Consider the following 451163-nt stretch of genomic DNA (forward strand, 5'->3'; position numbering starts at 1 on the left):
GCTGCTCCTGACCATTGCTCGCGCGACCCAGTGCTCATCCCTTGCGTTCCTGCAGGATGTTGCCGCCGTCCACGACCAGAACGGCGCCGTTGACATAGCTGGCCGCGTCGGAGGCCAGGAACAGCACGGCGGCCGCGACTTCCGCGGGGCTGCCGGCGCGGCCAAGCGGCGTGTTGCGCGCGGCGACCAACTCCTCCGGCGTCGAGGCGCCGGTCGCGATCCAGCCCGGCGCCACGGCGTTGACCGTGACGCCGCTGCGGCCGACCTCCAGGGCAACCGCGTGCGTCAGCCCGATCATGCCGGCCTTCGCCGCCGAATAGGCCGCCTCGCCTTCATTGGACACATATGGCCCTGTCACCGAGGCCATGTTGACGACGCGGCCATGGCCGCGTTGCACCATGCCGGCCAGGAATCCGCGCGTGCTCAAGAAGGCCGTCTTCAGGCTGACATCGATGCCGCGATCCCAATCGCTTTCGCTGAGGTCCAAAAACCGCCGCTGTAATGCCGGCTGGGCCACGGTGCCCATCCCTGCATTGTTGACGAGGATGTCGATCTCGCCAGCCTCGGAGCCCAGACGCTCGACATCGCCGGAGAGCGTCAAGTCGGCCACGACAGCGCGGACATCGAGCCCCTCCGCCCGCAATTCCTCCGCCCGTTGCTCGACGCGTGCCGACGAAGCGGTGATGATGACCGAAACCCCGGCCTCGCCCAGTGCCCGCGCAGTGGCCATGCCGATGCCGTCGGCGGCGCCCGCGCCGGTCACCAGCGCCCTGCGAGACTTGCGGAACACGATCATTTCCTCTCCACGGTTAGAATGCCGGCATGCCGGCGCGAGCAATCGCGATGAAACCGATCCCTTGGTTCAATAACCGGCGCTGACGCCGAAATCGATCGAAAGCGCGGCTCCGGTGATGGGCGCCGCGCCGGGCTGGCAAAGATAGTGAATGAAGGAAGCAATCTCCTCCACCTGGATGAACCTTGCTTTGTCGCCCTGCGGGTAGTGCCCGAGGAGCCGGCGCTTATACCCGTCGGGATCGTCTCCGCCATAGGTTTTGGCCTGATGTTCGATCATCGGCGTCGCCGTGTCGCCGGGGCAGACGGCGTTGACCCTGATGCCTTGCGGGGCAAGTTCCAGGGCAAGGGCCTTGGTCAAAAGCACCAGCCCGCCCTTCGAGGCGCAATAGACGGAAGCCCCGTTGTTGCCGACAATGCCGGCGTCGGAGGCAATGTTGACGATCGCGCCTTGCGCCGCCGCCAGATGCGGGATTGCCGCCGAGATCAGGAAGAAGGCGCCCTTGAGATTGACATCCAGCACCAGGTCCCATTGCTCTTCCTCGACCTCGTTTGCCGGCCCTTCGAGCCAGACGCCGGCGGCGTTGACGAGAATGTCGATCGCGCCGCCCCAGTCCCTGGCCTTGCCCACCACGTCGCGGCAAGCGGTGACGGAGCGGATATCGAGCGGCAAACCGATCACATCAGCCCCCGTCGCGGCAATCTTCGCCACGGCATCGTCGAGCTTGGGGCCGGCAAGATCGGCGAGCGCTATCCGCTCGCCGTCGGCCGCGAAATGCAGCCCGGTCGCCAGACCCATTCCCCCGGCGCCGCCGGCGATCAGAACCGTCCTGCCAGCCATTCGATAACCTCCGCGAAACGCAGCCCGGCAAAGGCAACCACGTCATTGGGCCATGTCGCATGGACCAGCCAGGCAAACCAATGATCTCAGCGCGTCGTGCCGTCTGCGATCATCCCAGCTCGGGTTTCCCGAACCGGTGCAAAGAGTTAGCAACGAATTCACCGCCTAATCGTTCGTTGTTCCAATAGGTAGCTGGACATGACCGGCCAAGACTGGAAATCTTCATTTGTCGTTGCTTGGAATCGCATGGAGTATCGCAGGAAATGCCGCTGAGCGCCGCAGAGATCGCCCGTCATCCGGCAGCGCTTCGCGGTGTCCAGGAACAGTCCAGGGCGCTCATCCATATTTATGAGACGAGCCCGCGGCTGGCCGCCGTGTTTGCCACCCAGCAGCGCTGGCTGCTCGGCCATGTCGGCCTTGCCCTGCATTTCCGGCGCGATCCCAACGACCGCCGCACCGAAATGACGATAGCGCGTTTCATCGAGGTCGTGCGCCGTAATTCCGTGGCAAGCCGCAACACCGCCGAGGCCTTCGTCAAGGAGATGCTGCACTATAACATCGCCGAATATATTTCGGCCAGCGGTGACGGCCGCGCCCATCCCTTGCGGGTCACCGCGGGCACCGTCGAGACCTTCACCGGCTGGATTTACGCGCATCTGAGGACGCTCGACCACATAGACGGCGGAACCCGGCTGGCAACCTTCCTCGATCGGCCCGAGATGCTTCCCATCCTGCAGCCGCTGATCGCCGACGGATTGCTGACCAGCGAGGGCGTGCGGGAGCCCGGGCCGACTTTCTCGTTATTTATCTGGCTAAATAACGGCGGAATCGTCATGGATTGGCTGATGTGCGGCATCGATCCGGAGGACGTCCATCTCGAGAGGATTCCGACCGGCGTCATTTCGGTCAGCGAATTCGCGCACTGGCTCAAGCTCTCGCGCACCCATCTGGCGCGCAAGCTCCATGATGCCGAAGCGCTCGGCAGCATCGGCTGGGTCGGGCAGCGCGGTCATTCCGTGATGTGGGTCTCGCGACAGTTCTTCGACGAATACATGACCGTCCAGGCGTCCAAGCTCGCCGTCGTCGACGAAGCCTTCGAAGCCTGCCTCTCGGCTCTGAAAGGGCGCTGACCCACCGCAAAGGCCGCAACGGCGCAGCCCGTGGGCCGGTCCCCGCTGGCGAGTGCCGGCCAAAACTGCTATCCGCAACTTGCGAGAGTATAGCATCTTTGGGTGGAAGCTGGGAGGATGCGTTGACCTATGAAGACATTGCCGGTCACCCGGCATTGCCTGCTTGCGTGCGCGCGCAAGCCCTGGCGATGCAGCAGGCCTATCAAGGAAACCCGCGGGCCTCTTCGGTGTTTGCCACCCAGCAACGCTGGCTGATGGCTCATATCGGTCTTGCCCTGCATTTCCGCAGGGATCCCAGCGACTATCGCAAGGAACTGACGGCGGCGCGTTTTGCCGACGTTACCGTTCAGCATGCGGTGGCGAGCCGGAACACGGCTCATGCCTTCATCAAGGAAATGCAGCACTATAATTTCATCGAGACCGGGCCCGCGGGCGACGACGGCCGCATTCGCCCCCTGCAATTGCCTGCCGTGACCTTGGCGCCGTTGATCAACTGGATTCATATCCATCTGGACACGCTCGATGCTCTTGACGGCGGGAACCGGATGAACACATTCCAGGCACGGCCGCAAATGCTGCCGCAACTGCAGCCGCTGATCGCCGACGGGCTGCTCTCCTCCGTGCCGGTGCGCGAGCCGAAGCAGACTTTCTCGCTGTTCACCTGGCTCAACAATGGCGGCGTTGTCATGGACTGGCTGATCTCCAGCGTCGACCCCGACGATGCCGGCGAGGAACGTATCCCGACCGGCGTGGTGTCGATAGGCGATTTCGCCAAATGGCTGAAGCTGTCGCGCACCCACCTTGCGCGCAAATTGCGCGCTGCCGAGGCGCTTGGCAGCGTCGGCTGGCTCGGGCAGCGCGGCCATTCCGTCATGTGGATCTCGAACGGATTCTACGGCGAATACCTCAGCGCGCAGGCGGTCAAGCTCGCCATCATCGACACGGCTTTCGCCGCCACCGCGACGCAAGCGACGGGCTGAGCAATTCCAGGAAAAGTGTGAGCGGTTTTCCGTCCGGAATTGCGTAAAAACAAAAGGATAGAGCGGTTCGCCGTTTCCGTGAAACGGTGAAACGCTCTAAGCGCGTCTATCCGGCCTTCAAGATGGCGGAAAAGCGCGGATCGAAGGCCCGGCTGATCGGCTCCGCCGCGGCGCCCACCGCGATCGCCCAGGGGTCGGTTGTGCCGAGTTGCAGCCGAGGCAGGCGCCGGGCGGGACGATCCGCGATCGAGGGCAGCAGCGGATGCATGGCCTGAAGCAGAAGCCGGGCCAGCGCCTCGGGCGCGCTGCTGGTGAGGATGACGGTCTGGGGATCGAAGATCGTTTCGATCAGATGCACGCTCCAGCGCAGGTCGGACGCGGCTTTCCCGACCCAGCCCATCACCCTCGGATCCTGCGCAAGCGCCAGCGCGCCAAGCTTCTCGTAGAGCCCCCTCTCGGTGGGGTCGAGGCCGAGATGCTGGTAAAGCGAGGCCAGCGACGCGCGGTGTTCGAGCGGCGTCGAGCCCGGGCCGCTTGGCGAAAGCAGCGCCATGCCGACCTCGCCCGCATTGCCGTGGCCGCCGCTGTAGAGTTCGCCGTTGAGGATCAGCCCGGCGGCTATGCCGTACCCGACATAAAGGCAGACGGCGTGATCGACGCCATGCGCCGCGCCGACGATCCGCTCCGCCGTCGCGCAGGCCGCCGCGTCGTTCTGCAGGCCGACATTAAGCCCGGTGCCGGCCGCCAGCGCCTCCACCAGCGGAAATTGCTGCCAGGCCGGCATCATCCATTTGTTGTCGGGGTTCTTCAGCCCGAACGGCCCCGGCATGGCGACGCCAAGCCCGACCAGCCTTCGTTCGGATTGAGAGAACATCCCGGCCAGCTCGCCTCTGACACGATCGACCAAGCCGAGGATAATGTCCACGCCCGCCGAAGGCTCGTCGAGCGGCAGACCCGCCTCGGCGCGCGCGATCACCTTGCCGACGAGGTCGACCACCACCACGCGTGTCAAATGCCGGTCGATCTGCAGCCCGATGGCGAAAGCCCCTTCGGGAACCAGCCGGTAGGGCGTGAAGGGCTGTCCCCTGCCCTTGCGCACCGCATTCAGCGCCACAACCAGCCCGTCGCCTTCGAGGTCCTCGATGATGTTGGAAACCGCCTGCTTAGTGAGCTGCGTCGCCCGCGCAAGGTCGGCGCGCGAAAGCGCGCCGTTGAGCCGCAGCGCCTCGATCATGACGCGGCGGTTGTGTGCGCTGGTACCCTCCTGGTTGGTGCCGCTCTTGGCACGGATCGGGCTGATGTCGTGCACCGTCGCTTCCCCCTTGACTCGATTAAAGGATTGATCGACTAATTAAGTCAAGCGAATTGACTTAATAGGTAAGGCCCGCGCGGTTCGACAAAAAGACGGCAAGGCTTTCGGGCTCCGCCGCACGCCGTTGGGGACGGATCCGGTCATACGCGATGCGAATTCGAGGAAGCGGCTCGCCGCCCACTCGCAGCTGTCGAAAATGGGAGAAGACAAATGCTGAAATCGATCGGTAAGACACTTCTGGGCGCGGTGTTCGTCGGCGGACTGTTCGTCCCTCACGCCTTTGCCGAAACCACCTTGAACGCGCTCTTCATGGCTCAGGCCGCCTATAGCGAGGCCGATGTGCGCTCCATGACGGAAGCCTTCACCAAGGCCAATCCGGACATCAAGGTGAACCTCGAATTCGTCCCCTATGAAGGTCTGCACGACAAGACCGTGCTCGCCCAGGGGTCCGGCGGCGGCTATGACGTGGTGCTGTTCGACGTCATCTGGCCCGCCGAATACGCGACCAACAAGGTGCTGGTGGACGTATCCTCGAAGATCAGCGACGACATGAAGAAGGGCGTGCTGCCCGGCGCCTGGACCACCGTCCAGTATGACGGCAAGTATTACGGCATGCCGTGGATCCTCGACACCAAATACCTGTTCTACAACAAGGAAATCCTGGAAAAGGCCGGCATCAAGGCGCCGCCGAAGACCTGGGAAGAGCTCGGCCAGCAGGCCAAGATCATCCAGGACAAGGGCCTCTTGAAGACGCCGATCGCCTGGAGCTGGTCGCAGGCCGAAGCAGCCGTCTGCGACTACACCACGCTGGTCAGCGCCTATGGCGGCGACTTCCTCAAGGACGGCAAGCCCGACTTCCAGAATGGCGGCGGCCTCTCGGCGCTGAAATACATGGTCGACAGCTACAAATCGGGCCTGACCAATCCGAATTCCAAGGAATTCCTGGAGGAAGACGTCCGCAAGGTGTTCGAGAACGGCGATGCCGCTTTCGCGCTGAATTGGACCTACATGTACAACATGGCCAACGATCCGAAGGACTCCAAGGTCGCCGGCAAGGTCGGCGTGGTGCCGGCGCCGGGCGTCGCCGGCACCAGCGAGGTCTCGGCCGTCAACGGCTCGATGGGCCTCGGCATCACGGCGGTGTCGAAGCACCAGGACGAAGCCTGGAAATACATCGAGTTCATGACCTCGCAGGCGACGCAGAACCAGTATGCCAAGCTCTCGCTGCCGATCTGGGCTTCGTCCTATGACGATCCGGCCGTCACCAAGGGCCAGGAAGAGCTGATCGCCGCCGCCAAGCTTGGTCTCGCCGCGATGTATCCGCGCCCGACCACGCCGAAATACCAGCAGCTCTCGACGGCGCTGCAGCAGGCGATCCAGGAATCGCTGCTCGGCCAGACGACGCCGGAAGACGCGCTCAAGACCGCTGCCGAAAACAGCGGCCTCTGATCTGGCGTTTCCCGACAGGCGGGCGGCCTCAAACAAGAGTGCCGCCCCTGCTATTTCTGACCGGATGAAGGGAGAGAGGCGCCTCCGATGTCAGGCACCTGGATGACGACTCGCGCGTGGCTGTTGATGCTGCCGCTTCTGGTGATCATGGTCGCCGTCATCGGCTGGCCATTGGTCGATACCGTCAGGCTTTCCTTCACCGACGCCCAGCTGGTCGGCACGGCGGGCAACTACGTCGGCTTCGACAACTACACCAAGATGCTGACGAGCTCGAATTTCACCCGCACCTTGATCACCACCACCTGGTTCGCCGTCATCTCCGTCGGCGCCGAGATGGTGCTCGGCGTGCTTGCGGCCCTCCTGCTCAACCAGGAATTCCGCGGCCGCGCGGTGTTGCGCGGGCTGATGATCCTGCCCTGGGCGCTCCCCACCGTCGTCAACGCGACGCTCTGGCGGCTGATCTACAACCCCGAATATGGCGCGCTGAACGCGGCGCTGACGCAGCTCCATCTCATCGATGACTATCGCTCCTGGCTGGGTGAGCCCGGCACGGCGCTCGCGGCGCTGATCGTCGCCGACTGCTGGAAGAATTTTCCTCTCGTGGCGCTGATTGCGCTCGCCGCCCTGCAGGCCGTGCCGCGCGATATCAATGCCGCGGCGCTTGTCGACGGCGCCGGACCGTTCAACCGCTTTCGTTTCGTCATCCTGCCCTATCTCGCCGGTCCGCTGATGGTGGCGCTGGTGTTGCGCACCATCGAGGCCTTCAAGGTCTTCGACATCATCTGGGTGATGACCCGCGGCGGCCCGGCCAACAGCACGCGCTCGCTGTCGATCCTCGTCTACCAGGAAGCCTTCTCCTTCCAGCGCGCCGGCTCCGGCGCCTCGCTGGCGTTGATCGTCACCCTGCTCGTCACAGTGCTCGCCGTCGCCTATGCGACGCTGGTCAAGAAGACCGCCGGGAGCGCGGCCTGATGGAACGCAAGAGCCCGGTCTTCACCGCCTTCGTCTATGTCTGCGCCATCCTGCTTGCCGCCGTGATCCTGGCGCCGCTCGCCTGGCTCTTTGTCATGAGCATCTCGCCGGCGGCCGATCTTGCCGCCAAGCCGCTGCGCTGGTGGCCGCAGGCGGCCGACTTCTCCCGTTACGCGCAGCTTCTGTCGAGGGCCGAGAACAGCGCCGGCGCCGCCTTCACGTCATCGCTGCGCAACAGCCTGGAAGTCGCCGGAATGGCGACGCTCGCAGCGGTCCTGCTCGCCGTGCCCGCAGGCTGGGCCGTTTCGCGCACGCCTTCGGTCGGCTGGTCGCTGTCCATGGTGATCGCCACCTACATGCTGCCGCCGGTGGCGCTCTCCGTGCCGCTTTACATGGGCCTGTCCTGGCTCGGCCTGCTCAACAACGTCTTCGGCCTGGCGCTGATCTATCTGACCATCCTCGCGCCCTTCACCACCTGGCTGATGAAATCGGGCTTCGATTCCATCCCGCGCGAGATCGAGGCCGCGGCGATGATCGACGGGGCGGGACTGTTGCAGACCTGGCGCATCATCACCTTGCCGCTGGCCGCGCCCGTCGTGGCGACATCGGCGCTGTTTGCCGTGCTGCTTGCCTGGGACGAGTTCTTCTACGCCCTGCTCTTCACCTCGGACCAGCGGGCAAAGACGCTGACGGTCGCCATCGCCGATCTCGCCGGCGGCCGCGTCTCCGATTACGGACTGATCGCCACCGCCGGCGTGCTCGCGGCCTTGCCGCCCGTGCTGATCGGCCTCGTCATGCAACGCGCGCTGATCTCGGGACTGACCAGCGGCGGAGTGAAAGGATAATCATGACTGCAGAGAAGAAACGCCCGGCAGGGCTCGTCGCGATCGACCGCGAGATGGCGCGCCAGCATGAGGACGCGCTTGCCTCGTTCGAGAGCAATCGAGTGGCAGCCGCCGAGGTGGCCGCCTCGATCAGGAAGAACGGCCGGCTCGTCCTGCTCGGCATGGGCGCCTCGCATGCCGTCGCGCGCGCCGTCGAGCCGCTCTATCGCGCGCACGGCATCGATGCCATCGCTCTGCCGCTGTCGGAACAGCTTGGACAGCCGCTGCCGCTTGAAGGCAGGACGGTGCTCGTCACCTCGCAGTCCGGCGAAAGCGCCGAAGTGTTGCGCTGGTTTGCCGAGACGGGTAATCGCGCGGAAACCTTCGGCCTGACGCTGGAGAAAGGCTCGTTCCTCGGCCGCAGGGTGCCTTGCCTCGTCGGCGCCGGTGGCACCGAGCTTGCTTTTGCCGCGACCCGCAGCCTGACCGTGACCTTTGCCCTGCATCTCGCCATCCTGGCCGCGCTTGGCGACGATCCCGCCGCCGCGCTTGCCGCGCTCAAGGCGCCTCAGATGGTCGAGATCGATGCCGCGCTCGCGGCGCTGAGGACGGTCGCGACCATCGTCACGTCCGGCCGCAAGCTTCAAGGCGTGGCTGAAGCCCTTGCGCTCGGCTTCACCGAACTGTCGCGCCTGCCTTGTTTCTCGCTCGAAGGTGGCCAGCTGCGCCACGGGCCGATGGAGATGCTGGGCCCAAGCATTGGCGTCGTGCTCTTCCGCGGCAACGACCCGACCGCGGAGCTTGTCACCGCCATGGCCGTTTCAGTGATTGAGACTGGCGCGCCTCTGATCGTCTTCGACGCTTCGGGCAAACCGCCAGTCGCGGGCGCCGTGACACTCGCCTTCAAACCCGCCACGGGCCTGGGGGCGATCTTTGCCATGCTGCCGGTGGCGCAGCGCCTGATGATCGCCTTCGCCGATTCCCGCGTCGAGAATGCCGGAACACCGGTGCGCACCACCAAGATCACCAGGAGCGAGTGATGCGGCCGCTCGCGGTGATCGGCAACGTCAATGTCGACCTGATCGTCGGGCCGGTCGCACCTTGGCCGAAGGCCGGCACGGAGACCGTCGTCGACCATGACGACCTGCGGGTCGGCGGCCAGGCCGGCAATACGGCGCTTGCCTGGCAGGCGCTGGGCATCGATTTCGACATCGCCGCCAATCTCGGCGACGACCAGTTCGGGCGCTGGCTGCGCGAAGCCTTCGGACACCGGGCGCAGAAATGGCCGGTTCGTCCCGAAGGCACGACATTGTCGGTCGGCATGACCCACCCGGACGGCGAGCGCACCTTCTTCACCACGCGCGGCCACCTGCCCCGCTTCGGCTTGGGCGACGTGCTTTCGGTGCTGGACGGCAGTCGGCTTTCCGGCGGCTATGCGCTGCTCTGCGGCTCTTTCCTCACCGACGACCTGGCGCGCGATTACGACGCTTTCTTCGACTGGGCCGAGGCGAACCGCATCGCCGTCGCGCTCGACACGGGCTGGCCGATCGACGGCTGGACGGAAGCGAACTGCGCCGCCGCGCGCGGCTGGCTGTCGCGCTGCGAGCTGGCGCTCTTCAACGAGGTCGAGACGACCACACTGGCCGGCCTGGCAAGCCCGGCGGAAGCGGCGCGCAAGATCCGTGACGGCATGAGGGACGGCGCGACGGTCGTCGTCAAGCGAGGACCGGACGGCGCGATCGCCATCGGCGCCGATGGCGGGCTCATCGAAGCGGCGGCGCCCCGCGTCACCGTCGTCGACACGATCGGCGCCGGCGATGTCTTCAACGCTGCTTTCCTGGCATCGCTGGCACAGGGGCGACCGCTGGAAAAGTGCCTGTCCGCCGCCATCCGGGTGGCCTCGCGCGCCATCTCAACCCTGCCCCGCGACTATGGCGGGCCGATCCAATTCGAGGATGCCGCCCATGAGCGCGCTTGAGATCCGCGATGTCCGCAAGAATTACGGCAGCGTCGAAACGCTGAAAGGCATCGACATCGCGCTTGAGAACGGCGAGTTCCTGGTGCTGCTCGGCTCCTCGGGCTGCGGCAAGTCCACCTTGCTCAACATCATCGCCGGTCTCGCCGAAGCAACCAGCGGCGACGTCAAGATCGGCGGCCGATCGGTGCTTGGCGTGCATCCAAAGAACCGCGACATCGCCATGGTCTTCCAGTCCTACGCGCTCTATCCGAACCTCACCGTCAGCCGCAACATCGGTTTCGGCCTGGAGATGCGTAAGGTTCCCGCCGCCGAGCGCGACCGGGCGGTGCGCGAGACCGCGAAGCTCCTGCAGATCGAGAACCTGCTCGACCGCAAGCCCGGCCAATTGTCCGGCGGCCAGCGCCAGCGCGTCGCCATCGGCCGGGCGCTGGTGCGTAAGCCGCAGGTCTTCCTGTTCGACGAGCCGCTCTCCAATCTCGACGCCAAGCTGCGCCTGGAAATGCGCACCGAATTGAAGCGCCTGCATGAGATGCTGCGCACCACGGTCGTCTACGTCACCCACGACCAGATCGAGGCGATGACGCTGGCGACCCGCATCGCCGTCATGCGGGATGGCCGCATCGAACAGTTGGGCACGCCGGAAGAAATCTACAACCAGCCGGCGACGCTCTATGTCGCGGGCTTCGTCGGCGCGCCTTCGATGAACATGCTGGAAGCGACGGTCGAGGACGGCAAGCTCGCGATCGCCGGCACGAATGCGCGGCTGGCGCTGCCCGCGCGTTACGCGGGAGCGGCCCGCAACGGAGCTTCGGTTGTCGCCGGGATCAGGCCCGAGGCGCTCCGCCTTGGTCCGGACGGCGCCGCCGAATTGTTGCTGCCGGTCGAGATCGACGTCGTCGAACTGACGGGACCAGAACAGGTCACCACCGCCCGGGTCGGGACCCAGCGGCTGACCGCGACCTTGCCGCCGCAAGCCCGGCTCGCCAAGGGCCAGTCCTGCGCCTTTGTCTTCGACGCGGACGCGCTTCGCCTGTTCGATCCGGCAACCGGCAAGGCTTTCTGAGGAGCAATATCGAGCGGTTCGGCTTCTCCAAGCCGAACCGCTCGCATGTTTCAGTCGATGTCGAACGACACGCCCTGCGCGAGCGGCAGCGCCTTGGAGAAGTTCACCGTGTTCGTGGCGCGGCGCATATAGGCCTTCCAGGCATCCGAGCCGCTCTCGCGGCCGCCGCCGGTCTCCTTCTCGCCGCCGAACGCCCCGCCGATCTCGGCGCCCGAGGTGCCGATATTGACGTTGGCGATGCCGCAATCCGAGCCGTCGACGCCCAGGAACCGCTCCGATTCCTGCAGGTCGCGCGTGAAGATCGACGACGACAGGCCGGCGCCGACCGCATTGTGCTGCTCCAGCGCCTCGTCGAAATCGGTGTATCTCATCACATAGAGGATCGGCGCGAAGGTCTCTTCCGTCACGGGAGACACCTGCTTCGGCATCTCGACCAGCGCCGGATGCACATAATAGGCGTCCGGATGGCCGTTCTCGACGCGCGCGCCGCCCGTCACCTTGCCGCCATGCGCCTCAGCTTCCTTCAGCGCCTTCTGCATGTTGTCGAAGGCCGCCTTGTCGATCAGCGGACCAACCAGCGCCTTGCCTTCCAGTGGATTGCCGACCGAGACGGTCTCATAGGCCTTCTTCAGCCGCGGCAACAGCGCGTCATAGACGCTGTCATGCACGAACAGGCGCCGCAGCGTCGTGCAGCGCTGGCCGGCCGTGCCCATGGCGCCAAAGGCGATGGCTCTCAGCGCCATGTCGAGATCGGCGGTGGGCGTCACGATGCCGGCATTGTTGCCGCCGAGCTCCAGCACGGCGCGGGCGAAGCGCTTGGCGAGCCGAGGACCGACCTCGCGGCCCATGCGCGTCGAGCCGGTGGCCGAGACCAGCGGCACCTTCGGATGGTCCACCAGCACCTCGCCGGCGACCCGGTCGCCGATCAGCACCTGCAGCAGGCCTGCCGGAGCGTCGGCGCCGAAACGCTTCGCGGCGCGCTTGAAGATCGCCTCGCAGGCAAGCGCCGTCAGCGGCGTCTTTTCCGAAGGCTTCCAGACCACGGCATCGCCGCAGACGAAGGCAAGCGCGGAATTCCACGACCACACCGCGACCGGGAAGTTGAAGGCCGAGATGACGCCGACGACGCCGAGCGGATGCCAGGTCTCCATCATGCGGTGTCCGGGGCGCTCGGTGGCGATGGTGAGGCCATAGAGCTGCCGGGAAAGGCCGACGGCGAAATCGCAGATGTCGATCATCTCCTGGACTTCGCCCAGCCCCTCGGACGGGATCTTGCCGACCTCGATCGACACCAGGCGGCCGAGCTCGTCCTTATGCGTGCGCAGTTCCTCGCCGAGCAGGCGCACCAGCTCACCGCGCTTCGGGCCCGGCACCAGCCGCCAGGCCTGGAAGGCCTTGTGCGCGGCATCGATGGCCTTGCCGGCGTCGGCGGCCGAGATCGACTTCAACGCCGCGATCTGCTCGCCCGTCACCGGGCTGCGCACGATGAGGTCGCCTCCGACGAGCGCGTCCTTGGCAACGCCCAGTTTCTCAAGAAGTGAGGCCGTTTCCTTCGCTAACGTCATTTTTGTCCCTTTCAGGTCCCGCCTCTCATAGGGCGGGAATGGAGCCATTCGCCATGTCTTGGGCGTGCCGTCGGACACGCCAAGGCGCTTTGATGGCGTGGCATTACTCGTTTCAGGGAAAAACCGCCACCCCGGCATGGTCCAAGGCAGGAGCACGAAATTGGGCCAGACCGCGAAAGCCGAGACGAAGGCGTGTTGAGATTCAGGTCAGGTCGAGTCGAAAATGGTGGTTTCCGAGAACCGGAGCGGAGCGTACTTAAGTACGCGAGCACCGGAAGCGCAGGAGACCGCCATTTGCAGGCCGGCCTCACCTGAATATCAGCGCGCCTTCTGGATCGACGACTTCTCGGCGCTCTCCTTGATCAACCGGTCGATATGCATGCGGATATGCGCCGCCTCGGCCGCGGTGTTGGCCAAAGCGATGGCGCGGTCGAAGGCGACGCGCGCGTCCTCGTTGCGGCCAAGCTGCATGAGCAGCCCGCCCTTCAGCCCGAAGAAGTGGAAATAGCCCGACAGTCGCTCTTCCAGCGGCTCGATCATGGCAAGCGCGGCTTCCGGGCCGCGCACCTTGCTGACCGCGACGGCGCGGTTCAGCGTCACCACCGGTGAAGGCTGCATCTGCTCCAGCAGGCCGTAGAGCAGGTCGATCTCGGTCCAGTCGGTTTCCTCGGCCGTCGCCGCCCGCGCATGCAGCGCCGCGATCGCCGCCTGCACCTGATAGGGACCGGGCTTGCGATGGCGCAGCGCCTTGTCGACCAATGCCAGGCCCTCGTCGATCATCTTGCGGCTCCAGAGCGAGCGGTCCTGATCCTCGAGCAACACGATCTCGCCATTGTCGTCGAAGCGCGCCGGCGCTCGCGCATGCTGCAGCAAAAGCAGCGCGGTCAGCCCCATGATCTCCGGTTCCTGCTGGAAAAGCCTCAGCAGCAGGCGGGCAAGGCGGATCGCCTCTTCGCACAGCGGCGCGCGGGCCGGCGCCTCGCCGCCATTGCTCGAATAGCCTTCGTTGAAGATCAGATAGACCATGGCGGCGACCGCGGCGAGCCGTTCCGAGCGCTCGACCGCGCCCGGCGTCTCGAATGGCACGCCGGCATCGGCAATGCGCGCCTTGGCGCGGGTGATGCGCTGTTCCATGGCGCTCTCGCCGACCAGGAAGGCGCGCGCGATCTGCTTGACGGTCAGGCCGGAGACGATGCGCAGCGCCACCGCGATCTGCTGCGTCGCCGGCAGGTCCGGATGGCAGCAGATGAACAGAAGCCGCAGGATGTCGTCGCGATAATGCGCGCCGTCCAGCCGCTCGGCAATGTCGCTCTCGGCGTCCTCCATATCGGACACCTGGTCCTCTTCCGGCATCGGCGCCTGCTTGGCGCGCTTGCGCACGGCGTCGATGCCGCTGTTGCGGCCGACGAAGATCAGCCAGGCCGCCGGATCGCGCGGCGGCCCGTTCTTCGGCCAGTTCTTGAGCGCCCTCAGGCACGCGTCCTGGAAAGCCTCTTCCGCGGCGTCGAGATCGCGGAAGTAGCGCAGCAGCGCGCCCATCGCCTGCGGACGGGCGTTGCTGATCGCGGTGCTTATCCAGGCGAGCTCCGTCATACCGCGACCTTTGTGGGGTTGAAGACCGAAACCGGCCGGATCTCGTAGGAGCCGCCGCTGGGATTGACCTCGGAGAGCTCGCGCGCGAATTCGACGGCTTCGTCGAGATCGTTGCATTCGAGCGTGTAGAAGCCGAGGAATTGTTCCTTGGTCTCGGCGAATGGGCCATCGAGCACCACAGGCTCCCCCTTGACCTTTCGCAGCGTCGTGGCCGCCGTCGTCGGCAAAAGGCGCGCCACCGGCCCCAGCCGGCCGGCCTTGGCGTACTTGTCCTGCACGTTGAGGAGCTTTGCCATGACCTCGTCGTCCTGTTCCTTGCTCCAGGAGCAGACGACGTCTTCGGAGGCGTAGCAGAGGATGGCGTAGAGCATGGTGCGTCCTTTTCGTATCAAAGGACGCGACACTAGGACCCTTCCCGACACGAGGTCGATAAAAAAATTCCGTATAGCAATTCCAGGAAAAGTGTGAGCGGTTAGGCTCGGCGACTTCGCCGTAGCCTTCCGTCCGGAATTGCGTCAAAACAAAGAGATAGGGCGGTTCGCCGTTTCTGTGAAACGGCGAACCGCCCGAAGGATCACGGACTTGGCGGTCTTCGCGACCGCCTGTCAGATGTCGTGCGCCTGCAGCCATCTGAGCACCAGCGTTTCTTCCTCGTCCAGGCCCGATATCAGGCGTTTGCGCTTGTTGGCCTCCGCCATTTCGTCGAGCAGGCAGCCTTTGCTCCACGCCTCGAACACCAGCGGATGGATGTAGCATCTGCGGCAGACCGCCCGGGTATTGCCCAACCGCTTCGCGACCTTGTCGACGACACTGTTGATCACCCGCTTTTGCTGCGTCTTGCTTTCCGGCAGCTCGGTCTCGGCAAACAGCGACGCCGCATGGATCGTGCCGCCCCAGGTGCGGAAATGCTTTGAGCTGAATTCGGCGCCGGATGCCTCGCGAATATAGCGGTTGACGTCCTCCGAGCGCACCGGCCGCCGGTCGCCGTCCTCGTCGAGATACTGGAACAGCTTCTGTCCGGGCAGATCCTGGGCGCCGCGCACGGCCTTGGCGATGCGGCGATCGACCAGCTTCAGCTTCCATTCCTTGCCCGACTTGCCCTTGAAGGCGAAGCGCAGGCTGGATCCGGTGATCTCGACATGGCGGTCGCGCAACGTGGTCAGCCCGAAGCTCTTGTTGTCGCGTGCATAGGCCGCGTTGCCGATACGGATCATGGTGTTGTCGAGCAACCAGACCACCGAGGCGACGACGCGCTCCAGAGGCAGCCCGTGCCGGCGCAGGTCGGCATCGATCTGCCGCCTGAGCGCAGGCAGGCTTTCGGCGAAGGCGACGAGGCTTGAATATTTGACGTCGTCGCGCTCCTCGGTCCATTGCGGGTGATAGCGGTATTGTTTTCGGCCGCGCTGATCCCGGCCGGTAGCCTGGATATGGCCATCCGGATCGGACGATATCCACACGTCCGTCCAGGCCGGCGGAATGACGATCGCCTTGATGCGGGCAAGCGTCTCGGCGCCGACTGTGCGCCCGTTCGGCCCGACATAGGAGAACCCCTTGCCTTTTCTCAATCGTCGGACACCGGGATCGGCGTCGCTGACATAGCTGAGCGACGCGCGCTCGGCCGAATCTTGAGCGCCGTTCCTCACGCTTTCCTCGTTCCGCGTTGAACGGTCCGGGGACGATTGTGACTGCTGCAACATGCCGGCTCCGCGAATTTGTCGTAGATAAAGCCGCGCGCTGGTCACTGGTTCCGAACGAGCTTTTCAGTCCCGTCAGCTGTCGGACGGATCCGCCATCTCAATCGGCGCCCGCCAGCGAAGCGAGCGTCCGGGCGATCGTCCGGGCCGCATCATGAGCCGGAATGATGACGCTTACCGCTTCCAAATCCATCTCCGCGCTGCCACGCGATTCGAAAGCAGCCGATCCCAGTGCTCAAGATACCGGGCGCACCTGTCCTTGAGAAGCGTTTCCGGGCGACCGGTCTGCTATCACACCTTTTCGACGGCGACCGGAATGACGTCGACCGCCTGCTCCCCGACCTGGCCGCCGGTCGTCTTCAGCACGCCGACGATCGGCGCCACGTCGGAATAGTCGCGGCCATAGCCCACCGTGATATGGTCGTTGCTCGCCCGCATGCCGTTGGTCGGGTCGAATTCCTGCCAGCCGGCATCGCGCCCGCACCAGGCCTTGACCCAGGCATGCATGGCATCCGCGCCTTCGAGCCTCGGCTTGCCCTTGGGCGGGATCGTGCGCAGGAAGCCGCTGACATAGCCGGCCGGAATGCCAAGCCCACGCAGGCCGGCGATCATGATATGCGAGAAATCCTGGCAGACCCCGCGTTTCAGGGCGAATGCGTCGCTCGCCCGCGTCTGCACGGTCGTAGCCTTGCCGTCATAGGTGAAATCGCGATGGATGCGGTTGCAGAGGTCGGACGCCGTGGCCAGGGCCGAGGACGCCAAGCTCTCCCGCGCATAGGCCGTGATCGCCGGGTCGATGCCAACATGATCGCTGGCAGCGAGGAAATGATGCGGCGCGAACGGCGACAGCGACCGCACCAGATCGAGCTCCGACCTCAGCCCGTTTATATCGGGCGAGACATCGAGACCCGGCTCGGGCCGCGAGACCGAAACGCGCGCGCTCATGCGGATGTCGAGCGTCTCATGCGCGTCGCGAAAGGCGATCGAGGTGACGTTGTTGCCGAAGAAATCTGAAAAATCGGCACGCTCGGCCGGCGACGGCTGGAAGGACAGCGAAGCGGCGATCACGCGCTGCACGCCGGCGATCGTCTGCGGCATGACGCGCACCTGGTGCCGGCCGCCGCCGGCGGCCGCAGCGTAGTCGTAATGCAGATGGAGTTTGATGTCGTAGAGCATCTAACCGAAATAAGCCTTGGCAAGGCTGTTGTAGAGGTCGCCTATCTGGCCGGCGAGGTCGTCGAGCACCTTGGCGCTCATATCCGACGGCTCCATCACGGCGATTGCCGTATTGAGTTGCAGGATTTCCTTGGCGGCGGGCGACATATGCCCCTCGCCGCCGATCGAAGGCAGCATGCCGATCTCGGCCTTCAGCCGCTCGAGCTGGAACAGGATCGAGCGCGGATTGAGCGGATCGAGCGCGAGCAGGTCGATCACCGTGCGCCGCCCCGCCTGCACCGGATACTGGCGGCGGTGGGTCATGACGCTGTCGCCGATCTCCAGCATCATGTCGAGCGCCCCTTCCGGCGCACCGTTTCCTGTCAGCCGGCTGAGCGTGCGGGCGATCTGGATGCCGCGTTCCAGCCTGCGGCCGATCTCCAGGAAGCGCCATCCGGCGAAGCGGTACATGTTCTCGTGCAGCAGGCCGGAAAAGCCGGCGAGCTTGCGCAGCATCACCGTCATCGCCCGCGTCGCATCGTCTCCGGGCGCCACCGTGTCGGCGAATTTGTGGATGGTCTTTGCGAGATCCTTCAGCGCCAGCCAGCCGTCCGGCGAGAAGCGGTCGCGGATCTGGCCGGCGCTGTAGACCGCGCTGTCCAAAGTGGCGATCAAGCCTAGAGGTATAGCCGTTTCGACCTCGATGCCGAACGGCTCGAGATAGTCCTTGATATCGGCGAGCAGCGGCATGTCCGGATCGGAGGTCTCGGCAAGCCGCACGTGATAGGCGCGCAACACGCGCACCGTGTCTTCCGAGCGCTCGATATAGCGTCCGAGCCAGGTGAGGTTCTCCGCGGCGCGGCTGGGCAGGCTGCCCGGCATGGTGCGGGTGAAGCCATCATGCTCCTGCGGCAGCAATGTCTCGCGCTCGACCGGCCTATCGCTGACCACCCAGACATCCGCCGCCTGCCCGCCGCGTTGCATGGCGATCGCTGTCGGGTCGAGCGAGAAGCCCACGCGGGCGAAGCCGCCGGGCATCACCGTCCAGCCTTCCGGCGTTCGCGCCAGATAGACCCGCAGACTGGCGGGCCGAGGCTCCAGCCCACCGCCGACGAACACAGGCGTGGTCGACAGCGTCACCGCTTCCTGGCCGACGAAACCGGCGCCGTCGGCCTCGATCCGCGCCACGAGCTCGGCCCGCTCGCCGGCCGAAAGGGACGATCCCAGCCGGGTCACGCCATCGTCCTCGAAGGCAAGCCGGGTCGACAGGGCCGGGCCGACCACCATGCGGTCGATATTGGCAAGCACATGGGCGCGCTCGGCCTCCTGCCCGCACCACCAGGTGGCGATGCTCGGCAGCTTGAGATCGTCACCTTGTAGCTCCCGAGCGGTCCTGGGCAGGAACGACAGCAAGGCACGCGTCTCCATCAGGCCTGAGCCAAGCGCGTTGACCGCCGAAACGGAGCCGCGCCTTATTGCCTCGACCAAGCCCGGCGTGCCGATCTGCGAGTCTGGCCTGAGCTCCAGCGGATCGGCGAAGACGGCGTCGAGCCGTCGCCACAGGACGCCGATCGGCAGCAGGCCCGAAACCGTGCGCACCATCAGCCCGCCGCCGGAAACGGTCAGATCCTCGCCCTCTAGCAGCATGATGCCGAGATAGCGGGCGATATAGGCGTGCTCGTAATAGGTTTCGTTGAGCGGTCCCGGCGTCAGGATGGCGACGCGGCCGCCCGACTCCTTGGCCATGCCGTTCAAGGCATCGCGGAAGCGGCGGAAAAAGCCGGCGAGCCGATGCACATGCATCTCGCCATAGATGTCCGACAGCGCGCGCGTGGTGGCGACGCGGTTCTCCAGCGCGAAGCCGGCGCCGGACGGCGCCTGCGCGCGATCGCCCAGCACCCACCAGCGCCCGTCCGGACCGCGGCCGAGCTCGAAGGCGACCATATGCAGGAAATGCCCGCTGGCCGGCCGGACGCCGGCAATGGGGCGCAGATATTCGGGACTCGCCGCGATCAGCCCGGCAGGCAGGATCCCCTTCCCGACCAGCCGGTTCGGCCCGTAGATGTCGGCCAGGATCGCCTCGAACAGGTCGGCACGCTGGACGAGCCCGGCGCTGATCTCGGCCCATTCCTTCTCGTCGATCAGCAGCGGGACATGCGCGAGCGGCCATTCCCGCTCATTGGCCCCTGCCTGTTCGTAGACGCGGTAATAGACGCCGGCGTCGCGCAGATACTGGTCGGCGCGGGCAAACCGCTGCCCAAGCCGCTCCGCCCCCAGATCGTCGAGCGCGTCGATGAAGAAGCGCCAGGCGGGGCGCGGACTGCCCGACGCGTCGACCATCTCGTCGGCGACGCCTTCGATCGGCCGGTAGCGTTCCAGCAGGCTCTGCGCCCGCGGCCTGCCGCCCGCCCGTCTCTGATTCCCCTTGGCCATTGTTGATCAGAATCTCGCCGGCCGCCTGAGGTCAAGGGTCATGGGGAACTCTTCAGAGGCTTCTTCGTCACGCAACACATAGCCGCCCGGCGTGTGGCCGCGCGGCTCGAACCGGGCTAGCCGCCGCGCTTCCGCCTCGTTGCCGTTGACCGGGAAGGTGTCGTAATTGCGACCGCCGGGATGCGCGACATGGTAGACGCAGCCGCCGACCGAGCGGCCCGACCAGCGGTCATAAATGTCGAAGACCAGGGGCGTGTTGACCGGCAGGGCCGGATGCAGGCCCGACGCCGGTTGCCAGGCCTTGAAGCGCACGCCCGCCACCGCGACCTCTCTGGTGTCGGTGACCTTCATCGGCACGATGCGGCCGTTGCAGACGATGGCGTGGCGTTCCGGATTGAGGCCTTCGGTCCGCACCTGCAGCCGCTCGACCGAGGAGTCGACGAACCGGACCGTGCCGCCGATCGCGCCCTGCTCGCCCATCACATGCCAGGGCTCCAGGGCCTGCCGAAGCTCCAGCTTCACGCCGGCATGCCGCACCTCGCCGCAGAAGGGAAAACGGTATTCGAGCTGGGCCGCGAACCATTCGGGGCGGAAGTCGAAGCCGTTCTGCTTCAAATCCTCCAGCACATCGAGGAAATCGGCCCAGACATAATGCGGCAGCATGAAACGGTCATGCAGCGACGTGCCCCAGCGCGCGAAACGGCCGTCCAGCGGGTTCTTCCAGGCCCGCGCGATGATCGCGCGGACCAGAAGCTGCTGCGCGAGCGACATGCGGGCATTGGGCGGCATCTCGAAACCGCGGAACTCGACCAGGCCGAGGCGGCCGGTCGGCCCATCCGGCGAGAACAATTTGTCGATGCAGATTTCCGAACGGTGCGTGTTGCCGGTCACGTCGGTCAACAGATTGCGGAACAGCCGGTCGACCAGCCAGGGCAAAGGTGCTGTGCCCTTGTCCGGATGCGGCACCTGCGCCAGCGCGATCTCCATCTCGTAAAGGGAATCGTGCCGCGCTTCATCGATGCGTGGCGCCTGACTGGTCGGGCCGATGAACAGGCCCGAAAACAGGTATGACAGTGACGGATGCCGCTGCCATTGCAGCACAAGGCTCTTCAGAAGATCCGGCCGGCGCAGGAACGGGCTGTCATTGGGCGTGCCGCCGCCGACCACGACATGGTTGCCGCCACCGGTACCGGTGTGGCGGCCGTCGATCATGAACTTGTCGGTGCCGAGCCGCGATTGCCTGGCTTCCTCGTAAATGGCCGTGGTTGTCGCGACGCATTCCCGCCAGTTGGCGGCCGGGTGGATGTTCACCTCGATGACGCCGGGGTCCGGCGCGACGCGGATGACGTTGAGGCGCGGGTCGTGCGGCGGAGCATAACCCTCGATATGCACCGGCAGTCGAACCGCCTTCGCCGCGTTCTCTGCCGCCGCCACCAGTTCGAGATAGTCCTCCAGCGCTTCGACCGGCGGCATGAACACGCAGAGCCGGCCGTCGCGCGGCTCGACAGTAAGCGCGGTGCGCACCGCGCCGCCGATCTCCGTCAGTCGCTGCTCGACGCGGTCCTGCTGCGCCGCAGCGGCGGTAAACGAAGCCTCGGCCTGCTGCCGCGCCATTTCGTCGGCGCCGCCGGCCGGAGCTTCCGGCAGGATCGCGTCGCGCGCCGGCAGCGCGCCGCGCGGCACGGATGGATCGACCGGCACGATATAAGGAAATTGCGCCGGCGGCACGTAAGGCAGCGCGCCGAGCGGCAGGCGGTAGCCGACCGGGGAATCGCCGGGCACAAGGAACAGCCGGCCCCGCCGCGTCTTCCATTTCTCCGAGCGCCAGCGCTGCTCGGTGGCCTGGCTGTTCCAGCGCTGCACCGGCAGCACATAGCCGGACGGCTTGGTCAGCCCGCGCTCGAAGACGCGGGCCATGCGGCTGCGCTCTTCCGGGTCTTCCAGCTTCGAATTGGAGGGATCGACATTGTCGGGCAGCTTGCCTTCCTTGAGCAGCCACTCGCCCGGATCCTCATAGGCCTCGCTGACCATCGCCTTGTCGATGCCGAGCTCGCCGGCGATCGCCTTGAGCAGGCTTTCGGCCTGTTCGGGTCCGACCGCGGCGCTCCCGTTCTCGCGCGCGATCAGCGACGGGTCGCGCCACACAGGCTCGCCGTCCGTGCGCCAGTAGAGCGAGAAGGTCCAGCGCGGCAGGCTTTCGCCCGGATACCACTTGCCCTGGCCGTAATGCAGGAACCCGCCCGGCGCGAAGCGCTCGCGCAGCCGGCGGATGAGCTGGTCGGCCTTGTCGCGCTTGGTCGGACCGACGGCCGCCGTGTTCCATTCGGCGGACTCGAAATCGTCGATCGACACGAAGGTCGGCTCGCCGCCCATGGTAAGCCGCACGTCGCCGTCTTTCAGCGCCGCGTCGACCTTTTCGCCCAGTTGATCAAGCGCCTCCCAGCTTTCGTCGGAGAACGGCTTGGTGATGCGCGGATGCTCGGCAATGCGGTCGACCCGCATGTCGAAGCCGAAATCCACATTGGCGAAGCTGGCCATGCCGGAGATCGGCGCGGCGTTGCGGAAATGCGGCGTCGCCGCCAGCGGCACATGGCTTTCACCGGTGAGCAGGCCGGAGGTCGGATCGAAACCGATCCAGCCGGCGCCTGGAATATAGACCTCGCACCAGGCGTGCAGGTCGGTGAAGTCGACGGCGGTTCCGGGCGGTCCGTCGAGCGAGACGAGATCCGGCTTCAGCTGGATCAGATAGCCGGAGACGAAGCGCGCGGCGATGCCCAGATTGCGCAGGATCTGCACCAGGAGCCAGCTGGAATCCCGGCACGAGCCTTTGCCGGCGGCAAGCGTCTCTTCCGGCGAATAGACGCCGGTCTCCATGCGCACGATATAGGCGATCTCGCGCTGCAGCCTTGCATTGAGGCCGACCAGGAAATTGACAGTGTTTGCCGGGCTTCGGTCGACGCTTTCGAGGAAATTGGACAACAGTGGCCCCGCCGGCTCCGGTTTCCGGTAGATGGCGAGGTCTTCCCTGATCTCCTCAGGATAATCGAATGGAAAATTCTCGGCGCTTTCCTCGACGAAGAAGTCGAATGGATTGTAGACCGTCATGTCGGCGACGAGGTCGACCTCGATCTTCAGTTCGCTCACCGGCTCCGGAAAGACGAAGCGGGCGAGGAAGTTGCCGTAGGGGTCCTGCTGCAGGTTGACGAAGTGGTTTGCCGGCTCGACCTTCAGCGAGTGGCTGAGCACCTTGGTGCGCGAATGCGGCGCCGGCTGCAGCCTGATCACCTGGGGACCAAGCGCCACCGGCCGGTCATATTTGTAATGGGTCAGGTGATGGACGGCTGCCAGAATTGCCATGGTGCCCCGGAGAATGGCGTTTTATCGCCAGACCCTGACACATCTGACAGCCATTCTCCAAGCGGATGTTGCGGCGCACCCAGCGTTGCCGGCTCAGAAAAAGGCCTGGATACCCGTCTGAGCACGCCCGAGGATGAGCGCGTGCACGTCATGCGTGCCCTCATAGGTGTTGACCGTCTCCAGGTTCTGCGCGTGGCGCATCACGTGGTAGCCGATCTGGATGCCGTTGCCGCCATGCATGTCGCGGGCCTGGCGGGCGATGTCGAGCGCCTTGCCGCAATTGTTGCGTTTGAGGATGGAGATCATTTCCGGCGCCATCTTGCCTTCGTCCATCAGCCGGCCGACGCGCAAGCTACCCTGCAGGCCGAGCGCGATCTCGGTCTGCATGTCGGCGAGCTTCTTCTGGAACAGCTGCGTGCTGGCGAGCGGCTTTCCGAACTGCTTTCTGTCGAGACCATACTGCCGCGCCCGGTGCCAGCAATCCTCGGCCGCGCCCATGGCGCCCCAGGAGATGCCGTAGCGCGCGCGGTTGAGGCAGCCGAACGGACCTTTCAGGCCCGAGACATTGGGCAACAGCGCGTCCTCGCCGACCTCGACGCCTTCCATCACCACCTCGCCGGTGATCGACGCGCGCAGCGAGAGCTTGCCGCCGATCTTCGGCGCCGACAGCCCTTTCATGCCCTTTTCCAGCACGAAGCCGCGGATCTGGTTGTCATGCGCGGCCGACTTCGCCCAGACGACGAAGACGTCGGCGATCGGCGCGTTCGAAATCCACATCTTGGAGCCGGAGAGCTTGTAGCCATTCGCCGTCTTCTCGGCGCGCGTCTTCATGCCGCCCGGGTCGGAACCCGCGTCCGGCTCGGTCAGGCCGAAGCAGCCGATCCATTCGCCCGACGCCAGCTTCGGCAGGTATTTCTTGCGCTGCGCCTCCGAGCCATAGGCATGGATCGGATACATGACCAGCGACGACTGCACGCTCATCATCGAGCGATAGCCGGAATCGATACGCTCGACTTCCCGCGCGACCAGGCCATAGGTCACGTATCCGGCGCCAAGCCCGCCATATTCCTCCGGAATGGTGATGCCGAGCAGGCCCGCCTCGCCCATCTCGCGGAAGATCGATGGGTCGGTTTTCTCGTCGGCATAGGCCTCCTCGATACGCGGCGCCAGCTTGTCGGCGGCGAAGGCCGCCGCGCCGTCACGCACCATGCGCTCGTCCTCGGAAAGCTGGTCCTCGATGAGGAAAGGATCGTTCCAGACGAAGGCGTTCTTCTCGGCTGCCATGGCCTCGCTCCCGGTAAAAATCTTGGATTGCCCGGCTTATCCGCCTGCGCCAGCGAAAAATCAAACAAAATTGCATCACGGATCAATGAGCGTTAGTAATGGATCATGAACGTCCAGCGTCGCCTTTTGCCGAACACCGCCGCGCTCGCCGCCTTCGAGGCGGTGGCGCGCCTAGGCTCCTTCACCGCGGCCGCCCGCGAACTCGACCTGACGCAAGGCGCCATCAGCCGGCAGATCGGCCTTCTTGAGGAGCAGTTTGGACGTCGGCTGTTCGAACGCGACAGCCGCAATGTACGGCTGTCGAGCGCCGGTGAGATCTACGCCGAAGCGGTGCGCTCGGCGCTCGGCCAACTACGCGACGCAGCACTCGGATTGATGAGCAATCGGCATAGCGGTGTTCTCAACCTTGCCATCCTGCCGACCTTCGGCACACGCTGGTTGATGCCGCTGATCCCGGATTTCGTCGCCCGCCATCCCGATATCACCATCAACTTCGCTACCCGCATCGGGCGGTTCGACTTCGCCCGCGAGAGGCTGGACGCAGCAATCCATCACGGCATGCCCGACTGGCCGGACGCCGACTGCACGCTTCTGATGCGCGAGACCGTGATGCCGGTGGTGTCGCTCGAATTCCTCGCAACCCGCGCTATCGCCACGCCCGCCGATATCAGCCGCCTGCCGCTGCTGCACATGGCAACCCGCCCCGGCGCCTGGAGCGAATGGTTCGAGCATCTGGGGTTGGAGGCGCCGACCGGTCCAGGCATGCAGTTCGAGCAGTTCGGCACGGTCGCCCAGGCCTGCATGGCGGGGCTCGGCGTGGCGCTGCTGCCGGAAATCCTGATCGCCGGCGAATTGCAGCGCCGCCAATTGGTGCCGGCGCCGGGCACGCCCATGCAAAGCCGCAGCGCCTATTATCTGGTCGTCCCGCACGATAAGCGCGGCCACCCGCCGGTCGCCAGTTTTCGCGACTGGCTGCTGGGCCAGATCGGCAAGGAGCCGGCCGTCCTGGCGTGGTAGCTACTTGCGCTTCATCGCCTCGGCTTCCGGCTGTAAGCGTCGCGTCATTGCGACCCGCGTTTCGACAACTTTCGCATCGAGCTTACTTTTGATCCGGGCGAAAGCCTGATTTCCATCGAACGAACTGCCACTTGCCATGCCCTCGTCCCAAAGACGCCCCAACTCGTGGACGCTCACTTCCTCGGAACTTGCCATATCGCGCGCCCTCTCTAGACACGGTTGATAACGCTCTACCGATTGCAAGGAACCAGTCGGGGCTACTTCCGCTTCATCGCTTCGGCGAGTGCCGCGCCGAACGCACCCTGCGAAGGCTTTCCCGGCTGACGCTGCGGCGCCGGCGAGCGTGGCGCAGGCTTGTCGCCGTGATCGCGCGGACCACCGCGAGGCGCTCCACCCTCGCCGCCGTCCTTGCGCATCGAAAGCCCGATGCGCTTGCGCTTGATGTCGACATCGACGACGCGCACCTTCACCACGTCGCCGGCCTTCACCACCTCATGCGCGTCCTTGATGAAACGGTCGGCCAGTTGCGATACATGCACCAGCCCGTCCTGGTGCACGCCGATGTCGACGAAGGCGCCGAAGGCGGCTACATTGGTGACGGTGCCTTCGAGCAGCATGCCTGGCTTCAGGTCCTTGATGTCGTCGACGCCCTCCGCAAAGGTCGCCGTCTTGAAGCCGGGGCGCGGGTCGCGTCCGGGCTTCTCCAGCTCGGCGATGATGTCCCGCACCGTCGGCAGGCCGAAACGCTCGTCGACGAAGACGCGGGGGTCGAGCGCCTTGAGCGCTGCGCTGTCGCCCATGAGCGCGCGCACGTCACGGCCGCAAGCGGCGACGATCTTCTTCGCCACGCCATAGGCTTCCGGATGCACCGATGATGCATCGAGCGGCTCGGCGCCGTTCGGGATGCGCAGAAAGCCGGCGCTTTGCTCGAATGCGCGCGGCCCGAGCCGCGCCACCTTGAGCAGGTCCTTACGGTTGGCAAACGGCCCGACCGTATCGCGATGCGCGACGATCGCCTCGGCGAGCGACTGCCCCAACCCCGACACGCGCGCCAAAAGCGGCGCCGAGGCCGTGTTGAGGTCGACACCGACCGCGTTCACCGCATCCTCAACCACCGCTTCCAGGGAACGGCCAAGCCGGTATTGGTCGACATCGTGCTGGTACTGGCCGACGCCGATCGACTTCGGCTCGATCTTGACCAGCTCGGCGAGCGGATCCTGCAGGCGCCGCGCGATCGACACCGCGCCGCGCAGCGAAACGTCCAAGCCCGGGAATTCAGCGGCCGCCGTGGCCGAAGCGGAATACACGGAAGCGCCCGCTTCGCTGACGATCACCTTGAGCGGCTTCGGCCCTGCGCCTGCGGGCAGGTCCGACAGCATGTCGGCCACCAGCTTCTCGGTCTCGCGGCTGCCGGTGCCGTTGCCGATCGAGATCAGCTCCACCTTATGCTGGCGGATGAGTGCTGCGAGTTCGGCCTGCGTGCCGCGCACGTCGTTCCTGGGCGGAAACGGATAGACGGTCGTCGTCGCGACCAGCTTGCCGGTGCCGTCGACCACCGCCACCTTGACGCCGGTGCGGATACCCGGGTCGAGCCCCATCGTCGGCCGCGAGCCGGCAGGCGCGGCCAACAGCAGGTCCTTGAGGTTGCGGGCAAAGACATGAATCGCCTCTTCCTCGGCCCGCTCGCGCAGGTCGCGCATCAGGTCGAGCGTCAGATGCAGCGACAGCTTTATCCGCCAGGTCCAGCCGGCCACCTCCATCAGCCATCTGTCGCCGGGAAGGCTGCCGCCGATCGCATAGGCATTGGCGATCATGCGCTCCACCGGCTTCACCGGCGAGGTATCGTCCGCATCGACCTCGATATCCAGCGACAGCACCTCTTCGTTGCGGCCGCGCAGCATGGCCAAGGCACGGTGGCTGGGCACGCCGGCCCAGCGCTCGACATGGTCGAAATAGTCGGAGAACTTGGCGCCCGCTTCCTGCTTGCCGTCGACGACCCTGGCACGCAGGAAGGCGCGTTCCTTCATATAGGCGCGCAGCTTTCCAACCAGATCGGCATTCTCGGCGAACTGCTCCGACAGGATGTCGCGAGCGCCCTCGAGCGCCGCCTTGGCATCGGCCACCTCTTCCGTGACATAGGCGAGCGCGAGCTCGGCCGGCACCGCCGAGCGGTCGGCCAAGATTGCCTCTGCCAGAGGTCCGAGCCCACGCTCCTTGGCGATCTCGGCCTTGGTGCGCCGCTTCGGCTTGTAGGGGAGATAGATATCCTCGAGCTCGGCCTTGGTGCCCGAGGCGGCGATCTTCGCCTCGAGCTCCTCGGTCAGCTTGCCCTGCTCGCGGATGGAACCGAGGATCGTCTCGCGCCGCGCATCGAGCTCGCGCAGATAGGCGAGACGCTCGGAAAGGTCGCGCAACTGTGTGTCGTCGAGCCCGCCGGTGACTTCCTTGCGGTAACGCGCCACGAACGGAACCGTCGCGCCTTCGTCGAGCAGTCCGATTGCCGCCGCGGCCTGCTCCGGCCGCGCGTTGATCTCGGCCGCGATGATTGCTGCGATGCGCTTGATGTCCGATGCCATGCTGGTCCCTGCAGAAAAGAGCGGCGACCATAGGCCGGGATGCCGGCCGCGCCAACCGCGCCGGCTTCATCCGGCGAGGAAGGTCCACAGGAAAGACGCTGAGCCCGGCCGCGAAGCCTGCTCAGACTATGGCGCCCAACGCCTCGAAGAACGCGACAAGGTCCTCATCCAGCTTGTCCTCCACCGGCTCCGGCTGCGACGACATCTTGGCGATGACCACTTCCGACTTCGGATTGACGTAGAGCCACTGGCCGTGGATGCCGATGCCGCAGAAGGCGCCGCTGTCATGGCCGGTCTGGTACCATTTGTTGCGGTACCGACCCTTCGGGAACAGGAACGCCATCGTGCCGCGCTGCCAGGCTTCATGACTGCCGCCATTGGCGACCGTGTCGCGCACCCAGGCTTCCGGCACGATGCGGCGGCCATTCGCCGTGCCGCCCTGCCGCATCATCTCGCCGATGCGGGCAAGATCGCGCGGCGTCATCGACATGCCGCCGGCAGTGCGCGCCGTGCCTTCCATGTCGACCGTCACCGACATGTCGCTTGCGGCCCCCAGCGGCTGCCACAGCTTTTGGGCGAGCAAATCGGTGACACGCATGCCCGATGCTCGCTCGACCAAGATGCCGAGCACATCGGAGTTGGGCGAGCGATAGCGATAGGTTTGGCCGTGCGGCTCGGCAAGGCGCTGGATGATCATCAGGAAGGCGGCGAGGCTCTCCGTTCCACCGCCGGGATTCCACAGCGTCGAGCGGCGGTAGCGGGCGAAGGCGCTTTCCGGATCAAGATAGGCCTCCTCGAAATCGAGGCTCACCGTCATGTCGAGCACGTTGCGCACGCTCGCGTCGCCATAGGCCGAGCCCTTGGCTTCGGGAATGTATTGCGTCACCGGCGCGTTGGGATCGAACACCCCCTCGCCTTCCAATATGCCGGCAAGGATCGCCGTCACCGACTTGCTGATCGAAAAAATGATGTGGCGGGCTCCGAACGGCATATGCGGCGCCGACCAGTCGCCGATCAGCTTGCCGGCCCTCAGGATCGTCAGCCCGTCCGTATCGGAACGCTTGAGGAAGGCCTCGACGGTCTCATTGCCACCGGCGAGCGATATCTTTTCCCCGAGCAAAGCACCGAGCGATTTCGCTGGCTCCTCGCCGCCGGGCGCGGCGGCGACATGCGCGCTCGGCACCAGCTCACCGACATTCTGGAAGGACCATCGGTTGAACGGCGCCAGCCGCCAGGTTTCGAGCCGCACGTCGTTGCGGGCGAAGCCATATTCGGCTTCGAACGCCGTCTTGCCGGTCATCATATTCTCCAGGATCTATGCGTGGTTTCAGGCCAGCGCGGCGGCGATGGCATGCACTGCCTTCTGCGTCGCCACCGAATAAGCGGAGTTGAGGAAATCCGGATAGGTCGAGAGCTTCACCACGACCATCCTGTGTTCCCAGCTCATATGGATCAGTTGGCCGAACACGCCGCGGCACATCAGCGAGCGCGAGCGAGAATCCTCGATCCAGAACTGGTTGCGGTAGCTGCCGTCAGGAAGGCTCGGGCTGAAATTCGGCCCGTGCTTGCCGCTGCGTGTCGCCTCGATCCAGTCGGCCGGGATCACGCCGCCACCATTGTCGAGGATCAGTTGCCCGAAGCGGCCATAGTCGCGCAGCGTAGCGTTGAAGCCGCCATCGGCCAGCGCATAGCCTGCGCTGTCGACGGTGAAGCAGGCGCTCTCATCGGCGCCGAGCTTTTGCCAGAGTTCTTCCGAGACCAGCTGCGCCAGGCGCTTGCCGCTGACCCGTTCCATGATGAAGGCGAGCACGTCGGTCTCGATCGAGCGGTACTCGAACGCCTCGCCATGCGGGCGTGTTTTGTCCTTCAGCCGCAGGATCAGCTCGAACAGATGCGACGGCCACGCGAAGTCCGGATCGCTGCCCGGCGGGATCGGCTTCCAGCCGGTGGCGACATCGACCTGGCCGATCTCGGAGTAGCGATCGGTGTATTCCTCGGAAAAGCGCACACCCGTCGTCATGTCGAGCACTTGCTGCACCGTGGCGCCGGCCCAGCCGGTCTCGCCGAACTCGGGGAGATAATCGGTTACCAGTCTCTTCGGATCGATCAGCCCGCGCCCGACAAGGATGCCGCACACCGATCCGGTGACCGATTTCGCCATCGACTGCGACAGATGCAGCGTGCGCTCGTCCATGCCGTTGAAATAGCGCTCATAGGCGATCCTGCCGTCCTTCAGCACCAGGAAGCCGTCGGCGTAGGTTTCGTCGAGCAGGCCGGCGAGCGTCGTCGGCGCCCCGTTGCTGTCGACCACCGGCAGGCCGTCGAGATCCACCTCCGCGCGCTCGAAGCGATGGCGATGGCCGTTGCCGCGCCAGACTTCGACCGTCGGCAGGAACTCGCGGATGTGCTGGAAGGCCCAGCGGTTCCACGGCGGCCGGTCCCAATCGAGCCTAGGCGGCACCATCTTGGGCGGCGAGCCCTGCATGATCGGCGGCCGCGGATCCGAGTTACGATAGGACGACAAGATTTCCTCCCCGATGCATGTCGCTCAAAAGGACGTGAGCGGCCCTCGTAGAGCGATATGCACAGAAACAGTCATAAGAAAGGGAGGCCGGAGCCTCCCCTCCTTTCATGCGTCGCGCTGATTTATTTGCGCAGGTTGGTCCAGATCTTGTTGTAGATCTCCACCACGTCCGGCGGGCACGGCGGCACGAATTCCGGCGTCGGCGAGCCGGCGGGCGGAGTGATCTCGGGCGAGTTGGCGAACTCCGGCGACAGGAACTTGTGGCTGCCCGCGATGCCGTTGTCATAGCCCGCGAACTCGGAGATCAGCGCCGCATTTTCCGGAGCCATCACGAAGTCCTGGAACAGCTTGGCGTTCTCAAGGTTCTTTGCGCCCTTCAGCACCGCGACATTGTCCATCCAGCCTTCGACGCCTTCCTTCGGATAGGCATATTTGATGGCCGGGATCTTCTGACGCGAGCGATAGGCCGCGCCGTCCCACTGCTCGGTCACGATCACGTCGCCCGAAGTGATCTTGGTGATGGTGTCGTAGCTGAAGGTCTTCCACGACGGCTTGGCGGCCGTCAGTATGTCGTTGATCTTCTTCAGATTGGCCTTGTCGGCGCCGCAGCGCGGCACGCCGGCATAACGCTCGGCCGCATGCATGACGGTGTTGACATCGTCGAGCATGTTGATCTGGCCCTTCAACGCATCCGGCGGGTCGAACAGGATCGCCAGCGTGTCGATGTCGCCTTTGAACTTGTCCATATTGACCGCGAACGTCGTCGTGCCGAACTGCCAGGGCGCGGTGTAGTGGCGGCCGTCGTCCCAATAGACGTTGAGGAAGCGCGGATCGATGTTCTTGCCGTTCGGCATCGCGTTGGGCTCGGTCTTTTCGAGCAGGCCCTCTTCGACCATGATCTTCACGGTGTAGTCGGACGGCACGACGATGTCATAGCCGGAATTGCCGGCGCGCACCTTGGACAGCATCGTTTCGTTGGAATCGTAGTCGTCCAGCGTCACCTTGATGTTGTACTGCTTCTCGAACTTATCGATCAGCTTGGGGTTGGTGTAATCGCCCCAATTGTAGATATGCAGCTCGCCGTCGGCGAGCGCCGGCACTGCCCATAACAGAACGGCCGCGGAAACAGCCGCCATCAATTTTCCAGACATTTTATGTTCTCCTTGCCTTCCCATTGTTGTGTTGGAGCTCGTGGATCATTTTGCGCGTCGCCGCGCGATCAGGAACGAGACCGAGACGAACAGGATCGACACCAGGAGCAGGATGGTCGAGATGGCGTTGATCTCCGGCGTCATCGGCCGCCGTATCTGGTTCCAGATATAGAGGGGCAGCGTCGTCTGGCCGGGGCCGGCGACAAGCTGCGTGATGGTGAAATCGTCGAAGGAGACGATGAAGGCGAGCGCCGCGCCCGACATGATGCCGGGAACCAAGAGCGGCAACGTGATGCGCTTGAAGGCATTCCACGGCGTCGCGTAGAGGTCCGCCGCCGCGGATTCCAGCGTCAGATCCATGTCCTCGAGTCGCGCCCTGATCGGCATATAGGCGAAGGGGATGCAGAATACGGTGTGGGCGAGGATCAGATTGCCGATGCCGAAGTTCAGTCCGAACACGCCGGCGATCAGCGCGAAGAAGGACAGCGTCGCCACCGCCGTGATGATCTCCGGCACCATCAGCGGCAGGTTGATGACCATGAAGGCCGCGGCAAGCCCGCGCCACGGCTTCACGCGGGTCATGCCGATCGCGGCAAGCGTCGCGCAGATCGTCGAGACGATCGTCGCGGTCACCGAGATGATCAGCGTGTTCTTCGCCGCGCTGTGGAACTCCTCGTTGAGCAGCGCGCTGCCGTACCAGTTGAGCGTGACGCCTTCCCAATGCGTGACCAGCGATCCGCTGTTGAACGAGAAGATCATCAGGATCAGCACCGGCACATAGAGCACCAGCAGGCAGATCACGGCGATCGAGCGGAAACCCGGCTGGTCCTTGATGTCCATGACGCGGGGCTCAGCCATGCTGCACCTTCCCCGACGTGTTGCGGACATAGAAGAACAGCGCCACCAGCACCGCCGCCATCAGGATCAGCGCCTGCGCGCAGCCGAGCGGCCAGTTGCGGCCCGAACCGAATTGCTGCGCGATGAGATCGCCGATCATCAGGTGCACGCCGCCGCCCAGGATCAGCGGCGTCACATAGGCGCCGAGCGCCGGGATGAAGACGAGCAGGCAGCCGGCGATGATGCCGGGCTTGGACAGCGGTATGATCACCCGCCACAGCACCTGCTGGCGCGTCGCGTAAAGGTCATACGCGGCTTCGACCAGTCGGAAGTCCAGTTTCTCCAGGCTCGAATAGAGCGGCAGCACCATGAACGGCAGGAAGGCGTAGAGCAGGCCGAGCTGGATGGCGAAATTGGTGTAGAGCATCGTGATCGGCTTATCGATCACGCCGAGCGCCAGCAGCGCGTCGTTGATCAGTCCCTCGTCGCGGATGATGAACATGATCGCCAGCGTGCGGACCAGAAGGTTCGACCAGAACGGGATGGTGATCAGGAGCACCCACCAGTTGCGCTGCGCCGGCGGGCGCGTCGCCATGAAATAGGCGGTCGGGAAACCGAGCAGCAGGCAGATGATCGTCGTCACCACCGCGAACAGGAACGAGCGCAGGTAGATGATCAGGAAGTCCGGCGTGAACTGCAGCGTGTCGTCGAAAATGTCGCGCTGGAAAAGGAAATTGAAATAGGCGTCGGTCGAGAACTGCCACTGCACGCCGCCATAGGGCGCGGCGACGAGGAACGAATAGACGCATATGATGATCAGCGGCAGCACGCCGAAGATGCCGATGATGATCAGCGCCGGCAACGACAGCAGCCGGTTGCGCCGCGCACTGGTTTTCACCGCCTGGGCTTCGAACAAGGCGGCCTTGGAGAGCGGCGCTGAGGAGAGAGCAGCTGTCGTCATCAGTCTTTCAGGACGCGGGCGGCGTCCTCCTCGAACTGGATGCCGACCTTGGCGCCGGTCTCGTAGGTCACCGCGCTCGAACTGTTCTGTTGGCGCACGATGAAATTCTCGCCGCCGCCGTCAAGCTTGACGTGATAGTGCGTGTCGGTGCCGAAATAGACGATGTTCGAGAGTGTCCCGGCGATCGTGCCCTTGGCCGGATCGGGAACCAGATCGGCATGCTCGGGACGCACCACCAGCGTCACCTCGCCGGTCGGATTGAAGCCTTCCGGATAGCCGGCGCTGATCGTCGCGTTGCTGGCGAACTTGACCATCGCCACCCCGGCCTGCTTCGACACCACCGTGCCCGGCAGGAAGTTGGTCTCGCCGATGAAGTCGGCGACGAAGCGTTCGGCCGGCCGGTCGTAAATGTCGCGCGGCGTGCCGACCTGCAGGATCTTGCCGGCCGACATCACCGCGATGCGGTCGGACATGGTCAGCGCTTCCTCCTGGTCGTGGGTGACGAAGATGAAGGTGATGCCGGTTTCGTTCTGGAGCCGCTTCAGCTCGATCTGCATTTCCTTGCGCAGCTTATAGTCCAGCGCTGACAACGGCTCGTCGAGCAAAAGCACCTTCGGCTGCGGCGCCAGCGCCCGGGCCAGCGCCACGCGCTGCTGCTGGCCGCCCGAAATCTGGCTGGTGCGGCGCGCCTTGAGCGCTTCCATCTTGACCAGCTTCAGCATCTGCGCGACGCGCGCCTCGATCTCCGCTTTCGGCTTGCCGAGCATCTCCAGCCCGAAGCCGATATTCTGCGCCACCGTCATGTGCGGGAAGAGCGCATAGCTCTGGAAGACGGTGTTGACCGGGCGTTTGTAGGGTGGCAGCGGCGCGATGTCATGGCCGTGCAGCAGAATCTCGCCGGCGGTTGGGAAATCGAAGCCGGCAATCAATCTCAGCAGCGTCGTCTTTCCACATCCGGACGGGCCGAGCAGCGTGAAAAATTCGTTCTCGCGGATGGACACCGATACAGTGTCGAGAGCGGCTACCTGGTTTTCGCCGGTCCCAAAGACCTTGCGAACACCGCGTACTTCGATCGCGTTCTTACCCGGTTGCTCCGGCACGATAACCCCATTGAGAGAGCCTGCTCTTGTCGGCAGGTGTGTTCCTGTTTGATTGTCACCATAAGCCGGTCGGCTTGGCAACTGCGCAGCAGTGACTCGATCCGAGTCCCTATTCAATTAAGCAATTCCTATGCCATCGTTAGGCTTGGTAGGTGATCTTCCCCCCGCAGATGGTGGTCACCGGACATACGGTGTGCAAGGCTTCCGGTACGGTCGCCTCGATATCGGCCGACAAAACGACGATATCGGCGAGATATCCGGTTTTGAGGCGGCCCTTGCGATGTTCCATGAACTCCGCATACGCGCCTTCGACCGTGTAGCCCTCTATTGCCTCCCGCAACGAGAAGCTCTGGTCCGGCATGCCTTCCGCCCAAGGTTTGCGCATCACTGCCGCCTGGATGGACAGGATCGGATCGATCGGCGAAACCGGCCAGTCCGACGCGAACACCACGCGAGCGCCGGCGTTCTTCAGCGTGCGCCAGGCGTAGCTCAACGGCCACTTGTCGCGGCCGATGCGCGAGATCGTCGGCTCCATCGGGAAGTTCAGCGCGCCCGGCGGATGCGCCGGCTGCATCGACGCCAGCACGCCGAGTTCGGCGAAGCGCGGCACGTCGGAGGCCGTGGTCACCTCGATATGCTCGATGCGGTGCCGGCTGTCGCGTCGGCCGTTCTTCTTCAGCGCCGCCTGGTAGCCGTCCAGCACCGCCCGCACGGCGCCGTCGCCGATCGAATGCACGGCGATCTGCAGGCCGCGCCTGTCGGCCTCGACCGCCACCTCCGCGAAATGCTCCGGCGAAAACAGCGGCTCGCCGCGCCATCCGGGCCGGTCGGCATAGTCATCGACCATCACCGCCGTCCAGGAATCCAGCACGCCGTCATAGAAGACCTTGACCATGCCGGACGACAGCCATTCGGAATTGTAGGTCGCGGCCATCCGCGAGGCTTTTTCCAGCATGTCCAGCTTCATGAAATTCTTGAAGTGGAACGGGATCTTGGTGCGGCAGATGAGCCGCCCCTCTTGTTCCAGCCCGGCCAGCAGCTCGAGCTGGTAGAGGTTGCCGTCCATGTTCTGGATCGAGGTGATGCCGTGCCTGGCGCACCATTCAAGGCCGCGATGCATCAGGTCGCGATCGTGCGCCAACTCCTTCGCCGAAGGATAGGGATCCGGCTCGGCGCCCTCAAGGCCGAGCCGCGTCCGGTTCGCCCCGTAATGGTCGAGGACCGGTCCGAAGGCCTCGCCTTCGCGCAGCTCGCCGGCGGCAAGTCCGTCGGCGCCCATGACGACCTCATTGCCCTGTCCGACCTGCCTGCCATTGAGCAGCCCGGCCTCTTCCAGCGCCTTGGTGTTCGCCCACATCGTGTGGTGGTCGGACGCGGACATGACGAAGGGCCGCTCGGGAATGATGCGGTCGAGATCGTGGCGCGTCACCGGCTCCGGCAGGATGGCGTAGTCGACGCCGGTGCCGATCAGAAGCCTGGCGTCCGGGCGCATCGCCGCGAAGCCCTGGATCGCGTCGCGCAGCGCGTCGAAGCCATGCACGCCCGAAAGATGCAGGTTGTCGAGCTCGGCCGCGCCGCCGAACAGATGCATATGCGCTTCGATGAAGCCCGGCAGGATGGAGCCGCCCTGGGCGTCGACAATTTTTGTCGCCGGTCCTTTGAGGCCTTCGATCGAAGCGCGGTTGCCGATGGCGATGATGACGCCGTCCTTGACGGCAACAGCTTCTGCGGCGGGATTGTCGTCGTCCATGGTCAGCACACGGCCGTTGACGACCACCAGATCCGCACCACCACCCGCAACTGACATCGCGACTCCACATTTTGCTGAGGGATCGACAGCGCCAAGTCCAACGAGCAGCCGCTCCACCGGGGCGACGCTATGGGACAAAAGTCGATGCCGATGCGCCGTCTTCGAAATTCCCCTTGTTATCGTGGAAGACAGCGTGGATAAAGAATGCGACTGTTTATTCGCGTTTGTCAACAGCCGGAATTTGAGCTGGAATTTGGAATGTTCAGTGAACTGCACCGCGCGCCGATGGTGAGGCCGGGCGGGGAACGGGGGCAACGAGCAGTGAAGCGCAGTCTCGACCGCAAGACCAAGATAGCGCTCGAACCGCGCAAGCAGCCGCGGCAGCAACGGTCAAGCAAGGTGGTCGACAGGATTCTCGATGCGGCGCTGATCCTGACGCGCGAGCAAGGAACCAGAGCGCCGACGACGCTCGCCATCGCGCAGCGCGCGGGCCTGTCGGTCGGCTCGATCTATCAGTACTTTCCCAACAAGGAAGCCATTCTTCTGGACCTGGCCCGGCGCTGGCTGTCGTCTTTTCCTGAGGTGGTCCAGAAGCGTATCGACGCCCCCCGGCCAACCAACCGTGACGAGTTCCGGCGCGAAGTGCGCAAGCTCTTCATCGACACGTCCAGGCTCTATCTCGACAACGCCACGTTGATGCCGGTGATCGAGGCCATATCCGGCAATGCCGACCTGAGGCCGATCCAGGACCAATATGACAAGGAGATCATCGCCCTCTACGCCGCGTGGCTGCAGCATGTGAATCCAGCTCTCGAAGACAAGATCGCCAGCCGGCTCGGCGTTTTGATGATGGAAGTCGGCCATGTCTGCCGGCTTGTCGGGCTGAAGAGGGACCGCAGGACATTCGACCTCATCGAGGACGATGTGGAAGCCATGTGGCTCGCTCTGGTAACCCCTCATCTCAATCTCGAATGATTTCGCACCTCCAACTGATTTCGCACTTGCAGGGGAATTTCCATGAAAACTGTCTATTCGCCACTTCACGCCGGCCACTCAGGCCAGATGGAACTGGTCACATCGGCGATCGTGCCGGGTTTCGAGAAGCCGTCGCGAGCCGAATTCATCAGGGCACGGGTGGAGAGCGAGAAGCTCGGGCCGATCATCGGACCGGTCGAGCACGACCTCGCCGCCGCCAAACGCGTGCATGAGGCCCACTACATCGACTTCCTGCCGACGGTGTGGCCGGAATGGGTCGCCGCCGGTTTCACAGGATCGGCCATGGGCTTCACCTGGCCGACGCGCGGCCTGCGCGGCGACGTGCCGCCGAAGCGCATCGATGCTTTGCTCGGCTACTATTCCTTCGATGCCGGCGCCACCTTCGTCGAAGGCACCTGGGCGGCGATCAAATCCTCCTATGACGTCGCGCTGACGGCGGCTGCACTTGTCAAGGGCGGCGAGCGCACCGCCTTCGCGCTCTGCCGCCCGCCCGGCCACCATGCGGGTGCTGCCTTCATGGGCGGCTATTGCTTCATCAACAATGCCGCCGTCGTCGCGCAATGGTTCCGCGACCAGGGCGCCAAACGCGTGTCGATCCTCGATGTCGACTACCATCACGGCAACGGCACGCAGGAGATCTTCTATCGCCGCGGCGACATCCAGGTCCTCAACCTGCATGGCGATCCGATGGTCGAGTATCCGTTCTTCCTCGGCCATGCCGACGAGCGCGGCGAAGGCGACGGCGAAGGCTTCAACATCAATTACCCGATGCCCTTCGGCACCAATTGGGACGGCTGGGGCGCGTCGCTTGAGGACGCCTGCGCCAAGCTTGCGGCCTACGCCCCCGATGTCGTCATCGTCTCGCTCGGCGTCGACACCTTCGAGAAAGATCCGATCAGCCAGTTCAAGCTGAAGAGCGTCGACTATCCCAAGATCGGCCGCCGTATCGCCAGGCTTGGCCTGCCGACGCTGTTCGTCATGGAAGGCGGCTACGCCGTGGAAGAGATCGGCATCAACGCCGTCGGCGTGCTGACGGGCTTCGAGGATCGCTAAGCCATCTTCTGTTCAAGGCCATACGCTCCCGGATGCAACCGGGGGCGTATTTTACGACCTCGCCGCGAAATCATCGGCTCAATTCAGCTCTGAAGTCACCGCCAAGTAACGCGAAGACCGGCTGCTGAGTCGCAAAGCGAGTCCATCGGATTCGATTTTGTCAAATCGCGTTTGATGTCGGATTCATCTGCGGGTAGATTAGACCCGAATCAGCCGGTCCACGGGGGGCGCGGCTACCACCCAAAGTCTCAAGTTCCGGCGCCAGGCCGGTACCAGACGCGGACGGTTTCGCGTTCCCTAGAGGGATTCGGCGCGGTTGGGCGCCGTTCGCGCCCGTGAGTGTGTCTTCGTGAACGTGACGCGTTTCGGGTCCGGCCGTTGGTTTCGCCAGCACCGGGCACAAGGATCGATTCCGGCAAGAATCCAAGAATTAAAATGAGCAGTTCCGCCGCGCTTCTCCAACCCGATGCTTCAGGCTCGCGCCTGACGTCCCGCGGCGATCTCACCAGTTTCTTCATGCAGCTTGCCGCCGATATCGGCGCCGACAGCTATATGCTGGTCGCCATCGTGCATGACCAGGACCGCAACGATGCGCGCATCGTCTCCTCGAACTGGATTTTCGACGCCATAGAGCTGATAGGCAAAAGGCTGATTGCCAACCTGGCGCTAGGCCCCTTGACCGTGGCGCCGGGCGTACGCCCGAAGCCGTTGGTGGCGGCGCACGCGCCCGACGCCGGTGCATTGCTGACCGGCGAGGAAGCCCGCCTGCTCGACGTGCTCGGCCACGCCGAAATCTATTCGCTGCGGCTCAATGTCGGCCGGCAGCGCCTGTTCGTGCTGTTCTCGGCCGCCGAGGCCGACAAGATCGACCTGGCCGCGCTGATGAAGGCGCAGATCAAGTGCTGCTATGCGCTTTCCGGCATTCCGCAGCTGATCGCGGCGGCATCCATGCAGGATCCGCTGTCGGACCGCGAGCGCGAATGCCTGTTCTGGGTCTCGGAAGGCAAGACCACCGACGAGGTGGCCGTCATCCTCGGTGTCTCGTCGAACACCGTCAACAGCTACATCACGCACGCCATACAGAAGTTCGCGGCCAGCAACCGCGCGATGGCGATCGCGACGGCAATCAGGAGCGGCATCATTTGAAGCACGCACAGGTCAGAGAGGCAGCCGCCCTTTTCAACGATCAGCGCAACCCGTTCGGCGCCTTCTCGCTCGGCTCGGAGACGCATCAGACCGCCACCATTCCGGATGCCGTGCGCCGCTGCCGCTGGATCGCCGTCGATATCAATGCCTCGGCCTTCGGCCTCTATTTCGTCAGCCCCTCGCCGGAGCGCGCGCGTCTCGTGGCGTGTTTCGATTCCGACTACCCGGGTACCGCGATCACGACCAAATTCATCTCCGGCGCCAATGGCGAGGATATGGTGCGCCACAGCCGCCTCTCGACGATGCCGCGCTGGTGGGCCGATGACGGCGCCGCCGGATCGCGGCAGGGCTTCCGGTCGCTCGCCTGGGCCGAGCCGACCGCGCCGCTGGCGCCCGGCACCAACGGCATCGCCTTGCCGGTGCATGCCGATGGCGGTCAATGCGGGCTGGTCGTCTTCCTGGGCTCGGAGATCGCGCTGTCCGACGACACGCTATGCGAGATCCACGCCCGCTCCTTCGCGCTTTTCGCGGCCGTCGCCCGCATCCGCCCCGGCGACACCGGCCGGACGCGCTCGATCTCCAAGCGCGAGCTCGAATGCCTGAAGCTGACCGCCAACGGCAATACCAGCGAGGAGATCGCCAAGCTCCTCAAGCTCTCGGTGCACACCGCCAACCAGTATCTCACCCAATCGACGCAGAAGCTCAACGCGGTCAACCGCAACCAAGCCGTCGCCAAGGCCTTGCGGCTCGGCCTGATCGAGTGACGTCACACCCGCGGCGCTGAACGTGCCGCGGCGAGGTCGGCTCGGCACAATCAAATCATTGGAGCATGTCTCCCGAAAGTGGGAACCGGTTTCGGGGCAAAGGCATGCGCAAAATCAAAAACCTAAAGCGCATGGAGCGAATCTGAAAGATCGCGACGCGCTTTAGGGGAATACCAGCGGCTCGGTCCTTCGGATGCGAGCCTCTTCGATCGCGTCCTCGAGCAAGGCCGTGTTGTGCTCCGGCGTCTCGCCGGGCTTCTCGAACGACACGTAGTTGACCACCACGGATGCCTCGTGCTCGGTCAGCGTCAGCTGGAAATAGACCGTCACGCCGCGCGGCCGCAGCTCCAGGTCGAGCACGATGCGCGGGTTGCCGCTCCAGTCGACATGCGCCTCCGCGCCATGGCCGAGCCGCAGCGTTCCCGGCCGGAAGTAAAGCTCGACCGCCGAATCCACCAGGTCTGACAGGCAGGCGAGATGCTCGAGCCGGATGAAGGCGATATAATCTGCAACGTCGATGAGCCTCAATTCGCCCACCACGGGCTCGATGGCGCTGGCGACGATCAGCTCGCGGGAGTTGGCGTGTGGTTGCCGGTCCATGGATTAGCGGCGTCCGTTCATTGGGTTGCTTTGCGCGCGGCCTTCTTCGAGTAGACGATCCGCACCAACTCGGCGACCGCCTGGTAGAATTGCGACGGGATCACGCTATCAACCGAAACTTGCTTGTACATGGAGCGCGCAAGCGCCACGTCCTCGAAGATCGGGATGTTGTTCTCCCGGGCGATCTCGCGGATCTTGAGCGCCACAAGGTCCTGTCCCTTGGCCAGCACGATCGGCGCGGAATCCTCCTCGCGCACATATTTCAGCGCGATCGAATAGTGCGTCGGGTTGGCGATCACCAGCGTCGCGCGCGGCACGGCCGTCATCATGCGTTTGCGCGCCCGGTCGCGCGCCAGCGAGCGCAGCCGCGACTTGACGATCGGATCGCCTTCCGACTGCTTCAACTCGTCTTTGACTTCCTGCTTGGTCATCCGCAGGTCGCGCCGCCAATGGAAGCGCGACCAGACGATGTCGGCCACCGCGATCAGCCCCATGACGAAGACGATCGCCACGAGGATGTCGACGAAGATGCCGCGTATGACGAGGCCGAACGAGACCGGGTTGGTGATCATGCCGGCGAGCAGCTTGCGATGGTCTTGCGAGAGCGTGAAGCTCAGCACCGCGATGGCGAAGCCGAGCTTGGCCAACGACTTCAGGAACTCGACCCAGCCCTGGACGCCGAACATCCGGCTCCAGCCCTTGGCGATCGAGATGCGCGACAGCTGCGGCCTGATCCGTTCGCCGACGATTTGCGGCATGTTCTGGAAGACCGAGGCGCCGATGCCGGCAACCGTCAGCAGCACCAGCAGGCTGACGACGGCTCGGCCGATCTCGGTCATCACCTGCTTGTAGAGCGAGATGACGTCGGTCTCGGTGTCCATCGGCCAGGCTTCCGGCTTCTCCAGGAACGTCGACAGGAACATGCCGAGATCGACGATCGCGTCCTTGGCGTAAAAGACGGCGAAAACCAGAATGGCGAGAAAGGAGGCAAAGATCGCGGTCTCGCGCGAATGGGGCAGCTTGCCCTGCTCGATCGTGTCGCGGATCTTCTTTTCGGTGGCTTCCTCGGTTTTGGAATCCTTGTCGACCGCTTCAGACATGGCGCTCCGACCGGGTGGTTATCGTCAGGCGGCTTCGGCGGTGGCGGTCTGCATCGAAGGCAGCTCGAAAGCTCCTTCGCGCGACAGCCGGATGGCTGCGACCGATACGCTCTTGCGCGCCGCCATGATGTCGGCGAGCGCAATGCCTTCCGAGCCTTGTCCGAGCTCGGATTCGATCATGCGGCGAGAGCGCGCGCCGATCGCCGACAGCGCCGATTCGGCGAGTTCCGGCGAGGCGCCGCGCAGCGCCAGCGTGACGAGCTCGGTCGACAGCCCATCGAACAAAAGGACCCGGGCTTTCTGCGGCAGCAACGGCAGATCATCGAAGGCGAACAGCCGCGACCTGACGCCGGCGAGATCAGGCGTGCCGACTTCCTCCAGGTCCTGCATCAGTTCGTCCAGCTCGGGCTTCTCCATCTCGTTGAGCACGCTGGCGACGCGCTCCTGGCCGGCCGTGGTGTCCCGGCTGGCCTTCTGCGACAGCACGCTCACGCGCAGCTGGTTCTCGACGATCCTGGATGCCGCGTCTGGGATGTTGGCCATCGTCACCATGCGCTTGATGATCTGGCTGCGCATCGGCTTTTCCATCGTCAGCAGCACGTTGGCGGCTGTCTGCGACGCAAGCTTCGACAGCACCATGGCCGACGTCTGCGGGTGCTCGCCGGCAAGGAAGGAGCCGAGCCGCGACGGCTCAAGCTTCTCGAGGTCCGGCCATATCGGCGGGGGCCCCTCCAGGACCGGCTCGAACTTCTTCTCGCCCATGATGGCGCTCATCTCCTCGGGCGACAGCGATTCGTTCAGGATCGTATCCATCCGGTCGGCTGAATCGAGCAGGCCGGCGCCCTCGGTGAATTCGGCTTCGAACTCGGCGACGATACGCTCCAGATCGGCCTGCGGAATGGTGCGCAGGAGACGTGCGCCCTCGATCAGCGCCTTCAACTCGTCCTGCTTGAAGAATTTGAGCAGGCGGCTGGCCGCGGGCTTGCCCATGGCCACCAGTATGGCTGCCGCCTTTTGCGGGCGTGTCAGCGCCAATGCCGTCGTCATGCGTGTTGCCCTCGCTGCCGATTGGTCCGCCCGCCGGCCATTCTCAGGCGCTCTTCGTCGCTGCGATGATTTCGGTGAGCCGGATGCCGAAGCGCGTCGGGTCGCTTTCCAGCACCGTGATCTCGCCGCGTGCGATCTTGCGGCCGTTGACCACGACGTCGACCGGCTCGCCGATACGGCGATTGAGCGCGACGGTGGAACCCTTCTGCAGCGCCATCAGCTCCGACACCGGCATCTCCGTGCTGCCGAGGATGATCTGCACGTCGACCGGAATGGTCATGATGATGGAGGAATTGGCCCCAGACCGAAGCGCGGCATCCGGACGGCCCTCCTCTTCACGGAGCACGCCGCGCAGTTCTTCGATAGCGCGATCCAGTTGCTCGTTAGGTTGGCCGGTTTCCGTTTCGGCCTCGGCTTCCACATTTGTCGCTGCCATGCTTCGTCTCCATGAATCCCGGGCCTGGCGTCAGCCCGGCATCAGTCCGTCGATGAAATCCTGCCCGGCATCATGCGGATGGCTGATACGGACGGTGTAGTTCTGCCCCAGCTTGCCGAACTCGCAGACAAACAGTGTCTTGTCGCGGGCGCTGAGCCTAGCGTTGAGCTGGGCATTTTCCTCCAATTCGATCACCTGGCCGGGCTCGAACGCCGCGAGGTCGCCGAGCGTCAGCCGGGCGAGCGGCATCGTCGCTTCGAGCCGGACGGTCGAGCGCATAACCTCCTCGGAGAAGCGGGCCCGCCAGTCGAATTCCGTGGTCTCGCCATTCTCGCCTGTGATGGCCTCGCCGCTTCGCGAGGAAAGCAGCAGGCGCTGCGGGATCATCACCGTGAGCGTGCCGCTGTCGGACGACGTCGACAGGCCGTAGACGATGCGCACGGCGGCGCCGTCACGCAACACGCGCCGCCTCGCCTCGTTGCCGGACATTGCTTTCGGCACCGGCAGGCGCAGGTCGAGCGAACGTTTGCCGGATCCGTTGAGAGCCGTCGCGATCTCCTGGAACACGGTGGTCGCCACATCGGCCTCGATCTGCGACAGGTCGCGCTCGATCGGCGCCACCGGCTGGTCGGGATCGCCGCCGAACAGGGCGCTAACCATGACGGCGACCGCATGCGCATCCATCACCAGCGTCATGGCGTCGGCCGAGGTCGGCGAGGACACGACGGTCAGCGCAAAGGCATCGCCGGCGCGTGAACGCGCCTCGGGAACGCGGCCAACCTCCACCACTTGCAGGTCGACCGTCACCGGCGCGCCGAGCTCTGCGGCAAGCGCTTTCTGCAGCAACGGCAGCGCCCGCTCGGCCATGCCGCGGCCGACGCCGATCACCTGCGCCGCCTCGCCGCTGTCGCCGACGAGCCGCTCGAGGATCAAGGCCCGTGATTCTGACGGACTGGCCGGACTGGTCATGACGGCAGGCGGCCCTGTCTCGGATGCTGCATGCTCAGGCCGCCTTCTTCTCGGCGGTGCCGGCGCTCATGGTGCTCTGCTCCACCGCATCGATCGTCGGACGTTCGTAGGAGGATATGGTCTTGCGGCCGAATTCGATCGCGACCTGCGGCAGGGCGCCGTTCATATACGCAAGCAGCGTCTGCTTGACGATGATGTAGAGGCGGTTCTTCTTTTCGCGCACCGTCTTGATCTTGGTCGCGACCGGACCGACCACCGCATAGGACAGGAAGATGCCGAGGAAGGTTCCGACGAGCGCCGCGCCGATCAGGCCGCCGAGGATTTCCGGCGACTGGTCCAGCGCGCCCATCGCCTTCACCACGCCGAGCACGGCGGCCACGATGCCCAGCGCCGGCAGGCCGTCGCCGACCGCGACCATCGCGTGATAGGCCTTCAGCTTGTCCGTGCGGATCGTCTGGATCTCTTCGTCCATCAGCGCCTCGATCTCATGCGAGCGGGCATTGCCGATGATGATGATGCGGCAATAGTCGCAGATGAAATTCGTCAGGTCATGGTTCTTGAGCACGGTCGGAAAGGCCTGGAAGATCGCCGACTCTTCCGGATTGTCGATATGCGCCTCGACCTCGCTGCGAGACTTCGAGCGCAGTTCGCGCATCAGGCTGTGCAGGACGCCCAGCGTCTCGAGATAGTCGCGCTCCTTCGGCACCGCCTGCTTGAAGGCTTCGAGAATGCCCTTGCCTGTGTCCTTGACCGTCTTCATCGGATTGGCGACGAGGAAAGTGCCGAGCGCGGCGCCGCAGATGACCACCGCTTCCCACGGCTGCAGCAGCACATGCAGGTGCCCGCCCATGGCCATGAAGCCGCCGAGAACGCAGCCGAGCGTCACCACAAGTCCGATCAGAATGCCCACGGCAGGTCCTTCCGCATGTCACGTCGTGATCAGGGATAGTCTCCGTGCCTTGTGTGAGGCTTGAATGGAAGGCCGCGGACGCGATTCAGCTTCGCGCAAGGAAGTGACGCTATTGTGCGGAAATAGCTTCGGCCGGAGGCGTGTCCTTGCTCAATACCTACACCAGCTACCAGTTGATCGCGAAAGACATCAACAAATCGATCGCCCAGGTCGAGCAACAGCCGACGGTCGATCGCGATACGCAATATTATCTTGCCAATATCGGCAAGGTTACATCGATCGACGATTTCGTAAACAACGACCGCCTGTTCAAATACGCCATGAAGGCTTACGGGCTGGAGGATATGGACTACGCCAAGGCCTTCATGGTCAAGGCGCTGAAGGAAGGCGTCTCCGACCCCAACAGCTTCGCCAACAAGCTGACCGACAAGCGCTACGCCCAGTTCGTCGCTGCCTTCAACTTCGCGGCCGATGGCACCAGTGCGACGGTCTACAACCCGACACAGCAGCAGGTTACGGCGAACTACGCCACACAGGCCCAGATCGCAGGCCTCGATCCGAATTCGGACTATGTGAAAGGCGAGACGACCTACTATCTCGCCAACATCACCAAGGTGAAGTCGATCGACGATCTGATGTCGAACGACCGGCTCTACACTTACGCGCTGGCCGCGTTCGGCCTGGATTCGGCCACCGAGGACAAGGACCTGATCAAGTCCGTCCTGCAAGGCGGCGTGAAGGATCCAAACAGCGTCGCCAACCAGCAGACCAACAAGGCCTATGCCGGGCTGGCCTCCGCTTTCAACTTCGCGCAGTACGGCGATACGACGACCACGCGCGTTGCCGCGCAGCAGCCGACCGTCGACATGTATCTGCGCCAGACATTGGAAGAGAATGCCGGTCAGACCAACGAAGGCGTCCGGCTGGCGCTCTATTTCCAGCGCAAGGCGCCCGACATCACCAGCTGGTACGACGTGCTCGCCGACACCGCTTTGGCCAGCGTGGTGCGCACCGCGCTTGGTCTGCCCGATTCCTTCGCCACGGCCGACATCGACAAGCAGGCGCAGTTGTTCGAGCAGAAGCTCGACATCAAGGACTTCACCGACCCGGACAAGCTCAGCAAGTTCCTGACCCGCTTCACCAGCATGTACGAGATCAACAACCCGACCTCGACGGCGGTGACGTCGGTCAGCGTGCTCTTCGCGCAGCCGACCACTGTCGGCATCTCCACCGATCTGATGATGGCCATGCAGCAGTTGAAGTTCTGAGAAGATCATGCAGGACAGTCTTTACGTCGCCCTCTCCTCTCAGATCGCTCTCGAGCGCCGTCTCGACACCATCGCCGACAACGTCGCCAACGCCTCGACCGTCGGCTTTCGCGCCACCGGCGTGAAGTTCGAGGACGTGGTTTCGGGCACCGGTCCGAAGTCGGTTTCCTTCGCCTCGTCCGGCAAGACCTATCTTTCCGGCGCGCATGGCGCGCTGACCGAAACCGGCAATCCGTTCGACTTCGCCGTCCAGGGCGACGCCTGGTTCGCGATCGACACGCCGGCCGGCACGGTGATGACGCGCGACGGCCGCTTCTCCATGAACGAGAACGGCGAACTGATGTCGATCGAAGGCTATCCGGTGCTGGATGGTGGCGGCGCCCCGATCCAGCTCGATCCGCGCAACGGCCCGCCCAAGGCAGGCGCCGACGGCTCGCTCAGGCAGAACGACCAGCTGGTCGGCGCGCTCGGCCTCTACAATTTCGACCCCGGCGAGAATTTCGTCCGCTATGGCAATTCGGGCATCGTCCCGGCGCGTACGCCCGAACCCGTCACCGATCGCTCGGACGTCGGTGTCGCCCAAGGGTTTCTAGAAGAGTCGAACGTCAACCCGGTGCTGGAAATGACCCGGCTGATCCAGGTGCAGCGCGCCTTCGAGAACACGGCGGCGCTGATGCGGCAGACCGATTCCTCCACCGACGACGCGATCAAGACGCTCGGCTCGAAGTGACCGCATGACGACCGGCTCGTCCCTGTTGCGCGCTTCCGAGAGCCCGCCGGATATTGGACGGACCGACAGGCTGGCCGCGCTCGAACGCGTCTGGCGGCGGTTCGACGATCCGCAGGCGCTGCTTGCACGCGGCGGCCGCATCGCCGAGATATCGCCGACGCATTACAAGGTCCGCGGCCTGTCCGGAATTGCCAGGCTCGGCGACATCGTCGAGCAGCGCGGCAAGGCCGGCGCGCGGCGCGGCGAGATCGTCAAGATCGGCAGCGACGAGGTGGTGGTCGCGCCCTTCGAGCGCAGCGCCGATGCCGGCATCGGCGACGCCGTCTTTCGCCGTGGTCCTCTCGCCGTCACGCCGCATGTCTCCTGGCGCGGGCGCGCCATCGACGCCTTGACCCGCGTCATCGACGGTGGCCCGCCGCTGATCAGGCCGAATGCTGCCGAGGTCGCGCATAGCGCGACGCCGGGCGCCCTGGCGCGCCAGCGCGTCGGCACCGGTTTCCTCACCGGCGTCAGGGTGATCGACATCTTCACCCCGCTTTGCTTCGGCCAGCGGCTCGGCATCTTCGCCGGTTCGGGCGTCGGCAAGTCGACGCTGCTTGCCATGCTTGCCGGCGCCGAGGCCTTCGATACGGTGGTCGTGGCGCTGATCGGCGAGCGCGGCCGCGAGGTGCGCGAATTCCTCGAGGACACGATCGGCGCCGACAGCATGGCCAAGACCGTCGCCGTCGTCGCCACCAGCGACGAGAGCGCCATGATGCGCCGGCGTGCGCCCGACACCGCCATGTGTGTCGCTGAGCATTTCCGCGACCAGGGCCATCGCGTGCTGCTGGTGCTGGATTCCATCACTCGTTTCGCCCACGCGCTGCGCGAGGTGGCGACCGGAACCGGCGAACCGCCGGTCGCGCGCGGCTATCCGGCCTCGGTCTTCACCGATCTGCCGAAGTTGCTCGAACGGGCCGGACCTGGAGCCGAAGGCAAGGGTTCGATCACCGCCATCATTTCCGTGCTGGTCGACGGCGACGACCACAATGATCCGGTCGCCGATTCGGTGCGCGGCATCCTTGATGGCCATGTCGTGCTCGACCGCTCGCTCGCCGAGCAGGGCCGCTATCCGCCGGTCAATCCGCTGTCATCGATCTCGCGCCTTGCCGACAAGGCCTGGAGCGCCGAGCAGCGCATGCTGGTGACAAAGCTGAAATCGATGATCGCGCGTTTCGAGGACACGCGCGACATCCGCCTGCTGGGCGCCTACCAGAGCGGCGCCGACGCCGAGCTCGACAATGCGGTGCGCCAGGTGCCGCTGATCTACGAAGCGCTCACGCAATCGCCGAGGGACCGGGCGTCGGCCGATCCGTTCGCCGACCTCGCCCGCCATCTCAAGGGGAAGCTGAATGGCGATCAAGGAGACTGAGCTCCAATACACCGAGCGCATGCTGCGCGACATGCTTGCCGAGGCCGAGGCGGCGGAGAGGGCCGAGGCCGACGCGGCAAGGATTGCCAAGGGCAAGGCCGCGGATGCCAAGACACAGAAGACATCGGCCCTCCTGACCAGGGCCGACAGGCCGCATCCGCCGCGGACATCCACCGCCGAGACCGCCGATGTGGCGCAGGCCAGCCGCGATTCCTTGCTCGACGGGCTTTTTCCCCGCACCGAATGGCCGGAGCCGCCGAAAGCCCAGTTCCCGCGCCTGGCCGACAGGAGCGCCGACCGCCGCAGCGATTTCGTCATCGCCGCGCTCGGTATTACGCTCGGCCTGATCTGCGCGTTGTTTCCCTGGTACATCTTCTTCAACCAGGAGCAGTTCGGCGTTCAGACGATCAAGTTCGGCGGCAGCGGCAGCAATGCCGGACGCGAAGGCGGCGGCATCGTGGCCGAACGCAGCGGGCCGCTGACGGCCAACGATGTTCCCAATGCCGATATCGACCTGTTTGCCACCGGGACGATTGAGAACGATCCCGCGCCGCCGCCCGGTGACCAGCCCTTCCCGGCCGCAGCTTCGGAATTCAAGATGGTGCATGTCGCCAACGGCCGCGCCATGATCGAGGACGATACCGGTCTGTGGATCGTTCAGCGCGGCTCGGTCCTGCCCGATTCCAGCCGCGTCGCCTCGATCGAGCAGCGCGGCGGCAAGTGGGTTATCGTCACCAGCACCGACAAGGTGATCCAGCTCTCCAAGTAATTATGCCGGGCCATGAGGCCCGCCCCGCGCAAGGTCCGCGCAAGACTGGCCGCCTAGTCTTGCGCGTACTTGCCCGGGAGATTCCCATGGAACCCGTAAATCTTTTCGATCTCGCTACACGACAGTCGCAATGGCTGGCCGTGCGCCAGTCGGCGATTGCCTCCAACATCGCCAATGCCAACACGCCGGGCTACACGGCCAATGACGTCGAGCCCTTCGAAAAGGTGCTCGACCGGACCGCAGTGACCCTTGCCGCCACGCAGGCCGGCCATCTCGGCGCCGAAACGGCCACTGCCGGCTTCAACGTCAAGCCGGAGGATCCTGACGGCGCGATCATGCCGTCGAAGAACACCGTGGTCCTCGAGCAGGAGCTGATGAAGGCCGGCGAGGTGCGCCGCTCCTTCGAGCTCAACACGGCGATCGTGAAAGCCTTCCATTCGATGATGACCATGGTGGTGAAGAGCTGACCATGGACGCGCTGACCGCAGCCCTCAAAGTCGCATCATCCGGCCTAGGCGCCCAATCGGAGCGCCTGCGCGTGGTGTCGGAAAACCTCGCCAACGCCCAGTCGACCGGCACCACGCCAGGCGCCGATCCCTATCGCCGCAAGACGATCACCTTCCAGTCCGAAGTCGACCGCGCGACCGGCGGCTCGCTGGTGGAAGTCAGCGCGATCTCTCGCGATCCTTCAGACTTCCCGGTCGAATTCCAGCCCGGCAACGAAGCCGCCGACGCCAAAGGGTACGTCAAGATGCCCAACGTCAACACGTTGGTCGAAATGGCCGACATGAGCGAGGCGAACCGCTCCTATGAAGCCAACCTGCAGGTCATCAAGCAGGCTCGCGATCTGATTTCCATGACCATCGACCTGATGAGGAACCAGTAATGATCGGCGGTATCGGGGCAATACAATTCAAGACGGCAGTGGATGGAGCGGAACAGGCTTCACCGGGTCTGCTTCAGGGCGGTGTCGGAACGCAGCCCGGCGAAAGCGTCGGCAGCAGCTTCGCCGAAGTCCTCAGCCAGGCGGCGACGAAAACCGTCAACACGCTGCAGGGCGCCGAGCAGATGTCGATACAGGCGATCAAGGGCGACGCCGACACGCGCCAGGTCGTCGATGCGGTGCTGAGCGCCCAGCAGGCGCTGCAGACCACCATCGCCATCCGCGACAAGGTCGTCTCGGCCTATCTCGAAATCAGTCGCATGAGTATCTAGGACCGCGTCATGAAAGCCCTTGCCATCGCCGCCACCGGCATGAACGCCCAGCAGACCAACCTGGAAGTCATCGCCAACAACATCGCCAACATCAACACCACCGGCTACAAGCGGGCGCGGGCCGAATTCTCCGACCTGCTCTACCAGGTCGACCGAACGCAGGGTGTGCCCAACCGCTCCAACACCTCGCTGGTGCCGGAAGGCGTCTCGATCGGTCTTGGCGTCAAGACGACGGCCGTGCGCAACGTCCACACGCAAGGTGAATTGGCCAGCACCGGCAACAGCTTCGACCTGGCCTTGACCGGCAGGGGCTGGTTCCAGATCCAGGGAGCCGATGGCGGCACGCTCTACTCGCGCGCCGGCGCCTTCAACACCAACGCCACCGGGCAGTTGGTGACCGTCGACGGCGCCGAGGTCATTCCGGCCATCACCGTGCCGACCAACGCGGTCGAGGTCATCGTCAACAAGACCGGCCAGGTCTTTGCCCGCCTGGACGGTCAGACGAATTTGCAGCTGCTCGGCCAGCTTCAGATCGCCAACTTCGCCAACGAGGCGGGACTGGCCCCGCTTGGCGACAACCTGTTCCAGGAAACAGCTGCCTCAGGCCCGGCCAATGTCGGTGTTCCCGGCGACCCCGGCTTTGCCACGATCCAGCAGGGTTATCTGGAATCCTCCAACGTCGATCCGGTCAAGGAAATCACCGAGCTGATCTCGGCCCAGCGCGCCTACGAAATGAACTCCAAGGTCATCCAGGCCGCCGACGACATGGCCTCGGTGGTCTCCAAGAACATCAGGTAACGGACGATGGCCTCGCCGATCTCCTCCGCACTCCGTCGCGCCGCGCTGGCCACCATCCTGGTGGCCGCCGGCATGCCGGCCTTCGCGCAGGACACGACCGGCCAGTCGGCGAACCAGATCGCCGCAGCCCAGCCCGTCGGCGAGGCCGTGCTGATCCCCAATCGGGTCATCTATCCTGGCGAGACCATCGAGCCCGGCGCGCTCAAGCAGGTGATGCTGATCCCCGGCAAGCATAAGCCCGACGGCATGGCGACGCGCTCCGAGGAGCTTCAGGGCAAGGTCGCCAAGCGCACGCTTCTGCCCGGCCGCTACATCCCGGTCACCGCCATCCGTGACGCCTGGTTGGTCGAGCAGGGCGCTTCCGTGCAGGTCTATTTCACCGCCGGCGCGCTTACCATTTCGGCGGCCGGCGTCACGTTGCAGCCAGGTGCTGCCGGTGACCAGATCAAGATCCGCAACATCGACAGCGGAAAGATCATCTCGGGCACGGTGATGGCCGACGGCACCATCAAGGTCGGCGCTTCGTGATGCGTGCTTTTGTTCTTCTGCTGAGCACCGCCATCTGCCTTCAGCCGGCATTGGCCGACGGGCTGACGCCCAAGGCCAAGCGCGAGCTCGCGCAGAAGAACGGCGGCGTCTACGACGATCCGGAATATGATCCGGCCACGACCCAGCGCATGTTCCGCGTTTCCACGGGACCGAGCACGCTGCCGCCCGGCGAGGTCGCCGCACGCATCAAGGATATCGCCCAGCTGCAGAGCGCGCGCGATAACCAGCTCGTCGGCTACGGCCTGGTCATCGGCCTTGCCGGCACCGGCGACAGCCTGCGCAACTCGCCATTCACCGAACAGTCGATCCGCGCCATGCTGGAGAATCTCGGCATCGCCACCGAAGGCGGCAGCGCGCGCGCCAAGAACGTGGCCGCCGTCATCGTCACCGCCAACATGCCGCCCTTCGTCCAGTCGGGCGCCCGCATCGACATCGACGTCTCCTCGATGGGCGATGCCACCTCGCTCGCCGGCGGCACCCTGGTGATGACGCCGCTGAAGGCGGCCGACGGCGAAATCTACGCCGTCGGGCAGGGCTCGGTGATTGTCGGCGGCTTCACCGCCCAGGGTCAGGCCCAGCAGCTGACGCAGGGCGTGCCGACCGCCGGCCGCGTGCCCAACGGCGCTATCGTCGAACGCGCGGTGCCGGCCGAGTTCGACGACCAGGGCGTACTGACGCTGCAACTGCGCAATCCCGATTTCTCGACCGCCATCCGCATCGCCGACGCAATCAACGACTATACTTCGCAGCGCTTCGGCATGCGCGTCGCCGCCGAACGCGATGCGCGCACAGTTCAGATCAGGCGGCCCAAGAATGTTTCGGCCGCGCGTTTCTATGCCGAGGTAGAGAATCTCGTCGTCGAATCGGACGCCCCTGCCCGCGTCGTCATCGACGAGCGCACCGGCACCATCGTCATCGGCAACAATGTGAGGATCTCGCGCGTGGCGATCAGTCACGGCACGCTCACCGTGCGCATCACGGAGGCGCCGAGGGTGGTCCAGCCCGAACCTTTCTCGAAAGGCGAGACCGCTATTGAACCGTTCACCGCCATCCAGGCTTCGCGGCCCGACGCGCGCGTCGCCGTGCTCGACGGTCCCGATCTTGAAACGCTTGTCTCCGGCCTCAATCGTCTGGGCGTGAAGCCAGACGGCATCATAGCCATCCTGCAAGGCATCAAATCGGCCGGCGCCTTGCAGGCCGATCTGGTTCTCCAATAGGCACGCCGATGATCGCGCTTCTCTCCTCGAAGACACGCCGCCCCCTCACGACGATCGCCGCCGCGGCAGCGGCCGTGCTGCTTGGCAGCGCATCCGTCGGCGCGGAGGAAATTCGCCAGGTCCTGCCCGGCGGACAGGCGCCGGCACAGCCGGCCGACGTCACCCGCGAGAAGGAGCCGGCACAGCCGGCTGCGCTCGCAGGCGGCAAGGCGCCGGACGAAAGCGAGATCCAGCGCTTCTGCTCCAACATCGCGGACGCCGCGCGCGACCGCCGCTACGCGCTTCAGGCCGAGGAATTGAAGCAGCTGCAGGCGGGCATCGACGAGCGCATGAAGGCGCTGGAGGCAAAGCGAGCCGAATATGAAGAATGGCTGAAGCGCCGCGAAGTGTTCCTGGCGCGCGCCGAGGACGGCGTCGTCAAGATCTATGCCGGCATGAAGCCCGATGCCGCCGCCGAACGGCTGGCGATGGTCAATGCCGAACTCGCGGCGGCCATCCTGATGAAGCTCGATTCGCGCAAGGCCGGCGTCATCCTGAACGAAATGGACCAGAAAGCGGCGGCGACGCTCACTGGCATCATGGCCAGCGCGGCGCGAAGGGTTGATCCGTCATGAAGTTGAAATTCCTTGTCCTCGCCGCGGTTGCGGCGCTGTCCGGCTGCGGCACCAATTTCAAGGAAATCGGCCGGGAGCCCGCTCTGTCGCCGGTCGGTTCCGGCATCGGCGAAGGCGGTTCCGGTCCCTACAGCTATCCCGAGCCGCCTGCCTCGCGGCCGAAGAAATTCTCGCTGTGGGACGACCGCCAGAGCCGGCTCTTCACTGATCCCCGCGCGCTGCGCGCGGGCGATATCCTGACCGTCAACATCAAGCTCAGCGACAAGGCCAATTTCAAGAACCAGAACGATCGCAGCCGCACCGCGGCGCGCAAGCTCGGCTATGACATCACGCTCGGATGGGACGGCAGGAGCACCAGCGGCAAGGGCGACGCCGGCTTGAGCTCCAGCACCGAGACCAATGCCGACGGCGAGATCAAGCGCTCGGAGGACATCGATCTCAACGTCGCCGCCGTCGTCACCGAGGTGCTGCCCAACGGCAATCTGATGATCAGGGGCTCGCAGGAGGTCCGCGTCAACTATGAGCTTCGCGTGCTGACCATCGCCGGCATGGTTCGTCCGTCCGACATCGGCGCCGAGAACACCATCCCCTACGAGCGCATCGCCGAGGCGCGCATCTCCTATGGCGGCCGAGGCCGTGTGAGCGAGGTCCAGCAGCCGGCCTATGGCCAGCAGGTCCTCGACCAGGTTCTTCCTTTCTAGGGCCGGGAGAGCGCTGCCGTGGCCAATGTCGAGCAGGTCCAGCCCAAGAAGGGACCTTCCCTGGTGATCCAACTCGCCATGCTCCTGGTCATGACGGGCGCGGCCATCGGCATGGGCTGGCTTTCCGGCGGCTATCTCAAGCAAGGCGAAACACCGGCGCCGGTGCCCGCGGCGCCGGAAAACGCCGGCACCGCCGAAAAACCCGCCGAGGGCGGCAAGGCAGCGGCCGGGCCGACGCTGGTGCAGCTGGCGCCGATCACCACCAATCTCGCCTCGCCGTCGGACGTCTGGATCCGGCTCGAGGCGTCGCTGCTCTACGATGCTCCCCAGCCGCCGGAAATGGCCGAGCAGGTCCATCAGGATTTGCTCGCCTTCGTGCGCACGCTCAAGCTGCACCAGATCGAAGGCGCCAGCGGCTACCAGCATCTCAAGGCTGACCTCGAAGAGCGCGCGGCGCTGCGCAGCGGCGGCCACGTCAAACAGGTTCTCGTCAGGACGATGCTGCTCGAATGAGAAAGTTCCTCATAGCCACGGCGCTCATCGTCGTCACCACCTCCGTCGCCGCGGCTCAGCAGCTCGATCTTGGCGGCATCGGCAAGGCCGACGGCACGACCGTCGGCTACCTGATCCAGATGTTCGGCCTGCTCACCGTGCTTTCGGTGGCGCCGGGCCTCCTGATCATGGTGACGAGCTTCACCCGCTTCGTCATCGCCTTCTCGATCCTGCGCGCCGGCATCGGCCTGCAATCGACGCCGGCAAACCTGATCCTGATCTCGCTGTCGCTGTTCATGACCTTCTATGTCATGGCGCCGACCTTCGACCAGGCCTGGAACACCGGCGTGAAGCCGCTGATGAACAACCAGATCACGCAGGGCGAGGCGTTCGAGAAGATCTCAGGCCCGTTCCGCGACTTCATGCTGCACAATGTGCGCGACAAGGATTTCGACCTCTTCGCCGACCTCGCCCGCGAGCGCGGCCAGACCGTGTCGCGCGAGACCGTTGATCTGCGCATCCTGGTGCCGGCCTTCATGATCTCGGAAATCCGGCGCGGCTTCGAGATCGGCTTCCTGATCGTGCTGCCCTTCCTCGTCATCGACCTCATCGTCGCCACCGTCACCATGGCCATGGGTATGATGATGCTGCCGCCGACGGTGGTGTCGCTGCCGTTCAAGATCCTGTTCTTCGTGCTGATCGACGGCTGGAATCTCCTGGTAGGCAGCCTGGTGCGATCCTTCACTTGATCGTTCCCTGACCGGACGCGGGTGGCCGCGCCACCTCCGGCGCAAGTCCACCCATATTATTTTCGATTAACCGTCCGATTTAGCTCTTTGGTAGGGACTTCCCGCCATAGTCGCTCGCAGATGGCGGGTGACCCAACTGAGCGGTCATTGGCATGATGCCGCACCGTCATACCGGACATGCCGGTATGTAAAAAAAAATCCGTGTAAAAATAGGTACGAGTAGCCATGGCCAGTATCATGACCAACAGCGCAGCGCTGACCGCGCTGCAGAGCCTCAACAATACCCAGAACCAGCTCCAGACCACCCAGACCCGCATCTCCACCGGTTACCGCGTCTCGCAGGCTTCGGACAACGCCGCCTATTGGTCGATCGCCACCACGATGCGCTCCGACAACCAGGCCATGTCCACCGTTTCGGACGCGCTCGGCCTCGGCGCCTCGAAGGTCGACACCGCCTACACCGGCATGGACAGCGCGATCACCACCATCAACCAGATCCAGCAGAAGCTGACCGCATCCTACGGCCAGACGGACGCTTCGAAGGAAAAGACCCAGGTCGAAATCAAGGCCCTTCAGGACCAGTTGAAGGCCTATGCCGACGGCGCCACCTTCTCCGGCACCAACATGCTGTCCGTGTCCACGGCCTCGGGTACCGCTGCCGACGTCAAGATCGTCTCGGCCTTCAACCGCAGCGCCACCGGCTCGGTTTCCATCTCGACGATCGACGTAAACGTGGAAAGCATCAAGCTCTATGACTCGGGCGCTGCCCCGACCGCGAAAGGCATCCTCGACACGGATCGCCTCGGCACCACCGGCGCCGCTGTCACCACGGCCTCGGCCCCGACCCTGGGCGCCGCCGCCGCCGCCACCGACACCTATTCGGTCGCTGGCCTGACCATCTTCTCGGGCACCACCGCTGCAAGCGACAGCCAGATCCAGCAGATGATGAACGTCGTCGATGCTGCGCTTAAGGACATGACGAACGCCGCGACCAAGCTCGGCGCCGCCAAGAGCTCGATCGACCTGCAGAAGACCTTCACCTCGAGCCTGATGGACTCCATCGATCGCGGCGTCGGCCAGCTCGTCGATGCCGACATGAACAAGGAATCGACCCGCCTCCAGGCGCTGCAGGTTCAGCAGCAGCTCGGCGTCCAGGCGCTGTCGATCGCCAACGGCTCGTCGCAGTCGATCCTGTCGCTCTTCCGCGGCTGATCGCTCTATACAGACAGGCTAAAGCATCGGGCCGCGCCAAAAGCGCGGCCCGATTTGCGTTTGCTCAAGGCCCGCGCAATCTTCGTTTCTTAACTTCTCCAAAGCCTACTTTTAACAGGCCATTAACCATATCGCGCTAGGTATGGTTAACCAATGACTTACGACAGGTTGTCGACTCGGCCCGACCGGCACGATCGCAACCGATGGGCAGGTCGAGACACGGCCTGTGTGGCATGCCGGCTTTTGAGAAGGAGCGAGTTTCTTGGCGAGCATCATGACGAACGCTGCGGCGTTGACTGCACTTCAAAGCCTCAACGCCACCAACAAATCGCTCGAGCAGACGCAGGCCCGGATCTCGACCGGCTACCGGGTCTCCGAGGCCTCCGACAACGCCGCCTACTGGTCGATCGCCACCACCATGCGCTCCGACAACTCGGCGCTGTCGACCGTGCAGGACGCGCTCGGCCTCGGCGCCTCGAAGGTCGACACCGCCTACACCGGCATGAACAACGTCCTTTCGACGATCGGCCAGATCAAGACCAAGCTTTTGTCGGCCGTGGGCCAGTCTGATGCCAACAAGGCCAAGACGCAGACCGAAATCACCGCGCTGCAGGCGCAGATGAAATCCTTCGCCGACGCCGCCACCTTCTCCGGCTCGAATTATCTTTCGGTGACGTCCAAGCAGGTCGCTGCCGCCAATGATGGCGTCCAGCCCGACGCCCAGATCGTGTCGTCCTTCAACCGCTCCTCGTCCGGCGCCATCTCGCTCGGCACCATCGACATCAATGTCGAGAGCACCAAGCTGTTCGATTCCGGCCTCCCCACGGCCGTCAAGAACCAGGGCATTCTCGACCGCAAGACCTCCATCTATTCCACTGCCGCGGACCAGGCGGCATATGACGCCGCCTATGCGACCGCGATCGCCGGCGGCGCCACCGACATCGCCGCCAACACCACCGCCCAGGGCGCGGTGACGGGCACGCCGGTCAAGATCGACAACGTCTCCGCCTTCAATCTCGACATCACGGCGACGGGCGTGACCGACGACATCATCACGCAGATGGTCACCAAGATCGACAATGTCATGAGCCAGCTTACCGACGCTGCCACCGTGCTGGGCGCCGCCAAGAGCTCGATCGACTTGCAGAAGACCTTCACGCAGAGCCTGATGGACTCCATCGATCGCGGCGTCGGCCAGCTCGTCGATGCAGACATGAACAAGGAATCGACCCGCCTCCAGGCCCTGCAGGTCCAGCAGCAGCTCGGCATCCAGTCGCTGTCGATCGCCAACAGCTCCTCGCAATCGATCCTGACGCTGTTCAAGAACGCCTAAGCGGCCGACTATCCAGGCTGACAAAAAGGCCGCGCTCAGGCGCGGCCTTTTTTGCGTTGGTGGGAAGAAGATAGCCGTTCAATACTTTGCAGGCTCCTCGGCGACGCCGCCCTATCATCCTCGCACAAGCTTCGCGGTCTAGTCTTCCGGCGGACAATCATGCTGGGAGCGGTTGAATCGTGCCGGAACAGATCCAGGGCCTCATCGCGAATTTGAAGAGCTTCGGCGTGAAGCGTCTGGCGCTCATGGGCGGCATCGCGGCCCTGGTCATGGCCGTCATTGGCATCGCCTCAGTCTATCTCAACCGCCCGGCCTATGAGACGCTCTATGTCGGCCTCGAGCGTTCCGACGTCAACCAGATCGGCCTGGTGCTGGCCGACGCCGGCATCGGCTTCGATGTCGGCTCCGACGGGACCTCCGTTCTGGTGCCGGCCGGCACCACCGCGCAGGCGCGCATGCTGCTTGCCGAGAAAGGCCTGCCGACCAGCGCCAACGCCGGCTACGAGCTGTTCGACAATGTCGGTTCGCTCGGCCTCACCTCCTTCATGCAGCAGATCACCCGCGTGCGCGCTCTGGAAGGCGAGATCGCGCGCACCATCCAGTCGATCTCCGGCGTCAAGGCGGCGCGTGTCCACATCGTCATGTCCGAGCGTGCCAATTTCCGCCGCGACGAGCAGCAACCCTCCGCCTCGGTGGTCATCCGCTATGCCGGCAACGATGCCGAGAAAAGCGCCATGTCGATCCGCCACCTCGTCGCCGCGGCCGTTCCTGGCCTCTCGGCCGACAAGGTCACGGTGCTCGATTCCAACGGCAACCTCTTGGCCGCCGGCGACGATCCTTCCAACACGAGCGCCGCGCGCACGCTCGGCGTCGAGCAGACGGTCGAGGCGCAGATCGGCGACAACATCCGCAGGGCGCTGACCCCTTATCTCGGCCCGGACAATTTCCGCGCCAGCGTCAAGGCCGACGTCAACACCGACAGCCGCCAGACCGAGGAGACGATCTTCGATCCGAACTCACGTGTCGAGCGTTCGGTGCAATCGGTGAAGACCAACGAGGCCAGCAACCAGAAGCAGGCCTCGACCCCGACCAGCGTCGAGCAGAACCTGCCGGAGACGCAGACGACGACCACCGAGGGGCCGCAATCCTCCTCGCAGAACGACCGCAAGGAAGAGATCACCAACTACGAGATCAACTCGAAGAAGATCGCGACCGTCTCGAACGGCTACACGGTCAACAAGATGTCGATCGCGGTCGTCGTCAACCAGGATCGCCTGAAGACCATCCTCGGCAAGGACGCTACCCCTGAGCAGATCGCCAAGCGCGTCACCGATATCCAGAAGATGGTCGCCTCAGCGACCGGCTTTGACGACAAGCGCGGCGACATCATCGACGTGTCGGCGGTCGAGTTCATCAACGGCCTCGACGGCGAGCCGATCGACCAGCCGGGCATCCTCGCTTCGATCGGCACCTATACCGGCACGCTGATCAATGCCGGTGCCTTCATCGTCGTCGTCTTCCTGGTTGCCTTCTTCGGCCTGAAGCCGATGGCCGCAGCGCTGACGGCGTCGGCGAAGCCCGCCGCCATTGCCGGCCCGAGCTTCGACGACGTGCAGCGTTCCTTGCCGACGCCCGACGCGCCTGTCGCCGCGATCACCGCCGAGACTCCGGCAGGCGCCCTGCCTGGCGCACGCGCCGGCGCAACCCCGCTCGACGACCTGCGCCAGAAAATCCGGCCGGCGCCGCAGGAGCGGCTTGCCCGCATGGTCGACCTCAATGAGGAGCGTACCGCGCAGATCCTGCGCAAATGGGCGGCTGCCCCGGAAGCCGTGGGTTAAGCCATGGCTTCAGCGGCCCTCTTCGATCTCCTGCCCGATTTCGGGTCGCGAACCTCGGCAGCCAGCCAGGCGCCGAAGGACCGCGACGCCCAACACAAGCCGGCCGCGCCGGTGCCGCAGGCCGATATCGGCGCGCTGATCGCCGAAGCGGTGGCCGACGCGGAGGCGGCGCTCGAGGCACGCCTTGCGCTTTCCCATCAGGCTGCGCTCGAGGCCGAGCGCCAGGCCAATGACGACGCCGCGAAAGCTTTCCTTGAAAGCTTCGGCGGCGATCTCGGAACTGCCGTCGCCACGCGGATCGAAGCCATGGAACGGCGTGTTGCCGAGCTTGCCGGCGCGACCGTCGCCCGCATCGTCAGCGGCCTTCTCAGCGACGACCTGCAGGAGCGTTCGCTCGCCGCCCTTTCGCAAACCATCAGCGCCGCGGTCGCCGACGGCGAGGCCGTGCGTATCGGTGTCCGCGGGCCGCTCTCGCTGTTCGAGCCGCTGAAGGCGGCGCTCGGAACCCGCGCAGCCAATCTCGACTTCACCGAGGCGCCGGGCTTCGACCTGACCGTTACTATTGACGAAACGGTGTTCGAGACGCGTATCGCCGAGTGGTCGGCGTCCTTGTCGGAGGTCCTGTCATGAGCGCCGTCGACCACGCCGACCCCCGGCACGAGATCATCATCGTCAAGCGCAATCACGACGGTCATGACGACGATCACCATGGTGGCGTGTGGAAGATCGCCTTCGCGGACTTCATGACGGCGATGATGTGCTTCTTCCTCGTCATGTGGCTGATCAACGCCGCCAACGAGCAGACCAAGGCAGCCGTTGCCAGCTATTTCAATCCGGTCGAGCTGATCGACCGCAACTCCAGCCGCAAGGGCCTGGAAGATCTGGGCGACGGCCCGAGCAAGGTCGGGCTGACCGCGGACAACCCGCAGCAGGGCGCGACCAAGGCGGGCGATAACGGCAAGGGCGGCGCCGGCTCCTCCGAACGCCGCCAGACGAAGGACGGGGCGCAGGATGCCCAGCTGTCCGATGAAAAACTGTTTGCCGATCCTTATGCGGTGCTGGCGGAGATCGCCGCCGACACGGGCGTGATGCAGAACGTCAGCGCCAAGGGCGAAGGCGGCGCCCAGACGGCCGGGCCGGCGACCGGCGCCTCCGGCGGCGAATCCTATCGCGATCCGTTCGCCCCGGATTTCTGGTCGCAGCAGGTGGCGGCGCCTGATGCCGAGGCAACCGCCGAGCGCGCCAAGATCGAGGGTGATCCGGCCAAGCCAGGCGAGAAAGTCGCCACGGTTGCGGTACCGAAGGTGAAGGCCGTTCCGGCTGCGCCTCCGCTCACGGCCGCGCCGCTCGAGCCGCTGGCACCCCCGGAAAAGACCGACGCCAAGAGCGGGCAAAAAGCCGCGCAGGGCGAGTCCGAGAAGCCATCGAGCGAGGGCAGCAAGACCGAGAAGGCGCAGGGCGGGAAAGCCGAAACCGACAAACGCGAGGCAGCAGCCGGCGACGCCAAGGCTGAAGCGGCGAAGGCGGAAAAGATCGAACAAGAGCAAGCCGCGGACAAGGGCGACAAAGCGCCGAGCAAAGCCGACCTACAGGAAGCGGCGGATATCAAGAAAGAACTCGCCAAGGCATTCCTGCCCGGCGAAAAGCTTGCCGACGGCGTCTCGGTCGAGGCTACCGACAAGGGTGTCGTGATTTCGATCACCGACCAGCTCGATTTCGGCATGTTCGAGATCGGCTCGGCCATGCCGCGCCGCGAACTGGTGCTAGCGATGGAAAAGATCGGCCACATCATCAACCAGAAGAAGGGGACCATCACCATCAGCGGCCATACCGACGCGCGGCCGTTCCGCAGCGACACTTACGACAACTGGCGGCTGTCCACCGCGCGCGCCCATTCGGCCTATTACATGCTGGTGCGCGGGGGCGTCGACGAAAGCCGCATCACCGAGGTCGCGGGCTTCGCCGACCGGCAGCCCAAGATCGCCTCCGATCCGATGGCGGCCGCGAATCGGCGCATCGAAATCCTGATGACGGCCGGCGGATGAAAGGCAGGAGCGTCATCGGCGGCGCGATAGCGCTGCTATTGCTCGCGGCAGGGTCGCCATCGGCCGCCTTCGCCCAGGACGCGCTGCAGCCCTATCAACTGGTGCGTTCGCTGCAGCTGATCCAGGACCGTATTGCCGGCGGCGATCATGCCGCGCTGCCGATGCAGGCAAAACTCCTCGAAATGATCGACGCTCGGATGCGCGATGCCGATGCCGAGGACTTCAAGGAGCCGAAGAACTTCCGCGCCCTGCTTGTCTACGGCATGAGCGGCGGCAATCCGGTGACGGTCGCGGCGGCGGCTTCGCGCGCGATGACCGACCCGCAAAGCCTCGCCATCGCCAACGGCGTCGTCGCCTATCTGAACGGCCGGCCTGCAGAGGCGATCGACATGCTGAAGCCGATCGATCCGATGGGCGTGCCCGCCGACATCGGCGCCTTCCTGGCGCTGGTCAAGGGCTCGCTGCTCGCGACCGATGACCCGGCAACGGCGCTTAGACTGCTCGACGAGGCGCGCCTGCTCAGCCCCGGCACGCTGGTCGAGGAGGCTGCGCTCCGCCGCTCCGTGGGCATCGCGGCCGCGCAGGGCGACGCCGCCCGCTTCGCGCTGGCTTCGACCCAGTATGTCGCGTCCTATCTCTATTCGCCCTATGCCAGCCAGTTCGCCGATGCCTTCGTTTCCGGCGTCATCACGCTGCATATGGCCATCAGCCAGGACAAGATCGCCGACATCACCTCGATGATGGATCCCGAGCGCGAGAAAGTGATCTACCTGCGCATCGCGCGCCACGCCGCGATCGACGGCATGACGGAGCTCTCGGCTTTCGCCTCGGCCAAGGCGGAGCTGGGGCGCAACGGCAAAGGCAACCAGGATGATCCGCGCACCCAGCTCTATTCGGGCCTTTCCACGATGACATCGGCCAATGTCGATGAAGTGCGTGCCAAGCTCGGCAAGATCGACCGCGGCAAGCTTTCGCAAAGCGACCGCGACCTGCTCGACGCCGCGCAGGCCGTCACGGGAGAAGTTGTGGCGCCGGTGAAGGCGGCCACGAAAGCCGACGCTGCACCGGCAACCGCCGCAAAAGGCGAGGACGCGAAATCCGCGGCTGAGGCCTCGGCCGATCCGGCCAATTCGGACTTGCCTCCGGTGGAAGGAGCGATGCCCGACCAGCCAGCGGTCGCCGCAGGCGATCCGCCGGTCGCGCCGAGCGACCAGGCCAAGAACAACCCACTGGCGGCTTCGCCGCCGCCGGCCTCGCAGCCGGCGCAAACATCGGCTGGAACGCCTGCGGCCGCTCCCGCCCTGACCGATACCGCGCCGGTGGTGCAGGCATCCGCGCCGGCGGCCTCGAATACGCAAGACCCGATCGATGCGGCGGTGACCAGCACGCGTCGTCAGCTAGACCAGATCGACCAACTCCTCGGAGCCGCCCCCAAATGACCAGCGTCAGCCAGACCGTGCCGGGCTTTGCTTCGACCCAGTCCCAGCCCCGTCAGCACGCCACCGGCGGCAAGGACAAGGATCAGAATTTCGGCGAGATGGTGCACGGGACGGAAAAGCCCGATCGGCCCCAGGACAAGCACGCGACCGGGCCGGTATTGCCGGACGCGCATACGGCAAGGCGTGCATCGGCCAACAGCGGCAATCAGGAGCCGGACCGCGCCCCGCAGGACAAAACCGGCTCGCAGAAAGCGGCCGCGGGAAAGTCCACGAAGACCCAGACAGATCAGGCGAAGCCGGCGGCGGACAAAGATTCCGCGGCGCAAACCGACGATTCCGCGCCGTTGCAGGATCGCCTGCCGTTGCTGATGGCGCTGAGCGACATGAAGCATTTCGCGCAGTCGTCGGGCACGGGTGGCAAGAGTTCCGCCGACGGCGAAGATGGCGCCGGCGAGCACGGATCGCTCGAATTGCCACTGCGCCCGGGCAAGCGCGCGGCGGTCGACAATTCTGCCGGGCCGCAGTCGCGATCCACCCATTCGACCGCGGCTGAAGATCACGGGCCTGACTTCGGGCAGAAGCCGGTGAAGGCGGACATGGCTATCGGCATGCCCGGCCGCGGCGATGCCAAAATGGTGCCGGCGCACGGTAATGAACCACAGGCCGACAAACCGGTACCGCCGCGAGGCTGGCGGCCGTCTTCCGCCTCCAAGGCATCGCAGCAAACACAGTCGGCCACGCAGCAGACACCGGCCAAGCCATCTTCTTCCACCACACGCATGGAAGTCGTCAGCCAGCAGAGCTTCCCGGCGCCGGCGCAAAACCCGATCGGCCAGACGGCATCGGCGCTGGTTGAAGCGCTTGCCTCCGACAATGGCGTCCAGCAGGCCTTTGCAAGCGCCTCGGCGGGCTCGCAGACGACCAATTCTGTTGCCGTTCCGACACATGTGCTCAAGATCGAGCTCCACCCCTCGGAGCTCGGATCGGTTACCGCCAGCCTGCGGCTCTCGGGCGAGCAACTTTCGATTGAGATGAAGCCCGAGACACACGAGGCATACCGCCGTCTCACCGCCGACAGCGATGCCATCGTCAAGTCCATGCGCAGCCTCGGCTTCGATGTCGACAAGGTCACGATCCTGCAACCTTCGATAGCAGCGCATGCGGCCGGCCGCGCCGACGCAACCAACGCCATGCCGATGTCGATGGGTCGGGACCAGCCTTCGTTCCAGCCCGGGAATTCGGGCGGCAATGGCGCGGGCGGCGACCGGCAACCGGGAAGGAACGATGGCCATGGCGCACAGGAATTCAGCCGCGCTGTTTCGCCTCTTCGCGAGCGCGCTGGCGACGATATGTATATCTAGTTTCGCGGCCGGCGCCGCCACCAACCCCTGCGAACCTGAGATCCTGCGCGCCGCCGACCGCTACGGCGTGCCCGCCGGCATTCTCTATGCGGTCGGCTTGACCGAGACTGGAAAGAAGGGCAGTCTTCAACCTAACGCCTTGAACATAGAAGGAAAAGCTGTCTTTCCCCACAGTCGTGGCGAAGCGCTCGCCGCATTCGAGAATGCCCGTCGCGAAGGCAAGACACTGATCGATCTCGGCTGCATGCAGATCAACCATCGCTATCACGGCGCGCAATTCCGCAGCGTCGAGGACATGCTCGACCCGCATCAGAATGTCGACTATGCGGCGCGCTTCCTGGCCAGCCTGCATGCCAGGCACATGAGCTGGTCGATGGCCGTTGCCCGCTATCATGCCGGTCCCGACAACGACCCGGCGCAGAAGGTCTATGTCTGCCGCGTCATCGCCAACATGGTCGCGACCGGCTTCGGCAAGTGGACGCCGAATGCCAGCGCCTTCTGCAACCAATAATTGTCAATATCCGAACGCCGACCGACCGCCAACGGCATACTCGCAGGCGCCAATATCGTCAGCCGGCAGTTCGGCGCGAATACACCCGCACAACCGCCTTTATTACGGTCTCCAAAAAAACTCCCAAGAAAATAGCTACAAGAAATGATGGTTTTTCAGGATTCGCCGAGCCGGGTACCCCTTTCCGCACGGGGCAAGTGAATTGATTCGGAGGGCGGGCCGATGATCGTGATCGTTGACGAGCGAGAGCTCGTGACAGAGGGCTACTCTTCACTTTTCGATCGCGAGGGCGTGGCCACGGCCGGCTTCGCGCCATGCGAATTCGGCGAGTGGGTGAGTTCGGCCGCCGACACCGATCTCAGATCCGTCAGGGCCTTTCTCATCGGCGACTGCCGCGACGGCGCGATATCGCCTCGCCAGATCCGCGACCGCACCGGCGCGCCAGTGATCGCGCTCAGCGAACAGCACTCGCTCGAGCATACGTTGCGGCTGTTCGAAAGCGGCGTCGACGACGTCGTGCGCAAGCCTGTCCATATCCGCGAGATTCTCGCCCGCATCACCGCCATCCGCCGTCGCGGCTCCGAAGAAGCCGCCTACACCGAAGTCGGCTCGATGCGCATCTTCATGGACGGCCGCGATCCGGAGATCGACGGCGAGCCGCTGCCGCTGCCGCGGCGCGAGCGGCGCATCCTGGAATATCTGGCCAGCAACCGCGGCCGGCGCGTGACCAAGACGCAGGTCTTCAACGCCATCTACGGCATCTTCGACGAGGAGGTCGAGGAGAACGTGGTCGAGAGCCACATCTCGAAGCTGCGCAAGAAGCTGCGTGAGAAGCTCGGCCACGATCCGATCGATTCCAAGAGGTTCCTCGGCTATCGGCTGGTGTTTTGATGGCCGCTCAAGGCACGTCCCGCGCCAGCCTCGCGCAAGACACGAGGCCTAATTTCATGGCCTCCTACCCAGGCACTGCGGAGATCAATCGATGAGCCTCTACGGAATGATGCGGACCGGCGTTTCCGGTATGAACGCGCAGGCCAACCGCTTGTCCACGGTGGCCGACAACATCGCCAACTCCGACACCACCGGCTACAAGCGCTCTTCGGCCGAGTTCTCGTCGCTGATCATGCCCGGCACCGGCGGCGCCTATAATTCGGGCGGCGTGACGACGACGATCCGCTCCGCCGTCAGCACACAGGGCGTCATGACCTACACCACCTCGGTGTCGGACCTTGCCGTCAACGGCGACGGCTTCTTCGTCGTCCAGGATGCCAGCGGCACGCCCTATCTCACCCGCGCCGGCTCCTTCGTTCCGGATGCGCAAGGCCGGCTGGTCAATGCAGCGGGCTACCAGCTCATGGCCTACAGCTACGCCAATGGCGACCCGGCCGCGACCGCCAACGGCTTCGAAGGTCTCGTGCCGGTGCAGATCTCCGACCAGGAAATGACAGCGGCGCCGAGCACGGAAGGCTCCTTCAGCGGCAACCTGCCGGCAGGCGCCACCCCGCCTGCCGGCCCGCTGCCGTCCAGCAACAGCGCAACCGCCGAATACACGTCGAAAACCTCGCTGGTCGCCTACGACAATCTCGGCAACAAGAAGCTGCTCGACGTCTACTTCACCAACACTGGCGCCGGCACCTGGGAGGTCTCGGTCTTCGACCAGTCGAAGGCGACGCCGGGCACATCCTTCCCCTATGCCGGCGGCGCGCTGGCATCGACGAACCTCACCTTCGACACCACCACGGGCAAGCTCACCGGCGCGACGAACAGCATCTCCTTCACCGTGCCGGGGGGCTCGGCGCTGAACCTCGATCTCTCCAAGGTGACCCAGCTCGGCACCGGCTTCACCGTCGCCGACGCCAAGGTCAACGGCAACGCGCCGAGCTCCATCCAGAAGGTGCAGATCGGGCAGGACGGCGTCATCTACGCGCAGTTCGCGGACGGCTCGACCAAGGCGCTGTACAAGATCCCGCTGGCCGACGTTCAGAGCCCCGACAACCTCACCGCTATGCCCGGCAACGTCTATGTGCAGAGCACCGACTCCGGCGCCGTGCACATCGGCTTTGCCAATGAGGGCAAGCTCGGCTCCATCGTCTCCGGCGCGCTTGAGAACTCCAATGTCGATATCGCCGAGGAACTGACCAACATGATTGCGGCGCAGCGCAGCTATACCGCCAATTCCAAGGTCTTCCAGACCGGTTCGGACCTGATGGACGTCCTCGTCAACCTGAAGAGATAAACGACGGGCGCCGCCCGTGAAAGATCAGCATGTCGCTTTCCTCCGCACTAAGCATTGCCCAGTCGGCGCTTCTGGCCACGTCCAAGCAAACCAGCGTCGTATCGCGCAATGTGGCCGATGCGTCGAACCCGGACTACACCCGCCGCATCGCCGTGGTGACCAGCACGGCTCCCGGCGCCCGGGCGGTGGAAATCCAGCGCACCGCCAATGATCTCCTGTTCCGGCAGAACCTGTCGGCGCTGTCGGCATGGAGCGGCCAGAGCGCGCTTTACAACGGCATGGATCAGCTCGATCTGTCGGTGAACGGGGTCGACAATGCGTCGTCCCCCTCCACCGCTATCGCCAACCTGCAGAAGGCCCTGCAACTCTACGCCACCACGCCGTCGAACCAGAACCTCGGCACCAGCGTCGTCGACGCCGCCAAGCAAGTGGTGAACTCGCTGAACAGCGGTACCAAAGCGATCCAGGACTTCCGCACCCAGGCGGACAGCCAGATCGCCACCGCAGTCAACGATCTCAACTCGCTCCTCAGCCAGTTCCAGGACGCCAACAAGGCGGTCATCTCGGGCACCCGTTCCGGCACCGACGTCTCCGACGCGCTCGACCAGCGCGACGCGATCCTGAAGAAGATATCGGAATATGTCCCCGTCTCGACCTTCACGCGCGGCGACAACGACATGGTCATCACCACCAAGGACGGCACGACGCTGTTCGAGACCGTGCCGCGTTCGGTGACCTTCACGCCGTCGTCCGGCTATTCGGCCGGCACCGCCGGCAACACGATCTATATCGACAATGTGCCGGTCTCGGCCGGTACCGGCGACAACACCACCGCCGACGGCAAGCTTGCGGGCCTTCTGAAGCTGCGCGACGGCGTCGCCTCGACCATGCAGAGCCAGCTCGACGAAATCGCGCGTGGCCTTGTCACGGCATTTGCCGAAACCTCGTCGTCGCAGCCCAATGCGACCGGCCTGTTCACATGGTCAGGCGCTCCGGCGATACCGGCCGCCGGCACGCTGGTCGACGGCCTCGCCGGCTCGATCAGTGTCAACGCCGCCTTCGATCCGAGCGCCGGCGGCAACCCCACGCTGTTGCGCGACGGTGGCGCCAACGGCGCGGCCTATGTCGCCAACACCAGCGGCGGCGCATCCTACGCGGACCTTCTGATCGGCTATTCCAGCAAGCTCGATCAGCCAATGGCCTTCGACAGCTCCACCGGCATCACCGTCAGCTCCGGCGTCTCCGACTACGCGGCCAATGCCATCGGCTGGTTCGAAGGCGTGCGCCAGCAGGCCTCGACCAATGCCGACAGCAAGCAGGCGCTGGCCGCGCGCACGGCCGAGGCGCTGTCCAACGACACCGGGGTCAATGTCGACCAGGAGATGTCCCTGCTCCTCGACCTCGAGCACACCTATCAGGCCTCGGCGCATATGATGAAGACGGTAAGCGACATGCTGGACGCCCTGATGAGCGCGGTGGGATAATTCATGAAAGCGACAGGCGTCTCCTCAGCGGCCATCTCCAACGCGCTGCGTTACCAGCAGGCGAAGATGCAGGCCGACCTCGTCAAGGCGACGAAGGAATCGCAGACCGGCACGGTCGCCGATGTCGGTCTGGCGCTTGGCAGCCGCACGACCCAGGCCGTCACCTTCCAGCGCGATCTCGACCGGCTGAACGGCATCGTCGATTCCAACGCGCTCGTCTCGGCCCGCCTGACATCGACCCAGGATTCGCTCGGCCAGATCGCCGATACCGCGCAGAGCTTCCTGTCGGCGCTGACAAGCGGCGTCTCGGGCGACTCCTCGACCAGCATCCTGCAGACCGCCGGCGCCTCGGCGCTGCAGCAGATGACGGGCATCCTCAACACCAGCGTCAACGGCGAATATCTGTTTGCCGGCACCAACACCGACGTCAAGCCGGTCGACGATTTCAACGCCGCCGGCTCGCCGGCCAAGGCGGCCTTCGATGCCGCCTTTTCGAGCTATTTCGGCTTCACCCAGACAGATCCGGCGGCGGCCAACATCACCGCCGCGCAGATGAACGACTTCATCACCACACAGGTTGAGCCGCAATTCCTGGGCGCCGGCTGGCAGGCCAACTGGTCGAGCGCCACCGACGATCAGATCACCAGCCGCATTTCGCTCAACGAGACCACCCAGACCTCGGTCAGCGCCAACGAGCAAGGCATCCGCAAGCTCGCCATGGCGGCCGCCATGGTCAGCGGCCTGGTCAACGGCAACATCAGCGAGGCCGCCCAGAACGCCGTCGTCAGCCGCGCCCAGACGCTGGTCGGCGAAGCCATCGGCGGCATTACCCAGATACGGGCCGAGACCGGCATCGCCCAGCAGCGCGTGTCCGACGCCAGCGACCGAATGAAGACCCAGGTCGACCTCTTCGAGAAGCATATCGTCGATCTCGAAGGCGTCGATCCGGCGGAGGCCGCGACCCGCGTCGCCGACCTGACGCAGCATATCGAGACCTCCTTCGCCTTGACCGCGCGTCTTCAGCAGCTCAGCCTGCTCAAATATCTGACTTGAACACCTAAACCGGAACGCCAGAGCGCCGACGATGTATCAATTCTCCTACGCCGACATCCAGACCGACTCCGTCGCCGATGCCAAGGACCGGGAGCGGCAGCTGCTCACCCGCTCGATCGACATGCTGGCGGCGGCAGCTGCCGTCGGCACCGATTCCATGGAGGCGGTCGAGGCGCTGCATTTCACCAATCGCATCTGGACCACCTTCGTCGAGGATCTCGGCTCCAGCGACAACGCGCTCCCCAAGGAGCTGCGCGCCAACCTGATCTCCATCGGCTTGTGGCTGCTGCGCGAGACGGAGGACATCCGCCAGGGCCGCACCAACAATTTCGAAGGATTGATCGAGGTCTCCCAGATCATCCGAGACGGCATCCAATGACCAACACGCTGAAGATCTCGCTGAAGCCCAACGAGAAGATCTACATCAACGGCGCGGTCATCCGCGTCGACCGCAAGGTCACCATCGAGCTGATGAATGATGTGCAGTTCCTGCTGGAAAGCCACGTCATCCAGGCCGACCAGGCCTCGACGCCGCTCAGGCAGCTTTATTTCATCGTGCAGATCATGCTGATCAACCCGGCAGGCGCCGCGGAGGCGCGCGACATGTTCCGCCGCTCGCTGCCGATGCTCATCGCGAGCTTCGACAACCAGGACATCTGCAACAGTCTGAAGCAGATCGACCGCATGGTCGGCGAGGACGAGATCTATGAGGCGCTGAAAGCGATCCGCGCGCTCTATCCGCTCGAGCGCAAGGCGCTCGAGGGCAATGACGACATTCCCGAAACGCCGCGCGCACTGGCTGTAGGAGCATAAGATGGCTGTCGACATGACGACAACGATCCCGGTTGGCGCCAACCAGGCCAGCCAGCAAACGTCGAAGACGGCGGTGGACTACCAGTCGTTCCTGAAGCTCCTGATCGCCGAGATGAAGAACCAGGATCCGACCAAGCCGATGGATTCGACGCAATATGTCGCGCAGCTCGCGACCTTCTCCCAGGTCGAGCAGTCGGTGCAGACCAACACCAAGCTCGACCAGATCATGCAGTCCTCGGCATTGTCGCAGGCCGACGCGCTGATCGGCCGCTCGATCACCTCGGCCGACGGCAAGACCACTGGTACGGTGGCTTCGGTGACGCTCTCCAGCAGCGGCCTGATCGCCGTGCTGCAGGACGGCACCCAGGTTCCGGTCGGCGCGGGCGTGTCGATCAAGCCGGCCGCCTAGCCGGCCTCACAAGGGATCAGCCGATGAACGAGGCCGATGCCCTCGATATCGTCCAGTACGCGGTGTGGACGGTGCTTACCGCTTCCGCCCCCGTGGTGCTGGTGGCAATGGCCGTCGGCATCGGCATCGCGCTCATCCAGGCGCTCACCCAGATCCAGGAAATCACGCTGACCTTCGTGCCGAAGATCGTCGCCATCATGCTTGTGGTGGCCCTGACCGGCCCGTTCATCGGCAGCCAGATCTCGGCCTTCACCAACGTCATCTTCGAGCGCATCGAACACGGTTTCTGATGCGCCGTGGCATGCGCTTGGGCTTTGCATGAGCAGCGAGATGACAGGCCTGGCCGAGGTCGAAGGCGCGAAATAGCGGAATCTTGGTCCAGACCGGCAAGATGCTTGGTTTAAAGCTTCGCCGACGCATTTTCGCCTTTGCCATCCTATTGTTGGGTCGCACTCTTTGGCGAGTCGCCCGCCCCTCCGGGCGCGGCGAGCCTGTATAGCGGACGAAGGCGCAACCATGATCGACGACGAGCCGGAAAGCGAACGCGTCTCCGCGCTGGCGCCGTTCCGGCATGGCATCTTCCGCGCCGTCTGGTCGGCCAGCCTGGTGTCGAATTTCGGCGGCCTGATCCAGGGCGTGGGCGCCGCCTGGATGATGACCACGATCGCCACCTCGCCCTACCAGGTGGCGCTGGTCCAGGCCTCGACCACCTTGCCGATCATGCTGTTCGCGCTGGTTGCCGGCGCCATCGCCGACAGCTTCAACCGCCGCAAGGTGATGCTGGTGGCGCAGACCTTCATGCTGGTCGTCTCGGCGCTGCTGACCTTGTTCACCTGGCGAGGCTGGATGACGCCGTGGACGCTGCTTGCCTTCACCTTCCTGATCGACAGCGGCACGGCGTTGAACAGCCCGTCATGGCAGGCCTCGGTCGGCGACATGGTGCCGCGCGCCAAGGTGCCTGCGGCGGTCGCGCTCAATTCGCTGGGCTTCAACATCACCCGCAGCGTTGGCCCCGCCATCGGCGGCGTCATCGTCGCGGCCGCGGGTGCCGCGGCCGCCTTCGCCGCCAACGCCGTCAGCTATATCGGCCTGATCGCCGTGCTCGCCCGCTGGAAGCCGGCGCTGCCCGAGCAAACCCTGCCGCGCGAATCGCTGGGCGCGGCGATGGGCGCCGGCCTGCGCTATGTCGCCATGTCGCCCAACATCGCCAAGGTGCTGGTCCGCGGTTCCGCCTTCGGCTTCAGCGCCGGCGCGGTGCTGGCGCTTCTTCCCCTGGTGGCGCGCGACGTCGTCAAGGGCGACGCGCTGACCTACGGCATCATGCTCGGCGCCTTCGGCATTGGCGCGGTCGGCGGCGCGCTGATCAGCGTGCGGCTCCGGCAGCTGCTGTCGAGCGAGGTGATGGTGCGCATGGCCTTTAGCGGCTTCGCGCTATGCGCCTTCAACGCCGCCGTCAGCCACAATGCCTGGCAGACATCGGCGGGCCTGCTCATCGGCGGCGCTTGCTGGGTGATCGCGCTCTCGCATTTCAACGTCACGGTGCAGATGTCGACGCCGCGCTGGGTGGTCGGCCGCGTGCTGTCGATCTACCAGACGGCGACCTTCGGCGGCATTGCGCTGGGCAGTTGGATCTGGGGTGTCGTCGCCGACGCGCATGGCGCCCAGACGGCGTTGATGGCAGCCGCCGTCGCGATGCTCGCCGGCGGCGCCATCGGCTTCCTCCTGCCGCTGCCGCGCCAGACGGTCCTCAACCTCGACCCGCTCAACCGGTTCAAGGAGCCGATGCTGGCGCTCGACCTGAAACCGCGCAGCGGCCCGATCGCCATCATGATCGAATATGTCATCCGCGAGGAGGACGTGCCGGAATTCCTGGCGACCATGGCCGAGCGCGGCCGCATCCGCCGCCGCGACGGCGCGCGCAACTGGACACTCGCGCGCGATCTCGAAAATCCCGGCATCTGGATCGAGCACTACCACACGCCGACCTGGGTCGAGTATATCCGCCACAACCGCCGCGCCACCCATGCGGACGCCGTGGTCGGCGAGCGCATCCGCGCGCTGCACAGCGGCGAGAATCCGCCGCGCGTGCGCCGCATGATCGAACGTCCGACCACCGCGGGCACAACGCTTGTCTCGCCGAAGGGACCGATCGATCACTGACGGCACGCCGTCTGAAGCATGCAGCGCTTCAGGAGCGACGATCAATCGGCACTTTGGATCATGTAGAGCTTGCGGGTGGTCTCGTGGATGCGCCACTCGCCCTTCCATCCCTGCGGCAGGACGAGAAGGTCGCCCGGCCCCAACTCACGCATCTCGCCATCGGCGCGACTCACCGCGACACGGCCGGAGATGATGTGACAGATTTCGGACGAGTTTGTGCGGTCGGCGGTGAAGCGTCCAGGCGTGCATTCCCAGATGCCGATGTCGATGCTCCCGTCCGGCGATTGGAAGAACGACCGCGCGGCCTCCAGCTGATCCCCTTCGAAAGAGGTCGGCTTCGGTGAAAAGGCGCCGATGTCGGCCTTGGCGAGGTCGTGGAAGGTCGAAAGATCGATCAAGCTGGTCTCCATGAATCAGGGCAATTCCGGCGATCTGGAACTGCGCGAGAACGAAACAGGTGGAGCGGTCCTGCGAACCGCTAATGGCCGGTGATGCTGTCGGCGAGAGCGGCCAGCTTCGACGTGTGATCGAGCCCGGCGGCCTCGCGGTTATCGGCGATGCGGTAGAGCTGGTACATCGAATGGACACCCAGCCAACGGAACGGCTCCGGCTCCCATGGCCGCACCTTGCGGTTGACCCAGGGCAGCCGCGTCAGCTCGGTATTCTGGCCGAGCACGAGATCGGCGAGCGTGCGCCCGGAGAGATTGGAGCTCGACACGCCGAGCCCGACATAGCCGCCGGCCCAGCCGATGCGCGTTGCGGGATCGAGGCCGACCGTCGTGCACCAGTCGCGCGGCACGCCGAGCACGCCGCACCAGGCGTGATCGATGCGGCACCCTGCCGTCTGCGGCAGCAGCGTGGTCAGGATCGTGTGCAGTTGGTCGATCGTCGCCTGCTGCGTCTGTCCGTTCACGTCGGTGCGCGACCCGTAGCGGTAAGGCACGCCGCGCCCGCCCATGGTGATGCGTCCCTCGCGCGTGCGCTGGGCATAGCAATAGGCATGCGCGGCATTGCCGAGCAGCTCGTGCCCCTCCCAGCCGATCTTGCGCCAGAGTTCCTCCGACAGCGGCTCGGTGACGATCTGCGCGCTGTTGAGCGCCAGCCACGTCCGCTCTTCCCCAGGGATGCCGGCCGTGAACCCTTCGGTGGCGCGGATGACGGTTTCGGCTCGCACCGTGCCGAGGTCCGTGGTCACGACGCCTTTGGCAATGGCGCTGACCGTCGTCTTCTCGTAGATCGAAACGCCGAGACGCTCGACCGCCGCCGCCAGCCCGCGCACCAGCTTGGCAGGCTGCACCCGCGCCTGGCCGTGGATGACGAAGCCGCCCATGACATTCCGGATGTTGATGCGCGCCCGGGTCGCCTCGGCGTCGAGCAGCTCGATGCGTTCGGGATCGGCATCCCACGAGCGGATCGTCTCGCATTCCTCGCGCACGCGTTCCAGCTGCGCCGGATTGGTGGCGACCGTCAAATTATCGACGCGGCGGATGTCGGCATCGATGCCCTCTTCCGTCGCCACCCGGATCACCTCGTCGACGCAGCCGGCCATCGCCTTCTGCATGGCGGTGACGCCTTGCCGTGTCGAAGTCTTCAGATATTTCTCGCGCGACCAGCCGAAGCCGCCCGACAGCCAGCCGCCATTGCGTCCCGAGGCGCCGAAGCCCGCGAACTCGCGCTCGAGAAGCACGATGCGCAGCGAGGGCTTCGCCTTCTTCAGGTAGTAGGCCGTCCACAGTCCGGTATAGCCCGCGCCGACGATCGCGACATCGGCCTCAATGTCGCCGGGCAAAGGCGGGCGTGGCACCGGAATATGACCCAGATCCGCGTACCAGAACGAGATGTCGCCGTTGCGCTTGACTTGCATGGGTTGGTTCCGCCAAGGCAATTCCAGGAAAGTGTGAAACGGTTTTCCGTCCGGAATTGCGTTAAAACAAAGATGATCAGGTGAGCGTGGTGTCGGCCGTGCTGTCGTCGGGCAGGAGTTTCGCATCGGCGCCGTCGAAGCAAAGCTCGACCTTCTCGCCGAGGCCGAAACTCTCGCCGGCGAGCGGCGAGCGCACGATCGCGGTCGAGCCGTCGCAGAGCTTCACTTCGTATTTGGATCCCGAACCGAGATAGATCGCCTCGGCGATCGTTCCCGACAGCCGGTTCGCGCCGGCGGCATCCTGTCCCGGCCGGCGGATGGCAAGTTTCTCCGGCCGCAGCAGCATCACCGGATTGGCTTCGCCCGCGAGGCGGCGCGGCGCGGTGACCGTCTCGCCGGCGAGGGTCAGCGCGGTGCCGGCGCCATCGCTTTTTGCCGCGCCGCGCAGCACGGTGGAGTCACCGATGAAACGGCCGACGAACAGCGTCGCCGGCTCATCATAAAGCTGGCGGCCGGTGCCGACCTGCTCGATACGCCCGCGGTTGAACACGGCAATGCGGTCCGAGAGCACCAGGGCCTCCTCCTGGTCGTGCGTGACATAGACGAAGGTGGTGCCGAGCTCGCGATGGATGCGCTTGATCTCGAGCTGCAGCCATTCGCGCAATTTCTTGTCGAGGGCGCCGAGCGGCTCGTCCATCAACAGCAGCGGCGGGTCGAAGACGATGGCGCGCGCCAGCGCCACACGCTGCTGCTGGCCGCCCGACAATTCGCTCGGATAGCGATGCGCGAAGTCACCCATCTTGACCATGTCGAGCGCCTTGGCGACGCGCGCCCTGCGCTCGCCCTGCTTGATACCGCGCAATGTCAACGGATAGGCGACGTTGCGGCCGACGGTCATATGCGGGAACAGCGCATAGTGCTGGAAGACGACGCCGATGTTGCGCTTGTGGGCCGGGACGCCGACGACGCTCTTTCCGCCGACCGAGAGCTTGCCGCTGGACACGTCGGTGAAGCCGGCGATGACGTTGAGCGTCGTCGTCTTGCCCGAGCCGCTCGGCCCCAGCAGCGTCATGAACTCGCCGGGCTCGATCCTGAGCGAGACGCCGTCCAGCGCCTTGAAGGCGCCGTAGGCCTTGCTGACCGTGTCGAGATCGATCGCGGCACCCCGGTTTCCGGGTCTCGGGTTCATAGGCGTCCCTTCCGCTCGCGGCCAAGGAGGAGCATGCCGCCGCCTATCAGGATCGTGGTGGCGCACAACAGGATGGTGCCGACGGCCGCCACCGTCGGGTCGGCATCGCGCGTGATCGAGGAAAAGATCTGCACCGGCAATGTCTTGAGATAGGGGTTGGTGATGAAGAGCGACACCACGATCTCGTCGAAGGAGGTGGCGAAGGCGAACAGCAGGCCCGACAGGATGCCGGGCAGGATCAGCGGCAGCGTCACTGTGCGGAACGTGGTCAGCGCGCCGGCGCCAAGGCTTGCCGCCGCCGTCTCCAGCCGCTTGTCGAACACTTCGAGATTGGCCGAGACCGCGATCAGCACGAACGGCAGCGCCAGGATGGTGTGCGCCAGCACGAAGCCCGTCAGCGTGCCGACGAGCTGCGCGTCGAGATAGACGGCATAGATGCCGATGGCCAGAACCACGCCCGGCACCACCATCGGCGTCAGCATAAGCATCCGCAGGAGACTGGCCGGCCGCGCCTTCATGCGGTCGAGGCCGAAGGCGGCGAGCGTGCCGAGCACCGTCGCCAGCACCGCCACCAGCGAGGCGACCTTGAGCGAGTTGAGGAAGCTGGTCGACCATTCCGGATTGGTGGCGAAGTTCTGGTACCACTGCCAGGAGAAGCCCTGCGGCGGGAAGGCGAGCGACTTGTTCTCGTTGAACGACATCGGCACGACGACCAGCGTCGGCGCCACCAGCCAGATCGCCACCAACAGGCAGACGAGGCCGAGGATGAGGCGGGTGAGCGGCTTCATCTCCATCAGCGTCGCCCCGCCTCTCGATGCCGCGACCGCATCACCGGCGCGGCAAGCGCGAGCAGCACGAAGGTCGCGATCAGCAGCACCACGCCCATGGCGCCGCCACGCCCCCATTGCAGCAGGCTCAGCACCTGGGTCTGCACCAGCGTCGACAGCATGGTCGAGCGCGGCCCGCCGAGCAGCGCCGGCGTGATGTAGAAACCCAGCGCCAGGATGAAGACGATGATCGCGCCGGCATAGACGCCCGGCAGCGACAGCGGCAGATAGACGGTGAAGAACGCGCGCGACGGCCGCGCGCCAAGGCTTCGCGCCGCTTGCACCAGCCTGAGGTCGATGCCCTTCATCACCGAATAGAGCGGCAGGATCATGAAAGGCAGCAGCACCTGTGCCATGCCGATCACCACGCCGGTCTGGGTGCGGATCAGCCGGACGCCGTCGAAGCCGGCCGATCTAAGCAGTGAATTGATGACGCCGGAATCCTGCAGCAGGATCACCCACGAGAGCGTGCGCACCACGCCGCTCACCCAGAACGGGATCAACACGCAAAGCACCAGGACGAGCCGTGCGCGCGGCCCGACCGCGGTCATCAGATAGGCGTAAGGATATGCGCAGAGCACGCAGACCACAGTCACCCACGCCGAGATGGTGAAGGTACGCTGGAGCACCGTAAGATTGACCGGCGCGCCGAAGAACCATGCATAGTTCTGCAGGCCCCATTGCGGCTCCGACAGGCTGCGCAGCACGATGGTGAGGAGCGGATAGCCGATCACGGCCACCAGCAGGATAAGCGCCGGCAGCGTGAGCGCGTACGGCCGCCATGCCCAGCCCGCCCGTTGCAGGGCGGAAGGCGTCGTCGGTTCGAGCGCGCTCACGGGCTTGCCTCTCCTTCAGCCGGTCAGTTGCCGGCCATCAGCGCCGACCACTTCTCCTGCGCCACGGCGAAGTTCGGGACCCAGAACTTGAAGTTCTGCTTGTAGCCCTGCTTCTGGCGATCCGGCGTGTTGGTCAGGAAGGCGGCGACGGAGTCGTCGACCTTGGGCTGAGACTCGCTGTTGATCGGCGTGTACGACGTCTTCTCGGTCAGAATCTCCTGCGACTGCTTGCCGAGATAGGCGTTGAGCAGCGCGTAAGCGGCATCCGTGTCCTTGACACCGACCGGGATCGTCATCTGGTCCATCACCACCAGCCAGTCCTGCCATGCGGGAGCGTACTTTGCGCCGTTCTTGACCGCGGTCATGGCGCGGCCGGTCCACATCATCAGCATATCGGCCTCGCCGGATTCGGCGAGCTGCTGCGATTCAGCACCCGTCTTCCAGAAGATGGTGTCGGGGCCGAGCTTGCGGACCACGTCGATGGCCTTGTCGATATCGGCCACGGTCATCGCCTTCGGATCGCCGCCCGCATATTTGAAGGCCTGTTCGAGCAGGCCGCCGGTCGGGCTGCCCGAACCGTCGATGCCGCGCACGCCCGGGAACTTCTCGGTGTCGAAGAAGTCGGCCCAGCTCTTGGGCGGATTATCCTTGTACTTCTCCTTGTTGTACATCAGCACGACGCCGTAGTTCATCGCCGGCACCGAGCATTCGCCGACCTGGCCTTCCGGAATTTTCGAGACGTCGAGCTTCGTCAGGTCCAGCTTTTGGAACAGCTTGCCGCAATAGACGTAAGGCGGCAGGTCGTCGGTATCGACGACGTCCCAGGTGACATTGCCGGACTCGACCTGCGCCTGCAGCTTGGCGATCTCGGTCGGGCCGTCATTGAGCAGCTTGACGCCGGACTTGTCGACGAACTCCTTCAGCGCCGCCGCCTGGCCGTCCTGGTAGATGCCGCCATAGGACACGAAGGTCAGGGTCTTGCCTTTCAGCGATCCCTCTTTCACCTCGCCCGCCACGGGCTTGTCCTGCGCAAGCGCGGCGGTGCCCAGAAGACCAAGCGCCAGCACGGCGCCAAGACCAGCAAGTTTCGACTTCAACATGACTGTAACTCTCCCATTCATGCCCGCGTTTGATTGGTTACCTGGCGGCGGGCGGTTTCCAGGTCGTGTATTGGTCTAGCTCGGCGCGCGCTGAGGTCGGCGGCGCGATGATCCACATCACTTCGGCCCGGCCGCTGCCGATGTTCTCCGTGCGATGCGGGGTGGACGTGGTGTATTCGACGCTGTCGCCCTCTTCGAGGACATGGCGCGCCTCGCCGAGCGAGACCTCGACGATGCCGCGCAGCACGATCAGCATCTCATGCGCGTCGCCATGCGTGTATTGGTCGGAGCCGGTCGAGCCGCCGATTTCGAACTCACCGACATAGACTTCCATGTCGCTCAGCGGCGGCCGAGACAGGAGCATCTTGCGGCAGCCGTCGCTGGGCGGCAGGCTTGGCCGCTCGCTGCGCCTGAGCACGCCGTGGTGATTTTGAGTCGCGCTTTCGGCAAACAGCAGCGCAACGCTGACCCCGAGCGCCGAAGCCATCTGGTTGAGCGATGCCGTGCTGGCGCCGGTCAGGCCACGCTCGAGCTGGCTGATGAAGCTGGCGCTGGTGCCGGTCGCCTCGGCGAGGTCGCGCAAGGAAAGGCGGCGGGCAAGGCGGAGGCTCTTGAGGCGCATGCCGAGCACCTCCTGGGCGGCCGTCGCGACCGAACCGTTCTTGTTCCCGGTTGAAGCCTGGCCCTTATCGGAAGCCTTGGGCATCTCGTTTGTTCTCCACTGCACATTCTGTACAGTGACACTGTACAAATAGCAAGCAGCGAGAACCCGGCCAAGACCAGCCTTCAGGTAGGCCAGCCGGCCGAACCGATGGATCGATGGTTTCTTTGTCCAAGACCAAAAAGCGTGGGTCAGCCCTCGCCCGACAGATCGCGGCGCGCCTTGTCGAGCTCTTCGGCATAACGGCGCATCAGATGGCTTTCGGTGAGCAGGCCGAGGACGATGCGCTCGTCGAAGTCCTCGACCACCGCGAGTTCTTCGGCTCCAGTGCGCTGGAAGGTCTCGGCGGCGGTCTGGACATTCATCGACGGCACCAGCACAGCATCCTTGAACTGGGCGAGCGCGCTTACCGGCGTATCGCCGTCGGAGGGATCGCTGTACAGCTCCGGCACCAGCAGCATGCCGACATACTGGTCGGCCTGTTCGACGGCGATGACGCGCTGCCCGGAGCCGAGCGGGATTTCCTTGCGGAACTCGGCCAAGGTGGTCGAGGCGGGAATGGTGCGGACGTCCTTGCGCATCATCGAGCCGACGGTGAGGCTGCGCATCCAGCCGACGTCATGGGCGCTGCGGATCGTCTCGCCGCGCAGATGGAAGCGCCAGGTCGAGAAGGAGTAGCCGAAGGTCTCGCGGACCAGGATCGCCGACATGATCGAGGCGGCCAGCACGACGCCGGTGAGCGTCAGGTCGCGAGTCGATTCCAGCGCCAGGAACGTCATCGTCAGCGGACCGCCGACGACACCCACCGCAAGCGAGGTCATGCCGACGACGGCGGCAACCGCAGGATCGACGCCGGCCGACGGCGCAGTCATCGCCATGACGCCGGCAAAGACCTTGCCGAGGAGCGCCCCCAGGAACAGCGACGCAAAGAACAGGCCGCCGCGGAAGCCGGAGCCGAGCGAGATGGCGGAGGCCGCCAGCTTCATCACGAAGACGCTCGCCACCACCGGCAGCGCGTAGCTCATGGCGAACTCGCGGTGCAGCGCGCCGTGGCCGCTGGAGAGCACTTGCGGCGTGACCAGCCCGAGCAAGCCGACGAAGATGCCGCCGATGAAGGGTCGGACCGAAGCGTCGATCGACAGCCGCACAAAGAGCCGCTCGACGATGCTCACCAGATGCATGATGGCGATCGAGGCTGCCCCGCCCAGCAGCCCTAGCAGCAGGAACGGCACATATTCGCTGGCGGTCAAATTCGGCAAACCTGAAAGTTCCAGCGGGAACGGCACGCCGCCGAACATTTCCGCCGTCAGCGAGGCTGAGATCGCCGCCGTCATCACCGGCGCCACATTGCCGACGGAGTAAATGCCGATGACCAGCTCGAACCCGTAGAAAGCGCCGGTCAGCGGGGCATCGAAGGCGGCAGCGATCGCACCGGCGGCACCGCAGCCGACCAGCATGCGGACGTCGTTGCGGCGCAGCCGGAACGCACGGGCAAGCCGGGAAGCTATGCCGGAGCCGATCTGCGTATAGCCGGCTTCCAGTCCGACCGAGGCGCCGAAGCCGCTGGAGATCATCGTCTGCGCCACGATGATGAACGTGTCGGTGAGCGACATGCGCCCGCCATAGAGCGCATTGGCCTCGATCGGGTCGACCGGCGTGCGGAACTTGCGCTTTCTGAGCCAGATGACGGAAAGGCCGAGCAACAGGCCGCCGATCGCAGGGAACATCGCCTGCACCGGATCGGCAAGCGAGAACATCGCCGAAAGCCGGCCCCCCGGCTGCACGTCGAACAAGAGCCAGTGCATGCCTTGCACCAACGCGCTCATGCCGGTGACCAGTGCCCCGGCAATCGCACCGACCACGCCGGCCATCAGCACGATCACGATGCCGCGCGCCTCGAGCACGGGGATCGAGCTGATCAGCACCGCGCGAAGCCGGCGGGCGTAAACTTGTGGGTCGTTTCTGGCAGGCAACGGAACGGCTCGCCGGTGTGCGAAAGAAAAACAGCTGCCGTGCCTGATACGCGCGGCGGCTATGCGTGGCAACCGCAATGCCGACCGCTTGTGGCGCCATTTTGGCGTTGCGCGAATTAGCGTAGTGCATGTCGCCCAGAAGTGTGCAGCGGTTCTGGGACAACGACATGCATACAGCAAAGGGAGGGCCTGCCGCCGGGATAAAGGCGATAGATTTAGTCGGGTACGGGGATGGTCAGCGGGCCGCAATCATCTTCCGCGACGAAGATCGCCAGCAGCTCCGCCGGCTCCGTGGCGCTGGCATTCTCGGCGAAGGCGTGGATCGCGCCCGGCGCTTCGAACCAGGTCTGGCCTTGGGTGTAGGTCACCGCCGGACTACCCTCCATCTGCGAGCGCAGCGCTCCCTTGATGACGAAAGCCGTGACGGAGCCGGGATGACGATGCCTCGGCGTGTAAGCATTGGGCGGGAATTCGACCAGCGCCGTGGTGATCGAATGTCCAGGAACATTCGGCAGCTTTTCGCAGGTGAGCGGCTTCACCGTGGTGGCCGGACGCGCCGTCGCCCCCTCCTCGGCATCGGCACCTATCATATGGATATGCGCGTCCATTCCACCAGAAGCGGTGATAGCCCCGTTGTGCTGGACTACAGCCATGCCAAGCAGCCCCGCAGCAATGGCAGCAGCACCGAGCAGCGCCAGGCTTCGAGAAGAAACGTCTTCGGTCATGGCGGCAACTCCTTCGTTCAGACGGCCAGCCTGAAGCCAGCGTGCCAGCCGAGCTCGCTGACGGCCTTGTCGGTCGTGATATGGCGGTTCGGCTCCGCGACGTTGAAAGCGCCTTTCGCGCCCCGCTCGACGGCAAGCAGCGCCGCATAGGCGGCGGCGTCGACATGCACCGCCGGCTCCGCGGCGCCTTCCGCGCCGGTGCCCGGTCCGTAGAGATGGCCGTAGCGCAGCACGATGCCGGTAATCGGCGAGGCGCTGAGCACTTGCTTCTCCAGCGCGATGACGCCGCCGACACTGACGGCGCGGCCGCCCTCAGCGCCGCTATCCAGCGGATCCGTCTCGGCATGCGGCTCTGCTCCCGGCGCGTAGGCCCAGGCGATGCTTTGCGCGATCAGCCGCCTCGCACCGGCCGCCCTGGCCGCCTCGACGAGGTTGCGGGTTCCTTCGTCGCGGATGCGGGCGTTGCGTGTGGTTGCCTCGGCCATCTTTGACGGATCGAGCCCGGCCGGCAGGTCCGTGAGCTGATGAATGACGATCTCCGGCCTGGCCGCCACGACCGCCGCGCGCAGTTCGTCGGCATTGAACACGTCGACCACCACCGGATCGGCGCCGAGCGCTCGAAGATCCTCGGCTTTTGCCGACTGACGCGTCGCCGCCGTCACCTGATGGCCGGCCGCCACCAGCTGCGGCACCAGCCTGCGGCCGATCGCGCCCGAGGCGCCCGCAAGAAAAATGCGATGGCCCATCGTCTTTCGCTCCTTGTCGCGATAATATCAGAGTACGAACAACATATAAGAGCACTGATATTATGCGCAAGGGGAATCGGCCCATTCCGTCCGCCGGCGAAGGCAAGCGCGGCGAGCAAGGCTATCTGGGCTATCTGCTGCGGCAGGCGGCCGGCGCCTATCGCCTGAAGGTGGAGCGGGCGCTGGATGAATATGGCGTCACACAGGCGCAGTTCGCGGCCCTCACCATGATCTCGGCCTATCCCGGCCTTTCCAATGCCGATCTGGCCCGGCTCGCGGTGCTGACGCCGCAGACGGTAAGCGTGATCGTCGGCAATCTGGAAAAGGCCGGCTCGCTTATCCGCCGGCCGCATGCCATCCACGGCCGCATCCAGCATCTCGACCTCTCGGACAGCGGTCGCGCCCTGCTGAAGAAATGCAGGGAACGCGTCTACAGGCTCGAAGGCGAGCTGACCGCCGGGCTCTCCGCCGAAGAGGAACGCGCCGTCCGACGCTGGCTGGTCGCCGTCGCCACCGCGGACACGGCTCAGCCGTAACCTTACCCACCACTCTCCCACCTTCGCGCAAGCTTGGAACGTTACGGTCTAGGGCCTGCCCTGTGCGTGGCAGTTCATGATTTGGGGACGACATGGCGATCAGCGAAACACTCCCGTCCGGCCTGGTGGCGAAGAACGGCCGCGACGTCTTTTTCGCGCTGGGCATTGTCGTCATCCTGGCGGTGCTGTTCCTGCCGATCCCGGCCTTCCTCATCGATATCGGCCTGGCCTTCTCGATCGCGCTTTCGGTGCTGATCCTGATGGTGGCGCTGTGGATCCAGCGGCCGCTCGACTTCTCGTCCTTCCCGACCGTTCTGCTCATCGCCACGATGTTGCGGCTCTCGCTCAACATCGCCACCACGCGCATGATCCTGTCGCATGGCAATGAGGGCACGCATGCCGCCGGCTATGTCATTTCCGGCTTCTCCAAGCTGGTGATGTCGAGCGACTTCGTCATCGGTCTCATCGTCTTCATGATCCTGATCGTGGTGAACTTCATCGTCATCACCAAGGGCGCCACCCGTATCGCCGAAGTCGGCGCGCGCTTCACCCTCGACGCCATCCCCGGCAAGCAGATGTCCATCGACGCCGACCTCTCCGCCGGCATGATCGACGACAAGACGGCGCAGTTGCGCCGCCGCGAGCTGGAAGAAGAATCCTCCTTCTTCGGCTCGATGGACGGCGCCTCGAAATTCGTGCGCGGCGACGCCATCGCCGGCCTTATCATCACCGCCATCAACATCGTCGGCGGCATCGCCATCGGCTATCTGCGCCACGGCATGGGTCTTGGCCAGGCGGCCGATGTCTTCATCAAGCTGTCGGTCGGCGACGGCCTCGTCACCCAGATCCCGGCCCTCATCGTTTCGCTTGCCGCCGGCATGCTTGTCTCCAAGGGCGGCACGCGCGGCTCGGCCAACCAGGCGGTATTCGGCCAGCTCGGCGCGCATCCGCGCGCGCTCTATGTCGCGGCCTCGCTTCTCGTCATCCTCGGCCTGATGCCCGGCCTGCCGCTGTTCCCCTTCTTCGCGCTCGCCGGCGGCATGGCCGGCCTCGGCTATATCATCCCGCTGCGCCAGAGCCGCGAGCGTGCCGCCGCCGAAGCCCTGAAGACGCAGGAAAAGGCGAACAAGGTCGAGGAGGAGAAAAACTCGGTCAAGGCCTCGCTGGTCACCGCCGAGATCGAGCTTCTGATTGGCAAGCAGCTTTCGACCAGGCTGATGGTGGCGCATCAGGAACTGGTGTTCCGCATGTCGAAGATGCGCAAGAAATTCGCCCAGCAATACGGCTTCGTGGTGCCGGAGGTGCGCGTCGCCGACGACTTCGCCATCCCGCCCAAGAGCTATCAGATCAAGGTGCACGGCACGGTCGTCGCCGAATACCAGATGCGCGTCGGCGAGATCATGGTGCTGCTCGGCACGCGCGGCGTGCCGGAGATCCCCGGCGAGGAAATCCGCGAGCCGGCCTTCGGCATGCGCGCCTATTCCGTGCTCGAAACCTTCGCCGAGGACCTGAAGCGCGAGAACTTCACCTTCGCCGACAACATGTCTGTGCTGCTCACCCATCTCTCCGAGGTGATCCGCAACAACCTGCCGCAGCTTCTGTCCTACAAGGACATGAAGGCCCTGCTTGAGCGGCTCGACCCGGAATACCGCAAGCTCGCCGACGAGATCTGCACCTCGCACATCTCCTATCCCGGCCTGCAGGCCGTGCTGAAGCTGCTGCTCGCCGAGCGCGTCTCGATCCGCAACCTGCATCTCATCATCGAGGCGATCGCCGAGATCGCGCCGCATGTGCGCCGCACCGAGCAGATCGTCGAGCATGTGCGCATCCGCATGGCGCAGCAGATCTGCGGCGACCTCTCCGAAGGCGGCACGCTCAAGGTGCTGCGTCTCGGCAACCGCTGGGACCTCGCCTTCCACCAGAGCCTCAAGCGCGACGCCAAGGGCGAGGTGCGCGAGTTCGATATCGATCCGCGCCAACTCGAGGAATTCGGCCAGGACGCCACCAAGGCGATCCGCAAGCATCTCGAGGCCGGCGAGCGCTTCGTGCTCGTCACCGCGCCCGACGCGCGTCCTTACGTGCGCATGATCATCGAGCGGCTGTTCACGACGCTTCCCGTTCTCAGCCATGTCGAGATCGCCAAGGGCGTCGAGATCAAGGTGCTCGGAACCATCTCGTGAACGCGCTCTCGCAAGGCGTCGTCATCGCCGCCTTCCTCGCCTTTTGCCGCATCGGCGCCTGCTTCATGCTGATGCCGGGCCTGTCGAGTGCACGGGTGCCGATCCAGATCAGGCTGTTCGTCTCGCTCGCCGCCACCGGCGGCCTGCTCGCTTTCCTGTGGGACCGCATCTACCCCTTCGTCGATCCGCGCCCGCAGGTCCTGGCGCCAATGATCGTCTCCGAGCTGCTGGTCGGCGGGCTGATCGGCGCCATGACCAGGCTCTATATGGAAGCGCTGCGCTTCATGGGCTCGGCCATCGCCACGCTGATCGGCTATGGCGGCTCGGGCGGACCGGCGATCGAGGAGCCGGAACCGCAGGCGGCCCTTGCCGCCATCATCTCGTTCTCGGCGCTGCTTCTGCTCTTCGTCTTCGACTTCGACCACGAGATCGTCAAGGCGCTCGTCGCCTCCTACCAGGTCGCCCCGGTCAACGTGTTCTTCAACCCGCAGGCGGCCTTGGTCGACGTCACCGACACGGTGTCGGACGCCTTCTTCCTGGTCATTCGGCTCGGCAGCCCTTTCGTCGCCTACGCCATCCTGGTCAACCTGACGATCGGCTTCGTCAACAAGCTGACGCCGCAGATCCCGGTCTATTTCATCTCGCTGCCCTTCGTCATCGCCGGCGGCATGATCATCTTCTATTTCGCCGTCGGCACCTTGCTGTCGCTGTTCGTCGACGGCTTCGTCGACCTCACGCTGGCGAGATAGCCATGACCACGCGAAAAGACCGCCTGAAGAAACTGGTCAAGGTGCAGGAGCAGTTGAAGGCGCTGCACGAGACCCGCCATGCCGGATTCCTCGCGGCCGCCGTCAAGGCCGAAGCGGAGGCCAGGGACCTGATCACGCATTTCGAAACCGACGCTTCGCTGGGCGCCCTCTTTCCGGAAATCTATCATCGCCGCATCACCGGGGCGCTCGAGCGCCAGAAGAAGAGCCTGGAAGACGCCCGCCAGGAAGCCGCGCTGATAGCCACCGCAACGGTGCGTACCAACATGGTCGAGCGCGCCTACAAGGATGTGCGCCGCCGCGACGAGCGCGAGCGCTCCGACCGCGAGCGGCTGGATCTCATCACGCAGAAGCAGCGGGACGGGTAGCGTCCTCCCGTTTGCCATCCGATGCCGATGTCTACGATCAATATGCGCGGCGATAAGGATCGCGCCGATCACCAACCTCAGGAACCTTTTGGCTCGCGCGGCGTCAATTCCGGGTCCGACATCCGAATGCTGGATCGTCGGCGAAATGCCCAGAAGGGAGAGCCGCCATGGCCACTCAGAAAAATTCGGATATGGGTCCAGACTTGTCGGTCGGAGTGCCGATTGCTGCATTTGGCGACCGGAAGTTGCTTGCAGGGCATGTTGGCGACGAGCCGGTGCTTTTGGCGCGTGTCGGCGAGGAGGTGCTGGCGGTTGCAGGCAAATGCACCCATTACGGTGGGCCGCTGGCCGAAGGGATCCTGGTCGATGACACCGTTCGATGCCCCTGGCACCACGCCTGCTTCAATCTCCGTACCGGCGAGGCACTCGCCGCGCCAGCCTTCAACCCACTGCAGCGATGGAGTGTTGAGCGCCGAGGCGATCGTATCGTCGTGACCGGACAGGTTCCAGCAGACGAGGAGGCCGTACCGTCGTCGCAACCCGAAGCGGCAGGCCAACAGGAGCGCATCGTCATTGTTGGCGGCGGTGCTGCCGGGTTTGCGGCAGCCGAAATGCTGCGCCGTCGCCGTTTCGCAGGCGAAATCACCATGCTGAGCTCGGATGGCGACGCACCTTATGACCGGCCCAACCTCTCCAAGGATTATCTAGCCGGGACCGCGCCGGAGTCGTGGATCCCGCTGCGCGGCCCCAAATTCTACGTCCGCAACAGGATCGATCTCCAGTTGCGGACAACGGCCGGGCGCGTCGACGTTGGCGGACGGGCGGTGATTGCCGACGACGGGCGCGTTTTTCCCTTCGACCGTCTTCTGCTGGCGACGGGAGCCGAACCGGTGCGCCTGCCGGTTGCCGGCGCCGACGGCGACCACGTCTTCACATTGCGGTCGCTGGCCGACAGTCGCGCCGTCATCGAGCGAGCCCAAGGCTCGAAGACGGCGGTCTTGCTTGGCGCAGGGTTCATCGGCCTGGAAGTCGCGGCCGCCCTTCGCAAGCGCGGCCTCGCGGTCCATGTTGTCGCGCCCGGGGACTATCCGCTCGGAGCTGTTCTTGGACCGGAACTCGGCACATTCATCCGCTCGCTGCACGAAGAGCACGGCGTCGTTTTCCATCTGGGCGCCACGGCTGAACGGATAACCGCCCAAGCCGTTGCATTGAGCGATGGCAGCACGATCGACGCCGATCTTGTCGTCGTTGGCGCGGGCGTGAAGCCGCGCATCTCGCTTGCCGCCGACGCGGGCATTGCCGTTGACCGGGGTGTGCTCGTGAACGAATTCCTAGAGACGAACGTGGCTGGCATATTTGCTGCCGGCGACGTCGCTCAGTGGTTTGATTTGAACTCGGCTGAATCGCGGCGCGTCGAGCATTGGGTCGTGGCGCAACGCCAAGGGCAGATCGCGGCGCAGAACATGCTTGGCCTGCGGCAACCCTTCTCGAGCGTTCCGTTCTTCTGGAGCGAGCATTACGACGTATCGATCCGTTATGTCGGCTACGCCCGGTCGTGGGACGCGATCGAGATCGACGGCAGCATTGCCGATCGCAATTGCCTGGTCGGCTACAAGAAGGACGGCAAGATTGTCGCCGTCGCTGCCATCGGTCGTGACGTGCAAGCGCTGGCCTGCGAAGTCACTATGGTTTGACGGCACGCGATATCGAAATTCTCGAATTCCTGCTGGGAGCCAGGGGCAGAGACCCATGCCTGTGCGCGCGGCGGACGCACGGTCCGATCCCTGGTAAGCCTGCCACAAGCTTGTCGAGGCATTGTGCTGTGATCATAACCCGGCAAAAAGGCGAAACCTTTCTTGGCCATTTCCCCACCCAGCGACATCGTCATGGACGTTGCCCGCGCAGCGGAGCCGGCCGATGTCGAGGCTGCGCGGGCGGCGCTCGCCAGACGGGCGAATGGCGCCTCGGCACCCTTCGCCGTCGATCCATCCGCGACGGTCGATGCCGGATCCATTCTCTCGCGCGCAACGGCCGACAAGGCGGAAGCCGCCAATCCGGCGAAGAAGTTCCAGCGCTTCGAGGCGATGGTGCTGACGACCTTCATCCAGAACATGATGCCCAAGGACACCGAGGGCGTTTATGGCAAGGGCCTGGCCGGCGACATGTGGAAGTCGCAGCTCGCCGAAAAGGTGGCCGATGTCATGGCCGCGCATGGCGGCATCGGCATCGCCCGGTCAATGCTCGCCGACCACTATCTCGACGGCAAGCACAAGGTGCCGGTCGGCCCCGTTGCCGGCGGACCGCAGAAAACCGAGATCGACCAGCAGACGCGGCTTTCGGCCTCGATGATCGAGGAGCTTGAGCGCAAGGCCGCACGGTCGATGACCGGCGACGAAACAACCATAAAAACGGACATCAAGATCTAGGGACCTACATGGCCGACCAAACGGACCTTTCCAACCTTCCCGCACGCACCAACGCAATGGAGGCGCCCGTCGCCGCGCGACCCGGCAACCTCGCCGCCATCATCGGCCGCATCGAGGAAGTCGTGGACGAGGAGACCGCCGGCATCCGCAGCGGAACGGCCTACGATCTCAAGGCCTCGAACGCGCGCAAGAGCCGGTATCTTTACGAGCTCAACCGCGCCTTGAAGGGCGCCAACGAGATCGAATTCCTCGAGCAGCATAAGGAAGGCCTGCTGCGGCTGCGCCAGAAGCTGGCGAAGAACGAGGCGGCGATCCTTGCCCATCTCAACGCCGTCAACGAGGTCGCCACGCTTCTGAGGAACGCCATCCAGCGCGCCGATACCGACGGCACCTATTCGGCGGGCGAATTCGGCATGGCCCGAGCATGATCCCGAACCGCAGGACCGCGTCAGCGAAAAGTGGAGGCCGGTTTTCGGACAAGATCATGCTCGAAGCAAATCGAACATGATAAAGTTCATCGCCGCCGCGCTGTGGATCTGCGCTGTGACGCTCGGCGCGGTCTTCTATTCCTTCCAGGCGGCCGGCCAGCGCACCGCGGCCGAACCGCCGAAGCCGATGCTGGGCGGCCTCGACTACGTCAAGACCGACATGATCTCGGTGCCGCTGCTGCGCGACGGCTCTATCGACGGCTATTTCCTCACCAAGCTCGTCTACACGGTAGAGCCGGCAGAGATTAAGAAGCTGTCGGTCCCGGCGCAGGCGCTGATGACCGACCAGGTCTATTCCTACCTCTATGCCAACCCGCAGATCGATTTCACCAAGAAGGAATCGATCGATCTCGATGCCTTCCGCAAGTCGATCCGCGACACCATCAACACCCGGGTCGGCGTCGAGCTGGTGCACGAGGTGCTGATCGACCAGGTCAACTTCCTCTCCAAGGACGATATCCGCGACAACGCGCTTCGCCGCCGCAGGAATGCCGGCGAAACCGCGTCGGCGATGACCAAGCCGTTCCAGGCGGCGCCGGAGCATTGACTGCCTAGCCGTCGTCCGGCGGAGACATGGCACAGCTCTCCAAGCGATATGACGCAGGGTGATCGCGTTGACGTTTACGTCAACTCGAAGCTATATGCGCTGGTGACAGGCAACCGCGCACCGGCGCGGCGCGCCTACCTCGCCCAGCGGCCAAGCGCCGGTGCGCGTCAACGCAACCAACGAGGAGAACCGCCATGGGCGTTCAGGAGATTGCCGACAAGATCAAGTCGCGCGTGGCCAGCGCCGGCTTCGAGCATTCGGTCAAGTTCGACACCGGCAGCGATGGCGTCATCGTCATCGACGGCGCGACCGTCTCGACCACCGACGCGCCGACCGACTGCACCGTGAAGCTGTCGCTCGACGATCTGGATTCGCTGATTGCCGGCGACCTTAACCCGACCATGGCCTTCATGGCCGGCAAGTTGAAGGTCGAAGGCGACATGACTGTCGCAATGGCGCTCAGCCAACTGCTCGGCTGACCCTTCGCAAAAAACAACGACGCCGCCCGGTGGGCGGCGTCGTTGTTTTTGTCGAATCGAAGGGGCTTCAGGCGACAAAGCTCGGCGCCTGCCCCTTGATCTTGCGGCCGGCGGCCTTGATCGTGCCTCTGGCGCCGTCCAGCGCGCCGTCCTTCAGCTCCAGCCCCAGAAGCCGGTGCCGCTCATAGGGGCCGGGCATGGCAAGCACTCCGGTGCGGTCGGCCGAGAAGCCGAACCGCCCGTAATAGGGCGCATCGCCGACGAGCAGGATCGCGCCATGGCCGAGCCGCGCGGCCTCGGTGAGCGCATGCCGCATCAGCGCCGAGCCGATGCCGCCGCTTTTCAATCCCGGCTCGACCGCGAGCGGACCGAGCAGCAGCGCCGCCGGACCGCCCTCGCCCAACCTCACATCCCACAGCCGCACGGTGCCGACGACCACGCCCGAGACATCGCGGGCGACGAAGGCCAGGCCTTCCGAAGGCCGGCGGCCGCGCCGCAGCTTCTCGGACGACTTCTTCTTGCGCTTCGGCCCCATGGCACGGTCGAGCAGCGCTTCGCGCAACGCGACGTCGGTGACGGATTCGGCGACGATCGCAAACGCGCGGGCAATCTCCCCCCTTGAGGGGGAGATGTCGCCGCAGGCGACAGAAGGGGTCGCCGCGCGTGAAGCTCCGGCGCCTTCCGCGACGCCAGACGACGTCGGCACTCTACATGAGACAACCCCTTCTGGCCTGCCGGCCATCTCCCCCTCAAGGGGGGAGGTTCCGGCCGCGCTACTGTCCATGATGAAATTTGCCAAGTCCATATCCGCGATCCTTCACAAGCGGAGATCTGTTCCACAAGCGAACCCGGGCGGGCGACATGCGCCCGCGCCGGGTTGATCCGAGCGGTTCTTGCGAACTGCTCAGATCACGTAGGATCGGAGAGGCTCGAAGCCGTTGAAGGCGACCGCCGAATAGGTGGTCGTGTAGGCTCCGGTGCCTTCGATCAGCACCTCGTCGCCGATGGTCAGCGACAAGGGCAGCGGATAAGGCGTCTTCTCATACATCACGTCGGCCGAATCGCAGGTCGGGCCGGCGAGCACGCAAGGCGCGGTCTCCGAACCGTCATGCCGGGTGACCAGCGGATAGCGGATCGCCTCGTCCATGGTCTCGGCGAGACCGCCGAACTTGCCGATGTCGAGGAACACCCAGCGCACATTGTCGTTGTCGGCCTTCTTCGAGATCAGCACGACTTCCGACTTGATGACGCCGGCATTGCCGACCATGCCGCGGCCCGGCTCGATGATCGTCTCGGGCAGCGCGTTGCCGAAATGCTTGCGCAGCGCCGAGAAGATCGCCTGGCCGTAGGCCTGCGCCGCCGGCACGTCCCTCAGGTAACGGGTCGGGAAGCCGCCGCCCATGTTGACCATCTTGAGCACGATGCCTTCCTCGGCGAGCGTCGCGAACACCTTCTTGGCGTCGCCGAGCGCGCGGTCCCAGGCCGAAAGATCGGTCTGCTGCGAGCCGACATGGAACGACACGCCATAGGCGTCGAGGCCGAGGCCCTTGGCATGGCGCAGCACGTCGACGGCCATCGCGGGCACGCAGCCGAACTTGCGCGACAGCGGCCATTCGGCGCCTTCGCCGTCGGTCAGCACGCGGCAGAACACGCGCGAGCCGGGGGCGACACGGGCGATCTTCTCCACCTCCTCGACGCAGTCCACGGCGTAGAGGCGGATGCCGAGCTGGTAGGCGCGCGCGATGTCACGCTCCTTCTTGATGGTGTTGCCGAAGGAAATGCGATCGGCGGGCGCACCCGCGTCCATCGCCATCTCGACCTCGGCAACCGATGCGGTGTCGAAGGACGAGCCCATCGCAGCAAGGAGGCGCAGGATTTCCGGCGCCGGGTTTGCTTTCACCGCATAATAGATCTTGGAATCGGGCAACGCCTTCTCGAAGGCACGGAAATTGTCGCGCACGACATCGAGGTCGACGACGAGGCAAGGGCCGTTCGGACGTCGGGTGGCGAGGAAGTCAAGGATGCGCTGGGTGGCCATCGGGGTCTCTCCATCACGCCTTTCGGCGCGCACAAGGGTGCGGACGCGGGCCGTCGGCCTCGCGAACACGCGGTCAAACAAAGGCGGGACGTCAAATCCATGGAACCAGCCGGTGGAGACCCCGGAACCATGAAATGCCGTCTCGCGGCGATGAACTTTGGCCTTGCCCGGCCTCGGTTCGCTTTGTCTGCCTTGGCTTGGATGGGAGAACCCCGTCCGCACTGCCGGCAATGAAGGTGTGCCTCTTTAGTAACCCCGGTCTTTGGACGACCGGCAGAGAACCAGAAAGGCCCGCACCGTCGTTGCTTCAAGGTGTCCTCGGTCTTGTGGTTGGCCACTGACCGACTGGAGGGGTTGGCTCCAGTTACCTTACCGATTGCCCTCACCATTCGAGGATCGGCGGACACCCACAGGCACGTGCGACTTTGGGCAAGCGCGATATAGGAGCGAAGGGTTTCACAATCAATAAAAATCGTAAGCCCAGGTTGTAAAATTTCCGGCATCGAACAATGTTGGGCGCACCGTATCCGGAAATCGAACGATGCCAGGAACTCAAGGACCGCTGAACGCCCTCCTCGATCTGCGCCAAATGCCTGTGGCGAATGCGGAATTGGGCCCGCTCGCCGGCCTGCGCCTGGCCGTCAAGGACATCGGCTCCGTCGGCGGCGCACCCTTCGGCCTTTCGCTGCTCGGCCCTTCCGGCAGCGACGTTGCCCTGATACGGCTCGGCCGCAGGATTCTCGACGCGGCACGAAAGGTCTGACCATGGACACATTGACCCGCATGCGCGCCTTCATCGACGTGGTCGAGGCGGAAGGCTTCTCGGCCGCGGCGCGCAAGATCGGCCGCTCCAAGGCGCTCCTGTCGAAATATGTGCGCGAGTTGGAGGACGAGCTCGGCGCGCTGCTCCTCAATCGCACCACGCGCCAGTTCTCGCTGACCGAAGCCGGCCACACCTATTATCAGCGCGCCTCCGAGATCGTGCGCGAGGTCGACAGCCTCGCCGAGGCGGTGCGCCAGTCTTCCGGCGATGTTCGCGGCAGGATCAAGCTGTCGGCCGCCCGCACCTTCGCCGACGCCCCGATCGGCCAGTCGCTGATCGACTTCGCCAAGCAGCACCCCGACATCGTGCTCGACATCCACCTCGACGACCGCTTCGTCGACCTGGTCGAGGAAGGCTTCGATCTCGCCGTGCGCATCTCGCGGCTGGAGAATTCCTCGCTGATCGCCAGGCGCCTGGGACCGTTCTCGGTACGGCTTTGCGCGTCGCCGGAGCTGCTTGCCAAGCACGGCAAGCCGACCCGCCCACAAGATCTCTCCAGCATGCCCTGCATCGTCGACACCAACGGCCGTTCGCTGGCCAACTGGCGCTTCAAGGGCGATGGCGAGGATTCCGTTACCGTCACCGTGTCGGGACCGATCGAGGTCAACAGCCCGATGGCGGCAAGGGCAGCCGCCGTGTCGGGCCTGGGCTTTGCCATCCTGCCGGATTTCATCGCCGCCCCCGACATCGCGTCCGGACGGCTGGTCACCGTGCTTGACGACCGCATCCTGTCGGGCACCGGCATCTTTGCCGTCTACCCGCACCGGCGCTATCTGCCGGCTAAGGTGCGCGTCTTCGTGGACTTCCTGGTGCAGTGGTTCAAGACGCGCGACACGGCTTCATAGGCAAGCGTCCCAATTTCGCCCCCTTTCTGCTAACTCTCGGGCTCGCTCCCGAAATCAATGGAATCGCGGCACGGAATGCATTTCAAACGGCAAGCAACCATGCTGGCTTCGGCCCTTGCGGCCACATTGGCCTCGGTCGAGCAGGCTGAAGTCCATCCGCATGTCTTCGCCGAAGCCCGCCTCGACGTCATCCTCAGCGCGGATCACCAAAGTGTGACGGCGCTGCGCCATCTTTGGCGCTTCGACGACCTTTTTTCGAGTACGGTGCTGATGGAGTTCGACAAGAACAACGACCTCAAGCTTGACGACAAAGAGCTGAAGGAAGTGGCCGACACCGTTCATTCCTCGCTGGCGGAGTTCAACTACTTCCAGCTCGTCACGCAGGACGGCAAGGACGTAGCGATGATCCCGCCGCCGCATCTGATGGCCAACTTCGAGAACGACCAGTTGATCATCCTGTTCGAGTCGCAGCCGAAGACACCGATCAAGCTGGCTGGCAAGATCGACATCGGCGTCTACGATCCGACCTTCTATACGGCGATCGACTTCACCGACGACGCCAATCTCACCGTCGAAGGCCTGCCCTCGACCTGCACCAAGAAGGTCATTCGCCCCGATCCGGACGAGGCGATCAAGGAAAACCAGAAGACCCTGACGGACGCGTTCTTCAACGATCCGACGGGCACCGACATGAGCAAGATCTTCGCCACCAAACTCGAGTTGAACTGCACGCCGGAAGGATGATCGGGTGATGAAACCGTCGCTGCGCGCAGGCAGGTTCCGCAAAAGTGTCTCGCGGTTTTGCGATCGGAACCTGCGACAAGCAAGGGAATCCAAGCGGATATTCGTGGGATATCCCACGAATATCCGCTTGGCTCTTGGCCTGCTGGCCGCCGCCTTGATGGCGACCCATCTGTCGGGCGTGGCCCATGCCCAGAGCTCGCTCGGCATCGGCGTCAATGACGGCATGGCGCCGACCGCCACAGGCCCGTTCGCCCATATCCTGATGTGGATCAATCTCAGGCAGCAGGAATTCTACCATTCGCTGGCGGCCGCGATGAAGGCGATGCGCCAGGACGGCAGCAAGCTCTGGCTGCTGATCGGCCTGTCCTTCGCCTATGGCATCTTCCACGCCGCCGGTCCCGGCCACGGCAAGGCGGTGATCTCGTCCTACATGGTCGCCAACGAAGTGGCGCTGAGGCGCGGCATCCTGCTTTCCTTCGTCTCGGCGCTGCTGCAGGGCCTGACGGCGGTGGTCGTCATGATGCTTGCCTATTTCGTGCTGCGCGGCACCGCCATCTCGATGACCGACGCCGCCTGGTTCCTGGAAATCTCCAGCTTCGTGCTGGTCACCCTGTTCGGTGCCTGGCTGCTTTGGCGCAAGCTCGGTCCATCGGTGCTGCGCCTGTTCGGCAGGGCGCCCGCCTACAGCCTGTCCGCTGCCCATGCCGGCCATTCGCATGGCGGGCATTCCCATGGGGGACACGCGCACGCTCATTCGCATGCAGGCCATTCCCACGCACATGCGCACGCCGCGCATTCCCTGCACGTGCATGACGATCATGATCATCATGAGCATTCGCATGACCACGCCCACGATCATGGCGCGCATGAGCACCACCATCACGCCGCGCACGACCACCACGACCATGGCCCCGGCGAAGTCTGCGAGACCTGCGGCCATTCGCATGCGCCGGACCCGGCAATGCTGTCGGGTGACCGCTTCGACTGGAAGACCGCCTGGTCGGCGGTGGCCGCCGTCGGCATCCGCCCCTGCTCCGGCGCGCTGATCGTGCTGAGCTTCGCCCTGCTCAACGGGCTTTGGCTCGGCGGGCTGCTGTCCGTGCTGGCGATGTCGATCGGCACCGCGATCACCGTCTCGGCGCTGGCGACGATCGCCGTGACGGCCAAGAACTGGGCGGTCTATTTCGCCGGCGACGGGCGCATCGGCAACCGCATCCATTCCGTCGTCGAGATCGGCGGCGCAGCCTTCATCTTCCTGGTCGGACTGCTGCTTCTGTCGGCCAGCCTGTCGGGCGGCGTCTGATTATAGGCAGTGCCCGAAGCTGCGTTGAGCTTCGGGTCAGGCCAGCATCGCTTGATATCGATAGACGTCAGGCGATCTTCCCGCCCAGCTCGTCCTCGATATGCGCGCGAATGATCTCGTCGAAACTGCTTTCGGCGGCAAAGCCGAGCTCCCGCGCCCGTCTTGCCTCGAACCGCGTCGGCCAGCCTTTGACGATCGCCCATATGGTCTCGTCGGGCTGCTCGCGGATCCGCTTCGCCACCTCGGCGCCGGCGATGCGCTGCAGCGCCTCGATCTGCTCGCCGACGGTGGCGGCGACGCCAGGCATGGTGAGGTTGCGGCGCGGACCGACCTTGTCGCCGTCGATTTCGGCCGCATGGATGAGGAAATTGACCGCCGAGCGCGGGCTGGCATGGGTGTGCAGCACCGAGCGCGGCACCGGCAGGATCGCCTCCTGGCCGGCGAGCGGCTCGCGGATGATACCGGAGAAGAAGCTCGACGCCGCCTTGTTCGCCTTTCCGGGGCGCACGCAGATCGTCGGCAGCCGGATGCCGATGCCGTCGAAGAAGCCGCGCCGCGAATAGTCGGCGAGCAGCGCTTCGCTCATCTGCTTCTGCGTGCCGTATGAGGTGAGCGGCGTCGGATGGAACTCGTCCGGGATAACGTCCGGAAACGGCGCGCCGAACACGGCGATCGAAGAGGTGAAGACGAGGCGCGGCGCGAAGGCCGCCACCCGCACCGCGTCGAACAGGGAGCGCGTGCCGTCGAGATTGACCCGGTAGCCCAGATCGAAATTGGACTCCGCTTCGCCCGACACGATGCCGGCCAGATGGAAGATCACGTCCGGACGGGGAGCCACGAGAGCGGCCATTGCGCCGGGCGCGGAAAGATCGCCGGTGTGGATCGAGACATCGACGCCCGCGAGCGCCGGCGCCTGCGGTGCCACGATGTCATGCAGGTCGAGCGCCGTTATTTTGCGCCCGCGCAGCATCCCGTCCTTGGCGAGCCGCGCGATAAGCTTGCGGCCGACCATGCCGGCCGCGCCCGTGATCAGAATTCTCATCTTCAGAGACCTTTCTTGCGCTGGCTGCGTCCGCGCAGCCACAGGACGACGAACAGCCCGACCATGAAGACCACGGCGACAACGGCCGCCAGCACCGTCGACACCTTGCCGGCGGCCAGCATGATGACCGGCAGGAAATAGGCGGCGAGACCGAACAGGAGCAGTATCACTGCAGCAGCGATCGCCGCGTTTTTTGTCTCACGGTCCATCAGCGGGCGGTCCTCGTTTCGAGGCTGTTCGGTTTCATCGTCGCGGCGGAATCAGTGATAATGCCGGCGATCGGCGGGCGCGCCATGCGCGTGGTCGAGATCGTGGTGATGGTCATGCTCGTCATGGCTGTCGGCGCATTGCCCGAACTCGGGCTCGACCGTGGCATGCTCGATGCCGTGCTTGACGGCAAGCCGCTTCTTGATGGCGCTCACCGCGATATGCGGATCGACGCCGTCGTTCAGGCAGGCATGTAGCGTCGCCATGTTGGAGGTTCCGTCGAGCGACCAGACATGCATGTGATGCACCTCGCGCACGCCCTTGACCGCGCTTTCGATGTCCTTGGCGGTCACGTCGCGGTCGAGGCTTGCCGGCACGCCTTCGAGCAGGACATGGGCCGCCTCGCGCATCAGCGACCACGCCGTCGACAGGATGAGCAGCGACACCAGCACCGACAGGATCGGATCGATGGGCGTCCAGCCGGTTGCCAGGATGATGACGGCTGCCGCGATAGCCGCGGCCGAGCCAAGCAGGTCACCCAGCACATGCAGGATGGCGCCGCGCATGTTGAGGCTTTCCCGGTCGCCGCCATGCAGCACGAAGAAAGAGGCGATGTTGACCAGGAGGCCGGCCAACGCCACCACCAGCATCGGTCCGCCGAGCACCGGCGCCGGGTTCATCAGCCGCCCCCAGGCTTCGTAGACGATCCAGAGCGCGATGACGAAGATGGCGATGCCGTTGGTGTAGGCGACCAGCGTCTTCACCCGGGCGAAGCCATAGGTGAGACGGCCGGTAGCGGGCCGCCCGGCGAGATGGAAGGCGTACCAGGCGAGGCCGAGCGCGATCGAATCGGCCAGCATATGGCCAGCATCCGCGAGCAGCGCCAGCGAGCCGGTGAGCAGACCGCCGAGCGCCTCGGCGACCATGAAGCCGCCGGTCAGGCAGGCCGCGATCAGCACCCGTTTCTTGTCGGTCGAGCCATGCACATGCCCTGCGCCATGGCTGTGGCTATGACCGGCGGAACCGTGATCATGCGAACCGTGGTCATGCGCCATCGTCAAACTCCTGTCACGCTCCGAATTCGGCGCGAAAATCCTCTAGTCGCCGCTTCTGGCCGCCTTCGCCATCGAAATTCGCCGGATCGAGCCAGCCTTCATAGGCTTTGCACAAGGCCGGCCATTCCTTGTCGATGATCGAATACCACGCCGTATCGCGGTTTTCACCCTTGACCACAAGATGCTGGCGAAAGATGCCTTCGAACTTGAAGCCGAAGCGCTCGGCGGCGCGTTTCGAGGGTTCGTTGCGGTTGTTGCACTTCCACTCGTAGCGGCGGTAGCCGAGATCGTCGAACAGATATTTCGCGAACAGGAACTGCGCCTCGGTCGCCGCCGGCCTGCGCGAGACCAGCGGCCCCCAATAGATGTTGCCGATTTCGCCGACGCCGTTGTTGGCGTCGATGCGCATCAGCGTCTGACGCCCGGCGATCTTGCCGCTCGCCTTGTCGATGACGGTGAAGAACAGCGGATCCTCGCTGGCTTCCGCCTTGTCGAGCCACGGCTGGAAGGCGGCGCGGGTCTTCGGCGGATAGTCGGGCAGCCAGGCGAAACGCCCGTCGGCATCCGAAACCGAGGACGCCTCATAGAGGCCGTCGCCGTGCTTTGCCGCGCTCAGCGGCTCGAGCCTGACGGTGCGTCCCTCGATCGCCTTGCGTTCTGGCCGCGGGCGCGGCTGCCAATTCTTCAGATCTTCCGACACCGGCCACTCCAATCCGTTGACTTTTACCAGCGGACGGTCACAAAAACGCTCGCCCACAGAAAGAACCACAGGGACGGGAAAAATGCTCCACACGATCGCAGCCTTCGACCGTCTCGGCGAGGAAAATGCCTTTGCAGTACTCGCCAGGGCCACAGCGCTTGCCCATCAGGGCCGCGATATCATCAACCTCGGCATCGGCCAGCCCGACTTCAAGACGCCGCAGCACATCGTCGAGGCGGCAATCAAGGCGCTGCGCGACGGTCACCATGGCTACACGCCTGCAAACGGCCTCTTGGCCACCCGCGAAGCGGTCGTGCGCCGCACGCTGACCACCACCGGCGTCGAGGTGTCGCCCGAGAATGTGATGATCCTGCCCGGCGGCAAGCCGACCATGTTCGCCGCGATCCTGATGTTCGGCGAGGCAGGTGCCGAGATCCTCTACCCCGATCCCGGCTTTCCGATCTACCGCTCGATGATCGAATTCACCGGCGCCACGCCGGTGCCGGTGCCGATCCGAGAGGAGAACGGCTTTGCCTTCTCGGCCGACGAGACGCTGGCGCTGATCACGCCCAGGACGAGGCTGCTGATCCTCAACTCGCCCGCCAATCCGACCGGCGGCGTGACGCCTCGCGCCGAGATCGAGAAGCTGGTCAAGGGCCTGGAGAAGCACCCGCAGGTCGCCGTCATGTCGGACGAGATCTACGACGTCATGACCTATGACGGCGAGACCCACTGCTCGCTGCTCAACTTCCCCGAAATCCGCGACCGGCTGATCGTGCTCAACGGCTGGTCGAAGACCTGGGCGATGACCGGCTGGCGCATGGGCTGGTCGATCTGGCCGAACGGCGAAAAGGGCGCCCATCTCTACGACAAGGTGCGCAAGCTGGCGGTGAACTGCTGGTCCTGCGTCAACGCGCCGACCCAGTTTGCCGGCATCGCCGCGATCGATGGCCCGCAGGACGATGTCGAGAAGATGATGCGCGCCTTCGACAACCGCAGGAAGATCGTGGTCGAAGGGCTGAACGGGCTCCCAGGCATTTCCTGCGTCACCCCGAAGGGCGCCTTCTACGCCTTCCCCAATGTGTCGAAGACCGGCTGGAAGGCCAAGAAGCTTGCCTCGGCGCTGTTGGAGGACGCCGGCGTGGCGCTGATCGGCGGCCCCGATTTCGGCGTGCTCGGCGAAGGCTATATCCGGCTTTCCTACGCCAATTCCGAGGAGAACATCCTGCGCGCGCTGGAGCGGATCGAGGCGTTCCTGGCAAAGTGAGCTCCACTCCCTCGCTGTAAGGTCGGCGAAGTTCCCCCTCTGGTGAGTTGCCTCGCCCCGAGCCACCGTCAACGCATCTTTGCGGCCGGCTGGAGTCCGTCGGCACGGTCTTCGCAAACATTGTCACCGCATGATGACCGGGCGCAGGCAGGAGTTTGATCCAGTGCAAGGTGCCGGACTGCCCAGCATCGTAGAATTACGCATGCAAACGTTAGGACAGACCCCATGCGTAAAGGCTTGGTGAAATCGGCGGCCGCAATCGGCTGCGTCTTGGCTCTTGTCCCCGGGGCCGCGTGGGCACAGGCATCGGATGCCGACAGATATGCCTATGGTCCCGGGATGATGTGGTGGGGTGGAGGTTGGGCAATGATGTTCGGTCCGTTGTTGATGATCCTCTTTTTCGTCGTCCTTGTGGGCGCCGTCACCCGCTGGCAGTGGGGGCCGGGCGCAGTGCCACCCCATCACACGCCGCCGGGCCGCACGCCTCTCGACATTCTCAAGGAGCGCTTCGCGCGCGGCGAGATCGACAAGAACGAGTTCGAGGAACGCCGCCGGGTGCTCGGCGACTAAACAATTGCAGGAAAAGCGCGAGCGGTTAGGCTCGGCGCCGCCGCCTCACCCGCGCCCGACAAACGGCATCTTCGTCGCCATCACCGTCATGAACAGCACGTTGGCGTCGAGCGGCAGGCTCGCCATGTGCAGCACCGCGTCGGCGACGCGCTGCACATCCATCACCGCCTCGGCGGCAATCGAGCCATTGGCCTGCGGCACGCCGACGGTCATCGGCTGCGCCATCTCGGTCAGCGCGTTGCCGATGTCGATCTGGCCGCAGGCGATGTCGAAGGGCCGGCCGTCGAGCGCCAGCGTCTTGGTGAGGCCGGTGATCGCGTGCTTGGTCGCCGTATAGGGCGCCGAGCCCGGGCGCGGCGCATAGGCCGACACCGAGCCATTGTTGATGATGCGGCCGCCCATCGGCTTCTGCCTCCGCATCGCGCCGAAAGCAGCGCGGGCGCACAGGAACGAGCCGGTGAGGTTGACGCCGACGACATCGTTCCAGACCTCGACCGGGATCTCGTCGATCAGCGTCGATTTGTAGCCCATGCCGGCATTGTTGAAGAGCAGGTCGACGCGGCCGAAGGCCTCGAGCACCGTCTCGAACATGTCGTCGACTTCCTCGGCTTTGCTGATGTCGCAAGCGACGGCCAACGCCTTGGCCTGCGTCTTCCCCGCCTCGGCGATCGCGTCTTCCAGCAGCGTCTTGCGGCGGCCGCAGAACACCGTGTTCCACCCTGCCTTGAGCAGCGCCGTGGCGACGCTCTTGCCGATGCCGGTGCCGGCGCCGGTAACGATGGCGGTCTTCTCTGCTATGGCTGTCATCGCTGTCCTCCCGGTCACGCACGGAAAGACGTGGCATCGCAAATGCGGGGGGCCATGGCAAGCCGCTGTTGGCGATAAAGGAGAGGCCAACAAAAAGGGCGGCCATTGGCGACCGCCCCTGATCTGAACCGCGCTTGGGAGGAGGATAAGCCGGTCCGACTGATTAGAATGATGCGCTTGCTGAGTTAACGGAACATTAACGACCAGCAAGCCGTCGCTGGATGGTGTTTACCAACACTGATTCACCAGGGCGAACTCGGCGCGCTTCCGGCAGGCACCTTGGCCGCCGAAACCGTCGCCTCGACATGATCGACCAAGGCGTCCGGCAGGCCGAGGCGACCGGCCAGCAGATCGAGATAGCCGCGCTCGGCGCGTGTGTCGGGATCGATGGTAAGCCGCGAGGCGGTGTAGAGCTCGAGCTTCTGCGCGTCGGTCTTGGCGCCGGCGACCAGCGTGTCGAGATCGAGCGGGCTTTCGAGCTCGGCGAGCAGGAACTTTTCCGCTTCCGCGCCGATGCCGGCGAGCTTGAGCTTGTCGGCGATCTTCTTGCGCTCTTCATCGTCGACATGGCCATCGGCCTTCGCCGCCGAGATCATCGCCCTGACCAGCGTCAGCGTGAACTCGGCCTCGCCCTGCGGCGCTTGCGTAGGATGGAAGGCGGTATCGGCCGGCGGCGGCAGCAATTCAGGCTCGCCGGATGCGGGCGCCTGCGCCGGCTCGTTGCCGGCCTTGTAGTTCTGGTAGGCCTTGTAGGCGAGGCCGCCGATCGCGGCCAGACCGCCAAGCTTGATGGCAGCACCCGTCACTTGCCGGCCGGTGCCGGTGCCGAGCAGCACGGCGGCCAGAGCGCCGGCGGCCAGCGGATTGTCCTTCGCCATCTGCACCGCCTGCCCCGCCTTGTCGCGGACGGTCGAGCCGGTCCCAGGGATTTGCGAGCCGAGAAGGTCGTCGAGCAGCTTCTTGGGGTCGAGCATCAATGCCTCCAGATTGGCCCGGCCGAATGCGCCCGGGCAAGGTTTCGGACCGGCAAGACGTAGGCCCCGCGCCTTAACATTACAATGACGGGGACATTACAATGACAGGGCGGTTTTCCGGTCGTGGAGCCGGTGGCTCTAGCTGCCGATATGGCGCTTGCCGTCGCGCGCTTGCGCAAGCTCGACCTGACGATGGCGTTCGGCATAGCGCTCGCGATCCGCATCGGACCGCGTTTCGAAGCAATGCGGGCATGAGACGCCGACTGCATATTTCGGCGACAGCCGATCCTCGACCGTCAGCGGATGCCGGCAGGCGCGGCAGAGCTCCGCCTCGCCCTCGGCCAAGCCATGCGAGACCGACACCCGTTCGTCGAACACGAAACACTCGCCTTGCCACAGGCTCTCCTCGGCCGGCACGTCCTCGAGATATTTCAGGATGCCGCCCTTGAGATGGAAGACGTTTTTGAGGCCGAGCGACTTCGCATAGGCCGTCGCCTTCTCGCAGCGAATGCCGCCGGTGCAGAACATCGCCACCTTGCGGCCTTCGAGCTCCTCACGGTGCTCTTCCACCCAGGCCGGGAACTCGCGGAAGCTGCTGGTCTTGGGATCGATCGCGCCCTTGAAGGTGCCCAGCGAGACTTCATAGGCGTTGCGCGTGTCGATGACGACGGTGTCGGTGTCCGAGATCAATGCGTTCCAGTCGGCCGGCGCGACATAGGTGCCGGCGCTGGTCGCCGGGTCGATGTCCTCGACGCCCATGGTGACGATCTCGCGCTTCAGCCGCACCTTCATGCGGTGGAATGGCATCTCGGCGGCGCTGCTGTATTTGACTTCCAACCCGGCGAGGCCTTCGATGGCCTGCAGATGGTCCACAAGCGCGGCAATCGCTTCCTCGCTGCCGGCGACGGTGCCGTTGATGCCTTCATGCGCCAGAAGCAGCGTGCCCTTGATGCCGCGCCCGCAACAAAAGGCGGCGAGCGGCGCGCGCAGTTGCTCGTGTCCGTCGAGCCGCGCAAACTCGTAGAGCGCGGCGACGCGGACAGGCTGAATTTCCTTGGCTGTTGTCATGGCAATGCCACTAGACCGTGCTGAAAGCCGTTTCAAGGCAACCGATATGCGGCCGGCCACGCGGCATCACGACACGCCGCCCTTCGTGGACTTGGCATATCCCTTCTGCTAATCGGTTTAAAACGGATCGAAATGGAGACCAACCAATGACCAACAAGACCGAAAAGCTCCTGTCGCTCCTCAATGGTCAGCCGGTTATCCCGGTGCTCAAGATCGCCAATGTGGCCGACGCGGTGCCGCTCGCCCGCGCTTTGTCGCGCGGCGGTTTGAGGGCCATCGAGATCACTTTGCGCACAGCCGACGCGCTGGAAGCGATCCGCCGCGTCGCCGCCGAAGTCGAGGAAGCGGTCGTCGGCGCCGGCACCATTCTCGACGCCAGGCAGTTCGACGAAGCAGCCCGTGCCGGTTCGAAATTCATCGTCAGCCCCGGCATCACCGGCCAGCTTCTCGACGCGGCCAAGGACAGCCCCGTGCCGCTGCTGCCCGGCGCCATCACGCCGGGCGAGATCATGGCCGCGCGCGAAGCCGGCCTGCGCTTCCTGAAATTCTTCCCGGCCGAGCAGTCCGGCGGCATCGCTTCGCTGAAGGCTTTCGCCTCGCCGCTGGCGGACGTGAAATTCTGCCCGACCGGCGGCATCACCGGCAAGAACGCCGCCGACTATCTGAGCCTGCCCAACGTGATCTGCGTCGGCGGCTCCTGGGTGGCGCCCGACGATCTCATCAAGGCCGGCAAATGGGACGAGATCGAAGCGCTGGCGCGCGAGGCGAGCAAGCTCAAGAAATAACCAGCGCCTTCACCAGGGCAGCGCGCCGTTCTCATCGAAATAGCCGCCCGTCGGTCCGCCTGGCTCCAGCGTCGCCAGCCGCACGATGATCTCGGCCGCCTGCTGCACCGTGCGGCCGCCTCTATGCGCGTTGAGGTCCGTCGCGGTGTAGCCGGGCGCGGCGGCGTTGACCATGACGTGGCGCGGCGCGAGCTCTCGGGCGAAAGCCAGCGTGATCGCATTGAGCGCGGTCTTCGAACTGCCATAGCCCATGACGTTGGGCGACTGGCTGTTGCTGGACGCGCGCGCCAGCGATCCGAGATAGCTGCTCACCATGACGATCCGCGCAGCAGGCGATGCCACAAGCAGCGGCAGGAACGCCTGCGTGACCCGCACCGGACCGAAGACGTTGACGTCATAGGTGGCTTTCATATCAGCGACATCCTCGCGGCTCGGCGGCCGCTGATAGCGGCCGTCCGGGCCGAGCGCGTCGACATAGCCTGGCGCAATGCCGGCATTGTTGATCAGCGCATCCAGGCGAGGCGTCCGCGCCGCGACGGTTTTGGCGGCCGCAGCCACGCTGTCGTCGCTGGTGACGTCGAGCGAGAGCCACTCGACGTCGAGCCCTTCGCCGCACAGCGCCTGCGCCGCGGTCTCGCCGCGCGCGGCGTCGCGAGCGCCGAGCCACACCTTGTAATCCAGTGCCGCCAGCCGCCGGACGGTCTCGAGGCCGATGCCCTTGTTGGCGCCGGTCACCAGCGCGTTCTTCTTCGTCGTCATATCCATGTCTCCTTTTCGATGACCCAGAGATGACGTGTGCCGGTCCGCTTCGCGCGCCAAAAGCTCTCGGCCTGTTGCCTAATCCTCGCAGTTAAGTGAGCACTAGAACCTCGCTTGGTTGCGTGGCCGCCGTGGATCGGCAATGCTGAAAGCGATGAACGAGGCGCTTCAGGAACTGATCTCGATTGCCGGCCGCCATGCGAATGGGCGACGGACGAAGACGGCAATCCCGCGCGTTACGATCGGCCGCAGCGAGGTTCCGACGCCGCCGCTGCCCGAGCTTTGCCAGCCCACCACGCTGTTCGTCCTGCAGGGGACCAAAACGGTCCTGATCGGCGACCGCACGCTTGCCTACAGCGGCGGCAGCTATTTCGTCTATGCGGTTGAGACACCGGCCACCAGCCAGCTGATCGAGGCGAGCGTCGCGCAGCCTTACACGGCCATCGCCTTCTCGATCGATACCGAGCTGATCGCCGACCTGCTCGTCGACCACAAGCCGGCGATCGATGGCGATGGCTTCGTGACCAATCAAGTCGACAACTTGCTGCTCGACGCATTGCGCCGGATGCTGCGGCTGCTCGACAGGCCGGCCGAGATTCCGGTTCTCGCGCCCATGCTCGAACGGGAGATCGCGTTCAGGCTCCTGCAAGGCCCGCAAGGAGAAAAGCTGCGTCAGCTTGCCCGCGCCGACGGGCGCCTGTCGCAGATCCGCCGCGCCACAGCGTGGATCCGGGCGCATTACAACGAGCCGATCGATGTGACGCAGCTGGCCGAGCTATCGCATATGAGCAATGCCGCCTTTCATCGCCACTTCAAGGCGGCGACGGCAATGAGTCCGATCCAGTATCAGAAGCAGCTTCGCCTGCTCGAAGCGCGCCATCTGCTGATCGCGCAACCGGGCAGCGCCGCGCAGGTTGCTTTCACTGTCGGCTACGAAAGCGCCTCCCAGTTCAGCCGCGAATATGCCCGCCAGTTCGGATTGCCGCCTGCGCGCGACGCCGCGCGGCTTCTGGCCAAGGGCGAAGCGGCCACACTGGAAGTTGACTGAGCACGAAAGCAAGTCGCGATCTTTCAGATCCGCTCCCTGCGCTTTAGGTTTTCGATTTTACGCATATCTTCATCCCGAAACCCCACTTTCGGGAGACATGCCTCAAAAGACAAAGCCGCGCTGGTGACCAACGCGGCTTTGCGGCGGCCAGGCTGGCTCGCCTATTTCGTCTGGAAGCGCGCGACCGAGAGGAACTTCACCGCGTTGCCGGTGAAACGGCTTGCGTCGGGCACCTGGTCATCCGCCTGGAAACCAGCCGTGTAGACTTCGCTCGGCGGCGTGTGCACGATGTTGTAGGCATAGCGCGGCGCCGTCGTCGGGTCGGAGACGGAGGCAATGTTGACGCCGCTGCCCAGCGCCCAGCGCGCGGCCTGCGGCGGCGTCGCCACCACCATGGCCTTGGGCCCGGGCTTCAGATCGTGGGCGGACGCCCTGCCTTCCTTGGCCGTCGTCTTCACACCGCCGCCGATCGCCTGCGCGGGGTCGGTCCCGGCCGGGAGAGCGGCGATGGCCTGGCGCGGCGAGGCCGCATCGACGCCTGACGGATCGTTGAAGGCGGAGCGCGGCTCCGGTTCGGTCAGCGACGCGAGCTGGTATTCGGCGCCGCCGCCATCGGCCCCGACGGTGGCATTGGCCTGTTCGAGAACGGCCTTGACCTCATCCTGCTTGCCGGGCTGCGGCCGTGCGGTCGGCAGCACGGAGAACGCGTCGGTGGCGCTCTTGTCCTGCGAAGCCGTCTCGGCCAGCGCCAGAAGCACGTTCTTATCCTTCGGCGCCAGTTCCGCCGGCGTCGAGCGGTCGGGACGCCAGGTCGGCAGCGGGATGTTGTTCACCGCCACCTGCGCCGGATCGGTGCTCGCGGCCTCGGCGGCGCTGGCTGCGCCGAACGGAACCTTGTCCGGCACGGGCGCCTGTGCCGTCGAAACTGCCTGCTCGGTCGTCGCCGAGGCATCCGCCATGGCAAACGGCACGTTCTGCGGCGTCTGCTGGCCGACATCGGCCTTCGGACGCGGCGCGAAATCGGGCAGCGGGATTTCCTTGGGCGGCAGGGCGGCGATGATCGTCTCCGGCCTATCTTGCTCAGGCTGCTGCGAATCGTCGGCGCTGTCATCCGCGATCTGAGGGATGTTGGCGCGCTTGGCATCCTTCGGCGAAACGATGGCGATACCCGGAAGATTGCTGGTGCGGGCCGGGGCGGCGCTCGCGACCTGGACCTGCTTCGCAGCTTTCTGCTGCGGCGCCGGAGCGCTGTCATCGGCCTCGTCGTCGGCCTCGTCGGCGCCGCTGCCGCGGAACCAGGCGAACAGGCCGCCGGACCGCTTGGTGGAGCCACCGGCGCTGGCCAGTTCGATATTGGGCGTGCCGGCGCCCTTACGCGCCTGATAAGCAGCCAGCGCCTGCTCATAGCCAGGCAGCGGCCTGCCGTCGCTCGGCACATGCAGCGTCTTGCCGTTCGGGAACAGGCTGACCAGTTCCTGACGGCTGATGCCCGGCCAGTGGCGCACATTGCCGACATCCATGTGGACGAAGGGCGAGCCGGAGGTCGGGTAATAGCCGACGCCGCCGCCCTGCATCTTGAGGCCGATGTTGCGCAGCTTCTTCAGCGGCACGCCGGGGATGTAGAAATCCATCGCCTTGCCCAGCATGTGCTGGCTCTTCTCGGCGACGCCGCGGCTGCGCGAACGCAGCATCGCGTTGGTTGACGGCGAGCGATAGCCGCAGACGACCTGGATATAGTCGGTCGCGCCGCTTTCGCGATAGGCTTCCCAGACGAGATCGAGCAGCCGCGGATCCATCTTGGTCGGCTCGTTGCGGCGCCAGTCGCGCAGGATGATGTTGATCTTGCGCAGGCCTTCCGGATCGTAGCGGCCGTTGCGCTTGTAGACGATCTCGGCCTTTTCGTGCGTGTGCAGGTGATAGAGCTTGAGCGTACGCACCTCCGCCCTGGCGCCCGATGTCGCAGCGGACAGAAACCCGACGGCGAGAATCACGAACGTCAGCCACTTTGGCCAGACGCTCATCTCAAAATGCCGCCCGTTTTTGTGTCGTTCGATTTTGTTCAAATCAAATGGCTTTCAGGCTGCCGTTTGTCCCCGGATTTGACCAAACGGATGCGTGGTTTTCACATCCGAATATCGATCCTAATGGTTAATCATCGTTTATTGAAGCCGAAATGCGGTAACACCGTGGCGATATCCCGTCAAAAATGATGCACAGCATTTCGTGGTAAACCGCTGGTTTAGATCAAGAATCCGGCCTCGGCCAGAACACGATCTGTTACCGTTAGCGTTAATGCGTGATCCCCAGCAGCGCCAGCCGCTGAAAACCTTGTGTTTTCACGTCAAAAGCGACAATTTGACTCGGATTTTAGGCAGGCAAGCTGGCTCGGGGCTTGCCCCTCATGAGGCAAGCCGGTCGACGCGGCCAGCTTCGGGATCAATGCCATATTCCTTCAACTTGCGATAGAGCGTCGAGCGGCCGATGCCCAACCGGCGGGCGACTTCGCTCATCTGGCCATTGTAATGGTCGATCGCGAGCTTGATCATCTCGAGCTCGACATCGGCCAGCGCCCGCACATTGCCGCGCTCGTCGAGCGCACGAAGCGTTCCGAAACGCGGCTGCGGCCTGGCTGGCGCTTCGCTGTCGGGCATGGCAGCGCCGGTTGCGTCGGCAACGGTCTCATCCTGCCGGGACATGTCGGCAACCGTTTCGGCGACGGTGGATGCCGGTTCCGCTCCGAGATTGACCGTTCCTTCCACCTGCGCCCGGATCTGCGGGAATTCCTCCTCGGTCAGCACATCACCCTCGGCAAGCACCGACGCGCGGAAGACCGCATTTTCCAGCTGGCGGATGTTGCCCGGCCAGTCATAGGCCTGCAGCATCGCCAGCGCCGCGGCCGATATGCCCGCAAGGCGGCGGCGCGGATCGGTCGGAGCGACCTTCTCCATGAAATGCCGGACAAGATAGGGAATGTCGTCGCGGCGGTCGCGCAGCGGCGGCACGAAGATCGGGTAGACGTTCAGCCGGTAGAAGAGATCCTCGCGGAACTTGCCGTCCTTGACCTGCTGCAGGAGGTTGCGGTGGGTGGCCGAGATCAGCCTTATGTCGACCTTGACGGTCGAGCGTCCGCCGACCGGATCGACCTCGCCTTCCTGCACGGCGCGCAGCAGCTTGACCTGGACGTCGAGCGGCAGATCGCCGATCTCGTCGAGGAACAGCGTGCCGGAATTCGCCTCGACGAATTTGCCGGTGTGCTTCTCGGTGGCGCCGGTGAAGGAGCCCTTCTCGTGGCCGAACAGGATCGATTCGACGAGATTGTCCGGGATGGCGCCGCAATTGACGGTGACGAAGGGCTTCGAGCGGCGGTCGCCGCTGCCCTGGATGGCGCGCGCCACCAGTTCCTTGCCGACGCCGGACTCGCCTTCGATCAGGATCGGGATGTTGGAGGCCGCCGCCTTCTGCCCAAGGCGGATCACCCGGTCCATTGCCGGGCTGCGCGTGATCATGTCCTTGAAGGTGAGATGGCCGCCGCCGCGTCGCCGCGACGCGCGCTTCATCTCGTCCTCGACGGCTTCCACCTTGAGCGCGTTGGAGATCGCCGTCTGCAGCCTGTCGGGCGACGCCGGCTTGACGACGAAGTCGAAGGCGCCGTGCCGCATCGCCGAGACGACCGTCTCGATGCCGCCCTGGGCCGTCTGGACGATGACGGGAATGTTGATGGCGCGCTCGCGCATCGCCTTCAGCACGCCGATCCCGTCGAGGCCGGGCATGACGAGGTCGAGAATGACGACGGAGACTTCGCGCGCGTTAGGCCCGTCGAGCACATCGAGGCCGGCCTCGCCGCTATCCGTGACGATCGCGCTGTGGCCGAACTTGGTCAACGCGGCCTCGACCAGCCTGCGTTGCACCGGATCGTCATCGACTATGAGTATGGAACCTGTCATGACTGTTTGAGTCGTCCGCCCGAGAAAATCCCCATGGATCATCTTGGCACAGGGTTCTAAATAAGGTTTCAAAAAACCCGGTGAACGAATTCCTTAGGATTTGACCGGCTTCTCCTTTCCCATTGATTCTGGCCCCTTGGTTCAAAAAAGGTATCGTTGATGCGCATGATGTTTGGTCGGCGGTTTGCGGCGCCAACGTCCGGCCAGGGCGCCGCGGGACTTGGCGAGCTGCCGGAATGGAATCTCGCCGATCTCTATCCGGGCATGGAAGCGCCCGAGTTGAAGCGCGACATCGCCAAGGCGGCCAGCGACGCCATCGCTTTCGAGACCCGCTGGAAAGGCACGCTTGCCGCGGAAGCCGGGCGCGGCGGCGCCGGCCGGCTGGGCGAGGCGCTGAAAGCCTATGAGGCGCTCGAGGAACTGATCGGCCGCATCGTCTCCTATGCCGGCCTCGTCTATGCCGGCAACACCGCCGATCCGCAGCGCGCCAAGCTCTATGGTGACGTCCAGGAGAAGATGACCGATGCGAGCGCGCATCTTTTGTTCTTCGCGCTCGAGCTCAACCTGATCGACGATGCGGCGATCGAAAGCGCTTTAGCCGCCGACAAGGCCTTCGGCCACTACCGGCCCTGGGTGCTCGACCTCAGGAAGGACAAGCCCTACCAGCTCGAGGATCGCGTCGAGCAATTGTTCCACGAAAAATCGGTCACCGGTCGCGGCGCGTGGAACCGCCTGTTCGACGAGACGATGACTGACCTGCGCTTCGACGTCGACGGCGAGGAGTTGACGCTGGAGCCGGCGCTCAACCGGTTGCAGGATGCCAATGGCGAGGTGCGCCGCCGCGCCTCCGAGGCGCTCGCCGCGACCTTCCGCAAGAACCTGCGCACCTTCACCCTCATCACCAACACTTTGGCCAAGGACAAGGAAATCTCCGACCGCTGGCGCGGCTTCCAGGATATCGCCGACTCGCGCCACCTCGCCAACCGCGTGGAGCGCGAGGTGGTTGACGCGCTGGCCGCGGCCGTGCGCGAGGCCTATCCGCGGCTGTCGCATCGCTATTACGCGATGAAGGCGCGCTGGCTCGGCATGGAGGTGATGAACCATTGGGACCGCAACGCGCCGCTGCCGGAGACGCCGCAGGCGGTGATCAGTTGGGACGACGCCAGGGACACGGTGCTCTCCGCCTATCAGCGCTTCTCGCCCGACATGGCCGAAATCGCCCGCGGCTTTTTCGATCGCAGATGGATCGACGCGCCGGTCAGGCCGGGCAAGTCGCCCGGCGCCTTCGCCCATCCGACGGTGCCGTCGGCGCATCCTTACGTGCTGCTCAACTACATGGGCAAGCCGCGCGATGTGATGACGCTGGCGCATGAGCTCGGCCATGGCGTGCACCAGGTGCTGGCCGCCGGCCAGGGCGCGCTGATGGCTTCGACGCCGCTGACGCTGGCCGAAACCGCCTCCGTCTTCGGCGAGATGCTGACCTTCCGCTCGCTGCTCGAGCAGACCGGCGATAAGCGCGAGCGCAAAGCCATGCTCGCCCAGAAGGTCGAGGACATGATCAACACGGTCGTGCGCCAGATCGCCTTCTACGAGTTCGAGCGCAAGGTGCATGCCGAGCGCAAGAACGGCGAGCTGACCTCGGACAGGCTCGGCGAATTCTGGCTGGAGGTGCAGGCCGAGAGCCTGGGGCCGGCGATCAAGCTGCGCGAGGGCTATGAGGTCTTCTGGACCTATATCCCGCACTTCATCCACTCGCCTTTCTACGTCTATGCCTATGCCTTCGGCGACTGCCTGGTGAACTCGCTCTACGCCGTCTACCAGAATGCCGAGCGCGGATTTCAGGAGAAGTATTTCGAGATGCTGAGGGCCGGCGGCACGAAGCACCACTCCGAGCTTCTGGCGCCTTTCGGCCTCGACGCCACCGATCCCGCTTTCTGGCAGATCGGCCTTGGCGTGATCGGTTCGCTTATCGACGAGTTGGAAGCGCTGGACAATTGATGACAACAACGGCGTGCATATCAGCCTCAATAGTTTAGCCAGGACGCATATTAGCAAGAATCTATTCTTGCCCTAAATAGCTGTTCTTGAATAACTCTCCGGTGCATTTTTCAACTGGCTTTCGACAAGCCATATGATAGCGTCCGGCCTCAAGCTCAGCCGGACGCATTGCGCAGGCCAGAGATGGCCGGTCGCGCCGCTACGGCGAATGCGATGATGGCTGTCGGCTCAGGACAAGCCCGAACGTCGATGGCTCGATTGAAGCCGGCGGTTCCGCCAATCGCGGAACCTTTGACGATCCTTGGCGTGCGCTCGCCTTTCCGGGCCTCCGCCGACAGATCGGACTGGAGAGGGAAATGAGCACTTTCTTCTATATCCTCCTGGCGTTCGTTGTGGGTATCCTGGTTGGCTGGTTCATCTGGGGCCGCTTGCGCGGCGAGCTCGACAGCTTGCGGGGCGATCTCGACCGCACGCGAAGCGAGCGCGACAGGCTGCGCGCCGACAGCGATCGTTTGAAGGGCGAGCTCGACGCCTGTGGCCGCGCCCGCGCCGATCTCGAAAGCCGGCTGCGCGATACGCCTTCCGCCAAGGGCGGCGCCGACAAGGCCGCCACGCCGGCGCCGGCGGCGCTGATGTCGACCCCCGGGACCGCGACATCGGCAGCGCCAAAGGCCGCTCCGGCGAAGTCGGCCGCCGCGAAGAAGCCGGCGGCAACAAAGGCCGCGGCGCCCAAGAAAGCGGCAGCCACGGCGGCAAAGAAAACTGCCGCACCGAAGGCTGCGACAGGCAACGCCGACAATCTGCGCCGCCTCATCGGCATCGGGCCAGTCAACGAGAGGCTGCTCAAGGGCCTGGGCGTGACCACCTATGCCCAGATCGCAGCCTGGACCGACGGCGACGTCAAACGCGTCGAGGAGGTGCTCAATTTCGACGGCCGCATCGCGCGCGAAAAATGGATCGAGCAGGCGAAATTGCTGGCAGCCGGCAACGAGGCCGAATTCGCCCGCCAGTTCCCGACGGCCGGAACCGCAAGCAACACCTAAATAATCCGCTTGGTAGGCGCGAGGGCGGCGCCCCACGGGCGCCGTCTTTTTTTGGGCCAGCCGCCTTTGCGCCGCCCGACGCCGCTCCCTCGATTGCGCCACGCCGAGCCCCCATATAGAGCGGTCGACTTAGAGCAATTTCAGGAAAAGTGTGTAGCGGTTTTCCGTTCGAAATTGCGCCAAACAAAGAGATTGACCGCATCCAAGGCTCATGTCCCTGCCCGCAGCCATTTTCCGCAACGACGCGACCGCTCGTCAGCTGGTCTTCGACCGGCCGCGCGAGATCATCGTCGCGAACGATGCGGACGAGTTCGCGCCGGCGCTTGAGAGAGCGCAGGCTGCCTCGGACGCCGGCAAATGGCTGGCGGGCTATTTCTCCTACGAAGCCGGTTACCTGCTCGAGCCGAAGCTGGTGCCGCTGCTGCCCGACGGCCGCCGCGCGCCGTTGGTCTGCCTTGGCGTCTTCGATGCGCCCGACGAGCGGGCCGTGCCGCAAAATGCGGGATCGGCCAGCAACGGACCGATCTTCGATGCCAGGGCGACATGGTCCGCCGAGGATTATGCCGGCCGCTTCGCGCGCCTTCACAACCACATCCGCAAGGGCGACTGCTACCAGGGCAACCTCACCTTCCCGGTCCGGGCGCAGTGGTCCGGCGATCCGCTCGCCGCCTTCGACGCGCTGACGGAACGCCAGCCGGTCAAATATGGCGCGCTGGTCTCGCTCGGCGATCCGATCGTGCTCTCGCGCTCGCCCGAATTGTTCTTCGAGATCGATGCCGACGGCATGATCGAAACGCACCCGATGAAGGGCACCGCGCCACGCGGCGCGACCAAGGCAGAAGACGCGCGGTTGAAGGCCTTCCTGCGCAACGACGAGAAGAACCAGGCCGAGAACCGGATGATCGTCGACCTGTTGCGCAACGACATCTCCCTAATCAGCGAAGTGGGCACGCTCGACGTGCCGGAACTGTTCCGCATCGAGACCTACCCGACGGTGCACCAGATGGTGAGCCGCGTGCGGGCGAAGCTTCTGCCCGGTATCGGCATCCGCCAAGTCTTCGCAGCGCTCTTTCCCTGCGGCTCGATCACCGGCGCGCCGAAGATCCGTGCCATGGAAATCCTGCACGAGCTGGAAGACGCACCGCGCGACGTCTATTGCGGCGCCATCGGCTGGATCGCGCCAGGCGGCAGGATGCGTTTTTCGGTGGCGATCCGCACCATCTCGCTCTTTGCCGGCGGCGAGGCCGTCTACAATGTCGGCGGCGGCGTCGTCTTCGATTCCACCGCCGAGGAGGAGTATCGGGAGTGTCTGTTGAAAGCGCGCTTCGCGACGGGAACGGTGCCGGCTTCGAGCTGATCGAGACCATGCGCTGGGAGCCGGGCTCGGGCTTCCTGCGCTTCGAGCGCCACCTTGCAAGGCTTTACGCGTCCGCCACCGAACTCGGCTTCACCTGCGATCCGGTGCGGATCGGCCAGGTGCTTTCGAGCGCCGTCGACGGACACGGAGTTGCCTTGCGCGTGCGCCTTGCCTTGCAGCGCAATGGCGAAGCGACGGCCGCCGCTCAGGCCTACGAACCGCTGCCCGCCGACAAGGTCTGGCGGCTGCAACTGGCGCGCATTCGTCTCGATTCCGCCAACACGCTGCTGCGCCACAAGACAAGCCTGCGCCAGGTCTACACGCATGCGCGTGCCGAATATCTCGCCACGCGCGCCGACGAAGTGCTTTTAGCCAACGAGCGCGGCGAGCTCTGCGAGGGCACGATCACCAATCTCTTCGCTGATTTCGGCGACGGCCCGCTCGCCACGCCCCGCCTCGACTGCGGCCTCTTGCCTGGGATATTGCGCGGCGAGCTTCTGGACGAAGGCCGCGCCGTGGAAGCGGTCTACAGCTTCGACGACCTGAAGGCGGCGAAGGCGATCTTCGTCGGCAACTCGCTGCGCGGGTTGATCCCTGCGACGCTCGGCTGACTGGAGCCGACAACGATTTTCTGTTTGAAGAACGCATGACCATTCGCCAGCCGACCCATACGCCCTATGACGGGTCCTCGAAACTCTTCTCCATCGGGCTGAAGCCGCTCGACTTCGACCGCTGGATCGAGGTCGACGAGTTCCTTCTGCCGCATCTGGCAGAAAAGCAGCGGCTTTACCGGGAGATCCCGCAAAAGGTCTTTGTCGAGGAAGACGGCACACGCGAGGCTCAGCGCGAGGTGCTCGACCTGCTCGTCGCGCATCTCGAAGCCGCGCATCCTGGCACGCACCGCGGCAACGGAGCCGAGCCGGTCGGTTTCGAGGGGACGATCGACAGGCTGCCCCCTGCCCTGCGCGAGGCGCCGCTCGCAAAGGCTTCGCTGCTCGTCCAGGAAGACCTGATCCTGATGCGTCGCGACGAGCGCGGCTGGCGGCTCGCGGCCGGTGCGCTCTGCTTCCCTTCGTCCTGGTCGCTCCAGGAAAAATTCGGCAAGCCGCTGCAGCAGATCCACGAACCCGTGCCTGGATTCGGACCCGGCACGCGGCCGGCCGAGCTAATCAACCGCATGTTCGATGGCCTGCAGGGCCAGGCGGTCGAGCGCTTCAACTGGTCGATCCAGGCCAATGATGCGCTCTATCATCCGCTCTCCAATGTCGAGCGCATCGACCGCGCCACGAACCGCCCGAGCCGCTTCCCCGACGGCGATGTCGACGCCCATGCCTTCATCCGCGTCGAACGCCAGACGCTGCGCAAGTTGCCAACGTCGCGCGACATCCTCTTCACCATCCGCATCCATCTCGATCCGCTGAAGGTGCTCGTCCGGCATCCGGACCGGACGGCGCTGGCGGCCTCCTTCGCGGAGCAGCTCCTGGCCCTCGACCGGCAACAACTCGACTACAAGGGCCTGACCGCCGACCGCGACCGGCTGGTCGAATTCCTCAGCGGCATGGCCTGCACGCCTTAACCAAGGCGCCAAGCTGGCCTGGCCGGCGATTGGCGCTTTTCGCTGGTTTATGACAATGATCTGTGGTGTAGCGCTTGGCCGTCGGGCGAAAAGCGCCCGGTTTTGCGCGTGTTTGAAGGAGTGTGCGAAAAAATGGCGAATGAAAACTGGCCCGTTTACGGTGAAATCACCGGTCCTGTCGTGATGATCGGCTTCGGTTCGATCGGGCGGGGAACGCTGCCGCTGATCGAGCGCCATTTCAAGTTCGACAAGTCGCGCATGGTGGTCATCGACCCGCGCGACACCGACCGCAAGCTGCTCGACGAGCGCGGCATCACCTTCATGCAGGACGCGGTGACCGAGAAGAATTACAAGAAATTGCTGACGCCGCTTCTGACCAATGGCGGCGGCCAGGGCTTTTGCGTCAACCTGTCGGTCGACACCGGCTCGGTGGACCTGATGAAACTGTGCCGCAAGCTCGGCGTGCTCTACATCGACACCGTCGTCGAGCCATGGCTCGGCTTCTATTTCGATACCGAGGCCGACAATGCCAGCCGTACCAACTACGCGCTGCGCGAGGCGCTGATCAAGGAAAAGCACGACAAGCCTGGCGGCCCGACAGCGGTCTCCACCTGCGGCGCCAACCCCGGCATGGTTTCGTGGTTCGTCAAGAAGGCGCTGGTCAACCTCGCCACCGATCTCGGTCTCGAGTTTTTGGAACCTGCGCAGGAAGACCGCGAGGGCTGGGCCAGACTGATGAAAAAGGCCGGCGTCAAGGGCATCCACATCGCCGAGCGCGACACCCAGCGCACGAAGAAGCCGAAGCCGATGAACGTGTTCTGGAACACCTGGTCGGTCGAAGGCTTCATCTCGGAAGGCCTGCAGCCGGCCGAGCTCGGCTGGGGCACGCATGAAAACTGGATGCCGAAGAACGCCAAGAAGCACAAGCACGGCTCCAAGGCGGCGATCTTTCTCGAGCAGCCCGGCGCCAACACGCGCGTGCGCAGCTGGTGCCCGACGCCAGGCGAGCAATACGGCCTCCTGGTGACGCATAACGAGTCGATCTCGATCGCCGACTTCTTCACCGTGCGCTCGAAGAAGGGCAAGGTCCAGTATCGCCCGACCTGTCACTACGCCTACCATCCTTGCAACGACGCCTTGCTGTCACTGGACGAGATGTTCGGCGCCGCCGGCAAGCCGCAGCCGGTCCACCACGTGCTTGACGAGAACGAGCTGGTCGACGGCATCGACGAGCTCGGCGTGCTGCTCTACGGCCATGACAAGAACGCCTATTGGTACGGCTCGCAGCTTTCGCTGGCCGAGGCGCGCAAGCTCGCCCCCTACCAGAACGCCACCGGCCTGCAGGTGACCTCGGCGGTGCTCGCCGGCATGGTCTGGGCGCTGGAGAATCCGACGGCCGGCATCGTCGAGGCCGACGAGACGGACTATCGGCGCTGCCTGGAAGTGCAGTCGCCTTATCTCGGACCGGTCAGAGGCTATTACACCGACTGGACGCCTCTGGATAACCGGCCTGGCCTCTTCCCCGAGGATCTGGACAAGGACGACCCGTGGCAGTTCCGCAACATCCTGGTCCGATAGCAACCAGCCTCACAGCCCTGACCGCCTTGCAATCGCCCGGAAATCGGGCGATTGAAAGGAGCGGACTGAGGAGAGGATTTTCAGAATGACCATTGCGCGCAAACTGCTTTCGGCAGGCGCCGCGGCAAGCCTGCTGGCTGCGGCCGCCTGCACCACCACCGGCCCCTCGGGACCCCCGCCCATGGCGGCCCCCAAGGGCGTCGAGGGTAATTGGATCGACGCCAAGGGCACCGGCCTGTCGACCTTCGCGGGCGGCAAGTTCACCACCGTCGCCACCGACACCGGCCAGAAGCTGTCGGAAGGCAGCTACACCCTGACCGGAGCAACCTCGGTCGAGATCCACGGTACCTCGCTGATCCGCCAGACGCCGGTCAGCTTCAACTGCCTGATGGTCTCCACCAGCCAGCTCAACTGCACCAGCGCCAGCGGCCAGAACTTCGTGCTGACGCGCCGGGCCTGAGGCTGGCGAATGTCTCCTTGAAAAGGACGGCGGCGCGAGCCGCCGTCCTTTTTTGTGCCGGCAAACATCTCCCTGATTTATGCTTGCATCGACCGGAACCCGATGTGAACATGACCCGAGGCTGACTGTTATTTTCCAGTCAAGCAAGGGCTTTAAGCACGTTCCAGGTCAGCTCATCGGGGAGACGAAGATGAAGAAGATTGCCGCCATCCTAGCCCTGTCGGTTTCAGCGCTCGGCCTGTCGGCGGGCGTGTCGTTTGCCGACTACACACTGAACATCCTGCATTTCAACGATTGGCACAGCCGCATCGAAGGCAATAACAAATACGAGTCGACCTGCTCGGCCGACGAGGAGACAAAGGGCGAATGCATCGGTGGCGCCGGCCGGCTGGTCACGGCGATCGCCCAGGAGCGCAAGAAGCTCGAAGGCCAGAACGTGCTGCTGCTCAATGCCGGCGACAGCTTCCAGGGATCGCTCTTCTACACCACCTACAAGGGTGCGGCGGAAGAGGAATTCCTCAATCAGATCAAGCCCGACGCGGTGACGCTCGGCAACCACGAATTCGACGACGGCGAGACCGCGCTGGTGCCGTTCCTCGACAAGGCGAAATTCCCGATCGTCAGCGCCAATGTCGTGCCCAACGACAAGTCCGGCGCCAAGGACAAGATCAAGCCGTCGATCGTCGTCGAGGTCGGCGGCCAGAAGATCGGCATCATCGGCGCCGTCACCAACGACACGCCGGAACTCGCCTCGCCCGGTCCGAACATCGCCATTGCTGACGACGTCAAGGCGATCACCGCCGAGGTCGAGAAGCTCAAGGCGCAAGGCATCAACAAGATCATCGCGGTCACCCATATCGGCTACCGGCGCGAGCGCGACGTGATCGCCAAGATCCCGGGGATCGACGTGGTGGTCGGCGGCCACAGCCACACGCTTCTATCGAACACGGACCCGAAGGCCGAGGGTCCCTATCCGACGATGGTCGACAACCCCGACGGCTACAAGGTGCCGGTCGTGCAGGCGGCGTCCTATTCGAAATATCTCGGCGAGTTCAAGGTCGTGTTCGACGACAACGGCGTCGTCAAGGAAGCCAGCGGCGCCCCGATCTATCTCGACAAGTCGATCACGCCCGATCCCGCCGTGCTTGCCCGCATCAAGGAGCTCGGCGCGCCGATCGAGGCGCTGAAGAACAAGGAGGTGGCCGAGACCACCAAGGCGATCGACGGCAGCCGCGAGAATTGCCGCGCGCGCGAATGCGAGATGGGCAATCTCGTCTCCGACGCCATCCTCGACCGCACCAAGGGCCAGGGCGTTGAAATCGTCATCTCCAATGGCGGCGGCCTGCGCGCCTCGATCGACCAGGGCACGGTGACCATGGGCGAGGTGCTGACCGTGCTGCCCTTCCAGAACACGCTGGCGACCTTCAATATCTCCGGCAAGGACCTGGTTGCAGGCCTCGAAAGCGGCCTCAGCCAGGTCGAGGACGGCGCCGGCCGCTTCCCGCAGGTCGCCGGGCTGAAATATTCCTTCGACAAGTCGGTCGCGCCCAATGCCGGCCGCGTCAAATCGGTCGAGGTGATGGAGAACGGCGCCTGGACGCCGATCAATCCCGACAGGCAGTATCTCGTCGCCACCAACAACTATGTCCGCCAGGGCGGCGACGGCTACAAGGTTTTCGCCGACAAGGCAACGGACGCCTATGACTACGGCCCGGGCCTGGAGCAGGTGGTGGCCGATTATCTCGGCGCGCATCGGCCCTACACGCCCAAGCTTGACGGTCGCATCACCGAGATTGCGACGGCAGCGGCCGAACCGGCCAAGCCTGCGGAACCGACAAAGCCTGCCGCAACCGCTCCCGCCGCCACCCAGGCGCCGGCCGCCGAGGCAGCAAAACCAGCCGAGGCTGCGCCGGCAAACAGCGAACCGGCGATGCCGGCCCTGCCTTCCGGTTCCAGCGACATTGCCGGCACGCCGCCAGCCGTTCCGGCTGAAACCGCCCAGACCGCGCCCGCCGAGACCGCGAAGCCGGCTGAGACGGCGCCCACAGCGCCCGCCGCGAAACCGGTAAAGCCTGCCGAGGCTGCCCCGGCAACCCCTGCTCCCGCCGCCGAACCGGCCAAGCCCGCTGAAGCGAAGTCGGCAGAAACCAGCCACACCGTCGCCGCCGGCGATACCTATTGGGACCTTGCCAAGAAAGCCTATGGCGACGCCACCAAGTGGAAAGTCATTTCCGAAGCTAACAAGGATTACAAGCCGCGGCGCCTGCCGCTCGGCGCGACGCTGACCATTCCGCCGGCAGCGAAGTAGTCGATCATTGGAAGCCATGACACCCGCCCGGCAACCCGGCGGGTGTTCCTTTTCCAGGCCTAAACACGATAAGGTGCGGCCAGACGCGGCATTGAAACCCGGCAGGGCATCGCTAGTTTCGCGGCGCCACCGGAGACTGTTGATGATGCTTGCCAGCCCCACCGATGCCAGAACCGCGAAAGCCGCCGGCCTGCAGCCGTCGGACGCCGCGCCGGTAAGGCCGGGCAAGATCGGCATCATGCTCGTCAATCTCGGCACACCCGATGGCACCGGCTTCAAGCCGATGTGGCGTTATCTCAGGGAGTTCCTCTCCGACCCGCGCGTCATCGAGCTCAACAAGGCGATCTGGTACCCGATCCTTTACGGGCTAGTGCTGACCACCCGGCCGAAGAAGTCCGGCGCCAACTACGCCCGTATCTGGAACCGGGAGATGAACGAGTCGCCGCTGCGCACGTTCACCCGCGCTCAAGGTCAGAAACTGGCCACCGCACTTGCCGACCTGCCGGATGTGGTGGTCGATTGGGCGATGCGCTACGGCAATCCCTCGACGGCAAGCGTCGCCCAAAGACTGGTGGACCAAGGCTGCGACCGCATCCTCACCTTCCCGCTCTACCCGCAATATTCGGCGACGACGACGGCAACGGCCAACGACCAATTGTTCCGCGCGCTGATGAAGATCAGGCGTGCCCCGGCGATCCGCAGCGTGCCGCCCTATTATGACGAGCCGGTCTATATCGAGGCGCTCGCCCGTTCGATCGAGCAGCACATCGCGACGCTCGATTTCGTGCCTGAAGTGGTAATCACCTCCTACCACGGCATTCCCAAGCCCTATTCAGACAAGGGTGACCCCTACCAGGCGCATTGCCTGGAGACGACGCGGCTGCTGCGGGCAAGGCTCGGCTGGGACGAGAAGAAGCTCATCACCACCTTCCAGTCGCGTTTCGGCGCGCAGGAATGGCTGCAGCCCTATACCGACGTCACGGTCGAGAAACTGGCCAAGGACGGCATCAAGTCCATCGCCGTCGTCAATCCAGGTTTCTCCGTCGACTGCATCGAGACGCTGGACGAGATCGGCCGTGAAGCGGCCGAAACCTTCCATCACGCCGGCGGCAGGAACTTCGCCCATATCCCCTGCCTCAACGACAGCGCCGAGGGCATGGCGGTGGTTGAGGCGCTGGTGCGGCGCGAGCTTTCCGGCTGGGTGTGACCGGCTTCACCGACCAATGCATGTCGCCCAGAAGTGTGCAGCGGTTCTGGGACAACGACATGCATAAAGACAAAGACCTAAAGCGCGTCGACCGAATCCGTTTCAGCGCGACGCGCTTTAGCTCGAAACGCTGCGCAAAACCCGCCGCTAACCAATATTAGCGATCACCTGATTGTAACGCTTCGGAAACACACTTAAGTGATTCCGTGAGGTCGCCGCCTTTGAGGGAGAAACGAAATGGGTTTCAGCGGTTTCGACATTGCCATCATTGTTCTTGTTTTCCTGGTCATCATCCTTCTTTTCAAAGGCATCAAGACGGTGCCGCAAGGTTACAACTACACGGTGGAGCGCTTCGGCCGTTACACCAAGACGCTGACCCCCGGCCTGAACATCATCAACCCGATCTTCGAGCGCATCGGCGCCAAGATGAACATGATGGAACAGGTGCTGGATGTTCCGAGCCAGGAAATCATTACCCGCGACAATGCAATTGTCGGTGTCGACGGCATCGCTTTCTACCAGATCCTCAATGCCGCGCAGGCAGCCTACCAGGTCTCCGGCCTGCAGAACGCCATCCTAAACCTCACCATGACCAACATCCGTACCGTCATGGGCTCGATGGACCTCGACGAATTGCTGTCCAACCGCGACGCCATCAACGAGCGCCTGCTGCGCGTCGTCGACGAGGCGGCGCATCCGTGGGGCATCAAGATCACACGCGTCGAGATCAAGGACATCAATCCGCCGGCCAACCTTATTGAATCGATGGGCCGCCAGATGACGGCCGAGCGCAACAAGCGCGCCCAGATCCTGGCCGCCGAGGGTTTGAAGCAGTCGCAGATCCTGGAGGCCGAGGGCCGGAGGGAAGCCGCCTTCCGCGACGCCGAAGCGCGCGAGCGCTCGGCGGAAGCCGAAGCCAAGGCGACCCAGGTCGTGTCGGAAGCCATTGCCAAGGGCGACGTACAGGCGCTCAACTATTTCGTCGCCCAGAAATACACCGAGGCGCTGTCCAAGATCGGCTCGGCGCCCAACAACAAGATCGTTCTGATGCCGCTTGAGGCTTCATCCCTCATCGGCACGCTGGGCGGCATCGGCGAGATCGCCCGCGAAGTTTTCAAGGGCGATGGCTCTTCCGGCACGCAGCGGCAGGCATCCCGCCCGCCGGTCGTCAAGCCCAGCGACAACTGATGTGACGCCGTCTGGGTGGGAGAACGTCAATGATAGACCACATCGTTTCGGAACTCGGCCCGTGGAACTGGATGGTTCTCGGCATCGTGCTCCTGGTGATGGAAGTCGTGGCGCCCGGCGTGTTCATGCTGTGGATCGGCATCGCGGCCCTCATCGTCGGCGCGGTGTCGCTGGCGATCTGGGACGCCGCCTTCTGGACCTGGCAGATCCAGGTCCTGGCCTTCCTCGTGCTGGCCCTGGTTTCGGCCTATGTTGGCCGCCAGATCGCCGTCAGCCGGCAGGGCACGGTCGACCAGCCGCTGCTCAACCGCCGCGGCGCGCAGATGATCGGCCGCACGGCGACACTGGCCGAGCCGATCAAGAACGGCCGCGGCCGCATCCGGCTCGGCGACACGCTGTGGCGCGTCTCCGGTCCCGACCTGCCGGTCGGCGCGCAGGTGCGCGTGACGGGAGCAGCGGATACCGATCTGGAGCTGACCGTCGAGGCAATCTAAATCGAGACGAAGCGATATTTCAGGTCAGTTCAACCTGAAATCAACCGGATTTAGGCTGCGCCAATGCGCAGCAGGTCGTGGAAATGAACCACGCCCACCGGCATCTTATTTTTGATCACGACCAGCGCGCCGATATTGTAATCATTGAGCATGGCGATCGCCGTGCCCGCAAGCGTCTGCGGATCGATCGTCTTGGGCGTGCGGGTCATGACCTCATCGACGGTCACGTCAGCGAGATTGCGATGCAGATTGCGCGCGACGTCGCCGTCGGTGACGATCCCAACCAGTTTGCCGCTGGTGTCGACGATGCAGACGCAACCGACTTTCTTCTGCGACAGCGTCATCACCGCTTCCGGCATCTTCGTGCCAAGCAGGGCCAGCGGAATCTGGTCGCCGGTCCGCATGATCTCCGACACCAGGGTCAGATTGGCGCCAAGCTGCCCGCCTGGGTGCAAGGTTCGGAAGTGATCGGGCGTGAAACCGCGCGCCTCGAGCAACGCGATCGCCAGCGCATCCCCCATAACCAGCTGCAGAAGCGTCGAGGTCGTCGGCGCCAACCCGTGCGGGCAGGCCTCAGGCACGACCGGCAGCAGCAAAACCACGTCCGCGGCCCGCGCCAGCGCCGAGCTCTCGCCTGAGGTGATGGCGATCAAGGGAATAGAAAAACGCCTGGAATAGGCGACGATGCCCATCAATTCCTTGCTCTCGCCCGACCAGGACATGGCGATGATGGCGTCATCCCGGGCGATCATGCCGAGATCGCCGTGATTGGCCTCGGCCGGATGGACGAAAAAGGCCGGCGTGCCGGTCGAGGCAAGCGTTGCGGCGATCTTGGAGCCGATATGGCCGCTCTTACCGACGCCGGTGACGATGACGCGGCCGTCGATCCGCGCAATCAGGTCGATCGCCGCCGCGAAGGGCTCGGCCAGTCCATTTGTCAGCGCGGCGGCAAGGGCCGCCACGCCGGCCTGCTCCGTCGCCACCGTTCTCAGCGCCGATTCGATCGCAGCCTGCCTGTCCGGCCGCTTTCTTTCTGGGGACCCCGCGTGCATGGGCGAAGCGATTAGCGCTTTGCCGCGCCCCTGTCCAACAGAATTGCCTTAAGCCTCCGATTGGAGGGGCTCTGAGGCAGCTCTCTCAACCCTCCGTTAACCATCCGCATTTACGGTTCGGTAAGTATGGCGCAACCGCGCCGCGCAAGCAGTGGTGACGATGTCCGGGGGCCAGCCTGAAACGAAAATCGGTCGGAAGGGCATTGCCGTCGCAGCGCTGCTGCTGACGGCAAGCGCGCTTGCGATGCTGCGCCCGGCGCCTGCATTTTCGCAGGAAACCGAGTTGCGCGGCGAGGTCTCCGAATCGGCCATACTTGCCGACCAGCAGCGCAAGGCCAGGCAGTTGCGGGCGCAAGGGTCGCTGGATCAGAACGCGCCCGCGGACGCCACCGCCCAGGACACGACACCGACGACCTACCAGCCGGCAAGCCCCGGCGCCGTTCCCGATGACGATCAGGCGACCGGCGCGGCGGACAGCATCTTCGACCAGCCCCAGGCAACAGACGATTCATTGGCCGATACGACGACGCCGGCAAAACCACGCCGGTCCTCGACGGCCAATCGGCGCGCTCAGGACACCAAGACTGATGCCAAGGCGAACACCAAGACCGCCGACAAGAAGAAGGCCAAGAAGAAGGCGGGCGAGGCCACCGACGGCACGACCACCGCCGCGACCACCGCCAACGGCGGCCAGGCCGACACAGTGGCGACTGACGACGACGGCAGCAACCGTCGCGCCGTCACCATCGACAGCGTCGACAAGCAGAAGCTCGACCCGGGCCAGGAGCGTACCGGATCGATCGATGGACAGAAGGTCAAGCCGGAGGAAGATCCTTTCGCTGCTCCCGGCGTCAAGATCGGCACCTTTGTCTTCCGGCCGACGCTGGAGCAAGGCTTCACGGCAACGTCCAACGCCGATTCCAGCAGCACCGGCAAATCCGCCGTTCTGTCCGAGACGGCGCTGCGATTCACCGCGACCTCCGACTGGCGCGAGAATTCGGCCCTGATCACCGGCTACGGCCAGTTCCGCAACAGCGTCTCGGGCGAAAAGATCAATGATGCGCAGGGCCGCATCGAAGGCCAGCTCAATGTCGATCTCGACAACGAGCTGCGTGCCATCGCCAAGCTCGGCTATGAGGCGGCACCGGAATCGGCTTCCTCACCGGATGCGATCGCCGGCGTCAACCAACAGCCGCTGCGCCAGACCCTAGACGGCAGCCTCGGCCTCGAAAAGAGTGTCGGCAAGATGCGTTACGCGCTGACCGGCGCAGTCTCGCATGACTTCTATGGTGACGCCGAGCTCACCGACGGCACCACGATATCGCAGAAAGATCGCAACAACACGCTCTACACCGCCACTTTGCGCACCGGCTATGAGATCTCGCCGGCGTTGACGCCCTTCACGGAAGTGGAGCTCGGCCGCAGGGTCTATGACCAGCGTCTCGATACCGATGGCTTTGAGCGCTCCTCGAAGCGGTTCGGGGCGCGCGCCGGCCTTGAGCTCGATATGGGCGAGAAGCTATCGGGCGAATTCTCCGTCGGCTGGTTGCGCGAGGCGCTCGACGACAGCCGCCTTCCGGCAATCGCCGGGCCGTCCATCAATGCCGATCTCAAATGGTCGCCCGAACGCGGCACCACGATCGGGCTCACCGGAAAGACCGAAGTAGAGACCACCACCACGGCAGGCCAGAGCGGCGACATCCTCTACTCCGGCCGGCTGACAGGCGAGCGCCAAATCCGCGCCAATCTGACCGCGAACTCGGCGCTGGGCCTCGATTGGCGCGACTACACCGGCTCCGACGGCCACGACATGATCCTGAGCGCCGAGGCCGGGCTGACCTGGTGGCTGAACCGCTATGCCGGCCTCACCACGAAGGTGCGGACAGAGAAGCTGACCAGCAACCTGCCAGGACGCGACTATACGGCCAACAGCGTCTATCTCGGGCTGAAGGTCCAGCGCTGACGCACCTCGTCATCCTCGGGCGGACCCGTAGACCCGGAATGACGAAGCTCGGTTGGCCTTGGCCGATAACCTAAGAAGCCGCGCCGCGGCGCTCCACCGGCCGCACCTCATCGAGCAGCGTGCGGATGACGCCCGCCATGCTTGCGTTCATGTCGCTGCGCCACAGCGCGAAGGCGACATTGGCCTCGACGAAACCTTCCGGCGAGCCGCAATCGAAGGTGCGCCCCTTGTAGTGATAGCCGTAGAAGGGCTGCTGTTTCTCCAGCTTCAGCATCGCGTCGGTCAGTTGGATTTCATTGCCGGCGCCGCGTTCCTGGCTTTCCAGGATGCCGAAGATTTCCGGCTGCAGGATGTAGCGGCCGTTGATGAAGAGGTTGGACGGCGCGGTGCCCTGTTTCGGCTTCTCCACCATGCCGGTGATGCGGAAGCCGTGATGGGTGTCCTCGCCGCGGCCGACAATGCCGTATTTATGCGCTTCCGCCGGATCGCATTCCTGCACGGCGATGATGTTGTTGCCGGTCTCGGCATAGAGCTCGACCATGTCCTTCATGCAGCTCTTTTCCGACTGCATGATCATGTCCGGCAAAAGCAAGGCGAACGGCTCGTTGCCCACCAGCTCGCGGGCGCACCAGACGGCGTGGCCGAGGCCCATCGGTACCTGCTGGCGCGTGAAGCTCGTCTGCCCCGGCGCCGGCTGCAGCCGCTGCAGGCGGGCGAGCTGGTCGTCCTTGCCGCGCTGGGCGAGCGTATCATAGAGCTCGAACTGGACGTCGAAATGATCCTCGATGACCGTCTTGTTGCGCCCGGTGACGAAGATGAAATGCTCGATGCCGGCATCGCGCGCCTCGTCGACCACATATTGGATGACTGGCCGATCGACGACGGTCAGCATTTCCTTCGGGATGGCCTTGGTGGCCGGAAGAAACCGCGTGCCGAGCCCGGCCACCGGGAAAACTGCCTTGCGAACGCGCTTCATGCTGACACCCCTGCTTTTCGGCCAATTATCCGCTCGGCGGCACGCTCCGCAATCCCCCCCGAGAATTTCGCGCCGGAATTCCATTTTCATGCCGGAATGTTGGACTAACGGCGAGCAGTAAATGTGAGAGCTAAAGCCGCGATACCTCTTTTCGTTCCCGGCGGCACCTATGGTAAACTAAATACTAACCCGGTTCGGCGTTGAATGATCCTTCCTGATTTGACGAAGGAGGAAATGATGTCCGTTCGCAACACCGCGAGGCGCCTGACGGCACTGGTGACGGCCGCTGGCCTCACGCTGGCCTTGCTGGTGCCCACCGGCCCCGCTTTCGCCGACGCCGGGTTCCGCCAGTGGGTCGCGGGCTTCCGCTCCACCGCGGTGGCGGGCGGCGTTTCGGGCGCTGTCTACGATCAGTCCATGAGAGGCATCAAGCCCGACCCGGTCGTGCTGGAAAAGGCCCGCACCCAGCCGGAATTCACCGCGCCCGCCTGGGACTATTTCGACAACCGCGTGCATGACCAATCGGTCGCCAACGGCAAGGCGATGGCGAGGAAATGGAAGCCCTGGCTCGATCGCATCGAGGCGCGGTTCGGCGTCGACCGCAACATCCTTCTGGCCATCTGGTCGATGGAATCGAATTATGGCGAAACGCTTAAGCGCGACGACATCATGCGCAACGTCATACGTTCGCTGGCAACGCTCGCCTATGGCGACCAGAAGCGCTCGAAATATGCCCGCACCCAGCTGATCGCGGCGCTGAAGATCCTGCAGACCGGCGACATCGACGAGAGCCATCTGATGGGCTCCTGGGCCGGCGCGATGGGCCAGACCCAGTTCATCCCCACCAGCTATCAGCGCTATGCGGTCGACATGGACGGCAACGGCAAGCGCGACATCTGGAATTCGATCCCCGACGCGCTGGCAACCTCCGCCAACCTGCTCAAGAAGAACGGCTGGCAGGCCGGCAAGACCTGGGGCTACGAGGTCACCATCCCGGCGGGCAAGCTGCCCGGCGGAGCAAAGACGATCGCCCAATGGCAGGCGCTCGGCGTCGTCAGGGCCAACGGCAAGCCGTTCAGGAACCTGACCGACAAGGCGACGCTGAAAGTGCCGGACGGCCGGGGCGGGCCCTCCTTCCTGATGATCAGGAATTTCTCGGTCATCAAGGCCTACAACAATGCCGACAAATACGCTTTGGCTGTCGGCCTGCTCGCCGATGAGATCGCCGGCGGCACCGGCCTGGTGCAGGACTGGCAGCGGCCCTTCACCAAGCTCAGCTTCGAGGAGCGGCAGGAGTTGCAGAAGCGGCTTTCCGAGCATGGCTATTATGACGGCAAGTTCGACGGCAAGATCGGCGACGGCTCGAAGGCCGCCATCATGGCCTACCAGGCCAAGGTCGGCCTGACCCAGGATGGCTATCCAAGCCTGGAAGTGCTCAAATGGCTGCGCAAGCAGTAGGGCCGTCTAGCGCAATCCGAGGAGCGGTTTCCGTTCGGAATTGCCTAACTAAGATGCTTGGAGCGGACCGGCGTTCTGTGAAAAGCTGAGCCGCTCTAAGACGCCAGGCATCCTTTCAAAGACGGCAAGGATGCTGTAGCGCTTCGGCTTGCGCATGGCTTTCCTGCGTCTGCCGGTCATGCGCCAAGGGATGGAGAGGTGTTTGGTTTCGGTTGCGCGTATCAGGCAGAGCATTCGCCGGGCGCCCGTCCTGATTCTCGCCCTTGCCGTGCTTGCCGTCACCGCTGCCGGCGCCTTCCATGCCCCTGCCTTCGCGCAGGAGGAAAGCCATGGCTGGTCGCTGCGCGACCTTCTGTTCCCGCGCCGCAGCGAACGCATCGAACCCCCGGTCGAAGTTCAGAAACCAAGGCCGAAGCCGAAGAAGAAACCAAAGCCGCGCCCGCCGGCGGAGCCGGAGACGCCGATCGTCGAGAAGACAAACGACGCCCGGGTCGTGCTGGTGGTAGGCGATTTTCTGGCGGGCGGGCTGGCGGAGGGCCTGGACACGGCCTTTGCCGACAATCCCGCCGTCAGGATCGTCGCCCGCGCCAACGGTTCGTCCGGCTTCGTTCGTGACGATGTCTACAATTGGCCTGCCCAGATAAAATCGCTGATCGAAACCGAGAAACCGGCGGCTGTGATCGTCATGCTGGGGTCCAACGACCGCCAGCAGATGAAGGTCGGCGACGTGCGCGAGCAGTCGCGCTCGGAAAACTGGACCAAGGAATATGAGCGCCGCACCGATGCGTTCGGCAAGGCCCTGCAAGACACCAAGGTGCCGTTCCTGTGGGTCGGCATGCCGGCTTTCGGTGTGTCGAAGATGAACTCCGACATGCTCGCCTTCAACGACATCTATCATTCGGCCGCCCAGAAACACGGCGGCGAGTTCGTCGATGTCTGGGACGGCTTCGTCGACGAGAACGGCGCTTTCGTCACCTCCGGTCCGGACATCAACGGCCAGCCGGTGCGCCTGCGTTCCGACGACGGCATCAACGTCACCAAGGCCGGCAAGCGCAAGCTCGCTTTCTACACGGAAAAGCCGTTGGCAAAGATACTCGGCCTGGCGGCGCCGGGAAGCGTCACGACCGTGTCGGCGCCTGCCGGCGCCCCAGTAGAGGCGCCGAAGCCTGCCTCGGCACCCGTCATCGTCGACCGCACCGCGCCGATGCTGCTCGGCGACCCGTCTCTGGACGGCGGCACCGAGCTGCTCGGCGCCACTCAGCCGGCCAAGGCCGATCCGAATCTGCCCGGTGAAAAGCTGATCCTGGAAGGCAAGGCGCCGACCGCTTCGCCCGGCCGCGCCGACGATTTCTCCTGGCCGCCGAAGCCGCCAGCGACGGTGGCCGCTCAGCCCGATACGGCGGAGGGCGTCAATCAGTAGCTCATCGGCTCGGAGACCGTTTCTGAAATTCGCTCCTGCGAGTCAGATGATGGTGTTTTCGAGAACCGGAGCGGAGCGTACGTTGACGTACGTGAGCACCGGAAGCGCAGAAAATGCCTTCAGCTGGCCGCAGGAGTAGAATTTCCAAACGGTCTCAGCGCGGCAGCACCGTCGATCCCATCAGCACCTCGTCGATCGAGCGCGCCGCCTGGCGGCCCTCGCGGATCGCCCAGACCACCAGCGACTGGCCGCGGCGCACGTCGCCCGCGGCATAGAGCTTGTCGACGCTGGTCCTGTAGTCGCGGTCGTTCGCCTCGACATTCCGCGAGCGGCGGCTGTCGGTGACGACCTTGATCTTGCCGTCGAGCTCTTTCATCAGGCTGTCGCTCGCCGGTCCGGCAAAGCCGATGGCGATGAAGGCGAGATCGGCGCGGATGACGAACTCGGTGCCGGGGATCGGCTTGCGCTTGTCGTCGACCTCGCAGCAGCGCACACCCGTCAACTGGCCGTCCTCGCCGATGAATTCGAGCGTCGCCACCTGGAATTCGCGCTCGGCGCCCTCGGCCTGCGAGGAGGACGTGCGCATCTTGGTCGCCCAATAAGGCCATACCGCGAGCTTGTCTTCCTTCTCCGGCGGCTGCGGACGGATGTCGAGCTGGGTTACGCGCACCGCGCCCTGCCGGAAGGCGGTGCCGATGCAGTCGGACGCGGTGTCGCCGCCGCCGACCACGACGACATGCTGGCCGCCGGCGATGATCGGGTGCGAGGGCCAGGCCACCGACTGGATCGGCTCGCCGCCGACGCGGCGGTTCTGCTGCACCAGATAAGGCATCGCGTCATAGACGCCGCTGAGGTCGCTGCCCGGAATGCCGGCCGGGCGCGGCGTTTCGGAGCCGCCGCAATAGAGCACCGCGTCGAATTCCTCGATGAGATCGGACACCTTCATGTCGACGCCGACATTGACGCCGCAATGGAAGGTCACGCCCTCGCCCTGCATCTGCTCGATGCGCCGGTCGATATAATGCTTCTCGATCTTGAAGTCGGGGATGCCGTAGCGCATCAGCCCGCCGGGGCGGCTCTCGCGCTCATAGACATGCACGTCGTGGCCGGCGCGGCCGAGCTGCTGCGCCGCCGCCATGCCCGCCGGGCCGGAGCCGATGACGGCGACACGCTTGCCGGTCTTCCTTTCCGGCGGATAGGGCCGAATATGGCCGGTTTCGTAAGCCTTGTCGGCAATCGCCTGCTCGACCGTCTTGATGGCGACCGGGATGTCCTCGAGGTTCAGCGTGCAGGCTTCCTCGCAAGGCGCCGGGCAGATGCGGCCGGTGAATTCCGGAAAATTGTTGGTCGAATGCAGGTTGCGGATCGCGCTGTCCCAATCGCCATTGTAGACGAGGTCGTTCCAGTCGGGGATCTGGTTGTGGATCGGGCAGCCGGTCGGCCCGTGGCAATACGGAATGCCGCAATCCATGCAGCGCGCGGCTTGTTTCTCAACCTCGTTGTCGGACATCGGCAGTGTGAATTCACGGAAATGCCGGATGCGGTCGGAGGCCGGCTGGTACTTGTGCACCTGCCGGTCGATCTCGAGAAAGCCTGTTACCTTGCCCATAGTCCAGTCCCTGCTGTCCGAAGGCACGCTTCTGCCGCGCACCCGTTAACCTCATAAGGTCGCCATGACAACCTTGGTTCCGAGGTCAGGATTGTTGGTGAGGATGCCGGCCGGGGCATTGTCTCCCCGGCCATGCCCGAAACTATTCCGCCGCCACGCTCATGCGCATGCGTTCCATCTCGATCAGCGCGCGGCGATACTCGACCGGCATGATTTTTCGGAATTTCGGCCTAAAATTCTGCCAATCGTCGAGTATCTCGCGACCGCGCACCGAACCGGTGAAATGGACGTGGTTTGAGATCAACTGGTAGAGCCGTTCCTCGTCATGGCTGGTCATGTCGCCCGACACGTCGACGCGACCCTTGTGGTCTAGGTCGCCGCCGTGATGGAGCAGCTTCTCCATCAGGTCGTCCTCTTCCGGGACCGGCTCGAGCTCGACCATCGCCATGTTGCAGCGCTCGGCAAAATCGCCCTTCTCGTCCAGCACATAGGCGACGCCGCCCGACATGCCGGCCGCGAAGTTGCGCCCGGTCTTGCCAAGCACGACCACGATGCCGCCGGTCATGTATTCGCAGCCATGGTCGCCGACGCCTTCGACGACGGCAGCCACGCCCGAATTGCGCACGGCGAAACGCTCGCCGGCGACGCCGGCGAAATAGGCCTCGCCTTCGGTGGCGCCGTAGAGCACTGTGTTGCCGACGATGATCGAATCCGCCGCGACGATCTTGGCCTCCTCCGGCGGGCGGATGACGATGCGGCCGCCCGACAGGCCCTTGCCGACATAGTCGTTGCCGGCGCCGACCAGCTCGAAGGAGATGCCGCGCGCCAGGAAGGCGCCGAAGGACTGGCCAGCCGTGCCGGTGAGCTTCACCTGGATCGTATCTTCCCGAAGGCCTTTGTGCTTGAAGCGCTTGGCCACTTCGCCTGACAGCATCGCGCCGGTAGAGCGGTCGACATTGCGGATCGGCAGCTCGATGATGACGGGCTGCTTGGCGTCCAGCGCCGGCTTCGCCAGCTCGATCAGCTTGCGGTCGAGCACATCGTCGATCGGATGCTTCTGCCGTTCGGTCCAGTGCAGCGCCTCATGCGGCGCATCCGGCCTGTAGAACATCTTCGAGAAGTCAAGCCCGCGCGCCTTCCAGTGCTGGATGACGTCGCGCTTTTCCAGGAGATCGGTGTCGCCGATGATCTGGTCGAGATGGGTGTAGCCCATTTCGGCAAGCAGCGCCCGCACCTCTTCCGCCACATAGAAGAAGAAGTTGATGACGTGCTCGGGCGTGCCCTTGAAGCGCTTGCGCAGCACCGGGTCCTGCGTCGCCACGCCGACGGGGCAGGTGTTCAAGTGGCACTTGCGCATCATGATGCAGCCGGCCGCGATCAACGGCGCGGTCGAGAAGCCGAACTCGTCGGCGCCGAGCAGCGCGCCGATGATGACATCGCGCCCGGTGCGCAAGCCGCCATCGACCTGCAGCGCGACGCGCGAACGCAAGCCGTTGAGCACCAGTGTCTGATGCGTTTCGGCAAGGCCCATTTCCCACGGGCTGCCGGCATGCTTGAGCGAGGTCAGCGGCGAGGCGCCGGTGCCGCCGTCATAGCCGGAGATGGTGATGTGGTCGGCGCGCGCCTTGGCGACGCCCGCCGCGACCGTGCCGACGCCGACCTCCGACACCAGCTTGACCGAGACGTCGGCCGCCGGATTGACATTCTTCAGGTCGTAGATCAGCTGCGCCAGATCCTCGATCGAATAGATGTCGTGATGCGGCGGCGGCGAGATCAGGCCCACGCCGGGCGTCGAGTGCCTGACCTTGGCGATGGTCGCGTCGACTTTGTGTCCAGGCAACTGGCCGCCCTCGCCGGGCTTGGCGCCCTGCGCGACCTTGATCTGCATGACGTCGGAATTGACCAGATATTCCGCCGTGACGCCGAACCGCCCCGACGCCACCTGCTTGATCGCCGAGCGCTCGGGGTTCTTGCCGCCGCCAGGCAGCGGCAGATAGCGGTCGGCTTCTTCGCCGCCCTCGCCGGTGTTCGACTTGCCGCCGATCCGGTTCATGGCGCGCGCCAGCGTGGTGTGCGCTTCCCTGGAGATCGAGCCGAACGACATCGCCCCGGTCGAGAAACGCTTGACGATCTCGGCCGCCGGCATGACGTCCTCGATCGCGACCTTCTTGCGGCCGGTCTCGTCCGCTGTTCTGATCTTGAACAGGCCGCGGATGGTCTGGGCCCGCGCGGTCGCGCTGTCGATCTGCGCCGAATACTCCTTGAACGTACCCCAGGAGCCCTGCCGCACGGCGTGCTGCAGGCTGGCGACCGCATCGGGCGACCACATATGCGCCTCGCCGCGCATGCGGAACATGTACTCGCCGCCGACCTCGAGATTGTTGCGCAGCACCGGATCGCTGCCGAAGGCATCGCTGTGGCGGCTGAGCGTCTCGGTGGCGATCTCGTCCAGGCCGACACCTTCGATCAGAGTCGCGGTACCGGTGAAATACTGCTGCACGAAGTCCGACTTCAGCCCGATGGCATCGAAGATCTGCGCGCCGCAATAGGACTGGTAGGTCGAGATGCCCATCTTGGACATCACCTTGAGGATACCCTTGCCGATCGACTTGATGTAGCGCGAGACCACCTCGTATTCATCGACCTCTTCCGGCAGCTCGCCGCGCTTGTGCATGTCGAGCAGCGTGTCGAAGGCAAGATACGGGTTGATCGCCTCGGCGCCGTAGCCCGCCAGGCAGCAGAAATGATGCACCTCGCGCGGCTCGCCGGATTCCACCACGAGACCGACCGCGGTGCGCAGGCCCTTGCGGATCAGGTGATGGTGCACCGCCGCCGTCGCCAGCAGCGATGGAATGGCGATGCGGTCCGGCCCGACCTGGCGGTCCGACAGGATGATGATGTTGTAGCCGCCGGCGACCGCCGCCTCCGCGCGCTCGCAGAGCCGGTCGATGGCGCCCTGCATGCCCGTGGCACCCTCGTTCGAGCCGTAGGTGATGTCGATCGTCTTGGTGTCGAAACGGTCCTCGGTGTGGCCGATCGAGCGGATCTTCTCCAGATCGCCATTGGTCAGGATCGGCTGGCGCACTTCGAGCCGCTTGCGGCGCGACGTGCCGACCAGGTCGAAGATGTTCGGCCGCGGCCCGATGAACGACACAAGGCTCATCACCAGCTCCTCGCGGATCGGGTCGATCGGCGGATTGGTGACCTGGGCGAAGTTCTGCTTGAAATAGGTGTAGAGCAGCTTCGACTTGTCCGACATCGCCGAGATCGGCGTGTCGGTGCCCATCGAGCCCACCGCTTCCTGGCCGGTGGTGGCCATCGGCGCCATCAGGAGCTTGGTGTCTTCCTGCGTGTAGCCGAAGGACTGCTGGCGATCGAGCAGGCTGACATCCTTGCGCAGCGCGCGCGGCTCGACCGGCTTCAGGTCCTCGAGGATCAGCTGCGTGTTGGCGAGCCAGGTCTTGTAGGGATGCCTGGTCGCGATCTCCGACTTGATCTCCTCGTCGGAGACGATGCGGCCCTTGGCAAGGTCGATGAGCAGCATGCGGCCGGGCTGCAGCCGCCACTTCTGCACGATCTTCTCCTCCGGCACCGGCAGCGCGCCGGCCTCCGACGCCATGATGACGCGGTCGTCGTCGGTGACGATGTAGCGTGCCGGGCGCAGGCCGTTGCGGTCGAGCGTGGCGCCGATCTGGCGACCGTCGGTGAAGACGACCGCCGCGGGCCCGTCCCATGGCTCCATAAGCGCCGCATGGTACTCGTAGAAAGCCTTGCGGTCGGCGTCCATGAGCTTGTTGCCGGCCCAGGCTTCCGGGATCAGCATCATCATGGCGTGGCTGAGCGAATAGCCGCCCTGGAACAGGAACTCGAGCGCGTTGTCGAAGCACGCCGTGTCCGACTGGCCCTCATAGGAGATCGGCCAGAGCTTCGAGATGTTGTTGCCGAACAGCTCGGAATCGACCGAGGCCTGGCGCGCCGCCATCCAGTTGTTGTTGCCGCGCACCGTGTTGATCTCGCCATTATGCGCGACCATGCGGTAGGGATGCGCCAGCTTCCACGACGGGAAGGTGTTGGTCGAGAAGCGCTGGTGAACCAGGATTAGCGCCGTTTGGAAGCGCGGATCGTTGAGGTCCTTGTAATAGGCGCCGACCTGGTAGGCCAGGAACATGCCCTTGTAGACGATGGTGCGCGCCGACAGCGACACGCAATAGGCGCCGACATCCTTGTTGTCGTTCTCGGCATAGATGCGGCCCGAGATCACCTTGCGCAGCAGGTAGAGCCGCGCCTCATACTCCTCGTCATCCGGGATGTCGGCCGTGCGGCCGATGAACACCTGCCGATGGAACGGCTCGGAGGCCACGATATCCGGCGCCTTCGACAACGACGAATTGTCGACCGGCACATCGCGGAAGCCAATGAGCGGCAGCCCTTCCGACTGCGCCGATTCGGCGATGATCTCTTCGATATGGGCGCGCAGTGCCGCGTCCTGGGGCATGAACCAGTGGCCCACGCCATATTGGCCCGCCGGGGGCAGTTCGACGCCCTTGGCCGCCATCTCCTCGCGGAAGAATTGGTCCGGGATCTGCACCAGCACGCCGGCGCCGTCGCCGACCAGCGGATCGGCGCCGACGGCGCCGCGATGGGTGAGGTTTTCCAGCATCGCCAGGCCGTCCTCGACGATCCCGTGCGATTTCACGCCCTTCATGTTGGCGATGAAGCCGACGCCGCAGGCGTCATGCTCGTTGCGCGGATCATAGAGGCCCTGCGCGGTCATGCCGCTGGCAGTTCGCAGCTCTTTGGTCAGGACGGTATTTTTAACGGCTGCCGCTTTCGTCTGCGCGGCCCGGCCGTTGATCGCAGATGGCGTCAGTTCCGTCATCGTCCTATCCTCCGTTCTCCACCTTGGCCCCGACTGTCTGAGGGCGCTGGTTTGCCTTGGGAAGCGAGAATGCTTCCCCTTCATCCTGCTGCACGTCTTGCGAAATCCATCGAACCATACGGCTATACGCCCGGCTCGCATCCGGTATCGTACAGGCCAGAGCCGGGCCGTCTACCCGCCGCTCGCGACAATGGCCGGAATGGCAGTGATGATACGCCAGTCCAGCCCGTTTTGTGCGACAAAATAAGACAGCACTACTGTCCTAAATTTTTTATGGCAGAAATCAGGGAGCCACACAAGACCGATTCACAAAAAACTTGGGCGTGCCGCGACACAAAATTTCGTGACGAGCGCCGGAAGCGCAAGTTTTGGTCCGGGTCTTTCGAGGCGACGCGCTGGCTTCACCGCTTTGCCGGCGATTGGCCCTTGCGCTTCGACCGACGAAGCGGTCAAGTCCCGCCGCTTTCGCCAATAACGATATGGACCTTTCGATGTTCTTTGCCTCCGACAACTGGGCGGGTGTCCACCCCGACATTTCGGCCAACCTGTCGCGCCATGCCGCCGGCACCGCTGTCGCCTATGGCGACGGCGATCTGGACCGCGCCGTCTATCGCCGCTTCAGCGAGATCTTCGAGCGCGAGGTGCAGGTCTTCTTCGTCGCGACCGGCACCGCGGCCAACGCGCTTTCGATGGCTGCGTTGAACCGCATCGGCGGCATCGCGCTCTGCCATTCCGAAGCGCATATGAATGTCGACGAGTTCGGCGCGATGGGTTTCTACACCGGCGGCGCGCGCATGGCACCGGTGCTGGGACCGCTGGGGCGCATGAACCCGGAAGCCCTCGACGCGGCCATCAAGCGCTATTCGCAGGATCTGGCCCCCGCCGGCCAGCCGATGGCGGTCACCGTCACCCAGGCGACCGAGGTCGGCACGGTCTACAGCGTCGACGACGTCAAGGCGATCGCCGAGGTCAGCCGCCGCCACAAGCTGCCGCTGCACATGGATGGCGCGCGCTTCGCCAATGCGATTGCGGCAACCGGCGTCAGTCCGGCCGAAATGACCTGGAAGAGCGGTGTCGACCTCATCTCCTTCGGCGGCACCAAGAATGGCTGCTGGATGGCCGACGCGGTGGTGATCCTCAATCCGGAGGTCGGCAAGGATTTGCGCCTGCTGCGCCAGCGCGCCGGACAGACCTTCTCCAAGGCTCGTTTCATCTCGGCCCAGTTCGAGGCCTATCTCACCGACGATTTGTGGCTTCGGATGGCGGGGCAGGCTAATCAGATGGCAGCACACCTGGCCGAGACGATCGAGGATGCGCCGGCCGGCAGGCTCGCCTGGCTGCCGCAGGCCAATGAGGTCTTCGCCATCCTCACCCGCGAAACCGCCGCCAAGCTGCAGGCGGCCGGCGCCAAATTCTACGAATGGGGCGTGCCGCAGGGTTTTGATGGCCATCTCGGCGACAAGGAAGCGATCTACCGCTTCGTCGCCAGCTTCGCGACCACGACGGAAGAGATCGACCGTCTCGGTCACCTGCTCGCCTGAGTTTCCCGCCATGGCCAGGCCATCTCTCGGCTCGACCATGCGGCTGGTCCGCCCGGCGCCGAATGTTCTGGGCTTCTACGATGGCCGTTTCGACGGCATTCGTATCTGGTCGGACGAGCCGAATTGGCTCGACGACGGCGCCTATACGCTCGGCATCTGCACCTATGCGATCGTCGACGGATCGCAGGCGCTTGTCTACGACACGCACATCTCCCTGCCCCATGCCCGCTTCATCCGGCGAACGCTCGAGGAGATGGGCGTGACCTCGATACGCGTCGTGCTAAGCCACTGGCACGACGACCATATCGCCGGCAACGAGGTGTTCCAGGATTGCGAGATCATCGCCAACCGCCTCACGGCCTTGGCGCTTGAACGCGGTCGGGCTGAGATCGAGGGCGGCAATCCGCCGATCAAGCCGCTCGTGCTGCCCAACAGGACGTTCGACAGCAGCCTCCGCCTGACGGTCGGAGCGATCGCAATCGAACTGCGCCAGGTCGAAATCCACAGCCATGACGGCACGGTGCTGCTGATGCCCGACGCCGGCCTGCTTTTGGCGGGCGACACGCTGGAAGACTCCGTCACCTATGTCTCGGAGCCGGAGCGTCTTGCCGAACATTTGGTCGATCTCGAGCGCATGGCAGGCTGGCAGTTCGACCGGATCCTGCCCAACCATGGTTCCTTGCCGGCAATCGAAGCAGGCGGCTATGACCGAAGCCTCATTGCCGCCACGCAGGCCTATATCCGCAAGCTGCTCGCCTGTCGGCATGATCCTGACCTGGCAAGGCAGGACCTGAAGACTTTCGGCGCCGACATGTTCGCCACGACGGCCGCCGAATATTTCGCGCCATACGAAGCCGTTCACCGGCAGAACGTCGCGACTGTCCTCGCGGCAGGCAGCCGGTAGGTCAGGCCAGGAAAGGCCGCAGCAACAGCTCGACACCGAGCAGGATCAGAAAAATCAGGAACCAGCGGCGGAAGGTCGCGGGGCGAGAGCCAGAAAGGCTCGTTGCCGGCGGCACAATAAAAAGCGGCGCCTCGCGGCGCCGCTTTCGTCTCGGGAGGGAGACGTCATCTAGGATGGAGCCCGCGGGTTACGCGGCGGCCTTGGCCTCGATCTGCTTGGCCTTGTCCGAGGACGAGGTGATCGCGATCTTGCGCGGCTTCAGCTCCTCGGGAATGTTGCGCTTGAGGTCGACGAAGAGCAGGCCGTTCTTCAGCGTGGCGCCTTCCACTTCAACGTGATCGGCGAGCTGGAAGCGGCGCTCGAAGGACCTCGAGGCGATGCCGCGATAAAGCAGCTCCGAACCCTCACTGTTGTTCTCGTCCTTGCGCTCGCCCTTGACGGTCAGCACATTGCGATGGGCTTCGATCGAGATCTCGTTTTCCGAGAAGCCGGCAACGGCCATCGAGATGCGATAGGCGTTCTCGCCGGTGCGCTCGATGTTATAGGGCGGGTAGGTCTGCGCGGTCTCGGGCTGGCCGAGCGAATCGAGCATGGTGAACAGCCGGTCGAAGCCGACGGTCGAACGATAAAGCGGGGAAAAATCAACGTGACGCATGAGGTGTTCTCCTATTGAGCAACATGGTTTGCGTATGACCCGGTGCGAAACCCTCGAAAGGCGTTCCGGATAGGCCAGCGGCCCCGACAATCGGCGGCCGCAACCTTCATTTGGGAAGCTCAAAAACCCATTTCAAGGCTTTCGTGGCGGTCGCAATGCGGCCACGTTGATGAATGGTGGATGAACCGCGGTTTCGGCGTCCGTTCAGCTAGGCGTCGCTATGCTTTGGTCAAGCTCGAGCAATTCCAGGAAAAGCGTGAAGCGGTTTTCCGTCCGGAATTGCCTCAAGGCAGAGAGACAAGCGGCGCTCTTTTCCCTGCGCCGCGACGAGGCCGAACCGGGTGCAACGTCCCTTCCTCCCGGATCGACAGAGGCCGGAAGTGCGCCGCAGGCACTTCCGGCCTTCCCTTTGGGAGTTGCCACGTAAATCCTCGCAACGCTTTGCTTTTGCCGGCTGGCCGTCTATCACCATGCCGACGCCTCGCCCGTCCGGGCAAAGAACAAGCAACGACACCGAATGACGGATCTTTTCCATCTGACCGAGGACAATCCCGCGCCGCAGAATGCCGCGGGCGGCTTCTTCACCACACGTGACGGCAAGAAGATCCGCTACGGCGTTTTCGCCGCCGTCGCCCGTCCGCTCCAGGGCACCGTGGTTCTACTGACCGGTCGCAACGAATGCATCGAGAAATATTTCGAGACCATCCGCGACCTCGCCGATCGCGGCTTCGGCGTCGCGATCCTCGACTGGCGCGGCCAGGGCGATTCCAGCCGCCTGCTGAAAAACCGCCAGCGCGGCTATATCCGCAGCTTCCGCGACTATACGCGCGACCTCGAGCAATTCTTCGAGGAAATCGTGCTGCCCGACTGCCGCGGCCCCTATTACATCCTCGCCCACTCGACCGGGGCCGTGATCGCGCTGCTGGCCTCGCCGTCGATGGTCAACCGGGTGCGGCGCATGGTGCTGCTGGCTCCTTTTCTTGAGGTGCCGGACCTGCCGGTCTCGATCGCCACGGTGCGACGCGTCTGCGCGATCTTCTGCGCTCTGGGTCTCGGGCGGCTCTACGCCGCGCTCGGCCCGCGGCCGAAAGTGCCTCTGCCTTTCGAGATGAACAAGGTGACTTCCGATCAGCAGCGCTACCAGCGCAATGTCGGCATCTACGAAGCCTGGCCGCAGCTGGCGCTCGGCGGCCCGACGATCCGCTGGCTGAGGGCGGCAGCCGCTGCCGCGGATGCCGTCAGCGATCCCGATTTCATGGCAAGGGTCAGGGTGCCGATGCTGATCGTCGCCGCCGGGGCCGACCGGGTGGTCTCGACCAAGGCGGTGGAAGCCTATGCCAGGAAACTGCGCGTCGGCTCGCTGTTGATGATCGACGGCGCCCAGCACGAGATCCTGCAGGAGAAGGATATCTATCGCGAGCAGCTGCTCGCCGCTTTCGACGCCTTCATTCCCGGCACGGGCGACGCGCCCTGAGCGCGCGGCCGCTCAACCGCGCAGCGCCGCCATCGCCGCCGCATGCAGTTCCGGCGTGGCGGCCGCCAGTATGTCGCCCCCCTTCTCGGCCGGTCCGCCTTCGAACGTGGTGATGACGCCGCCGGCCTTCTCGATAATCGGGATCAGCGCCACGATGTCGTAGGGTTTCAGGCCCGGATCGGTGACGATGTCGACGCTGCCGGCCGCCAGCATGGCGAAGGCGTAGCAGTCGGTGCCGTAGCGGGCGAGTTGGACCTTTGTCTCGAACTGGTCGTAGCGCTTGCGCGCATCGCCCTTGAACAGGGCCGGCGTGGTCGTGAACAGCGTCGCTTGCGCGAGCTCGGTCGTCTTGCGGGTCGCGAGCCTGCGCGGGCCGCCCGGTCCTTCATAGTGCGATCCGGAAGCGTTGGCGTAGAACAGCTCGCCGGTGAAGGGTTGCGACATCATGCCGGCGACTGCATCGCCATCGACGGTCAGCCCGACCAGCGTCCCCCAGACCGGGATGCCGGAAATGTAGGCGCGGGTGCCGTCGATCGGGTCGATCACCCAGACATGCCGGCTGGTGAGGTTCTGGCTGCCATGCTCTTCGCCGAGGATGCCGTGCTCGGGATATTCGGAAGAGATCAGTGCCCGGATCGCGCGCTCGGCCTCGCGATCGGCCTCCGTGACCGGGTCGAAGCTTCCCGCCTCCTTGTTGGCGACCGCCCCTTGGCTGCGGAAGCGCGGCAAGGTTTCCGCGGCGGCGGCATGCGCGATGCGCCGCATGAAATCGGTGCTGATATCCAAGTCGCTCTCCCCATCGCGGCTCTTGCCAGCCGCTCTTTCTCGCGGAACAAGCGCGCTGAAGACCGGTCAGGCGCCCGCTTTCTGTTGCCCTAATGCCACATCTGAACTGCCGAAGCGGAATTTCCACATCATATTGAATTAAAAAACCGTGCTGTCGATTGACATTTGTGCGTCGCACAATAATTTTGTCATCGGACAGGTTTTCCTGTCCATGCCCTCCTTGGGCGTTTCCTCCCTAGACTTCGACCGTGTCGTGAAAACGATGCGGTCTTTTTTTCGAGCAATTCCAGGAAGCGATTTTCCGTTCGGAATTGCGTTTATCAAGAACTCGGCGCGCCGACCGCGCCGTCATTCCGCCGCGAGCGGCAAATCGACGAAATGATGGTCGGGCATCGACATCAGGTCGGCCGAGAAGCGGGTCAGGTCGCAGGCTAAAGTGTCGAAGCCGGCCGATTTCTGGAACGTCCGCTCGTCCATGTAAAGCCCGCGATTGACCTCGATCTGAAGCGCATGCAGATGCCGCGCCGGCCTGCCATAGTGCTCGGTGATGAAGCCTCCGGCATAGGGCTTGTTGTGCGCGACCGTGTAGCCCATGCCGACAAGCAGGCTGATCGCCATCTCCGTGAGCGCCGGCGAGGCCGAGATGCCGAACCGGTCGCCGACGATGAAATCGGGCCGCACGCCATTGTCGCCGACGCGGATCGAGGCCGGCATCGAATGGCAGTCGATCAGCACGGCATAGCCGAACCTCGCATGCGTCCGGGTCAGGAGCCGCTTCAGCGTCTCGTGATAAGGTTTGTAGACCGCTTCGATGCGTCCCACCGCCTCCGCCAAAGGCAACCGTCCAGGATAGATGTCGAGCCCCTCGCCGACCAGTTTCGGCACCGTGCCCAACCCGCCGGCGACGCGCGCCGAGCGGATGTTGCAGAAGGACGGCACCGGCTCCGCGAACATGCGCGGATCGAGTTCCCAGGGCTCGCGGTTGACGTCGAGATAAGCGCGCGGAAAGTTCGCCGCCAAGAGCGGCGCGCCGAGCGGCACGGCGCCGCCGAAAAGCTCCTCGACATAGCAGTCCTCCGACCGGCGGATGGCGTTGCGGTCGAGCCGCGCCATGGCCAGGAACCGCTCCGGATAGTGGCGGCCGCTATGCGGTGAGTTGAACAGGAAAGGGACGCGCTGCTCGGCGCCCGATCGGATTTCGAAGGGTGGAACGACCGAAAAATCCTCGGCTGCCGTCTTCAATTTGTACGAACCAGGAAACAGCACTGCATCATGAGGCAAAACTTGCCACCTTGCGTCCGGCATGTCCAGCATTTCAGGCGGTGAAACCGCGCTTCGAACCGGATGTTGGATGCCCTTCATTCACTTGATGTTTACCGCCTCCACCTCATATACAGGATGGTTAACGGCTTTGCCCGGCTGCAGGCTTGGGGCGGGTGATTCGGACGGGATATGATGGCACGCATTCTGCTGGCGGAAGACGACGACGATATGCGCCGCTTCCTCGTCAAGGCGCTGGAACGCGCCGGCTACCAGGTAAGCGATTTCGACAACGGCGCCAGCGCCTATGAGCGGCTGCGCGAGGAACCCTTCTCGCTGCTTTTGACCGACATCGTCATGCCGGAGATGGATGGCATCGAGCTCGCCCGCCGCGCCACCGAGATCGACCCGGACCTCAAGGTGATGTTCATCACCGGCTTCGCCGCGGTCGCGCTCAATCCCGATTCCAAGGCGCCCAAGGACGCCAAGGTGCTGTCGAAGCCCTTCCACCTGCGCGATCTCGTCAACGAGGTCGAGAAGATGCTGCAGGCGGCGTAAGCCGTTTTGCGGCCTGCATCGGGGCTCGCATCGGCGAGCACTTCGCCAATGCGACAAACGGAAGCCGTCTTTCCACATTCCCGCTATTGACGTGCCGGATCAAAAGTGGTGTATGCGCGGCGTCGGATGGGCGTGTAGCTCAGCGGGAGAGCACTGCATTGACATTGCAGGGGTCACAAGTTCAATCCTTGTCACGCCCACCATCCTTCCAATAGCTTAGCTAAAGCATGTCTCCCGAAAGTGGGAACCGGTTTCGGGATAAGGACATGCGTAAAATCAAAAGCCTAAAGCGCATGGAGCGAACCTGAAAGATCGCGACGCGCTTTAGATTTCGGCCGCGTTCTTTTGAAAATCGACTTGGTGATGGCCATGCACCTTGTCGAGCGTCTTGGCCGACATGCCGAGCGCGCAGGCCGCTTCCCAGATATCGATCCCAGCCACGTTGCCCGAGTGTGTCTCAGGACGTGCGCCTGACACGCAGATGAAGGGCTGTCCGAGTTGGTGAAGCGGTTCGGGCCGGATCAACCCTGCCTTCATTGGAATGTGCTGAAGATCATCTACTGTCACGAGTGCCGTGCCGCCGGCCGAGATGGCCGGAACCTTCAGTTCACCAACCATGCGCTGACGCCGGAGCAGCGGAAGGGCTGGGCGCCTTTTCCGTAGCTTAGCGTTCCTTACGGTGCGATGGCGCCGTTAAGAGTGCTGGCAATCGACACAAACTGGGCATTTAGCGCGCCGCCCAGTGAGGTCGCCCCAACCATGATTCCCAAGGCGATAAGCGCTGCAATCAAACCATACTCGATGGCCGTTGCGCCGGAATCGTCACGAAGAAAACTGGCTACCAACTGCATTTTTCACAAACCCCGATTGCTGATCACGCAAGTATCGCGGATTGCTAATTTAGATATGGTAAAGGGACGTTCCTGGATTTTATCCATTAGGGGGCGTGACCAGAACCATACGCGGCGTAACGATCACCATTCCTGTTGCTGGCCGGGCTCTTGCCATGGCCCTTGTCAATAAAGGGCCGCCACAAGGCTCGGCCCACGCATACTGTGCGAGGTTACTTGAAAGCGTCGGCCGCTGCCGTCCGACGGAGAACTCCGGCGGCACCGCTACCCGAGATCCCCTTCGAACATCACGAGCACGCGATTCGACGCCTTGAGCGCGAAGCGCATGGCTTCCCCATAGGCGGGGTCGGCATAGCAGGCCTTGGCGATCTCCAGCGACGGAAACTCCACCAGGACCATGCGCTTGGCATCGCGCGCCTCGACGAGCAGAGGCGGCTGTTTCGTCGTGTTGGTCCGTGCCTGGTATTTTTCGCCGATGGGTTTCCAGAGGCGGCTATATTCGGCCTGCGCCTCCTGGTCCGAAATCTCGGTTCCGACGATGAGCCAGTATCCCTTCACGCCGAAGCGCTCCTTGATGATTGCCGGCCTACACCATGAACTCGCCGCCGTTGATGTGCAACAAATGTCCAGTGACGAACTTGCCCATGTCCGATGCGAGATAGAGGCAGGCATTGGCGACGTCCTCGGCCGTCCCCAACGTCCTTAGCGGCACCGTCGCTTTCACATGCTCGTAGGTTTCCGCGAGAGTGGGATACCACGCCGCGTTCCGGTTCGTGTCGAGCCATCCGGGGGCAATGCTGTTGGCGGTCACCCCGTCCGGGCCGCATTCCAGCGCCACGGCCTTCGCCAGCCCATGCATGCCGTGCTTAGCGGCGACGACATGCGCCCTGTTTGCCAGCGGGAAAAGAGCGTCCGTTCCCGCCATGTAAAGCAGGCGCCCGTACTTCCCTCTACGCATGTGGGGAAGCACAGCCTGCGTCAGGATGAAAGCCGATCCAAGGTTGGTGTTGATCACTTTCCGCCAGTCCTGAAGGGTGATTTCATCGATCCGCTGGTGCGGTCTTATCCCCACACAGGATACCGCGATGTCGATGCCGCCCAGTTCCGCGGCGGCCTTCTCGACCAAGGCATTCATGGCGGCCTCGTCGGTGCCATCGCAGATAGATGCCATCGCCTCGACGCCGAAGGACCGCGCCTCGTCCGCGACCGCCTCGATCTTGGCCGCGTCGCTGCCCCCGGTTATGACGATATGCGATCCGGCTCGAGCGAACGCCAACGCAGTCGCTTTGCCGATGTTCTGGCCGGCCGCGGTGACGACCGCTACCCGCCCTTTCAAACCTGGAACGTCCATGTGCTCACCTATGGGTCGCGAGGGCGCGGAGCGCGTCCCGTCCCAACCTTGTAGATTGAGAAACCAAGCAGGGGCTCTGCCAGGAAGCAAGCCGCCATAGGTCTAAAGCATGTCTCCCGAAAGTGGGAACCGGTTTCGGGGCAAAGACATGCGCAAAATCAAAAGCCTAAAGCGCAAGGAGCGAATCTGAGAGATCGCGACGCGCTTTAGCTTAGACGCCCGCCATCGCCAGCAGGGTCTTCATCCTGGCGATGGCAAGATCGGGGTCGGCCAGCAGACCGGCCTGGTCGGAGAGGCGGAAGACGTCCGCATAGTGACATATGCCGCGCGCCGACTGCATGCCGCCGACCATGGTGAAATGGTCCTGATGCCCGTTCAGCCAAGCCATGAAGACGATGCCGGCCTTGTAGTACTCGGTCGGCGCCTCGAAGATCTTGCGCGACAGCGGCACGGTTGGCGCCATCAGCGCGTCGTAACCGGCCTTGTCGCCCTCCGCCAGCTTGGCCAGCGCGGCGTTGGCCACCGGCGCGATGGCATCGAAGATGCCGAGCAGCGCGTGCGAATGCCTCCTGCCGTCGCCGGCGATCAGCTCCGGATAATTGAAATCGTCGCCGGTGAACATCATCACCCCGTCGGGCAGCCGGTCGCGCAGCAGCACTTCCTTCTCCGCGTCGAGCAGCGATATCTTGATGCCCTCGACCTTGCCTGCATGTCGCTCGATGATGGCGACGACCGTGTCGAGCGCGGCATCGAAATCGCTGCTGCCCCAATAACCCTTGAGCGCCGGATCGAACATGTCGCCCAGCCAGTGCAGGATCACCTTGCCTGATGCCTGCGAGAGCATCCGGTCATAGACGCGGGTATAATCGTCCGGCCCCTTTGCCACCGCCGCCAGCGCGCGGCTTGCCATCATGATGGCCTTGCCGCCTTCGCCTTCGATGAAGGCGAATTGTTCTTCATAAGCGCGAATGACATCGTCGAGCGTCTTGGCCGCCGCCGGCGCCAGATGGTCGGTCCCCGCCCCCGAAGCAAGGTCGGCGCCCGGCACCGTCTTGGCCGCCGCGATCGAGCGGCGGATCAGTTCCTTGGCGCTTGCCCAGTCGAAACCCATGCCGCGCTGAGACGTGTCCATGGCCTCGGCGATGCGGAAGCCGAGCCGCCACAGATGATGGCGGAAGGCCATGGTCCTTTCCCAGTCGACCGCCGGCCGCGACCACGGATTGGTCATGGCGATGGGGTCGGCAACGACATGGGCGGCGGCATAGGCGATGCGCGAAAAACGCGCGCCGCTATTCGGCTCGACCGGTTTGCCGACGAGCCGGTAGCTGACCCGGTCGCCGTTTGCAGCAGGCAAGGTGATGTCCATGGAACTCTCCCGTTGCGGTCGCTATAAATGGAACGTTCCAATAAATCAAGAACCTTTACGATTCATGGCATCCGGACCGCCAGAGCATAGAGACTCCGTACAAAATCCTTGCATTGGTGGAGGTTTGAACCGCTTCAATCAATTCTTCAAATCTCGCAGGAATCATGATTGACTCTGATTTGGATCGATGATTAGAACGTTCCAATAAATTTGCACAAAAAACGGAGGACACGACGAGGATGGCCAGCCGGGCCAAGGCGACGATCCTGGACATCGCCCGCGAGGCCGGCGTGTCCAAATCGACGGTATCGCTCGTGCTGCAGGGCAGCGGGCTGATCCGGCCTGAAACCGCGACCAGGGTGCGCAAGGCGATCGAGGATGTCGGCTATGTCTACAACCGCGGCGCCGCCAATCTGCGCAAGGCCCACTCCAACGTCATCGGCATGGTGATCAACGATCTCACCAATCCCTTCTTCGCCGAGCTTGCGGTCGGCATGGAGCGCGTCTTCCAGGCGGCGGGTGTCGTCCCCTTCATCGCCAACACGGCCGAAAATCCCGTGCGACAGGAAGAGGTGCTGAAGTCGCTGATGGAACAGGGCGTCGCCGGCCTGATCGTCTCCCCGGCGCGCGGTACCACACCGGGCGCCTTCCGCCGCATCGAGGCGGCCGGCGTGCCGATCGTCTTTACCATGCGCCGGCTGCCTGAAAGCCGCATCCCGGTGATCGCGCCGGACAATCATCGCGGCGCGGTACTTGCCACCGAGCATCTGATCCGCAAGGGCCATCGCCGCTTGGCATTCTTCGGCGGTTCATCCGACCTCGTCGTCTATCACGAACGCCTGGGCGGCTTTCTCGAAGCCTGCGAAACGCACGGCATTCCGGCCTCCGACCGGCTGATCGTCGAAGGCGAGACCAGCCGCAAGGGCGGCATGGCCTGCCTGGAGACGGCGCTGGCCGGAGCGCAGCCGCCAACGGCGGCGCTTTGCTTCAACGACGCGGTCGCCTTCGGGGCCATGCTGGCATTGCGCAAGCGCGGGCTCGAGGCGGGGGCGGACTTTGCCGTCGTCGGCTTCGATGATGTCGCCGAGGCCGAACACTACAGCCCGGCGCTGACCAGCGTTGCCGTCGACACCGCGGGACTCGGCGAGCGGGCCGCCCACGTCATGCTGAAGATGATCCAGTCGCGCACCACACGCGCCGAGGACCATATCGGCGCCGTCAGCCTCGTCGTGCGGGAAAGCAGCGGCCCGGACCGCAACAACGAAGTGGGAGACGCGGCATGAGCGTGCGATGGGGATTGATCGGCGCCAGCACGATCGCCAGACAGTTCATGATCAACGCCATTCGCGCCCAGGACGATGGCGAGGTCGTTGCCGTGATGAGCTCCGGCGCGGAACGGGCCAAGGCTTACGCAGGGGAAAACGGCATTGCACGTGCCGTCTCGTCCCTCGACGCGCTGCTCAGCTCGGACATCGACGCCGTCTACATCTCGACCACAAACGAATTGCACCTCGAGCAGGGGCTTGCCGCGATCAAGGCCGGCAAGCATGTGCTGTGCGAGAAGCCGCTGGCGCTGACCAGCGCTGACGCCCGCAAGCTGGTTGCCGGCGCGAAGAAGGCCGGCATCGTCTTCGGCACCAACCATCATCTGCGCAATGCCGGCGCCCACCGCGCTATGCGCGAGGCGATTGCCGCCGGCCGCATCGGCAAGCCGATCGCCGCCCGCGTCTTCCACTCAGTTTTCCTGCCGGAAAACCTGCAGGGCTGGCGTATCACGAAGCCCGAGGCCGGCGGCGGCGTGGTGCTCGACATCACCGTGCATGACGCCGACACGCTGCGCTTCGTGCTCGGCGACGATCCGGTCGAGATTTCGGCCTTCACGCAGTCGGCCGGCATGGCCGGCGGCGGGCTGGAGGACGGGGCCATGTGCATCTGGCGCTTCAAGTCCGGCGTCATTGCCCAGTCACACGAGGGCTTCACGACGAAATTCGTCGGCACCGGTTTCGAGGTGCACGGATCGGATGGCTCGCTGATCGCCACCAATGTGATGACGCAGAAGCCGGTCGGCTCGGTGCTGCTGCGCACGGCTGGCGGCGAGGAAGAACTGACTTTCGACCGCGAGGACCTCTACACCCGCTCGCTGCGCCAGTTCCATGCCGCGATCCGCGGCGAAGGCCAACCCTCAGCCACCGGCGAGGACGGCATCTGGTCGCTGGCATCCGCCGAAGCAGCACTTCAATCGGCGAAGACCGGCAAGGCCGTGAACATCGATCCGCAACTCGGGAGCCTCGCGTGAGCAAGCTCGTCTCGGCGGCCCATGCCGCCAGCCTGATCAGGGACGGCATGGTCGTCTCGGTGTCGTCGTCGAGCGGCCTCGGCTGCCCGGACGCAGTGCTGGCCGCGATCGGCGAGCGCTTCGACGCGGAAGGCCATCCGAAGAATATCACCACGCTGCACCCGATCGCCGCCGGCGACATGTACGGCATCAAAGGCATCGACCATCTCGCCAAGCCCGGCCTGCTCAAGCGCACGCTTTGCGGCTCCTATCCGTCCGGCCCCTCCGCCGCCGAGCCGCCACAGATCTGGAAGATGATCGGCGACAATTCGGTCGCCGCCTACAACGTGCCCTCCGGAATCCTGTTCGACATGCATCGCGAGGCCGCCGCCAAGCGTCCGGGCGTGCTGACCAAGGTCGGCCTCGATACTTTCGCGGACCCACGCCACCAGGGCTGCGCGATGAACGCGGCGGCCAGCGAGCCGATCGTTTCGGTGCAGCAGTTCGACGGCGAGGAATGGCTCTATTTCCGCGCCATCGTCCCCAACATCTCGATCATCCGCGCCACCACGGCGGACGAGCGCGGCAACCTCACCTATGAGCACGAAGGCGCCTATCTCGGTGGCCTGGAGCAGGCGCTGGCCGCCCGCAACAATGGCGGCATCGTCATTGCGCAGGTCAAGCGCGTCGTCGAGAACGGCACGCTGAAGCCGCACGATGTGCGGGTGCCCGGCGTGCTGATCGACCATATCGTCGTGGCGCCCGACCAGTTGCAGACGACCCAGACGCCTTACGATCCGGCGATCTCGGGCGAGATCTTCCGGCCGCTCTCGACCTTCCGCACGCCGGAGATGAACATCCAGAAGGTCATCGCGCGTCGCGTCGCCATGGAATTGCGCGACGGCATGGCCGTCAACATCGGTTTCGGCATCTCCGCCAACGTGCCGCGCATTCTTCTCGAGGAAGGCCAACACGGCAAGGTCACCTGGGTGATCGAGCAGGGCGCGGTCGGCGGCGTGCCGCTGCTCGACTTCAAGTTCGGCTGCGCCTCGAACGCCGAAGCGATCATGCCCTCGCCGCACCAGTTCATCTATTTCCAGGCCGGCGGCTTCGACGCCTCGCTGCTTTCCTTCCTGCAGATCGACCGCCACGGCTCTGTCAACGTCTCCAAGCTTTCGGCGCGGCCGCATGTCACCGCCGGCGCCGGCGGCTTCGTCGACATCACGTCGCGGGCGAGGAAGATCGTCTTTTCCGGCTTCTTCAACGCCGGCGCCAAGCTTTCCCTGGCCAATGGCAGCATCCGCATCGACCAGGAAGGCAAGGTCAAGAAGGTCGTCGAGGAGGTCGAGCACATCTCCTTCTCGGGAAAACGCGCCGTCGCGCAGGGACAGGACATCACCTATGTCACCGAGCGCTGCGTGATGAAGTTGACGCCGGACGGGCTTATGGTCACCGAACTGGCCCCCGGCATCGACCTCGAACGCGACGTGCTGGCGCAGGCGGAGATTCCGCTTGGCGTCGCCAATGACCTCAAGGTCACACCCGCCGCGCTCTACCAGGACCGGCCGATCGGCCTGTCGCTCAATGGCGGCGCCTCGCTCGGAGGCGCGCATGGCTGAGCGTCTCGTCACCTTCGAGCAGGAAGGCGCCATCGGCGTCGTCACATTGCGCCGTCCGGACAAATTCAACGCGCTCGACATCCCGATGCTGCGTGCGCTCGAAGCCACGCTCGACGAAGCGGAACTGGCCGAGGGCGTTCGCGTGGTGCTGGTCCGCGGCGAAGGCAAGGGCTTTTGCGCCGGCGGCGACGTCGAGGCCTGGGGCGCGATGAGCGCCGCCGACTTCCAGGTGCAATGGGTCCGCTACGGTCACCGCGTCTTCGACCGGCTGGCGCGGCTTCGTCAGCCGACCATCGCGGTGCTTTCGGGCCATGCGCTGGGCGGCGGATTGGAACTGGCCGCGGCTTGCGACTTCCGCGTCGCCGAGACGCAGGTGAAGCTCGGTTTCCCCGAAACCTCGATCGGCGTCGTGCCCGGCTGGTCCGGCAGCCAGCGCGCCGTGCGCCGCTTCGGTGCACAGATCGTGCGCCGGATGGCGATCGGCGGCGAGATTTTCCTAGCGACCGAGGCGCTCGCGCACGGCGTCGTCGATCGGCTCGTCGAAACAGGAAAGGCGTTCGACGAAGCGAGAGCCTGGGGCAAAAAAATCGCCGAGCGCGGCCCGCTGGCGACCGAAGCCGCCAAGCTGATGATCGGCGTTGCCGAGGGCGAGGAGGACGCCGCCGCGACCGAGGCGCTGGCAAGCGGCTTCATTGCGCTCACCGCCGACCTCAAAGCCGGTGTCGGCGCCTTCAAGGCCAAGCAGAAGCCGGCCTTTTCGAGATCCTAGAGACGAGACAATGAACGCACCGCTCAACATCTCCCTGCCGGTCGAGGCGTCCCAGGCGCCGAAGACCTATAAGCTCTTGATCGACGGCAGGCACGTCGAAGCCCGTGATGGCCGCAGCATCGAACGCGCCAGCCCCGGCCACGGCTTCATCGTGTCACGCTATGCGCAAGCGGGCGCGGCGGACGTCGAGGCGGCGGTACAGGCCGCGCACAAGGCTTTCGAGACCGGCCCATGGCCGCGCATGAAGGCGTCGGAACGCGCGGCGGTGCTGCTCAAGGCCGCCGACCTGATCGAGACCCGGCTGGAAGAGATCGCCCGCCTCGACGCGCTGGAATCCGGCAAGCCGATCGCCCAGGCGCGCGGCGAGATCGGCGGCGCGATCGATATCTGGCGCTATGCCGCTTCGCTTGCCCGCACGCTGCATGGCGAAAGCTACGCCAATCTGGGCGACGATATGCTGGGCGTGGTGCTGCGCGAGCCGATCGGCGTCGTCTCGATCATCACGCCGTGGAACTTCCCCTTCCTGATTGTCAGCCAGAAGCTGCCTTTCGCGCTCGCCGCCGGTTGCACGGCGGTGGTGAAGCCCAGCGAGATGACGTCGGCCTCGACCTTCGTGCTCGGCGACATCCTGCTCGAAGCCGGGCTGCCGGCCGGCGTCGTCAACATACTGGCCGGCTTCGGCGTCGATGTCGGCGCGCCGATGGTCAGCCATCCGCTGGTCGAGATGGTCTCCTTCACCGGCTCGACTCGCGTCGGCAAGATGACCATGGCGGCCGCTTCGAATTCGCTGAAGAAGGTCTCGATGGAGCTCGGCGGCAAGAACGGCCAGATCGTCTTCCCGGACGCCGACCTGGAGGCGGCCGCGGATGCCGCGGTGTTCGGCGGCTTCTTCAACGCCGGCGAATGCTGCAATGCCGGCAGCCGGCTGATCGTGCATGAAGCCATCGCCGACGACTTCCTCAACGCGGTCAATGCGCTGTCCCGGAAGGTCCGCGTCGGCGATCCGCTCGACGACCGCACCAAGGTCGGCGCGATGATCTCGGCCGATCATATGGAAAAGGTAGCCGGCTATGTAACGGCGGCGAAAGCCGATGGCGGCAACGTTTTTGCCGGCGGCGCCCGGCTTGCCTCCAACGCCGGACAATATCTCGATCCGACCATCATCCGTAACGTTACAGAGGATATGGCGATCGCGCGCGAGGAAGTGTTCGGGCCGGTGCTGTCCGTGCTCACTTTTGAAACGATTGAAAAGGCATTGCACATTGCCAACAACACGCCCTATGGTCTGTCTGCAGGGGTATGGAGCGCCGGCGTCGACACATGCATGTCGGTGGCGCGCGGTGTGCGTTCGGGGACGGTTTGGGTGAATACGTTCATGGAAGGTTATCCCGAACTGCCCTTCGGCGGCTACAAGCAGTCCGGCCTGGGACGCGAACTCGGCAAACGCGCCGTCGAGGACTATACCGAGGAAAAGACTATCCAGTTTCATCGCGGCCAGCGCACCGGTTGGTGGGTCGGCTGAGTTGGGAGACCCCGGCGGACACCCGCCGGTTATGTGTATGCAACAAGGGAGGTAGTTAAATGTTGCGCAAATTGCTTATCGGAACGGCTCTTGCGACGAGCTTTGCGTTCTCGGCGCACGCCGCGGACGTCAAGGAAGTGCAGATGCTGCATTGGTGGACGTCGGGCGGCGAAGCGGCTGCTCTGAACGTGCTGAAGCAGGATCTGGCCAAGGAAGGCTATGCCTGGAAGGACGTGCCGGTTGCCGGCGGTGGCGGCGACGCCGCCATGACCGCGCTGAAGGCGATGGTCGCGGCCGGCAATTACCCGACCGCCTCGCAGATGCTGGGCTACACCGTGCTCGACTATGCCGCCGCCGGCGTCATGGGCGACCTGACCGAGACCGCCAAGAAGGAAGGCTGGGACAAGTCGGTTCCGGCTGCCCTGCAGAAGTTCTCCGTCTATAACGGCAAGTGGGTGGCCGCTCCGGTCAATGTCCACTCCGTCAACTGGCTGTGGATCAACAAGGCCGTGATGGACAAGATCGGCGGCACCGAGCCGAAGACCTTCGACGACTTCATTGCCCTGCTCGACAAGGCCAAGGCCGCGGGCGTCATCCCGCTCGCGCTTGGCGGCCAGAACTGGCAGGAAGCCACCATGTTCGACTCCGTCGTGCTGTCGACCGGTGGGCCGGAGTTCTACAAGAAGGCGATGAACGACCTCGACGAGGAGTCGCTCAAGTCCGACACGATGAAGAAGTCGTTCGACAACCTCGCCAAGCTCGTCAAATATGTCGACCCGAACTTCTCGGGCCGCGACTGGAACCTCGCCACCGCCATGGTCATCAAGGGCGATGCGCTGGTCCAGGTCATGGGCGACTGGGCCAAGGGCGAGTTCCACGCCGCCAAGAAGACGCCGGGCACCGACTTCCTCTGCTATCGCTTCCCGGGCACCGACGGCTCGGTGATCTACAACTCCGACATGTTCGGCATGTTCAACGTTCCGGACGACCGCAAGGCCGCCCAGGTCGCTCTGGCCACCGCTACTTTGTCGAAGAGCTTCCAGTCGGCCTTCAACGTCGTCAAGGGTTCGGTCCCGGCCCGTACCGACGTGCCGGACACCGACTTCGACGCTTGCGGCAAGAAGGGCATCGCCGACCTGAAGAAGGCCAATGATGGCGGCACGCTGTTCGGCTCGCTGGCTCAGGGCTATGGCGCCCCGCCGGCCGTCGCCAACGCCTACAAGGATGTCGTGTCGAAGTTCGTCCACGGCCAGATCAAGACCTCCGACGAGGCCGTGACCGAGCTGGTCAAGGCGATCGACGACGCAAAGTAAGGTTCACTTGAACCAACCCTCCCCCGCTTCGGCGGGGGAGGTCTCCTGTCGACAAAAGGTGCGGGACAGACCCTGGCGCTTTTTCGCGCCGGGCAGGTTCCGACCAACCGGTACTGGATGAGCCGATGAGCACAGTCGCCGAAACCCAGATCAAGCTGACACCGGAGCACGACGCCCGTCCCGGCGCGACGGTCCGTTCGCGGCTGCAGGACCTGTTGCCGAAGATCGTATTGGCGCCAAGCTTCGCGGCGACGATCGTCTTCGTCTATGGCTTCATTCTATGGACGATCTATCTGTCCTTCACCAATTCCAAGACCTTCCCGTCCTACGAAATCACCGGCGCCCGCGCCTATCAGCGGCTGTGGCGCTGGACCTTCGAGAGCGACCCGCCGTCGAGCTGGTACACCTCGATCACCAATATGGGGATTTTCGGCTTCCTCTATGTCCTGATCTGCCTGGCGCTCGGCCTGTTCCTGGCCATCCTGCTCGACCAGAAGATCCGCGGCGAAGGCATGCTGCGGCCGATCTACCTCTACCCGATGGCGCTCTCCTTCATCGTCACCGGCGTCGCCTGGAAATGGTTCCTCGATCCCGGCCTCGGCCTGGAGCAGACGCTGCATCAATGGGGCTGGACGAGCTTCCATTTCGACTGGATCAAGAACAAGGATTTCGTCATCTACACGGTGGTCATCGCCGGTGTCTGGCAGGCTTCCGGCTTCATCATGGCGATGTTCCTGGCCGGCCTGCGCGGTATCGACGGCGAGATCATGAAGGCCGCGCAGATCGACGGCGCATCCACCTTCCAGCTCTACCGCCGCATCGTCATTCCGATGCTCAGGCCCGTGTTCCTGTCGGCCTTCATCGTGCTCGCGCACCTCGCCATCAAGTCCTATGACCTGGTGGTGGCGCTGACCAGCGGTGGCCCCGGCGGCTCGGCATGGCTGCCCTCCAACTTCATGTATGAGTTCACCTTCAAGCGCAACGAGATGGCGGTCGGCTCGGCCAGCGCGGTGATCATGCTGATGACCATCACGGCCATCATCGTTCCGTACCTCTATTCCGAGCTCAGGGAGAAGTCGCGATGAGCGCCATCACTTCACCCGACCGCCAGGCCTCAAGCGGCGTCCGCGCCAGAACGTTCAACCGCATCGTGATCTACGGGCTGCTCGCGCTGTTCGCGATCTTCTATCTGATGCCGCTCTTCGTCATGCTGGTCACCTCGTTCAAGACCATGGACGAGATCCAGAACGGCAACATGCTGTCCTTGCCGCATGCGCCGACCTTCGCGCCATGGATAAAGGCGTGGAGCGAAGTTTGCTCGGGCCTGACTTGCGTCGGCATGAAGGGTTACTTCTGGAACTCCATCAAGATGGTCGTGCCGGCGGTGCTGATCTCGACGCTGCTCGGCGCGCTCAACGGCTATGTGCTGACCAAATGGCGCTTCCGCGGCCACACGCTGGTCTTTGCCATGATGCTGTTTGCCTGCTTCATTCCGTTCCAGTCTGTGCTGCTGCCGATGGCGACGATCCTCGGCAGCCTCGGCCGCTTCGGTGTCAACCTGCAGAACGCCACCGGCTTTAATTTCGGCCTCGGCAATTCGACCGTCAATCTCGTCTTCGTCCACGTGGTCTACGGCCTTGGCTTCACCACGCTCTTCTTCCGCAACTATTACGAAGCCTTCCCCACCGAGTTGGTGAAGGCGGCACAGGTCGACGGCGCCTCCTTCTTCCAGATATTTCGGCGCATCATGCTGCCCAATTCGCTGCCGATCATCGTTGTGACGGTGATCTACCAGTTCACCAACATCTGGAACGACTTCCTGTTTGCCTCCGCCTACGCCGGGTCCGGCGACGTGATGCCGATGACGGTGGCGCTGAACAATGTCGTCAACACCTCGACCGGCGTCGTCGAATACAACGTCAACATGGCGGCCGCGATGATCGCGGCGCTCCCCACCCTGATCGTCTATGTCGTCGCCGGCCGCTATTTCGTGCGCGGGCTGATGGCCGGCGCGGTCAAGGGCTGACCCTGTTTTCTGAAGGAACGACCATGGCTTTTCTGGAAATCAATGGGCTGAAGAAGCGCTTCGGGAATGTCGAGATCCTGAAGGGCATCAATGTCGAGCTCGAAAAAGGCGGCTTCCTGGTACTGGTCGGCCCGTCCGGCTGCGGCAAGTCCACGCTGCTCAACACCATCGCCGGGCTGGAGCAGATCACGGAGGGTGAGATCCGCGTCGATGGCCGCGCCATCAACGATCTGCACCCTTCGAAGCGCGACATCGCCATGGTGTTCCAGAGCTATGCGCTCTATCCGAACATGACGGTTGCGGGAAACATCGCCTTCGGCATGGAGATGCGAGGTGTGCCTGCGGCCGAGCGCCAGGCGGCGATCGACAAGGTGGCCAAGATCCTGCAGATCGGCCACCTGCTCAACCGCAAGCCGAGCCAGCTCTCCGGCGGCCAGCGCCAGCGCGTCGCCATGGGCCGGGCGCTGGTGCGCGACCCAAAACTCTTCCTGTTCGACGAGCCGCTCTCCAACCTCGACGCCAAGCTGCGCGTCGACATGCGCATCGAGATCAAGCGCCTGCATGCCACGACCGGCACGACGATCGTCTATGTCACGCATGATCAGATCGAGGCGATGACGCTGGCGACCAAGATCGCGGTGATGCGCGACGGCGAGGTGCAGCAGTTCGGCACGCCGGCCGAGATATACAACAACCCGACCAACATCTTCGTCGCCGACTTCATGGGCTCGCCGGCGATGAATCTGATCCCGGCCAAGATCGACGGCAATGGCAGCGGGCTGTCGGTGGTGCTCGACCGCGAGGCGCGCCAGCCGATCGTGCTGCCGATGCCCGGCGCGCCCGCCGGCCTGTCGGCCTTCAAGGACAAGCCGGTGATCTTCGGCGTGCGCCCCGAAGCGCTGACCGACCCGGAAGGCGCCGAGCGCAACGGTTCGAACATCGCCACCGCCGACTGCCACATCGAGGTGGTGGAGCCCGCGGGCTCCGACACCTTCGCCGTCACCAATCTGGGCGGCAAGGGCGTGGTGGCGCGGCTGAGGGCCGATGCCAGGATCCAGCCCGGCACCAGCACGCCTTTGGCCTTCAACCTGAGCAAGGCGGTGTTCTTCGACCCGGCGACCGAGAAGCGCATTCTCTGATGCATGTCGCCCAAAAGTGGCTCCGGTTTTGGGCCAACGACATGCATCAAAATAAAGATCTTTAGACTATGGCAAACCCGGATATCGTCATCATCGGCTCCGGCATCGGCGGCGCCACGATCGCCTCCGGCTTGGCCGGCAGCGGCGCCTCGATCCTGATCCTGGAGCGCGGCGAGCCGCTGCCCGCGACGCCGCATGCGCGCTCGACGCGATCCATCTTCATCGACGAGCACTACCGGCCGAAGGAGATGTGGCGCGAGGCCGGCGGCGCTGCCTTCAACCCCGGCAACTACTACTATGTCGGCGGCAATTCGAAATTCTTCGGAGCGGTCCTCATCCGCTACCGCAAGGAGGATTTTTCCGAGCTCGAGCATTTCGGCGGCATCTCGCCGGCCTGGCCGTTTTCCTATGACGAATTCGAGCCCTGGTACTCCAAGGCCGAGCAGTTGTTTCGCGTGCGCGGCTCGCTTGGTGAGGATCCGACCGAGCCGTTCCATTCGCTCCCCTATGCCTTCAAGCCTGTGCCCGACGAGCCGCCGATCGCGCGCGCTCGCGCCGAATTGAAAGCCCTCGGATTGCATCCCGCTTCGCTGCCGCTCGGCGTCGACATCGAAACCTGGCTGAAGGAAGGCAAGACCGGCTGGGACGCCTTCCCCAACACCGGCCAGGGCAAGATCGACGCCCAGACCGGACCGCTGACGGCAGCGCTCACCGACAAGAACATCCGCCTCGAAACGGGCGCCCATGTCGACTGGCTCGAAACCGCGCCGGACGGCAAATCGATCGCCGCCATCCACTACACGCAGAACGGCGCGCAAAAGACGCTGTCGCCGAAGCTCGTCATCCTGTCGGCCGGCGCGATCAACTCGGCCGCCATCCTGCTGCGCTCACCGTCGGCCGATGCCGGTAAGAAGGGCGGAAAAGGCCTCGCCAACAGCTCCGACCAGGTCGGGCGCAATTTCATGAACCACAATTCGAGCGCGATGCTGGCGATCGACCCGCGCCGCCGCAACGATAGCGTCTACCAGAAGACGCTGATGCTCAACGACTACTATTTGTCGGACGGCAAGGGCGGGAAGCCGCTCGGCAACGTGCAGCTGCTCGGCAAGATCGACGGCAACATGCTGAAGGCCAATGTGAAGACGATGCCGAAATTCGCGCTCGACTTCATGGCCGGCCACGCCGTCGACTGGTACCTGATGTGCGAGGACCTGCCCGATCCCGAAAGCCGCATCATGGTCGACGGCAAGGAGATCGTCATGCAGTGGCGGCGCTCCAACATGCAGTCGCTGGAAGGCCTGACCAAGGTGATGCGCGAGAACCTGCGCGCCTGCGGCTATCCGATCGTGCTGTCGCGCCCCTTCGACAAGCGCACCCCCTCGCATCAGTGCGGCACGGTCAAGATGGGCAACGACCCGGCCACCGCGCCGCTCGATCCGCTCTGCCGCGCCTATGACCACCCGAACCTGTTCGTCGTCGACGGCGGCTTCCTGCCGACATCGGCAGCTGTCAATCCGGCGCTGTCGATCGCCGCGCAAGCGCTGCGCGTCGCCGACTATATCCGCAAGACGGAGCTTGCGGCATGACCCGCCCCGCGGCCATCGTCACCGGCGGCGCGCGCGGAATCGGGCTCGCCTGCGCCGAAGCACTGGCCGATGCCGGCTTCGATATTCTGATCGCTGACCTCGCCGAGAAGCCTGCCAAAGGCCTTGCCGAGAACATCGCAGCGCGTGGCGCGAAACTCGCCTACGCCCAATGTGACATCGCCGATCTCGCCGGCCATGCGAAACTGGTCGCGGCGGCCATCGACGCCTTCGGCCACATCGACTGCCTGGTCAACAATGCCGGCGTCGGCGCCGTGGTGCGTGGCGATCTGCTGGAGCTGAAGCCGGAGAATTTCGACCGCGCGCTGAATATCAACCTGCGCGGCACGGTGTTCCTCAGCCAGGCCGTCGCCAAGGCCATGCTGGCGACGCCTGCCAGCCCAACCAGGTCGATCATCACCATCACCTCGGTAAGCGCCGCCATGGCTTCGCCGGAACGCTCCGACTACTGCATTTCCAAGGCCGGGCTTTCGATGTGGGTGAAAAACCTGGCGCTGCGGCTCGCCGCCGAAGATATCGGCGTGTTCGAGGTACGGCCAGGCATCATCCGCACGGACATGACGGCGGGCGTTTCCGCCAAATATGACGCGCTGATCGAGGGCGGCCTGGTGCCGGCCAAACGCTGGGGCGAGGCTCGCGACATCGGCGCCGTAGTGGCCGCGCTTGCATCCGGGAAATTCGGCTTTTCGACCGGATCGGTCATCGATGTCGACGGCGCGCTCTCCGTGCCACGCTTGTGAGGAACAATGGCTGACTACATCATTGTTGGCGCCGGCCCGGCCGGCTGCGTTCTCGCCAACCGGCTGAGCGAGGATCCATCGAATTCCGTTTTGCTGCTCGAAGCCGGCGGCAAGGACTGGCATCCCTATATCCACATGCCGGCGGGCTTCGCCAAGATGACCAAGGGCATCGCCTCCTGGGGCTGGTCGACGGTGCCGCAGAGGAACATGAAGGACCGCGTCTTCTGGTACACGCAGGCCAAGGTCGTCGGCGGCGGCTCGTCGATCAATGCCCAGATCTACACGCGCGGCAATGCCCGCGACTACGACGCCTGGGAGAAGGACGAGGGCCTCGCCGGCTGGGGTTATCGCGATGTGCTGCCCTATTTCAAGCGCGCCGAGAACAACCAGCGCTTCGCCAACGATTTCCATGGGGACCAGGGTCCGCTCGGCGTCTCCAACCCGATCTCGCCGCTGCCGATCTGCGAGGCCTATTTCCGCGCCGGCCAGGAGATGGGCATACCCTTCAACCCGGACTTCAATGGCGCGAGCCAGGAGGGCGTCGGCTACTATCAGCTGACCCAGAAGAATGCGCGGCGGTCATCCGCCTCCGTCGCCTATCTGAAGCCGATCGGGACCCGCAAGAACCTGACGGTCAGGACCGATGTCCTGGTCACGCGCATCGTCGTCGAGAAAGGCCGTGCTATCGGCGTCGAGGTGGTCGACAGGCCGGGCGGCGAAAAGACGATCCTGCGCGCCGAACGCGAGGTGATCGTCTCGTCGGGCGCCATCGGCTCGCCGAAGCTCCTCATGCAATCGGGCATCGGCCCGGCCGACCATCTGAAGTCGGTCGGCGTCACACCTGTTCACGACCTTCCCGGCGTCGGCTCCAACATGCAGGACCATCTTGACCTGTTCGTAATCGCCGAATGCACCGGCGACCACACCTACGACAATTACGCCAAGTTGCACCGCACCCTATGGGCGGGCCTGCAGTACCTGCTGCTCAAGAAGGGCCCGGTCGCCTCCAGCCTGTTCGAGACCGGCGGCTTCTGGTACGCCGACCCGACCGCCGCCTCTCCCGACATCCAGTTCCATCTTGGCCTCGGCTCCGGCATTGAGGCCGGCGTCGAGAAGCTGAACAATCCGGGCGTGACCTTGAACTCGGCCTTCCTGCGCCCGCGCTCGCGCGGCACGGTGCGGCTGAAGAGCGCCGACCCGGCCGACCATCCGCTGATCGATCCGAACTACTGGTCCGATCCCTATGACCGCGACATGTCGATCAAGGGGCTCAGGCTGGCGCGCGAGATCATGCGGCAGAAGGCGCTCCAGCCCTATGTGCTGCGCGAGGTGCTTCCGGGCCCGAACCTGCAGAACGACGCCGAGCTTTTCGACTATGCCTGCCGCACGTCGAAGACCGACCATCACCCGGTCGGCACCTGCCGCATGGGTCATGACGCAATGGCGGTGGTGACGCCGGATCTCAGGCTGCGCGGCATCGACGGCTTACGCGTCTGCGACGCCTCGGTCATGCCGCGCGTCCCTTCCTCCAACACCAATGCGCCGACCATCATGGTCGGCGAGAAAGGCGCCGACCTCATCCTCGGCCGCGAGCCGCTGCCGCCGGCCGTGTTCAAGGGCAACCAGGCGGCATGAGGCATCAACGATGATCCGGCATTGCGTCTTTGTCCGCTTTCGCGACGACGTTCCTGCGACCGAGCGCGCGGCGATCCACGCCGATCTCGAAGCCTTGCGTGCCGTCATCGATGGCATGCACAAGGTGCAGTTCAGCGCCAATGTCAGCCCGGAACCATTTGCGCGCGGCTTCGGCCATGGCTTCACCATTGATTTCCGCGATGCCGTCGCCCGTGACGCCTATCTGGTGCACGAAGCGCATCAGCGTGCCGGCGCGCGCCTGGTCGCCGCGCTCGAAGGCGGCACCGACGGGCTGATGGTCATCGATCTCGAGGTGACGCAAATGTGACCGCTCGCCGGCTTAAAACCGGCGGCTGTCCCGTTCTCTTTTGCGCCCTATGGAACATATGGTTCCTTTGGGGGATGCAAAGGAGGACCGCCTTGAACCTCACCACAGAACAGAAGAAAACCGTAATCGCATCGTTCCTCGGCTGGACGCTCGACGCTTTTGATTTCTTCCTTCTGACTTTCCTGCTCACCGATATTGCCGCTGAGTTCCAGACCGACGTGCCGGCGGTCTCCAAAGCTCTGTTCCTGACACTGGCGACGCGTTTCATCGGCGCGTTCTTCTTCGGCATGCTTGCCGACAAATACGGCCGCAAGCCCATGCTGATGCTCAACATCGTCAGCTATTCGGTGATCGGTGCCTTAGCCGCCTTCTCGCCCAATCTCGGCGTATTCCTGGCGCTGCGCGCTCTGTTCGGCGTCGCCATGGGCGGCGAATGGGGCCTGGGCAGCTCGCTCGCCATGGAATCCATTCCTCCCAGCGCGCGCGGCATAGTCTCGGGCATTCTGCAATGCGGTTATCCGGCCGGCTATCTGTTGGCCGCGGTGGTCTACGGGCTTCTCTATGGCCAGAAGATCGGCGAGTTCACCTTCGGCTGGCGCGCCATGTTCCTGCTGAGCTTCGTGCCGGCGCTGATCGTGCTCTTCATCCGCTCGCATGTGCCGGAATCGCCGGCCTTCGTCGCAGGCCGCGCCCAGGCTCGGCCGGGCCTCCTCGAAACGCTGCAGAAGCACTGGGGCATCGCGCTCTATGCCGTGGTGCTGATGATGTTCTTCAACTTCTTCAGCCATGGCACGCAGGACCTCTACCCGACCTTCCTGAAGAAGCAGCATGGCTTTGATCCGCATACGGTGAGTTGGATCACCATCGTCGCCAACGTCGGCGCCATCGTCGGTGGCCTGGCCTTCGGCGCGCTATCCGAGAAGATCGGCCGCATCAATGCCATCACGCTCGCCTGCGTGATCGCGCTCCCGGCAATTCCGCTCTGGGCCTACACGACCACGCCCTTCATGCTGGCGATCGGCGCCTTCGTCATGCAGGTGGCGGTGCAGGGCGCCTGGGGCGTCATCCCGGTGCATCTCAACGAGCTGTCGCCGGGGTCGGTGCGCGCGACGTTGCCTGGCTTCATCTACCAGGCCGGCAATCTGGCAGCATCCTATGGCGGCCCCTATCAGGCCGGGATCGCCGAAGCGCCGGGAGGCAGCTATGGCTATGCGCTGGCCCTGTTTGCCGGCGTAGTTGCCGTCTGCATCATCGTCGTCATCCGCTTCAGTCCGGAAAGGCGCGGCCAGGTGATGACGGTGTTGGACCATGAGGTTGGAGCAATTCCGGGAGAATATGAACGGTCAGGCTCGGCGACGTCGCGGTAGCCTCCGTCCGGAATTGGATCAAGATCAAGAGATGGAGCGGATCGCCGTTTCCGTGAAACGGTGAACCGCTCTATCCCATCCTGAGCGCCGCGACGCCGGCAACGATGCCGAGCGCCGCGGCAGCGCGCCAGACAGTCAGCTTCTCGCCCAGCGCCAGCACCGAGATCAGCATGGCGAACAGGATCGAGGTCTCGCGCAACGACGCGACCGAGGCGATCGGCGCCTTGGTCATCGCCCACATCACGATCCCGTAGGCCGCGCCGCTCAGCACGCCGGTGAACAGCCCGGCCTTCCAGTCGCGCGCCAGCACCGGAAGCGATTGCGGTCCGCGGAAGGCAACGCATAGCACGAGCGCCCAGGCCGCATCGCAGACGAACAGCCAGGCGGCGTAGCTTTGCGCGGTTGCCGCGAGCCGCGCGCCGGTGCCGTCGGAGAGCGTGTAGCTGGCGATGAAGATCGAGGTGCCGAGCGCAAAGCCGACCGCGCGCAGATTGAGCTTCTCCAGATGCGCGCCGCCCCGGAACGACATGACCAGCGTGCCTGCCGACAAAAGCACGATGCCGAGGATGGCGAACGGCGCCGGCACCTCGCCGACCATGACGACGGCGCCGAGCGCCGAGAGCAGCGGTGCGGTGCCGCGCGCCAGCGGATAGGTCTGGGCGAAATCGCCCGCCTTGTACGCACCGACCAGGAAGGTCCGGTAACCCATGTGGAAGATCACCGAAGCGATGATGTAGGGCCAGACTTCGACCCTCGGAAACTCGACGAAAGGCAGTGCGAACAGGGCCGCAAAACCCATGCCGAGCGTCATCAGCGTGATCGACAGGAAGCGGTCGAGATGGACCTTGACCAGCGCGTTCCAGATCGCGTGCATGGCCGCCGCCGAAAGCACCGCCAGGAAGACGAACAGCGTCATGCCCGCCTCAGCCGCCCACCGGGCCTGAGGCGGTGCCCGGCGTTTCCAGATCGATATCGACCCTGAGCGGAAAATGGTCGGAGGCCACCTCGCCGATATCGGCGCTAACCGAACGCACACGGTCGGCCAGCATGCCGCTGACGAAGCAATGATCGAGCCGTCGTTTCGCCAGCCTGCCGTCGAGGATCTTTTCGTGCGTATGGAAGTCCGGTCCGGACTCGTTGGCGACGGCCGCGGCATCGACGAAGCCGTCGATATAGGCAGCCCCCCGATGATAGGGCGTATTGCCGACGATACGCCGGTATTCGGCGCTGCCCGGCTCCATGTTGAAGTCGCCTAGCCAGATCGCCGCCACCGGGCTTTCCGGTTCCGGCTGGCCATTCGACCAGTTGCGCCGCGGCTCGTCGTCGACGCCGCTCCAGGGGCCGCCGTCGGACGGCGCGCGGCGATGCTCGGCATTGAGGTAGTCTATCTGCTCCAGCCGCTCTTCGGCCGCGATATGGGCAAGATGCAGCGAGAACACGCGCACCGGTCCCGCCGGCGTGCGGATCATGCACTCCAGCGCCGCGTTGCGGGTGTTGAGCGGTCTCAGCGTGCGTCGCAGCGGCAGGGTGTGCAGCCGCGACCAGACGATCGGCAGCTTCGACAGCACCATCGTGCCGAACTGCCGCCGGCGATTGACGATGCGGCCGTCGCGCCTCTCGCTGGCATCCATATCGAAGGCAGGGCCATAGGCCCAGTAATAGTCGGGCAGCAAGCTGGACAGGATCTCGGGCTGATCGTCCTCATTGGTGCGCTGCCAATGCCGCTCGACCTCCTGCAGCGCGATGATGTCGGCACCGTCCACCAGCCTGGCGGCACGGGAGAGATCGTAGCGCCCGTCGCTGCCATAGCCGTACTGGATGTTGTAGCTGATCAGCTTCATTGATTAACCGGCTCACTGCTGGTGATCGCAGTAGCGCCCCGCCCCTTGCGTTGCAATGGACCGGCAGGACAAGTGGAATAGTCCAATAGAAACCGGCGAACCGGCCTAAAGCGCGTCGCGATCTTTCAGATTCGCTCCATGCGCTTTAGGTTCTTGATTCTACGCATGTCTTTATCCCGAAAACGGTTCCCACTTTCGGGAGACATGCTTTAATAGGTCGTCAGCGGCTGGAAGCTTCCGGCGGGCGACGCCGCCAGTTCCGACCAGTCGATCTCCTCTTCCAGCCGATGATAGGCCTCGTCGCCGATCGTGCCGTTGCTGCGCAGTTCCTCCAGCGTGTCGCGCTGCCGCTTGATGGCGTAAAGACGCAGCCGGTCGTATTCCGTCGCGGCTTGCGCGTCCTCGGGGTTTTCCGCAACCCGCCGCTGTGCCTCATACTGCTCGCGCACGACGGCGGCAGCGGCCGAAGTCTTGCGGCTCAGCACGTCGAGCGCGGCCTGCATGATGGCGACGCGTGCCTCGGCTACTTCGCGATCGATCGTCATATCCCGCTCGAAATTGAGCCAGCGCAGAAGCGGCTTCAGGCTCATCCCCTGCAGGACCAACGTGCCAAGCACGACAGCGAACGCGGCAAGCACGATCGGGTCGCGCCCCGGAAAATTGGCCGGCAACGCGATCGCCACCACCAGCGTCACCAGACCGCGCATGCCGCACCAGCCGACAAGCACCGCGCCGCGAAATGTTGGACCCTCGCGCCTCTTTTCCTCGCTGTCGTGGCGAGCAAACCAGCGTATGACCGCGACGTACCCCGCCACCCAGACGAGACGCGCCGCGATGACGACCGCAAGCACCGTTGCGGCGAAGAGGAAGGCCTCGCCTTGCCCGTCGCCGGAGAGCCGGCCGACGATCGAGCGGGCCTGCAGGCCCATCAGCACGAAAGCCAGCACGTTGAGCACGAACACCGCCGATTCCCAGACCGAATAGGTGCTGACCCGGCGCCTCGCCGACATCCGGCGCGGCGCGGTGCGCGCGATGGTTATGGCATAGACGACGATGGTGATGATGGCGGAAAGGCCAAGCCTGTCGGCGATGATCCAGACGGCGAAGGTTCCGGCGAACTGCACCACGGTGCTGCTTGCCGCATCCTCGATGCGCGTCAGCGTGAGCAGCGACACTCGGCCGAACAGGTAGCCCGCCACGACGCTGCCGACCGTTGCAAGCAGGATGACGGGCACCGCGTCTTTGAGCATCAGCGTGCCGACCGCTGCCGCAACCGAAATCCGGTAGATCAACAGCGCCGTTGCGTCGTTGAGCAGGCTCTCGCCCTGCAGGATCGCGGTGAGGCGGTGCGGCACCCTGAACTGGTTGAGCACCGCGCTTGCCGCCACCGCGTCCGGCGGCGCGACGATGGCCCCAAGCGCGATCGCCGCCGCGACCGGCAGCCCGGCCATCTTCCAGCCGACGAAGGCAACGACCACGGTGGTGAAGACCACGGCGCCGAGCGCCAGGAGCACCAGCGACAGCCGGTAGCGCTTCAGGTCGCGCAGCGAGGTGTCATAGGCGGCATCAAGAAGCACTGGGGCGATGAACAACGCCAGCGCCAGTTCCGGATCGATCTCGATCACCGGCGCGCCGGGCACGAAGGCGATCCCGACCCCGGCGAGCGCCAGCAGCGACGGGTAAGGCACCTCCAGCCAACGCGATACCGCCGTCAGCGCGACCGCGATGAGAAGCAGGACCAGGGTGAGTTCGAAAAGCGCCATGGCTTATCGTAGCGACGAAGCACGAAGCTTGGCAGTACCCTGAGGCAGGATACTGTTGATTTGTCCGGCAAACTCACGCGGCCTTATAAGGTTTGCTCGCAGGACGGCCGTATACCGAGAGCGGTCCGGTAGGTCTTATCAGCATCTGGACGGCCAGAGCCGTCAATGCAAGACCAGCATGTCACCCGACGAGAACGAGATATCCGCCTTGTCGCCGACGACCGGGGGCGGCGTCGTCGAATTGTTGAAGGTATCGAGCGACACCGTGTTGCCGCCGATGCCCACGCGCACGCGGATGACCGAGCCGAGGAAATGCACTTCGGCGATCTCGCCCGACAGGCTGGTGTCGTGCCCAGGCTGCCGCGCCAGCGAGATCGCTTCCGGCCGCAACGCCAGCGACAGCGTGTCGCCGGACTTCGAGCCGTTGAGCTTGCCCTTGAGCGAGACTTCCTGCGTGTTGACCTGCACCTTGCCAGTCGAGGCATCGGTGACCTTGCCTTCCAGCACGTTGAGCGTGCCGACGAAGTTGGCGACGAACTTGGTCGCCGGCCGGTTGTAGATCTCGAACGGCGTGCCGACCTGCTCGGCCCTGCCGCCATACATCACCGCGATGCGGTCGGAGATCGACAGCGCTTCTTCCTGGTCATGCGTGACGAAGATGGTGGTGATGCCGAGCTTCTTCTGGATCGAGCGGATTTCCTCGCGCAGCGACACGCGCACCTTGGCGTCGAGCGCCGACAGCGGCTCGTCGAGCAGCAAGAGCTTCGGCTTCGGCGCGATGGCGCGCGCCAGCGCGATACGCTGCTGCTGGCCGCCGGAAAGCTGGTAGGGATAGCGGTCGGCCATCTGCGGCAGCTTGATCATCTCGAGCATCTCGGCCACGCGCCTGTCGGCATCCGCCTTGGGCATGCCGGCCACCTTCAGGCCGAAGGCGATGTTCTGCGCCACCGTCAGGTTCGGGAACAGCGCATAGGCCTGGAACACCATGCCGACATTGCGCTGGTTGGGCTTCAGCCTGGTGATATCCTTGCCGGCCACGACGATCTTGCCTGCCGATGGCTCCTCGAAACCGGCCACCATGCGCAGCACCGTCGTCTTGCCGCAGCCCGACGGCCCGAGGAAGGAGACGAATTCGCCCGGTTCGACATCGAGATTGAAGTCCTGGACCACGGTTGTGGCGCCGAAGGATTTTCGAACGTGCTGGATTGAGAGGAATGGCTCGGCCATGGCTTTATCTTTCGCTCAATTAGGGCGGTTCGCCGATTTCGGCGCGAAGCGGGACAGGACCTGGATCAGCGACATACAGCCCCAGGTAATGGCGAAGGCGATGATGGCAAGCGCCGCCGGCTCGTAAGCGCGGTTGGCGCCCATGTTCTGCAGATACGGACCGAAGGCCGGCCGGTTGAGCAGGCTGGCTATGGTGAACTCGCCGATGACGATGGCGAAGGTCAGGAAGGCGCCGGACAGCACCGCGATCAGCACGTTGGGCAGGATCACGCGTCCGATGATCGTCGTCCAGCCGGCGCCGAGGATCTGCGCCGCTTCGGTGAGCGTCCTGACGTCGATGGTGCGAAGCCCGGTATCGACGGCGCGGTACATGTAAGGCAGCGCCAGCGTCGCATAGCCGATGACGAGCAACGCATTGGTGCCGAAGCCGCTGGCGAGGAACGGCAGCGGCGAGCTCGAGCCGTACATGCGGATATAACCGAACACGATGACGATGGCGGGAATGACCAGCGGCAAGAGCGTGACGAATTCGACGATCGGCCTGAGCTGCGGCAGGCGAAGCCGGATCCAGTAGGCGGTGGGCACCACCAGAAGCACGCCCAGGATGATGGTGAAGATCGCGGCCACCACCGAGAAGGTGAAGGATTCCTGGAAGCGCGCATCGCCAAGCACGACCCGATACGCCTCGAAGGAATATTCGCCGCGCTTCATGCGCATCGAAAATTCCAGCGTCGCGATCAGCGGAATGAAGAAATAGGCAGCGCCCAGGATGAACGTCAGCCAGGCCCAGAACTTACCCGACTTCATTTGAGCCACCTCTCCGAGCGGGTCCGGAACCAGATGTAGAAGACATTGGCGAGCCCGGTGATGAAGATCATGCCGAACGCGATCGCATAGCCGAGATTTGCGTTGTGCAGCACGTCGCCGCGGATCTGCGCATAAAGCACGATCGGCACGATGTTGAGCGACGAGCCGGTCAACGCATAAGCGGTGGCGATGGCGCCGAAGGCATTGGCGAAAAGCAGGATGAAGGTGCCGAGGAAGCTCGGCCACAGGACAGGAATGACGACCATGCGCCAGTACTGCCACTGCGTGGCGCCGAGCGTGGCGGCGGCCTCGCCCCATTCCTTTTTCAGGCCGTCGATCGCCGGCACGATGATGACGACCATCAGCGGGATCTGGAAATAGAGATAGGTCAGTGTCAGGCCCCAGAAGGACAGCACGTTGAAGCCGTGCTGATAGAGGTCGAAGCCGATCGAGCGCAAAAGCACGGTGAGCAGGCCGAGGCGGCCGAGCGTCGCCAGGAAGGCGAAGGCCAGCGGCACGCCAGCAAACTGCGAGGCGACGCCCGAGAAGGTGAGCGCCGCCGAACGTGTCCAGTTGGGCAGGCCGCCGCGCACAATGGCGATGGCGATGGCGAGGCCGATGAAGGCGCCAAGCAGCGACGAGGCGACGGAAACCTTGATCGAAATCCAGTAGGCGGCAACGATGGTCGGTTGCGCGAGATCGGCGATGTTCTGCAGCGTGAAGCCGCCATCGGCGTTCTGGAACGCGCCGATGATGAGATAGAGCGTCGGCAGAATCAGGAACATCAGCGCGAAGATGATGAAGGGCGCGACGCCCAGCCATTGCGTGGGCAGACGCATCGCGCGCGCCCCGGGCGGAATGGTCTTACCGGCGGCAGCTGATCCTGAAAGGCTGATATCGGTCATGCCTGACTGCCTTCAATAATGGAATCCGGGCGGCGCAAGGCCGCCCGGAAAAAGCATCGACTTACTTGACGTTGGCGCCGACGACCGAGTCCCAGCCCTTGGTGATCTCTTCCTTGGCGGCACCCTGCTCGTCCAGCGACGGGAACACGGCCTTGGCATAGGCGTCGGCCGGCGGCAGCTTGTCGAGCAGCTCCTGCGGAACCTTGCCGTTCTTGGCGAGATCGTTGAAGCGGATCGGGTGGCAATAACCCTTCAGCCAGCCGATCTGGCCTTCGTCGGAGTAGAGATATTCCATCCACAGCTTGGCGGCATTCGGATGCGGCGCGTAGGCGCTGATCGCCTGCACGTAGACGCCGGCGACGACACCGGTCTTCGGGATGACGATGTCGGTCGGCGGGTTGCCGTTCAGCGTGTCGCGGCCCGACAGGTTGTTGTAGTCCCAGTTGATCAGGATCGGGGTCTGGCCCTGCGCGAGCGTCGCCGGCTTGCCGATGACCGGAACGAAGTTGCCGGCGGCATTGAGCTTCTTGAAGAAGTCGAGGCCGGCTTCGCCGGCAGCCTTGCCGGCGGCAGCACCGGTCGAAAGGCCGGCGGCGTGCACGGCCTGGATCGCCTGGTTCGACGCGCGCGGATCACCCGCGAGCGCAACCGAATTGGCGAATTCCGGCTTCAGAAGATCGGCCCAGTCGGTCGGGACGTTCTTCACCAGGTCCTTGTTCACCATGAGCGACAGCACGCCGTAATAGTCGCCATACCAGGCGCCGTCGGCATCCTTGGCGCTGTCCGGGATCGAATCCCAGGTCGAGACCTTGTAAGGCTGGATCAGGCCGTCTTTCTTGGCCGAGGGGCCGAAAGCCAAGCCGACGTCGATCACGTCGGGAGCCTGCGGGCCTTTGTTGTCCTTGTTGGCCTTGATCGCCTCGACCTCGTCGCCCGAGCCGGCGTCGGGGTTGAGTTCGTTGACGGTGATTCCTGGATACTTAGCCTTGAAAGCGTCAATCACTGCCCCGTAGCCACACCAGTCATGCGGCAGCGCGATGACAGTGAGCTGGCCTTCAGCCTTCGCGGCCTTGGCGAGATCGTCCAGCGAAGCCGCGGACGAAATCACCGTCGACGCGAAGAGCGCCGCGGCCGAGAGGGAAAGCACTTTCCCCGTGAACTTGAACATGTGTTCTCTCCGTTGAACTGGCGCGCTTAAGCGCCTGCGATGCGGGTATCGTTTTCGTGTGACAGCCAGATGAAGGCTTTTTGAAACCCGAGCCCCGCGGCACAAAAAGTTAACTCTTTTTAACGGACTGTAGCAATTAGCCCGCACTTAATTTTCCGGCTAATGGTTATTCACCTTGCTTTTTGCCCTCTCCCTCCCCCTCTGGAACGCCCCTTCATTCAACTCTTCGGCATTGAAAGCCGGCTCTCAGACGGAGCCGGCGATCGCATTTTCGAGCAGCGTCAGCGCCGCTTTCTTGGTGAGCTTGACCGGATTGCCGCCGGCCGTCGGGTCGACCACCGCCATGTCGGCGATCAGCGCCTTGCGCTTCTTGTCCATGTCGAGCCCCTTGATGAGGCCGGGCAGCGCGTGCGGCACCTTGAGCTCCTTGCGCAGCTTGATGATCGCCTTGGCGAAGCCATCGAAGCCGCCCTTGATGCCGCAATAAGCGGCCAGCCGGGCAATACGGTCCTCGATCGCCTCGCGATTGAAAGCGAGCACATAAGGCATGAACACGGCATTGGTCATGCCGTGATGGGTGTCGTAGAGCGCGCCGATCGGATGCGACAGCGAATGGATGGCTCCTAACCCCTTCTGGAAGGCGGCCGCGCCCATGGCCGCGGCGCTCATCATATGGGCGCGGGCGACGAGGTCCTTGCCGTTGGCGAAGGCCCTGGGCAGGTTCTCGAACACCAGCCGGATGCCTTCCACCGCGATGCCGTCGGCCATCGGATGATAGCCCGGCGCGCAATAGGCCTCGAGGCAGTGCGCCAGCGCGTCCATGCCGGTGCCGGCGGTGATGAAGCCGGGCATGCCGACCGACAGTTCCGGATCGGCAATGACGATCGCCGGCAGCAGCTTCGGATGAAAGATGACCTTCTTGGTGTGGGTTTCCTCATTGGTGATAACGCCGGCGCGGCCGACCTCGGAGCCAGTGCCGGCCGTGGTCGGCACCGCGATGATCGGCGCGATGGCGTCCGAGTTGGCGCGCGTCCACCAGTCGCCGATATCCTCGAAATCCCATACCGGGCGCGTCTGGCCGGCCTGGAAGGCGATCAGCTTGCCGAGGTCGAGCGCCGAGCCGCCGCCGAAGGCGATGACGCCGTCGTGCTTGCCCTTCTTGAACACCGCGATGCCGGCGGTGAGGTTGGACTCGACCGGGTTCGGCTTCACCTCCGAAAACACGCCATAGGGAACCTTGGCGTCATCGAGGATCTTCAGCGTCGAGGCGACGACCGGAAGCTTCGCCAGGCCCGGATCGGTGACGAAGAGCGGGCGCTTGATGCCGACGGCAGCCAGCGCATCCGGCAATTCCTTGATGCGGCCGGCGCCGAAGCGGACGGTGGTGGGGTAGTTCCATTTGGAGATGAGCTTGGACATTTTTTGTCTTTCGAGGGTCAGATCGCTTCACGCAGGTGATAGGATTTCGGCCGGGTCAGGTTGTCGTAGCCGATGGCCGACAGCGCCGCGCCTTTGCCGGTGTCCTTGACGCCGGTCCAGACCAGCGCCGGGTCGAGGTAGTCGCAGCGGTTCATGAACACGGTGCCGGTCTCGACGCGGTCGCCGATGGCAATCGCGTGCTCCGTGTCGCGCGTCCAGATCGAGGCCGTCAGCCCGTAGGGGCTGTCGTTCATCAGCGCGATCGCCTCCTCGTCATTGCGCACCTTCATGATGCCGACGATCGGCCCGAAGCTCTCTTCGCGCATGACGCTCATCTGGTGGTCGACTTCGGTCAGCACTTCCGGCGCCAGATAGGGCGAGCCGGCCCGGTCGTTCTCGACCTTCATGTTGATATGCGCCTTGGCGCCCTTGCGCAGCGCCTCGGCCTTCTGCTCGCGGATCAGGTCGGCGAAGCGCGCCTGCGCCATCGGGCCCATGGTGGTCGCCTGCTCCAGCGGATTGCCGACGACATAGTTCCTCGTCTCGGCGATGAAGCCCTGGACGAATTCGTCATAGACCTTCTCATGCACATAGACGCGCTCGATGCCGCAGCAGCACTGGCCTGAATTGTAGAAAGCGCCGTCGACCAGATTGGCGACCGCATGGTCCAGCTTGGCATCGGGCATCACATAGGCCGGGTCCTTGCCGCCGAGCTCGAGGCCGAGCGACATGAAGGTGCCGGCCGCCGCCTTCTCGATGGCGCGGCCGCCGCCGACCGATCCGGTGAAATTGACATGGTCGATCTTGCCCGAGCCGAGCAGCTTCTCGGTCTGGGCATGGTTCATGACCAGGTTCTGGAACAGGCCCTTGGGCAGGCCGGCCTTGTCGAAAGCCTGTTGGAAGCGCTCGCCCACCAGCAGCGTTTGCGCGGCATGCTTGAGGATGACGGCGCTGCCCGCCATCAGCGCCGGCACGATGGTGTTGACCGCCGTGAGATAGGGATAGTTCCACGGCGCGATCACCAGCACGACACCGAGCGGCACCTTCTTCACATAACGGCGGAAACCGTCCTTCGGATTGGAGGCCATGACCGGTTTCAATGCCTGCTCGGCGATCTCGACCATGTAGTTGGTGCGTTCCTTGACGCCGCCGAACTCGCCGCCATAGCGCACCGGCCGGCCCATCTGCCAGGCGATCTCGGGCACGATCTCGTCGGTCATCGCGACCAGGGCCTCGAGCATCGCCAGCATGTATTTGCCGCGCTCGACGACTGGCGTCTCGGCCCACTTCTCCTGCGCCGCCCTGGCGCGCTCGACCGCCGCATTGATCGCCTGGTCGCTGGCGACCGGCCGCTCGGCATAGATTGAGCCGTCGATGGGGGATTTGAGTTTGACCGTCTCGGTCATTTCTTCCTCACAGTTTACAACAATCAAAAATTACATGGCGTGGCGCGGCCCCTCCGTCCACCTGCCGGCACCTTCTGCCGTTAAAGTGGGGAGAAGGGAGAAGTTCCGGCGCCGACGCCTCCCTCACTCGTTCTTCACGGGAGGGGTAATGTGAAGGGCAGCGCCGGCGCTTGCCCGGCTTTCTAATACCGCTCAAAACCCCGGTGCAGCTCCCAATCCGTGATGCGGCGGTCATATTCGAACTGCTCCCAGCGGGCGGTGTGAACATAGTGCTCGATCACCTCCTCGCCGAAGGCCTGCTTCAGCATCTTCGACTTGGCCAGCGTCTCGGTGGCGTCGCGCAGGGTCTTCGGGATTTCCGGCAGGCGCGAGGCCTGATAGGCGTCGCCGACGAACGGCTTCTGCAGCTCCAGCTTCTCGTCGATGCCGGCAAGGCCCGACGCGATCAGCGCCGCGAAGGCGAGGTAGGGATTGAGGTCGGCGCCGCCGATCCGGCATTCCATGCGGATGCCCTTGGTGCCCTCGCCACAGAGCCGGAAGCCGGCGGTGCGGTTGTCCTCGCTCCACATGATCTTGGTCGGCGCGAAGGTGCCGGCCTGGAAGCGCTTGTAGGAATTGATGTAGGGCGCCAGGAACCAGGTGAACTCCTTGGCGTATTTGAGCTGCCCGGCCGCCCATTGCTGGCCGAGGCTCGATAGCGTCCATTCCGCCTTCTTGTCGAAGAACAGTGGCGTCTTGCCGTCGGCGCTCCACAGCGAATTGTGGATATGGCTGGAATTGCCGGCGAGGCCGTAATTGTACTTGGCCATGAAGGAGATGGCCTTGCCCTCGGAATCGGCGATCTCCTTGGCGCCGTTCTTCAGGATGACGTGGCGGTCGGCCATGTCGAGCGCCTCGGCATAGCGCACATTGATCTCTTCCTGGCCCGGTCCCCACTCGCCCTTGGAGTTTTCGATCGGGATGCCGGCAGCCTCCATCTCGTTGCGAAGCCGGCGCATGACGCCTTCTTCCTTCGTGGTGATGCCGATCTGGTAGTCGCCGATATAGGGCGAGGCGCTATCGAGCCCCTGCCAGTGCTTCTTGCGGGCGGACTCATAGGTCTCGCTGAACAGGTAGAATTCCAGCTCGGAAGCGAAATAGCCGATATAGCCGCGTTCCTGCAGGCGCTTGACCTGCTTCTTCAGGATCGCGCGGGGCGAGTGCGCCAGGTCCTGGTGATCGTGATGGTCGAGCACATCGCAGATGACCAGCGCCGTCTTCTCCAGCCACGGAATGCGCCGCAGCGTCGACAGGTCCGGCTTCATGACGAAGTCGCCATAGCCCTTCGACCAGCTCGCCGCCTTGTAGCCCGGCACCGGCTCCATATCGATGTCGCAGGCCAGGAGATAGTTGCAGCCATGCGTCTCGCCATGCGCGGAATCGACGAAATACTGGGCCAGGAAGCGCTTTCCCGCGAGCCGGCCCTGCATGTCGACGATGCAGGCCAGCACCGTGTCGATCTCGCCATTCGAGACCGCTTTCTTCAACTGATCGAACGAGAAATTCCCGGCCATTCCTTTGGCGCTCCAGTGCTTGTCGATTTGAAGGGAGAAACGAGACCATGGCCGGCATTGCGCCGGCCATGGCCGTAAGACGAAATATCAGTGGGCGCCGGTCTCGCCGACCGCCTGTTCGGCCGCCTTGATCGCTGCCTGACGCGCCGCGATGATGTCGCCGAGCGGCGGGCCCTGGAAGCGGTTACGCTCGAAGGCGAACCAGACGATCGCCGTCAGGATGAAGAAACCGACGGTGATGTAGAGCGCCCAGTCGTTCGGCGGCTGGATGCCGATGACGAAGATCAGGATCATCGACACGATCGACAGGAACGCGAACAGCATGAAGATGCCGCGTCCCATGTTCCATGGACCCATCTTGTCCCACTTCGGCGTTCCCCAGGCGATCATGCCGAGCACGATCGGCACGGTGAAGGAGAGGAACAGGAAGATGACGGTGCAGGACACCACGATCGTATAAGCCGAGGTGCCGGCGACCGAGACCACCGACGAGCCCCACACGAACAGCACCGACAGGATCGAGGCCGTCCAGATCGCCGCCACTGGCGTGCGATAGGTCGGGCTGACCTTGGCGAGTGCCGACGAACCTGGCAGGCCGCCGTCACGCGAGAAGGCGAAGATCATGCGCGAGGCGGAAGTGACGGTCGCGAGACCGCACAGCAGCTGCGACACGAACACGACGAGGTAGACGAACTCCTTGAGGCCGGACGGCACGCGCTGGTCGAAAGCCCAGAAGAACACGTTCCAGCCCTGCTTGGCGGCATCGTCCATGTTCGGGATCATCAGCACGAAAGCAGCCAGGAACAGGTAGCCGAAGAGCGCCGACCAGATGACCGACATCACCATCGCGCGCGGCACCGAGGATGCCGCCTTGATGGTTTCTTCGGAAGTGTGGGCGGAGGCGTCGTAACCGGTGATCGTATAGATCGGCAGCAAGAGGCCGAGCGCGAAGACCCACGCATTCGACACCTGCGGCCACACGCCGCCGCCGGCATCGCCCGAGTAGTTGTGGAAGGTGAAGAGGCGGCTGAGGTCCCAGGTTTGCGCGAAAAGCAGGCAGACCACCGCGATCAGGATCGAGCCGAAGAAGATGAGGTAACCCGAAAAGTCGGTCAACTTCGCCGTCAGCTTGATGCCGAGATGATTGATCAGCGCCTGGGCGCCGGTGATGATGACCAGGAAGATCATCTGGTTGGTCAGCGAGCCGTCAATGTGCAGCGCCGGTCCGAAGGCGCCGATGAAGAAAGTCCAGGTGCCGACATTGATGGCGCCGAGCACGGTGATCAGGCCAAGCAGGTTGAGCCAGGCCGTGACCCAGCCGGTGCCGCGATTGCCGAGGATCGAACCCCAGTGGTAGAGACCGCCGGCCGTCGGATAGGCCGAGCTGATCTGCGACATGGCAACGGCGAAGGTGAGCGACACGAAACAGCCGACAAGCCAGCCGATACCGACGCCGATACCGCCGGCGCCGGAGGTCGCCTGCGCCAGCGAGTTGATACCGCCGGACAGGATGCAGATGATGGAAAACGAAACTGCGAAATTCGAGAAGCGGCTGAGGCGCCGCTCCAGTTCCTGGGCATAGCCCATGCTGTGGAGGACCTGTATGTCCTTCGCCTTGTCTACGTCGGAGTAGTCGTCTGCTGCCATTTGGAAGTCCCCTTATTTTCTTAGCTGGCCGATTGAACTGACTTTCCCATTGCGCCTTGTCGGGAGCCCTTGGCCTCCTCGGGCTCCAGATTCGAAAATATGCCTGTGAGCAGATCCGCCCATTTCCGCTGCCCGGCCTCGCCGGCGATTTCGTCGTTGCGGATTTCGATCATCGCGCAGGCGAGGCCGCGCGAGCGCGCGTGCCGCTCCAGCGTGAAATAGACGCGGTCGGCCGGCGAATAGGGTTCGTTGACACCGACGGTGACGCCGGCAAGCCGTTGCAGCGCCGCGACAAGGGGCTTCGCCAGGCGGCGGTCGTCATCGTGGATGATGCCGATATGCCATGGCCGGCTCTTGCCCTTGTAGACCGGCGTGAAGGAATGCACCGACACCAGCCGCGTCTCCTGCCCCCGCGCCAGCCGCCGCTCGACGATTTCAGCAATCGTGTCGTGGAACGGGCGCCAGGCAAGGTCGATACGGGCGGCGCGCTGCTTGTCGGACAGGTCCGAATTGCCGGGAATGGCTGTTGTCTCGCTGACCGGCGGAACGAGGTCCGGCGCATCGAGCGGCCGGTTGCAATCGATGACAAGCCGCGACACGCGGGTCTCGATCAAGGTGGCGTCGAGCGCTTCGGCCATGCGGCTGGCGACGGGAAGCGCTCCCGGGTCCCAGGCGATATGGCGCGAAAGGTCCGCGACCGGCAGGCCAAGCGTTCCGAACTCGGCGGGCAGGAAATTGGAAGCGTGATCGCAGGTGAAGACGAAGGGGCTGGATCCGCCGGGGTTGGTCACCCTTACGGTCTCGGTCGATGCAAGGCTAGCGGGCCGAGCTTTCTCCATATCGTCCCCTGCGGAACGCTGTATCTTATGTTACGTATTTTGTGTCATTGCGTCCTTGTGAATGATTTCATACAGTTTGGCCGGCTTTGTCAAACGCGAATTCGGGAAAACGGCGGCGGCGGGTCAACGGGCGGGGGAAAACATGATTTCCAGCATTGCCGAACTGATCTCCGACCGCATCGGCGCAATGCCGGCCGGCGAGCGCCGCGCCGCCCAGACGCTGATTGCCAACTATCCCTTGACCGGGCTGAAGACCGTCGCCGAATTCTCGGCCGCGGCCGGCGTGTCCTCGCCGACGATCCTGCGCTTCGTTGCCAGGCTCGGCTTTCAGAACTATCCCGAATTCCAGTCGGCGCTGCAGGACGAGCTGGCGGCGCAATTGCAGTCGCCGGCTTCGCGCACGCTCGATCCAGGCTCGGCCGGCGGCACCGTTTCGCCGATGCTCGAGGCAACGCTCGACAATATGCGCGAGACCTTCCGGCACCTTACCGACAAACAGCTCGCCGACATAGCCGCGCGGCTTGCCGAGCGGCGCGGCAAGACCTTCCTCATCGGCGGCCGTTTCACCGATCCGCTGGCGCGCTACATGGCCGCGCATCTCGCCATCATCCAGCCGGATGTCTATCACCTCGCCGGCCAGGAGAGCATCTGGCGCGACCGCCTGATCGACATGGGCAAGCGCGACGTGCTGGTGATCTTCGACATCCGCCGCTACCAGGAAAGCCTCGTCCGCTTCGCCGAGAAGGCTCATCACCGCGGCGTGCAGATCATTCTCTTCACCGACCAGTGGCTGTCGCCGATCGCCCGCTTCGCCCGCCATGTGATCGCCGGACGCACCGCCGTACCTTCCGCCTGGGATTCGTCGGCCGCTCTGTTCGTGGTCGCCGAAACCCTGATCGGCGCCGTGACCAGGCAGCTCGAAGCAGCCGGAGCCAAGCGCATCCGCGATCTCGAAAGCCTGCGCTAGCCAGGCGGAAGCTGGCTGCCATCCGCTAAATGCGCCAAAACGCAAGGGCCCGAACCGCGTCCGGCCTTCACGTTACCGAGATTTAATGTGCACGATTGCGTGATAATTGCCATAAACCGCTGATATCGGGATGTGGCGTGGCCGGTTTCGCCCCCAGCCCGTGTCGTCGCTATGCCTGCTTCCTTCCGGAACCGGCAGACGAGTCCTGCCGCTGGAGTGTCGATGTCGAGCTGGAAGCAGATTGTTGCAGCGCTTGTGATTCTGGTTGCCGCCGTGGCCGCCTGGGCGCGCTTTTATCCCGGCGCGCCTGAGATACTGGCGCGTTGGGGAATGGACGGCGTCATCGCAGTGGCACCGCCCGCGACGGAAAGCGCCGCCGGCACCGGCCAGTCCGGACGCAGCCGCGCCGGTCAGATCGTCACCATCGTCGCTTCGCCCGCCGGCACCGCCACCATCAACGACAGGCTGCAGGCGATCGGCACCGGCCGCGCCAACGCGACCGTCACCGTCAATCCATACTCGTCCGGCCGCCTCACCGAGCTGCTGGTCCAGTCCGGCACGCATGTCGAAAAGGGCGACGTGATCGCCAAGCTCGATTCCGACGTGGAAGTGATCGCGCGCGACCGCGCGCGGGTGGCGCTCGAGGATGCGCAGTCCAAGCTCGACCGGGTGAAATCGCTCAGGGCTTCCAATGCGGCCACGCCGGTTGCCGTCGCCGATGCCCAGGTGACGCTCGCCAACGCCAGGCTGGCGCTGCGCGACGCCGAGCTTGCGCTTGAGCGCCGCTCGATCGTGGCGCCGATCGAAGGCACCGTCGGCATCCTGCCGATCGCCGCCGGCAACTACGTCACCAGCCAGTCGGCGATCGCCACGCTTGACGACCGCTCCTCGATCCTGGTCGATTTCTGGGTGCCGGAACGCTTCGCCGCAGCGGTCAAGGTCGGCGCCCAGCTGTCGGCCACGCCTTTGGCCAACCCCAACCAGGTCTATACCGGCACCGTCTCGGCCATCGACAACCACATCGACGAGAACAGCCGCACGCTGCTCGTCAAGGCAACGATCGCCAACCCCGCCGATTCGCTGCGCGCCGGCATGTCCTTCCAGATCGGCATGCGGTTCCCCGGCGATACCTATCCGGCCGTCAGCCCGCTGGCCATCCAGTGGGGAACCGACGGCGCCTATGTCTGGACGGTCGCCGACGGCAAGGCCAAGCGCGTTCCGGTGCGCATCATCCAGCGTAACACCGAGACGGTGCTGATCGATGCGCCGGTGGTAAGCGGCGACATGGTTGTGACCGAAGGCACGCAGAGCGTCAGCGAAGGCGGCGATGTCCGCATCGCCGGCGAGGACCGTGCCACCGAGGCCGAAGGCTCATGATGAGCGTCGGCGCCGCCGCCACGGGATCGGGCCTGACCGCGCTTTTCATCCGCAGGCCGGTCATGGCCTTCGTGCTCAACACGCTGATCGCGGTTGCCGGGCTTGCGGCCTTCTGGGGCGTCGAGATCCGCGAATTGCCGGATGTCGATCGCCCCGTCATCACCGTCAACACCACCTTCGAGGGCGCGGCCGCTGAGACCGTCGACCGTGAGCTGACGGACGCGATCGAGGGCGCCGTCGCGCGCGTCTCCGGCGTCAAGTCGATCTCGTCGACGTCCTCTTTCGGCCAGAGCCGTGTCACCATCGAGTTCAACGACGGCGTCGACCTCAACGTCGCGGCCTCCGACGTGCGCGATACCGTCAGCCGGATCACCAACCAGCTGCCCGAAACCGCCGACGCGCCACGCATCGTCAAGGCCGACGCCAATTCCGACGCGGTGATGCGGCTCGCCGTCACCTCCGACACGATGTCGGTGCAGGACATGACGGTTTTCGTGCAGGACCGCATCGAGGATGAACTCGCCGCGGTGCCGGGCGTCGCCGACGTCCAGGTCTATGGCGACCGCGACAAGATCTTTCGCATCGATGTCGACCAGAACAAGCTGGCGAGCCAGGGCTTCACCGTTGCCGACCTTCGAAAGGCGCTTGCCTCGGTCGCCTTCGATTCCCCGGCCGGCTCGATCACCACGACCAACCAGGACCTGATCGTGCGCACCACCGCCGACGTGACGACGCCGGAAGAGTTCGGGAACATCGTCATCGGCGGCGCTACGCGCATCCGTGACGTCGCCACCGTGACGCTCGGACCCGATATCGGCCAGACCTCGCTACGCTCCGACGGCAAGACCGGCATCGGGCTGGGCATCATCCGCCAGGCGGAATCGAACACGCTCGACATCTCGACCGGCGTCAAGGCCTCCGTCGCGAAGCTGCAGGAGACGCTGCCAGCGGGCATGTCCATCAAGGTGACCAGCGACGACGCCGTCTTCGTCAACGGCGCCGTGCATGAAGTCGAGATCGCGCTGGTGCTCTCCGTCTCGATCGTGCTCATCGTCATCTACGCCTTCCTGCTCGACTGGCGCGCCACACTGATCCCCGGCCTGTCGATGCCCGTCGCCATGATCGGCACCATTGCCGCGATCTATCTCGCCGGTTTTTCCGTCAACATCCTGACACTCTTGGCGCTGGTGCTGGCGACCGGGCTCGTCGTCGACGATGCCATCGTCGTGCTCGAAAACATCGTGCGCCGCCGCAATGAAGGCATGGGGCCGCGCGCCGCGGCGGTGCTCGGCACCCAGGAAGTGTTCTTCGCCGTCGTCGCCACCACGCTGACGCTCGTTGCCGTCTTCGTGCCGATCTCCTTCCTGCCTGGACAGACCGGCGGCCTGTTCCGCGAATTCGGCTTCGTGCTGGCGATGTCGGTGCTGCTCTCCTGCGTTGTCGCGCTGACGCTCTGCCCCATGCTTGCCTCGCGCATGCTGACCAGCGCATCGCTTCACCATGAAGGCGGGACCGGCATCGGCGCGCGCATCGGCGGGGCGCTGCATCGGCTCTACAAGCGCTGCCTGCATCTTTGCCTCGACGCGCCCTGGATCGTGGTGCTGGCCGCGCTGATCTTCGCCGGCGCCGCCTTCACCTTGTTCGGCACCATCCGACAGGAGCTCACGCCGACGGAAGACCGCGCCGTGGTGCTGTTGCGCATCAACGCGCCGCAGGGCGTCAGCCTCGACTACACGACCGAGCAGATGCGCAAGATCGAGCGGCTGATCCAGCCGCTGCGCGATTCCGGCGAGATCCGCTCGACCTTCGAGAACGCCGGCAACAACGGCTCCTACAATTCGGGCTTCATGGTGATGACGCTGGCGCCCTGGGACGAGCGCACGCGCAGCCAGCAGGAAATCATGGCCGACATCAGCCGCCTGACGAAACAGGTGCCGAGCGTGCGCGTCTTTCCGGTGCAGCCGAACAGCCTCGGCATCCGCGGCGCCGGCAACGGCCTGCAATTCGCGCTGGTCGGCAACGACCGCAAGGCGCTGAGCGAAGCGGCCGTGAAGGTCGTCGAGGAGATGCGCCAGGATCCGCGCTTCCAGACGCCGCGCCTTTCCGTCGACCCGACGCAGCCGCAGCTTGCGGTCGCCATCGATCGCGAACGCGCCTCCGATCTCGGCATCGACATCACCGGACTCGCCGACACGCTGCAGGCCATGCTCGACGGCAATGACGTCGTCGACGTCTATATCGCCGACCGCAGCTATGGCGTGAAGCTGGTCTCGACCACCAACCCGATCAACGATCCGACCGATCTGGAAAACATCTTCCTGAAAACGTCCGACGGCCGCTTCGTGCCGATGTCGACCATCGCCACGCTGACCGAACGCGCCGTGCCGCCGTCGCTGACGCGCGAGCAGCAGCAGCCCTCGGTCGCGATCACCGCCAATCTCGGCAACGGCTTCGCGCTCGGCGAAGCGCTGACCCGCGCCGAGCAGATCGCGACGCCGCTGCTGCCGCCCGGCGCGCGCATCCTGCCGCTCGCCGAAGCCGCCACGCTCGGCGAGAGCAACAGCGCCATGATCGCCGTCTTCAGCTTCGCCCTGGTCATCATCCTTCTGGTGCTGGCGGCGCAGTTCGAAAGCTTCGTCAGCGCCGTCATCATCATGGCGACGGTGCCGCTGGGCTTAGCCTGCGCCATCTTCGCGCTGATCTTGTCGGGCACCAGCCTCAATGCCTACAGCCAGATCGGCCTGGTGCTTCTGGTCGGCGTCATGGCCAAGAACGGCATCCTGATCGTCGAGTTCGCCAACCAGTTGCGCGACCGTGGGGCAGGCGTCCGGGAAGCGATCGAAGAGGCGGCCACCATTCGCCTGCGCCCAGTGATGATGACCATGATCTGCACCGTGCTCGGCGGCGTGCCGCTGGTGCTGGCCGCCGGCGCCGGCGCGGAAGCCCGCGTGGCGCTGGGCTGGGTCATCGTCGGCGGTCTTGGCCTGGCCACCGTCTCGACCCTGTTCCTGACCCCTGTCGCCTATCTGCTGCTTGGCCGCTTCGTCACGCCGAAGGCGCATGAGGAAGCGCGGCTGAAGCGCGAGCTCGAGGAAGCGGCCTATATCGACCATGATCCCGAAAAGTGGGAACCGGTTTTCGGAAAGATCATGGTTGGATCAGGTCCTGACGCGGAGCAGGCGGAGTAGCTATTTCAGCAGCCGGCCTTCGATCGACCAGCGCGCCGCCAGGAAGTTCAGCACGGCGGCCACCACAACGCCGATGATCTTGGCCGGCCACACGCCGACGGTGCCGGCCAGCACGGCGATCGACAAGCTGGAAACGCCAAGCGAAATCAGCGCACCCAGCGAGACGAAGCGCAGGAAGGAATGGTGCAGCCGTATGTTCGGGTCCCGCTCGAACGACCAGAAGCCATTCGCCATGAAGGAGAAAAGGACCGCAACGAACCAGGCGCCGACATTGGCCGCCAAAGCCGGCACTGCGAGCTTGAGCAGCAGGAAAAACGAGGCAAGGTCGATGCCGGTGTTGACCAGCCCGACCAAGGCGAAACGGACGACCTTGTTGCCGGTCGAACGCTGCGGCTGGCCAACGCTCATGCTTTGCCGTCCGTGACACGCGCTCCGGCCCGTTCGAGGCTGGCGCCAAAATCCTCGGAACTCAGAACCGTGAACTCGGCCTCACGCACGCCCTGCATCGGGTCGCGCGCTCGCAAAATGTCATCGACATGGCCTGGATGGCACATGAACACCGCTTGTTCGGGCAAGGTGTCGACCGCGGCGCGCAGCGTCGAGGCGAATTTTTCCGGCTGCCGCCAGTCATAGATGCCGGAGAGCGGCGTCATAACGCTGAAGCCCGCCCGCTGCATCGCTCTGTTGAAGCCGGCGGCCAGTGCTGCGATCGCCGCGATCTTGGCCGCCGCCACATCGAGACCGGGAAGCCCAGGTGCGCCGCGCAGCGCCGGCTTTTGCGCGCTTGCCCGAAACCGGGCAAGCAACCAATTCCGTACCACGGGAAGGAAATGCACATGCTGGTGTCCGTCGATATGGTCGGGCGGGCCGGCCAGCGCTTCGGTGAAGCGGTCGTACTGGGCGTCGAGCTCGGCATGGATGTCCCGCTCGTCGATGCGCCCGCGCCGCACCGGCAGCGCAAGGGCGGCGAGCCCGGGCAGCTTGCCTTCCGGCGCCAGGCTGGACGAGCCGGTCGCGGCGATCTGATCGGTGAGGGTCAGGTGCAACCCGATGGCCGCCCGTCGACGGAACGGCCTGATGCACGCCGCCGCCTCTTCCCATTCGGGAAAGCCGGTCATGCAACTGGTCCCGGTCAGGCGGCCGCGCTCGATGAGGTCGAGGATCGCGCTCGATACCCCCGGCGCAAGGCCGTAATCGTCTGCGATCAGGCGGATCGACCTGGTCATTTGTCCGGAGCAACCTGCTCGACGGCATTGCCATGCAGCACATCGCGCACGATGTAGACCGGCCGGTCCTTGCTTTCGCTGAGCGTGACCCAGACATACTCGCCGATCAGGCCGAGCAGCGCCAGGTTGAGGCCGCCCAGCAACACGACGGCGACCATGAGGCTGGGATAGCCGGGCACACGAATGCCGTAGAACAGCACCTCGAAAAGCACCTTCACGCCATAGGCGAGGCCGGCAAAGGCCGCCAGCAATCCGATGAGGCTGATGACGCGCAGCGGGATCACGGAAAACGAGGTGAATCCCTCAAGCGAGAACGCGATCAGGTTGAACCTGGTCCATTTCGACGTGCCGCCGGCGCGGTTTTCCGGCGAGTAAAGCACCGCCTTCTGGCGGAAGCCGGCCCAGGCGAACAGGCCCTTGTTGAAGCGACGCTTGTCGCGCACGCTGGTCAAGGCACGGGCCACCGAGCCGCGCATGACGCGGAAGTCTCCGGCATTCTCGGGGATGTCGAAGCGCTGGCTGCTGTTGATCAGCTTGTAGAAAAGCCGCGCCAGCTGGCTGCGCCGCCAGCTCCCCTCGCGCCGGTCGTTTTGCGCGAAGACGACGTCGATCTCCGGATTCTCGACCAGCTCGCCAATCATCTTCAGGCTGATGTCCATGGAATGCTGGAGGTCGGAGTCCATGATCAGGACCGTGTCGCCACGCGAATGATCGAGGCCGGCGAGCACAGCCGCTTCCTTGCCGAAATTGCGGCTCAGCCGCACGATCTCCCAGGAGCCGGAGAGCGCGGCCGCGAACGTCTCGGCGCTGCCGTCGCGGCTGCCGTCGTCGACGAGTATCTTGCGGACCGTCATGCCGAAGCGCTCCGCCACGGCCACTTCCAGCCTGTCGAGCAACCCGACAAACGCAATGGCGGATTCGGCCTCGTTGAAGAACGGCGCGATGATGTCGAGCGTCTCAGCCATGCGCGACGGCTCCGGCGGCAGGCACCTTGCGTCTATCTTGCGTCCAGAACCAGCCGATGAGCACGCAGGCGACGATGCTGATGCTGACCGGCCGGAGCCACGGGTGGAAAAGATCGTGCAGCCGGCCATCGATGCTGGTCAGTCCGGTAACGAAGAGGAGCACCGCCAGCGACCAGAGCACGGCCCCGGCTCCCTTCTCCCGCCACAGCAAGGCGATGGAGAGACCGGCAGGCACCGCCACCATGGCATAGGTGTTCTGCTCGACCCGCGGATTGAAGACGCACATGTAGAAAGCCGCTGTGAGGAAGATGGCGAGCCCGCTGGCGCCCGGATCCAGTCGGCGGTCGAATTGGAGCACCACCCAAAGCGTAAGCAAACCCGCGACGACGCGCACGATCGTCACGTCAAACTCGGGAAGTGATATCCCAAGCCTCGCGAAAGGCGCCGTGAAGTCGGCCGGGACGAAGGGCCCGGTTGGGTCGACCGCCATCGAGGTCAGCATCCGGAAGAAATCGTGATACTGGGCGTTGATATAGCCCGTGGACGCAAAGCCATAGGGGATGGCGAGCACGACAAGGACCGCCAGCGCCAGCGCCGGTATCAGCCTGGGACGCAGCGCTCCCGCCAACAGCAGCATGATGATCGCCGTGGGTTTGGCAATGATCGCAAGCGATGCCCAGAAGAAGCATTCGGCCCGGCGACCCTCGAGGGCCGACAGCGTGAGAAACCAGCACGCTCCGGTGAGCAGGATCGTTGCCTGGCCGTTGCGAAGCGCCGCCAGCGACACCGGCAAGGCGAGGAAGAGACCGAAGGACAAGAGCCATTTCTGCTCCTCGCCACCAAGCTTGCGCACCTGACGCATCGCGGCAAAGGTCAGGACGCCGAAGCCCAGCATGTGCCACAAAATATTGCCCAGATACGGTCCGAGCTTCAGCAGGGGAACATAGAGGACGGCGAAGGCGGGGGCGTATAGATATCCCATGGCGACTTCGACCTGATACAGCGGCTGGCCGCTCAGAAACGCTTCACTGCCATGTCTATAGATGTGGACCACCGAACGCGTTTCGGGTGACCATAGCACCAGGCCAAGCACGACCAGAAACGACCCGACCCATAGCCAAAAACCCAAACGGTCGAAAACCGGCTTGGTTACCATCATAGCGCACCCCGCATTCCGACCAGAACGGCTTTCCCATCGCCGCCTGGCCTTCAGCGCCGGCGAGATATCACATCGAAATGAAATAGAACATCCGAACGTGGCTGTTACCGGCGCGACGGAAAGGACGTTGGAACAGCGACATTTTTCCGCCGACCCATCGTCGATCACGACTTTGTGTTCGACGGCGGTGGCTCCGACCCACCCGCTGCCATCGGCGCCCGGATTGCTTCAGGGTTTGATGAACACCTTGCCGTTGGGCTTGGCGAGTTCGGCCGGCAGCCGCGCCATCGCCTCGTCCAGCGGCACGACCGCCGTGACGTCGGTCGACCAGCGTCCGTCGGAAAAGCGCTTCTGCGCTTCCAGCACCGCCGGTCCCAGCCGGTCGCGGAACTGCCGCATCCATTCGGCCAGCCAGAAGCCCTCGACGCGCTTGTGCTGGAAGATCAGTTGGCCGGGCTCGCGGATCACCGTCGGCTCGGCGTCGAGCCGGCCATAGACGATCCAGCGCGCGCGTTTCGGCATGGCGTTGAAGATGGCGGAAGCCAGCGGGCCGGTGACGGCGTCGAGGAAGATGCGCGGCTGCTCGGCCTTCATCGCCTCGCGCAACGTTGCCTCGAAATCCGCAGCCTTCTCGTTGAGCACATGGGCGGCGCCGAGCTCCTTAAGCAGCGGGATCTGCTCGTCGCGGCGCACCGTGACGATCGGCCGGAAACCTGCCTCCTTCGCCAGCCCGATGATCAGCTTGCAGAGCTGGCTGGCGCCGGCCGTCATGATGAAGGCCTTTTCGCCCTGCTCCCTGACGATGTCGAACATGGCCAAGGCCGTCAGCGGATTGACGATCATCGCAGCGCCGTCCTCGTCGCGCACCGTGTCGATCAGCGGGATGCAGGACGCGGCCTCGGCGACGGCATAATCCGCCCAGGCGCCCCAGTTCGACACGCCGGTGGCGAAGGCGACGCGTTTCCCTGCAAGGCTTTTTGCATAGGGATCGTCGCCCGTGGCGACGACAATGCCGACGCCCTCGAAACCCGCCGGCCGGCCCTTGACCCGCGGCTGGCCGTACTGGCCCTTGATGAAGGCAATGTCGGAGGGGTTGATCGAGGCGAGGCTGACCTTGATCAGCGCCTGTGCCGGCCCTGGCACCGGCACGGCTATGCGGCCGGGCTGGAGGTAAGGTTCCATCGCTTCGAGCGCGGCCGCCGAAGGCGTCCTGGTGTAACCGTCGCCGACAAGCAGCAGACCTTGCATTTGCGATGGAAGCGCCATGGCCGTCAGACCTTTTCCTGCGTGTATTTCCTCAGTTCCGCGCGCGCCACCTGGCGCCGGTGCACGGCGTCCGGCCCGTCGGCGAGCCGCAATGTCCTCAGATGCGTCCAGGAGCGGGCGAGCGGCGTGTCCTGGCTGATGCCTTGCGCGCCGAACATCTGCACCGCCTCGTCGGTGACCTTCAGCGCGACGCGCGGCGCCACCACCTTGATCTGGCTGATCCAGGGCGCGGCCGCGCGGGCGTCCCCCTGGTCGATCATCCACGCAGCCTTGAGGCACAGGAGCCGCGCCATCTCGATCTCCATGCGGCATTCGGCGATGATGTCGAAATTGGCGCCGAGCTTGGCCAGCGACTGGCCGAAGGCCTCGCGCCGCACCGAGCGCTGGCACAGCATCTCCAGCGCCATCTCGGCCTGGCCGATGGCGCGCATGCAGTGATGGATGCGGCCGGGCCCGAGCCGCCCCTGCGCGATCTCGAACCCCCTGCCCTCGCCAAGGATCAGATTCGCCGCCGGCACGCGCACATTCTCGAATCTGAGATGCATGTGGCCGTGCGGCGCGTCGTCATCGCCATAGACCTGCATGGGCCGCAGCTTGGTGATGCCTTTGCTGTCGGAAGGCACCAGGATCATCGAATGCCGGCGATGCTGCGGCTCCTCGTCCGATCCGGTCCTGACCATGACGATATAGATGGCGCAGCGCGGATCGCCGGCGCCCGACGCCCACCATTTTTCGCCGTTGAGCACATAATCGCCGCCCTGCCGCTCGCAGCGCATCGAAATATTCGTCGCGTCGGAGGAAGCCACATCCGGCTCGGTCATGAGATAGGCCGAGCGGATCCGGCCCTCGAGCAGCGGCTCCAGCCAGTCCCGCTTGTGCGCTTCCGATCCGTAACGCTCGAGCACTTCCATGTTGCCGGTGTCGGGCGCCGAGCAGTTGAAGGTCTCGGCGCCGAGATGCGCCTTGCCCATCTCCTCCGCCAGATAGGCGTATTCGACGGTGGAAAGCCCGTAGCCGCGCTTGGAATCGGTCAGCCAGAAGTTCCACAGCCCGCGCTCGCGCGCCGTTTTCTTCAAGCCTTCCAGGATTTCCGTTTGCCTCGCCGTATAGGCCCAGCGGTCGCCATCCTTGCCGACCTCGGCGAGGAACTCTTCGCCGAGCGGTGCGATCTCGTCGCGCACCATCGCCGCCACGCGCTGGTGGATTGGCTTCAGCCGCTCGGTCATCCCGAGATTCATGTCCGCCATCGCTTCCTGCCTTTCCGAAGATAAATCTTTACCCGTGGCGAGGATGACCGTACTTCGGCTAGCCTTGTCAACGCGAGTCCTTGGGCAAGTCCCGGCCGGGCAGGATGCGGAGAAACATAATGAGCTATCTGGACAAGCTGTTCTCGGTCGCCGGCAAGACCGCGCTGGTGACGGGTGCCGCGACCGGCATCGGCCGCATGGTGGCGACTGGACTGGTGCGCGCCGGCGCACATGTGATGATCGCTTCGCGCAAGGGCGAGGATTGCGCGAAAGTCGCCAACGAATTGAACGCGCTCGGCGGCTCCGGCCATGCCGAGGGCTTTGCCGGCGACGTGTCCAGCGAAACGGGCATCGCCGCTTTGGTCGCCGAGGTCAAGGCGCGCACGCAGCGCCTGCATATCCTGGTCAACAATGCCGGCATTTCCTGGGGCGCGCCGCTGGAGGAGTTCCCTTACCACGCCTGGGCCAAGGTGTTCGGCGTCAACGTCACCGCCGTCTTCCACCTGACACGGGAGCTTTTGCCGCTGCTCGACGCCGCGGCAGGCGACGAGGACCCGGCCCGCGTCATCAATCTCGGCTCGGTGATGGGCACCCAGCCGCTGGCTGACGACGCCTATTCCTACGCGGCCTCGAAAGCGGCGGTGCATCATCTAACGCGCACGCTGGCGATCGAGTTCGCCGCCCGCCGCATCACCGTCAACGCCTTTGCGCCCGGCCCTTTCCAAAGCCGCATGACGGCCTTTGCCACCGCGACCGAGGAGCAGGCGAAACATGTTGGTAACCATGTTCCGCTTGGCCGTATCGGCGTGGCGGATGACATTGCCGGCGCAACGCTTTATTTGTGCAGCCGAGCCGGAAGCTATGTCACCGGCGCCATCCTGCCGATCGACGGTGGCCAGTCGGTGCAGCATGGAATGACTTTGTTCAAGGAATAAGGCGCCCGATTCGAGGATTGTAAGCCGGGCGGGGGTGCGGAGGACATCAGCGTGGAACCGATCAGTCTCGATACGCTTCTGGCAAGCGTCGGCAAGGAAGTCGGCGTCTCGCCCTGGCGAACGGTGACGCAGCGCATGATCGACCAGTTCGCCGATGCGACCGACGACCACCAGTTCATCCATTGCGATCCGGAGCGCGCCAAGCGCGAGACGCCGTTCGGCGGCACCATCGCGCATGGCTTCCTGTCGCTGTCGCTTTTGTCGGCAATGACCTTCGAGACCATGCCGTCGCTGGAAAACACCAAGATGGGCGTCAATCACGGCTTCGACACGCTGCGCTTCCTGGCGCCGGTGAAGACGGGCTCGCGCATCCGAACCCGCTTCGTGCTGGCGGACGTCAAGGTCAGGCCGTCCGGCTGGGTGCAGACGGCGCATGACGTGACCATCGAGATCGAGGGATCGAAGAAGCCGGCGCTGACCGCGCGCTGGCTGACGCTGACCCTGATCGAGCGCGAGCCCGAGAATGCCTGATGAGCAGCGAGGCCGGTGCCATAGACCAGGCGGCGCTTGCGCCCTATCTCGAGGCGCATATTCCGGGCTTTGCAGGCCTGTCCTCGATTGAAAAGTTCAAGTCCGGCCAGTCCAATCCGACCTATCTTTTGACCGCCGCCAGCGGTCGCTATGTGTTGCGCGCCAAGCCGCCAGGACAATTGCTGAAATCCGCGCATCAGGTCGACCGGGAATTTAGGGTGATGCGGGCGCTTGCCGGCACCGCCGTGCCGGTGCCGCGCATGCTGCATCTGTCAGGCGAAGACTCCCCGATCGGCCGCATGTTCTATGTCATGGAATATCTCGACGGCCGCATCTTCTGGGATCCGTCGCTGCCGGACGTTTCCGGCAATGAAGAGCGCGCCGCGATCTACGACGCGATGAACGCGACGCTCACCGCCCTGCACGACGTCGACGTCGAGGCCGTGGGCTTGAGCGATTTCGGCAAGCCCGGCAGCTATTTCGAACGCCAGCTCGCGCGCTGGACCAGCCAGTACCGGGCCTCCGAAACCGAAACCATAGCCGACATGGACAGGCTGATTGCGTGGCTCGAAACGCATATGCCGGCCGATGACGGCCTCGTTTCGCTTGTCCATGGCGATTACCGGCTGGACAATATGATGTTCGCGCCCGATGCGTCGAAAGTCATCGCGGTGCTCGACTGGGAACTGTCGACGCTCGGCCACCCCTTCGCCGACCTTGCCTATCAATGCATGCAATGGCGCCTGCCGCATGCCTCGGGCTTTCGCGGCCTTGGCGGCGTCGACCGCGCGGCTGCCGGCCTGCCTTCGGAGGAAGCCTATGTCGCCGCCTATTGCAAACGGCGTGGCATCGGGAAGATCGACAACTGGACCTTCTTCCTCGCCTTCTCCTTCTTCCGGCTGGCGGCGATCTGCCAGGGCGTCTACCGCCGCGCGCTGGACGGCAACGCCTCCAATCCGGAAAAGGCAAAGACCTATGGCGAGGCAGTGAAGCTGCTTGCCGCGCTTGCGGCGGAACTGGTCGACGAGAACAGCTGAAAGCGGAGAGCCGAGCGATGGGCCGTTTCGATGGCATGACGGTACTGATCAGCGGTGCGACCGGCGGCCTCGGCAGCGGCGCGGCAAAGGCCTTCGCCGCCGAAGGGGCGCGGCTGGTGCTCTCCGATCTCGACGAGGCTGCGCTCGGCAGTTTCGCCGCAACGCTCGACGCCGAGACCGCTCACCTTGCCGGCAACATTGCCGACGAAAAGCTCTCGGAGGATCTTGTGCAGCTTGCCGTGCAAAAGTTCGGCCGGCTCGACATCGCCGTCAACAATGCCGGCATCGTCCACTCCTTCGTGCGCCTGCCGCAGGTGTCCTCGGACGAGGCGCGCCGCGTGGTGGAGGTCGACCTGCTCGGCGTCTTCTACGCCATGAAGCACCAGATCCCCCAGTTGGAGCGGCAGTTCAGGGAAGGCGGCAAGGGCGGCGTCATCGTCAACATCGCCTCGGTCGCCGGCCTCTCCGGCGCGCCGAAGCTGTCTGTCTATGCCGCCGCCAAGCACGGCGTCGTCGGCCTGACGCGCTCGGCCGCCGTGGAATATGCCAGCAAGGGCATCCGCATCAACGCGGTCTGCCCGGCCCATACCCGCACGGCGATGGTCGACGGCTTCGTCCGTCTCACCGGCGCGCCCGAAGCCGAGGCGCTTGCCGAACTCACGCGCGGCGTGCCGATGAAGCGCGTCGGCGAGGTCGACGAGATCACCACCGGCATCCTGTTCCTCGCCGACCCTGGCAACTCGTTCATGACCGGCCACACGCTGGCGCTCGACGGCGGCATTGGCGCGATCTGAGCAATTCCAGGAAAAGTGTTTGCGGTTTTCCGTCCGAAATTGCGTCTGACAAAGAGCAATTCCAGGAAAAAGGGGCCTTAACGGCTTTCCGTCCGGAATTGCGTTAAAACAGAGAGTTAGAGCACACGTAAGGGAACCGGGCGGCTCTCTTGCCCGTTTCCGTACAGCGTATATAATTTCGTCAGGCAACCAACGACAAAAGGCAGCAGACATTGACGCTGAGCGTTCAGAAACGCCGCGAAAAACAGAAGGCCGAGCTTCGCGCGGAACTCGTCGCGGCAGCTCACAAGCTGGTGCAGGAGGAGGGCTACGAAGGCCTCACCATTCGTAAGCTCGCCAAGCGGGTCGGCTACGCGCCGATGTCGGTCTATTCCTACTTCGCCGACAAGCAGGACATCCTGTTCGCGCTGGCCGAGGACGCCTTCGAAACGCTCGCCCGTCGCATCGAGGAGCATCCCGCGGACGATCCGGTCGAGGCGCTGCAGGCCGTGATGACCGAGTATGCCGCTTTCGGGCTCGGCAATCCCAACGAATACCGCACCGTCTTCATGACCGAGAAGACCAGGCTGCCCGAAGGACGCAGCTACGAGGACATGGAGGAGGGCAATCCGGCCATGAAGGTGCTGATCAAACGCGTTGAGGCCTGCGTCGCAGCCGGCAGGCTCAAGGGCGACCCGCGCGCCATCGCCACCATGCTGTGGACGGTCGGCCACGGCACGATTTCGTTGCTGATCACCTTTCCCTTCTATCCTTTCGGCGACCCCGAGACTTACGTGAAGCGCATGTGCAACTTCATGATGGCCTCGCTGTCGGAGCACGAAATCCCGCCGCTCACCGAAACCCCGGTCGACTGCTAGCGCGTTTCACCATTTCACGGAAACGGCAAAACACCTATCTCTTTGTTTTTACGCAATTCTGGCCGGGAAGGTTACGGCGAAGTCGCCGAACTTAACCGCCCACGCTTTTCCTGGAATTGCTCTGATCTCCGCAGCTGTTTTTGCGCCACCGTCGGCTTGATCCGCCGCGGCGAGTTCCTACGTTCAAGAAAAGTTGTCGTACACGTACAGATTTCCCCTTGAATTCCGCTTCCAATCGCCGTATGTGTACGCTGTATCGTACATGTACGAAAAGAGATGACTGGAGACGGAAAATGAAGAAGACCATCCTCGCCCTCGCCGCCGTGCTGGCTCTCTCGGGCGCCGCTTTTGCCGGCGCGAGCCAGCCGGCCAAGCATGCGCCGGCAACCTGCGCCAAGACCAACGCCAATGTGGTTCTTGATTGCACCGCGACCGGCTCGGTCGAAAAGGCAGACGCCACCAAGGCCCAGACGAAGAGCCCGCGGCTTGGCATCGACGTCAGCCCGTGGTTCGTACCCGGCCTGTAAGCGCTAGCGTAAGATCAACGAAAACGGGCGGCACTTGGCCGCCCTTTTTCGTTTTGCCTTCAGCTTCGAGGACCTGCTCGAAGCCTATTTCCTGGGCCGTTTCGTTCCCGCCACGTTTTTGGCCTTGCCGGGCTTGGCGGGAGCGCCAGGAATGGAACTGCCGGTGATCGACACCGGGTCGCTGGCCGGGAACGTATCCTCGAGGCCTTCCTCGAGTTCCTCTTCCTCGATCTCGTGACGCCTTTCATGCTCCAGCGAGCGGACCGCAGCTGTCTTCCTGGGCGACTTCGGCGCGGCTTTGGACGGCATCGGCAATCTCCCTCGCGAGCTGCGGAAACGGGCAGGACCGGCGATGGTTCCTGCTGCGCTGCTTTCCGACAGCGCAGTGTAAAGATCAGTTCGCCGCGTCGCTTGCCGCTTCCGACAGCAGAGTAAAGACATAGTCCGAGAAGGAACGCCAGCACTCCACCCGGAACGTGTCGACCGCGCTGCGCAACAGCACGATCTCGGATTTGCCGAGAATGGTGCGCGAGGCCGCGCCGACTGGGAAAGCCTCGAGCGACAGGTCCTGCGGACAGCCCGAATTGACCGTCACCGCGGCAGCTGGCCCGGTGACCGAGATCCCGACATTGCGGTGCGAGATGCCGACCGCCGAATGCAGCGCCGTTGCCTTGGCGCAGTCGGCGAGCGGATCGTTTCCGGCCTCGTCGATCACCATCCATTCGTCCGGTCCGAGCCACAGCGCCGTGCGCCCATCCTTGGTCGCAGAGGTCTTCGGCTTGACCGGCAGCGTCACGCCGAGCGCCTTGGAGAGCGCGGCAAGCGAAGCCTGCGGCGCGCGCAGCGAAATGCGCTCGGCCGGCGGCAGCATCTCCACCTTCACGCCAGGCGCCGACAGCGTGCGGCCGGCAAGAGCGGGACGCCGCTCGACGGACGGCGAAGCGGCGGCGGCTTTTGTCTTTGCGGCGGCCTTAGCCATTGAGGCGTTCTCCCTTCTCGTCGACGAACACCATGCCTGTGACTTCCACCTCGATCGTGCCGTTCGGCATCGGCACGTAGAGCGTTTGGCCTATGCGGTCGCGACCGCCGGCGACCAACGCCAGCGCGATCGAGCGTCCGCAATTCTGCGACCAATAGCTGGAAGTGACGTGGCCGATCATCTTCATCGGGATAGGCTGCTTCGGATCGGCGACGATCTGTGCGCCCTCTTCCAGCACCACCTTCGGATCCTTGGTCTTCAAGCCCACCAGTTGCTTGCGGCCCTTGGCCACCAGATCCGGCCGGGTCAGGCCGCGAATGCCGACGAAGTCGGTCTTCTTCTTGCCGACCGCCCAGTCGAGCCCGGCATCGTTCGGCGTCACCGTGCCGTCGGTATCCTGGCCGACGATGATGTAGCCCTTCTCGGCGCGCAGCACGTGCATGGTCTCGGTGCCGTAGGCGGCCGCACCATGCTTCTGGCCTTCGGCCCACAGCGCTTCCCACACGGCCTCACCGTAATCGGCCGGCACGTTGACCTCGAAACCGCGCTCGCCGGTGAAGGACATGCGGAACAGCCTTGTCGGCACGCCGCAGATCTTGCCTTCGCGCACCGACATATGCGGCATTCCCTCATCCGACATGTCGATGCCTTCGACCAGCGGCGCGATGATGTCGCGCGACTTGGGTCCTTGCACCGCGATGACCGCCCACTGCTCGGTGATCGAGGTCAGCCAGACGTTGAGATGCGGGAATTCGGTCTGGAGGTAATCCTCCATGTGGTTCATGACGCGCGGCGCGCCGCCGGTGGTCGTCGTCACGTGGAAGCGATCGGGCGCCAGCCTGCCGACGACGCCGTCGTCATAGATGAAGCCGTCCTCGCGCAGCATGATGCCGTAGCGGCAGCGGCCGGACTCCAGCTTCTCCCAGGGGTTGGTGTAGAGCAGCTCCATGAACTTCGCCGCGTCCGGCCCGACCACCTCGATCTTGCCGAGCGTCGAGGCGTCGAACAGGCCGCCGATCTTGCGCACCGTCACGCATTCGCGGTTGACGGCGGCATGCATGTCCTCGCCCGCCTTGGGGAAATACCAGGCGCGCTTCCAGTGGCCGACATCCTCGAACACAGCGCCTTGCGATGCCGCCCAGCCATGCGTCGCTGTGCGCCGGGTCGGGTCGAACAGCGCGCCGCGCGCATGGCCGACGATCGAGCCGAAAGTGACCGGCGTATAGGGCGCGCGGAAGGTGGTGAGGCCGACCTGCGGGATCGGCTTGCCGAGTTCCTCGGCGGCGATCGCCAGGCCGTGCATGTTCGACGTCTTGCCCTGGTCGGTCGCCATACCGTTGGTGGTGAAGCGCTTGACATGCTCGATCGAGTGCATGCCTTCATGCACCGCCTGGCGGATGTCCTTGGCGGTGACGTCGTTCTGGAAATCGACGAAGGCCTTGACCGTGGTGCCCGGCCCGGCGCCGGGCGCGGCGCCCAGCATGCCACGCGACCAGCTCTCGCTGGCATCGACCTTCGGCTTGGCGCCCTTGCCTACCTTGCCGCCGGCCTCCTTCGCCGCCTTGGCGCCGGCCGCATAGGCCTCGTCGACCGTCGCGTCCAATCCGTCGGTGCCGTTGCAGGCGCCGACCGAGACGCAGTCCTGCGCATAGGTGCCGGGCACGAAGCGCCTGGTCTCGTCATTGAAGGCGACCTTTCCGCGCGACTGCGAGAACAGATGCACCGACGGCGTCCAGCCGGCCGACATCAGGATCGCGTCGACCGGGATGGTGCGCTCGCCGCCGCCATTCTTCGGCTGCACCGTCATCGACGACACGCGCAATTTGCCGCCGGCGCTGACCACCGCGCGGCCGAAATTGATCTCGATGCCGAGCGCCCTCGCCTCGTCGATCACCGGTCCGGCCGGGTTGTCGCGCAGGTCGACGATGGCGGCGATGTTGACGCCGGCCTTCTTGAGGTCGATCGCGGCGGCGTAGGCCGAATCGTTCGCCGTATAGACGCCGACATTCCTGCCGACCGCCACGCCATAATGGTTGAGATAGGTGCGCGCCGCCGAAGCCAGCATCACGCCCGGACGGTCGTTGTTGGCGAACACCATGTGGCGCTCGATGGCGCCGGTCGCGATCACGACTCGGCCGGCGCGGACCTGCCACAGCCGCTCGCGCGCCAGCTCGCGGCCCGGGCTCTTAAGATGGTCGCTGACCCGCTCGACCAGGCCGACGAAATTCTGCGCGTAATAACCAAAGGCCGTTGTGCGGGAGAGCACCCGCACATTGTCCATCGCTTTGAGCTTGGCGACCGCGGCTTGCCCCCACGCATAGCCGCTTTGGCCGTCGATCCTGGCGCCGCTCTCGAAGCGCAGGCTGCCGCCGAACTCGGCCTGCTCGTCGGCGAGGATCACCCGCACGCCGGTCTCGGCCGCGGCGAGTGCCGCGGCGATGCCGGCGGCGCCGCCGCCCAGCACCAGCACCTCGCAATGCGCGTAGCGCGAGGCATAATGATCCGGGTCCGGCTTCTCGGGCGAAACGCCGAGGCCTGCGGCGGAGCGGATCTTCGGCTCGTAAAGATCCTTCCAAGCCCATTTCGGCCACATGAAGGTCTTGTAGTAGAAACCTGCCGAGAACAGCGGCGAGGCGACGTCGTTGACCGCGCCGACGTCGAAGGCGAGCGAGGGCCAGCGGTTCTGCGAATTGGCCGTCAGCCCGTCATAGAGCTCCTGAACCGTGGCGCGCACATTGGGCGTCTTGCGCGCATCGTCGCGCACGATCTGCACCAGCGCGTTCGGCTCCTCCGCGCCGGCCGACAGGAAACCGCGCGGCCGATGATACTTGAACGATCGGCCGACCAGATGCACGCCGTTGGCGAGCAGCGCCGAGGCCAGCGTATCGCCCTCGATGCCGCCGTAGGACTTGTCGTCGAAGCTGAAGGAGGCGGTCTTCGCCTGGCTGAGGCGACCAGCGCCGGAGATGCGGAACGCGGCGTTCATTTCGAGGCTCCAGGCAGCTTCGCGGGCTTCGGCTCGCCGGCCTTGTAGGTCATGACGAACTTGTCGGTGACGGTGTCGCGCACCGCGTTGAAGAAGCGTGCGCAGCCATGGATGTGCCGCCAGCGCTCATAGATCACGCCCTTGGGGTTCGCACGGATGAAGAAGAATTTCTCGAAATCGTCGTCGCTCTCGGCCGCAATGTTGGTCGGGCGCGCGATATGCGCCTCGCCGGCATTGCGGAACTCGAGTTCCGGGCGCTCTTCCTCGCAATAGGGGCAGCGGATGAGAAGCATTTTCGGTGGATCCTACAATTCGCCATGGCCGACGCGGGCGCCGGCGGGTTGATCGCAAAGCCTCTGGCCGAGCGCCGCGAAAGGCGCCACGAGCCGCATGCGTTCTTCGACGCTGGCCGAGGGCTTGAACAGCGCCCGGTTCGCCATGTTGCCGAGCGTCAGCTGCATCGGGTCGGTGGTGACGATGACGCCGCGCGGCTGGAAGGGCTCGCCCGCGTCCAGGTCCTTCGGTCTGTTCTCGAAGAACATCACGACCTTTTGGCCGGCGCTCCAGACACAGGCCAACAAGCCGTCGTCGACCGAGAACGGCCAATCCGTTTCGTGGTCCTCGCGGCTGATTGCCTGGAAGCGGACTTCACCCGGCTTGGGCAGGTGAAACAGCCCCTGTTCGCCGGCGAGCACCAGCGGCATCGCGACGGCCATCTCGGCCATCATCAGTGCGCCACCGCCGCCGCGGCGGCCTCGTCGATGAGACGCCCCGTGCGGAAGCGCTCGAGCGTGAAGGGCGCGTTGATCGGGTGCGGCTCGTCCTTGGCGATGGTGTGGGCAAAGACGTTGCCCGAGCCCGGCGTCGCCTTGAACCCACCCGTGCCCCATCCGCAATTGACGTAAAGCCCCTGGACCGGCGTCTTCGCCAGGATCGGCGAGCGGTCGGGCGTCACGTCGACGATGCCGCCCCAGGAGCGCAGCATCTTCATGCGCGTGAAGATCGGGAACATCTCGCAGATGGCGTCGAGCGTGTGCTGCAATATGTGCAGGCCGCCAGTCTGCGAATAGGAGACATACTGGTCGGTGCCGGCGCCGATCACCAGCTCGCCCTTGTCGGACTGCGAGATATAGGCGTGCACGGTGTTCGACATCACCACACAAGGCACCACCGGCTTGATCGGCTCCGACACCAGAGCCTGCAGCGGGTAGCTTTCGAGCGGCATGCGCACGCCGGCCATGTTCATGATGACGGAGGAATGGCCGGCCGCGACCACGCCGACCTTCTTGGCGCCGATGAAGCCGCGCGTCGTCTCGACGCCGCTCACCGCGCCATTGGCCGCGCGCTTGATGCCGGTGACCTCGCAGTTCTGGATGATGTGCACGCCGCGCGCCGAGGCGCCGCGCGCATAGCCCCAGGCGACCGCGTCGTGGCGCGCCGTGCCGCCGCGCCGCTGCAGTGCCGCGCCCATCACCGGATAGCGCGCCTCCTTGGAGATGTTGAGCGGCGGGCAGAATTCCTTGGCCTGCTCCGGCGTCAGCCATTCATTGTCGATGCCGTTGAGGCGGTTGGCGTGGATGTGGCGCTTGAAGACCTGGACGTCGTGCACATTGTGCGCGAGCATCATGACGCCGCGCGCTGAATACATGACGTTGTAGTTGAGCTCTTGGCTGAGCCCATCCCACAGCTTCAGCGCATGGTCGTAGATGCCGGCGCTTTCGTCATAGAGGTAGTTGGAGCGGATGATGGTGGTGTTGCGGCCGGTGTTGCCGCCGCCGAGCCAGCCCTTTTCCAGCACCGCGATGTTGGTGATGCCGTGCTCGCTCGCCAGATAATAGGCCGTCGCCAGACCGTGCCCGCCGGCGCCGACGATGATGACGTCGTATTCCTTCTTTGGCTCGGGCGAGGTCCACTGCTCTTCCCAGCCCTTGTGGCCGCGCATCGCCTCGCGGGCAATGGCGAATACCGAGTATTTCTTCACGTTAAGCCTCGCGCCAAAAATCGCGGATGTCGTTCGGGCCTCTCCCGTCACGCGAGGTTTATCACTAGCGAAACCGCGATGTCATCCTTGCGCTGTTTGCGACGGCGCTTGCCGTTTTGCGCCAGGGTCAAAACGAAGCGCCTGCTCTGGTTTCCGTGGTTCTGTTCGGCGACACTCCTGTCGCGTGATGCTGGAGGATGACGATGGGTAATGCCTGGTGGAACCTGACCCTGCGCTTTCTGCTTGAGCTTGCCGCCTTGCTTGGTCTCGGCATGGCGGGCTGGAGCCTCTCGGCCGGGTTCTGGCGCTGGATTCTCGCTGCCGCCTTGCCGCTGCTGGCGGCTATGCTCTGGGGCACCTTCGCCGTGCGCGATGATCCGAGCCGGTCGGGCGGGGCTCCGGTGCCCGTGCCCGGCGCCCTGAGGCTGGTGCTGGAGCTTGTCATCCTGTGCGGCGGCGCCGCGGGATTCTATCTGACTGGTCACGCGGCCATTGGCATCGTCATGGCTCTGCTGATTGCCCTCAGCTACGCCTTCTCGGTGGACCGGCTGGGTTGGCTGTTGCGGCAGTAAGACAGGAGCGGCATTTGCCGGTTTCGGGTGGCCGCGACAATCCTCATCTGCGACCCAGGCATCCATCCGCCGCAAGCCGGCACGAAGGAAGGATGCTGAGACATGTTCACCCTTACAAACAAGGTCGCGATCGTCACCGGCGCCAGCTCCGGCATCGGCCGCGCCGCCGCCAGGCTGTTCGCCGGGCAGGGCGCAAGCCTCGTCGTCGCGGCCCGGCGTCAAGCCGAGCTCGACACGCTCGTCGGCGAGATCGAGGATGCCGGCGGCACGGCTGTCGCACTTGTGGGCGATGTAAGGGAGGAAGCCTATGCGCGAGCGTCGGTGGAACTCGCCGTGGCCCGCTTTGGCGGCCTCGACATCGCCTTCAACAATGCCGGCGCCGTTGGCGTGATGGGACCGGTGCCCGATATGGCGCCGGCGACCTGGCAGGAGACGATGGACACCAACCTGACCAGCGCCTATCTCGCCGCCAGGCACCAGATTCCCGCCATGCTGGAGCGCGGTGGTGGCTCGCTGATCTTCACCTCGAGCTTCGTAGGCTACACTGCCGGCATGCCGGGCATGGCGGCCTATGCCGCCGCCAAGGCCGGACTGATCGGCCTGACGCAGGTCCTCGCCGCCGAGTACGGCCCGCAAGGTCTGCGCGTCAACGCGCTGCTGCCCGGCGGCACCGACACGCCCGGCGCCACGACCACCACGCCAGAGGCGCGCGCCTTCGTCGAAGGCATCCATGCCTTGAAGCGGATGGCCCAGCCGGAGGAGATCGCGCGCTCGGCGCTTTACCTGGCATCCGACGCGTCGAGCTTCACCACCGGCACAGCCTTGTTTGCCGATGGCGGCGTCTCGATCAACCGGACGTGATCCAGCCGGCAGGCTGGAAACATGACCATCCGGCAAAATGTAGCGGTGCGGCCTTGCATTTCGGCGCGAATTGACGATTTCGTTTCCCGTCGAAAATGGAAGGGGAACGATGCTGCTGATCAGAACCTATGTTGCCCAGAGCGCCATCGAAGGCGTAGGCGTGTTCGCGGCCGAACCGATCAGGAAAGGCGCTTCGATCTGGCGGCTCGATCCGGATTTCGACCGGCTGATCCCGATGGAAAAATATGAGGCGGCATCCCCGCATCTCAGGGAACTGCTCGACCGCTATGCCTATCCGAGTCCCGACAAGCCTGGCTTCATGGTCTATGAGGTCGACAATGGCCGCTTCATGAACCATTCGGAGCGGCCGAACACGGATTTCTCGCAATATGGCGGCGCCACCGCCATTCGCGACATCGCCGCCGGCGAGGAAATCACCTGCGATTACGGCGAATTTTTCGAGGATTTCGCACGCCTGCATCTGGCGGCGGCGGAAGGCTGAATGACGGCAGGCAGAGCGCTCGGGTTTTTGATCGCGCTTTCTTGCAATCAACGGTGGACATCCCGGGCTGATTCTGCTATCAGCCGCCCACAATTCGCGGTGTAGCTCGCCGCGGAGGCATCTCGGCTATGGCCGATTGCCTATCGATTTCAAACTCGAAGACAGGATTGCACGTGCAGGTACTCGTCCGCGACAACAACGTTGATCAGGCGCTTCGCGCGCTGAAGAAGAAGATGCAGCGCGAAGGTATTTTCCGCGAAATGAAGATGCGCGGTCATTACGAGAAGCCGTCCGAGAAGCGTGCCCGCGAGAAGGCGGAAGCCGTGCGCCGCGCCCGCAAGCTGGCCCGCAAGCGCGCCCAGCGCGAAGGCCTGCTGCCGATGACCCCGCGCCCGGCTCCGGCTGGTGCTGCCGGCGCATCGCGCTCGCCGCGCTCATAACGCCAATTTTTCGTCCTTTTCGAAGGATACCGAGGGTGGCGCGATGCGAAATCGCCGCCACCTTTTTGTTTATAGATTCGAGCCGGTTCGGAGAGGGAACGGACTGACGGCGCTGCGGCAGTGAGGACAAAGATGAACGCTATTACCGTAGAGCGCGGAACCGCTTTTCGCGGCTTCGCCCTGACGGCGGCCCTGCTTTCGGGTCTGGTGCTTGCAGCATGCCAGACGACCCCGACAGGTGAGTTCAACTCGATCGACAAGGCGCAAGGGTCGAGCGAGAACATCTCCTCGCTTTCGGCCGTCATCCAGCGCAATCCGCAGGACCCCGAGGGCTACAATGTGCGCGGCTCGGCCTATGGCCGCGGCGGCCAGTACCAGGCGGCGCTCAAGGACTTCAACCAGGCCATTCAGCTCAATCCGAACTTCTACCAGGCCTATTCGAATCGCGCGCTGATCCAACGCTTCCTCGGCAATCAGGAAGCGGCTTTGGCCGACTACAACCGCGCGATCCAGATCAACGCCAACTACGACGCCGCCTATATCGGCCGTGGTAATCTCTATCGCAAGGCGGGCCGCACCCAGGATGCCTTCAACGACTTCCAGAAGGCGATCCAGCTCGACACCACCGATGCCCGCGCCTATCACAATCGCGGCCTGATCTATCAAAGCCAGGGTCAGCACAAATTCGCCATCGAGGATTTCTCGACCGCGATCTCGCTGGCGCCGGACGCCGCCGAGCCCTACAACGGCCGCGGCCTCTCCTATCTGGCGACAGGCGACGAGGACAACGCCTTCTCCGACTTCAACATGGCCATCAAGCTCGACGGCAAGAACGCCGAGGCCTGGGCCAACCAGGCGTTGATCTACGAAAAGCGCGGCGACAAGGCCAAGGCTTCCAAGTCCTATCGCGAAGCCATCCGTCTCGACCCCACCTACCAGCCGGCCAAGGACGGCCTGTCCCGCGTCGGCGGCAGCGCCAGCTGATCAGGAGCTGACGCCGACATAGCGATCATTGCACGACGCTCAGGCGTCGTCTCCGATCGCTCAGGCGTCGTCCCCGATCGCTTAGGCGTCTTGCCCCTTCGCTCGGTCGCCGCCGGCGACCGCAGTGTTGCGCCGTGGAGACGCCGGTAGCGATCCGTTAACCGCCCAGGGCAAGGCGTTAACCTTTGCCATGTTCGCGCCAAGTTTTCGGCGGAACGCTCGACACACCTCGATCGTTTAAACCGGGGCCAAATTTTCGCGAAAGGACCTTTCCAATGATCAAAACTCTTGCCTGTGCCGCTGCCGCGCTTGCCGCCACGGTCCTCGCTTCTCCGGTAAGCGCCGGCACGCTGCGGCTCGGCACGCTCGATTGCACCATCGATGGCGGCGTCGGCTACGTCATCACCTCGAACAAGGGCGTCTCCTGCACCTTCCGGCCCTATCATCACGGTCCCGCCGAACTCTACACGGGCATGATTTCCAAGCTCGGCGTCGACGTCGGGCAGACGCATCAGGGCCAGCTCGTCTGGGCGGTGCTTGCCGCAACGCGCCATCACGACGCGGGCGACCTCGCCGGCAGCTATTACGGCGTCAACGCCGAGGCTTCCGTGGTGACCGGCGGCGGCGCCAACCTCCTGGTCGGCGGCCTCGACGGTGCCTTCATGCTGGAGCCGCTCAGCGTCCAGGCGCAGACCGGCGTCAACCTGGCCGTCGCGGTGGCCTCGCTGGATCTCGTCCACTCCTACAAGTGAGCCTTCGGCTTCCAAATTCGCTGCGCCGCATACGGCCCGGAACATCTGTTCCGGGCCGTATGCTTTGGAAAACCGGATCACCTCGGCGCAAATCACAGCTTGCCTCGAAATCCGCGAAAAAGCCTCTTGAGCTCAACTGAGCTTGAGGTTCTACAAGCCCTGCCGAACTGGATCTTGCGCCTCGTCTGCAATGCGGGATGAGGTGCGCGAAGACAAGCAGGAGATCGGCGTGACGGCAGCAAGCGGCAACAAGGTGGCCAGCAACAGAGTGGATTGGCGGGCGTTGTGGGCGAGCGGCGACCTGGCCCGCTTCTGCTTCGTCAGCCTCGGCATCCTGCTGCATGCCACGAACGAGACGATGGTCGCGACGGTGATGCCGGCCATGGTCGGCGATCTCGCGGGCGTGCAGCTCGTCGGCTGGTCCCTGGCGATCTACGAGCTCGGCGCGATCGTCGCCGGCGCCGCGGCCGGCCGGCTGGTCAGCTATGTCGCCCTGCGCTCCAACATGATGATCGCTGCCCTGCTCTACGCGATCGGAGCGCTGATCTGCGCCACGGCGCCTTCCATGCCGCTGTTCCTCGCCGGGCGTCTGGTCGAAGGGCTCGGCGGGGGCGCGCTCGTATCGCTGGCCTTCGTCTCGGTCGAGCGCTTGTTTCCACGCAACATCTGGCCGCAGCTCTTCGGCATCATGTCAGCGATCTGGGGCGTCGCCGCCTTCAGCGGCCCCATGCTCGGCGCGCTCATGACCGAGTTCCTGTCGTGGCGCTGGGCCTTCGGCGTGTTCACCCTGGGTGGCGCGGCGATGGCGCTGGCAAGCTTCATCGTGCTCGACACGCCCGAGGCGAGAAAGCCGCAGGCGAGCAGCGGCAAGGCACCACCTTTCCCCTATCCGGCGCTCGCCTGTCTCGCCCTCAGCGTCGTGCTGATCGCTGCCGCCGGCATCGACATCGCCTTGTTGCGCTCGTCGCTGCTGCTCCTGCTCGGCCTGATCGGCCTGGCGCTTTTCTTCTGCGTGGATGCGCTTAGGCCGCAATCGCGGCTCTTCCCGTCGCATCTGTTTTCATGGCGTTCCCCGCTTGGCAGCGGCATGACCATGGTTGCCGCATTCTCCGTAGCGACCTGCACCTTCACCATTTACGGGCCGCTGCTTCTCACCACGCTGCATGGCATTCCGATCCTGACCACAGGCTACATCATCGCCGCCGAATCGATCGCCTGGTCGATTCTGTCGATTCTCATCGCCAATGCGCCGCTGGAACGCGAGAGGCTGATCATCGTCGTCGGCGCCATGATGATCGCCTCCGGCCTTGCCGGCTTCGCCTACACCATCCCCGCAGGCTCGATCCCGCTGATTCTGCTCTGCGCGCTGCTGCAGGGCGGCGGCTTCGGCGTTTGCTGGCCCTTTCTCACGCGCGTCATCGTCGCTTCGGCGCGCGACAGCGAGCAGACGATTGCCTCGGCCGCCGTGCCGACCATGCAGCGCATCGGCTACGCCGTGGGCGCGGCACTGGCCGGCATCGTCGCCAACGCCAGCGGCTTCTCGGAGGGCCTGAACCATGAAGCGGCTGCCGGTGTTGCCGGCTGGCTGTTCCTCGCCTTCGTGCCGCTCGGGATCCTTGGATGCATCGCCGCGCTCAGGATCGCGCTGCCGGCGCTGCGGCCTCAGCAAGCGGCCGGCTAGACGACAATTGTCGCCAACCGCTCGGCAATCAGCGCGGCGAGCCGCGCCGCCACTTCGTCCTTGCCCATTTCCGGCCATTCCTCGACGCCGGTCCTGGAGACGATGCGCACCTTGTTGCGGTCGCCGCCCATCACGCCGGACGGACCGATGCCGCTTTCATGCGAAACGTCATTGGCGACGATGAAGTCCGCGCCCTTCTTCTTGAGCTTGGCCTCGGCATTGGCGATGAGGTCCTGTGTCTCGGCGGCGAAGCCGACGACGAGACCCGGCCTCTGCGCGTGATGACCGATGCCGGCGAGGATATCCGGGTTCTCGACCATCTGCAGCGAAGGCGGCCCTTTGCCCGCCACCTTCTTGATCTTCTCGCCGGCGGCGTTCGCCGTGCGCCAGTCGGCGACGGCGGCAACGAACACGGCGGCATCCGCCGGCAGCAGGCTCTCGACCGCTTGCTTCATCTGGCCGGCCGTTTCGACATGGGTGGTCGCGACGCCGGCCGGATCAGCGATGGTGACCGGGCCGGAGACAAGCCTGACATCGGCGCCGAGCTTCGCAAGCGCGGCCGCGATGGCATGGCCCTGCTTGCCCGACGAGCGGTTGGCGATGTAACGCACCGGATCGATCGGCTCATGCGTCGGGCCGGAGGTGACGATGATCCGGCGGCCGGCGAGCGGCTTCGGCTTCTCGTCGAGCATCGCCTCGATCGCGGCGACGATCTCCAGCGGCTCGGCCATGCGGCCCTCGCCCGCTTCGTTGCTTTCGGCCATCTCGCCCTTGGCGGGGCCGACAAAGACGATGCCGTCCTTCTGCAAGGTGGCCCGATTGCGCCGTGTTGCCGGATGCGTCCACATTTTCGGGTTCATCGCAGGCGCCATCAGCACCTTCTTGTCGGTGGCCAGAAGCACCGTCGAGGCGAGGTCGTTTGCATGCCCGCTGGCGAGCTTCGCCATCAGGTCGGCGGTCGCCGGCGCCACGACCATCAGGTCGGCCTCGCGCGACAGGCGGATATGGCCGACATCGTGCTCGTCATTGCGGTCGAACAGCTCGGTGAAGACATGGTCGGCCGAAAGCGCGCCGACCGACAGCGTGGTGACGAATTCCTGCGCGGCCGACGTCATCACCACCCGCACCGCAGCACCGCGCTCGCGCAGCCGCCGGATCAGGTCGAGCGACTTATAGGCGGCAATGCCGCCGCCGATGATCAGCAGGACGCGCTTGCCGGAGAAGGTCATGCCTGAGACCAGTTCCTTGCCCGTTGTCATTCCGACCTCAGCGCCGACTCGATATCGGTATGGATGAAATCGTCACCCTTGAAGAGCAACGGCAGATTGCGCGTCTTGGCCAAGGCGTAAGCGAAACAATCACCCATGTTCAGGGCGGCGCGATGACGAGACCCTCGGCCATATCGAGAATATGCAAGTCGTGCAGCTTCGAGCTGCGCCGAATCGAACGGAACAACGGTAAGCTCGAGGCGGTCCACAAGTACCTGCAGCTCGGCAGCGCTGATCCCACCGCTTGACCGACAGGCAACACAATGCGCCTCCAGGAGAGTCGCAGCGCTTATCAGTGCAGCAGAGGATGTACCAAAGACATCGATAAACTCACCGGCATCCGGCTCCGCTCCAATAATGGCGATTAGCGCTGACGTATCGACGGCGACCGTCACAGAAGTCCCTCGTCCCACATCTGATCCGTAAGCGCTTTGAGGTCGAACGGACGTTCAGGTTTCCGCCCAAGCGCCAGGATTTCGTCGCGAGAAGCTTTCAGCCGCCACCCTGCGGTCCGCGGCTTGGCTTGAGGGATAGTGGCCTCACGCAAGACATCTCGGGCTTCCTGTTCCATCGAAACGCCGCGTGCCGCAGCGCGCTGGCGCAGGACCTGTTTCACGCCGTCATCCAGATTGCGGATTGTGATGGTGCTCATGACGCTGCTCCTTACCTTCAATATAAGCAAGGCAACGAATGACTGCAATGCTAGCACTGCAGTCATTGCATGCAGCTAAATCAGCTTCCACGCAATATAGATCAGCGTCAGCGCGATCACCCACAGCGCCACGCGGCCGGAGCGGGTGTGGCGCGCTTCGGCCTTGCCGATGGCGCGCGCCGTCGCCTCGTCGAAGCGCAGGCCGTTCTCGGCCATCAGGTCGATCTCGCGCGACAGCCGGTCGGTTCGCGCGGCAATGTCCGGTGCCTGCCTTGCGAGCGTCACGAGTGCCTTGACGCCATCACGTGCATCGGTGAGCAGTCCGCGCGGGCCGAGATTGCCGGCGATCCAGTCGCCGACCACGGGCTCGGAGGTCTTCCACATGTTGAAGGCCGGATCGAGCGTGCGGGCAACACCCTCGACGACCACCATGGTCTTCTGCAGCAAGATCAGCTCAGGCCGCGTCGCCATATCGAACAGCTCGGTGACCTCGAACAGCAAAGTCAGGAGCTTGGCCATCGAAATGGTGTCGGCCGACTGGCCATGGATCGGCTCGCCGATGGCGCGGATCGCCTGCGCGAAGGCCGAGACATTGTGCTGGCGCGGCACGTAACCCGCCTCGAAATGCACCTCGGCGACGCGCTGATAGTCGCGCACGATGAAACCGTAGAGGATCTCGGCCAGAAAGCGGCGTTCCTTCTTGCCGAGCCGCCCGGCAATGCCGAGATCGACGGCGACGATGGTGCCGTTGGCCTCCACGAACAGGTTGCCCGGATGCATGTCGGCGTGGAAGAACCCATCGCGCAGCGTGTGCCTGAGGAACGACTGGATCAGGTTGGCGGCGATCGCCTTGAGGTCGTGACCGGCGGCGACGAGGCCGGCAATGTCGTTCATCTTGATGCCGTCGATCCACTCCATGGTGAGCACGTCGCGGCCGGTCCGTTCCCAGTCGACCGCGGGCACGCGAAAACCCGGATCGTCCTTGGTGTTCTCGCCAAGCTCGGAAAGTGCTGCCGCCTCGAGCCTCAGGTCCATCTCGACCTTGGTGGTCTGCGCCAGCGTCTGGGTCACCTCGACAGGCCGCAGCCGGCGCGACGAGGGGATGTATTTTTCCTGCAAGTGGGCGGCGAGGAAATAGCTTTCGAGATCCTGGAAGAAGCGTCGGCGCACGCCGGGCCGGATCACCTTCACGGCCACCCGCGAAGCGGCGCCCTCACGCACCACGTCGGCGCTGTGCACTTGCGCGATCGAAGCGGCAGCCACCGGTTCCCCGAAGACGACATAGAGATCGTCGATCTTGCGCCCGAGCGAGGCTTCGATCGCATGGACAGCCTCCGCCTTCGGGAAGGTATGCATCTTGTCCTGCAAGAGCGCGAGGTCGAGCGCCATGTCGTTGCCGACGACATCGGGCCGTGTCGCCAGGAACTGGCCGAGCTTGACGTAGGAGGGTCCAAGTCGCACCACCGCCCGCGCAAGCCGGTCGCCGCGCTGATAGCTCAGCGCCCGGCGGCGGGTGAAGAGCCGCGCCACGCGCCAGCCGAATTTCGGCATGCCGGAGAGTTCTTCGCCCGGCAACGCCGCGACGACGCCCTCGCGGACCAGCACCCAGCCGGCTCGGGCGAGCCTGAAGGCGGCGGCGACGCTGCTCATAGCCCAGCCTTGGTCAAAGGAGCCTGCTTCAAAGGGGCCTGCTTCTGCTGCAAAGGGCCGCGCCTCAAAGCTTCCAGCCGGAATGAAGGGCGGCAATACCGCCTGAATAGTTGCGGAAGGTGACGCGATCGAAGCCGGCGCGGGTGATCATCGCCGCGAAATTCTGCTGGTTGGGGAACTTACGGATGGATTCGACCAGATAGGAGTAGGGCTCGCCGTCGCCGGTCACCGCCTTGCCGATCTTGGGGATCGCGTTGAACGACCAGGCCTCATAGGCCTTGTCGAGCAGCGGCATCTCGACCTCGGAGAATTCCAGGCACAGAAACCGTCCGCCGCGCTTCAGCACGCGATAGGCTTCGGCAAGCGCGACCTCGATGCGCGGCACGTTGCGGATGCCGAACGCGATCGTATAGGCGTCGAAAGTCCCGTCCTCGAACGGCAATTCCTCGGCATTGGCTTCGACGAAGTCGGTGTTTGCGGCAAGCCCCAGCTTCTCGGCGCGGTCGCGGCCGACCGTCAGCATCGAGCCGTTGATGTCGAGCACGGTCGCATGGGCCAGGCGCTGGCTGGCCTCGACGATGCGGAAGGCGATGTCGCCGGTGCCGCCGGCGACGTCGAGCACCTTCCAGCCCACCCGCTTCGGCGGGTTCAGCCAGGCGACCATCGCGTCCTTCCACAGCCGATGCAACCCGGCCGACATCAGATCGTTCATCAGGTCGTATCGATTGGCCACCTTATGGAAGACGTCGTTGACCAGGGGCTGCTTCTCGCCTGCCCCGACCTTCCTGAAACCGTAGGAGGTTTCCATGCCGCCCGCGGCCGTGGTTCTCTCAACTGACATTATTTTGATCCGTCATAAAACCGGCGGGACCATAGCCGATCGATGGTGCCGACGCTATTGTCCAAGGCGCGGTTTTCGGCCGCGCTTTCAAAACCGGCCGGGAAAGGTCTTGCATGATTTTCCGGCCAGCACCTGTGCGAGAGCAGCATACCGGACGGGATGACCGCATGATTTTGAAAGCCGAACTGCACTGCCATATCGAAGGCGCGGCAGCGCCCGAGCTCGTCGTCAGCCAGGCCCGCAAATATGGCAAGGACCCTTCGCCCTATATCCAGAATGGCTCCTTCGTCTGGCACGATTTCACCTCCTTTCTCGCGGCTTACGATTTCGCTTCCGACCTGTTCCGCACTGAAGAGGATTATGCGCGCCTCGCCGACTATTACCTGACCAGCCTCGCCCGCGACGGCGCCATCTATTCTGAGGTTTTCACCTCGCCGGACCATGCCAAGAAGGCCGGGCTGTCGCCAAAGGCCTATACGGATGCGCTCGGCGAAGGCATGGCCCGCGCCAAGGCCAAGACCGGCATCGAGGGCCGCATGATCGTCACCGGCGTGCGCCATGTCGGGGTCGAGGCGATCGAGCAGGCGGCGCGCTTCGCGGCGCGCTGCGGTCATCCGCTGGTGACGGGTTTCGGCGTCGCCGGCGACGAGCGCATCGGCGACTTCGAGGATTATGTGCGCGCCGTCGAGATCGCGCGCGAGGCGGGCCTCGGCATCACCATCCATGCCGGCGAGCTGATGGGCTGGGAAAGTGTGGCGGCGGCCCTCGACCACATCCGCCCCTCCCGCATCGGCCATGGCGTTCGCGCCATCGAGAACCCCGACCTCGTCCGTCGCATAGCCGACCAGCGCGTGGTGCTGGAATGCTGTCCAGGCTCCAACATAGCGCTGAAAGTCTTCGACAGCTTCGCCGACCATCCCTTTCTGGCGCTGCGCGCCGCCGGCTGCAAGGTGACGCTCAATTCCGACGACCCGCCCTATTTCTGGACCTCGCTGAAGCGCGAATACGATATCGCCGCCGAGCATTTCCGCATGGACGACAAGGCACTCATAGCCGTCACCAGGACGGCCATCGAGGCGGCCTTCGTGGATAAGAAGACCAAGGCGATGCTGCTGAGCCGGTTGGACGCGAAGGTGCGGTGAGTGAGTAGGGAGTAGTCGGTAGTCAGTAGTTATGGATTTGGCCAGGCGCGCATCAAGCGGTTGAAGGCCGGAGCTTTCCCCGAGGCGAGGACTCGCAAATCGGCTCACTATTCACTACTCACTACTCACTACTGACCACTACCCACTGCGAACCAGTCGGAGCACATCATGCAGGGCGTCACCGTCGTCGACCACCCCCTCGTCCAGCACAAGCTGACCATCATGCGCAAGAAGGAGACCTCGACGGCCGGCTTTCGGCGGCTCTTGCGCGAGATTTCGCTGCTCTTGGGCTATGAGGTGACCCGCAACCTCGAGCTGACCACGACCATGATCGAGACGCCGATCGAGGAGATGGAGGCGCCGACGCTGGAGGGCAAGAAGCTGGTTTTCGCTTCGGTGCTGCGCGCCGGCAACGGCCTGCTCGAGGGCCTGCTCGACCTGGTGCCAGCAGCACGTGTCGCCCATATCGGCCTCTACCGCGACCATGAGACCTTGGAAGCGGTCGAGTATTTCTTCAAGGCGCCGAGCGATCTTGCCGACCGTCTGGTGATCGTCGTCGATCCGATGCTGGCGACCGCCAATTCGGCGATCGCGGCGATCGACAAGCTGAAGGGCCGCGGCGCCACCAACATCCGCTTCCTCTGCCTGCTCGCCGCCCCGGAAGGCATCGAGCGTTTCACCAAGGCGCATCCGGACGTGCCGATCTTCACCGCCTCGATCGACCGGCAGTTGAACGACAAGGGCTACATCATGCCCGGTCTCGGCGACGCCGGCGACCGCATGTACGGGACAAAGTGAGCGCCCTTTTTAACTGACCGTTTACGCAAGCTTGCGGTTCCGGCACGCGTTAAAGTCGTAAACACCATGGCGGGCCTAAGGATGCTGCCTTCGGGAGCAATTCCAGGAAAAGTGTAAAGCGGTTTTCCGTCCGGAATTGCTCCAAAACAAAGGGATAGAGCGGTTCAACGTTTCCTTGAAACGATGAACCGATCTAGGGGCATCCATGCTGCGCAAGCTTCTCATCCTCGGCATCTTTGCCGGAACCTCGGCTTCGATTCCGATCGTCTATCAGGCTAACCCGCATCTGGTGGACGGCCTGCTGAAATCGACCGTCGCCTCGCAGCCGGCTACACCGGAGGCTCAGCCGCAGGTCAATCTCGCTTCGGTCCCGGACAAGCCGGCGGCGCCAATACCGCTCGGCCGCCAGGTGCTGGTCAACGCCGATGCGCGCGGCCATTTCACGTCGCAGTTCAAGCTCAACGGCCGCCAGATCGACGGCATGATCGACACCGGCGCGACGCTGGTCGCCATCAACACCTCGACCGCGCGCAGGATCGGCATTTCGCTCAACCCGTCCGACTTCAGTCACCAGGTGAACACCGCCAACGGGGCGATCAAGGCCGCCGTGGTGACGGTCGACCACCTGCAGATCGGCAAGATCTCCGTCGACAACGTCCAGGCGATGGTGCTCGACGACAGGGCGCTGCAAACCAACCTGATCGGCATGAGCTTCCTGCAGCGGTTGCAGAAATACCAGGTCCAGGACGGCGCGCTGCTGCTCGTTCAATAGGCTGATCAGCGAGGCAATATCCGCCTGAGCACGGTCTTTTCGGCGGGCGGCTTGGAACTCCCGATTGTGTAAGCAGCGCGCACGGCGGCAGCGGCCGCTTCAGCCTGCGCGTCGCTGCGGGCATGCACCAGCGCCAGCGCCTCACCTGAACGCGCCTCGGCGCCAACCGGCAGCAATCGAGTCAAACCGACGGCATGATCGATCTTGTCGTCCGGGTGGGAACGCCCGCCGCCGAGCGTGACGACGGCAAGCCCGATATCGCGCGTGGCGATGCCGGTCACGAACCCGTCCTGTTCCGCCTTCACGGCCAATTCGACCGGCGCCGCCGGCAGATGTTTTTCCGGATTCTCGATGAAATCGCCCGGGCCGCCCAGCACGGACACCATCCGCGCGAAGACGGCAGCCGCACGGCCGCCGGCAAGCGCTTCAGTGGCGCGCCTGATGCCGTCCTGGTTGGACGAGACGAGGCCCGCCGACTGCAGCATCTCGGCGGCCAGAGCCAGCGTCACATCCTCCAGCCGGCGGTCGCGATAACGACCGGTGAGGAAATCGACGGCATTCTTCACCTCGACCGCGTTGCCGGCCGCCGACGCGAGCGGCTCGTTCATGCCCGTCACCAGCGCCGATGCGCTCAGGCCGGCGCCGTTGGCGACCTCGACCAGGCTGTTCGCGAGGGCGACGGCATCACGCGACTTCTCCATGAAGGCGCCATTGCCGACCTTGACGTCGAGCACCAGCGAGCCCAGGCCCGCGGCAAGCTTCTTCGACAGGATCGAGGCGGTGATCAGCGGAACCGATTCGACCGTGCCGGTGACGTCGCGGATCGCGTAGAGCCGGCGGTCGGCCGGCGCGAGATCGGCGGTCTGGCCGATGATGGCGCAGCCCGTTTCCAGCACCGTCTTGCGGAAAAGCGCCACGTCCGGCTGGCTGGTATAGCCGGGGATGGCATCCATCTTGTCCAGCGTGCCGCCGGTATGGCCGAGGCCCCGGCCCGAGATCATCGGCACATAAGCGCCACAGGCGGCGACGATCGGCGCCAGCATCAGCGAGACATTGTCGCCGACACCGCCCGTCGAATGCTTGTCGGTGACCGGACCCGGCAGGTCGGACCAGTCGAGCACGTCGCCGGAATCGCGCATGGCGATCGTCAGCGCGACGGCTTCCTCGCGGCTCATGCCGTTGAGGAACACGGCCATCGCGAAAGCGCCGACCTGGCCCTCGGAGATGCTGCCGGCCGTCAGCCCTTGGACGAAGGCCGCGATCTCCTCGGCCGAGAGCCTGTGATTGTCGCGCTTGCGGCGGATGATCTCCTGCGGCAGCATCAGTCGGGCAAGCCGTCCTGGAAGACGCGCCGCAGGATCGTCGCCAGCCGCGCGCCGCCGACCGGCGCCATGTCCTTGGTTTCCTGGTGCGAGAGTTCCGCCCCGGTCATGCCGGCCGCCAGATTGGTGATGACCGAGCAGGCCGCGACCTTGAGCCCGAGGAAGCGAGCCAGGATCACCTCCGGCACGGTCGACATGCCGACCGCGTTGGCGCCCATGACGCGCGCCATGCGGATCTCGGCCGGTGTCTCGAAGCAAGGTCCCGAAAACCACATATAGACACCCTGATGCAGCGCAGTCCCTGTCGCCTTGGCCGCCCTTTCGATCGCGCCGCGCAGCCCGGCGTCATAGGCCTCGGTGAGGCCGACGAAGCGGCGGTCGCTCGGCTCGCCGATCAGCGGGTTGGAGCCGGAGAAATTGATGTGATCGGTGATCAGCATCACCGAGCCGGGCCCCATTTCAGGATCGACCGAGCCCGCGGCATTGGTCAGGATCAGGTGCGAGATGCCGATGCCGGCAAGCACCTCCAGCGCCGGGCGCATCGCGGCGGCATTGCCATGCTCGTAATAATGCGCGCGGCCGGACAGCATCAGGACCGGCGTGCCGGCGAAATGCCCGGCCACCACCTCGCCGGCGTGGCCGGAAACACCGCTGCGCGGAAAGCCCGGCAGTTCGGCATAAGAAATTCGGCGAGCATCCTTAACCTGATCGACCAGCCCGCCAAGGCCCGAGCCCAGCACGAGCGCCGCCGTCGGCGCCAGCCCGTCCAGCTTCTCGACCAGATGATCCAGCGCTTCCTTCATTTCAAGATATCGCCCCTGAAGCCGTAGGGCAGCATGTCGCCCATGGTCACCGTCTCGGCCACGCCGGTGTTGTCGCACAGATAAAGCTTCGTGTCCGGTCGGCAGAATTCCGCCAGCCGCTGCCGGCAGCCGCCGCAGGGCGAGCATTTGGCCATACGCTCGGCAACGACCGCGATCTCGACGATCCTGCCGCCGCCGCCCATGATGTAGTGGCCGAGCGCGGTCGTCTCGGCGCACCAGCCTTCCGGATAGGACGCCACCTCGATATTGGCGCCGGTGAAGACGCGCCCGTCCTCGGTGCGCAGCGCTGCGCCCACCGGGAACTTCGAATAGGGCGCATAGGCCTTGGCCATCGCCGCCTTCGCCGCCTCGAACAGATCATGCGACATCCGGTTCTTCTCTCCCACGATCTTGTTCACATGCCGGTCGGCGACGGACGAAATCCAGGCTCAGCGTTCCTTCACATACGGCACGCCGCCGGCGCGCGGCGGGATCGCCTTGCCGATGAAACCAGCGAGCAGGATGACGGTGAGCACATAGGGCAGCGCCTGCATGAACTGCGCCGGCACCTTGCCGACAAGAGGAAGCGGCGAACCCTGCAGGCGGATGGAGGCGGCGTCGAGGAAGCCGAACAAAAGGCAGGCGAACATGGCGTTGACCGGCTTCCATTTGGCGAAGATGAGCGCTGCCAGCGCAATATAGCCCTTGCCCGCCGTCATATCCTTCACGAAGCCGCCATTCTGCACCATGGAAAGGTAAGCTCCGGCGACCCCGGTGAGGATGCCGGTGCAGATCAGCGCGCGATAGCGCAGCCAGGCGACCGAGATGCCGGCGGTATCGACGGCCGCCGGGTTTTCGCCGACGGCGCGCATCCTCAGCCCAAACCGGGTGCGGAACAGCACCCACCAGGTGAACGGCACCATGGCGAAGGCGAAATAGACCAGGATCGAGTGGCCGGAGATCAGCTCGGCATAGATCGGGCCGATGACCGGCACGTCCTTGATTGCGTCGGCGCCCGGCCAGATGATCGCTTCGAAGCGCTCGCCCGGCTGCAGCGCCGGCGTGCGCCCGCCCTGGCTGAACCAGGCCTGGCCGAGGATGATGGTCGACCCGGCTGCGATGAAGTTGATCGCCACGCCGGAAACGATCTGGTTGCCGCGATGCGTGATCGAGGCGAAGCCGTGCACCAGCGCGAAAGCCACCGAGATCAGCACCGCGGTGCCGAGGCCGATCAGCGCCGAGTGGAAGACGGCGGCGGCGGAAGCCCCGGCAAAGGCGCCGACCAGCATCTTGCCTTCGAGCCCGATGTCGAAGATACCGGCCCGTTCCGAATAAAGGCCAGCCAGGCAGGCAAGCAGCAGCGGCACCGAAAGGCGGATGGTCGAATCCAGCACCTGGATGATGGCGTTGAATGTGTCCATCTCAGGCCCCCTTCCCGTTCACGGCCTGCATGCCGACCGACTTCGGGCTGATCGACGCGAACAGCGCCTGGATATAGGGCCTGAACATGTGCTCCAGCGCACCGGCAAACAAGATGACCAACCCCTGGATGATGACGATCATGTCGCGGCTGATCGCTGGCATCTCGAAGGCAAGCTCCGCGCCGCCCTGGTAGAGCATGCCGAACAGGATCGCCGCCAGCACGATGCCGACCGGATGCAGCCGGCCCATCAGCGCCACCGCGATGCCGACAAAGCCGGCGCCGGAGACGAAATCGATCGCGACATTGTGCTGGTCGCCCATCACCGGGTTGAGCGCCATCATGCCGGCCAACGCGCCTGATATCATCATGGCGGTGATGATGATGCGGGTTTCCGAAATGCCGGCGTAACGCGCTGCTTTCGGGCTGTGGCCATAAGTGCGCATCTCGTAACCCAGCTTGGTCCGCCAGATCAGCAGCCAGACCAGGAACGCCATGACCAGCGCCAGCAGGAAGCAGATGTTGAGCGGTGCGGAACGGATCTTGGCGCCGAACAATTCGATGATCCAGTTGAGCTTCGGCAATTCGGCGCCGGCCAGGAAATTGCGCGTCTGCGGCGCCTGCGACCCGGCCGGCTTCAGCGGGCCGACCAGCAGGTAGACCATCACCGAGGCGGCGATGAAGTTGAACATGATGGTGGTGATGACGATGTGCGAGCCGCGCTTGGCCTGCAGATAGGCCGGGATCAGCCCCCAAAGCGCGCCGAACGCCGCCGCGGCCACGATCGCGATCGGAAAGATCACCCACCACGGCAGCACGCTGTCGAGGCTCAGGCAAACCAGCGCGATGCCGAGCCCGCCTATATAGGCCTGGCCCTCGGTGCCGATGTTGAACAGGCTGCAATGCGCGGCCACCGCCACCGACAGCCCGGTGAAGATGAAGGTGGTGGCATAGAAGAGCGTGAACGCAACGCCTGTGCCCTTGCCGAAAGCGCCCTCGACCAGGATGACGGCGGCGCGGAACGGGTTTTCGCCGACCAGCATGACGACGAAGCCGGCGACGATGAAGGCGACCGACAGGTTGATCAACGGAATCAACCCATAGTCGGCCCAGGCCGGCAGCTTGGTGTAAGGCGTGCTCATTCGGCGGCCTCCTGGTGCTCGACGCCGGCCATCAACAGGCCAAGCTCGCCTTCGGTCGCGTCCGGGCCGCGCTCGCCGACCACACGGCCGGCGAACATCACCAGGATGCGGTCGGAGAGCGAGCGGATCTCGTCGAGCTCGACCGAGACCACCAGCACGGCCTTGCCCTGGTCGCGCATGGCGATCAGCCGCTTGTGGATGAATTCGATGGCGCCGACATCGACGCCGCGCGTCGGCTGGCCGACGATCAGCACGCCCGGGTCCTGTTCCATCTCCCTGGCCAGCACAATCTTCTGCTGGTTGCCGCCGGAGAAATTGGCCGTCTTCAGGCGCGGATTGCCGGGGCGGATGTCGTATTTCTCGATCTTGTCCTTGGCGTCGGCCATGATGGCATCGATGTCGAGGAACGGCCCCTTCAGGTAGCGCTCGTCGTCGTGATAGCCGAGGATCGAATTCTCGTTCTCCTCGAAGGCAAGCACCAGTCCGACATGATGGCGGTCCTCCGGCACATGGGCGAGGCCGCGGTCGCGCAATTCGCCGGGATCGGCCTTGCCGGTGAGATCGATCGGTTTGCCTTCCAGCATCACCTCGCCGGAGACCGCATGCCGGATGCCGGAGATCGCCTCCAGCAGCTCGGACTGGCCGTTGCCGGCCACGCCGGCGATGCCGACGATCTCGCCGCCGCGCACGTCGAAGGAGACATTGTCGACCATGGTGACGCCGCGGGAGTCCTTCACCGTCAGGTTCTTCACCGACAGTCTTATCGCGCCGGCTTCCGATGCGCCCTTCTCGACCCGCAGGAGCACGCGTCGGCCGACCATCAGCTCGGCCAGTTCGCCGACCGTGGTTTCCTTCGTCACCCGGGTGGCCACCATCGTGCCCTGGCGCATCACCGAAACCGTGTCGGTGATCGCCATGATCTCGCGCAGCTTGTGGGTGATGAGCACGATGGTTTTGCCTTGATCCTTCAATTGCTTGAGGATGCGGAACAGGTGGTCGGCCTCGGCCGGCGTCAACACGCCCGTCGGCTCGTCGAGGATCAGGATCTCGGCGCCGCGATAGAGCGCCTTGAGGATTTCGACGCGCTGCTGCAAGCCGACCGGCAGCTCTTCGATGACGGCGTCGGGATCGACCTCGAGCCCGTATTCGCGCTCCAGCCGGTCGAGCTCCGAACGCGCCTTGGCGATGCTGCTCTTCAGCAGCGCATCGTTCTCGGCGCCGAGGATGACGTTTTCCAGCACCGTGAAATTGTCGACCAGCATGAAGTGCTGGTGCACCATGCCGATGCCGAGCGCGATGGCGTCGTTGGAGGTGTTGATCGACACCGGCTTGCCGCCGACGCGGATCTCGCCGCTGTCGGCCTGGTAGAAGCCGTAGAGGATCGACATCAGCGTCGACTTGCCGGCGCCGTTCTCGCCGACAATGCCGTGGATGGTGCCGCGCGCGACTTCCAGATTGATGTCGCGGTTGGCGCGCACCGCGCCAAAACTCTTGTTGATGCCTATGAGCTCGATTGCGGCTTGCGCCATGCAGCCTGTCCCACTCGTTATTTTTTTATCGCTTGGTCAAAGTGCCTAGCATGATGCCCCGCTTATGCCAATCGGCCGTTCACTCTCGACAAATCCCCGCGCCCTTGTCAATTTCGAACCTGAGCAGGTTCCGCAAAAGTGTCCCACGGTTTGCGATCATAACCTGCGGGAACCAGCAGAGCATAAGCAGATAGTCGCGGGCATCCCACGAATATCTGGTTAGGTGGAGGCTTCACATTCGCAAGGGACGGCTTGCATGGCTATGCCTGACGATCGGCTGACGACGCTGGAGATCCGCGCCGCAGAGCAGGAAAAGACCATCGAGGAACTGTCCGGCCAGATCGCCGAACAGTGGAAGGTGATCGAGCGCATGGAGCGCAAGCTCGCGGCCCTCACCGACCGATTCCTGGAATTGGAGGAGCAGACCGCCTCCGACGTGCCGGTGACCAAGCCGCCGCATTGGTGAGAAGCCGTGGGGGTGAGACGCCATGGGGGAAGACGGCCATGTCCAGTGAAAGCGACCGTGTCGCCAGGGCCGGCGACTATGTCTTCGGCCTGATGAATGACAGGGAACGCGCCCGCGCCGAGCGCGACCTCGAGATCGATCCCGCCTTTCGCGACACGGTGCTGCGGCTCGCCGAACGCTTGCGCGCCTTCGATCCCGCGGGATCCGAAGCGCGCGACCACCGCTGGGACCTGGTCACGCAACGTCTCGCCGAATTGCCGCAGATGCAGACGCGGCTGGCCGGCGTCGCCGCTCCCGAGACGGAACCGCCGCCGCCGATGATCCACCGGCTCGAGCGCAAGCCATACGGCGTCGGCCTGCATTCGCTTGGCGGCAGGCTGGGCTTTGTCATCGCGCTTGCCCTGGTGGCGGCCTTTGCGCTCGGCTATCTCGCCGGCACGCTATAAAGCAATTCCAGGAAAAGTGCGGGCGGTTTTCCGCCCGGAATTGCGTCAAAGTAGAGACTTCGCCATCAGCAGCATCGGCGCGCCATCCTGCTCGAAAGTCTCGACCGCTCTCCATCCGAGCGCTTCGTAAAAGCTGCGCGCCTGCCAGGTATAAAGATGGAGCGTGCCGATACCGGCCGACGCGGCATGGGCTTCGACGGTCTTGACCAGCGCCGTGCCGACTCCGCCACCTCGATAGGCTTCCTCGACGACCAGCCCGGCGAGCCATGGCGTCTGATCGTGCGGCGAGTCGATCTCGTCGCGCACGAGCAGGCAGCTCCCGATCGGCTGGCCTCGGTCGCGGGCGACGAAGGCAGCCTCGAAGCCGTCGCCGGCGATCAGCCCGCGCAGTCCGGCCATGTCTTCGTCGAGCGTCCGATCAGTGCCCTCGAAGAAAGCTTTGAGCCGAAGCCGCGCGATCGCCTCGACGTCGCCTTCGGCCATCGCTTCGATTGTCGGCCGCATCATACCGTTTCCAAAACGAAACCGCCGGGCGTTGGCCCGGCGGTTCAAAGCCTGGTTCAGCTGCCGATCAATACGGGCAATTGTTGTCTGCGGTGTAGTCGTGCACCTGGACCTTGCCTGAGATGATGTCGGCCTTGGCCTTTTCGACCGCCGCCTTCATCTCATCAGTCACCAGCGCTTTGTTGTTGTCGTCCATGGCGTAGTCGACGCCGCCTTCCTTGAGGCCGAGATTCTCGAGGCCGCCCTTGAAGGTGCCGTTCTTGCCGTCCATGAAGGTGTTGTAGACGGCGACGTCGACGCGCTTCATCATCGAGGTCAGCACTTTGCCGGGCTGCAGGCCGTTCTGGTTGGAATCGACGCCGACGCCGAGCTTGCCGGCATCCGCGGCCGCCTGCAGCACGCCGACGCCGGTGCCGCCGGCAGCCGCGTAGACCACGTCGGCGCCCTGGTCGATCTGCGTCTTGGCGATCTCGCCGCCCTTGGTCGGGTCGTTCCAGGCGGCCGGCGTGTCGCCGGTCATGTTCTGGATGACCTCGGTGGCGCCGGCCGACTTGGCGCCGCCGACATAGCCGCATTCGAACTTGCGGATCAGCGGGATGTCCATGCCGCCGACGAAGCCGACCTTCTTCGACTTCGATGCCATCGCCGCCAGGATGCCGACGAGGTAGGAGCCTTCATTCTCCTTGAATACCAGCGAGCGGACATTGGGCAGGTCGACGGCATCGTCGATGATGGCGAAATTCAGGTCGGGATAATCTTTCGCGACCGCTTTCAGCGCGTCTTCCCAGGCAAAGCCGGCCATGACGATCGGGTTGCGGCCGTCCTCGGCGAAGCGGCGCAGCGCCTGCTCGCGCTGCGAGGCGTTGGAGACCTCGAATTCGACATAGGCGATGCCGGTCTCGGCCTTGAACTTCTCCGCGCCATGATAGGCGGCCTCGTTGAAGGATTTGTCGAACTTGCCGCCGAGATCATAGAGGATGGCCGGCTGCACATCCGCGGCGAAAGCCGGAAGAACCATTGCGGTTGCGGCCAGAAGGCCGAGAACGATACGTTTCATGTGATCCACACCCTGTCGGTTATTTTTCCGTTTGCACCGCCTGCCCGGTTCTCCGGCAGGCTGGCGACGCCAGGCAGGAAGTGTTTTCCCCTCCCGCTCGCGGTCAATCTGGCACGGCGCGAAACAAAATTCACGTGGAATTTTGACCTGTTGGAAAAAGCGGTTACCGGCGGTCGGCTCGGCGACTTCGCCGTAGCCGTCCTCCCGCAATTGCGTCAAAACAACAGCCTTCAGGGCGTGGGAGCGAATTCCGCGCCGCGGCGCTTGCGCCGGTAGCCGATGGCGTAGAGCAGGAAGGCAAGCACCGCGAACACCGCGAAACCCGGTTGCGCAAGCACAAAGGCGACGGCGCCGTCCCACACCAGCGGGCTTGCCTTGGCGCGCACGAAAGTCTCGAAGGCCGCGCGGGTTTCCGGCGAGACCGCCAGCCAGCTTGCGTTGAGCGGCGTCATCACCAGCGAGGAGGCCGCGACCGAGCGTGTTGTGTCGATCACCGCCATGATGACGGAGATCGACAGCGCAACCATGGCCGCCAGCCGAAAGATGAAACGCAACATCGACGCTCTCCCCGGGAACGCTCCGTCTACCCCGCAATCGACATAGAGCGTGCGTGGTTTCCGCGCAATCGTGGGTCGTGAAATTAAGAAGCCCGCGCCGCCCTGCGCCGGTTCACCCGCCAGATGGCGAAAATGGCGCCGGCGATGGCGCCGACGATCAGGCCGCCCAGGCCGACGAACGCCGCGAAAAATCCGCAGGCGCCCTCGAAGCAGCTCATATGCGTCAGGTCCGCGATCAGCGAACCGGCGAAGAAGCCGCCGCAGGCGCCGATCGCGCCGCCAAGGATGATGCCGAGCAGCGCGGCAAGGATCGAGACGAAGACCGGCGGCCGCCCGGTCTCCGGATTGGCATAGACGGCCTCGGAGCCGGCGCCGTTGCGCAGCAGGTAGATGCAGAGCAGGCCGATGGCGATCTCGGCGACGGTGAAGCCCAGCGCCTCGGCTGAGAAGGCGAAGCTGTAGAACACATAGGCCTGGCGCAGGACGAGCCAGATGATGATGGCGACCTGCCAGATCGTGTAATGGCGCGGGAAGCGGGCCGAGCGGTTGAAGGCAAGGCCAAGCAGGTACAATCCCCACAGGATGATGATCACGCCGCCGGTCAAGCCGCTATAGACGAGGAAGAATGCATTTTCCGGCAGGCTGAAGTCGCCGATCAGCCGCCAGTTCGCAATCAGGCCGTAGGCCGACAGGCCCATGACGATGACGAGCCACGCCACCGGGATGTAGGAAAGCCCGCTATCCGGCCGCCCCGCGGGTTGCTGGTCGATCGACGCCATGCCAGGACGATGCCCCTCGCCCGAACCATTCCGCGGAAAGCGCGTGGCGACTTTCCGTCGGAAATTGCGAAAACTGAACCGGCAACTCCAGGGAAAGCTCGCAACCGTTCCAACCGGGATTGCATGGAAACAGAGATTTCAGGCAGTCGACAGCCGCGCGGAGCCGAAGTCAAGCACAGCCGGTTGGAGGCGACCAGCCTGTGCACATCATTCGAACGCATCGCCCCCTCCTGAACCCATGTCCGTGCCCATTCCGCAGCAAAAGCCGCGGCAATGCCATTATGGCTTGGCATTCGCTTTCGGATCGACTAGATGAGCCCCGCGCCTGTTTGCCTAGACGGCTACCGGTGCCGGGAAGGTTGCCCGCGGTTGAAGGCAACCATATGTCCGTTGAGGACTTCCCATGGGAGCATCTCCCCAACCCGCGCGGCGAAACCGGCCGGCGCGAGATGTCAAGGACGGAGAGGTGGCCGAGTGGTTGAAGGCGCACGCCTGGAAAGTGTGTTTACGGGAAACCGTAACGCGGGTTCGAATCCCGCTCTCTCCGCCATCCTGCATCGCTCTCCGAGCTTCGCAGGATCGGTGCAGTCAGCGCAGCAAAGCGGGATGCCCTTATATGGCGCTTTCATCGGCGTCCCGATCGCCATCGCCGTCGGATGCTTCGCCCCCTCCAGCACATGGCTCCTCGGGTTCATGGGCGCGGCTCCACCCTCCCGGGACGACACTGGATCGTGAGTAGGCCGATCAGCCGACCGCTGCGGCCCCCGGCGCTACCTGACGATGAGAACCGGCACCTCGGACAGGTTGACCACTTTCGAAGCCTGGCTGCCGAGAACCAGCCTGCTGAGAAGACTGCGGCTATGCGAGCCCATGACGACAAGGTCCGCGCCGATCTCCTTCGCGGTGTGCAGGATGCCTTCGTAGGCGGTAAGGGATTCAACCATCTCGGTTCGCGCGCCGGGTCCGGCGGCTGCCGCGGCTTTCTTCAGGATGGCCGTGCACTGTTCGACATTCGCGCGGCGTATTTCGTCGAAGACGGATTGCGATATTGCCCCTCCGCCCGACATCGCGTCGAAGACTGGCGCCTGCAAGGCGACGGTGACGATCGTCAGACGGGCATTGAACGCGCGGGCGATGCTCGTCGCATGATCCACGGCTATCGTCGCGAGGTCGGAGCCATCCGTCGCGACCATGACGTTTTGATACATCACGCTATACTCCACTGGAGCGGGAGGTCGGCAGAAGCCGGTATCCCGCTCTATCTTTCTGTTCTAGCTGCATTTTTACGGCATCAAGTGTTTCCGCCTGGCTGCAAATGCTCTGGGGACTTACATCCGCCGAGACTTGGCCGGCAGCCTGGAAAATCAGAATTCGACTGCGTCGCGGCTGATCGGACAGGTCATGCAATGCCCGCCGCCGCGTCCTCGGCCAAGCTCGCTTCCCGAAATGGTGATGACCTCGATGCCGGCCTTGCGCAGGACGGTGTTTGCATAGGTGTTGCGGTCATAGGCAAACACCACGCCCGGCGATACGCAGACTAGGTTGGCGCCGGAATCCCATTGGGTCCGCTCGCGGGTGTAGTCGTTGCCTGCCGTCTCGACGACGCGCAGCTCCTTGAGGCCGAGCGCCTCTCTCACCGTTTCGATAAGGCCCTTGTCCTTGCGCAACTCCACGCCGCCCTTGCCGTCAGGGCGATAGGAGAAGCACTCGATGCCGTTCACGATATCGGGGTAGATCAGCACGCAGTTCCGATCGGCAAAGGTGAAGACGGTATCGAGGTGCATCGCCGCACGCAGTTTCGGCATCGCCGCGATGATGACGCGCTCCGCCCCGCCGGCCTTGAACAAGGCGTCGGCGAGCTGGCTGATGGCCTGCCGGGACGTGCGTTCGCTCATGCCGATGAGCACGTTGCCCTTGCCGATCGGCATCACGTCGCCGCCCTCAAACGTGGCGAGGCCCCAATCCTTGGTTGGATCGCCCCACCACACATTCACCTTGCCGGCAAAGTCCGGATGGAACTTGTAGATTGCCGTGACCAGGATCGTCTCTTCGTGGCGCGCCGGCCAATAGAGCGGGTTGAGCGTGACGCCGCCATAGATCCAGCAGGTGGTGTCGCGGGTGTAGATCGTGTTGGGCAACGGCGGCAGCAGATACTCGTTCACCCCCGCCGCGTCCCGGATCAACTCCAGTGTCGCACCCCCAATCTTCTCGGGGAATTCATAGGTCGACAGGCCTCCGATCAGCGTTTCGGCAAGGCGACGCTCCGGCAGGCCCTCGAGATAGGAGCGCACTTCGTTGACAAAGCCCAGTCCGACCTGGTTCGGCACCACCTGATTGTCGAGGATCCATTTCTTCGCTTCGGGGACGGCAACGGTCTCGGTCAGGAGATTGTGCATCTCCACGACATCGACGCCCCTGTCTCGCATCTTGGTGATGAAATCGAAATGATCGCGCTTGGCGACGTCGACCCAAAGCACATCGTCGAAAAGCAGGGCGTCACAGTTGCTGGGTGTCAGGCGGTGATGGGCATGGCCGGGCGCGCAGACCAATACCTTGCGCAACTGGCCGACTTCGGAATGCACGCCAAAACTGGTTTCCATGATGGCCTCCCGGATTTGCCCTTCAGGGCGTGATCATGCCGGTCACAAGGCCGTAGAGGCCGATCAGCGCGCCGATCATCGTGACGGCGAAAATGACAAGCTCGACGGGGGTGAAGAGACGAGCCTTCTGCTCACGCCGGGCCCAGAAATAAAGGGCGGTGCTCGGCGCGAAGAGCACGGCCAGCAGCAATATGTATTTCAGGCCGGCGGCGACGAACATGAACAAGGTGTAGATGGCCGCGATCCACGCGATGACCTGATCGCGGCCCCGCTCGCCCGCCGCCTGTTCGTACCCGACGCCGCTGCGCGCCAAAAGCACTCCATAGCCGGCGACCAGAAGGTAGGGCAGCAACGCAGCCACGCTGGTCATGTCGAGCATGATGTTGAACGCGTCGCGCGACCAGTAGGTCGAGATGACGAACAGCGAAACCACCGAGTTGGTCAGCCACAGCGCATTGGCGGGCACACGATTGCTGTTTTGTGCCCCGAAGAGCCTGGGCATGTCGTTCGAGCCGGCCGCCATGAAAAGCACCTCGGCGCAGATCAGCGACCAGGCAAGGTAGGCGCCGAGCACGGAAATGAGGACGCCGATGGAGATAAACACCGCCCCCCAGTGTCCGACGGCCAGTTCGAGCGCGCCGGCGAGCGAAGGATTGGACACGCCGGCGATGGCCGCCCGAGGTGCGACGGCGTAAGGCAGGAGCGTGATGGCCACCATCAGGCCGGTCACGGCGACGGAACCGAGGATGGTGGCGGAACCCACGTCGGACCGCGTCTTGGCATAGCGGGAATAGACGCTGGCGCCCTCGATGCCGATGAAGACGAACACGGTGACAAGCATGGTGTCACGCACCTGTTGCAGCATCGTCTTTTCCGGCATGCCGACGCCGCCGAAGAAATTCTCGGAAAAATGCGCGCCGCTGAAAAAGACGATGAAGGCGAGGACCGCCACGAGCAGCGGCACTATCTTGGCGACGGTGACGATCGTATTGATGAAGGTCGCCTGCTGGACCCCGCGCAGGATCAAGAAATGGAAGGCCCAGATGCCGATCAGCGAAACGATGATTGCGGTGGCGCTGCTCCCATCACCGAAAAGGCCGGGGAAGAAACGGCCGAGCGTCGATCCGATCAGCACCCAATAGAAGACGTTGCCGAGACAACTGCCGAGCCAGTAACCGAAAGCCGACAGGAAGCCCGTATAGTCGCCGAAGGCCGCCTTGGCGTAGGCGAAAACGCCGGAGTCGATATCGGGCCGCTTTTCGGCAAGCGTCTGAAAGACGCGTGCAAGCATGTACATGCCTGTGCCCGCGATTGCCCAGGCGATGATGGCGCCGAAGGGTCCGGTCGCGTTGGCGAAACGCCCGGGCAGGTTGAATATACCGGCCCCCACCATCGAACCGACGACCATAGCCGTCAGCGAGAAAAGCGAAAGCTTGTCAGGCGACCGGTCGACCATCGTTGCCTCCATCATAGCAAACGACTTTCGCGGACGATGCACCCTACTCGCGAATTCGGTTGTTGCGAAGCAGATAATTCACTGACGGCAGATTGAAAACTCAATATTTTCAATGTGCATTCAGTAAGTATTTTGTGAAGGCGGCTGGGTTCGATGGAAAGCAGTCAGTTTCTTGAATTTTCGTACCGGGGCGAGGCAAATTAACCATATGGCAGAACAAATTGCTTTCGATGACCCGATGCAACCTGAGTAAATTCTAGAGGAAGCATGTAACGCAATCTATTGGGAATTGCGTAAAAACAAATACTTAGGTCGTGCCATATCGTGTAAAAACCCCGCCGGAACGGGGTTTTCAATTGAAAGGCGCGTATCCTGCCGGAGCTATCAAGATTTCGGATCTAATAGCGATGGGACACTCTGACTCGACGGCAGCGCCTATGCCAACGGCCACGGATTCGGACACGTCGACAAACCGTCCGCCAGACGGGACGCCTCCTCCGTCGACGGTACTGAACTTTTTCCGGCGCAGCCCCGGCATCACCGCCTTCAGTATCGTTGGGCGACGTATCAAGTTCGTCGAGTATACCGCCCGACATCCCAGGAATGCCGGCAACCGCCTTGCCAGGGGCGGCCAGTCCGGCGACGAGTGTTGCGCCGGTCAGCCCGAGCAAGCCGGTAAGAAATAACCGTCTATCCATCGTATCCTCCTCATTGGATGCTCCTCGCCGCGCATACAACCTTCAGGCGCTTAAAAGGTTGCGCCAGCCTGAAGAAACAAACGCATATCCGGTCGGAGTAAAACACCAGGCGGGCCGGGCCTTACAAGCACGGTCCCAAGGGTGCGCCGGCTGATAAGACCGTGCGTTCCTGCCAATCCAGCGAAATGTGCGAACGGATTATGCGGCGAGACAACGCCCCCTTGTCATAACGCCCCCTTGTCAGATTGGCAGGCTCATTGCGGGGACGATGCTGCGAGCATAGGGTCTTCTGGCGCTATGGTTCCGACGAGCTCGAAGCCGGGGCGCGGGTGTGGTGAGACCTGCGTGGCAACAGTAATTGTCATCCTCGGCGGCGTCGGGCTGTTCCTGCTCGGCATGACCGTAATGACCGACGGCCTTAAGGCGCTGGCCGGGTCCGCCCTGCGCACCGTCCTGGGCAAGGCGGCGGCCACGCCGCTCTCGGGTGCCTTCTGGGGCGCCATCGTCACGCTGCTCGTACAGTCGTCCAGTGCGGTCACGATGACGACGATCGGCCTCGTCAGCGCCGGGCTTCTGACTTTTCCGCAAGGGCTCGGCCTTGTGTTCGGCGCCAATGTTGGCACGACGGGCACAGGTTGGCTTGTAGCCCTGATTGGCGTGCGCGTATCGCTTTCGACCTACGCGCTACCACTGATTTTCCTGGGCGCGCTGGTCAAGTTGCTAGGGGGCGGGCGGATCGCAGCGACGGGCGGCGCTCTCGCGGGCTTCGCCCTAGTGCTCTATGGGCTGACGACCCTCCAGCAGGGCATGGGAGGCCTTGCGGAGAACCTGCATCCGTCCGACCTGCCATCGGTGATCGGCACGCCAGGGGCTGACTGGATCACAGGGATGGGCGGCCTCATGATCCTGATCGTCGTCGGCCTGGCGATGACCGCGGTCATGCAGTCCTCGACGGCTGCCATAGCCGTCACCATTTCGGCGTTCTACGCCGGAGCCGTGAGCCTGGAGCAGGGCTGTGCGCTGATCATTGGCCAGAATATCGGGACGGCCACGAGCTCCGCATTGGCGGCCATTGGTGCCAGCACCACAGCCAAACGCCTGGCCTTTGCCTATGTCCTGTTCAAGCTCATAGCCGCGCTCATCGCCATCGTCGCCTTTCCATTGACCACGACGCTGATGAAAGTCCTCTCGGCATCAATCGATGGGATGACGCTCCTTGCGGCCTACCACACGGCCTACAACGTCGTGGGCGTTGCGGTGCTCCTTCCGGCGACACAGCGGTTCACTCGTATGGTGGAACGGCTCTTGCCCTCCCGGCAGACGGCGCTTCAGCGCGCGCTCGATCCCAGCGCTCTTGCCAGCCCGGTGATCGCGGTCGAAACCGCCCGGCGCGTCGTGGCGCATGTGCTCAAGACAAGCGCCGCCTCGGTTTCCGCCTCACTTCCGGGCGGAGCTGGCTCTGCGGTGCGGGACACCGTCGCGGCGGCCGCTACGCTCGAGAAGGTGCGGGACTTCCTGTCCGAGTTGAAGGAGCCCCCCGAGACGGACGCCGAGCGGCTGCGCATGACGAGCACACTGCATGCGCTCGATCATGCTTCGCGCCTCGCGCAAGTCGTGGCGGATGGCGGGCTCCCGGGAAAGCCAACCGAGGCCTCCTACGACCTTCGCGCAGCGGAACTATGCGTAGGCCATGCGCGCGGCGCAGGCTATCGGCGGTTCGATCACCTCGGAATCCGCCCTCACGGCGCAAGCCGCATCCATCGGCTGGAGCGTTTCGCCCGAGTTGGCCGCGGCGCTTGCCGAGGCGGAAGGCGCAGCAAGCGAACTCGATGCCCTGCTGCGAGACCATCGTGCCGCCACCCTCGCCTCGGTCGCGCCGGGAAAGCTGACGACCGCGGACGCCTTCGCGCGGCTCGATGCCGCACGGCGTCTCAACCAGATCACACATCATGCCTGGCGTTCGGCGGCGCATCTTCTTGGTCGCGGGGCGCACGGCATAGCGCTCAATGACGGCCTCCATGCTCCACCAGGTGATATTTGAAACGATCGCGCACGAATTCGTTAAAGAATCGCCCTTTTGAGGACGCTGCCTTGAAAGCCGAATAAGTCTCGGGCCCGACACCCTCGTAATCGTAGCGGTTGCCGCTTGGGACGAACCATACGGAAAGGACCCGCCTGGACCGATCGTAGCGAATATTCTGGATCGCGGTGGAAGGCATAACGCATCCTGCTTCCAACTCATAATCCGGCGCCCGCCGCCAGGTTCCGCCATACGGGGACCGGCCTTGCACAGGTGTTCCGATTGCCTATGTGAGCCCCATGTCATCACCCAAAAGTCGAACCGGCGTAGGCGATTTCCAGGGCGATCTCTTCGGCGCGCCCGCAAGCCCGCCGCCCGCACCCGAAGGCTTTTCCTATCAGCCGGACCTGATTGCCCGCGACGAGGAGCGCGAGCTGGTTCGTCACATCCAGGGCCTGAATTTCAAGCCGTTCGATTTTCACGGCCATCTTGCCAACAGGCAGGTCGTCGGTTTCGGCCTGCGCTATGATTACGAGCGCCGCCAGGTGCTCGAAGCGCCGCCGATTCCGGACTTCCTGCTGCCGCTTCGCGCCAGGGTCGCCGCCTTCGCCGGCGTCCCGGCAGCCGAATTCGCGCAGGTGCTGATCAACGAGTACCGCCCGGGCGCCGGCATAGGCTGGCACCGCGACAAGCCGCATTTCGAACTCGTCGCGGGCGTCTCCCTGCTGGCGCCCTGCAGCTTTCGGCTGCGCCGCAAGAACGGCGCGGCCTGGGACCGTGAAACGATCGAGGTCGAGCCCAGATCCGTTTATCTTATGGCGGGGCCGGCGCGAAACGAGTGGGAGCACTCCATCCCGCCCGTCGAACGCCATCGCTATTCGGTGACGTTTCGGACAATGCGGGCGCCTTAAGCAGCCGCGCCAGCGACTATCCGGGAACCATCGCCGGACCCCGGGGGTTGTGTCGTCAGATTTCGAGATCGAAAGGAAAGACGATGCGTATGTTGACGATGGTCCTGACGCTCTCGGCAATGGCATTGGCGCAGCCGGCTTCTGCTCAACGCGCCGATCCGCAGCCGCCGCAAGCCCCGCCTCCTGCACAGGAGCCCATCCCCGGCCAGCCGCAGCCCGGTCAGCCCCAGCCGGGCCAGAACCCCGGCCAGGACGGTGCTGCCCAGAACGTCACCAATATCGTCGTGGTGTCGATCGAGGACCTGCCTTCGGAAGTGAAGGCGCAGGCCGAAGCCATAGTCACCAGGACGACCGCCAAGGAACTGGCCAAGCTGCAAAGCTCGGTCGACGCCTCGCCCGCGGCGACTTCGGTTCTGCATGCGAACGGGCTGAATTCCTCGCAGGTCGTCGCCGCCAACATCGACGGTGACGGCACGCTGACGCTGATCATTCAGACGACGGCATGACCTCGGGCCTGACCTTGGGGGCATGACCCGGCCGAACGGCGGCTGACAGGCCGCGGTTCGTGTTCGATCCTCACTCTTGCGAAGGCCGTCATGACCGAAGCCGCAGTCCGCAACTTCACCCTCAACTTCGGGCCGCAACACCCCTCGGCGCATGGCGTGCTCAGGCTGGTGCTGGAGCTGGACGGCGAGATCGTCGACCGCGCCGATCCGCATATCGGCTTGCTGCATCGCGGCACCGAGAAGCTCATCGAATACAAGAACTATCTGCAGGCCCTGCCCTATTTCGACCGGCTCGATTACGTCGCGCCGATGAACCAGGAGCATGCATTCTGCCTCGCCGCCGAAAGGCTGCTCGAACTGCCCGTCCCGCGGCGCGGCCAATTGATCCGCGTGCTGTTTTGCGAGATCGGCCGGCTCCTGTCGCATCTTCTCAACGTCACCACGCAGGCCATGGACATCGGCGCGCTAACGCCGCCGCTCTGGGGTTTCATCGAGCGCGAGAAGCTGATGGTTTTCTATGAACGCGCATCCGGCGCCCGCATGCACGCGAATTATTTCCGCGTCGGCGGCGTGCATCAGGACCTGCCGGAAGACCTGCTCGACGACATCTGGGATTTCTGCGATCCGTTCCTGAAAGCATTGGGCGATCTCGATGAGCTTTTGACCGAAAACCGTATCTTCAAGCAGCGCAATGTCGATGTCGGCGTGATCTCGCTCGATGACGCTTGGGGCCTGGGCTTCTCCGGCCCCATGGTGCGCGGCTCGGGTGCCGCCTGGGACCTGCGTAAGGCGCAGCCCTACGAATGCTATCCGGAGATGGATTTCGACATCCCCGTCGGCAAGCACGGCGACTGCTACGATCGCTATCTGGTGCGCATGGAGGAGATGCGCCAGTCGGTGCGCATCATGCGGCAATGCCTGGAAAAGCTGCGCTCGGCCGATGGCCGGGGCCCGGTCGCCGCGCCGAACCAGAAGATCACGCCGCCGCCGCGCGCCACCATGAAGCGCTCGATGGAAGCGACGATCCAGCATTTCAAGCTCTATACCGAAGGCCACCGCGTGCCGCCTGGCGAAGTCTATGCGGCGGTCGAAGCGCCGAAGGGCGAGTTCGGCGTCTATCTGGTCTCGGACGGCAGCAACGTTCCCTATCGCTGCAAGATACGCGCGCCCTCCTTCGCCCACCTCCAGGCGATGGATTTCCTTTCGCGCGGACATATGGTGGCGGATGTCGCGGCGATCATCGGCTCGCTCGACATCGTCTTCGGCGAGATCGACCGCTAGAGCAATTCCAGGAAAAGCGCGCAGTGGTTAGGCTCGGCGACTTCGCCGTAACCTTCCGTCCGGAATTGCGTGAAAACAGGGACTTAGGGCGGTTCTGCGATTCCGTGAAACGCTGAACCACTCTGCTGAACCACTCCAAAGAGGGAGCGCGGAGACCCGGTCAGGCCTCCACCGCTCCCATCAAGGTCTGATCGGTCGCGATTGCATGCATCGCGGCCGTCGCTAATGCATGAACACCGCTCTCAACCAGGCAAGAATACCCGCGCCCGGAGAGATCGCCGCGCGCACGCGCGATGCCGCCCAGCGGGCCGGCATGTTGGCGCCGACATGGCAATGGCAGACAACCTCATGCAGCTGCCAGTCGCTCATCTCGAAGAAGCGCCTGGCTTCACCATAAGTGTCGTCCCGCAAGCCTTGCGCGCGAAAGATCGGATCCTCGAAAGCGACCGTGATCGCCGATCCGTCCGTGCGCATTCTTTGACGCACGTCGGGCGAAGCGTATTCGGTACCCGTCAGCGCCGTGAGGCGGCGGCCGGGGCTTTCTTCGAGAAGTTGCGCCCAGCGCTCGAGGCGCTGGCCACGATTGGCGATGAGAGCCGGTGCTTCGGCATGAACGTCGGCAACGGCGTTGATTTGGTCAAGGGTTTGATGCTTCACGGCCGTCTCCTTGTATCGGCACAATTGCCCACCCGCTGGCAATGGAACTAAGGCACGACCAGTCGCCGGCAAGAGCCGAAACAGGCGCGCGGAATCATTTGATCGCCACTTGCCGTCATCGCGCGGCGCGGTCGTGTTGGAACCATCCGTGGGCGTGGCCGTTCTGCCAGCTTGCGCTGCCGATCGCTCCCGACGAAGCGTCTGAATGCGGCAGCGATCGCACCATCGTTTCAGGGCGGGCAGCAGATTCCGGGTTTTGGATCGCAGCAAAGCTTGTCGGGCACAGGGCGGAAGGAAAAACGCGATGGCCATTCTCCCCAATCCGGACCCATCCCCCACCCCGGTGCCCACGCCGCCGCCGATCCCGGAGCCGAAGCCGATGCGCGAGCCGGATCCCGACCGGTTGCCTGACGAGGAGCCGATCCCCAATCCCGACGAGAATGACTCGCCGCCCAAGCATTCCGCCACCAGGAGGCGTTGACAGGCCTGCGGGAGGCGCGCCGAACGCGCCTCCCAAGCCATCGTCATTCCCCGCGCATCGTCGCCTGGAAGGTGGGCAGGTGCTTTTTCTGCGCCTCGATCATGCGCTCTCGGTAGACACCGTAGATGACGTCGGTGTCGTGCAGCGTCACACCCGCGATGGTCGGGGACGCGAAGACCGGCAGCTCGATGCCGCGCTTCGACAATTGCTCGGCGGTACGCGCAAGCAGCTCATGCGCCATGATCATCGCCAGCACCGTCGAGGAACCTGACACCGGGCGGCTCCAGCCTTCGATCGGCACCACCGCGTCCTCGATCGGCGAGCAAGTGTCGATGACGAGGTCGGCGGCGTCCGCCAGCCTTTTGCCGGAGGAATGCGTGGCCGGCTTGTCGAGATTGTTCTTGCTGGTCACCGCGACGACGAAGATGCCGCGCTTCTTGGCATAGAGCGCGGTGTCGATGCCCGACGAATTGCGGCCGCTATGGCCGAAGATGATGATGGAATCGGCCTTGTTCAGGGGCTGATGGTCCAAGAACTTCTCGGCATATTTCTCCGTCCGCTCCAGCCAGAGAAGCTCGCGCACGCCGCCGGCGCCGAGCACATTGTGCCACATCACGCGCGGGTCGGTCAGCGGATTGAAGCCGACGAAGCTGCCATAGCGCGGGAACATCTCCTGCGCCGGCAGCACTGAATGGCCTGAGCCATACAGATGGACCAGTCCGCCACTCTGAAGCGTGTCGGCGAAACGGCTCGCCGCCTGGCCGAAGGCTTCTTCATTGGCCTTCGATGCCTGCTCGATGAGGGCGACGAGACGGGGGATGTAGAGATCGGACACTTCGGTACTCCTGTTGATCGTGTCAGCTTCTGGTGTTTGGGAGGCGGCCGGCGCGCAGCGTCGAGCGGATCTCGTAGCGGTCGCCGCGCATGACCGAGACGGTGAATTCGAACGGGCCGCGTTCGTCGATGGTGATGCGTTCGACGACGAAGGCGGGGCTGCCCGCGGGCAGGTCGAGCAGCTCGGCGTCCGCCGCGCTGACGGCGCCGACGCGGTAATTCTCGCGCGCCTCGACCGGCACGATGCCGTACTGGCGCTCCAGCGCCTCGTAGAGCGAGCCCTTGAGCAAGCCGGCATCGAGGAAGCCCGGCACGCGCGCGGCCGCCAATTGCGCCGTCTGGATGCCGATCGGCTCGTTGTTGCCCAGCCGCAATCGCCGGATCCGCACGATAGGATCGCCCTCCTCGATCTCCAGCGCGCCGGCCGCCGCCGCATTGGCCGTCGTCAGGCTGCAATCGAGCAGGCGCGAGCCGGCGACCACGCCGATATTGCCCATCTCCTGGGTGAAGGAAGTGAGCTCGCGCGTGCCGGCGACCAGCGTGGCCGAGCGCACGAAAGTGCCCCTTCCGTGCTCGCGCCTGAGAAGCCCGCTTTCCTCCAGGTTGCGTAGCGCGTGGCGCAGCGTGATGCGGCTGACGCCGAACAGGGCGCAGAGCCGGTCCTCGGCCGGGATCTGGTCGCCGGTTGCCCACTCGCCGCTTTTGACGATGGCGCGGATCGCCTCCTCGACCTGATACCAGAGCGGCTCGGGCCGCCTGCGGTCCGGCTGCTGAAAGCTCGCTTCGCTCATCGGATCTGCCTCCACCCGCTTCCCGCCTGCCCGGCGAGCGCAGCACCAACCAGGCCGGCGCGGGAGCCGAATTTTCCAGGCCTAAGTTCGATACCGCGCAGATGCGGCGGCAATTGACGCCGCAGCGCTGCAAGCAATGGCGGCGCGATCGCATCCAGCGCATCCGCCAAGCCGCCCGAGACCAGGATGACACCCGGATCGAGCAACCCCACGGCGCCGGCGAGCGCCGTGCCGAGCTGGCGCGCCGGCACCTCGAGCAGGGTCTGCGCGGCAGGCTGGCCTGCTTTGGCGGCTGCGATCAGCTGGCGGCTGTCGGCCAGCCCAATCTGTGCGGCAAGGGCGTCCAGCGCACGACCAGAGGCGACACGTTCCAGCCAGCCGCTGCGATCCTGGCCGTGGTCCTTGATGTCGACGCTAGCCCAGCCGAAGGAGCAGGCGCCGCCATGCGCGCCGGCGACGATGCGGCCATTGGCCAGCACTGCAGAACCGATTCCTGTGCCGATTGCCAGCAGGATCGCATCGGAGACGCCCTTGGCCGCGCCCTCGGCCGCTTCCGCCAGCAGCGCGATCTGCGCGTCATTGCCGACCGCCACGCCGATGTCCGGAAACAGCGCCGCGATATCGACGCCGTCGAGCCAAGGCAGGTTCGGGATCCAGCGGCTGATGGAACCTTCAACCAACCCTGGCACGGCAAGCCCGAGCGCTTCGACGCCACCGGCATCCGCAAGCGCCCGTACGCGCGCGACGAAGGCATCGAGGTTTTCGGGCGCCGGCTCGCGAACCTGCGGCGCAAGGGCGCCGACATCGCCGGCATGGATCGCGGCACGCAGATTGGTGCCGCCGAGATCGATGGCAAGGACCTGTGTCATGCCTCGCGGCTCCGCTCGGCGGGCGGCGCGAACAGGCCGCTGCCGGCATTCCAGGAATGCGAGGCCGCCGCGAAGGCCTGCGCATGGCGCGTGCCGCGCAGGCAGCCGCGCAGCCGGTAGAGTGCGCTGTAATAGTCGACATAAGGGAAACTGCTTAAGCCCCGGGCCAGCTCGTACTCCATCACGGCCTCGTGCCAGGCGTCAAAGCCGGCGCTGACATCGACGAGATGCTCGGGACGGAAACCCTCGTCGTCCTCCCAGTTCTCGCCGAACAGCAGAAGCTGCGGCGTATGCACGGGATGGGCGCGCTTCAGCGTCGGCAGCGCGGAGAAGAAGATGCCGGTCTGGGTAAGTTGCGCCGCCGCGCGATGGTCCTTGTGCCAGCTGCCGTGCCAATGAGTGATGACGACCTCCGGCCGCACCTCGCGAATAACGTCGCAGACCTGCAGCGCGGTCGCGTTGTCATTGGGCAGGAAGGCGTCGCGCAGCTTCATGTTGCGCACGGCCACACCGAGCCGCGCAGCCGCCTTCGCCGCCTCGTCCTCCTTCTGCGCCGAATAGTGCTCCGGGATCAGGCAGGGATGGCCCTGCTCGCCCATCGACAGATGCAGGAAGGTGACCTCCGCGCCGCCCTTGGCGGCAGCCGCGGCAAGCGGCCCGGCAATGACCTCGGCGTCGAAGGCATGCGCCCCCACGACCAGGATCGAGCGCGCGGCATAGACCTTGTCCTCGATCATTTCATGCCTCCCCCGGCGCCGACGCCCTCGCGAATCTGGCGCGCCAGCAAACAATACATGATCAGGATCGGCGCCATGGAGATCGCCAGCGAAGCGAACACCAGGCCCCAATCGGTGCGGAACTGTCCGACGAAGACGCTGATCGCCAAGGGCACGGTCTTGTAGCGGTCGTCGAAGATGAAGATCAGCGGAAAGAAGAAATCGTTCCACACCGCGATCGCCGTGAAGATGGCGACGATCGACAGCGCCGGCTTCACCATCGGCAGCACGATCTGGAACAGGATGCGCGTCTCGCCTGCCCCGTCCATGCGCGCCGCCTCGTCGAGCTCGGAGGGCAGCACGCGCATGAAATTGGCGAAGATGAAGACGGCGAAGGGAATGCGGATCGCCGAATAGACCAGGATCAGCCCGGTGAGCGAATCGAGCAGGCCGAGGCTGCGCATCAGCGTGAACAGCTCCACCGAGGCAAGCCTGATCGGCAGCATGATGCCGGACAGGAAGAGGCCGAGCATGATGCCGTTCCAACCGAGCCTGTAGCGGCTGAGCGGATAGGCGGCCATCGCCGAGACGACGATGGTGAGGACCACCGAGCCGCCGGTGACGATCAGGCTGTTGATGAAATTGTGGCCGAGATCGGCGCGCGTCCAGGCACGCACGAAATTGTCGAGCGCCCAGCTCTGCGGCAGGCCGAGCCGGTTGTCGTAGATCTCGGCCGTGGTCTTGAAACAGGAAACGATGAGGATGTAGAGCGGCAAAAGCACCGCCAACGTCCAGATCAGCAATATGGTCCAGCCGGGCAGCCGCGCCAGTTTCTGCGGGATGACCAATGTTTGCTGGAGGGACGGCACGCTCATAACTCGACCGTCCGCTTGTCGAAGAAGCGCAGCATCAGAAGTGTGCCGATGCTGAGGATCAGGAACAGCATCGTGCCGAGCGCCAGCGCCAGACCGATATCGGTGATGCCGACCGCGCCCTCGGCGCCGAAGGCCAGCCGGTAGAAATAGGTCACCAGCGTGTCGGTGGCGTAGCTCGGATTGCCCTGCACGCCCTGCATCACATAGACGATGTCGAACTGGTTGAAGGTGTTGATGAAGGAAAGCGTCGTCAGCGTGCCGAGCGCTGGCATCAAGAGCGGCAACGCGACTGAATAGAGCATGCGCGCATTGCCGGCGCCGTCGAGCTTCGCCGCCTCGAACACCTGCGGCGAGATCTGCCTGAGGCCCGCCGTATAGATCAGCACCGGCAGGCCCATCCAGTTCCAGGCATCGACGGCGATCAGCATGCCAAGCGCTGTATGGCTGTTGCCGAGCACGGTCAGGCTGCCCTGATGCAGACCGAGGCCGTTCAGCGCCCATTCGACGATGCCGCCCGGCGCCAGAAGCAACCGCCACAGCGCGCCGACGATGACGGGGCTGAGCACGGCGGGGAAGAAGAACACCGACTGGAAGAAGGCAGCGCCCCTGCTGCGCAGGAAAAGCAGCCAGGCGAACAAAAGGCCAAGCCCGTTCTGCAGCACCATGATGCCGAAGAACCACGCCACATTGTGCCAGAGCGCGCCATACAGGCGAGCGCCGCTCGGGAACATGAACAGCCGCGAGAAGTTTGCCAGCCCCGCGAACTCCTGTATGCGCAGCCCCTTCCAGGTGAAGAAGCTGCCCCACAGCGACAACAGCAGCGGGTAGAGCACGAACAGCCCGTAGACGGCCAAAGCCGGCAGGATGAACAGCACCGCCATGCGCTGCTGCGTGCGCTGGAGGCTGGTCGTGCGGCGGAGCTTAGTCATGCGCTCTGTTTTGTCGAGAAGGCGCGCCGGCCACGTCGCGGCCGGCGCAATGCCTTACTGCTTGGGCTTGAACCAGGTGGCGACGGCAGCCTGCATGTCGGCCGCCAGCTTCTGAGGCGCGACATTGCCTTCGACCATGTCGATGATCTCGGATTGCAGCACCGAGGATGCTGTCGGCGCCTGCCAGCGGAAGCCGACCAGCGTGAGATACGGCGTCGAGTTCTTCGCCATCTCCATCATCTTGGAAAGCACCGGATCCTTGACGGTGACGTCGGTGCGGGCCGGCGGCCAGCCGAGCTCGTCGGCGAAGGCCTGGGCGAACTCGGCCGAGGCCATGTAGTTCAGCACCTTGGTCGCCGCCTCCTTGTTCTGGCTTTCGGAAACCAGGCCATAGGAGCCGTCCGAGAAGGCCGAGGTGTAGAGCTTGGTCGAGGCGTCGTCGGCCGGGAACGGGAAGATCGAGAATTTCAGCTTCGGGTTCTGCGACTTGAAGCTGCCGTTCTCGAACGAGCCGCCGAAGAACATCGCCGCCTTGCCGCCGATGAACTGCTGCGTCGCCGTCGTGTAGTCGATGCCTGCGAAACCGTCGGAATAATAAGGCTTCAGCTCGGCGAAGCGCTTCAGCGCCGCGACATAGCGCGGATCCTCGAAGGTGGCCTTGCCGCTCATCATCTCGTCATAGAAGCCCGAGCCGTAGAGTGTCGGCCCGATGACGCCAACGCCGATCTCCAGCTCCCAGGCCGAACCGTTGGCGCCGCCATTGGCGATCGGCGTGATGCCGGCCGCCTTGAGCTTCTCGCAGGCGGCGACGAAGTCCTTGTAGGTCTTCGGGACCTCGATGCCTTGCGCTGCAAAAATGTCCTCATTGTAGAAGACGCCCATCATCGGCACCGAATAGGGCACGCCGTAGAGCTTGCCGTCGGCGCGGCCGCGCGCGCCGCCAAGGGCCGCGTCTGGCATGTTCTTCAGTTCCGCCACACTGTCGTCGAGCGCGTCGAGATAGCCGCCGTCGATGAAGGGCTGCAGTTCGCCATAGGCCTTGAGCTGCGCGATATCGGGTCCGCGCCCGCCGCGCAGCGCCGTGCTCAGGCGGTTCTGGTAATCGGCGTCGGGCGTGAACTGGATGTCGACCTTGATATCGGGGTTCTTCTTCTCGAACGCCTCGAAGATGCGGTGCATCGCCGCCTCGTCCTCGGTGCGCCAGCTCCACAGCGTGACCGTCGAGTCGGCGCGGGCCGGCAGCGCCGTGAAGATGGCCGCGCCGACGGCGGCAAGGCCGCCGATCAGGCCGAGCGCGGCGCGCCTGTGTATGGAAAGCATGCTCATTACCAGTTCTCCCATTTTTCGGTTTTGAGGCTCGAACGGCAGCAGCCCGGAGGCGGTCGTCTGCTTTTCGCAAAGTCATTATAACGACATGACGCTATCCGCAAGAGCCATGACAACGTCGACGGCCCTCGGCCGATTAGGGATCGTACAGCAAGATGTAATCTATCTATCTGATTTATATCAATTATCTTACGTCATCGATGCTACCCGGATTTTTGATCCACGAACATGCTCCGAACCTTCTCACCCAAAGGGCTTGCGCCATCGCTCAAACTTGTCATAACGTCATTCGCTCTTGTCACGGCTGATGTGGAGGATGCCGATGTCGCTTGCCTGGATCTCGAAGCTGACTCTCGCCGCGGGGCTCATCGCGCTGCCCGCGACCGGCTGGGCGCAATCGGTGAACATTTCCTACCTGACGCACTGGTCGCCGGAGACGGTGGCGCTGCTCGAGGCGGCGGCCAAGGATTTTTCCAAGCAGAATCCCGATGTCGCCGTCACCGTGCGCGCGGTTCCCTTCGGCGATCTGCTCACCACGCTGCGCTCGCAGGGCGGCTCCTCCGACGGTCCGACCATCGGCGGCATCTACGATCTGTGGCTGCCGGAACTGGCAAGGGACAAGCTCGTCGCCCCCGCCCCCGACGCGGTGGCGGCCGAGGTCAAGAGCGCCTGGCCGGCGGGCGTCGTCAGCGCCGCTTCGGTCGGCGGCGCGCTCTACGGCATCCCGAACGAGATCGACGTCTATGCGCTGAACTACAACAAGGAATTGTTCAAGGCAGCGGGCATTGCCGCTCCGCCCAAGACCTGGGCCGAATTCAAGGATGCCGCCGCCAGGCTGACCGACAAGGACAAGGGCCAGCAGGGCTTCGGCATGATCAACTCATGGGCGGCGGGCGTGGTCCATCCATTCGCCTCGCTGCTCGTCTCCAATGGTGGCAACCTGGTCAAGGACGGCAAGCCGGCGCTGGACAGTTCCCAGGCCGGCGAGACCTTCGCGCTTTATGAAGACTTGATAAAGTCCGGCGCGAGCAATCCGGCGATGGCGACGGCCGACGCCAACACCACCGGTCCGTTCCTCGATAATTTCGTCTCCGGCAAGACTGGCATGATCATCATGGCCAATTGGTGGGAAAGCGCGCTGAAGACCGGCATGGGCGACAAATTCGCAAATATCGCCACCGCTCCCATCCCCGTCGGCCCGAGCGGCGACAAGCCGCATTCGATCTCCTATTCCTGGATGACCGTCGTCAACGCCAAGGCCGGCGAAGCCGAGCAGAAGGCTGCCTGGGAGTTCCTGGCCTGGCTGAACAGCCCGAAGTCGGGCAATAACGGCGCCTCGGCCATGTCCGGCATCTTGATGTCGATGGGCATCCTGCCGTCGCGCACTTCCGACATCGAGGCACACAAGGATAAGCTCGGTTCCGAATTCCTCTCCGGCTATGTCTCCGTGCTTGCCGATGCGCGCCCTTTCCCGGTCGTGCTCGGCGGCCAGGAATTCTCGGAATCCCTGCAACAGACGCTCGAGGCGTTGCAGTATGGCCAGGTCTCGGCCAAGGATGCGCAGGCGAACGCGCAGGCCGACGCCACGTCGATCCTGGAGCGCGCCGCCAAGTAAGTTCGGGGTCCCTGACCGGAAGCAGGTGAATGGCCAAAGCTTTTCGTGCCTCGGCGGGCATCATGCTTGCGCCCGCCGTGACATTGATCGGCGTGTTCGTGCTCTTGCCGATGCTGCTGACCGTCTGGCTGTCCTTCCAGGACTGGTCGACGCAGACGTCCTTTTCCGAGGCAAGCTTCGTCGGCCTCGGCAATTTCCACGAGATCTTCGGCCCCACCTCGGTCGGCCGCGATTTCAAGACCGCGCTCCTCAACACGGCGGTCTACACCGCGCTATCGGTCGTCCTCATCCTGCCGCTGTCGGTCGCCTTCGGCCTGCTGGTCTATCAGCGCGAGGTCGCCGGCGGCACGGCGCTGCGCACGGTGCTGTTTTCCACCTACATGGTGCCGATGATCGCGGTGGCGCTGGTCTGGTCGAAGCTCTACTCGCCGAGCGAGGGCCCGCTCAACCAGTTGCTCGGCCTTATCGGCATCGGCCCGCAGCCCTGGCTGTCCTCGCCGCGCTCGGCTCTGATCTCGATCGTGCTCCTCAATGTCTGGCAGCAGGTCGGTTATTTTACCGTGCTCGCCATCGCCGGGCTGACGCAGATCCCGGGCAGCCTCTATGAGGCGGCGACGCTCGACGGCGCCAACGGCCGCGAGCAGTTCCGCTTTATCACCCTGCCGCTGCTTCGCCACACGCTGCTCTTCAGCGCCGTCATCGCCATCATCAACGCGGTCCAGGTGTTCGAGCCGGTCGCGCTGATCACGCAAGGCGGCCCGGTCGGCTCGACCAATGTGCTGACCTACCATATCCGCCGCGTCGGCATCGAACGCGCGCAGGGCGGGCTGGGCTCGGCCATGGCGGTGATGCTGATGCTGTCGCTGATCGTCTGCGTTTCGGCGTTGTTTGCCTTCATCAACCGCAAGGACAGCGAATGAGCGCGACTACCCGATCGCTGTCCCGCAAGCGCCCTTCCGGCCGCAAGGCGCTGCTTGCGACCGCAATGCTTCTGGTCGCCGTGGCCTCCGCCTTTCCGCTGGCCTGGATGGTGCTCTCCAGCCTGAAGACGCCAGCCGAGACAATGCAGGTGCCGCCGGTCTGGATCCCGCACACGCCGACGCTCGATGCCTATGAAAAGGTCGCCGGCGTTATCAATCTTGGACGCTCGATGTGGAATTCCTTGGTCATCGCCTCGGTCACCACGGCCGGCATCCTGGTCACCAGCATGATGGCCGGTTATGCCTTCGCGAAGTATTCGTTCCCTGGCCGCTCGCTGCTGTTCTCGCTGCTGATCGCCACCATGTTCCTGCCGCCGATCGTGACGCTGATCCCGCTCTATCGCATGGTCGACTCGATCGGGCTGAGCGCCAGCCTTGCCGGCATCATCGTGCCCAACCTCGCCAACGCCTTCGGCATCTTCCTGATGCGCCAGTTCATCGCCGGCGTGCCGGACGAGCTGATCGACGCCGCGCGCATGGACGGCGCCTCCGAGCTGCTCATCCTCTACAAGATCGTGGCGCCGAGTGTGGCACCGGCAATCGCGGCGCTCGCGCTCTTCGCCTTCGTCTACCACTGGAACAGCTACCTCTGGCCGCTCACCGTGCTGCAGGGCAATGCCGACGCGTATCCGATCGTCATCAGCCTCAGCCGGCTGCTGAGCTACAACCGCGGCGCCGTCAACACCGGCCTGGTGATGGCCGGCGCGACGCTCGCCGTGCTGCCGCCGCTCGTGCTCTTCGTCTTCCTGCAGCGCTTCTTCGTCGATTCAATCGTGGGGTCGGCGATCAAGGGATAATCACCCGAACCGCGCCGGCGTCCACGCCCCTCCCACCGCATTCGACCCCACCGCCGCCGCCACGAACTTCACGCCGCGCGCGCCGTCGACGACATCGGGCACCTGCGCCACGCGCACCGCATCAACGTTACCGCCTGCGCGATGCGCGCGAATAATGTCGGCGGCGTCGCGGTAGAAATTGGCGAAGGCCTCGATATAGCCTTCCGGGTGGGCGGCCGGCATGCGCGAGACGCGCCGTGCTTCCGCCGTCGAGCCGTGGCCGCCGCGCACCAGCGTGCGCGTCTCCTCGCCATAGGGCGAGAAGCGCAGTTCCTCCGGCCGCGATCCGGACCATTCGAGCCCGGCCTTGTCGCCATAGATGCGCACCGAAAGGTCGTTGTAGTGGCCGGGCGAAGTCTGGCTGGCGAGGATCGTGCCGCGCGCGCCGCCTGCCCACCGCACGAACACATGCGCGTTGTCGTCGAGCCGCCGCCCGGGCACGGCGGTGAAGAGATCTGCCGAGACCGCCTCAGCCTCGAAACCGGAGACGAAGCTTGCCAGGTTGAAGGCATGCACGCCGATATCGGCGAGCACCGCCGATTGCCCGGCGCGCGCCGGATCGGTGCGCCATTCCGCCTGCTTCTGGCCCTCGGAGTCGATCGGCCTGGTCAGCCAGTCCTGGATATAGGCGCCATGGACCGAGACGATGCGGCCAAGCTCGCCCGCCGCCACCATTTCGCGCGCCTGGCGGACCATGGCGTAGCCGGTGTTGTTGAGCGTGACGACGAAGCGGCGCTTCTTGGCTTTGGTCAAGGCCACCAGCGCTTCGGCCTCGGCAAGCGTCGTCGCCAGCGGCTTGTCGCAGATCACGTCGATGCCGGCTTCGAGGAAGGCGGTCGCGACCGGCGCGTGCAGATGGTTGGGCGTGACGATGACGACCGCCTCGATGCCATCAGCCCGCGCTGCTTCGGCTTTCGCCATGGCGTGGTAATCGGCATAGCTGCGCTCCGGCGCGATGCCGATCTCGGCCGCGGAAGCCGCGGCATTCTCCGGATCCGAGGACAGCGCGCCCGCGACCAGCGCGATCTGGTCGTCGAGCCGCATGGCCAGCCGATGCACGGCGCCGATGAAGGCATTGCGGCCGCCTCCGACCATGCCGACCCGAAGACGTTGACGCGACTTACCATCAGCGGTTGCGTAGACCATGATTGCGATTATTCTCCCTGAGGTTCGATGTGCCGGTCGGTGCGGATGTCGTGACCGGTGCGGTTATTTTCGAATGATATTTCTATTTTTTGTTTTGTAAAACGATTGTGCCGCGTTAGCTTTTGATGAGGTCCAGCCAGAGCATGATCCCGAAAAGTGGGAACCGGTTTTCGGAAAAGATCATGCTTCAAAAGGAACTGGACCGCATCCGGAGGGCAGGGATCGGATGACGAATCCGATGGTTGGGGTCACGATGAGGCATATCCTATGAGCGGCCGCAACAACGCGGTCGACGAGCCGTCCGCGCACAGCCTGGAGACGGCGGCGAGAAAGCGGAGCCGATCACTGGCAGCACTTGGCTACACCAAACCACAAACCTATGAAGAGCTGCGGGCGGTGCTTTCGTCAGGCACCGTGCATTTCCCGAAACGGCTTCGCCAGGTGGCGATCTTCCTCTGGCAGCATCCGAGCGAAGTGGCGCTGGGCACGATCGCGCAGGTGGCGGACCAGGCCGGCGTGCAGCCCTCGACCCTGGTACGGTTCGCGCAGATCTTCGGCTATTCCGGCTTTTCCGATTTCCAGCTCCTGTTCAAGGACCGCATGAAAGGCTCCTGGCCGGAGACGCAAGGCAGCCAGGAAAGGCCTGCGGAGCCGAATGCAAACCTGCATTTCCTCAATGGCATGATCGGTGCCTGCCAAGCCTCGCTCGGCCGCATCGGCAATGGTTTCGACATCGACAGTTTCGAGACGATGATCGACCACCTGGCGGCGGCCGAGCTGATCTATGTCATCGGCAGCAAGCGCGCCTTCCCCGTCACCACCTATCTGTCGCTCACGCTCTCGCAGCAGGGCGTGCGCAACGTGCTGGTCGACAATGTCGGCTCGACCGCGCTCGACCAGGTCGGCTGCATCACGCCGCGCGACGCGGTGCTCGCCGTCTCCTTCAGCCCCTACAACTCGATCACGCCCGACCTCGTCGCCGTCGCGCATGAGCGCAAGGCGCGCATTGTCACCATCACCGACAGCACCTTTTCGCCGCTGGCAAAACTCTCCGACACCTGGCTGGAAGTGGTCGAGCAGGATTTCGGCGGCTTCCGCTCGCTCGCCGCCTCGCTCGCGGTCGGCATGGCCTTGGTCCACGGCGTCGTCGCGCAGCGGACAGGCTGACAAGAGCAATTCCGGGAAAAGTGTGAGCGGTTGAGTTCGGCGTCTTCGCCGTAACCTTCCCTCCGGAATTGCGAAAGACAAAGAGATAGAGCGGTTCACCGTTCCCATAAAACGGCGAACCGCTCTTGCACGATTGACTAAAGGGAACCATCGTTCCATATTTGAAAAAATGGAAACTTTGTTCCAGGAGGAGGAATGGAGGCTCGTCTCGACGGCAAGGTGGTGCTGGTCACCGGCGCGACGCAAGGCATCGGCCGCGCGATCGCCGAAATCGCCGCGCGCTCCGGCGCCGCCGGCCTGCTGATCACTGGCCGTGACCAAAAACGTGGCGACGCCGTCGCCGCGCAGCTGTCAGCCATCGGCACCGCTACCGCCTTCACCTGCGCCGACCTCGGCGATCCCGAGGCCCCGGCGCGACTGGCGCAGGCCTGCATCGAACGCTTCGGCCGCATCGACGGACTGGTCAACGCCGCCGGCCTTACCGATCGCGCCTCCTTCATCGACGCCAGCCTCGACGATTGGTCGTCGCTGTTTGCGGTCAACGCCCGCGCGCCATTCTTCCTGATGCAGGCGGCCATCGCCGATATGAAGAAACGCGGACAGGGTGGCTCGATCGTCAACATCCTGTCGATCAACGCGCATTGCGGCTCGCCGGAACTGGCCGTCTATTCCGCCACCAAGGGCGCGCTGGCGACGCTGACCAAGAACGCCGCCAATGCCCACCGCTTCGACCGCATCCGCGTCAACGGCATCAATGTCGGCTGGACCGACACGCCGGCCGAACGTGTCATGCAGGCCGAGACGCTCGGCCAGGGTCCGGGCTGGCTCGACGCCGCCAACGCGACGCAGCCCTTCGGCCGGCTGTTCTCCGTCACCGACATCGCCAACCTCGCCGTCTTCCTGCTTTCCGACGCGGCCGGCCCGATGACCGGCACGCTGATCGACCAGGAGCAATGGGTAATCGGAGCCAACCGGTGAGCGCCAAGAATCTCAGCCCTGCCCTGCTCGATCGCTTGCCGCCAGATGTCCGCAAGCCGGCTTACGATCGCCCCGCGCTGAAGCCCGGGATCGCTCATATCGGCGTCGGCGCCTTCCATCGTTGCCATCAGGCCGAGTACACCGACGACCTCCTGGCGAAGGATTTCGACCACTGGGGATTGGTCGGCATCAACATACGCCCGCCTTTGCTGGCCGACACGCTGGGGCGCCAAGATGGCCTTTACACACGGCTGATCCGTCAGAACGATGAGGTGGAGGCGCGCGTCATCGGCAGCATCCTGCGCGTCGTCGACAGCCAGGAAAGTGCGGCGCGGGCGCTGGAGGTGCTCGCCTCGCCCGACATCGAGATGGTCACCATGACGGTGACGGAAAAAGGTTATTGCCACATCCCGTCGAGCGGCGCGCTCGACCTCGACCACCCAGACATCGCGCACGATCTCGCCAATTCCGGGGCGCCGCGCAGCGTGCCCGGCATCCTGGCACGGGCGCTGGAACGGCGCATGGCCTCGCATGGCCGGCCGGTGACGCTGCTCTCCTGCGACAACATCCCGACCAACGGCATCATTCTCGGCAATGTCGTGCGGACATTCGCCGAGCGGCGCGGCAGGCAGCTGGCGGACTGGATCGAAGCCAATGTCGCCTTCCCCTCGGCCATGGTCGACCGCATCGCGCCGGCGACGACCGAGGCCGATATCGACACGGTCGAGCAGCGCTTCGGCTATCGCGACGGCGCCCTGGTCGTCGGCGAGCGCTTCCGCCAATGGGTGATCGAGCACCGCTTCGCCGGCCGCGTGCCGCGCTGGGACCTTGTCGGCGCGACCTTCGTCGACGATGTGACGCCCTTCGAGCACCTCAAGATGCGCGTGCTGAATGGCGCCCAGACCACGCTCAGCTATCTTGGTGTTCTGGGCGGCTTCGAGCACACGTTCGAGACCATCGCCGACCCGGTTCTGGCCCGTTTCGTCCGCCGCATGCTGACCGAGGAGACGCTGCCGACGCTGATGCCGGTGCCCGGCATTTCGCCCGCCGCTTATGTCGAGCAGAGCCTGTCGCGCCTCACCAACACGGCGATACGCCACCGCAACCACCAGATCGCCACCGACGGCTCGCAGAAGATCGTGCAGCGCCTGCTCAACCCGATCCGCGACCGCCTGGCGATTGGCGGGAGCATCGCGCTGCTGTCGGTCCCGGTCGCCGGCTGGATGGCCTATCTGATCAAGGCGTCCGCGCGATTCGGCCGCGCCTGGCGGGTGTCCGATCCGTTTGCCGACAGGATCGCGGCCATTGCCGACAGTATCGGTTCGGACAGCAAAGCGCTTGTCGACGCGATTCTTGCCATTGACGCCATCTTCGATCCGCAACTTGCCGCCGATACGACGTTTCGTGGGCATGTCGCCGCAGGCCTGGACGGCCTGCTTTCCGGCGATCCGATGGGCTTTGTCGGACAAGTCTGCGCTGGGCCAACCGATGCGCGGTTGAAGCAGCCGTCGCGATCTGCATAGTTAGGAACTGGGAGGGAACATGAAGCTTGGACTGCTGACAGCACCGTTTCCGGATACGCCGCTCGGCGAGGTCGCCGACTGGGCACGCTCGGCCGGTTTCGAAGCGCTGGAGATCGCCTGCTGGCCGAAGACGTCCGGGGCGAGCCGCCGCTATGCCGGCACCAGCCATATCGACGTGGACATTTCGGCTGCGCAGGCCAAGGACATTGCCGCCGAGCTTGCCGGCAAGGGCCTGGCCATTTCCGGCCTCGGCTTCTACCCCAATCCCCTGCACCCCGACCAAGCACATCGCGAGGCGGTGATCGATCACCTGAAGAAGGTGATCGTGCTGGCGAGCCGCACGGGGGTTTCGCTGGTCAATACCTTCTGCGGCGGCGACGCTTCGAAGACCATCGACGCCAACTGGGAACACGCGCAGAAAATCTGGCCGGCGATCATCGCCCATGCGCGCGAGCATGGCGTGAAGCTCGCCTTCGAGAACTGCCCGATGATCTTCAGCTATGACGAATGGCCGGGCGGGCACAACATCGCCTATTCGCCTTACATTTGGCGCCGTATCCTCGAAGCCTGGGGCGGCGACGTTGGCATGAATTTCGACCCCTCGCACCTCGTCTGGCAGATGATCGACAAGGAGCGCTTCATCCGCGAGTTCGGCGCAAACATGCTGCATGTGCATGCCAAGGACCTGATGATTGATCATGATGGTTTGTACGAGCGCGGAATCCTTTCGGCTGGCATAGGCTGGCAGGTGCCGCGCATGCCGGGGCTTGGGGATATCGATTGGAGCAGGATTTTTTCGGGCCTCTACCGGGCCGGTTATGACGGGCCGGTCATCATCGAGCATGAGGACCGGCGCTTCGAGGGGACGGACGAAAAGGTCAAGCGCGGCTTCCTGCTGGCCCGCGACGTGCTGCGCCCCTTCATCAAATGACGAGAGCTTGGCGCCGACCACTTCCGCGCCCAGGAAACTGAACTGAAAAACTGAACTAAAAAGATCAATGTGGAGGAGTACTGAAATGAAAAAACAACTGACTGCGGCTTCGCTGCTTGCCGGCGCCGCCCTGCTTGCCACGGTGGGCGTCTCGGCCGGCGCTGGCAAGTACACGATCGGCATTTCCAACACCGTGCAGGGCAATGGCTGGCGCGAGGAGATGATCTGCGCGATGAAGGCGCAGGCGCTCGCTTCCGGCGAGGTGGCGAAGCTCAACATCGCCCACCGCAACACCGACGCCGCCGGCCAGCTCGAGGACATCCGCAACCTCATCAGCGCCAAGGTGAATGCCATCGTCGTCAACCCGGCCGATCCGGCCGGCATCAAGGCCGGCCTCGAGGAAGCCACCAAGGCCGGCATCGTCGTCGTCGCCGTCGACCAGGCGGTCACCGAGCCGTCCGCCTACATCATCTCCAACAACCAGGAAGAATATGCCTATCTCGGCGCCAAGTGGCTGTTCCAGCAGATGGGCGGCAAGGGCGAGGTGTTCTACATGCGCGGCGCCGCCGGTGCTTCCGCCGACAGCGATCGCGACAAAGGCTTCAAGAAGGCGCTCGCCGAATTTCCGAACGTGAAGGTCGCGCAGGAAGTGTTCACCGGCTGGCAGCAGGACCAGGCCAAGCAGCAGATCCTGTCCTTCCTCGCCACCGGCACCCCGATCAACGGCATCTGGACCTCCGGCATCGACAACGTCATCGTTGATGCGCTGGTCGAGCAGCAGGCGCCAATGGTGCCGGTGGTCGGCGCCGACAATGCCGGCTTCGTCGGCCAGTTGAGCTCGGTCAAGGGACTGGTCGGCGCTGCCGTCACCAACCCCGGCTCGATTGGCGGCGCGGGCATCACGCTGGCGCTGCAGATCCTCGATGGCAAGAAGCCGGCGCAGCAGACCGTTCTGGTCCAGCCGCAGCTTTGGGAGAACGCCACCGAGGAAGGCAAGGCCAAGCTGAAGAGCGTCGTCGATCCCTCGCTCAGCCCCGAATGGCCGGTCTCGATCTCGATCCCGGATTGGACGACCTACACCAAGGAGCAGATCGTCGCCTGCAAGGGCCCGGGCGAATAAGCGCTGGATCCGAACGGAAGCGCGAGGACGCCGGACTAAGGTCTGGCGTCCTTGCCATTTGATTTGGCACTCATAATTTGAGCCTTTAAATCGAGAACGCCTTGACCGCTAACCCTCTCCTCGACGCCACCGGCGTGGCGAAGAACTACGGCGCTGTTGCCGCGCTGCGCAACGCCTCGCTGTCCGTGCTGCCGGGCGAAGTGCATGCGCTGATGGGCGCCAACGGTGCCGGTAAGTCGACGCTTGTGAAGATCCTGACCGGTGCGATCAAGGCGGATGCCGGGCGCATTCTGATCCGCGGCCAGCAGCTCGATGTCCGCTCGCCCGCCGCCGCCCGCCGCGCCGGCCTGCTGCCGGTCTATCAGGAACCTTCGCTGATCCCCGATCTCGATGTCCTGTCCAACCTGCGGCTGACCGGCACACCGGTCGAGCCCTTCCGCGCCTGGGTGCGCGAGCTCGGCATTCCCGACCTCGATATCCGCGAGACTGCCCGCCACATCCCCTTGGCCATCCTGCGCGTGCTCGACCTGGCGCGCGCTTTAGCCGTCGAGCCCGACGTGCTTCTGCTCGACGAGATGACCGCGGCCTTGCCGGCGAATCTCGCCGAGAAGGTGCTGGAAGTCGTGCGCCGCCAGGGCGACGCCGGCCGCTCCGTCATCTTCATCTCGCACCGTTTCGTCGAGATTTCCGCGCTCTGCGACCGCGCCACCGTGCTGCGCGACGGCTCCACGGTCGGTGTCGTCGACATCGAGCCGGGCATCGAGGAAAGAATAGTCGAGATGATGCTCGGTACCCGTATCGAGAAGACACGCGTCGCCGCGCGCGCGGCGAATGAAATGGCGGTCGCCGGCGGTGGCCGCCCGCGCCTGTCGGTCCGCAACCTGCAGCTCGGCACCAAGCTCAACGACGTCTCCTTCGATCTCGCCAATGGCGAGGTTGCCGGCGTCTTTGCGCTCGAGGGACAGGGCCAGGACGAGCTCTTCGCGGCCCTTGCCGGCTCGATCCGTCCGACGGGCGGCAGCATCGACGTCGACGGCGCGCTGGTGAAATTCTCGCATCCGAGCGACGCCATCCAGGCCGGCATCGCCTATGTGCCGGGCGACCGCACCGAGGCTTTGGCCATGCAGCGATCGGTGCGCGAAAACATCGCGCTGCCCTTCAGCGCGGCGCTGCGCAAATGGGGGCCGATCCGCATGCGCCGGGAGCAGGTGGTGGTTTCTGGCGCCATCGGCAGATTGCAGATCGACACCCGCGCGCAAGGCGAGGTGCAGCGCCTTTCCGGCGGCAACCAGCAGAAGGTGACCATCGCCCGCTGGATCGCGGCCAACGCCCGCACCATCCTTTGCTTCGACGCGACGCGCGGCATCGATGTCGGCACCAAGCAGGAGATCTACAAGCTGCTGCGCGAGCTCGCCGGCCAGGGCAAGTCGGTGCTGTTCTACACATCCGAGATGGAAGAGGTACAACGTGTCTGCGACCGCGTCATCGTGATCTTCGGAGGCCGCGTCGTCGACACTTTCCCGGTGGAAGAAGCCGACGAAGCGGCCTTGATGCGGGCCGCCTACGGCCTGCCGCGCGGCGCCAAGGCCGATGTCGGCATCCTAGCCGAGGTCAAACCGAGTTCCAGCGCGGAGGCCGCGTCATGAGCCGGTTTCTCCGCAACCAGGGCTGGGTGGCCGGACTGTTCGCCCTGCTGATCTTCCTCTTCGTCGTCACCAAGCTGATCCAGCCGGGCTATGGCAGCGGCGACTTCGGCTCGCTCGCGCGCGCGGTTCTGCCTTACGCCTTCGCCGTCGCGGCCCAGACCGTCGTCGTTATCGCGGGCGGCATTGACCTTTCGGTCGCCGCCATGATGGCGCTGACGAGCGTGACCGCGGCCTCGATGATGAACGGCGCCAGCGAGGAGTACGCGTTGTTCGTCGTGCCCTTCGTGCTCGCCATGGGGCTGGTGCTCGGCGCGCTGAACGGCGTCCTGATCGTCGTCACCCGGGTGCCCGACATCGTCGTCACTTTGGCCATGCTGTTCGTGCTGCAGGGCGCGGCGCTACTTGTGCTTGAAGCGCCCGGCGGCGCCGCCGCCGAATGGCTGAAGGCAAGCGTCGTCGGCATCGTGCCGATCCCCGGCCTGCCCGACTGGGCCGATGCCTGGGTTCCGAAGGCGCTGGTGCTGCTCGTCGTCTGCCTCTGCATCGTCTGGATTCCGCTCAGGCGTTCGCGCCTCGGCCTCTCCATCTACGCCATCGGCAGCAATGAGCTCGCCGCCTTCCGCAGCGGGGTGCCGGTGGCGCGCACCAGGATCGTCGCCTACGCGCTGTCCGGCCTGTTCGCAGCACTTGGCGGCTTGTCGCTTACCATCAGCACCGGCATCGGCGCGCCCATCCCCGGACCTTATCTGCTTGCGAGCGTCGCCGCCGTGGTGCTGGGTGGCGTCGCGCTCGGCGGTGGCAAGGGCGGCCTGCTCGGGCCGATCATCGCCGTCTTCGTGTTGAGGCTGGTGCGCACCGACCTGACGCTTCTGGCCATCGATCCGAACGTCACCGCCATCATCGAAGGCTTGATCATGGTTGCGGTCGTGATGTTTGGCGCCTTCATCACCATGCGCAGCCGCCCGGCAGGAGCAACGTCATGACCGACATCGCGATGCCCCAGCCTGTCTCGTTCGGCCACCGCCTGAAGCGCTTCATGGCGGACCGACCGCTCATCCCGCTGATCATCCTCTTGATCATCCTCGTGGCGATCCTGCAGATCCTGCGTCCCGGCATCGTCAACGAGCGCTGGATCGCCAACACGGCGAAATTCGCCATCCCGCTGGCGATCCTCGCCGGCTGCCAGACGATGACCATGCTCACCGGCGGCATCGACCTTTCCGTCGGCACCGTGGCGACGATGAGCGCCTTCATCATGGCCACGCAGATCGTCAACCAGGATCCGACGGTGGCCTTTCTGCTGGCCATGCTGCCCGCGGTGCTGATCGGCCTCGTCAACGGCATCGGCGTCGGCGTCTTCCGGGTGCATCCGCTGATCATGACGCTCGGCACCAGCCTGATCGGCACCGGCTTCCTGCAGGTCTACCAGCGCACGGTGATCGCTTCCGGTGCGAAAATCCCGGATTTCCTCAACTGGCTGGGCACCGGCCTCACCTACGGCTTTCCCAACGCGCTTCTCCTGTTCGTTCCGGTGGCCGTGCTGATCGTCTTCATGCTGAACCGCACCGGCTTCGGGCGCCTGCTCTATGCCGTCGGCGACAATGAGCGCGCAGCCAGGCTCTCCGGCGTCCGCTACTGGCAAGTGATCGTTGCGCTGTATGTCCTCTCCAGCCTGCTCGCCGGCATCACCGGCCTGCTCTATATCGGCCTGATCAAGGCGCCCTCGCTATCGCTCGCCGAGCCGCTGGTGCTGCCTTCGGTGGCTGCCGCCGTCATCGGCGGCACCTCGATCTTCGGCGGCCGCGGCGGCTACACCGGCACCATCATCGGCGCGCTGATCCTGACCGTGCTGACGACGCTGCTCACCATCCTGCAAATGCCGGAAGGCGGCCGCCGCATCCTGTTCGGCTTCATCATGCTGTTCGTGACGGCGGCGTATTTGCGGATCGTCGAGGACAGGTAAGAGACCGGGCCGCGACGGGCACGGCTCACTCCGCCGCCTGCACCCGGCCGGCATCGATGATCGCCCGTATCTCGGAACGGCACGAGCCGCAATTGGTGCCGGCGCGCAGCGTCGAGCCGATTGCTTCCAGGCTGTCGCATCCGGCGGCGACCGCCGAAGCGAGCTGATTGGCGCCGACATGAAAGCACGCGCACACGACCCGGCCAATGGCGGGCATGGGCACAGGCGATCGGCCGGATAGAAGCGCGTGGCGATCGGCCGTAGACAGCGGCTGGCGCGTGGCGAGCAGCGACACCAGCCAATCGCGCGCCGGCAACTGGTCCGGGGCAGCAACCAGCAGGGCTTCCGCCATGGCGCCGCCATCGTCGATGGCGGCGGCGCGATAGGCCAAGCCGCGACGGTCGGTGTATTCCAGGAGCTGATCCCGTCGTTGAACGCCGAGCAGCTTGCGCGCCAGAAGAATGCCCTGGTCCGGCGGCTCGGTTCCGGTCAGCCCATAGACCCAGCCGCCCTCGACCGCATGTCGGCTCCAGTGGACGAAACCGGTCGGCCTCAAATCGCGCCGCGTGATGAGCACGCCGGCCCAGCCAGTCTCTTCCCGCATGATCCTCGCCGGGACATGCTTGAGCTCTGGCTGGCCGGAATGCGGATCGGTGACCGGCGAGGACACCAAGCCGGCCGCGGCCTTGGCCGCGAACTGCCCGCTCCAATGCATGGGCATGAAGGCCTGGCCCCGCCGTTGCGCCTCTGTCACGCGCACCCTTGCGCGGACGAAGCCGAAGCGGGTGGAAAGATGGGCAAGGTCGCCGTCCTTGAGATGATGCGCGCCCGCATCCGCAGGATGGAGATCGACCGCCGGTTCCGGCGCGTTCGCCATCAAGCGCGGCACGCTGCCGGTACGCGTCATGGTATGCCACTGGTCGCGCAGACGGCCGGTGTTCAGGGCAAGCGGATAGTCGGCATCGACGGTGAAGGCCGTTGCCTCCTGCCGCACCGGCACGAAACGCGCGCGGCCGTCGGGTGTCGGAAAACGGCCGTCGGCAAATAGCCTCGCCTGCTGCTCGCGCCGCTCTGGCGCCGGCCAATGGCGCGGCGCGAAGGCGGCGTATTCCGTCTCGCTGAGGTCGATTAAGCCGCCGAGATCGAACAGGCGCTCGCCGTCGTTCTCGAAAGCGGAGAGTGCGGCATGCTCGCGGAAGATCTCGGCCGGAGTCTGGTAGGCGAAGGCGTCGCCGAAGCCCATCCGCGCGGCCACTTCGCTGACAATGCGCCAATCAGCCTTCGCGTCGCCCGGCGGCGACAGGAACGGTCGTTGGCGCGAAAGGCGCCGTTCCGAATTGGTGACCGTGCCGTCCTTCTCGCCCCAGGCGGCGGCGGGCAGCAGCACGTCGGCATGGCGTGTGGTGTCCGTGCGGGTCACATCCGACACGACGACGAAATCGCATTTGAACAAGGCGGCGCGCACGCGCGAGGCATCCGGCATCGAGACGGCGGGATTGGTGCCCATGACCCACAGCGCCTTGATGCGGCCGTCGGCAACCGCCTGGAACATGTCCACGGCTTTCAGGCCGCCGCGCCGAGCGATGTTCGGCGCACCCCAGAAGCGGGAGACCCGATCGATATTTGCCTCGTCCGCGAAGTCCATATGCGCCGCAAGCTGGTTGGCCAGACCGCCAACCTCGCGCCCTCCCATGGCGTTCGGCTGTCCCGTGACCGAGAACGGCCCCGCGCCGGGCTTGCCGATGCGGCCGGTGGCGAGATGGCAGTTGATGATGGCGTTGACCTTGTCGGTCCCGTGCGCCGACTGGTTGATGCCCTGGCTGTAGACGGTGACCGTGCACTCGGTCTCGGCGAAGAGATCGTAGAAGGCCTGCACGTCGGTGGCCGTCAGCCCGCACCCCATCGCGACACGTGCAACCGACGGCGCGTCGGCTTCGGCCAACGAGGCGGCGGCGTCGAAGCCGGACGTATGGTCGCGGATGAAGCCGGCATCGATCTTTCCGGCCTGGGCGAGATACGTGAGCAGGCCCTTGAACAGAAGCACATCCGTGCCGGGATCGAGCGCCAGATGCAGGTCGCATTCGTCGGCCGTGGCGGTGCGGCGCGGATCGATGACGACGATCCTGGTGCCGTGTTCGCTGCGCGCCGCGAGCATGCGCTGGTAGAGCACCGGATGGCACCATGCGGTGTTCGAGCCGGTGAGCACGATAAGATCGGCGCGCTCGAAATCCTCGTAGACGCCGGGAACGATGTCCTCGCCGAAAGCGCGGCGATGGCCGGCGACGGACGAGGCCATGCAGAGCCGCGAATTGGTGTCGATATTGCCCGAGCCGATGAAGCCCTTCATCAGCTTGTTGGCGACGTAATAGTCCTCGGTGAGCAACTGGCCGGACACGTAGAAAGCGACCGAATCCGGCCCATGCTCGGCAATCGCTCGTGAGAATTTTTCGGCGACGAGGTCGAGCGCTTCGTCCCAACCCGTTTGCTTGCCGAGAACCTCCGGATACAGCAACCGGCCTTCGAGGCCGAGCGTCTCGCCAAGGGCCGAACCCTTCGAACAGAGTCGGCCGAAATTGGCCGGGTGATCGGGATCGCCGCGGACGGTTGTCGTGCCGTCCGCGGCGATCCCGGCCAGCACGCCACAGCCCACCCCGCAATAGGGGCAGGTGGTCCTCACCTCGCGTGCTTCGTCCATGCCTCAGGCCGCTCTCGAGGCCAGCGCTTCAAGCGAGATGAAGAGCCGTTCGCCCTCAACCTTGACCGGGATCGTGCGAACCGAGCCTTCGTCGGCGCCGACCGCTTTGCCGGTCTCCAGCGAGATCACCCAGTTGTGCAGCGGGCATGTCACCGCCGCGCCATGGACGATGCCCTGGCTGAGCGGTCCGCCCTTGTGCGGACAATGGTCGTCGATGGCGAACACCTGGTCGTCCGACGTGCGGAAGACGGCGATCTTGCCTTGCGGGGTTTCAACACAGCGCGCACCGCGGGGTGGGATGTCCGAGAGGGAGCCGATCGATGTCCAGGTCATTGGATTCCCTTTGCCTGATATGAATGCGCCAAGGCACCCCCCTCTGGCCTGCCGGCCATCTCCCCCTCAAGGGGGGAGATTGGCAGCTGCGCGGACGGCACCCATCGGGCAACGTTGGAGATTGGCGAAGGCCATTGTGACATCCGATCTCCCCCCTTGAGGGGGAGATGGCCGGCAGGCCAGAGGGGGGTGTCTCGCGCTGACATCTCCATCATTCCGCCGCCTCCGCGAAGCCGACGGTGGCAAGTGGCCGGAACTCATGCTTATCCTTGCCGGAGACCCGCTCCGACCATGGATCGACCTGGGCGAATTTTTGGCTGAAGACGAACCGGTCGAAATGGGCCCGGCGCTTCTCCACGTCGTCCAAAATCTGCTTCTTGATCTCGGCGGTGCCGATCCTCTTGGCCCATTTGTAGATGCGCTCCAGATAGCGGGCCTGCTCGCGATACATCTGGACGAGCGCCACGATCACCTCCAGAGCGTCGTCCTCGGTCTTCACAAGGCCCAGCACCTCAGTGCCCTTGATGTCCAGGCCGGCCGCACCCGCGAAATGGATTTCGTAGCCTGAGTCGACGCAGACCACGCCGACATCCTTGCACGTCGCTTCAGCGCAATTCCTCGGGCATCCCGACACCGCCATCTTGACCTTGGCCGGCGTCCACGAGCCCCACATGAACTTCTCGATGCGGATGCCGAGGCCGGTCGAATCCTGCGTGCCGAAACGGCACCAGTCGGAGCCGACACAGGTCTTCACCGTGCGCAGGCCCTTGGCATAGGCGTGGCCGGAGACGAAACCGGCTTTGCCGAGATCGGCCCACACCGCCGGCAGGTCTTCCTTGCGTATGCCCAGCATGTCGATGCGCTGGCCGCCGGTCACCTTCACGGTCGGAATGCGGAACTTGTCGACCACATCGGCGATGGCGCGCAATTCGTTCGAGCTGGTCACCCCGCCCCACATGCGCGGCACGACCGAATAGGTGCCGTCCTTCTGGATGTTGGCGTGCACGCGCTCGTTGATGAAGCGCGACTGGTAGTCGTCGGCATATTGGTCCGGCCAGTCGCAGACGAGATAGTAGTTCAGCGCCGGCCGGCATTTTGCGCAGCCGCAGGAGGTCTTCCATTCGAGCTCCTGCATGACGGCGGGGATCGTCTTCAGGCCCTTCGCCTTGATCAGGCGGCGCACGTCGTCGTGGCCGAGGCTGGTGCAACCGCACATCGGCTGCACCGCCGCCGGGTTGTAGGCTTCGCCCAGCGTGAGCTTCAGGATCTGTTCGACCAGACCCGTGCACGAACCGCACGAGGCCGAGGCCTTGGTGTGGGCGCGCACGTCGTCGAGGCCGGTCAGGCCTTTGCTCGTGATCGTGCCGGTGATCTTGCCCTTGCAGACGCCGTTGCAGCCGCAGATTTCCGCATCATCCGCCAGTGCCGCAACGGCCGCCAAAGGGTCCGAGGAAGCGCCTCCCTGGAACGCCTGGCCGAAGATCAGCGTATCGCGCATCTGAGAGATGTCGGTCGCCTTCTTCTTCAGGTCGTTGAACCAGGCGCCGTCGCCCGTCTCGCCGAACAGCACCGTGCCGATGATGCGGTTGTCCTGCAGCACGAGGCGTTTGTAGATGCCGGCGGATGCGTCGCGCAGGATGATCTCCTCGCGGTCCTCGCCGTCGGCGAAGTCGCCCAGCGAATAGAGGTCGATACCGGTGACCTTGAGCTTGGTCGGCGTGTCGGAATGGACGAAGCGCCTGTCTTCACTGTCCGCCAGCCTGGCCGCGGCGACGCGGGCCATCTCGTAGAGCGGCGCGACCAGCCCGTAGACATGGCCGCCGACCTCCGCGCATTCGCCGAGCGCCATGATCGCCGGATCGGACGTCTGCATGCGGTCGTCGACGACGATGCCGCGATTGACCTCCAGCCCGGCGTCCTTGGCGAGCGCGCTGTTCGGACGGATGCCGACCGCCATCACCACGAGCGTCGCCGGGATGATCGTGCCGTCCATCAGCTCGACGCCCTCGACCTTGCCGTCGCCGACAATGGCCTTGGTGTTGGCCTTGGTCATGACCTTGATGCCACGCGCCTCGACGGCCTTCTGCAACAGGTACCCGGCGGCCGGGTCGAGCTGGCGCTCCATCAGCGTCGGCATGACATGGAGCACGGTGACATCCATGCCGCGCTCCTTGAGCCCGGCAGCGGCTTCGAGGCCGAGCAGGCCACCGCCGATCACGACCGCCTTGGCGCGCGACTGCGCGGCAAGCAGCATGGCGTTGACGTCGTCGAGATCGCGGTAGCTGAGCACGCCGGGCAGCTCCTTGCCCGGCGCCGGAATGATGAAGGGCACCGAGCCGGTGGCGATGACCAGACGGTCATAGCTCTCGGTCACGCCATGGTCCGAGGTGACGGTCCTGGCTTCCCTGTCGATGGCGACGATCCTGTGGCCCTTATAGAGGGTGATGCCGTGCTTGATGTACCAGCCGTCGCCATGGATGACGATTTCCTCGAACGCCTTCTCACCTGACAGAACCGGCGAGAGCATGATGCGGTCATAGTTCACGCGCGGTTCGGCGTTGAAGATCGTGACGGCGTAGCGGTCTGGAACTGTCTCCAGCAGGTGCTCGAGCATCCTGCCCGGCGCCATGCCGTTGCCGATGATGACGAGTTTCTCGCTCATGTTCGGTCTGCTCCAATCTATTCGGCGGCGTAGGAAAGGGACGGGCTCTTGACCTCGGCCGCGCGCTCCATCCGGCGGATGGTGACGTGCATCCAGACGAGGCAGGAGACGACGATCAGGAAGAGCAGCATGAAGCAGCTCGACCAGACTCCGGTGAGGTCGTTCAGCGCGCCGAAGGCGATCGGCAGGATGAAGCCGCCGAGGCCGCCGATCATGCCGACGACGCCGCCGACCGCGCCGACGCTCTGCGGATAGTAGACGGGGATGTGCTTGTAGACGGCAGCCTTGCCGAGGCTCATGAAGAAGCCGAGCACTGAGGCGACGGCGATGAAGGCGAGCGGGCCGATCTCGACATGGAAGGGGATCGGCCCGCTGATGCCGCGCACGACATAGTCTGCCGAGGGGAGAGACAGCACAAGCGTCGCGACGGCACAAACGCTGAAGGTCCAGTAGAGCACGGTGCGGGCGCCGATGCGGTCGGACAGCACGCCGCCATAGGCGCGGAAGATGCTGGCGGGGATCGAATAAGCGGCGCCGATCATGCCGGCGGTGGCGATGCCGAAGCCGTAGACGCCGATGAGGTAACGCGGCAGCCAGAGCGACAGCGCCACGAACGCGCCGAAAGAGAAGAAATAGTAGAAGGCGAAGCGCCAGACCTGCAGGTTCTTCAGTGGCGCGAACTCCTGCCAGAAGCTTCTCGCCGGCATGGTCTTGCCGGCGCGGCGTTCGCGGATGACCGGATCGTCGCCGGTGGTCAGCCAGAACACGATGGCCATGACGACCAGAGCCGCCGCCCAGATCAGCGCGACAGACTGCCAGCCCCAGGACAGGAGCACGAACGGCGCCAGGAATTTGGTGACCGCGGCGCCGACATTGCCGACGCCGAAGATGCCGAGCGCCGTGCCTTGCTTACCAGCCGGAAAGAAGCGCGAGACATAAGCGACGCCGACGGCGAAGGAGCCACCTGCGAGGCCCACGCCAAGTGCTGCGACCAGCATCTGCCCATAGGTGTGCGCGAAGGCGAGCAGGAAGGTCGCGACCGCAGCGGCGAGCATGGTCATGGTGTAGACCACGCGGCCGCCGTGACGATCGGTCCAGACACCGAGCACCATGCGCACGAGCGAGCCTGTCAGGATCGGCGTGCCGACGAGCAGGCCGAATTCGGTCTCGTTGAGCCCAAGCTCCTGTTTGATGCGCACGCCGATGATGGAAAAGATCGTCCACACCGCGAAGCACACAGTGAAGGCGATGGTGGACATAACGAGCGCCTGCCGGGAGCTGTTGTCCTGCCTTTGCGCGGCTGGGAGGTTTGCGGTCATGGTCGGCTCCGGTTTGCGGCGAGGGAGGCGCCGGGTATGGTGTTGATCAGAGGCGCGGCATCGGTCAGCGCGACGGGGCTTGCGTGGTCACTTGCGGACCCTTGCCTTCGGCTTCGTGACTGGCGGGAAACAGGAGCAGCGCGACGATGAACAGCGCCGCCGTCAACGCGCTGCTCGCCAGGAAATCGCGGCGGGTGAAATCCTTGAGCGAAGGTCGGATCCGTTTGGTCATCGTCGTCTCCGGTCAAAAACGAAAAAAGCTGCCGTCCAGGCCTCTCGCGTCCGTACATCCGGGATCGCGCGTTGACCTGAGCGGCAGCTTTGCCTGTGGGCGCCCGCCATTGGACGCCTGTTCCATTGCCCGCGAGGGCTCGACTATTTCAAAGCACGAAGCGTGCCAGTTTCGCGAGGAAGCTGAATCTCAAGGAAAATCAATACAGTAGGAATTTTGAGCTTCGACCGGGCCGAGCGGAGGCGCGGTCAAACATTGATCAATGGCATAGACATGCAGCACAAATTTTGTGCAATGCACAAGAATGGCGCGTAAACGATCAGGGGCGTTTCTGGCTGGCGATGTAGGCGTCGATCCGGTCCGGGTCGAAGATCTGGCCGTCGAAGAATCCATCAGGGCCAAGCACGAGGCTCGCCCCCGCCGAGCCGACCGGCGTCGCAGCCTTCAGCGCACCCTCGACCTTGGCATTGGCGCCCGGCAGCGCCACGCCGAGCGGCTTCAGCGCCGAGCGGTAGAGGTCGGGCCGGTAGCAGTCGCGCGCGATGGCGAGGTTTTGCGGCGTGTGCGGCAATTGTCCCCAGCGCACCATCTGCGTGTAGAACCAGAGCGCATGGCTCTTCCAGGGAAAGTTCGCAGCCTTGTCGAAGGGCAGGAAAAAATCCTCCACGCGCCGCTCCACGCCCCCGCCAAGCTGAACGCGTCCGGTGAGCGCCGGCATCTGGATCGCCTCCGGCTGGCCAAGGAAAGCCGGCCTCGCCATCAGCGCGGCCAGCTCGCCGCGGTTCGCCGGATCCTGGCACCACCGGGCGGAATGATGCAGCGCCCGCAGCAGCGCCGCCAGAGCCTCCGGGTTCTCCTCCGCCCATGCCCTGCGCGCGCCGATCACCTTTTCCGGGCTGTTGCGCCACAAAAGCGCCTTGACGGCGACGATGTGGCCGGTGCCGACCGCGACGGCGGCGCTGTTCCAGGGCTCGCCGACGCAATAGCCGTCGATGCGGCCGGCCGCGAGCGCATCGGTCATGAAGGGCGGCGGCACGATGACGATCTCGACATCGCGGTCGGGATCGATGCCGCAGGCGGCGAGCCAGTAGCGCAGCTCGTAATTGTGCCCTGAATGCGGGTGGACGACGGCGAAGCGCATCGGCTCCCGGCCGGCGGCCGCCCGCTCGCGGATCAGCGCACCGAGCGCGGCCCCGGCGCGCGCCGGATCGAGATCGGGCGCAGCACCTTGCGCCGCCATACCTTCCCACACGGCGTTGCTGACGGTGACGCAATTGCCACCGAGACCGAGCGAGAAGGGCACGATGGTCTCCGAGGCAAGCGGAGTGAGGCCAAGGCTGCAGGCGAGCGGCATCGGTCCCAGCATATGCGCGACGTCGAAATGGCCGATGGCGATGCGATCGCGGATGTTGGCCCAGGAGGTCTCGCGATTGAGCTTGAGCTCGATGCCCTCGCGCGTGGCAAAGCCCATCTCGCCGGCCGCGACCAGGACGGCGCTGTCGAAGAGCGGCATGAAGCCGGCGGTGATCTCGTGCGCCATGCTTATTCGCCCTCCAGCGGATCCAGCAATCCCGCCGCCGTCACAAGGCTCTGGGCAATGTCGGCGATCTTGCGGTTCTGGTTCATGGCGGTCTTGCGCAGAAGCGCGTAGGCCGCCTCCTCGCTCAAGCCCCGCGACTTCATCAATATGCCCTTAGCCCGGTCGACGACCTTGCGGTTCTCGAGCTCGCTGCGCGCTTCCTCCAACTCGCGCGCCATGCGCGAGAAGGCGTTGAAGCGGCTTATCGCCATGTCGAGGATCGGCTTGATGCGCTCCTTCTTCAGCCCGTCGACCACATAGGCGGACACGCCGGCATCGACGGCCGCCTCGATCGAGGCCCGGTCGGAGCGGTCGACGAACATGGCGATCGGCCGTTTCACCGCGCGCGAAAGCTGGAACATGTTCTCCAGCATGTCGCGGTTCGGATTCTCCAGATCGATCACGATGACGTCCGGCTCCAGCGCGGCGATGCGCTTGGCGATGCCGGCCACGTCATGGACCACGGTGACGTGACGATGGCCGGCATCCCGCAATCCGGCCTCGATGATCGAGGCGCGGATGCGGTTCTCGTCGATAACAAGGATGGTCAACGAACCGGCGGACATGTGCCTATTGTGCAGGCGGCCCAGAATTGCGCAATGCGGCAGTCGACGGAAGGTGAATCCTGCCCCACGTCTGCATTTTTGCGGCTTGGATCAAGCGTCGGCTTGGTCCGCGTCCGTCCGCCGATCATGACGCGCAGCACCGGATCGCCAAGGACAGCCGGGAAAGTCGGCCTCGCCGGGCAAGCGCGGGCTGCGACGCTATCGCGCCCCCCGAACGCGTTGCTGGCGGACGGTGGGAACACTATAGGTGTTCCATCGTGCGCGAAGACGTTCACACGACGGGCATACCGGTTCTCTGCGTTTCATGCGAGGCGCGGCACCGCGGCGTTTGTGGCGCGCTCAATCCCGACCAGCTCCTGGCCCTTTCCAAATCGACGATGCGGCACAAGGCCGACGCCGGCAAGGAACTCGTGAGCGATTCCAGGAGCGTCGAGCGCTTCTCCAACGTGCTCTCGGGCGTCGTGAAGCTTACCAAGACGCTTTCCGACGGCCGCCAGCAGATCGTCGGCTTGCAATTCGCCCCGGATTTCCTCGGCAGGCCGTTTCAGGCCGAGAGCTCGCTGACCGCCGAGGCCGCCACCGAGGTTGAGCTGTGCTCGTTCCCGCGCCAGGCGCTGGAGCGCATGATGAAGGAGCAGCCGGATCTCGAGCATCGCCTGCTCGAACAGAAGCTGCGCGAGCTCGACCAGGCGCGCGACTGGATGGTCGCGCTCGGCCGCAAGACCGCGGCCGAGAAGATCGCAAGCTTCCTTTTGATGATCGCGCGCAGCATCGATCCGGCGGCCGGACCGGGCCGTCGGAATTCCACTTTCGAGCTGCCGCTGTCACGTGCCGAGATCGCCGATTTTCTCGGCCTCACCATTGAGACGGTAAGCCGGCAGCTCACGCGGCTGCGCGGCGAAAACGTGATCCGCATCGAGAACAACCGCCATGTCATCGTCGGCGACATCGGGCGTCTGGCGGCGCGGGCCGGAGACTGATTTCGGCCTGCCTGTCCCGGGCGATCCGATACGGAAGTTGCTACGGATTATTGCCGGAACCGCCCTCACGAGCGCCGAGGATCTCGGGCAGAACATGGTCGCGCTCGAACGCTATGTGGCGGCGCATCGATTCGAAAAAGGCGCGCAGCATATAGCCTAGGGCCTCGGGGTTCTCGATCGGTCGCCCGTGGCCGTGAGCGAGCAGGGCCTCGCTGAGGTCCGCCGCCGCGCTCTCGTCCTCCACATGCTCGAGCCTGAGCCGCGTGACGATGTCTTCCTCGCCGGTGCGCCGCAAGAAGGCGGGGAAGACGATCTCTTCCTCGAAGCGGTGGCACTCACGCAGCATGGGCAGGAGATCGGCCGCCACGGCGAGGCATTGAAGCCGGTCGACTCGCGACGGCAGATCGTCGGCGATGCCTTCAAGCATGTGGCAAAGGGCGAGCATCTGCACATGAGCCCGCCTCATATCCGCCGGGCTATGCAGCGGCTCCTCCGGCTTGACGCCCGTCATGATCCCTCCTCCGTCGCTCCCGGGCTCAAGGTGTGGGCAAAGCGACGGTGTCGTCGACGGGCTCTTCGCGGACGGTGCGCAGCTCGTACCAGAGCGCGTTGAGGATGCCGACGGATGCGGCCAGTCCGAGGCCGAGGATCCAGGAAAAATACCACATGGCTTGTTTCTCCTAATTCAGTCAGTAGGCCGACGAGCCCGCCTTCTCCACGCTCTTTTCGCCGACCTTGCCCCACAGCACAGTGTAGACCCAGGCGGTGTAGGCGAGGATCAGCGGTATGAAGATCGCCGTGGCGATGAGCATGTTGCGCAACGTGGCGCGGCTCGACGAGGTGTCGAAAACCGCGAGCGAATGACTGGGGTTGCTGCTCGACGGCAACAGGATCGGGAACATTGCCAGTCCCACCGTGGCGATGATGGTCACGACGCCGAGCTTCGAGGCAATGAAGGTCCAGCCTTCGAGCCGCGCCCGGAAGCCCACCGAGGCAAGCAGAGGCGCGACAACGCCGAGCGCGGGCACGATCCAGAGCAACGGATGGGCATGGAAGTTCGCCAGCCAGGCTCCGCCGTCCGCCACTACGGTCTTGATCAGCGGATTGGACGGGCCGTCCCAAACGATTGGCGACGTCACGCGGTAGCCGCCGAGCAGGCCGAGCCAGACCAGCACGCCGCCGCCGGCAAAGAGCGCCGCCGTGACGATTGCCGAGCGAGCGCCGACGGCGCGGGCGCGGTCGGCGACCGCGCCCTCAGCCTTGAAGGTCAGCCATGCCGCGCCATGCGTCACCAGCATGGCGAGCGAAGTGAGGCCGCAATAAAGCGCGAGCGGATTGAGCAGGCCGAAGAGGCTGCCTTCGTAGATAGGGCGCAGGTCCGGCGTGAAGTGGAACGGCACGCCCTGCAAGGTGTTGCCGACGGCGACGCCGAAGATCAGCGCCGGCACCGCGCTGCCCACGAAGAGCGCCCGGTCCCAGCCTGTGCGCCAGGCCGGGTCCGGCCGCTTCGAACGGTACTTGAAGGCCACAGGACGCATGATCAGCGCCAGAAGCACCAGGAACATCGCCAGGTAGAAGCCGGAGAAGCTCACCGCATAGAGCGCCGGCCATGCCGCGAAGATGGCGCCGCCGCCGAGGATGAACCATACCTGGTTGCCTTCCCAGACCGGGCCGATGGTGTTGATCGCCACGCGGCGCTCGGCGTCCGTCTTGGCGACGAAGGGCAGCAGCGCGCCGACACCCATGTCGAACCCGTCGGTCGCGGCGAAGCCGATCAGAAGCACGCCGAGCAGTATCCACCAGATCACGCGCAGCGTTTCATAGCTCAAGAGAAATTCGATCATCGTCGTGATCCTCTCACTCTGCCGGTTGCATTGCGGCACCCGGGCGCAGGTCGTCGATGACCTTGGCGACCTCGGGCCCCTTGCGGATGGCGGCCAGCATCAGCCTGACCTCGATGACGGCGAGCACGCCGTAGACGAGCGTGAAGCCGGCGATGGTGAGCAAGAGGTCGCTTACGCCAAGTTCCGACGTGGCGAGGAAGGTCGGCAGCACCCCGTCGATGATCCAGGGCTGGCGGCCGAACTCGGCCACGAACCAGCCGACCTCGATGGCGATCCAGGGCAGCGGCATGGCGATGAGCGCCGCGCGCAACAGCCAGCGTGGCGCCTCGGTCTCCCGCGTCGTGTGCCAAAGCGATATGGCGAACAGCGCCAGCAGCGCGAAGCCGCAGGCCACCATCAGGCGGAAGCCGAAGAAGAGCAGCGGCACGTAAGGCACCGTCGACCAGGCCGCGTCCTTGATCTGCTGTTCGCTCGCCTGCCTCGGATCGGGCAGGAAGCGCTTGAGCAGCAGCGCATAGCCGAGATCCTTGGAGCTGGCATCGAACACGGCGCGGGCTGCGGTGTCGTTGCGGTCGGCCTTGATCTTCTCCAGCGCGTCATAGGCGACGATGCCGTTGCGGATGCGGGCTTCGGCATGGGCGACGAGTTCGTCGATGCCGGCAATCGGCCTGTCGATCGAGCGCGTGCCGATGATGCCCATCACCCAGGGGATGCGGATGGCGAAATGCGTGTCGCGATCGCTCTGGCTCGGGATGCCGAACGCCGTGAACGATGCCGGCGCCGGCTCCGTCTCCCACATGGCCTCGATGGCGGCGAGCTTCATTTTCTGGTTGTCGGTGAGCGCGTAACCGCTCTCGTCGCCGAGCACGATGACCGACAGCGCCGATGCCAGGCCAAAGGCGGAGGCGATCACGAAAGAGCGCTTGGCGAGTTGGACATGGCGCCCCTTGAGCAGATACCAGGCCGACACGCCAAGCACGAAAGTGGCGGCGCAGACATAGCCGGCCGAAACGGTGTGGACAAATTTCGCCTGCGCCACCGGATTGAAGATCACCGCCATGAAGTCGGTGACCTCCATGCGCATCGTGTCCGGGTTGAAGGCGGAGCCGACCGGGTTCTGCATCCAGCCATTGGCGATCAGGATCCAAAGCGCGGAGAAGTTGGTGCCGAGCGCCATCAGCCAGGTCACGATCATGTGCGCGCGCGGCGAGAGCCGGTCCCAGCCGAAGAAGAACAGTCCGACGAAAGTGGCTTCAAGGAAAAAGGCCATCAGCCCCTCGATGGCCAAAGGCGCCCCGAACACGTCGCCGACATAGTGCGAGTAGTAGGCCCAGTTCATGCCGAACTGGAATTCCATGGTGATACCGGTAGCGACGCCCAGCGCGAAGTTTATGCCGAACAGCACGCCCCAGAACTTCGTCATGTCGCGCCAGATGGTGCGCCGGGTCATCACATAGACGGTTTCCATCATGGCGATCAGGATGGAGAGGCCCAGCGTGAGCGGAACGAACAGGAAATGGTAGAGGGCCGTCAGCGCGAACTGCAGTCGGGAAAGGTCTACGAGGAGAACGTCGGCCATGGAAGCATCCTTTCTGGGTACGCCTCATAACGCGGAGAGGATATACTCGGCTTGACATGGATCAATTCGTTTTGTCTCTCCGTGTGACAAAAGGAGTGCATGAAGATCGCCGCCGTTCCCGCACCGCCCTGTGATCCCGGCGTCTCGGCGCCCGCCAAATTCGAGGCGCTCTCCACCGCCGGGCGGCTGGCAAGACCCGGATTGCGCGGTCTTCTCGCCTTGCAGGCGGTCCGCGCGGTGCTGCGGCTTGGCTTCGCCGCCACGGCGGCGATGGCAGTCGGCCGGCTCGTGATGGACGAGGCGGTCGATCCATGGCTGATCGCCGCGGTGTTCGCGCTTCTTGCAGCCGCCTGCTTCGCCGGATTCGCCGCCGACAGCATGCAGGCATCCGCGGAAAACAACGTGTCGACGCGGCTGCGGACGCTGGCGGGCGAGCGACTGAGCGAAATGCCGGCACGCCAGCTGCAATCGCTCTCGATAGGCAACTTGGCCGTTTCGATGCAGCGCCATCCGGAATCGATCGCCGCGCTGCAGGTCGGCCACCGTGCCGCCACGGTCATGATGGCCGCCGGCCCATTGCTTTCGGCCATGGTGCTTTGCTTCGTCTCCTGGCAGGCCGCCCTGCTGGTCATCTGCCTGACGCCGGTGATGATCCTGTTCTTCGCGTTGATAGGCAATGCCATCCGCCGCCGCGCTGATGCCCAAGAACGCGCGTTCGGCCGGCTGGCCGGCCAGTTCGCCGACCGCGTCCGCACCTTGCCCACGATCCTCGCCAACCATGCGATGGCGGGCGAGGAGGCAAAGCTTGCCCGCCGCCTCGAAGCCTATGCGGACAATACGATGAGCGTGCTGCGCATCGCCTTCGCCAATGCCGGCATCATCGACTTCTTCGCCTCGCTCTCGATTGCGGTCCTCGCGGTCTTCCTTGGCCTCGGCCATCTGAAGCTTGCGACGATCCCGGGCTTCTCCAATCTCGAGCTCTGGCAAAGCCTGTTCATCCTGATGATCGCACCCGAATATTTCGCGCCTTTCCGGCGCTTTTCGGAGCAATACCACGCCAAGGCGGAGGGACAGGCGGCCGCCGCCGCGCTGGACCGGCTGCTGGACGCCGAGCCGGTCGCGGCGAAGGCCTTGCCAGTGCTCGACCGGTTGCGCCTGACGCTGCCCGCGCATGGCCTCGTCGCCATCGTCGGCCCTAGCGGATCAGGCAAATCGACCCTGCTGCGCCGTCTCGCCGGGCTCGAACCCGGCGCAATGCCGACGCCGGAAACCCATTCCCCGGCCACTGAAGAGATCGCCTGGGTTTCAACGGACGCTTATGTACCCGAAGGATCGCCGGCCGAAGCCATTTCGTGGAACGCCGGTGCGGTGGACCGGAGCCGGCTGGACGACGTCGCCGGCGCCATCGGCCTGCTTGACGATACGCTGCTGCCAGGCGGCCTCGATGCCAGGCTGGACAAGGGCGGCGCCAACCTTTCCGGGGGCCAGCGGCTGCGCATCGCGGTCGCCCGGGCGTTGCTTTGCGGGCGAGCCGTGCTGGCCGACGAGCCGACGGCAAAGCTGGACCGCGATACAGCCGAGGCCGTGCGGCGCATGCTGCTCGAAATTTCAACGACGCGGCTGGTCGTTGTGGCGACACATGATCGGGACCTCGCCGCTGCCGCCGACATCGTCGTCGATCTCGTTCGCGGTAACACGATCGAGGCGGCGGCGTGAGCGCGGCATTTCAGCCATCGAGCCGGAAGTCGTGGCGGCTGGCGACGGGCTTCGCCTTCGCCGCGTTGGCCTGCGCCACATTGCTGAGCGGCGTTTCCGCCTGGTTGCTGGGATCGGTGGCGATCGCCGGTCTTTCCGCCGCCGCCTTTACCTTCAACTTCCACATTCCGGCGGCTTTCATCCGGCTGTTCGCGATCGGCCGCACCGCGGCCCGCTATGGCGAACGCCTGACCGGCCACAAGGCGGCGCTTGCCGATCAGGTATCGCGTCGCGTCGGGCTCTTCGCTGCCATGGCGGCGGCGCCGGCGGTTCGCCGGGCGGGATGGCAGTTGGGCGACGACGCGCGCCTTGCCGACTATCTCGACGACGTCGAGGACCTCGACTATGCCAGGCTGCGCGCCGGGTTGCCGGCGCTGACGCTCGCCTGCGGCCTGGCGGTCCTGATCGTGGGCTCAGCGGCGCTGGCGCCCTTGTCTCTCCTGCCGATCGCCCTTTTGCTGCTTGCCATCCTGTTTACGGGGAACCGGGTGGCCAAGGCTGGCGCCGCGGCGTGGGGGCGGGCCAGATCGCTGCGTCGCGAAGGCGCAAGCCGGCTTGGCGCGGCCATGGCGTCGGCCGTCCCGCTCAAGGCCGAGCGCGCCTGGAGCCACGAATGCGCCGAGGCGCTTGCTGCGCTCTCCGGCGCCGACGGCGAATTGCTTGCGCTCCGGCGGCTCCAAGCCCAGCTGGACATGATCGGCGCGGCCTTCGGCCCGGTCGCGGGCATCAGCGTCATGGCCGCCGCCTGGCATGCGGGGCGGCTAGGTTCGGAACTTCTCCCGGCCATTCTGCTTGCCTTCTCCTGGCTGGCGCTGGGCGAAGCGGTGAACGGCGCATCGCGCATGCTTGTGGCCGTGCTGCGCCGCAATGCGGCGCGGGCGGAGGTCGATCAATGGACGCGAGGCGCTTCGGACGACAGGCACGTGCCCGCGCCTCGGCCGCTCGAGCCGCGCATGCTGCTCCATGGCGGGCTGCAGCGCCGCGCGCCTGATGGGCGGCCCATCGGACCGCTGCTCGCGCTGCTCCTCGAAAAGGGCCGGCCGACGATGCTTGTCGGGGCAAGCGGCTCGGGCAAGACCAGCCTGCTCAAGCAGATCGCCGGCTGGATCGGCGAGGATGGTTTTGCCGCGGGCGACCGCATCCTGTCGGCAGCTGAGCGGCAGGCGCTCGCCGCGCTCGTCCTGCATGACGCGGTCATCCTTGAGGACACCGTCCGCGCCAACCTCTTCGCCGGCGATGTTCCGGACGCCGCGCTCTGGCGCGCGCTGGAAGCCGTCGAGATGGACGGCCGCATTCGCGAGGCCGGTGGGCTGGATGCCTGGATCAGGCAGGACAGCTTCTCGCTTGGCGAGGTTCAGCGCATCAATCTCGCGCGCGCCTGGCTGTCGTCCCGGCCGCTTATGCTGCTTGACGAGCCGACCGAGCACCTCGACGACGAGCAGGGCCAGCGCATCCTTGAGCGTCTGCTCGCCCACCTCGATGACCGGATCGTCGTCGTCTCGACCCATCGCGCGCCGCCGCGCGACGCCCGCACCATCGAGCTGCAACCGTAATCACGCCGCTGAGCTGTCCTGCTCCGCGGCATTGGGATCGCCCGGCGCCGTCGCCCAGGCGAGCTCGACAAGCGTCACGGTGCGCCGCCCAGTGCCGTCGACCTGGCAGACGATGAGCCCCTGCTCCTCGATATAGTCGAGCAGCCGGCGCGCCCGACGCAGCGAATGCGAGCCATACGCGCGGGCGATTGCCGCGTCGCTGGGACAGGGCCAGCCCTCCTTGGCAGCGCGGGCGATCATCATGAACACGCCCTGCATGTCCTCGGGCAACAGCGATGCGCGCACCGAGACGTCCCGCCACGCATCATCCTCGGCCATGTCGGAGCCGACACCGGCGCGGGCCCGTGTCAGCATGCGGCGGAATTCCGAAAGGTCGGGCACCACCGAGGCGAGCCCTTCGATGCGGCAGCGGACCACGAACTCCTGGTAGAGCACGCCGATGACGCGGAAGCCCGCATCCGGCTCGGCCAGGATAGCGCGCAGGATGCGGTCCATCCGCTCGCGCCGCTCGGCGAGGTCCTCGGCGCTGGGCTGCGGCTCCGCCGGTTCGGGGCGGATGTCCAGCGGCGCGGCCTTGGCCGCCATCAGCTGGTCGAGCAAGTCCGGCGAAGGCCGGCGTTGCGGCCTGACCGTCTCAGGCGGTGGCGCGGCAAGAATGATCGAGCGCGCATCTTCCAGCGTCGCTTCCGGCAGCGGCATCAGCCGCGGCGTGCCGTTGCGCGGGCTAGTTTCGGTCTGGCCGATGCGCACACTGAGCGGACGGCGCGACAAGGCGGGCCCAAGCGCCATGAAATGGCCGCGCTCCAGGTCGCGAAAAGCCTCGGCCTGGCGTCGCTCCATGCCGAGCAGATCGGCCGCGCGCGCCATGTCGATGTCGAGGAAGGTGCGGCCCATCAGGAAGTTGGAGGCCTCCGCAGCGACATTCTTGGCGAGCTTCGCCAGTCGCTGCGTGGCGATGATGCCGGCAAGCCCGCGCTTGCGGCCGCGGCACATCAGATTGGTCATGGCGCCGAGCGACAACTTGCGCGCCTCGTCCGAGACCTCGCCCGCCGCGGCGGGCGCGAAGAGCTGCGCCTCGTCGACCACCACCAGCATCGGGTACCAATGGTCGCGCGCGACCTCGAACAAGCCGCCGAGGAAGGCGGCGGCGCGCCGCATCTGGTTCTCGGCATCGAGCCCTTCGAGGTTGAGCACGGTCGAGACGCGGTGGATGCGCGCCCGCTCGCCGGCCGCCTGCAGGCCGCGCTCGGTATGCTCCTCCGCGTCGATCACCAGATGGCCAAAGCGTTCGCCCAGCGACACGAAGTCGCCTTCGGGGTCGATGATGGTCTGCTGCACCCAAGGCGCGCTCTGTTCGAGCAGGCGGCGCAGCAGATGCGACTTGCCGGAGCCCGAATTGCCCTGCACCAGCAGGCGGGTCGCCAGCAATTCCTCAAGGTCGAGGGCCGCTGGCGCGCCTGCCGTGGTCTGCCCCATCTCGATTGCAACGGTCATGTCTCGATTCGGATCGTCTCCCTGCGCGCCACGGGCTTACCAACCGCAGGGCTATGCGTCGAGCATGGGTTATGGTTCTCGGTGCAGTGTTCCACATCTATGGGCGAGCGTCAGCTCGTCCCTATGGGCGGACGTCAGCTCGTCCCTACCGGACATGGCGGTAGGCTGTCGCCAGTCACTCTGGTCGGACCACCATTTCGCTGGCGCAATCCCACCATTGGCGTATCATCCTTTCGGGGAGGGTTCATGGCAGGAGGAGGCCAATGAACGTCGCTTCTGAGGTGCCCGTCATGGATCCGACGGTGCAAGATCTTGTAACGTCTGCCCTTTCGAAATTCCGCGCCGGCGACACCGTCTCGACGCGCGCCATGCTCGACGCCATCCGCCAATCGGACCCCGCCTGCGGAGACAGCGACGACCATCTGGTCGAACTGATCGTCATGGCCGCCGTTGGTAAGACCATGGGCGTCGTGTTCGACCACCGCTCGCCCGATGAGCGGTTGCCACGGCTCGCGTAGCGAGCCCGTCGACTGAAGCCCCCTAACGTCGTCATCCCACGGGCGAAGCAAGGAGCGGTTTAGCCAACGCAGTCGCCGCCCGATAAGCCTAGCTTCCCAGCGGATGCGGCATGTAACCGACAAAGCCTGCGATCTTCCAGCGGCCGGCGACCTTGCGGCAGAAATAGAGCGTCTGCCATTTGAGCCGGTCGACGCCGCCATCGGCCTTGGCGACCGAGCCGTCGAACTTCTTGTGCAGCACCGCGCGGTCGCCGTCGACATCGATGTCACGCATGTTGGTGACGCGGAACAGCGCCTCGCGCAGCGGCTCGGCGAATTTCGTCGCCGCGGTTTCCTTGGCCTGGCGCAGCCATTCGTCGCGATAGATTTCGAGCCTTGGGAACTGCAGCCGCCAGGCATCGGCATTGGCGAGGAAATGCGCATGCATGCCGAAGAAGCTCTCGGCGATGAAATCGTCCTCGACCATCGACCAGTCCTGTCCCAGGAACGCATCGATGTCGCGCCGCACCAGCATTTCCCACAGCGCGTGACGGTCGGCATCGCCTTCCGGGAACGGGTTCTTGTCGAAGGTCATGCTGGATCCTCCCTCTCTTTTCGCGCCCGATCGCACGGCGTCGAGCGCAAGATGCTCAGGCTTCTGTAATAAAGCAACATGGATTTCGAAAAAATGTTGCTTTCCGACATTGGCTCTATGAGGATCGTGCCGACAAGCGTAGACGGCTATGGGAACGGTTCCGTTCAATCGCCAAGAGGAGGCTCACTTGCCCAAGCAATGCTTTGGAAAATCCCACGTTCCGCTCTCGCCCGCCGTGCGCGCCGGCGATTTCGTCTATATTTCCGGCCAGGTGCCGGTGGGCAGCGATGGGCTCGTGGTGAAGGGCGGCATCGCCGAGCAGACCGAGCAGGTGCTGCAGAACGTCAAGGCGGCGCTGGCGCTCGCCGGCTGCACCATGGACGATGTGGTGAAGACCACCGTCTGGCTGGAGGATGCGCGCGACTTCGGCACCTTCAACACCGTCTATGCGAAGCATTTCCCGAAGGATCCGCCGGCGCGGACCACGGTCGAGTCCCGTCTGATGATCGACATCAAGATCGAGGTCGAGGCGGTCGCCTACCGGCCGGTCTGATCGCCCGGTCGGATCGCTTGGAGCAATTCCAGGAAAAGTGCTTAGCGGTTTTCCGTCCGGAATTGCGTGAAACAAACAAAGAGAGGGCACCGATGCAGTTCGATCTCCTGATCAAGGGCGGGCGCGTCATCGATCCCGCATCGGGCCTGGACGCGCAGCGCGACGTCGCCATCGCCGATGGGCGCGTCGCCGCGATCGACGCCGCCATTGACGCCGAACATGCCACGCAGGTGGTCGATGCCAGGGACTGCATCGTCACGCCTGGCCTTATCGACCTGCACAGCCACGTCTATTGGGGCGGAACCTCGCTCGGCGTCGATGCCGACCGGCTCGCCGCCAAGTGCGGCACCACCACCTTCATCGACGCCGGCAGCGCCGGCGCCGGCAATTTCCTGGGCTTTCGCCGCCATGTCATCGAGCGCTCGAAGGTCCGCATCCTGGCTTACGTCAACATTTCCTTCGCCGGCATTTTCGGCTTCGCCAAGACCGTATCCGTCGGCGAATGCAGCGACCTCAGGCTTTGCGAGCCGCGTGAGACGGTTGCCGCGGTGCGCGAGCACGCCGATGTCGTCGTCGGCGTGAAAGTCCGCTCCGGCAAGCATGCCGGCGGCACGAGCGGCATCGCGCCGGTCGACCTCGCGCTCGAAGCCGCCGACAAGGCCGGCCTGCCGCTGATGGCGCATATCGACGAGCCGCCGCCCGGCCGCTCGGAAGTGCTGCCCAGGCTGCGGCGCGGCGACATCCTCACCCACTGCTTCCGGCCGTTCCCCAACGCGCCGGTCTTTGCGTCGGGCGCGGTACGGCCGGACATGCGGCTGGCGCGCGAGCGCGGCGTCATCTTCGACATCGGCCACGGCATGGGCTCCTTCGACTTCGAGGTGGCGAAGACCATGCTCGCCGAGGGCCTCGCGCCCGACGTCATCTCGAGCGACGTGCATCTCTACTGCGTCGACGGCCCGGCCTTCGACATCCTGGTCTGCATGTCGAAGCTCATGGGGCTCGGCATGCCGCTGATCGAGGTGCTGCGCGCCGCGACGACGAACCCCGCGCGGGCGATCGCCCGGCCCGAGCTCGGCGCGCTGAAGGTCGGCGGCATCGGCGATGTCGCGGTGCTGCGGCTTCAGCCGGGCCGCTTCACCTTCGTCGACGCCGTCGGGGCGTCACTGGTCGCGGATCGGCGACTGGTCTCCAACGGCATCGTCATCGGCGGCAAGTGGTGGCCGAACGAAGCGCTCGACCACAATGAGACAGAGCGTTTCGAAGCGCATGCGCATCATACGCATGTCGATGTGGCGGCCAGGCATTTTGGACGGGGCTGATCTCCCCCCCTCGAGGGCAGATGTCGCCTAAGGCGACAGAGGGGGGTCGCCTCGCGTGAAGCGCCAACGCCGTCCGCGACAACAGAGGGTGTCGGCGTTCTATGTGAGACGACCCCCTCTGCCCTGCCGGGCATCTCCCCCTCAAGGGGGGAGATCGAACGTCACTGCCTCGCGTTGCTCGGCTCGCCATAAACCGGCGTGGCAATGCCCTCCATGCGCGCCTTGAGCTGCAGCGCCACATATTTCGAGTAGAACCGCGACAGCGCCAGGTTGCCGCCATGGAACCATAGCGCTTCCTGCGCCGTCGGCTTCCACATGTTGCGCAATTCGCCCTGCCAGGGACCGGGATCGCCCTTTACGCCGGAGCCAAGGCCCCAGCACGGGCCAACCTTGTCGGCAACCTCGCGCGAGACGATTGCCGCCACCGTCTCGTTCATCGACTGGTAGCCGGTGCAGCAGACGATCGCATCGACTTCCAATTCGCTGCCGTCCTCGAACAGGATGCCGTCCGGCGTCAGCGACTTGATGCCGACACCGCTCTTCACCTTGATCTCGCCGTTCAGGATCAGCTCGCAGGCGCCGACATCGATGTAATAGCCGGAGCCTGTCCGGTAGGCCTTCATCAACAGCCCTGTCTCGTCCTCGCCGAAATCGATGGCGAAGCCGCTGTCGCTGAGGCGCCGGTAGTAATCCGCGTCGCGCGCCCGGATGACGTCGTAGAGCGCGCGCTGGCCCTTCGGCACCAGCGCGAACGGTGTCGAGGCGACGATCATGTCAGCCTTGTCGGTGGTGATGCCGCGCGCCAGCGCCTTTTCGGAGAAGATCTCGAAGCCGACGTCCATCAGCGTATCGGACTTCACCACGGTCGTCGGCGAGCGCTGGACCATGGTGACCTTGGCGCCCGCTTCCCACAGATCGACGCTGACATCGTGACCCGAGCTTGCAGCACCGATCACCGCGACGCGCTTGCCGCGGAACTTCTCGCCGGTGGAATACTGGCTGGAATGCAGAAGCTCGCCCTTGAAGCTCTCGGCGCCAGGCAATTCGATCTGCCGCGGCGGCCCATAGGCGCCAGTGGCGAAGACGATGTGCTTCGGCTTCAGCGTGATGCGCTGTCCGACGCGGTCGACCACCACGGTCCAGACCTTTTCGGTCTCGTCATAGGCGGCGCTGATGCATCCGGTGGCAACCCAATAGTTCAGCTCCATGACGCGGGTATACATTTCCAGCCAGTCGCCCATCTTGTCCTTGGGCGTGAAGACCGGCCAGTTTTCCGGGAACGGGACATAGGGCAGATGGTCGTACCAGACCGGGTCGTGTAGCACGAGCGAGCGATAGCGGTTGCGCCAGGAATCGCCGGCGCGCGCGTTCTTCTCGATGACGAGGGTGGGGACGCCGAGCTGCCGCAGCCGGGCGCCCAGCATGATGCCGCCCTGCCCGCCGCCGATCACCAGGCAATAGGGCTGCTCATGCACGCCGAGGTCGCGCGCCTCGCGTGCCCTTGCCTCCGCCCAGGTCTCGCGCTTGGGATCGGCCTTGTGGCGGATGCCGAGCGGCCGCGCCGGGCCTTTCCGCTCCTCGAAACCCTTAAGCTCGCTCATCGCGGTGAACAGCGTGCGGCAGCGGCCGTCCTTGAGCCGCAGGATCCCCTCGCCCCGCGCCACCGCCGTTTCGAACGTGAACCAGGCTTCGATGATGCCGTCGTCGACGCTCGCCTCGCCGGACAGCCGCCACTGCGATGGCTTAACCGACGCCAGCGTCGCCTTCAGCATGTCGCGGATCGCGGCTTGTCCTTCCATGGTCTTGATGTTCCAGGTGAAGGTCAAAAGATCGCGCCAGTAGCAGTCCTCCGCGAAAAGGCCGGTCGCCGCCTCGATATCGCCGGCCTCCAAGGCCCGGCCGAAAGCGCCGAGCCAAGTTGCCGCCTGTTGCGATGGTGCGATGTCGAGCATTCTTCTTCGTTCCCTTCTTCAGTTCAAATTCCTTGGCAGCGGCGCCTTCCCCTTCTCCCCCTGTGGGAGAAGGAATAGTCGCTAATCCCCCAACGGCTCCATCTCTTTTCCCGTCCGATGGATCTGGGCATTGTACTTGACGCGGCGCACGGTCTCGCGCGCAGGGCCGTCGATCTTGTAAGCGGTCGCCACCGCGAGTAGATCGATCGCCGCGAGGAAGGCGTAGCGCGACGCGGTCGGCTTCAGCGTGTCGGGATATTCGGGCACGGCAACCGTCAGCCGCACGTCGCAGACCCGAGTCAACTCGGTGTCCGGCGCCGTCACGCAGATCGCGTTGGCGCGGTAATGCTTGGCGAGCTCCACCGCTTCGATCACTTCCCGGGTACGGCCGGTCGCCGAGATCGCGATCACCAGATCGCCCGGCTTCAGCGTCGAGGCGGTCATGCGCATCAGGTAGGGATCGCACTGCGCGCTGATGGTGATGCCGTAGCGGAACAGCCGGTATTGCGTCTCCTGCGCCAGCGCCGATGAGCTGCCGCCGAGGCCGAACACCGTCACCTGCCGCGCCTTGGCGATCAGCTCCGCCGCCTTCTGCAGCTGTCCCGGATCAATCTGCCGTTCGGCCTCCTGCAGCGCGCGCCGCGCCTCGCCGAACACGGCGTTCCAGAAAGGCATGCCGCTGTCGCTATTCGCGGGTTGCGGCTTGGTGGCGAGATAGAGCGCGCCGACGACCAGGCTCTGCGCCAGCTTCAGCTTGAAATCGCGCACGCCGTCGCAGCCGATGGCGCGGCAGAAGCGGGTGACCGTCGGCTCGCTGACCCCCGCGCGCTGCGCAAGCGCGGCGTTGGAAGCGTCGACCGCATATTTGACGTCGTCGAGCACGACGTCGGCGACGCGGCGCTCGGCCGGCCGCAGCTCCGCATAGCTGTCTTTCACCTGCGAGATGATATCGGGAATGCGCCTGACATGGTCGTGGCGGTCGTCGTCCTCGTCCACAGTTCGCACCGCCTGGCTGTCAGCTTCGGTCATTGGCCAGTCCTCCCCAGCCCGCTTCGGGACCTATCATCTTCGCGATTATCCGCCCGCTGGCCATAGGCAATCAACCGAGGTGAGTATGTAGGAAAGTAACACACATCGCAAGGCGTCATAAAAGAACGAAAAATCAGACGCTTAGATAAGGACTGATTGAAGCTGATTGCCTTCGCTCTTCGTCGCCGCTTGACAGTAAAGTAGGATAGTTACAGACTGATTTTGCGGACAGATGAGGCCTTCGGCAACTCATCGCGCAGTCTCCGAGGGGGAGCATGAGTACGGCAAGCGCAAGAACGCCGAAGCTCGGCGTGCAGGCAGCGACGAAGGTCTATCAAACGGCCTCAGGCGATCTTCTGGCGCTCGATCGCTGCAGCCTCGATGTGCAATCCAATGAGATCGTTTCGATCGTCGGCCCCTCGGGCTGCGGCAAGACCACGCTGTTGTGGTCGATGTCCGGCCTGCATCGGCTGACAGCCGGCTCCATCCTGCTCGATGGCAAGGAGATCACCGGACCGCGGCCCGAGATCGGCATCGTCTTCCAGGAAGCGAACCTTTTGCCCTGGCGCAATCTCGACGCCAACATCAACTTCCCCTTCGAGATCAAGGGCGAGAAGCCCGATCGCGCCTGGATCGCGCACCTGTTGAACCGCGTTGGGCTCGACGGCTTCGGCGGCAAGTTCCCGCGCGAGCTTTCCGGCGGCATGCAGCAGCGCGCCGCGATCGTGCGTGCGCTGGCACTGAAACCCTCGGTGCTGCTGATGGACGAGCCCTTCGGTGCGCTCGACAGCTTCACCCGCGAGGAGATGAATCGCCTCGTCGAGGAGATCTGGCTCGACACCAAGACCACCATCGTCTTCATCACCCACAGCATCGAGGAGGCGATCTTCCTCTCCGACCGCGTTGTGGTGCTGACCACGCGGCCGGGCCGCGTCGCCAAGGTCTACGACGTGCCGTTCCCGCGCCCGCGTTCGCTGGAGATCATGGCGACGAAAGAGGTCTTCGACCTCACCAACAAGATCAAGATGGACATTGTCGGCGAGCGCGTGCGGCCAAAGACGCCGGAACGGCCATCGGCCGAAATCGTGAGGATCAGGCCGTGAGCGGAGGCGACGCCATTCCGGAATTCTCCAAGGCCAAATCGGCAGATGGGCAGGACGTCAGCCTGACCAATCTTTCGGCCTTCGCCAGCGGTCCCGGCATCAAATCCGGCGCCGAGGTGGCGGCGATCCTCGCCGTCGCCGTGGTGATCATCGGCGGCATCGAGCTGGCGCTGCGCATCTTCCACGTGCCGCAATACATCATGCCGCCGCCAAGCTCGATCGTTTACGCTTTATTCGACGAGTTCCCGCTGATCGCGCCGCATCTCGGCTACACGCTGGTCGAGCTTGTCTCGGGCTTCGCCATCGGCGCCGTCGTCGGCCTGGTCATGGCGGCCGTGATCACCCAGTTTCCCTTCGCCGAAAAGATCGTCGCGCCCTATATCCTGATACTCGTCACCACGCCGATGCTGGCGCTGGTGCCGCTGCTGATCCTGCGCTTCGGCTTCGGCTACACGCCGCGCATCATCGCAGTGGCCTTGGCCGCAGGTCCGATGGTGATGATCAACGCCGCAACCGGCTTTCGCCGCGTCGACAGCGCCAAGATCGCCTTAGCCCGGTCGTATGGCGCCAGCACACTGCAGATCTTCTGGAAGATCCGCGCGCCGATGGCGCTGCCGATGATCTTGGTCGGCCTGATGATCGGCGCGATCTTCGGCCTGCTCACCGCCGTCGGCGCCGAGATGGTTGGCGGCGGCTTCGGGCTCGGCAACCGGCTCACCTCCTATTCGTCGATGATCCAGATGCCGCAATTCTTCGCGGTGGTGCTGATCCTGTCGACGCTCGGCATCCTGATCTACGTGCTGTTCTTCCTGATCGGCAAGAAATGGGCGAACTGGGAGACATAAGCGCGAAAGGACGAGGTTGCCCGGGAGGCGGGCAAAGGCAAGGCAAGCGATCGATAAAAGGGCAATCAACAAAAGGGGAATGCCATGACCAACGACAAACCGACCCATTCCAGTGTTCCGGCCGGCATCAGCCGCCGCTATTTTCTGCAGGTGACGGCGGCCGGCGTCGTGACCGCCACTGCGCTCGGCGCGTCCGGCCTGAAAGCCAGGGCGGCGGCTTACGAGAAATTCACCTGGATCTCGCCGCGCGGCACACTCGAAGTGCTGGACGATTATCCCTACTGGTCGGCGAAGAAGGCCGGCTATTTCGGCGACCTCAACACCGACATGCAGCCCGGCCCATCCGACGGCACCGCGACGGTGAAGTTCGTCGATGTCGGCCAGGCCGACATGGGCTTCCCCTCGCCCGGCGTCTTCTCTTTCGCCATCCAGAACGGCATGAAGCTGAAGTCGGTGTTCCACATGGGCGCGCGCGACACCTTCAGCATCGCCTTCCGCAAGGGCCAGGGCACCAAGAACCTCAAGGACCTCGAAGGCAAGACCATCCTGCTCGGCTCCGCCGCCTGGCAGGCGATCGTCGATCCACTGCTTGCCGCCCAGGGCGTCGACATCAAGAAGGTGAAATATGTCGAGGCCGGCTGGCCGACCTGGGGCACCGCGCTCGCCGGCGGCCAGGGCGACGCGGCGCTTTCCTGGGAGGGGCTGCGCGCCGAATGGATCGCCAAGGGCCTCGACTTCGAATATTGGCTGGGCGTGCAGAATTCGAAGCTGCCGGCCAACACTTTTGTGGTGCGCGCCGCCGACCTCGAGGATGCCGACAAAAAGGCCTTCCTGGAGAAATACCTGCGTGGCTGGGCGATGGGCCTCGAATTCGGCTACCAGAACCCGCGCGCCGCGGTCGAGGCCGTGTTCGAACAGTTCCCGACCTTGGCCAAGAACCTTGGGCCGGAGCTCGGCACCACCTCGATCCTGCAGCAGATCAACGTCTTCCGCGGCGACATGGACAAGCGCGGCGGCTGGGGCTCGCACGACATGGCGAGCTGGCAGGGCTTCTTCGACGAGATCCTCAAGATCGGCCAGATCACCGCGCCGGTGAAGGCCGAGGACGTCTGCACCAACGACCTGATCAAGGCCGCCAACGACTTCGACAAGGCCAAGGTCAAGGCCGACGCCGACGGCGTGAAGCTGTCGGAGGGCTTTGCCGCGCTCGACGTCGACAAGATCAAGGCGCACCTCTTCGATTCGGCGGTGAAGTGAGGCTCCTTTCCTCTCCCCCTCCGGAGGGAGAGGTGTCGCCGCGAAGCGGCGACGGAGTGGGGGAAGGCGTTCGCCAAATGCGCAATCGCTGCAAGACAGGCACAATCTGGCGGGCAAGAAACCTCAGGCCCGCGGCGAAGGTCGACCCCCACTCCGTCGAGCTTCGCTCGACACCTCTCCCCCGATCGACGGGGGAGAGGAAAGGGCCGGGTGATGAGCGGCGATCGATCGCCGCCCATGATTGAATCAAGGAATTAGGGAGGCTGACATGGCCGACAAGGTAAGAATTCTGGTGGTTGGTCTGGGCAATATGGGCGCCTCGCATGCAAGCGCCTATCACCGCTCTGAAGGCTTCGAGATCGTCGGCATCATGAGCCGCTCGATCAAGAGCAACAAGAAGATCCCGAAAGACCTCGCCGGCTACCCGCTCTACGAGGACTTCGACCTGGCGCTGAAGGAGACGAAACCGGACGCGGTCTCCATCAACAGCTGGCCAAACACGCACGCCGAATACGCCCTGAAGGCGATCGCCGCCAACTGCCATGTCTTCATGGAAAAGCCCCTGGCCACCAACATCGCTGACGCCGAGAAGGTGGTGGCTGCCGCGCGCGCGAAGAACCGCAAGCTGGTGCTGGGCTACATCCTGCGCGTCCATCCGTCCTGGATCAAATTCATCGAGGTCGGCAAGACGCTTGGCAAGCCGCTGGTGATGCGTTTGAACCTCAATCAGCAGAGCAGCGGCAGCGCCTGGCATTGGCACAAGAACCTGATCGACTCGCTGATCCCGATCGTCGATTGCGGCGTGCACTATGTCGACGTCATGTGCCAGCTGACCGGTGCCAAGCCGGTGCGCGTGCACGGCATCGGAGCCAAGCTCTGGGCCGAGGCCGACAAGCAGAATTACGGCCATCTGCACGTCACCTTCGACGACGGCTCGGTCGGCTGGTACGAGGCGGGCTGGGGCCCGATGATGAGCGAGACCGCCTATTTCGTGAAGGACGTGGTCGGCCCCAAGGGCGCCGTCTCGATTGTCGCCGGCCAGGGGGCAAGCAGCGCCAAGGACGCCGAAGAGGTATCCGATTCCGCCGACATCGACCGCCACACCAAGACCGACGCGCTGAAGATCCATTACGCGCAGGTCGATGGCGACAAGAATTTTTCCAAACCCGACGAGATCGTCAGCATGGAGGACGAGCCCGGACATCAGGAGCTTTGCGACCGCGAGCAGGCTTTCTTCCTGCGCGCCATCCGCGAGGACCTCGACTTGACCGAGCAGATGAATGCCGCGGTGAATAGCCTCCGCATCGTGCTGGCGGCGGAGCAGAGCATCGCGGAGAAGCGGACCGTCGAGCTGGCGTGAATTTCTCGGTCACCAGTCGAGCCAGCCCCCTCATCCGGCCGCTTCGCGGCCACCTTCTCCCCGCTGGGAGAAGAGGACTGGCGCCGGCGCCCAACAATCTCCTCTCCCCGGCGGGGAGAGGTCAGCCGAGCGAAGCGGAGGCTGGGTGAGGGTGAGTCCGCCAAGCCATTCTCAGCCTTCAGCAAGAACCTAACGGGAGGAACACAATGGCCGCGATCTCGAAGAGCTTGCTCGAAACCTATACCGAGTCAGACGCGCTTGGCTTGGCCAACCTGGTGAAGCGCGGCGAGGTCTCGCCGGCAGAGCTCGTCGAAGCGGCGATCACCACGATCGAGCGCCTCAACCCCTCGCTTAACGCTGTCGTCCATCGTCTCTACGACATGGCGCGTGCCCAGGCGGCGACGGTGGATAAGAATGCGCCCTTCGCCGGCGTGCCTTATCTGCTCAAGGAGCTCGCTTCGTCCTGGAAGGGCGCGCCCAACACCAATTCCTGCTTCTACCTGAAGGACTTCGTCGCCGATTCCGACAGTGAGGTGGTGCGCCGTATCAAGGCCGCCGGCCTCGTGCTTGTCGGCAAATCCAATGCGCCCGAGAATGGCTGGTCGATCACCACGGAACCGAAACTCTACGGCACGACGAAGAACCCCTGGAAGGAAGGCATCACGCCAGGAGGCTCGAGCGGCGGCGCCGCGGCCGCGATCGCTTCGCGCATGGTGCCGATCGCCGAGGCCAGCGACGGCGCCGGCTCGATCCGCGTGCCGGCTTCGTGCTGCGGCATTGTCGGCCTGAAGCCGTCGCGCGGCCGCGTCAGCCTCGCCCCCTTCGGCGACTATTGGTATGGCGGCGCCTATTTCCTCTGCTGCTCGCGCACGGTGCGCGATACCGCTGCCTATCTCGACGCGGTGGCCGGCGCCCTGCCCGGCGACGCCTACACGCCGCCGGTTCCGGCGGACAGTTGGCTGAACCTTTCCGCGCGGGCGCCGAAGAAACTGCGCGTCGGCTTTACCGTCACGCCGCCCAACGGCGCGGCGGTCGATCCTGACGTCAGGGCGACTGTGCTCTCCACGATTGCCGCGCTCGAACGCCTCGGCCACGCTATCGAGGAGCACGACATGCCGCTCGACGCCGATGCCGTGTGGAAAACCTACACCGACATGACCTGCGTGCAGACGGCGGCGACTTTCGATTTCCTGGAAACGCTGGTCGGCCGCCCCGTCACCACGAACGATGTCGAGCCGTTGACCTGGGCGATCATCCAGCGCGGCCGCGCGACCAGCGGCATCAAGCATATTTCGGATGTCGAGCAACTGAGGCTGATCAGTCGCGACATCGTCGGCGACCTCAACCCCTATGACATCTTCATCACCCCGACGCTGACGCAGCTGCCGCGCCCGCTCGGCTATTACGACATGTCGGAAACCGATCTCGACCGCTACAACGCCAAATGGGGCGACGCGGTCTTCAACTTCCCCTTCAACATCTCCGGCCTGCCGGCGATCTCGCTGCCGCTCGGCCAGTCGGCCGGCGGCGTGCCGATCGGCGTCCAGCTCGTCGGCCGTTACGGCGACGAGGCGACGGTGCTGGCGCTGTCATCACAGCTGGAAGACGCCATGTCGTGGAAGGATCGACGGCCGGCGCTGTAGGCGCCATCACCTATCGTTTGGCTTCCAGGGCATAGACCAGGCCCGGCTGGACGATCCACTCCCCGGGCCGCAGCGCCTCGACGTCATAGCGTCCGTCCGGATTGCGCGTTGCGACGCCGACATAGCGATAGCTGCAGCCATGGCCATCGACCACCGTCTCGCGGATGGGGTGGTCGGCCAGACGGCCAATGACCGCCCCTTTGTCCTTCGGATCGGCGAGGATGAAGTATTTGGTCGGAATGTTTTGGCCCAGCCGCGGAGCCATCCTGAATGGTGCGAACTGCATTTTGAAACTCGATTTGGCGCGCGCCGAAACTCGGGCGAGCTATGACACGCGACTAGATAGACGGCCGCTTCATATGAATTCGAGAGGGGATTCCACGCCGCTTTATATATGCGCCTTTATTCGCCCTGCCTGAGCCTGCGAACGGCCCAGTGACCTCGAAACGGCAAGCAGCCCGGGGTACCGGCAAGCAGCCTAAGGTCGCCCAAAACCCCTATAAAATTCCTATATCTTTCCCACCCGCTCCGTCTCGAACCTTTATGGCGATCGGGTCCATATTTTCCTTCGAAAAATGCTTTTGATCGCCGTCGCCGCCAAGATGACGTGCGTGCGCGTGCAGTTTTGAGCCCGCCACTGCGAGCCGAAAACACCAAGTGGAAACAAGGAAGACCTGCAATGGACCTCATAGTTCTCGGGATCGGGATTTTGTTCTTCGCCCTGTCCTTAGCCTACGTCAAAGCCTGCGGCATCATCTGAGCGGAAGGGCCGGATCATGCTTCTCGATTACATCCTCGGCGGCGCGGTGACCTTGTTCCTGCTCGCCTATCTCACTTACGCCCTCATCCGCCCAGAACGCTTCTGATCGGCGCCCGGAAGGTCACATCATGACACTCAATGGCTGGATACAGATCCTCGTCTTTTGCGGGATCCTGCTTTTGCTCGTGAAGCCGCTCGGCGGCTACATCTACCGCGTCTTCAGCGGCGAGCGCACCTTGCTGTCGCCGGTGCTCGTTCCGATCGAACGCGGCCTATACCGCCTCGCCGGAACCAGCGAGAAGGAAGAACAGCACTGGGCGGTCTACGCGACCGGCATGCTGCTTTTCAATCTCGCCGGCTTCCTCGTCCTTTATGCGCTGCAGCGGCTCCAGGGCGCGCTGCCCTACAATCCCGCGGGCATGGCGGCGGTCGAGCCCGGCCTCGCCTTCAACACGGCCGTCAGCTTCGTCACCAACACCAACTGGCAGAACTACGGCGGCGAAAGCACGATGTCCTATCTCGTGCAGATGGCCGGCCTCACCGTGCAGAACTTCGTGTCGGCTGCCACCGGCGTCGCCATCGCCATTGCGCTCATCCGCGGCTTCGCCCGCGCTTCCGGCAAGTCGATCGGCAATTTCTGGGTCGATCTCACCCGCTGCACGCTCTACGTGCTGTTGCCGGCCTGTATCGTTCTGACGCTCGTCTATGTCTGGCTCGGGGTCCCGCAGACGCTCGGTCCTTATGTCGACGCGACCACGCTGGAAGGCGCCAAGCAGACGATCGCGCTTGGCCCGGTGGCCTCGCAGCTCGCCATCAAGATGCTCGGCACCAATGGCGGCGGCTTCTTCAATGCCAACTCAGCGCATCCGTTCGAGAACCCGGACGCGATCTCGAACCTTATCCAGATGCTGTCGATCTTCGCGATCGGCGCCGCTCTCACCAACGTCTTCGGCCGCATGGTCGGTAATCAGCGCCAGGGCTGGGCGATCCTGGCCGCGATGGGCGTGCTGTTCCTCGTCGGTGTCACCGTCTGCTACTGGGCCGAGGCCGCCGGCAATCCGCTGGTCCATGCGCTCGGCATCGACGGCGGCAACATGGAAGGCAAGGAGACGCGCTTCGGCATCGCCGCGTCGGCGCTGTTCGCCGTCATCACGACGGCCGCCTCCTGCGGCGCCGTCAACGCCATGCACGATAGCTTCACAGCGCTTGGCGGCATGATCCCGCTCATCAACATGCAGCTCGGCGAGGTCATCGTCGGCGGCGTCGGCGCCGGCTTCTACGGCATCCTGATGTTCGTCGTCGTCGCCGTCTTCGTCGCCGGCCTGATGGTCGGCCGCACGCCCGAATATCTCGGCAAGAAGATCGAGGCCAAGGAGGTCAAGATGGCGATGCTGGCGATCCTCTGCCTGCCGCTGGCGATGCTGGTCTTCACGGCAATCGCCGTGGTCCTTCCGAGCGCCGTGGCCTCGATGGCCAATGGCGGCCCGCACGGCTTCGCCGAGGTGCTCTATGCCTATACCTCGGCGGCCGCGAACAACGGCTCGGCCTTCGGCGGCCTCTCCGGCAACACGCCCTGGTACAACATCACGCTGGGCCTCGGCATGCTGATGGGCCGCTTCCTGGTCATCGTCCCGGCTTTGGCCATCGCCGGCTCGCTGGCCGCCAAGAAGACCGTGCCCGCCTCGGCCGGTACCTTCCCGACCGACGGCACGCTGTTCGTCGGCCTGCTGGTCGGCGTCATAGTCATCGTCGGCGGCCTCACCTTCTTCCCGTCGCTCGCCGTCGGTCCGATCGTCGAGCACCTGGCGATGATCCATGGACAGACCTTCTGAGATGACCATGCCCCGCTTTAACGACATCCTTCGGAACGATCCTCACCAACCTGGTGATGGAGCGCCCGACAACGGAAGGGACGAGAAGCCTCGTCCCTTCCCGACCCTCTCAACCTTTCTCGGCATGGCGGCCGTGCTGTTCGTGCTGTGGCTGCTCGCCACCGGCCTTCCGCACCTGTTCCCGAAGACCGAACACCCGGCGCCGTCCAACGTAACCGATACTGGAGCCCAAAAATGAGCCAGTCCAAATCCGCGAGCATCATGGATGCGCGCATCCTGGTGCCCGCGACCGGCGGCGCCTTCCGCAAGCTTGATCCGCGCACGCTGGTCAAGAATCCGGTGATGTTCGTCGTCGCGGTCGTCTCTCTGCTCACCACCGTGCTTTTCATCCGCGACCTGGTTGCCGGCGGCGGCGATCTCGGCTTCACGCTGCAGATCATCATCTGGCTGTGGTTCACCGTGCTGTTCGCCAATTTCGCCGAAGCCGTCGCCGAAGGCCGCGGCAAGGCGCAGGCCGACTCGCTGCGCAAGGCGCGCACCGAGACCCAGGCCAAGCTGCTCACCAACGGCGACCGCGCCAAATTCAAGCTGGTGCCCGGCACCAGCCTGAAGGTCGGCGACATCGTCCTGGTCGAGGCCGGCGACATCATCCCGTCCGACGGCGAGGTGATCGAAGGTGTCGCCTCGGTCAACGAAGCGGCCATCACCGGCGAATCCGCGCCCGTCATCCGCGAATCCGGCGGCGACCGTTCGGCGGTCACAGGCGGCACCCAGGTCCTGTCCGACTGGATCCGCGTGCGCATCTCCGCCGCGTCCGGCCAGACCTTTCTCGACCGCATGATCTCGCTGGTCGAGGGCGCCGAGCGCCAGAAGACGCCGAACGAGATCGCGCTCAACATCCTGCTTGTCGGCATGACGCTGATCTTCGTGCTGGCGACCGCGACCATTCCGAGCTTCGCCTCCTATTCGGGCGGCTATATCCCGGTGACGATCCTCGTCGCTCTGTTCGTGACGCTGATCCCGACCACGATCGGCGCGCTGCTGTCGGCCATCGGCATCGCCGGCATGGACCGCCTGGTGCGCTTCAACGTGCTCGCCATGTCCGGCCGCGCCGTCGAGGCCGCCGGCGACGTCGACACGCTGCTGCTCGACAAGACCGGCACCATCACGCTCGGCAACCGCCAGGCGACCGAGTTCCGCCCGGTCAAGGGCGTCACCGAGCAGGAGCTGGCTGATGCCGCCCAGCTTGCTTCGCTCGCCGACGAGACGCCGGAAGGACGCTCGATCGTCGTGCTGGCCAAGGAGAAATACGCCATCCGCGCCCGCGACATGGCAACGCTGCACGCGACCTTCGTGCCCTTCACCGCGCAGACCCGCATGAGCGGCGTCGACATCGACGGCTCTTCGGTGCGCAAGGGCGCCGTCGATGCGGTTCTCACCCACGTCAATCAGGCGACCGTCGCCGCCCATGGCGCGCGCCCGACGAGCGAGACGATCCGCGACCTGCAGGCGATCGCCGATGAGATCGCCAAGGCCGGAGGCACGCCGCTGGCGGTCGAGCGCGACGGCCGCCTGCTCGGCGTCGTACACCTCAAGGACATCGTCAAGGGCGGCATCCGCGAGCGTTTTGCCGAGCTGCGCAAGATGGGCATCCGCACGGTGATGATCACCGGCGACAATCCGCTCACCGCGGCGGCGATTGCCGCCGAAGCCGGCGTCGACGACTTCCTTGCCCAGGCCACGCCCGAGAACAAGCTGTCGCTGATCCGCGAGGAGCAGGCCAAGGGCAAGCTGGTCGCCATGTGCGGCGACGGCACCAACGATGCGCCCGCACTTGCCCAAGCCGATGTCGGCGTCGCCATGAACACCGGCACGGTCGCCGCGCGCGAGGCCGGCAACATGGTCGACCTCGACTCGGACCCAACCAAGCTGATCGAGATCGTCGAGATCGGCAAGGCGCTCCTGATGACGCGCGGCTCGCTGACGACCTTCTCGATCGCCAACGACGTGGCCAAGTACTTCGCCATCATCCCGGCGATGTTCGCGGTCTTCTACGTCGCGCCCGGCCAGTCCGCCGGCCCGCTGCAGGCGCTCAACATCATGCACCTGGCGACGCCGCAGAGCGCCATCCTGTCGGCCATCATCTTCAACGCGCTGATCATCATCGCGCTTATCCCGCTGTCGCTCAAAGGCGTGAAGTATCGCGCCATCGGCGCCGGTTCGCTGCTCACCCGCAACCTGCTGGTCTACGGCCTCGGCGGCATCATCGTGCCGTTCGTCGGCATCAAGGCGATCGACCTGATCGTCACCGCCCTCGGCCTCGCATAAGGATTTATCCCGATGTTCAAGCAACTCAGACCCGCTTTTGTCATGATCGTCTTCTTCACGGTGCTGGCCGGCCTCGTCTATCCGATCGGCATGACCGGCATCGCCCAGGCGCTGTTTCCGAACCAGGCCAATGGCAGCCTGATCACCAGGGACGGCAAGGTGATCGGTTCCAGCCTGATCGGCCAGGCCTTTGCCGGCGATCGTTATTTCCACGGCCGGCCGTCGGCGGCCGGTGACGGTTACAACGCCGCCTCCTCCGGCGGCTCGAATCTCGGCCCGACCAATCCCAAGCTCATCGACCGCATCAAGGGCGACGCCGGAAAGCTGAAGGCCGAGAACCCGAACCAGCCGGTGCCGATGAACCTCGTCACCACCTCGGGCAGCGGCCTCGATCCCGACATCAGCCCCAACGCCGCTTATTTCCAGGTGGCGCGCGTCGCCAAGGCCCGCGGCGTGGACGAGGCCAAGGTGAAGGCGCTTGTCGACAGCCATGTCGAAGACCGCAAGCTTGGGGTTCTCGGCGAGCCGGTGGTCAACGTGCTGGCGCTGAACCTTGCCCTCGACGATTTGAAATAGCCAGCCAACGCGCCGGGGATCGACACGATCCCCGGCGCAATTCATGATTGGACCTGATGCCGGACGACAGGACCGACCCTCAGCACCGCCCCTCTCCCGACGCGCTCCTCGAGCATGCCGAGCGCGAGGGTCGCGGCCGCCTGCGCATATTCCTCGGCGCGGCACCCGGCGTCGGCAAGACCTACGAGATGCTGATGGCGGGCCGCGCCCGCCTCGCCGACGGCGTCGATGTCGTGATCGGCGTCGTCGAGACGCATGGCCGCAAGGAGACCCAGACCCTGGTCGACGGCTACGAGGTGATCCCGCGCCGCCTGGTCGACTATCGCAGCCAGACCTTGGACGAGATGGACATCGATGCCATCCTGAAGCGGCGCCCGGCGCTGGTCCTGGTCGACGAGCTCGCCCACACCAACGCGCCGGGCAGCCGGCATCCCAAGCGTTATCTCGATGTGCGGGAGATCCTTGCGCAAGGCATCGACGTCTACACCACGCTCAACATCCAGCATGTCGAGAGCCTGAACGATGTCGTCGCCCAGATCACGCGCGTCAGGGTGCGCGAGACGGTTCCCGATTCCATCATCGACGAGGCCGACGACATCGAGGTGATCGACCTCACGCCCGACGACCTGATCAAGCGGCTGCAGGACGGCAAGGTCTATTTCCCCAACACCGCGCAGCGCGCGATCGAGAACTATTTTTCGCCGGGCAATCTGACGGCGCTCCGCGAGCTGGCCCTGCGCCGCACGGCCCAGCGCGTCGACGAGCAGTTGCTCAACCATATGCAGTCGCACGCCATTCCGGGGCCGTGGGCGGCCGGCGAGCGGGTTCTCGTCTGCGTCGACTCGCAGCCCGGCGGGGCGGCCCGCATCCGCTATGCGCGCAGGCTCGCCGACCGGCTGCGCGCGCCCTGGACGGCGCTGCATGTCGACACGCCACGCCTGGCAGGCCTGTCCGAGGAGGACAAGGATCGCCTGGCCAGGAATCTTCGACTCGCCGAGCAGCTCGGCGCCGAGATCGCCACCATTCCCGGCCAGAACGTCGCCCAGGACATCGTGCGCCACGCGACGACGAACAACTTCACCCATATCGTCATCGGCAGGCCGACCCGCTCGCGCTGGCGCGAGCTGATCGAGGGCTCGCTCACCTACGACCTGATCCGCAATGCCGGCGACATCAGCGTCCATGTCATCTCAGGAACCGAGCGCAACGCCGACGCGCCGTCGGCGCGGGTGAAGGCCGCGCCCGAGCAGAAGTCGTTCCAGATCTGGCCTTATCTGTTCTCGACGGCCTATGTCGCCAGCGCGCTGGCCGTCAGCTCGGTTCTCGACCAGTTCCTCGACGTCCGCAACCTCGCCAGCGTCCTGCTTCTGGCTGTTCTGACATCGGCGGTGACGTTCGGACTTTGGCCGGCGCTATATGCCTGTTTCCTGAGCGCCCTTGCCTTCAACTTCTTTTTCCTCGAGCCGCGCTACACGCTGACGATCAGGGATCCGGAGAGTATCGTTGCGTTCTGCGTCTTCCTCGTCGTCGCCGTCATCGCCAGCAATCTGACGGCGCGCGTGCAGCGCCAGGCGGTCGCTGCGCGCTCGCGGGCGCGCGCCACCGAGGACATCTATTCCTTCTCCAAGAAGCTCGCCGGCGCCGGCACGCTGGACGACGTGTTGTGGGCCACCGCCTTCCAGATCGCCTCGATGCTGAAGGTCCGCGTCGTGCTGCTTTTGCCGGAAAACGGCACCATCACCGTCAAGGCCGGCTATCCGCCGGACGACACCCTGGCCGAGGCCGACATCGCGGCCGCCCGCTGGGCCTGGGAGCACAACCGCGCCGCCGGCCGCGGCGCCGACACCCTGCCCGGCGCGAAACGTCTCTATCTCCCCTTGCGTACCGAGCGAACCGCGATCGGCGTGGTTGGCCTCGACAACGACAAGCAAGGACCGCTGCTGACGCCCGAGCAGCAGCGTTTGCTCGACGCCCTCGCCGATCAGGCCGCGGTGGCCATCGAGCGCGTCCAGCTCGTCGCCGATGTCGACCACGCCAGGCTTGCGGCAGAAGCCGACCGGCTGCGCTCGGCGTTGCTCACCTCCATCTCGCATGATCTGAAGACGCCGCTTGCCGCGATCATGGGCGCGGCCGGCACGCTGAAGGAATTCGCGCCGGCGCTGCCGGAAAAGGATCGCGTGGAACTTCTGTCGACGGTTGTCAGCGAGTCCGAGCGGCTGAACCGCTTCATCGCCAATCTGCTCGACATGACCAGGATCGAGTCGGGCGCGATGGAACCGAATTATGCGCTCAATTATGTCGGCGACGTCGTCGGCTCGGCGCTGAACCGGGCGCGGACGATCACCGCCGAGCACAGGATAGAGACCGACATCCCGGCCGATCTGCCGATGCTGCGGCTCGATCCCGTGCTGTTCGAGCAGGCTCTGTTCAACCTGCTCGACAATGCCGCCAAATACGCCTTGCCCGGCTCGGCCATCCGCCTGCAGGCCTGGGTCGACAATGGCGCGGTCATCCTGCAGGTGATGGATGAGGGGCCGGGCATCCCGCCGGACGACCTGGAGCGGATATTCGATACCTTCTACCGCGTGCGCAAACGCGATCAGGTGCGCGCCGGCACCGGTCTCGGCCTGTCGATCAGCCGCGGCTTCATCGAGGCGATGGGCGGGACGATCGCGGCGGCCAACCGCACCGACCGTCCGGGCGCGATCTTCACCATCCGCATGCCGGTGCCGGCTGAGTTGCCGGCGCTCGGCGCACCCCTTACGGATGATGCGGCATGACAAACCGGACCGTCTCCATTTTGGTCGTCGACGACGAGCCGCCGATCCGTAAATTGCTGCGGGTCGGCTTGAGCAGCCAGGGCTATGCGGTCTCCGAGGCGCCGAGCGCCAAGGCGGCGCTCGAACTCATGCAGGCCGAACGACCCGACCTGATCCTGCTCGATCTCGGCCTGCCCGGCATGACCGGTCTCGATCTGCTCGGCAAATGGCGCGGCGAGGGCCTCGACATTCCGGTCGTGATCCTCTCCAGCCGCACCGATGAGGCCGGCATCGTTTCGGCGCTGGAGGTCGGCGCCGACGACTATGTGACCAAGCCCTTCGGCATGAACGAGCTGGTCGCGCGCATCCGCGTCGCGCTGCGCCACAAGTTCCAGCAGCAAGGCGAGAAGCCGGTGTTCCATACCGGCGACCTTTCCGTCGACCTGGTCAAGCGCATCGTCAAGGTCGAGGGCAAGGAAGTGAAACTGTCGCCCAAGGAATACGACATCCTGCGCATGCTCGTGCAATATGCCGGCAAGGTGCTGACCCATCAGTTCCTGATGAGGCAGATCTGGAACGACTCGACCGACGTCCAGTATCTGAGGGTCTATGTGCGCCAGCTGCGGCAGAAGATCGAGAAGACGCCGGACCAGCCGCGTTACATTATCACCGAGACCGGCGTCGGGTATCGGTTGCGCGAGGTGGACGGAAACGAATAAGGCGACCGACTTTTCGCCGATCGCCTCGAAACGAATACCCTTGTTCGCCAATCAATCCGCCGACAAATCCGCCGTCCGCGCCAGCGCGCTTCCAAAACCGTTGAGCGAGATGGTGAAGGAGATCGGCTGCGTCGTGTCGGCGGCGATCGCGTTGACCTTCAGCGTGGTGCCGTTCTGCAAGAGCGGCGTGGTGCCGGCATCGAACGTCACCGGCACCAGGCAACCGACCGCCTGGCAGGTGTTGAACTGCAGCGTGCCGTCGAGCTTCTTGTCGTCGATCTCGAGCGAGATGCCGTTGGCCAAGGCAAGCCCGAAGGGCAGCGCCAGCGTGCCGGCGGCGTCCTGGCCGGTCTTGGTCGTCAATTCGATCGCCAGCAGCCGCTGGCCGCTCTGCTTGTTGAACTGCTGATGCGACAGGCTGCAGACCTTGTTGGTGCCGGTGACCTGACAGTTGACCGTCCAGTCGCCATGCGTCTCCGACAGCGCCGAGGCGCCGCCCGGCAGTTGCGGCTTGCCCGCCGCGTCGCCCGGCTGGGCCGCGGGCGCCACCTTGTCGCCCTTGTTCTGCGCGGCAAGTCCGGCTGCCGGCACACCGGCAATGCAGGCGGCTGCCAGCATCGCCGCGAGATACGCGTACTTGGTATTCATGATATCCCTTCTTGGCCGCCGCCCCGCGTCAGCTGAAAGCTGACCTTCAGAGACGTGCCGACCGCGTTCTGCTTGACGTTTCCCCGAAGGCGCCGTTCTGCCTGACCGCCATCGAGATCCAGCCCGGCGCCGACCCGATAGAGCGGCGAATCGATGGCTTCCGTCAAGTGCAATGCCGGGTTGCAGGGCAGATTCTCGGCGGCGGCGAAGCGCCCCTCGATCCCCATTGCTTGGCGCAGTACCCATGCCGACAGCCGGTGATATCGCCGGTCGGAACTTCGGCACCGAGCTTGAACGCCGGCGTCGCGCCGTGGACGGTCGCGCGGTTTGCGTCCACGCCATCACGTTTCACAGTCGGCCCATGGCGTTATTGACTGGCCGCACTATATAAAACACATCGTTTTTCGTATGGGAGCCGTACGGATGCTTCGTCACACCCTGACTGTTCTTGCAGGCGCCGTGCTGGCGGCCGCGATTTCTCAGACTGCGCCGTCTTATGCGCAAATCGTCATCCCGACGAACCGCAACGCGTTGGTGCAGCAGAACGAGCTGCAGCAGTTGCAGAACAGGTTGCAGCGGCAGCAATATCAGCAGCAGCAGCAAATCTATCGCGAGCTCGACCGGCCGACCCCACCCAGCAACCAGCCCGATGTGCCGGTATATGACAAGACATGCCGGATGGAAGCGGTCGGCAACACGATTTCCAGGGTTTGCCGCTGACATTTTGTTTTTTTCAGTTTATTAGCCGACTTACTTGCTGGCAAAATGCCGGATTGCAAGGGCGGTGGTTTTAGGGTTTGCAGGAGGACAGGTTTTTGCCGCGCGGAGGGCGTGTGGCGGGATGCTGCTCTCACCGGAATTTGGGATGGCAACGACCAAGAAGAAAGCAGTTCGCAAAGCCAGGAAAGGCCAACGGATCCGCCAGGTGGCGGCCATTCCGTATCGATTGCGGGAAGACGGCAGCCTCGAAGTGTTGCTGGTCACCTCACGCACCACGCGGCGCTTCATCGTGCCCAAGGGTTGGCCGATGAAGGGCAAGAGCGGGCGCAAGGCGGCAGCGATCGAAGCCCAGGAGGAAGCCGGCGTTCTGGGCAAGACGCTGAAGCAGCCTGCCGGCACCTATTCCTATTGGAAACGCATGACCAACGGCTTCATTCGCGTCGACGTTGCGGTCTACCTGCTGCAGGTCACCGAGGAACTCGCCGACTGGCAGGAAGCCGCGAACCGGCAGCGCGCGTGGCTGCCGGCGGCCGACGCCGCCCTACTCATCGACGAGCCGGAGCTTTCGACGCTGCTGAGGGATCTGACTGTTCCGGCGACCGATCCGGCATAACAGCCTCGGTTCTGCCTGATGCCCTCATTCGCTGCTTGACTCATACATATCCCAGTGGTTATACGTCGATCAATAGCCAACGGGTTATTGATTGGGATGACAACCGCGCATGACATGCTGTTCAGGACGCTTGCCGATCCGACGCGGCGCGCCATCTTCGAACGTCTGTGCCGCCAGGGTGAGCAGACGGTCGGCGCCCTCACCGCGCAGGCCGGCGTGTCGCAGCCGGCGGTGTCGAAGCATCTGGGCGTGCTCAAGGAGGCGGGTCTGGTGCGAGACCGTCACGAAGGGCGCCAGACCCATTACAGCGCGCAGCTCAAGGCGCTGGCGCCGTTGATGGACTGGACGCGCGACATGGCGGGGTTTTGGGAAAGCCGGTTCGACGATCTGGAAGACCTGCTCAAAAGGATGGATCAATGAATGAAGCCGCAACGCGCTCCGTCATCGTCGAGCGCGAGATACCTTTTCCACCGGAAAAGATCTGGCGTGCGCTCACCCAACCGCATCTCATCGAGGAGTGGTTGATGAAGAACAACTTCAAGCCGGTCGTGGACCATCGCTTCAGCCTGAACGCCGAATGGGGTGGCGTCGACTGCCAGGTGCGCATGGTCGAGCCCAACAGAACTCTCTCCTACAGCTGGGACACCAAGGATCTCGAGAGCGTGGTCACCTGGACGCTCACCCCAAGGGGCACGGGCACGCATCTGCGCATGGAGCAGGTCGGCTTCCGCACGGATCAGGAGCCGTACTACCGCGGCGCCACGGTGGGCTGGAAGCGCAACTTCACGGCCCTGGAGCAACTGCTTTCGCGGATCGATTGACATCCGCCGAAGCGTCAAAAGACAGACACGGTCCTGGCGGGGCGGCAAACCGCAGGCGTAAGCAATGGAGGCACGAAAATGAAGATCAAGCTGACCAGCATCTATGTCGACGACCAGGAAAAGGCCCTCGGCTTCTACACCGGCGTGCTGGGCTTCACCAAGAAGGCCGACTTCACCAACGGACCGTTTCGCTGGCTAACTGTCGTCTCGCCGGACGACCCCGACGGCACCGAGCTGCAGCTGGCGCTGAATGACAACCCCGCCGCAAAGACCTATCAGCAGGCCATCTTCAAGCAGGGCCAGCCGGCGCTGATGCTGTTCACCGACGACGTCAAGGCCGACCATGAGCGCATCAAGGCCAATGGCGGCACCTTCGCCATGGCGCCGACCGCGGTAACCGGTGCCACCATCGCGCAGCTCAACGACACCTGCGGCAACCTCATTCAGCTTTCGCAGCTGGCGCGCTGGTAGAGAGCTCGATCCGTCTCGTCGTTCGCAAGGGAGGTTAGATTGAACTGGAGCAAGTGGATCAGGCGCCTTCACCGCTGGCTGTCGATCATCTTCACCGTCACCGTCATTGCCAATTTCGCCGCCATGGCCATGGGCCCGCCGCCGGCCTGGATCGTCTATTCGCCATTGATCCCGCTTTTTCTGCTGCTGTTCAGCGGGCTCTATATGTTCGTGCTGCCCTATATCGGCAGGCAGCGCGGTGAGCCGGCGGGCGAACGCACAGGATCGGCCTGATGACGAAGGCGAAATCGAAGGCTGCCGGGTCCGCGGACGCGAAACCTGTCCTGCTTTCAGGTGGCAACCCGCAGATCGCCAAGGGCTATGGCGACGCTCCCGTGCAGGCCTATATCGCGGCGATGCCGGGCTGGAAGAGCGAGGTAGGACGCCGGCTCGACCAACTTATCATTGAGGCCGTTCCCGATGTGCAAAAGGCCGTCAAATGGAACTCTCCATTCTACGGCATGGAAGGCGAAGGCTGGTTCCTCGGCATCCACTGCTTCGCCAAATACATCAAGGTGGCGTTCTTCCGCGGCCTGTCGCTGAAGCCCGTGCCGCCTGTCGAATCCAAGAGCAAGGACACGCGCTATGTCCACATCCATGAGAATGACCGGCTCGACGAGGAGCAGTTCGTCTCCTGGGTGAAGCAAGCAAGCCAGCTGCCCGGCGAACGGATGTAGCGCACGGGCGATCAAGCGCCGTCTCCCTGAAAGAGACATGATTGCAATTTCCATTCAGCCCCAGGAGAACCGAACATGCAAAAAGACGGCGTGCAGGGCGAGAAGTCTCCGTCCGAGCTGATCGGCGCGAGGATCGAGGAACTCGGCGACTGGCGTGGCGAGACACTTGCCCGTCTCCGAGCCCTGATCCGGCAAGCCGCACCCGAAGCGGTTGAGACATGGAAATGGCGCGGCGTGCCGGTCTGGGAGGATGCCGGCATGATCTGCACGGGCGAGACCTACAAAGCTGTCGTCAAGCTGACCTTCGCCAGGGGTGCGGCGCTGCCCGATCCCAACAAGCTCTTCAACTCCAGCCTCGAAGGCAATACCAGGCGCGCCATCGATTTCAAGGAAGGCGACACGATCAACGCCGACGCCCTGAAGGCGCTCGTCCGCGAAGCCGTGACCCTCAACAGATCGAAGACCAAACGCTGAGAGACGGCTGCCGCTATCGGATTGATGTTGCCGGCTTTTTCTTCCGTGGTCTCGCACCGCGCATCGATACTAGGCGTCAAATGTCGCCATCACGCGGCGTAAGCATCCTTCCGTTGCTGAGCAATAATTCATGAAACAAATACTGGCCAAATTTATCGGCCGTTAAGCCAGGCGCGCTATCTGAATCGATGTCGCCAGTAACTGGACGACATGCGGGGAAGAACATCGTCTCAACCGACGGATGACCCAGTCGGACAGACACCGAGGGAGCCAACACGAGCTCCATGGGAATGGGATGAAGCTCTCATCGACCGATGCCGCCCCGCGTCTCATCGGGTTGGTCTGGCCGTTCGTCGCGGTCGTCCTGATCCAGGCACTGGTTGCGACCCTCAGCCTCCACACGCTGTCCGCCGTCCGCGCCTATGTCGGCGGTGAAAGCCAATGGTCGAAGGGGCAGAAGCACGCCATCTATTTCCTCAGCCTCTACGCCGACACCGGCCGCGAAGAGTATTTCAACGAATATCGTCAGGCCATCGCCGTGCCGCTCGCCGATCGCGCCGCGCGGCTGGCGCTCGAACAGGCCGAGCCCGACACGGATGCGGCCCGGCTTGGCTTTCTTGGCGGCAACAACCACCCCGACGATATCGCCGGGCTGATCTGGCTGTTCCGCAATTTCCGCCGCGTCAGCTATCTCGACACCGCGATCCGCCACTGGACGGCTGCCGACGAGATGATCCTCGCCATCGAAAGACTGGGCGACGACATGCATCGCAGGCTCGAAAAGGGACCGGGATCGTCAGCCGAGATCGGCCTCTGGAAAGCGCAAATCCACCAGATCGACCACCGGATCGGGCCGCTGGCCAAGGCTTTTTCCGACAGCCTCGGCGAGGGGTCGCGTGTCATCAAGATGGCGCTGACGGCGGCCAATCTCGCGACAGCCGCGCTGCTTATCCTGCTCGCCGTCTGGCGCACGCGCAAGCTGATGAAACAGCGCCAGGCATTTCAGACAGCCCTCAACGCCGAGCGTGAGCGTGCTCAGATCACATTGGCCTCGATCGGCCAGGCCGTCATCAGCACGGATGCCGAGGGGCGGCTGGACTATATGAATGCCGGAGCGGAAAGGCTGCTTGCCTGCCCGCTGGCCGCCGCCAGGGGCAGATCGGTCGCCTCATTGTTCCGGCTTGTCGACAAAGACAGCGGCGTCGAGGAGACCGATCTGATTGCCCGCCTGCTGGCAGGCGAGCCGCGCCGCTCCAATGTGCGCCCGCAACTTCTGGAGCGTCTCGACGGCTCGGTCGTGCCGGTGGCGCTAAACGGCGCGCCGCTGATCGTTTCCGGCACGATCCTCGGTTGCGTCCTGGCCCTGCACGACATGACACGCGAGCAGGACTATATCGAGCGCCTGTCGTGGCAGGCATCGCATGATGCGCTGACCGGTCTCGTCAACCGTCGCGACTTCGAGAACCGGCTGGCGGGCGCGATCTCCGAAGCGCCGGAAAGACCGCGCCGGCACGCGCTGATGTATCTCGACCTCGATCAGTTCAAGCTGGTCAACGACACATGTGGCCATGCCGCCGGCGACCAGTTGCTGCGCCAGATCTCGGTGCTGCTCGCCAACGAGCTGCCGCCCGGCGACATATTGGCGAGGCTGGGCGGCGACGAGTTCGGTGTGCTGCTCTTCGATTGCGATGCCGACTGCGCCGCCGCGACCGCGGAGCGCTTGCGCGCCACGGTTCAGGATCTGCATTTCTCCTGGGATGGACGTCCCTTCAACATCAGTGTCAGCATCGGCATGGTCGAGGTCGCCAATGCCGGCATGACGCTGGAGGAGGTGCTGCGCGCCGCCGACGTCGCCTGCTACATGGCGAAGGAAAAGGGCCGCAACCGCGTCCAGCTCCACAGCGACGGCGACTCAGCGCTGCGCGAGCGCTTCGGCGAGATGGCCTGGGTGCAGCGCCTGCATGCGGCGCTGGACGAGAACCGCTTCAGGCTGCATGCGCAGGAGATCGTGCCGTTGCGGGACGATATTGCCGAGGCAGGCGCGCATATCGAGATCCTGCTGAGGCTGACCGATGAGGACGGCAGCTTCGTCACCCCGCAGAGCTTCATTCCGGCGGCGGAGCGCTACGGATTGATGCCGGCGATCGACCGCTGGGTGGTGCGCAACACCTTCGCCATTTTGGCGGCGAGGCTCACCGATCCGCGCGCGGTGCCGATATCCACCTGCGCGATCAATCTCTCCGGCGCCACATTCGGCGACGAGACGTTTCTCGGCTTCATGCGCGAGCAGTTCGCCGCGCACGCCATCGCGCCCGAGACGATCTGCCTGGAGATCACCGAGACCAGCGCCATCGCCAATCTGACCGAGGCGATGCGCTTCATCGCCGACCTGCGTGGGCTCGGCTGCCGCTTCGCGCTCGACGATTTCGGTTCCGGCATGTCGTCCTTCGCCTATCTGAAGCATCTGCCGGTCGACTACCTCAAGATCGACGGAGGCTTCGTCAAGGACATGCTCGATGACCGCATCGATCGCGCGATGGTCGAGATGATCCATCATATCGGCAAGGTCACGGGAAAGCGCACAATCGCCGAATTCGTCGAAAGCGACGGCATCGTCGAGGCCTTGAAAGCGATCGACGTCGACTATGCGCAAGGCTATGCGATTGCCCGGCCCCAGCCATTCGATGCCACCACCGTCCTGCGCGGCAATCGCGGTGAGCGCGATGCAACGGCGGATGGCTGGGAGACCTTGGCGCGGACGCTGCGCCGCAAGGCCGGCTAGAGGAATTCCAGGAAAAGTGCGCAGCGGTTTTCCGTCCGGAATTCCGTAAAAACAAAGAGATAGCGCGTTTCGCCGTTTCCATGAAACGGTGAAATGCGCTAGGTAAGCGCTCCCCCGGCCGGCCTCTCCAGAAGGATGGTCGGCTTGTCGTGATAGGTGGTGCGCAAAATCTCGCGATAGCCGTTCCTTTCGGCCACCTTGAGCGAGGCGCCGTTTTCCGGATCGATGATGCAGACGGTTCTCGCCTGGCCGAGCGCTTCGTCGCCCCAGGCGACGATCCGCCCGACGACCTCGCTCGCAAGCCCGCGGCCATGCGCCTCCGAGGCCAAGGCCCAGCCGGCTTCCGGCACGCCTTCGATCGAAGGCTCGATCTCGCGCTTCAGGTCATGGAAGCCGGCCTCGCCGATGAAGCGTCCCGTCGCCTTGTCCTCGATCGCCCAGAACCCGTAGCCGATCAGCGACCACAGGCCGGCATGGCGCAGGAAGCGCATCCAGCTCTCCTCGCGGGTGCGCGGCTTGCCGCCGATGAAACGGGTGACGGCAGGCTCCGCCCACATGGCGGCATAGGTCTCGAAATCGCCCAGCCTGTGCGGCCGCAGAACGGTGCGCGCCGTCTCGAGGATCGGCACGCCGGCTTCCGTCTTGATGCTCATGGCATTCCCTCCATTGAGGTAGCAGCGCCTAGCAAACCAGCGCGTTCGAACAAGAGCCAGGACAACGCGGTGGCTCTTCCAACCATAACGGCCATGGCACGGCTGCATCGCTATGGGCTTTTCGCCTGCCGATGCTAGTTTGCGCGCGGAGCCGATCCCAAAACGCAAGTCGACCGGAGAAGAACCATGGACACCATCGACCTTCTGCTGGCAATCGCCCATCACCTTCTGGTGTTTTCGCTGGCCGGCATCATCGGCGCCGAATTCGTGCTGGTGCGCGGCGATCTGGGCGCGGCGACGCTGAAGCGCCTCGCCGGCATCGACCGTCATTACGGCATCATTGCCGCGCTGATCGTCATCGTCGGCGCCTGCCGGGTGTTCTTCGGCCTGAAGGGCTGGGAATTCTACGTCTACAATTGGGTGTTCTGGGCAAAGATGGTGGCCTTCGCCATCGTCGGCCTGCTGTCCATCGTGCCGACCATGCGCTTCCTCTCCTGGAACAGGCAGGCGAGCGGCAACCCCTCTTTCGCGGTACCGGCCGCCGAACTGGCTTCGGTGAAGAACTATGTCCGCGCCGAAGGCTTCATCTTCCTGCTCATTCCGGTCTTTGCCGCGGCCATGGCGCGCGGCTACGGTTATTAGAGCAGAAGAAGCTCTCTAAGCCTCGGCCGGAAAGGTCTCATCCAGCGGCGCGATCGGCACGAGCGGCGCCGGTATGTCGGTTGTCTTTTCCTTCGACTTGCAGATATCGGCGATCACGCAGGCAGGGCAGTCCGGCTTGCGCGCCTTGCAGACATAGCGGCCATGCAGGATCAGCCAGTGATGCGCATGGCGCATATATTCGGCCGGGATGACCTTGAGCAGTCCTTGTTCGACCTGTTCCGGCGTCGTGCCGGGCGCCAGCCCGATCCGGTTGCCGATGCGGAAGATATGCGTGTCGACCGCCATCGTGTGCTGGCCGAAGGCGACGTTGAGCACGACATTGGCGGTCTTGCGCCCGACGCCCGGCAGCTTCACCAGTTCGTCGCGATCCTGCGGCACCTTGCCCGCATAGTCGTCGATCAGCGCCTTCGACAGCGCGATCACGTTCTTGGCCTTGTTGCGCCATAGACCGATGGTGCGGATATAGTCGCCGACCTTGGCCTCGCCCAATGCCAGCATCTTCGCCGGCGTGTCGGCCGCCGCGAACAGCGCCTTCGTCGCCTTGTTGACGCCGGCGTCCGTCGCTTGCGCCGAGAGCACCACCGCGACCAGCAGGGTGAAGGCGTTGACATACTCGAGCTCGCCTTTCGGCTCTGGCCGCTGCACGGAAAAGCGCCGGAAGATCTCGTGCACCTCGGCGGCGTTGTAGAGCGACCGGGAAGCGGCTTTTCGCGGCCGTGCACCGGGCGCCCGGCCGTTGCCGGCAAGAGCGGGTTGAGGTTTTTTGACAGCTGCGGATTTTTTCGACTTGGGAGGCGCCATTTCCTTCCTATAATATTCCCTCATGAGCGACACAAACGCCTCGTTCCAGGCCGACGAGCCTTTTTTCCAGGCCCTGCTGACGCCGCACCGCTCGCTCGGCCGCACCGGCTTCCTGATCCTGATGGGAGCGCTTCTGTTCGGCTGGGCGGTGACCGGCGCATTCTTCTTGGCGCATGGCGCCTGGCCGGTGTTCGGCTTCTTCGGCCTCGACGTGATCGCCGTCTACATCGCCTTCCGTGCCAATTACCGCGCCGCGCGCGCCCGCGAGGAGATATCCGTCTCGCGCACCAGCCTCGACATCCGCAAGACGGCCCCTTCCGGCCGCTCGGAAAGCCACCGCTTCAATCCGTTCTGGACACGGTTTTCGATCGCCCGCCACAGCGAGATCGGCATCACCAAAATGGCGGTGGAAGCGCAGGGCAAGAGCGTGGCGATCGGCGGCTTTCTCAATCCCGACGACCGCGAAAGTTTCGCCACCGCCTTCTCGCGCGCGCTGGCCACCGCCAAGACACGCTGAACATAATCCCGAACCGAAGGTCCGCGTCAGCGAAAAGTGACGCCGGTTTTCGGACAAGATCAGACAAGCGTATCAGAACCGGTAGCGCAGCAGCCTGCCGACCTTGCGCATGGCGGGGATGAGCTTCCAGAGGCCAACGAACAAGCGCGCGGACCAGCCCAGCCTCGCCCCTGGCTCCGGCTTGTAGGACGGGATCTCGCCGATGAAGCGGAGTTTCGGGATGGCTCGCTCCAGTTCGCGCGGATCCTCGATGGCCCAATGGACTTCGGAGCCCGTGGCCTTGATGGCCGGATTGAGGCGCATCAGCTTCAGGCCGAAACGACTATAGGCGTCGAACATCAACTCGCCGCCGGCGAGATGCGCGACAAGCCGCGCAAACAGCCGCGGCCCCTCGTCTGCGGCGAGATACGGCGTCAGCCCCTCGGCCACCACGATCGCCGGGCGATTGCGCGGCACGTCAGCCAGCCAGTCCGGTTCGGTCACCGAGGACGCGATCGGATGGTAACGATCCCTGGACGGGTAGAGCTTGTGCCTGAGCGCGATGACTTCCGGATAATCGACGTCGAACCAGTCGACGCCTGGCAGTGGGTCGACCCGAAAAATCCGCGTATCGAGCCCGCATCCCAGATGCAGCACGATCGCATCCGGATATCTTGCGACGAAATCCGCGACGCACACGTCCAGTGTCTTCGCCCGGATCGCAAAACCCAGCCCGAGATTGGCGTCGACCTTGAGCCTCGAGAAATCATAGTCGATCTTGCGCACGGCTTCGTCGGCGAAGCGATCCTGGAGCAATGAATTGGGCAGCCGGCTCTCCAGCGCCTTGCCGTAGAGCGTCATCAACAAGGTCTCCCTCGCCCCGGTCAGATCGACCTTTTCACCGGCCATGATTGTCCTCTTCGTTCCAAAGCTGACTCTATCTGGGTGCGGCCGGCGGGAAGGCAAGTTTCGGGTGGTGGCAAAGCTTTGGAAGACCGATATTCGCGGTCAAGGAGATATTGCCATGAACGCTCAGATGACCATGAATACGCGGATGAAACCGACCGCGATCCTTGAGAACGACATCACGCCGGAAGGCAGCGACTATGACGTCGTGCGCCGGGCCATCGAGAAGATCAGCCTCGACTATCGCGACCAGCCCTCGCTGGAGGTGCTGGCCGAGGAAGTCGGCGAGACGCCGACCGGCCTGCAGAAGCTGTTCACGCGCTGGGCCGGCCTGTCGCCCAAGGCCTTCCTGCAGGCGGTGACGCTCGACCATGCGCGCAGGCTGCTCGATTCCGGCATGCCGCTCCTGGAGACCTCGTTCGAGCTCGGCATGTCCGGCCCCGGCCGGCTGCACGACCTCTTCGTCACCCATGAGGCGATGTCGCCCGGCGACTACAAGACCCGGGGCGCGGGTCTCACCATCCGCTACGGCTATCACATCTCGCCTTTCGGCATCGCGCTCATCATGGTCACCGACCGGGGTCTCGCCGGCCTCGCCTTCTGTGACGCCGGCGGCGAGCGGGCTGCCTTCGCCGACATGTCCGGCCGCTGGCCGAACGCGACCTATGTCGAGGACATGTCAGCCACCCAGGCTTACGCCGCGCGGGTCTTCGACCCGACGACGTGGCGCGCCGACCAACCGCTGCGCGTGGTGATGATCGGCACCGATTTCCAGCTTCGCGTCTGGGAAGCGTTGCTGCGCATCCCGATGGGCAGGGCCTGCACCTATTCCTCGATCGCGGCAAGCATCGGCCATCCCAGTGCCAGCCGGGCCGTCGGCGCGGCCGTCGGCGCCAATCCGATGTCCTTCGTGGTGCCTTGCCATCGGGCGCTGGGCAAGTCCGGCGCGCTCACCGGCTATCACTGGGGCCTGACGCGCAAGCGCGCCATCCTCGGCTGGGAAGCGGGGCAAGTAGGGTCCTGAAACAATCGATTTTTTCGTTCCATTTGCGGAAAGTCGCCAGTTTCAGTATAAAGTATTTTAAATCTAAATAATTATGGAATCTATTCATCGAACGCAACCGGCGACAACCTGGAGTTTCGCCGGTTGCTTTTTAGGTTGCTTTCGTCTATTATTTTAGTTAACACTAAATTAACTATGATGAATAGATGATATCCCTGTGTTTGAGCCGGCCCATCCGGCTTGAAAGAGGGGTCCCAATGAATTTCTTCCGCGCCGCAATGGCTGCGGCCCTGGTGGTCGCCTGTGCTGGCCAGCCAGCATCGGCCACCACCGGAAATGTCATCTTCAACGGTACCGTGACCGCCACCTGCACGCTGACCGTCAACTCCAATGGCACCATGACCGTCAGCAGCAACCTGCAATCGCTGAGTTCTCACAACAGCGGCGGCTCGGCAGGCAGTGTCCAGGTGGACACCACGGGCGGCGTTACGCTGAGCGTCGATCCCGTCACAAGCACCACCGTGCCCAGCAGCGACACGACAAGCACCACCTGGACGCCGACCTTTGCCACCACCGGCGCCCAGACGATCGCGGAAACCGGTACCGCGACGGCGCTCACAGTGCCAGGCACCTCGACGGCCGCCGTGAACCTTGCAGGCACCAAGAGCGGCACCAACCGTTTCTCGGCCGGCAACTATCAGGCGACCGTGACGGTGCGCTGCGAATAGTCCCATCGCGAAAGGAGCAGCCCTTGACACAGGTTCGAATTCTCGCGGCGGCCCTTGCCGTCGGCCTTCTCCCTGTTGCGGCGTCGGCCCAGTCGATGACGCCGATGCGAGGCGAGGTCAGGTCCTTCACCGATGCCTTCGCGGTGCGCGTCTTCCCAGGCAATCCCTACGATAAGCGAATTCGCGTCGAGGTTCACGTCTACGACCAGGATTTCCGGCCTGTCGAGGCCACGATCACGCCGAGCGTATTCCTCCTTGCGGGCCAGGCCTCGCGCCCGGTCCTTGTCGTCGTCCCGTTCGAGGGCCAGACCGATCGCAAGGTGCGTATCTGTACCGAGAGTATCCCTTTCCCCGGCGAGCAGACGCAGATAAGGGCGCAGATATGCGGAAAGTTTTTCGGGCATCGCAGGTTCTGACCTTGTCCTTGCTGCCCGTCCTGGCTGTCGTAAGTCAGGGGCTTGCCGAGGATATTCTGAACCTGAACCAGAACCAGACGGGTTTCAGCCTGCCCGGCGTCAGCCTGCCTCAGGGCCAGGATGAGGTTCATGCCAGCGACGGCACGACCTGCCGCTCAGCCGTCTCCGGCAGCGGTGCCTATCTCGACCTTGGCGTCATCCGTGGCAACAACAGCAGCAACCAGGCCAACAGCGACATCGCCACATACGGCCGCGTGGTGATCCCGATCGGGCGGACTCCGAAACGCGTCGATTGCAGCCGCCTCTACGAGCTGGAGGTTGAGCGCCTGCAACTGGAATTGAAGCTCCTCAAAATGGGCCTCGGCGCCGATGGCCAGACGACGGGGAGCACGACGACCACCCCGGCCACGGCTGCAACAGCTTCCGCAACTCCCGCGGCTCGCTCGGCGACGTCGACGGGATGGGCCAATGAGGGCTGGAGCATCAGAGGCACGACCGGCAGTGAGAAGAAAAAGAAGCGGAAATAGTCGAGCCACGTTGGCTATAGCAGCGCTCGCCTGCTTCTGTCTCCCGGCACAGGCGGCGATCGTCGGCACCTGCACGATCGTGATTGGCGCCTCGGGAACAATGAAATCGAACCTGGCCATCAACACCCTGGGCTCCAAGCAGGCGGGCGGTTCGAGCGCCGGCGCCACCATCACCGCAAGCTCGCTTCTGTGCACCATCCTCAACCTCTTGGACTGCTATTCCGTTTCCGCGCTGGCGCCGGCCGCGTTCATCTCCGCGCCGAACGGCGGCGACACCAATGTCTCCTTCGCCTCCGTCTTCCGCCTCGACGGGTCAGGGCTGGATATCCCGGGCAGCTCACCGCAAAAGCTGACCAACGGCACTCACACCATCCAGGTCGATCTGACCGCCACGAAGTCGCCGGGCATCTTCCCGGCAGGCAGTTACCAGGCCGAGGTCACTGTCCGTTGCGAATGATGCTGTGGGCCAGACCGCGCCAGCGACGACATGATCTGGCAACCGGCGGACTTTGCGGCTAGCTTCGCGCCCAACCCGCAATTCCAGGAAAAGCACTTTGCGTATTTCACTGGAATTGCGCAAAAGCAGAATCTTGGAGCAGGTGCACCGTTCAGCGCAGGCTGACCCGCTTCAACGGGAGGCAGTCTTTTGATTATCGTCGTCGGCTCGATCAACCTCGACCTCATTGCCAATGTCGACCGTTTGCCGGAGCCCGGCGAGACGGTGCGCGGTTCCGGCTTCGCCACCGCGCCCGGCGGCAAGGGCGCCAACCAGGCCCTGGCCGCCGCGCGCGCCGGCGCGCCGGTGCGCATGGTGGGCGCGGTCGGCAAGGATGCTTTTGCCGCCGAGGCGCTCGCCCTTCTCAAGGCCGGCAATGTCGATCTGTCCGGGGTCGGCGAGAGCTTCGCCTCCACCGGCACGGCCTTGATCCTTGTCGGCGCCGACGGGGAAAACGTCATCGCCGTCGTGCCGGGCGCCAATGATTCGGTGGTGCCGGGCGATGTCGCCAAGGCCTTCCTCAAAAAGGGCGACGTGGTGCTCTTGCAGCATGAGATCCCGCTGCAGACGGTCGAAGCTACGCTCGACGCGGCGCGCGCGGCGGGCGCGGTCAGCGTGCTCAACACCGCCCCCTTCCGTGCGGAGGCCGCCGGCTTCGTCGGCAAAGCCGACTTTGCCGTCGCCAACGAAACCGAGTTCGACCTCTATGGCGAAGCGCTGGCGCTTTCCGGGCGCGACCGCTCTGCCCGCATGCGCGACTATGCTCAAAAGACGGGCCGCGCCATCGTCGTCACTCTCGGCGGCGACGGCGTGCTAGCCGCCACGCCTCACGATTTCCTCACCGTTCCGGCGCTGAAGATCACCCCGGTCGACACTGTCGGCGCCGGCGACACCTTCTGCGGCTATTTCGGCGCCGGCCTGTCGTCCGGATTGTCGCTTGAGCAAGCGCTCACCCGAGCCGCCGCGGCAGGGTCGCTCGCCTGCCTGAAGCCAGGAGCGCAACCGGCAATCCCGCTGGCAAAGGATGTCGACGCCGCCCTGGCGGAGCGGTAACGGCCATGCGTCCCGTCACCAAACATGCCGTGTCGCCGGCCGGCGACATATGCCGCCTCTCCGCCGTCGAGCTCGCCGACAGGATCAGGCAGCGTCACTTTTCGGTTCGCGACGTGGCCAGCGCTTTCCTCGACCGCATCGAGGCCGTGAACCCGCTGGTCAATGCCATCGTATCGCTGCGCGAGCGCGCCGACATCCTGGCCGAGGCCGACAGGGCCGATGCCCATCTGGCCCGCGGCGGCGAGGCCGGATCGCTGTTCGGCCTGCCGATCGCCATCAAGGACCTGGCCCTGACCAAGGGGCTCAGAACCACCTTCGGCTCGCCGATCTTCGCCGATTTCATTCCAGACACGGACGACTTCTTCGTCGAGCGCATCCGCAAGGCCGGCGCCGTCATCATCGGCAAGACCAATGTCCCGGAATTCGGGCTGGGCTCCAACACCTACAATCCGGTCTTCGGGCCGACGCTCAACGCCTTCGACCCCGCGCTGACCGCCGGCGGCTCGAGCGGCGGCGCGGCCGTGGCGCTGGCGCTCGACATGGTGCCGATCGCCGACGGCAGCGACTTCGGCGGCTCGCTGCGCAATCCGGCAGCCTACAACAACGTGTACGGCTTCCGTCCCTCCCAGGGGCTCGTGCCCGCCGGCCCCGACATCGATGTCTTCCACGCCCAGATGGGCGTTGAAGGACCGATGGGCCGCAGCGTGCGCGATATCGCGCTGCTGCTAGACGAACAGGCCGGCTATCACCCGCACGCGCCGCTGTCGCATGCCAAGGAAGGGTCGTTCCTCGACGGCCTTGCGGCGAAAGCGGCCGGCGGCCGTGTCGCCTGGCTGGGCGACCTCGGCGGCCACCTGCCGACGGAACCGGGCGTGCTCGACCTTTGCGAGGCTGCGCTTGCCCGCTTCGCCGATGCTTCCTTCCACAGCGAAGCCCTGGTTCCGGATGTCGATTTCGAGGCGCTGTGGCAGGCTTTTGTCACCTTGCGCCAGGCGAGCAGCGGCTGCGGGCTGAAGGCGCATTACGACGATCCGGCAAAACGCGAACTGCTGAAGCCTGAAGCGGTTTGGGAAGTGGAGCAAGCGATGCGCCTCACCGCGCCGCAAATCCACGCCGCCAGCGTCCGACGCACCTCCTGGCACCGAACGCTGCTTGCGCTGTTCGAGCGCTTCGACCTTATCGCCCTGCCGACCGCGCAGGTCTTCCCGTTCGACGTGACCACCCATTGGCCGCGCGAGGTCGCGGGGCGGACGTTGGACAGCTATCACCGCTGGATGCAGGTCTCGGTCTTCGCCACGCTGGGCGGCTGCCCGGCGCTCAACGTGCCGGCCGGCTTCGACGATAAGGGCCGGCCGATGGGCATGCAATTGATCGGCCGGCCGCGCGGCGACCTCGCCGTGCTCAAGGCCGGTGTCGCCTATGAGGCGACGCTGCCCTGGTCGGCTGGGGCTGCCTGACAGGCCGCCCTGCCCGACCAGCTTGCGCCGGCTTCAATCCCGTGCATTGATCGCGTTCCGCCCAAGTCGGCGCTGTCCTGCTCGAGGGAAATCATGTCGCTGGAACTCTACGCCACTTATGTCGTCGCCTGCATCGTCATCATCCTGGTGCCGGGACCGACGGTCACGCTGATCATCGCCAACAGCATCCGTCATGGCTCGCGCGCGGGCTTGGCCAACGTCGCCGGCACCCAGGCCGGGCTCGCCATCATGATCGCCATCGTCGGCATCGGCCTCAACACGCTGATCGCCGGCATGGGCCACTGGTTCGAATGGGTGCGGCTGATCGGCGCCGCCTACCTGATCTGGATGGGCGTGCAGATGTTCCGCGCCAAGGGCACACTGAACCCCGACGGGTCGGCGAAAAAGCCGCGCGGCGGCTTCTTCCTGCAGGGTTTCCTGGTCGCCGTCAGCAATCCGAAGACGTTGGTGTTCTTCGGCGCCTTCTTCCCGCAGTTCATTTCCCCGCAGGGCAACTACACGCTGCAGATCGTCGTGATGGGCCTGACCGCGATGATCTTCGCCGCCATGTCGGACTCGACCTATGCCCTTGCCGCCGGCCGCGCCGGCCGTCTGCTGTCGGCCAGCCGAGTCCGGCTGATGTCGCGCATCAGCGGCAGCTTCCTGGTGGGCGGCGGGCTGTGGCTGGCGTTCTCGAAGGCGAAGTGAACAGCGACTTCGCCAATACGAAATTATTTTTGGAAGCATATTGAAGAGTTGTGAGCGCCCTCACAACTCTTAGTCATGAACAAGTCCTTCCGGAATCGCTTGCTTATTTGGCAGTACGAATACAGCGATGCCGTTAAAATTGTAGCTGTATTCTGCGTTTTTGCACTGATGCGAAGCGCCGCAATTATCCGGCTTGAGTTCGATCCGGTCATCGGCACCCAGCGTGTGATGGGCGTGGTTGAATACATCAGGCCGGCGCCCGTCAATCCGAAATTCACTGTCGGCCGCGGACTATATTACACCTATGACGTGCGCCTCGATGACGATACGCTCATATCGATTGACGATGAGGTGGGGACACCGCACCTTATCGGATCGGCAATCCCCATTGAGCGGCAGCACCACAAACACAACGCCGACACCTATCGATTGCTCAACGGGTGACGGCGCGCACCTGGTGATCCTCGACGATCAGTTCAGCCGCCCCAGCCTCTCCACCAGCAGGGCGAAGAAGCCGTCATGGTCTATGTCGCGCATCACCATGGCGTTCTTCTCCCGCTTGGTGACACCCCACCAGTCGACCACCGTCATGCCCATGGTGAGCTCGGATGAGGTCTCGACGCTGACATTGCAGCGGCGGCCTTTGAACAGCTCCGGCTTGAGGAGATAGGCGATCACGCACGGATCGTGCAGCGGCCCGCCATCGGTGCCGTATTTTTCCTCGTCGTAGCGCTCGAAGAACTCCAGCATCTCGGCGGTCGCGGTGCCGACCTTGGTGCCGAGCTGGCGGAAAGCCTGGATGCGCTTGGACGAGGTCAGCGCCTTGTGGGTGACGTCGAGCGGCATCGTCACGATCGGAATGCCCGATTTGAACACCAGGTCGGCGGCCTGCGGGTCGACATAGATGTTGAATTCGGCGGCCGGCGTGACATTGCCGCCCTCGAAGAAGCCGCCGCCCATCAAAACGATTTCCTTGATGCGCGGCGCGATCCTGGGCTCGCGGATCAGCGCCAGGGCGATGTTGGTGAGCGGTCCGAGCGGGCAGAGCGTGATCGTGCCGCTTTCCTCGCGCATCAGCGTCTCGACGATGAAATCGACGGCGTATTGTTCCTGCAATGGCATGGTCGGCTCCGGCAGCTGCGGGCCGTTCAGGCCGGTCTTGCCGTGCACTTCCTCGGCGGTGACGAGCTGGCGCGCCAGCGGGCGGATGGCGCCGGCATAGACCTTGATGTCGGGCCGGCCGGCCAGCTCGCAGATCTTGCGGGCATTGTTCTGGGTCAGTTTCAGCGGCACGTTGCCGGCAACCGTGGTGATGCCGACGATCTCCAGCTCGGAGCTGCCGAGCGCCAGCAATATGGCGACGGCATCGTCCTGGCCTGGATCCGTGTCGATGATGATCTTTCTGGACTGGGGCATTTCAATTCCTTTTGGGAGTCTTTTTGGGCGGGGTTCTGAGCTTGATCCCGAAAAGTGGGAACCGGTTTTCGGACAAGATCATGCTCCAACTAAGAGCTGAAACAGGGATGGCGGTTCAACGAAACGTCATCCTGATTTCAGTGGCTTGAACTTGATCGCGCGGCGGACCATATCAAGACCATCGGGAAAAATGCCATCCGGGTTTTTCCAGTTTGTGTCGCTCTTCAGAGGACAGTGTAACAAATGAGTCGAATGACGCCCTTCTCCAGCCCGCTTCTCCTGGGGTTCGATGCGATGGAAAAGACGCTTGAGCGTCTGGCGAAGTCGGGCGACAGCTACCCTCCGTACAATATCGAGCGCCTCGGCGCCGCTGACGGCAAGGCCGAGAGGCTACGCATCACATTGGCCGTTGCCGGTTTCGCCGAGAGCGACCTCGATGTCACCACGGAGGAAAACCAGCTGATCGTGCGCGGCCGCCAGACCGACGACACCGAGCGCGAATTCCTGCACCGCGGCATCGCCGCGCGCCAGTTCCAGCGCTGCTTCGTGCTGGCCGACGGCATGCGGGTGATCGGCGCCGAACTGAAGAACGGCCTTTTGTCGGTCGATCTTGACCGGCCGGAGGCCGAGCGGCTGGTACGGAAAATAAACATATCGGTGAAAGACTGACCTTTGCCGATGGCTCTATGCGAGGCGGCCGATCCTGGCGTCCTCGCGCCAAGGAGGCTTGAAATGACCAGAACTGACGAAACGATCACCATGACCAGCGGCGAGCTCGCCCATCTCGGCGAAGGTTCGGTCGCCTATCTCAGGAAAGTATCGAGCGACGACCTGCGCGGCCGCTTCCCCGGCCTGCAGGAAATTGCACCCGGCCTTGAGCTGTGGGCGCTGTTTGCCGCCAACGGCCAGCCGATCCTGCTTTCCGATGCCCGTGACCGGGCGCTGGCCGGTGCGTTGGAGAACGACCTGACCACTGTCGCCATTCACTAGACCATAATCCCGAAAAGTGGGACCCGGTTTTCGGGTAAGATTATGGTCAATTAAACTAGCGACTGCTGGCAGTCCGAAATGGAAAGGGCCGCTCCCGGCGGCCCCTCAAGGGTTTCATCCCAAAACCAAGTTCTATCCCAAAACTTCAGGCCGCGTGCGAGGCCTGCGTGTCCGACAGCAGCGCGTGGATGGCGACTGCGTCGCGCGTGCCCCTGATCTTGGCCACCGTGTCGGCATCGCGCAGCACGCGCGCGATGCGCGACAGCGCCTTGAGATGGTCGGCGCCGGCGCCTTCCGGCGCCAGCAGCAGAAAGACGAGATCGACCGGCTGGTCGTCGAGCGCCTCGAAATCGACCGGCGTTTCCAGCCGGGCGAAGACGCCAGCGATCCGCTTCACGCCGGCGAGCTTGCCGTGCGGGATGGCGATGCCGTTGCCGACGCCGGTCGAGCCCAGCCGTTCGCGCTGCAGGACGGTGTCGAACACTTCCCGTTCCGGAATCCCCGAAATCGCCGCGGCCCTCTCCGACAGCAATTGCAGAAGTTGTTTTTTGGAATTCGCCTTCAACGCCGGCATGATCGCCGAGACGCTGATGAGATCACTGAGATCCATGCTTGAAAAATCCCTTGCTCGCCTGCCGCGCCAGTCGTCGCCCCCTCGCGCGGCTGGCTTTTTATCCTTGAGCGACTTTGGTCGTCGACGGATCGATCCAGCCGATATTGCCGTCCGGCCGGCGGTAGACGATGTTGAGATGGTCGTTTCCGGCATTGCGGAAGACGAAAACCGGGCTGTCGCTGGTATCGAGCTCAATGACAGCCGACGCCACCGACATGGTCCGCAGCGTCATGCTTGATTCGGCGACGATGACCGGAGCGAAGTCCTCCGGAATGTCTTCCTCGTCGTCGGTAAGGGGAGCCATCACCGTGTAGGCGATGTCGGTCGGCTCCTCGCCATTGCCGTTGCCGGCATTGCGCGACTTCAGCCGACGCTTGTAGCGGCGCAGCCGCGTTTCCAGCCGATCGGCCGCCGCCTCGAAGGCTAGCGTCGGGTCCTGGGCGTCGCCGGTAGCCTGCAGCGAAGCGCCGGAATCGAGCCGGACCATGCAGTCGGCGGAGAAACGCGACCCCGATTTGATGACCGTGACATGTCCTGAAAAACCCCGATCGAAATATTTCTCGATCGCCTCGCCGACCCGGTCGTTGATGCGCGTGCGGAACGCATCGCCGATGTCCATGTGTTTTCCCGAAATGCGTAGATTCATCTGAAAACTGACCTTCCTTGCTCAGGCTTCAAACTGTTGCCGAGTTTATACCCGTGGCGCGCGCGCACAAGCTTCGCAGCGGCATGCGCGCCGATTTTAGACCCGAACTTTCCGGTTGATCACAAGTCGCCTTCTTGGCCATCCGTGGCCGTGTCTGACGGACCCTTTTTCGAGCTGGCATTACCGCCCCGCTCATGCGGGCGGGCTTCTAGACACTTCATTGCGGCTTGTCAATCAAGCTCGGGAATTGTGGAAAATCTGCCGCGTAGCGCGCTTTCAGCGGCCGGCGTTCGCGAGCGCCCGTTTTTCCCGCCGCCTTTGCACCGACGAGGGAATGTTCATGCCTTCGCGGTATTTCGCGACGGTGCGGCGCGCGATATCCACCCCGCTTTCCTTGAGCAGATCGACGATGGCGTCGTCGGAGAGCACGTCGGCGGGTTTTTCCTCGTCGATCATCTGCTTGATGCGGTCACGCACCGCCTCGGACGAATGCGCTTCCCCGCCTTCGGCCGAGGCGATCGACGCCGTGAAGAAATAGCGCAGCTCGAAGACGCCGCGCGGCGTAAGCATGTATTTGTTGGCAGTGACGCGGCTGACGGTCGATTCATGCATGCCGATGGCATCGGCCACCGTGCGCAGGTTGAGCGGCTTTAGGTGGCGAACGCCATGGACGAGGAAGGCGTCCTGCTGCCGCACGATCTCGGACGCCACCTTGAGAATGGTCTTGGCCCGCTGGTCGAGGCTGCGCGTCAGCCAGTTGGCGTTCTGCAGGCATTCGGCGAGAAAATCCTTTTCCGCCTGGTCCTTGGCGTGGCTCGAAATGCGCGCGAAGTAGACATTGTCCACCAGCACGCGCGGCAGCGTGTCGGCGTTGAGCTCCACCGCCCAACTGCCGTCATTGGCGGCGCGCACCTCGACATCGGCGACGATCGCATCGCTTGCGCCGCCCGAAAACGCAAGGCCTGGGCGCGGATCGAGCGCGCGGATCTCGGCCAGCATGTCGAGGAGGTCCTCCTCATCGACGCCGCAGATGCGTTTCAGCGTCTGGAAATCCCGCCGCGCCAGAAGCTCGAGATTGGCGACCAGCGCTTTCATTGCCGGATCGAGCCGGTCGCGCCCCGTAAGTTGCAGCGACAGGCACTCCGCAAGGTCGCGCGCGAAAAGTCCTAGCGGCTCGAAGGTCTGGCAGACGCCAAGCACGCGCGCCACCGCCGCTTCGTCCGTGCCGAGCCGGGCCGCGATCTCCACGAGGTCGGTGCGCAAATAGCCGGCTTCGTCGAGCCCGTCGGCGAGCTCGCCAGCGATCAGCCGCTCACCAGGGCTGAGAGACGCAAGCGCGATCTGCTCGCCGACATGTTCGCGCAGCGTGACGACAGCCGCCGCCATGTCGCCGACATCGAATCCTTCCGATGACCCCGCGCCGGCACCGGCGCCGGCGGCCGATTTCCACTGCGCCGTGAGGTCCGGACCCAGCCTCTCATGGGTGCCGGGATCGTCGGGAAACAGGTTCTCCAGGGAGGAATCGAGCTTTTGCGAGATCGCTTCCGCGCTCCACTCCGTCTCGCCCTCGAACCAGTCGCCTTCGGAATCCCGCTCCGGCGCCGCCTCGCTTTTCTGGGCCTGGTCGCCAGCGGCGTCGTCCTGCGGCTCGGCCCGCTCCAGGAGCGGGTTGCGCTCGATCTCCTCGTCGATGAAACGCTCGAGCTCGACATGGGTGAGCTGCAGCAGGCGGATCGACTGCATCAGCTGCGGCGTCATCACCAGCGACTGGGACTGTCTGAGCTGCAGTTTGGCTGCCAGCGCCATGATGGGATTCAAACGCCTCGTCTACGCGTCGCACAGTTGTTTTTCGGTCGGGCATAGAAACTGGCCCGGCTTTTGCTTGTCAAGGCAAACGCTAGCAGCCGCGGCTTACCGGAGCGTTATCGAGCGCTAAAATAGCGAAAAGCCGCCATGCGGCTTCGAAAATCGCGCCACAGCCCGAAAAACCGGCAGTCAGAGTGTGAAGCCCTCGCCGAGATAAAGACGCCGCACATCGGCGTTGGCGACGATCTCGTCGGCCCGGCCATGCGTCAGCACCTGGCCGGCATGGATGATATAGGCGCGGTCGATCAGGCCGAGCGTCTCACGCACATTGTGGTCGGTGATCAAGACGCCGATGCCGCGCGCCGTGAGGTGGCGGACGAGCTGCTGGATGTCGGCGACGGCGATCGGGTCGATACCGGCGAAGGGCTCGTCGAGCAGCATATAGGCCGGCCGCGTCGCCAGCGCCCGCGCGATTTCGAGGCGACGCCGTTCGCCGCCCGACAGCGACATCGACGGCGCCTTGCGCAAATGGCTGATGTGGAATTCCTCGAGCAGCTCGTCGAGGTTGCGTTCACGCACCTTGCGATCCTTTTCGACCACTTCCAGCACGGCGCGGATGTTCTGCTCGACGTTGAGGCCGCGGAAGATCGACGCCTCCTGCGGCAGATAGCCGATACCGAGGCGGGCACGCCGGTACATCGGCATCGATGTGACATCGAAGCCGTCGATCTCGATCGAGCCTTCGTCGACCGGCACCAGGCCCGTGACCATGTAGAAACAGGTGGTCTTGCCGGCACCGTTGGGGCCGAGCAGGCCGACGGCCTCGCCGGCGCGCACGCCCAGCGTCACCCCGCTCACCACCTTGCGGCCCTTGTAGCTCTTGGTCAGGCCCTTGGCGATCAGCGTGCCCTTGAACTTCGCCTTGTCGGTGCCGACCGTCGCCGGCGCAGCCGGTTTTGCGGCCGCCCGTCCCGGAAGACGGGCCAGCAGCGAGGTTACGCCGGCCATTAGTTGCCCGACGCTCCCTGCTGTTGCGCGCCCTGTTTCTGGGGCGTGAACGACATCATCACGCGGCCGCCGCAGCCGTCGACATTGGCGAGGCCGGTCTTCATCTGCACGGTGAGCTTGCAGCCCTTGAGCACATTGTCGCCCTGCGACAACACCACTTCCTTGCCCTTGAGCACCAGCACCTGCGTTTTCATGTCGAATGTGCCGCTGTCGCCGGTGGCGATCTGGTCGTTTGATTTGACGTAGACTTTGTTCTCGACCTCCAGGTGGTCGATATTGGCCGCGCCGGTCATCGCCGACGCGCCGGCCGCGGCGCTTTTGCCGGTATTGGCATCCTTGACATAGTACACCGTCATCTTGCCGGCCTTGAGCAGGGTAGGCCCTTGATTGACGGTGACGTTGCCGCTGAATATGGCCATGCTCTCGGCCTGGCGGACCTCGAGCTTGTCGCTTTCGATCTGGATCGGCTGGTCACCCGACAGCTTGAGTCCCGGGATCTGGCTGGTCGCGGTCGATTGCGCGAAGGAATGCGCCGTCGCCAAAAACAGCAATGCGGAAGCAGCGCCCGAAAGCCATGCGGATTTACTGCGACGCATTCTGTTCTCCACCGTTTACCCCCGCTGCCTTCAGCGCGGTTGGATCTATGTTGACGCGAACCCGGTTCTCGAAGACCACGAGCCTGCCATTGTCCTCGACCGACATCGAGTCCGCGGTGATGCGTGACCCGCCACGGCTGACGTCGACCGGATCGCTCGTCTTCATAGAGCCTTTGCCCATGTCTAGGAAGATCGATTTGAACTTGGCCATCAGACCGTCCGTCGTCGTCACGTTGACGTCGCTGGTCAGGTCCATCGTATTGGCGTCGCGATTGTAGATACCGTGCTCGGCATCGACCGACACGATGTTGTCGGTGGCAACGGGCAGCTTGGCGTTGATGCCGTCGAGGTCGATGACGGCCTGCTGGCCGACACTCTGCGTCGCCCTGGTCGCCGTCAGCGAGTATGGCAGCTTCTGCTTGGTGAAGCCGTTGAGCTTCGGATTGGCCATCACCAGCTTGCCGTCGGAAAACGCCGTGCCGTCGGCCTGCACCGAGATGGACACGGGCGCTTTGAGGTAGGAGTAGACCGGAAAGGCGACAGCGATCGCGACCGCGAGCAGCGGCACCGCGAATTTCAGCACGCGCACGCGGCGCGAGTGCCGCTGCGCGCGGTTGAAAGCGTCGCCTCGCGTGCCGCCTTCGGCCGCCGGAGCCGATGCCTCGGCGGCATCGCTCATTTCGTCAGATCGCGCCAACATGACTTTTCTAATGGACCTTTGCCCGCCCAAACACCGCCTATAGGTGGTATGCCGGCACCTACAAGCAAGCACAAGCGGAGGAAAACTGCAAAAATGTGACAGCTGCCGCCCGCAAAATCGAGAAGAATCCGGCGAAACGGCCTGTACTTCATAGCAGATAGGGACTTGGTTGCGTTAATTTTTCATGAGGCCGACGTCGACGCTTCACGGCGGGGCATTTTCAGGAAACGGTAGCCGTGTGCCGAGGCTTGCTTTAAAAGCGTGCTTTCCCACCGACCCATGAGGCTGACGATGGCAATGAGAGCCGACGACCTGATCGACCGCCGCCGCTTGCGCCGCAAGCTGACTTTCTGGCGTGTGGTCGCGTTTCTGGTTCTGGCGGCAGCCATCATCGCCTTCTCGACCTGGGTCTATGACGACAATTTTACCGGCCAGGCGGTCCCCCATATCGCCAAGGTCAAGATCGAAGGCACCATCACCGAGGACGAGGAGCTGCTCAAGAGGCTGGAAGCGATCCGCAAGTCGCCGGAGGTGAAGGGCGTCATCCTGTCGATCGATTCGCCCGGAGGCACCACGGTTGGTGGCGAGTCGACATTCGAAGCCGTGCGCAAGCTTGCTGGCGACAAGCCCGTGGTGGCCGAGGTCGGCACGCTGGCGGCTTCGGCCGGCTATATGATCGCCAGTGCGGCCGACCATATCGTTGCCCGCAAGACCTCGATCGTCGGCTCGATCGGCGTGCTGATCCAGTACCCTGATGTCAGCGGTCTCATGGACAAGCTCGGCATCAAGCTGGAGGAAGTGAAATCGTCGCCGCTCAAGGCCTCGCCCTCGCCCTTCAAGCCGACCAATGACGATGAGCGCGCCATGGTGCGCAAGCTGATCCTCGACAGCTACGACTGGTTCGTCGGCATTGTCGCAGACCGCCGCAAGATGACGCATGACCAGGCGCTGGCGCTGGCAGACGGTTCGATCTTCACCGGCCGCCAGGCTTTGGCCAACCATCTGGTCGACGCTGTCGGCGGCGAGCAGGAGGCGATCGACTGGCTGGCTACGAAGGGCGTGGACGCCAAGCTCAAGGTCGTCGAGTGGAAGGACAAGGACAGGCGTGGTGGTTTCCTGTTTTCCCAGTCGATGGCAAAACTGGCGGCCAAGGCGCTCGGCCTGCCGGACGCAGGCGGCGATGTCATTCACGAGCTCGGCGCCGACCGCTTGTTTCTTGACGGTCTCGTTTCGGTCTGGCACCCTTGACATCTCGTTAGGACGAGCCAAAAAAGCAATAAAATCATCCTGATAATCGACTGCAGTGGTTTTACGGGGAACGTTCCATGATCAAATCCGAACTTGTGCAGATCATTGCCGCGCGCAACCCGCACCTTTTCCTGCGCGATGTCGAAAACATCGTCGGCGCGATCTTTGACGAGATCACCGATGCGCTTGCCGAGGGCAACCGGGTCGAGTTGCGCGGTTTCGGAGCCTTTTCGGTGAAGAACCGTCCGGCCCGCACCGGCCGCAACCCGCGCACCGGCGAATCCGTCGAGGTCGAGGAAAAGTGGGTGCCGTTCTTCAAGACCGGCAAGGAGTTGCGCGAAAGGCTGAACGGCGGCAAATAGGCGCCGCGCCGGCGGTTGAGACGGCATCTTGGCGCTCAAAGCATGTCTCCCGAAAGTGGAGGCCGGTTTCGGGACAAAGACATGCGCGCTTTAAGAAGCCTCTCTGTGGAGATCTGATGTTCAATCGCTTCGTTCTCGTCGTGGTCTTCGTGCCGCTGGCTATCATCCTGATCGCGCTCGCCGTCGCCAATCGCGGCGCCGTCGCCTTCACGCTCGACCCGTTCCATCCCGGCAATCCCGCGCTGACGCTGAACCTGCCGCTTTTCATCTTCTTGTTCCTTGCCTTGGCCATCGGCATGGTCGTCGGCAGCATGGCGACCTGGGTGAAGCAGGGGCGCTACCGCAAGCTCGCGCGCCAGCGCGGTCTGGAAGCCGAAAACCTGCGCCAGGCGGTGAGCCGCCCGCCGGCGGCGCCCAAGGGACCGGCGCTGCCCAAGCCCACGAACTAGAGCATGATGCCGAAAAGTGTGAAGCGGTTTTCGGGCGACATCATGCTGTCTCAGGGCAACATCTTACGGAGCCTCCGATGCTGACCATTTCGGCCGCGGAGGTCGACCGCGCGCTGACCTTTCCGGGTCTTGTCGAGACATTGCGCACCGCTTTCCGCGAAGGCGCGGTGCAGCCGGTTCGCCATCATCATGCCGTCGAGCGGCCGGACGGCGCCGCCTCGACCCTGCTTTTGATGCCGGCCTGGACCGACTTCAACGCCGCGGGCAGCTCAGCGGGAGGCCATATCGGCGTCAAGATCGTCACCGTGTCGCCGGACAACAACGCCATCGGCAAGCCGGCGGTGATGGGCCTCTATCTTTTGCTCGACGGCGTCACCGGCGAGCCGCAGGCGCTGATCGACGGCCAGCGGCTGACGCAGTGGCGCACGACCTGCGCCTCGGCGCTCGCCGCCTCCTATCTCGCGCGCAAGGATGCCTCGCGGCTTCTGGTGATCGGCGCCGGCGCGCTGTCGCCGTTCCTTGCCAAGGCGCATTCCGCGGTCAGGCCGATCACATCTATCCGCATCTGGAATCGCACCCCGGCCAATGCTGAAAAGGTGGCCGCCGCCTTGCGCACCGAAGGCCTTCCGGCAAGTGCCGCCGGCGATCTCGACGCCGAGCTTGCCGAGGCCGACATTGTCACCTCGGCGACGATCTCGAACACGCCGCTGGTCAAGGGCGCGCTGCTGAAGCCGGGCGCCCATGTCGATCTTGTCGGCGGCTTCACGCCGACGATGCGCGAAAGCGATGACGACGCCATTTCGCGCGCCCGCGTCTATGTCGACACCCGCGCCGGCGCCACCAAGGAGGCCGGCGACATCGTCCAGCCGCTGGCCTCAGGCGTGCTGAAGCCGGAAGCGATCGTCGCCGACCTGCACGAGCTTACCCGCGGCGAGAAACAGGGACGGCAAAGCGACAGCGAGATCACGCTTTTCAAGTCGGTCGGCGCCGCGCTCGAAGACCTCGCCGCAGGCATCGCGGTCTACAAGGCGCTCAAATAGGCAATGGGGATTGGGCAGTGGGCAATAGGGAAGATAGACCTACTGCCTACCGCCCATTCGGCCAATAGACGCGCAGGCGATGATTGTCCGGATCGAGCGCGACGAAGGTGCGGCCGAAATCGAGATCGGTCAGGCCCTGCAGCACGTTGAGGCCCCTGCCAGTCCAATCCGCATAGGTGGCATCGACCGCCGCCGCGTTCTCGACGGCAAGCACGAGCTCGCCGCCACCGCCTGCTGCCGCAGCAGTCGGTTCCACCGTGTGGCGCGACCAGAGGCCGAGCTTGAAACCCTTATCGAGCACGAACATCACGAAGGTCGGCGAGGTTTCAACCGGCTCTCGCCCGAGCAGCGAAGCGTAGAACGCACCGCTCTTTTCCGGGCTGTCGACATAGAGGATGACGAAATTCGGCGTGGTCATGTCTGATCTCCAAAGTGTCTGAACCTTGGAGACCATATGCGAGCCTGCTGCCAGATTCTGGCAGCAGCAATCAGCCGCACGCGTCTTTCGCTCCATTCTGGCCCGGCGCATCGAGCGTCGCCCGCCATTCCTTCAGCATGACCTGTCGATGGCGGGGATAGCGGATGTCGGTCGCTGTCAGGCCGGATATCCGGTCGGCGCGGAAATGCCTGAAATCCTGGCGGGTTTCGCACCACGCCACCATCACCCGCACCTTGTCGAAGAAGGCGAGCGCGAACGGCCAGACCAGGCGCCTTGATGCCGCTCCCCCGGCGTCGCGATAGAGGAAGCCGAGCTTGTGTTCGTCACGGATCGCCTGCCGCACGATGCCGAGGTCGATCGCTTCGGCATTTTCCGAGCGCGGCCCGACAAGCAGCGTCGTGGCGTCGAGATCGTCGCGCAGATCATCCGGCAGCACCGCCGCGATCTTGGCCAGCGCATCCGCCGCGGCGGCCGCCAGCCTTTTGTCCGGTTGCTTCGCCACCCAGCGCGAGCCAAGCACGATCGCCTCGATCTCCTCGTCGCTGAACATCAACGGCGGCAGCATGAAGCCGGGCTTCAACACATAGCCAAGCCCCGCCTCGCCTTCGATCGGCGCGCCCTGCCCCTGCAGCGTCGCGATGTCGCGATAGAGCGTGCGGATCGACACACCCATCTCGTCCGCAAGCGTGCGGCCGCTCAGCGGCCGGCGATGGCGGCGCAGGATCTGGATCAGGTCGAGCAGGCGTTCCGAACGGGACATTGGTCTGTCATCAGGGATGATCGACCATAGAGCCGGGCCGCACGGTGCGGCAAGCGACCTGGTCGCGCAAGGAACGCCTGCGTCCCGTTCCCGTTGTCTCCGCAATGGAGATGCGCGGAACCCTGCTGTTCTGGTCGGTGCTGACCGTCTTCGTCGCGGCGCTCAGCCTTGGACCGTCCTTTGCCCATGTGCTGGAATCGCTGCCCAGGCTGACGAAGTGGTCGCCGGCGCTGTGGCGCGAGGCGACGGTCTTCAACGGTCAGTTTCTGCTCTTTGCCGTGGTCGGAGCCCCGCTCGATATCGCTGCGATCCTCTGTCCGGCGCTGCTTGCCTGGATGCTGCGTGGAGAGCCGTTTGCCTTCCGGTTCGCGCTCGTCGCCGCATTGCTTTATGCGGCCGCGCTGGCGCTCTGGTTCGGCCTCGTCAAACCGGCCAACGATATCCTCGCGACCTGGACGCCGGGGCCGATCCCGGAAAACTTCGAAGCCGTCCGGCTGCGTTGGGAAACCGGCCACATGGCGGTGACCGCGGCGAAGGCGCTTGGCTTCATTTCGCTTTCTCTCGGCCTGCTCGGTGTCCGGCATGGCTGATGCCGCACCTTGAATGAGCCGCGCTTTGTTGCGCCGATGGGCTTAGCTGTGGCAGAAGCGACCGAACCGCCGGAGATGATCCTTCTTGAAATCTTTTCGCGACAAACGCCGCGATGGCCGCCCGCATCCCGCAAGGGCGGAACAGCCCCGATCGCGTGATTCGCTCCCGGCCGGACGGCAGCAGGCCGCGCCCGCCGAGCGCCGCGAAACCAAACCGGGGGACCGGCAGGAAGCCAAACCGGCGCCGCGCGTGCTTGCGCGCCGCGAGGGCGCCTTGCCCGCCGAGCGCCTGCCATTGATCCTTGAAGTGGCGCCCAACGCCGATTACGCCCTGCTGGACAGCGGCGCCGGCGAGAAGCTCGAGCAATACGGCCCCTACCGCATCGTGCGCCCCGAAGGGCAGGCGATCTGGCAGCGGGCGCTACCGGCGAAGGAATGGGAGCGCGCCGACGCCATCTTCACCGGCGACACCGACGAGGAAGGCATCGGCCGCTGGCGTTTCCCCAAGGCGCCGCTCGGCGAGACCTGGCCGATGAAGCATGACGGCATCGACTATCTCGGCCGCTTCACCTCGTTTCGTCATGTCGGCGTCTTTCCCGAGCAGGCTTCGCATTGGGACCATATGGCGGCGCTGATCGCGGCGGCGAAGCGCCCGGTCAAGGTGCTGAACCTCTTCGGCTATACCGGCCTCGCCTCGCTGGTGGCGGCCCGCGCCGGCGCCGAGGTCACCCATGTCGATGCCTCGAAGAAGGCGATCGGCTGGGCGCGCGAGAACCAGGAGATGGCCGGCCTCGCCGACAAGCCGATCCGCTGGATCGTCGAGGACGCGGTGAAATTCGCCGAGCGCGAGGAGCGCCGCGGCAGCCGCTACGACATCGTGCTGTTCGACCCGCCGGCCTATGGCCGCGGCCCGAAGGGCGAAGTCTGGCAATTGTTCGAGGACCTGCCGGGCCTCACCGATCTTTGCCGCTCGATCCTGACGCCAAAGCCGCTCGCCGTCGTTCTCACCGCCTATTCGATCCGCGCCTCCTTCTTCGCCATCCATGCGCTGATGCGCGATACATTCGCGGGCATGGGCGGCACGGTCGAGTCCGGCGAACTGATCATTCGCGAGAAATCCGCCGGCCGCGCGCTGTCGACCTCGCTGTTCTCGCGCTGGGTGGCTTGAATGACGGCACATGACGGCGCGCGCCCGGTCGGGCAGGTCAAGGAAGTCACCAGCCTCGCCAATCCCCTGGTCAAGGACATCAAGGCGCTTGCGCTGAAGAAATTCCGCGACCAGCAGAACGCCTTCATGGCCGAAGGCCTGAAGCTGGTCATCGACGCGCTTGATCTCGGTTGGTCGATCAGGACCTTGGTCTTCGCCAAGGCCGGGCGGGGCAACGCGGCCGTCGAAAAGGCCGCAGCGCGGACCGTTGCCGCCGGCGGCACGGTGCTCGAAGTATCGGAGAAGGTGCTGGCGGCCATCACCCGGCGCGAAAACCCGCAAATGGTGGTCGGCGTCTTTGCCCAGCAGACCGTGCAGCTGAGGGACATCCGCGCCAGGGACGGCGATGTCTGGGTGGCGCTCGACCGGGTGCGTGACCCGGGCAATCTCGGCACCGTGATCCGCACCGTCGACGCCGTAGGCGCCAAGGGCGTCATCCTGGTCGGCGACACCACCGACCCGTTCTCGCTGGAGACGGTGCGCGCCACCATGGGCTCGGTCTTCGCCGTGCCGGTCGCCAGGGCGACCGAGCAAGCTTTCCTGGCCTGGCGGCGAGATTTTTCCGGCCTGGTCGTTGGAACGCACCTCAAGGGCGCCGTCGACTATCGCTCGGTCGATTTCTCCAGGGGCCCGGTCTTGTTGCTGATGGGCAACGAGCAGCAGGGCCTGCCGGACAGCCTCGCCGAAAGCTGCGACCGGCTGCTCCGGATACCCCAGGCCGGCCGGGCCGATTCGCTCAACCTGGCGGTCGCCACCGGCGTGATGCTGTTCGAGATCCGGCGCGGCGCATTGAAGCTCGAGCCCGCCAACGATATCCGATGAAGACTGGCGATGAGGACTGACAAGTGAAATCCTGGTCTCCTTACGTCGTGCTGGTCGTCATCGCCATTGCGCTCGATCAGTGGATCAAGCAGCTGGTCGAGAACGGTCTCGCCTTTCAGGAGAAGGTCGATCTCCTGCCGTTCCTGGCGCTGTTCCGCACCTATAACACCGGCATCGCCTTCTCGATGTTCCAGTCCTTCGGCGATACCGGCCTGGTGATCATCGCCGTGCTCGTCGTCGCCTTCGTGCTCTATCTCGCCACGCGCACGCCTGCCGGTCATGTCGTCGCCCGCATCGGCTTTGCGCTCATCATCGGCGGCGCGCTCGGGAACCTCATCGACCGCGCCATCTACGGCCACGTCATCGACTATATCCTGTTCCACACGCCCGTCTGGTCCTTCGCCGTGTTCAATCTCGCCGACGCCTTCATCTCGCTCGGCGCGGCACTTGTCGTCTTCGACGAGCTGATCGGCTGGCGGCACGAGGCCAAGCCGCAGGATCCAAGGAATTGACCTCACGCGGTTGAGGCCGCAGACTTCTCACCAGCCAAAACCGAGGAGAAAAAAGTGACCGACACCTTCAAAGCCATCCTCGTTTCGCGCGATGCCGAGAAAAAGCAGTCCGTCGATGTCGTCGACCTCACCGAGGCCGACCTGATGGAGGGCGACGTCACCGTTGCCGTCGAGGCGACGACGGTGAACTACAAGGACGGGCTCGCCATCACCGGCAAGGCGCCGGTCGTGCGCCGCTGGCCGCTGGTCCCAGGCATCGATTTCGCCGGCACGGTCATTTCCTCCTCGCATGCTGACTGGCGCAAGGGCGACAAGGTCATCCTCAATGGCTGGGGCGTCGGCGAGACGCATTACGGCGCCTATGCCGGCCGCGCCCGCGTCAAGGGCGACTGGCTGGTGCCGCTGCCCGAGGGCATGAGCGCGCATGACGCGATGGCCGTCGGCACGGCAGGTTACACGGCCATGCTCTCCGTCATGGCGCTGGAGCGGCACGGCATCGTGCCCGACCGTGGCCCGGTGGTGGTGACAGGCGCTGCCGGCGGCGTCGGCTCGGTCGCCATCTCGCTCCTGTCGAGCCTCGGCTACCATGTCATCGCCTCGACCGGCCGCAACGCCGAGAGCCCCTATCTGATCGACCTCGGCGCGGCCGAGGTGATCTCGCGCGAGGAGCTTAGCCAGCCGGCGAAGCCGCTCGCCAAGGAGCGCTGGGCGGGCGGCGTCGACTCGGTCGGCAGCCATACCTTGGCCAACGTGCTATCGATGACCTCCTATGGCGGTGCGATCGCCGCCTGCGGCCTGGCCGGCGGCATGGACCTGCCGGGAAGCGTCGCGCCCTTCATCCTGCGTGGCGTCTCGCTGCTCGGCATTGATTCAGTTATGGCGCCGAAGGACGTTCGCCTGGAGGCATGGCGCCGCATCGGCACCGACCTCGACTTGAAGAAGCTGTCGACACTGTCGCGCACGATCGGTTTCGACGGCCTTGTCGCCGCCGCGCGCGACATCGTCGACGGCAAGATCAGGGGCCGCGTCGTCGTCGACATGTAGCTGGAAATCGCGGGTTTTCGCCCGCGCCTGCGGGCGGCCGGAATTCGCGCGATCGCTAAAATTCGAACGATCCCTCCCAGTCTTCCATAATTTCTGTCTGGCATGGTCCGCGCATGGTCGCGGACTCCGACATCAGACAGGATAGCAAAGCCGCGGGCGCTGACAGGCTCATCGCCGATGCGCCGAAGCGGCAGGTGCTTATCGCGCCGCCGCTCGCTCCCGAACTGCCTACCGCCACCAGCCATGAAGGCTTGCCGTTCTTGACGATCGTCGCCATCGCCGTCATGGCGGGGCTCGCGCATCTCACTGGAGCGCCGATCATCGTCACCGCCGGCCTCGCCGTTGCGGCCTTTGCCGGCCTGGCCATGCATCTGCGCAGCCGCCGCGACGAGCGGCGCACCGCAGCATTGCTCGACGAGACCGCGGCCCGCAGCCGCGCCGAGATCGAGACCCTCGCCGACCGCATGTGGGAGATGCAGGAGAGCGAGGAACGCTTCCGCGGCCTGATCGACGCGCTAGGCGATCTCGTCGTCCATCGCGACCGCGACGGCCACATCGTTTATGCCAACAGCGTCTTTGCCTCGCTTGTCGACGTTGACGCGCGCAATCTTGCCGGCAAGACCTTGTCCGAGCTTGGCATCGATGTCGGGGTCGTTCCCGACGCCGCCTTCTCCGATCATGAATGCCTGAGCTCCACCGATGTCGCGATCCGCACCCCGGGCGGGCCGCGCTGGTTCTCCTGGATCGAATTGTCGGTGCGTGACAAGGACACGGGCGCGGTCTCTCACCGGGCGATCGCCCGCGACATCACCGCCCGCAAGCGCGCCGAATCCTCGCTGATCACCGCGCGCGAGCGGGCCGAATATGCGAGCCAAGCCAAGTCGCGCTTCCTCGCCACCGTCAGCCACGAGATCCGTACGCCGATGAATGGCATCATGGGCATGGCGAAGCTGCTTGCCGATACCGACCTTTCGCCCGAACAGCGCACCTATGTCGGCGCTGTCTCCACCTCGGCCAGCGCGCTGCTCGCGCTCATCGAGGACCTGCTCGACTATTCCAAGATCGAGGCCGGCCGCTTCGAGCCCGAGCCGCAGCCGACCTCGCTGCGCGAGATCGCTGACAACATCATCGAGCTTCTGGCCGCAAAGGCTTTCGCCAAGAACATCGGCCTCGGCTGCCATGTCGAGCCCGACGTGCCGCAGATGATCACCGCCGATCCCGGCCGCGTGCGCCAGGTGCTGCTCAACCTCATCGGTAATGCGGTGAAGTTCACCGACGCGGGCGGCGTGCTGCTCACCGTGGCGCGCGCCCGCACCGAAACCACCGACCGCATCTGCTTCACCGTCGCCGACACCGGCCCGGGCCTGCGCGAAGAGGACCTGGAGCGCATTTTCGAGGAGTTCGAGCAGTCCGACGGCACCTCGACCAGGGTGCATGGCGGCGCCGGCCTCGGGCTTGCCATCTCGAAGCGGCTGGCGACGGCGATGGGCGGCACGATCTCGGTCTCCAGCCGACTCGGCGAAGGGTCCGAATTCGTCCTAGAGCTTCCCGCGGTCGCGGCAACCGAGCCGCCGCCGCATCGCCACAACATCCTTGCCGACCGGCGGGCGGTGATCGTGTCGAAAAACGCCACCGAGGCCGATGCCATCGCCCGCGCGATCAGAGCCCATGGCGGCATTGTCGAGATCGCGGCGACACCAGGCCAAGCCGCTCCCTTCGCTGCTGGCTGCAACGTGCTCCTGATCGACGCCGCGCTCGAAAACAGCGACGGCAGGATGCTCAGGCGGCTGCGCGACTCGGGCTTTGCCGACTGCGAGGCCATCACCCTGATCGCGCCGACCGACCGCGGCATGCTCGGCGAATTCCGCGCCAGCGGCTACGCCACTTTCCTCGCGAGACCCGTGCGCGGCGAGACCTTGCTGCGGGTGCTGTTGACCAGCCACGGCTCCACGCTCGTCCAGCCGCGGCCGGAGCCGCGCGAGGCTGCCTCGGTGCGCAAGCGCGATCAGGGCCTGTCGGTGCTGATCGCGGAAGACAATGACATCAACGCCATGCTCGCCCGCGCCACGCTGCTCAAGGCCGGGCATCGCGTCAAGATCGTCGGCAACGGCAAGGCCGCGGTCGATGCCGTTACCGATGCCGGCCTCAAGTTCCGCTTCGACGTGGTGCTGATGGACCTGCATATGCCTGTCATGGACGGGCTCGATGCGATTGCCGCCATCCGCCGCCACGAAGAGTCCCTGGCCATGCCGCCGATTCCGATCATGGTGCTTTCGGCCGACAGCCAGGAAAAGACCCGGCATGCCGTGCTCGCCCATGGCGCCAGCGGCTTCGTCACCAAGCCGCTCGACCCGGACGCGCTCGTCCAGGCGGTCGAGGGCCAGGTTGCGGCTTAAGGAAATTTTCAACCCTTGAATGCCTTGGCTTGCCTGGCTTTGGCGGCCACAAGATAGCCGGTTGAGGGTATTGCCCAGCCGACAAAGTATTGCCCGCCACGTCGTATCACGGTACTGTCACAATCCTGTTGCACCTACACCGTATCCCCGTGCCAAGAGGGATGGCTCGAAGGAGAATCACTCGTGCATACAGTCGTGCCTGAATGTGACACTCGGCCGAACGCCGGCGGCGCCCTGCTCGCTGCCCGTAGCGCCGACGCCGTCGCAAGCGGTGCTCCGCTGGGCCGCATCGGCAATCTCGAAGTGCGGCTCGCCCGCAACGAGGCCGAGATCGCCGCCGCCCAGGAAGTCCGCTATCGGGTTTTCTACGACGAGCTCGGCGCGAGGAAGGACCTTTTCCAGGCGCAGGACCGGCGCGACGCCGACCGTTTCGACCCGCTCTGCGATCACCTTCTTGTGTTTGACACCTCCCTTCCCGGTCCCGAGCATCGCCGCATCGTCGGCACCTACCGCTTGCTGCGGCAAGAGATCGCCGCGGCCGCCGGCGGCTTCTATTCCGAGGGCGAGTTTGAGCTCACCAAGCTGATCGCGCGGCATCCCGGCCAGCGCTTCCTCGAGCTCGGCCGCTCCTGCGTTCTGCCGGAATACCGCTCCAAGCGCACCATCGAGGCGCTCTGGCAGGGCATCTGGGCCTATATCAACCACTACGGCATCGGCGTGATGACCGGCTGTGCCTCCTTCCATGGGATCGTGCCGGCGGCGCATGCCGAGGCGCTGACCTATCTCGCCCATCATTGCCGCACCAACTCCGCCTGGGACGTTCGCGCGGTTCCGGGACGCTACTGCTCGATGGACCTGATGCCGATCGAAGCGGTGAACACCAAGGCGGCGATCGCCGCCATGCCGCCGCTGGTCAAGGGTTACCTGCGCGTCGGCGCCCGCATCGGCGACGGCTGCGTCATCGACCACGAATTCTCGACCGTCGATGTCTTCGTCGTCATGCCGGTCAAGGAGATCGGCGCCCGCTACGTCAACTACTATGGCGGTGAAGGGCAGCGCTTCGCGGCATAGGCAGTAGGCAGTAGGCAGTAGGCAGTAGGCAGTAGAAAAACTGCGACGGCTCACGCTCTGGTGGCTATTCCCTATTGCCTGATCCCTATCTCCTATTCCCTCTCTTTATGGAATGTCTTCCGGCCTTCGCCCCGGCCGGCTCTTGTAAGCCGGAAACGACCAGCCGAATTTGAGCGCCCCGCCGCGCACCATGAATGCGCCCGCGAAGCCGAGCAGGCTGGAAGCCAGCGCCGGCAGGCCGGCTAGATCGCCAAGGGTGAAGATAGCGGCGCCGGCAAGGGCGGCCGTTACATAGATCTCGGGCCTGAGCAGCACCGAGGGTTCGCCGGCAAGCAGGTCGCGCAAGATGCCGCCGAAGGTCGCCGTCAGCACGCCCATGACGACCGACACGACGGGAGAGCCGGTGATCGCCAGCCCCTTGGCCGCGCCCATCACCGAGAACGCGGCCAGGCCGATGGCGTCGAGCCAGAGCAGCAATTTGTAGCGGGATTCGAAGCGGTGGGCGCTGAAGAACACCAGCACCGCGACGACGGCGCAGATCAGCACATAGCCGCTGTTGGCGACCCAGAACACCGGCAGGTTGAGGATGACGTCGCGCAGTGTTCCGCCACCAATGCCGGTGACACTGGCCAGGAACAGGAAACCGATGATGTCGAGCTGCTTACGCGATGCCGCAAGCGCGCCCGTCGCCGCGAAGACGGCGACGCCGGCATAGTCGAGCAACGCGATGGGATTCATGAATGAGCGAGTAGTGAGTAGCGAATAGTGAGTAGCAATGAATATCACGAAGCTGTGCTGTTGCTAGCCAGCTTCCCTACTCACTACTCACTACTCCCTATTCGCTATCAAGCATCCTTCTCGGCCTGCTCGTTCACCGGGCCCGGCTCAGCCTTCGCCTCGGCGGCAGCCTTCGGACCGCCCTTGGCGACGCCGACCATAGCCGGCCGCAGCACGCGCTCGCCGATCGAATAGCCCGGCTGCACCACCTGGACGACAGTGCCGGCCGGAACCTCCGGATTGGGCACCTCGAACATCGCCTGGTGGAAGTTCGGGTCGAACTTCTCGCCTTCGGGAGCGAGTTTCTTCACGCCGTGGCGCTCCAGCGCCGAAAGCATGGCACGTTCGGTGAGATCGACACCTTCGATCAGCGCCTTGAACCCGGCGTCGCCGCCGGCTTTCGCCTCGGCGGGGATCGCGTCCATCGCGCGGCGCAGATTGTCGGACACCGACAGCATGTCGCGCGCGAAATTGGCGACGGCGTAAGTCCGCGCATCATGGACGTCGCGCGCGGTGCGCCGCCGCAGGTTCTCCATCTCGGCCGCCGCGCGCAGCGCGCGGTCCTTCAGTTCCTCGTTTTCCTTCAGCAGCCGCACCAGCGCTTCGTAGTCGCCGTCGACGCCACCTTCCGCACGCTCGCCGGGAGCCTGGGTGGCTTCCATATCTTCGGGCGTGCGTTCGTCTTTTGCCTGGTCGCTCATCGCGTTTCCCGTCATTCGGATTGGTCTGGATTTGCGCCCGATATCGAGGTTTGGAGGTCAAAAATCAAGGGGTAAGCGCTCGCCGGGGATGTCGGACTATCATTCCAGATTAATTCAAATTTTACCGTATCGCGCGGCTTTGCTTGCCCTCAAATGCCGTGGCGGGAACCATAGGCGGGCTGGAGGAGTTTCGAAGCCGACACAGGATTTTGGGATATGAACGGCAACCACGGCAACAGGCGCGCCGAGCTGGCCAACGATATCAGGCGACAGGCCGGCAGCGAGGCGACGAAGCGCTTTCTGCGCACCTTGCCGGCATTTCGCCTGGAAAAGGAGGTGCCCCAGCGGCTGAGCGACCTGCTTGACCGCCTTGCAGGCGCCGAGGCGAAGAAGGCCAGCGGCGGGCGGCGTCAATAGCCGCGCGCCGCAATTCGCGCCGCAATTAGAGCAATTCCAGGAAAAGTGTGTAGCGGTTTTCCATCCGGAATTGCGCAAAAAAGTTTATGCCGCCTTCCGGTCGTCGCGCATCAGCGCTTCGCCGTGGCGGATTTCGGTGCCGAGCACCTTCAGGCATTCCCGCATGAAAGCGGCAAGGCCCGGCCAGCCCTTGGCTGAAACCAGATTGCCGTCGACATGCGCGCCGGTTGGGGCGACGTCGATATAGGTGCCGCCGGCAAGCGTCACTTCCGGCTCGCAATAATGCAGCGCCGCGACTTCCTTGCCACGCACCACGCCATCGACCGCGATCAGGATCTGCACACCGTGGCAGATGGTGAAGATCGGCTTGCCGGTCTCATGGAAATGCCTGACCAGTGCCTGCACGCGCTTGTCGATGCGGATATATTCCGGTCCGCGCCCGCCCGCGGCGTAGACCGCGTCGTAGTCGGCCGGCTTCACCTCGGCGAAGGTCTTGTTGAGGATGTAGTCGTGGCCGAGCTTTTCCGTATAGGTCTGGTGGCCCTCGAAGTCATGCAATGAGGTCTTGAGCACGTCGCCCGCCTTCTTGTCGGGGCACACGACATGGACGGTATGGCCCACCGCGTGCATGGCCTGTTCGAAGACGAAAATCTCATATTCCTCGCTGAACTCGCCAACGAGCATCAATATTTTCTTGCCGGCCATGCTCTTTCCTCCCTTAGCTGGCTATTATTTCGTGATCCGAAATAATGAACCTATCCTAAGGGCAGGTCAGCCCGAGGGGAAGCCTGAATCGTCAATGTGGTCTGACCAGAACGATGCAGCATGCGTTCCAGGCCTATCCTGAGCCGCGTTGGCCACCAAAATACGCAACGCTGGTCGGACCAGGACAATCACGCTTGCTGCATGAGCTGCCGCGTCAGCTTGGACGCTTGCGCCGCCAAGAATATTTCAGTCCCTTGGGCTCCGCCTCCATGGCCGGCTGATAGTACACCGGCAGCCCGCCGGTCCGCCCTTCTTCCAGCCGCTTCAACAGCACCGGATTGGAGACCTCGAACTCGTCGAAGCCGAGCCGCAGCATATGCGGCAGCTGGTCAACGAGAACCTGGCCGGTGGCGCGCATCGCACGCTTGAAATGATACCTGGTCCGCAGCAATTCGCCCTTGGAGAAGGAGCGGCCGTCATTGAAGGCCGGGAAGGCGAGCGCCACCAGCGACAGCTGATCCAACAGGCCGGCTATCTTGTCGAGCTCGTCGCCGGGCTGCAGCAACACCCCGAGGCGCTCCTTGGCCGACTTGCGAACTTCTTCATCCAGCCCCAGAAAAGCCTGGAGCGGCAGGATGAAACGGCCATTGCCGGCAAGCGCCTCCGCGCTCTCAGCGTGCGTCCATTCGTCCTCGCGAAAGCCGTCTGGGGTCCAGAGGCGGGTCCCCGCTGTCGTCGATCCAGTCATCAAAAATCCTAAAGTCCCAAAGATTCCAAGGATATGTCGAGATTCGGGTCAGGCCGAGCCGAAAATGGTGGCTTCCGAGAACCGGAGCGGAGCGTACTTGAAGTACGTGAGCACCGGAAGCGCAGGAAGTCGCCATTTGTAGGCCGGCCTCACCTGAATATCGGCGTATCCTAAAGCGAGGCGTCGGTCAGCGACTTCTCCAACCCCGACAAATGAATGCCGCACTCGGTCTTGGCGTGGCCCGCCCAGCGGCCGCTGCGCGCATCTTCGCCCGGTTGCACCGGCTGCGTGCAGGGGAAGCAGCCGATCGAGAGATAGCCATAGGCGACCAGCGGATTTTCGCGCAGCGCATGCGCGCGCATGTAGTCGGCCTGGTCCGAGGTCGTCCAATGCGCCAGCGGGTTGATGCGGATGCGCGAGCCGACCGCCTCGAAGATGGGCAGCGCCGCGCGCGTCGAAGCCTGGAAGCGTTTGCGCCCGGTGAACCAGGCGCGGAACGGCTCGACGCCGCGCGCCAGCGGCTCGACCTTGCGCACATTGCAGCAGGCGTCGGTGTCGGTCTCGTGCAGCCTGCCGGTCGGATCGACGCGTTCGAGCGCAGCCTCCTCCGGTTTGATCACCCTTATGTCGGTCAGGCCGAAATCGGCCGCCAGCGCATCACGATAGCCAAGTGTCTCCTCGAAATGCTTGCCCGTGTCGAGGAAGATGATCGGCAGCGAACGGTCGATCTCCGAAATCATGTGCAGAAGCACCGCCGAATCCGCGCCGAAGGACGACACGGCGGCGATCTCGCCGCGAAACAGATCACGCGCCGCGCGCTCGATGATCTCGATCGGCTTCAGATGGCCGTGCAGCGCGTCGAGCCCCGCAGCTTCCGCGGCGACGCCCGTCTCCACGCTGCCGGTGCGGTCAAGCGGCCTTGGTTTCGCCAGCATAGAGCGCCTCCTTGAACGGCGCGGGACCGACACGGCGGTAGGCGTCGATAAAACGTTCGTCGGGACTGAGCCGAAGGCCGAGATAGGTATCGACGATCTGCTCGATGGCATCGGTGATCTCTTCCGAGGAGAAGCCGCGGCCGATGATCTCGCCGACCGAGGTGTTCTCGTCGGCCGAGCCGCCAAGCGTCACCTGGTAGAGCTCGGTGCCCTTCTTCTCGACGCCGAGAATGCCGATATGGCCGACATGGTGGTGGCCGCAGGCATTGATGCAGCCGGAGATCTTCAGCTTCAGCTCGCCGATCTCGCGCTGCCGTTCCAGCGAGGCGAAGCGGCGCGAGATTTCCTGCGCCACCGGAATCGAGCGCGCCGTGGCCAGCGCGCAATAATCGAGGCCAGGGCAGGAGATGATGTCGCTGATCAGGTTGGAATTGGCCGTCGCCAGGCCGATCTCGACCAGCGCGTCATAGACCGCCTTGAGATCGGCGCGCGCCACATGCGGCAGGATCAGGTTCTGCTCGTGGCTGACGCGCAGCTCGTCGAAGGCATATTTCTCGGCAATGTCGGCAACCGCTTCCATCTGGCTGTCGGTGACGTCGCCGGGCACCTCGCCGATGCCCTTGAGCGAAATCGTCACCGCCGCATAGTCGGGATGGCGATGCGTCACGACATTCTGGTCGAGCCATTCCGAAAAGCTCTTGGAATCGAGCCGTGCTTGCTTGACGAGCGCATCACCTTCCGGCCGGGCCGACAGCGCCGGCGGCGCGAAATAGGCGTTGATCGCCTGGATATCGGCCTCCGGCAGCTTCAGCTCGGTGTCCTTGAGCTCCTGCCATTCGGCCTCGATCTGCCTTGCGATCTCCTCGACCCCGGTCTCGTGCACCAGGATCTTGATGCGCGCCTTGTACTTGTTGTCGCGGCGGCCATAGAGGTTGTACACGCGCAGGATCGCCGTGCAGTAGGACAGCAACTCGGCTTCCGGCAGGAAGTCGCGGATCTTCTTGGCGATCATCGGCGTGCGGCCCAAGCCGCCGCCGACATAGACGGCAAAACCCAGCTCGCCGGCCGCGTTCTTCTTCAGATGCAAGCCGATGTCATGCGCCTGGATCGCGGCCCGGTCGCGCTCGGCCCCCGTCACCGCGATCTTGAACTTGCGCGGCAGGTACGAAAACTCCGGATGAACCGACGACCATTGGCGCAGGATTTCGGCATAGGGACGCGGATCGGCGACCTCGTCGGCGGCCGCCCCGGCGAAATGATCGGCGGTGACGTTGCGGATGCAGTTGCCGCTGGTCTGGATGCAGTGCATCTCGACGCTGGCGAGATCGGCCAGGATCGCCGGAACGTCGGCCAGCGCCGGCCAGTGGAACTGGAGGTTCTGGCGCGTGGTGAAATGGCCGTAGCCCTTGTCGTATTTGCGCGCGATATGGCTGAGCATGCGCAATTGCCGGCTGCTCAGCGTGCCGTACGGCACCGCGATGCGCAGCATATAGGCATGCAGCTGCAGGTATACGCCGTTCATCAGCCTGAGCGGCCGGAACTGGTCCTCGGTGATCTCGCCGGCAAGCCGGCGTTTCACCTGGTCGCTGAACTCGGCCACTCGGGCCTGAACGAAATCGTGGTCGAACTCGTCGTAACGGTACATGCTTCGTCTTTCAGGGCGCGTCCGCCCGTTGCCTTCCTTGGATTTAAGCGGCTCGTTCCGCTTGCTTGCCGAGATCCGGGTGGATGGTCGGGCCCGCGGCGCGGATCTTCTCGCGCAACCGCACCGGCTCGACCAAACCATCGACAATGGTGACGTCGATCACGTTGACGTCCAGCACTTCATTGTTGGCGGCGGCCGCGGCGCCGATCGCTTCCAGCCGGTCCTCCGCCGCCTTGTCATGCGCGACATCGGCATGGCCGACCGTCTCCGCCCAGCCGCCATCGGCGTACCAGACGGCGATGCCGTCGGAGAGCCTGTTCGCGGTCAGTACCTTCATTGCTCGACTCCTTCGGCGACGGCTGAAGCCGCGCCCTCATGCCTGTGTGCCGCGAGCGGCTCGGATTGTTCGAAATTGGCGCCGGCGACGGCGTCGCCGATGATCGTCATCACCGGACCGGTGAGGTCGGCGCGCTCCTCCAGCGACGGCAGGTCGGCCAGCGTGCCGTGGAAGCGCCAGCGGGTGCCGAGGCTGGCGTTCTCGACGACGGCGACGGCGGTGTCCGGCGACAGCCCCGCTTCGATCAGCCGGCCGGCGACCTCGGCGGCGACCGAACGGCCCATATAGACGGCGACCGTCGCGCCGGAGATGGCAAGCTTTGCCCAGTCCGGCAGCGAATTGCCCTTGAGGTCGTGGCCGGTGGTGAACACCATCGAGGACGAAACGCCGCGCAGCGTCAGCGGCAGCTCGAAATCGGCGGCGGCGGCGAAAGCGGCGGTGACGCCCGGAACCACCTCATAGGCGACACCGGCCGCGCGCAACGCCGCCATTTCCTCGCCGGCGCGCCCGAACACCAGTGGGTCGCCGGACTTCAGCCGCACCACCTTGCTGCCGGCGCGGCCAAGCTCGATGAGCAGCGCGTTGATCTCTTCCTGGCTCTTGGAATGGCAGCCCTTGCGTTTTCCCACCGGCAGGCGCTCGGCGTCGCGGCGGCCCATGGCTACGATCGCCTCCGGCACCAGCGCGTCGTACACGATCGCATCGGCCTCCAGCAGCAGACGATGCGCGCGCAAGGTCAAAAGATCCTGCGCGCCCGGGCCGGCGCCGACCAGCGCGATATGTCCCTCGACCGGAGCATCCTGGGCCAAAAGCTCGAGCGCCGCGCCCTGCGCCTCGGTGAGTTCGCCGGCTTCGATGGCCTTGGCCGGCGCGCCAGCGAAGAAATCGTTCCAGAAGCGACGGCGGCGATTGCCCTTCGGCAGCCGCTCAGCCGCAGTGCGGAACGAAGCCGCCAGGGCAGCCAGCCGACCGAGCGACGGCGACAACATGCGGTCGATGCGCCCGCGCAACATCTGCGCCAGGACCGGTCCCGCCCCTTCGGTGCCGATGGCAATGGCGACCGGCGCCCGGTTGACCAGCGCCGGGGTAAAGAAATCGCAGAGTTCCGGCCGGTCTACCGCGTTGACCGCAATGCCCAGCCGGCGCGCGTCGTCGACGACGCGGCGATCGAGCGCCTCGTCACCGCTCGCGGCGAAGACCAGGGCAGCACCTTGGAGATGCTCGGCTTCATATGTCGTCTGGATGTGAACCGCGCCGGTCGATGCGATGAAATCCGACAGACCGCTGCTGGCATTGTCGGCAATGATGCGCAGCACCGCGCTCGATTGCGAAAGCAGCCTGGCCTTGGCAAGCGCTTCCTCGCCATTGCCGACGATGGCTACGGCTTCGCCGTCGACCCGCATGAAGACGGGAAAGGCATTGAGCTTGGCATTGGTTGACGGCATGGCGACGAGCAATACTGGAACAGTTTGGCAGTTTTACGCGGGCTGGCCAAAAACCAGAAGGCAAGCACTCGCGTGCCGCCGAACGGCAGGCAATCGCTTTTTCGCAGGCGCGAAGAGCAAGAGAAAAAAATTCTACTTTGAGAATGAGACGGCCAGAGCGGCGTGAGAAACTGCCTTGATCCGCCGTGATTTTTAGCGCCTTGCCCGGGCAGCCGCAAAACAGTTTTTTCTAAATTCTACTAAGTTAGTAGATTAAAGCCGACCTTGCCTGTCGGCGCCCGGGCTCGTCGGCTGAGAGTGATCGAAGCGCCGCCGCCGGATCGGAACAATCATGCTCCGCGGCTCGTTTGCCTAGCGATTAATCCTGTCGATCCCGGGCCCGTCGATCGACAACAATGCAAGCAAGGAGGAACGCCATGATTGTCAAGTTGAAGCGCGGACTGTGGGTCGTCGTGGCCGATGGCGAAAAGGCGCTCTTCCTGCGCAACCAGGGCGACAGCAAGTTCCCGAATCTGGAAGTGGTGCACGAGATGGAGCAAGAAAACCCCGCGACGCGCGAGCAAGGCACGGACAAGCCGGGCCGCTATGGCAACGAGGGTCCCCGCAGCGCCGTTGAGGAAACCGATTGGCACCGCCTGAACAAGGAACGCTTCGCCATCGACATTGCCGAACGGCTCTACAAGCTCGCGCATCGTGGCGCGTTCGACGCGGTCGTGCTGATCGCGCCGCCGCAGGTGCTTGGCGAGATGCGCCAGAAACTGCACAAGGAAGTCGCCGAGAAGGTGCAGGCCGAAATCCCGAAAACGCTCACCAATCACACCGTTTCCGACATCGAGAACCTGTTGCAGGCGATATAAAGCGACGGAAGGAAGACAGCGTCGTGGCCACATAGGGGATCCGAAGCCGCCTTTTGGCGGCGCAGCGCTGATTTTGCGTGGCGCGTCCTTCTTCAGCGTCGATTTCTGCGCGGTGGTGGTTGCATCATCGCCGCTCCCTCCACCATATTGCCCGAGGCGACAGCCTCGGCGGGCGCCCATCCGACATCGTTGATTTTCGAAAGGCGCTCCATAGACAATGCCGCATGACACGCCCCTTATCGCCACCATCGTCGCCGGCCTGGGGCTTGCATTCGTCTTCGGGGCGTTAGCCAACCGTTTCCGCATCCCGCCGCTTGTCGGCTATCTTGTCGCAGGCGTCCTGGTTGGTCCGAACACGCCAGGCTTCGTGGCCGACGCCAGCCTCGCCAACGAGCTCGCGGAAATCGGCGTCATCCTTTTGATGTTCGGCGTCGGCCTGCATTTTTCGCTGAAGGACCTTCTGTCCGTTCGCGCCATCGCCGTGCCGGGCGCCGTCGTGCAGATCGGCTTTGCAACGCTGCTAGGCGTCGGGCTTGCCTGGCTGCTCGGCTGGTCGCTGGGCGCCGGTCTGGTTTTTGGCCTGGCGCTTTCGGTCGCCTCGACCGTGGTGCTTTTGCGCGCCATGCAGGAGCGGCGCCTGATCGAGACCGAGCGTGGCCGCATCGCCGTCGGCTGGCTGATCGTCGAAGACCTCGCCATGGTGTTGGCGCTTGTGCTGTTGCCCGCGCTCGCCGGCGTGCTTGGCGGCCAGCCGCAGGTCGACGACCATTCGAGCCTGCTGTCGCTGCCCGCCAGCTACGGCATATGGGGCGTCGTCGGCGTCACATTCGCCAAGGTCGCCGCCTTCGTCGTCGTCATGCTGGTGGTCGGCCGCAGGGTCATTCCATGGATCCTGCATTACGTCGCCCATACCGGCTCGCGGGAATTGTTCCGGCTCGCGGTGCTTGCGATCGCGCTCGGCGTCGCTTTCGGCGCGGTAAAGCTGTTCGGCGTCTCGCTGGCGCTCGGCGCCTTCTTCGCCGGTATGATCATGAGCGAATCCGAGCTCAGCCACCGCGCGGCCGAGGAATCGCTGCCGCTGCGCGACGCCTTCTCGGTGCTATTCTTCGTCTCGGTCGGCATGCTGTTCGACCCGTTCAGCCTGATGAGCAACGGCCTGCCGATCCTCGCCACCTTGGCCATCATCGTCATCGGCAAGTCGATCGCCGCTTTCGTCATCGTGGTCGCCTTCCGCTATCCGATCGCGACCGCGCTGATGATTTCGGCGAGCCTCGCCCAGATCGGCGAATTCTCCTTCATCCTGGCCGAGCTCGGCGTTGGCCTGAAACTGCTGCCGGAGCAGGGTCGCGACCTGATCCTGGCCGGCGCCATCCTCTCGATCCTGCTCAATCCGCTGATGTTCCTCTTTGTCGATTGGATGAAGCCGTGGCTGGAAAAGCGCGCCGGCAAGACAGCCCCCGTCGAAGAGCAAAGGCCGATCGGCCCGGCGACCGAGCCCGGCCAGGTTGCGTCGGTCCAGGCAACTCAGGCAAAGGAAGACGGCCCGCCGCCGAAAACGGCGCTTGCCGGCCATTCCATCCTGATCGGCTATGGCCGCGTCGGCAGCCTGGTGGGCGCGGCGTTGAAAGAAGCCGCCCTGCCCTTCCTGGTGATCGAGGACGCCGACAAGACGCTGGCGAAGCTGCGCGACGACGGTATCGAGACCGTCGCCGGCAATGCCGCCAATGCGGATGTCTTTGCGGCCGCCAATCCGGAGGGCGCGAAGCGGCTGATCCTCGCCATTCCCAATGCCTTCGAGGCGGGACAGGTTGTGCTCAGGGCCCGCGCGGCCAATCCGGCGATCAGCGTCATTGCCCGCGCTCATTCCGACGCCGAGGTCGAACACCTGAAAGGGTTGGGCGCCGGTACCGTCATCATGGGCGAGCGCGAGATCGCACGAGGGATCGTCGAGGTGGTGACCGGCAAAGCCGGCGATCCGGCCGGGCCCGCCATGGAGATCAATCCGCAGCCCGCTTGATGCGTCTCAGGCGACGAAGGCGGAACCGCCGTTCTGCGCGATATCGCCGAGATATTTCGCCGGCGGCTTGCCCAGCGCTTTCTTGAACATGGTGATGAAGGCGGTGACGGATTCATAGCCGAGATCGCCCGACACCTGCTGCACGCTGGCGCCTGCGGACAGTTCCCTGAGCGCGACGATCAGATGCAGCTGCTGGCGCCAGCGGCCGAAGGTTAGCCCGGTTTCCTTCACGACAAGGCGCGCCAAGCTGCTCTCGCTGAGCGCCACGCGGTCCGCCCATTGCGCCAAGGTGCGCCGGTCGGCGGGATCGTCGGCCAACGCTTCGGCGATCCGTCGCAGCCGGGGCTCGGCCGAGATCGGCAGGTGCAATTGCTGCACCGGCATGAGCGGCAGCTCCGCGAGCAGCACCTTCCCCAGGAAATCGCATCTGGGGTCGTCCGGCGCGCACTCCGACAGCTCGATGATCACCTCGCGCAGCAGCGGCGAGATCGAAAGCGTGCAGCACCGATCCGGCAGGTCGGCGGCCCCCGGCTCGACATAGACGAAGAAAATCCGCGCGTTGGCCGTTGCGATGTTGCTGTGTTCCATGCGGCTCGGCACCCACACCCCGCAATGCGGCGGCACCATCCAAAGCCCGCTGGGGACCCGGCTGGTGACGCCGCCGCCGAGCGCGAAGACGAGCTGCCCCTTGCGATGCCAATGCTCGCGCACCTCGGCCCTGGTCTCGGTGACATCGACACCGACGGCGATCGCCGGCGCGGTCACGTCGTCGACGTCGAAATCCAGCCAGGGCCAGCGAAGTGGCTGTCTCATACTTGACGCTTTTTGGCGATCATTTGCTTTTATCTCTAAATTCTTCGATCGCAAAAGTCGATAGATTCCCGCTGTTTTGTCAATCGGTCGCGGCTGCCAAACGCCGATTTCAAAGGTGGGCCCATGCTTGCTCTCGCTATATCATCCGATAGCCCCAACCGGCTGAAGCTCACCCGGGCCGACGAGCCAAACTGCAATGCGAATGAAGCATTGGTGGCCGTTCATGCGACATCGCTGAACCGTGGCGAGCTGCGCCTGCTCGGCATTCGTCCCGATGGCTGGATACCCGGCCAGGACATCGTCGGCATCGTCGAGCGCGCGGCGGCCGATGGCTCCGGACCGGCCGCTGGCGCGCGCGTTGCCGCCTTGGTCGACCAGGCCGGCTGGGCCGAACATGTCGCCGTTCCGACCGACCGCCTTGCCGTCATGCCCGAGGGCGTAAGCTTCGCCTCCGCCGCCACGCTGCCCGTGGCGGGCACGACGGCGCTGAGGACCTTGCGCCATGGCGGCGACCTCGCCGGCCAGCGGGTCCTGATAACCGGCGCGAGCGGCGCGGTCGGTCGCTTCCAGATCCAGATCGCTCGCGAGCAAGGTGCTTCGGTGACGGCGATCGCCTCGGCCCGGCACCACGATGATCTTCGCCATCTGGGCGCCCAGCAGGTCGTCGAGTCGATCGAACTGGCCAAGGGACCGTTTTCGCTGATCACCGAGTCGGTCGGCGGCAAAAGCCTTACCGAGGCGATCGAACGCGTCGCGCCCGGCGGAACGATCGTCATGTTCGGATCGAGCAGCGGCGAGCTCACGCCGGTTGGATTCCGCCAGTTCGTTCCAGGCCACGAAGGCGCCAGGCTACAGACGTTCGCCTATTACACGTCCGGTTCAGCCATCGGCGACGACATCGCCGCGCTGCTCGATCTCGTCGCGGCAGGCAGGCTCGAGACCCGCGTGGCCATGACCATGCCCTGGACCGACATCGGCCAGGCCCTGGACGCGCTGCGGCAGCGCAGCTTCAGCGGCAAGGCCGTTCTCACTCTGGCCTGACTCAGCCGTTTAGAGCAATTCCAGGAAAAGTGTGAGCGGTTAGGCTCGGCGACTTCGCCGTAGCCTTCCGTCCGGAGTTAAAAATAAAGGGATAGGGCGTTTCGCCGTTTCCGTGAAACGGTGAAACGCTCTAGACGTGCTGGCCGCCATTGATGTGGATTTCCGAGCCGGTCACGTAGGACGATTGGCCCGAGCACAGGAAGTAGATGATATCGGCCACTTCCGAGGTGGCGCCCAACCTTCTCAGCGGGATCGCCTCGACTATTCGGTCAGTGCCGGGCGAAAGGATCGCCGTGTCGATCTCGCCGGGCGCGATCGCGTTGACGCGGATGCCGTAAGGGCCGAAGTCATGCGCCATCTCGCGCGTCAGCGAGCCGAGCGCCGCCTTCGACGTGGCATAGGCCGTGCCGGCGAACGGATGCACGCGGGTTCCGGCGATCGAGGTGACGTTGACGATCGAACCCTTGGCGGCGGCGAGCTCCTTGAACAGCCCTCTAGCCAGCATGATCGGCGCGAAGAAATTGACCTGGAACACGTCACGCCAAACGTGCATCGGCGTGTCGATCGAGTTCATCCGGCTGCCGTCCTTGAGCTTAGGCGAGATGCCGGCATTGTTGACCAGCGCGTGCAGCTGCCCGCCATGCGCCTCCAGGCGGTGACGGATTTCCGAAACGGCGATGCCGACATCCTCCTGGTCGGCGAGGTCGACCTTGATGTGGTCCTCGGGGCCGGCCGGCCATGGACAGTCCTCGGCAAAGGCCTGGCGCGAGCAGGTGATGACTCGCCAGCCTTCGCGCGAAAAGCGCTTCACCGTCGCATGGCCGATGCCCCGGCTGGCGCCGGTGAGCACGATGGTTTTTCTGCTGTCGGTCTCAGCCATGGTCTTGTCTCCGGCCGGACATGTAGCCGAAGGCGGCCATCATTGCGAGAGGGTGCGTTGCCACCGCAACGACGATCCCGGAAAGCGGGTTCCGGTTTTCGGGATCATGGTGGAATAAGAAGCTGAAGCCGTTCCGATCCCGTCAGGTGGGCTTCAACCGCCGCCCAATATGTCGAGGATCGAGGTCTGCCGCCTTTTCTTCGGTCCGCCGACATCGCCGGGCGGCACCGGATGCCCGACTGAGGCGGTTGTGCCGCTGTCGTTAGGCATGTCGAAGCCGTCCGCATCGACGGTCTGGGCCGGGCGCGCCTGGCGTGCCGGCGCGGGCGCCGGAGCAGCAGGCTGTGATTGGCCGACGGCCGCCAGCGGCGCGGGCGACGGCTGCGAGGCGTCCGCCGACGGGATCTCGTCCGGCACGATCGTATCGGACGGCGTCGACTTCCAGGTGCCGGGCAGCGGCCGCACCGGCACGCCCTCATGCGCGGCCACCATGAATTCGTGCCAGGCTTGCGCCGGCAGTGCGCCGCCGGTGACCTTCTTCATCGGGCTGCCGTCGTCATTGCCAAACCACACGCCCGTCGTGAGATTGGCGGTGTAGCCGACGAACCAGGCGTCGCGCGAATTCTGGCTGGTGCCGGTCTTGCCGGCCGACGGCCAATTGAAGGCAGCCTTCCTGGCGGTGCCGACCTCGACCGTGCCGGTCATCATCGAGTTCATCATGCCGACGATGTCGGCCTTGATGACGCGCGGCGCGCCGCCGCCGCTGTTCTCGTAGAGCACCTTGCCGTTGGCGGTGGTGATTCGCTGGACGAAATGAATATCAGGCTTGTAGCCGCCATTGGCAAACGGCACATAGGCCGAGGTCAGCTCCAGCGGCGTCACCTCCGAGGTGCCGAGCGCGATCGATGTGTTGGCCTGCAGGTCGGACTGGATGCCCATGCGATGCGCGGCTTCCACCACGGCGTCGGGCCCGACTTCCATGGTGAGCTGTGCCGCGACCGAGTTCAGCGACTTGGCCAAAGCCGTCGCCAGCGTGACCTTGCCGTAATATTTGCCGCCGTAATTGTCTGGCGTCCATTTGCCGATCTTGATCGGCGCGTCGTTGCGGATGCTGTCCGGCGTGCGGCCGGCTTCCAGCGCCGCCATGTACACGAAGGGCTTGAAGGCCGATCCGGGCTGGCGGCGCGCCTCCGAGGCGCGGTCGAACTGGCTCGTCGAATAATCATAGCCGCCGACCATGGCACGCACCGCGCCGGAATCGTCGATCGAGACCAGCGCGCCTTGCGTGACGTTGAGCTTCTTGCCGCTCTCGTCGATCAGCCGGCGGATCGACTGTTCGGCTAGCTTCTGCAGGTTGAGGTCGACGGTGGTGTTGATGACGATATCGCCGCGCACGTCGCCGATGAGATCGGGAAGCTCGTCCATCACCGTATCGGCGACATAGTTTTCCGAGCCGGTCCAGTAGGACGGCGCGCGCGTCGCCGGCGCGCTCAGCGCGGTCTTGTATTCCTTGTCGCTGATCTTGCCTGTCTCGCGCATGGCGGCGAGCACCAACTGCGCGCGTTCCTCGGCCGCTTTCGGATCGCGTGCCGGCGACAGCTTGGACGGCGCCTTGAGCAGACCCGCCAGCAATGCCGCTTCCGAAAGCGTCACGTCGCGCGCGCTCTTGCCGAAATAGCGCCGCGAAGCCGCCTCGACACCATAGGCGCCCGAGCCGAAATAGACCCGGTTGAGGTACATTTCCAGGATCTGGTCCTTGCTGTGCTTGTGCTCGAGCCACAGCGCGAGCAGCACTTCCTGGACCTTGCGCTCCAGCGTGCGGTCCGGGGTCAGGAACAGGTTCTTCGCCAACTGCTGCGTCAGCGTCGAGCCGCCTTGCGAGAAATGCCCGCCGAGCAGGTTGGTGACCATAGCGCGCGACAGGCCGATCGGGTCGATGCCGAAATGCGAGTAGAAGCGCCGGTCCTCGATGGCGACGACGGCCTCGGGGATATAGGGCGACATTTCGTGCAGGCCGACGGCCTCGCCGCCAGACGCGCCGCGATTGGCGATCAGCTGCCCATCGACCGACACGATCTTGATGTTCGGCGCACGGTCCGGGACCGACCATGTCGTCGCCGCCGGCATCTTGGCGCCGTAATAGATGACAACGCCGGCCGCCGCGATGCCGCCCCATATGCACAGCACAAAGCACCAGTAGACCAGGCGGGTGGCGATGCCTAGCAGGCCGCGCCGGTTGCGATCGCGGCCACGACCGCGGGATTTCGCCTTGGCGGTTCTGCCCTTTGCAGCGGATTTGCGGGTGCGCGGCACGACGCGATCCTCCTCGCTCACCGAAAAGCCCTCGGAGGATTTCGCGCGCGGCGATCCCTCGAAGCTCGGTTCGATGCGACTGTCTCTGCGGTTCGCCATGCGCTCTTGCTTGTTGCCCCGGTGCTGATGGCGTTCGGGTTGAAGACTAGATGCGGCGGTTTAAAGGCGGGTTAAAGCAGGGTTTATGCAGCCTTTCGAAAACCCTTGGGATTTTCTGAATCCCAGTGTCTCGACTGCATCAGGAGCGGGTCGGTTGCCTGCGTGACGTCATTGCTGGTAGGCAATTGTTCAAAAACCCGCTGCCTTGGCCAGATAGGGGCCAGCGCAAGTGCGCATCAATTCTGCTGGATCGAAATGCCCTTGTCGTCGATCTTGAGCTCCACGCCCTTCGGCCTGGTGTGCTCGCGATAGATGTAGATACCAAGCGCGATGACCACGACGACCAATGCGCCGATGACGAGATAGAGAACGTTCTGTCTCATTGCGCCCCCTTCTTACAGTCGGGTCTTACGCCTGTTTCAAAGCCTGTGGCGATTGCTCACTGGTCGTCGTCATCGCCCGATGCAGGCCGCCAGCTCGTCGGATCGACCTTCTTTTGCGTGTCGCTGTCGGTGTAGACCCACCAGCCGCCGTCGCGATACTGGCCGATGGATTCATTGACGACGCCGTCGCCGTCCTTCCACAGGATGGTGACCTTCGAGCCGTCCTTCGGCGCGCTTTCTATCGATTTGCGCTCTGCCATCTCACTTCCTCCACGAACCGATCCTCCATAGCCGGCCCTCAATAGACCGGCCCTCAATAGACCGGCATGAACGCCGTTCGACGCGCCGGGTTCCGTCAGCTGTGCGCGAAGATGTCTTCCTCCGCCCAGCCCATCAGGTCGAGCTTGGCGCGCGTCGGCAGGAAACGGAAGCAGGCGTCCGCCTCCTTGGTGCGGTTTTCGCGCGCCAGGCGCGCCGCCAGCACCTCGCGCAGGCGGTGCAGGTAAAGCACGTCGGAGGCGGCATAGTCGAGCTGTTCGGGCGAGAGCGTTTCGGCCGCCCAGTCGGAGGATTGCTGCGCCTTGGACAGGCCGATGCCGAGCAGCTCGTTGCAGAGATCCTTCAGTCCGTGACGGTCGGTGTAGGTACGGGTCAGCCGCGAGGCGATCTTGGTGCAGAACACCGGCTCCGCCATCACGCCGAAGGCATTATAGAGCACGGCGATGTCGAAGCGGCCATAATGAAACAGCTTGGTGATCGCGCGGTTCCGGAGCAGGCTGACGAGATTCGGCGCCTTCTTTTGCCCAGGCGCGATCTGGATGACGTCGGCGCTGCCGTCCCCGGGCGAGATCTGCACCACGCAGAGCCGGTCGCGATGCGGGTTGAGCCCCAGCGTTTCCGTGTCGATGGCGACCGCCCCGACATCGTATCGGGACAGGTCCGGCAGGTCGTTCGTATGAAAACGGATATCTGCGGTCATTCTTTTCTCCGGATCGGCTCAACCCGTCCTCGCCGCGATCCGGAGAAAAATCAACAAAAAGTTGAATCTCACGTCTTCCGTGAATCCGCGTCTCAACGCGTCAGCGCGTCGAGGATGCGCGCCCAGGATCGCTGCCCCTTGTGGAAGGAGCTCAGCTCGTACTTCTCGTTCGGCGAGTGGATGCGGTCGTCATCGAGGCCGAAGCCGACCAGCAGCGATTCCATGCCGAGATAGGTCTGGAAATCGCCGACCACGGGAATCGAGCCGCCGCTACCAATGGTGAGTGCCTGCTTCTCCCATTCGTCGGACAGCGCGTCCTTGGCCTTGGCCAGGAACGGCGAGTCGTAGGAAAGCTGGATCGCCGGCGAGCCGCCATGCGGATGGAATTCGACCGAGCAGTCGCCGGGAATGCGCTCACGCACGAAGGCCTGGAAGGCGGCGCGGATCTTCTTCGGATCCTGCTTGTGGACGAGACGGAACGACACTTTCGCCGACGCTTCCGCCGCGATCACCGTCTTGAACCCTTTGCCGGTGTAGCCGCCGATGATGCCGTTGAATTCCGCCGTCGGCCGCGCCCAGGTGAGCTCGAGCACTGAGCGTCCCTTCTCGCCGGCCGGAATGGAAAGGCCGACCGGTCCGAGGAAGGTTTCGGCCGTCTCGCCGAGCCCTTCCCAGGATTTCAGCACTTGGCTAGGCGTCTCCTCGACGCCGTCATAGAAGCCCGGAATGGTGACGTGGCCGTCCTTGTCGTGGACATCGGCCAGCACCTTGGCCAGGATGCGGATCGGATTGGCGGCCGGGCCGCCATAGAGCCCCGAATGCAGGTCGCGGTTGGCCGCCTTGACGGTGACCTCCTCGCCGACCATGCCGCGCAGCGACACGCAGATCGACGGCGTCTCGCGGTTCCACATGCTGGTGTCGCAGACCAGCGCGAAATCCGCCTTCAGCTCGGCGGCGTTGGCTTCAAGGAACGGCTTCAGCGACGGAGAGCCGGATTCCTCCTCGCCCTCGAACAGGATGGTGACGCGGCAGGGCAGATTGCCATGCACCTGCTTCCAGGCGCGGCACGCCTCGACGAAGGTCATCAGCTGCCCCTTGTCGTCGGCCGAGCCGCGCCCGGTGATCACCTTGCGTCCGGGCTCCATCTCCTTGATCGACGGCGCGAACGGGTCGGTTTCCCACAATTCGACCGGATCGACCGGCTGGACGTCGTAATGGCCGTAGAACAGCACATGCGGCGCTCCCGCCGGTCCCTCGTGATGCGCCACCACCATCGGATGCCCGGGCGTGTCGCGCACACTCGCCTCGAAGCCGATCAGCTTGAGCTCGGCGACCAGCCATTCCGCCCCCTTGCGGCAGTCGGCGGCAAAGGCCGGATCGGTGGAGATCGACTTGATGCCGAGCAGGCCGAACAGCCGCTCCAGGCTCTGGTCGAGATTCTGGTCGAGACGTTCAAGGACGGGAGAGATTCTGGACATGCTTTTTGCCTTTCGAGTTTGGGCAGACCCTAAAGGGCCGCGCCGAAAACGAAAAGCCGCGATCGTTAGACCAAGATACGATCATTGCCGCAGAATAAAAGAAGACCGCCGTGGTGGAGGGGGAACCACGGCGGTCTCTACTCGAAACGATGCGGCAGCCCGGAGAGGGGGGATAGGCTGCCGCAGTTTGCCCGGGATAGGCGGGGGACGGGCCTTACTCCGGACTTCGGCGAAAACTGCCGATGACGTGTATTTGGGTCTGTGAACGTGGCGATTCAAGGGCACGAAAATTACACTTTTGTAACATGCCCGTGAGTGGCAAATTTCCAGGCCAAATTTCCGGGCGGACAGGATCTGTCAGGGGTATTGCCCGAACCGGTGGGTTCCACCGCCTTTGGCATGGACCGCGACGCCCGGTCGCGCTATCCCTGCCGGCATGAAAAAAGGCGATCACCTCTTCCTTGTCGACGGCTCCGGTTACATTTTCCGCGCCTATCACGCGCTGCCGCCGCTCAACCGCAAATCCGACGGCTTGCCGACCAGCGCCGTGCTCGGTTTCTGCAATATGGTGTGGAAGCTGATGCAGGACGCCCGCAACACCAGTGTGGGCATTGCGCCGACGCATTTCGCCGTCATTTTCGACTATTCCTCGAAAACCTTCCGCAGCGATCTCTATCCCGAATACAAGGCGAACCGCTCGGCGCCGCCGGAAGACCTTATCCCGCAATTCGGCCTGATCCGCCAAGCGACAGTGGCCTTCAACCTGCCCTGCATCGAGATGGAAGGCTTCGAGGCCGACGACATCATCGCCACCTATTGCAGGCTGGCCTGCGAGGTCGGCGCCGACACCACCATCGTCTCCTCCGACAAGGATTTGATGCAGCTGGTCGGCCCAACGGTCGGCATGTACGACCCGATGAAGGACCGCCAGATCGGCGTTCCCGAAGTGATCGAGAAATGGGGCGTGCCGCCGGAAAAGATGATCGACCTGCAGGCGCTCACCGGCGACTCGGTCGACAATGTGCCGGGCGTGCCCGGCATCGGCCCCAAGACCGCGGCGCAATTGCTGGAGCAGTTCGGCGACCTCGACGGGCTGCTCGCGCGCGCTTCCGAGATCAAGCAGGAGAAGCGGCGCGAGACCATCATCGCCAATGCCGACAAGGCGCGCATCTCGCGCGAGTTGGTGACGCTGAAGAACGACGTGCCGCTGAAGGAAGGGCTGGACGACCTGGTCCTGCATGACCCGGATGGGCCGAAGCTGATCGGCTTCCTGAAAACGATGGAGTTCACCACGCTGACGCGACGCGTCGCTGAGGCGACCGCGACCGAGATCGGCGACGTCCAGGCCTCCGCCGTCACTGTCGAACGGGCCGATACCGCGCATGGCCCCGATGTCGGCGCCGGCGGGCCGCCAAGACAGCCGGCGCCTCAATCAAACGACGCCGCAAAGCCGGCTCCGGCCACCAGAGGCGAGGACGCGCCGCCGCAGGGCGACACCCCTTCCCTGCTGTCGGCGCTGCGGCTGGAACAGGCATCGGCGCGCAAGATCGACCCCTCGGCCTATGCATCCATTCGCGATGCGGCGGCGCTCAAGGCCTGGATTGCCGAAGCCCGCGACGCCGGCATTCTTGCGTTAGACGCCGAGACCAGCTCGTCCGATCCGATGCAGGCCGATCTCATCGGCATTTCCATGGCGATCGCGCCCGGCCGCGCCGTCTATCTGCCGCTCGCCCACAAGAGTGGCAATGGCGACCTGCTCGGCGGCGGCATGCTGGAGAACCAGGTACCGGTCCGCGAGGCGTTGGCGCTGCTCAAGCCGCTGCTCGAGGACCGTTCGGTCCTCAAGATCGTGCAGGACATGAAATACGACATCGTCGTGATGAGCCGGCACGGCATCGAGGTCGCCCCGTTCGACGACACGATGCTGATCTCCTACGTGCTCGACGCAGGCACGTCCGGCGGCCACGACCTCGCCTCGCTGTCGGAGAAGTGGCTGGGCCACGCGCCGGCGACGAAAAAGGAACTTGCAGGTTCGGGCAAGAGCGCCATCGGCTTCGACCAGGTCGATATCGAGCGCGCGACCGCCTATGCCGGCGAGCAGGCCGACCTGGCGCTGCGGCTTTGGCAGGTGCTGAAGCCGAGGCTGGCCGCCAAGGGCCTCGTTTCCGTCTACGAGCGGCTTGAAAGGCCGCTGGTGCCCGTGCTGGCCCGCATGGAGCAGCGCGGCATCTCCGTTGACCGCCAGATCCTGTCCAGGCTGTCGGGCGAACTGGCGCAGGGCGCCGCCCGCGTCGAGGAAGAGATCTACGGGATCGTCGGCGAGCGCATCAACATCGGCTCTCCGAAACAGCTCGGCGACATCTTGTTCGGCAAGATGGGCCTGCCCGGCGGCTCCAAGACCAAGACCGGCCAGTGGTCGACCTCGGCGCAGCTGCTTGAGGATCTTGCCGCAGAAGGCCACGAGCTGCCGCGCAAGATCGTCGACTGGCGCCAGATCACCAAGCTGAAATCGACCTATACCGACGCGCTGCCCGGCTTCATCAACCCCGGCACCAACCGCGTCCACACCTCCTATGCGCTGGCCGCGACGACCACCGGGCGGCTGTCGTCCTCCGATCCCAATCTGCAGAACATCCCTGTGCGCACGGCGGAAGGCCGCAAGATCAGGACCGCCTTCATCGCTGAAAAGGGCCACAAGCTGGTCTCGGCCGATTACAGCCAGATCGAATTGCGCGTGCTTGCCCATGTCGCCGAGATCCCGCAGCTCAAGCAGGCTTTCGCCGACGGCGCCGACATCCACGCCATCACGGCATCCGAGATGTTCAACGTGCCGGTCGAGGGCATGCCTTCGGAGGTGCGCCGGCGCGCCAAGGCGATCAATTTCGGCATCATCTACGGCATCTCGGCCTTCGGCCTCGCCAACCAGCTGTCGATCCCGCGCGACGAGGCGGGCGCGTACATCAAGCGCTATTTCGAACGCTTCCCGGGCATCCGCGACTATATCGAGGAAACCAAGGCCTATGCGCGGGAGAATGGATTCGTCGAGACCATCTTCGGCCGCCGCATCCACTATCCGGAGATACGATCCTCCAACCCCTCGATCCGCGCCTTCAACGAGCGCGCCTCGATCAACGCCAGGCTCCAGGGCACAGCGGCCGACATCATCCGCCGCGCCATGGTGCATATGGAAGAAGCGCTGGAAAAGGCGAAGCTCTCGGCCCGCATGCTGCTGCAGGTGCATGACGAGCTGATCTTCGAGACGGTGGAAGCCGAGGTCGAGGCGACAATTCCCGTCGTGCGCAAGGTGATGGAGAACGCGCCGATGCCGGCTGTCTCGATGTCGGTGCCGCTGCACGTGGACGCGCGGGCGGCCGACAATTGGGACGAGGCGCATTGATGTGAGCCAGATGCTGCCGCTCTCGACGGCGACATTGCTCTCCTTTGCGCTCGCCGCCCTGCTGATAGAGCTGACACCAGGGCCGAACATGACCTACCTGGCGCTGGTTTCGGCCAATGACGGCCGCCGCGCCGGCTTCGCTACGGTCACAGGCATTGCGCTGGGCCTCGCCATCATTGGCGGCATCGCCGCCTTCGGCGTCGCCGAGCTGATCCAGGCTTCCGGACTGCTCTACGAAGGTCTTCGCTGGGCGGGCACGCTGTTTCTTCTCTATCTGGCCTGGGAAGGCTGGACGGCCGGCACGGATGTGGTTTCGGCCGAGAGCATGCCGGACGGCAAGTATTTCACGCGCGGACTTGTCACCAACCTGCTCAACCCGAAAGCGGCGATCTTCTACATCGCGGTGCTTCCGACATTCATCGAGGCGGATCGGCCCCCACTGGCCCAGACCGCCTTGCTGACGACGGTCTATGTCGGCATCGCCACCGCCATCCATGCGATCATCGTGATTTTGGCGGGAACGCTGGAACCGTTCCTCAACGATCCGCGCCGCGAAAGCATCGCCCGCAAGGTCCTCTCCGCCATGCTGGCGCTGGTCGCGTTATGGTTCGCTTGGTCGACAGCTCGCTAGAGCATGATCCCGAAAAGTGGGAGCCGGTTTTCGGAAAAGATCATGCTCCGACAAAGAGTTAGCAGGTTGATGAAAAAGTCTCGGAGATACCCGTTTTGACTCTGATCTGTGTCGGGTTTGATTCTGATACGTTCCGTGAACAAAACAGTTTTTCAACAGCCTGTTAGAGCAGGATGAGGTTCAACGAAACGTCATCCTGCTCTAGCCTGAAGATACCTCAGGCCGCCTCAGCGCGGCACTTGGCGCATACACCGCGAAACTCGATCACCGCCTTCTTGGCCGCGAATCCCGTCGAGCGCACCCATTCATCCAGCCGGTGGTCGACATCATGGTCGGACATCTCGGTCACCTGGCCGCAATTGTCGCATATGGCGAAGGCCGTCATCGAATGGCTGTGGTCGTGCGGCTCGGCGCAGGCGACGAAGGAATTGAGGCTTTCCAGCCGGTGCACGAAGCCGGACTTCACCAGCGTGTCGAGCGCCCGGTAGACCTGCAGCGGCGCCCGGAAACCGCGCTCGCGCAACTGGTCGAGCAGCGTATAGGCGCTGAGCGGCCCGCTGGACGCCTCGAGCTTCTCGAGCACGCAGAGCTGGTTCTTGGTCAGCGCATCTCTTGCCGTCATCTTGTTCGCCCAATCGACGCCCGCGCGCAATCTCGCATGCGAACGACCTCAATTCCCCTGAGATAGCGACGAACGGATGATTTTGCCACTGTTTCCGCAGCTCATCCCTTCCGGTGCGCGTCGGATCAGATGGTTCGCTGGCTAATCGTTACTTGCGCGGCGGCCCCTTGCGCTCGGCCGAAGCCGCCCAGAGGTTGATATCGGACTCGCGCGCGTAGGTGTCGATCTCGGCGAGCTCGGCATCGGAGAACTCGAGCGCCTTGAGCGCGCCGACGCAATCCTCGACCTGCTCCGGCCGGCTGGCGCCGATCAGCGCCGTGGTCACCCGGCCCTTGCGCAGCACCCAGGCCAGCGCCATCTGCGCCAGCGTCTGGCCGCGACGGCCGGCGATGGCGTTGAGCGCCTTGATGTTGGCGATCGACTTGTCGTTGATGAAGGCTGGCTTCAGCGACTTGCCCTGGGATGCGCGGCTGCCTTCGGGGATGCCGCCGAGATATTTGTCGGTCAGCATGCCTTGCGCCAGCGGCGAGAACACGATCGAGCCGATGCCGAGCCCCTCCAGCGTGTCGAGCAGCCCGTCCTCCTCGACCCAGCGGTTGAGCATCGAATAGCTCGGCTGATGGATCAGGCATGGCGTGCCGAGCTGCCGCAATATGTCGGCCGCTTCGCGCGTGCGCTGAGAATTGTAGGACGAGATGCCGGCATAGAGCGCCTTGCCCGAGCGCACCGCATGGTCGAGCGCGCTCATGGTTTCCTCGAGCGGCGTCTCGGGATCGAAACGGTGCGAATAGAAGATGTCGACATAGTCGAGCCCCATCCGCTTCAGGCTCTGGTCTAGGCTCGCCAGCACATATTTGCGGCTGCCCCATTCGCCGTACGGGCCAGCCCACATCTCGTAGCCGGCCTTGGTCGAGATGATCATCTCGTCGCGATAAGCGGCGAAATCGGTGCGCAGGATCTCGCCGAACGCGGTTTCCGCGGAGCCGGGAGGCGGGCCGTAATTGTTGGCGAGGTCGAAATGCGTGATGCCGAGGTCGAAGGCCTTGCGCACGAGCGCCTGCTTGGTCCGGTGCGGCGTGTCGTTGCCGAAATTGTGCCACAGCCCGAGCGAGATCGCCGGCAGCTTGAGGCCGGAGCGCCCGCAGCGGTTATAGATCATTGTCTCGTAGCGGTTTTCGGCGGCGACATAGGGCATGGGAAATATCCTCGGGGTCGACGCGGCGCCGCGGGCGCCGTCAAATGCGGATTGGTTCGATGATAGTCCAATCCTTACCCTCTCCCCGCCGAAACGGGGAGAGGGGTCGCCGTCTACTTTTTCTTCGCCAGCAGCGCCTTCGCGTCCTTGACGCCGAGCGCGGCCGGCCGCTCGCAGGTCGTCTGCATGGCGACATATTTGCCGCTTTCACCGGAACGCAGGATGCCGGTCATCACATCGACGGCGTGCAGCGCCAGCTCCATAGAGCAGCGGTGCTGCCGCCCTTCGGCGATCGCGATCGCCATGTCGGCAAGGCCGGCGGTGCGGTAGTTGGCCATCATGCCATGGCCGTGCATCTCGTTCGGCACGCCGAAGGGATGATTCCACTTCGGCAGCTTCTTCACCGGCTTGGCCGAGTCGGTGAAGCGCACCTCGCCACCGAAGAAGTTCGGATCCGGCACGAAGACGGTGCCCAATTCGCCATAGAGCTCCATCGGCGCATGGCCATGGCTCCAGACATCCCAGGAGGTGTTGAGCGTGATCACCGCGCCATTGGCGAACTCGAGCAGCGCATGGATCGTGGTCGGCGTGTTCACCGGGATCTTTTCGCCCGCACGCGGCTTCGACGAGATCGTCCGCTCCTTCGCCGGGGTCGTCGCGAAGGCCGCCACCTGCTTCACAGGTCCGATCAGCTGGATCAGGTTGGTGACATAATACGGCCCGATGTCCAGCACCGGACCGGCGCCCGGCTGGAAGAAGAAATCCGGATTGGGATGCCAGTGCTCCATGCCGTGGCCCATCACATGGCAGGTGCCGCTGGTGATCCTGCCGAGCTTGCCGCTGTCGATCAGCTCGCGCGCCAGCTGGTGCGCGCCGCCGAGGAACGTGTCCGGCGCCGAACCGATGCGCAGGCCCTTCTTTTCCGCCCGCTTCTTGAGATCGAGCCCTTCCTCGATCGACAGCACGAAGGGCTTTTCCGAATAGACATGCTTGCCGGCGTCGAGCACCGCCTTTGAGACCTCATAGTGCACGGCCGGGATCGTCAGGTTGACGATGATGTCGATCTCGTCATCCCTGAGCAGGTCGCTGACCGTCTCGGCGCGCAACTTGAATTCCTTCGCCCGCGCCTTCGCGGCCTCCATGTTGATGTCCGCGCAGGCTCGCATCTTGATGCCGCGGAACAGCGGCGCCAGCGAGAAATACGCCTTCGATATGTTGCCGCAGCCGATGACGCCGACGCCAAGTTTGTCTGCCATTTTCGATTACTCCTGCCAGCTCTTGGCTGCCGCGATCGAGCGGCGGGCATAGCGCTCGATGTCGTTGGGGTTGTCCTGCTCCATGATGAAGTACTGCGCCGCGCTCTTGGCGCGCAATGTCTTGAACAGGCCCGCCCAATCGATCGTGCCGTGACCGACGTCAGACCAGCCGTCCTCATCCAGCCCTTCGCCGGGCTTGGCCATGTCCTTGACGTGGACGGCGACGATGCGCTTGCCGTGCTTCTCGATCCAGGGCAGCGGATCGGCGCCGCCGCGCACCACCCAGGCGACGTCCATTTCCCAGCCGATGTCGGGCGCCGCGGACAGGATGTGATCCTGTGGCAGCGAGCCGTCGGCGAGCGCCTTGAACTCGAAATCGTGGTTGTGCCAGGCAAAGCCGTAGCCGGCCTTCTTCGCCGTCTCGCCGACCTTAGCGAGACGCTCGCCAAAACCGCGCCAGCCGGCGGCATCGCCTGGGCGCTGATCGGGCATGAGATAGGGGCAGATCAGCAGCGTGATGCCGAGCGTGTCGGTGATTTTGCGCACGCCGTCGAAATCGTTCTCCAGCGCGTCGATCGAGAAATGCCCGGTCGGCATCGCAAGCCCGTTCTTGTCGAGCTCGGCGCGGAACGCTTTCGGGTCGTCATAGACGCCGCCGAAGCCTTCGACCTGTTTGTAGCCGAGTTGCCCAAGCATTTTCACCACGCCGTTCCATGGCTGGAAATTGCGGGCGCTGTAGAGTTGGAATGACCAGTTCATCTGTCCTGTCCGTTCGTTGGTCCTGGGAAGTTAGATTCGGTTGCCGGTTTGAGCCTCGAAGAGCGAGGCGCGCATCGGATCGAAGCCGATGCTGACCATATCGCCGTTCTTCGGCGTGCGTTCGGAGGTGACCCGCACGGTGAAGTTCTGCTGGCCGAGTTTCAGCCAGACCAGCGTGTCGGAACCCATCGGCTCGACGACCTCGACATTGGCCGTCGCGGTGAAAGGCCAGCCCGTACCGCTGTTGAAAGCGACGTGCTCGGGCCGGATGCCGAACACAGCAGGCCCCGGCGCCGGTTCCTTCTCGAAGGCATAGGTCGCAAGCGGGATGCGCACGTCCTCGACGGCAAACTGCCAGTCGCCGCCGGACTTCTCCAGCCTGCCGTCGATGAAGTTCATCGCCGGCGAGCCGAGGAAGCCGGCGACGAAGCGGTTGACCGGGCGGTTGTAGATCGTCTGCGGCGCGTCGAGCTGCTGGATCACGCCGCCCTTCATCACCGCGATGCGGTCGGCCAGCGTCATCGCCTCGATCTGGTCGTGGGTGACGTAGATCATGGTGTTCTGCAAGCGGCGGTGCAAAAGCTTGATCTCGACACGCAGCTCCGAACGCAGCTTGGCGTCGAGATTGGAGAGCGGCTCGTCGAACAGGAAGACGTCGACGTCACGCACCAGCGCGCGCCCGATCGCCACTCGCTGGCGCTGGCCGCCGGAAAGCGCCGAAGGCTTGCGCTGCAACAGCGGCTCGATCTGCAGGATCTCGGCGGCGCGGGCGATGCGCTTGGCGATCTCATCCTTCGCCACGCCGGCGACGCGCAGGCCGAAGGAAAGGTTCCTCTCCACCGTCATCTGCGGGTAGAGCGCGTAGGACTGGAACACCATGCCGATGCCGCGGTCCTTCGGCTCCTCCCAGGTGACGTTCTTGCCCTTGATGAAGATGCGCCCATCCGAAATGTCGAGCAGGCCGGCGATGCAGTTGAGCAGGGTCGACTTGCCGCAGCCGGACGGGCCGAGCAGCACGATGAATTCGCCGTCGGCGACATCCAGGTTGAGCGTCTGCAGCACCGAGACGGCGCCGAAATTGAGCGACAGGTCCTGGATCGAAACGCTGGGATTGGCGATTTCAGCTTCCATCATCATCCTTTCACCGCGCCGGCGGCGATGCCGCGCACGAAGAGCTTGCCGGAAATGAAGTAGACGATGAGCGGAACCAGTCCGGTGAGGATGGTCGCGGCCATGTTGACGTTGTATTCCTTCACGCCCTGGACCGAATTCACGATGTTGTTGAGCTGCACCGTCATCGGATAGGTGTCGGGTCGCGTATAGACGACACCGAACAGGAAGTCGTTCCAGATGCCGGTCACCTGCAGGATGATGGCGACGACGAAGATCGGCAGCGACATCGGCAGCATGATGCGCAGATAGATGCCCCAGAAGCCGGCGCCGTCGACGCGCGCGGCGCGGAACAACTCCTCCGGCATCGAGGTGAAATAGTTGCGGAACAAGAGCGTCAGGATCGGCATGCCGAAGATCGAATGCACGATCACCAGGCCGGTCAGCGAGCCGTAGATGCCGATCTCGCGCAGGATGATGACGATCGGGTAGATCATCACCTGATAAGGGATGAAGGCGCCGACGATCAGGATGATGAAGAAGGTGTCGGCGCCCTTGAAGCGCCAGTTGGCCAAGGCATAGCCGTTCACCGAGGCGATTGCGATCGAGAGCAGCACCGACGGCACGGTGATGCGCACCGAATTCCAGAAGCCGCGCGAGAGCCCGTCGCAGTTGAGCCCGGTGCACGCGGTCGCCCAGGCTTTCACCCAGGGCTCGAAGGTGATCTCCATCGGCGGCGAGAAGATGTTGCCGAGGCGGATTTCCGGCATGCCCTTCAGCGACGTGACGATCATCACGTAGAGCGGCAAAAGATAATAGAGCGCCACGACGATCAGCGTGCCGTAGAGAAAGATGTTGCGGCGCGACAGCACGTGCCGCGGCTTCGGCCCGCTCGGGCCGGCGGCATCGCGCCTGAGCGTTTGCACGCTGGTGGACAGGGGGGCGACGTCAACCACGCTTCTTGCCTCCGAATTCGAGATAAGCCCATGGCACGATGACGATCACCACCGACAACAGCATCATCGTCGAGGCGGCGAAGCCCTGGCCGAGATTCTGGGCGAAGAACATGTAGTCGTAGACATATTTCGCCGGCACTTCGGAGGCGATGCCGGGGCCGCCGCTGGTCTGCGCCACGACGAGGTCGTAGACCTTGACGATGCCAGCGGCGATGATCACCAGCGTGGTGATGAAGACCGGACGCATCATCGGGATGACGATGAAAAGATAGGTCTTCCAGGCGGGAATGCCGTCCACCCTCGCCGCCTTCCAGATGTCCTCGTCGATGCCGCGCAGGCCGGCGAGCATCAGGCACATGATGAGCCCCGTGCCCTGCCAGAGCGCGGCGATCGAGATGCCGTAGATGACGATGCTGGAATTATAGAGCGGGTCGAAGCTGAAGCTCGTCCAACCGAGATCGCGCACGACGCGCTGGACGCCGAAATCCGGATTGAGCAGCCATTGCCAGACCAGCCCGGTGACGATGAAGGACAGCGCGAACGGATAGAGGAAGATGGTGCGGAACGTGTCCTCGAAGCGGATCTTCTGGTCGAGAAGGGCTGCCAGCAGGAAGCCGATGACAAGCGAGAACACAAGCGAGATCGCGCCGTAGATCAAGAGGTTCTCGATCGAGATCAGCCAGCGCGATGTCGACCAAAGCCGGTGATACTGGTCGAGCCCGACGAAGTTGAGCCGCGGCAAGAGCTTCGAATTGGTGAAGGAGTAGAGCACCGTCCAGGCCGTGCCGCCAACGAACACCACCAGTGCGGTGAGCACCATCGGGATCGATGCGACCTTGGCGTTCAGGTTGCGGAAAAGCTTGCTTGGGCGTTCGCTGTTGCTCATCTCGGCAGCCGGGCTGGGACAATGAGGGCGTCATGCTCCCGACCCCCGATGGGCTGGGGCCGGGAGCCGGCGGGGGCGCCGGTTGTCAGTCCGCCGAGCCGATGATCTCGGCGAAGCGCTTCTGCGCCTCTTCGACGCTCATGTCGGGCTTGGCGAAGAATTCGGAGAACAGGTCTTCCTTCTGCTTCTGGGTGTCCTGCGAAAGCAGTTGGTCCGTCCACGGGATTACGGCGCCCTTGGCGAGGATGGCGAGGCCCTTCTTCATGCAGTCATTCGCCGTGTTGAGGTCGACGTCGCCGCGCACTGGCAGCGAGCCCTTCTTGAGGTTGAAGGCGACCTGGGTCTTCGGGTCGAGCAGCGTCTCGGCGAGCACCACCTGCGCCTTGGCCTTGGCCTCGTCCTTGAGCAGCGGGAAGTAGAAGGCGTCGCCGCCGGTGGCGATGACCTCGTTGAGCCCAAGGCCCGGCAGGCAGGTATAGTCCTTGCCGGCGGTCTTGCCGGCGACCTGGAACTCGCCCTGCGCCCAGTCGCCCATGATCTGGCCGCCGGCCTTGCCGGTGATGACCAGATTGGTCGCCTGGTTCCAGTCCTGCACATTGGTGTTCTTGGCCATCTTGCGGGCATCGTCCGCAGCCTTGAACACCTTGGCGATCTCCGGACCGGCCGCGAAGGTGGCGTCCTTGTCCTTGTAGACCTTGAGGAACGTGTCGGTGCCGCCGACAGCGGCCATTAGCACGTCGAAGGCGCCGGAAGCCTGCCAGGCCTGCCCGCCGACGGCGAGCGGAATGATGCCGGCCTTTTCCAGCGCCGGCGCATCCGCCACGAATTCATTCCAGTCCTTCGGCAGCGGCAGGCCGGCCTTCTGGAAGGCCTCGTTGGATAGCCACAGCCACTGCCAGGAGTGGATGTTGACCGGGACGCAGTAGATCTTGCCGCCGATGGTGCAGGAATCGAGCAGGCTCTTCGGCCGCACGATTTCCGTCCACTTGTCCTTGGTGGCGATATCGGTGAGGTCGCGCATCAGCCCGGCCTGCACCAGTTCCTCCGCCTGGCGGCCGTGGTTGAACTGGGTGGCGCCCATCGGATCGCCGCCGGTGATGCGGCTGATCATGATCGGCCGCGCCGTGCCGCCGGAGCCGGCGATGGCGCCGTCGACCCAGTGATTGCCCGTCGCGTCGAACGCCTTGGCAAGCTCGGCAACCGCCGCCGCCTCGCCGCCCGAAGTCCACCAATGGGTGACTTCCAGGTCGGTTGCGGCCGCGGGACCGGCGACATTGAGCGCAACCGTCGCGGCAAAAGCGGCAGTCAGGAATTTGTATCGCATTTCGGCTTCCTCCCAGAATCTGAAACGTTACAGATTTTCGATACGGCAAATGATCCGCCTAGGCAACCCCTCGTCTCGAAGACGACTCAGATTTTTTCGGGTCGCGAACAAAATCTTTCTCTCAAGGGAGCAATGCCGATGATCGATTGGCCGATCGGTGCTGAAATCGGGCCAAAACCAATATTTCTTTGTGATTCCAGCGACTTTTGGCTCTTCCCGATATCCGGAACGCCGAGGTCGCTACCGCCTCGTCCAACCTCGAAGATTGGCAATCTGTAACGTTTCAGTATACTGAACCAGACCGCAGGCCAGGGGTCGCGCAATTGTCAATGCCGAACGATTGCCGGCCGGTCCTGCGGCTGCTATGCGCCTGACGGGCGGGACGAATGGATAGACGGGTAACGAAGAAAGGCGACGACGACGCGTCGGGCAAGGAGCGGCCGACGCTGAAGACGCTCGCCTTCATGACCGGGCTTGGCGTCACGACCGTCTCGCGGGCGCTGAAGGATGCACCCGAGATCGGTGCCGAGACCAGGCGCCGCGTCCAGCTCGTCGCCAAGCAGATCGGCTATCGCCCGAACCGCGCCGGCGTACGCTTGAGGACCGGCAAGACCAATGTCATCTCGCTTGTGCTGAACACTGAGCACGAGCTGATGAGCTTCGTCTCGGACATCATCTACGGCGTCACCGAGGTGATCGCCGACACGCCCTACCATTTGATCGTCACGCCCTATTCACGCTCACAGGATCCGCTGGACCCGGTGCGCTATCTGGTCGAGACGGGCTCGGCCGACGGCGTCATCATCTCACGCACGCAGCCCAACGACCCGCGGGCGCGCTATATGCTGGAGCACGGCATTCCTTTCGCCACGCATGGCCGCACGGACATGGGGCTGGTGCATCCCTATCACGACTTCGACAATTACGCCTTTGCCGGCGAAGCCGTGCGCTATCTCGCCGGCAGGGGCCGCAACCGGTTGGCGCTTGTCACCCCGCCGGTCGGCCTCACCTATTATCGTCACACGGTGAACGGCTTTGCCGATGCGCTGAGCGAGGTTGGCGCCAGCGAGGTGCCGTTCAACACCGTCTCCATCGACCAGTCGATCGAGCAGATCAGGATGCGGACCGCGCAGTTGATGCGGCGCAAGGACCGGCCCGACGGCTTTGTCTCAAGCGCCGCCGCCGCGACGCTCGCCGTGGTGGCCGGCATCGAGGATGCCGGGCTGAAGCTCGGCCGCGACGTCGACGTGGTGTCGAAACAATCGTCGGAGCTGCTGCATCTGTTCCGGCGCGAGCTGCTCGTCGTCAACGAGAACTTCCGGCTGGCCGGCTCCGAGCTCGCCCGCGCGGTGCTTGGCTGGATCGGCGGCGCCGATCCAGGAACGCTGCAGTCGCTCAGCACGCCGAGCGAGGTTTTGCCCTATCGCGGCTAGAGCAATTCCAGGAAAAGTGTGAGCGGTTTTCCGTCCGGAATTGCGTTAAAACAAGGAGATAGAGCGGCTCGCCGTTTTCGTGAAACGGCGAAACGCTCTAATGCCCGGCGCCACTCCCCCACGGCCCGTGGAACGCACCCTGCTCGCCGATCCGCTCGAAACCATGCGCGCCGAAGAAGTCGCGCTGCGCCTGGATCAGATTCGAGGTGCCGCGTCCCTGGCGGTAGCTGTCGAAATAAGCGAGCGCCGAGGACAGCGCCGGCACCGGCGAGCCGGCTTCCGAGGCCCTGGCCACGATGCGCCTGAGCGACGGGTGCGCCTCCTTCATCATGGCGATGAAGGCCGGCGCCATCAGGAGGTTGATGGAAGCGCTGCCAGCGCCGAACGCCTCGGCCATCGTGTCCAGCATCTGTGAGCGGATGATGCAGCCGGCGCGCCAGATCTTGGCGATGGTCGGCATCGGCAGGTTCCAGTTGAATTCCTTCGAAGCGCCGCTCATCACGGCAAAACCTTGCGCGTAAGCCGCGATCTTGCCCGCGAACAATGCGAGCTCCAGGTCCTTGAGCAGCGCGGCCTTGTCGCCGGAAATCTTTTCGACGCCGATGGTGCCATAGGCTTTTTCCGCAGCCTGCCGCTCGTCCTTGATCGAGGAGAGTACGCGCGCCGCGACCGCCGCCTCGATCGCCGTCGCAGGAATGCCGAGCTGCTGCGCCTCGATGACCGACCATTTGCCGGTGCCCTTCTGCCCGGCGCGGTCGAGGATGATGTCGACCACCGGCTTGCCGGTCTTCGGATCGTCGGCAGCCAGCACCTTGGCGGTGATCTCGATCAGGTAGGAGTTGAGCCTACCCTTGTTCCAACCGTCGAACACCTTGCCGATTTCCTTGGGCGCCATGCCGAGCCCGTCGCGCAATATGCCGTAGATCTCGGCGATCATCTGCATGTCGGCATATTCGATGCCGTTGTGGATGGTCTTGACGAAATGGCCGGCGCCGTCATGTCCGAGCCAGGCGGCGCAAGGCTCGTTCTTGAACTTTGCGGAGATCGCCGTCAGCACTTTCTCGACGCGCTTCCAGGAGTCTTCGGTGCCGCCGACCATGATCGACGGACCGTGGCGCGCGCCTTCCTCACCACCCGATACGCCCATGCCGATGAAGGTCAGGCCCGAACCGGAAAGCTCGGAAAAGCGGCGCATCGTGTCGCGGAAATTGGCGTTGCCGGCATCGATGACGATGTCGTTGTTAGAGAGCACGCCGCGCAGGGCCGCGATCTGTTCGTCGACCGGCTTGCCCGCCAGCACCATGATGATGATCGGCCGCGGCGGCCGGATGGCGGCGGCGAGTTCCTCCAGGCTGTAGCAGGGGACGACCATGTCCTTCAGCGGACCGGCGCTCTCGACGAAGGCGTCGGTGCGTGACGGCGTGCGGTTGAAGACGGCGATGCGGTGCCCGTGCTCGGCAATGTTGAGCGCCAGGTTGGAGCCCATCGTGCCAAGGCCGATCAGGCCGATTTCGGCTTTTTCCATCGTTTCTTCCCTGCTTTCGAATGCTTGTTGTGGCCGCGTTTCGAGGCGATGCCCACTGTTTCGCAAGATGAATGACGGGCCTTGGTGGCGCCGTCAACCGCCTCGCCGTATTCTACATGGGCTTGTCCTCAATCGGAGCGGATATCAATCGGCGCCTCGATCTTCACCATCTCAAAGTCCGAAACGAGGATATCCAGCCGTGCGTTCCAACGCCCGGGAATTGGGATGACGAGATTGTCGACACGCCATGTGCCGTCGCCGGGCTTGGTCGCCGGCCGCTTGATCGGCTCGATGCCGGAATCCGGCTTCGACAGCACCAGCGTCACTTCCTTGGCGTCGAGCGGTCCGAAATCGCCGGTCATGATGACCACCGAGGCCGCAACCTCACCAGCATGGCCGGGCGTGATGCTGAGATCGGCCATCGCCTTCAGCGTATGGATGTGGATCGACACCGGCTGCGCGGCGGCGATCGCCAGCGCGCGCGGCGGCGGGGTGAAGCGCCAGCCGGCGGCGACGCCGAAGATGGCCAGCACGATGACCACCTCGATGCCGATCGAGCGCACCAGCCGCCGCTGCACCTCCGTGTCGCCCGCCTCGGCGGGCGCGGTCAATGTCCAGCGATTGACCGCGGCAAGCGTGAACAGGAAAAGCAGCAGCGCCAGCTTCAAGAGCAGCAACCGGCCATAGAACGTGTTGATCAGCGCGGCCGGCTGCTGCACCTGGATGATTGCCAGCACAACGCCGCTTGCGGCAAGCACGATGACGATCGGCAGGATCGCGCGGGAGAAGCGGCGCAGAAAGACTTTTGCCTCCGCCGGCTGCTGCCGCAATGCCAAACCGAGCGGCGCCAGCGAACCGGCCCAGAAGGCGATTGCGGCGCCATGCAGGAACACCAGCGGCCGAGTCAGCCATTGCGGCTCGGCGGCGCTGGCGTGGCCGCTCGCGGCAAGAGCGGCGCCGACACCGAGCAGTGCCGCGCCTGCCGACAGCTTGCGAAGGCCTGGCGGCCCGGCGAGCGAAAGCAGCGCGAGACCAAGCGCGATCAGGCCGATCAGCACCGTCCAGACATAGCTCGTCTCCAACGCGGTCTTCCAGACAGCCGCTGCCGCAAACCGCGCGAGCGGCGCGCCAAGCCCATCCAATCCCTGCAGGCCGAGCGACAACGGCGCGCCGACCAGGCCGAAAATGAGCACCGCGGCGACAAAGCGCTGGCTGCAGCGCCGGTCCTCGGCCAGCCAGGCGAGCGCGAACGCGCCGCCGACGCCGAGGAAGAGACCGGCATAGAGAAACAGCCTGGCCGCCCAGATCGCAGCGCGCAGCGTCCAGTCGACGGCTTCGCCCGCCACCGGCGCGGCACTTGGCGCGCCGATGGAAAACAGCGCCGAGCCGCCGACCGGATGGCCGTCGACCGACACCACCCGCCAGCTGAGCACATGCGTGCCGGATTTCAGCATTTCGGGATTGTCGATCTCGACCGTCTGGTCCTTGAGACGGAACGATGTCAGCGCAAGCTGCGAGCCGTCTGGCCGCACGAGCGTCAGGACCAGCGGCGAGACGGGCTCGCTGAAGGTCAGCGAAAACTGTGTCGGACTTTGCGTCAGCACCGCGCCGTCGGCCGGATCGGTCGCGACCAGCGCCGCATGCGCGAAGGCGTGGCCGGGCATGGCCAATACCGCCATCGCCATGAGCATTGCCACCAGCCAGGCAACCGGGCCGGCATGCATGCGGTTCATCAAGGAAGGCAGTGCTGCGTTCATGCCGTCATAACAGGAAATGGTGGCGCGCCCGATGGAGCGCGCCAACAGGAGATCATTTCTTCGGCAGCAATTTGATGCCGGGCGCCGGAGTTTCCAAGGCGTCCTCATCCTGGCCTGCCGCCGGTATCTCGATCCAGCGCTCGGCGGCGTCGCCGCATTCCTGCACCACCGGGAAATAGAGCATCTGCCCAGCCGGCAGATCGTTCGCCAGCGAAGCGCGGAAGACGAACTCGTCATAGAACTCATCGGGCAAGTTGCCGCCGCTCCAATCCACTTCTTTGACGCCGGTGGTCAGCGTCTCGCCATAGAGCTGGTAGGACTTCTCGTACTTGCCCTTCTTGGTCTGCAGCGTCCAGCCGGGCTTGGGCATCGGCTTCACCGCGATGACCCCTTCGGGGATCTGCACGCGCACCGCGGTCGTCGCCTTGCCCTCGCAGCCATGCGGCACACGAAAGACCGCCTTGTAGGTGGAGCCGACGGCCGCTTCCTGCGTTTCGAGCGTGATATGGGCGAGCGCGGCGTTGGTCCCGAGCGCGCAAAGCACGCCGGCCGCCAAAAGATACTTCTTCATGGATTGTCCCTCCGATTTTGAACTGGCGGATTAGTCGGCGTGGTCCATGTCCATGTCGCCCGTCTCGCCCATGCCTTCGACGAGGAACTCGACTTTGACGCTGCCGGCTTTTTCGAAAGTCAGCGTCGCCGGGAATTTCTCGCCCTGCTTCGGCTGCCGCTTCAGGCCGGTGAACATCAAATGGTAGGCCCCCGGCTTCAGCGCGACCTTGCCGCCGGCCGGGATCTCCAGCCCGCCCTCGACCGGCCGCATGGTCATGACACCGTCCTTGACGCCCATCTCATGCAGTTCGGCCTTGTCGGAGATGTCGGAGGTAATCGACAGCAGCCGGTCGGGCGCGCTGCCCTTGTTGACCACGGTGAAGTAGCCGCCGGCCACCTTGGCGCCGGGCGGTGTCGCCCGCGACCAGGGATGCTCGATCTCGAGATTGCCGACCTTGAACTCATGCGCGAGGGCGGCGGGAATGCAGGCGAAGAGAAGCAGCAGGGTAAACACCGCAAGGCCGACGTGCTGGAAGTCGAGCTGCGGTGCGCCGCGAAGCGCGAAGGCTTGCGCCTTGGAAGGAAGATTTGACATGGTTGCTCCATGGGTATGAGGATCGCGCCGCTTTGCGGCCGCGAACGGTCTGGTCTTTGGATGAATGGGCCTGCGGAAGGTTCCGCGGATCAGACCAGTGCCGGCGGCGCGCGCGGATTGGCCGGAGAGCGGTCGCGGGCGAAGTCCTGGTGCCGGAAGGCAGGAAGCTGGAAGGCGACCGTCTCGAAAAGCTGGGTTCCGGCCAGCGTGGCTGCCTCCGGCGACGGCAGATGCGCCGGTGAAACCATGCTGCAGCCGAGCGAGCAGCAGGCCGGCATATGCTGTTGGTGAGGATCCTCGCCGGGGAGTTTTACGGCTCCTTCATGCGTGCAGATGACGTTGCCGAAGGCGTCGAGCTGCGAAGGCGCGCCGAAGGCGAACGCGCCGAGACAGGACTGAAGCAACAGAAGCAGCGCCGCGACGAACGCGGCCGGCATGCTCCATCGTCTCAGCCTTATATCCAACGCAAGCCTCTCCCGAAAACTTGATCGACCCTAACACGGACGATGCGGCCGGAAAATCGGCAAAACCGCGCTGCGGCAACGAGGCGCGACAGGTCCCTGTGGATCGCGGCCGGCCTGTTATGCCGGCTGCGCCTGCCGTCCTTCGGGAATCGAGCTCAGCAGCGTCTGACGCGCCGATTTCAGGTGCTTGCGGCAGGCGGCGTCCACCTTGGCGGGATCGCGCGATTTCAGCGCCGCGATATAGGCGAGATGCTCCTGCACGGCGACCTCGTTGCGCTGGCGCTCCTCGGCCTTGTTCCACTGATAGTGGTAGTGGAAGATCATTGCGATGACGTCGTAGAAGTCGACGATGAAGCGGTTGTGCGAGGCGCGGTGGATCAGCCGGTGGAAGCGCTCGTCGAGCTCCGAGAATTCGTTGAAGCGCGTGGCGATTTCGCCGGCAAGCTGGCGATGCTCGACTTCCAGCCGGTCGAGATCGACCCACACCGCGCTCTCGTCCGGCAGCGCGACGAAAGCCGACGCCGAGCGCAGCTCGAACATCTCGCGGATCTCGGTCAGCTCCAGAGCGAAGGCGCGCGTGAAGCCCTTCAGCACCCAGTGGCTGTTGCGTCGCTTCTCGATCAGCCCGAAGCGCGAGAAGCGGATCAGGAACTCGCGCACGCTGGTGGTGCCGACGCCGATCTCGCGTGCCAGCTCCAGCTCGTTGATCTGCATGCCGGCTTCGGCGCCCTCCGCAAGCAGGCGCCGCATGAAGGAGCGCTCGATGATCTCGGCCAGCGAATCGGTCTCTTCCTCGGGGAAGAAATCCTCCGGCCGCGCCGCCCTGAGCACCGTCTTGTCGCGCTTGTTCCAGGCGATCAGCCCGGTTTCTTCCATGCGCGAAAGAATGCTGCGGACCGTGGTGCGGCTGACACCCAGCAACGTGCCGAGCTCAGGCTCCGACGGCAAGCTCTTGGTCTCGTCGAGCAGCCGCAGACAGCGATTGAAAGCGTCTTTATAGACGTTGTTGCTCTTCGACATGCCGCGTATCCCCGGCGCTTGCGGCGGCTGGCCGGAAGCGCGATATGATCGGTGTTCCTAGAGCAAGCCTCCGAAAAGCGGAACGTTTTTCGCCGGCTTGCCAAACGGACAGGTGCGGGCCTCCAAAGACGCGCGCCGCCCAGGTGAAAAAACAATTGACGCACAAATGTTTTTTCCCGATAAAAGACATTACCTTTAAACGGGCGCAAGTCAATCCGCCCGCATTCCCAGGATCACCCAGGACAGCCGCCCGTGACCGTTGCAAACACCATCCTTCTCTCACCCTCCGACAATGTCGCCGTTGCCAACGGGCGCATCGAAATCGGAGCGCCATTGCCGGGCGGTGCCGCCGCGACCGCCGTGATCGAGCCGGGCCACAAGGTGGCGATCAAGCCGATCGCAGCAGGCGAAGCGGTGGTGAAATACGCGCAGGCGATCGGCCGCGCCATGCAAGACATCGCGCCTGGCGAGCACGTCCATTCGCACAATCTGGTGTTCGAGAGCGGCCGCCTGCCGGTGGTGCCGCCGAGCGAGGCCGAGCACGCCACCGAGGCCGACCGCAAGCGCACCTTCATGGGCTACCGCCGCGCCGACGGCCGCGCCGGCACGCGCAACTTCATCGGCATCGTTGCAAGCGTCAATTGCTCGTCGACCGTCTGCCACGCCATCGCCGACGAGGCCAACCGCACGCTGCTGCCGAAATATCCGGGCATCGACGGCTTCGTGCCGATCGTTCACGGCCAGGGCTGCGGCATGAGCGCCACCGGCGACGGCATGATGGTGCTGCACCGCACGCTGGCCGGCTATGCCCGCCACCCGAATTTCGGCGGCGTGCTGATGGTCGGGCTGGGCTGCGAGGTCAACCAGCTCACCCTTTACGGCCAGAAGGGCGTGGCCGCCGGAAAGCGGCATTTCAACATCCAGGAAGCCGGCGGCTCGCGCAAGTCCGTCGAGAAGGCGATGGGCGTGCTGGCCGAGATCGCCGAGGAAGTGGGTCAGTTGCAACGCGAGCCGATCCCGGTCTCGGAGATCGTCGTCGGCTTGCAATGCGGCGGTTCGGACGGCATGTCCGGCATCACCGCCAATCCGGCATTGGGCGCGGCCGTCGATATCCTGGCCGGTTGCGGTGGCATCGGCATCCTGTCGGAGACGACCGAGATCTACGGCGCCGAGCATCTGCTTGCCTATCGCGCCGCCTCGCCCGAGATCGCCGCCAAGCTCGACGGCTTTGTAAAATGGTGGGAGGACCACACCGCCAAGCACGGCGCCTCGATCGACAACAACCCCTCGCCCGGCAACAAGCGCGGCGGCCTGACCACGATCCTCGAGAAATCGCTGGGCGCGGTCGCCAAGGGCGGCCAGACGCCGCTCAACGGCGTCTTCGGCTATGCCGAAAAGGTTTCGGGCAGCGGCCTGGTGTTCATGGACACGCCCGGCTACGACCCGGTCTCGGCCACCGGCCAGGTTGCGGGCGGCGCCAATGTCATCGTCTTCACCACAGGCCGCGGTTCCTGCTTCGGCTGCCGGCCGACGCCGTCGATCAAGGTCGCCACCAACTCGACCATGTATCACCAGATGGAAGAGGACATGGACGTCAATTGCGGTGTTATCGCTTCGGGCGAGAAGACGATACCCGGCATGGGCCGCGAGATCTTCGAGCTGATCATCGAGACGGCGTCCGGCCGCAAGACCAAGAGCGAGGCCTTCGGCTACGGCGACAACGAATTCGTGCCCTGGCATCTCGGCGCGACGCTTTAGCTGCGGGGGCGGAAGCGCCGTCGGCTGCAAGGACGTCGGCCTTCACAATCGCGCGACTTCAATATGGAATGAACATTCCATATTGACAGCATCATGAAACTATCGTTCCATATCGATAAGGAGGAACGGAAGCGCCGAGATGTTGCCAGGGAGGAGCCGCAGAGCCGGGCAAACCTCATCCGGCATCACATAAACGGCACCAGACACCGCTTGCATCGACCATGGCGATGCATTATCAAAAAAAGGCATCTGTTTTTTATTGATAAAGTTCTGTTTGGCCACGCCTATCCAGATGGAGCTTCCGCAACCTTCACCAGGCGACTTTAGGGAGGAACCTAATGAAATTCGTGACCAGCCTTCTCAACCGCCGTGCTTTCGTGGCCTTGGCCGCCGCGTCGATGCTTGCCGGCGTGATGCATTCGGCGCCCGCCTCGGCGGCCGACGTGACCATTCCGATCATCGTCAAGGACACCACTTCCTTCTACTGGCAGATCGTTCTGGCCGGCGCGCGCAAGGCCGGCAAGGACCTCGGCATCAACGTGCCGGAGCTCGGCGCCCAGGCCGAAACCGACGTCAACGGCCAGATCTCGATCCTCGAGAACGCCGTCGCCAGCAACCCGGCGGCAATCGTCATCTCGCCGACCGAGTTCAAGGCGCTCGGCAAGCCGATCGACGAGGCGGCTTCCAAGGTCAAGGTCATCGGCATCGACTCCGGCGCCGACTCCAAGGCCTTCACCTCCTTCCTGACCACCGACAATGTGCAGGGCGGCCGTGTCGCCGCTGACGGTCTCGCCGCCGCGATCGGCGCCGCCAATGGCGGCAAGGTGGAAGGCAAGGTCGCGCTGATCACCGCGCTTCCCGGCGCCGGTTCGCTGGAGCAGCGCAAGCAAGGCTTCATCGAACAGATCAAGGCCAAATATCCGGGCCTCCAGCTCGTCGCCGACAAATATGCCGACGGCCAGGCCACTACCGGCTTGAACATCGCGACCGACCTGATCACCGCCAATCCGGACCTCAAGGGCATCTTCGCCTCGAACCTGATCATGGCGCAGGGCGTCGGCCAGGCGATCGCCGAGAACAATCTTGGCGGCAAGGTGGCTCTGATCGGCTTCGACAGCGACGAGAAGCTGATCAAGTTCCTCAATGACGGCGTCATCTCCGGCCTCGTCGTCCAGGACCCGTACCGGATGGGCTATGACGGCATCAAGACCGCTCTGGCCGCCTCGAAGGGCGAGAAGGTCGAGGCCAATGTCGACACCGGCGCCAACCTCGTCACCAAGGCGAACATGAAGGATCCCAAGATCGACGCGCTGCTCAACCCGAAGCTCAAGTGAGCGTCGTGACCCTATCCGTTTCCGGGGCGGCCTCGCCCCGGAAACGTCAAGGGGCGGGGTGGCTTGGAAATTCGCCGGTTTGCCTTACCTTGCCAATCAAGATGCGCGTTTGAAGACGCATCGGCGCATACCCAATGGTTGAGACCAATCTGGGAGGATTGTCATGACGTCGACGGCGCAGGAACTGCATCCGGCCCCCACGCTGGCCCCGGGCAGGACGATCCTCGAGCTCAACGGCCTGGAAAAGCGCTATCCCGGCACGCATGCGCTGAAGCCCGTGCACCTTGCCTTCAAGGCGGGCGAGATCCACGCCATCGTCGGCGAGAACGGCGCAGGCAAATCCACGCTCATCAAACTGCTCACCGGCGTCATGCCGCGCACCTCCGGCGAGGTGATCTGGGAAGGCAACCCCACAGGCCTGTCCACTCCGCATGAGGCGATGGCGCTCGGCATCAACGCCGTCCACCAGGAGGTGGTTCTGTGCCGCCACCTCACCGTCGCCGCCAACATGTTCCTCGGCGAGGAGGAGTCCCGCTTCGGCCTGCTGCAACAGCGCGCCATGGTCAAGGAAGCGCAGAAGATCATCGACGGGCTGGGTTTCGACCTGCCGGCGCATGTCGTGCTCGGCGATCTCACCATCGGCCAGCAGCAGCTGATCGCCGCCGCCCGCGCCACCGTGCGCGGCACGAAGTTCCTGATCTTCGACGAGCCGACCGCCTACCTCACCCGCAAGGAGGCAGACCAGCTCTTCAAGCTGATCCGCAGGCTGAAGGGCGAAGGCGTCACCATCATCTATATCAGCCACCGCATGGAGGAGGTGTTCGAGCTCGCCGACCGCGTTTCCGTGCTGCGCGACGGCACTTTGGTCGGTACCCGCGACATCGCCGAGACCGACGAGCCCGAGCTGGTCAAGCTGATGATCAACCGCTCGATCGAGCAGATCTACCACAAGGAGCATTTCACCCCCGGCGATACGATCGTCGAGACGAAGAACCTCTCCGGCAAAGGCTTCGAGAACGTCTCGGTGACGGTTCGCGCCGGCGAGATCGTCGGCCTCTACGGCCTGATCGGCGCCGGCCGCAGCGAGTTCGTCACCACGCTTTACGGCCGCCACAAGAAGTCGGCCGGCCAGATCCTGTGGCAAGGCAAGGAGGTCCAGGTCAATTCCGAGCACGACGCTATAAGGCTTGGCATGGCGCTGGCGCCGGAAAGCCGCCGCGACCAGGGCCTCTGCCTCAACCTGCCGGTCGGCACGAACCTCAATTTGCCGATCTATAAGCGCATCTCGAGCAACCTTCTGATCTCCAAGGCCAAGGAGAAGGCCGAGGCCGACCGCCAGATCGCCGGCCTGCGCATCAAGACGCCGACGCGCAACGCGCTCGCTTCCAGCCTGTCGGGCGGCAACCAGCAGAAGATCGTCATCGGCAAGTGGCTGGCGCATGGCGCCAAGCTGTTCATCTTCGACGAGCCGACGGTGGGCGTCGATGTCGGCACCAAGGCCGAGATCTACCGCCTGTTCTCGACGCTGCTGTCCAAGGGCGCCGGCATCATCCTGATCTCGTCCTATCTGCCGGAGGTCTACGAGCTCGCTGACACGCTGCACGTGTTCCGGCGCGGCAAGCTGGTCGCCACGCATGGCTTCCGCACCGCGAGCCATGAGGACATTTTGGGACAGGCACTGGCCGAGAAACAAGAAAAGTCGGGAGGACAAAAATGAGCACCGAGGCGATCGCCGCCGAAAAACCCAAGCGCAATTTCAACGCCCTCTTCGGCTTGACGCTGCTTGGCCTTCTGCTCCTGATGTGGATCGTGCTGGCTTTCGCCACGCCGTCCTTCGCCACGGCGCTCAACATCACCAATCTTCTGCGCCAGGGCTCGCTGATCGCCATCCTCGCCGTCGGCCAGACCTTCGTCATCATCACCGGCGGCATCGATCTTTCGGTCGGCGCCATCGTCGGCTTCACCACCGTCATCGTCGCCCTGCTGATCAATGCAGGTTGGCCGATCTGGGTCGCCGTGCTCGTTACCTTGCTCGTCGGCGTGGCCATCGGCCTGTTCCATGGCTTCGGCATCGTCAAGATGGGCCTGCCGCCCTTCATCATCACTTTGGCCACCATGACGTCGCTGCGCGGCATCGGTCTGCTGATGACCAACGGCAACTCGATCTCGATCAACAGCGACCCGTTCCAAGCCTTCTCGCGCGGGTCGCTCGCCGGCATCCCCTATCTTTTCTGGATGGTGATCCTGGTCGCCGTGCCGTCCTATGTCTTCCTGCACCACACGCGCTGGGGCCGTTACCTTTTCTCGGTCGGCTCGAACGCCGAAGCCGCGCGTCTTTCCGGCGTCAACGTGCCGCGCACCATCTTCATGGCCTACATCCTGTCCGGCCTGCTGGCTGCCTTCGTCGGCGTGCTGCTGGCCTCGCGCATCGGCATCGGCAACCCGACGCAGGGCGACACCTACGAGCTGCAGGCCATCGCCTCGTCGGTGATCGGCGGCACCTCGCTGTTCGGCGCCATCGGCTCCGTGCACGGACCGCTGATCGGCTCCTTCATCCTTTCCACGATCAACAACGGCGCCAATCTGCTCAACGTCAACACCTTCTGGCAGCGTGTCATCACCGGGGCACTGATCATCGTCATCGTCTACTTCGACGGCCTGCGCCGTCGCGGCAAGTGACTCCTCCCTGAAACGTCCGCGCCGGCCCCGCTCAAGCGAGGCCGGCGCTCTTCTTTTTTGGATTTGCGACATGAAAGCCGTTGTCTGCCGTTCACCCGGCGAGCTTGTTCTCGAAGACCGCGCCGCGCCCGGCGCGCCGCCGCCCGGCTGGGCGCGCGTCGCGATCAGCCATGTCGGCATCTGCGGTACCGACTACCACATCTTCGAAGGCAAGCACCCGTTCCTCGCCTATCCGCGCGTCATGGGTCACGAGGTCTCGGGCACGGTCGTCGAGAAGGGCGAAGGCGTCGAGATCGGCGTCGGCGAGCCGGTGATCATCAACCCCTATCTTTCATGCGGCAAATGCATCGCCTGCCGGCACGGCAAGCCGAATTGCTGCGTGAAGATCGAGGTGCTGGGCGTGCATCGCGACGGCGCCATGTGCGACGAGATCCTGGTGCCGGCGCAGAATCTTTATCTGGCGAACGGCCTCTCGCTGGCCGATGCCGCGGCGGTGGAATTCCTGGCGATCGGCGCGCATGCGGTGCGCCGATCGCTCGGCGTGCCCGGCCAGCGCACGCTGGTCATCGGCGCCGGTCCGATCGGGCTCGGCACGGCGATCTTCGCGCGCATCGCCGGGCTGGATGTCAGCCTGCTCGACATGAGCGCCGAGCGTCTCGGCTTCGCCGAAAAGGAGCTCGGCTTTGCCCCGCTGGACAGCTCGAAGGCGACGGCTGTGGAACTGGTGCGGCAGGCGACCGGCGGCGAAGGGTTCGACCTCGTCTTCGACGCGACCGGCAACACTCAATCGGTGCAGTCGGCCTTCGCCTATGTCGCGCATGGCGGCACGCTGGTGCTGGTCAGCGTCGTCAAGGACGACATCACCTTCTCCGACCCCGAATTCCACAAGCGCGAGATGACGCTGGTCGGCAGCCGCAACGCGCTCAAGGCCGATTTCGAGCATGTCGCCGCATCGATCCGCAACGGCGCCGTGCCGCTGGACAAGCTGGTCACCCATCGCACGACGCTCGCCGGCACGCCGCGCGACCTGGCGCGGTGGGCGCATGAGAAATCGGGGCTGATCAAGGCGGTCATCGAGGTGGGGTGAGCTCGATTAATCGCCGGCCGACAGCCTCAACTCCACCCGCTCCGCCGGAAAGCGCGACTCCGCGAACTGGATCGGCTCACCGTCGAGCGTGACGTTGACGGCGACAGTGACCAGCACGATGGCGCCGGGCTGCAAATCCATCGCCGCTAGATCGTCGGCATCGGCGTGGCGTGCCGACAGCACCGTCGATTGCCGCAGATAATCGTTGATGCCGAAGCGCTTCAGCGAGGCGGTGATCGACCCCGTTTCCGCCATTGCCGCCTCGATGCCGGCGAAGCGTTTGGCATCGAACCAGGTCGTCGCGCGCGACACCGCGTGTCCGTCAGCCTCGCCGCGCGTCTCCAGGCGAATGACGGCCGCGCCCTTGGCGATGCCCAGCGCCTCGGCGATGCGCTTGGTGGCCGGTTCCGTCGATGACGACAAAAGCGCGATATGCCGCTCGCTCGTCTGCCCTTGCAGCCCGGTCGAGAAGCGCGTGCGCGCGCCGATGGGATAGGACAGCCGTTTGCGCGACAGGACAAATGTGCCGCGTCCCTGCTCGGCCCTCAGCACGCCTTCCTGCACAAGTGCTGCAATGGCGCTGCGCACCGTGTGGCGGTTGACGCCGTAGCGCTCGGCCAGCGCGATTTCCGGGGGCAGCGCCGCGTTCTCGGCGAAATCACCGCTTGCGATCCCCTGCAATATCTTGTCGGCGATCTGCCGCCACAGCGACACGCCGTTGCGCCTTTCGACGCTGCTTGCCAGTCCAACCATCCATCGCCCCCATTTCTTCGCAAGCCCGGGCAATTTTCCGAGCCTGTCATCCACCCGTCATGGACTCTCGGTACGAGGTAAGTATAATTTGTATAGTTGTCTATATCAATAGACAAATTTTACAAGCAAGGAGCGATGCGATGCGAGGACAGGAAGCGCGCGAGCAGGCCGGACGGAAAGCCCTGATGGCGACGCTGGCGCACGCCGAAGCCGATGAGATCGCCCGTCTGTGGAGCGAAGCGGGCCTGCCTTCCGAGGCTGAGCTTTTGCGCGGCCCCGAAACCGGACTGGTGACGGTGCGCGGGCGGATCGGCGGCGGCGGCGCGCCGTTCAATGTCGGCGAGGCGACGGTCACCCGCGCCACGGTGCGGCTGCCCTCCGGCCAAGTCGGCCATTCCTATGCGCTCGGCCGTGACAAGGGAAAGGCCAGGCTCGCGGCGATCGCCGACGCGCTGTGGCAGGACCCGGCGCATCGCGAGGCGGTCGAGACAAAGCTCGCCGCGCCCCTACGCGCGGCGCTCGATGCGGCGCGCGAGACGCGGCGCGTCGAGACGGCGGCCACGAAAGTGGATTTCTTCACCATGGTGCGCGGAGAGGACTGATGGATATCGCCACGCAATCGATCGACGGCGGCTTCGCCGAGCCGGTCTTCAACGCCCAGGCCGTCTTTCGCGCCATCATGGACGCGATGGCGCGCCCCGGCACCGTCCAGCCGCTGCCGCGGCTGGCCCGTCCGCCAGTGCCGTTGTCGGCGACCGCCGGCGCCGTGGCGCTGGCGCTCTGCGACAACGACACGCCGGCATGGCTCGATCCGCCGCTGCAGGCGGAAGCCCCGGTCAAGGCCTGGCTCGGCTTTCACACCGGCGCGCCCTTGGCCAACACCCCGGCCGACGCACATTTCGCCTTGATCGCCAATCCGAAGGAGATGGCGGCGCTCGACGGTTTTGCGCAGGGCACGCAGGAATATCCCGATCGTTCGACGACGCTGATCCTCTTGGTCGATGACCTTGCTTCGGGCCCGTCACTGCTGCTCGAAGGTCCGGGGATCGAAAAGACCTCGATGATCGCGCCTCCAGGCATGCCACGCCATTTCGTCGAGCAGTGGAAGCAGAACAACCAGCGTTTTCCGCGCGGCGTCGACATCATCCTGGCGGCGCCAGGCCACCTTGCCTGCCTGCCGCGCACCACCCGCATCAAGACGATGGAGGCATGACATGTATGTCGCGGTAAAGGGCGGCGAAGCCGCCATTGCCAATGCGCACCGCCTGCTTGCCGACCGTCGCCGCGGCGACCGCTCGGTGCCGGCGCTGCGCCTCGACCAGATCGTCGAGCAGCTGGCGCTCGGCGTCGACCGCGTGATGAGCGAAGGCTCGCTCTATGATCGCGAGCTGGCAGCACTGGCCGTCGTCCAGGCGCGCGGCGACATGATCGAGGCGATCTTCCTGGTGCGCGCCTACCGCACCACGCTGCCGCGCTTCGGCTACACCAATCCGGTCGACACCGGCGCCATGCAGGTGGAGCGGCGCGTCTCGGCCACCTACAAGGACCTGCCCGGCGGCCAGGTGCTGGGCCCGACCTTCGACTACACGCATCGCCTGCTCGATCCCGAGCTTGCCGCCGGCGCCGAGGTCGAGACACCGGCGCAGCGGCCGGCCGAGCCGGAGGCGATGCCACGCGTTTCGGTGATCCTCGCCCATGAAGGCCTGATCGAGGCTGATGGCGACATGCCCCGTGACCATGTGCCGGGCGACATCACGCGTGAGCCGCTGCAATTCCCGATGGCGCGCGACATCCGCTTGCAGGCGCTGTCAAGAGGCGACGAAGGCTTTCTGCTGGCGCTCGGCTATTCGACGCAGCGCGGCTATGCCCGCAACCATCCCTTCGTCGGCGAGATCCGCATCGGCGAGGTCGAGCTGGAGCTGGACGTGCCGGAACTGCCCTTTGCCGTGCCGCTCGGCTCGATCCGCGTCACCGAATGCCAGATGGTCAACCAGTTCAAGGGCTCGGCCAAGGCGCCGCCGCAGTTCACCCGCGGCTACGGCCTGGTCTTCGGCCAGAGCGAGCGCAAGGCGATGGCGATGGCGCTGTGCGACCGGGCGCTGCGCGCCGGCGAGCTTGGCGAGGATGTCGTTGCCGCCGCCCAGGACGAGGAATTCGTCATCTCGCATTCCGACAATGTCCAGGCGACTGGCTTCGTCGAGCACCTGAAGCTGCCGCATTATGTCGACTTCCAGGCCGAGCTCGGCCTGGTCCGCCGCATGCGCGCAGAACACGAGGCGCGGGAAAATGAGGACAGGGCCGCCGAGGAAAAGCGGGAGGCGGCAGAATGAGCTTAGTGCCCGCCGCCGTCGAAGCCGCCCGTATAGTCGCCGCCGCCGAAGCTTTCTCCATGCGGGGGATCCTTTGGCGCGGGGAGAAACATCTTCCGCAGCGCAAAGGCCGCGATACCGGCGAACACCAGCAACAGCACGCCAAGATGCATCCAGCCGGTAGAGTCCATTCGGGCGTTCTCCCGCGTCTTGGGCACCAAATCCATACCACAGAGCGGACGTGATCGCCATGACCGACATCGCCACCTACAACTTCGCCTATCTCGACGAGCAGACCAAAAGGATGATCCGCCGCGCCATCCTGAAGGGCATCGCCATTCCCGGCTACCAGGTGCCTTTCGCCTCGCGCGAGATGCCGATGCCTTATGGCTGGGGCACCGGCGGCGTGCAGGTCACCGCCTCGATCATCGGCCCGGATGACACATTGAAGGTCATCGACCAAGGCGCCGATGACACCACCAATGCCGTCTCGATCCGCGCCTTCTTCAAGAAGGTCGCCAAGGTCGCCGTCACCACCGAAACCGCGACGGCGACGATCATCCAGACCCGTCACCGTATCCCCGAGCATTCGTTGACGGCGGGCCAGGTGCTGGTCTTCCAGGTGCCGATCCCCGAGCCGCTGCGCTTCCTCGAGCCGCGCGAGACCGAAACGCGAAAAATGCATGCTCTCGAGGAATACGGCCTCATGCATGTGAAGCTCTACGAGGACATCGCCAAGCACGGCCGCATCGCCACCACCTATGCCTATCCGGTCAAGGTCGAGGGCCGTTACGTGATGGATCCTTCGCCGACGCCGAAATTCGACAATCCGAAGATGCACCGCTCGCCGGCCCTGCAGTTGTTCGGCGCCGGCCGCGAGAAGCGCATCTACGCGGTGCCGCCTTTCACCGACGTCGTCAGCCTCGACTTCGAGGACCATCCCTTCGAGGTGCAGACCTTCGACCAGCCCTGCGCGCTCTGCGGCGCCGAGAACGTCTATCTCGACGAGGTCATCCTCGATGACCATGGCGGCCACATGTTCGTCTGCTCGGACACCGACCACTGCGAGAAGCGGCGCGAGGATGGCCATCACGGTCACCTAGCCCCCGAGACCCATCTTGCCCCCAAGACCCACCCTGCTGAGAAAACGGAGCCGGCAGAATGACCGACGAACCGCTGCTGCGCGTCTCCGCGCTGTCCAAATTCTACGGCTCGCGCGTCGGCTGCGAGAACATCTCCTTCGACCTCTGGCCGGGCGAGGTGCTGGCGGTGGTCGGCGAGTCCGGCTCCGGCAAGACGACGCTGCTCAATTGCTTGTCGACGAGGCTGCTGCCGTCCTCCGGCACGGCCTGCTACCGCATGCGCGATGGCCAGTGGCGCGAGCTCTACCGCATGAGCGAGGCCGAGCGCCGCTTCCTGATGCGCACCGACTGGGGCTTCGTCCACCAGAACCCGGCGGATGGGCTGCGCATGACCGTGTCGGCGGGCGCCAATGTCGGCGAGCGGCTGATGGCGGTCGGCGATCGCCACTACGGCAAGATCCGCGCCACCGCCGTCGACTGGCTGTCGCGCGTCGAGATCGACGAGGACCGTATCGACGACGAGCCGCGCGCCTTTTCCGGCGGCATGCGCCAGCGCCTGCAGATCGCCCGCAACCTGGTTACCGGTCCGCGTCTGGTGTTCATGGACGAGCCGACCGGCGGCCTCGACGTCTCGGTCCAGGCTCGCCTGCTCGACCTGTTGCGCGGGCTGGTCACCGATCTCGGCCTGGCCGCGATCGTCGTCACCCACGACCTCGCCGTGGCGCGGCTCCTGTCGCAGCGCATGATGGTGATGAAGGACGGCCGCGTGGTCGAAAGCGGTCTCACCGACCGCGTGCTCGATGACCCGCGCGCGCCTTACACGCAGCTTCTCGTTTCTTCGATTTTGCAGGTCTAGCCGCATGGTCCCGAACCAAAGGTCCGCGCCAGCGAAAAGTGGAAGCCGGTTTTCGGACCAGACCATGCGGCAAAACAAAGGACTCTGATCATGGCTACGCCTCTCGTCGTTTCCGATGTCGCCAAAAGCTTCACCATGCATCTGCGCGACGGCGTCACGCTGCCGGTGGTGACAGGTGTCTCCTTCTCGATCCGCGCCGGCGAATGCGCCGTGCTCGGCGGCCCCTCGGGCGCCGGCAAAAGCTCGATCCTGAAGATGCTCTACGGCAACTACGCCGTCGATGAGGGACAGATCATCGTCCAGCATGGCGGCGGATTGATCGATCTCGCCTCCGCCAGCCCGCGCACCGTGCTTTCCGTGCGCCGCCACACCATCGGCTATGTCAGCCAGTTCCTGCACACCGTGCCGCGCGTCTCCGCGCTCGATGTCGTCGCCGAGCCGCTGGTCGAGCGCGGCGAGGACAGGGAAAGCGCGCGAACGAAGGCCCGTTCGCTGCTGGCGCAGCTCAACCTGCCGGAAAAACTCTGGGCGCTGCCGCCCGCGACCTTCTCGGGCGGCGAGCAGCAGCGCGTCAACATCGCGCGCGGCTTCATCACCGAGCATCCGATCCTTTTGCTCGACGAGCCGACCGCGTCGCTCGACGCCAGGAACCGCGATGTCGTGGTCGAACTCATCGCCGCCAAGAAGGCGGCGGGCGTTGCGCTCCTCGGCATCTTCCACGATCTCGATGTGCGCGAGGCTGTCGCCGACCGCGTCATCGACGTCACCGCTTTTGCCGCAGGCAGGATCGCCGCATGAGCAAAAAACTTTCGGAGACGCCGCTGATCCATCCGACGGCGCAGGTCGAAAACTCGACGCTCGGCCGCTGGACCGAGATCGCCGAGCGCAGCCGCGTCGCCGAGTGCGAGCTCGGCGACTATTCCTACATGATGCAGGACTGCGCCGTGTGGTGCGCGACCATCGGCAAGTTCTCCAACATCGCCGCCAGCGTGCGCCTCAACGCCACCAACCACCCCACCTGGCGGCCGACGCTGCACCATTTCACCTATCGCGCCTCCGACTATTGGGACGACGCCGAGCACGAGGGCGAGTTCTTTGCACAGCGCCGCGCCAGGCGCGTCACCATCGGCCACGACACCTGGCTAGGCCACGGCTCGACCGTCCTGCCCGGCGTCACCGTCGGCGATGGCGCGGCCGTCGGCGCGGGCGCCGTGGTGTCGAAGGACGTCGCGCCCTACACCATCGTCGGCGGCGTGCCGGCAAAGCCGATCCGCGAGCGTTTCGACCGCCGCACCGCCGAACGCTACCAGGCCCTCGCATGGTGGGACTGGGACCATGCAAGGCTACGTGCCGCGCTCGACGATTTCCGCGAGCTGAAGGCGGAAGCATTCCTGGAAAAATACGGCGGCTGAAGAGGTAGGTGTTTTCGCGTGTGTCCAGGAACATGCGTATATGCTAAAGTGAGGTATGTTTGAGGGGTTCATGCAGCCCTTGCGAAAAGACGTGCCGGCCCCGCCGACAGCGGCCGCGGAGCCGGGAATGGTGACCGCCTTTGTGGTCCTGGTCTTTCTCGGCAGTATCCTTGCCGCTATCTGGTTCTGATCCGTTTCCATCTCGCGCGAGAACCCTGACCGTGCCGACCATTCGTCCCGCCACACCGGCCGACACAGATGCGATCTGGTCCATTCTCGAACCTGTCCTGCGAGCCGGTGAAACTTATGCGCTGCCCCGAGACTGGAACCGCGACCAGGCACTGGATTACTGGTTTTCCGATGGCCACGACGTGTTCGTGGCGGAGGAAGCCGGCGACGTGATTGGCTGCTATTATCTCCACGCCAACCAGCGCGGCGGCGGCGCGCATGTCGCCAATTGCGGCTATGTTACGTCAACGACTTCGAGCGGGCGCGGCGTTGCTACCGCGATGTGCGAGCATTCCTTGCAACGGGCCGCCGAACTCGGCTTCCGCGCCATGCAGTTCAACTTCGTCATCAGCAGCAACGAGCGCGCGGTGAAGCTGTGGCAGCGGCTCGGCTTCGACATTGTCGGCACGATTCCGCAAGCATTCGACCATCCGCGGCTAAGCTATGTCGACGCGTTCGTGATGCACCGCATGCTGTAGGGATGTACAGCTTTCACACCGCTGACACACGACTCGGACAGGAGGCGTCTCTTGCAAGGAGATCGCCATGCTCGACACAATCAAACCCTCGCTCGCCGGATTTTTCGAAGGCTCCAATCCAAAGCCGCCGGTCCATCTCGGTACCCGTTATGACGCGTCGGGCAACTTCCTCCCGGAACCGGGCAACACCGTCGTCTGCCATCTGATCGAAGGCTCTTCTTCACAAGCTGCCATCATCGAAGCGCGCGAACGCATGCTCGCCATGCCGGATGCCGATCGCCTCGCCTTCACGCCGATCTCCAGCCTGCACATGACGCTCTTCCAGGGCATCATCGAATACCGGCGTCGCCTCCCTTACTGGCCCGCCGACGTGCCGCTCGACACCAGCATCGACGATATGACCCGCCTCTATGTCGAGCGCCTGCAAGGCTTCGAGGGACACGGCCCCTTCAAGGTCAAAATTGTCGAAATCGTTCCGACCGGCCTCACCGTCGCGGGAGCCACCGAGGAAGACCGCCTGGTGCTGAAAGCCTGGCGCGATGCCCTTTCAGTGCCGTTCGGCTACCGCCATCCAGACCACGACACCTATGTCTTCCACATCACCTTTGCCTATCAGATCCGCCGTCTCGCCGACGAGCGGGCGGCGGCCTGGCAGGATCTGTTCGACGAGAGCCTGTCCTTCCTCGAGCGGGAAGCCCCCGTGATCGAGCTCAGGCCGCCGGCCTTCTGCAGCTTCAAGGACATGAAGCATTTCGAGGAGTTGCGAGTGCTTGGCTGACGCCGATGCGTGCGGTCTCAAATTGCGAAATGGTCGTGGCACAATAACACACATCAACCTGCAATCATTGGCCTGTGACTCGTAACAAAACTGACATCATTCCGACACCTCAGCTTCATCGGCCTGCGCTAGCCAGGGTTAACAGACCTGCAAAACCGCAACGGACTGGAGCTTTGGTATGTCGGCATCATCGGCCACGCTGGAAATCCGCGGCGTAACCCGACGATTTGGCAAGAACACCGCTGTCAACGACATCAACATCTCGATCCCGCGTGGTCAGATGGTCGGCATCATCGGTCGTTCCGGCGCCGGCAAGTCGACATTGCTGCGCATGATCAACCGTCTCATCGATCCCAGCCAGGGGTCGATTTTTTTTGACGGCGCCGAGGTCTCCAGCCTGCAGGGCTCGACGCTGCGCCGCTGGCAGCGCGACTGCGCCATGATCTTCCAGCAGTTCAACCTCGTGCCGCGCCTCGACGTCTTGACCAACGTGCTGCTCGGCCGCCTCAACCATCGCTCGACGGTTTCCAATCTGCTCGGCATGTTCACGCGCACCGAATGCGCCGAAGCGGTGGCCGCGCTCGAGCGCCTCGACATCGCCCGCACCGCGCTGCAGCCGGCCGGCACGCTGTCCGGCGGCCAGCAGCAACGTGTTGCGATCGCCCGCGCCATGATGCAGCAGCCGAAGGTGCTGCTTGCCGACGAGCCGATCGCTTCGCTCGACCCGCTCAACGCCAAGGTGGTGATGGATTCGCTGCGCGACATCAACCTGCGCGAAGGCATCACCGTCGTCACCAACCTGCACACGCTGGACACCGCGCGCGCCTATTGCAACCGCATCATCGGCATGGCCGCCGGCAAGGTCGTCTTCGACGGCGCCCCGGAAGACCTCGACCGCGACGCCGTCCGCACCGTCTATGGCGCCGATGCCAGCGGCGCCGAGATCTCCGAAGCCATCACGTCGACCAGCGTGACCATCAAGCCGAAGATCACCGCATCCGCCGGACCGCTCGAACCAGCCTTTCCTGGCTACTGACTCCGCCGCCCGGCCCCAACCGGTCCGGGCAAATCGTGGATGTCGGCAGAGCAACCCGGATCGCCCGCCAGCGTCAAAGGCATGACTTGAAAAATTAGAACGCCGCCGGCGCGCAGCCGGAACAACAGGAGAGAGATCAAGATGTTCAGGAAGATGGTTTTTGGAGCGGTTTCGCTGCTCGCCATGGCGGCAAGCGCCGCGCACGCCGCCGATATCAAGGAATTCCGCGTCGGCATCCTCGGCGGCGAGAACGAGACCGACCGCCTGCGCAACTACCAGTGCCTCGCCGACCATTTGAAGTCGGAATTCGGCTTCGAGAAGGTGTCGCTGTTCCCGGCCGCCGACTATGACGGCGTCATCCAGGGCCTGCTCGGCGGCACGCTCGACTTCGCCGAGCTCGGCGCGTCCGGCTATGCCAGCGTCTACATCAAGGACCCGAAGGCCGTCACCCCGATCCTCACCACCCAGCAGACCGACGGCTCGACCGGTTATTATTCGATCGGCCTGGCGCTGAAGACTTCCGGCATCACCGACATCAAGTCGGCCAAGGGCAAGAAGCTCGGCTACGCCGATCCGGATTCGACCTCGGGCTACCTGATCCCGCTGACCCAGATTCCGAAGGACACCGGCGTCGCGAACGACACCTATTTCGCTTCGACGCAGTTCAACGGCGGCCACGAGAACAACGTGCTGGCCGTGCGCGACGGCAAGGTCGACGTGGCCGTGGACGACTCCTCGGGCATCGGCGACTTCAAGAACGGCTACACCTCCGGCACCTTCCACAAGGAAGTCTCCAAGGGCGCCGTCGACCCGAACGACTTCGTCGAAGTGTGGCGCTCTGGCCTGATCCCGAACGGCCCGCTGGTCGTGCGCACCGCGCTGGGCGACGACCTGACCGCCAAGCTCACCACTTTCTTCACCGCCCTGCCGAAGAAGGACAAGGCCTGCTTCGAAGGCGTCGAAGGTGGTGACTTCACCGGCTACGTCCCGGTGAAGCCGGACTTCTACAACGTCATCGTCGAAGCCCGCAAAGCCGCTATCGGCGGCTAAAGGCATCAGGAAAAAGGGCGGCGTTCGAAACGTCGCCCTTTTGCATGTCCAGATCATGACATCAGCGACACTCCATTCCGATGCCACCCGCCAGCAGGCCGATGCCTGGCAACGCCAGACATCGCTGCGCCGGCTCTACACGGTGCTCGGCGTCGGCCTGCTGCTCGCGGCCATGGTCGCCAGCATGTGGTTCGCCGACGAAGCCAATGCCGGCCACTTCTTCGAGCGCCTGCCGCACATCCTCGATTTCCTGAGCTGGCTGGTCCCGAAGGACTGGAACGACGTCTGGCGGGCCCTGTTCGACATCGCCTCGCCAAGTGACAAGGGCACGCAGGAGTTCAATTTCCCGCTCGGCCGCGTCTATATCTGGGGCGATTTCTACATTCCTGAATATTTCGAGCTGATGCTGACCACGGTGAATGTGGCGCTGGTCTCGACTTTCATCGGCTTCGTCTTCGCCGTGCCCTTTTCCTTCATCGCCGCACGCAATCTGACGCCGCATCCGGCTCTGAGGCTCGTCGTGAAGCGCTTCATGGAACTGCTGCGCGCCTTCCCCGAGATCGTCATTGCCGGCCTGTTCGCGGCAATCGTCTCGACCGGTCCGATCGCCGCCATCATCGCCATCGGCCTGCATTCGATCGGCGCGCTGGGCAAGCTGTTCTACGAGATCAACGAGAACATCGACATGCGCCCGGAAGAGGGCCTGCGCGCAGTGGGCGCCAACTGGTTCGAGCGCGTGCGCTTCGCCGACCTGCCGCAAGTGCTGCCCAATTTCATGTCCTACACGCTGCTCAGGATCGAGATCAACGTGAGGGCCTCGACCATTATCGGCGCCGTCGGCGGCGGCGGCATCGGCGAGGAACTGAAGCTCTCCATCTCGCGCGGCTTCGGCGCCAAGACCCTGGCGCTGGTGCTGCTCCTGTTCGTAACGATCTTCCTCATCGACCAGTTCTCCGCCTGGCTGCGGCGCAAGCTGGTTGGCGAGCAGGCTTTCCTCATGGGTGCCGGCTAACCATGATCCCGAACCGAAGGGCCGCGTTAGCGAAAAGTGGAAGCCGGTCTTCGGAGAAGATCATGGTCGGAGAAAGAGCCTGACATGGCTATGACTGTCGAGGAAATACGGGCCATCGAGGAGCGCTTTCCGCAAGTGTTCCGGCGTCCGGCCTACAAGCGCTACTGGCCGCTCCTCGTGGTCGCAGGCACCATATTTTACCTCCTCTACGCCTTGTGGTTCTTCAATCTGCCGCAGGTGATGCGCGAGTCGCATTGGGAGCGCCTGCCGCTCTTCCTGTCGCAATGGATCAGCTACGACCTGCAGCCGGAATTCCGCCTCGATCAGCCCGAGATCACGCCGAAATATCCACGTTTCTCGGCGCTCGGCGACAATCCCAATCCGAACTGGGTGATCAGGAATCCCGACGGCACCTTCACCGTGCAGATCGACGGCGCAGCCAAATCCGTCACCTTCGACAAGACCAGGGCGACGATAACGGCATATGGCGAGACGATCCCGATATCCCTCACCGGTGGCAAGCCGGTGGTGAGCGGTCCGGTGCCCGACTGGGTGACCGTGCATGACGACGAGATCGTCGCCAAGATGGGCTTTGTCGGCGAGGTGCGCGTCACCGTCGACCGCGTCAAGGTGCGCAAGCGCTTCCTCGGCTGGGCCAATTTCGTCTTCGACACGCGCTCGCCCTTCTTCGGCAAACCGGCCGGCGAAGTCATCTCCCTGATCGTCTCGGGGCCGGAGCTTAAGCCCGGCACGTCGAACCTCGCCCTGGCCGCCGACAACATCTGGAACAACGCGCAGTGGCAGCATGGCGATGTCTGGACGAAACTCCTGCAGACCATCGTCATGGCGTTCCTCGGCACGCTGCTCGGCGGCATCGTCGCCTTCCCGCTCGCCTTCTTCGCCGCCCGCAACATCACGCCGAGCGGCGTGCTCAGCCAGGTGCTGAAACGCTTCTTCGACTTCATGCGCTCGGTCGACATGCTGATCTGGGCGCTGTTCTTCACCCGCGCCTTCGGCCCCGGACCGCTGGCGGGCAGCGCCGCGATCTTCTTCACCGAGATCGGAACGTTGGGCAAAACCTATTCCGAGGCGCTGGAGAACATCGACGACAAGCCGCGCGAGGGCGTGCTGTCGACCGGCGCTAACGGCATCTTGGTGCAGCGCTACGGCGTGCTGCCGGAAGTGGTGCCGGTCTTCATCAGCCAGACGCTCTACCAGTGGGAATCCAACACCCGCGGCGCCACCATCATCGGCGCCGTCGGCGCCGGCGGCATCGGCCTGAAACTATGGGAAGCGATGCGCACCAATTCGAACTGGGCCAACGTCTTCTACATGGTGCTGCTGACGCTGCTCGTCGTCTTCATCTTCGACAACATCTCGAACTTCCTGCGCCGAAGACTGAGCCGCACGCTGCATGATTACAACCGGCTGCAGGCTGCGCGGGGGTAGCTCATCGCCGCGGAATCAAGCGAAGGGCCGGCGGGACAGCGCCCCCCTCTGCCCTACCGGGCATCTCCCCCACAAGGGGGGAGATCGGCCGTCATCGACGTTTTCGCCAATCGCCCAAGTAACAGGATTGAGCGGAGCGCCGAAGCCGCCAATCTCCCCCCTTGTGGGGGGATGTCCGGCAGGACAGAGGGGGGCGCGAAGGATCGCGACGCCCGTCGGACGGCGTTTCTAAGCCGCCTTCCTCCACCCATCCCTGATATGCATGTACCCATCCCGATACACAGCCTCAGGCGTCTCCGCGAAATCGCGCCACACCTTGGTTGCCGCAGCCAGATCCTTCAGCGAGCGTCCGAACGCCTCGATGGTCAGCCAGTCGTCATAGCCGCTTTTGCGGATCGCCGCGAAAGTCTCCTTCCACGGGATATTGCCGCGCCCCGGCACGCCGCGATCATTCTCCGAAATATGGATATGGACGACATTGCGGCGATGCTTGGTATAGGCGCTGATCGGGTCGGCTTCCTCGATATTGGCATGGAAGGTGTCGTACATCGCCTTGATGTGCGGCCGGTCGATGGTGTCGATATGCTCCGACAGGTCGGCCATGGTGTTGACGAGGTAGCATTCGAACCGGTTGAGCGCTTCGAGCCCGATGGTCACGCCTTTCTTGCCGGCATGGTCGCCGATGGCGCGCTGCGAGGCGACCGAGCGCTTCTTTTCGGCGGAAGTCGGCCCGCTGCCGGAAAAGGCGCCGAGCGTCGAATGCAGCGGCCCGCTCAAACGGTCCGCGCCGAGGGCGGCGCTGCAGTCGATCGCCCATTTCATATAGTCGATGCCGGCCTTGCGCGTCGCGGCATCCGGCGAGATCAGGTTCATCGCCGGATCGCCCATGGCCGAAACCGCGGTACGCTCCAGGCCGATGCGGTCGAGCATCTCGCCGAGTCTTTTATAGTCGTCAGGCACCCCGGCGAAGACCGGTATCTCGACCCCGTCGAAGCCGGTCGCCTTGATGTCCTTCAGCAGCGCCTCGTGCTTCTTCGAGACGCTGGTCGTCCACAAGAACATGCACATGCCGATTTTCATCGACACCCCTCCCCCTCTGACGGCTGGCCAACTCCTGCGCCAGCTAGGCCGCACTCCCCCTCATCCGGCCGCTTCGCAGCCACCTTCTCCCCGGCGGGGAGAAGGTGCTGGCGCCAGCGCCGGTCACCTCCTCTCCCCTCGGGGAAAGGTCGGATTGCCCCGAATTGCACATGCAATTCGGCTGGCAATCCAGGTAAGGGGGCGCCGCGGCTGACTAAAGCTTCGTCCAGGCCCCATTCTTCTTCGACGACTTCACGCAGGCCTCGATGAAGGCCATGCCTTCGACGCCATCCGCGATCGTCGGGAAGATCACATCCTTAGCCGGCTTGCCGCCTTTCCTGCGCGCCGCACGGATGGCGCGGGCTGCCTCCTGGTAGATGTTCGCGAAGCCTTCGAGATAACCCTCCGGATGGCCGGACGGCACGCGGCTGACGCGCGCCGCGACCGGCATTGCGCCGGCACCGGCCCGCGTGAGCAGCTGCTTCGGTTGGCCGAAGGGCGTGTACCAGAGATAGTTCGGGTCGGCCTGCACCCATTCCAGCCCGCCCTTCGAGCCGTAGACGCGCAGCTTCAGCCCGTTCTCGTGGCCGGGCGCCACCTGGCTGGCCCAGATCATGCCCTTGGCCGGATGCTTGTTGCCAACCGGCTTGAAGCGCAGCATGACGTTGACATTATCGTCGAGCTGGCGGCCCGGCACGAAGGCATCGAGATCGGCCGACAAGGAATCCAGCTCCAGCCCGGACACGAAGCGGGCAAGGTTATAGGCATGCGTGCCGATGTCGCCCAGCGCGCCGCCAGCGCCTGCCTGCTTGGGATCGGAGCGCCAGGAGGCCTGCTTCTGGCCGGTGGCGGCGAGGTCCTCGGTCAGCCAGTCCTGCGGATATTCGGACTGCACGATGCGGATGTCGCCGAGCATGCCCTTGGCCACCATCTCGCGCGCCTGCCGGATCATCGGATAGGCGGTGTAGTTGTGGGTCAGCACGAAGACCTTGCCGGTCTTCTCGACCAGTGCTGCCAGCTTCTTCGCCTCGGCCAGCGACGTCGCAAGCGGCTTGTCGCAGATGACATGGATGCCGGCCTCGAGGAAGGCCTTGGCCGCCGGCACATGCACATTGTTTGGCGTCACGATCGCCACCGCCTCGATGCCGTCGGGACGCTTGGCCTCGGCCTTGGCCATCTCGGCATAGGAGCCATAGCTGCGTGACGGATCGAGCCCGAGTTCTTCGGCCGACGCCTTTGCCCGTTCCGGGTTCGACGACAATGCGCCGGCCACCAGCACGAAGTCGTTGTCCATGCGCGCTGCGATGCGGTGCACCGCGCCGATGAAGGCGCCCTGCCCGCCGCCAACCATGCCGTAGCGGATCGGGCCGCCTCCCGCTTCCGACTTCGATGCGCCGACCATTTTTGTCCTCTCTCTTTGGTGTCACCTCCCCCTTGAGGGGAGGTCGATCCGCGCAGCGGATCAGGTGGGGTCGCCCGGCGTGGAGTTCGGCATGAACCGACCCTTCCCGGCCCCTTCGGGCTACCCTCCCCTCAAGGGGGAGGGAAGGCAAGCGTCAAATCCCCATCATCGCGCGCAGCAGCTTCTTGTCGGTGGTACCGGCGGCGAAATCGTCGAAGGCTTTCTCCGTCACCCGGATGATATGGTGCTGGATGAAGGGCGCTCCTTCAGCCGCGCCGTCCTCCGGATGCTTCAGGCAGCACTCCCATTCCAGCACCGCCCAGGAATCGTAATTGTACTGGGCAAGCTTGGAGAAGATGCCGCCGAAATCCACCTGGCCGTCACCAAGCGAACGGAAGCGACCTGCCCGGTTCACCCAGCCTTGGTAGCCCGAATAGACGCCCTGCCGTCCGGTCGGGTTGAACTCGGCATCCTTGACGTGGAAGGCCTTGATCCGCTCGTGGTAGATGTCGATGAATTCCAGATAGTCGAGCTGCTGCAACAGGAAGTGCGACGGGTCGTAGTTGATGTTGCAGCGCTTGTGGCCGCCGACCGCGTCGAGGAACATCTCGAAGGTGGCGCCATCGAACACATCCTCGGAAGGGTGGATCTCGTAGCCGACATCGACACCATTGTCCTCATAGACATCGAGGATCGGCTTCCAGCGTTTGCCGAGCTCGTCGAAGGCTTCCTCGATCAGCCCGGCCGGCCGCTGCGGGAAGGGATAGAGATAAGGGAAAGCCAGCGAGCCGGTGAACGACACCGAAGCGTTCAGCCCGAGATTGCGTGAGGCCTTGGCGCCGAACTTCATCTGTTCGACAGCCCACTTTTGCCGCTCCTTGGGATTGTTGTGCACCGATGGCGGCGCGAAGCCATCCATCTGCGCGTCATAGGCCGGATGCACCGCGACCAGTTGACCCTGCAGATGCGTCGACAGCTCGGTGATCTCGACGCCGGCCTCAGTGCAGATGCCTTTCACCTCGTCGCAATAAGCCTTCGACGCCGCCGCCTTCTTGAGGTCGAACAGGCGTCCGTCCCAGGTTGGGATCTGCACGCCCTTGTAGCCCAGCCCTGCCGCCCATTTGGTGATCGAAGCCAGTGAGTTGAACGGCGCGGCGTCGCCCGCGAACTGCGCCAGAAACAGGCCGGGACCCTTCATCGTCGTCGGCATTCGGCATCCTCCCTCTTTTGTTTCGCGACCAAGCATAGCGCCGATTGGAATGAGGACCAGCCCGTTTGGTCAATCTTGCCGGCATCCAACCGCCATGTCATTCTGGTATTACCAAATCCCATAATTCGGTCAAGCGCTTGAAAAGCTGGAAGGAGGGTTTGGCAGACAATCAGAAAAAAGAAATTACCTCGATAAATCATAGGATTGACTGAGGTATGCCTCCTCCTCAGCGCACTTCTTGCCGCGCATGAAAATTTGCTGTAGAGGTCATGGCAGGCCCAATTGGTCGAACCAGTTTCGAGGAAAATGCTGGCAACGCCTTGGGGAGGAGTCGTGCGGCCGCCTCGACCGGAGGCGTCGCGGGGTGAAACGTGACAGGCGAATTCTGGGAAGGATAGACCATGCATCTTTCGACGCACAATTGGATGCGGGCGGAGCCGCTGGAGGTGACGCTGAAGCGCATCAAGAAACTCGGCTACGAATCGATCGAGATTTCCGGCGAGCCCGAGCAGTACAAGACCAAGGAGACGCGCGCGCTGCTCAAGGAGCACGGCATCCGCTGCTGGGGTTCGGTGACGCTGATGCTGGGCGAGCGCAACCTCGCCGCCAGGGACCAGGGCCAGCGCGAGCGCTCGGTCAAATACGTCAAGGACGTGCTCACCATGGTGAGCGAGCTCGACGGCGAGATCATCACGCTGGTGCCCGCGACCGTCGGCAAGGTCGTGCCGGACGGCACCGAGGCGGAGGAATGGGGCTGGGTGGTCGACGCCACGCGCGAATGCTTCACCCATGCCAAGAAGGTCGGCGTCAGGATCGCCGTCGAGCCGCTCAACCGCTTCGAGACCTATCTCTTCAACCGCGGCGCCCAGGCGCTGGCGCTCGCCGACGCGGTGAGCCCCGAATGCGGCGTCTGCCTCGACGCCTACCACATCCACATGGAGGAATTTAACGTCTATGACGCGATCCGTCAGGTCGGAAAGCGCCTGTACGACTTCCATGTCGCCGACAACAACCGCTTCGCCGCCGGCCTTGGCCAGATCGACTGGCCGAAGATCGTGCGCACGCTGAAGGAAGTCGGCTATGACGGCGCGCTGACCAACGAATTCGTCGCGCCCGTCGACCGCACGCCGGCCGCACCCTATCCGGAAATGGTCGAGCGCAATCCGGTCGACATCTCGCCCGAGCAGCTCAAATTCATCCAGGACCACGGCTCCAGCCTGCTCACGGAAAAATTCTACACCGACCAGATGCGCATCACCGCCGAAACGCTGCTGCCGCTGATCAAGTGACCTCCGACTGAAACCTGTCCCTTCCGCCCGGCGGGCGGAGGGGCCGAAGGAAAGACATGCGCATCAATAGCGTAGAGGCCTGGTGGGTTCGTATCCCGATCGAAGTCGCGAAGCAGCATCGCAGCGACTTCGGTCAGGTGACGACGTTCGACGCCGCCATTGTGCGCATCGAGACCGATGACGGCCTGGTCGGCTGGGGCGAGGGCAAGAACGCTGCCGGCAGCGCCGGCAGCTATGGCGCGCTCGTCCATATGCTCAACCACGAGATCGGCCCGCAGCTCATCGGCCGTGATCCGGCCGACATCGGCATCATCTGGGAGATGCTCTACAACGGTGTACGGCACGAGACGGCGGCGCATGCGGGCCATGCCATGCCGCAGTTGGCGCGGCGCGGCATGAGCGTGGCGGCGATCAGCGCCATCGACATCGCGCTCTGGGACATCCTCGGCAAGTCGCTCGGGCAGCCCGTATGGCGGCTGCTCGGCGGCCGTAAGGTCGAGCGCATGCAGGCCTACGCCTCGGGCGGCTGGGCCTCCGCAGACGCGATCGGCGAGCAGTTGAAATCCTACATCGCCAAGGGCGGCTTCAAGGCGTTGAAGATGCGCGTCGGCGCTATGGACGGCGCCCCGCATGTGTCGGCCGCGCGCGTGCGCGCCGCAAGGCAGGCGATCGGGCCCGACGTCGATCTGATGGTCGACGCGCACGGCACCTACACCGTTGCCGAGGCCAAGCGCTTCATCAAGCTCACCGCCGATCTCGACCTAGCCTGGTTCGAGGAACCGGTGATCGCCGACGACAAGCCGGGCATGGCCGAGGTGCGCGCCTCGGGCTCGACGCCGATCGCCACGGGCGAGAGCGAGGCGACGCGCTACGCCTTCCGCGACCTGGCGGTGCTGAAATCGGCCGACATCTTCCAGCCGGACCCGGCGTTCTGCGGCGGCATCAGCGAGGCGATGAAGATCGGCACCATCGCCAGCGCCTTCAATCTGCGCTTCGCGCCGCATCTGTGGGCCGGCGCGCCCTGCTTCTTTGCCGGGCTGCATGTGTGCGCCGCCTCGCCCGCCAGCTTCATCATCGAATATTCGCTCGGCGCCAATCCGATGATCCACGACCTCGTCGAGGAGACTGTCGAAGCGAAGGACGGTATGATAGCGATCCCTGAAAAGCCCGGATTGGGTTTCACTATCTCGGGACGATTCCTGGAGGCGCACGCGCAACGTATTTGACGATGAAAGAAAAGAACCTTCTCGCGGAACTTGCCGCCTATCTCTTCTCCAACTCGGACAAGGAGTCCGGCCGCACGCCGTCGGAGCGCGAGCTGGCGGAGCATTTTAGCGTCAGCCGCGGCCAGATCCGCGAGGCGCTCGCCATCCTCGAGGCCATGCGCATCGTTGAGCGGCGCGCCAAGTCCGGCATCTATATCGACACCAAGCAGGCGAGCGTGGAAGCGCTGGCGCTGTTCGCCCGCGCCGGCCTGCCGCTCGATCCGGTGCAGATCTACGAAACCGTCGAGCTGCGCAAGATCCATGAGATCAAAGCGGCCGAGCTTGCCTGCTCGCGCGCCACGGAAGAAAACTTCGAACGCCTGCGCGAGGTCCTGAAGGCCTCCGAAGAGCGCATCGCCGCCGGCGAAGGTCTCGCCAAGGAGGACCGCGAGTTCCACCTCGAGATCGTGCGCGCCACCAAGAACAGCGTCTTCCACAACATCTGCAGCGTCTATTACCTGATGGGCGAGCAGCGCCTGCCGATCTATTTCAACGACCCCGAGCGCAGCGTGCGCTCGCACGCCGAGCACATCCAGATCTATGAGGCGCTGCTGCGCCGCGACGGCAATCTCGCCCAGGCCCTGATGAACGCCCATCTGCAGGGCGCCGAGAGCTACTGGAAGGGCATCATCGAAGGCCGCGGGATGGAACCGAAAAGCGCTGCGCTCGAGAAAGCTTGAGCATTTTTGCAGCCAAGCGCTTTCGCTTGGCGTCGCAGAAATGCGGTCCAAAAAGGAACCTTGATGCGCAAGATCCTGTCGACGCATCCGCTGCATCCGCGCGCCACGGCCATGCTGGCAGGCGCCGGCCGGCTTGAGGTCGCTTCCGCGCTCGATCCCAGGACGCTGACTGGGGAGGCCCGCGACGCCGATATCGTCATCGTGCGCGCGCCGTTGCCGCCGGAGCTGTTTGCGGGCGCTTCGAGCCTGCGCGCCGCGATCCGCCACGGCGCCGGGCTGGACATGATCCCGGTCGAGGCGGCGACCGCCGCCAGCGTGCTGGTGGCGAACGTGCCGGCGGTCAACGCCCGCTCGGTCGCCGAGCATGTGATGTTCACCGCCCTTGCCTTGCTGCGGCGCTTCCGCGTGATGGACCGCGACCTGCGTGCCAAGGGCTGGCTCGCCGGACGCGAGCATGCCAATTCCACCAGCGAGCTTGCCGGCAAGACCATCGGCATCGTCGGCCTCGGCGCCGTCGGCCAGGCCGTCGGCCATATCGCCGCGCACGGCTTCGACCTCAATGTCGTGGCGACCACGCGCAGCCTGCGGCCGGCGCCTGAACGTGTCGGCTTCCTGTCGATCGACGCACTGGTCGAGCAGAGCGATATCATCGTGCTCTGTTGCCCGCTGACGGAGGAGACGCGCGGCCTGATCAGCCGCGAGCGCATCGCCCGCATGAAGCCCAATGCGCTGCTGATCAATGTCTCGCGCGGCCCGGTGGTGGACGACGAGGCGCTGATCGAAGCCTTGCAAAAGGGCCGCATCGGCGGCGCCGCGCTGGACGTCTTTTCCACGCAGCCGCTGCCGCCAAACCATCCTTATTTCGGCTTCGACAATGTCATCGTCACCCCGCATATGGCCGGCATCACCGAGGAATCGATGATGCGCATGGGTGTCGGCGCGGCGAACGAGGCGCTGCTGGTGCTTGCCGGCAAGCTGCCGGTCAATCTGCGCAATCCGGAGGTCGTAGAGCATTATCGCCGGCGCTTTCCGACCGGCGGTTAGCCCATCGCGGTTTTGCCCCAATTGTCCGCGACGTTGAAAACATGTCCCGTCATCGCTTCGCGTTACTTACCATCGTCGCCTGCTCGATTGCGGCATTGCCGTCGCTCGCCGCAGCCGAGGGCAGCAGTTATGTGTACTGCAGCAATGGGATTGTGTGCGTGAAGGCTCCCTGTCCTTCCGGCGACGCGCTCGATCTCACCACCGGTACGGTCATCAAGGGCGTTGCGATCGACACTACCCGACTGCCACTGCTGGACAGAGCCGCGGTCGATTTTCCGGATAAGCTTCATGCCGGAAAGATCGTCGTCAGAGGATCGATCCAGCACCGCGACGGGGAACACAGTTTGCCCTGGTTGGTCGCGACCGGTGTGGAGCGAGCCGCCAAACAAAGCGAGCGCAAGCACTGCTCGGCACGTTAAGTGCGCCGCCGCGCAATCTCAACCTTGCAGCAATGTCTCCACTGCCGCGGCAATACGCAGCAGATGCCTGTCCTGCCCATGCTTGCCCACCAGCATCAATCCGGCCGGCAGCTTGGCGCCCGGCATCGGCAGCGAGATCGCGCAGAGATCGAACTGATTGGCGACCTGCGTGTTGCGCAAGAGCAGCCCTTCCGCCCTGTCGCGCAGTTCTTCGTCGCCGGCCATGGCTGCGATGGACGGCGCGACCATCGGCACGGTCGGCAATGCCAGCAAATCGATCGTCTCCAGCCGTTTCGCCATGGCCGCCACGAGCTCGCCGCGACGGCGGATCGTGCGGATATAGGCAGAGGCGGGAACGGTGAGCGCGCGCGACAATGGCCCGGTGACATGCGGATCGACCGGCACCGAGGCGCCGCTCGCCAGCCAATCGGCATGCACTTCGGCGCCTTCCATGGAAGCGATCGTGCCGCGTCTGGTGGCCACGCGCATCTCGGCGATGAGATCGTCGATAGGCAAATCGACCGCGCGGGCGCCGGCCCGTCCGATCCTGTCGATGCATGCCTCGAAAGCTTCGGCGACCTCCGCTTGCGTTTCGCCGAACAGCACGCCGCGCGGGATGCCGACGCGCAAGGTCGCGAGCGGGACCGGCTGAAGGACCGCCGGCTCTTCTCCCGCCATGATTGCGTCGGCGAGCGCGCAATCGGCGACGCTGCGAGCGAGCGGACCGATCGAATCCAGCGTCATCGACAGCGGAAAGGCGCCGGTCAGAGGCACGCGCCCCGCCGTCGGCTTGAAGCCGACGACGCCGTTGAGCGAGGCGGGGATGCGCACGGACCCCCCGGTATCCGAACCGATCGAGATGTCGCTTGTGCCCTCGCCGACCGCTACGCCCGCGCCCGACGATGACCCGCCCGGGACCAGGCTGGCATCGGCGGCATTGCCCGGCGTGCCGTAATACGGATTGTCGCCGATCGCGGTGAAGGCGAATTCGGTCATGTTGGTCTTGCCGAGGATGACGGCGCCTGCCTGGCGCAGCCTGTGCACGATCGCCGCGTCCCGCGCGGCGGGTGCGGCCTCGGCGCGGATCAGCGAGCCGGCCGTCGTCGGCTCGCCAGCGACGTCGAACAGGTCCTTGATCGAGACGACCCGGCCGTCGAGCGGCCCAAGGCTCATACCAGCCTTGCGGCGCGCGTCGGACGCGTCGGCGGCGGCCCGCGCGGCCTCGGCATAGAGCTTCGTGAAGACCTTCTCATCGCCCGCGCGATTGGCAAGACGTGACAGGATGATTTCCAGACGGTCGCGGATGGATTGCATTTTCGATGTCGGGCCTTGCAAAGTTGCAACGTCTTTTAGGCACGGCCCGATGTTGGGCCGGCGCAAGAGATAAACCGGCAAGCGTGCCTTTGCACCCTGCCAGTGATGGGAAGATGCTGATGCTGTACAAAGGCAGCTGCCACTGCGGCAAGGTGGCGTTCGAGGTCGAGGGCGAGCTCGGCATGGCCGTGCGCTGCAACTGCTCGATCTGCCGGCGCAAAGGCGCGCTGTTGTGGGCTGTGCCGCATGAGAAGCTCAGTCTGGTCGCCTGGGGCGACGACCTCGGCCGCTACACTTTCGGCAAGGCTCAAATCGCGCATCGCTTCTGCCGCACCTGCGGCATGCATCCCTTTGCCGAAGACGTCAGCCAGGGCAGCGAACGATCCGCCTATATCAACCTCAACTGCCTGGAAGATGTCGATCTCACCGCAATTGAAGTGTTCGAGTTCGACGGCCGCTCGGCCTGAGCCGAAGGCATGCAATCGGCCCGGCGCCCCTGAGAGCCGCCGAGCCGAAGCTTGATGGGACGGTCGGGCCTGACTATTCGGCAGCCTGCTTCGGCCCTATCAGGAAGGTCACCAGCGCCGCGAGCAAGGTCGCCGCGCCGCCATAGGCGAAAGCGCTCGCGACACCGGCGTGATCGACAAGGAGGCCGCCGACGATGGCGCCCAGCGCGATCGCCACCTGGAAGGTCGCGACCATCAACCCGCCGGCGCTCTCGGCCTGGTCGGGCGCGGCGCGCACCAGCCAGGTCTGCAGACCGACCGGCACGGCGCCGAAGGCAAAGCCCCAGGCGGTGACCGCAACAGCCGCCGTTATCGGCGAGGCGCCAAACACCAGCAGCGTCGCCGCCGACAGGGCGATCAGCAGCGGCGCCAGGCCGACGGCCATCTTCAAATTGCGCTCGGCCAGGAACGCGCCGGCGAAATTGCCGAAGAAGCCGCCAATGCCATAGGCGAGCAGCACCAGCGAGATGGTCGCGATCGGCATGACCGGCACCGTCTCCAGGAACGGCCGCACATAGGTGAAGCCGGCAAATTGTCCGGACGCGACCAGCAGCACCACCAGCAGCGCGACGCGGATCATCGGTCGCTTCAGCACCTCGACTAGCGTGCGGAAGCTGGCCACCGCCGTCGGTGGCAGGCTGGGAAGCGTGGCGAGTTGCACCAGAAGCGCCAGCGCACCAACGACCGCCGCGATCATGAAGGCGATGCGCCAGCCCCAGACGTCGCCGACATAGGCGCCGACCGGAGCCGCCGTCACGGTGGCGACCGAGACGCCGGTGAGGATGATCGACATGGCGCGCGGCATCAGCCGCATCGGCACGAGCCGCAGCGCCATGGCCGCCGACATCGACCAGAAGCCGCCAAGCGCCACACCAAGCACGACGCGGGCAAGAAGCAGCATGGTGAGCGAGGAAGCGAAGGCGGCGACGAGATTGGAGATGATCAAAAGGACGGAGAGGATCCACATGACCAGCCGGCGGTCGAGCCGCTTGGTGACGATCGCCATGGTCGGCGCCGCGATCGCGCCGACGACAGCCGTCGCGGTCACCGCCTGGCCGGCGGCGCCTTCGCTGACGCCAAGGTCTTGCGCCAGCCGCGTCAACAGGCTGGCGGGCAGGAATTCGGCGGTCACGAGACCGAAAACACCGAGCGCCAGCGAGACCACCGCACCCCATGCAGGCTCACTTCGTTCTTCAGGTTCGGTTCTGTCGAGGACAGCGGCGTCGATGGCGCCTGTGGCGGGCTCGGTCATGACAAATCTCCGGTGAGTTGCAGCGCAACATTTGGGCTGCAGTGCAACATAGGGAGTGACTATCTGGAGTTTCCATGCTAGAACCGCCGAAATGAATTACAATTCGTCCAAATCGGTTTTAGAGACCTCGGGCGACCCGCTCACCGACATGTTGCGTGGCTTGCGCCTCGATGGCGTCGACTATGGCCGTTGCGTGCTGGGCGAGCCCTGGGCCGTTTCCTTTCCCGCGCAGAAGGCCGCGCGTTTCCATTTCATCGGACAGCAGGGCTGCTGGCTGTTCTCGCCGGCGAAGGAATGGATCGAGCTCTCGGTGGGCGACGCGCTGCTGATCCCGCGCGGTGACGAGCATGTGCTGGCGAGCGCGCCCGGCGTGCCGCCGGTGCCGATCGGCCGCTACACCATCGAGCCGGTGTGCGAAAACATCTATGACGTCTCGAACGGCTGCGACGGCTGCAAGACCTTGCTGTTCTGCGGCTCGATGCATTTCAACCTCGACGGCTCGCATCCGCTGCTGGAGATGATGCCCGACCTGATGCAGGCGCATAAATTGATGGCGAACGCGCCGGGCATCCAGCATCTGCTCGACGCGATGGCTGGCGAGGTGACGATGGACCGCGTCGGCTCCGGCGGCATTCTTGCCCGCCTGGCCGACGTGCTCGCCGCCACCATCATCCGCTCCTGGGTGGAGAATGGCTGCGGCGACGCCACCGGATGGATCGCCGCCGTGCGCAATCCGGATGTCGGCAAGGTGCTTGCCGCCATCCATCTGCAGCCGGAGCGCGACTGGACGGTGGAGGCGCTGGCCAGGATGATGGGCGCCTCACGCTCGGCCTTCGCGCAGCGCTTCGCAACCGTCGTCGGCGAGACGCCGGCTAAATATGTGCTGCGCGTGCGCATGCACCAGGCGCGGCAATGGCTCACCCGCGACGGCATGCGGGTTTCGGTCGCGGCCTCGAGGTTAGGCTACGATTCGGAGGCCTCCTTCAGCCGCGCCTTCAAGCGGGTGATGGGCGTGGCGCCGAGCCATTTCCGCAATGCCGGCGCCGAGGAGCAATCCTGACATCCGGCAGGCGGCTGCTGCCCGCTGGAGGAATTGCCAAATCTTTTGGACGATGCGCCATTCCCCGCCGACTGAGGCCCCCTAAGCTGGCTGGCGGAGGAAACCGCCATGCCCAACCATCTCGCATCGCTTGCGCTTGCCGCGGCCGCCATCCTGCCGGGCCGGGCTTTCGCGCTTGAAGACAGCTACCTTCCCGTCGACAAGATCCCTTACGCCGTCGAAGCGCCAGGCCAGCCGCAGCGCCTTGGTCCGCTATGGGGCGAGCGGGCGAAAGGGCCCGCCGGCACGCTGCTGAAAGTTCCCGGCAATTGGCGCGCGCCCGTCCACGCCCACACCGCCGATTACCGCGCGATTGTCATCAAGGGCCTCTGGGCGCACTGGCAGATGCAGGGCGGCGAAGCCACCAGGGTCGAGTTGCCGCCAGGCTCCTACTGGACCCAGAAGGCCAACGAGATGCATGACGACGCCTGCCTGTCGGACACCGAATGCGTGATCCTGCTGATCAACGACATGCCTTACGAGACATACCTGCCGAAATAAAGCATGTCTCCCGAAAGTGGGAACCGGTTTCGGGATAAAGACATGCGTAAAATCAAAAACCTAAAGCGCAGGGAGCGAATCTGAAAGATCGCGACGCGCTTTAGGCGCAAGCCCGATGGCCGCGGGCAATGGCTGGCGACTATCCCGCGTGCCGCAGGCTCACCCCGCTGCCCTTGTCGAACATCACCACCTTGTCCGGGTTCCAGGCGAAGCGCACCGGCTGCTCGATCGCGACGTCGGTCGTGGCCGGCACTGTCGCCCGCAGCATCGTGTCGCCGACCCTGAGTGTCAGGATCTTCTCCACGCCATGGTTCTCGACATCGTGGACGCGCGCTTCGACCGGCGCGCCGCTCTCCAGGTAGACGTCCTCCGGACGGATGCCGAAGACGAGCGGGCGACCGTCGGTCGCGCCGCTCGTCCTGCCCCCGCCAAAAGTCTTGGCCCCGCCGAAAGTCTTAGCCCCGATCGTGAGTGGCAGTTCGAAATTCACCGGCGCCATCACGGCGCGGTCGTTGACCAGCCTGCCGTCGATGAGGTTCATCGGCGGCGAACCGACGAAGCTTGCGACATAGGTATCGCGCGGGTTGTTATAGATCTCATGCGGCGTGCCGGTCTGGACGATGCGGCCATGGTTGAGCACGCCGACCTTGTCGCCCATCGACATGGCCTCGATCTGGTCATGCGTGACGAACAGGAACGTGGCGCCGAGCTGCATCTGCAGGTTCTTCAGTTCCGTGCGCAGCGCCTCGCGCAGCTTGGCGTCGAGCGCCGATAGCGGCTCGTCCATCAGGAAGACGCGCGGCTTGCGCACGATCGCGCGGCCGATCGAGACGCGCTGCATCTCGCCGCCGGAAAGCCGGTCGGTCTTGCGGTCGAGCAGGTGCTCGATACGAAGCGTGCGGGCCGCGCGCGCGACGCGGTCCTTGATCTCGGCATCCGGCAGCCGGCGGATCTTCGGCTTCAGCGGAAATTCGAGGTTCTGCCTGACCGTGTAGCGCGGATAGAGCGAATATTGCTGCAGCACCAGCGCCACGTCGCGTTCGGCCGCGCCCCAGTCGGCGACGTCGACGCCGTCGATGAAGACCTGGCCCTCAGTCGGCTTTTCAAGGCCCGCGACCATTCTCAGCGTCGTCGTCTTGCCGGCGCCCGTCTCGCCGAGCAGCACGAAGAATTCGCCGTCTGCGATGTCGAGATTAAGATTGGACAGCGCGGTGTGGTTGCCGAATGTCTTGGAGATGTTCTTCAACTGGATATGGGCCATTACAGTCTCACTCCGAGCGATTTGCCGCTCGCGGCGTCGAAGAAATGCGCCTGCGAAGGCTCGATCCGCGCATAGACGCGTTCGCCGGCTCCGGAAGCGAAACCACTCTTGGTCCGCGCCCGCAGCAATTCCGACCCCACCTTGAGATCGACAATATCGTGGGAACCGAGCGACTCGACGAGTTGTATCTCCACCGGAACGAACCCGGCTCCCGCCTCCCGACTGATCGCCACGCCTTCCGGCCGGATGCCGAGCTTGAGCCCGCCCGCAGCGTGGCCGTTCAGCTTTGAAAGAAGTCCGCCGGGAAATTCGAACCCCTTATCCAGGCCGCCCACCTTGACCTCCGCCCCCGAACCATTCTGGGCCACCGTCGCTGCGACGACGTTCATCACCGGGCTACCGACAAATTGCGCCACGAACAGGTTGGCCGGATGCGAATACACCTCGTCCGGCGACCCGACCTGCTGAAGGAAGCCCTCATGCATGATGACGATACGGTCTGCCAGGCTCATGGCCTCGATCTGGTCATGGGTCACATAGACGGTCGTGGAGCCTTGCTTGACGTGCAGGCGCTTGATTTCGGCGCGCATCTCCTCGCGCAGCTTGGCGTCGAGCGCGCCGATGGGTTCGTCCATCAGCATCGCTTTCGGGCGCCTGACGAGCGCGCGGCCGATCGCGACGCGCTGCATGTCGCCGCCTGAAAGCGCCGACGGCTTTTTATCCAGGAGGTCGGTGATGCGCAGCACCTTGCCGACCTCCCGCACCGCCTTGTCGACCTCGCCGCCGCTCATGCGCGTTGCCCGCAGCGGGAAGGCGATATTCTCGTAGACGTTCATGTGCGGATAGAGCGAGAATGATTGGAACACCATCGCAATGTCGCGATCGGCGGCCTTGAGATGCTGTACGGCCTTGCCGTCTATCAGGATGTCGCCTTCGTCGATCGTCTCGAGCCCGGCGACGGCGCGCAGCGTGGTCGTCTTGCCGCAGCCCGATTGGCCGAGCAGCACGATGAATTCATTGTCGGCGATTGCCAGGTTGAGGTTATGGATGACCTGGACGGCGCCAAAGAACTTTTGGATGCCGCGAAGCTCGATCTGCGTCAATGCCCGGGCCCTCCACGCACCGCGGCCTCGGCTTCGCCGCCCTTTTCAGGCGCGATCTTCGAGGTGACGTTGAAGCCGATCAGTCCGATGAGAATGATCGTCGCGCCGTAGCTATGCAGCGTCAGGTTCCACGGCTGGCACAGCACGAGGATGCCGAGCACCATGACTATCTGGGAGCCGGGCAGCAGGTATTTCTGGTTGATGCTGCGAAAGCTCATTTGCGGATCGCTCCGAAGGTGACGCCCCGCAACAGATGGTTGCGCAGCAGGAAGGTGAAGATCGCCACCGGCAACAGGAACAGCACGGTGCCCGCCGCGATCGAAGTCCAGTCCGGAAGGCCTGAACCGAGTTGCGAGGGGATGAAGGGCGGCGCCGTCTGGGCGCGCCGGTTGGTCAGCATCAGCGCAAAGGCATATTCGTTCCAGGCGGTGATGAAGCAGAAGACGGCCGTCGCCGCGATGCCGGTGACCGCCTCCGGCAGCACGATCTTGAAGAACGCCTGCATGCGCGTATAGCCGTCGACGAGCGCGGCCTCCTCATACTCCTTGGGGATCTCGTCCATGAAGCCCTTCATCAGCCAGACCGAGAACGACAGGTTGAAGGCGACATAGAGGATGATCAGGCCGAGATGGGAATCGTTCAACCCCACGGCGCGGTACATCAGGAACATAGGGATAGCTACCACGATCGGCGGCAGCATGCGCGTCGACAGGATGAAGAACAAAAGGTCGTCCTCGCCGGCGATCTTGAAGCGCGAGAAACCGTAGGCCGTGAAGGTGCCCAGACCGACCGCCAGCACGGTGGAAACGACGGCAACGATGAGGCTGTTCATGAACCGGTTCGGGTAGGCCGAGAACTGCACATCCTTGCCGGTCTTCAGCACCGCCTCGCCGCCGTCCATGATGTCCCTTTCCCACCACGGAGCCGCCGCATATTGCTCCGGGTCGACCGCCTTGTTCGATTGCACCCGCTTGACGAACAGGCGTACGAACGGCGTGATTTCCGGCTTGAAGAAAACGGTCGGCGGCACCGAGATCGCCACGTCCTTCGGCTTCACCGCCGTCGAGCCGATCCAGTAGATCGGCAAGAGGAAGATGATCGTGGCTGCGACCACGGCAACGATGGCCGCGCGGCCCAGTATCCTTTCACGCGATGTCTCGACGGCCGCCATTCTAGCGTTCCTTCGCCTTGTTCAGATATTTTACGTAGATGTTGGTGATCGCGAGCACGACGAGCAGCACGATATATGCAAATGCGCAGGACTTGCCCGTATCCCACTGCTGGAAGGCCTGCTTGTACAACCTGACCGCGATAAGTTCGGCCGAAGGCTGGCTGGTCATGGTGAAGGCAATGTCGAACGTCTTGAACGCTTCCATCGTGCGGAAGATCAATGCGATCAGCAGGAGCGGCGTGACCAGGGGCAAGGTGATGCGCGTGAACGTATACCACCAGCCGGCGCGATCGATCGCGGCGGCCTCGTAGAGATGCTTCGGCACCGCCGAGAGCCCCGCCAGCGACAGGAGCATCACGAAAGGCGCCCACATCCAGATGTCGGTGATTGCGATCGCGTAGAGAGCCGCGTTCGGGTTGGAAAGCCACGGGAAATCGCCGAGGCCGAAAATGTAGTTTATCGGCCCCCAGGACGGACTGTAGAGCAGTTGCCAGAATAGGCCGACCACGGCTGCCGACATCATCATCGGCAGAAGAAGCAGCGTGGTCACCAGACCTTTCAGCGGAAAGCTTCGATTGAGGAGCAGCGCAAGGCCGAAACCCACGACCATCTGTCCCGTGACGGAGACGATGACATATTTCGCGGTGATGACGAAGTTCTGCCAGACCTGCGGGTCGCTGAGCAACATCCGGTAGTTCTGCAAACCGACGAAGTTCCATGAGCCGCCGCGGTTGGCCGCGTAGTCGGTGAAGGAGTAGCCCAGCGAATAGATCAGCGGAAAGACGTTGAAAATGATCAGGAACGCTACTGTCGGGATAATGAAGATGTTGCGGATCGTGAGATCGGACCAGCCGCGCGCGGCGCCGCGCGAACGCGCGTCGGGTTGGGATATGGCCACGGTTGACACACTCGCCTCTTGAACGTTGACAAAAAGGAACCGGAGAAGGAGTTCCTCCCCCTCCGGCATATTCGGTGGACGATCCGCCTACTTGTAGCGGTTGTACTTGACGAAGGTCGCTTTCCAGTCGGCCGTCAGCTTGTCCAATGCTTCCTTCGCGCTCCCCTGGTTGTTCACCACGTAGGGGTAGAGATCCTGGTTCAGCTGATCCAGCAGTTCGGCGTATTCCGGAGTCGCCCAGAAATCCTTGACGATCTGCATGGAGTCGTTGAAGGCGCGATTGTAAGGGGTGGCGTTGAGGAACTTGTCCGACGTCAACACCGCCTGGCTGCAGGTGTAGCCGCCATACTCCGCCCACTTCTGCTGGACATCGTCGCGAATGAACCATTCCAGGAACTTCATCGCGTCATCCTTATGCTTCGAATAGGAGACGATCGAGACGCCCTGGCCGCCGAGCGCCGCGGCCTTCACGCCCGTCGGTCCGGGCGGATTGGCAAAGTAACCTGTGACATCGGCGTATGGATTTGTAGCCTTGTTGGCCAGTGCCGGCATGAAGGCGAAGAAATTCATCGCCATCGCCGAGAGACCGGACGTGAAGGCCTGGTTATCTTCGACGAAGAACGAATCGCCCCAATTCGGAGGCGTGAATTTCGTCAAGTCGTGATACATCTCGATGGCTTTGATATTCGAGTCCGAATTGACGATGCCGTCAACGGCATATGTCGAATAGTCACCGAGCGAGCCGCCATAGCTGAAGATCGTCTGCTCGACGCCCATGGCCATCGCGTCATACTTGTTCTGGGTGTAGATCGCGAGACCGTATCTCTTCTGGTCCGGACGCGTGAAGAACTCCGCGATGTCGTGCAGCTGCTTGTAGTCCTTCGGAACGCCCAGATCGTAGCCATACTTGGCCTTGAAGGCTTCCTTTTCCTTCGGATCCTCGAACCAGTCCTTGCGGTAGGCCCAGCCGTTGGCATCGCCTTCGAGAGGGATCGCCCAGTACTTGCCGCTGCCCGGCGGATATTCGGCGTAACCCTTGACCGTGGCCGGCGTCATGACCTGATCGAGCTTGTGCTGCTTGAAGAAATCGCTCAGGTCGACCCAGTGACCCTGTGTCGAGCCGGCTCCGAGCCACTGCGAGTCGCCGACGATGAGATCGTAGGAATCGCCATGCGCGTTCAATTCGGTGAACGCCTTGGTCTGGAAGTCCGACCACGGCGTGGTTTCCACCGTCACTTTGATGCCTGTCTCGGCTGTGAAGTCGTTGACGAGCTGCTGCAGGTAGTTGGATGGGTCCCATTCGGCCCAAAGAATCGTCAATTCCTTGTCTTGCGCGAATGCAGACGTACTACCGGCAAGTGCAAAGGCGATGCCAGCAAGCGTGCTGGCGACTGTCTTGCGCATAGTTTTCCTCCCTTGTGCGCATTCTACCGTGTCATGCGAGCCGGCAGCGAAACCGGCCCAGGTAGTTCCTCCCGTGAGGGCATCTTTTCCGGTTCCGGGCCTCCTCGCCCTGCCGGAAATGGATCGCGGCCCTCACATTTGATCCGCTTTGTCCGCCTTGATCTGGTATTACCAATTTCAGCTTGGCGTCAAGCGCTTTCTTGAGCGGCCGAGATCGGGCGAATGAGCCAATCCTTGCGATATCTGGCTGTTTTCCCTTGTTTTTCCTACTCTTTGATATGCATGGCCCTTGTCACGGGCTGCCCACCCCAATTAACATTCAAAACTGGCTCCGCAATCTGGTCGAACCAGATTTAGATGACTGTCGCCTTCGGCGCTGCCGACATTCCTGCTGATTTTGCCTCTGCTTCCACTATTGCGGCGCGCACCAGCGCGCTCGCCGCCCACTGCGCCACCGACACCATCTCGGCGCTGTCCAGCCCCCAGATATCCTTCAGCACCGTGACCACCTCGACGCCGAACACCAGCGACAGCGCCTGCGCCAGGCGTTTGAACTGGCGCGGCTTCAGGCGACCCTTGAGCGGCCCGATCGCATCCTTCAGCAAGTCGACGCGATGACCGCGCTTGAAGGCGGGCTCCGATCCGAGCGTGCCGGCCTGGCGTCGCGCCCATTGATCGAGAGACAGCTTCAGCGCCGCCTTGAATGTCGCCTCGAAAGCCTCGATGCGCGGCATCGCGGTGGCGAACAGATCCGCCACGCGCCGCTCGGCATCGTCGGAGGCCGACTTCCAGGTGAGGATCGGGCCAAGCCCTTCATCGACCACGGCCTGCACCAGCGCCGCCTGGCTCGGGAAATAACGGTAGGCGGTCGCGCGCGACACTTCCGCTGCCTCCGCGACCTCGCTGACCGACGGGGTCATGCCGGACTGCATCAGCCTTGTCGCCGTTTCCAGCATCAGCCGCTTTGTGCGGGCGCGCGGCCCCTTCTCAGCGGTCCGAGCCTTCGCTGCGTCATCGCTGGAGGCGGCTTGTTGACGTGAGACATCCATATCAATACGATACGCACGTCTCAAAAATTTGCAATGGCGCAATGCCAGGCAATAATGGGTCCCCACCAGCGACGAGGCTTTTGCCGAGGAGCTTAAGGGTGGGGCAGAAAAAAGGGCCCCACCAGCGACGAGGCTTTGCCGAGGAGCTTAAGGGTGGGGCAAGAATGGAGTCCCCACCAGCGACGAGGCTTTGCCGAGGAGCTTAAGGGTGGGGCAAGAATGGAGTCCCCACCAGCGACGAGGCTTTCGCCGACGAGCTTAAGGGTGGAGCAGAAAAGGCGGGCGGCAAAGCCGACCATGCCGGACGACGGGGAACCGCGGATGAAGCGCATCTATGTGGTCGGCACCGCCGACACCAAAGGTGAGGAACTCGCCTTCCTCGCCGATGCCGTCACTGCTGCCGGCGGCGCGGTCGTCCGTGTCGATATCGGTACGCGCGGCGCGACCGTCCCGGTCGACATCCCCGCCAGCGAGGTCGCCACGCATCATGCCAGGGGAGCCGACGCAGTTCTAGGCATCGATGACCGCGGCGCCGCCGTTGCCGGCATGAGCACCGCCTTCGCCAATTTCATCCAGTCGCGCAACGACGTCGCCGGCGTGATCGGCATCGGCGGCGGCGGCGGCACCTCGATCGTCACCGCCGGCATGCGCGCGCTGCCGCTCGGCCTGCCGAAGCTCATGGTCTCCACCCTCGCCTCGGGCGATACCGCGCCTTATGTCGACGTCTCCGACATCATCATGATGCCCTCGGTCACCGACATGGCCGGGCTCAACCGGCTCTCACGTGTCGTGCTGCATAATGCCGCCCAGGCGATTGCCGGCATGGCCGCGAAGCCGGCTCCGGCCGCCGCCGGCAAGCCGGCGCTCGGGCTCACCATGTTCGGCGTCACCACCCCCTGCGTGACCGCGATCGTCGAGCAATTGCGCGCCGGCTATGACTGCATGGTCTTCCACGCCACCGGCACCGGTGGCCGCTTGATGGAGAAGCTCGCCGACAGCGGCCTTCTGGCCGGCGTCCTCGACATCACCACGACCGAAGTCTGCGATCTCCTGTTCGGCGGCGTGCTGCCGGCGACCGAGGATCGCTTCGGCGCGATCGCCCGCACGAAATTGCCCTATGTCGGCTCGGTCGGCGCGCTTGACATGGTGAACTTCTGGGCGCCGGCCACGATCCCCGAGCGCTATCGCGGACGGTTGTTCTACGAGCACAACCCCAACGTCACGCTGATGCGCACCACGACTGACGAATGCCGCAAGATCGGCGAATGGATCGGCGGCCGCCTCGCTCGTTGCGACGGCCCGGTCCGTTTCCTGATTCCCGAAAAGGGCGTGTCGGCGCTCGACATCGAAGGCGGCGCCTTCTTCGATCCGGACGCCGATGCGGCACTGTTCGACGCCATCGAGCGCACGATCCAGCCGACCAGGCGCCGCACCGTCACGCGCCTGCCGCTGCACATCAACGATCCCGCTTTCGCCAAGGCAGCCGCCGAGGCGTTCCTCGATATCGCCAAGAAGTGAGAGACGACAAGCATGGCCGCCATTCCGCGCAAAACGATCCTGGAAAAGTTCCGCAAGATGATCGCCGATGGCGTGCCGATCGTCGGCGGCGGCGCCGGCACCGGCCTGTCGGCCAAGGCCGAGGAAGCCGGCGGCATCGACCTCATCATCATCTACAATTCCGGTCGCTACCGCATGGCCGGGCGCGGCTCGGCCGCCGGCCTGCTCGCCTATGGCAACGCCAACGAGATCGTCAAGGAGATGGCCTATGAGGTGTTGCCGGTGGTGAAGAACACGCCGGTGCTGGCCGGCGTCAACGGCACCGACCCCTTCGTCATAATGCCGCTGCTGCTCTCCGAGCTGAAGACCATGGGCTTTTCCGGCGTGCAGAATTTTCCGACCGTCGGCCTGTTCGACGGCACCATGCGCCAGAGCTTCGAGGAGACCGGCATGGGTTTTGGGCTCGAGGTCGACATGATCGCCGAGGCGCACAAGCTCGACCTGCTGACCACGCCCTACGTCTTCAATCCGGACGAGGCGCGCGCCATGACCACGGCCGGCGCCGACATCGTCGTCGCCCATATGGGCGTCACCACGGGCGGCTCGATCGGCGCCACCTCGGCGAAAACGCTCGACGCCTGCGTCAACGAAATCGATGCCATTGCCGACGCAGCGCGTTCGGTGCGCAAGGACGTCATCCTGCTTTGCCATGGCGGGCCGATCTCGATGCCCGACGATGCGCGCTACATCCTCGAGCGCTGCGAGGGGCTGCATGGCTTCTATGGCGCGAGTTCGATGGAACGGCTGCCGGCCGAAGCGGCGATTGCCAGGCAGACGGCGGATTTCAAGACGATCACAAAAAGGAAAGGATGAGGCAATGGCCGACAAGAGCAAGGTTTTCGTCTACCCGAAGGATGTCAGCGCCTTCGGCTTCGACTGGGGCAAGCTGTCGCTAACCGTCGCGCCGGAAGTGAACGGCGCCGCCCGCTTCTCCGGCGGCGTCGTCGACCTGCCGCCGGGCAAGGGCCACACCCGCCACAACCATCCGGGCGCCGAAGAAATCATCTTCGTCATCTCCGGCAATGGCGAGCAGATGGTCGAGGACGAGAGCGGCAACCCGGTGGTGGCAAAGGTCGGCCCCGGCTGCACCATCTACGTGCCGGAAAGCCGCTTCCACTCGACGCTCAACACCGGCGACCAGCCGATGCAGCTTTTCGTCGTCTATTCGCCTGCAGGACCGGAGCTTGTGCTGCGCGACCTGCCGGACTTCAAGCTGCTGCCGGCACAGAGGTGACCCTAGAGACTGAGCCCAATCTTCATTGCACGGGCTATTCTGGCCAGGTTGCTGACATCGCTCCCGAAAGCGAGGTTTTTTGGAAGAGTGGGCATGTCCCGCTCTGTCCGAAAGGCTTCCCTGGAGGATAGGCGCTCAACCCAGTACGAGATACAGTTCTCGGCAGTCTCTCGACCTAGCTGCCAGTACACAAATCTGATGGCGTGCTCCGGCCGTTCGAAGCCAGGAACATCGGAGATCGCCACCTCTTGAGCGAGCTCTTGAGGCGCGCTGAAGCGCTCAAAAAATGGCAAAATGATCGTCTTGATGTTGGCAACGACATTCGAGATTTGCGCCTGTCGGGTAATTGGTCCTGCAATGTTCCATGTCCGCCATTTGCGCGGTAGCCGCAAGTTGCCGAGTTGCCCCCCTGCCACCCACTCGTTTGCACCCGCAGGCCAAGCCGAGCACTCATCCCATGCTCTCAGTTCCTTGCTGGAAACTGAGGCATGAACAGTCAGCTCGACATATTCACCAGCAACATTCAGGTTGCTCGATTGAAAGGAGATCTTGAATGTCCAATCGCCGGCCCGGCGACTGACGTGAGGTCCGCTTTTAGCGAACCGGAACCCCATAGGTTCAAGACACGAAGAAACTTGCTGACAACCGTCGAGAAAGACCTGCTTGGGCAGTTCTTGTTCCATTCTGGTGGCGGTCCACTGCGGGCCATATCATTTGCTTAGCTCGGCGTAATCCCGAGCCATAAATTGACGCAAGCGTTAAACCGCCCCACCCCTGTTCCATCCGCGCCCCCGATCGCCGAACATCACATAGCCGGCGTCGGTCACCGCCACCGTGTCCTCCAGCTTGATGAAGCCACGGGTCGGGTGGAGCATGGTCGTCTCGACCGAAAGCACCATGTTTTTCTCCAGCGGCTTCGCCGCATAGGTGCCCTCATAGGCGACCGGATGGTTGGTCATCAGGAACGGCGCCTCATGGGTGATCAACCCCATGCCGTGCGCGAAGAAATCGGTGTAGGCCGCGACCTTCGACGCCTTCAGCACGCTCTCCGCATGCGCGATCATGTCGCCGCCGAGTATGCCTGCCTTGACCTTGGAAAAGGCCGCCTGCTGCACCGCTTCGACTTCGGCCAGCAGATCCTCCAGCTCGGCATCCGGCTCGCCGAGCACGCCCATGCGGCAGAGGTCGCCGATATAGCCGTGATAATTGCCGCCGGAATCGATCGACATCACCTCGCTTTTCTTCCACGCCTGGCTGGACGCCGCGCGGTTGTGGCTGGAGCCCAGCGTCAGCAGGCAATATTCGAAATGCGCGCCGCGATTGGTCTCCTCGCGCCTGAGCTGCTCGATGATGTCGGTCTTGCTCGTGCCTTCTTGCGCCCAGGCAATCGTCGCCAGCATGGAATCGGTGATCAGCTCGGAGGCGATGCGCAGCTGTTCCAGCTCCGCCTCCGTCTTGATGGCGCGCATGCGCTCCAGCATGTCGGTCGCGTCGATCAGCTTGGCATCCGGCAACGCCTTGCGGATCAGCATATAGGCATCCGACGGCAGGAAACCCGGCTCGATGCCGATGCGCGCAGTCGCCTTGCCGATCTGCTTGAGATGCTCCACCGCGAGATTGGCGGCGTCCAGCGTGCCCCAGCAGGCCGTATGCAAGGTCGGCGTCCAGAACGGATGGTTCTGATGCTCTCCGCCTTCCATCTTGTTGCCGATATAGGCGGCATGTTCCGGCCCGCCCTTCTCGTAAAGGACGATCGGCAGATAACGGCTGTGGCCGATCGCATCCATGGCAGCAAAGAAGATGAACTTGTAGCCGCCGAGCAGATATTGGGTGTTGTGCTTCGAGGTGGCGAAGAGCACGTCGATGCCGGCCTCTTCCATCAGCCGGTCCACCCGCGCCTGGTCGAACGGAATGCTGCTGACTTCGGTTTTGCCCGGAGCGATGTTCATCTGCCTCTCCCTATTTCATCGGCCGCAGGAGCGCCGAACGTCATGATTTATGGCTGCTGGCTAAATCTGCATCATTTCAGCCGCTCTGGTCCAGCCAGAATTGATCACTTTCGCGCTAAAAGCGGTCTCATTTCGGATCTCGATCCTTCCTCTCCGTAATCTGGTCCTACCAGACAAGAGCAACGGAGCCTCTTTCAGCCGGCTGGTCCAGCGGACGGAAATTTCAAAGCCAAGCCATGATGCGCCAAATCCGTCTCTGGCGAAACCTTTGCCAAGGGCCATAATCACGCGATTACCGCGCCTGGAACGGCGCGAAGAGGGGAGTTTGAGCGATGTCCGAATTGACGATTTCACGCCGCGGCCTGCTGGCCGGCTCGGCCCTGCTTCTGGCCTCGACCGCATTGCCGACGATCGGCTTCGCGCAGACGCCGAAGAAGGGCGGTCGTCTCGTGCTGGCCGCCGATTCCGAGCCGCGCAACCTCAACCCCGCCATCGTCGCCTCCAACGGTGTCTTCTTCATCTCCAGCAAGATCGTCGAGACGCTCGCCGAAGCCTCCTTCGACGGCAAGGACGGGCTTCAGCCGCGCCTGGCGCTTTCCTGGGAAGGTGCCGCCGACGGCCTTTCGGTGACCTTCAAACTGCGCGATGGCGTCAAATGGCATGACGGCAAGCCGTTCACCTCGGCCGACGTCGCGTTCTCTGCGCTGCAAATCTGGAAGCCGCTGCAGAATCTCGGCCGCACGGTGTTCAAGGATCTGGAGGCCGTCGATACGCCGGACGAGCTGACCGCTATTTTCAAATTCGCCAAGCCGACGCCGTTCCAGCTGATCCGCAACGCCTTGCCGGCGCTGTCGAGCGTCGTGCCGAAGCACCTTTATGAGGTGGGCAAGATCGAGGACAACCCGGCCAACAATGCCCCGGTCGGCACTGGCCCGTTCAAATTCGCCGAATACAAGGCCGGCCAATATTACCGGCTGACCCGGAACGATGCCTATTGGGGCAAGGACGAGCCCTATCTCGACGAGATCGTCTACCAGGTGCTTCCCGATCGCACGTCGGCCGCGGCGGCGCTGGAAGCCGAAGAGATCCAGCTTGCCGCCTTCTCCGCCGTGCCGCTCGCCGATCTCGACCGCATCTCGAAGGTGCCCGGCCTGAAGGTCATCACCAAGGGCTATGAAGGGCTGACCTACCAGCTCGTCGTCGAGATCAACCACCGCCGCAAGGAGCTGGCTGATCTCAAGGTGCGGCAGGCGATCGCGCATGCCATCGACAAGGATTTTGTCGTCAAGACGATTTTCCTCGGTTACGCGGCGACCGCGACCGGCCCGGTGCCGAAGAACGATCCGCAATTCTACACCGCCGATGTGCCGACCTATCCCTTCGACGTCGCCAAGGCCAATGCGCTTCTCGACGAAGCCGGCTACAAACGCGCCGATGACGGCAAGCGCTTTGCGCTAAAACTGCTGCCGGCGCCCTATTTCAATGAGACGAAGCAGTTCGGCGATTATCTGCGCCAGGCGCTGGCTGCCATCGGCATCGACGCCGAGATCATCAACAACGATGCGGCCGCGCACATGAAGGCCGTCTACACCGATCATGCCTTCGACCTCGCCGTCGGCCCGCCGGTGTTTCGCGGCGACCCGGCGATCTCGACCACCATCCTGGTGCAGAGCGGCATTCCCGACGGCGTGCCCTTCTCCAACCAGGGCGGCTACAAGAATGCCGACCTCGACGCGCTGATCACGAAGGCATCGGAGACGCTGGATACAGCGGCCCGCACCGAGCTCTACAAGGAGTTCCAGAAGAAGGTTGCGGCCGATTTGCCGCTGATCAACGTCGCCGAATGGAGCTTCATCTCGGTCGCCCGCGATACGGTCGGCAACATCGCCAACAATCCGCGCTGGGCGGTGTCGAACTGGGCGGACACCTATTTGGCCAGCTGACCTCGCACTTGCGGATCGACAGTTGGGGTGCTCAGCTTTGAGAGTGAGAGTTCCTTCGCGCCCCCCTCTGTCCTGCCGGACATCTCCCCCTCCTGGGGGGAGATTCGCAGTTTCCGCGCCCCGCCCTTTCCTGTCATCTCCGAGATTGGCGAAAACCGCGATGATAGCTGATCTCCCCCCTTGTGGGGGAGATGTCCGGCAGGACAGAGGGGGGCGCCGTGGAGCGCGACCTCAACTGTTTGCAAATGGCGTCCACTCGCCATGACCCGTGCCCTTCGCCTCATCCGTCGCCGCCTCATCGGCAGCGTCTTCGTGCTCCTCATCGTCGTCATCGGCAGCTTCCTCCTTCTCGAAGCCGCGCCAGGCGACGCGGTCGACGCCTATATCGTCTCGACCGGCGGCGATGCCGGCATGATCGAATTGCTGCGCCATCGCTGGGGCCTGGACCAATCCGAACTCACCCGCCTCGCCAACTATCTCTGGGCGCTGCTGCACCTCGACCTCGGCCAGTCGGTCACCTTCTCGCGGCCGATTCGCGATGTCATCCTCGAACGCCTGCCGACCACGCTGATCCTGATGGGCAGCGCCACCGCGCTCTCCTTCGGCCTCGGCTCTGCGCTCGGCATCTATGCCGGCGCCAAGCCGGGCAGTGTTCGCGACCGCTTCCTGTCCATCGGCTCGCTGGCGCTCTATGCCGTGCCTGGCTTTTGGCTCGGCCTCGTGCTCATCGTCGTCTTCGCCGTCGATTTGCGCTGGCTGCCGATCGGCGGCATCGAGACGATCGCCTCCGGCAAGGCCGGGTTTTCCCGCGCCGCCGACATCGCCACCCATCTCGTGCTCCCCGTCTCGGCGCTCGGCTTCATCTATCTCGCGCTCTACCTGCGCATGATGCGCGCCGGCATGGCCGAGGCCTGGCGGCAGGATTTCGTGCTTGCCGCCCGGGCGCGAGGCCTGCCGCGCCGCCGCATCGTGCTTGCCCATGTCGCCCGCAACGCGCTTCTGCCCTTGGTCACCATGCTCGGCCTGCAATCGGCGCAGATGCTGGGCGGCAGCGTCGTCATCGAAAGCGTTTTTGCCGTCCCCGGCCTCGGCCGGCTGGCGCAGGAAGCCGTCGCCGGCCGCGACAGGCCGCTGCTGATCGGCATCATCCTGGTCAGCGCCGTTCTGGTCGTCTTCATCAACCTTCTGGTCGATCTCGCCTATGCTGTCCTCGATCCGCGCGTCGGCGCCGGCGAGGCCCGCACATGAGCCGACTGCGCCGCTTCTTTCGCACGCCGGAAGCGATCGCCGGCGCGCTGATCCTCGCTCTGCTCGTCGTCATGGCGCTGGCGGCGCCGCTGCTCTTTCCCGGCGACCCGCAGGCGATTGCCGGCCCGGCGCTACTGCCGCCATTCCAGAACTGGTCGCTGCCGCTCGGCACCGACCGGCTCGGCCGCGACGTGTTGGCCGAGCTGTTCCACGGCGCCCGCACCTCGCTGGCCGTCGGCCTGGCGGCGGCCGCCGCGGCGCTCCTGATCGGCTCGGTCGTCGGCACGTTGGCCGGCTTTGCCGGAGGCCTGGTCGACGAAGTGCTGATGCGCGTCACCGACGCCTTCCAGACCGTGCCGAGCTTCCTGCTGGCGCTCGCCTTCGTCAGCATCGTGGGGCCATCGCTCGGCGTCGTCGTCGCCGCAATCGCGCTCGGCGCCTGGACTGGGCCGGCGCGCGTCGCCCGTGCCGAGGTGCTTTCGATCCGGGAACGCGACTATGTCGCCGGCGCCCGCGTCATAGGCATGCATCCGATCGAGATCGCCTTTCGCGAGGTGCTGCCCAATGCCTTGCCGCCAGTGCTGGCGCTGTCCTCGGTGATTGTCGCTGCGGCGATCCTCACAGAGGCAGCGCTCTCCTTCCTCGGCCTCGGCGACCCCAACCGCGTCACCTGGGGCGGGATGATCGCCGAGGGCCGCACGGTGCTGCGCACCGCGCCCTTTCTTTCGGTCGTGCCCGGCGTCGCGCTGGTGGCGACCGTGCTCGGCGTCTACCTCGCCGGTGAAGGCGTGGTGGAAAGCACCGCGGTGCGCAGGAGCCTGTCGTGACCACGCTGCTTTCTATCCGCGATCTGACGGTGCGGTATCGGCGTGACGGCGTCGAGGTGCCGGCGCTGAAAGGTGTGAGCCTGGATGTCAAGGCCGGCGAGCGGCTGGCGATTATCGGCGAGAGCGGTTCGGGGAAAAGCACGCTGGCGTTGGCGATCGCGGGGTTATTGGCGGGGTCAGCCTTTGCAGGCGGAGCGATAGAATGGCCGGCGAACCAACTTCAAACGTTCCATTCCTTCGCGCCCCCCTCTGTCCTGCCGGACATCTCCCCCACAAGGGGGGAGATCAGCAGTTCCGTCGCCGGCTCTCCTCTTGCAACGCTGGCCATTGGCGAAAGCGGCCGCGACAGTTCAATCTCCCCCCAAGTGGGGGAGATGTCCGGCAGGACAGAGGGGGGCGTGACAGAACGCGACCCATCAGCGACTGGCGCGAACCTCGCGCCCACCCTCGGCCGCGACATCGGCTTCGTCTTCCAGGACCCCTCCTCCAGCCTCGACCCTGTGATGCCGGCCGGCAAGCAGATCGCCGAAGTCGCCCGAACGCATCTCGACCTGACGTGGCCTGACGCCTACGCCAGGGCCAAAACCCTGCTCGAGCGCGTCCGCCTACCCGACCCTGACGCCACCCTGCGCGCCTACCCGCACCAGCTTTCCGGCGGCCAGAAGCAGCGCGTGGCCATCGCCGCGGCAATCGCCGCCGGGCCGAAGCTGCTCATCGCCGATGAAGCGACCAGCGCGCTCGACACCATCGTCCAGGCCGAGATCGTCACTCTGATCCGCAGGCTGGTGGCCGAGGACGGCATGACGCTGCTCTTCATCAGCCACGACATCGCGCTCGCAGCCACGCTTGCCGATCGCATCGCTGTGCTGCGCCATGGCGAGCTGGTCGAGATCGGCGAGACCGATCAGATCCTCAACGCACCGCGCCATGCGTACGCCAGAGCCTTGCTCGACGCGCATCTCGGCCTCGACGCCGAGCCGTTGCTTGACCGGCAAGGCGCCTCGGCATGAGCGTCCTGGCCATTTCTAATCTCACCAAGCGCTATCGCCGCGGCGACAAACCCTTCGCAGCCGTCGACGATGTGTCCTTCGAAATCGGTCCGGCCGAAACGCTGGCGCTCGCCGGCCCGTCCGGCAGCGGCAAATCGACGATCGCCAGGCTGGTGCTGCGGCTGATCGAGCCCGATGCCGGCCGTATCGACTTCGAAGGCGCGGACTTCGTCGCGCTGTCGGGCGCCGCGCTGCGCGCGCGCCGCGCCCGCCTGCAGATGGTGTTCCAAAATCCGCTCGCCGCCTTCAACCCGCGCGCCACCGTGGCACGCGTGCTGGACGATCCGCTGCGCATTCATAACATCGCCAGGCGCGCCGAGCGCCCGCGCCGCGTCGCGGCGCTGCTGGAGCGCGTCGGGCTAGGTGCCGGCCTTGCCGCGCGCCCTATCCACGAGATTTCCGGCGGCCAGCGCCAGCGCGTGGCGATCGCCCGTGCCATCGCCACGCGGCCGTCGCTGATCGTGCTCGACGAAGCGGTGTCGGCGCTCGATGTCTCGGTGCGCGGCCAGATCCTGGAATTGCTGCTCGATCTGCAAAGGCAGGAACGGATCGCCTATCTCTTCATTTCGCATGACCTCGGCGTCATACGTGCCGTGGCGCATCGCGTCGTCATCCTCGATGCCGGCAGGATCGCCGAGAGCGGCGATGCCCGCGCCGTGATCGCCGATCCGCAATCGGCGATCGGCAAGGCTCTTGTCGAAGCAACGCCGAGACTCAATAGGAAAACAACACCATGACCGATCCCGAAGCAGCCAGAGCCGAAAAGCTGTCGCTTGAGCTCGACTCCGCCTTCCGCAACCGCGCTGACCTCTACCGCCTCTTCCTCGAAGAACTGACCGCCGAGCTCGGCGCCGAGAAGGCCGAGGCGGTCATGATCCGCACGATCGAAAAGCGCGGCCGGGAAGTCGCGGCAGCCGCTTTTACCGATTTCGGCCCAAACGACGCGCCGGCTATCGGCGAGGCGTTCCTCGCCGTCAGCCCCGATGATGGTCGCATGTATCCGACCCATGTCGAGCGCGGGCCCAGTCACATCGCCTTCAAGGTGAAGCGCTGTCCGCTGAAGGACGCCTGGGTCGAGGCCGGCGTCGGCGAGGAGAAACTCGCCACCCTCTGCCGCATCGCCGGCGCCTTCGATCGCGGCCTGTTCGAGGCGACCGGCGTGCGCTTCGCCAACGTTACCTGGACGCCGGGTCATGGCACCGGCTGCTGCCACATCGCGCTGACCAACAAAGACGCTTAGCCGGTTATCTATTCAACTCTCAGCAAAGACGTGCAGCTCGCCGCCCGCATCATCGATGGCAGTGCGCAGCGCCGCTGCCGGCTCGCTGTCGGTGACCACATCGGAAATCTCGCTCAGCGCGCAGATCCGTTCGAGGCTGCTGCGGCCGAACTTGTCATTGGTGACGACCAGCATCGTCGACAGCGATCGCCCCATCATCGCGCGCTTCACGGCCGCCGCGCCCGAGATCATGTCGCTCGGCCCTTCGGCATTCAGCGCCGAGGCGCCGATGATGGCGACATCGGCATTGTATCGCCGAACGAATTCGACCGTGTCCTCGCCGAGCACGGCCGCCTCGCGGCTGTCATAGGTGCCGGGGCAAAGGATGACGCGGAAGCTGGGGTTGGCGCCGGCCACCGAAGCGACGCCGACGGAGTTGGTGATGATCGTCAGGTCTCGTCCAAGCTGCGACAGGCTGCGCGCGACCTCATAGGTGGTCGATCCGCCATCGATCATCACGATGCGGCCTTTCTCGATCAGTCCGGCGGCACCGCGCCCGACGCGGGCCCGTTCCTCCACCATGGTGAGGCCGCGTTCGGCGATCACCGGTTCCGACGTCACCAGCGAGATGGTGGCGCCGCCATAGGTGCGGTTGATGAGCCCGGCCTCGCCGAGCTCTATCAGATCGCGGCGTATGGTCTCGCCGGCGACCCCGATGCGACGCGCAAGCTTCGAGATGCGGATCGAGGCCGAGCGCCTGACCTCCGACAGGATCAGCTCATGGCGTTCCTTCTTGGTCAGCCGGCCCGGCTCGATATTCATCGGTCTTCCTTCCCGGGATTTCGTCCCCGGCGCGGAGACATTAGCCACGCCGGGAACAGGAAGCCAGCATCAGTGTCTGAGCCGATCGCGCATCGCATACCACAGCATGCCGAGCACATAGAGCGGGCCGCGTAGCGCCGTGCCACCCGGGAAGGGCAGCGGCGTCAGCGTCGAGAACAGGTCGAGCCGCGAGGCATCGCCCGTGATCGCTTCCGCAAGCAGCTTGCCCGACAGCGTCGACAGGATCACGCCCTTGCCGGAATAGCCATGCGCGAAATAGACCTCGCCATAGTGCCCGACATGCGGCAAACGCGACGTGGTCACCGACACCAGCCCGCCCCAGGCATGATCGATGCGGCAGCCCTTGATCTGCGGAAAGGTCTTTTCCATATGCGGCCGCACGAAACCTGCGATGTCGGCCGGCGGCGACGGCGTGTAGCGCTCGCCGCCGCCGAACAGCAGGCGGCCGTCCGCCGACATGCGGTAGTAGTTGACCACGAACAGCGTGTCCGAGACCGCGACATTCGCCGGGATGACATTGCGCGCGCCCAAAGGCTCGGTGGCGACGATATAGTTGCCGACCGGCATGATGCGACTGTTGACGCGCGGCTCCAATCCTTTCAGCAGTGCATCGCCGGCCAGCACCACATGCCTGGCGCGGACCGAACCCTTGTCGGTGAACACCCGGATGGAGGGCTCGCGCTCCAGCCGGACCGCAACCGAGTTCTCATGGATGACGACACCGGCGCCGACTGCCGCGCGGGCGAGACCCAGCGTGTAGTTCAGCGGATGCATGTGGCCGCCGAGCCTTTCGTAGACCGCGCCCCGATAAGGCGTGTCCACCATCTGCCGCGCCTTCGCCGCCGACAGGATCTCGACATCGGTGAACTTCATCACCTTGGCGAGGCACTCGGCCTCGTCCTCGAAGTCGCGCACATCCGAAGCGTTGACGGCGCCGACCAGATGGCCGGTCTGGCGCAAGTCGCATTCGATGCCGTGACGCTCGATGATGTCAAGCACCAGCCCACGCGCTTCGAAGGCCAGGTCGAACAGCGCCTTTGCCCGTTCCGGCCCGAATGTCTTGACCAGGCCCCTGGCGCCCTTGCGCAGGCCGGGGATCATCTGGCCGCCATTGCGGCCCGAGGCGCCCCAGCCGATCTTGCCGCCTTCGAGCAGCACCACCTTGAGGCCACGCTCGGCCGCATGCAGCGCCGCGGACAGACCCGTGCAGCCACCGCCCACCACCACCAGATCGGCCTCGACATCGCCGGCTAAAGCGGGATGATCGGGCGTCGGGTTGGCGGTGGCGACATAATAGGATTTGCCGATATCGAGACCGGAATTGAAACCCGTCGAACGCGAAGCCATGATCACACCTTGAGCAGCAGGTGGTCGCGTTCCCAGGGCGTCACGACGCTCTGGAACAGGTCGAGCTCGACACTCTTCACGCGCAGATAAGTCTGGAAGAAATCCTCGCCGAGCAGCGCCCGCACGGGCTCGCAGGCGGCGAAACGATCGAGCGCTTCCTCCATCGTCTTTGGCAATGTGCTCTTGCTTTTATAGGCGTTGCCGAAGGCCTCTTCCGAGCGCGCAAGCTTCTCCTCAATGCCAAGATAGCCGGCGATCAGCGAGCCGGCCATGGCAAGGTAGGGATTGGCGTCCGCCCCCGGCAACCGGTTCTCGATGCGGCGCGCGGCCCGGCCGCCCAGCGGCACGCGCAGGCCGCAGGAGCGGTTGTCGTGCGACCACTCGATGTTGGCCGGCGCGCTGTGGCCGGGCCGGATGCGCCGGTAGGAATTCGCGTGCGGCGCGAACAGCGGCATGATTTCAGGAATGTATTTCTGCAGGCCGCCGATGAAGTGGCGGAACATGTCGCTGTCCTTGCCGTCCTCGCCGGCAAACAAGGGCTCGCCCTTCCTGTCGACGATCGACATATGCAGATGCATCGCGCTGCCGGCCTGCGCCGCGATCGGCTTGGCCATGAAAGTGGCATGCATGCCGTTTGCCTGAGCGATCTGCCGCGCCAGGCGCTTGAACAAAAGCACCTGGTCGGCGAGCGCCAGCGGATCGCCATGCACGAGATTGATCTCCAACTGCGCCGTGCCGGATTCATGGATCAGCGTCTCCACCGGCAAGCCCACGACGGCGGCTTGTTCATAGAGGCGCCGCGTCACCGCTTCGAACTCCTCCATCGCCTGCATGTCGTAAGGATGCTGCACGTTTTCCGCGCGGCCGTTGCTCCCCACCGGCGCCGTGATTGGACGATCCGGATCCGGATTTGGCGCCGTCAGGTAGAATTCGAGCTCCGGCGCCATCACCGCGCGCCAGCCGCGCCGCTCGTATAGGTCGAGCACGGCTTTCAGCACATGACGCGGCGAGGCCATCCACGGCCGGTCGTCCATGTGGAACGTATCGGCAAAGACATAGGCCTTGCCGGCGCTGCCGGGCGCAAGGCACAGGCTCGAAACGTCCGGCACCATGCGCATGTCGGGATCCTGGTAGGCGAAGCCCTCGTCGATGGACCCGGAATAGCGCCCGTCTATGGCGACCAGGAAGGCGCTGCTCGGCAGATAAAGCGCGCGGTCGTCGAGCGACTTGAGGAACTTCGCCACCGGCAGGGTCTTGCCGCGCAGCACGCCGTTGACGTCGGGCACGAAGCACTCGACTTCGTTGATCGCATGCGTTTTCAGCCAGCTTTGCGTGTCCGCGCCGGGGAATGAGGTGTTCAGATTATCAGGCATTGGTCATGTCCGTACGAAGGAGAGATCGCTTCGGCGGGCATGTCCGTTCGGGTTAGGGCGTTATCTAAGCTGCGTTATCCGAGGACGGACGCCCGCCTGATGGCCGGCCGAAAGGCCGGATGCGGAGCGTCCTGCACGCCTTCGGTCCAGCCGTCACGAACGACATGCGAGCCGACCTTGGTCTCCTCGGCGCGCTGCAGGTTCTCGTGGCGGCAGCAGCGCATGATCAGCGATATCCCGAGCGCGCATACGAAATACCGCAGGCAAAAATCATATGCCTTTCGCGGTATCGCTGTTTTGCAGCTTGCATGACGGGTCTCACTAGAGCAATTCCAGGAAAAGTGCGAGCGGTTTTCCGTCCGGAATTGCGTAAAAACAAAGGGATAGAGCGGTTCGCCGCTTCCGTGAAACGGCGAACCGCTCTAAGTTGAACTCATGATTTGAACCATCATCGCCGCCGGCGCAAGCCCGCTTTGCTGGACCAGATCAGCCAATGCTCTCACCGCCATCGATCACCAGGGCCTGGCCGGTCATGAAGGACGAGCGGTCGGAGACGAGGAACAGGATAGCTTCGGCGATCTCCTCCGCGCTCGCCCAGCGGCCCATCGGGATCTTGGTGCGGACATAGTTTTCGATCGCGTCGCGCCCGCCCATCTGGGCGATGAACGGCTCGTTGAACGGCGTGTCGACCCAGCCCGGGCAGAGCGCGTTGATGCGCACATTGTGCCTGGCATAGTCGAGCGACATCTGCCGGGTCATCGCCACCACGGCGTGCTTCGACGTGGCATAGGCGATCATCTCGCGGTCGTAGAAGACGCCGGAGTTGGAGGCTGTGTTGAGGATGACGCCGCCGCCTTGCGCAATCATCGAAGGCATCACGGTCTTGGCCGCGAGGAACTGCGCCCGCACATTGATCCGCCACGAGGCATCCATCCCGTCGGTGGCGACTTCCGTCAGCGTGCCGCCGACCTGGATGCCGGCATGGCTGTGCAGGATATCAATGCGGCCATGCTTGCCGAGCGTCCCCTCGATGAGGTCCTCGACGGCCGTATCGTTGCCGACATCGGTGGCGACAGCCTCGGCGCGTCCGCCGGCCTCGCGGATGGCGAACGCCGTGGCTTCGCCCGCCGCCGAGTCCCGGTCGGCGATGACCACATGCGCCCCTTCCCGCGCCATGATCATCGCGCCGGCGCGGCCGATGCCCGACCCGGCGCCCGTCACCACGGCGATACGGTCCTTCAAAATCATGGATTGGTCTCTCAAGGCGATGGCTTCCGTCGGCCGAGCTGCCATTGCGCTAGCAGCACGAGCAGGACAGACGCTGCGAGCACGATAGTCGCGATGGCGTTGATCTCCGGCGTCACGCCGCGCCGGATCGAGGCGAAGACATAGATCGGCAGCGTCGTCTGCGCGCCGGCGACGAAGAAGGCGATGATGAAATCGTCGAAGGAGAAGGTGAAAGCGAGCAGGAAGCCCGCGATCACCGCCGGCATGATTTGCGGCAGCACGATCGAACGGAACGTCGTCAGCGGCGTGGCGTAGAGATCGCTCGACGCCTCGACAAGGTTGCGGTCGAGGCTGCTCAACCGCGTGCCGACGATCATCGTCACCAGCGCCATGGAAAACAGGCCGTGCGCGGCGATGATCGAGCCATAGCCGAGCGAGAGCCGCGGCGGCTGGTCGGTCGGCCACACAGAGGCGAGGAACGGGTTGACGACGGCGAAGAGCTGCACCAATGCCACCAGCGTCGAGATGCCGATGACCACACCCGGAACAACGATCGCGGCGCCCAGCAACGCGTCGAAGAGCGCCCGCATCCGCGTGCCGACGCGCTGCAGCCCGAGCGCCGCGGCGGTGCCACAGAAGGCCGCGAGCAGCGCGCTCGTCGTGGCGATGAACAGGCTGTTCTTCAGCGCCTCGACCAGGAACGGGTTCGACAGCGCCTTGCCGTACCATTGCACCGAGAAGCCGGTGAACTCGCTGGCATGATGGCCGGCATTGAAGGAGAACAGCACGACCAGCGCGATCGGCAGATATAGGAACGCAAAGACGGCGACGACGAAGGCGCGCATCAGATCAGGTCCACCCGGCGTGCGCCCGAAAGCCGGGTCGAGATGCGGTTGGCGACGATCAGCACCACCACCGAGACCAGCACCAGCGTGATGGCGATGGCCGATCCGAACGGCCAGTTGCGCGATTGCAGGAAAAGATCGACCAGCGCGTTGCCGATGAAGAACACCTTGCCGCCGCCGAGCAGCGTCGGGATCAGATATTCGCCGAGCAACAGGATCATCACCAGCGAGAAGCCGGTCATGACGCCAGGCAGCGACAGCCGGAGCGTCACGCCGATGAACGTCGACAGCGGCGTCGCGCCGAGATCGGCTGAGGCCTCCAGCAGGCGGCGGTCGAGCCGTTCCAGGCTGACATAGATCGGCAGGATCATCAGCGGCAGGTAGCCGTAGACGATGCCGAGCAGCACCGCGCCCGGCGTGTTGATCAGCCGCAGATCCTCGATGCCGACATAGGCGAGCAAGGCCGGGATGCCGCGCCCGCCAAGGATGTACATCCAGGCATAGGTGCGCATCAGCAGGCTGGTCCAGAACGGGATGACGATCATCGCGAGCAGGATCAGCCGCCACCGCTGCGGCGCGCGCAGCGCCAGGTAGTAGGCGACGGGATAGGCGACGAGCAGGCAGGCCAAGGCGCCGACCGGCGCCAGCACCATCGTGTTCCAGAAGGCGGTCGCCCGCGCCGGCAGATTGGCATATTGCGCGAAGGTCAGCGCAGCCTGGTAGCCGCCTTCCGGCGCGCGCTCGCCGACGCTGAAGATGGCGATGGCGATGAAGGGCAGCACCAGGAACACAACCAGCCACAGCGTCGCCGGGGCAAGCAGCAGCGCCGTCATGAGATTTTTGCGAAAGAGACTGCCGCGCATCGGGAAAGCCGGTTGGGAGCCGGCGGACTCTCGTCCGCCGGTCGCATTGTCTTGATCGGATTTGTGGCCGGTCTCGCTCAAGCCGACTTGAAGCGCGCCATCAGCTCGGCGCGGCCCGGATCGGTCAGCGTCGCGGCAGCGCCGAATTCGAGCGGCTTCAAGAGATCGGCGGCCGGATAGAGGATCGGGTTGTCGAGCACTTCCTTCGGCAGCAGCGCGTTGACCCGTGCATCCGTGCACGGCGCGCCATTGGCCAGATGCTCCTTCACCGCGACCTTCGGGTTCATCAGGTAGTTGAGCAGCGCATAGCCGGCCGGCTTGTTCGGCGCGTCCTTCGGAATGGCGTAGAAGTCGGTCCAGATCTCGCCGCCTTCCTTGCCGAGCACATAGGCGATCTCGGGCAGGTCGCGATGGAGCTGTGCCCCGTCATTGGTCCAGCACATCGTCATCCAGGCATCGCCGGCGCGCATTCCCGGCTGATAGTCGCTCGACACCGCGAACAGATGCGGCTTGACCTTGAGCAGCAGCTCCTCGGCCTTGGCGAGCTCGTCCTGCTTCAGGGAGTTGAACGAATAGCCGTAATATTTCAGCGCGTTGCCGATGGTGGTCAGCTGGTAGTCATGCACCATGGTGCGGCCGTCGGCCTCAGTCATGGCCGTGTCCCAGAACTCCTTCCAGCTCGACATCGGCTTGGCGAGCTTCTTGGTGTTGACGGCAAAGCCCGTCGTGCCCCAGTTCTTCGGCACGGCGTAGATCGTGCCGTCGATCGTGCCTTCGGCGGTGAAGCGCGCATCTTCCGCCTTGCCGTCGAAATTCGTCAGCTTGGCCATGTCCAGCGGCTCGATGATGCCGAGCTTCTTGTAGGTCGAGATCGTGTAATTGGTCGGCACGAACAGGCTCCAGCCCGAGCCGCCGGCCTGCAGCTTGGCCAGCATCTCCTCATTCGATCCGAAGACGTTGACCTCGACGGCGACGCCGGTCTCGGCCTTGAAGTTCTCGAAGGTCTGAGGGTCGTGATAGTTCGGCCAGGTGGCGATCGACATGCGGTCACCGAGATTCTCGGCGGCGAAAGCGGGCGTCGGCATGATGCCGAGCTCGCGCGCCATCACCGCGGTGGCGACACCAAGGCCGGTCAGGCCGAGGAAGTCGCGCCGGCTGATCGAGCCGCGCTTCAGGCGCATCAATTGGTCGACGAATTTATCCGGGGTTATCGGCAGTCCGTCACGATAGGATTTCGGCATTTTGGTCTTCCCTCTGGTTGGTCCCGTTGTTTTTGGCGTGCGGGAACGCCAGCGGCGCTCCGGCGGCAAAGCCGATGGCGACGGGTTCGCCCGGCTTGAACAGATTGCCCTGGCCGATCACATGGTCGGCCTTGGCAAGCAGCGATCCGATGCCCTGGACCTCGATGGCGTATTCCGCGGTCGAGCCCAGGAAAATCCGGTTGCGGACGACGCCTTTCAGGGCGCCGCCTCCGGGCGCCGAGAGGCTGAGCGATTCCGGCCGCAGGCTGACGGAGACAGCCTCGCCGCGGTTGAGCGGAACGCGCTTGCGCGCCGAAATCACCGTCCCGTCGGTGAGCGCGACATCAACCAGGTCACCCGAGAGCCCGGCCACCTTGCCGCTGACGAGATTGGTCTTGCCGACGAAATCGGCGACGAACAGGTCGGCCGGCTCGTCATAGATTTCGCTTGGCTGTCCGAGCTGGACGACGCGGCCGCCATTCATGACGCAGACGAAGTCGCTCATCGACAGCGCTTCCTCCTGATCGTGGGTGACCAGCACGAAGGTGATGCCGATCTCGCGCTGCAGGTTCTGCAGCTCGATCTGCATGTCGGTGCGCAGCTTCTTGTCGAGCGCCGCCAGCGGCTCGTCGAGCAAAAGCACCGCCGGCTTGTTGACCAGCGCGCGGGCGAGCGCCACGCGCTGCTGCTGCCCGCCGGAAAGCTCGTGGATCTTGCGCCGCCCGTAGCCGGCGAGCTGCACCATCGAAAGCGCCTCGCCCGCCCTCTGGCTGATCTCGCGTGACGACAGCCGCGGCCTCGCCTGGCGCAGCCCGTAGGAGATGTTCTCCTCGACATCGAGATGCGGGAACAGCGCATATTGCTGGAACACCATGTTGACCGGCCGCCGGTAGGGCGGCGTTCCGGCCATGTCGCGGCCGCGGATCAGCACCTGGCCCTCGCTCGGCTGCTCGAAACCGCCGATCATGCGCAGGCACGTCGTCTTGCCGCAGCCGGATGGGCCGAGCAAAGCGACGAAGGCGGAAGGCGGGATGGCAAGGTCGATGCCGCTCACCGCGGTGACGGCGCCGTAGCGCTTGGTGACCGCGCGAAATTCGATATCGGGCACTGCAGTCAAGCCACGGGCTCCAGCGACAGCGTGAGGCAATGTCGCGACGCTAGCAGAGCCAATAGCACCTAGTATATACCTCGCAGGTGGTATATTTAGCCGATTTTATCGTTTAGAGGGGTATTGATTGGCCGCCTCCCGCTGTGACGACTACAACGCCTTGGCCGCCGTGATTGCCGCGTCGCGTGAAACCAGCGGCGACCATTTCGGCAAGGCGATCGTCGGCTGGCTGCGCGGACATGTCCGCTTCGACCACTGCGTGATCTTCGGCTATCGCGGTGCTGCGCGGCCGCCGCTCCTCTTCGAGACCTTCTCGCCGGCGGAGAGCCACATCTTCGTCGCGCTCTATCAGGAAGGGCCCTATCTGCTCGACCCGTTCCATCACGCCGCGGTCGAGCGCAAGGAGGGTTTCTGGCGCATGCGCGAGCTTGCCCCTGACCGCTTCTATGCCAGCGAATATTATCGCTCCTACTACAGCCAGACCCGCCTTGCCGAGGAGGTCGGCTTTTTCGTGCCGCTGGCGGGCAAGGACGCGCTCGTCCTGTCGCTGATGCGGCTGCGCGCCACCGGCCCGTTCGGAACGGCGGACGCCAGGCTGCTGCGTGACATGGCGCCGGCGGTGATCGGCTTCTGCAAGCAGCGCTGGCCCGCTTTGCCCGCCGACGAGGTTGCGGCCCAGCCATCCGGCGATATCATCGCGACGGCCAACGAGCTCGACCGCGCGCATATCTGGAAGAGCCTGTCCTTGACCTCGCGCGAAAAGCAGGTGGTCGACCTGGTGCTCCAGGGCCACTCCACGGAATCGATCGCCAGGGCGCTCAGGATCGTGCCGGGGACAGTCAAGGTCCACCGCCGCAACATCTATCGCAAGCTGAAGATCAAGTCGCAGGCCGGCCTGTTTGCGCGCTTCGTCGAGATCATCGATGCGCGGACCGGATAGTGGGCCTCAAGCCACATAACCGCTCAGGAACCGGGGCGTCGTTGGGACAGGCCGGATGCAACCCCGGCCGCCCTTGCGGCGTCTCGCGTTGAGCGTCTATCGTGCGGCCGCAACGACCGGCCAGGTATCCGGCGGCAACCAGCTGTCCTGGCCATCGGATTGAGTGACGAAGCAGATTTCAGGACCGATCAAGCAGCGCACAGCCAATGGCCGATAAAACACGATTCGGACTGACCGCCCTCGATACGGTACCCCTGCACGAAAAAGTCTATCTGGAACTGGTGCGGGCGCTTATGTCGGGGCAGCTCCAGCCTGGCCAAAAACTGACCTCGCGCAAGCTCGCCAAGGAGCTCGGCACCAGCGACATGCCGGTGCGCAGCGCCTTCATGCGGTTGCAGGCGCTGAGGGCGCTGAGCCCTATGCCGAACGGCAGCGTCGAGGTGCCGCTGATTTCGGCTGACCGCTTCCAGCAACTGACCGCCGTGCGCACGGTCCTGGAAGGCACGGCCACCGAGCTCGCGACAAAACGCATCAACGGCAACAATCTGCGTGCCATCCGGCGTCACTGCGCTGAGCTTACGGAAGCCGCGCGCGACGGCGGCATCGAAAACTACCTGCGCAAGAACTATGACTTCAAATTCTCGATCTACCGCCGTTGCGGCAACGAGCAGATGATCTTCCTGATCGAAACGGTGTGGATGCAGGTTGGCCCTTTCCTGCGGAACCTGCACATCGGTTTCGAGGACGATCTCGCCGGCATTCTGCGCATCGACTACCACGAGGAGGTCGTGGCGGCGATCGAAGCCGGCGACGGCGAGCGGGCGCGGGCGGCGATCGTGCGCGATATCGCCGAAGGCGCGAGTCACATCCTCGGTCAGGTGAAATTCCCTGAACTGCGCCGCTAGAACGGAAAACCGCTCTCGCCTTTCCAGGAATTGCTCCTGCCTACCACGCGCCGAATCCGGCTTGGCTTTCGCAGGTCATGTCGCTATGTTGCGATCGCAGATCGCACATAATGGACCCGAAATGCCTCCCGATATCCCGGCTAGTGAATTGAAAAAATGAAGGAAACCCACCCGGCGTCAGCCGTGTTGGTCTTCACAAACTCACAAGCTGAAAATTGGATATCGTAGCCGAAACGGCTACAGCACCCAGAGAAACAGGGGCTGGAAATTGAGTGATGCGATTGCGGACGTCTTGAAGTGGCTGGACAGCAGGAAGGACATCCAGAGCCTGCGGGCGGCGGTGTGCGACCTGAACGGCATCATGCGCGGCAAGCGCATTCCGGTCGAGCAGGCGCGCAAGGCGCTCGAAGGCAAGCTGCGCATGCCTTACTCGGCCATCGGGCTCGACATCTGGGGCGAGGACATCGAAGGCAACGCCCAGGTGTTCTCGACCGGTGACGCCGACGGTCTTTGCCATTGGACGGGGCGCGGCATACTGCCCGTCAACTGGACGGCGCATCCGACGGCGCTGTTGCCGGTCTGGCTGGCGGACGACAGCGGCGCGCCCTATCTCGGCGACCCGCGCCGGGCGCTTGCCCGCATCCTCGACCGCTACGCCGCGCTCGGCCTGACGCCCGTCACCGCGACCGAGCTCGAATTCTACCTTGTCGACCCGACCTCGCAGCGGCCTGTCGGCCCCGTCTCGCCGGTCACCGGGCGGCGCCTCGATTCCGACGCGGCGCTCTCGATCGATGAGGTCGACGATTTCGAAGCCTTCATCCATGATATCTACGAAGCCTGCCACCTGCAGGACATTCCGGTCGACACCGCGATCGCCGAGAACGGCATCGGCCAGTTCGAGATCAATCTCAACCATGTGCCCGACGCCCTGCGCGCCGCGGACGACGCGGTGCTCTTCAAGCGCACCGTCAAGGGCATCGCCCGCAAGCACGGCTTTGCCGCATGCTTCATGGCCAAGCCCTATGGCGAGCGCGCCGGCAATGGTTTCCATGTCCATTTCAGCGTCCTCGACAAGGAGGGCCGCAACATCTTCGACGACGGCTCGGACCAGGGCTCCGACACCATGCGCCATGCTGTCGGCGGCCTGCTTGCCGCGATGGCCCAAAGCACGCTGGTGTTCGCGCCGCACTTCAATTCCTACCGCCGGCTGCGGCCGCGATCCTATGCGCCGACCGCCGTCGCCTGGGGTTACGAGAACCGCATGGTGGCGATCCGCATTCCGGGCGGCCCGTCGGCCGCGCGCCGCATCGAGCATCGTGTCTCCGGCGCCGACGCCAATCCCTATCTGGTGCTGGCGGCGATACTTGGCGCGGCGTTGATCGGCATCGAGCGCCGGCTCTCGCCCGGCGAGCCAACCGGCGGCGAAGGCCAGGGGCTGACCCTCGCCAAGCTGCCGCCGGACTGGGCCTCGGCGATCGCCGCCTTCGAGGCCGGCCCGCGCGTCGCCGAGATCTTCCCGGACGTGCTGCGCGACGCCTTCGTCGCCTGCAAGCGCCAGGAGTTGAACACGTTCGCGCTCAATGTCAGCGACTTCGAGATCGAGACCTATCTCGAGAGTGTTTAGCGGGACCTCTGTTTGAGAAAGCCCTCACGCCGCCGACACGCACCTTCTCCCGTACGGCGGTACAAGTGCGCAGAGGCACGCTTCGACAAGGCGATCCGAAGCCATCAGCCGTCTTGAGTCAAATCGGACGATGCCAATGGGTTCATGCGTTCGAGCGTCCGATCCTTCAAAACGAATTGATGCCAGAGCGCGATCAGCGCATGCAGACCAGCCAGCCAAAGAATCAGCGTTCCGCCGGTTTCGTGCAAATCGGCGATCTCCCCAGGCGCGCCTTGCACCGACGCCGCCAGGTTTGGCAGGCCGATCCCAAGAAAGGAGACCGGAACGCCGAGCCGGGAGGCGGCGTACCAGCCGCTTAATGGCAGCGCGATGAGCAGAAGGTAAAGGGCAGTATGTCCCGCGCGCGCCGCAAGATCGAGCCAGCGTTTTTGCGGGTCTTCGATTCGAGGCGCGGCGCCAAGCCATCGGGCAAGCAGACGGGGAACAACCAGCAGCAACACAGCGAGCCCCACGGTAAAATGAACGTAGGAGGGATCGGTCCGCGCGTAACGACCGCCCACGGCCGTGAACCAAGCGACGACCACAAGCATCGCGGTCAGCCAATGAATTGCGATCGTGATCTGCGAATAGCGATGCATCAGGTTACCTTCACGTTCTTGCGCGCTCTCACAATCGCTCAAGCGCTACTATATCGCCGCTGTCGCGGCATCGAGACAATATGGAAGATAGAACAGGCCCGGGCGGGCAAGACATATGGGTTCAGTCTTGCCTCTCGCCGGATGCACCGTTCAACGAGCCATGAGGATCGGCAGTCCCGGTTCCTCGATCAGGGATTTGGTCACGCCGCCGAAAATCCGCTCGCGCAGCCGGGAATGACCGTAAGCACCCATGATCATGAGCTCGGCGCCGGTGTCGATCGCATGCTGGCGAAGAACATCGGCGATAAAATGGTTCGAGCTTGGCAGGCGATCCACGGCGACCTTCACGCCATGTCGGGAGAGATAGGTCGCCACGTCCGCTCCAGGTTCCGCGCCATGGTGCCGTTCGTCCTCGATCGGATCGATCATGACGATGCGTGCCTCATCGGCCGCTGACAGGATCTCGAGCGACTCTCGCACGGCACGCGACGCTTCCAGGCTGGCGTCCCACGCGACAACGACGCATTTTGGCTTCAACGTCACGGGCGCTGCCTTGGGGACCAGCAGGATCGGCTTCCCGGACGAGAACAGTCCGCCTGCAATGACCTTCTGCTTGAGCAAATGGGTTGCGAGCATTTCTGGCCCGACAACGGTCAAGTCGGCGTAGCGGGCACGCCGGCCGACGACTTCATCCGCCCAGGACTGTTCCGGGTAGTCGCTGCTGAGGTCGGCCGATACGCGGCTTTGCGACAGCATTTTGGATACCGCCGAGCTGCGCCGCTCCAAGTCTTCCATTTCGGCTTCACGTTCCTCGAGCCAGGCCGGCGAGACGACGGCTGCGTATTCTCCGCCCGAAGGAGGCGCGGCCAGCATCAAGACGAGCACGGAGAGATGCGCATTCACCTCTTCGCACAGACCGGCTGCGAGCCTCAGGTCATCGTCCCCGTGACCCGGCCCTGTAACCGTGAGCAATGTCTTGAACGGCATGTCGGCTGCTCCTTCGTTCGAGAAAGTTCACTGAGGACGAGTGGTATCGAGCCGGTAGGAAGCCTTCCTTGCGCTGAATCAAACCGACCCCTTCTCAGGATTGATCCCGGTCAACATATGCGCGCGCCGCATGCTCTAGCGTGACATCGATACCTGGAGGCGGATCAATGAGGTTCTGGACGACGACGGGTCTTCTGGCGCTGACGCTGAGCGCCGCGGCGGCACAGGAGATGAGCAACGGACAGCAGGAATATCTGAATTCCTGCGCGGTCTGTCACGGCGTGGACGGCAAAGGCGACGGACCTATGGCCGACGTATTGCGGAAGCGCCCCGCGAATTTGACCATGCTCGCAAGGCGCAATGGCGGGGAGTTTCCGTACTGGCGGGTCTACGCGACGATCGACGGCCGCGGCCTCGTTCCGGAGCATGGCGAGCGCGACATGCCGGTCTGGGGCGATCAGTTCCTGCCTGACGACGTGAAGAAGTACGGTCCCTATGGCGGGGAGGCCGTAACCACGGAACGCATTCAAAACCTCGCCGGTTATGTCCAGACGCTCCAACGCTAGGGAGGTTCATGGGGCTTCGCCCGGCAAGCCGAGGAATGACGCAACCAAAGTCAAGGACGCGCTTATGATCACTGAGAACCAGGATATCGTGGTCGAGATGCTGAAGAACCCTGCCACCTATGGCGAGGCTGGTCCCGTCGAGACGATCGAAACCCACATTTCCCGGATATTCCTTGTCGGCCAGCGCGCGTTCAAAATGAAGCGGGCGGTCAAGTTGCCCTATGTCGATTTTTCGACGCCGGACTTGCGGGTCGCCGCGTGCGAAAAGGAAGTGGAGTTGAACTCCAGGACGGCGCCCGGCCTCTATCTCGGTGTCCACCGTATTACGCGCGCAGGAGGTCGGCTTGCCTTGGACGGGTCGGGGGAACTGCTCGATGCCGTTATCGAGATGGTTCGCTTTGATCAGTCGAAGCTTCTCGATCGCATGGCCGCCGCGGGGAAGTTGACACCCGCGCTGATGACAGGCGCAGCACGCATGATTGCGCAATATCACCGCAACGCCGAGGTGATCCATGCCGGTCGCGGGTCGGCGAACATCGGCGGCGTGCTTGAAATCAATTCGGCCGGATTTGCAACAAGCCACGTGTTCGACGCAAGGGAGATCGAAGCGCTCAATGCAGCGTTTCGCAATGCCCTCGCCCGCCATGCCGGCCTTCTTGATCGGCGCGAGGCCATAGGCAAGGTCCGCCGCTGCCATGGCGACCTGCATCTGCGCAACATCTGCGTCTTCGATGGCGAGCCTCGCCTGTTCGACTGCATCGAGTTCAACGATCAGATCGCCACGGTCGATGTCCTCTACGATCTCGCATTCCTGCTGATGGATCTGTGGCATCGCGGCTTCCCGCAATTCGCCAATCTGGTGATGAATCGCTATCTGGACGACGCCGATGACGAGGACGGCTTCATTCTCTTGCCTTTTTTGATGGCGGTACGGGCAGCGGTGCGCGCTCATGTGACCGCGACGCAGGTCGAGGAGGGCAGCCAGGACTCGACAAAGCTGACAGCCGAGGCGCGATCCTATTTCGAGCTTGCGCTGGTCCTGCTTGCCGAAACGCCGCCCCGGCTTGTCGCGATCGGCGGTTTGAGCGGCTCAGGCAAGACGACGGTCGCCGAAGCGCTCGCCGCTCAAATCGGCGCGCCACCCGGCGCCCGGATCGTCGAGAGCGACCGCATCCGCAAGGCCATGCATGGCGTGCCCGCCGAAACCAGGCTGCCGGACAAGGCTTACCGGCCCGGCGTCTCGGAACGCGTCTATCGCCAGATCGCCTGGCGCGCGGAGTTGATCCTTACCGAAGGCGGTTCCATCGTCGCCGACGCTGTTTTCGACAAGCCGGAGGACCGCGACAGGATCGAACGCGCCGCGAGCAAGACAAATGTCCCGTTCGCGGGATTTTGGCTGGCGGCCGATCCTTCGGTGCTTTGGCGTCGTGTCGGCGAGCGGAACGGCGGACCTTCCGACGCCACGGTCGACATCCTGTCGCGGCAATTGCAGCGCGATGCCGGTCCGTTGACGTGGCGCGAGATAGAGGCGGACCGCAAGGTCGCCGAAATCACAGCCGAAATGCTGGCCCTGGTTGAAGAGACCTCTTCATCCGGGGTCGGCCTCGAGAAGACGGGTTCACGGCGTCGCTGAACCGATCTCCAAGGATGCCAGGGACAGGCGCGGCTCGCCAGGATGGCGCGCAATCGAGAAGCCGAACTCCCGGCACATCGTGAGCATCTTGCGATTTTCGTTGAGGATCGTGCCCTCGATGCGGCTGATGCGTTCGGCCCTCGCATAGTCGATGACCTGGTTCAGCAGCTCCCATCCCAAGCCACGGCCCTGCAGGTCCGATCGCACGAGCAGCGCATATTCGCCGCTCCTGTGGTCGGGGTCGCAGGAAAGCCGGCCGATTCCAGCCAGCGCTCCCGTGTCCTTTTCAAGCGCAACGAAGGCGATATCGCGGTCGTAGTCAAGCTGCGTGAGCCGCTTCAGCATCTGGTCCGGGAAGTTCTTGCGCAGTGACAGGAACCGCAGTCTGAGGTCGTCCGGGGAAATCCTCGCCAGGAAGGCGGGGTAAAGCGCTACGTCCGCCGGCATGATTGGCCGGATGTGAAAGGTCATGCCGTCCGACTGGAAATCGCGGCTCCATCCCGACGGATAGGGCCTTATGGCAAGCGCCGGGTTCGGCGCAGGTTCATCCACCCGTCGCGGATCGATTTCGATACGGGCATCGAGCGCGATCACGCCCTCGGCATCGGCCAGCAGCGGGTTGATGTCTAGCGAGACCAGGCAAGGAAAGTCGACGATCATTTGCGACAGGCCGTTCAGCGCGGCGACGATCGCGCCTCGGTCGGCTGGCTTGCGATCGCGATAGCCGGCAAGCAGGCGGCCTATCCTGGTCGCGTCGATCGCGTCTCCGGCCAGCACGTCATCAAGCGGCGGCAGGGCGATCGCGGTATCATTTAGAACCTCGACCGCCGTGCCGCCGGCGCCAAACAGAATGACCGGGCCGAACATCGGGTCGAGATTCATCCCCAGAATGAGTTCCTGCGCATGCCGGCGCACGACCATGGCTTGCACGGTATAGCCGTCCGCCTTCATCTGCGGCGACTGCGAGCGCAGGCGTGCCTCGATCGACCGGGCGGCCTCCGCAGCCTTTTCGGCGGTGGCGATGCCCAGGACCACGCCGCCGACATCCGACTTGTGCGAAACCACCTTCGACAGCAGTTTGACGACCACCCTTTCGGAATTTTCGAGAAGCTTGCCGGCTGCCCGCGCCACGTCCGCGGCGGATCCGGCGACAATGGTTTTCGGTACGGGAATGCCATAGGCTTCTATCGCCGCTTTTGCTTCCGGCTCCGTCAGCATGCGCCGCCCTTCGCTGGCAACCCGCCGGAAGATGGCATGCGCCGACGCCTTGCCGTCGGCTTGGCCTTCAGCTTGGCTCGAAGGCGTACGCAGCAGGGCCCGCTGGGCGCGCGACCACTCGCTGAGATAGGACGCCGCGATCGCGGCGTCCTCCGGCGTTTCGAAACTCGCAATGCCGGCATCCGTCAGGACGCGCCTGCCTTCGTGCGCGGTATGCTCGCCGAGCCAGCACGCAAGGAGCGGTTTTCTTCCGATCTCGCCTTCGTCGCCAAGCTCGGCCACTTTCCTGGCGGCGTCGGGCGAGGAGCCGAGCCCGGTCGGGCAGTTCATGACAAGGATGACATCCGTTTCCGGATCTTCCGCCAAAGCGCCGAGCGCCGCACGATACCGTTCGGGGGCGGCATCGCCCACGATATCGACGGGGTTGGCGTGCGACCAGGTCGGCGGCAGCACGCGGTTGAGCCGTTCGATCGTCGACGGCGCAAGCTCGGCCAACGCACCTCCGCGTTCGATCAGCTTGTCGACCGCGAGAACGCCCGCGCCGCCGCCATTGGTGACGATGCCGACGCGCGCCCGCTCGAGCGGAGAATAGCGCCCGATCGTCTCGGCCGCATCGAGCAATTCGGCGAGGTCTTTCACGCGCAGCACCCCAGCCCTGCGCAAAGCGGCGTCCACCACCCTGTCCGTGCCGGAGAGCGCGCCCGTGTGGGTCGCCGCCGCCCTGGCCGCCTGTTCGTGGCGGCCGGGCTTGATAGCGATGACCGGCTTGAGCCGCGCTGCCGCCCGCGCGGCCGACATGAACTTGCGCGGATCGGGTATGGTTTCGAGATACATCACGATGGCGCGCGTATGAAAATCGCCCGCCAGCATGTCGAGGCAATCGCCGACGTCGACGTCCGCCATGTCGCCAAGGGAGATGATCCGGGAAAAGCCGACATTGTTCTCGACCGCCCAGTCGATCAGCGATGTGGCGATCGCGCCGGACTGCGAGATCAGCGCGATGTTCCCGGGCCTCGCCGCCATATGGGCGAAGCTGGCGTTGAGCTTCGCCGGAGGAACCATCAAGCCGACCGTGTTCGGCCCGATGATGCGCATAAGCGAGGGCTTGGCCGCATCGAGCATCGCCTGGCGCAGACCATTGGCGTGATTGAGTCCCGCCGTGATGACGATGGCTGCTCGTGTTCCCTTCTCGGCCAGTTCCCGCACGATGTCGGGAACTGTGTCGGGAGGGGTCACGATCACGGCAAGGTCGGGAACGCCCGGCAGATCGGCAACCCTGCCGTAGCAGCGGTGGCCGGCGACTTGCGGATGTTTGGGATTGACCGGCCATATCTCCCCCTCGAAACCGCCGCCGATGATGTTGTCGAAGACAACGCGGCCGACCGAGCCGACGCGCTCGGTCGCGCCGACGACGACAACGGATTTCGGTGAGACGGCATATTCAAGATTGCGGATTGTCATCGCAGAACTCCTTGCCGCCACCATCGCCGATGGCGTCGAGCATTCCTTGCGCTGGATCAAGCTCCATCCGCCCGGCCGCGGTTGGCCGGCGCCTCTCGCCGCTCGACACTTCTGCCGCTGCGGTCACCGGCTCGCCGTCGCCCGCTTTTCTCTCTGACCCGCTTTTCTCTCTGAAATGGCTAGGCCTGCCCACCCTTAATATGTTAGCGAGTTCTTATATTGAGTGGATTCGGGGCTGAGGCGAAATGCAGATTGTTGCGGTCGAGTTGATGGCAAAGCTTCGCGATGCCATAGAGGCGATCGGTGACCATCTTTCGGGCATGGACAGCGTCAATCTACAGGCGCTGGAAAAGAGGTTGCCTAGGAATCCCCTGCCTGGCAGCGCGGAAATGGTTATGCTTCTGCTCGTCTCTCATGAGATGGACAGCCGCAAGCGATAGCACATATCCTGAACCGGTTTCCCCTTTCGGGTAACAAGCTCACGTCTAGCTCACCCCCAGGTAGCGGCCGGGCCGATGATTGATCGCTAGAATCATGTTGAGGATGATCGCGCTGAGCACCGACAGCATCAGCCGGCCGGGCGACAGGACGAAGAAGGCGGCACACAATATCGCAAGGTCGACCGCGAGCTGGAAATAGCCGGCGCGCAGACCGAACCTCTCTTGGAGCAGGATGGCAAGGATGTTGAGGCCGCCGAGACCCGTGCGGTGCCGAAACAGCATCAATAGCCCAGTGCCGCACAGCGTGCCGGCCATGACCGCGGCATAGGTCGCGTTAAGAAATGAAAAGTCGATCCACTCGCCGGTGAGACGGGAGAAGAGGGAGACCAGGCTGACGGCAAGAAACGTGCGCAGCACAAATACCCAGCCAAGCTGCCTCACCCCGAGCAGGTAGAAAGGCAGGTTGATCAGCGAGAAGCCGATCCAGAAATTCATGCCGGACGTGTATTGGACGATCAGCGCCATGCCCGCCATGCCGCCAACCAGAAGCGTCGCCTTCGAATAGATCGTCACCCCCAGGGCGACCATGAGCGTGCCAAGCGACAATGCGATCACGTCCTCGTGGATGCCATGCTTTTGGTTTGCGACGATTTCCATGCTGCACCCTCGTGCCCAGCCTGAAGCGCGTCCCGATCCTTCAGATTCGTCCCCTGCGCTTAGGTTCTCGATACTACATATCCTTGTCCCGAAACCGGTTCCCACGTTCGGAGGACATGCTTTTGGCTTCAAATATGAAGCCAAGGCGCGCCACCGTCTTTGCGCACGCGCAAACGCCAAGGCGACGGCGCCCGCTGCGTGCCCGCGAGACCCGTCTTGCCATCACATTCGCCGACGGCGTCGAGCATTGATTGCGCTGGATCAAAGCCGCGGTCGTTCTGTCGCGGTTAGCTGACAGGACGCCGCTCACAACCCGTCGTTCTGGCGTGGGCCGGTCGCCGAAGGAGAGTTCGATGAGTTATTATTTCAGCAAAAGCCTCGACATGCCGTTCGACGCGGCGATCGAACAGGTCACCAAAAAGCTTGCCGGCAAGGGTTTCGGCATCCTGACCAGGATCGATGTCCAGCACACCATGAAGGTCAAGCTGGGCGTCGACTTCAAGCCATACATGATCCTCGGCGCCTGCAATCCGCATTTCGCATGGCGGGCGCTGCAGGCCGAGGACAAGATCGGCGCCATGCTGCCTTGCAACGTGATTGTGACCGAGACGGCCCCAGGACAGGTCGAGGTAGCGGCTATCGATCCGATGGCCGCGATGGGAGCGATCGACAACCCGCAACTCGCCGCGACGGCAAAGGATGTCCGGCTGTTGCTGCGGGAAATGATCGACGAGCTTTGACGGCCGCGATGAACGAGTCCGTGCTGCGCCGTGCGCAGCTGATCATCGCCCTTCTCGGTCTGGCGCTTGGGCTGGGCGCCCGGCGAAGCGGTATCGATTTCGTCTCGCCCAATGCAATCTGGACGGCGGCAACCTTGCCCGTCGTTGTCACACTCGCCGTCTCCATCTTGCGGGATTTCTGGATCGGGCGGATCGGCGTCGATGCTGTCGCGCTGGTTTCGATGTCGGCGGCGCTGTTGCTTGGGCAGGCTTTGGCGGCGGTGGTTGTCGCCATCATGTATGCCGGCGGCACGGCACTTGAAGACTTTGCGCGCGGCAGGGCCGAACGCAATCTCAAAGCGCTGACCGACAGGGCGCCGCGCGTGGCGCACCGTAAATCCGCACAGGGCACCGAGACGGTTCCGATCGAGCAAGTGGCGGTGGGCGACGAGCTTCTGGTGCGCGCCGGTGAATTGCTGCCGGTGGATGGCGTCCTGATCGACGCCTCGGCCGTGTTGGATGAATCGACCGTCACCGGCGAGCCCCTGCCGGAGCGGCGCAGCGCCAGTGACGTATTGCGCAGCGGCACCGTCAACGTCGGCGAGGCCTTTGTCATGCGAGCTTCGGCTGTCGCCGACAAAAGCACCTATGCCGCGATCGTGCGCATGGTCGCTGCCGCACAGACCGCCAAGGCGCCGTTCATACGCATCGCCGATCGCTTTGCGCTGCTCCTGCTTCCGGTCACGCTGCTTCTCGCCGGCATGGCCTGGCGGCTTTCGGGTGACCCCATCCGCGGCCTCTCGGTTCTGGTGGTTGCCACGCCCTGTCCGCTGATCCTCGCGACGCCCGTTGCATTCATCGGGGGCGTGTCGCGCGCTGCCCGCGCCGGCATCCTCATGAAGGGCAGTGCCGCGCTGGAGGCGCTGGCCCAGATACGCACCGCAATCTTCGACAAGACCGGGACCTTGACGCTCGGCGGCGCCGAACTGATCGAGATCGATGTCGCTCCGGGTCAGCAAGCCGATGAGCCGCTGCGGCTTCTCGCCTCGCTCGAACAGGCTTCGCATCATGTTCTTGCGGATTCGATCGTCCGCATCGCCCGCCATAGAAAGCTGATGCTTTCCCAACCCTGTGATGTTCGCGAGTATCGTGGAGAAGGCCTTAAGGGTCGGATAGACCGGATCTCCGTCGCGGCCGGGTCGAGGCCGCTCATTGTTGGGAACGGACCACTGCCCAAATGGGCGGAAAGTGGAGAGAGCCGGTACCACGACGCGCACGTGCTCAGGGTGTTTCTGGCTTTCGATGGCCATCTTGCCGCCGTTTTCACATTCGGAGACGCCATACGCGAGGATGCTGTCGATACAGTTCGCGCTCTGCGTTCGGCAGGCATCACCCGGATAGTCATGCTGACCGGCGACGATGGCACGACCGCCGAAAAAGTCTCCGCTTCGCTCAAGCTTGACGCCGTCTTTGCCGATGCCGCGCCGGCCGACAAGGTCGGAACGGTCGAGGCCGAAAAGGCAGCGGCGCCGACGATGATGGTCGGCGACGGCATCAACGACGCTCCTGCTCTCGCCGCGGCGACCGTTGGCATCGCGCTGGGAGCTCGAGGCGGCACGGCTTCATCGGAAGCCGCCGATGTCGTCGTGCTGACCGATAGCCTGCAGCCGGTAGCGGAAGCATTGCGGATCGCCAGGCGCACGCGCGGGATCGCCCTGCAGAGCATCATCGTCGGGCTGGCGCTCTCGGGCGCCGCGATGATCGCGGCCGCCATGGGGCACATAACGCCGGTGGCGGGAGCATTGCTTCAGGAGGGAATAGATGTCGCCGTCATCCTCAATGCGCTGCGGGCGCTTGGAGAGGGGCGTATGCAACACAATCGGAATCAGGAGAACTGAAAGGTCATGACGCAGGAGAATCTGGTGGTTTGCACCAAATGCGGCGTGGTCAACCGCCTGCCGCTCGGCCGCAACGGCACCGACGCAAAATGCGGAAAGTGCGGCGCGCTGCTGTTTTCAGGGCTTCCGCAGGACATCGACGCGGCGAACTTCGATCGTCAAATCGGTCGCGGCAGTCTGCCTGTCCTCGTCGACGTCTGGGCGCCATGGTGCGGCCCCTGCAAGGCGATGGCGCCAGCCTACGAGGCCGCGGCCAAGGCGCTGGAGCCTCACATCCGGCTGGTCAAGCTGAATTCCGACAAGGAGCAGGCCATCGCGGCGAGGCTGGACATTCGCGGCATCCCCACCATGATCCTGTTTCATCGCCGGCTGGAGATCGCGCGCATATCGGGGGCGATGGGCACGAGCCAGATCGTCAGCTGGGTTCGCGGCCACGTACCGACGGGCACCAGCTGAGCTGTCGTCGAAGCACGGCTCGTTTGACTCGGATCAAGGCCACCTCCGGCCGCCGCGCTAGGAATGGCCTCAAAGGAGTTTGCCATGACCGGCTTGCACGACCTCACCCCGAAATTCAGGAACATCCGCCTGCTTCTGGCGCGCGAGAAAGGCCATCCGGAGGGTGACCGCGAGGAAGGTTATGATGTGCTGGCGCCACTCACGGACGAAGGACGCCTGGATCCACAGGAATGGAAATCGCACCCGACGGTCTGCCGTGTCCGCCGTTTCCGTGCCGGCGAGGACGATCTTGTCGGCCGCTTGCGCCGCAAGCCGGGCGGACAATGGTTTTTCGACTATGCCGAAGGCGACCGTGACGATGAGATCGGCTTTCACCTCGGCGAGGAGCGCTTCGTCACCGGCGAATATGTCTCCATAAAGCGCAACGGGGCCATGCACACCTATCAGGTGGCTCGGGTCGAGCAGCCATAGCACCTCTGTCGAAGCCGTCGGAGGGACCATGCCGCGGCGCATACTTGTCCTCATCGGCCATCCTGATCCATCCCCCGACCGGCTTTGCCGCGCCTTGGCTTCGGCATATGCCGAGGCCGCGGAGATGGCCGGCCATGACGTGCGCAAGATCGACCTGGCCCTGCTGGACATTCCGCTCCTTCGGACGATGCAGGAATTCGAGCACGGGCCGATCCCCGACAATCTCAGGGAAGCGGCCGAGGCCGTCGTCTGGGCGGAGCATTTCGTCTTTGTCTTCCCGCTTTGGCTGGGCACCGTGCCGGCGATGCTCAAAGCTTTCCTCGAGCAGGTGATGCGGCCAGGCACGGCGTTCGCCTACCCGGCCAAGGGCGAGGGTTTCACCAAATCCTTGCTGCGCGGGCGCTCCGCCCGCCTGGTGGTGACGATGGGAATGCCAGCGGTCGTCTACCGGGTGTGGTTCCTCAGCCACGGGATTGCCGGCATGCGGCGCGGCATCCTCAATTTTGTCGGCATCAGGCCGGTGCGGGAAACCTTGTTCGGCATGGTCGCGGACGCCAGCGACGCAAAGCGCGCGAAGTGGATCGAGCAGATGCGCGCCCTCGGTCAGCGAGGGCATTGAGACGCCGACCCGGAAAAGTCGCGGAGAGCATTCGGGAGTGGTGGCTCGGCAAACAAATGTCGGAGCCGCCACTCGTGGTAAGGCACCTGAATTTCGGGCGATCTCGGCAAGCGTCGAAGCGACAGCAGTCGCAGATCTTCGGTCGAGCGCCGGTTGGCTTAAGGATTGACTGTGAATTCGGCCCACATGCCCGCGCCATAGTGGCCGGGCACGTTGCAGATAAGCAGGTATTTCCCCGCCTTCAGATCAACGGTCAACGAACCCGATTTGCCGGGATCCAGCTCCGAAACCTCGCCCTTGTCGCCGGCCTTGTCTTCGTCGACCCGGTTCTCGGCATCAATGTAAGGAAGGGGCTTCTTCGGATCGGCAAGGAACATCACGATCATTTCGTGGATAGTATCCTTGGAATCGTTCTTCACCTTGAAGGTGACCTTCCCGGCCTTCACCGCACCGGGTGAAACCTTGATGCCCATGGTGGCCTTTGTGGCGTCCAGTCCTGGAGCCGCATAGATCAGCCCGGTCGGCATTTCCATACTCGCGCCCTTGTCCCACAGTGATACTTGGACAAGCGCGGCAGCCTGGACGAGGCTGGAACTGCAGGTCATGAACATCGCGGCGACAAGTCCGAGTTTGGGTATGCTCGTCATGATGATCCTCCTTGTGGACGGCGGCATGAGTGCTCGCGCCCATCCTCACCCTGCTCGCGCGGCCATCCGCCGTCCTTGCGCCAAATCAAACTGATCGTGGTGAAATCAGCTGCTGCGAGCTGTCAGCCGACTGTCAGGTTGAATCGGGTATGCCGCCCGAATGACGGTGAAATCATCGTCTGATCGAAAATCCCACCTACAGGCGTGACATCCGCGCCCAACAGCCATGGAGCCATCATGTATCGTACACTCGTTCTCGCAGCGCTTGCCGGAATGCTCGCAGGACCGGCGCTTGCCGCAAGCGGCACTTGCAGCACCGCGCCGAAATCGCAGTTCAAATCCAAAGCAGCTCTCCAGGCGCAGTTGACTGGTGAGGGGCTGACAGTACGGCAGATCAAAGTCGAGAAGGGGTGCTACGAAGTCTACGCGGTCGACAAGTCGGGTAAGAAAGTCAACCTGGCCTATAACGCCGAGACCCTTGAAAAGCTCGACAATGCCGAAGCCGGCGAAAACTGACCGGAACATCTCGGTGGCAGCGGGTGAGCAGCCAGAGGCACGGGAGGTGCGTGTCTGGGACCGCGTCGTGCGAAGTTTCCATTGGGCGCTGGTGCTCAGCTTCGCCACGGCGTGGTTGACACGCCATTCCTTGGAAGACATCCACCACCTGGCTGGTTACGCCGCCGGCGCGCTGATCGCGTTGCGGCTCGCATGGGGCGTCCTGGGGCCGCCTTATGCGCGCTTCTCGCAATTCGTGCGCGGTCCGGCGACAGTGCTGGGCTATCTCTCCGCGATGCTGGGCGGTCGCGAAGCACGCTATATCGGGCATAACCCTGCAGGCGGCGCCATGGTGGTGGCGCTGATTGCGATAATGAGCGCGACCGCGCTGACCGGCTGGCTCATGACCACGGATGCCTATTTCGGCGTAGCATGGGTCGAAACGGCGCACGGCCTGGCTGCCCACGGTCTGCTGCTGCTCGTGCTGCTCCACATTTGCGGCGTGGCGTTGGCAAGCTTTCGGCATCGCGAAAACCTGGTCCGGGCCATGATCACGGGGCGGAAACGCAAGGCCGAGCAGGCCGATATTCCCTGACGATCGCCAGCCTGCTCGATTCCTGATTGGGCGGCATTCCCGTTCAGTGTAATTCTTAAAGCATGTCTCCCGAAAGTGGGAACCGGTTTCGGGATAAAGACATGCGTAACATCAAAAACCTGAAGCGCATGGAGCGAATCTGAAAGATCGCGACGCGCTTTAGGTCACGGCACCAGAACAGCGGCTCCGCTCAATCTCCCCATCCGTAAATCGTCCAGCGCCTGATTGGCCTGCTGGAGCGGATAAGCCTTCGTATGCGTGCGCACCTGAGCACGCTGCGCTATCGGGAAGAATTCCTCCGCGTCACGGCGGGTCAGGTTCGCGACCGACACCAATTCTCTTTCTTCCCAGAGAAGCTTGTAGGGCATCGACGGGATGTCGCTCATGTGGATACCACCGCAAACCACGCGACCGCCTTTGCGCACAGCCCGCAACGCCGCTGGCACCAGTTCGCCGACCGGCGCGAAAATGATCGCGGCGTCAAGCTCGACGCGAGGCAGTTCATCGGACGACCCTGCCCAGGCGACGCCCAACGAGCGCGCGAATTTCTGCGCCTGAAAGTCACCGGACCGCGTGAAGGCGAAGATCTCACGCCCCTGCCAGATCGCGACCTGCGTGATGATATGCGCGGCGGCGCCGAAGCCGTAGATGCCCAGCCGGCGGCCGTCGCCTGCCTTCTTGAGGCAGCGCCAGCCGATCAGTCCTGCGCACAGGAGCGGCGCCAGCGACACCGGATCGGCGGCAGCATCGAGCTCGAAAGCGAAATGCTCGTCGGCGACGACATAGCTCGCGAAGCCGCCGTCGCGCGTGTAGCCGGTGAAGAGCGGCTGGTCGCAGAGGTTTTCAGCGCCGGAGGTGCAATAGGGACAGTGGCCGCATGTGTGTCCGAGCCAAGGGACTCCCACCCTCTGCCCAAGCCGGGATCGCGACACGCCCTCGCCGACCAGATCGACGATGCCGACGATCTCATGGCCCGGCACGAGCGGCAGCTTCGGCTGCGGCAGGTCGCCGTCCACGACATGCAGATCGGTGCGGCAGACTGCGCACGCCTCCACCTTGAGCCTGATCTCGCCCGGCCCCGGTATTGGGTCGGGACGTTCGACGAGGATCAAAGGCGTACCGGGCTTTTCCAGCACCATTGCCTTCATCACGTTTCCCCGGCTTCTCGGAACATCGACAGGAACAGACGGCTTCCGCTCGGCAACGAGAATGGAAACGCGCCGATCCGGCACCGGTTCCTATCGGGAGCGCCTGACCCTCACCGGGTGCGGCCGTGCGTGACGGCCGAAACCGTAGCCCGCCGAAGCGTCGTTGCGCTTCCCGGCGGAAAGCATTTCGAAACAAACGCCCGCTGCGACAAGATAGGCAAGGCCGAGTATCCCAGCCCAGATTTCGATCATATCGGAAGTCATGTTCAGGCACCCTGGGTTGAATGATTGGTTCGACCGAATGATCGCCGGGCCGGTTCATCCGGGCCTTGATCGTGGTCAATTGCATAGAACGAAAGCCTCGCCCCGCGTGGCCTGCTCGATCTGGCGGTTTCAGGACAGCCCTACGTAGTTTCCCGTAGGGACATAACCGAATTTCGGCATTGGGGGATTTGCGCGATTGCTGTTGTCACAATTCACCAGGACCCCAGCCCAGGATCACAGCCATGTACGCTCAAGCCTCCGCCAAGATCGAACTGCCGTCCTATGTCCAGAGCCCTGCGCCTGTCTCTGAAGGGCCGACAACGCCGGTCACCTTCTTCTCGTCAGGGGCCGAAATCTACGCCCAGGGCGAAAAAGCGGGTGCGCTCTACCAGGTCGAGTTCGGCGCGGTCCGCATCTACCGCCTGCTCGCCGACGGCCGCAGACAGATAAGCGCGTTTCACATGGCGGGAGAGACCTTCGGTTTCGAGGCCGATGCCACGCACCACTTCTTCGCCGAAGCCATCAATGCAACCGGTGTGCGCGTTTTTCGCACGCCCTCAGGCACGGACATGTCGCGCCAGCTGCTGCCTCTCGCGCTCAAAGGCCTGACCCGGGCGCAGGAACATCTGCTGGTGCTTGGCCGCCAGAACGCCATTGAGCGCGTCGCGGCATTCCTCGTCGAAATGTCGGAGCGTCAGGGCGGGCTGCGTCAGGTGGAACTGCCTATGTCGCGCAACGACATCGGCGACTATCTCGGCCTGACCATCGAAACCGTCTCGCGGGTCTTCACCCGCCTGAAGGAGAAAGGCGTGATCCGCCTGCTCAACCTGCGCAGCATCGAAATTCTCAAACGCGACACATTGCTGGCGATGGGGGAATAAGGGCTGAGTTCGCAAGATCGCCGCGCCAATCTCGTGAAAAGGACGACAATGAAAAGCACCCTCACCACCCATACCGGATTTCGCTTCGAAGTACGTCGCGCACGCCCTGACGATGAGCCGCTCGTGGCCGAGTTCTTCACCCATGTGACCGCTGAGGATTTGCGCTTCCGCTTCCTCGGAGCCGTGAGGGAGGTTTCGCATGAGCGCCTAGTGGCGATGACCCGTTCGGACGATCCGCATGTCCATAATTTTCTCGCCTTCTCGACCGACGGAATGCTGATCGCGGTGGCGACCCTCGCAGCCGATCCGGCCGACCGTCGCGGCGAAGTCGCCATTTGCATCCGAGAGGATCGCAAGCATCTCGGCGTCGGCTGGGAGTTTCTCGGCTATATCGCGCGTTACGCCGACGCTCATGACATCGAGACGATCGAGTCGATCGAGAGCCGCGAGAACCGCGCGGCGATCGAGCTTGAGCGCGAGATGGGCTTCACCGTCGCGGCAGATCCTGACGATCCGACGCTTGTCCTGGTCCAGCGGAAGCTCGGCGCCAGATTGGCGAGTTAGAGCAATTCCAGGAGAAGTGTGAGCGGTTAGGCTCGGCGACTTCGCCGTAGCCTTCCGTCCGGAGTTGCATAAAAACAAAGAGATAGCGTGTTTCGCCGTTCCGTGAAACGGTGAAACACACTAGACACCGCCTTGCTTTTCCACCTTCTGGGAGCCCGCCACCAGATCCTGGTGACCGGGTAGCGGGCCGGCGAACGGCTACACCCCTAAGGGATCGACCACCCGCCTCAGCTGGCAATTTTGGCACGCAGGAGGGCGTTCCGCCAACTGGCAGCTGTCGTGATCAACCCGCTTCGAAATTGAGCAGTTCCGCAGCCACCGCCCGCTCTTCGTCGGCCGCAATGACAAGCACGTCGACGGAGGAATCCCCGGTGCTGACCAATTCTTCGCTGCTCGCGTTCAGCTCTTTGTCGAGCGCAACGCCAAGCCATCCCACGGTTTCGCAGATCCTCTGTCGGATCACAGGCGCATGCTCGCCAATGCCCGCGGTGAACACGAGCGTATCAAGCCCGCCTATCGCCGCGGCAAGCGATCCTATCTCACGCCCGACACGATAGACGAAGAGATCAACGGCGCGCTTGGCCGCCGGATCTTTCGATGCAAGCAGTGTCTGCATGTCCCCGGAGATGCCGGATAACCCGAGCAGACCGGATCGTTCGTAGAGCAAGTCGGCCAGTTCATCGCACGACAGCTTACGCTCTTGCAGAAGATGCAGGAGGACGCCGGGATCGATCGCCCCGCAACGCGTGCTCATGACAAGGCCGTCAAGCGTCGAGAAACCCATGGTGGTGGCATGACTTGCGCCGGCCTTCATCGCGCAAAGGCTCGCCCCGCTGCCAAGGTGGGCAACGATCGTTTTACCACCGGCGGCGGCGCCGTAACGGTTGCGGAGCTCGCTGGCGATATGGCTGTAGGAGAGCCCGTGGAAACCGTAGGACACGATGCCTTGCTCCGACATCTCATGCGGCAGGCCATAGAGTCTTGCGAGATCAGGCTGCGTCGCGTGAAAGGCTGTATCGAAACAGCCGACCTGGATGGCGCCGGGCAGAAGACGGCGGGCCAGGTCGACGAGTTCCAGGTTGATCGCCTGGTGGATCGGGGCGAGCGGCGCGAGCCCGCGCAAGGCATCGAGCGTGCGCTGATCGAGCAGCGTTGCGCGGGCAAACTCCCGACCGCCATGCACGATCCGGTGCCCGACGCTGCGCACCCGGCGCAACAGACCACGGTCCGCCAGATAGGACGCGACGGCTTCGAACGCCTTGTCGATGGAGATCGGTTGCCCGCCAAGGTTCCTGTCGAACGGCGGCGTCGTTGCCGTGGGCGCGACGTGAAGCCGGGGCCGCTCGCCGATCGACGAGACGCTGCCACGCACCAGCAGATGAAGGTCGTCGCGCCCTTGAAAGGCGGCGAACTTCAGGCTCGATGAGCCGCCATTGAGGACAAGAATTGCATCCGTCATGGTCGACCTGCCCCGGCCATTTTTGTGGGTCGGAAGCTCTCGGCCTGGCGCTTCGTCATCGGCTATTGCTCCCACTTCCAGCCGAGGATCTCGGGCATGTCCTGCCCGTGCTCGCGGATATAGGCCCGGTGCTCGATCAGCTTGCCTTCCATGGCTTGTTTCAGCTCGATGTGAGCACCGGCCGGTTCGGGAATACGGTCGAGCACGCCAAGCACCAGATGGTAGCGGTCGAGCCCGTTGAGCACGGTCATGTCGAAGGGTGTCGTCGTCGTCCCTTCCTCATTGTAGCCGCGCACATGGATGTTGTCGTGGTTGGTCCGCCGATAGGTCAGGCGATGGATGGTCCATGGGTAGCCGTGATAGGCGAAGATCACGGGCTTGTCCGTCGTGAACAACGCATCGAACTCGCGATCCGATAAACCGTGCGGATGGTGTTCTTTCGGCTGCAGGGTCATCAGGTCGACGACGTTCACCAAGCGAATCTTGAGCTCGGGAATGTGGTGTTTCAGGATCTGGACGGCGGCCAGCGTCTCGAGCGTCGGCACGTCGCCGGCGCAGGCCATCACCACATCCGGCTCGTCGCCGCGGTCGGTCGATGCCCACTCCCATATGCCGATACCG

Annotated in this window: 442 protein-coding genes, 2 tRNA genes and 1 pseudogene (1 of these 445 cut by a window edge); 240 read left to right on the forward strand and 205 right to left on the reverse strand. The window is 64.4% G+C overall.

Features of this window, described 5'->3' with window-relative positions; translation table 11 throughout:
• Positions 1 to 34: 34 nt before the first annotated feature.
• On the reverse strand, positions 35 to 790 hold the full coding sequence (locus tag RFM41_RS01140; RefSeq protein ID WP_320245693.1) for an SDR family NAD(P)-dependent oxidoreductase: 756 nt from the start codon (positions 788 to 790) through the stop codon (positions 35 to 37).
• A gap of 72 nt (positions 791 to 862) precedes the next feature.
• Positions 863 to 1633 carry an SDR family NAD(P)-dependent oxidoreductase gene (locus RFM41_RS01145; RefSeq protein WP_320245694.1) on the reverse strand — a complete coding sequence of 257 codons (771 nt, stop codon included), beginning with the start codon at positions 1631 to 1633 and terminating at the stop codon, positions 863 to 865.
• A gap of 263 nt (positions 1634 to 1896) precedes the next feature.
• On the opposite strand from RFM41_RS01145, the gene RFM41_RS01150 reads away from it, so the two are divergent.
• On the forward strand, positions 1897 to 2763 hold the full coding sequence (locus RFM41_RS01150; protein WP_320245695.1) for a hypothetical protein: 867 nt from the start codon (positions 1897 to 1899) through the stop codon (positions 2761 to 2763).
• A 122-nt stretch (positions 2764 to 2885) separates the two neighbouring features.
• Positions 2886 to 3743 (forward strand): hypothetical protein, encoded by an 858-nt coding sequence (locus tag RFM41_RS01155; protein ID WP_320245696.1) that lies wholly within the window; start codon positions 2886 to 2888, stop codon positions 3741 to 3743.
• A gap of 106 nt (positions 3744 to 3849) precedes the next feature.
• Here the strand turns inward: RFM41_RS01155 and RFM41_RS01160 are convergent, their stop codons facing one another.
• Positions 3850 to 5052 (reverse strand): ROK family transcriptional regulator, encoded by a 1203-nt coding sequence (locus RFM41_RS01160; protein WP_320245697.1) that lies wholly within the window; start codon positions 5050 to 5052, stop codon positions 3850 to 3852.
• A gap of 213 nt (positions 5053 to 5265) precedes the next feature.
• Here RFM41_RS01160 and RFM41_RS01165 point away from each other — a divergent pair, with 213 nt between their 5' ends.
• The 6 genes from RFM41_RS01165 to RFM41_RS01190 all read left to right on the forward strand — a co-directional run bounded on the left by RFM41_RS01165 (position 5266) and on the right by RFM41_RS01190 (position 11341).
• The gene (locus tag RFM41_RS01165) at positions 5266 to 6504 is read left to right on the forward strand and encodes an extracellular solute-binding protein (protein WP_320245698.1); all 1239 of its coding nucleotides are present in this window, start codon (positions 5266 to 5268) and stop codon (positions 6502 to 6504) included.
• A gap of 87 nt (positions 6505 to 6591) precedes the next feature.
• Complete coding sequence (locus tag RFM41_RS01170) at positions 6592 to 7476, forward strand: carbohydrate ABC transporter permease (protein ID WP_320245699.1); 885 nt, start codon at positions 6592 to 6594, stop codon at positions 7474 to 7476.
• Positions 7476 to 8321 (forward strand): carbohydrate ABC transporter permease, encoded by an 846-nt coding sequence (locus tag RFM41_RS01175; RefSeq protein WP_320245700.1) that lies wholly within the window; start codon positions 7476 to 7478, stop codon positions 8319 to 8321. Before RFM41_RS01170 ends, RFM41_RS01175 begins: the two co-directional genes overlap by 1 nt.
• 2 nt (positions 8322 to 8323) lie before the next feature.
• A complete protein-coding gene (locus tag RFM41_RS01180) occupies positions 8324 to 9340 on the forward strand; it encodes an SIS domain-containing protein (protein ID WP_320245701.1) in 1017 nt (338 codons plus the stop codon).
• A complete protein-coding gene (locus tag RFM41_RS01185) occupies positions 9340 to 10278 on the forward strand; it encodes a PfkB family carbohydrate kinase (protein WP_320245702.1) in 939 nt (312 codons plus the stop codon). The genes RFM41_RS01180 and RFM41_RS01185 overlap by 1 nt, the downstream gene beginning before the upstream one ends.
• Entirely contained in the window at positions 10265 to 11341 is a 1077-nt protein-coding gene (locus tag RFM41_RS01190) for an ABC transporter ATP-binding protein (RefSeq protein WP_320245703.1), read from the forward strand. The genes RFM41_RS01185 and RFM41_RS01190 overlap by 14 nt, the downstream gene beginning before the upstream one ends.
• Positions 11342 to 11391: 50 nt before the next feature.
• Here RFM41_RS01190 and amaB read toward each other — a convergent pair whose 3' ends face one another.
• From amaB to RFM41_RS01230, 8 genes are all read right to left on the reverse strand, one after another.
• Positions 11392 to 12906 (reverse strand): L-piperidine-6-carboxylate dehydrogenase, encoded by a 1515-nt coding sequence (gene amaB / locus RFM41_RS01195; protein WP_320245704.1) that lies wholly within the window; start codon positions 12904 to 12906, stop codon positions 11392 to 11394.
• 318 nt (positions 12907 to 13224) lie between these two features.
• Positions 13225 to 14499, reverse strand: coding sequence for an RNA polymerase sigma factor (locus tag RFM41_RS01200; RefSeq protein WP_320245705.1), 1275 nt, complete (start codon positions 14497 to 14499; stop codon positions 13225 to 13227).
• The gene (locus tag RFM41_RS01205; RefSeq protein ID WP_320245706.1) at positions 14496 to 14870 is read right to left on the reverse strand and encodes a YciI family protein; all 375 of its coding nucleotides are present in this window, start codon (positions 14868 to 14870) and stop codon (positions 14496 to 14498) included. The genes RFM41_RS01200 and RFM41_RS01205 overlap by 4 nt, the downstream gene beginning before the upstream one ends.
• Positions 14871 to 15104: 234 nt before the next feature.
• Positions 15105 to 16196: a DNA topoisomerase IB gene (locus RFM41_RS01210; RefSeq protein ID WP_320245707.1), complete on the reverse strand. Its 1092-nt coding sequence runs from the start codon at positions 16194 to 16196 to the stop codon at positions 15105 to 15107.
• Between the two features lie 288 nt (positions 16197 to 16484).
• Positions 16485 to 17369: a transglutaminase family protein gene (locus RFM41_RS01215; RefSeq protein WP_320245708.1), complete on the reverse strand. Its 885-nt coding sequence runs from the start codon at positions 17367 to 17369 to the stop codon at positions 16485 to 16487.
• Positions 17370 to 19781 carry a circularly permuted type 2 ATP-grasp protein gene (locus RFM41_RS01220; RefSeq protein ID WP_320245709.1) on the reverse strand — a complete coding sequence of 804 codons (2412 nt, stop codon included), beginning with the start codon at positions 19779 to 19781 and terminating at the stop codon, positions 17370 to 17372.
• A 6-nt stretch (positions 19782 to 19787) separates the two neighbouring features.
• Positions 19788 to 23138 (reverse strand): transglutaminase family protein, encoded by a 3351-nt coding sequence (locus RFM41_RS01225; RefSeq protein WP_320245710.1) that lies wholly within the window; start codon positions 23136 to 23138, stop codon positions 19788 to 19790.
• Between the two features lie 93 nt (positions 23139 to 23231).
• Entirely contained in the window at positions 23232 to 24422 is a 1191-nt protein-coding gene (locus RFM41_RS01230) for an acyl-CoA dehydrogenase (RefSeq protein ID WP_320245711.1), read from the reverse strand.
• Positions 24423 to 24527: 105 nt separating this feature from the next.
• Here RFM41_RS01230 and RFM41_RS01235 point away from each other — a divergent pair, with 105 nt between their 5' ends.
• Positions 24528 to 25439, forward strand: coding sequence for a LysR family transcriptional regulator (locus RFM41_RS01235; RefSeq protein ID WP_320245712.1), 912 nt, complete (start codon positions 24528 to 24530; stop codon positions 25437 to 25439).
• Here RFM41_RS01235 and RFM41_RS01240 read toward each other — a convergent pair whose 3' ends face one another.
• The 9 genes from RFM41_RS01240 to RFM41_RS01280 all read right to left on the reverse strand — a co-directional run bounded on the left by RFM41_RS01240 (position 25440) and on the right by RFM41_RS01280 (position 36395).
• Positions 25440 to 25634 (reverse strand): hypothetical protein, encoded by a 195-nt coding sequence (locus RFM41_RS01240; protein ID WP_320245713.1) that lies wholly within the window; start codon positions 25632 to 25634, stop codon positions 25440 to 25442.
• 62 nt (positions 25635 to 25696) lie between these two features.
• The gene (locus RFM41_RS01245) at positions 25697 to 28015 is read right to left on the reverse strand and encodes a Tex family protein (RefSeq protein WP_320245714.1); all 2319 of its coding nucleotides are present in this window, start codon (positions 28013 to 28015) and stop codon (positions 25697 to 25699) included.
• A 121-nt stretch (positions 28016 to 28136) separates the two neighbouring features.
• The gene (locus tag RFM41_RS01250; RefSeq protein WP_320245715.1) at positions 28137 to 29315 is read right to left on the reverse strand and encodes a serine hydrolase domain-containing protein; all 1179 of its coding nucleotides are present in this window, start codon (positions 29313 to 29315) and stop codon (positions 28137 to 28139) included.
• Between the two features lie 27 nt (positions 29316 to 29342).
• Positions 29343 to 30539 (reverse strand): serine hydrolase domain-containing protein, encoded by a 1197-nt coding sequence (locus RFM41_RS01255; RefSeq protein ID WP_320245716.1) that lies wholly within the window; start codon positions 30537 to 30539, stop codon positions 29343 to 29345.
• A 122-nt stretch (positions 30540 to 30661) separates the two neighbouring features.
• Positions 30662 to 31690: an extracellular solute-binding protein gene (locus RFM41_RS01260; RefSeq protein ID WP_320245717.1), complete on the reverse strand. Its 1029-nt coding sequence runs from the start codon at positions 31688 to 31690 to the stop codon at positions 30662 to 30664.
• 45 nt (positions 31691 to 31735) lie between these two features.
• The gene (locus RFM41_RS01265) at positions 31736 to 32548 is read right to left on the reverse strand and encodes an ABC transporter permease (protein ID WP_320245718.1); all 813 of its coding nucleotides are present in this window, start codon (positions 32546 to 32548) and stop codon (positions 31736 to 31738) included.
• Entirely contained in the window at positions 32541 to 33488 is a 948-nt protein-coding gene (locus RFM41_RS01270) for an ABC transporter permease (RefSeq protein ID WP_320245719.1), read from the reverse strand. The genes RFM41_RS01265 and RFM41_RS01270 overlap by 8 nt, the downstream gene beginning before the upstream one ends.
• A complete protein-coding gene (locus RFM41_RS01275; RefSeq protein WP_320245720.1) occupies positions 33488 to 34588 on the reverse strand; it encodes an ABC transporter ATP-binding protein in 1101 nt (366 codons plus the stop codon). The genes RFM41_RS01270 and RFM41_RS01275 overlap by 1 nt, the downstream gene beginning before the upstream one ends.
• A 139-nt stretch (positions 34589 to 34727) precedes the next feature.
• Entirely contained in the window at positions 34728 to 36395 is a 1668-nt protein-coding gene (locus tag RFM41_RS01280; RefSeq protein WP_320245721.1) for an amidohydrolase, read from the reverse strand.
• 201 nt (positions 36396 to 36596) lie between these two features.
• Here RFM41_RS01280 and RFM41_RS01285 point away from each other — a divergent pair, with 201 nt between their 5' ends.
• The 4 genes from RFM41_RS01285 to RFM41_RS01300 all read left to right on the forward strand — a co-directional run bounded on the left by RFM41_RS01285 (position 36597) and on the right by RFM41_RS01300 (position 40297).
• Positions 36597 to 37313 (forward strand): TetR/AcrR family transcriptional regulator, encoded by a 717-nt coding sequence (locus RFM41_RS01285; RefSeq protein WP_320245722.1) that lies wholly within the window; start codon positions 36597 to 36599, stop codon positions 37311 to 37313.
• A 42-nt stretch (positions 37314 to 37355) separates the two neighbouring features.
• Positions 37356 to 38387 (forward strand): histone deacetylase family protein, encoded by a 1032-nt coding sequence (locus RFM41_RS01290; protein ID WP_320245723.1) that lies wholly within the window; start codon positions 37356 to 37358, stop codon positions 38385 to 38387.
• A 435-nt stretch (positions 38388 to 38822) separates the two neighbouring features.
• Positions 38823 to 39533, forward strand: a complete 711-nt coding sequence (locus RFM41_RS01295; RefSeq protein ID WP_320245724.1) for a helix-turn-helix transcriptional regulator — start codon at positions 38823 to 38825, stop codon at positions 39531 to 39533.
• Complete coding sequence (locus RFM41_RS01300) at positions 39530 to 40297, forward strand: helix-turn-helix transcriptional regulator (RefSeq protein ID WP_320245725.1); 768 nt, start codon at positions 39530 to 39532, stop codon at positions 40295 to 40297. The genes RFM41_RS01295 and RFM41_RS01300 overlap by 4 nt, the downstream gene beginning before the upstream one ends.
• A gap of 162 nt (positions 40298 to 40459) precedes the next feature.
• Here the strand turns inward: RFM41_RS01300 and RFM41_RS01305 are convergent, their stop codons facing one another.
• The 6 genes from RFM41_RS01305 to motA are packed head-to-tail and all read right to left on the reverse strand — an operon-like array spanning position 40460 to position 45359.
• Positions 40460 to 40897 (reverse strand): BspJ family T4SS effector nucleomodulin, encoded by a 438-nt coding sequence (locus tag RFM41_RS01305; protein ID WP_320245726.1) that lies wholly within the window; start codon positions 40895 to 40897, stop codon positions 40460 to 40462.
• Positions 40898 to 40914: 17 nt separating this feature from the next.
• Positions 40915 to 41997: a flagellar biosynthesis protein FlhB gene (gene flhB / locus RFM41_RS01310; RefSeq protein ID WP_320245727.1), complete on the reverse strand. Its 1083-nt coding sequence runs from the start codon at positions 41995 to 41997 to the stop codon at positions 40915 to 40917.
• Between the two features lie 24 nt (positions 41998 to 42021).
• Positions 42022 to 43044, reverse strand: a complete 1023-nt coding sequence (locus tag RFM41_RS01315; RefSeq protein WP_320245728.1) for a flagellar motor switch protein FliG — start codon at positions 43042 to 43044, stop codon at positions 42022 to 42024.
• Positions 43045 to 43087: 43 nt separating this feature from the next.
• Entirely contained in the window at positions 43088 to 43480 is a 393-nt protein-coding gene (gene fliN / locus RFM41_RS01320; RefSeq protein WP_320245729.1) for a flagellar motor switch protein FliN, read from the reverse strand.
• Positions 43481 to 43510: 30 nt separating this feature from the next.
• Entirely contained in the window at positions 43511 to 44449 is a 939-nt protein-coding gene (locus RFM41_RS01325) for a FliM/FliN family flagellar motor switch protein (RefSeq protein ID WP_320245730.1), read from the reverse strand.
• A gap of 34 nt (positions 44450 to 44483) precedes the next feature.
• Positions 44484 to 45359 (reverse strand): flagellar motor stator protein MotA, encoded by an 876-nt coding sequence (gene motA / locus RFM41_RS01330; RefSeq protein ID WP_320245731.1) that lies wholly within the window; start codon positions 45357 to 45359, stop codon positions 44484 to 44486.
• Positions 45360 to 45505: 146 nt separating this feature from the next.
• Between motA and RFM41_RS01335 the strand changes: the two genes are divergently transcribed.
• The 31 genes from RFM41_RS01335 to RFM41_RS01485 all read left to right on the forward strand — a co-directional run bounded on the left by RFM41_RS01335 (position 45506) and on the right by RFM41_RS01485 (position 73766).
• Positions 45506 to 46627: a DUF1217 domain-containing protein gene (locus tag RFM41_RS01335; protein ID WP_320245732.1), complete on the forward strand. Its 1122-nt coding sequence runs from the start codon at positions 45506 to 45508 to the stop codon at positions 46625 to 46627.
• Positions 46628 to 46634: 7 nt separating this feature from the next.
• Positions 46635 to 47357 carry a flagellar basal-body rod protein FlgF gene (gene flgF / locus RFM41_RS01340; protein WP_320245733.1) on the forward strand — a complete coding sequence of 241 codons (723 nt, stop codon included), beginning with the start codon at positions 46635 to 46637 and terminating at the stop codon, positions 47355 to 47357.
• 4 nt (positions 47358 to 47361) lie between these two features.
• Entirely contained in the window at positions 47362 to 48768 is a 1407-nt protein-coding gene (gene fliI, locus RFM41_RS01345) for a flagellar protein export ATPase FliI (RefSeq protein WP_320245734.1), read from the forward strand.
• Entirely contained in the window at positions 48749 to 49537 is a 789-nt protein-coding gene (locus RFM41_RS01350; RefSeq protein ID WP_320245735.1) for a hypothetical protein, read from the forward strand. The genes fliI and RFM41_RS01350 overlap by 20 nt, the downstream gene beginning before the upstream one ends.
• 86 nt (positions 49538 to 49623) lie before the next feature.
• Positions 49624 to 50004: a flagellar basal body rod protein FlgB gene (gene flgB, locus RFM41_RS01355; protein ID WP_320245736.1), complete on the forward strand. Its 381-nt coding sequence runs from the start codon at positions 49624 to 49626 to the stop codon at positions 50002 to 50004.
• A gap of 2 nt (positions 50005 to 50006) precedes the next feature.
• Positions 50007 to 50423 (forward strand): flagellar basal body rod protein FlgC, encoded by a 417-nt coding sequence (gene flgC / locus RFM41_RS01360; protein ID WP_320245737.1) that lies wholly within the window; start codon positions 50007 to 50009, stop codon positions 50421 to 50423.
• Positions 50423 to 50752, forward strand: coding sequence for a flagellar hook-basal body complex protein FliE (gene fliE, locus RFM41_RS01365; RefSeq protein ID WP_320245738.1), 330 nt, complete (start codon positions 50423 to 50425; stop codon positions 50750 to 50752). The genes flgC and fliE overlap by 1 nt, the downstream gene beginning before the upstream one ends.
• Positions 50753 to 50761: 9 nt before the next feature.
• Positions 50762 to 51550: a flagellar basal-body rod protein FlgG gene (flgG, locus tag RFM41_RS01370; protein ID WP_140746432.1), complete on the forward strand. Its 789-nt coding sequence runs from the start codon at positions 50762 to 50764 to the stop codon at positions 51548 to 51550.
• 6 nt (positions 51551 to 51556) lie between these two features.
• Positions 51557 to 52078, forward strand: a complete 522-nt coding sequence (gene flgA / locus RFM41_RS01375; protein ID WP_320245739.1) for a flagellar basal body P-ring formation chaperone FlgA — start codon at positions 51557 to 51559, stop codon at positions 52076 to 52078.
• A gap of 149 nt (positions 52079 to 52227) precedes the next feature.
• Positions 52228 to 53316, forward strand: a complete 1089-nt coding sequence (locus RFM41_RS01380) for a flagellar basal body P-ring protein FlgI (protein ID WP_320246193.1) — start codon at positions 52228 to 52230, stop codon at positions 53314 to 53316.
• Between the two features lie 8 nt (positions 53317 to 53324).
• The gene (locus RFM41_RS01385) at positions 53325 to 53930 is read left to right on the forward strand and encodes a MotE family protein (RefSeq protein WP_320245740.1); all 606 of its coding nucleotides are present in this window, start codon (positions 53325 to 53327) and stop codon (positions 53928 to 53930) included.
• A complete protein-coding gene (flgH, locus tag RFM41_RS01390) occupies positions 53927 to 54631 on the forward strand; it encodes a flagellar basal body L-ring protein FlgH (RefSeq protein ID WP_320245741.1) in 705 nt (234 codons plus the stop codon). The genes RFM41_RS01385 and flgH overlap by 4 nt, the downstream gene beginning before the upstream one ends.
• 18 nt (positions 54632 to 54649) lie before the next feature.
• Positions 54650 to 55144, forward strand: coding sequence for a flagellar basal body-associated FliL family protein (locus RFM41_RS01395; RefSeq protein ID WP_320245742.1), 495 nt, complete (start codon positions 54650 to 54652; stop codon positions 55142 to 55144).
• Positions 55141 to 55872, forward strand: coding sequence for a flagellar type III secretion system pore protein FliP (gene fliP / locus RFM41_RS01400; protein WP_320245743.1), 732 nt, complete (start codon positions 55141 to 55143; stop codon positions 55870 to 55872). Before RFM41_RS01395 ends, fliP begins: the two co-directional genes overlap by 4 nt.
• Positions 55873 to 56097: 225 nt before the next feature.
• Complete coding sequence (locus tag RFM41_RS01405) at positions 56098 to 57084, forward strand: flagellin N-terminal helical domain-containing protein (protein WP_320245744.1); 987 nt, start codon at positions 56098 to 56100, stop codon at positions 57082 to 57084.
• A gap of 262 nt (positions 57085 to 57346) precedes the next feature.
• Positions 57347 to 58417 (forward strand): flagellin N-terminal helical domain-containing protein, encoded by a 1071-nt coding sequence (locus RFM41_RS01410; RefSeq protein WP_320245745.1) that lies wholly within the window; start codon positions 57347 to 57349, stop codon positions 58415 to 58417.
• Between the two features lie 179 nt (positions 58418 to 58596).
• Positions 58597 to 60255: a flagellar basal-body MS-ring/collar protein FliF gene (gene fliF / locus RFM41_RS01415; RefSeq protein ID WP_320245746.1), complete on the forward strand. Its 1659-nt coding sequence runs from the start codon at positions 58597 to 58599 to the stop codon at positions 60253 to 60255.
• A gap of 3 nt (positions 60256 to 60258) precedes the next feature.
• Positions 60259 to 60885: a hypothetical protein gene (locus RFM41_RS01420; protein WP_320245747.1), complete on the forward strand. Its 627-nt coding sequence runs from the start codon at positions 60259 to 60261 to the stop codon at positions 60883 to 60885.
• The gene (locus tag RFM41_RS01425) at positions 60882 to 62300 is read left to right on the forward strand and encodes a MotB family protein (RefSeq protein ID WP_320245748.1); all 1419 of its coding nucleotides are present in this window, start codon (positions 60882 to 60884) and stop codon (positions 62298 to 62300) included. The genes RFM41_RS01420 and RFM41_RS01425 overlap by 4 nt, the downstream gene beginning before the upstream one ends.
• Positions 62297 to 63739: a MotC family chemotaxis protein gene (locus RFM41_RS01430; RefSeq protein ID WP_320245749.1), complete on the forward strand. Its 1443-nt coding sequence runs from the start codon at positions 62297 to 62299 to the stop codon at positions 63737 to 63739. Before RFM41_RS01425 ends, RFM41_RS01430 begins: the two co-directional genes overlap by 4 nt.
• Positions 63736 to 65100, forward strand: coding sequence for a flagellar hook-length control protein FliK (fliK, locus tag RFM41_RS01435; protein ID WP_320245750.1), 1365 nt, complete (start codon positions 63736 to 63738; stop codon positions 65098 to 65100). The genes RFM41_RS01430 and fliK overlap by 4 nt, the downstream gene beginning before the upstream one ends.
• Entirely contained in the window at positions 65030 to 65611 is a 582-nt protein-coding gene (locus RFM41_RS01440) for a transglycosylase SLT domain-containing protein (protein WP_320245751.1), read from the forward strand. Before fliK ends, RFM41_RS01440 begins: the two co-directional genes overlap by 71 nt.
• Before the next feature lie 222 nt (positions 65612 to 65833).
• Entirely contained in the window at positions 65834 to 66502 is a 669-nt protein-coding gene (locus RFM41_RS01445) for a response regulator transcription factor (protein WP_320245752.1), read from the forward strand.
• Positions 66503 to 66593: 91 nt separating this feature from the next.
• Positions 66594 to 67847 carry a flagellar hook protein FlgE gene (locus RFM41_RS01450; protein WP_320245753.1) on the forward strand — a complete coding sequence of 418 codons (1254 nt, stop codon included), beginning with the start codon at positions 66594 to 66596 and terminating at the stop codon, positions 67845 to 67847.
• Positions 67848 to 67876: 29 nt separating this feature from the next.
• Positions 67877 to 69331 (forward strand): flagellar hook-associated protein FlgK, encoded by a 1455-nt coding sequence (flgK, locus tag RFM41_RS01455; protein WP_320245754.1) that lies wholly within the window; start codon positions 67877 to 67879, stop codon positions 69329 to 69331.
• 3 nt (positions 69332 to 69334) lie between these two features.
• The gene (locus tag RFM41_RS01460; protein WP_320245755.1) at positions 69335 to 70384 is read left to right on the forward strand and encodes a flagellar hook-associated family protein; all 1050 of its coding nucleotides are present in this window, start codon (positions 69335 to 69337) and stop codon (positions 70382 to 70384) included.
• Positions 70385 to 70415: 31 nt separating this feature from the next.
• Complete coding sequence (flaF, locus tag RFM41_RS01465; protein ID WP_042640513.1) at positions 70416 to 70763, forward strand: flagellar biosynthesis regulator FlaF; 348 nt, start codon at positions 70416 to 70418, stop codon at positions 70761 to 70763.
• Entirely contained in the window at positions 70760 to 71197 is a 438-nt protein-coding gene (gene flbT, locus RFM41_RS01470; RefSeq protein WP_127864319.1) for a flagellar biosynthesis repressor FlbT, read from the forward strand. Before flaF ends, flbT begins: the two co-directional genes overlap by 4 nt.
• Position 71198: 1 nt before the next feature.
• Positions 71199 to 71606, forward strand: coding sequence for a flagellar hook assembly protein FlgD (flgD, locus tag RFM41_RS01475; RefSeq protein ID WP_027165132.1), 408 nt, complete (start codon positions 71199 to 71201; stop codon positions 71604 to 71606).
• A gap of 23 nt (positions 71607 to 71629) precedes the next feature.
• The gene (gene fliQ, locus RFM41_RS01480) at positions 71630 to 71896 is read left to right on the forward strand and encodes a flagellar biosynthesis protein FliQ (RefSeq protein ID WP_027165133.1); all 267 of its coding nucleotides are present in this window, start codon (positions 71630 to 71632) and stop codon (positions 71894 to 71896) included.
• Between the two features lie 226 nt (positions 71897 to 72122).
• Entirely contained in the window at positions 72123 to 73766 is a 1644-nt protein-coding gene (locus RFM41_RS01485) for an MFS transporter (RefSeq protein WP_320245756.1), read from the forward strand.
• Between the two features lie 41 nt (positions 73767 to 73807).
• Here the strand turns inward: RFM41_RS01485 and RFM41_RS01490 are convergent, their stop codons facing one another.
• From RFM41_RS01490 to RFM41_RS01535, 10 genes are all read right to left on the reverse strand, one after another.
• Positions 73808 to 74176, reverse strand: coding sequence for a cupin domain-containing protein (locus RFM41_RS01490; RefSeq protein WP_320245757.1), 369 nt, complete (start codon positions 74174 to 74176; stop codon positions 73808 to 73810).
• 68 nt (positions 74177 to 74244) lie between these two features.
• Complete coding sequence (locus RFM41_RS01495; protein WP_320245758.1) at positions 74245 to 75630, reverse strand: NAD(P)/FAD-dependent oxidoreductase; 1386 nt, start codon at positions 75628 to 75630, stop codon at positions 74245 to 74247.
• Positions 75631 to 75706: 76 nt separating this feature from the next.
• Positions 75707 to 76819: an ABC transporter ATP-binding protein gene (locus RFM41_RS01500; RefSeq protein WP_320245759.1), complete on the reverse strand. Its 1113-nt coding sequence runs from the start codon at positions 76817 to 76819 to the stop codon at positions 75707 to 75709.
• Complete coding sequence (locus tag RFM41_RS01505) at positions 76816 to 77613, reverse strand: ABC transporter permease (RefSeq protein ID WP_320245760.1); 798 nt, start codon at positions 77611 to 77613, stop codon at positions 76816 to 76818. The genes RFM41_RS01500 and RFM41_RS01505 overlap by 4 nt, the downstream gene beginning before the upstream one ends.
• On the reverse strand, positions 77613 to 78482 hold the full coding sequence (locus tag RFM41_RS01510) for an ABC transporter permease (protein ID WP_320245761.1): 870 nt from the start codon (positions 78480 to 78482) through the stop codon (positions 77613 to 77615). The genes RFM41_RS01505 and RFM41_RS01510 overlap by 1 nt, the downstream gene beginning before the upstream one ends.
• Before the next feature lie 23 nt (positions 78483 to 78505).
• Positions 78506 to 79582, reverse strand: a complete 1077-nt coding sequence (locus tag RFM41_RS01515) for an extracellular solute-binding protein (RefSeq protein WP_320245762.1) — start codon at positions 79580 to 79582, stop codon at positions 78506 to 78508.
• A gap of 37 nt (positions 79583 to 79619) precedes the next feature.
• Positions 79620 to 80288, reverse strand: a complete 669-nt coding sequence (locus tag RFM41_RS01520) for a helix-turn-helix domain-containing protein (protein ID WP_430691487.1) — start codon at positions 80286 to 80288, stop codon at positions 79620 to 79622.
• Positions 80289 to 80434: 146 nt separating this feature from the next.
• Positions 80435 to 82216 carry a chloride channel protein gene (locus tag RFM41_RS01525; protein WP_320245763.1) on the reverse strand — a complete coding sequence of 594 codons (1782 nt, stop codon included), beginning with the start codon at positions 82214 to 82216 and terminating at the stop codon, positions 80435 to 80437.
• A 215-nt stretch (positions 82217 to 82431) separates the two neighbouring features.
• On the reverse strand, positions 82432 to 82941 hold the full coding sequence (locus tag RFM41_RS01530) for a cupin domain-containing protein (protein ID WP_320245764.1): 510 nt from the start codon (positions 82939 to 82941) through the stop codon (positions 82432 to 82434).
• A gap of 17 nt (positions 82942 to 82958) precedes the next feature.
• Positions 82959 to 83687, reverse strand: coding sequence for an NAD-dependent epimerase/dehydratase family protein (locus tag RFM41_RS01535; protein WP_320245765.1), 729 nt, complete (start codon positions 83685 to 83687; stop codon positions 82959 to 82961).
• A 62-nt stretch (positions 83688 to 83749) separates the two neighbouring features.
• On the opposite strand from RFM41_RS01535, the gene RFM41_RS01540 reads away from it, so the two are divergent.
• From RFM41_RS01540 to RFM41_RS01580, 9 genes are all read left to right on the forward strand, one after another.
• The gene (locus RFM41_RS01540; protein WP_320245766.1) at positions 83750 to 84223 is read left to right on the forward strand and encodes a MarR family winged helix-turn-helix transcriptional regulator; all 474 of its coding nucleotides are present in this window, start codon (positions 83750 to 83752) and stop codon (positions 84221 to 84223) included.
• A gap of 92 nt (positions 84224 to 84315) precedes the next feature.
• A complete protein-coding gene (flhA, locus tag RFM41_RS01545) occupies positions 84316 to 86403 on the forward strand; it encodes a flagellar biosynthesis protein FlhA (RefSeq protein WP_320245767.1) in 2088 nt (695 codons plus the stop codon).
• On the forward strand, positions 86400 to 87152 hold the full coding sequence (gene fliR / locus RFM41_RS01550) for a flagellar biosynthetic protein FliR (RefSeq protein ID WP_320245768.1): 753 nt from the start codon (positions 86400 to 86402) through the stop codon (positions 87150 to 87152). The genes flhA and fliR overlap by 4 nt, the downstream gene beginning before the upstream one ends.
• A gap of 2 nt (positions 87153 to 87154) precedes the next feature.
• Positions 87155 to 87538 (forward strand): hypothetical protein, encoded by a 384-nt coding sequence (locus tag RFM41_RS01555; RefSeq protein ID WP_320245769.1) that lies wholly within the window; start codon positions 87155 to 87157, stop codon positions 87536 to 87538.
• Between the two features lie 167 nt (positions 87539 to 87705).
• Complete coding sequence (locus tag RFM41_RS01560) at positions 87706 to 89232, forward strand: FAD-dependent oxidoreductase (RefSeq protein ID WP_320245770.1); 1527 nt, start codon at positions 87706 to 87708, stop codon at positions 89230 to 89232.
• Positions 89233 to 89394: 162 nt separating this feature from the next.
• A complete protein-coding gene (locus tag RFM41_RS01565; RefSeq protein ID WP_320245771.1) occupies positions 89395 to 89964 on the forward strand; it encodes a rod-binding protein in 570 nt (189 codons plus the stop codon).
• 8 nt (positions 89965 to 89972) lie between these two features.
• On the forward strand, positions 89973 to 90392 hold the full coding sequence (locus RFM41_RS01570; protein ID WP_320245772.1) for a hypothetical protein: 420 nt from the start codon (positions 89973 to 89975) through the stop codon (positions 90390 to 90392).
• Between the two features lie 76 nt (positions 90393 to 90468).
• Entirely contained in the window at positions 90469 to 90999 is a 531-nt protein-coding gene (locus tag RFM41_RS01575; RefSeq protein WP_320245773.1) for a hypothetical protein, read from the forward strand.
• 194 nt (positions 91000 to 91193) lie between these two features.
• Positions 91194 to 91478: an SCP2 sterol-binding domain-containing protein gene (locus tag RFM41_RS01580; protein WP_140819337.1), complete on the forward strand. Its 285-nt coding sequence runs from the start codon at positions 91194 to 91196 to the stop codon at positions 91476 to 91478.
• 67 nt (positions 91479 to 91545) lie between these two features.
• Here RFM41_RS01580 and RFM41_RS01585 read toward each other — a convergent pair whose 3' ends face one another.
• Together RFM41_RS01585 and odc2 are read right to left on the reverse strand one after the other, a co-directional pair.
• Complete coding sequence (locus RFM41_RS01585) at positions 91546 to 92088, reverse strand: GNAT family N-acetyltransferase (protein WP_430691496.1); 543 nt, start codon at positions 92086 to 92088, stop codon at positions 91546 to 91548.
• Positions 92089 to 92382: 294 nt separating this feature from the next.
• On the reverse strand, positions 92383 to 93516 hold the full coding sequence (odc2, locus tag RFM41_RS01590; protein WP_320245775.1) for an ornithine/lysine decarboxylase: 1134 nt from the start codon (positions 93514 to 93516) through the stop codon (positions 92383 to 92385).
• Positions 93517 to 94057: 541 nt separating this feature from the next.
• On the opposite strand from odc2, the gene RFM41_RS01595 reads away from it, so the two are divergent.
• The 4 genes from RFM41_RS01595 to RFM41_RS01610 all read left to right on the forward strand — a co-directional run bounded on the left by RFM41_RS01595 (position 94058) and on the right by RFM41_RS01610 (position 97231).
• The gene (locus tag RFM41_RS01595; protein ID WP_320245776.1) at positions 94058 to 94279 is read left to right on the forward strand and encodes a hypothetical protein; all 222 of its coding nucleotides are present in this window, start codon (positions 94058 to 94060) and stop codon (positions 94277 to 94279) included.
• 2 nt (positions 94280 to 94281) lie between these two features.
• On the forward strand, positions 94282 to 95184 hold the full coding sequence (locus RFM41_RS01600; RefSeq protein ID WP_320245777.1) for a LysR family transcriptional regulator: 903 nt from the start codon (positions 94282 to 94284) through the stop codon (positions 95182 to 95184).
• 75 nt (positions 95185 to 95259) lie between these two features.
• Entirely contained in the window at positions 95260 to 95928 is a 669-nt protein-coding gene (locus tag RFM41_RS01605; protein WP_320245778.1) for a DUF1007 family protein, read from the forward strand.
• A 157-nt stretch (positions 95929 to 96085) separates the two neighbouring features.
• The gene (locus RFM41_RS01610; RefSeq protein ID WP_320246195.1) at positions 96086 to 97231 is read left to right on the forward strand and encodes a nickel/cobalt transporter; all 1146 of its coding nucleotides are present in this window, start codon (positions 96086 to 96088) and stop codon (positions 97229 to 97231) included.
• A gap of 67 nt (positions 97232 to 97298) precedes the next feature.
• Here RFM41_RS01610 and denD read toward each other — a convergent pair whose 3' ends face one another.
• The 4 genes from denD to RFM41_RS01630 are packed head-to-tail and all read right to left on the reverse strand — an operon-like array spanning position 97299 to position 100235.
• Positions 97299 to 98273: a D-erythronate dehydrogenase gene (gene denD / locus RFM41_RS01615; protein ID WP_320245779.1), complete on the reverse strand. Its 975-nt coding sequence runs from the start codon at positions 98271 to 98273 to the stop codon at positions 97299 to 97301.
• 2 nt (positions 98274 to 98275) lie between these two features.
• Entirely contained in the window at positions 98276 to 98482 is a 207-nt protein-coding gene (locus RFM41_RS01620; protein WP_320245780.1) for a hypothetical protein, read from the reverse strand.
• Positions 98483 to 98533: 51 nt separating this feature from the next.
• Positions 98534 to 99535, reverse strand: a complete 1002-nt coding sequence (locus RFM41_RS01625; protein WP_320245781.1) for a cation diffusion facilitator family transporter — start codon at positions 99533 to 99535, stop codon at positions 98534 to 98536.
• A gap of 13 nt (positions 99536 to 99548) precedes the next feature.
• Positions 99549 to 100235 (reverse strand): GNAT family N-acetyltransferase, encoded by a 687-nt coding sequence (locus RFM41_RS01630; RefSeq protein WP_320245782.1) that lies wholly within the window; start codon positions 100233 to 100235, stop codon positions 99549 to 99551.
• Between the two features lie 82 nt (positions 100236 to 100317).
• Between RFM41_RS01630 and RFM41_RS01635 the strand changes: the two genes are divergently transcribed.
• A complete protein-coding gene (locus tag RFM41_RS01635) occupies positions 100318 to 101502 on the forward strand; it encodes a pyridoxal phosphate-dependent aminotransferase (RefSeq protein ID WP_320245783.1) in 1185 nt (394 codons plus the stop codon).
• 366 nt (positions 101503 to 101868) lie between these two features.
• On the forward strand, positions 101869 to 102072 hold the full coding sequence (locus RFM41_RS01640; RefSeq protein WP_320245784.1) for an SHOCT domain-containing protein: 204 nt from the start codon (positions 101869 to 101871) through the stop codon (positions 102070 to 102072).
• A gap of 45 nt (positions 102073 to 102117) precedes the next feature.
• Here RFM41_RS01640 and RFM41_RS01645 read toward each other — a convergent pair whose 3' ends face one another.
• The 3 genes from RFM41_RS01645 to trhO all read right to left on the reverse strand — a co-directional run bounded on the left by RFM41_RS01645 (position 102118) and on the right by trhO (position 104921).
• The gene (locus tag RFM41_RS01645; protein ID WP_320245785.1) at positions 102118 to 102879 is read right to left on the reverse strand and encodes an SDR family oxidoreductase; all 762 of its coding nucleotides are present in this window, start codon (positions 102877 to 102879) and stop codon (positions 102118 to 102120) included.
• A 242-nt stretch (positions 102880 to 103121) separates the two neighbouring features.
• The gene (locus RFM41_RS01650) at positions 103122 to 103853 is read right to left on the reverse strand and encodes a tellurite resistance TerB family protein (RefSeq protein WP_320245786.1); all 732 of its coding nucleotides are present in this window, start codon (positions 103851 to 103853) and stop codon (positions 103122 to 103124) included.
• Between the two features lie 138 nt (positions 103854 to 103991).
• Complete coding sequence (gene trhO / locus RFM41_RS01655) at positions 103992 to 104921, reverse strand: oxygen-dependent tRNA uridine(34) hydroxylase TrhO (RefSeq protein ID WP_320245787.1); 930 nt, start codon at positions 104919 to 104921, stop codon at positions 103992 to 103994.
• A gap of 146 nt (positions 104922 to 105067) precedes the next feature.
• Between trhO and RFM41_RS01660 the strand changes: the two genes are divergently transcribed.
• Positions 105068 to 105706 (forward strand): 2-dehydro-3-deoxy-phosphogluconate aldolase, encoded by a 639-nt coding sequence (locus tag RFM41_RS01660; RefSeq protein ID WP_320245788.1) that lies wholly within the window; start codon positions 105068 to 105070, stop codon positions 105704 to 105706.
• A 9-nt stretch (positions 105707 to 105715) separates the two neighbouring features.
• Here RFM41_RS01660 and RFM41_RS01665 read toward each other — a convergent pair whose 3' ends face one another.
• The gene (locus RFM41_RS01665; protein WP_320245789.1) at positions 105716 to 106465 is read right to left on the reverse strand and encodes an SDR family oxidoreductase; all 750 of its coding nucleotides are present in this window, start codon (positions 106463 to 106465) and stop codon (positions 105716 to 105718) included.
• Positions 106466 to 106619: 154 nt separating this feature from the next.
• Here RFM41_RS01665 and RFM41_RS01670 point away from each other — a divergent pair, with 154 nt between their 5' ends.
• On the forward strand, positions 106620 to 107513 hold the full coding sequence (locus RFM41_RS01670; protein WP_320246196.1) for an AraC family transcriptional regulator: 894 nt from the start codon (positions 106620 to 106622) through the stop codon (positions 107511 to 107513).
• Positions 107514 to 107674: 161 nt separating this feature from the next.
• Here the strand turns inward: RFM41_RS01670 and RFM41_RS01675 are convergent, their stop codons facing one another.
• Together RFM41_RS01675 and RFM41_RS01680 are read right to left on the reverse strand one after the other, a co-directional pair.
• Positions 107675 to 109534 (reverse strand): peptidoglycan L,D-endopeptidase MepK, encoded by a 1860-nt coding sequence (locus tag RFM41_RS01675; protein WP_320245790.1) that lies wholly within the window; start codon positions 109532 to 109534, stop codon positions 107675 to 107677.
• Positions 109535 to 109912: 378 nt separating this feature from the next.
• Positions 109913 to 111457: a sigma-54-dependent transcriptional regulator gene (locus RFM41_RS01680; RefSeq protein WP_320245791.1), complete on the reverse strand. Its 1545-nt coding sequence runs from the start codon at positions 111455 to 111457 to the stop codon at positions 109913 to 109915.
• Positions 111458 to 111616: 159 nt separating this feature from the next.
• Here RFM41_RS01680 and RFM41_RS01685 point away from each other — a divergent pair, with 159 nt between their 5' ends.
• From RFM41_RS01685 to RFM41_RS01735, 11 genes are all read left to right on the forward strand, one after another.
• Positions 111617 to 113455 carry a M3 family oligoendopeptidase gene (locus tag RFM41_RS01685; RefSeq protein ID WP_320245792.1) on the forward strand — a complete coding sequence of 613 codons (1839 nt, stop codon included), beginning with the start codon at positions 111617 to 111619 and terminating at the stop codon, positions 113453 to 113455.
• 356 nt (positions 113456 to 113811) lie between these two features.
• Positions 113812 to 114498, forward strand: coding sequence for a helix-hairpin-helix domain-containing protein (locus tag RFM41_RS01690; protein ID WP_320245793.1), 687 nt, complete (start codon positions 113812 to 113814; stop codon positions 114496 to 114498).
• 211 nt (positions 114499 to 114709) lie between these two features.
• Positions 114710 to 115855 carry an aminodeoxychorismate synthase component I gene (locus tag RFM41_RS01695; RefSeq protein ID WP_320245794.1) on the forward strand — a complete coding sequence of 382 codons (1146 nt, stop codon included), beginning with the start codon at positions 114710 to 114712 and terminating at the stop codon, positions 115853 to 115855.
• On the forward strand, positions 115804 to 116466 hold the full coding sequence (locus tag RFM41_RS01700; protein ID WP_320245795.1) for an aminotransferase class IV family protein: 663 nt from the start codon (positions 115804 to 115806) through the stop codon (positions 116464 to 116466). Before RFM41_RS01695 ends, RFM41_RS01700 begins: the two co-directional genes overlap by 52 nt.
• A gap of 35 nt (positions 116467 to 116501) precedes the next feature.
• Positions 116502 to 117431 carry a heme-dependent oxidative N-demethylase family protein gene (locus RFM41_RS01705; protein WP_320245796.1) on the forward strand — a complete coding sequence of 310 codons (930 nt, stop codon included), beginning with the start codon at positions 116502 to 116504 and terminating at the stop codon, positions 117429 to 117431.
• A gap of 132 nt (positions 117432 to 117563) precedes the next feature.
• Complete coding sequence (locus RFM41_RS01710; RefSeq protein WP_320245797.1) at positions 117564 to 119009, forward strand: homospermidine synthase; 1446 nt, start codon at positions 117564 to 117566, stop codon at positions 119007 to 119009.
• Positions 119010 to 119094: 85 nt separating this feature from the next.
• A complete protein-coding gene (gene omp10, locus RFM41_RS01715; protein WP_320245798.1) occupies positions 119095 to 119469 on the forward strand; it encodes an outer membrane lipoprotein Omp10 in 375 nt (124 codons plus the stop codon).
• 190 nt (positions 119470 to 119659) lie between these two features.
• Positions 119660 to 121777 (forward strand): 5'-nucleotidase C-terminal domain-containing protein, encoded by a 2118-nt coding sequence (locus RFM41_RS01720; protein WP_320245799.1) that lies wholly within the window; start codon positions 119660 to 119662, stop codon positions 121775 to 121777.
• 142 nt (positions 121778 to 121919) lie between these two features.
• Positions 121920 to 122984: a ferrochelatase gene (gene hemH / locus RFM41_RS01725; protein WP_320245800.1), complete on the forward strand. Its 1065-nt coding sequence runs from the start codon at positions 121920 to 121922 to the stop codon at positions 122982 to 122984.
• Positions 122985 to 123221: 237 nt separating this feature from the next.
• Positions 123222 to 124172, forward strand: coding sequence for an SPFH domain-containing protein (locus RFM41_RS01730; RefSeq protein WP_320245801.1), 951 nt, complete (start codon positions 123222 to 123224; stop codon positions 124170 to 124172).
• A 29-nt stretch (positions 124173 to 124201) separates the two neighbouring features.
• Positions 124202 to 124666: an NfeD family protein gene (locus RFM41_RS01735; RefSeq protein WP_320245802.1), complete on the forward strand. Its 465-nt coding sequence runs from the start codon at positions 124202 to 124204 to the stop codon at positions 124664 to 124666.
• 50 nt (positions 124667 to 124716) lie between these two features.
• Here the strand turns inward: RFM41_RS01735 and RFM41_RS01740 are convergent, their stop codons facing one another.
• Positions 124717 to 125718 (reverse strand): KpsF/GutQ family sugar-phosphate isomerase, encoded by a 1002-nt coding sequence (locus tag RFM41_RS01740; RefSeq protein ID WP_320245803.1) that lies wholly within the window; start codon positions 125716 to 125718, stop codon positions 124717 to 124719.
• 160 nt (positions 125719 to 125878) lie between these two features.
• Between RFM41_RS01740 and RFM41_RS01745 the strand changes: the two genes are divergently transcribed.
• On the forward strand, positions 125879 to 127681 hold the full coding sequence (locus RFM41_RS01745) for an outer membrane beta-barrel protein (RefSeq protein ID WP_320245804.1): 1803 nt from the start codon (positions 125879 to 125881) through the stop codon (positions 127679 to 127681).
• A gap of 70 nt (positions 127682 to 127751) precedes the next feature.
• Here the strand turns inward: RFM41_RS01745 and galU are convergent, their stop codons facing one another.
• Entirely contained in the window at positions 127752 to 128657 is a 906-nt protein-coding gene (gene galU, locus RFM41_RS01750) for a UTP--glucose-1-phosphate uridylyltransferase GalU (RefSeq protein WP_320245805.1), read from the reverse strand.
• Between the two features lie 237 nt (positions 128658 to 128894).
• Here galU and RFM41_RS01755 point away from each other — a divergent pair, with 237 nt between their 5' ends.
• Both RFM41_RS01755 and RFM41_RS01760 read left to right on the forward strand, forming a co-directional pair.
• Positions 128895 to 130115: a lytic murein transglycosylase gene (locus RFM41_RS01755; RefSeq protein WP_320245806.1), complete on the forward strand. Its 1221-nt coding sequence runs from the start codon at positions 128895 to 128897 to the stop codon at positions 130113 to 130115.
• Positions 130116 to 130317: 202 nt separating this feature from the next.
• Positions 130318 to 131535, forward strand: a complete 1218-nt coding sequence (locus RFM41_RS01760; protein ID WP_320245807.1) for an SGNH/GDSL hydrolase family protein — start codon at positions 130318 to 130320, stop codon at positions 131533 to 131535.
• A gap of 154 nt (positions 131536 to 131689) precedes the next feature.
• Here RFM41_RS01760 and RFM41_RS01765 read toward each other — a convergent pair whose 3' ends face one another.
• Positions 131690 to 133144: a glutamate synthase subunit beta gene (locus RFM41_RS01765; protein WP_320245808.1), complete on the reverse strand. Its 1455-nt coding sequence runs from the start codon at positions 133142 to 133144 to the stop codon at positions 131690 to 131692.
• A 142-nt stretch (positions 133145 to 133286) separates the two neighbouring features.
• On the reverse strand, positions 133287 to 138023 hold the full coding sequence (gene gltB / locus RFM41_RS01770) for a glutamate synthase large subunit (protein WP_320245809.1): 4737 nt from the start codon (positions 138021 to 138023) through the stop codon (positions 133287 to 133289).
• Between the two features lie 491 nt (positions 138024 to 138514).
• Here gltB and RFM41_RS01775 point away from each other — a divergent pair, with 491 nt between their 5' ends.
• The gene (locus tag RFM41_RS01775; protein WP_320245810.1) at positions 138515 to 139564 is read left to right on the forward strand and encodes a threonine aldolase family protein; all 1050 of its coding nucleotides are present in this window, start codon (positions 138515 to 138517) and stop codon (positions 139562 to 139564) included.
• A 10-nt stretch (positions 139565 to 139574) separates the two neighbouring features.
• Positions 139575 to 140468, forward strand: a complete 894-nt coding sequence (locus RFM41_RS01780) for an MBL fold metallo-hydrolase (RefSeq protein WP_320245811.1) — start codon at positions 139575 to 139577, stop codon at positions 140466 to 140468.
• 187 nt (positions 140469 to 140655) lie between these two features.
• On the opposite strand, the gene RFM41_RS01785 is transcribed toward RFM41_RS01780, so the two are convergent.
• Positions 140656 to 141123 (reverse strand): Hsp20 family protein, encoded by a 468-nt coding sequence (locus RFM41_RS01785; RefSeq protein WP_320245812.1) that lies wholly within the window; start codon positions 141121 to 141123, stop codon positions 140656 to 140658.
• A 517-nt stretch (positions 141124 to 141640) separates the two neighbouring features.
• Here RFM41_RS01785 and RFM41_RS01790 point away from each other — a divergent pair.
• A complete protein-coding gene (locus tag RFM41_RS01790; protein WP_320245813.1) occupies positions 141641 to 142597 on the forward strand; it encodes an alpha/beta fold hydrolase in 957 nt (318 codons plus the stop codon).
• A 12-nt stretch (positions 142598 to 142609) separates the two neighbouring features.
• On the opposite strand, the gene hisN is transcribed toward RFM41_RS01790, so the two are convergent.
• Entirely contained in the window at positions 142610 to 143383 is a 774-nt protein-coding gene (gene hisN / locus RFM41_RS01795) for a histidinol-phosphatase (protein WP_320245814.1), read from the reverse strand.
• 348 nt (positions 143384 to 143731) lie between these two features.
• Entirely contained in the window at positions 143732 to 144688 is a 957-nt protein-coding gene (locus tag RFM41_RS01800) for an N-formylglutamate amidohydrolase (RefSeq protein ID WP_320245815.1), read from the reverse strand.
• Positions 144689 to 144838: 150 nt separating this feature from the next.
• Between RFM41_RS01800 and cpdR the strand changes: the two genes are divergently transcribed.
• Both cpdR and RFM41_RS01810 read left to right on the forward strand, forming a co-directional pair.
• Positions 144839 to 145201, forward strand: coding sequence for a cell cycle two-component system response regulator CpdR (cpdR, locus tag RFM41_RS01805; RefSeq protein WP_006199474.1), 363 nt, complete (start codon positions 144839 to 144841; stop codon positions 145199 to 145201).
• Positions 145202 to 145329: 128 nt separating this feature from the next.
• A tRNA-Val gene (locus tag RFM41_RS01810) sits at positions 145330 to 145404 on the forward strand.
• A 121-nt stretch (positions 145405 to 145525) separates the two neighbouring features.
• On the opposite strand, the gene RFM41_RS01815 is transcribed toward RFM41_RS01810, so the two are convergent.
• The 5 genes from RFM41_RS01815 to RFM41_RS01835 all read right to left on the reverse strand — a co-directional run bounded on the left by RFM41_RS01815 (position 145526) and on the right by RFM41_RS01835 (position 148769).
• Positions 145526 to 145819 carry a hypothetical protein gene (locus RFM41_RS01815; RefSeq protein ID WP_320245816.1) on the reverse strand — a complete coding sequence of 98 codons (294 nt, stop codon included), beginning with the start codon at positions 145817 to 145819 and terminating at the stop codon, positions 145526 to 145528.
• A gap of 56 nt (positions 145820 to 145875) precedes the next feature.
• Positions 145876 to 146052: a Flp family type IVb pilin gene (locus RFM41_RS01820; protein ID WP_320245817.1), complete on the reverse strand. Its 177-nt coding sequence runs from the start codon at positions 146050 to 146052 to the stop codon at positions 145876 to 145878.
• Between the two features lie 264 nt (positions 146053 to 146316).
• Positions 146317 to 146610, reverse strand: a complete 294-nt coding sequence (locus RFM41_RS01825) for a DUF1330 domain-containing protein (RefSeq protein ID WP_320245818.1) — start codon at positions 146608 to 146610, stop codon at positions 146317 to 146319.
• 28 nt (positions 146611 to 146638) lie between these two features.
• Positions 146639 to 147403 (reverse strand): SDR family NAD(P)-dependent oxidoreductase, encoded by a 765-nt coding sequence (locus RFM41_RS01830; protein WP_320245819.1) that lies wholly within the window; start codon positions 147401 to 147403, stop codon positions 146639 to 146641.
• A 211-nt stretch (positions 147404 to 147614) separates the two neighbouring features.
• Entirely contained in the window at positions 147615 to 148769 is a 1155-nt protein-coding gene (locus RFM41_RS01835) for a dihydrodipicolinate synthase family protein (RefSeq protein WP_320245820.1), read from the reverse strand.
• A 239-nt stretch (positions 148770 to 149008) separates the two neighbouring features.
• Here RFM41_RS01835 and RFM41_RS01840 point away from each other — a divergent pair, with 239 nt between their 5' ends.
• The 14 genes from RFM41_RS01840 to RFM41_RS01905 all read left to right on the forward strand — a co-directional run bounded on the left by RFM41_RS01840 (position 149009) and on the right by RFM41_RS01905 (position 165106).
• Positions 149009 to 150052 carry a LacI family DNA-binding transcriptional regulator gene (locus RFM41_RS01840; protein WP_320245821.1) on the forward strand — a complete coding sequence of 348 codons (1044 nt, stop codon included), beginning with the start codon at positions 149009 to 149011 and terminating at the stop codon, positions 150050 to 150052.
• Positions 150049 to 151065: a Gfo/Idh/MocA family protein gene (locus tag RFM41_RS01845; RefSeq protein WP_320245822.1), complete on the forward strand. Its 1017-nt coding sequence runs from the start codon at positions 150049 to 150051 to the stop codon at positions 151063 to 151065. Before RFM41_RS01840 ends, RFM41_RS01845 begins: the two co-directional genes overlap by 4 nt.
• Positions 151062 to 152663, forward strand: a complete 1602-nt coding sequence (locus RFM41_RS01850) for an acyl CoA:acetate/3-ketoacid CoA transferase (protein ID WP_320245823.1) — start codon at positions 151062 to 151064, stop codon at positions 152661 to 152663. The genes RFM41_RS01845 and RFM41_RS01850 overlap by 4 nt, the downstream gene beginning before the upstream one ends.
• Positions 152656 to 153432 (forward strand): enoyl-CoA hydratase/isomerase family protein, encoded by a 777-nt coding sequence (locus tag RFM41_RS01855; protein WP_320245824.1) that lies wholly within the window; start codon positions 152656 to 152658, stop codon positions 153430 to 153432. The genes RFM41_RS01850 and RFM41_RS01855 overlap by 8 nt, the downstream gene beginning before the upstream one ends.
• 10 nt (positions 153433 to 153442) lie before the next feature.
• Positions 153443 to 154954 carry an aldehyde dehydrogenase family protein gene (locus RFM41_RS01860; protein WP_320245825.1) on the forward strand — a complete coding sequence of 504 codons (1512 nt, stop codon included), beginning with the start codon at positions 153443 to 153445 and terminating at the stop codon, positions 154952 to 154954.
• Between the two features lie 59 nt (positions 154955 to 155013).
• Positions 155014 to 156267 carry an ABC transporter substrate-binding protein gene (locus RFM41_RS01865; RefSeq protein WP_320245826.1) on the forward strand — a complete coding sequence of 418 codons (1254 nt, stop codon included), beginning with the start codon at positions 155014 to 155016 and terminating at the stop codon, positions 156265 to 156267.
• A gap of 125 nt (positions 156268 to 156392) precedes the next feature.
• On the forward strand, positions 156393 to 157352 hold the full coding sequence (locus tag RFM41_RS01870) for a carbohydrate ABC transporter permease (RefSeq protein ID WP_320245827.1): 960 nt from the start codon (positions 156393 to 156395) through the stop codon (positions 157350 to 157352).
• The gene (locus tag RFM41_RS01875) at positions 157349 to 158293 is read left to right on the forward strand and encodes a carbohydrate ABC transporter permease (protein WP_320245828.1); all 945 of its coding nucleotides are present in this window, start codon (positions 157349 to 157351) and stop codon (positions 158291 to 158293) included. The genes RFM41_RS01870 and RFM41_RS01875 overlap by 4 nt, the downstream gene beginning before the upstream one ends.
• 23 nt (positions 158294 to 158316) lie before the next feature.
• On the forward strand, positions 158317 to 159432 hold the full coding sequence (locus tag RFM41_RS01880) for an ABC transporter ATP-binding protein (protein WP_320245829.1): 1116 nt from the start codon (positions 158317 to 158319) through the stop codon (positions 159430 to 159432).
• Positions 159433 to 159500: 68 nt separating this feature from the next.
• Positions 159501 to 161018: a GMC oxidoreductase gene (locus RFM41_RS01885; RefSeq protein ID WP_320245830.1), complete on the forward strand. Its 1518-nt coding sequence runs from the start codon at positions 159501 to 159503 to the stop codon at positions 161016 to 161018.
• On the forward strand, positions 161015 to 161776 hold the full coding sequence (locus tag RFM41_RS01890; RefSeq protein WP_320245831.1) for a 3-ketoacyl-ACP reductase: 762 nt from the start codon (positions 161015 to 161017) through the stop codon (positions 161774 to 161776). Before RFM41_RS01885 ends, RFM41_RS01890 begins: the two co-directional genes overlap by 4 nt.
• A 6-nt stretch (positions 161777 to 161782) precedes the next feature.
• The gene (locus RFM41_RS01895) at positions 161783 to 163411 is read left to right on the forward strand and encodes a GMC family oxidoreductase (protein ID WP_320245832.1); all 1629 of its coding nucleotides are present in this window, start codon (positions 161783 to 161785) and stop codon (positions 163409 to 163411) included.
• A gap of 10 nt (positions 163412 to 163421) precedes the next feature.
• Positions 163422 to 163739 (forward strand): Dabb family protein, encoded by a 318-nt coding sequence (locus RFM41_RS01900; RefSeq protein ID WP_320245833.1) that lies wholly within the window; start codon positions 163422 to 163424, stop codon positions 163737 to 163739.
• 92 nt (positions 163740 to 163831) lie between these two features.
• Positions 163832 to 165106 (forward strand): MFS transporter, encoded by a 1275-nt coding sequence (locus tag RFM41_RS01905; RefSeq protein ID WP_320245834.1) that lies wholly within the window; start codon positions 163832 to 163834, stop codon positions 165104 to 165106.
• A gap of 70 nt (positions 165107 to 165176) precedes the next feature.
• Here the strand turns inward: RFM41_RS01905 and RFM41_RS01910 are convergent, their stop codons facing one another.
• The 12 genes from RFM41_RS01910 to RFM41_RS01965 form a co-directional block, all read right to left on the reverse strand.
• A complete protein-coding gene (locus RFM41_RS01910) occupies positions 165177 to 166022 on the reverse strand; it encodes an EamA family transporter (protein WP_320245835.1) in 846 nt (281 codons plus the stop codon).
• Between the two features lie 7 nt (positions 166023 to 166029).
• The gene (locus RFM41_RS01915) at positions 166030 to 166947 is read right to left on the reverse strand and encodes an endonuclease/exonuclease/phosphatase family protein (RefSeq protein WP_320245836.1); all 918 of its coding nucleotides are present in this window, start codon (positions 166945 to 166947) and stop codon (positions 166030 to 166032) included.
• A 209-nt stretch (positions 166948 to 167156) separates the two neighbouring features.
• The gene (locus RFM41_RS01920; protein WP_320245837.1) at positions 167157 to 168710 is read right to left on the reverse strand and encodes a cation:proton antiporter; all 1554 of its coding nucleotides are present in this window, start codon (positions 168708 to 168710) and stop codon (positions 167157 to 167159) included.
• A gap of 162 nt (positions 168711 to 168872) precedes the next feature.
• A complete protein-coding gene (locus RFM41_RS01925) occupies positions 168873 to 169937 on the reverse strand; it encodes an ABC transporter ATP-binding protein (RefSeq protein WP_320245838.1) in 1065 nt (354 codons plus the stop codon).
• A gap of 15 nt (positions 169938 to 169952) precedes the next feature.
• On the reverse strand, positions 169953 to 170744 hold the full coding sequence (locus RFM41_RS01930) for an ABC transporter permease (RefSeq protein ID WP_320245839.1): 792 nt from the start codon (positions 170742 to 170744) through the stop codon (positions 169953 to 169955).
• Entirely contained in the window at positions 170741 to 171649 is a 909-nt protein-coding gene (locus tag RFM41_RS01935; RefSeq protein WP_430691488.1) for an ABC transporter permease, read from the reverse strand. Before RFM41_RS01935 ends, RFM41_RS01930 begins: the two co-directional genes overlap by 4 nt.
• 61 nt (positions 171650 to 171710) lie before the next feature.
• The gene (locus RFM41_RS01940) at positions 171711 to 172817 is read right to left on the reverse strand and encodes an ABC transporter substrate-binding protein (protein WP_320245840.1); all 1107 of its coding nucleotides are present in this window, start codon (positions 172815 to 172817) and stop codon (positions 171711 to 171713) included.
• Positions 172818 to 173063: 246 nt separating this feature from the next.
• Entirely contained in the window at positions 173064 to 174236 is a 1173-nt protein-coding gene (locus RFM41_RS01945; RefSeq protein ID WP_320245841.1) for an iron-containing alcohol dehydrogenase, read from the reverse strand.
• A gap of 17 nt (positions 174237 to 174253) precedes the next feature.
• Entirely contained in the window at positions 174254 to 175642 is a 1389-nt protein-coding gene (locus RFM41_RS01950; protein ID WP_320245842.1) for an aldehyde dehydrogenase family protein, read from the reverse strand.
• A 182-nt stretch (positions 175643 to 175824) separates the two neighbouring features.
• Positions 175825 to 177195, reverse strand: coding sequence for a glutamine synthetase family protein (locus RFM41_RS01955; RefSeq protein WP_320245843.1), 1371 nt, complete (start codon positions 177193 to 177195; stop codon positions 175825 to 175827).
• Between the two features lie 87 nt (positions 177196 to 177282).
• Positions 177283 to 178842: an amino acid permease gene (locus RFM41_RS01960; protein ID WP_320245844.1), complete on the reverse strand. Its 1560-nt coding sequence runs from the start codon at positions 178840 to 178842 to the stop codon at positions 177283 to 177285.
• Positions 178843 to 178862: 20 nt separating this feature from the next.
• Positions 178863 to 179681, reverse strand: a complete 819-nt coding sequence (locus tag RFM41_RS01965) for an N-formylglutamate amidohydrolase (protein ID WP_320245845.1) — start codon at positions 179679 to 179681, stop codon at positions 178863 to 178865.
• Between the two features lie 142 nt (positions 179682 to 179823).
• Between RFM41_RS01965 and RFM41_RS01970 the strand changes: the two genes are divergently transcribed.
• The 3 genes from RFM41_RS01970 (at position 179824) to RFM41_RS01980 (ending at position 185213) form a co-directional block, all read left to right on the forward strand.
• Positions 179824 to 180648, forward strand: coding sequence for a MurR/RpiR family transcriptional regulator (locus RFM41_RS01970; protein WP_320245846.1), 825 nt, complete (start codon positions 179824 to 179826; stop codon positions 180646 to 180648).
• Positions 180649 to 180870: 222 nt separating this feature from the next.
• The gene (locus RFM41_RS01975; RefSeq protein WP_320245847.1) at positions 180871 to 182025 is read left to right on the forward strand and encodes an efflux RND transporter periplasmic adaptor subunit; all 1155 of its coding nucleotides are present in this window, start codon (positions 180871 to 180873) and stop codon (positions 182023 to 182025) included.
• Positions 182022 to 185213: an efflux RND transporter permease subunit gene (locus tag RFM41_RS01980; RefSeq protein ID WP_430691489.1), complete on the forward strand. Its 3192-nt coding sequence runs from the start codon at positions 182022 to 182024 to the stop codon at positions 185211 to 185213. Before RFM41_RS01975 ends, RFM41_RS01980 begins: the two co-directional genes overlap by 4 nt.
• Here the strand turns inward: RFM41_RS01980 and RFM41_RS01985 are convergent, their stop codons facing one another.
• From RFM41_RS01985 to RFM41_RS02010, 6 genes are read right to left on the reverse strand one after another with little or no spacing between them, the layout of a single operon-like run.
• Positions 185214 to 185621, reverse strand: a complete 408-nt coding sequence (locus tag RFM41_RS01985; protein ID WP_320245849.1) for a GtrA family protein — start codon at positions 185619 to 185621, stop codon at positions 185214 to 185216.
• Positions 185618 to 186439, reverse strand: a complete 822-nt coding sequence (locus RFM41_RS01990) for a ChbG/HpnK family deacetylase (RefSeq protein WP_320245850.1) — start codon at positions 186437 to 186439, stop codon at positions 185618 to 185620. The genes RFM41_RS01985 and RFM41_RS01990 overlap by 4 nt, the downstream gene beginning before the upstream one ends.
• A complete protein-coding gene (locus RFM41_RS01995; RefSeq protein WP_320245851.1) occupies positions 186436 to 187404 on the reverse strand; it encodes a glycosyltransferase family 2 protein in 969 nt (322 codons plus the stop codon). The genes RFM41_RS01990 and RFM41_RS01995 overlap by 4 nt, the downstream gene beginning before the upstream one ends.
• The gene (locus RFM41_RS02000; protein WP_320245852.1) at positions 187397 to 188731 is read right to left on the reverse strand and encodes a glycosyltransferase 87 family protein; all 1335 of its coding nucleotides are present in this window, start codon (positions 188729 to 188731) and stop codon (positions 187397 to 187399) included. Before RFM41_RS02000 ends, RFM41_RS01995 begins: the two co-directional genes overlap by 8 nt.
• Positions 188732 to 188791: 60 nt before the next feature.
• A complete protein-coding gene (locus tag RFM41_RS02005; protein ID WP_320245853.1) occupies positions 188792 to 189829 on the reverse strand; it encodes a zinc-binding dehydrogenase in 1038 nt (345 codons plus the stop codon).
• A gap of 5 nt (positions 189830 to 189834) precedes the next feature.
• Positions 189835 to 191076: an acyl-CoA dehydrogenase family protein gene (locus tag RFM41_RS02010; RefSeq protein ID WP_320245854.1), complete on the reverse strand. Its 1242-nt coding sequence runs from the start codon at positions 191074 to 191076 to the stop codon at positions 189835 to 189837.
• A 119-nt stretch (positions 191077 to 191195) separates the two neighbouring features.
• Between RFM41_RS02010 and RFM41_RS02015 the strand changes: the two genes are divergently transcribed.
• From RFM41_RS02015 to RFM41_RS02040, 6 genes are all read left to right on the forward strand, one after another.
• Positions 191196 to 192011, forward strand: coding sequence for an SDR family oxidoreductase (locus tag RFM41_RS02015; protein WP_320245855.1), 816 nt, complete (start codon positions 191196 to 191198; stop codon positions 192009 to 192011).
• 51 nt (positions 192012 to 192062) lie between these two features.
• Complete coding sequence (locus tag RFM41_RS02020) at positions 192063 to 192542, forward strand: MaoC family dehydratase (protein ID WP_430691490.1); 480 nt, start codon at positions 192063 to 192065, stop codon at positions 192540 to 192542.
• On the forward strand, positions 192542 to 193579 hold the full coding sequence (locus tag RFM41_RS02025; protein WP_320245856.1) for a phosphotransferase family protein: 1038 nt from the start codon (positions 192542 to 192544) through the stop codon (positions 193577 to 193579). Before RFM41_RS02020 ends, RFM41_RS02025 begins: the two co-directional genes overlap by 1 nt.
• 17 nt (positions 193580 to 193596) lie before the next feature.
• Complete coding sequence (locus tag RFM41_RS02030) at positions 193597 to 194373, forward strand: SDR family NAD(P)-dependent oxidoreductase (protein WP_320245857.1); 777 nt, start codon at positions 193597 to 193599, stop codon at positions 194371 to 194373.
• A gap of 212 nt (positions 194374 to 194585) precedes the next feature.
• Positions 194586 to 195230, forward strand: a complete 645-nt coding sequence (locus RFM41_RS02035) for a TetR/AcrR family transcriptional regulator (protein ID WP_320245858.1) — start codon at positions 194586 to 194588, stop codon at positions 195228 to 195230.
• A gap of 293 nt (positions 195231 to 195523) precedes the next feature.
• A complete protein-coding gene (locus tag RFM41_RS02040; protein ID WP_320245859.1) occupies positions 195524 to 195757 on the forward strand; it encodes a DUF680 domain-containing protein in 234 nt (77 codons plus the stop codon).
• Positions 195758 to 195841: 84 nt separating this feature from the next.
• On the opposite strand, the gene RFM41_RS02045 is transcribed toward RFM41_RS02040, so the two are convergent.
• The 6 genes from RFM41_RS02045 to RFM41_RS02070 form a co-directional block, all read right to left on the reverse strand.
• Complete coding sequence (locus RFM41_RS02045; protein ID WP_320245860.1) at positions 195842 to 196066, reverse strand: hypothetical protein; 225 nt, start codon at positions 196064 to 196066, stop codon at positions 195842 to 195844.
• An 85-nt stretch (positions 196067 to 196151) separates the two neighbouring features.
• Positions 196152 to 196736, reverse strand: a complete 585-nt coding sequence (locus tag RFM41_RS02050; RefSeq protein WP_320245861.1) for a sarcosine oxidase subunit gamma — start codon at positions 196734 to 196736, stop codon at positions 196152 to 196154.
• A complete protein-coding gene (locus tag RFM41_RS02055; protein ID WP_320245862.1) occupies positions 196729 to 199722 on the reverse strand; it encodes a sarcosine oxidase subunit alpha in 2994 nt (997 codons plus the stop codon). Before RFM41_RS02055 ends, RFM41_RS02050 begins: the two co-directional genes overlap by 8 nt.
• Complete coding sequence (locus RFM41_RS02060; protein WP_040997306.1) at positions 199719 to 200015, reverse strand: sarcosine oxidase subunit delta; 297 nt, start codon at positions 200013 to 200015, stop codon at positions 199719 to 199721. Before RFM41_RS02060 ends, RFM41_RS02055 begins: the two co-directional genes overlap by 4 nt.
• Positions 200016 to 200027: 12 nt before the next feature.
• Positions 200028 to 200450, reverse strand: coding sequence for a hypothetical protein (locus RFM41_RS02065; protein WP_320245863.1), 423 nt, complete (start codon positions 200448 to 200450; stop codon positions 200028 to 200030).
• Positions 200450 to 201703 carry a sarcosine oxidase subunit beta gene (locus RFM41_RS02070; RefSeq protein ID WP_320245864.1) on the reverse strand — a complete coding sequence of 418 codons (1254 nt, stop codon included), beginning with the start codon at positions 201701 to 201703 and terminating at the stop codon, positions 200450 to 200452. Before RFM41_RS02070 ends, RFM41_RS02065 begins: the two co-directional genes overlap by 1 nt.
• Before the next feature lie 203 nt (positions 201704 to 201906).
• On the opposite strand from RFM41_RS02070, the gene RFM41_RS02075 reads away from it, so the two are divergent.
• The 7 genes from RFM41_RS02075 (at position 201907) to RFM41_RS02105 (ending at position 207495) form a co-directional block, all read left to right on the forward strand.
• A complete protein-coding gene (locus tag RFM41_RS02075; RefSeq protein WP_320245865.1) occupies positions 201907 to 202275 on the forward strand; it encodes a DUF2568 domain-containing protein in 369 nt (122 codons plus the stop codon).
• Between the two features lie 102 nt (positions 202276 to 202377).
• The gene (locus tag RFM41_RS02080) at positions 202378 to 203136 is read left to right on the forward strand and encodes an SDR family oxidoreductase (RefSeq protein ID WP_320245866.1); all 759 of its coding nucleotides are present in this window, start codon (positions 202378 to 202380) and stop codon (positions 203134 to 203136) included.
• 109 nt (positions 203137 to 203245) lie between these two features.
• Positions 203246 to 203638 carry an SET domain-containing protein gene (locus RFM41_RS02085; protein WP_320245867.1) on the forward strand — a complete coding sequence of 131 codons (393 nt, stop codon included), beginning with the start codon at positions 203246 to 203248 and terminating at the stop codon, positions 203636 to 203638.
• A gap of 173 nt (positions 203639 to 203811) precedes the next feature.
• Entirely contained in the window at positions 203812 to 204078 is a 267-nt protein-coding gene (rpsU, locus tag RFM41_RS02090; protein WP_027165252.1) for a 30S ribosomal protein S21, read from the forward strand.
• Positions 204079 to 204210: 132 nt separating this feature from the next.
• Positions 204211 to 205062 (forward strand): tetratricopeptide repeat protein, encoded by an 852-nt coding sequence (locus RFM41_RS02095; RefSeq protein ID WP_320245868.1) that lies wholly within the window; start codon positions 204211 to 204213, stop codon positions 205060 to 205062.
• 275 nt (positions 205063 to 205337) lie between these two features.
• Positions 205338 to 205814, forward strand: a complete 477-nt coding sequence (locus RFM41_RS02100; RefSeq protein ID WP_320245869.1) for a DUF992 domain-containing protein — start codon at positions 205338 to 205340, stop codon at positions 205812 to 205814.
• A gap of 229 nt (positions 205815 to 206043) precedes the next feature.
• Positions 206044 to 207495, forward strand: coding sequence for an MFS transporter (locus RFM41_RS02105; protein WP_320245870.1), 1452 nt, complete (start codon positions 206044 to 206046; stop codon positions 207493 to 207495).
• On the opposite strand, the gene coaBC is transcribed toward RFM41_RS02105, so the two are convergent.
• From coaBC to ubiE, 5 genes are all read right to left on the reverse strand, one after another.
• Positions 207492 to 208724, reverse strand: a complete 1233-nt coding sequence (gene coaBC, locus RFM41_RS02110) for a bifunctional phosphopantothenoylcysteine decarboxylase/phosphopantothenate--cysteine ligase CoaBC (RefSeq protein ID WP_320246199.1) — start codon at positions 208722 to 208724, stop codon at positions 207492 to 207494. The genes RFM41_RS02105 and coaBC overlap by 4 nt on opposite strands.
• A gap of 26 nt (positions 208725 to 208750) precedes the next feature.
• Positions 208751 to 209158 carry a type II toxin-antitoxin system VapC family toxin gene (locus tag RFM41_RS02115; RefSeq protein WP_320245871.1) on the reverse strand — a complete coding sequence of 136 codons (408 nt, stop codon included), beginning with the start codon at positions 209156 to 209158 and terminating at the stop codon, positions 208751 to 208753.
• A complete protein-coding gene (locus RFM41_RS02120; protein WP_320245874.1) occupies positions 209155 to 209415 on the reverse strand; it encodes a FitA-like ribbon-helix-helix domain-containing protein in 261 nt (86 codons plus the stop codon). Before RFM41_RS02120 ends, RFM41_RS02115 begins: the two co-directional genes overlap by 4 nt.
• A 75-nt stretch (positions 209416 to 209490) precedes the next feature.
• The gene (gene ubiB / locus RFM41_RS02125; RefSeq protein ID WP_320245876.1) at positions 209491 to 211065 is read right to left on the reverse strand and encodes a 2-polyprenylphenol 6-hydroxylase; all 1575 of its coding nucleotides are present in this window, start codon (positions 211063 to 211065) and stop codon (positions 209491 to 209493) included.
• A 64-nt stretch (positions 211066 to 211129) separates the two neighbouring features.
• Complete coding sequence (gene ubiE / locus RFM41_RS02130; protein ID WP_320245877.1) at positions 211130 to 211906, reverse strand: bifunctional demethylmenaquinone methyltransferase/2-methoxy-6-polyprenyl-1,4-benzoquinol methylase UbiE; 777 nt, start codon at positions 211904 to 211906, stop codon at positions 211130 to 211132.
• A gap of 167 nt (positions 211907 to 212073) precedes the next feature.
• On the opposite strand from ubiE, the gene RFM41_RS02135 reads away from it, so the two are divergent.
• The 3 genes from RFM41_RS02135 to RFM41_RS02145 all read left to right on the forward strand — a co-directional run bounded on the left by RFM41_RS02135 (position 212074) and on the right by RFM41_RS02145 (position 214618).
• Positions 212074 to 213048 (forward strand): adenosine deaminase, encoded by a 975-nt coding sequence (locus tag RFM41_RS02135; protein ID WP_320245879.1) that lies wholly within the window; start codon positions 212074 to 212076, stop codon positions 213046 to 213048.
• A 168-nt stretch (positions 213049 to 213216) separates the two neighbouring features.
• Positions 213217 to 213846: a uracil phosphoribosyltransferase gene (gene upp, locus RFM41_RS02140; RefSeq protein ID WP_027165262.1), complete on the forward strand. Its 630-nt coding sequence runs from the start codon at positions 213217 to 213219 to the stop codon at positions 213844 to 213846.
• A gap of 205 nt (positions 213847 to 214051) precedes the next feature.
• Entirely contained in the window at positions 214052 to 214618 is a 567-nt protein-coding gene (locus tag RFM41_RS02145; RefSeq protein WP_320245881.1) for a TIGR02281 family clan AA aspartic protease, read from the forward strand.
• 5 nt (positions 214619 to 214623) lie between these two features.
• Here the strand turns inward: RFM41_RS02145 and deoA are convergent, their stop codons facing one another.
• Genes deoA through RFM41_RS02175 form a run of 6 tightly spaced genes read right to left on the reverse strand, consistent with a single transcriptional unit; the run spans position 214624 to position 220834 of the window.
• Positions 214624 to 215940 (reverse strand): thymidine phosphorylase, encoded by a 1317-nt coding sequence (deoA, locus tag RFM41_RS02150; protein ID WP_320245882.1) that lies wholly within the window; start codon positions 215938 to 215940, stop codon positions 214624 to 214626.
• The gene (locus RFM41_RS02155) at positions 215940 to 216743 is read right to left on the reverse strand and encodes a purine-nucleoside phosphorylase (protein WP_320245884.1); all 804 of its coding nucleotides are present in this window, start codon (positions 216741 to 216743) and stop codon (positions 215940 to 215942) included. Before RFM41_RS02155 ends, deoA begins: the two co-directional genes overlap by 1 nt.
• Positions 216740 to 217132: a cytidine deaminase gene (gene cdd, locus RFM41_RS02160; protein WP_320245887.1), complete on the reverse strand. Its 393-nt coding sequence runs from the start codon at positions 217130 to 217132 to the stop codon at positions 216740 to 216742. The genes RFM41_RS02155 and cdd overlap by 4 nt, the downstream gene beginning before the upstream one ends.
• A gap of 60 nt (positions 217133 to 217192) precedes the next feature.
• Positions 217193 to 218164, reverse strand: coding sequence for an ABC transporter permease (locus RFM41_RS02165; RefSeq protein ID WP_320245889.1), 972 nt, complete (start codon positions 218162 to 218164; stop codon positions 217193 to 217195).
• Between the two features lies 1 nt (position 218165).
• Positions 218166 to 219305, reverse strand: coding sequence for an ABC transporter permease (locus tag RFM41_RS02170; RefSeq protein ID WP_320245890.1), 1140 nt, complete (start codon positions 219303 to 219305; stop codon positions 218166 to 218168).
• Positions 219302 to 220834 carry an ABC transporter ATP-binding protein gene (locus tag RFM41_RS02175; protein WP_320245892.1) on the reverse strand — a complete coding sequence of 511 codons (1533 nt, stop codon included), beginning with the start codon at positions 220832 to 220834 and terminating at the stop codon, positions 219302 to 219304. The genes RFM41_RS02170 and RFM41_RS02175 overlap by 4 nt, the downstream gene beginning before the upstream one ends.
• 256 nt (positions 220835 to 221090) lie before the next feature.
• Between RFM41_RS02175 and RFM41_RS02180 the strand changes: the two genes are divergently transcribed.
• Complete coding sequence (locus tag RFM41_RS02180; RefSeq protein WP_127306341.1) at positions 221091 to 221300, forward strand: SlyX family protein; 210 nt, start codon at positions 221091 to 221093, stop codon at positions 221298 to 221300.
• 38 nt (positions 221301 to 221338) lie between these two features.
• Positions 221339 to 221746, forward strand: a complete 408-nt coding sequence (locus tag RFM41_RS02185; protein WP_320245894.1) for a hypothetical protein — start codon at positions 221339 to 221341, stop codon at positions 221744 to 221746.
• A 45-nt stretch (positions 221747 to 221791) separates the two neighbouring features.
• On the opposite strand, the gene RFM41_RS02190 is transcribed toward RFM41_RS02185, so the two are convergent.
• The 4 genes from RFM41_RS02190 to RFM41_RS02205 all read right to left on the reverse strand — a co-directional run bounded on the left by RFM41_RS02190 (position 221792) and on the right by RFM41_RS02205 (position 224643).
• Complete coding sequence (locus RFM41_RS02190; RefSeq protein ID WP_320319243.1) at positions 221792 to 222253, reverse strand: GNAT family N-acetyltransferase; 462 nt, start codon at positions 222251 to 222253, stop codon at positions 221792 to 221794.
• A 64-nt stretch (positions 222254 to 222317) separates the two neighbouring features.
• The gene (locus tag RFM41_RS02195; RefSeq protein ID WP_320245896.1) at positions 222318 to 223307 is read right to left on the reverse strand and encodes a BMP family lipoprotein; all 990 of its coding nucleotides are present in this window, start codon (positions 223305 to 223307) and stop codon (positions 222318 to 222320) included.
• A gap of 230 nt (positions 223308 to 223537) precedes the next feature.
• Positions 223538 to 223864, reverse strand: coding sequence for a hypothetical protein (locus RFM41_RS02200; protein ID WP_320245897.1), 327 nt, complete (start codon positions 223862 to 223864; stop codon positions 223538 to 223540).
• 83 nt (positions 223865 to 223947) lie between these two features.
• Entirely contained in the window at positions 223948 to 224643 is a 696-nt protein-coding gene (locus tag RFM41_RS02205) for a hypothetical protein (RefSeq protein WP_320245898.1), read from the reverse strand.
• A 460-nt stretch (positions 224644 to 225103) separates the two neighbouring features.
• Here RFM41_RS02205 and RFM41_RS02210 point away from each other — a divergent pair.
• Positions 225104 to 225193: transfer RNA gene (locus RFM41_RS02210), tRNA-Ser, on the forward strand.
• Between the two features lie 220 nt (positions 225194 to 225413).
• On the opposite strand, the gene RFM41_RS02215 is transcribed toward RFM41_RS02210, so the two are convergent.
• The 3 genes from RFM41_RS02215 to RFM41_RS02225 form a co-directional block, all read right to left on the reverse strand.
• Positions 225414 to 225851 (reverse strand): universal stress protein, encoded by a 438-nt coding sequence (locus RFM41_RS02215; protein WP_320246200.1) that lies wholly within the window; start codon positions 225849 to 225851, stop codon positions 225414 to 225416.
• Between the two features lie 156 nt (positions 225852 to 226007).
• Positions 226008 to 227243, reverse strand: a complete 1236-nt coding sequence (locus tag RFM41_RS02220) for an arginine deiminase (RefSeq protein ID WP_320245900.1) — start codon at positions 227241 to 227243, stop codon at positions 226008 to 226010.
• Between the two features lie 22 nt (positions 227244 to 227265).
• Positions 227266 to 228699, reverse strand: coding sequence for a basic amino acid/polyamine antiporter (locus RFM41_RS02225; RefSeq protein ID WP_320245901.1), 1434 nt, complete (start codon positions 228697 to 228699; stop codon positions 227266 to 227268).
• A 1043-nt stretch (positions 228700 to 229742) separates the two neighbouring features.
• Between RFM41_RS02225 and RFM41_RS02230 the strand changes: the two are divergent.
• Positions 229743 to 231438 (forward strand): annotated as a pseudogene (locus RFM41_RS02230) (Na/Pi cotransporter family protein).
• On the opposite strand, the gene RFM41_RS02235 reads toward RFM41_RS02230, so the two are convergent.
• Complete coding sequence (locus tag RFM41_RS02235; RefSeq protein ID WP_320245903.1) at positions 231401 to 231616, reverse strand: KTSC domain-containing protein; 216 nt, start codon at positions 231614 to 231616, stop codon at positions 231401 to 231403. The pseudogene RFM41_RS02230 and the gene RFM41_RS02235 overlap by 38 nt on opposite strands.
• 100 nt (positions 231617 to 231716) lie before the next feature.
• Here RFM41_RS02235 and RFM41_RS02240 point away from each other — a divergent pair, with 100 nt between their 5' ends.
• The 3 genes from RFM41_RS02240 (at position 231717) to RFM41_RS02250 (ending at position 234115) form a co-directional block, all read left to right on the forward strand.
• Positions 231717 to 232328 carry an alpha-ketoglutarate-dependent dioxygenase AlkB gene (locus RFM41_RS02240; RefSeq protein ID WP_320245905.1) on the forward strand — a complete coding sequence of 204 codons (612 nt, stop codon included), beginning with the start codon at positions 231717 to 231719 and terminating at the stop codon, positions 232326 to 232328.
• A gap of 83 nt (positions 232329 to 232411) precedes the next feature.
• A complete protein-coding gene (locus RFM41_RS02245; RefSeq protein ID WP_320245907.1) occupies positions 232412 to 232834 on the forward strand; it encodes a hypothetical protein in 423 nt (140 codons plus the stop codon).
• Between the two features lie 90 nt (positions 232835 to 232924).
• Positions 232925 to 234115: an NADH-quinone oxidoreductase subunit D gene (locus RFM41_RS02250; RefSeq protein ID WP_320245909.1), complete on the forward strand. Its 1191-nt coding sequence runs from the start codon at positions 232925 to 232927 to the stop codon at positions 234113 to 234115.
• A 222-nt stretch (positions 234116 to 234337) separates the two neighbouring features.
• On the opposite strand, the gene RFM41_RS02255 is transcribed toward RFM41_RS02250, so the two are convergent.
• Positions 234338 to 234772, reverse strand: a complete 435-nt coding sequence (locus tag RFM41_RS02255; protein ID WP_127234161.1) for a hypothetical protein — start codon at positions 234770 to 234772, stop codon at positions 234338 to 234340.
• Between the two features lie 304 nt (positions 234773 to 235076).
• On the opposite strand from RFM41_RS02255, the gene RFM41_RS02260 reads away from it, so the two are divergent.
• The gene (locus tag RFM41_RS02260; protein ID WP_320245911.1) at positions 235077 to 235253 is read left to right on the forward strand and encodes a hypothetical protein; all 177 of its coding nucleotides are present in this window, start codon (positions 235077 to 235079) and stop codon (positions 235251 to 235253) included.
• A gap of 43 nt (positions 235254 to 235296) precedes the next feature.
• Here RFM41_RS02260 and RFM41_RS02265 read toward each other — a convergent pair whose 3' ends face one another.
• From RFM41_RS02265 to RFM41_RS02295, 7 genes are read right to left on the reverse strand one after another with little or no spacing between them, the layout of a single operon-like run.
• On the reverse strand, positions 235297 to 236088 hold the full coding sequence (locus RFM41_RS02265) for a sugar isomerase domain-containing protein (protein WP_320245913.1): 792 nt from the start codon (positions 236086 to 236088) through the stop codon (positions 235297 to 235299).
• Between the two features lie 22 nt (positions 236089 to 236110).
• The gene (locus RFM41_RS02270; RefSeq protein WP_140746915.1) at positions 236111 to 236878 is read right to left on the reverse strand and encodes a GntR family transcriptional regulator; all 768 of its coding nucleotides are present in this window, start codon (positions 236876 to 236878) and stop codon (positions 236111 to 236113) included.
• Positions 236875 to 237747 (reverse strand): ROK family protein, encoded by an 873-nt coding sequence (locus RFM41_RS02275; RefSeq protein WP_320245915.1) that lies wholly within the window; start codon positions 237745 to 237747, stop codon positions 236875 to 236877. The genes RFM41_RS02270 and RFM41_RS02275 overlap by 4 nt, the downstream gene beginning before the upstream one ends.
• Positions 237744 to 238484, reverse strand: coding sequence for a PIG-L deacetylase family protein (locus RFM41_RS02280; RefSeq protein WP_320245918.1), 741 nt, complete (start codon positions 238482 to 238484; stop codon positions 237744 to 237746). Before RFM41_RS02280 ends, RFM41_RS02275 begins: the two co-directional genes overlap by 4 nt.
• Entirely contained in the window at positions 238481 to 239338 is an 858-nt protein-coding gene (locus RFM41_RS02285; protein WP_320245920.1) for a carbohydrate ABC transporter permease, read from the reverse strand. The genes RFM41_RS02280 and RFM41_RS02285 overlap by 4 nt, the downstream gene beginning before the upstream one ends.
• Complete coding sequence (locus RFM41_RS02290) at positions 239335 to 240267, reverse strand: carbohydrate ABC transporter permease (RefSeq protein ID WP_320245922.1); 933 nt, start codon at positions 240265 to 240267, stop codon at positions 239335 to 239337. Before RFM41_RS02290 ends, RFM41_RS02285 begins: the two co-directional genes overlap by 4 nt.
• A 54-nt stretch (positions 240268 to 240321) precedes the next feature.
• Positions 240322 to 241593 carry an extracellular solute-binding protein gene (locus tag RFM41_RS02295; protein WP_320245924.1) on the reverse strand — a complete coding sequence of 424 codons (1272 nt, stop codon included), beginning with the start codon at positions 241591 to 241593 and terminating at the stop codon, positions 240322 to 240324.
• Positions 241594 to 241915: 322 nt separating this feature from the next.
• Between RFM41_RS02295 and RFM41_RS02300 the strand changes: the two genes are divergently transcribed.
• The 3 genes from RFM41_RS02300 to RFM41_RS02310 are packed head-to-tail and all read left to right on the forward strand — an operon-like array spanning position 241916 to position 244985.
• On the forward strand, positions 241916 to 243208 hold the full coding sequence (locus RFM41_RS02300; protein WP_320245926.1) for an ABC transporter substrate-binding protein: 1293 nt from the start codon (positions 241916 to 241918) through the stop codon (positions 243206 to 243208).
• A gap of 29 nt (positions 243209 to 243237) precedes the next feature.
• The gene (locus RFM41_RS02305; protein WP_320245927.1) at positions 243238 to 244128 is read left to right on the forward strand and encodes a carbohydrate ABC transporter permease; all 891 of its coding nucleotides are present in this window, start codon (positions 243238 to 243240) and stop codon (positions 244126 to 244128) included.
• A complete protein-coding gene (locus RFM41_RS02310) occupies positions 244125 to 244985 on the forward strand; it encodes a carbohydrate ABC transporter permease (RefSeq protein WP_320245929.1) in 861 nt (286 codons plus the stop codon). The genes RFM41_RS02305 and RFM41_RS02310 overlap by 4 nt, the downstream gene beginning before the upstream one ends.
• Here the strand turns inward: RFM41_RS02310 and RFM41_RS02315 are convergent, their stop codons facing one another.
• Entirely contained in the window at positions 244986 to 246170 is a 1185-nt protein-coding gene (locus tag RFM41_RS02315) for a Gfo/Idh/MocA family protein (RefSeq protein WP_320245931.1), read from the reverse strand.
• Positions 246171 to 246437: 267 nt separating this feature from the next.
• Between RFM41_RS02315 and RFM41_RS02320 the strand changes: the two genes are divergently transcribed.
• From RFM41_RS02320 to RFM41_RS02355, 8 genes are all read left to right on the forward strand, one after another.
• Entirely contained in the window at positions 246438 to 247337 is a 900-nt protein-coding gene (locus RFM41_RS02320; RefSeq protein ID WP_320245932.1) for a MurR/RpiR family transcriptional regulator, read from the forward strand.
• Positions 247338 to 247532: 195 nt separating this feature from the next.
• On the forward strand, positions 247533 to 248315 hold the full coding sequence (locus RFM41_RS02325; protein ID WP_320245934.1) for an SDR family oxidoreductase: 783 nt from the start codon (positions 247533 to 247535) through the stop codon (positions 248313 to 248315).
• Positions 248312 to 249838 carry a mannitol dehydrogenase family protein gene (locus RFM41_RS02330; protein WP_320245935.1) on the forward strand — a complete coding sequence of 509 codons (1527 nt, stop codon included), beginning with the start codon at positions 248312 to 248314 and terminating at the stop codon, positions 249836 to 249838. The genes RFM41_RS02325 and RFM41_RS02330 overlap by 4 nt, the downstream gene beginning before the upstream one ends.
• A 19-nt stretch (positions 249839 to 249857) precedes the next feature.
• The gene (locus tag RFM41_RS02335; RefSeq protein ID WP_320245936.1) at positions 249858 to 250769 is read left to right on the forward strand and encodes a sugar phosphate isomerase/epimerase family protein; all 912 of its coding nucleotides are present in this window, start codon (positions 249858 to 249860) and stop codon (positions 250767 to 250769) included.
• Positions 250770 to 250854: 85 nt separating this feature from the next.
• On the forward strand, positions 250855 to 251889 hold the full coding sequence (locus RFM41_RS02340; RefSeq protein ID WP_320245937.1) for an ABC transporter substrate-binding protein: 1035 nt from the start codon (positions 250855 to 250857) through the stop codon (positions 251887 to 251889).
• A 101-nt stretch (positions 251890 to 251990) separates the two neighbouring features.
• Positions 251991 to 253535, forward strand: a complete 1545-nt coding sequence (locus RFM41_RS02345; protein ID WP_320245938.1) for a sugar ABC transporter ATP-binding protein — start codon at positions 251991 to 251993, stop codon at positions 253533 to 253535.
• Positions 253532 to 254518 (forward strand): ABC transporter permease, encoded by a 987-nt coding sequence (locus RFM41_RS02350; protein ID WP_320245939.1) that lies wholly within the window; start codon positions 253532 to 253534, stop codon positions 254516 to 254518. The genes RFM41_RS02345 and RFM41_RS02350 overlap by 4 nt, the downstream gene beginning before the upstream one ends.
• Positions 254515 to 255498 (forward strand): ABC transporter permease, encoded by a 984-nt coding sequence (locus tag RFM41_RS02355; RefSeq protein ID WP_320245940.1) that lies wholly within the window; start codon positions 254515 to 254517, stop codon positions 255496 to 255498. Before RFM41_RS02350 ends, RFM41_RS02355 begins: the two co-directional genes overlap by 4 nt.
• Positions 255499 to 255523: 25 nt before the next feature.
• Here RFM41_RS02355 and RFM41_RS02360 read toward each other — a convergent pair whose 3' ends face one another.
• The 7 genes from RFM41_RS02360 to RFM41_RS02390 form a co-directional block, all read right to left on the reverse strand.
• Positions 255524 to 258193 carry a nitrate reductase gene (locus RFM41_RS02360; RefSeq protein ID WP_320245942.1) on the reverse strand — a complete coding sequence of 890 codons (2670 nt, stop codon included), beginning with the start codon at positions 258191 to 258193 and terminating at the stop codon, positions 255524 to 255526.
• Positions 258194 to 258196: 3 nt separating this feature from the next.
• A complete protein-coding gene (gene nirD / locus RFM41_RS02365) occupies positions 258197 to 258526 on the reverse strand; it encodes a nitrite reductase small subunit NirD (RefSeq protein WP_320245943.1) in 330 nt (109 codons plus the stop codon).
• Positions 258527 to 258737: 211 nt separating this feature from the next.
• A complete protein-coding gene (gene nirB / locus RFM41_RS02370) occupies positions 258738 to 261188 on the reverse strand; it encodes a nitrite reductase large subunit NirB (RefSeq protein WP_320245944.1) in 2451 nt (816 codons plus the stop codon).
• 17 nt (positions 261189 to 261205) lie between these two features.
• Positions 261206 to 262507 (reverse strand): MFS transporter, encoded by a 1302-nt coding sequence (locus tag RFM41_RS02375; protein ID WP_320245945.1) that lies wholly within the window; start codon positions 262505 to 262507, stop codon positions 261206 to 261208.
• A gap of 64 nt (positions 262508 to 262571) precedes the next feature.
• A complete protein-coding gene (locus RFM41_RS02380; RefSeq protein WP_320245946.1) occupies positions 262572 to 262739 on the reverse strand; it encodes a twin-arginine translocation signal domain-containing protein in 168 nt (55 codons plus the stop codon).
• A gap of 319 nt (positions 262740 to 263058) precedes the next feature.
• Positions 263059 to 264279: a CmpA/NrtA family ABC transporter substrate-binding protein gene (locus RFM41_RS02385; protein WP_430691491.1), complete on the reverse strand. Its 1221-nt coding sequence runs from the start codon at positions 264277 to 264279 to the stop codon at positions 263059 to 263061.
• A 2-nt stretch (positions 264280 to 264281) separates the two neighbouring features.
• A complete protein-coding gene (locus RFM41_RS02390; protein ID WP_320245947.1) occupies positions 264282 to 264884 on the reverse strand; it encodes an ANTAR domain-containing response regulator in 603 nt (200 codons plus the stop codon).
• A 254-nt stretch (positions 264885 to 265138) separates the two neighbouring features.
• On the opposite strand from RFM41_RS02390, the gene RFM41_RS02395 reads away from it, so the two are divergent.
• A complete protein-coding gene (locus RFM41_RS02395; RefSeq protein ID WP_430691497.1) occupies positions 265139 to 265864 on the forward strand; it encodes a Crp/Fnr family transcriptional regulator in 726 nt (241 codons plus the stop codon).
• A gap of 40 nt (positions 265865 to 265904) precedes the next feature.
• On the opposite strand, the gene RFM41_RS02400 is transcribed toward RFM41_RS02395, so the two are convergent.
• From RFM41_RS02400 to RFM41_RS02415, 4 genes are read right to left on the reverse strand one after another with little or no spacing between them, the layout of a single operon-like run.
• The gene (locus RFM41_RS02400; protein ID WP_320245949.1) at positions 265905 to 266375 is read right to left on the reverse strand and encodes a hemerythrin domain-containing protein; all 471 of its coding nucleotides are present in this window, start codon (positions 266373 to 266375) and stop codon (positions 265905 to 265907) included.
• 25 nt (positions 266376 to 266400) lie between these two features.
• A complete protein-coding gene (gene cydX / locus RFM41_RS02405) occupies positions 266401 to 266532 on the reverse strand; it encodes a cytochrome bd-I oxidase subunit CydX (RefSeq protein ID WP_320245951.1) in 132 nt (43 codons plus the stop codon).
• 21 nt (positions 266533 to 266553) lie between these two features.
• The gene (cydB, locus tag RFM41_RS02410) at positions 266554 to 267708 is read right to left on the reverse strand and encodes a cytochrome d ubiquinol oxidase subunit II (RefSeq protein ID WP_320245952.1); all 1155 of its coding nucleotides are present in this window, start codon (positions 267706 to 267708) and stop codon (positions 266554 to 266556) included.
• A 13-nt stretch (positions 267709 to 267721) separates the two neighbouring features.
• Positions 267722 to 269287 carry a cytochrome ubiquinol oxidase subunit I gene (locus RFM41_RS02415; protein WP_320245954.1) on the reverse strand — a complete coding sequence of 522 codons (1566 nt, stop codon included), beginning with the start codon at positions 269285 to 269287 and terminating at the stop codon, positions 267722 to 267724.
• 99 nt (positions 269288 to 269386) lie between these two features.
• On the opposite strand from RFM41_RS02415, the gene RFM41_RS02420 reads away from it, so the two are divergent.
• A complete protein-coding gene (locus RFM41_RS02420) occupies positions 269387 to 271003 on the forward strand; it encodes an ATP-binding cassette domain-containing protein (RefSeq protein WP_320245955.1) in 1617 nt (538 codons plus the stop codon).
• Entirely contained in the window at positions 271000 to 272595 is a 1596-nt protein-coding gene (locus RFM41_RS02425; RefSeq protein WP_320245957.1) for an ATP-binding cassette domain-containing protein, read from the forward strand. The genes RFM41_RS02420 and RFM41_RS02425 overlap by 4 nt, the downstream gene beginning before the upstream one ends.
• Here the strand turns inward: RFM41_RS02425 and RFM41_RS02430 are convergent, their stop codons facing one another.
• Entirely contained in the window at positions 272596 to 274089 is a 1494-nt protein-coding gene (locus tag RFM41_RS02430; RefSeq protein ID WP_320245958.1) for a helicase HerA domain-containing protein, read from the reverse strand.
• Between the two features lie 263 nt (positions 274090 to 274352).
• Here RFM41_RS02430 and RFM41_RS02435 point away from each other — a divergent pair, with 263 nt between their 5' ends.
• Positions 274353 to 274607, forward strand: a complete 255-nt coding sequence (locus RFM41_RS02435) for a hypothetical protein (RefSeq protein WP_320245959.1) — start codon at positions 274353 to 274355, stop codon at positions 274605 to 274607.
• An 88-nt stretch (positions 274608 to 274695) separates the two neighbouring features.
• On the opposite strand, the gene RFM41_RS02440 is transcribed toward RFM41_RS02435, so the two are convergent.
• Positions 274696 to 275181, reverse strand: coding sequence for a hypothetical protein (locus tag RFM41_RS02440; protein ID WP_320245960.1), 486 nt, complete (start codon positions 275179 to 275181; stop codon positions 274696 to 274698).
• A 148-nt stretch (positions 275182 to 275329) separates the two neighbouring features.
• On the opposite strand from RFM41_RS02440, the gene RFM41_RS02445 reads away from it, so the two are divergent.
• A complete protein-coding gene (locus RFM41_RS02445; RefSeq protein ID WP_320245961.1) occupies positions 275330 to 275734 on the forward strand; it encodes a RidA family protein in 405 nt (134 codons plus the stop codon).
• 92 nt (positions 275735 to 275826) lie between these two features.
• Complete coding sequence (locus tag RFM41_RS02450; RefSeq protein ID WP_320245962.1) at positions 275827 to 277053, forward strand: amidohydrolase/deacetylase family metallohydrolase; 1227 nt, start codon at positions 275827 to 275829, stop codon at positions 277051 to 277053.
• A gap of 161 nt (positions 277054 to 277214) precedes the next feature.
• On the opposite strand, the gene RFM41_RS02455 is transcribed toward RFM41_RS02450, so the two are convergent.
• Both RFM41_RS02455 and RFM41_RS02460 read right to left on the reverse strand, forming a co-directional pair.
• On the reverse strand, positions 277215 to 279005 hold the full coding sequence (locus tag RFM41_RS02455; protein ID WP_320245963.1) for an NAD(P)-binding domain-containing protein: 1791 nt from the start codon (positions 279003 to 279005) through the stop codon (positions 277215 to 277217).
• A gap of 81 nt (positions 279006 to 279086) precedes the next feature.
• Complete coding sequence (locus tag RFM41_RS02460; protein ID WP_320245964.1) at positions 279087 to 280034, reverse strand: MurR/RpiR family transcriptional regulator; 948 nt, start codon at positions 280032 to 280034, stop codon at positions 279087 to 279089.
• 275 nt (positions 280035 to 280309) lie between these two features.
• Here RFM41_RS02460 and RFM41_RS02465 point away from each other — a divergent pair, with 275 nt between their 5' ends.
• The 5 genes from RFM41_RS02465 to RFM41_RS02485 all read left to right on the forward strand — a co-directional run bounded on the left by RFM41_RS02465 (position 280310) and on the right by RFM41_RS02485 (position 286242).
• The gene (locus RFM41_RS02465; protein WP_320245965.1) at positions 280310 to 281137 is read left to right on the forward strand and encodes an ABC transporter ATP-binding protein; all 828 of its coding nucleotides are present in this window, start codon (positions 280310 to 280312) and stop codon (positions 281135 to 281137) included.
• A complete protein-coding gene (locus RFM41_RS02470; protein ID WP_320245966.1) occupies positions 281134 to 281982 on the forward strand; it encodes an ABC transporter permease in 849 nt (282 codons plus the stop codon). The genes RFM41_RS02465 and RFM41_RS02470 overlap by 4 nt, the downstream gene beginning before the upstream one ends.
• Before the next feature lie 84 nt (positions 281983 to 282066).
• A complete protein-coding gene (locus RFM41_RS02475; protein WP_320245967.1) occupies positions 282067 to 283239 on the forward strand; it encodes an ABC transporter substrate-binding protein in 1173 nt (390 codons plus the stop codon).
• 268 nt (positions 283240 to 283507) lie between these two features.
• Positions 283508 to 284599: a Gfo/Idh/MocA family oxidoreductase gene (locus RFM41_RS02480; protein ID WP_320245968.1), complete on the forward strand. Its 1092-nt coding sequence runs from the start codon at positions 283508 to 283510 to the stop codon at positions 284597 to 284599.
• A gap of 206 nt (positions 284600 to 284805) precedes the next feature.
• The gene (locus RFM41_RS02485; RefSeq protein ID WP_320245970.1) at positions 284806 to 286242 is read left to right on the forward strand and encodes an amidase; all 1437 of its coding nucleotides are present in this window, start codon (positions 284806 to 284808) and stop codon (positions 286240 to 286242) included.
• A gap of 10 nt (positions 286243 to 286252) precedes the next feature.
• Here the strand turns inward: RFM41_RS02485 and RFM41_RS02490 are convergent, their stop codons facing one another.
• A complete protein-coding gene (locus RFM41_RS02490) occupies positions 286253 to 286528 on the reverse strand; it encodes a hypothetical protein (protein ID WP_320245972.1) in 276 nt (91 codons plus the stop codon).
• 490 nt (positions 286529 to 287018) lie between these two features.
• On the opposite strand from RFM41_RS02490, the gene RFM41_RS02495 reads away from it, so the two are divergent.
• From RFM41_RS02495 to RFM41_RS02525, 7 genes are read left to right on the forward strand one after another with little or no spacing between them, the layout of a single operon-like run.
• Positions 287019 to 287108 carry a K(+)-transporting ATPase subunit F gene (locus RFM41_RS02495; protein ID WP_040990279.1) on the forward strand — a complete coding sequence of 30 codons (90 nt, stop codon included), beginning with the start codon at positions 287019 to 287021 and terminating at the stop codon, positions 287106 to 287108.
• 22 nt (positions 287109 to 287130) lie between these two features.
• Positions 287131 to 288834, forward strand: coding sequence for a potassium-transporting ATPase subunit KdpA (kdpA, locus tag RFM41_RS02500; RefSeq protein WP_320245973.1), 1704 nt, complete (start codon positions 287131 to 287133; stop codon positions 288832 to 288834).
• On the forward strand, positions 288818 to 289072 hold the full coding sequence (locus RFM41_RS02505) for a hypothetical protein (protein WP_320319244.1): 255 nt from the start codon (positions 288818 to 288820) through the stop codon (positions 289070 to 289072). Before kdpA ends, RFM41_RS02505 begins: the two co-directional genes overlap by 17 nt.
• The gene (kdpB, locus tag RFM41_RS02510) at positions 289069 to 291162 is read left to right on the forward strand and encodes a potassium-transporting ATPase subunit KdpB (protein ID WP_320245975.1); all 2094 of its coding nucleotides are present in this window, start codon (positions 289069 to 289071) and stop codon (positions 291160 to 291162) included. The genes RFM41_RS02505 and kdpB overlap by 4 nt, the downstream gene beginning before the upstream one ends.
• Positions 291163 to 291174: 12 nt before the next feature.
• Positions 291175 to 291738: a potassium-transporting ATPase subunit KdpC gene (gene kdpC, locus RFM41_RS02515; RefSeq protein ID WP_320245977.1), complete on the forward strand. Its 564-nt coding sequence runs from the start codon at positions 291175 to 291177 to the stop codon at positions 291736 to 291738.
• Between the two features lie 56 nt (positions 291739 to 291794).
• Complete coding sequence (locus RFM41_RS02520) at positions 291795 to 294518, forward strand: DUF4118 domain-containing protein (protein WP_320245979.1); 2724 nt, start codon at positions 291795 to 291797, stop codon at positions 294516 to 294518.
• Positions 294515 to 295216 (forward strand): response regulator transcription factor, encoded by a 702-nt coding sequence (locus tag RFM41_RS02525; protein WP_320245980.1) that lies wholly within the window; start codon positions 294515 to 294517, stop codon positions 295214 to 295216. The genes RFM41_RS02520 and RFM41_RS02525 overlap by 4 nt, the downstream gene beginning before the upstream one ends.
• A 51-nt stretch (positions 295217 to 295267) precedes the next feature.
• On the opposite strand, the gene RFM41_RS02530 is transcribed toward RFM41_RS02525, so the two are convergent.
• Together RFM41_RS02530 and RFM41_RS02535 are read right to left on the reverse strand one after the other, a co-directional pair.
• Positions 295268 to 295864 carry an invasion associated locus B family protein gene (locus RFM41_RS02530; RefSeq protein WP_320245982.1) on the reverse strand — a complete coding sequence of 199 codons (597 nt, stop codon included), beginning with the start codon at positions 295862 to 295864 and terminating at the stop codon, positions 295268 to 295270.
• Entirely contained in the window at positions 295861 to 296091 is a 231-nt protein-coding gene (locus RFM41_RS02535; RefSeq protein WP_320245983.1) for a hypothetical protein, read from the reverse strand. Before RFM41_RS02535 ends, RFM41_RS02530 begins: the two co-directional genes overlap by 4 nt.
• Positions 296092 to 296287: 196 nt before the next feature.
• Between RFM41_RS02535 and RFM41_RS02540 the strand changes: the two genes are divergently transcribed.
• The 9 genes from RFM41_RS02540 to RFM41_RS02580 all read left to right on the forward strand — a co-directional run bounded on the left by RFM41_RS02540 (position 296288) and on the right by RFM41_RS02580 (position 302461).
• Positions 296288 to 296584, forward strand: a complete 297-nt coding sequence (locus tag RFM41_RS02540; RefSeq protein ID WP_320245984.1) for a hypothetical protein — start codon at positions 296288 to 296290, stop codon at positions 296582 to 296584.
• A gap of 145 nt (positions 296585 to 296729) precedes the next feature.
• Positions 296730 to 297197 (forward strand): NUDIX hydrolase, encoded by a 468-nt coding sequence (locus tag RFM41_RS02545; protein WP_320245985.1) that lies wholly within the window; start codon positions 296730 to 296732, stop codon positions 297195 to 297197.
• A gap of 96 nt (positions 297198 to 297293) precedes the next feature.
• Positions 297294 to 297617 carry an ArsR/SmtB family transcription factor gene (locus RFM41_RS02550; protein ID WP_040990288.1) on the forward strand — a complete coding sequence of 108 codons (324 nt, stop codon included), beginning with the start codon at positions 297294 to 297296 and terminating at the stop codon, positions 297615 to 297617.
• Positions 297614 to 298018, forward strand: a complete 405-nt coding sequence (locus tag RFM41_RS02555) for an SRPBCC family protein (RefSeq protein ID WP_320245986.1) — start codon at positions 297614 to 297616, stop codon at positions 298016 to 298018. Before RFM41_RS02550 ends, RFM41_RS02555 begins: the two co-directional genes overlap by 4 nt.
• 78 nt (positions 298019 to 298096) lie before the next feature.
• Positions 298097 to 298489: a VOC family protein gene (locus RFM41_RS02560; RefSeq protein ID WP_320245987.1), complete on the forward strand. Its 393-nt coding sequence runs from the start codon at positions 298097 to 298099 to the stop codon at positions 298487 to 298489.
• 39 nt (positions 298490 to 298528) lie between these two features.
• The gene (locus RFM41_RS02565) at positions 298529 to 298762 is read left to right on the forward strand and encodes a hypothetical protein (protein ID WP_320245988.1); all 234 of its coding nucleotides are present in this window, start codon (positions 298529 to 298531) and stop codon (positions 298760 to 298762) included.
• Positions 298762 to 299205, forward strand: a complete 444-nt coding sequence (locus RFM41_RS02570) for a DUF1801 domain-containing protein (RefSeq protein WP_320245989.1) — start codon at positions 298762 to 298764, stop codon at positions 299203 to 299205. The genes RFM41_RS02565 and RFM41_RS02570 overlap by 1 nt, the downstream gene beginning before the upstream one ends.
• A gap of 75 nt (positions 299206 to 299280) precedes the next feature.
• Complete coding sequence (locus RFM41_RS02575) at positions 299281 to 299679, forward strand: DUF1801 domain-containing protein (RefSeq protein ID WP_320245990.1); 399 nt, start codon at positions 299281 to 299283, stop codon at positions 299677 to 299679.
• A gap of 295 nt (positions 299680 to 299974) precedes the next feature.
• On the forward strand, positions 299975 to 302461 hold the full coding sequence (locus tag RFM41_RS02580) for an EAL domain-containing protein (protein WP_320245992.1): 2487 nt from the start codon (positions 299975 to 299977) through the stop codon (positions 302459 to 302461).
• A gap of 98 nt (positions 302462 to 302559) precedes the next feature.
• Here RFM41_RS02580 and RFM41_RS02585 read toward each other — a convergent pair whose 3' ends face one another.
• On the reverse strand, positions 302560 to 303114 hold the full coding sequence (locus RFM41_RS02585; RefSeq protein ID WP_320245994.1) for a GNAT family N-acetyltransferase: 555 nt from the start codon (positions 303112 to 303114) through the stop codon (positions 302560 to 302562).
• 186 nt (positions 303115 to 303300) lie between these two features.
• On the opposite strand from RFM41_RS02585, the gene RFM41_RS02590 reads away from it, so the two are divergent.
• Complete coding sequence (locus tag RFM41_RS02590) at positions 303301 to 303756, forward strand: DUF2214 family protein (protein WP_320245995.1); 456 nt, start codon at positions 303301 to 303303, stop codon at positions 303754 to 303756.
• Positions 303757 to 303771: 15 nt separating this feature from the next.
• Here the strand turns inward: RFM41_RS02590 and nth are convergent, their stop codons facing one another.
• Positions 303772 to 304578, reverse strand: coding sequence for an endonuclease III (gene nth, locus RFM41_RS02595; RefSeq protein WP_320246202.1), 807 nt, complete (start codon positions 304576 to 304578; stop codon positions 303772 to 303774).
• Positions 304579 to 304600: 22 nt separating this feature from the next.
• On the opposite strand from nth, the gene RFM41_RS02600 reads away from it, so the two are divergent.
• Complete coding sequence (locus RFM41_RS02600; RefSeq protein ID WP_320245996.1) at positions 304601 to 305095, forward strand: DUF2244 domain-containing protein; 495 nt, start codon at positions 304601 to 304603, stop codon at positions 305093 to 305095.
• Positions 305096 to 305167: 72 nt separating this feature from the next.
• Here RFM41_RS02600 and RFM41_RS02605 read toward each other — a convergent pair whose 3' ends face one another.
• Positions 305168 to 305983 (reverse strand): class I SAM-dependent methyltransferase, encoded by an 816-nt coding sequence (locus RFM41_RS02605; protein WP_320245997.1) that lies wholly within the window; start codon positions 305981 to 305983, stop codon positions 305168 to 305170.
• 115 nt (positions 305984 to 306098) lie between these two features.
• Between RFM41_RS02605 and RFM41_RS02610 the strand changes: the two genes are divergently transcribed.
• The 9 genes from RFM41_RS02610 to RFM41_RS02650 all read left to right on the forward strand — a co-directional run bounded on the left by RFM41_RS02610 (position 306099) and on the right by RFM41_RS02650 (position 312812).
• Positions 306099 to 307004 carry a methylated-DNA--[protein]-cysteine S-methyltransferase gene (locus RFM41_RS02610; protein ID WP_320245999.1) on the forward strand — a complete coding sequence of 302 codons (906 nt, stop codon included), beginning with the start codon at positions 306099 to 306101 and terminating at the stop codon, positions 307002 to 307004.
• A 236-nt stretch (positions 307005 to 307240) separates the two neighbouring features.
• On the forward strand, positions 307241 to 307711 hold the full coding sequence (locus RFM41_RS02615) for a hypothetical protein (protein WP_320246001.1): 471 nt from the start codon (positions 307241 to 307243) through the stop codon (positions 307709 to 307711).
• A gap of 23 nt (positions 307712 to 307734) precedes the next feature.
• A complete protein-coding gene (locus RFM41_RS02620; RefSeq protein WP_320246002.1) occupies positions 307735 to 308127 on the forward strand; it encodes a hypothetical protein in 393 nt (130 codons plus the stop codon).
• A complete protein-coding gene (locus RFM41_RS02625; RefSeq protein WP_320246003.1) occupies positions 308094 to 308654 on the forward strand; it encodes a hypothetical protein in 561 nt (186 codons plus the stop codon). Before RFM41_RS02620 ends, RFM41_RS02625 begins: the two co-directional genes overlap by 34 nt.
• Positions 308629 to 309111: a hypothetical protein gene (locus tag RFM41_RS02630; protein WP_320246004.1), complete on the forward strand. Its 483-nt coding sequence runs from the start codon at positions 308629 to 308631 to the stop codon at positions 309109 to 309111. The genes RFM41_RS02625 and RFM41_RS02630 overlap by 26 nt, the downstream gene beginning before the upstream one ends.
• Before the next feature lie 189 nt (positions 309112 to 309300).
• Positions 309301 to 310203, forward strand: coding sequence for a ribokinase (locus RFM41_RS02635; protein ID WP_320246005.1), 903 nt, complete (start codon positions 309301 to 309303; stop codon positions 310201 to 310203).
• A 5-nt stretch (positions 310204 to 310208) separates the two neighbouring features.
• On the forward strand, positions 310209 to 311660 hold the full coding sequence (locus RFM41_RS02640; RefSeq protein WP_320246007.1) for an amidase: 1452 nt from the start codon (positions 310209 to 310211) through the stop codon (positions 311658 to 311660).
• A gap of 93 nt (positions 311661 to 311753) precedes the next feature.
• Positions 311754 to 312368 (forward strand): LysE family translocator, encoded by a 615-nt coding sequence (locus tag RFM41_RS02645; protein WP_320246009.1) that lies wholly within the window; start codon positions 311754 to 311756, stop codon positions 312366 to 312368.
• Between the two features lie 75 nt (positions 312369 to 312443).
• On the forward strand, positions 312444 to 312812 hold the full coding sequence (locus RFM41_RS02650) for a hypothetical protein (protein WP_320246010.1): 369 nt from the start codon (positions 312444 to 312446) through the stop codon (positions 312810 to 312812).
• Positions 312813 to 312839: 27 nt separating this feature from the next.
• Here RFM41_RS02650 and RFM41_RS02655 read toward each other — a convergent pair whose 3' ends face one another.
• Positions 312840 to 313784, reverse strand: coding sequence for a nucleoside hydrolase (locus RFM41_RS02655; protein WP_320246012.1), 945 nt, complete (start codon positions 313782 to 313784; stop codon positions 312840 to 312842).
• A 243-nt stretch (positions 313785 to 314027) separates the two neighbouring features.
• On the opposite strand from RFM41_RS02655, the gene RFM41_RS02660 reads away from it, so the two are divergent.
• Together RFM41_RS02660 and RFM41_RS02665 are read left to right on the forward strand one after the other, a co-directional pair.
• Positions 314028 to 314453 (forward strand): Hsp20 family protein, encoded by a 426-nt coding sequence (locus RFM41_RS02660; protein ID WP_320246013.1) that lies wholly within the window; start codon positions 314028 to 314030, stop codon positions 314451 to 314453.
• A gap of 63 nt (positions 314454 to 314516) precedes the next feature.
• Positions 314517 to 314774 (forward strand): BQ00720 family protein, encoded by a 258-nt coding sequence (locus tag RFM41_RS02665; protein WP_224513840.1) that lies wholly within the window; start codon positions 314517 to 314519, stop codon positions 314772 to 314774.
• A 145-nt stretch (positions 314775 to 314919) separates the two neighbouring features.
• Here RFM41_RS02665 and ptsN read toward each other — a convergent pair whose 3' ends face one another.
• The 6 genes from ptsN to lptC all read right to left on the reverse strand — a co-directional run bounded on the left by ptsN (position 314920) and on the right by lptC (position 320143).
• On the reverse strand, positions 314920 to 315384 hold the full coding sequence (gene ptsN / locus RFM41_RS02670) for a PTS IIA-like nitrogen regulatory protein PtsN (RefSeq protein ID WP_040990311.1): 465 nt from the start codon (positions 315382 to 315384) through the stop codon (positions 314920 to 314922).
• A 61-nt stretch (positions 315385 to 315445) separates the two neighbouring features.
• Positions 315446 to 316033 carry a ribosome hibernation-promoting factor, HPF/YfiA family gene (hpf, locus tag RFM41_RS02675; RefSeq protein WP_320246014.1) on the reverse strand — a complete coding sequence of 196 codons (588 nt, stop codon included), beginning with the start codon at positions 316031 to 316033 and terminating at the stop codon, positions 315446 to 315448.
• Positions 316034 to 316309: 276 nt separating this feature from the next.
• Positions 316310 to 317839 carry an RNA polymerase factor sigma-54 gene (gene rpoN, locus RFM41_RS02680; protein WP_320246015.1) on the reverse strand — a complete coding sequence of 510 codons (1530 nt, stop codon included), beginning with the start codon at positions 317837 to 317839 and terminating at the stop codon, positions 316310 to 316312.
• 189 nt (positions 317840 to 318028) lie between these two features.
• Positions 318029 to 318847: an LPS export ABC transporter ATP-binding protein gene (gene lptB / locus RFM41_RS02685; RefSeq protein WP_040997483.1), complete on the reverse strand. Its 819-nt coding sequence runs from the start codon at positions 318845 to 318847 to the stop codon at positions 318029 to 318031.
• A complete protein-coding gene (locus RFM41_RS02690; protein WP_320246018.1) occupies positions 318847 to 319443 on the reverse strand; it encodes an LptA/OstA family protein in 597 nt (198 codons plus the stop codon). Before RFM41_RS02690 ends, lptB begins: the two co-directional genes overlap by 1 nt.
• Positions 319430 to 320143 carry an LPS export ABC transporter periplasmic protein LptC gene (lptC, locus tag RFM41_RS02695; RefSeq protein WP_430691492.1) on the reverse strand — a complete coding sequence of 238 codons (714 nt, stop codon included), beginning with the start codon at positions 320141 to 320143 and terminating at the stop codon, positions 319430 to 319432. The genes RFM41_RS02690 and lptC overlap by 14 nt, the downstream gene beginning before the upstream one ends.
• Before the next feature lie 291 nt (positions 320144 to 320434).
• Here lptC and sppA point away from each other — a divergent pair, with 291 nt between their 5' ends.
• The 4 genes from sppA to lhpI all read left to right on the forward strand — a co-directional run bounded on the left by sppA (position 320435) and on the right by lhpI (position 323242).
• On the forward strand, positions 320435 to 321391 hold the full coding sequence (sppA, locus tag RFM41_RS02700) for a signal peptide peptidase SppA (RefSeq protein ID WP_320246022.1): 957 nt from the start codon (positions 320435 to 320437) through the stop codon (positions 321389 to 321391).
• Between the two features lie 77 nt (positions 321392 to 321468).
• The gene (locus RFM41_RS02705) at positions 321469 to 321753 is read left to right on the forward strand and encodes an integration host factor subunit beta (protein ID WP_027165368.1); all 285 of its coding nucleotides are present in this window, start codon (positions 321469 to 321471) and stop codon (positions 321751 to 321753) included.
• A gap of 116 nt (positions 321754 to 321869) precedes the next feature.
• Positions 321870 to 322202, forward strand: a complete 333-nt coding sequence (locus RFM41_RS02710) for a DUF1049 domain-containing protein (RefSeq protein ID WP_320246023.1) — start codon at positions 321870 to 321872, stop codon at positions 322200 to 322202.
• A gap of 77 nt (positions 322203 to 322279) precedes the next feature.
• On the forward strand, positions 322280 to 323242 hold the full coding sequence (lhpI, locus tag RFM41_RS02715; RefSeq protein WP_320246024.1) for a bifunctional Delta(1)-pyrroline-2-carboxylate/Delta(1)-piperideine-2-carboxylate reductase: 963 nt from the start codon (positions 322280 to 322282) through the stop codon (positions 323240 to 323242).
• 46 nt (positions 323243 to 323288) lie between these two features.
• On the opposite strand, the gene RFM41_RS02720 is transcribed toward lhpI, so the two are convergent.
• Both RFM41_RS02720 and RFM41_RS02725 read right to left on the reverse strand, forming a co-directional pair.
• Positions 323289 to 323660: a VOC family protein gene (locus RFM41_RS02720; protein ID WP_320246025.1), complete on the reverse strand. Its 372-nt coding sequence runs from the start codon at positions 323658 to 323660 to the stop codon at positions 323289 to 323291.
• A 70-nt stretch (positions 323661 to 323730) separates the two neighbouring features.
• Positions 323731 to 324441, reverse strand: coding sequence for a helix-turn-helix transcriptional regulator (locus tag RFM41_RS02725; protein ID WP_320246026.1), 711 nt, complete (start codon positions 324439 to 324441; stop codon positions 323731 to 323733).
• Positions 324442 to 324545: 104 nt separating this feature from the next.
• On the opposite strand from RFM41_RS02725, the gene RFM41_RS02730 reads away from it, so the two are divergent.
• The 7 genes from RFM41_RS02730 (at position 324546) to olsB (ending at position 332083) form a co-directional block, all read left to right on the forward strand.
• Positions 324546 to 325031, forward strand: coding sequence for a DUF1772 domain-containing protein (locus RFM41_RS02730; protein WP_320246203.1), 486 nt, complete (start codon positions 324546 to 324548; stop codon positions 325029 to 325031).
• Between the two features lie 85 nt (positions 325032 to 325116).
• Positions 325117 to 326199, forward strand: a complete 1083-nt coding sequence (locus tag RFM41_RS02735) for an RsmD family RNA methyltransferase (protein ID WP_320246028.1) — start codon at positions 325117 to 325119, stop codon at positions 326197 to 326199.
• Positions 326200 to 327060: a TrmH family RNA methyltransferase gene (locus RFM41_RS02740; protein WP_320246029.1), complete on the forward strand. Its 861-nt coding sequence runs from the start codon at positions 326200 to 326202 to the stop codon at positions 327058 to 327060.
• Between the two features lie 23 nt (positions 327061 to 327083).
• Positions 327084 to 327572, forward strand: coding sequence for a signal peptidase II (lspA, locus tag RFM41_RS02745; RefSeq protein ID WP_320246031.1), 489 nt, complete (start codon positions 327084 to 327086; stop codon positions 327570 to 327572).
• Between the two features lie 54 nt (positions 327573 to 327626).
• A complete protein-coding gene (gene acuI, locus RFM41_RS02750; protein ID WP_320246033.1) occupies positions 327627 to 328616 on the forward strand; it encodes an acrylyl-CoA reductase (NADPH) in 990 nt (329 codons plus the stop codon).
• 113 nt (positions 328617 to 328729) lie between these two features.
• Positions 328730 to 331012: an ATP-binding protein gene (locus RFM41_RS02755; protein ID WP_320246035.1), complete on the forward strand. Its 2283-nt coding sequence runs from the start codon at positions 328730 to 328732 to the stop codon at positions 331010 to 331012.
• A 183-nt stretch (positions 331013 to 331195) separates the two neighbouring features.
• Positions 331196 to 332083 (forward strand): l-ornithine N(alpha)-acyltransferase, encoded by an 888-nt coding sequence (olsB, locus tag RFM41_RS02760; RefSeq protein WP_320246036.1) that lies wholly within the window; start codon positions 331196 to 331198, stop codon positions 332081 to 332083.
• Between the two features lie 105 nt (positions 332084 to 332188).
• Here olsB and RFM41_RS02765 read toward each other — a convergent pair whose 3' ends face one another.
• Both RFM41_RS02765 and grpE read right to left on the reverse strand, forming a co-directional pair.
• Positions 332189 to 332821 carry a trimeric intracellular cation channel family protein gene (locus RFM41_RS02765; RefSeq protein ID WP_320246038.1) on the reverse strand — a complete coding sequence of 211 codons (633 nt, stop codon included), beginning with the start codon at positions 332819 to 332821 and terminating at the stop codon, positions 332189 to 332191.
• A 107-nt stretch (positions 332822 to 332928) separates the two neighbouring features.
• On the reverse strand, positions 332929 to 333561 hold the full coding sequence (gene grpE, locus RFM41_RS02770) for a nucleotide exchange factor GrpE (protein WP_320246039.1): 633 nt from the start codon (positions 333559 to 333561) through the stop codon (positions 332929 to 332931).
• Between the two features lie 216 nt (positions 333562 to 333777).
• Between grpE and RFM41_RS02775 the strand changes: the two genes are divergently transcribed.
• Positions 333778 to 333978, forward strand: coding sequence for a hypothetical protein (locus tag RFM41_RS02775; protein WP_320246040.1), 201 nt, complete (start codon positions 333778 to 333780; stop codon positions 333976 to 333978).
• Positions 333979 to 334062: 84 nt separating this feature from the next.
• Here the strand turns inward: RFM41_RS02775 and RFM41_RS02780 are convergent, their stop codons facing one another.
• From RFM41_RS02780 to cysG, 6 genes are all read right to left on the reverse strand, one after another.
• A complete protein-coding gene (locus tag RFM41_RS02780) occupies positions 334063 to 334683 on the reverse strand; it encodes a DJ-1/PfpI family protein (protein WP_320246041.1) in 621 nt (206 codons plus the stop codon).
• Positions 334684 to 334897: 214 nt separating this feature from the next.
• Positions 334898 to 335431, reverse strand: coding sequence for a DUF934 domain-containing protein (locus RFM41_RS02785; RefSeq protein WP_320246042.1), 534 nt, complete (start codon positions 335429 to 335431; stop codon positions 334898 to 334900).
• Positions 335432 to 335601: 170 nt separating this feature from the next.
• The gene (locus RFM41_RS02790; RefSeq protein ID WP_320246043.1) at positions 335602 to 336366 is read right to left on the reverse strand and encodes a phosphoadenylyl-sulfate reductase; all 765 of its coding nucleotides are present in this window, start codon (positions 336364 to 336366) and stop codon (positions 335602 to 335604) included.
• Entirely contained in the window at positions 336341 to 338011 is a 1671-nt protein-coding gene (locus tag RFM41_RS02795) for a nitrite/sulfite reductase (RefSeq protein ID WP_320246044.1), read from the reverse strand. The genes RFM41_RS02790 and RFM41_RS02795 overlap by 26 nt, the downstream gene beginning before the upstream one ends.
• A gap of 43 nt (positions 338012 to 338054) precedes the next feature.
• Positions 338055 to 338348, reverse strand: coding sequence for a DUF2849 domain-containing protein (locus RFM41_RS02800; protein ID WP_320246045.1), 294 nt, complete (start codon positions 338346 to 338348; stop codon positions 338055 to 338057).
• Entirely contained in the window at positions 338345 to 339793 is a 1449-nt protein-coding gene (cysG, locus tag RFM41_RS02805; RefSeq protein WP_320246047.1) for a siroheme synthase CysG, read from the reverse strand. Before cysG ends, RFM41_RS02800 begins: the two co-directional genes overlap by 4 nt.
• Before the next feature lie 416 nt (positions 339794 to 340209).
• Between cysG and RFM41_RS02810 the strand changes: the two genes are divergently transcribed.
• On the forward strand, positions 340210 to 340650 hold the full coding sequence (locus tag RFM41_RS02810) for a baeRF12 domain-containing protein (protein WP_320246049.1): 441 nt from the start codon (positions 340210 to 340212) through the stop codon (positions 340648 to 340650).
• Positions 340651 to 340867: 217 nt separating this feature from the next.
• Positions 340868 to 342667: a YbaL family putative K(+) efflux transporter gene (gene ybaL, locus RFM41_RS02815; RefSeq protein ID WP_320246050.1), complete on the forward strand. Its 1800-nt coding sequence runs from the start codon at positions 340868 to 340870 to the stop codon at positions 342665 to 342667.
• A 6-nt stretch (positions 342668 to 342673) separates the two neighbouring features.
• Here the strand turns inward: ybaL and RFM41_RS02820 are convergent, their stop codons facing one another.
• Complete coding sequence (locus RFM41_RS02820; protein WP_320246051.1) at positions 342674 to 343480, reverse strand: AraC family transcriptional regulator; 807 nt, start codon at positions 343478 to 343480, stop codon at positions 342674 to 342676.
• 123 nt (positions 343481 to 343603) lie between these two features.
• On the opposite strand from RFM41_RS02820, the gene RFM41_RS02825 reads away from it, so the two are divergent.
• Complete coding sequence (locus RFM41_RS02825; protein ID WP_320246053.1) at positions 343604 to 344521, forward strand: zinc-binding dehydrogenase; 918 nt, start codon at positions 343604 to 343606, stop codon at positions 344519 to 344521.
• A 130-nt stretch (positions 344522 to 344651) separates the two neighbouring features.
• Here RFM41_RS02825 and RFM41_RS02830 read toward each other — a convergent pair whose 3' ends face one another.
• The 6 genes from RFM41_RS02830 to RFM41_RS02855 all read right to left on the reverse strand — a co-directional run bounded on the left by RFM41_RS02830 (position 344652) and on the right by RFM41_RS02855 (position 350653).
• The gene (locus tag RFM41_RS02830) at positions 344652 to 345401 is read right to left on the reverse strand and encodes an SDR family NAD(P)-dependent oxidoreductase (protein WP_320246054.1); all 750 of its coding nucleotides are present in this window, start codon (positions 345399 to 345401) and stop codon (positions 344652 to 344654) included.
• Positions 345402 to 345554: 153 nt separating this feature from the next.
• Positions 345555 to 347813: a transglycosylase domain-containing protein gene (locus RFM41_RS02835; protein ID WP_320246056.1), complete on the reverse strand. Its 2259-nt coding sequence runs from the start codon at positions 347811 to 347813 to the stop codon at positions 345555 to 345557.
• Between the two features lie 236 nt (positions 347814 to 348049).
• Positions 348050 to 348196, reverse strand: coding sequence for a hypothetical protein (locus RFM41_RS02840; RefSeq protein ID WP_320246058.1), 147 nt, complete (start codon positions 348194 to 348196; stop codon positions 348050 to 348052).
• 56 nt (positions 348197 to 348252) lie between these two features.
• Complete coding sequence (locus RFM41_RS02845; RefSeq protein ID WP_140674096.1) at positions 348253 to 348456, reverse strand: hypothetical protein; 204 nt, start codon at positions 348454 to 348456, stop codon at positions 348253 to 348255.
• A gap of 95 nt (positions 348457 to 348551) precedes the next feature.
• A complete protein-coding gene (locus RFM41_RS02850) occupies positions 348552 to 349175 on the reverse strand; it encodes a ribonuclease D (RefSeq protein ID WP_320246062.1) in 624 nt (207 codons plus the stop codon).
• A gap of 92 nt (positions 349176 to 349267) precedes the next feature.
• Positions 349268 to 350653 (reverse strand): M20/M25/M40 family metallo-hydrolase, encoded by a 1386-nt coding sequence (locus RFM41_RS02855; protein WP_320246063.1) that lies wholly within the window; start codon positions 350651 to 350653, stop codon positions 349268 to 349270.
• A 436-nt stretch (positions 350654 to 351089) separates the two neighbouring features.
• Here RFM41_RS02855 and polA point away from each other — a divergent pair, with 436 nt between their 5' ends.
• Both polA and RFM41_RS02865 read left to right on the forward strand, forming a co-directional pair.
• Positions 351090 to 354050, forward strand: a complete 2961-nt coding sequence (gene polA / locus RFM41_RS02860) for a DNA polymerase I (RefSeq protein ID WP_320246064.1) — start codon at positions 351090 to 351092, stop codon at positions 354048 to 354050.
• 10 nt (positions 354051 to 354060) lie between these two features.
• The gene (locus RFM41_RS02865) at positions 354061 to 354681 is read left to right on the forward strand and encodes a LysE family translocator (RefSeq protein ID WP_320246204.1); all 621 of its coding nucleotides are present in this window, start codon (positions 354061 to 354063) and stop codon (positions 354679 to 354681) included.
• A 217-nt stretch (positions 354682 to 354898) separates the two neighbouring features.
• On the opposite strand, the gene RFM41_RS02870 is transcribed toward RFM41_RS02865, so the two are convergent.
• From RFM41_RS02870 to RFM41_RS02905, 8 genes are all read right to left on the reverse strand, one after another.
• Positions 354899 to 355303: a Fur family transcriptional regulator gene (locus RFM41_RS02870; RefSeq protein WP_041003614.1), complete on the reverse strand. Its 405-nt coding sequence runs from the start codon at positions 355301 to 355303 to the stop codon at positions 354899 to 354901.
• A 148-nt stretch (positions 355304 to 355451) separates the two neighbouring features.
• Positions 355452 to 356498 carry an L-glyceraldehyde 3-phosphate reductase gene (gene mgrA / locus RFM41_RS02875; protein WP_320246065.1) on the reverse strand — a complete coding sequence of 349 codons (1047 nt, stop codon included), beginning with the start codon at positions 356496 to 356498 and terminating at the stop codon, positions 355452 to 355454.
• Between the two features lie 113 nt (positions 356499 to 356611).
• Positions 356612 to 357754 (reverse strand): Gfo/Idh/MocA family protein, encoded by a 1143-nt coding sequence (locus RFM41_RS02880; protein ID WP_320246066.1) that lies wholly within the window; start codon positions 357752 to 357754, stop codon positions 356612 to 356614.
• 6 nt (positions 357755 to 357760) lie between these two features.
• Positions 357761 to 358513 (reverse strand): sugar phosphate isomerase/epimerase family protein, encoded by a 753-nt coding sequence (locus RFM41_RS02885; RefSeq protein WP_320246067.1) that lies wholly within the window; start codon positions 358511 to 358513, stop codon positions 357761 to 357763.
• Between the two features lie 30 nt (positions 358514 to 358543).
• Complete coding sequence (locus RFM41_RS02890) at positions 358544 to 359644, reverse strand: ABC transporter ATP-binding protein (protein WP_320246205.1); 1101 nt, start codon at positions 359642 to 359644, stop codon at positions 358544 to 358546.
• 2 nt (positions 359645 to 359646) lie between these two features.
• Complete coding sequence (locus RFM41_RS02895) at positions 359647 to 360579, reverse strand: carbohydrate ABC transporter permease (RefSeq protein WP_320246068.1); 933 nt, start codon at positions 360577 to 360579, stop codon at positions 359647 to 359649.
• Positions 360572 to 361465, reverse strand: coding sequence for a carbohydrate ABC transporter permease (locus RFM41_RS02900; RefSeq protein WP_320246069.1), 894 nt, complete (start codon positions 361463 to 361465; stop codon positions 360572 to 360574). Before RFM41_RS02900 ends, RFM41_RS02895 begins: the two co-directional genes overlap by 8 nt.
• Positions 361466 to 361550: 85 nt before the next feature.
• On the reverse strand, positions 361551 to 362789 hold the full coding sequence (locus RFM41_RS02905) for an ABC transporter substrate-binding protein (protein ID WP_320246070.1): 1239 nt from the start codon (positions 362787 to 362789) through the stop codon (positions 361551 to 361553).
• Positions 362790 to 363175: 386 nt separating this feature from the next.
• On the opposite strand from RFM41_RS02905, the gene RFM41_RS02910 reads away from it, so the two are divergent.
• A complete protein-coding gene (locus RFM41_RS02910; protein ID WP_320246071.1) occupies positions 363176 to 364222 on the forward strand; it encodes a LacI family transcriptional regulator in 1047 nt (348 codons plus the stop codon).
• A gap of 97 nt (positions 364223 to 364319) precedes the next feature.
• On the opposite strand, the gene gnd is transcribed toward RFM41_RS02910, so the two are convergent.
• From gnd to RFM41_RS02940, 6 genes are all read right to left on the reverse strand, one after another.
• Positions 364320 to 365747, reverse strand: coding sequence for an NADP-dependent phosphogluconate dehydrogenase (gene gnd, locus RFM41_RS02915; protein WP_320246072.1), 1428 nt, complete (start codon positions 365745 to 365747; stop codon positions 364320 to 364322).
• A 128-nt stretch (positions 365748 to 365875) separates the two neighbouring features.
• Positions 365876 to 367480, reverse strand: coding sequence for a copper resistance CopC/CopD family protein (locus RFM41_RS02920; protein ID WP_320246206.1), 1605 nt, complete (start codon positions 367478 to 367480; stop codon positions 365876 to 365878).
• Positions 367481 to 367556: 76 nt separating this feature from the next.
• Entirely contained in the window at positions 367557 to 368075 is a 519-nt protein-coding gene (locus RFM41_RS02925; RefSeq protein ID WP_320246073.1) for a YcnI family copper-binding membrane protein, read from the reverse strand.
• A gap of 30 nt (positions 368076 to 368105) precedes the next feature.
• Positions 368106 to 368651, reverse strand: coding sequence for a copper chaperone PCu(A)C (locus RFM41_RS02930; protein ID WP_320246074.1), 546 nt, complete (start codon positions 368649 to 368651; stop codon positions 368106 to 368108).
• 89 nt (positions 368652 to 368740) lie between these two features.
• Positions 368741 to 369088 (reverse strand): DUF2946 family protein, encoded by a 348-nt coding sequence (locus RFM41_RS02935; protein WP_320246075.1) that lies wholly within the window; start codon positions 369086 to 369088, stop codon positions 368741 to 368743.
• A 144-nt stretch (positions 369089 to 369232) separates the two neighbouring features.
• A complete protein-coding gene (locus tag RFM41_RS02940; protein ID WP_320246076.1) occupies positions 369233 to 370135 on the reverse strand; it encodes a GntR family transcriptional regulator in 903 nt (300 codons plus the stop codon).
• A gap of 252 nt (positions 370136 to 370387) precedes the next feature.
• On the opposite strand from RFM41_RS02940, the gene RFM41_RS02945 reads away from it, so the two are divergent.
• Positions 370388 to 371893 (forward strand): UxaA family hydrolase, encoded by a 1506-nt coding sequence (locus tag RFM41_RS02945; RefSeq protein ID WP_320246077.1) that lies wholly within the window; start codon positions 370388 to 370390, stop codon positions 371891 to 371893.
• Between the two features lie 99 nt (positions 371894 to 371992).
• Here RFM41_RS02945 and RFM41_RS02950 read toward each other — a convergent pair whose 3' ends face one another.
• Positions 371993 to 372175: a hypothetical protein gene (locus RFM41_RS02950; RefSeq protein ID WP_320246078.1), complete on the reverse strand. Its 183-nt coding sequence runs from the start codon at positions 372173 to 372175 to the stop codon at positions 371993 to 371995.
• Positions 372176 to 372231: 56 nt separating this feature from the next.
• On the opposite strand from RFM41_RS02950, the gene RFM41_RS02955 reads away from it, so the two are divergent.
• From RFM41_RS02955 to RFM41_RS02970, 4 genes are all read left to right on the forward strand, one after another.
• Entirely contained in the window at positions 372232 to 373227 is a 996-nt protein-coding gene (locus RFM41_RS02955) for an ABC transporter substrate-binding protein (RefSeq protein WP_320246079.1), read from the forward strand.
• 163 nt (positions 373228 to 373390) lie between these two features.
• The gene (locus RFM41_RS02960) at positions 373391 to 374944 is read left to right on the forward strand and encodes a sugar ABC transporter ATP-binding protein (RefSeq protein WP_320246080.1); all 1554 of its coding nucleotides are present in this window, start codon (positions 373391 to 373393) and stop codon (positions 374942 to 374944) included.
• The gene (locus RFM41_RS02965; RefSeq protein WP_320246081.1) at positions 374941 to 375906 is read left to right on the forward strand and encodes an ABC transporter permease; all 966 of its coding nucleotides are present in this window, start codon (positions 374941 to 374943) and stop codon (positions 375904 to 375906) included. The genes RFM41_RS02960 and RFM41_RS02965 overlap by 4 nt, the downstream gene beginning before the upstream one ends.
• 70 nt (positions 375907 to 375976) lie before the next feature.
• On the forward strand, positions 375977 to 376993 hold the full coding sequence (locus RFM41_RS02970) for a zinc-binding alcohol dehydrogenase family protein (RefSeq protein ID WP_320246082.1): 1017 nt from the start codon (positions 375977 to 375979) through the stop codon (positions 376991 to 376993).
• Positions 376994 to 376999: 6 nt separating this feature from the next.
• Here the strand turns inward: RFM41_RS02970 and phnF are convergent, their stop codons facing one another.
• A complete protein-coding gene (gene phnF, locus RFM41_RS02975; protein ID WP_320246083.1) occupies positions 377000 to 377746 on the reverse strand; it encodes a phosphonate metabolism transcriptional regulator PhnF in 747 nt (248 codons plus the stop codon).
• Positions 377747 to 377886: 140 nt separating this feature from the next.
• Between phnF and phnG the strand changes: the two genes are divergently transcribed.
• Genes phnG through RFM41_RS02990 form a run of 3 tightly spaced genes read left to right on the forward strand, consistent with a single transcriptional unit; the run spans position 377887 to position 380076 of the window.
• Positions 377887 to 378348 carry a phosphonate C-P lyase system protein PhnG gene (gene phnG, locus RFM41_RS02980; protein WP_320246084.1) on the forward strand — a complete coding sequence of 154 codons (462 nt, stop codon included), beginning with the start codon at positions 377887 to 377889 and terminating at the stop codon, positions 378346 to 378348.
• Positions 378348 to 378959 (forward strand): phosphonate C-P lyase system protein PhnH, encoded by a 612-nt coding sequence (gene phnH / locus RFM41_RS02985; protein ID WP_320246085.1) that lies wholly within the window; start codon positions 378348 to 378350, stop codon positions 378957 to 378959. Before phnG ends, phnH begins: the two co-directional genes overlap by 1 nt.
• Position 378960: 1 nt before the next feature.
• Positions 378961 to 380076 (forward strand): carbon-phosphorus lyase complex subunit, encoded by a 1116-nt coding sequence (locus tag RFM41_RS02990; protein WP_320246086.1) that lies wholly within the window; start codon positions 378961 to 378963, stop codon positions 380074 to 380076.
• Between the two features lie 2 nt (positions 380077 to 380078).
• On the opposite strand, the gene RFM41_RS02995 is transcribed toward RFM41_RS02990, so the two are convergent.
• On the reverse strand, positions 380079 to 380246 hold the full coding sequence (locus RFM41_RS02995; protein WP_320246087.1) for a hypothetical protein: 168 nt from the start codon (positions 380244 to 380246) through the stop codon (positions 380079 to 380081).
• Positions 380247 to 380305: 59 nt separating this feature from the next.
• Between RFM41_RS02995 and RFM41_RS03000 the strand changes: the two genes are divergently transcribed.
• From RFM41_RS03000 to phnE (RFM41_RS03045), 10 genes are all read left to right on the forward strand, one after another.
• Positions 380306 to 381220, forward strand: a complete 915-nt coding sequence (locus RFM41_RS03000; RefSeq protein ID WP_320246088.1) for an alpha-D-ribose 1-methylphosphonate 5-phosphate C-P-lyase PhnJ — start codon at positions 380306 to 380308, stop codon at positions 381218 to 381220.
• Entirely contained in the window at positions 381217 to 381993 is a 777-nt protein-coding gene (phnK, locus tag RFM41_RS03005; RefSeq protein WP_320246089.1) for a phosphonate C-P lyase system protein PhnK, read from the forward strand. The genes RFM41_RS03000 and phnK overlap by 4 nt, the downstream gene beginning before the upstream one ends.
• A 90-nt stretch (positions 381994 to 382083) precedes the next feature.
• Positions 382084 to 382791 carry a phosphonate C-P lyase system protein PhnL gene (phnL, locus tag RFM41_RS03010; protein WP_320246090.1) on the forward strand — a complete coding sequence of 236 codons (708 nt, stop codon included), beginning with the start codon at positions 382084 to 382086 and terminating at the stop codon, positions 382789 to 382791.
• Positions 382788 to 383405 (forward strand): DapH/DapD/GlmU-related protein, encoded by a 618-nt coding sequence (locus RFM41_RS03015; protein WP_320246091.1) that lies wholly within the window; start codon positions 382788 to 382790, stop codon positions 383403 to 383405. Before phnL ends, RFM41_RS03015 begins: the two co-directional genes overlap by 4 nt.
• A gap of 215 nt (positions 383406 to 383620) precedes the next feature.
• Positions 383621 to 384112, forward strand: a complete 492-nt coding sequence (locus tag RFM41_RS03020; protein ID WP_320246207.1) for a GNAT family N-acetyltransferase — start codon at positions 383621 to 383623, stop codon at positions 384110 to 384112.
• A 67-nt stretch (positions 384113 to 384179) separates the two neighbouring features.
• On the forward strand, positions 384180 to 384890 hold the full coding sequence (locus tag RFM41_RS03025) for a DUF1868 domain-containing protein (RefSeq protein WP_320246092.1): 711 nt from the start codon (positions 384180 to 384182) through the stop codon (positions 384888 to 384890).
• 178 nt (positions 384891 to 385068) lie between these two features.
• Positions 385069 to 385926, forward strand: coding sequence for a phosphonate ABC transporter ATP-binding protein (gene phnC, locus RFM41_RS03030; RefSeq protein WP_320246093.1), 858 nt, complete (start codon positions 385069 to 385071; stop codon positions 385924 to 385926).
• A gap of 141 nt (positions 385927 to 386067) precedes the next feature.
• Positions 386068 to 386976: a phosphonate ABC transporter substrate-binding protein gene (gene phnD, locus RFM41_RS03035; protein ID WP_320246094.1), complete on the forward strand. Its 909-nt coding sequence runs from the start codon at positions 386068 to 386070 to the stop codon at positions 386974 to 386976.
• Between the two features lie 55 nt (positions 386977 to 387031).
• The gene (phnE, locus tag RFM41_RS03040; RefSeq protein WP_320246095.1) at positions 387032 to 387988 is read left to right on the forward strand and encodes a phosphonate ABC transporter, permease protein PhnE; all 957 of its coding nucleotides are present in this window, start codon (positions 387032 to 387034) and stop codon (positions 387986 to 387988) included.
• A gap of 90 nt (positions 387989 to 388078) precedes the next feature.
• Positions 388079 to 389437, forward strand: coding sequence for a phosphonate ABC transporter, permease protein PhnE (gene phnE, locus RFM41_RS03045; protein ID WP_430691498.1), 1359 nt, complete (start codon positions 388079 to 388081; stop codon positions 389435 to 389437).
• Between the two features lie 228 nt (positions 389438 to 389665).
• Here phnE (RFM41_RS03045) and RFM41_RS03050 read toward each other — a convergent pair whose 3' ends face one another.
• The 3 genes from RFM41_RS03050 to RFM41_RS03060 all read right to left on the reverse strand — a co-directional run bounded on the left by RFM41_RS03050 (position 389666) and on the right by RFM41_RS03060 (position 393129).
• Positions 389666 to 390517: a sugar phosphate isomerase/epimerase family protein gene (locus tag RFM41_RS03050; protein ID WP_320246097.1), complete on the reverse strand. Its 852-nt coding sequence runs from the start codon at positions 390515 to 390517 to the stop codon at positions 389666 to 389668.
• 214 nt (positions 390518 to 390731) lie between these two features.
• Positions 390732 to 391919, reverse strand: coding sequence for a Gfo/Idh/MocA family protein (locus tag RFM41_RS03055; RefSeq protein WP_320246098.1), 1188 nt, complete (start codon positions 391917 to 391919; stop codon positions 390732 to 390734).
• 154 nt (positions 391920 to 392073) lie between these two features.
• Positions 392074 to 393129, reverse strand: a complete 1056-nt coding sequence (locus tag RFM41_RS03060) for a sugar phosphate isomerase/epimerase family protein (RefSeq protein WP_320246099.1) — start codon at positions 393127 to 393129, stop codon at positions 392074 to 392076.
• A 401-nt stretch (positions 393130 to 393530) separates the two neighbouring features.
• On the opposite strand from RFM41_RS03060, the gene RFM41_RS03065 reads away from it, so the two are divergent.
• From RFM41_RS03065 to RFM41_RS03085, 5 genes are all read left to right on the forward strand, one after another.
• On the forward strand, positions 393531 to 394418 hold the full coding sequence (locus RFM41_RS03065; RefSeq protein ID WP_320246100.1) for a sugar phosphate isomerase/epimerase family protein: 888 nt from the start codon (positions 393531 to 393533) through the stop codon (positions 394416 to 394418).
• A 56-nt stretch (positions 394419 to 394474) separates the two neighbouring features.
• The gene (locus RFM41_RS03070) at positions 394475 to 395644 is read left to right on the forward strand and encodes a mandelate racemase/muconate lactonizing enzyme family protein (protein WP_320246101.1); all 1170 of its coding nucleotides are present in this window, start codon (positions 394475 to 394477) and stop codon (positions 395642 to 395644) included.
• Positions 395645 to 395646: 2 nt separating this feature from the next.
• Entirely contained in the window at positions 395647 to 396363 is a 717-nt protein-coding gene (locus RFM41_RS03075) for a FadR/GntR family transcriptional regulator (protein ID WP_320246102.1), read from the forward strand.
• A gap of 63 nt (positions 396364 to 396426) precedes the next feature.
• Positions 396427 to 397407: a hydroxyacid dehydrogenase gene (locus RFM41_RS03080; protein WP_320246103.1), complete on the forward strand. Its 981-nt coding sequence runs from the start codon at positions 396427 to 396429 to the stop codon at positions 397405 to 397407.
• 41 nt (positions 397408 to 397448) lie between these two features.
• On the forward strand, positions 397449 to 397826 hold the full coding sequence (locus RFM41_RS03085; RefSeq protein ID WP_320246104.1) for a hypothetical protein: 378 nt from the start codon (positions 397449 to 397451) through the stop codon (positions 397824 to 397826).
• An 18-nt stretch (positions 397827 to 397844) separates the two neighbouring features.
• Here RFM41_RS03085 and RFM41_RS03090 read toward each other — a convergent pair whose 3' ends face one another.
• Entirely contained in the window at positions 397845 to 399140 is a 1296-nt protein-coding gene (locus RFM41_RS03090; protein WP_320246105.1) for an amidase, read from the reverse strand.
• Between the two features lie 119 nt (positions 399141 to 399259).
• Here RFM41_RS03090 and RFM41_RS03095 point away from each other — a divergent pair, with 119 nt between their 5' ends.
• A complete protein-coding gene (locus tag RFM41_RS03095; RefSeq protein ID WP_320246106.1) occupies positions 399260 to 399607 on the forward strand; it encodes a GFA family protein in 348 nt (115 codons plus the stop codon).
• 73 nt (positions 399608 to 399680) lie between these two features.
• On the opposite strand, the gene RFM41_RS03100 is transcribed toward RFM41_RS03095, so the two are convergent.
• Positions 399681 to 400898 carry an MFS transporter gene (locus RFM41_RS03100; RefSeq protein ID WP_320246107.1) on the reverse strand — a complete coding sequence of 406 codons (1218 nt, stop codon included), beginning with the start codon at positions 400896 to 400898 and terminating at the stop codon, positions 399681 to 399683.
• Positions 400899 to 400989: 91 nt separating this feature from the next.
• Between RFM41_RS03100 and RFM41_RS03105 the strand changes: the two genes are divergently transcribed.
• Entirely contained in the window at positions 400990 to 401958 is a 969-nt protein-coding gene (locus RFM41_RS03105; protein ID WP_320246108.1) for an AraC family transcriptional regulator, read from the forward strand.
• A 108-nt stretch (positions 401959 to 402066) separates the two neighbouring features.
• Positions 402067 to 402498 carry a DUF4437 domain-containing protein gene (locus RFM41_RS03110; RefSeq protein WP_320246109.1) on the forward strand — a complete coding sequence of 144 codons (432 nt, stop codon included), beginning with the start codon at positions 402067 to 402069 and terminating at the stop codon, positions 402496 to 402498.
• A 139-nt stretch (positions 402499 to 402637) separates the two neighbouring features.
• On the opposite strand, the gene RFM41_RS03115 is transcribed toward RFM41_RS03110, so the two are convergent.
• From RFM41_RS03115 to RFM41_RS03145, 7 genes are all read right to left on the reverse strand, one after another.
• Entirely contained in the window at positions 402638 to 403759 is a 1122-nt protein-coding gene (locus tag RFM41_RS03115) for an ABC transporter ATP-binding protein (protein ID WP_320246110.1), read from the reverse strand.
• Positions 403759 to 404862 (reverse strand): ABC transporter ATP-binding protein, encoded by a 1104-nt coding sequence (locus RFM41_RS03120; protein ID WP_320246111.1) that lies wholly within the window; start codon positions 404860 to 404862, stop codon positions 403759 to 403761. The genes RFM41_RS03115 and RFM41_RS03120 overlap by 1 nt, the downstream gene beginning before the upstream one ends.
• Entirely contained in the window at positions 404859 to 405080 is a 222-nt protein-coding gene (locus RFM41_RS03125) for a hypothetical protein (protein WP_320246112.1), read from the reverse strand. Before RFM41_RS03125 ends, RFM41_RS03120 begins: the two co-directional genes overlap by 4 nt.
• Positions 405077 to 406033, reverse strand: a complete 957-nt coding sequence (locus RFM41_RS03130; protein WP_320246113.1) for a carbohydrate ABC transporter permease — start codon at positions 406031 to 406033, stop codon at positions 405077 to 405079. Before RFM41_RS03130 ends, RFM41_RS03125 begins: the two co-directional genes overlap by 4 nt.
• A 1-nt stretch (position 406034) precedes the next feature.
• Entirely contained in the window at positions 406035 to 406931 is an 897-nt protein-coding gene (locus RFM41_RS03135) for a carbohydrate ABC transporter permease (protein WP_430691493.1), read from the reverse strand.
• An 87-nt stretch (positions 406932 to 407018) separates the two neighbouring features.
• Positions 407019 to 408335, reverse strand: coding sequence for an ABC transporter substrate-binding protein (locus tag RFM41_RS03140; protein ID WP_320246115.1), 1317 nt, complete (start codon positions 408333 to 408335; stop codon positions 407019 to 407021).
• Between the two features lie 353 nt (positions 408336 to 408688).
• Entirely contained in the window at positions 408689 to 409384 is a 696-nt protein-coding gene (locus RFM41_RS03145; protein WP_320246116.1) for a TetR/AcrR family transcriptional regulator, read from the reverse strand.
• Positions 409385 to 409705: 321 nt separating this feature from the next.
• On the opposite strand from RFM41_RS03145, the gene RFM41_RS03150 reads away from it, so the two are divergent.
• Genes RFM41_RS03150 through RFM41_RS03160 form a run of 3 tightly spaced genes read left to right on the forward strand, consistent with a single transcriptional unit; the run spans position 409706 to position 412175 of the window.
• The gene (locus RFM41_RS03150; protein ID WP_320246117.1) at positions 409706 to 410902 is read left to right on the forward strand and encodes a Tm-1-like ATP-binding domain-containing protein; all 1197 of its coding nucleotides are present in this window, start codon (positions 409706 to 409708) and stop codon (positions 410900 to 410902) included.
• Between the two features lie 12 nt (positions 410903 to 410914).
• Entirely contained in the window at positions 410915 to 411754 is an 840-nt protein-coding gene (locus RFM41_RS03155; RefSeq protein ID WP_320246118.1) for a phosphoenolpyruvate hydrolase family protein, read from the forward strand.
• Positions 411755 to 411758: 4 nt separating this feature from the next.
• On the forward strand, positions 411759 to 412175 hold the full coding sequence (locus RFM41_RS03160) for a cupin domain-containing protein (RefSeq protein WP_320246119.1): 417 nt from the start codon (positions 411759 to 411761) through the stop codon (positions 412173 to 412175).
• A gap of 2 nt (positions 412176 to 412177) precedes the next feature.
• Here RFM41_RS03160 and RFM41_RS03165 read toward each other — a convergent pair whose 3' ends face one another.
• The gene (locus RFM41_RS03165; RefSeq protein WP_320246120.1) at positions 412178 to 412858 is read right to left on the reverse strand and encodes a DUF4304 domain-containing protein; all 681 of its coding nucleotides are present in this window, start codon (positions 412856 to 412858) and stop codon (positions 412178 to 412180) included.
• A 75-nt stretch (positions 412859 to 412933) separates the two neighbouring features.
• Positions 412934 to 414124 (reverse strand): M24 family metallopeptidase, encoded by a 1191-nt coding sequence (locus RFM41_RS03170; protein ID WP_320246121.1) that lies wholly within the window; start codon positions 414122 to 414124, stop codon positions 412934 to 412936.
• Between the two features lie 332 nt (positions 414125 to 414456).
• Here RFM41_RS03170 and RFM41_RS03175 point away from each other — a divergent pair, with 332 nt between their 5' ends.
• From RFM41_RS03175 to RFM41_RS03200, 6 genes are all read left to right on the forward strand, one after another.
• A complete protein-coding gene (locus tag RFM41_RS03175) occupies positions 414457 to 416067 on the forward strand; it encodes an ABC transporter substrate-binding protein (RefSeq protein ID WP_320246122.1) in 1611 nt (536 codons plus the stop codon).
• A gap of 261 nt (positions 416068 to 416328) precedes the next feature.
• Positions 416329 to 417315, forward strand: coding sequence for an ABC transporter permease (locus RFM41_RS03180; protein WP_320246123.1), 987 nt, complete (start codon positions 416329 to 416331; stop codon positions 417313 to 417315).
• The gene (locus RFM41_RS03185; RefSeq protein WP_320246124.1) at positions 417312 to 418142 is read left to right on the forward strand and encodes an ABC transporter permease; all 831 of its coding nucleotides are present in this window, start codon (positions 417312 to 417314) and stop codon (positions 418140 to 418142) included. The genes RFM41_RS03180 and RFM41_RS03185 overlap by 4 nt, the downstream gene beginning before the upstream one ends.
• The gene (locus tag RFM41_RS03190; protein ID WP_320246125.1) at positions 418139 to 419152 is read left to right on the forward strand and encodes an ABC transporter ATP-binding protein; all 1014 of its coding nucleotides are present in this window, start codon (positions 418139 to 418141) and stop codon (positions 419150 to 419152) included. Before RFM41_RS03185 ends, RFM41_RS03190 begins: the two co-directional genes overlap by 4 nt.
• Positions 419149 to 419928, forward strand: a complete 780-nt coding sequence (locus RFM41_RS03195) for an ABC transporter ATP-binding protein (RefSeq protein ID WP_320246126.1) — start codon at positions 419149 to 419151, stop codon at positions 419926 to 419928. Before RFM41_RS03190 ends, RFM41_RS03195 begins: the two co-directional genes overlap by 4 nt.
• Complete coding sequence (locus RFM41_RS03200; protein WP_320246127.1) at positions 419925 to 420431, forward strand: L-2-amino-thiazoline-4-carboxylic acid hydrolase; 507 nt, start codon at positions 419925 to 419927, stop codon at positions 420429 to 420431. Before RFM41_RS03195 ends, RFM41_RS03200 begins: the two co-directional genes overlap by 4 nt.
• A gap of 12 nt (positions 420432 to 420443) precedes the next feature.
• On the opposite strand, the gene RFM41_RS03205 is transcribed toward RFM41_RS03200, so the two are convergent.
• The 9 genes from RFM41_RS03205 to RFM41_RS03245 form a co-directional block, all read right to left on the reverse strand.
• Positions 420444 to 421232 (reverse strand): DeoR/GlpR family DNA-binding transcription regulator, encoded by a 789-nt coding sequence (locus tag RFM41_RS03205; protein WP_320246128.1) that lies wholly within the window; start codon positions 421230 to 421232, stop codon positions 420444 to 420446.
• 69 nt (positions 421233 to 421301) lie between these two features.
• Complete coding sequence (locus tag RFM41_RS03210; RefSeq protein ID WP_320246129.1) at positions 421302 to 422600, reverse strand: NAD(P)/FAD-dependent oxidoreductase; 1299 nt, start codon at positions 422598 to 422600, stop codon at positions 421302 to 421304.
• Between the two features lie 2 nt (positions 422601 to 422602).
• Entirely contained in the window at positions 422603 to 423973 is a 1371-nt protein-coding gene (locus RFM41_RS03215) for a glutamine synthetase family protein (RefSeq protein WP_320246130.1), read from the reverse strand.
• Between the two features lie 74 nt (positions 423974 to 424047).
• Entirely contained in the window at positions 424048 to 424197 is a 150-nt protein-coding gene (locus RFM41_RS03220; protein WP_320246131.1) for a hypothetical protein, read from the reverse strand.
• 262 nt (positions 424198 to 424459) lie between these two features.
• Positions 424460 to 425221 carry an SDR family NAD(P)-dependent oxidoreductase gene (locus RFM41_RS03225; protein WP_320246132.1) on the reverse strand — a complete coding sequence of 254 codons (762 nt, stop codon included), beginning with the start codon at positions 425219 to 425221 and terminating at the stop codon, positions 424460 to 424462.
• Positions 425222 to 425232: 11 nt separating this feature from the next.
• Positions 425233 to 426045, reverse strand: a complete 813-nt coding sequence (locus tag RFM41_RS03230; protein ID WP_320246133.1) for an ABC transporter permease — start codon at positions 426043 to 426045, stop codon at positions 425233 to 425235.
• The gene (locus RFM41_RS03235) at positions 426045 to 426908 is read right to left on the reverse strand and encodes an ABC transporter permease (RefSeq protein WP_320246134.1); all 864 of its coding nucleotides are present in this window, start codon (positions 426906 to 426908) and stop codon (positions 426045 to 426047) included. Before RFM41_RS03235 ends, RFM41_RS03230 begins: the two co-directional genes overlap by 1 nt.
• Positions 426909 to 426985: 77 nt before the next feature.
• On the reverse strand, positions 426986 to 428149 hold the full coding sequence (locus RFM41_RS03240) for an ABC transporter substrate-binding protein (protein ID WP_320246135.1): 1164 nt from the start codon (positions 428147 to 428149) through the stop codon (positions 426986 to 426988).
• Positions 428130 to 429266 (reverse strand): ABC transporter ATP-binding protein, encoded by a 1137-nt coding sequence (locus RFM41_RS03245; protein ID WP_320246136.1) that lies wholly within the window; start codon positions 429264 to 429266, stop codon positions 428130 to 428132. The genes RFM41_RS03240 and RFM41_RS03245 overlap by 20 nt, the downstream gene beginning before the upstream one ends.
• Positions 429267 to 429384: 118 nt before the next feature.
• Between RFM41_RS03245 and RFM41_RS03250 the strand changes: the two genes are divergently transcribed.
• The 3 genes from RFM41_RS03250 (at position 429385) to RFM41_RS03260 (ending at position 432726) form a co-directional block, all read left to right on the forward strand.
• On the forward strand, positions 429385 to 430197 hold the full coding sequence (locus RFM41_RS03250; RefSeq protein ID WP_320246137.1) for a LuxR C-terminal-related transcriptional regulator: 813 nt from the start codon (positions 429385 to 429387) through the stop codon (positions 430195 to 430197).
• 206 nt (positions 430198 to 430403) lie between these two features.
• Positions 430404 to 431102 carry a GntR family transcriptional regulator gene (locus RFM41_RS03255; RefSeq protein WP_320246138.1) on the forward strand — a complete coding sequence of 233 codons (699 nt, stop codon included), beginning with the start codon at positions 430404 to 430406 and terminating at the stop codon, positions 431100 to 431102.
• 268 nt (positions 431103 to 431370) lie between these two features.
• Positions 431371 to 432726 (forward strand): glutamine synthetase family protein, encoded by a 1356-nt coding sequence (locus RFM41_RS03260; protein ID WP_320246139.1) that lies wholly within the window; start codon positions 431371 to 431373, stop codon positions 432724 to 432726.
• 104 nt (positions 432727 to 432830) lie between these two features.
• Here the strand turns inward: RFM41_RS03260 and RFM41_RS03265 are convergent, their stop codons facing one another.
• Both RFM41_RS03265 and RFM41_RS03270 read right to left on the reverse strand, forming a co-directional pair.
• Positions 432831 to 433364 carry a cytochrome b gene (locus tag RFM41_RS03265; protein WP_320246140.1) on the reverse strand — a complete coding sequence of 178 codons (534 nt, stop codon included), beginning with the start codon at positions 433362 to 433364 and terminating at the stop codon, positions 432831 to 432833.
• A gap of 150 nt (positions 433365 to 433514) precedes the next feature.
• Positions 433515 to 434351 carry a universal stress protein gene (locus RFM41_RS03270; protein WP_320246141.1) on the reverse strand — a complete coding sequence of 279 codons (837 nt, stop codon included), beginning with the start codon at positions 434349 to 434351 and terminating at the stop codon, positions 433515 to 433517.
• 167 nt (positions 434352 to 434518) lie between these two features.
• Between RFM41_RS03270 and RFM41_RS03275 the strand changes: the two genes are divergently transcribed.
• Both RFM41_RS03275 and RFM41_RS03280 read left to right on the forward strand, forming a co-directional pair.
• Positions 434519 to 434917 carry a c-type cytochrome gene (locus tag RFM41_RS03275; protein WP_320246142.1) on the forward strand — a complete coding sequence of 133 codons (399 nt, stop codon included), beginning with the start codon at positions 434519 to 434521 and terminating at the stop codon, positions 434915 to 434917.
• Positions 434918 to 434981: 64 nt separating this feature from the next.
• Positions 434982 to 436550: a bifunctional aminoglycoside phosphotransferase/ATP-binding protein gene (locus tag RFM41_RS03280; RefSeq protein ID WP_320246143.1), complete on the forward strand. Its 1569-nt coding sequence runs from the start codon at positions 434982 to 434984 to the stop codon at positions 436548 to 436550.
• Here the strand turns inward: RFM41_RS03280 and RFM41_RS03285 are convergent.
• Entirely contained in the window at positions 436536 to 439229 is a 2694-nt protein-coding gene (locus RFM41_RS03285) for a bifunctional acetate--CoA ligase family protein/GNAT family N-acetyltransferase (RefSeq protein WP_320246144.1), read from the reverse strand. The genes RFM41_RS03280 and RFM41_RS03285 overlap by 15 nt on opposite strands.
• A gap of 245 nt (positions 439230 to 439474) precedes the next feature.
• Between RFM41_RS03285 and RFM41_RS03290 the strand changes: the two genes are divergently transcribed.
• Positions 439475 to 439669 (forward strand): hypothetical protein, encoded by a 195-nt coding sequence (locus tag RFM41_RS03290; RefSeq protein ID WP_320246145.1) that lies wholly within the window; start codon positions 439475 to 439477, stop codon positions 439667 to 439669.
• A 45-nt stretch (positions 439670 to 439714) separates the two neighbouring features.
• Here RFM41_RS03290 and RFM41_RS03295 read toward each other — a convergent pair whose 3' ends face one another.
• Entirely contained in the window at positions 439715 to 440326 is a 612-nt protein-coding gene (locus RFM41_RS03295; RefSeq protein WP_320246146.1) for a YitT family protein, read from the reverse strand.
• 353 nt (positions 440327 to 440679) lie between these two features.
• Between RFM41_RS03295 and RFM41_RS03300 the strand changes: the two genes are divergently transcribed.
• From RFM41_RS03300 to RFM41_RS03320, 5 genes are all read left to right on the forward strand, one after another.
• A complete protein-coding gene (locus RFM41_RS03300; RefSeq protein WP_320246147.1) occupies positions 440680 to 441066 on the forward strand; it encodes a DUF302 domain-containing protein in 387 nt (128 codons plus the stop codon).
• An 8-nt stretch (positions 441067 to 441074) separates the two neighbouring features.
• Positions 441075 to 442943 carry a heavy metal translocating P-type ATPase gene (locus RFM41_RS03305; protein WP_320246148.1) on the forward strand — a complete coding sequence of 623 codons (1869 nt, stop codon included), beginning with the start codon at positions 441075 to 441077 and terminating at the stop codon, positions 442941 to 442943.
• A gap of 6 nt (positions 442944 to 442949) precedes the next feature.
• Complete coding sequence (trxC, locus tag RFM41_RS03310; protein ID WP_320246149.1) at positions 442950 to 443399, forward strand: thioredoxin TrxC; 450 nt, start codon at positions 442950 to 442952, stop codon at positions 443397 to 443399.
• Positions 443400 to 443483: 84 nt separating this feature from the next.
• On the forward strand, positions 443484 to 443870 hold the full coding sequence (locus tag RFM41_RS03315; RefSeq protein ID WP_320246150.1) for a hypothetical protein: 387 nt from the start codon (positions 443484 to 443486) through the stop codon (positions 443868 to 443870).
• 28 nt (positions 443871 to 443898) lie between these two features.
• Complete coding sequence (locus RFM41_RS03320) at positions 443899 to 444489, forward strand: NAD(P)H-dependent oxidoreductase (protein WP_320246151.1); 591 nt, start codon at positions 443899 to 443901, stop codon at positions 444487 to 444489.
• Positions 444490 to 444647: 158 nt separating this feature from the next.
• Here the strand turns inward: RFM41_RS03320 and RFM41_RS03325 are convergent, their stop codons facing one another.
• The gene (locus RFM41_RS03325; RefSeq protein WP_320246152.1) at positions 444648 to 445163 is read right to left on the reverse strand and encodes a plastocyanin/azurin family copper-binding protein; all 516 of its coding nucleotides are present in this window, start codon (positions 445161 to 445163) and stop codon (positions 444648 to 444650) included.
• A 210-nt stretch (positions 445164 to 445373) separates the two neighbouring features.
• Here RFM41_RS03325 and RFM41_RS03330 point away from each other — a divergent pair, with 210 nt between their 5' ends.
• Positions 445374 to 445652 carry a PepSY domain-containing protein gene (locus tag RFM41_RS03330; RefSeq protein ID WP_320246153.1) on the forward strand — a complete coding sequence of 93 codons (279 nt, stop codon included), beginning with the start codon at positions 445374 to 445376 and terminating at the stop codon, positions 445650 to 445652.
• Entirely contained in the window at positions 445630 to 446226 is a 597-nt protein-coding gene (locus RFM41_RS03335) for a cytochrome b/b6 domain-containing protein (RefSeq protein ID WP_320246154.1), read from the forward strand. The genes RFM41_RS03330 and RFM41_RS03335 overlap by 23 nt, the downstream gene beginning before the upstream one ends.
• A 164-nt stretch (positions 446227 to 446390) precedes the next feature.
• Here the strand turns inward: RFM41_RS03335 and RFM41_RS03340 are convergent, their stop codons facing one another.
• Entirely contained in the window at positions 446391 to 447374 is a 984-nt protein-coding gene (locus RFM41_RS03340; protein WP_320246155.1) for a zinc-dependent alcohol dehydrogenase family protein, read from the reverse strand.
• 506 nt (positions 447375 to 447880) lie between these two features.
• Here RFM41_RS03340 and RFM41_RS03345 point away from each other — a divergent pair.
• Positions 447881 to 448519 carry a helix-turn-helix domain-containing protein gene (locus RFM41_RS03345; protein ID WP_320246156.1) on the forward strand — a complete coding sequence of 213 codons (639 nt, stop codon included), beginning with the start codon at positions 447881 to 447883 and terminating at the stop codon, positions 448517 to 448519.
• A 48-nt stretch (positions 448520 to 448567) separates the two neighbouring features.
• The gene (locus RFM41_RS03350) at positions 448568 to 449083 is read left to right on the forward strand and encodes a GNAT family N-acetyltransferase (RefSeq protein ID WP_320246157.1); all 516 of its coding nucleotides are present in this window, start codon (positions 448568 to 448570) and stop codon (positions 449081 to 449083) included.
• 283 nt (positions 449084 to 449366) lie between these two features.
• On the opposite strand, the gene RFM41_RS03355 is transcribed toward RFM41_RS03350, so the two are convergent.
• On the reverse strand, positions 449367 to 450542 hold the full coding sequence (locus RFM41_RS03355) for an acetate/propionate family kinase (RefSeq protein ID WP_320246158.1): 1176 nt from the start codon (positions 450540 to 450542) through the stop codon (positions 449367 to 449369).
• 62 nt (positions 450543 to 450604) lie between these two features.
• Positions 450605 to 451163 carry the 3' portion of a phosphoketolase family protein gene (locus tag RFM41_RS03360; protein ID WP_320246159.1) on the reverse strand. 1823 nt of this gene lie beyond the right edge of the window, so the window shows 559 of its 2382 coding nt (coding positions 1824-2382); its start codon lies off the right edge, out of view — the gene reads right to left on this strand; the stop codon is at positions 450605 to 450607.

Origin of the sequence: Mesorhizobium vachelliae, from assembly GCF_033977325.1 — a bacterium.
Taxonomy (GTDB): Bacteria; Pseudomonadota; Alphaproteobacteria; order Rhizobiales; family Rhizobiaceae; genus Mesorhizobium; species Mesorhizobium vachelliae.

Coding starts and splice junctions, on each gene's coding strand:
- RFM41_RS01490 (WP_320245757.1), bottom strand. CDS start 74,176: ATGGAGACCAGCTTGATCGATCTTTCGACCTTCCACGACCTCGCCAAG.
- lhpI (WP_320246024.1), top strand. CDS start 322,280: ATGCTGACCATTTCGGCCGCGGAGGTCGACCGCGCGCTGACCTTTCCG.
- RFM41_RS02910 (WP_320246071.1), top strand. CDS start 363,176: ATGGATAGACGGGTAACGAAGAAAGGCGACGACGACGCGTCGGGCAAG.
- RFM41_RS02535 (WP_320245983.1), bottom strand. CDS start 296,091: ATGGGGATCGAGGGGCGCTTCGCCGCCGCCGAGAATCTGCCCTGCAAC.
- RFM41_RS01245 (WP_320245714.1), bottom strand. CDS start 28,015: ATGGCATCGGACATCAAGCGCATCGCAGCAATCATCGCGGCCGAGATC.
- RFM41_RS02260 (WP_320245911.1), top strand. CDS start 235,077: ATGGCCATTCTCCCCAATCCGGACCCATCCCCCACCCCGGTGCCCACG.
- RFM41_RS03080 (WP_320246103.1), top strand. CDS start 396,427: ATGCGCAAGATCCTGTCGACGCATCCGCTGCATCCGCGCGCCACGGCC.
- RFM41_RS02465 (WP_320245965.1), top strand. CDS start 280,310: ATGAGTACGGCAAGCGCAAGAACGCCGAAGCTCGGCGTGCAGGCAGCG.
- RFM41_RS02040 (WP_320245859.1), top strand. CDS start 195,524: ATGAAGAAGACCATCCTCGCCCTCGCCGCCGTGCTGGCTCTCTCGGGC.
- phnL (WP_320246090.1), top strand. CDS start 382,084: ATGGCTACGCCTCTCGTCGTTTCCGATGTCGCCAAAAGCTTCACCATG.
- RFM41_RS01925 (WP_320245838.1), bottom strand. CDS start 169,937: ATGGCCGAGCCATTCCTCTCAATCCAGCACGTTCGAAAATCCTTCGGC.
- RFM41_RS02010 (WP_320245854.1), bottom strand. CDS start 191,076: ATGGCGGACATGAATCTCGGGATGACCGAGCGGCTGAAGCCAATCCAC.
- kdpA (WP_320245973.1), top strand. CDS start 287,131: ATGACACTCAATGGCTGGATACAGATCCTCGTCTTTTGCGGGATCCTG.
- RFM41_RS02560 (WP_320245987.1), top strand. CDS start 298,097: ATGAAGATCAAGCTGACCAGCATCTATGTCGACGACCAGGAAAAGGCC.
- flgA (WP_320245739.1), top strand. CDS start 51,557: ATGGCCTCGCCGATCTCCTCCGCACTCCGTCGCGCCGCGCTGGCCACC.
- RFM41_RS02180 (WP_127306341.1), top strand. CDS start 221,091: ATGGCTATGCCTGACGATCGGCTGACGACGCTGGAGATCCGCGCCGCA.
- nirB (WP_320245944.1), bottom strand. CDS start 261,188: ATGAGCGAGAAACTCGTCATCATCGGCAACGGCATGGCGCCGGGCAGG.
- RFM41_RS02480 (WP_320245968.1), top strand. CDS start 283,508: ATGGCCGACAAGGTAAGAATTCTGGTGGTTGGTCTGGGCAATATGGGC.
- RFM41_RS01870 (WP_320245827.1), top strand. CDS start 156,393: ATGAGCACAGTCGCCGAAACCCAGATCAAGCTGACACCGGAGCACGAC.
- RFM41_RS02270 (WP_140746915.1), bottom strand. CDS start 236,878: ATGAGCGAAGCGAGCTTTCAGCAGCCGGACCGCAGGCGGCCCGAGCCG.
- RFM41_RS01520 (WP_430691487.1), bottom strand. CDS start 80,288: ATGCCCAAGGCTTCCGATAAGGGCCAGGCTTCAACCGGGAACAAGAAC.
- RFM41_RS01635 (WP_320245783.1), top strand. CDS start 100,318: ATGCTCCACACGATCGCAGCCTTCGACCGTCTCGGCGAGGAAAATGCC.
- polA (WP_320246064.1), top strand. CDS start 351,090: ATGAAAAAAGGCGATCACCTCTTCCTTGTCGACGGCTCCGGTTACATT.
- RFM41_RS03130 (WP_320246113.1), bottom strand. CDS start 406,033: ATGGCGGCCGTCGAGACATCGCGTGAAAGGATACTGGGCCGCGCGGCC.
- RFM41_RS02205 (WP_320245898.1), bottom strand. CDS start 224,643: ATGGCGTCGATCGACCAGCAACCCGCGGGGCGGCCGGATAGCGGGCTT.
- RFM41_RS01985 (WP_320245849.1), bottom strand. CDS start 185,621: ATGAGCGTTGGCCAGCCGCAGCGTTCGACCGGCAACAAGGTCGTCCGT.
- RFM41_RS01765 (WP_320245808.1), bottom strand. CDS start 133,144: ATGGGCAAGGTAACAGGCTTTCTCGAGATCGACCGGCAGGTGCACAAG.
- RFM41_RS02095 (WP_320245868.1), top strand. CDS start 204,211: ATGAACGCTATTACCGTAGAGCGCGGAACCGCTTTTCGCGGCTTCGCC.
- RFM41_RS01605 (WP_320245778.1), top strand. CDS start 95,260: ATGCATTTCAAACGGCAAGCAACCATGCTGGCTTCGGCCCTTGCGGCC.
- RFM41_RS02240 (WP_320245905.1), top strand. CDS start 231,717: ATGTCATCACCCAAAAGTCGAACCGGCGTAGGCGATTTCCAGGGCGAT.
- RFM41_RS01890 (WP_320245831.1), top strand. CDS start 161,015: ATGACCCGCCCCGCGGCCATCGTCACCGGCGGCGCGCGCGGAATCGGG.
- RFM41_RS03070 (WP_320246101.1), top strand. CDS start 394,475: ATGCGCATCAATAGCGTAGAGGCCTGGTGGGTTCGTATCCCGATCGAA.
- RFM41_RS01535 (WP_320245765.1), bottom strand. CDS start 83,687: ATGGGCCATCGCATTTTTCTTGCGGGCGCCTCGGGCGCGATCGGCCGC.
- RFM41_RS02940 (WP_320246076.1), bottom strand. CDS start 370,135: ATGTCGAAGAGCAACAACGTCTATAAAGACGCTTTCAATCGCTGTCTG.
- RFM41_RS02055 (WP_320245862.1), bottom strand. CDS start 199,722: ATGAACGCCGCGTTCCGCATCTCCGGCGCTGGTCGCCTCAGCCAGGCG.
- RFM41_RS01920 (WP_320245837.1), bottom strand. CDS start 168,710: ATGGCGCTTTTCGAACTCACCCTGGTCCTGCTTCTCATCGCGGTCGCG.
- RFM41_RS02575 (WP_320245990.1), top strand. CDS start 299,281: ATGCAAAAAGACGGCGTGCAGGGCGAGAAGTCTCCGTCCGAGCTGATC.
- RFM41_RS02225 (WP_320245901.1), bottom strand. CDS start 228,699: ATGGTCGACCGGTCGCCTGACAAGCTTTCGCTTTTCTCGCTGACGGCT.
- RFM41_RS01820 (WP_320245817.1), bottom strand. CDS start 146,052: ATGCAGTTGGTAGCCAGTTTTCTTCGTGACGATTCCGGCGCAACGGCC.
- RFM41_RS02740 (WP_320246029.1), top strand. CDS start 326,200: ATGACGGCACATGACGGCGCGCGCCCGGTCGGGCAGGTCAAGGAAGTC.
- RFM41_RS03335 (WP_320246154.1), top strand. CDS start 445,630: ATGCCGAAGCCGGCGAAAACTGACCGGAACATCTCGGTGGCAGCGGGT.
- RFM41_RS03015 (WP_320246091.1), top strand. CDS start 382,788: ATGAGCAAAAAACTTTCGGAGACGCCGCTGATCCATCCGACGGCGCAG.
- lptB (WP_040997483.1), bottom strand. CDS start 318,847: ATGGCCGGCGTAACCTCGCTGCTGGCCCGTCTTCCGGGACGGGCGGCC.
- RFM41_RS02215 (WP_320246200.1), bottom strand. CDS start 225,851: ATGTATCAAAACGTCATGGTCGCGACGGATGGCTCCGACCTCGCGACG.
- RFM41_RS02650 (WP_320246010.1), top strand. CDS start 312,444: ATGAACAAGTCCTTCCGGAATCGCTTGCTTATTTGGCAGTACGAATAC.
- RFM41_RS02145 (WP_320245881.1), top strand. CDS start 214,052: ATGCTGCGCAAGCTTCTCATCCTCGGCATCTTTGCCGGAACCTCGGCT.
- phnE (WP_430691498.1), top strand. CDS start 388,079: ATGACTGTCGAGGAAATACGGGCCATCGAGGAGCGCTTTCCGCAAGTG.
- RFM41_RS02390 (WP_320245947.1), bottom strand. CDS start 264,884: ATGTCCGCCGGTTCGTTGACCATCCTTGTTATCGACGAGAACCGCATC.
- RFM41_RS02175 (WP_320245892.1), bottom strand. CDS start 220,834: ATGGCGCAAGCCGCAATCGAGCTCATAGGCATCAACAAGAGTTTTGGC.
- RFM41_RS03205 (WP_320246128.1), bottom strand. CDS start 421,232: ATGAATATCGAGCCGGGCCGGCTGACCAAGAAGGAACGCCATGAGCTG.
- RFM41_RS02955 (WP_320246079.1), top strand. CDS start 372,232: ATGAAATTCGTGACCAGCCTTCTCAACCGCCGTGCTTTCGTGGCCTTG.
- grpE (WP_320246039.1), bottom strand. CDS start 333,561: ATGAGCGACCAGGCAAAAGACGAACGCACGCCCGAAGATATGGAAGCC.
- cysG (WP_320246047.1), bottom strand. CDS start 339,793: ATGCCGTCAACCAATGCCAAGCTCAATGCCTTTCCCGTCTTCATGCGG.
- RFM41_RS01150 (WP_320245695.1), top strand. CDS start 1,897: ATGCCGCTGAGCGCCGCAGAGATCGCCCGTCATCCGGCAGCGCTTCGC.
- RFM41_RS02525 (WP_320245980.1), top strand. CDS start 294,515: ATGACAAACCGGACCGTCTCCATTTTGGTCGTCGACGACGAGCCGCCG.
- mgrA (WP_320246065.1), bottom strand. CDS start 356,498: ATGCCCTATGTCGCCGCCGAAAACCGCTACGAGACAATGATCTATAAC.
- RFM41_RS01865 (WP_320245826.1), top strand. CDS start 155,014: ATGTTGCGCAAATTGCTTATCGGAACGGCTCTTGCGACGAGCTTTGCG.
- RFM41_RS02645 (WP_320246009.1), top strand. CDS start 311,754: ATGTCGCTGGAACTCTACGCCACTTATGTCGTCGCCTGCATCGTCATC.
- RFM41_RS01660 (WP_320245788.1), top strand. CDS start 105,068: ATGACCAACAAGACCGAAAAGCTCCTGTCGCTCCTCAATGGTCAGCCG.
- RFM41_RS02320 (WP_320245932.1), top strand. CDS start 246,438: ATGAGCGGCCGCAACAACGCGGTCGACGAGCCGTCCGCGCACAGCCTG.
- RFM41_RS03185 (WP_320246124.1), top strand. CDS start 417,312: ATGAGCCGACTGCGCCGCTTCTTTCGCACGCCGGAAGCGATCGCCGGC.
- RFM41_RS02825 (WP_320246053.1), top strand. CDS start 343,604: ATGCTTGCTCTCGCTATATCATCCGATAGCCCCAACCGGCTGAAGCTC.
- RFM41_RS02385 (WP_430691491.1), bottom strand. CDS start 264,279: ATGGCGCACGAGATCACCGCCGGCTTCATGCCGCTCTTCGACAGCGCC.
- RFM41_RS01440 (WP_320245751.1), top strand. CDS start 65,030: ATGGCGCACAGGAATTCAGCCGCGCTGTTTCGCCTCTTCGCGAGCGCG.
- RFM41_RS01720 (WP_320245799.1), top strand. CDS start 119,660: ATGAAGAAGATTGCCGCCATCCTAGCCCTGTCGGTTTCAGCGCTCGGC.
- RFM41_RS01775 (WP_320245810.1), top strand. CDS start 138,515: ATGTTCTTTGCCTCCGACAACTGGGCGGGTGTCCACCCCGACATTTCG.
- RFM41_RS01405 (WP_320245744.1), top strand. CDS start 56,098: ATGGCCAGTATCATGACCAACAGCGCAGCGCTGACCGCGCTGCAGAGC.
- RFM41_RS01380 (WP_320246193.1), top strand. CDS start 52,228: ATGTTCCGCGTTTCCACGGGACCGAGCACGCTGCCGCCCGGCGAGGTC.
- RFM41_RS02220 (WP_320245900.1), bottom strand. CDS start 227,243: ATGGAAACCAGTTTTGGCGTGCATTCCGAAGTCGGCCAGTTGCGCAAG.
- RFM41_RS01445 (WP_320245752.1), top strand. CDS start 65,834: ATGATCGTGATCGTTGACGAGCGAGAGCTCGTGACAGAGGGCTACTCT.
- nirD (WP_320245943.1), bottom strand. CDS start 258,526: ATGACCTGGACATCGATCGGCTCCCTCTCGGACATCCCACCCCGCGGT.
- RFM41_RS02810 (WP_320246049.1), top strand. CDS start 340,210: ATGATTGTCAAGTTGAAGCGCGGACTGTGGGTCGTCGTGGCCGATGGC.
- RFM41_RS01995 (WP_320245851.1), bottom strand. CDS start 187,404: ATGGCTGAGACGCTCGACATCATCGCGCCGTTCTTCAACGAGGCCGAA.
- RFM41_RS03220 (WP_320246131.1), bottom strand. CDS start 424,197: ATGCGCTGCTGCCGCCACGAGAACCTGCAGCGCGCCGAGGAGACCAAG.
- RFM41_RS01420 (WP_320245747.1), top strand. CDS start 60,259: ATGGCTTCAGCGGCCCTCTTCGATCTCCTGCCCGATTTCGGGTCGCGA.
- fliI (WP_320245734.1), top strand. CDS start 47,362: ATGACGACCGGCTCGTCCCTGTTGCGCGCTTCCGAGAGCCCGCCGGAT.
- RFM41_RS03210 (WP_320246129.1), bottom strand. CDS start 422,600: ATGGCTTCGCGTTCGACGGGTTTCAATTCCGGTCTCGATATCGGCAAA.
- RFM41_RS02195 (WP_320245896.1), bottom strand. CDS start 223,307: ATGAAACGTATCGTTCTCGGCCTTCTGGCCGCAACCGCAATGGTTCTT.
- RFM41_RS03000 (WP_320246088.1), top strand. CDS start 380,306: ATGACCGACATCGCCACCTACAACTTCGCCTATCTCGACGAGCAGACC.
- RFM41_RS01755 (WP_320245806.1), top strand. CDS start 128,895: ATGTCCGTTCGCAACACCGCGAGGCGCCTGACGGCACTGGTGACGGCC.
- RFM41_RS02075 (WP_320245865.1), top strand. CDS start 201,907: ATGGGTAATGCCTGGTGGAACCTGACCCTGCGCTTTCTGCTTGAGCTT.
- RFM41_RS03235 (WP_320246134.1), bottom strand. CDS start 426,908: ATGCGCGGCAGTCTCTTTCGCAAAAATCTCATGACGGCGCTGCTGCTT.
- RFM41_RS02600 (WP_320245996.1), top strand. CDS start 304,601: ATGAGCGACACAAACGCCTCGTTCCAGGCCGACGAGCCTTTTTTCCAG.
- RFM41_RS01185 (WP_320245702.1), top strand. CDS start 9,340: ATGCGGCCGCTCGCGGTGATCGGCAACGTCAATGTCGACCTGATCGTC.
- RFM41_RS02045 (WP_320245860.1), bottom strand. CDS start 196,066: ATGCCGTCCAAAGCCGCGCCGAAGTCGCCCAGGAAGACAGCTGCGGTC.
- upp (WP_027165262.1), top strand. CDS start 213,217: ATGCAGGGCGTCACCGTCGTCGACCACCCCCTCGTCCAGCACAAGCTG.
- RFM41_RS03140 (WP_320246115.1), bottom strand. CDS start 408,335: ATGCGCAAGACAGTCGCCAGCACGCTTGCTGGCATCGCCTTTGCACTT.
- ubiE (WP_320245877.1), bottom strand. CDS start 211,906: ATGTCAGTTGAGAGAACCACGGCCGCGGGCGGCATGGAAACCTCCTAC.
- RFM41_RS01945 (WP_320245841.1), bottom strand. CDS start 174,236: ATGTCCAAGCTCATCTCCAAATGGAACTACCCCACCACCGTCCGCTTC.
- RFM41_RS03110 (WP_320246109.1), top strand. CDS start 402,067: ATGCCCAACCATCTCGCATCGCTTGCGCTTGCCGCGGCCGCCATCCTG.
- RFM41_RS02870 (WP_041003614.1), bottom strand. CDS start 355,303: ATGACGGCAAGAGATGCGCTGACCAAGAACCAGCTCTGCGTGCTCGAG.
- RFM41_RS03240 (WP_320246135.1), bottom strand. CDS start 428,149: ATGCCGAAATCCTATCGTGACGGACTGCCGATAACCCCGGATAAATTC.
- flaF (WP_042640513.1), top strand. CDS start 70,416: ATGTATCAATTCTCCTACGCCGACATCCAGACCGACTCCGTCGCCGAT.
- RFM41_RS01610 (WP_320246195.1), top strand. CDS start 96,086: ATGGCGACCCATCTGTCGGGCGTGGCCCATGCCCAGAGCTCGCTCGGC.
- RFM41_RS02865 (WP_320246204.1), top strand. CDS start 354,061: ATGCTGCCGCTCTCGACGGCGACATTGCTCTCCTTTGCGCTCGCCGCC.
- RFM41_RS02690 (WP_320246018.1), bottom strand. CDS start 319,443: ATGCGTCGCAGTAAATCCGCATGGCTTTCGGGCGCTGCTTCCGCATTG.
- RFM41_RS01885 (WP_320245830.1), top strand. CDS start 159,501: ATGGCAAACCCGGATATCGTCATCATCGGCTCCGGCATCGGCGGCGCC.
- RFM41_RS03075 (WP_320246102.1), top strand. CDS start 395,647: ATGAAAGAAAAGAACCTTCTCGCGGAACTTGCCGCCTATCTCTTCTCC.
- RFM41_RS03050 (WP_320246097.1), bottom strand. CDS start 390,517: ATGAAAATCGGCATGTGCATGTTCTTGTGGACGACCAGCGTCTCGAAG.
- RFM41_RS01640 (WP_320245784.1), top strand. CDS start 101,869: ATGATGTTCGGTCCGTTGTTGATGATCCTCTTTTTCGTCGTCCTTGTG.
- RFM41_RS02350 (WP_320245939.1), top strand. CDS start 253,532: ATGAGCCGGTTTCTCCGCAACCAGGGCTGGGTGGCCGGACTGTTCGCC.
- RFM41_RS03145 (WP_320246116.1), bottom strand. CDS start 409,384: ATGGATGTCTCACGTCAACAAGCCGCCTCCAGCGATGACGCAGCGAAG.
- RFM41_RS03350 (WP_320246157.1), top strand. CDS start 448,568: ATGAAAAGCACCCTCACCACCCATACCGGATTTCGCTTCGAAGTACGT.
- RFM41_RS02120 (WP_320245874.1), bottom strand. CDS start 209,415: ATGAGCACCATCACAATCCGCAATCTGGATGACGGCGTGAAACAGGTC.
- RFM41_RS03090 (WP_320246105.1), bottom strand. CDS start 399,140: ATGCAATCCATCCGCGACCGTCTGGAAATCATCCTGTCACGTCTTGCC.
- RFM41_RS02435 (WP_320245959.1), top strand. CDS start 274,353: ATGAACGTCGCTTCTGAGGTGCCCGTCATGGATCCGACGGTGCAAGAT.
- RFM41_RS02990 (WP_320246086.1), top strand. CDS start 378,961: ATGTATGTCGCGGTAAAGGGCGGCGAAGCCGCCATTGCCAATGCGCAC.
- RFM41_RS02775 (WP_320246040.1), top strand. CDS start 333,778: ATGAACGGCAACCACGGCAACAGGCGCGCCGAGCTGGCCAACGATATC.
- RFM41_RS02275 (WP_320245915.1), bottom strand. CDS start 237,747: ATGACACAGGTCCTTGCCATCGATCTCGGCGGCACCAATCTGCGTGCC.
- cdd (WP_320245887.1), bottom strand. CDS start 217,132: ATGTCGCATGATCTGTTCGAGGCGGCGAAGGCGGCGATGGCCAAGGCC.
- RFM41_RS01460 (WP_320245755.1), top strand. CDS start 69,335: ATGAAAGCGACAGGCGTCTCCTCAGCGGCCATCTCCAACGCGCTGCGT.
- RFM41_RS02065 (WP_320245863.1), bottom strand. CDS start 200,450: ATGATGGCCGAGATGGCCGTCGCGATGCCGCTGGTGCTCGCCGGCGAA.
- RFM41_RS02905 (WP_320246070.1), bottom strand. CDS start 362,789: ATGCGATACAAATTCCTGACTGCCGCTTTTGCCGCGACGGTTGCGCTC.
- RFM41_RS01835 (WP_320245820.1), bottom strand. CDS start 148,769: ATGGACATCACCTTGCCTGCTGCAAACGGCGACCGGGTCAGCTACCGG.
- RFM41_RS03170 (WP_320246121.1), bottom strand. CDS start 414,124: ATGAACATCGCTCCGGGCAAAACCGAAGTCAGCAGCATTCCGTTCGAC.
- RFM41_RS01990 (WP_320245850.1), bottom strand. CDS start 186,439: ATGACCAGGTCGATCCGCCTGATCGCAGACGATTACGGCCTTGCGCCG.
- RFM41_RS03100 (WP_320246107.1), bottom strand. CDS start 400,898: ATGACCGAGCCCGCCACAGGCGCCATCGACGCCGCTGTCCTCGACAGA.
- flhB (WP_320245727.1), bottom strand. CDS start 41,997: ATGTCTGAAGCGGTCGACAAGGATTCCAAAACCGAGGAAGCCACCGAA.
- RFM41_RS01600 (WP_320245777.1), top strand. CDS start 94,282: ATGGACACATTGACCCGCATGCGCGCCTTCATCGACGTGGTCGAGGCG.
- RFM41_RS03285 (WP_320246144.1), bottom strand. CDS start 439,229: ATGACAATCCGCAATCTTGAATATGCCGTCTCACCGAAATCCGTTGTC.
- RFM41_RS02530 (WP_320245982.1), bottom strand. CDS start 295,864: ATGAATACCAAGTACGCGTATCTCGCGGCGATGCTGGCAGCCGCCTGC.
- ubiB (WP_320245876.1), bottom strand. CDS start 211,065: ATGAGCAGCGTCGCCGCCGCCTTCAGGCTCGCCCGAGCCGGCTGGGTG.
- amaB (WP_320245704.1), bottom strand. CDS start 12,906: ATGACGTTAGCGAAGGAAACGGCCTCACTTCTTGAGAAACTGGGCGTT.
- RFM41_RS01625 (WP_320245781.1), bottom strand. CDS start 99,535: ATGGCGCATGACCACGGTTCGCATGATCACGGTTCCGCCGGTCATAGC.
- RFM41_RS02615 (WP_320246001.1), top strand. CDS start 307,241: ATGAATTTCTTCCGCGCCGCAATGGCTGCGGCCCTGGTGGTCGCCTGT.
- RFM41_RS03125 (WP_320246112.1), bottom strand. CDS start 405,080: ATGAGCTTTCGCAGCATCAACCAGAAATACCTGCTGCCCGGCTCCCAG.
- RFM41_RS01790 (WP_320245813.1), top strand. CDS start 141,641: ATGACGGATCTTTTCCATCTGACCGAGGACAATCCCGCGCCGCAGAAT.
- RFM41_RS01575 (WP_320245773.1), top strand. CDS start 90,469: ATGATAAAGTTCATCGCCGCCGCGCTGTGGATCTGCGCTGTGACGCTC.
- ybaL (WP_320246050.1), top strand. CDS start 340,868: ATGCCGCATGACACGCCCCTTATCGCCACCATCGTCGCCGGCCTGGGG.
- RFM41_RS02135 (WP_320245879.1), top strand. CDS start 212,074: ATGATTTTGAAAGCCGAACTGCACTGCCATATCGAAGGCGCGGCAGCG.
- RFM41_RS01595 (WP_320245776.1), top strand. CDS start 94,058: ATGCCAGGAACTCAAGGACCGCTGAACGCCCTCCTCGATCTGCGCCAA.
- RFM41_RS03155 (WP_320246118.1), top strand. CDS start 410,915: ATGGCCGCCATTCCGCGCAAAACGATCCTGGAAAAGTTCCGCAAGATG.
- RFM41_RS01800 (WP_320245815.1), bottom strand. CDS start 144,688: ATGCCGGACGCAAGGTGGCAAGTTTTGCCTCATGATGCAGTGCTGTTT.
- RFM41_RS02085 (WP_320245867.1), top strand. CDS start 203,246: ATGCTGCTGATCAGAACCTATGTTGCCCAGAGCGCCATCGAAGGCGTA.
- RFM41_RS01965 (WP_320245845.1), bottom strand. CDS start 179,681: ATGGAGAAAGCTCGGCCCGCTAGCCTTGCATCGACCGAGACCGTAAGG.
- RFM41_RS02705 (WP_027165368.1), top strand. CDS start 321,469: ATGATCAAATCCGAACTTGTGCAGATCATTGCCGCGCGCAACCCGCAC.
- RFM41_RS01250 (WP_320245715.1), bottom strand. CDS start 29,315: ATGACCGGCAAGACGGCGTTCGAAGCCGAATATGGCTTCGCCCGCAAC.
- RFM41_RS02795 (WP_320246044.1), bottom strand. CDS start 338,011: ATGTACCGTTACGACGAGTTCGACCACGATTTCGTTCAGGCCCGAGTG.
- RFM41_RS03290 (WP_320246145.1), top strand. CDS start 439,475: ATGCAGATTGTTGCGGTCGAGTTGATGGCAAAGCTTCGCGATGCCATA.
- fliN (WP_320245729.1), bottom strand. CDS start 43,480: ATGGCAGCGACAAATGTGGAAGCCGAGGCCGAAACGGAAACCGGCCAA.
- RFM41_RS01270 (WP_320245719.1), bottom strand. CDS start 33,488: ATGACGACAGCTGCTCTCTCCTCAGCGCCGCTCTCCAAGGCCGCCTTG.
- RFM41_RS03355 (WP_320246158.1), bottom strand. CDS start 450,542: ATGACGGATGCAATTCTTGTCCTCAATGGCGGCTCATCGAGCCTGAAG.
- RFM41_RS01350 (WP_320245735.1), top strand. CDS start 48,749: ATGGCGATCAAGGAGACTGAGCTCCAATACACCGAGCGCATGCTGCGC.
- kdpC (WP_320245977.1), top strand. CDS start 291,175: ATGTTCAAGCAACTCAGACCCGCTTTTGTCATGATCGTCTTCTTCACG.
- cpdR (WP_006199474.1), top strand. CDS start 144,839: ATGGCACGCATTCTGCTGGCGGAAGACGACGACGATATGCGCCGCTTC.
- flbT (WP_127864319.1), top strand. CDS start 70,760: ATGACCAACACGCTGAAGATCTCGCTGAAGCCCAACGAGAAGATCTAC.
- RFM41_RS02015 (WP_320245855.1), top strand. CDS start 191,196: ATGAGCTATCTGGACAAGCTGTTCTCGGTCGCCGGCAAGACCGCGCTG.
- phnF (WP_320246083.1), bottom strand. CDS start 377,746: ATGGTTGGACTGGCAAGCAGCGTCGAAAGGCGCAACGGCGTGTCGCTG.
- flhA (WP_320245767.1), top strand. CDS start 84,316: ATGGCGATCAGCGAAACACTCCCGTCCGGCCTGGTGGCGAAGAACGGC.
- RFM41_RS02155 (WP_320245884.1), bottom strand. CDS start 216,743: ATGAAGGAAGCGCTGGATCATCTGGTCGAGAAGCTGGACGGGCTGGCG.
- RFM41_RS02335 (WP_320245936.1), top strand. CDS start 249,858: ATGAAGCTTGGACTGCTGACAGCACCGTTTCCGGATACGCCGCTCGGC.
- deoA (WP_320245882.1), bottom strand. CDS start 215,940: ATGCTGCCGCAGGAGATCATCCGCCGCAAGCGCGACAATCACAGGCTC.
- RFM41_RS01935 (WP_430691488.1), bottom strand. CDS start 171,649: ATGACCGATATCAGCCTTTCAGGATCAGCTGCCGCCGGTAAGACCATT.
- RFM41_RS01505 (WP_320245760.1), bottom strand. CDS start 77,613: ATGGAGATGAAGCCGCTCACCCGCCTCATCCTCGGCCTCGTCTGCCTG.
- RFM41_RS01915 (WP_320245836.1), bottom strand. CDS start 166,947: ATGAAGCTGATCAGCTACAACATCCAGTACGGCTATGGCAGCGACGGG.
- RFM41_RS02665 (WP_224513840.1), top strand. CDS start 314,517: ATGACCAGAACTGACGAAACGATCACCATGACCAGCGGCGAGCTCGCC.
- RFM41_RS02880 (WP_320246066.1), bottom strand. CDS start 357,754: ATGGCAGACAAACTTGGCGTCGGCGTCATCGGCTGCGGCAACATATCG.
- RFM41_RS02245 (WP_320245907.1), top strand. CDS start 232,412: ATGCGTATGTTGACGATGGTCCTGACGCTCTCGGCAATGGCATTGGCG.
- RFM41_RS02710 (WP_320246023.1), top strand. CDS start 321,870: ATGTTCAATCGCTTCGTTCTCGTCGTGGTCTTCGTGCCGCTGGCTATC.
- RFM41_RS02295 (WP_320245924.1), bottom strand. CDS start 241,593: ATGAGCATGCTTTCCATACACAGGCGCGCCGCGCTCGGCCTGATCGGC.
- RFM41_RS02900 (WP_320246069.1), bottom strand. CDS start 361,465: ATGAGCAACAGCGAACGCCCAAGCAAGCTTTTCCGCAACCTGAACGCC.
- RFM41_RS02475 (WP_320245967.1), top strand. CDS start 282,067: ATGACCAACGACAAACCGACCCATTCCAGTGTTCCGGCCGGCATCAGC.
- RFM41_RS03195 (WP_320246126.1), top strand. CDS start 419,149: ATGAGCGTCCTGGCCATTTCTAATCTCACCAAGCGCTATCGCCGCGGC.
- RFM41_RS02580 (WP_320245992.1), top strand. CDS start 299,975: ATGAAGCTCTCATCGACCGATGCCGCCCCGCGTCTCATCGGGTTGGTC.
- trhO (WP_320245787.1), bottom strand. CDS start 104,921: ATGACAACAGCCAAGGAAATTCAGCCTGTCCGCGTCGCCGCGCTCTAC.
- RFM41_RS02925 (WP_320246073.1), bottom strand. CDS start 368,075: ATGAAGAAGTATCTTTTGGCGGCCGGCGTGCTTTGCGCGCTCGGGACC.
- RFM41_RS01385 (WP_320245740.1), top strand. CDS start 53,325: ATGATCGCGCTTCTCTCCTCGAAGACACGCCGCCCCCTCACGACGATC.
- RFM41_RS02060 (WP_040997306.1), bottom strand. CDS start 200,015: ATGCTTCTCATCCGCTGCCCCTATTGCGAGGAAGAGCGCCCGGAACTC.
- RFM41_RS02485 (WP_320245970.1), top strand. CDS start 284,806: ATGGCCGCGATCTCGAAGAGCTTGCTCGAAACCTATACCGAGTCAGAC.
- denD (WP_320245779.1), bottom strand. CDS start 98,273: ATGAGAATTCTGATCACGGGCGCGGCCGGCATGGTCGGCCGCAAGCTT.
- phnE (WP_320246095.1), top strand. CDS start 387,032: ATGACATCAGCGACACTCCATTCCGATGCCACCCGCCAGCAGGCCGAT.
- RFM41_RS02080 (WP_320245866.1), top strand. CDS start 202,378: ATGTTCACCCTTACAAACAAGGTCGCGATCGTCACCGGCGCCAGCTCC.
- RFM41_RS03085 (WP_320246104.1), top strand. CDS start 397,449: ATGTCCCGTCATCGCTTCGCGTTACTTACCATCGTCGCCTGCTCGATT.
- RFM41_RS03330 (WP_320246153.1), top strand. CDS start 445,374: ATGTATCGTACACTCGTTCTCGCAGCGCTTGCCGGAATGCTCGCAGGA.
- RFM41_RS02375 (WP_320245945.1), bottom strand. CDS start 262,507: ATGACCGCAAACCTCCCAGCCGCGCAAAGGCAGGACAACAGCTCCCGG.
- flgF (WP_320245733.1), top strand. CDS start 46,635: ATGCAGGACAGTCTTTACGTCGCCCTCTCCTCTCAGATCGCTCTCGAG.
- RFM41_RS01235 (WP_320245712.1), top strand. CDS start 24,528: ATGAACGTCCAGCGTCGCCTTTTGCCGAACACCGCCGCGCTCGCCGCC.
- RFM41_RS03065 (WP_320246100.1), top strand. CDS start 393,531: ATGCATCTTTCGACGCACAATTGGATGCGGGCGGAGCCGCTGGAGGTG.
- RFM41_RS02960 (WP_320246080.1), top strand. CDS start 373,391: ATGACGTCGACGGCGCAGGAACTGCATCCGGCCCCCACGCTGGCCCCG.
- RFM41_RS03315 (WP_320246150.1), top strand. CDS start 443,484: ATGACCGGCTTGCACGACCTCACCCCGAAATTCAGGAACATCCGCCTG.
- RFM41_RS03175 (WP_320246122.1), top strand. CDS start 414,457: ATGTCCGAATTGACGATTTCACGCCGCGGCCTGCTGGCCGGCTCGGCC.
- phnH (WP_320246085.1), top strand. CDS start 378,348: ATGGATATCGCCACGCAATCGATCGACGGCGGCTTCGCCGAGCCGGTC.
- RFM41_RS02315 (WP_320245931.1), bottom strand. CDS start 246,170: ATGGTCTACGCAACCGCTGATGGTAAGTCGCGTCAACGTCTTCGGGTC.
- sppA (WP_320246022.1), top strand. CDS start 320,435: ATGGCAATGAGAGCCGACGACCTGATCGACCGCCGCCGCTTGCGCCGC.
- RFM41_RS01165 (WP_320245698.1), top strand. CDS start 5,266: ATGCTGAAATCGATCGGTAAGACACTTCTGGGCGCGGTGTTCGTCGGC.
- RFM41_RS03215 (WP_320246130.1), bottom strand. CDS start 423,973: ATGCCTGATAATCTGAACACCTCATTCCCCGGCGCGGACACGCAAAGC.
- RFM41_RS01225 (WP_320245710.1), bottom strand. CDS start 23,138: ATGGCAATTCTGGCAGCCGTCCATCACCTGACCCATTACAAATATGAC.
- nth (WP_320246202.1), bottom strand. CDS start 304,578: ATGGCGCCTCCCAAGTCGAAAAAATCCGCAGCTGTCAAAAAACCTCAA.
- RFM41_RS01675 (WP_320245790.1), bottom strand. CDS start 109,534: ATGAGCGTCTGGCCAAAGTGGCTGACGTTCGTGATTCTCGCCGTCGGG.
- rpoN (WP_320246015.1), bottom strand. CDS start 317,839: ATGGCGCTGGCAGCCAAACTGCAGCTCAGACAGTCCCAGTCGCTGGTG.
- RFM41_RS01780 (WP_320245811.1), top strand. CDS start 139,575: ATGGCCAGGCCATCTCTCGGCTCGACCATGCGGCTGGTCCGCCCGGCG.
- gltB (WP_320245809.1), bottom strand. CDS start 138,023: ATGACGGAACTGACGCCATCTGCGATCAACGGCCGGGCCGCGCAGACG.
- RFM41_RS01650 (WP_320245786.1), bottom strand. CDS start 103,853: ATGCTCGACCCCAAGAAGCTGCTCGACGACCTTCTCGGCTCGCAAATC.
- RFM41_RS02440 (WP_320245960.1), bottom strand. CDS start 275,181: ATGACCTTCGACAAGAACCCGTTCCCGGAAGGCGATGCCGACCGTCAC.
- RFM41_RS03225 (WP_320246132.1), bottom strand. CDS start 425,221: ATGATTTTGAAGGACCGTATCGCCGTGGTGACGGGCGCCGGGTCGGGC.
- RFM41_RS02545 (WP_320245985.1), top strand. CDS start 296,730: ATGGCAACGACCAAGAAGAAAGCAGTTCGCAAAGCCAGGAAAGGCCAA.
- RFM41_RS02280 (WP_320245918.1), bottom strand. CDS start 238,484: ATGATCGAGGACAAGGTCTATGCCGCGCGCTCGATCCTGGTCGTGGGG.
- phnG (WP_320246084.1), top strand. CDS start 377,887: ATGCGAGGACAGGAAGCGCGCGAGCAGGCCGGACGGAAAGCCCTGATG.
- fliE (WP_320245738.1), top strand. CDS start 50,423: ATGATCGGCGGTATCGGGGCAATACAATTCAAGACGGCAGTGGATGGA.
- flgD (WP_027165132.1), top strand. CDS start 71,199: ATGGCTGTCGACATGACGACAACGATCCCGGTTGGCGCCAACCAGGCC.
- RFM41_RS01500 (WP_320245759.1), bottom strand. CDS start 76,819: ATGAACCCGAGACCCGGAAACCGGGGTGCCGCGATCGATCTCGACACG.
- RFM41_RS01145 (WP_320245694.1), bottom strand. CDS start 1,633: ATGGCTGGCAGGACGGTTCTGATCGCCGGCGGCGCCGGGGGAATGGGT.
- RFM41_RS01485 (WP_320245756.1), top strand. CDS start 72,123: ATGATCGACGACGAGCCGGAAAGCGAACGCGTCTCCGCGCTGGCGCCG.
- RFM41_RS03165 (WP_320246120.1), bottom strand. CDS start 412,858: ATGGAACAAGAACTGCCCAAGCAGGTCTTTCTCGACGGTTGTCAGCAA.
- RFM41_RS02780 (WP_320246041.1), bottom strand. CDS start 334,683: ATGGCCGGCAAGAAAATATTGATGCTCGTTGGCGAGTTCAGCGAGGAA.
- RFM41_RS03150 (WP_320246117.1), top strand. CDS start 409,706: ATGAAGCGCATCTATGTGGTCGGCACCGCCGACACCAAAGGTGAGGAA.
- RFM41_RS02305 (WP_320245927.1), top strand. CDS start 243,238: ATGGCCAAAGCTTTTCGTGCCTCGGCGGGCATCATGCTTGCGCCCGCC.
- RFM41_RS02965 (WP_320246081.1), top strand. CDS start 374,941: ATGAGCACCGAGGCGATCGCCGCCGAAAAACCCAAGCGCAATTTCAAC.
- RFM41_RS02430 (WP_320245958.1), bottom strand. CDS start 274,089: ATGACCGTTGCAATCGAGATGGGGCAGACCACGGCAGGCGCGCCAGCG.
- RFM41_RS02655 (WP_320246012.1), bottom strand. CDS start 313,784: ATGCCCCAGTCCAGAAAGATCATCATCGACACGGATCCAGGCCAGGAC.
- RFM41_RS01210 (WP_320245707.1), bottom strand. CDS start 16,196: ATGTTGCAGCAGTCACAATCGTCCCCGGACCGTTCAACGCGGAACGAG.
- RFM41_RS03280 (WP_320246143.1), top strand. CDS start 434,982: ATGATCACTGAGAACCAGGATATCGTGGTCGAGATGCTGAAGAACCCT.
- RFM41_RS03095 (WP_320246106.1), top strand. CDS start 399,260: ATGCTGTACAAAGGCAGCTGCCACTGCGGCAAGGTGGCGTTCGAGGTC.
- RFM41_RS01895 (WP_320245832.1), top strand. CDS start 161,783: ATGGCTGACTACATCATTGTTGGCGCCGGCCCGGCCGGCTGCGTTCTC.
- RFM41_RS02840 (WP_320246058.1), bottom strand. CDS start 348,196: ATGAGACAGAACGTTCTCTATCTCGTCATCGGCGCATTGGTCGTCGTG.
- RFM41_RS02445 (WP_320245961.1), top strand. CDS start 275,330: ATGGGAACGGTTCCGTTCAATCGCCAAGAGGAGGCTCACTTGCCCAAG.
- RFM41_RS02100 (WP_320245869.1), top strand. CDS start 205,338: ATGATCAAAACTCTTGCCTGTGCCGCTGCCGCGCTTGCCGCCACGGTC.
- RFM41_RS01220 (WP_320245709.1), bottom strand. CDS start 19,781: ATGGCCAAGGGGAATCAGAGACGGGCGGGCGGCAGGCCGCGGGCGCAG.
- RFM41_RS02030 (WP_320245857.1), top strand. CDS start 193,597: ATGGGCCGTTTCGATGGCATGACGGTACTGATCAGCGGTGCGACCGGC.
- RFM41_RS02200 (WP_320245897.1), bottom strand. CDS start 223,864: ATGTTGCGTTTCATCTTTCGGCTGGCGGCCATGGTTGCGCTGTCGATC.
- RFM41_RS02450 (WP_320245962.1), top strand. CDS start 275,827: ATGCAGTTCGATCTCCTGATCAAGGGCGGGCGCGTCATCGATCCCGCA.
- RFM41_RS02970 (WP_320246082.1), top strand. CDS start 375,977: ATGAAAGCCGTTGTCTGCCGTTCACCCGGCGAGCTTGTTCTCGAAGAC.
- RFM41_RS01190 (WP_320245703.1), top strand. CDS start 10,265: ATGAGCGCGCTTGAGATCCGCGATGTCCGCAAGAATTACGGCAGCGTC.
- RFM41_RS01730 (WP_320245801.1), top strand. CDS start 123,222: ATGGGTTTCAGCGGTTTCGACATTGCCATCATTGTTCTTGTTTTCCTG.
- RFM41_RS01815 (WP_320245816.1), bottom strand. CDS start 145,819: ATGGTTGGTGAACTGAAGGTTCCGGCCATCTCGGCCGGCGGCACGGCA.
- RFM41_RS02590 (WP_320245995.1), top strand. CDS start 303,301: ATGGACACCATCGACCTTCTGCTGGCAATCGCCCATCACCTTCTGGTG.
- RFM41_RS01200 (WP_320245705.1), bottom strand. CDS start 14,499: ATGACGGAGCTCGCCTGGATAAGCACCGCGATCAGCAACGCCCGTCCG.
- RFM41_RS01295 (WP_320245724.1), top strand. CDS start 38,823: ATGAGCAGTTCCGCCGCGCTTCTCCAACCCGATGCTTCAGGCTCGCGC.
- RFM41_RS02730 (WP_320246203.1), top strand. CDS start 324,546: ATGGAGATGCGCGGAACCCTGCTGTTCTGGTCGGTGCTGACCGTCTTC.
- RFM41_RS01955 (WP_320245843.1), bottom strand. CDS start 177,195: ATGGCCGGGAATTTCTCGTTCGATCAGTTGAAGAAAGCGGTCTCGAAT.
- RFM41_RS01230 (WP_320245711.1), bottom strand. CDS start 24,422: ATGGCAGCCGAGAAGAACGCCTTCGTCTGGAACGATCCTTTCCTCATC.
- RFM41_RS01855 (WP_320245824.1), top strand. CDS start 152,656: ATGGCTGAGCGTCTCGTCACCTTCGAGCAGGAAGGCGCCATCGGCGTC.
- RFM41_RS01555 (WP_320245769.1), top strand. CDS start 87,155: ATGACCACGCGAAAAGACCGCCTGAAGAAACTGGTCAAGGTGCAGGAG.
- RFM41_RS01530 (WP_320245764.1), bottom strand. CDS start 82,941: ATGACCGAAGACGTTTCTTCTCGAAGCCTGGCGCTGCTCGGTGCTGCT.
- RFM41_RS02765 (WP_320246038.1), bottom strand. CDS start 332,821: ATGAATCCCATCGCGTTGCTCGACTATGCCGGCGTCGCCGTCTTCGCG.
- RFM41_RS03325 (WP_320246152.1), bottom strand. CDS start 445,163: ATGCCGCCGTCCACAAGGAGGATCATCATGACGAGCATACCCAAACTC.
- cydX (WP_320245951.1), bottom strand. CDS start 266,532: ATGTGGTATTTTTCCTGGATCCTCGGCCTCGGACTGGCCGCATCCGTC.
- RFM41_RS02285 (WP_320245920.1), bottom strand. CDS start 239,338: ATGAGCGTGCCGTCCCTCCAGCAAACATTGGTCATCCCGCAGAAACTG.
- RFM41_RS02585 (WP_320245994.1), bottom strand. CDS start 303,114: ATGAGCATCAAGACGGAAGCCGGCGTGCCGATCCTCGAGACGGCGCGC.
- kdpB (WP_320245975.1), top strand. CDS start 289,069: ATGAGCCAGTCCAAATCCGCGAGCATCATGGATGCGCGCATCCTGGTG.
- RFM41_RS01175 (WP_320245700.1), top strand. CDS start 7,476: ATGGAACGCAAGAGCCCGGTCTTCACCGCCTTCGTCTATGTCTGCGCC.
- RFM41_RS01680 (WP_320245791.1), bottom strand. CDS start 111,457: ATGACAGGTTCCATACTCATAGTCGATGACGATCCGGTGCAACGCAGG.
- RFM41_RS01830 (WP_320245819.1), bottom strand. CDS start 147,403: ATGGACGTTCCAGGTTTGAAAGGGCGGGTAGCGGTCGTCACCGCGGCC.
- RFM41_RS01325 (WP_320245730.1), bottom strand. CDS start 44,449: ATGACCAGTCCGGCCAGTCCGTCAGAATCACGGGCCTTGATCCTCGAG.
- RFM41_RS01845 (WP_320245822.1), top strand. CDS start 150,049: ATGAGCGTGCGATGGGGATTGATCGGCGCCAGCACGATCGCCAGACAG.
- RFM41_RS02495 (WP_040990279.1), top strand. CDS start 287,019: ATGCTTCTCGATTACATCCTCGGCGGCGCGGTGACCTTGTTCCTGCTC.
- RFM41_RS02550 (WP_040990288.1), top strand. CDS start 297,294: ATGACAACCGCGCATGACATGCTGTTCAGGACGCTTGCCGATCCGACG.
- RFM41_RS01880 (WP_320245829.1), top strand. CDS start 158,317: ATGGCTTTTCTGGAAATCAATGGGCTGAAGAAGCGCTTCGGGAATGTC.
- RFM41_RS03255 (WP_320246138.1), top strand. CDS start 430,404: ATGGCCGATAAAACACGATTCGGACTGACCGCCCTCGATACGGTACCC.
- RFM41_RS01860 (WP_320245825.1), top strand. CDS start 153,443: ATGAACGCACCGCTCAACATCTCCCTGCCGGTCGAGGCGTCCCAGGCG.
- RFM41_RS03230 (WP_320246133.1), bottom strand. CDS start 426,045: ATGCGCGCCTTCGTCGTCGCCGTCTTTGCGTTCCTATATCTGCCGATC.
- RFM41_RS01205 (WP_320245706.1), bottom strand. CDS start 14,870: ATGCTCTACGCCATCCTCTGCTACGCCTCCGAAGACGTCGTCTGCTCC.
- RFM41_RS01425 (WP_320245748.1), top strand. CDS start 60,882: ATGAGCGCCGTCGACCACGCCGACCCCCGGCACGAGATCATCATCGTC.
- gnd (WP_320246072.1), bottom strand. CDS start 365,747: ATGGAAAAAGCCGAAATCGGCCTGATCGGCCTTGGCACGATGGGCTCC.
- RFM41_RS02050 (WP_320245861.1), bottom strand. CDS start 196,736: ATGGCTAAGGCCGCCGCAAAGACAAAAGCCGCCGCCGCTTCGCCGTCC.
- fliP (WP_320245743.1), top strand. CDS start 55,141: ATGAGAAAGTTCCTCATAGCCACGGCGCTCATCGTCGTCACCACCTCC.
- flgC (WP_320245737.1), top strand. CDS start 50,007: ATGGACGCGCTGACCGCAGCCCTCAAAGTCGCATCATCCGGCCTAGGC.
- RFM41_RS03270 (WP_320246141.1), bottom strand. CDS start 434,351: ATGCCGTTCAAGACATTGCTCACGGTTACAGGGCCGGGTCACGGGGAC.
- RFM41_RS03180 (WP_320246123.1), top strand. CDS start 416,329: ATGACCCGTGCCCTTCGCCTCATCCGTCGCCGCCTCATCGGCAGCGTC.
- flgB (WP_320245736.1), top strand. CDS start 49,624: ATGGAACCCGTAAATCTTTTCGATCTCGCTACACGACAGTCGCAATGG.
- RFM41_RS02185 (WP_320245894.1), top strand. CDS start 221,339: ATGTCCAGTGAAAGCGACCGTGTCGCCAGGGCCGGCGACTATGTCTTC.
- RFM41_RS02415 (WP_320245954.1), bottom strand. CDS start 269,287: ATGGCCGACGTTCTCCTCGTAGACCTTTCCCGACTGCAGTTCGCGCTG.
- RFM41_RS02935 (WP_320246075.1), bottom strand. CDS start 369,088: ATGCCGGCCGCGTTCGTCGCGGCGCTGCTTCTGTTGCTTCAGTCCTGT.
- RFM41_RS01695 (WP_320245794.1), top strand. CDS start 114,710: ATGTCCCTGCCCGCAGCCATTTTCCGCAACGACGCGACCGCTCGTCAG.
- hpf (WP_320246014.1), bottom strand. CDS start 316,033: ATGAATCTACGCATTTCGGGAAAACACATGGACATCGGCGATGCGTTC.
- RFM41_RS01710 (WP_320245797.1), top strand. CDS start 117,564: ATGGCGAATGAAAACTGGCCCGTTTACGGTGAAATCACCGGTCCTGTC.
- RFM41_RS01560 (WP_320245770.1), top strand. CDS start 87,706: ATGGCCACTCAGAAAAATTCGGATATGGGTCCAGACTTGTCGGTCGGA.
- RFM41_RS02360 (WP_320245942.1), bottom strand. CDS start 258,193: ATGGACGAAGCACGCGAGGTGAGGACCACCTGCCCCTATTGCGGGGTG.
- RFM41_RS01735 (WP_320245802.1), top strand. CDS start 124,202: ATGATAGACCACATCGTTTCGGAACTCGGCCCGTGGAACTGGATGGTT.
- RFM41_RS02790 (WP_320246043.1), bottom strand. CDS start 336,366: ATGCTGGCGAAACCAAGGCCGCTTGACCGCACCGGCAGCGTGGAGACG.
- RFM41_RS01315 (WP_320245728.1), bottom strand. CDS start 43,044: ATGACGACGGCATTGGCGCTGACACGCCCGCAAAAGGCGGCAGCCATA.
- RFM41_RS03055 (WP_320246098.1), bottom strand. CDS start 391,919: ATGGTCGGCGCATCGAAGTCGGAAGCGGGAGGCGGCCCGATCCGCTAC.
- RFM41_RS02325 (WP_320245934.1), top strand. CDS start 247,533: ATGGAGGCTCGTCTCGACGGCAAGGTGGTGCTGGTCACCGGCGCGACG.
- phnK (WP_320246089.1), top strand. CDS start 381,217: ATGACCGACGAACCGCTGCTGCGCGTCTCCGCGCTGTCCAAATTCTAC.
- RFM41_RS02170 (WP_320245890.1), bottom strand. CDS start 219,305: ATGAGCACGCCTTACACCAAGCTGCCGGCCTGGGCCGACTATGGGTTG.
- RFM41_RS01875 (WP_320245828.1), top strand. CDS start 157,349: ATGAGCGCCATCACTTCACCCGACCGCCAGGCCTCAAGCGGCGTCCGC.
- RFM41_RS03265 (WP_320246140.1), bottom strand. CDS start 433,364: ATGCATCGCTATTCGCAGATCACGATCGCAATTCATTGGCTGACCGCG.
- RFM41_RS02640 (WP_320246007.1), top strand. CDS start 310,209: ATGCGTCCCGTCACCAAACATGCCGTGTCGCCGGCCGGCGACATATGC.
- RFM41_RS02605 (WP_320245997.1), bottom strand. CDS start 305,983: ATGGCCGGTGAAAAGGTCGATCTGACCGGGGCGAGGGAGACCTTGTTG.
- RFM41_RS01975 (WP_320245847.1), top strand. CDS start 180,871: ATGTCGAGCTGGAAGCAGATTGTTGCAGCGCTTGTGATTCTGGTTGCC.
- RFM41_RS01285 (WP_320245722.1), top strand. CDS start 36,597: ATGTTCAGTGAACTGCACCGCGCGCCGATGGTGAGGCCGGGCGGGGAA.
- RFM41_RS01430 (WP_320245749.1), top strand. CDS start 62,297: ATGAAAGGCAGGAGCGTCATCGGCGGCGCGATAGCGCTGCTATTGCTC.
- RFM41_RS03275 (WP_320246142.1), top strand. CDS start 434,519: ATGAGGTTCTGGACGACGACGGGTCTTCTGGCGCTGACGCTGAGCGCC.
- RFM41_RS01580 (WP_140819337.1), top strand. CDS start 91,194: ATGGGCGTTCAGGAGATTGCCGACAAGATCAAGTCGCGCGTGGCCAGC.
- RFM41_RS01540 (WP_320245766.1), top strand. CDS start 83,750: ATGCGCAAGGGGAATCGGCCCATTCCGTCCGCCGGCGAAGGCAAGCGC.
- RFM41_RS01840 (WP_320245821.1), top strand. CDS start 149,009: ATGGCCAGCCGGGCCAAGGCGACGATCCTGGACATCGCCCGCGAGGCC.
- RFM41_RS02625 (WP_320246003.1), top strand. CDS start 308,094: ATGCGGAAAGTTTTTCGGGCATCGCAGGTTCTGACCTTGTCCTTGCTG.
- RFM41_RS02460 (WP_320245964.1), bottom strand. CDS start 280,034: ATGACCGAAGCTGACAGCCAGGCGGTGCGAACTGTGGACGAGGACGAC.
- RFM41_RS03160 (WP_320246119.1), top strand. CDS start 411,759: ATGGCCGACAAGAGCAAGGTTTTCGTCTACCCGAAGGATGTCAGCGCC.
- RFM41_RS02570 (WP_320245989.1), top strand. CDS start 298,762: ATGACGAAGGCGAAATCGAAGGCTGCCGGGTCCGCGGACGCGAAACCT.
- RFM41_RS02310 (WP_320245929.1), top strand. CDS start 244,125: ATGAGCGCGACTACCCGATCGCTGTCCCGCAAGCGCCCTTCCGGCCGC.
- omp10 (WP_320245798.1), top strand. CDS start 119,095: ATGACCATTGCGCGCAAACTGCTTTCGGCAGGCGCCGCGGCAAGCCTG.
- RFM41_RS01705 (WP_320245796.1), top strand. CDS start 116,502: ATGACCATTCGCCAGCCGACCCATACGCCCTATGACGGGTCCTCGAAA.
- RFM41_RS01570 (WP_320245772.1), top strand. CDS start 89,973: ATGGCCGACCAAACGGACCTTTCCAACCTTCCCGCACGCACCAACGCA.
- RFM41_RS01495 (WP_320245758.1), bottom strand. CDS start 75,630: ATGCAAGTCAAGCGCAACGGCGACATCTCGTTCTGGTACGCGGATCTG.
- RFM41_RS01305 (WP_320245726.1), bottom strand. CDS start 40,897: ATGGACCGGCAACCACACGCCAACTCCCGCGAGCTGATCGTCGCCAGC.
- RFM41_RS02855 (WP_320246063.1), bottom strand. CDS start 350,653: ATGTCCAGAATCTCTCCCGTCCTTGAACGTCTCGACCAGAATCTCGAC.
- RFM41_RS02820 (WP_320246051.1), bottom strand. CDS start 343,480: ATGAGACAGCCACTTCGCTGGCCCTGGCTGGATTTCGACGTCGACGAC.
- RFM41_RS01940 (WP_320245840.1), bottom strand. CDS start 172,817: ATGTTCAAGTTCACGGGGAAAGTGCTTTCCCTCTCGGCCGCGGCGCTC.
- phnC (WP_320246093.1), top strand. CDS start 385,069: ATGTCGGCATCATCGGCCACGCTGGAAATCCGCGGCGTAACCCGACGA.
- RFM41_RS02235 (WP_320245903.1), bottom strand. CDS start 231,616: ATGCCTTCCACCGCGATCCAGAATATTCGCTACGATCGGTCCAGGCGG.
- RFM41_RS01670 (WP_320246196.1), top strand. CDS start 106,620: ATGAACGAGGCGCTTCAGGAACTGATCTCGATTGCCGGCCGCCATGCG.
- RFM41_RS02920 (WP_320246206.1), bottom strand. CDS start 367,480: ATGAACCGCATGCATGCCGGCCCGGTTGCCTGGCTGGTGGCAATGCTC.
- fliQ (WP_027165133.1), top strand. CDS start 71,630: ATGAACGAGGCCGATGCCCTCGATATCGTCCAGTACGCGGTGTGGACG.
- RFM41_RS02380 (WP_320245946.1), bottom strand. CDS start 262,739: ATGACCAAACGGATCCGACCTTCGCTCAAGGATTTCACCCGCCGCGAT.
- RFM41_RS01745 (WP_320245804.1), top strand. CDS start 125,879: ATGTCCGGGGGCCAGCCTGAAACGAAAATCGGTCGGAAGGGCATTGCC.
- RFM41_RS01690 (WP_320245793.1), top strand. CDS start 113,812: ATGAGCACTTTCTTCTATATCCTCCTGGCGTTCGTTGTGGGTATCCTG.
- galU (WP_320245805.1), bottom strand. CDS start 128,657: ATGAAGCGCGTTCGCAAGGCAGTTTTCCCGGTGGCCGGGCTCGGCACG.
- RFM41_RS01665 (WP_320245789.1), bottom strand. CDS start 106,465: ATGACGACGAAGAAGAACGCGCTGGTGACCGGCGCCAACAAGGGCATC.
- RFM41_RS02610 (WP_320245999.1), top strand. CDS start 306,099: ATGAACGCTCAGATGACCATGAATACGCGGATGAAACCGACCGCGATC.
- RFM41_RS03340 (WP_320246155.1), bottom strand. CDS start 447,374: ATGAAGGCAATGGTGCTGGAAAAGCCCGGTACGCCTTTGATCCTCGTC.
- RFM41_RS01950 (WP_320245842.1), bottom strand. CDS start 175,642: ATGACCGAGACGGTCAAACTCAAATCCCCCATCGACGGCTCAATCTAT.
- RFM41_RS02755 (WP_320246035.1), top strand. CDS start 328,730: ATGGTCGCGGACTCCGACATCAGACAGGATAGCAAAGCCGCGGGCGCT.
- phnD (WP_320246094.1), top strand. CDS start 386,068: ATGTTCAGGAAGATGGTTTTTGGAGCGGTTTCGCTGCTCGCCATGGCG.
- RFM41_RS03105 (WP_320246108.1), top strand. CDS start 400,990: ATGAATTACAATTCGTCCAAATCGGTTTTAGAGACCTCGGGCGACCCG.
- lptC (WP_430691492.1), bottom strand. CDS start 320,143: ATGTTGGCGCGATCTGACGAAATGAGCGATGCCGCCGAGGCATCGGCT.
- trxC (WP_320246149.1), top strand. CDS start 442,950: ATGACGCAGGAGAATCTGGTGGTTTGCACCAAATGCGGCGTGGTCAAC.
- flgH (WP_320245741.1), top strand. CDS start 53,927: ATGAAGTTGAAATTCCTTGTCCTCGCCGCGGTTGCGGCGCTGTCCGGC.
- RFM41_RS01910 (WP_320245835.1), bottom strand. CDS start 166,022: ATGACGCTGTTCGTCTTCCTGGCGGTGCTTTCGGCGGCGGCCATGCAC.
- flgK (WP_320245754.1), top strand. CDS start 67,877: ATGTCGCTTTCCTCCGCACTAAGCATTGCCCAGTCGGCGCTTCTGGCC.
- RFM41_RS01240 (WP_320245713.1), bottom strand. CDS start 25,634: ATGGCAAGTTCCGAGGAAGTGAGCGTCCACGAGTTGGGGCGTCTTTGG.
- RFM41_RS02165 (WP_320245889.1), bottom strand. CDS start 218,164: ATGGACACATTCAACGCCATCATCCAGGTGCTGGATTCGACCATCCGC.
- RFM41_RS02720 (WP_320246025.1), bottom strand. CDS start 323,660: ATGACCACGCCGAATTTCGTCATCCTCTATGTCGACAGCCCGGAAAAG.
- RFM41_RS03305 (WP_320246148.1), top strand. CDS start 441,075: ATGAACGAGTCCGTGCTGCGCCGTGCGCAGCTGATCATCGCCCTTCTC.
- RFM41_RS02190 (WP_320319243.1), bottom strand. CDS start 222,253: ATGATGCGGCCGACAATCGAAGCGATGGCCGAAGGCGACGTCGAGGCG.
- RFM41_RS02930 (WP_320246074.1), bottom strand. CDS start 368,651: ATGTCAAATCTTCCTTCCAAGGCGCAAGCCTTCGCGCTTCGCGGCGCA.
- RFM41_RS02555 (WP_320245986.1), top strand. CDS start 297,614: ATGAATGAAGCCGCAACGCGCTCCGTCATCGTCGAGCGCGAGATACCT.
- RFM41_RS03320 (WP_320246151.1), top strand. CDS start 443,899: ATGCCGCGGCGCATACTTGTCCTCATCGGCCATCCTGATCCATCCCCC.
- RFM41_RS01620 (WP_320245780.1), bottom strand. CDS start 98,482: ATGGACCGTGAGACAAAAAACGCGGCGATCGCTGCTGCAGTGATACTG.
- RFM41_RS02025 (WP_320245856.1), top strand. CDS start 192,542: ATGAGCAGCGAGGCCGGTGCCATAGACCAGGCGGCGCTTGCGCCCTAT.
- RFM41_RS01215 (WP_320245708.1), bottom strand. CDS start 17,369: ATGCTCTACGACATCAAACTCCATCTGCATTACGACTACGCTGCGGCC.
- RFM41_RS02800 (WP_320246045.1), bottom strand. CDS start 338,348: ATGAAGGTACTGACCGCGAACAGGCTCTCCGACGGCATCGCCGTCTGG.
- RFM41_RS02725 (WP_320246026.1), bottom strand. CDS start 324,441: ATGTCCCGTTCGGAACGCCTGCTCGACCTGATCCAGATCCTGCGCCGC.
- RFM41_RS02995 (WP_320246087.1), bottom strand. CDS start 380,246: ATGGACTCTACCGGCTGGATGCATCTTGGCGTGCTGTTGCTGGTGTTC.
- RFM41_RS02420 (WP_320245955.1), top strand. CDS start 269,387: ATGAAGATCGCCGCCGTTCCCGCACCGCCCTGTGATCCCGGCGTCTCG.
- RFM41_RS03025 (WP_320246092.1), top strand. CDS start 384,180: ATGCTCGACACAATCAAACCCTCGCTCGCCGGATTTTTCGAAGGCTCC.
- RFM41_RS01960 (WP_320245844.1), bottom strand. CDS start 178,842: ATGGCAGCAGACGACTACTCCGACGTAGACAAGGCGAAGGACATACAG.
- RFM41_RS02290 (WP_320245922.1), bottom strand. CDS start 240,267: ATGACTAAGCTCCGCCGCACGACCAGCCTCCAGCGCACGCAGCAGCGC.
- RFM41_RS02850 (WP_320246062.1), bottom strand. CDS start 349,175: ATGACCGCAGATATCCGTTTTCATACGAACGACCTGCCGGACCTGTCC.
- RFM41_RS02490 (WP_320245972.1), bottom strand. CDS start 286,528: ATGCAGTTCGCACCATTCAGGATGGCTCCGCGGCTGGGCCAAAACATT.
- RFM41_RS02540 (WP_320245984.1), top strand. CDS start 296,288: ATGCTTCGTCACACCCTGACTGTTCTTGCAGGCGCCGTGCTGGCGGCC.
- RFM41_RS01980 (WP_430691489.1), top strand. CDS start 182,022: ATGATGAGCGTCGGCGCCGCCGCCACGGGATCGGGCCTGACCGCGCTT.
- RFM41_RS03200 (WP_320246127.1), top strand. CDS start 419,925: ATGACCGATCCCGAAGCAGCCAGAGCCGAAAAGCTGTCGCTTGAGCTC.
- RFM41_RS02300 (WP_320245926.1), top strand. CDS start 241,916: ATGTCGCTTGCCTGGATCTCGAAGCTGACTCTCGCCGCGGGGCTCATC.
- RFM41_RS01740 (WP_320245803.1), bottom strand. CDS start 125,718: ATGCACGCGGGGTCCCCAGAAAGAAAGCGGCCGGACAGGCAGGCTGCG.
- RFM41_RS01970 (WP_320245846.1), top strand. CDS start 179,824: ATGATTTCCAGCATTGCCGAACTGATCTCCGACCGCATCGGCGCAATG.
- RFM41_RS02340 (WP_320245937.1), top strand. CDS start 250,855: ATGAAAAAACAACTGACTGCGGCTTCGCTGCTTGCCGGCGCCGCCCTG.
- RFM41_RS03060 (WP_320246099.1), bottom strand. CDS start 393,129: ATGCCGACGACGATGAAGGGTCCCGGCCTGTTTCTGGCGCAGTTCGCG.
- RFM41_RS01450 (WP_320245753.1), top strand. CDS start 66,594: ATGAGCCTCTACGGAATGATGCGGACCGGCGTTTCCGGTATGAACGCG.
- RFM41_RS03300 (WP_320246147.1), top strand. CDS start 440,680: ATGAGTTATTATTTCAGCAAAAGCCTCGACATGCCGTTCGACGCGGCG.
- RFM41_RS02845 (WP_140674096.1), bottom strand. CDS start 348,456: ATGGCAGAGCGCAAATCGATAGAAAGCGCGCCGAAGGACGGCTCGAAG.
- RFM41_RS02660 (WP_320246013.1), top strand. CDS start 314,028: ATGAGTCGAATGACGCCCTTCTCCAGCCCGCTTCTCCTGGGGTTCGAT.
- RFM41_RS01645 (WP_320245785.1), bottom strand. CDS start 102,879: ATGACAGCCATAGCAGAGAAGACCGCCATCGTTACCGGCGCCGGCACC.
- RFM41_RS01170 (WP_320245699.1), top strand. CDS start 6,592: ATGTCAGGCACCTGGATGACGACTCGCGCGTGGCTGTTGATGCTGCCG.
- RFM41_RS01290 (WP_320245723.1), top strand. CDS start 37,356: ATGAAAACTGTCTATTCGCCACTTCACGCCGGCCACTCAGGCCAGATG.
- coaBC (WP_320246199.1), bottom strand. CDS start 208,724: ATGACCTTCTCCGGCAAGCGCGTCCTGCTGATCATCGGCGGCGGCATT.
- RFM41_RS02005 (WP_320245853.1), bottom strand. CDS start 189,829: ATGGCGCTTCCATCGCAAATGCAAGGTCTGCTGCTTGTCGGCGACGGT.
- odc2 (WP_320245775.1), bottom strand. CDS start 93,516: ATGGCCACCCAGCGCATCCTTGACTTCCTCGCCACCCGACGTCCGAAC.
- RFM41_RS02250 (WP_320245909.1), top strand. CDS start 232,925: ATGACCGAAGCCGCAGTCCGCAACTTCACCCTCAACTTCGGGCCGCAA.
- RFM41_RS02885 (WP_320246067.1), bottom strand. CDS start 358,513: ATGAACTGGTCATTCCAACTCTACAGCGCCCGCAATTTCCAGCCATGG.
- RFM41_RS03345 (WP_320246156.1), top strand. CDS start 447,881: ATGTACGCTCAAGCCTCCGCCAAGATCGAACTGCCGTCCTATGTCCAG.
- RFM41_RS01265 (WP_320245718.1), bottom strand. CDS start 32,548: ATGGCTGAGCCCCGCGTCATGGACATCAAGGACCAGCCGGGTTTCCGC.
- RFM41_RS02830 (WP_320246054.1), bottom strand. CDS start 345,401: ATGGCTGAGACCGACAGCAGAAAAACCATCGTGCTCACCGGCGCCAGC.
- RFM41_RS03295 (WP_320246146.1), bottom strand. CDS start 440,326: ATGGAAATCGTCGCAAACCAAAAGCATGGCATCCACGAGGACGTGATC.
- RFM41_RS02890 (WP_320246205.1), bottom strand. CDS start 359,644: ATGGAAGCTGAAATCGCCAATCCCAGCGTTTCGATCCAGGACCTGTCG.
- RFM41_RS01685 (WP_320245792.1), top strand. CDS start 111,617: ATGCGCATGATGTTTGGTCGGCGGTTTGCGGCGCCAACGTCCGGCCAG.
- RFM41_RS02455 (WP_320245963.1), bottom strand. CDS start 279,005: ATGCTCGACATCGCACCATCGCAACAGGCGGCAACTTGGCTCGGCGCT.
- RFM41_RS02355 (WP_320245940.1), top strand. CDS start 254,515: ATGACCGACATCGCGATGCCCCAGCCTGTCTCGTTCGGCCACCGCCTG.
- RFM41_RS02785 (WP_320246042.1), bottom strand. CDS start 335,431: ATGACTGGATCGACGACAGCGGGGACCCGCCTCTGGACCCCAGACGGC.
- RFM41_RS02835 (WP_320246056.1), bottom strand. CDS start 347,813: ATGGCGAACCGCAGAGACAGTCGCATCGAACCGAGCTTCGAGGGATCG.
- hemH (WP_320245800.1), top strand. CDS start 121,920: ATGATGCTTGCCAGCCCCACCGATGCCAGAACCGCGAAAGCCGCCGGC.
- RFM41_RS02505 (WP_320319244.1), top strand. CDS start 288,818: ATGGACAGACCTTCTGAGATGACCATGCCCCGCTTTAACGACATCCTT.
- RFM41_RS01785 (WP_320245812.1), bottom strand. CDS start 141,123: ATGCGTCACGTTGATTTTTCCCCGCTTTATCGTTCGACCGTCGGCTTC.
- RFM41_RS01260 (WP_320245717.1), bottom strand. CDS start 31,690: ATGTCTGGAAAATTGATGGCGGCTGTTTCCGCGGCCGTTCTGTTATGG.
- RFM41_RS03115 (WP_320246110.1), bottom strand. CDS start 403,759: ATGGCCCATATCCAGTTGAAGAACATCTCCAAGACATTCGGCAACCAC.
- RFM41_RS02400 (WP_320245949.1), bottom strand. CDS start 266,375: ATGACGGGCGTCAAGCCGGAGGAGCCGCTGCATAGCCCGGCGGATATG.
- RFM41_RS01180 (WP_320245701.1), top strand. CDS start 8,324: ATGACTGCAGAGAAGAAACGCCCGGCAGGGCTCGTCGCGATCGACCGC.
- fliK (WP_320245750.1), top strand. CDS start 63,736: ATGACCAGCGTCAGCCAGACCGTGCCGGGCTTTGCTTCGACCCAGTCC.
- RFM41_RS01930 (WP_320245839.1), bottom strand. CDS start 170,744: ATGAAGTCGGGTAAGTTCTGGGCCTGGCTGACGTTCATCCTGGGCGCT.
- RFM41_RS02520 (WP_320245979.1), top strand. CDS start 291,795: ATGCCGGACGACAGGACCGACCCTCAGCACCGCCCCTCTCCCGACGCG.
- RFM41_RS01280 (WP_320245721.1), bottom strand. CDS start 36,395: ATGTCAGTTGCGGGTGGTGGTGCGGATCTGGTGGTCGTCAACGGCCGT.
- RFM41_RS01515 (WP_320245762.1), bottom strand. CDS start 79,582: ATGTTGAAGTCGAAACTTGCTGGTCTTGGCGCCGTGCTGGCGCTTGGT.
- cydB (WP_320245952.1), bottom strand. CDS start 267,708: ATGATCGAATTTCTCTTGAGCTATGAAACGCTGCGCGTGATCTGGTGG.
- RFM41_RS01900 (WP_320245833.1), top strand. CDS start 163,422: ATGATCCGGCATTGCGTCTTTGTCCGCTTTCGCGACGACGTTCCTGCG.
- flgG (WP_140746432.1), top strand. CDS start 50,762: ATGAAAGCCCTTGCCATCGCCGCCACCGGCATGAACGCCCAGCAGACC.
- ptsN (WP_040990311.1), bottom strand. CDS start 315,384: ATGGATCTCAGTGATCTCATCAGCGTCTCGGCGATCATGCCGGCGTTG.